General features: G+C 55.7%; 414 protein-coding genes, 4 tRNA genes, 6 pseudogenes, 1 riboswitch and 1 other annotated feature (2 of these 426 running past the window's edge). Of the genes and pseudogenes, 198 read left to right on the top strand and 226 right to left on the bottom strand.

Annotated features, from left to right (window positions below):
- A protein-coding gene (gene rof, locus L3068_RS03990; protein WP_014882644.1) for a Rho-binding antiterminator crosses the window boundary here: on the top strand, nucleotides 1-181 show its 3' portion. The gene continues 80 nt to the left of window position 1, outside the view; the window shows 181 of its 261 coding nt (coding positions 81-261); its start codon lies beyond the left edge, outside the window; its stop codon occupies nucleotides 179-181.
- A 28-nt stretch (nucleotides 182-209) separates the two neighbouring features.
- On the opposite strand, the gene tilS is transcribed toward rof, so the two are convergent.
- The 20 genes from tilS to rpsB form a co-directional block, all read right to left on the bottom strand.
- Nucleotides 210-1,499 carry a tRNA lysidine(34) synthetase TilS gene (gene tilS, locus L3068_RS03985; RefSeq protein ID WP_117580935.1) on the bottom strand — a complete coding sequence of 430 codons (1,290 nt, stop codon included), beginning with the start codon at nucleotides 1,497-1,499 and terminating at the stop codon, nucleotides 210-212.
- A 58-nt stretch (nucleotides 1,500-1,557) separates the two neighbouring features.
- Nucleotides 1,558-1,947 (bottom strand): VOC family protein, encoded by a 390-nt coding sequence (locus L3068_RS03980; protein ID WP_047026691.1) that lies wholly within the window; start codon nucleotides 1,945-1,947, stop codon nucleotides 1,558-1,560.
- Between the two features lie 65 nt (nucleotides 1,948-2,012).
- Nucleotides 2,013-4,145 (bottom strand): lysine decarboxylase LdcC, encoded by a 2,133-nt coding sequence (locus L3068_RS03975; RefSeq protein ID WP_117580933.1) that lies wholly within the window; start codon nucleotides 4,143-4,145, stop codon nucleotides 2,013-2,015.
- Between the two features lie 100 nt (nucleotides 4,146-4,245).
- Nucleotides 4,246-5,205, bottom strand: a complete 960-nt coding sequence (gene accA, locus L3068_RS03970; protein WP_013095666.1) for an acetyl-CoA carboxylase carboxyl transferase subunit alpha — start codon at nucleotides 5,203-5,205, stop codon at nucleotides 4,246-4,248.
- Nucleotides 5,206-5,217: 12 nt separating this feature from the next.
- Nucleotides 5,218-8,700, bottom strand: coding sequence for a DNA polymerase III subunit alpha (gene dnaE, locus L3068_RS03965; RefSeq protein ID WP_117580931.1), 3,483 nt, complete (start codon nucleotides 8,698-8,700; stop codon nucleotides 5,218-5,220).
- Between the two features lie 38 nt (nucleotides 8,701-8,738).
- Nucleotides 8,739-9,335: a ribonuclease HII gene (gene rnhB / locus L3068_RS03960; protein ID WP_023336774.1), complete on the bottom strand. Its 597-nt coding sequence runs from the start codon at nucleotides 9,333-9,335 to the stop codon at nucleotides 8,739-8,741.
- Entirely contained in the window at nucleotides 9,332-10,480 is a 1,149-nt protein-coding gene (gene lpxB / locus L3068_RS03955; protein WP_023332133.1) for a lipid-A-disaccharide synthase, read from the bottom strand. The genes rnhB and lpxB overlap by 4 nt, the downstream gene beginning before the upstream one ends.
- Nucleotides 10,480-11,268 carry an acyl-ACP--UDP-N-acetylglucosamine O-acyltransferase gene (gene lpxA, locus L3068_RS03950; protein WP_014882637.1) on the bottom strand — a complete coding sequence of 263 codons (789 nt, stop codon included), beginning with the start codon at nucleotides 11,266-11,268 and terminating at the stop codon, nucleotides 10,480-10,482. Before lpxA ends, lpxB begins: the two co-directional genes overlap by 1 nt.
- A 3-nt stretch (nucleotides 11,269-11,271) precedes the next feature.
- Nucleotides 11,272-11,727, bottom strand: a complete 456-nt coding sequence (fabZ, locus tag L3068_RS03945; RefSeq protein ID WP_010426706.1) for a 3-hydroxyacyl-ACP dehydratase FabZ — start codon at nucleotides 11,725-11,727, stop codon at nucleotides 11,272-11,274.
- A 102-nt stretch (nucleotides 11,728-11,829) separates the two neighbouring features.
- On the bottom strand, nucleotides 11,830-12,855 hold the full coding sequence (lpxD, locus tag L3068_RS03940) for a UDP-3-O-(3-hydroxymyristoyl)glucosamine N-acyltransferase (protein ID WP_045134605.1): 1,026 nt from the start codon (nucleotides 12,853-12,855) through the stop codon (nucleotides 11,830-11,832).
- A gap of 3 nt (nucleotides 12,856-12,858) precedes the next feature.
- Nucleotides 12,859-13,353, bottom strand: coding sequence for a molecular chaperone Skp (skp, locus tag L3068_RS03935; RefSeq protein ID WP_014882635.1), 495 nt, complete (start codon nucleotides 13,351-13,353; stop codon nucleotides 12,859-12,861).
- Between the two features lie 122 nt (nucleotides 13,354-13,475).
- Entirely contained in the window at nucleotides 13,476-15,908 is a 2,433-nt protein-coding gene (bamA, locus tag L3068_RS03930) for an outer membrane protein assembly factor BamA (RefSeq protein ID WP_047026694.1), read from the bottom strand.
- 31 nt (nucleotides 15,909-15,939) lie between these two features.
- Nucleotides 15,940-17,292, bottom strand: coding sequence for a sigma E protease regulator RseP (gene rseP / locus L3068_RS03925; RefSeq protein ID WP_014882633.1), 1,353 nt, complete (start codon nucleotides 17,290-17,292; stop codon nucleotides 15,940-15,942).
- Between the two features lie 11 nt (nucleotides 17,293-17,303).
- Entirely contained in the window at nucleotides 17,304-18,161 is an 858-nt protein-coding gene (gene cdsA, locus L3068_RS03920; protein ID WP_014882632.1) for a phosphatidate cytidylyltransferase, read from the bottom strand.
- A 12-nt stretch (nucleotides 18,162-18,173) separates the two neighbouring features.
- Nucleotides 18,174-18,932, bottom strand: coding sequence for a (2E,6E)-farnesyl-diphosphate-specific ditrans,polycis-undecaprenyl-diphosphate synthase (ispU, locus tag L3068_RS03915; RefSeq protein WP_014882631.1), 759 nt, complete (start codon nucleotides 18,930-18,932; stop codon nucleotides 18,174-18,176).
- A 186-nt stretch (nucleotides 18,933-19,118) separates the two neighbouring features.
- Nucleotides 19,119-20,318 (bottom strand): 1-deoxy-D-xylulose-5-phosphate reductoisomerase, encoded by a 1,200-nt coding sequence (gene ispC, locus L3068_RS03910; RefSeq protein WP_047626000.1) that lies wholly within the window; start codon nucleotides 20,316-20,318, stop codon nucleotides 19,119-19,121.
- A gap of 95 nt (nucleotides 20,319-20,413) precedes the next feature.
- Nucleotides 20,414-20,971 carry a ribosome recycling factor gene (gene frr / locus L3068_RS03905; protein ID WP_014882629.1) on the bottom strand — a complete coding sequence of 186 codons (558 nt, stop codon included), beginning with the start codon at nucleotides 20,969-20,971 and terminating at the stop codon, nucleotides 20,414-20,416.
- A gap of 167 nt (nucleotides 20,972-21,138) precedes the next feature.
- On the bottom strand, nucleotides 21,139-21,864 hold the full coding sequence (pyrH, locus tag L3068_RS03900; RefSeq protein ID WP_023332129.1) for a UMP kinase: 726 nt from the start codon (nucleotides 21,862-21,864) through the stop codon (nucleotides 21,139-21,141).
- Nucleotides 21,865-22,014: 150 nt separating this feature from the next.
- Nucleotides 22,015-22,866, bottom strand: coding sequence for a translation elongation factor Ts (gene tsf, locus L3068_RS03895; protein WP_014882627.1), 852 nt, complete (start codon nucleotides 22,864-22,866; stop codon nucleotides 22,015-22,017).
- A 117-nt stretch (nucleotides 22,867-22,983) separates the two neighbouring features.
- Nucleotides 22,984-23,709 (bottom strand): 30S ribosomal protein S2, encoded by a 726-nt coding sequence (gene rpsB / locus L3068_RS03890; protein WP_003856207.1) that lies wholly within the window; start codon nucleotides 23,707-23,709, stop codon nucleotides 22,984-22,986.
- Between the two features lie 321 nt (nucleotides 23,710-24,030).
- On the opposite strand from rpsB, the gene map reads away from it, so the two are divergent.
- The 3 genes from map (at nucleotide 24,031) to dapD (ending at nucleotide 28,420) form a co-directional block, all read left to right on the top strand.
- Nucleotides 24,031-24,825, top strand: a complete 795-nt coding sequence (map, locus tag L3068_RS03885; RefSeq protein WP_014882626.1) for a type I methionyl aminopeptidase — start codon at nucleotides 24,031-24,033, stop codon at nucleotides 24,823-24,825.
- Between the two features lie 62 nt (nucleotides 24,826-24,887).
- Complete coding sequence (gene glnD / locus L3068_RS03880) at nucleotides 24,888-27,563, top strand: bifunctional uridylyltransferase/uridylyl-removing protein GlnD (RefSeq protein WP_117580947.1); 2,676 nt, start codon at nucleotides 24,888-24,890, stop codon at nucleotides 27,561-27,563.
- Between the two features lie 32 nt (nucleotides 27,564-27,595).
- Nucleotides 27,596-28,420 carry a 2,3,4,5-tetrahydropyridine-2,6-dicarboxylate N-succinyltransferase gene (gene dapD / locus L3068_RS03875; RefSeq protein WP_008501915.1) on the top strand — a complete coding sequence of 275 codons (825 nt, stop codon included), beginning with the start codon at nucleotides 27,596-27,598 and terminating at the stop codon, nucleotides 28,418-28,420.
- Here the strand turns inward: dapD and L3068_RS03870 are convergent.
- The gene (locus L3068_RS03870; protein WP_087529684.1) at nucleotides 28,417-29,049 is read right to left on the bottom strand and encodes an ECs1377 family protein; all 633 of its coding nucleotides are present in this window, start codon (nucleotides 29,047-29,049) and stop codon (nucleotides 28,417-28,419) included. The genes dapD and L3068_RS03870 overlap by 4 nt on opposite strands.
- Nucleotides 29,050-29,370: 321 nt before the next feature.
- Between L3068_RS03870 and L3068_RS03865 the strand changes: the two genes are divergently transcribed.
- Nucleotides 29,371-29,760, top strand: a complete 390-nt coding sequence (locus L3068_RS03865) for a DUF3461 family protein (RefSeq protein ID WP_008501916.1) — start codon at nucleotides 29,371-29,373, stop codon at nucleotides 29,758-29,760.
- An 89-nt stretch (nucleotides 29,761-29,849) separates the two neighbouring features.
- Here the strand turns inward: L3068_RS03865 and L3068_RS03860 are convergent, their stop codons facing one another.
- The 3 genes from L3068_RS03860 to dgt form a co-directional block, all read right to left on the bottom strand.
- Entirely contained in the window at nucleotides 29,850-31,007 is a 1,158-nt protein-coding gene (locus tag L3068_RS03860) for a CdaR family transcriptional regulator (protein WP_047344002.1), read from the bottom strand.
- A 146-nt stretch (nucleotides 31,008-31,153) separates the two neighbouring features.
- Nucleotides 31,154-32,590 (bottom strand): serine endoprotease DegP, encoded by a 1,437-nt coding sequence (degP, locus tag L3068_RS03855; protein WP_014882622.1) that lies wholly within the window; start codon nucleotides 32,588-32,590, stop codon nucleotides 31,154-31,156.
- A gap of 131 nt (nucleotides 32,591-32,721) precedes the next feature.
- Entirely contained in the window at nucleotides 32,722-34,236 is a 1,515-nt protein-coding gene (gene dgt, locus L3068_RS03850; protein ID WP_047625872.1) for a dGTPase, read from the bottom strand.
- A gap of 82 nt (nucleotides 34,237-34,318) precedes the next feature.
- On the opposite strand from dgt, the gene mtnN reads away from it, so the two are divergent.
- The 3 genes from mtnN to L3068_RS03835 are packed head-to-tail and all read left to right on the top strand — an operon-like array spanning nucleotide 34,319 to nucleotide 36,460.
- A complete protein-coding gene (mtnN, locus tag L3068_RS03845; RefSeq protein ID WP_014882620.1) occupies nucleotides 34,319-35,017 on the top strand; it encodes a 5'-methylthioadenosine/S-adenosylhomocysteine nucleosidase in 699 nt (232 codons plus the stop codon).
- Nucleotides 35,010-35,810, top strand: coding sequence for a vitamin B12 ABC transporter substrate-binding protein BtuF (btuF, locus tag L3068_RS03840; protein WP_014882619.1), 801 nt, complete (start codon nucleotides 35,010-35,012; stop codon nucleotides 35,808-35,810). The genes mtnN and btuF overlap by 8 nt, the downstream gene beginning before the upstream one ends.
- Nucleotides 35,811-35,836: 26 nt before the next feature.
- Entirely contained in the window at nucleotides 35,837-36,460 is a 624-nt protein-coding gene (locus L3068_RS03835) for a TRIC cation channel family protein (protein ID WP_014882618.1), read from the top strand.
- A 59-nt stretch (nucleotides 36,461-36,519) separates the two neighbouring features.
- Here L3068_RS03835 and erpA read toward each other — a convergent pair whose 3' ends face one another.
- A complete protein-coding gene (gene erpA, locus L3068_RS03830; RefSeq protein WP_008501923.1) occupies nucleotides 36,520-36,864 on the bottom strand; it encodes an iron-sulfur cluster insertion protein ErpA in 345 nt (114 codons plus the stop codon).
- A gap of 79 nt (nucleotides 36,865-36,943) precedes the next feature.
- Nucleotides 36,944-38,344, bottom strand: coding sequence for a H(+)/Cl(-) exchange transporter ClcA (clcA, locus tag L3068_RS03825; protein ID WP_023332123.1), 1,401 nt, complete (start codon nucleotides 38,342-38,344; stop codon nucleotides 36,944-36,946).
- A 177-nt stretch (nucleotides 38,345-38,521) separates the two neighbouring features.
- On the opposite strand from clcA, the gene hemL reads away from it, so the two are divergent.
- The gene (gene hemL / locus L3068_RS03820) at nucleotides 38,522-39,802 is read left to right on the top strand and encodes a glutamate-1-semialdehyde 2,1-aminomutase (protein WP_014882616.1); all 1,281 of its coding nucleotides are present in this window, start codon (nucleotides 38,522-38,524) and stop codon (nucleotides 39,800-39,802) included.
- A gap of 96 nt (nucleotides 39,803-39,898) precedes the next feature.
- Here hemL and fhuB read toward each other — a convergent pair whose 3' ends face one another.
- From fhuB to hrpB, 10 genes are all read right to left on the bottom strand, one after another.
- Entirely contained in the window at nucleotides 39,899-41,881 is a 1,983-nt protein-coding gene (gene fhuB / locus L3068_RS03815; RefSeq protein WP_023332122.1) for a Fe(3+)-hydroxamate ABC transporter permease FhuB, read from the bottom strand.
- Nucleotides 41,878-42,768, bottom strand: a complete 891-nt coding sequence (gene fhuD, locus L3068_RS03810) for a Fe(3+)-hydroxamate ABC transporter substrate-binding protein FhuD (protein WP_063861887.1) — start codon at nucleotides 42,766-42,768, stop codon at nucleotides 41,878-41,880. Before fhuD ends, fhuB begins: the two co-directional genes overlap by 4 nt.
- Nucleotides 42,768-43,565 (bottom strand): Fe3+-hydroxamate ABC transporter ATP-binding protein FhuC, encoded by a 798-nt coding sequence (fhuC, locus tag L3068_RS03805; RefSeq protein ID WP_032637477.1) that lies wholly within the window; start codon nucleotides 43,563-43,565, stop codon nucleotides 42,768-42,770. The genes fhuD and fhuC overlap by 1 nt, the downstream gene beginning before the upstream one ends.
- A 50-nt stretch (nucleotides 43,566-43,615) precedes the next feature.
- A complete protein-coding gene (fhuA, locus tag L3068_RS03800; RefSeq protein WP_063861886.1) occupies nucleotides 43,616-45,826 on the bottom strand; it encodes a ferrichrome porin FhuA in 2,211 nt (736 codons plus the stop codon).
- Nucleotides 45,827-46,031: 205 nt separating this feature from the next.
- Complete coding sequence (locus L3068_RS03795; RefSeq protein ID WP_014882611.1) at nucleotides 46,032-47,036, bottom strand: fimbrial protein; 1,005 nt, start codon at nucleotides 47,034-47,036, stop codon at nucleotides 46,032-46,034.
- Between the two features lie 13 nt (nucleotides 47,037-47,049).
- A complete protein-coding gene (locus tag L3068_RS03790) occupies nucleotides 47,050-49,527 on the bottom strand; it encodes a fimbria/pilus outer membrane usher protein (protein WP_063861885.1) in 2,478 nt (825 codons plus the stop codon).
- Between the two features lie 20 nt (nucleotides 49,528-49,547).
- Nucleotides 49,548-50,261, bottom strand: a complete 714-nt coding sequence (locus L3068_RS03785) for a fimbrial biogenesis chaperone (protein WP_023332118.1) — start codon at nucleotides 50,259-50,261, stop codon at nucleotides 49,548-49,550.
- A 42-nt stretch (nucleotides 50,262-50,303) separates the two neighbouring features.
- Nucleotides 50,304-50,876, bottom strand: a complete 573-nt coding sequence (locus tag L3068_RS03780; RefSeq protein WP_108444023.1) for a fimbrial protein — start codon at nucleotides 50,874-50,876, stop codon at nucleotides 50,304-50,306.
- A 344-nt stretch (nucleotides 50,877-51,220) separates the two neighbouring features.
- Nucleotides 51,221-53,746: a bifunctional glycosyl transferase/transpeptidase gene (gene mrcB / locus L3068_RS03775; RefSeq protein WP_014882607.1), complete on the bottom strand. Its 2,526-nt coding sequence runs from the start codon at nucleotides 53,744-53,746 to the stop codon at nucleotides 51,221-51,223.
- Nucleotides 53,747-53,928: 182 nt separating this feature from the next.
- Entirely contained in the window at nucleotides 53,929-56,358 is a 2,430-nt protein-coding gene (gene hrpB, locus L3068_RS03770) for an ATP-dependent helicase HrpB (protein ID WP_117580927.1), read from the bottom strand.
- Nucleotides 56,359-56,431: 73 nt separating this feature from the next.
- On the opposite strand from hrpB, the gene thpR reads away from it, so the two are divergent.
- The 16 genes from thpR (at nucleotide 56,432) to L3068_RS03690 (ending at nucleotide 70,716) form a co-directional block, all read left to right on the top strand.
- On the top strand, nucleotides 56,432-56,977 hold the full coding sequence (gene thpR / locus L3068_RS03765; protein WP_032637482.1) for an RNA 2',3'-cyclic phosphodiesterase: 546 nt from the start codon (nucleotides 56,432-56,434) through the stop codon (nucleotides 56,975-56,977).
- Nucleotides 56,977-57,681 (top strand): DNA/RNA nuclease SfsA, encoded by a 705-nt coding sequence (sfsA, locus tag L3068_RS03760; RefSeq protein WP_014882604.1) that lies wholly within the window; start codon nucleotides 56,977-56,979, stop codon nucleotides 57,679-57,681. The genes thpR and sfsA overlap by 1 nt, the downstream gene beginning before the upstream one ends.
- A 176-nt stretch (nucleotides 57,682-57,857) precedes the next feature.
- Nucleotides 57,858-58,313, top strand: coding sequence for an RNA polymerase-binding protein DksA (gene dksA / locus L3068_RS03755; protein ID WP_001155232.1), 456 nt, complete (start codon nucleotides 57,858-57,860; stop codon nucleotides 58,311-58,313).
- Nucleotides 58,314-58,372: 59 nt separating this feature from the next.
- The gene (gluQRS, locus tag L3068_RS03750) at nucleotides 58,373-59,263 is read left to right on the top strand and encodes a tRNA glutamyl-Q(34) synthetase GluQRS (protein ID WP_047026705.1); all 891 of its coding nucleotides are present in this window, start codon (nucleotides 58,373-58,375) and stop codon (nucleotides 59,261-59,263) included.
- Nucleotides 59,264-59,305: 42 nt separating this feature from the next.
- On the top strand, nucleotides 59,306-60,703 hold the full coding sequence (gene pcnB / locus L3068_RS03745) for a polynucleotide adenylyltransferase PcnB (protein WP_072093610.1): 1,398 nt from the start codon (nucleotides 59,306-59,308) through the stop codon (nucleotides 60,701-60,703).
- Nucleotides 60,700-61,179 (top strand): 2-amino-4-hydroxy-6-hydroxymethyldihydropteridine diphosphokinase, encoded by a 480-nt coding sequence (folK, locus tag L3068_RS03740; RefSeq protein WP_014882601.1) that lies wholly within the window; start codon nucleotides 60,700-60,702, stop codon nucleotides 61,177-61,179. The genes pcnB and folK overlap by 4 nt, the downstream gene beginning before the upstream one ends.
- A gap of 121 nt (nucleotides 61,180-61,300) precedes the next feature.
- Entirely contained in the window at nucleotides 61,301-62,092 is a 792-nt protein-coding gene (gene panB, locus L3068_RS03735) for a 3-methyl-2-oxobutanoate hydroxymethyltransferase (protein WP_014882600.1), read from the top strand.
- An 11-nt stretch (nucleotides 62,093-62,103) separates the two neighbouring features.
- A complete protein-coding gene (panC, locus tag L3068_RS03730) occupies nucleotides 62,104-62,955 on the top strand; it encodes a pantoate--beta-alanine ligase (RefSeq protein ID WP_014882599.1) in 852 nt (283 codons plus the stop codon).
- 32 nt (nucleotides 62,956-62,987) lie between these two features.
- Nucleotides 62,988-63,368, top strand: a complete 381-nt coding sequence (gene panD / locus L3068_RS03725; protein ID WP_014882598.1) for an aspartate 1-decarboxylase — start codon at nucleotides 62,988-62,990, stop codon at nucleotides 63,366-63,368.
- 333 nt (nucleotides 63,369-63,701) lie between these two features.
- Entirely contained in the window at nucleotides 63,702-64,313 is a 612-nt protein-coding gene (locus L3068_RS03720; RefSeq protein WP_023336764.1) for a fimbrial protein, read from the top strand.
- Nucleotides 64,314-64,394: 81 nt separating this feature from the next.
- Nucleotides 64,395-65,138 (top strand): fimbrial chaperone, encoded by a 744-nt coding sequence (locus L3068_RS03715; RefSeq protein WP_014882596.1) that lies wholly within the window; start codon nucleotides 64,395-64,397, stop codon nucleotides 65,136-65,138.
- 77 nt (nucleotides 65,139-65,215) lie between these two features.
- Nucleotides 65,216-67,813, top strand: coding sequence for an outer membrane usher protein (locus tag L3068_RS03710; RefSeq protein ID WP_117580925.1), 2,598 nt, complete (start codon nucleotides 65,216-65,218; stop codon nucleotides 67,811-67,813).
- Between the two features lie 23 nt (nucleotides 67,814-67,836).
- Nucleotides 67,837-68,409: a fimbrial protein gene (locus L3068_RS03705; RefSeq protein WP_023332110.1), complete on the top strand. Its 573-nt coding sequence runs from the start codon at nucleotides 67,837-67,839 to the stop codon at nucleotides 68,407-68,409.
- Between the two features lie 25 nt (nucleotides 68,410-68,434).
- Complete coding sequence (locus L3068_RS03700) at nucleotides 68,435-68,998, top strand: fimbrial protein (RefSeq protein WP_014882593.1); 564 nt, start codon at nucleotides 68,435-68,437, stop codon at nucleotides 68,996-68,998.
- Nucleotides 68,999-69,011: 13 nt separating this feature from the next.
- Entirely contained in the window at nucleotides 69,012-69,614 is a 603-nt protein-coding gene (locus L3068_RS03695; RefSeq protein WP_059373155.1) for a fimbrial-like protein, read from the top strand.
- Between the two features lie 25 nt (nucleotides 69,615-69,639).
- Nucleotides 69,640-70,716: a fimbrial protein gene (locus tag L3068_RS03690; protein WP_181969308.1), complete on the top strand. Its 1,077-nt coding sequence runs from the start codon at nucleotides 69,640-69,642 to the stop codon at nucleotides 70,714-70,716.
- A gap of 2 nt (nucleotides 70,717-70,718) precedes the next feature.
- On the opposite strand, the gene L3068_RS03685 is transcribed toward L3068_RS03690, so the two are convergent.
- From L3068_RS03685 to L3068_RS03670, 4 genes are all read right to left on the bottom strand, one after another.
- Nucleotides 70,719-71,966 (bottom strand): polysaccharide deacetylase family protein, encoded by a 1,248-nt coding sequence (locus L3068_RS03685; RefSeq protein WP_014882590.1) that lies wholly within the window; start codon nucleotides 71,964-71,966, stop codon nucleotides 70,719-70,721.
- 63 nt (nucleotides 71,967-72,029) lie between these two features.
- On the bottom strand, nucleotides 72,030-72,470 hold the full coding sequence (locus tag L3068_RS03680) for a PTS sugar transporter subunit IIA (RefSeq protein ID WP_014882589.1): 441 nt from the start codon (nucleotides 72,468-72,470) through the stop codon (nucleotides 72,030-72,032).
- Between the two features lie 104 nt (nucleotides 72,471-72,574).
- On the bottom strand, nucleotides 72,575-73,345 hold the full coding sequence (locus L3068_RS03675) for an ABC transporter permease (protein WP_014882588.1): 771 nt from the start codon (nucleotides 73,343-73,345) through the stop codon (nucleotides 72,575-72,577).
- Nucleotides 73,342-74,268, bottom strand: a complete 927-nt coding sequence (locus L3068_RS03670; RefSeq protein ID WP_023332105.1) for an ABC transporter ATP-binding protein — start codon at nucleotides 74,266-74,268, stop codon at nucleotides 73,342-73,344. The genes L3068_RS03675 and L3068_RS03670 overlap by 4 nt, the downstream gene beginning before the upstream one ends.
- A gap of 107 nt (nucleotides 74,269-74,375) precedes the next feature.
- On the opposite strand from L3068_RS03670, the gene can reads away from it, so the two are divergent.
- Nucleotides 74,376-75,038 carry a carbonate dehydratase gene (gene can / locus L3068_RS03665; RefSeq protein ID WP_014882586.1) on the top strand — a complete coding sequence of 221 codons (663 nt, stop codon included), beginning with the start codon at nucleotides 74,376-74,378 and terminating at the stop codon, nucleotides 75,036-75,038.
- A gap of 129 nt (nucleotides 75,039-75,167) precedes the next feature.
- On the opposite strand, the gene hpt is transcribed toward can, so the two are convergent.
- The gene (hpt, locus tag L3068_RS03660; RefSeq protein WP_013095614.1) at nucleotides 75,168-75,704 is read right to left on the bottom strand and encodes a hypoxanthine phosphoribosyltransferase; all 537 of its coding nucleotides are present in this window, start codon (nucleotides 75,702-75,704) and stop codon (nucleotides 75,168-75,170) included.
- A gap of 208 nt (nucleotides 75,705-75,912) precedes the next feature.
- On the opposite strand from hpt, the gene L3068_RS03655 reads away from it, so the two are divergent.
- Nucleotides 75,913-78,303, top strand: coding sequence for a glucose/quinate/shikimate family membrane-bound PQQ-dependent dehydrogenase (locus L3068_RS03655; protein ID WP_032637492.1), 2,391 nt, complete (start codon nucleotides 75,913-75,915; stop codon nucleotides 78,301-78,303).
- 133 nt (nucleotides 78,304-78,436) lie between these two features.
- Here the strand turns inward: L3068_RS03655 and cueO are convergent, their stop codons facing one another.
- Nucleotides 78,437-79,996, bottom strand: a complete 1,560-nt coding sequence (gene cueO / locus L3068_RS03650; RefSeq protein WP_047344017.1) for a multicopper oxidase CueO — start codon at nucleotides 79,994-79,996, stop codon at nucleotides 78,437-78,439.
- A 145-nt stretch (nucleotides 79,997-80,141) separates the two neighbouring features.
- On the opposite strand from cueO, the gene L3068_RS03645 reads away from it, so the two are divergent.
- From L3068_RS03645 to speD, 3 genes are all read left to right on the top strand, one after another.
- Nucleotides 80,142-80,489 carry a YacC family pilotin-like protein gene (locus L3068_RS03645; protein ID WP_014882582.1) on the top strand — a complete coding sequence of 116 codons (348 nt, stop codon included), beginning with the start codon at nucleotides 80,142-80,144 and terminating at the stop codon, nucleotides 80,487-80,489.
- Between the two features lie 115 nt (nucleotides 80,490-80,604).
- Nucleotides 80,605-81,474: a polyamine aminopropyltransferase gene (gene speE / locus L3068_RS03640; RefSeq protein ID WP_014882581.1), complete on the top strand. Its 870-nt coding sequence runs from the start codon at nucleotides 80,605-80,607 to the stop codon at nucleotides 81,472-81,474.
- On the top strand, nucleotides 81,475-82,269 hold the full coding sequence (speD, locus tag L3068_RS03635; protein WP_014882580.1) for an adenosylmethionine decarboxylase: 795 nt from the start codon (nucleotides 81,475-81,477) through the stop codon (nucleotides 82,267-82,269).
- 66 nt (nucleotides 82,270-82,335) lie between these two features.
- Here the strand turns inward: speD and L3068_RS03630 are convergent, their stop codons facing one another.
- Nucleotides 82,336-82,956 carry a LuxR C-terminal-related transcriptional regulator gene (locus L3068_RS03630; protein WP_014882579.1) on the bottom strand — a complete coding sequence of 207 codons (621 nt, stop codon included), beginning with the start codon at nucleotides 82,954-82,956 and terminating at the stop codon, nucleotides 82,336-82,338.
- Between the two features lie 312 nt (nucleotides 82,957-83,268).
- Here L3068_RS03630 and L3068_RS03625 point away from each other — a divergent pair, with 312 nt between their 5' ends.
- The 5 genes from L3068_RS03625 to L3068_RS03605 all read left to right on the top strand — a co-directional run bounded on the left by L3068_RS03625 (nucleotide 83,269) and on the right by L3068_RS03605 (nucleotide 86,171).
- Entirely contained in the window at nucleotides 83,269-83,940 is a 672-nt protein-coding gene (locus L3068_RS03625) for a DUF2589 domain-containing protein (RefSeq protein ID WP_023332101.1), read from the top strand.
- A gap of 79 nt (nucleotides 83,941-84,019) precedes the next feature.
- Nucleotides 84,020-84,739, top strand: a complete 720-nt coding sequence (locus tag L3068_RS03620; protein WP_117580919.1) for a DUF2589 domain-containing protein — start codon at nucleotides 84,020-84,022, stop codon at nucleotides 84,737-84,739.
- The gene (locus L3068_RS03615) at nucleotides 84,732-85,181 is read left to right on the top strand and encodes a lysozyme (RefSeq protein ID WP_023339018.1); all 450 of its coding nucleotides are present in this window, start codon (nucleotides 84,732-84,734) and stop codon (nucleotides 85,179-85,181) included. Before L3068_RS03620 ends, L3068_RS03615 begins: the two co-directional genes overlap by 8 nt.
- An 18-nt stretch (nucleotides 85,182-85,199) precedes the next feature.
- Entirely contained in the window at nucleotides 85,200-85,640 is a 441-nt protein-coding gene (locus L3068_RS03610) for a hypothetical protein (RefSeq protein ID WP_232947898.1), read from the top strand.
- Between the two features lie 42 nt (nucleotides 85,641-85,682).
- Nucleotides 85,683-86,171, top strand: coding sequence for a hypothetical protein (locus tag L3068_RS03605; RefSeq protein WP_232947899.1), 489 nt, complete (start codon nucleotides 85,683-85,685; stop codon nucleotides 86,169-86,171).
- A gap of 45 nt (nucleotides 86,172-86,216) precedes the next feature.
- Here L3068_RS03605 and yacL read toward each other — a convergent pair whose 3' ends face one another.
- Nucleotides 86,217-86,579 (bottom strand): protein YacL, encoded by a 363-nt coding sequence (gene yacL / locus L3068_RS03600; RefSeq protein WP_014882574.1) that lies wholly within the window; start codon nucleotides 86,577-86,579, stop codon nucleotides 86,217-86,219.
- 189 nt (nucleotides 86,580-86,768) lie between these two features.
- Entirely contained in the window at nucleotides 86,769-89,366 is a 2,598-nt protein-coding gene (acnB, locus tag L3068_RS03595; protein WP_023332097.1) for a bifunctional aconitate hydratase 2/2-methylisocitrate dehydratase, read from the bottom strand.
- Nucleotides 89,367-90,257: 891 nt separating this feature from the next.
- Between acnB and L3068_RS03590 the strand changes: the two genes are divergently transcribed.
- Together L3068_RS03590 and L3068_RS03585 are read left to right on the top strand one after the other, a co-directional pair.
- Nucleotides 90,258-91,811 carry a DUF3300 domain-containing protein gene (locus L3068_RS03590; RefSeq protein ID WP_063434187.1) on the top strand — a complete coding sequence of 518 codons (1,554 nt, stop codon included), beginning with the start codon at nucleotides 90,258-90,260 and terminating at the stop codon, nucleotides 91,809-91,811.
- A 10-nt stretch (nucleotides 91,812-91,821) separates the two neighbouring features.
- Entirely contained in the window at nucleotides 91,822-92,613 is a 792-nt protein-coding gene (locus tag L3068_RS03585) for a DUF2950 domain-containing protein (RefSeq protein WP_117580917.1), read from the top strand.
- 63 nt (nucleotides 92,614-92,676) lie between these two features.
- On the opposite strand, the gene traT is transcribed toward L3068_RS03585, so the two are convergent.
- From traT to pdhR, 5 genes are all read right to left on the bottom strand, one after another.
- Nucleotides 92,677-93,408 (bottom strand): conjugal transfer complement resistance protein TraT, encoded by a 732-nt coding sequence (gene traT / locus L3068_RS03580; RefSeq protein WP_014882569.1) that lies wholly within the window; start codon nucleotides 93,406-93,408, stop codon nucleotides 92,677-92,679.
- Between the two features lie 194 nt (nucleotides 93,409-93,602).
- The gene (gene lpdA, locus L3068_RS03575) at nucleotides 93,603-95,027 is read right to left on the bottom strand and encodes a dihydrolipoyl dehydrogenase (protein ID WP_014882568.1); all 1,425 of its coding nucleotides are present in this window, start codon (nucleotides 95,025-95,027) and stop codon (nucleotides 93,603-93,605) included.
- A 175-nt stretch (nucleotides 95,028-95,202) separates the two neighbouring features.
- Nucleotides 95,203-97,098, bottom strand: a complete 1,896-nt coding sequence (aceF, locus tag L3068_RS03570) for a pyruvate dehydrogenase complex dihydrolipoyllysine-residue acetyltransferase (RefSeq protein WP_014882567.1) — start codon at nucleotides 97,096-97,098, stop codon at nucleotides 95,203-95,205.
- A 14-nt stretch (nucleotides 97,099-97,112) separates the two neighbouring features.
- Nucleotides 97,113-99,776, bottom strand: a complete 2,664-nt coding sequence (gene aceE / locus L3068_RS03565; RefSeq protein WP_014882566.1) for a pyruvate dehydrogenase (acetyl-transferring), homodimeric type — start codon at nucleotides 99,774-99,776, stop codon at nucleotides 97,113-97,115.
- Nucleotides 99,777-99,899: 123 nt separating this feature from the next.
- Entirely contained in the window at nucleotides 99,900-100,664 is a 765-nt protein-coding gene (pdhR, locus tag L3068_RS03560) for a pyruvate dehydrogenase complex transcriptional repressor PdhR (RefSeq protein ID WP_014882565.1), read from the bottom strand.
- Nucleotides 100,665-100,927: 263 nt separating this feature from the next.
- Between pdhR and L3068_RS03555 the strand changes: the two genes are divergently transcribed.
- The 4 genes from L3068_RS03555 to L3068_RS03540 all read left to right on the top strand — a co-directional run bounded on the left by L3068_RS03555 (nucleotide 100,928) and on the right by L3068_RS03540 (nucleotide 105,093).
- Entirely contained in the window at nucleotides 100,928-101,155 is a 228-nt protein-coding gene (locus tag L3068_RS03555; protein ID WP_078309342.1) for a hypothetical protein, read from the top strand.
- A 45-nt stretch (nucleotides 101,156-101,200) separates the two neighbouring features.
- Nucleotides 101,201-102,571, top strand: coding sequence for an aromatic amino acid transporter AroP (gene aroP, locus L3068_RS03550; RefSeq protein ID WP_014882564.1), 1,371 nt, complete (start codon nucleotides 101,201-101,203; stop codon nucleotides 102,569-102,571).
- Between the two features lie 163 nt (nucleotides 102,572-102,734).
- Nucleotides 102,735-104,132, top strand: a complete 1,398-nt coding sequence (locus L3068_RS03545) for a glycoside-pentoside-hexuronide (GPH):cation symporter (RefSeq protein ID WP_117580915.1) — start codon at nucleotides 102,735-102,737, stop codon at nucleotides 104,130-104,132.
- A gap of 10 nt (nucleotides 104,133-104,142) precedes the next feature.
- On the top strand, nucleotides 104,143-105,093 hold the full coding sequence (locus L3068_RS03540) for a glycoside hydrolase family 43 protein (protein WP_117580913.1): 951 nt from the start codon (nucleotides 104,143-104,145) through the stop codon (nucleotides 105,091-105,093).
- A gap of 18 nt (nucleotides 105,094-105,111) precedes the next feature.
- Here the strand turns inward: L3068_RS03540 and ampE are convergent, their stop codons facing one another.
- Together ampE and ampD are read right to left on the bottom strand one after the other, a co-directional pair.
- Nucleotides 105,112-105,966, bottom strand: a complete 855-nt coding sequence (gene ampE / locus L3068_RS03535) for a beta-lactamase regulator AmpE (RefSeq protein WP_023332090.1) — start codon at nucleotides 105,964-105,966, stop codon at nucleotides 105,112-105,114.
- A gap of 9 nt (nucleotides 105,967-105,975) precedes the next feature.
- Nucleotides 105,976-106,527 carry a 1,6-anhydro-N-acetylmuramyl-L-alanine amidase AmpD gene (gene ampD, locus L3068_RS03530; protein ID WP_023332089.1) on the bottom strand — a complete coding sequence of 184 codons (552 nt, stop codon included), beginning with the start codon at nucleotides 106,525-106,527 and terminating at the stop codon, nucleotides 105,976-105,978.
- A gap of 87 nt (nucleotides 106,528-106,614) precedes the next feature.
- Here ampD and nadC point away from each other — a divergent pair, with 87 nt between their 5' ends.
- The 4 genes from nadC (at nucleotide 106,615) to hofC (ending at nucleotide 110,686) form a co-directional block, all read left to right on the top strand.
- A complete protein-coding gene (gene nadC / locus L3068_RS03525; protein ID WP_014882559.1) occupies nucleotides 106,615-107,508 on the top strand; it encodes a carboxylating nicotinate-nucleotide diphosphorylase in 894 nt (297 codons plus the stop codon).
- Nucleotides 107,509-107,681: 173 nt separating this feature from the next.
- Nucleotides 107,682-108,119, top strand: a complete 438-nt coding sequence (gene ppdD / locus L3068_RS03520; protein WP_014882558.1) for a prepilin peptidase-dependent pilin — start codon at nucleotides 107,682-107,684, stop codon at nucleotides 108,117-108,119.
- Nucleotides 108,120-108,129: 10 nt separating this feature from the next.
- Entirely contained in the window at nucleotides 108,130-109,512 is a 1,383-nt protein-coding gene (gspE, locus tag L3068_RS03515) for a type II secretion system protein GspE (RefSeq protein WP_045281047.1), read from the top strand.
- Nucleotides 109,502-110,686 carry a protein transport protein HofC gene (gene hofC / locus L3068_RS03510; protein ID WP_063614430.1) on the top strand — a complete coding sequence of 395 codons (1,185 nt, stop codon included), beginning with the start codon at nucleotides 109,502-109,504 and terminating at the stop codon, nucleotides 110,684-110,686. Before gspE ends, hofC begins: the two co-directional genes overlap by 11 nt.
- Before the next feature lie 38 nt (nucleotides 110,687-110,724).
- On the opposite strand, the gene L3068_RS03505 is transcribed toward hofC, so the two are convergent.
- A complete protein-coding gene (locus tag L3068_RS03505; RefSeq protein ID WP_117580911.1) occupies nucleotides 110,725-111,768 on the bottom strand; it encodes a GMP reductase in 1,044 nt (347 codons plus the stop codon).
- A gap of 228 nt (nucleotides 111,769-111,996) precedes the next feature.
- Between L3068_RS03505 and coaE the strand changes: the two genes are divergently transcribed.
- The 3 genes from coaE to yacG are packed head-to-tail and all read left to right on the top strand — an operon-like array spanning nucleotide 111,997 to nucleotide 113,564.
- Complete coding sequence (gene coaE / locus L3068_RS03500) at nucleotides 111,997-112,617, top strand: dephospho-CoA kinase (protein WP_023332085.1); 621 nt, start codon at nucleotides 111,997-111,999, stop codon at nucleotides 112,615-112,617.
- Nucleotides 112,617-113,360: a cell division protein ZapD gene (gene zapD, locus L3068_RS03495; protein WP_014882553.1), complete on the top strand. Its 744-nt coding sequence runs from the start codon at nucleotides 112,617-112,619 to the stop codon at nucleotides 113,358-113,360. Before coaE ends, zapD begins: the two co-directional genes overlap by 1 nt.
- A gap of 9 nt (nucleotides 113,361-113,369) precedes the next feature.
- Complete coding sequence (gene yacG, locus L3068_RS03490) at nucleotides 113,370-113,564, top strand: DNA gyrase inhibitor YacG (RefSeq protein ID WP_014882552.1); 195 nt, start codon at nucleotides 113,370-113,372, stop codon at nucleotides 113,562-113,564.
- 33 nt (nucleotides 113,565-113,597) lie between these two features.
- On the opposite strand, the gene mutT is transcribed toward yacG, so the two are convergent.
- The 23 genes from mutT to leuO form a co-directional block, all read right to left on the bottom strand.
- Complete coding sequence (gene mutT / locus L3068_RS03485) at nucleotides 113,598-113,990, bottom strand: 8-oxo-dGTP diphosphatase MutT (protein ID WP_014882551.1); 393 nt, start codon at nucleotides 113,988-113,990, stop codon at nucleotides 113,598-113,600.
- Between the two features lie 57 nt (nucleotides 113,991-114,047).
- Nucleotides 114,048-116,753, bottom strand: a complete 2,706-nt coding sequence (gene secA, locus L3068_RS03480) for a preprotein translocase subunit SecA (protein ID WP_236904777.1) — start codon at nucleotides 116,751-116,753, stop codon at nucleotides 114,048-114,050.
- 58 nt (nucleotides 116,754-116,811) lie between these two features.
- Complete coding sequence (gene secM, locus L3068_RS03475) at nucleotides 116,812-117,315, bottom strand: secA translation cis-regulator SecM (protein ID WP_181969307.1); 504 nt, start codon at nucleotides 117,313-117,315, stop codon at nucleotides 116,812-116,814.
- A 279-nt stretch (nucleotides 117,316-117,594) separates the two neighbouring features.
- Nucleotides 117,595-118,512, bottom strand: coding sequence for a UDP-3-O-acyl-N-acetylglucosamine deacetylase (lpxC, locus tag L3068_RS03470; RefSeq protein ID WP_014882548.1), 918 nt, complete (start codon nucleotides 118,510-118,512; stop codon nucleotides 117,595-117,597).
- A gap of 101 nt (nucleotides 118,513-118,613) precedes the next feature.
- Complete coding sequence (ftsZ, locus tag L3068_RS03465; RefSeq protein WP_008501978.1) at nucleotides 118,614-119,765, bottom strand: cell division protein FtsZ; 1,152 nt, start codon at nucleotides 119,763-119,765, stop codon at nucleotides 118,614-118,616.
- 63 nt (nucleotides 119,766-119,828) lie between these two features.
- A complete protein-coding gene (gene ftsA, locus L3068_RS03460) occupies nucleotides 119,829-121,085 on the bottom strand; it encodes a cell division protein FtsA (RefSeq protein WP_006173845.1) in 1,257 nt (418 codons plus the stop codon).
- On the bottom strand, nucleotides 121,082-121,924 hold the full coding sequence (ftsQ, locus tag L3068_RS03455; RefSeq protein ID WP_014882547.1) for a cell division protein FtsQ: 843 nt from the start codon (nucleotides 121,922-121,924) through the stop codon (nucleotides 121,082-121,084). The genes ftsA and ftsQ overlap by 4 nt, the downstream gene beginning before the upstream one ends.
- Nucleotide 121,925: 1 nt before the next feature.
- On the bottom strand, nucleotides 121,926-122,846 hold the full coding sequence (locus L3068_RS03450; protein WP_049010314.1) for a D-alanine--D-alanine ligase: 921 nt from the start codon (nucleotides 122,844-122,846) through the stop codon (nucleotides 121,926-121,928).
- On the bottom strand, nucleotides 122,839-124,314 hold the full coding sequence (murC, locus tag L3068_RS03445) for a UDP-N-acetylmuramate--L-alanine ligase (RefSeq protein WP_063433996.1): 1,476 nt from the start codon (nucleotides 124,312-124,314) through the stop codon (nucleotides 122,839-122,841). Before murC ends, L3068_RS03450 begins: the two co-directional genes overlap by 8 nt.
- 56 nt (nucleotides 124,315-124,370) lie before the next feature.
- Entirely contained in the window at nucleotides 124,371-125,435 is a 1,065-nt protein-coding gene (gene murG, locus L3068_RS03440) for an undecaprenyldiphospho-muramoylpentapeptide beta-N-acetylglucosaminyltransferase (protein WP_014882544.1), read from the bottom strand.
- On the bottom strand, nucleotides 125,432-126,676 hold the full coding sequence (gene ftsW, locus L3068_RS03435) for a cell division protein FtsW (RefSeq protein ID WP_014882543.1): 1,245 nt from the start codon (nucleotides 126,674-126,676) through the stop codon (nucleotides 125,432-125,434). The genes murG and ftsW overlap by 4 nt, the downstream gene beginning before the upstream one ends.
- The gene (gene murD / locus L3068_RS03430) at nucleotides 126,676-127,992 is read right to left on the bottom strand and encodes a UDP-N-acetylmuramoyl-L-alanine--D-glutamate ligase (protein ID WP_117580905.1); all 1,317 of its coding nucleotides are present in this window, start codon (nucleotides 127,990-127,992) and stop codon (nucleotides 126,676-126,678) included. Before murD ends, ftsW begins: the two co-directional genes overlap by 1 nt.
- 2 nt (nucleotides 127,993-127,994) lie before the next feature.
- On the bottom strand, nucleotides 127,995-129,077 hold the full coding sequence (gene mraY, locus L3068_RS03425; protein WP_008501985.1) for a phospho-N-acetylmuramoyl-pentapeptide-transferase: 1,083 nt from the start codon (nucleotides 129,075-129,077) through the stop codon (nucleotides 127,995-127,997).
- Nucleotides 129,071-130,429: a UDP-N-acetylmuramoyl-tripeptide--D-alanyl-D-alanine ligase gene (murF, locus tag L3068_RS03420; RefSeq protein WP_045134570.1), complete on the bottom strand. Its 1,359-nt coding sequence runs from the start codon at nucleotides 130,427-130,429 to the stop codon at nucleotides 129,071-129,073. The genes mraY and murF overlap by 7 nt, the downstream gene beginning before the upstream one ends.
- Complete coding sequence (gene murE, locus L3068_RS03415) at nucleotides 130,426-131,913, bottom strand: UDP-N-acetylmuramoyl-L-alanyl-D-glutamate--2,6-diaminopimelate ligase (RefSeq protein ID WP_014882540.1); 1,488 nt, start codon at nucleotides 131,911-131,913, stop codon at nucleotides 130,426-130,428. The genes murF and murE overlap by 4 nt, the downstream gene beginning before the upstream one ends.
- Nucleotides 131,900-133,666 (bottom strand): peptidoglycan DD-transpeptidase PBP3, encoded by a 1,767-nt coding sequence (gene ftsI, locus L3068_RS03410; RefSeq protein ID WP_014882539.1) that lies wholly within the window; start codon nucleotides 133,664-133,666, stop codon nucleotides 131,900-131,902. Before ftsI ends, murE begins: the two co-directional genes overlap by 14 nt.
- 15 nt (nucleotides 133,667-133,681) lie before the next feature.
- Nucleotides 133,682-134,047: a cell division protein FtsL gene (gene ftsL / locus L3068_RS03405; protein WP_014068894.1), complete on the bottom strand. Its 366-nt coding sequence runs from the start codon at nucleotides 134,045-134,047 to the stop codon at nucleotides 133,682-133,684.
- Nucleotides 134,044-134,985 (bottom strand): 16S rRNA (cytosine(1402)-N(4))-methyltransferase RsmH, encoded by a 942-nt coding sequence (gene rsmH / locus L3068_RS03400; protein ID WP_117580902.1) that lies wholly within the window; start codon nucleotides 134,983-134,985, stop codon nucleotides 134,044-134,046. Before rsmH ends, ftsL begins: the two co-directional genes overlap by 4 nt.
- Nucleotides 134,986-134,987: 2 nt before the next feature.
- Entirely contained in the window at nucleotides 134,988-135,446 is a 459-nt protein-coding gene (gene mraZ / locus L3068_RS03395; protein ID WP_014882537.1) for a division/cell wall cluster transcriptional repressor MraZ, read from the bottom strand.
- A gap of 598 nt (nucleotides 135,447-136,044) precedes the next feature.
- A complete protein-coding gene (gene cra, locus L3068_RS03390) occupies nucleotides 136,045-137,052 on the bottom strand; it encodes a catabolite repressor/activator (RefSeq protein ID WP_014168621.1) in 1,008 nt (335 codons plus the stop codon).
- Between the two features lie 179 nt (nucleotides 137,053-137,231).
- Nucleotides 137,232-137,723, bottom strand: coding sequence for an acetolactate synthase small subunit (gene ilvN / locus L3068_RS03385; RefSeq protein ID WP_014882536.1), 492 nt, complete (start codon nucleotides 137,721-137,723; stop codon nucleotides 137,232-137,234).
- A 1-nt stretch (nucleotide 137,724) separates the two neighbouring features.
- The gene (gene ilvI, locus L3068_RS03380; protein WP_117580900.1) at nucleotides 137,725-139,449 is read right to left on the bottom strand and encodes an acetolactate synthase 3 large subunit; all 1,725 of its coding nucleotides are present in this window, start codon (nucleotides 139,447-139,449) and stop codon (nucleotides 137,725-137,727) included.
- A 379-nt stretch (nucleotides 139,450-139,828) separates the two neighbouring features.
- Nucleotides 139,829-140,773, bottom strand: coding sequence for a transcriptional regulator LeuO (gene leuO, locus L3068_RS03375; protein WP_032629721.1), 945 nt, complete (start codon nucleotides 140,771-140,773; stop codon nucleotides 139,829-139,831).
- Nucleotides 140,774-141,388: 615 nt separating this feature from the next.
- On the opposite strand from leuO, the gene leuL reads away from it, so the two are divergent.
- The 5 genes from leuL to leuD all read left to right on the top strand — a co-directional run bounded on the left by leuL (nucleotide 141,389) and on the right by leuD (nucleotide 146,248).
- Entirely contained in the window at nucleotides 141,389-141,475 is an 87-nt protein-coding gene (gene leuL / locus L3068_RS25305) for a leu operon leader peptide (RefSeq protein ID WP_099458923.1), read from the top strand.
- A gap of 91 nt (nucleotides 141,476-141,566) precedes the next feature.
- Nucleotides 141,567-143,138 carry a 2-isopropylmalate synthase gene (gene leuA / locus L3068_RS03370; protein WP_014882534.1) on the top strand — a complete coding sequence of 524 codons (1,572 nt, stop codon included), beginning with the start codon at nucleotides 141,567-141,569 and terminating at the stop codon, nucleotides 143,136-143,138.
- Nucleotides 143,138-144,229 (top strand): 3-isopropylmalate dehydrogenase, encoded by a 1,092-nt coding sequence (gene leuB / locus L3068_RS03365; protein ID WP_014882533.1) that lies wholly within the window; start codon nucleotides 143,138-143,140, stop codon nucleotides 144,227-144,229. The genes leuA and leuB overlap by 1 nt, the downstream gene beginning before the upstream one ends.
- A 2-nt stretch (nucleotides 144,230-144,231) precedes the next feature.
- Nucleotides 144,232-145,632 carry a 3-isopropylmalate dehydratase large subunit gene (leuC, locus tag L3068_RS03360; protein WP_014882532.1) on the top strand — a complete coding sequence of 467 codons (1,401 nt, stop codon included), beginning with the start codon at nucleotides 144,232-144,234 and terminating at the stop codon, nucleotides 145,630-145,632.
- A gap of 10 nt (nucleotides 145,633-145,642) precedes the next feature.
- Nucleotides 145,643-146,248 carry a 3-isopropylmalate dehydratase small subunit gene (leuD, locus tag L3068_RS03355; RefSeq protein WP_014882531.1) on the top strand — a complete coding sequence of 202 codons (606 nt, stop codon included), beginning with the start codon at nucleotides 145,643-145,645 and terminating at the stop codon, nucleotides 146,246-146,248.
- 92 nt (nucleotides 146,249-146,340) lie between these two features.
- On the opposite strand, the gene L3068_RS03350 is transcribed toward leuD, so the two are convergent.
- The 3 genes from L3068_RS03350 to sgrT form a co-directional block, all read right to left on the bottom strand.
- The gene (locus L3068_RS03350; protein WP_010427008.1) at nucleotides 146,341-146,493 is read right to left on the bottom strand and encodes a Hok/Gef family protein; all 153 of its coding nucleotides are present in this window, start codon (nucleotides 146,491-146,493) and stop codon (nucleotides 146,341-146,343) included.
- Between the two features lie 217 nt (nucleotides 146,494-146,710).
- Nucleotides 146,711-147,889, bottom strand: a complete 1,179-nt coding sequence (locus L3068_RS03345; protein WP_045134566.1) for a sugar efflux transporter — start codon at nucleotides 147,887-147,889, stop codon at nucleotides 146,711-146,713.
- 120 nt (nucleotides 147,890-148,009) lie between these two features.
- Entirely contained in the window at nucleotides 148,010-148,162 is a 153-nt protein-coding gene (gene sgrT, locus L3068_RS03340) for a glucose uptake inhibitor SgrT (RefSeq protein WP_014882529.1), read from the bottom strand.
- Between the two features lie 88 nt (nucleotides 148,163-148,250).
- Here sgrT and sgrR point away from each other — a divergent pair, with 88 nt between their 5' ends.
- From sgrR to thiQ, 4 genes are all read left to right on the top strand, one after another.
- A complete protein-coding gene (gene sgrR, locus L3068_RS03335; protein ID WP_014882528.1) occupies nucleotides 148,251-149,906 on the top strand; it encodes an HTH-type transcriptional regulator SgrR in 1,656 nt (551 codons plus the stop codon).
- 36 nt (nucleotides 149,907-149,942) lie between these two features.
- A riboswitch (TPP riboswitch) is annotated at nucleotides 149,943-150,043 on the top strand.
- 31 nt (nucleotides 150,044-150,074) lie between these two features.
- Nucleotides 150,075-151,058: a thiamine ABC transporter substrate binding subunit gene (gene thiB, locus L3068_RS03330; protein ID WP_023332074.1), complete on the top strand. Its 984-nt coding sequence runs from the start codon at nucleotides 150,075-150,077 to the stop codon at nucleotides 151,056-151,058.
- Nucleotides 151,034-152,644, top strand: a complete 1,611-nt coding sequence (gene thiP / locus L3068_RS03325) for a thiamine/thiamine pyrophosphate ABC transporter permease ThiP (protein ID WP_117580898.1) — start codon at nucleotides 151,034-151,036, stop codon at nucleotides 152,642-152,644. The genes thiB and thiP overlap by 25 nt, the downstream gene beginning before the upstream one ends.
- Nucleotides 152,628-153,329 (top strand): thiamine ABC transporter ATP-binding protein ThiQ, encoded by a 702-nt coding sequence (thiQ, locus tag L3068_RS03320; protein ID WP_045134562.1) that lies wholly within the window; start codon nucleotides 152,628-152,630, stop codon nucleotides 153,327-153,329. The genes thiP and thiQ overlap by 17 nt, the downstream gene beginning before the upstream one ends.
- 42 nt (nucleotides 153,330-153,371) lie before the next feature.
- Here the strand turns inward: thiQ and L3068_RS03315 are convergent, their stop codons facing one another.
- Together L3068_RS03315 and araC are read right to left on the bottom strand one after the other, a co-directional pair.
- Nucleotides 153,372-154,139 (bottom strand): DedA family protein, encoded by a 768-nt coding sequence (locus L3068_RS03315; RefSeq protein ID WP_014882517.1) that lies wholly within the window; start codon nucleotides 154,137-154,139, stop codon nucleotides 153,372-153,374.
- A gap of 128 nt (nucleotides 154,140-154,267) precedes the next feature.
- Complete coding sequence (gene araC / locus L3068_RS03310) at nucleotides 154,268-155,113, bottom strand: arabinose operon transcriptional regulator AraC (RefSeq protein ID WP_014882516.1); 846 nt, start codon at nucleotides 155,111-155,113, stop codon at nucleotides 154,268-154,270.
- A gap of 337 nt (nucleotides 155,114-155,450) precedes the next feature.
- On the opposite strand from araC, the gene araB reads away from it, so the two are divergent.
- The 6 genes from araB (at nucleotide 155,451) to rluA (ending at nucleotide 165,598) form a co-directional block, all read left to right on the top strand.
- Nucleotides 155,451-157,160, top strand: coding sequence for a ribulokinase (gene araB, locus L3068_RS03305; protein WP_014882515.1), 1,710 nt, complete (start codon nucleotides 155,451-155,453; stop codon nucleotides 157,158-157,160).
- 10 nt (nucleotides 157,161-157,170) lie between these two features.
- The gene (gene araA / locus L3068_RS03300; protein ID WP_117580896.1) at nucleotides 157,171-158,673 is read left to right on the top strand and encodes an L-arabinose isomerase; all 1,503 of its coding nucleotides are present in this window, start codon (nucleotides 157,171-157,173) and stop codon (nucleotides 158,671-158,673) included.
- A gap of 47 nt (nucleotides 158,674-158,720) precedes the next feature.
- Complete coding sequence (gene araD / locus L3068_RS03295) at nucleotides 158,721-159,416, top strand: L-ribulose-5-phosphate 4-epimerase (RefSeq protein WP_014882513.1); 696 nt, start codon at nucleotides 158,721-158,723, stop codon at nucleotides 159,414-159,416.
- Nucleotides 159,417-159,531: 115 nt separating this feature from the next.
- Nucleotides 159,532-161,889, top strand: a complete 2,358-nt coding sequence (polB, locus tag L3068_RS03290; RefSeq protein ID WP_236904776.1) for a DNA polymerase II — start codon at nucleotides 159,532-159,534, stop codon at nucleotides 161,887-161,889.
- 129 nt (nucleotides 161,890-162,018) lie between these two features.
- Nucleotides 162,019-164,925: an RNA polymerase-associated protein RapA gene (gene rapA / locus L3068_RS03285; RefSeq protein WP_014882511.1), complete on the top strand. Its 2,907-nt coding sequence runs from the start codon at nucleotides 162,019-162,021 to the stop codon at nucleotides 164,923-164,925.
- A 13-nt stretch (nucleotides 164,926-164,938) separates the two neighbouring features.
- The gene (rluA, locus tag L3068_RS03280) at nucleotides 164,939-165,598 is read left to right on the top strand and encodes a bifunctional tRNA pseudouridine(32) synthase/23S rRNA pseudouridine(746) synthase RluA (protein ID WP_014882510.1); all 660 of its coding nucleotides are present in this window, start codon (nucleotides 164,939-164,941) and stop codon (nucleotides 165,596-165,598) included.
- Between the two features lie 30 nt (nucleotides 165,599-165,628).
- Here the strand turns inward: rluA and djlA are convergent, their stop codons facing one another.
- Nucleotides 165,629-166,444, bottom strand: coding sequence for a co-chaperone DjlA (gene djlA / locus L3068_RS03275; protein ID WP_014882509.1), 816 nt, complete (start codon nucleotides 166,442-166,444; stop codon nucleotides 165,629-165,631).
- 239 nt (nucleotides 166,445-166,683) lie between these two features.
- On the opposite strand from djlA, the gene lptD reads away from it, so the two are divergent.
- Genes lptD through apaH form a run of 6 tightly spaced genes read left to right on the top strand, consistent with a single transcriptional unit; the run spans nucleotide 166,684 to nucleotide 173,419 of the window.
- Nucleotides 166,684-169,041: an LPS assembly protein LptD gene (gene lptD, locus L3068_RS03270; protein WP_050862291.1), complete on the top strand. Its 2,358-nt coding sequence runs from the start codon at nucleotides 166,684-166,686 to the stop codon at nucleotides 169,039-169,041.
- 53 nt (nucleotides 169,042-169,094) lie between these two features.
- A complete protein-coding gene (gene surA / locus L3068_RS03265) occupies nucleotides 169,095-170,381 on the top strand; it encodes a peptidylprolyl isomerase SurA (protein ID WP_014882507.1) in 1,287 nt (428 codons plus the stop codon).
- Nucleotides 170,381-171,367 carry a 4-hydroxythreonine-4-phosphate dehydrogenase PdxA gene (pdxA, locus tag L3068_RS03260; RefSeq protein WP_014882506.1) on the top strand — a complete coding sequence of 329 codons (987 nt, stop codon included), beginning with the start codon at nucleotides 170,381-170,383 and terminating at the stop codon, nucleotides 171,365-171,367. The genes surA and pdxA overlap by 1 nt, the downstream gene beginning before the upstream one ends.
- Complete coding sequence (gene rsmA, locus L3068_RS03255) at nucleotides 171,364-172,185, top strand: 16S rRNA (adenine(1518)-N(6)/adenine(1519)-N(6))-dimethyltransferase RsmA (RefSeq protein WP_008502020.1); 822 nt, start codon at nucleotides 171,364-171,366, stop codon at nucleotides 172,183-172,185. Before pdxA ends, rsmA begins: the two co-directional genes overlap by 4 nt.
- A 3-nt stretch (nucleotides 172,186-172,188) precedes the next feature.
- On the top strand, nucleotides 172,189-172,566 hold the full coding sequence (gene apaG, locus L3068_RS03250) for a Co2+/Mg2+ efflux facilitator ApaG/CorD (protein ID WP_014882505.1): 378 nt from the start codon (nucleotides 172,189-172,191) through the stop codon (nucleotides 172,564-172,566).
- Nucleotides 172,567-172,570: 4 nt separating this feature from the next.
- Nucleotides 172,571-173,419 carry a bis(5'-nucleosyl)-tetraphosphatase (symmetrical) ApaH gene (apaH, locus tag L3068_RS03245; protein WP_117580893.1) on the top strand — a complete coding sequence of 283 codons (849 nt, stop codon included), beginning with the start codon at nucleotides 172,571-172,573 and terminating at the stop codon, nucleotides 173,417-173,419.
- Nucleotides 173,420-173,453: 34 nt separating this feature from the next.
- On the opposite strand, the gene folA is transcribed toward apaH, so the two are convergent.
- From folA to kefF, 3 genes are all read right to left on the bottom strand, one after another.
- Entirely contained in the window at nucleotides 173,454-173,933 is a 480-nt protein-coding gene (folA, locus tag L3068_RS03240) for a type 3 dihydrofolate reductase (protein WP_117580891.1), read from the bottom strand.
- A gap of 114 nt (nucleotides 173,934-174,047) precedes the next feature.
- A complete protein-coding gene (kefC, locus tag L3068_RS03235) occupies nucleotides 174,048-175,913 on the bottom strand; it encodes a glutathione-regulated potassium-efflux system protein KefC (protein WP_032637522.1) in 1,866 nt (621 codons plus the stop codon).
- Nucleotides 175,906-176,436: a glutathione-regulated potassium-efflux system oxidoreductase KefF gene (gene kefF, locus L3068_RS03230; RefSeq protein ID WP_014882502.1), complete on the bottom strand. Its 531-nt coding sequence runs from the start codon at nucleotides 176,434-176,436 to the stop codon at nucleotides 175,906-175,908. Before kefF ends, kefC begins: the two co-directional genes overlap by 8 nt.
- Before the next feature lie 376 nt (nucleotides 176,437-176,812).
- On the opposite strand from kefF, the gene L3068_RS03225 reads away from it, so the two are divergent.
- Nucleotides 176,813-179,749, top strand: coding sequence for an autotransporter family protein (locus tag L3068_RS03225; protein WP_181969306.1), 2,937 nt, complete (start codon nucleotides 176,813-176,815; stop codon nucleotides 179,747-179,749).
- A gap of 46 nt (nucleotides 179,750-179,795) precedes the next feature.
- On the opposite strand, the gene L3068_RS03220 is transcribed toward L3068_RS03225, so the two are convergent.
- The 9 genes from L3068_RS03220 to ribF all read right to left on the bottom strand — a co-directional run bounded on the left by L3068_RS03220 (nucleotide 179,796) and on the right by ribF (nucleotide 191,849).
- A complete protein-coding gene (locus L3068_RS03220) occupies nucleotides 179,796-180,029 on the bottom strand; it encodes a YgdI/YgdR family lipoprotein (RefSeq protein WP_014882500.1) in 234 nt (77 codons plus the stop codon).
- Between the two features lie 139 nt (nucleotides 180,030-180,168).
- Complete coding sequence (gene carB / locus L3068_RS03215) at nucleotides 180,169-183,393, bottom strand: carbamoyl-phosphate synthase large subunit (protein WP_014882499.1); 3,225 nt, start codon at nucleotides 183,391-183,393, stop codon at nucleotides 180,169-180,171.
- Between the two features lie 18 nt (nucleotides 183,394-183,411).
- Nucleotides 183,412-184,560, bottom strand: coding sequence for a glutamine-hydrolyzing carbamoyl-phosphate synthase small subunit (gene carA, locus L3068_RS03210; RefSeq protein WP_014882498.1), 1,149 nt, complete (start codon nucleotides 184,558-184,560; stop codon nucleotides 183,412-183,414).
- Between the two features lie 454 nt (nucleotides 184,561-185,014).
- Nucleotides 185,015-185,836 carry a 4-hydroxy-tetrahydrodipicolinate reductase gene (dapB, locus tag L3068_RS03205; RefSeq protein WP_023332060.1) on the bottom strand — a complete coding sequence of 274 codons (822 nt, stop codon included), beginning with the start codon at nucleotides 185,834-185,836 and terminating at the stop codon, nucleotides 185,015-185,017.
- A gap of 205 nt (nucleotides 185,837-186,041) precedes the next feature.
- On the bottom strand, nucleotides 186,042-186,992 hold the full coding sequence (gene ispH / locus L3068_RS03200) for a 4-hydroxy-3-methylbut-2-enyl diphosphate reductase (RefSeq protein WP_014882496.1): 951 nt from the start codon (nucleotides 186,990-186,992) through the stop codon (nucleotides 186,042-186,044).
- A gap of 1 nt (nucleotide 186,993) precedes the next feature.
- Complete coding sequence (gene fkpB, locus L3068_RS03195; protein ID WP_003856450.1) at nucleotides 186,994-187,443, bottom strand: FKBP-type peptidyl-prolyl cis-trans isomerase; 450 nt, start codon at nucleotides 187,441-187,443, stop codon at nucleotides 186,994-186,996.
- 117 nt (nucleotides 187,444-187,560) lie between these two features.
- The gene (gene lspA, locus L3068_RS03190) at nucleotides 187,561-188,061 is read right to left on the bottom strand and encodes a signal peptidase II (RefSeq protein ID WP_008502034.1); all 501 of its coding nucleotides are present in this window, start codon (nucleotides 188,059-188,061) and stop codon (nucleotides 187,561-187,563) included.
- Nucleotides 188,061-190,877 (bottom strand): isoleucine--tRNA ligase, encoded by a 2,817-nt coding sequence (ileS, locus tag L3068_RS03185; RefSeq protein WP_045135532.1) that lies wholly within the window; start codon nucleotides 190,875-190,877, stop codon nucleotides 188,061-188,063. The genes lspA and ileS overlap by 1 nt, the downstream gene beginning before the upstream one ends.
- A 45-nt stretch (nucleotides 190,878-190,922) precedes the next feature.
- Nucleotides 190,923-191,849: a bifunctional riboflavin kinase/FAD synthetase gene (gene ribF / locus L3068_RS03180; protein WP_117580890.1), complete on the bottom strand. Its 927-nt coding sequence runs from the start codon at nucleotides 191,847-191,849 to the stop codon at nucleotides 190,923-190,925.
- 327 nt (nucleotides 191,850-192,176) lie between these two features.
- Between ribF and rpsT the strand changes: the two genes are divergently transcribed.
- Nucleotides 192,177-192,440 (top strand): 30S ribosomal protein S20, encoded by a 264-nt coding sequence (gene rpsT / locus L3068_RS03170; RefSeq protein ID WP_003856458.1) that lies wholly within the window; start codon nucleotides 192,177-192,179, stop codon nucleotides 192,438-192,440.
- Nucleotides 192,441-192,497: 57 nt separating this feature from the next.
- Here rpsT and nhaR read toward each other — a convergent pair whose 3' ends face one another.
- From nhaR to dnaK, 4 genes are all read right to left on the bottom strand, one after another.
- Entirely contained in the window at nucleotides 192,498-193,397 is a 900-nt protein-coding gene (nhaR, locus tag L3068_RS03165) for a transcriptional activator NhaR (protein WP_014882493.1), read from the bottom strand.
- A gap of 57 nt (nucleotides 193,398-193,454) precedes the next feature.
- The gene (gene nhaA / locus L3068_RS03160; RefSeq protein WP_023332057.1) at nucleotides 193,455-194,630 is read right to left on the bottom strand and encodes a Na+/H+ antiporter NhaA; all 1,176 of its coding nucleotides are present in this window, start codon (nucleotides 194,628-194,630) and stop codon (nucleotides 193,455-193,457) included.
- Between the two features lie 172 nt (nucleotides 194,631-194,802).
- Complete coding sequence (dnaJ, locus tag L3068_RS03155; RefSeq protein WP_014830600.1) at nucleotides 194,803-195,948, bottom strand: molecular chaperone DnaJ; 1,146 nt, start codon at nucleotides 195,946-195,948, stop codon at nucleotides 194,803-194,805.
- 87 nt (nucleotides 195,949-196,035) lie between these two features.
- Entirely contained in the window at nucleotides 196,036-197,949 is a 1,914-nt protein-coding gene (gene dnaK / locus L3068_RS03150) for a molecular chaperone DnaK (RefSeq protein ID WP_014882491.1), read from the bottom strand.
- 296 nt (nucleotides 197,950-198,245) lie between these two features.
- Between dnaK and satP the strand changes: the two genes are divergently transcribed.
- Nucleotides 198,246-198,812, top strand: a complete 567-nt coding sequence (satP, locus tag L3068_RS03145; protein WP_023332055.1) for an acetate uptake transporter — start codon at nucleotides 198,246-198,248, stop codon at nucleotides 198,810-198,812.
- Here satP and L3068_RS03140 read toward each other — a convergent pair.
- The 3 genes from L3068_RS03140 to tal form a co-directional block, all read right to left on the bottom strand.
- A complete protein-coding gene (locus tag L3068_RS03140; protein ID WP_032637528.1) occupies nucleotides 198,789-200,111 on the bottom strand; it encodes an MFS transporter in 1,323 nt (440 codons plus the stop codon). The genes satP and L3068_RS03140 overlap by 24 nt on opposite strands.
- 122 nt (nucleotides 200,112-200,233) lie before the next feature.
- Nucleotides 200,234-200,821: a molybdopterin adenylyltransferase gene (gene mog / locus L3068_RS03135; RefSeq protein WP_032637529.1), complete on the bottom strand. Its 588-nt coding sequence runs from the start codon at nucleotides 200,819-200,821 to the stop codon at nucleotides 200,234-200,236.
- 110 nt (nucleotides 200,822-200,931) lie between these two features.
- Complete coding sequence (gene tal / locus L3068_RS03130; protein ID WP_014882487.1) at nucleotides 200,932-201,885, bottom strand: transaldolase; 954 nt, start codon at nucleotides 201,883-201,885, stop codon at nucleotides 200,932-200,934.
- 262 nt (nucleotides 201,886-202,147) lie between these two features.
- Here tal and L3068_RS03125 point away from each other — a divergent pair, with 262 nt between their 5' ends.
- Together L3068_RS03125 and yaaA are read left to right on the top strand one after the other, a co-directional pair.
- Nucleotides 202,148-203,578: an alanine/glycine:cation symporter family protein gene (locus tag L3068_RS03125; protein ID WP_023336743.1), complete on the top strand. Its 1,431-nt coding sequence runs from the start codon at nucleotides 202,148-202,150 to the stop codon at nucleotides 203,576-203,578.
- A 66-nt stretch (nucleotides 203,579-203,644) separates the two neighbouring features.
- Nucleotides 203,645-204,418 (top strand): peroxide stress protein YaaA, encoded by a 774-nt coding sequence (gene yaaA, locus L3068_RS03120; RefSeq protein ID WP_014882485.1) that lies wholly within the window; start codon nucleotides 203,645-203,647, stop codon nucleotides 204,416-204,418.
- Between the two features lie 32 nt (nucleotides 204,419-204,450).
- Here yaaA and L3068_RS03115 read toward each other — a convergent pair whose 3' ends face one another.
- The 7 genes from L3068_RS03115 to yjjY form a co-directional block, all read right to left on the bottom strand.
- Nucleotides 204,451-204,750, bottom strand: coding sequence for a DUF2502 domain-containing protein (locus tag L3068_RS03115; protein WP_045282215.1), 300 nt, complete (start codon nucleotides 204,748-204,750; stop codon nucleotides 204,451-204,453).
- A gap of 289 nt (nucleotides 204,751-205,039) precedes the next feature.
- Complete coding sequence (gene thrC, locus L3068_RS03110; RefSeq protein ID WP_023332051.1) at nucleotides 205,040-206,326, bottom strand: threonine synthase; 1,287 nt, start codon at nucleotides 206,324-206,326, stop codon at nucleotides 205,040-205,042.
- A 3-nt stretch (nucleotides 206,327-206,329) separates the two neighbouring features.
- Entirely contained in the window at nucleotides 206,330-207,259 is a 930-nt protein-coding gene (gene thrB / locus L3068_RS03105; protein WP_014882482.1) for a homoserine kinase, read from the bottom strand.
- A 1-nt stretch (nucleotide 207,260) separates the two neighbouring features.
- Nucleotides 207,261-209,723: a bifunctional aspartate kinase/homoserine dehydrogenase I gene (thrA, locus tag L3068_RS03100; RefSeq protein ID WP_014882481.1), complete on the bottom strand. Its 2,463-nt coding sequence runs from the start codon at nucleotides 209,721-209,723 to the stop codon at nucleotides 207,261-207,263.
- Nucleotides 209,724-209,747: 24 nt separating this feature from the next.
- Nucleotides 209,748-209,865: a sequence feature (Thr leader region), on the bottom strand.
- On the bottom strand, nucleotides 209,804-209,872 hold the full coding sequence (gene thrL / locus L3068_RS03095; protein ID WP_015572623.1) for a thr operon leader peptide: 69 nt from the start codon (nucleotides 209,870-209,872) through the stop codon (nucleotides 209,804-209,806). (Overlaps the previous feature by 62 nt.)
- Before the next feature lie 211 nt (nucleotides 209,873-210,083).
- Nucleotides 210,084-210,770: a tRNA/rRNA methyltransferase gene (locus L3068_RS03090; protein ID WP_117580888.1), complete on the bottom strand. Its 687-nt coding sequence runs from the start codon at nucleotides 210,768-210,770 to the stop codon at nucleotides 210,084-210,086.
- A gap of 399 nt (nucleotides 210,771-211,169) precedes the next feature.
- Nucleotides 211,170-211,310, bottom strand: coding sequence for a YjjY family protein (gene yjjY / locus L3068_RS03085; RefSeq protein ID WP_085928893.1), 141 nt, complete (start codon nucleotides 211,308-211,310; stop codon nucleotides 211,170-211,172).
- A 95-nt stretch (nucleotides 211,311-211,405) separates the two neighbouring features.
- Between yjjY and arcA (L3068_RS03080) the strand changes: the two genes are divergently transcribed.
- On the top strand, nucleotides 211,406-212,122 hold the full coding sequence (arcA, locus tag L3068_RS03080) for a two-component system response regulator ArcA (RefSeq protein ID WP_003856501.1): 717 nt from the start codon (nucleotides 211,406-211,408) through the stop codon (nucleotides 212,120-212,122).
- A 49-nt stretch (nucleotides 212,123-212,171) separates the two neighbouring features.
- Here the strand turns inward: arcA (L3068_RS03080) and creD are convergent, their stop codons facing one another.
- Genes creD through creA form a run of 4 tightly spaced genes read right to left on the bottom strand, consistent with a single transcriptional unit; the run spans nucleotide 212,172 to nucleotide 216,179 of the window.
- Nucleotides 212,172-213,524 (bottom strand): cell envelope integrity protein CreD, encoded by a 1,353-nt coding sequence (creD, locus tag L3068_RS03075; RefSeq protein ID WP_176260872.1) that lies wholly within the window; start codon nucleotides 213,522-213,524, stop codon nucleotides 212,172-212,174.
- A 56-nt stretch (nucleotides 213,525-213,580) separates the two neighbouring features.
- Nucleotides 213,581-215,005 (bottom strand): two-component system sensor histidine kinase CreC, encoded by a 1,425-nt coding sequence (gene creC / locus L3068_RS03070; RefSeq protein ID WP_117580883.1) that lies wholly within the window; start codon nucleotides 215,003-215,005, stop codon nucleotides 213,581-213,583.
- Nucleotides 215,005-215,694, bottom strand: a complete 690-nt coding sequence (gene creB / locus L3068_RS03065) for a two-component system response regulator CreB (RefSeq protein WP_117580881.1) — start codon at nucleotides 215,692-215,694, stop codon at nucleotides 215,005-215,007. Before creB ends, creC begins: the two co-directional genes overlap by 1 nt.
- A 14-nt stretch (nucleotides 215,695-215,708) precedes the next feature.
- Nucleotides 215,709-216,179: a protein CreA gene (gene creA, locus L3068_RS03060; protein WP_014882476.1), complete on the bottom strand. Its 471-nt coding sequence runs from the start codon at nucleotides 216,177-216,179 to the stop codon at nucleotides 215,709-215,711.
- Between the two features lie 211 nt (nucleotides 216,180-216,390).
- Here creA and robA point away from each other — a divergent pair, with 211 nt between their 5' ends.
- Nucleotides 216,391-217,260, top strand: coding sequence for an MDR efflux pump AcrAB transcriptional activator RobA (robA, locus tag L3068_RS03055; protein WP_023336739.1), 870 nt, complete (start codon nucleotides 216,391-216,393; stop codon nucleotides 217,258-217,260).
- Here robA and gpmB read toward each other — a convergent pair.
- Nucleotides 217,257-217,904, bottom strand: a complete 648-nt coding sequence (gene gpmB, locus L3068_RS03050) for a 2,3-diphosphoglycerate-dependent phosphoglycerate mutase GpmB (protein WP_014882474.1) — start codon at nucleotides 217,902-217,904, stop codon at nucleotides 217,257-217,259. The two genes, robA and gpmB, sit on opposite strands and share 4 nt — an antisense overlap.
- A 50-nt stretch (nucleotides 217,905-217,954) precedes the next feature.
- Between gpmB and yjjX the strand changes: the two genes are divergently transcribed.
- On the top strand, nucleotides 217,955-218,470 hold the full coding sequence (yjjX, locus tag L3068_RS03045) for an inosine/xanthosine triphosphatase (RefSeq protein ID WP_014882473.1): 516 nt from the start codon (nucleotides 217,955-217,957) through the stop codon (nucleotides 218,468-218,470).
- On the opposite strand, the gene trpR is transcribed toward yjjX, so the two are convergent.
- Together trpR and sltY are read right to left on the bottom strand one after the other, a co-directional pair.
- A complete protein-coding gene (gene trpR, locus L3068_RS03040; RefSeq protein WP_014882472.1) occupies nucleotides 218,467-218,793 on the bottom strand; it encodes a trp operon repressor in 327 nt (108 codons plus the stop codon). The two genes, yjjX and trpR, sit on opposite strands and share 4 nt — an antisense overlap.
- 55 nt (nucleotides 218,794-218,848) lie before the next feature.
- Nucleotides 218,849-220,786: a murein transglycosylase gene (sltY, locus tag L3068_RS03035; RefSeq protein WP_023332044.1), complete on the bottom strand. Its 1,938-nt coding sequence runs from the start codon at nucleotides 220,784-220,786 to the stop codon at nucleotides 218,849-218,851.
- Between the two features lie 227 nt (nucleotides 220,787-221,013).
- Here sltY and ettA point away from each other — a divergent pair, with 227 nt between their 5' ends.
- Nucleotides 221,014-222,681, top strand: a complete 1,668-nt coding sequence (ettA, locus tag L3068_RS03030; protein ID WP_063861842.1) for an energy-dependent translational throttle protein EttA — start codon at nucleotides 221,014-221,016, stop codon at nucleotides 222,679-222,681.
- 126 nt (nucleotides 222,682-222,807) lie between these two features.
- Here ettA and L3068_RS03025 read toward each other — a convergent pair whose 3' ends face one another.
- Entirely contained in the window at nucleotides 222,808-223,707 is a 900-nt protein-coding gene (locus tag L3068_RS03025; RefSeq protein ID WP_023332043.1) for a LysR family transcriptional regulator, read from the bottom strand.
- A 109-nt stretch (nucleotides 223,708-223,816) separates the two neighbouring features.
- Here L3068_RS03025 and L3068_RS03020 point away from each other — a divergent pair, with 109 nt between their 5' ends.
- Complete coding sequence (locus tag L3068_RS03020; RefSeq protein WP_032637538.1) at nucleotides 223,817-224,818, top strand: zinc-binding alcohol dehydrogenase family protein; 1,002 nt, start codon at nucleotides 223,817-223,819, stop codon at nucleotides 224,816-224,818.
- A gap of 53 nt (nucleotides 224,819-224,871) precedes the next feature.
- Here the strand turns inward: L3068_RS03020 and nadR are convergent, their stop codons facing one another.
- The 3 genes from nadR to serB form a co-directional block, all read right to left on the bottom strand.
- Nucleotides 224,872-226,104, bottom strand: a complete 1,233-nt coding sequence (nadR, locus tag L3068_RS03015; protein ID WP_006810194.1) for a multifunctional transcriptional regulator/nicotinamide-nucleotide adenylyltransferase/ribosylnicotinamide kinase NadR — start codon at nucleotides 226,102-226,104, stop codon at nucleotides 224,872-224,874.
- Nucleotides 226,105-226,139: 35 nt separating this feature from the next.
- Nucleotides 226,140-227,525, bottom strand: coding sequence for a DNA repair protein RadA (gene radA / locus L3068_RS03010; protein ID WP_014882467.1), 1,386 nt, complete (start codon nucleotides 227,523-227,525; stop codon nucleotides 226,140-226,142).
- 74 nt (nucleotides 227,526-227,599) lie between these two features.
- Complete coding sequence (gene serB / locus L3068_RS03005; RefSeq protein ID WP_063861841.1) at nucleotides 227,600-228,568, bottom strand: phosphoserine phosphatase; 969 nt, start codon at nucleotides 228,566-228,568, stop codon at nucleotides 227,600-227,602.
- A gap of 117 nt (nucleotides 228,569-228,685) precedes the next feature.
- Between serB and L3068_RS03000 the strand changes: the two genes are divergently transcribed.
- From L3068_RS03000 to L3068_RS02965, 8 genes are all read left to right on the top strand, one after another.
- A complete protein-coding gene (locus L3068_RS03000) occupies nucleotides 228,686-229,330 on the top strand; it encodes a YtjB family periplasmic protein (protein ID WP_014882466.1) in 645 nt (214 codons plus the stop codon).
- Between the two features lie 39 nt (nucleotides 229,331-229,369).
- Nucleotides 229,370-230,386 (top strand): lipoate--protein ligase, encoded by a 1,017-nt coding sequence (gene lplA / locus L3068_RS02995; protein WP_117580879.1) that lies wholly within the window; start codon nucleotides 229,370-229,372, stop codon nucleotides 230,384-230,386.
- A 234-nt stretch (nucleotides 230,387-230,620) separates the two neighbouring features.
- Nucleotides 230,621-231,331 (top strand): DUF1120 domain-containing protein, encoded by a 711-nt coding sequence (locus L3068_RS02990; RefSeq protein ID WP_014882464.1) that lies wholly within the window; start codon nucleotides 230,621-230,623, stop codon nucleotides 231,329-231,331.
- Nucleotides 231,332-231,570: 239 nt separating this feature from the next.
- On the top strand, nucleotides 231,571-232,287 hold the full coding sequence (locus L3068_RS02985) for a DUF1120 domain-containing protein (RefSeq protein ID WP_045269572.1): 717 nt from the start codon (nucleotides 231,571-231,573) through the stop codon (nucleotides 232,285-232,287).
- Nucleotides 232,288-232,356: 69 nt separating this feature from the next.
- The gene (locus L3068_RS02980; protein WP_023332040.1) at nucleotides 232,357-233,058 is read left to right on the top strand and encodes a fimbria/pilus chaperone family protein; all 702 of its coding nucleotides are present in this window, start codon (nucleotides 232,357-232,359) and stop codon (nucleotides 233,056-233,058) included.
- Between the two features lie 45 nt (nucleotides 233,059-233,103).
- Nucleotides 233,104-235,494 carry a fimbrial biogenesis usher protein gene (locus L3068_RS02975; RefSeq protein ID WP_224955184.1) on the top strand — a complete coding sequence of 797 codons (2,391 nt, stop codon included), beginning with the start codon at nucleotides 233,104-233,106 and terminating at the stop codon, nucleotides 235,492-235,494.
- Nucleotides 235,491-236,048, top strand: coding sequence for a DUF1120 domain-containing protein (locus L3068_RS02970; RefSeq protein ID WP_045134347.1), 558 nt, complete (start codon nucleotides 235,491-235,493; stop codon nucleotides 236,046-236,048). Before L3068_RS02975 ends, L3068_RS02970 begins: the two co-directional genes overlap by 4 nt.
- 112 nt (nucleotides 236,049-236,160) lie before the next feature.
- On the top strand, nucleotides 236,161-236,865 hold the full coding sequence (locus L3068_RS02965; protein WP_045134348.1) for a DUF1120 domain-containing protein: 705 nt from the start codon (nucleotides 236,161-236,163) through the stop codon (nucleotides 236,863-236,865).
- A 42-nt stretch (nucleotides 236,866-236,907) separates the two neighbouring features.
- On the opposite strand, the gene deoD is transcribed toward L3068_RS02965, so the two are convergent.
- From deoD to deoC, 4 genes are all read right to left on the bottom strand, one after another.
- Complete coding sequence (deoD, locus tag L3068_RS02960; RefSeq protein WP_014882458.1) at nucleotides 236,908-237,627, bottom strand: purine-nucleoside phosphorylase; 720 nt, start codon at nucleotides 237,625-237,627, stop codon at nucleotides 236,908-236,910.
- A gap of 104 nt (nucleotides 237,628-237,731) precedes the next feature.
- Entirely contained in the window at nucleotides 237,732-238,955 is a 1,224-nt protein-coding gene (gene deoB / locus L3068_RS02955) for a phosphopentomutase (RefSeq protein ID WP_014882457.1), read from the bottom strand.
- A gap of 53 nt (nucleotides 238,956-239,008) precedes the next feature.
- Entirely contained in the window at nucleotides 239,009-240,331 is a 1,323-nt protein-coding gene (gene deoA, locus L3068_RS02950; RefSeq protein ID WP_023332036.1) for a thymidine phosphorylase, read from the bottom strand.
- Between the two features lie 109 nt (nucleotides 240,332-240,440).
- Nucleotides 240,441-241,220 carry a deoxyribose-phosphate aldolase gene (deoC, locus tag L3068_RS02945; protein ID WP_023310320.1) on the bottom strand — a complete coding sequence of 260 codons (780 nt, stop codon included), beginning with the start codon at nucleotides 241,218-241,220 and terminating at the stop codon, nucleotides 240,441-240,443.
- A 262-nt stretch (nucleotides 241,221-241,482) separates the two neighbouring features.
- On the opposite strand from deoC, the gene L3068_RS02940 reads away from it, so the two are divergent.
- Nucleotides 241,483-243,018: a YjjI family glycine radical enzyme gene (locus L3068_RS02940; RefSeq protein WP_117580874.1), complete on the top strand. Its 1,536-nt coding sequence runs from the start codon at nucleotides 241,483-241,485 to the stop codon at nucleotides 243,016-243,018.
- Nucleotides 242,993-243,853 carry a YjjW family glycine radical enzyme activase gene (locus L3068_RS02935; RefSeq protein ID WP_014882453.1) on the top strand — a complete coding sequence of 287 codons (861 nt, stop codon included), beginning with the start codon at nucleotides 242,993-242,995 and terminating at the stop codon, nucleotides 243,851-243,853. Before L3068_RS02940 ends, L3068_RS02935 begins: the two co-directional genes overlap by 26 nt.
- Here the strand turns inward: L3068_RS02935 and L3068_RS02930 are convergent.
- The 8 genes from L3068_RS02930 to L3068_RS02895 form a co-directional block, all read right to left on the bottom strand.
- On the bottom strand, nucleotides 243,848-244,630 hold the full coding sequence (locus tag L3068_RS02930) for a TatD family hydrolase (protein WP_117580872.1): 783 nt from the start codon (nucleotides 244,628-244,630) through the stop codon (nucleotides 243,848-243,850). The genes L3068_RS02935 and L3068_RS02930 overlap by 6 nt on opposite strands.
- Nucleotides 244,627-245,679, bottom strand: coding sequence for a patatin-like phospholipase family protein (locus tag L3068_RS02925; RefSeq protein WP_045134351.1), 1,053 nt, complete (start codon nucleotides 245,677-245,679; stop codon nucleotides 244,627-244,629). Before L3068_RS02925 ends, L3068_RS02930 begins: the two co-directional genes overlap by 4 nt.
- Before the next feature lie 120 nt (nucleotides 245,680-245,799).
- Nucleotides 245,800-245,961, bottom strand: a complete 162-nt coding sequence (locus tag L3068_RS02920) for a DUF1328 domain-containing protein (protein ID WP_003856556.1) — start codon at nucleotides 245,959-245,961, stop codon at nucleotides 245,800-245,802.
- Nucleotides 245,962-246,088: 127 nt separating this feature from the next.
- Nucleotides 246,089-246,706 carry a molecular chaperone OsmY gene (osmY, locus tag L3068_RS02915; RefSeq protein WP_023332031.1) on the bottom strand — a complete coding sequence of 206 codons (618 nt, stop codon included), beginning with the start codon at nucleotides 246,704-246,706 and terminating at the stop codon, nucleotides 246,089-246,091.
- A 299-nt stretch (nucleotides 246,707-247,005) separates the two neighbouring features.
- Entirely contained in the window at nucleotides 247,006-248,595 is a 1,590-nt protein-coding gene (gene prfC / locus L3068_RS02910; RefSeq protein WP_008502076.1) for a peptide chain release factor 3, read from the bottom strand.
- A 91-nt stretch (nucleotides 248,596-248,686) separates the two neighbouring features.
- Entirely contained in the window at nucleotides 248,687-249,364 is a 678-nt protein-coding gene (gene yjjG / locus L3068_RS02905) for a pyrimidine 5'-nucleotidase (protein WP_117580870.1), read from the bottom strand.
- A 19-nt stretch (nucleotides 249,365-249,383) separates the two neighbouring features.
- On the bottom strand, nucleotides 249,384-249,827 hold the full coding sequence (gene rimI / locus L3068_RS02900) for a ribosomal protein S18-alanine N-acetyltransferase (RefSeq protein ID WP_014882447.1): 444 nt from the start codon (nucleotides 249,825-249,827) through the stop codon (nucleotides 249,384-249,386).
- The gene (locus L3068_RS02895; RefSeq protein WP_014882446.1) at nucleotides 249,796-250,209 is read right to left on the bottom strand and encodes a DNA polymerase III subunit psi; all 414 of its coding nucleotides are present in this window, start codon (nucleotides 250,207-250,209) and stop codon (nucleotides 249,796-249,798) included. The genes rimI and L3068_RS02895 overlap by 32 nt, the downstream gene beginning before the upstream one ends.
- Before the next feature lie 102 nt (nucleotides 250,210-250,311).
- Here L3068_RS02895 and rsmC point away from each other — a divergent pair, with 102 nt between their 5' ends.
- The 4 genes from rsmC (at nucleotide 250,312) to L3068_RS02875 (ending at nucleotide 251,832) form a co-directional block, all read left to right on the top strand.
- Nucleotides 250,312-251,340, top strand: coding sequence for a 16S rRNA (guanine(1207)-N(2))-methyltransferase RsmC (rsmC, locus tag L3068_RS02890; RefSeq protein ID WP_117580868.1), 1,029 nt, complete (start codon nucleotides 250,312-250,314; stop codon nucleotides 251,338-251,340).
- 172 nt (nucleotides 251,341-251,512) lie between these two features.
- Nucleotides 251,513-251,599, top strand: a tRNA-Leu gene (locus tag L3068_RS02885).
- A 28-nt stretch (nucleotides 251,600-251,627) separates the two neighbouring features.
- Nucleotides 251,628-251,713: transfer RNA gene (locus L3068_RS02880), tRNA-Leu, on the top strand.
- Between the two features lie 32 nt (nucleotides 251,714-251,745).
- A tRNA-Leu gene (locus L3068_RS02875) sits at nucleotides 251,746-251,832 on the top strand.
- Nucleotides 251,833-251,874: 42 nt separating this feature from the next.
- Here L3068_RS02875 and L3068_RS02870 read toward each other — a convergent pair.
- Nucleotides 251,875-252,144 (bottom strand): DUF1435 domain-containing protein, encoded by a 270-nt coding sequence (locus tag L3068_RS02870; protein WP_214602771.1) that lies wholly within the window; start codon nucleotides 252,142-252,144, stop codon nucleotides 251,875-251,877.
- A 216-nt stretch (nucleotides 252,145-252,360) separates the two neighbouring features.
- On the opposite strand from L3068_RS02870, the gene L3068_RS02865 reads away from it, so the two are divergent.
- Both L3068_RS02865 and fhuF read left to right on the top strand, forming a co-directional pair.
- Complete coding sequence (locus L3068_RS02865; protein ID WP_023339001.1) at nucleotides 252,361-253,425, top strand: GGDEF domain-containing protein; 1,065 nt, start codon at nucleotides 252,361-252,363, stop codon at nucleotides 253,423-253,425.
- Between the two features lie 94 nt (nucleotides 253,426-253,519).
- Nucleotides 253,520-254,308 (top strand): siderophore-iron reductase FhuF, encoded by a 789-nt coding sequence (gene fhuF, locus L3068_RS02860; RefSeq protein WP_117580866.1) that lies wholly within the window; start codon nucleotides 253,520-253,522, stop codon nucleotides 254,306-254,308.
- 97 nt (nucleotides 254,309-254,405) lie between these two features.
- Here fhuF and L3068_RS02855 read toward each other — a convergent pair whose 3' ends face one another.
- On the bottom strand, nucleotides 254,406-255,752 hold the full coding sequence (locus L3068_RS02855; protein ID WP_214602765.1) for a PTS sugar transporter subunit IIC: 1,347 nt from the start codon (nucleotides 255,750-255,752) through the stop codon (nucleotides 254,406-254,408).
- 328 nt (nucleotides 255,753-256,080) lie between these two features.
- On the opposite strand from L3068_RS02855, the gene L3068_RS02850 reads away from it, so the two are divergent.
- Nucleotides 256,081-256,539 carry a YbaK/EbsC family protein gene (locus L3068_RS02850; protein ID WP_236904775.1) on the top strand — a complete coding sequence of 153 codons (459 nt, stop codon included), beginning with the start codon at nucleotides 256,081-256,083 and terminating at the stop codon, nucleotides 256,537-256,539.
- 36 nt (nucleotides 256,540-256,575) lie between these two features.
- Here L3068_RS02850 and bglJ read toward each other — a convergent pair whose 3' ends face one another.
- A complete protein-coding gene (bglJ, locus tag L3068_RS02845; protein WP_032637559.1) occupies nucleotides 256,576-257,211 on the bottom strand; it encodes a DNA-binding transcriptional activator BglJ in 636 nt (211 codons plus the stop codon).
- Entirely contained in the window at nucleotides 257,208-257,945 is a 738-nt protein-coding gene (locus tag L3068_RS02840; RefSeq protein WP_023331965.1) for a helix-turn-helix transcriptional regulator, read from the bottom strand. The genes bglJ and L3068_RS02840 overlap by 4 nt, the downstream gene beginning before the upstream one ends.
- Nucleotides 257,946-258,355: 410 nt before the next feature.
- Here L3068_RS02840 and L3068_RS02835 point away from each other — a divergent pair, with 410 nt between their 5' ends.
- From L3068_RS02835 to L3068_RS02750, 18 genes are all read left to right on the top strand, one after another.
- Nucleotides 258,356-259,132 carry a threonine/serine exporter family protein gene (locus tag L3068_RS02835; protein WP_214602766.1) on the top strand — a complete coding sequence of 259 codons (777 nt, stop codon included), beginning with the start codon at nucleotides 258,356-258,358 and terminating at the stop codon, nucleotides 259,130-259,132.
- Entirely contained in the window at nucleotides 259,123-259,596 is a 474-nt protein-coding gene (locus L3068_RS02830; protein WP_014882436.1) for a threonine/serine exporter, read from the top strand. The genes L3068_RS02835 and L3068_RS02830 overlap by 10 nt, the downstream gene beginning before the upstream one ends.
- Before the next feature lie 67 nt (nucleotides 259,597-259,663).
- On the top strand, nucleotides 259,664-260,305 hold the full coding sequence (locus tag L3068_RS02825; RefSeq protein ID WP_023331963.1) for a TetR/AcrR family transcriptional regulator: 642 nt from the start codon (nucleotides 259,664-259,666) through the stop codon (nucleotides 260,303-260,305).
- A 41-nt stretch (nucleotides 260,306-260,346) separates the two neighbouring features.
- Nucleotides 260,347-260,799 (top strand): MarR family winged helix-turn-helix transcriptional regulator, encoded by a 453-nt coding sequence (locus tag L3068_RS02820; RefSeq protein ID WP_014882434.1) that lies wholly within the window; start codon nucleotides 260,347-260,349, stop codon nucleotides 260,797-260,799.
- Nucleotides 260,800-260,883: 84 nt separating this feature from the next.
- Nucleotides 260,884-261,312 carry an organic hydroperoxide resistance protein gene (locus tag L3068_RS02815; protein WP_010427173.1) on the top strand — a complete coding sequence of 143 codons (429 nt, stop codon included), beginning with the start codon at nucleotides 260,884-260,886 and terminating at the stop codon, nucleotides 261,310-261,312.
- A gap of 148 nt (nucleotides 261,313-261,460) precedes the next feature.
- Nucleotides 261,461-262,006: a primosomal protein DnaT gene (dnaT, locus tag L3068_RS02810; protein WP_023338998.1), complete on the top strand. Its 546-nt coding sequence runs from the start codon at nucleotides 261,461-261,463 to the stop codon at nucleotides 262,004-262,006.
- Nucleotides 262,003-262,740 carry a replicative helicase loader DnaC gene (gene dnaC / locus L3068_RS02805; RefSeq protein ID WP_014882432.1) on the top strand — a complete coding sequence of 246 codons (738 nt, stop codon included), beginning with the start codon at nucleotides 262,003-262,005 and terminating at the stop codon, nucleotides 262,738-262,740. Before dnaT ends, dnaC begins: the two co-directional genes overlap by 4 nt.
- Before the next feature lie 84 nt (nucleotides 262,741-262,824).
- Entirely contained in the window at nucleotides 262,825-263,307 is a 483-nt protein-coding gene (locus L3068_RS02800; RefSeq protein ID WP_117580864.1) for a YjjA family protein, read from the top strand.
- A gap of 270 nt (nucleotides 263,308-263,577) precedes the next feature.
- Complete coding sequence (gene opgB / locus L3068_RS02795) at nucleotides 263,578-265,869, top strand: phosphatidylglycerol--membrane-oligosaccharide glycerophosphotransferase (protein ID WP_014882430.1); 2,292 nt, start codon at nucleotides 263,578-263,580, stop codon at nucleotides 265,867-265,869.
- 180 nt (nucleotides 265,870-266,049) lie between these two features.
- On the top strand, nucleotides 266,050-266,688 hold the full coding sequence (locus L3068_RS02790) for an EAL domain-containing protein (protein ID WP_023331959.1): 639 nt from the start codon (nucleotides 266,050-266,052) through the stop codon (nucleotides 266,686-266,688).
- On the top strand, nucleotides 266,685-267,227 hold the full coding sequence (locus tag L3068_RS02785) for a helix-turn-helix transcriptional regulator (RefSeq protein WP_117580862.1): 543 nt from the start codon (nucleotides 266,685-266,687) through the stop codon (nucleotides 267,225-267,227). The genes L3068_RS02790 and L3068_RS02785 overlap by 4 nt, the downstream gene beginning before the upstream one ends.
- A 32-nt stretch (nucleotides 267,228-267,259) precedes the next feature.
- On the top strand, nucleotides 267,260-267,757 hold the full coding sequence (locus tag L3068_RS02780; RefSeq protein WP_117580860.1) for a Csu type fimbrial protein: 498 nt from the start codon (nucleotides 267,260-267,262) through the stop codon (nucleotides 267,755-267,757).
- Nucleotides 267,758-267,759: 2 nt separating this feature from the next.
- On the top strand, nucleotides 267,760-268,536 hold the full coding sequence (locus tag L3068_RS02775) for a fimbrial biogenesis chaperone (protein ID WP_023331956.1): 777 nt from the start codon (nucleotides 267,760-267,762) through the stop codon (nucleotides 268,534-268,536).
- Complete coding sequence (locus tag L3068_RS02770; RefSeq protein ID WP_232947900.1) at nucleotides 268,457-270,736, top strand: fimbria/pilus outer membrane usher protein; 2,280 nt, start codon at nucleotides 268,457-268,459, stop codon at nucleotides 270,734-270,736. The genes L3068_RS02775 and L3068_RS02770 overlap by 80 nt, the downstream gene beginning before the upstream one ends.
- Nucleotides 270,727-271,683, top strand: coding sequence for a Csu type fimbrial protein (locus L3068_RS02765; RefSeq protein WP_117580857.1), 957 nt, complete (start codon nucleotides 270,727-270,729; stop codon nucleotides 271,681-271,683). Before L3068_RS02770 ends, L3068_RS02765 begins: the two co-directional genes overlap by 10 nt.
- A gap of 127 nt (nucleotides 271,684-271,810) precedes the next feature.
- Nucleotides 271,811-272,551 carry a winged helix-turn-helix domain-containing protein gene (locus tag L3068_RS02760; RefSeq protein WP_088126426.1) on the top strand — a complete coding sequence of 247 codons (741 nt, stop codon included), beginning with the start codon at nucleotides 271,811-271,813 and terminating at the stop codon, nucleotides 272,549-272,551.
- Between the two features lies 1 nt (nucleotide 272,552).
- Entirely contained in the window at nucleotides 272,553-273,026 is a 474-nt protein-coding gene (locus L3068_RS02755) for a FidL-like protein (protein ID WP_117580856.1), read from the top strand.
- A gap of 29 nt (nucleotides 273,027-273,055) precedes the next feature.
- Entirely contained in the window at nucleotides 273,056-273,562 is a 507-nt protein-coding gene (locus L3068_RS02750; RefSeq protein ID WP_117580855.1) for a GNAT family N-acetyltransferase, read from the top strand.
- A 138-nt stretch (nucleotides 273,563-273,700) separates the two neighbouring features.
- On the opposite strand, the gene tsr is transcribed toward L3068_RS02750, so the two are convergent.
- On the bottom strand, nucleotides 273,701-275,365 hold the full coding sequence (gene tsr / locus L3068_RS02745) for a methyl-accepting chemotaxis protein (protein ID WP_014882420.1): 1,665 nt from the start codon (nucleotides 275,363-275,365) through the stop codon (nucleotides 273,701-273,703).
- 83 nt (nucleotides 275,366-275,448) lie between these two features.
- Nucleotides 275,449-275,889 (bottom strand): homoprotocatechuate degradation operon regulator HpaR, encoded by a 441-nt coding sequence (gene hpaR, locus L3068_RS02740; RefSeq protein ID WP_023331950.1) that lies wholly within the window; start codon nucleotides 275,887-275,889, stop codon nucleotides 275,449-275,451.
- A 270-nt stretch (nucleotides 275,890-276,159) separates the two neighbouring features.
- On the opposite strand from hpaR, the gene hpaG reads away from it, so the two are divergent.
- The 14 genes from hpaG (at nucleotide 276,160) to yjiA (ending at nucleotide 291,110) form a co-directional block, all read left to right on the top strand.
- Complete coding sequence (gene hpaG / locus L3068_RS02735) at nucleotides 276,160-277,437, top strand: 4-hydroxyphenylacetate degradation bifunctional isomerase/decarboxylase (RefSeq protein WP_023336729.1); 1,278 nt, start codon at nucleotides 276,160-276,162, stop codon at nucleotides 277,435-277,437.
- Nucleotides 277,434-278,900 (top strand): 5-carboxymethyl-2-hydroxymuconate semialdehyde dehydrogenase, encoded by a 1,467-nt coding sequence (hpaE, locus tag L3068_RS02730; protein WP_117580854.1) that lies wholly within the window; start codon nucleotides 277,434-277,436, stop codon nucleotides 278,898-278,900. The genes hpaG and hpaE overlap by 4 nt, the downstream gene beginning before the upstream one ends.
- A 2-nt stretch (nucleotides 278,901-278,902) precedes the next feature.
- Nucleotides 278,903-279,754 (top strand): 3,4-dihydroxyphenylacetate 2,3-dioxygenase, encoded by an 852-nt coding sequence (hpaD, locus tag L3068_RS02725; protein WP_014882416.1) that lies wholly within the window; start codon nucleotides 278,903-278,905, stop codon nucleotides 279,752-279,754.
- Nucleotides 279,755-279,763: 9 nt separating this feature from the next.
- Nucleotides 279,764-280,144 carry a 5-carboxymethyl-2-hydroxymuconate Delta-isomerase gene (locus L3068_RS02720; RefSeq protein WP_014882415.1) on the top strand — a complete coding sequence of 127 codons (381 nt, stop codon included), beginning with the start codon at nucleotides 279,764-279,766 and terminating at the stop codon, nucleotides 280,142-280,144.
- A 127-nt stretch (nucleotides 280,145-280,271) separates the two neighbouring features.
- Nucleotides 280,272-281,075 carry a 2-oxo-hept-4-ene-1,7-dioate hydratase gene (gene hpaH / locus L3068_RS02715; protein ID WP_023331948.1) on the top strand — a complete coding sequence of 268 codons (804 nt, stop codon included), beginning with the start codon at nucleotides 280,272-280,274 and terminating at the stop codon, nucleotides 281,073-281,075.
- Between the two features lie 10 nt (nucleotides 281,076-281,085).
- Nucleotides 281,086-281,883 carry a 4-hydroxy-2-oxoheptanedioate aldolase gene (gene hpaI, locus L3068_RS02710; protein ID WP_014882413.1) on the top strand — a complete coding sequence of 266 codons (798 nt, stop codon included), beginning with the start codon at nucleotides 281,086-281,088 and terminating at the stop codon, nucleotides 281,881-281,883.
- A gap of 21 nt (nucleotides 281,884-281,904) precedes the next feature.
- Nucleotides 281,905-283,257, top strand: a complete 1,353-nt coding sequence (gene hpaX / locus L3068_RS02705) for a 4-hydroxyphenylacetate permease (RefSeq protein WP_117580853.1) — start codon at nucleotides 281,905-281,907, stop codon at nucleotides 283,255-283,257.
- Entirely contained in the window at nucleotides 283,229-284,119 is an 891-nt protein-coding gene (hpaA, locus tag L3068_RS02700; protein WP_014882411.1) for a 4-hydroxyphenylacetate catabolism regulatory protein HpaA, read from the top strand. The genes hpaX and hpaA overlap by 29 nt, the downstream gene beginning before the upstream one ends.
- A gap of 195 nt (nucleotides 284,120-284,314) precedes the next feature.
- Nucleotides 284,315-285,877: a 4-hydroxyphenylacetate 3-monooxygenase, oxygenase component gene (hpaB, locus tag L3068_RS02695; RefSeq protein WP_117580852.1), complete on the top strand. Its 1,563-nt coding sequence runs from the start codon at nucleotides 284,315-284,317 to the stop codon at nucleotides 285,875-285,877.
- 17 nt (nucleotides 285,878-285,894) lie between these two features.
- A complete protein-coding gene (locus L3068_RS02690) occupies nucleotides 285,895-286,404 on the top strand; it encodes a 4-hydroxyphenylacetate 3-monooxygenase reductase subunit (RefSeq protein ID WP_014882409.1) in 510 nt (169 codons plus the stop codon).
- Between the two features lie 178 nt (nucleotides 286,405-286,582).
- Nucleotides 286,583-287,500, top strand: a complete 918-nt coding sequence (locus L3068_RS02685; protein ID WP_032637575.1) for a helix-turn-helix transcriptional regulator — start codon at nucleotides 286,583-286,585, stop codon at nucleotides 287,498-287,500.
- 191 nt (nucleotides 287,501-287,691) lie between these two features.
- Nucleotides 287,692-289,845, top strand: a complete 2,154-nt coding sequence (locus tag L3068_RS02680) for a carbon starvation CstA family protein (RefSeq protein ID WP_014882408.1) — start codon at nucleotides 287,692-287,694, stop codon at nucleotides 289,843-289,845.
- 97 nt (nucleotides 289,846-289,942) lie between these two features.
- Nucleotides 289,943-290,146 carry a YbdD/YjiX family protein gene (locus L3068_RS02675; protein ID WP_003856610.1) on the top strand — a complete coding sequence of 68 codons (204 nt, stop codon included), beginning with the start codon at nucleotides 289,943-289,945 and terminating at the stop codon, nucleotides 290,144-290,146.
- Nucleotides 290,147-290,156: 10 nt separating this feature from the next.
- A complete protein-coding gene (yjiA, locus tag L3068_RS02670) occupies nucleotides 290,157-291,110 on the top strand; it encodes a GTPase (RefSeq protein WP_023338985.1) in 954 nt (317 codons plus the stop codon).
- Between the two features lie 57 nt (nucleotides 291,111-291,167).
- On the opposite strand, the gene L3068_RS02665 is transcribed toward yjiA, so the two are convergent.
- Nucleotides 291,168-292,526 (bottom strand): esterase-like activity of phytase family protein, encoded by a 1,359-nt coding sequence (locus L3068_RS02665; RefSeq protein ID WP_014882406.1) that lies wholly within the window; start codon nucleotides 292,524-292,526, stop codon nucleotides 291,168-291,170.
- 410 nt (nucleotides 292,527-292,936) lie between these two features.
- On the opposite strand from L3068_RS02665, the gene L3068_RS02660 reads away from it, so the two are divergent.
- Complete coding sequence (locus tag L3068_RS02660) at nucleotides 292,937-293,482, top strand: YfaZ family outer membrane protein (protein ID WP_023331942.1); 546 nt, start codon at nucleotides 292,937-292,939, stop codon at nucleotides 293,480-293,482.
- 102 nt (nucleotides 293,483-293,584) lie between these two features.
- Here L3068_RS02660 and L3068_RS02655 read toward each other — a convergent pair whose 3' ends face one another.
- Nucleotides 293,585-294,955, bottom strand: a complete 1,371-nt coding sequence (locus L3068_RS02655; protein WP_023331941.1) for an NAD-dependent succinate-semialdehyde dehydrogenase — start codon at nucleotides 294,953-294,955, stop codon at nucleotides 293,585-293,587.
- Between the two features lie 151 nt (nucleotides 294,956-295,106).
- Between L3068_RS02655 and L3068_RS02650 the strand changes: the two genes are divergently transcribed.
- The 3 genes from L3068_RS02650 to L3068_RS02640 are packed head-to-tail and all read left to right on the top strand — an operon-like array spanning nucleotide 295,107 to nucleotide 297,826.
- Nucleotides 295,107-295,859, top strand: a complete 753-nt coding sequence (locus L3068_RS02650) for an AraC family transcriptional regulator (protein WP_117580850.1) — start codon at nucleotides 295,107-295,109, stop codon at nucleotides 295,857-295,859.
- Between the two features lie 38 nt (nucleotides 295,860-295,897).
- Nucleotides 295,898-296,551, top strand: coding sequence for a LysE family translocator (locus L3068_RS02645; RefSeq protein ID WP_117580848.1), 654 nt, complete (start codon nucleotides 295,898-295,900; stop codon nucleotides 296,549-296,551).
- Between the two features lie 3 nt (nucleotides 296,552-296,554).
- Entirely contained in the window at nucleotides 296,555-297,826 is a 1,272-nt protein-coding gene (locus L3068_RS02640; protein ID WP_032637585.1) for a DUF445 domain-containing protein, read from the top strand.
- Here L3068_RS02640 and L3068_RS02635 read toward each other — a convergent pair.
- The 7 genes and pseudogenes from L3068_RS02635 to L3068_RS02605 all read right to left on the bottom strand — a co-directional run bounded on the left by L3068_RS02635 (nucleotide 297,823) and on the right by L3068_RS02605 (nucleotide 303,262).
- Complete coding sequence (locus L3068_RS02635) at nucleotides 297,823-298,899, bottom strand: DUF2955 domain-containing protein (protein WP_014882400.1); 1,077 nt, start codon at nucleotides 298,897-298,899, stop codon at nucleotides 297,823-297,825. The genes L3068_RS02640 and L3068_RS02635 overlap by 4 nt on opposite strands.
- Entirely contained in the window at nucleotides 298,889-299,956 is a 1,068-nt protein-coding gene (locus L3068_RS02630; RefSeq protein WP_087529102.1) for an HlyD family secretion protein, read from the bottom strand. Before L3068_RS02630 ends, L3068_RS02635 begins: the two co-directional genes overlap by 11 nt.
- Nucleotides 299,953-300,423 carry a MarR family winged helix-turn-helix transcriptional regulator gene (locus tag L3068_RS02625; RefSeq protein WP_014882398.1) on the bottom strand — a complete coding sequence of 157 codons (471 nt, stop codon included), beginning with the start codon at nucleotides 300,421-300,423 and terminating at the stop codon, nucleotides 299,953-299,955. The genes L3068_RS02630 and L3068_RS02625 overlap by 4 nt, the downstream gene beginning before the upstream one ends.
- Before the next feature lie 151 nt (nucleotides 300,424-300,574).
- Nucleotides 300,575-301,276: an ArsR/SmtB family transcription factor gene (locus L3068_RS02620; RefSeq protein ID WP_063666873.1), complete on the bottom strand. Its 702-nt coding sequence runs from the start codon at nucleotides 301,274-301,276 to the stop codon at nucleotides 300,575-300,577.
- Nucleotides 301,251-301,385: pseudogene (locus tag L3068_RS02615) on the bottom strand (amino acid-binding protein); the annotation flags it as partial. The gene L3068_RS02620 and the pseudogene L3068_RS02615, both read right to left, overlap by 26 nt.
- Entirely contained in the window at nucleotides 301,364-301,693 is a 330-nt protein-coding gene (locus L3068_RS02610) for an antibiotic biosynthesis monooxygenase family protein (RefSeq protein WP_117580846.1), read from the bottom strand. The pseudogene L3068_RS02615 and the gene L3068_RS02610, both read right to left, overlap by 22 nt.
- A 153-nt stretch (nucleotides 301,694-301,846) precedes the next feature.
- On the bottom strand, nucleotides 301,847-303,262 hold the full coding sequence (locus tag L3068_RS02605; RefSeq protein ID WP_117580844.1) for an aldehyde dehydrogenase family protein: 1,416 nt from the start codon (nucleotides 303,260-303,262) through the stop codon (nucleotides 301,847-301,849).
- 100 nt (nucleotides 303,263-303,362) lie between these two features.
- Here L3068_RS02605 and L3068_RS02600 point away from each other — a divergent pair, with 100 nt between their 5' ends.
- On the top strand, nucleotides 303,363-304,265 hold the full coding sequence (locus L3068_RS02600) for a LysR family transcriptional regulator (RefSeq protein ID WP_023338980.1): 903 nt from the start codon (nucleotides 303,363-303,365) through the stop codon (nucleotides 304,263-304,265).
- Here L3068_RS02600 and L3068_RS02595 read toward each other — a convergent pair.
- The gene (locus L3068_RS02595; protein WP_014882392.1) at nucleotides 304,252-304,731 is read right to left on the bottom strand and encodes a carboxymuconolactone decarboxylase family protein; all 480 of its coding nucleotides are present in this window, start codon (nucleotides 304,729-304,731) and stop codon (nucleotides 304,252-304,254) included. The genes L3068_RS02600 and L3068_RS02595 overlap by 14 nt on opposite strands.
- A 103-nt stretch (nucleotides 304,732-304,834) precedes the next feature.
- Between L3068_RS02595 and pdxR the strand changes: the two genes are divergently transcribed.
- Nucleotides 304,835-306,223, top strand: a complete 1,389-nt coding sequence (gene pdxR, locus L3068_RS02590; protein ID WP_023331931.1) for a MocR-like pyridoxine biosynthesis transcription factor PdxR — start codon at nucleotides 304,835-304,837, stop codon at nucleotides 306,221-306,223.
- A 40-nt stretch (nucleotides 306,224-306,263) separates the two neighbouring features.
- On the opposite strand, the gene L3068_RS02585 is transcribed toward pdxR, so the two are convergent.
- Nucleotides 306,264-306,425 (bottom strand): DUF1127 domain-containing protein, encoded by a 162-nt coding sequence (locus L3068_RS02585; RefSeq protein ID WP_014882390.1) that lies wholly within the window; start codon nucleotides 306,423-306,425, stop codon nucleotides 306,264-306,266.
- A gap of 176 nt (nucleotides 306,426-306,601) precedes the next feature.
- On the opposite strand from L3068_RS02585, the gene L3068_RS02580 reads away from it, so the two are divergent.
- A complete protein-coding gene (locus L3068_RS02580; protein WP_117580842.1) occupies nucleotides 306,602-308,020 on the top strand; it encodes an aminotransferase-like domain-containing protein in 1,419 nt (472 codons plus the stop codon).
- A gap of 61 nt (nucleotides 308,021-308,081) precedes the next feature.
- Here the strand turns inward: L3068_RS02580 and L3068_RS02575 are convergent, their stop codons facing one another.
- Nucleotides 308,082-309,203, bottom strand: coding sequence for a ribosomal protein uL16 3-hydroxylase (locus L3068_RS02575; protein ID WP_023331930.1), 1,122 nt, complete (start codon nucleotides 309,201-309,203; stop codon nucleotides 308,082-308,084).
- A 134-nt stretch (nucleotides 309,204-309,337) separates the two neighbouring features.
- Nucleotides 309,338-309,940, bottom strand: a complete 603-nt coding sequence (locus tag L3068_RS02570) for an ATP-dependent Clp protease proteolytic subunit (RefSeq protein ID WP_014882387.1) — start codon at nucleotides 309,938-309,940, stop codon at nucleotides 309,338-309,340.
- Nucleotides 309,941-310,215: 275 nt separating this feature from the next.
- On the opposite strand from L3068_RS02570, the gene L3068_RS02565 reads away from it, so the two are divergent.
- The gene (locus tag L3068_RS02565; protein WP_023338979.1) at nucleotides 310,216-310,833 is read left to right on the top strand and encodes a response regulator transcription factor; all 618 of its coding nucleotides are present in this window, start codon (nucleotides 310,216-310,218) and stop codon (nucleotides 310,831-310,833) included.
- On the opposite strand, the gene L3068_RS02560 is transcribed toward L3068_RS02565, so the two are convergent.
- From L3068_RS02560 to L3068_RS02540, 5 genes are all read right to left on the bottom strand, one after another.
- Nucleotides 310,834-316,419, bottom strand: a complete 5,586-nt coding sequence (locus L3068_RS02560; protein ID WP_117580840.1) for a trifunctional serine/threonine-protein kinase/ATP-binding protein/sensor histidine kinase — start codon at nucleotides 316,417-316,419, stop codon at nucleotides 310,834-310,836.
- Between the two features lie 9 nt (nucleotides 316,420-316,428).
- On the bottom strand, nucleotides 316,429-316,809 hold the full coding sequence (locus tag L3068_RS02555; RefSeq protein WP_117580838.1) for a response regulator transcription factor: 381 nt from the start codon (nucleotides 316,807-316,809) through the stop codon (nucleotides 316,429-316,431).
- A 23-nt stretch (nucleotides 316,810-316,832) separates the two neighbouring features.
- Complete coding sequence (locus tag L3068_RS02550) at nucleotides 316,833-317,093, bottom strand: XapX domain-containing protein (RefSeq protein WP_014882383.1); 261 nt, start codon at nucleotides 317,091-317,093, stop codon at nucleotides 316,833-316,835.
- Nucleotides 317,090-317,305, bottom strand: a complete 216-nt coding sequence (locus L3068_RS02545) for a DUF1427 family protein (protein WP_014882382.1) — start codon at nucleotides 317,303-317,305, stop codon at nucleotides 317,090-317,092. The genes L3068_RS02550 and L3068_RS02545 overlap by 4 nt, the downstream gene beginning before the upstream one ends.
- Before the next feature lie 61 nt (nucleotides 317,306-317,366).
- Nucleotides 317,367-318,053, bottom strand: coding sequence for a hydrolase (locus L3068_RS02540; protein WP_023331928.1), 687 nt, complete (start codon nucleotides 318,051-318,053; stop codon nucleotides 317,367-317,369).
- A gap of 218 nt (nucleotides 318,054-318,271) precedes the next feature.
- Between L3068_RS02540 and L3068_RS02535 the strand changes: the two genes are divergently transcribed.
- The 4 genes from L3068_RS02535 to L3068_RS02520 are packed head-to-tail and all read left to right on the top strand — an operon-like array spanning nucleotide 318,272 to nucleotide 323,018.
- Entirely contained in the window at nucleotides 318,272-320,143 is a 1,872-nt protein-coding gene (locus tag L3068_RS02535; protein ID WP_023331927.1) for an amidohydrolase, read from the top strand.
- A complete protein-coding gene (locus tag L3068_RS02530; protein WP_014882379.1) occupies nucleotides 320,143-320,550 on the top strand; it encodes a DoxX family protein in 408 nt (135 codons plus the stop codon). The genes L3068_RS02535 and L3068_RS02530 overlap by 1 nt, the downstream gene beginning before the upstream one ends.
- A complete protein-coding gene (locus tag L3068_RS02525) occupies nucleotides 320,547-322,166 on the top strand; it encodes an MFS transporter (protein WP_023331926.1) in 1,620 nt (539 codons plus the stop codon). Before L3068_RS02530 ends, L3068_RS02525 begins: the two co-directional genes overlap by 4 nt.
- Nucleotides 322,167-322,196: 30 nt before the next feature.
- Nucleotides 322,197-323,018, top strand: coding sequence for an alpha/beta fold hydrolase (locus L3068_RS02520; protein ID WP_014882377.1), 822 nt, complete (start codon nucleotides 322,197-322,199; stop codon nucleotides 323,016-323,018).
- On the opposite strand, the gene L3068_RS02515 is transcribed toward L3068_RS02520, so the two are convergent.
- Together L3068_RS02515 and L3068_RS02510 are read right to left on the bottom strand one after the other, a co-directional pair.
- Nucleotides 322,981-324,402, bottom strand: coding sequence for an MFS transporter (locus L3068_RS02515; protein ID WP_014882376.1), 1,422 nt, complete (start codon nucleotides 324,400-324,402; stop codon nucleotides 322,981-322,983). The genes L3068_RS02520 and L3068_RS02515 overlap by 38 nt on opposite strands.
- A gap of 50 nt (nucleotides 324,403-324,452) precedes the next feature.
- Nucleotides 324,453-325,541, bottom strand: a complete 1,089-nt coding sequence (locus L3068_RS02510; RefSeq protein WP_214602769.1) for a cellulase family glycosylhydrolase — start codon at nucleotides 325,539-325,541, stop codon at nucleotides 324,453-324,455.
- 185 nt (nucleotides 325,542-325,726) lie between these two features.
- Here L3068_RS02510 and L3068_RS02505 point away from each other — a divergent pair, with 185 nt between their 5' ends.
- Nucleotides 325,727-326,734, top strand: a complete 1,008-nt coding sequence (locus L3068_RS02505; RefSeq protein WP_214602770.1) for a LacI family DNA-binding transcriptional regulator — start codon at nucleotides 325,727-325,729, stop codon at nucleotides 326,732-326,734.
- On the opposite strand, the pseudogene L3068_RS02500 reads toward L3068_RS02505, so the two are convergent.
- Nucleotides 326,720-326,851, bottom strand: a pseudogene (locus L3068_RS02500) (hypothetical protein); the annotation flags it as partial. The gene L3068_RS02505 and the pseudogene L3068_RS02500 overlap by 15 nt on opposite strands.
- A gap of 60 nt (nucleotides 326,852-326,911) precedes the next feature.
- Here L3068_RS02500 and L3068_RS02495 point away from each other — a divergent pair.
- Nucleotides 326,912-327,264: pseudogene (locus L3068_RS02495) on the top strand (transposase); the annotation flags it as partial.
- A 12-nt stretch (nucleotides 327,265-327,276) separates the two neighbouring features.
- On the opposite strand, the gene L3068_RS02490 reads toward L3068_RS02495, so the two are convergent.
- Nucleotides 327,277-328,445, bottom strand: a protein-coding gene (locus L3068_RS02490; protein WP_094461488.1) for an IS3-like element IS911 family transposase whose coding sequence is annotated in 2 segments (ribosomal slippage) — nucleotides 327,277-328,196 and nucleotides 328,196-328,445 — 1,170 coding nt in all. Because the reading frame shifts where the segments join, the coding sequence is not laid out codon by codon here.
- 73 nt (nucleotides 328,446-328,518) lie between these two features.
- Between L3068_RS02490 and L3068_RS02485 the strand changes: the two are divergent.
- Nucleotides 328,519-329,289: pseudogene (locus L3068_RS02485) on the top strand (IS3-like element ISSen4 family transposase); the annotation flags it as partial.
- A gap of 9 nt (nucleotides 329,290-329,298) precedes the next feature.
- Here L3068_RS02485 and L3068_RS02480 read toward each other — a convergent pair.
- Nucleotides 329,299-329,940 carry a ParB N-terminal domain-containing protein gene (locus tag L3068_RS02480; protein WP_236904774.1) on the bottom strand — a complete coding sequence of 214 codons (642 nt, stop codon included), beginning with the start codon at nucleotides 329,938-329,940 and terminating at the stop codon, nucleotides 329,299-329,301.
- A 1,197-nt stretch (nucleotides 329,941-331,137) separates the two neighbouring features.
- On the opposite strand from L3068_RS02480, the gene L3068_RS25300 reads away from it, so the two are divergent.
- The 8 genes from L3068_RS25300 to L3068_RS02450 all read left to right on the top strand — a co-directional run bounded on the left by L3068_RS25300 (nucleotide 331,138) and on the right by L3068_RS02450 (nucleotide 343,402).
- The gene (locus L3068_RS25300) at nucleotides 331,138-331,257 is read left to right on the top strand and encodes a YagK/YfjJ domain-containing protein (protein ID WP_214577132.1); all 120 of its coding nucleotides are present in this window, start codon (nucleotides 331,138-331,140) and stop codon (nucleotides 331,255-331,257) included.
- A 40-nt stretch (nucleotides 331,258-331,297) separates the two neighbouring features.
- Nucleotides 331,298-331,432 carry a YagK/YfjJ domain-containing protein gene (locus L3068_RS25265; protein WP_252066347.1) on the top strand — a complete coding sequence of 45 codons (135 nt, stop codon included), beginning with the start codon at nucleotides 331,298-331,300 and terminating at the stop codon, nucleotides 331,430-331,432.
- A 242-nt stretch (nucleotides 331,433-331,674) separates the two neighbouring features.
- A complete protein-coding gene (locus L3068_RS02475) occupies nucleotides 331,675-331,914 on the top strand; it encodes an HTH-like domain-containing protein (RefSeq protein ID WP_025368503.1) in 240 nt (79 codons plus the stop codon).
- A 56-nt stretch (nucleotides 331,915-331,970) separates the two neighbouring features.
- On the top strand, nucleotides 331,971-335,513 hold the full coding sequence (locus tag L3068_RS02470) for a helicase-related protein (RefSeq protein WP_048997337.1): 3,543 nt from the start codon (nucleotides 331,971-331,973) through the stop codon (nucleotides 335,511-335,513).
- The gene (locus L3068_RS02465; protein WP_048997338.1) at nucleotides 335,510-336,919 is read left to right on the top strand and encodes an AAA family ATPase; all 1,410 of its coding nucleotides are present in this window, start codon (nucleotides 335,510-335,512) and stop codon (nucleotides 336,917-336,919) included. Before L3068_RS02470 ends, L3068_RS02465 begins: the two co-directional genes overlap by 4 nt.
- Nucleotides 336,920-336,922: 3 nt before the next feature.
- Nucleotides 336,923-337,516, top strand: a complete 594-nt coding sequence (locus L3068_RS02460) for a retron system putative HNH endonuclease (RefSeq protein ID WP_048997339.1) — start codon at nucleotides 336,923-336,925, stop codon at nucleotides 337,514-337,516.
- A 13-nt stretch (nucleotides 337,517-337,529) separates the two neighbouring features.
- Nucleotides 337,530-340,451: a DUF1156 domain-containing protein gene (locus L3068_RS02455; RefSeq protein ID WP_048997340.1), complete on the top strand. Its 2,922-nt coding sequence runs from the start codon at nucleotides 337,530-337,532 to the stop codon at nucleotides 340,449-340,451.
- A 107-nt stretch (nucleotides 340,452-340,558) separates the two neighbouring features.
- Nucleotides 340,559-343,402 (top strand): ATP-binding protein, encoded by a 2,844-nt coding sequence (locus L3068_RS02450; protein WP_048997346.1) that lies wholly within the window; start codon nucleotides 340,559-340,561, stop codon nucleotides 343,400-343,402.
- Nucleotides 343,403-343,438: 36 nt separating this feature from the next.
- Here the strand turns inward: L3068_RS02450 and L3068_RS02445 are convergent, their stop codons facing one another.
- The 5 genes from L3068_RS02445 to rraB all read right to left on the bottom strand — a co-directional run bounded on the left by L3068_RS02445 (nucleotide 343,439) and on the right by rraB (nucleotide 346,242).
- Nucleotides 343,439-343,741, bottom strand: coding sequence for a hypothetical protein (locus L3068_RS02445; RefSeq protein ID WP_048997341.1), 303 nt, complete (start codon nucleotides 343,739-343,741; stop codon nucleotides 343,439-343,441).
- A gap of 326 nt (nucleotides 343,742-344,067) precedes the next feature.
- Nucleotides 344,068-344,152: transfer RNA gene (locus L3068_RS02440), tRNA-Leu, on the bottom strand.
- Between the two features lie 106 nt (nucleotides 344,153-344,258).
- Nucleotides 344,259-344,981 carry a hypothetical protein gene (locus L3068_RS02435; protein ID WP_058690289.1) on the bottom strand — a complete coding sequence of 241 codons (723 nt, stop codon included), beginning with the start codon at nucleotides 344,979-344,981 and terminating at the stop codon, nucleotides 344,259-344,261.
- A gap of 30 nt (nucleotides 344,982-345,011) precedes the next feature.
- Nucleotides 345,012-345,770, bottom strand: coding sequence for a tRNA isopentenyl-2-thiomethyl-A-37 hydroxylase MiaE (gene miaE / locus L3068_RS02430; protein ID WP_058690290.1), 759 nt, complete (start codon nucleotides 345,768-345,770; stop codon nucleotides 345,012-345,014).
- Nucleotides 345,771-345,816: 46 nt separating this feature from the next.
- A complete protein-coding gene (gene rraB, locus L3068_RS02425) occupies nucleotides 345,817-346,242 on the bottom strand; it encodes a ribonuclease E inhibitor RraB (protein ID WP_014882320.1) in 426 nt (141 codons plus the stop codon).
- 99 nt (nucleotides 346,243-346,341) lie between these two features.
- On the opposite strand from rraB, the gene argL reads away from it, so the two are divergent.
- The 3 genes from argL to xynR all read left to right on the top strand — a co-directional run bounded on the left by argL (nucleotide 346,342) and on the right by xynR (nucleotide 348,355).
- Entirely contained in the window at nucleotides 346,342-346,437 is a 96-nt protein-coding gene (gene argL, locus L3068_RS02420) for a putative translational regulatory protein ArgL (protein ID WP_213014371.1), read from the top strand.
- Nucleotides 346,407-347,411 carry an ornithine carbamoyltransferase gene (argF, locus tag L3068_RS02415; protein WP_058690291.1) on the top strand — a complete coding sequence of 335 codons (1,005 nt, stop codon included), beginning with the start codon at nucleotides 346,407-346,409 and terminating at the stop codon, nucleotides 347,409-347,411. The genes argL and argF (L3068_RS02415) overlap by 31 nt, the downstream gene beginning before the upstream one ends.
- Nucleotides 347,412-347,596: 185 nt before the next feature.
- Nucleotides 347,597-348,355, top strand: coding sequence for a DNA-binding transcriptional repressor XynR (xynR, locus tag L3068_RS02410; RefSeq protein WP_014882318.1), 759 nt, complete (start codon nucleotides 347,597-347,599; stop codon nucleotides 348,353-348,355).
- A 4-nt stretch (nucleotides 348,356-348,359) separates the two neighbouring features.
- On the opposite strand, the gene L3068_RS02405 is transcribed toward xynR, so the two are convergent.
- From L3068_RS02405 to L3068_RS02385, 5 genes are all read right to left on the bottom strand, one after another.
- A complete protein-coding gene (locus tag L3068_RS02405; RefSeq protein ID WP_117581644.1) occupies nucleotides 348,360-349,970 on the bottom strand; it encodes a glycoside hydrolase family 43 protein in 1,611 nt (536 codons plus the stop codon).
- 11 nt (nucleotides 349,971-349,981) lie between these two features.
- On the bottom strand, nucleotides 349,982-351,364 hold the full coding sequence (locus L3068_RS02400) for an MFS transporter (protein ID WP_117581642.1): 1,383 nt from the start codon (nucleotides 351,362-351,364) through the stop codon (nucleotides 349,982-349,984).
- Between the two features lie 224 nt (nucleotides 351,365-351,588).
- A complete protein-coding gene (gene yagF, locus L3068_RS02395; protein WP_014882315.1) occupies nucleotides 351,589-353,556 on the bottom strand; it encodes a xylonate dehydratase YagF in 1,968 nt (655 codons plus the stop codon).
- A gap of 14 nt (nucleotides 353,557-353,570) precedes the next feature.
- Nucleotides 353,571-354,479: a 2-keto-3-deoxygluconate aldolase gene (gene yagE / locus L3068_RS02390; RefSeq protein WP_117581640.1), complete on the bottom strand. Its 909-nt coding sequence runs from the start codon at nucleotides 354,477-354,479 to the stop codon at nucleotides 353,571-353,573.
- Nucleotides 354,480-354,724: 245 nt separating this feature from the next.
- Entirely contained in the window at nucleotides 354,725-355,177 is a 453-nt protein-coding gene (locus tag L3068_RS02385; protein WP_117581638.1) for a YhcH/YjgK/YiaL family protein, read from the bottom strand.
- Between the two features lie 675 nt (nucleotides 355,178-355,852).
- Here L3068_RS02385 and arcA (L3068_RS02380) point away from each other — a divergent pair.
- From arcA (L3068_RS02380) to L3068_RS02360, 5 genes are all read left to right on the top strand, one after another.
- Entirely contained in the window at nucleotides 355,853-357,073 is a 1,221-nt protein-coding gene (gene arcA / locus L3068_RS02380; protein ID WP_014882312.1) for an arginine deiminase, read from the top strand.
- Nucleotides 357,074-357,083: 10 nt separating this feature from the next.
- Complete coding sequence (gene arcC / locus L3068_RS02375) at nucleotides 357,084-357,995, top strand: carbamate kinase (protein WP_032637623.1); 912 nt, start codon at nucleotides 357,084-357,086, stop codon at nucleotides 357,993-357,995.
- A 26-nt stretch (nucleotides 357,996-358,021) separates the two neighbouring features.
- On the top strand, nucleotides 358,022-359,026 hold the full coding sequence (argF, locus tag L3068_RS02370; protein ID WP_059373014.1) for an ornithine carbamoyltransferase: 1,005 nt from the start codon (nucleotides 358,022-358,024) through the stop codon (nucleotides 359,024-359,026).
- Between the two features lie 47 nt (nucleotides 359,027-359,073).
- Complete coding sequence (locus L3068_RS02365; RefSeq protein WP_117581636.1) at nucleotides 359,074-360,477, top strand: YfcC family protein; 1,404 nt, start codon at nucleotides 359,074-359,076, stop codon at nucleotides 360,475-360,477.
- Between the two features lie 80 nt (nucleotides 360,478-360,557).
- Entirely contained in the window at nucleotides 360,558-361,037 is a 480-nt protein-coding gene (locus tag L3068_RS02360; protein WP_045134438.1) for an arginine repressor, read from the top strand.
- Between the two features lie 3 nt (nucleotides 361,038-361,040).
- On the opposite strand, the pseudogene L3068_RS02355 reads toward L3068_RS02360, so the two are convergent.
- Nucleotides 361,041-361,158 (bottom strand): annotated as a pseudogene (locus L3068_RS02355) (hypothetical protein).
- Between L3068_RS02355 and L3068_RS02350 the strand changes: the two are divergent.
- From L3068_RS02350 to gbpA, 5 genes are all read left to right on the top strand, one after another.
- The gene (locus tag L3068_RS02350) at nucleotides 361,138-361,242 is read left to right on the top strand and encodes a pyrBI operon leader peptide (RefSeq protein ID WP_022646880.1); all 105 of its coding nucleotides are present in this window, start codon (nucleotides 361,138-361,140) and stop codon (nucleotides 361,240-361,242) included. The pseudogene L3068_RS02355 and the gene L3068_RS02350 overlap by 21 nt on opposite strands.
- Nucleotides 361,243-361,276: 34 nt before the next feature.
- Nucleotides 361,277-362,209, top strand: a complete 933-nt coding sequence (gene pyrB, locus L3068_RS02345; RefSeq protein ID WP_014882307.1) for an aspartate carbamoyltransferase — start codon at nucleotides 361,277-361,279, stop codon at nucleotides 362,207-362,209.
- Nucleotides 362,210-362,221: 12 nt separating this feature from the next.
- Nucleotides 362,222-362,683, top strand: a complete 462-nt coding sequence (gene pyrI, locus L3068_RS02340; protein ID WP_014882306.1) for an aspartate carbamoyltransferase regulatory subunit — start codon at nucleotides 362,222-362,224, stop codon at nucleotides 362,681-362,683.
- Nucleotides 362,684-362,757: 74 nt separating this feature from the next.
- Nucleotides 362,758-363,144 (top strand): 2-iminobutanoate/2-iminopropanoate deaminase, encoded by a 387-nt coding sequence (gene ridA, locus L3068_RS02335; protein ID WP_014882305.1) that lies wholly within the window; start codon nucleotides 362,758-362,760, stop codon nucleotides 363,142-363,144.
- Nucleotides 363,145-363,277: 133 nt separating this feature from the next.
- On the top strand, nucleotides 363,278-364,729 hold the full coding sequence (gene gbpA, locus L3068_RS02330; RefSeq protein ID WP_117581634.1) for an N-acetylglucosamine-binding protein GbpA: 1,452 nt from the start codon (nucleotides 363,278-363,280) through the stop codon (nucleotides 364,727-364,729).
- An 85-nt stretch (nucleotides 364,730-364,814) separates the two neighbouring features.
- Here the strand turns inward: gbpA and L3068_RS02325 are convergent, their stop codons facing one another.
- Both L3068_RS02325 and mgtA read right to left on the bottom strand, forming a co-directional pair.
- The gene (locus L3068_RS02325; protein WP_117581632.1) at nucleotides 364,815-367,199 is read right to left on the bottom strand and encodes a beta-N-acetylhexosaminidase; all 2,385 of its coding nucleotides are present in this window, start codon (nucleotides 367,197-367,199) and stop codon (nucleotides 364,815-364,817) included.
- 198 nt (nucleotides 367,200-367,397) lie between these two features.
- On the bottom strand, nucleotides 367,398-370,106 hold the full coding sequence (mgtA, locus tag L3068_RS02320; RefSeq protein ID WP_047625552.1) for a magnesium-translocating P-type ATPase: 2,709 nt from the start codon (nucleotides 370,104-370,106) through the stop codon (nucleotides 367,398-367,400).
- A 389-nt stretch (nucleotides 370,107-370,495) separates the two neighbouring features.
- On the opposite strand from mgtA, the gene treR reads away from it, so the two are divergent.
- From treR to L3068_RS02300, 4 genes are all read left to right on the top strand, one after another.
- Nucleotides 370,496-371,443 (top strand): trehalose operon repressor TreR, encoded by a 948-nt coding sequence (treR, locus tag L3068_RS02315; protein ID WP_117581630.1) that lies wholly within the window; start codon nucleotides 370,496-370,498, stop codon nucleotides 371,441-371,443.
- 127 nt (nucleotides 371,444-371,570) lie between these two features.
- Nucleotides 371,571-372,989 (top strand): PTS trehalose transporter subunit IIBC, encoded by a 1,419-nt coding sequence (treB, locus tag L3068_RS02310; RefSeq protein ID WP_014882300.1) that lies wholly within the window; start codon nucleotides 371,571-371,573, stop codon nucleotides 372,987-372,989.
- 51 nt (nucleotides 372,990-373,040) lie between these two features.
- A complete protein-coding gene (gene treC, locus L3068_RS02305) occupies nucleotides 373,041-374,696 on the top strand; it encodes an alpha,alpha-phosphotrehalase (protein WP_117581628.1) in 1,656 nt (551 codons plus the stop codon).
- A 136-nt stretch (nucleotides 374,697-374,832) separates the two neighbouring features.
- Nucleotides 374,833-375,579: an oligogalacturonate-specific porin KdgM family protein gene (locus tag L3068_RS02300; protein ID WP_023331894.1), complete on the top strand. Its 747-nt coding sequence runs from the start codon at nucleotides 374,833-374,835 to the stop codon at nucleotides 375,577-375,579.
- An 8-nt stretch (nucleotides 375,580-375,587) separates the two neighbouring features.
- On the opposite strand, the pseudogene L3068_RS02295 reads toward L3068_RS02300, so the two are convergent.
- A pseudogene (locus L3068_RS02295) lies at nucleotides 375,588-376,246 on the bottom strand (MurR/RpiR family transcriptional regulator).
- A 179-nt stretch (nucleotides 376,247-376,425) separates the two neighbouring features.
- Here L3068_RS02295 and L3068_RS02290 point away from each other — a divergent pair.
- From L3068_RS02290 to nrdG, 5 genes are all read left to right on the top strand, one after another.
- The gene (locus L3068_RS02290) at nucleotides 376,426-377,829 is read left to right on the top strand and encodes a PTS fructose transporter subunit IIC (RefSeq protein ID WP_071922660.1); all 1,404 of its coding nucleotides are present in this window, start codon (nucleotides 376,426-376,428) and stop codon (nucleotides 377,827-377,829) included.
- Nucleotides 377,830-377,839: 10 nt separating this feature from the next.
- Complete coding sequence (locus L3068_RS02285) at nucleotides 377,840-380,437, top strand: glycoside hydrolase family 38 N-terminal domain-containing protein (protein ID WP_117581626.1); 2,598 nt, start codon at nucleotides 377,840-377,842, stop codon at nucleotides 380,435-380,437.
- A gap of 1 nt (nucleotide 380,438) precedes the next feature.
- Nucleotides 380,439-381,011 carry a PTS sugar transporter subunit IIA gene (locus tag L3068_RS02280; protein ID WP_014882294.1) on the top strand — a complete coding sequence of 191 codons (573 nt, stop codon included), beginning with the start codon at nucleotides 380,439-380,441 and terminating at the stop codon, nucleotides 381,009-381,011.
- Nucleotides 381,012-381,380: 369 nt separating this feature from the next.
- Nucleotides 381,381-383,519 (top strand): anaerobic ribonucleoside-triphosphate reductase, encoded by a 2,139-nt coding sequence (gene nrdD / locus L3068_RS02275; protein WP_014882293.1) that lies wholly within the window; start codon nucleotides 381,381-381,383, stop codon nucleotides 383,517-383,519.
- A 141-nt stretch (nucleotides 383,520-383,660) separates the two neighbouring features.
- Complete coding sequence (gene nrdG / locus L3068_RS02270) at nucleotides 383,661-384,125, top strand: anaerobic ribonucleoside-triphosphate reductase-activating protein (protein WP_047027145.1); 465 nt, start codon at nucleotides 383,661-383,663, stop codon at nucleotides 384,123-384,125.
- A 32-nt stretch (nucleotides 384,126-384,157) separates the two neighbouring features.
- Here the strand turns inward: nrdG and L3068_RS02265 are convergent, their stop codons facing one another.
- The 12 genes from L3068_RS02265 to pmbA form a co-directional block, all read right to left on the bottom strand.
- Nucleotides 384,158-386,068 carry a BglG family transcription antiterminator gene (locus L3068_RS02265; RefSeq protein ID WP_048997306.1) on the bottom strand — a complete coding sequence of 637 codons (1,911 nt, stop codon included), beginning with the start codon at nucleotides 386,066-386,068 and terminating at the stop codon, nucleotides 384,158-384,160.
- A gap of 19 nt (nucleotides 386,069-386,087) precedes the next feature.
- A complete protein-coding gene (locus L3068_RS02260; RefSeq protein ID WP_117581624.1) occupies nucleotides 386,088-387,224 on the bottom strand; it encodes a lactonase family protein in 1,137 nt (378 codons plus the stop codon).
- Nucleotides 387,225-387,241: 17 nt separating this feature from the next.
- Nucleotides 387,242-387,985: a 2-dehydro-3-deoxy-phosphogluconate aldolase gene (dagF, locus tag L3068_RS02255; protein WP_023338953.1), complete on the bottom strand. Its 744-nt coding sequence runs from the start codon at nucleotides 387,983-387,985 to the stop codon at nucleotides 387,242-387,244.
- Nucleotides 387,982-389,100 (bottom strand): DgaE family pyridoxal phosphate-dependent ammonia lyase, encoded by a 1,119-nt coding sequence (locus tag L3068_RS02250; RefSeq protein WP_117581621.1) that lies wholly within the window; start codon nucleotides 389,098-389,100, stop codon nucleotides 387,982-387,984. Before L3068_RS02250 ends, dagF begins: the two co-directional genes overlap by 4 nt.
- Nucleotides 389,084-390,217 carry an amidohydrolase/deacetylase family metallohydrolase gene (locus tag L3068_RS02245; protein ID WP_117581619.1) on the bottom strand — a complete coding sequence of 378 codons (1,134 nt, stop codon included), beginning with the start codon at nucleotides 390,215-390,217 and terminating at the stop codon, nucleotides 389,084-389,086. The genes L3068_RS02250 and L3068_RS02245 overlap by 17 nt, the downstream gene beginning before the upstream one ends.
- A gap of 42 nt (nucleotides 390,218-390,259) precedes the next feature.
- Nucleotides 390,260-390,901, bottom strand: coding sequence for a DUF4310 family protein (locus L3068_RS02240; protein WP_003856081.1), 642 nt, complete (start codon nucleotides 390,899-390,901; stop codon nucleotides 390,260-390,262).
- Between the two features lie 13 nt (nucleotides 390,902-390,914).
- The gene (locus tag L3068_RS02235) at nucleotides 390,915-391,691 is read right to left on the bottom strand and encodes a DUF4311 domain-containing protein (protein WP_008501408.1); all 777 of its coding nucleotides are present in this window, start codon (nucleotides 391,689-391,691) and stop codon (nucleotides 390,915-390,917) included.
- A gap of 22 nt (nucleotides 391,692-391,713) precedes the next feature.
- Complete coding sequence (locus L3068_RS02230) at nucleotides 391,714-392,013, bottom strand: DUF4312 family protein (protein WP_008501409.1); 300 nt, start codon at nucleotides 392,011-392,013, stop codon at nucleotides 391,714-391,716.
- Between the two features lie 2 nt (nucleotides 392,014-392,015).
- Entirely contained in the window at nucleotides 392,016-392,378 is a 363-nt protein-coding gene (locus L3068_RS02225) for an SFCGS family glycine-rich protein (protein WP_006179053.1), read from the bottom strand.
- A gap of 10 nt (nucleotides 392,379-392,388) precedes the next feature.
- Nucleotides 392,389-392,727, bottom strand: coding sequence for a glycine dehydrogenase (locus L3068_RS02220; RefSeq protein WP_086527803.1), 339 nt, complete (start codon nucleotides 392,725-392,727; stop codon nucleotides 392,389-392,391).
- Nucleotides 392,728-393,042: 315 nt separating this feature from the next.
- Nucleotides 393,043-393,429 (bottom strand): cytochrome b562, encoded by a 387-nt coding sequence (gene cybC / locus L3068_RS02215; protein ID WP_014882281.1) that lies wholly within the window; start codon nucleotides 393,427-393,429, stop codon nucleotides 393,043-393,045.
- Nucleotides 393,430-393,467: 38 nt separating this feature from the next.
- On the bottom strand, nucleotides 393,468-394,820 hold the full coding sequence (gene pmbA, locus L3068_RS02210; RefSeq protein WP_117581617.1) for a metalloprotease PmbA: 1,353 nt from the start codon (nucleotides 394,818-394,820) through the stop codon (nucleotides 393,468-393,470).
- 95 nt (nucleotides 394,821-394,915) lie between these two features.
- Between pmbA and yjgA the strand changes: the two genes are divergently transcribed.
- On the top strand, nucleotides 394,916-395,467 hold the full coding sequence (gene yjgA, locus L3068_RS02205; RefSeq protein ID WP_014882279.1) for a ribosome biogenesis factor YjgA: 552 nt from the start codon (nucleotides 394,916-394,918) through the stop codon (nucleotides 395,465-395,467).
- A gap of 102 nt (nucleotides 395,468-395,569) precedes the next feature.
- Here yjgA and mpl read toward each other — a convergent pair whose 3' ends face one another.
- A complete protein-coding gene (gene mpl / locus L3068_RS02200; RefSeq protein WP_014882278.1) occupies nucleotides 395,570-396,943 on the bottom strand; it encodes a UDP-N-acetylmuramate:L-alanyl-gamma-D-glutamyl-meso-diaminopimelate ligase in 1,374 nt (457 codons plus the stop codon).
- Between the two features lie 197 nt (nucleotides 396,944-397,140).
- On the opposite strand from mpl, the gene fbp reads away from it, so the two are divergent.
- Nucleotides 397,141-398,139 (top strand): class 1 fructose-bisphosphatase, encoded by a 999-nt coding sequence (gene fbp / locus L3068_RS02195; protein WP_014882277.1) that lies wholly within the window; start codon nucleotides 397,141-397,143, stop codon nucleotides 398,137-398,139.
- Between the two features lie 60 nt (nucleotides 398,140-398,199).
- The gene (locus L3068_RS02190; protein WP_224955188.1) at nucleotides 398,200-398,646 is read left to right on the top strand and encodes a helix-turn-helix domain-containing protein; all 447 of its coding nucleotides are present in this window, start codon (nucleotides 398,200-398,202) and stop codon (nucleotides 398,644-398,646) included.
- Here the strand turns inward: L3068_RS02190 and L3068_RS02185 are convergent.
- The 5 genes from L3068_RS02185 to ytfQ all read right to left on the bottom strand — a co-directional run bounded on the left by L3068_RS02185 (nucleotide 398,618) and on the right by ytfQ (nucleotide 404,868).
- On the bottom strand, nucleotides 398,618-400,189 hold the full coding sequence (locus tag L3068_RS02185; protein ID WP_117581615.1) for a methyl-accepting chemotaxis protein: 1,572 nt from the start codon (nucleotides 400,187-400,189) through the stop codon (nucleotides 398,618-398,620). The genes L3068_RS02190 and L3068_RS02185 overlap by 29 nt on opposite strands.
- Before the next feature lie 93 nt (nucleotides 400,190-400,282).
- Nucleotides 400,283-401,284, bottom strand: a complete 1,002-nt coding sequence (gene yjfF, locus L3068_RS02180) for a galactofuranose ABC transporter, permease protein YjfF (RefSeq protein ID WP_045281977.1) — start codon at nucleotides 401,282-401,284, stop codon at nucleotides 400,283-400,285.
- Nucleotides 401,271-402,296, bottom strand: a complete 1,026-nt coding sequence (gene ytfT, locus L3068_RS02175) for a galactofuranose ABC transporter, ATP-binding protein YtfT (protein ID WP_014882273.1) — start codon at nucleotides 402,294-402,296, stop codon at nucleotides 401,271-401,273. The genes yjfF and ytfT overlap by 14 nt, the downstream gene beginning before the upstream one ends.
- Before the next feature lie 10 nt (nucleotides 402,297-402,306).
- Nucleotides 402,307-403,809 (bottom strand): galactofuranose ABC transporter, ATP-binding protein YtfR, encoded by a 1,503-nt coding sequence (gene ytfR, locus L3068_RS02170; RefSeq protein WP_045134407.1) that lies wholly within the window; start codon nucleotides 403,807-403,809, stop codon nucleotides 402,307-402,309.
- 102 nt (nucleotides 403,810-403,911) lie between these two features.
- A complete protein-coding gene (gene ytfQ / locus L3068_RS02165) occupies nucleotides 403,912-404,868 on the bottom strand; it encodes a galactofuranose ABC transporter substrate-binding protein YtfQ (RefSeq protein WP_014882271.1) in 957 nt (318 codons plus the stop codon).
- A 309-nt stretch (nucleotides 404,869-405,177) separates the two neighbouring features.
- On the opposite strand from ytfQ, the gene ppa reads away from it, so the two are divergent.
- Nucleotides 405,178-405,708: an inorganic diphosphatase gene (ppa, locus tag L3068_RS02160; protein ID WP_008501423.1), complete on the top strand. Its 531-nt coding sequence runs from the start codon at nucleotides 405,178-405,180 to the stop codon at nucleotides 405,706-405,708.
- Nucleotides 405,709-405,785: 77 nt separating this feature from the next.
- Here the strand turns inward: ppa and L3068_RS02155 are convergent, their stop codons facing one another.
- The 5 genes from L3068_RS02155 to tamA form a co-directional block, all read right to left on the bottom strand.
- Nucleotides 405,786-406,136 carry a type II toxin-antitoxin system ChpB family toxin gene (locus tag L3068_RS02155; RefSeq protein WP_117581613.1) on the bottom strand — a complete coding sequence of 117 codons (351 nt, stop codon included), beginning with the start codon at nucleotides 406,134-406,136 and terminating at the stop codon, nucleotides 405,786-405,788.
- Complete coding sequence (locus L3068_RS02150) at nucleotides 406,130-406,381, bottom strand: AbrB/MazE/SpoVT family DNA-binding domain-containing protein (RefSeq protein WP_032637647.1); 252 nt, start codon at nucleotides 406,379-406,381, stop codon at nucleotides 406,130-406,132. The genes L3068_RS02155 and L3068_RS02150 overlap by 7 nt, the downstream gene beginning before the upstream one ends.
- A 209-nt stretch (nucleotides 406,382-406,590) precedes the next feature.
- A complete protein-coding gene (locus L3068_RS02145; protein WP_014882267.1) occupies nucleotides 406,591-406,935 on the bottom strand; it encodes a gamma-glutamylcyclotransferase family protein in 345 nt (114 codons plus the stop codon).
- A 2-nt stretch (nucleotides 406,936-406,937) separates the two neighbouring features.
- Nucleotides 406,938-410,714 (bottom strand): autotransporter assembly complex protein TamB, encoded by a 3,777-nt coding sequence (gene tamB / locus L3068_RS02140; protein WP_117581611.1) that lies wholly within the window; start codon nucleotides 410,712-410,714, stop codon nucleotides 406,938-406,940.
- Entirely contained in the window at nucleotides 410,711-412,444 is a 1,734-nt protein-coding gene (gene tamA / locus L3068_RS02135; RefSeq protein WP_045268860.1) for an autotransporter assembly complex protein TamA, read from the bottom strand. Before tamA ends, tamB begins: the two co-directional genes overlap by 4 nt.
- A 224-nt stretch (nucleotides 412,445-412,668) precedes the next feature.
- Here tamA and msrA point away from each other — a divergent pair, with 224 nt between their 5' ends.
- The gene (gene msrA, locus L3068_RS02130; protein WP_117581609.1) at nucleotides 412,669-413,310 is read left to right on the top strand and encodes a peptide-methionine (S)-S-oxide reductase MsrA; all 642 of its coding nucleotides are present in this window, start codon (nucleotides 412,669-412,671) and stop codon (nucleotides 413,308-413,310) included.
- Here msrA and L3068_RS02125 read toward each other — a convergent pair whose 3' ends face one another.
- Nucleotides 413,311-414,369: a LacI family DNA-binding transcriptional regulator gene (locus L3068_RS02125; protein ID WP_117581607.1), complete on the bottom strand. Its 1,059-nt coding sequence runs from the start codon at nucleotides 414,367-414,369 to the stop codon at nucleotides 413,311-413,313.
- A gap of 193 nt (nucleotides 414,370-414,562) precedes the next feature.
- On the opposite strand from L3068_RS02125, the gene L3068_RS02120 reads away from it, so the two are divergent.
- The 6 genes from L3068_RS02120 (at nucleotide 414,563) to paeA (ending at nucleotide 422,170) form a co-directional block, all read left to right on the top strand.
- Nucleotides 414,563-415,714: a Gfo/Idh/MocA family protein gene (locus tag L3068_RS02120; RefSeq protein ID WP_047624567.1), complete on the top strand. Its 1,152-nt coding sequence runs from the start codon at nucleotides 414,563-414,565 to the stop codon at nucleotides 415,712-415,714.
- A gap of 15 nt (nucleotides 415,715-415,729) precedes the next feature.
- The gene (locus L3068_RS02115) at nucleotides 415,730-416,914 is read left to right on the top strand and encodes a Gfo/Idh/MocA family protein (RefSeq protein ID WP_047624568.1); all 1,185 of its coding nucleotides are present in this window, start codon (nucleotides 415,730-415,732) and stop codon (nucleotides 416,912-416,914) included.
- Nucleotides 416,911-417,978, top strand: a complete 1,068-nt coding sequence (locus tag L3068_RS02110; protein WP_014882260.1) for a Gfo/Idh/MocA family protein — start codon at nucleotides 416,911-416,913, stop codon at nucleotides 417,976-417,978. The genes L3068_RS02115 and L3068_RS02110 overlap by 4 nt, the downstream gene beginning before the upstream one ends.
- A gap of 12 nt (nucleotides 417,979-417,990) precedes the next feature.
- Nucleotides 417,991-419,010 (top strand): Gfo/Idh/MocA family protein, encoded by a 1,020-nt coding sequence (locus L3068_RS02105; RefSeq protein ID WP_176260915.1) that lies wholly within the window; start codon nucleotides 417,991-417,993, stop codon nucleotides 419,008-419,010.
- Between the two features lie 79 nt (nucleotides 419,011-419,089).
- Complete coding sequence (locus L3068_RS02100) at nucleotides 419,090-420,637, top strand: MFS transporter (RefSeq protein ID WP_014882258.1); 1,548 nt, start codon at nucleotides 419,090-419,092, stop codon at nucleotides 420,635-420,637.
- A 195-nt stretch (nucleotides 420,638-420,832) separates the two neighbouring features.
- The gene (gene paeA, locus L3068_RS02095) at nucleotides 420,833-422,170 is read left to right on the top strand and encodes a polyamine export protein PaeA (protein ID WP_023338945.1); all 1,338 of its coding nucleotides are present in this window, start codon (nucleotides 420,833-420,835) and stop codon (nucleotides 422,168-422,170) included.
- 63 nt (nucleotides 422,171-422,233) lie between these two features.
- Here paeA and L3068_RS02090 read toward each other — a convergent pair whose 3' ends face one another.
- Nucleotides 422,234-422,440 carry a DUF1107 domain-containing protein gene (locus L3068_RS02090; RefSeq protein ID WP_003856054.1) on the bottom strand — a complete coding sequence of 69 codons (207 nt, stop codon included), beginning with the start codon at nucleotides 422,438-422,440 and terminating at the stop codon, nucleotides 422,234-422,236.
- A 324-nt stretch (nucleotides 422,441-422,764) separates the two neighbouring features.
- On the opposite strand from L3068_RS02090, the gene L3068_RS02085 reads away from it, so the two are divergent.
- Nucleotides 422,765-423,322 carry a YtfJ family protein gene (locus tag L3068_RS02085; RefSeq protein WP_014882256.1) on the top strand — a complete coding sequence of 186 codons (558 nt, stop codon included), beginning with the start codon at nucleotides 422,765-422,767 and terminating at the stop codon, nucleotides 423,320-423,322.
- Here L3068_RS02085 and cysQ read toward each other — a convergent pair.
- Complete coding sequence (gene cysQ / locus L3068_RS02080; RefSeq protein WP_014882255.1) at nucleotides 423,316-424,056, bottom strand: 3'(2'),5'-bisphosphate nucleotidase CysQ; 741 nt, start codon at nucleotides 424,054-424,056, stop codon at nucleotides 423,316-423,318. The genes L3068_RS02085 and cysQ overlap by 7 nt on opposite strands.
- 190 nt (nucleotides 424,057-424,246) lie before the next feature.
- Here cysQ and L3068_RS02075 point away from each other — a divergent pair, with 190 nt between their 5' ends.
- Nucleotides 424,247-426,196 carry a bifunctional 2',3'-cyclic-nucleotide 2'-phosphodiesterase/3'-nucleotidase gene (locus tag L3068_RS02075; protein ID WP_117581604.1) on the top strand — a complete coding sequence of 650 codons (1,950 nt, stop codon included), beginning with the start codon at nucleotides 424,247-424,249 and terminating at the stop codon, nucleotides 426,194-426,196.
- Between the two features lie 77 nt (nucleotides 426,197-426,273).
- Here the strand turns inward: L3068_RS02075 and L3068_RS02070 are convergent, their stop codons facing one another.
- A complete protein-coding gene (locus tag L3068_RS02070; RefSeq protein WP_023331869.1) occupies nucleotides 426,274-426,660 on the bottom strand; it encodes a winged helix-turn-helix transcriptional regulator in 387 nt (128 codons plus the stop codon).
- Nucleotides 426,661-426,744: 84 nt separating this feature from the next.
- Between L3068_RS02070 and L3068_RS02065 the strand changes: the two genes are divergently transcribed.
- The 3 genes from L3068_RS02065 to L3068_RS02055 all read left to right on the top strand — a co-directional run bounded on the left by L3068_RS02065 (nucleotide 426,745) and on the right by L3068_RS02055 (nucleotide 429,539).
- A complete protein-coding gene (locus L3068_RS02065) occupies nucleotides 426,745-427,593 on the top strand; it encodes an SDR family oxidoreductase (RefSeq protein ID WP_014882252.1) in 849 nt (282 codons plus the stop codon).
- Between the two features lie 80 nt (nucleotides 427,594-427,673).
- Complete coding sequence (locus tag L3068_RS02060) at nucleotides 427,674-428,498, top strand: AraC family transcriptional regulator (RefSeq protein ID WP_023331867.1); 825 nt, start codon at nucleotides 427,674-427,676, stop codon at nucleotides 428,496-428,498.
- A gap of 75 nt (nucleotides 428,499-428,573) precedes the next feature.
- Complete coding sequence (locus tag L3068_RS02055; protein ID WP_045281968.1) at nucleotides 428,574-429,539, top strand: DMT family transporter; 966 nt, start codon at nucleotides 428,574-428,576, stop codon at nucleotides 429,537-429,539.
- Between the two features lie 87 nt (nucleotides 429,540-429,626).
- Here L3068_RS02055 and L3068_RS02050 read toward each other — a convergent pair whose 3' ends face one another.
- Nucleotides 429,627-431,276 (bottom strand): methyl-accepting chemotaxis protein, encoded by a 1,650-nt coding sequence (locus L3068_RS02050; protein WP_117581602.1) that lies wholly within the window; start codon nucleotides 431,274-431,276, stop codon nucleotides 429,627-429,629.
- A gap of 243 nt (nucleotides 431,277-431,519) precedes the next feature.
- Here L3068_RS02050 and ytfE point away from each other — a divergent pair, with 243 nt between their 5' ends.
- Nucleotides 431,520-432,182, top strand: coding sequence for an iron-sulfur cluster repair protein YtfE (gene ytfE / locus L3068_RS02045; RefSeq protein WP_045134413.1), 663 nt, complete (start codon nucleotides 431,520-431,522; stop codon nucleotides 432,180-432,182).
- 85 nt (nucleotides 432,183-432,267) lie between these two features.
- Here ytfE and cycA read toward each other — a convergent pair whose 3' ends face one another.
- Both cycA and bamJ read right to left on the bottom strand, forming a co-directional pair.
- On the bottom strand, nucleotides 432,268-433,677 hold the full coding sequence (cycA, locus tag L3068_RS02040) for a D-serine/D-alanine/glycine transporter (protein WP_014882247.1): 1,410 nt from the start codon (nucleotides 433,675-433,677) through the stop codon (nucleotides 432,268-432,270).
- A 311-nt stretch (nucleotides 433,678-433,988) separates the two neighbouring features.
- Entirely contained in the window at nucleotides 433,989-434,609 is a 621-nt protein-coding gene (gene bamJ, locus L3068_RS02035) for a BamJ family beta-barrel-assembly machinery protein (RefSeq protein ID WP_181969320.1), read from the bottom strand.
- 233 nt (nucleotides 434,610-434,842) lie between these two features.
- On the opposite strand from bamJ, the gene L3068_RS02030 reads away from it, so the two are divergent.
- A complete protein-coding gene (locus L3068_RS02030) occupies nucleotides 434,843-435,481 on the top strand; it encodes an OapA family protein (protein WP_045134414.1) in 639 nt (212 codons plus the stop codon).
- 68 nt (nucleotides 435,482-435,549) lie between these two features.
- On the opposite strand, the gene rplI is transcribed toward L3068_RS02030, so the two are convergent.
- Genes rplI through rpsF form a run of 4 tightly spaced genes read right to left on the bottom strand, consistent with a single transcriptional unit; the run spans nucleotide 435,550 to nucleotide 436,989 of the window.
- Nucleotides 435,550-435,999, bottom strand: a complete 450-nt coding sequence (rplI, locus tag L3068_RS02025; protein ID WP_006810372.1) for a 50S ribosomal protein L9 — start codon at nucleotides 435,997-435,999, stop codon at nucleotides 435,550-435,552.
- A gap of 41 nt (nucleotides 436,000-436,040) precedes the next feature.
- Complete coding sequence (gene rpsR / locus L3068_RS02020) at nucleotides 436,041-436,268, bottom strand: 30S ribosomal protein S18 (RefSeq protein ID WP_000135199.1); 228 nt, start codon at nucleotides 436,266-436,268, stop codon at nucleotides 436,041-436,043.
- Nucleotides 436,269-436,272: 4 nt separating this feature from the next.
- Complete coding sequence (gene priB, locus L3068_RS02015; RefSeq protein ID WP_008502895.1) at nucleotides 436,273-436,587, bottom strand: primosomal replication protein N; 315 nt, start codon at nucleotides 436,585-436,587, stop codon at nucleotides 436,273-436,275.
- Between the two features lie 6 nt (nucleotides 436,588-436,593).
- Entirely contained in the window at nucleotides 436,594-436,989 is a 396-nt protein-coding gene (gene rpsF, locus L3068_RS02010; RefSeq protein WP_014068637.1) for a 30S ribosomal protein S6, read from the bottom strand.
- 341 nt (nucleotides 436,990-437,330) lie between these two features.
- Here rpsF and yjfY point away from each other — a divergent pair, with 341 nt between their 5' ends.
- Nucleotides 437,331-437,606: a DUF1471 family protein YjfY gene (gene yjfY, locus L3068_RS02005; RefSeq protein ID WP_014882245.1), complete on the top strand. Its 276-nt coding sequence runs from the start codon at nucleotides 437,331-437,333 to the stop codon at nucleotides 437,604-437,606.
- A 140-nt stretch (nucleotides 437,607-437,746) separates the two neighbouring features.
- On the opposite strand, the gene L3068_RS02000 is transcribed toward yjfY, so the two are convergent.
- The 6 genes from L3068_RS02000 to ulaA are packed head-to-tail and all read right to left on the bottom strand — an operon-like array spanning nucleotide 437,747 to nucleotide 442,154.
- On the bottom strand, nucleotides 437,747-438,433 hold the full coding sequence (locus L3068_RS02000) for an L-ribulose-5-phosphate 4-epimerase (RefSeq protein ID WP_045268849.1): 687 nt from the start codon (nucleotides 438,431-438,433) through the stop codon (nucleotides 437,747-437,749).
- Nucleotides 438,426-439,286: an L-ribulose-5-phosphate 3-epimerase gene (locus tag L3068_RS01995; RefSeq protein ID WP_014882243.1), complete on the bottom strand. Its 861-nt coding sequence runs from the start codon at nucleotides 439,284-439,286 to the stop codon at nucleotides 438,426-438,428. Before L3068_RS01995 ends, L3068_RS02000 begins: the two co-directional genes overlap by 8 nt.
- 9 nt (nucleotides 439,287-439,295) lie before the next feature.
- Nucleotides 439,296-439,946, bottom strand: coding sequence for a 3-keto-L-gulonate-6-phosphate decarboxylase UlaD (ulaD, locus tag L3068_RS01990; protein WP_032637676.1), 651 nt, complete (start codon nucleotides 439,944-439,946; stop codon nucleotides 439,296-439,298).
- Nucleotides 439,947-439,958: 12 nt separating this feature from the next.
- Entirely contained in the window at nucleotides 439,959-440,426 is a 468-nt protein-coding gene (gene ulaC, locus L3068_RS01985) for a PTS ascorbate transporter subunit IIA (protein WP_014882241.1), read from the bottom strand.
- Nucleotides 440,427-440,435: 9 nt separating this feature from the next.
- Complete coding sequence (gene ulaB, locus L3068_RS01980) at nucleotides 440,436-440,741, bottom strand: PTS ascorbate transporter subunit IIB (protein ID WP_003856022.1); 306 nt, start codon at nucleotides 440,739-440,741, stop codon at nucleotides 440,436-440,438.
- A 12-nt stretch (nucleotides 440,742-440,753) separates the two neighbouring features.
- Entirely contained in the window at nucleotides 440,754-442,154 is a 1,401-nt protein-coding gene (ulaA, locus tag L3068_RS01975) for a PTS ascorbate transporter subunit IIC (protein ID WP_045268847.1), read from the bottom strand.
- Between the two features lie 359 nt (nucleotides 442,155-442,513).
- On the opposite strand from ulaA, the gene ulaG reads away from it, so the two are divergent.
- Together ulaG and ulaR are read left to right on the top strand one after the other, a co-directional pair.
- Nucleotides 442,514-443,578 (top strand): L-ascorbate 6-phosphate lactonase, encoded by a 1,065-nt coding sequence (ulaG, locus tag L3068_RS01970; RefSeq protein WP_010427455.1) that lies wholly within the window; start codon nucleotides 442,514-442,516, stop codon nucleotides 443,576-443,578.
- Nucleotides 443,579-443,688: 110 nt separating this feature from the next.
- The gene (gene ulaR, locus L3068_RS01965) at nucleotides 443,689-444,444 is read left to right on the top strand and encodes an HTH-type transcriptional regulator UlaR (protein ID WP_014882239.1); all 756 of its coding nucleotides are present in this window, start codon (nucleotides 443,689-443,691) and stop codon (nucleotides 444,442-444,444) included.
- Here the strand turns inward: ulaR and yjfP are convergent.
- Entirely contained in the window at nucleotides 444,441-445,163 is a 723-nt protein-coding gene (gene yjfP / locus L3068_RS01960) for an esterase (RefSeq protein ID WP_045268846.1), read from the bottom strand. The genes ulaR and yjfP overlap by 4 nt on opposite strands.
- Before the next feature lie 137 nt (nucleotides 445,164-445,300).
- On the opposite strand from yjfP, the gene bsmA reads away from it, so the two are divergent.
- The 3 genes from bsmA (at nucleotide 445,301) to L3068_RS01945 (ending at nucleotide 448,158) form a co-directional block, all read left to right on the top strand.
- Nucleotides 445,301-445,630: a biofilm peroxide resistance protein BsmA gene (bsmA, locus tag L3068_RS01955; protein WP_117581597.1), complete on the top strand. Its 330-nt coding sequence runs from the start codon at nucleotides 445,301-445,303 to the stop codon at nucleotides 445,628-445,630.
- A 136-nt stretch (nucleotides 445,631-445,766) separates the two neighbouring features.
- Nucleotides 445,767-446,054, top strand: coding sequence for a DUF1471 family protease activator YjfN (gene yjfN, locus L3068_RS01950; RefSeq protein ID WP_023331857.1), 288 nt, complete (start codon nucleotides 445,767-445,769; stop codon nucleotides 446,052-446,054).
- A 172-nt stretch (nucleotides 446,055-446,226) separates the two neighbouring features.
- Nucleotides 446,227-448,158, top strand: a complete 1,932-nt coding sequence (locus tag L3068_RS01945) for a methyl-accepting chemotaxis protein (protein ID WP_087529973.1) — start codon at nucleotides 446,227-446,229, stop codon at nucleotides 448,156-448,158.
- Here the strand turns inward: L3068_RS01945 and L3068_RS01940 are convergent.
- Nucleotides 448,155-449,777, bottom strand: a complete 1,623-nt coding sequence (locus tag L3068_RS01940; RefSeq protein WP_045134422.1) for an isovaleryl-CoA dehydrogenase — start codon at nucleotides 449,775-449,777, stop codon at nucleotides 448,155-448,157. The genes L3068_RS01945 and L3068_RS01940 overlap by 4 nt on opposite strands.
- A gap of 193 nt (nucleotides 449,778-449,970) precedes the next feature.
- On the opposite strand from L3068_RS01940, the gene L3068_RS01935 reads away from it, so the two are divergent.
- Nucleotides 449,971-451,245: an MFS transporter gene (locus tag L3068_RS01935; protein ID WP_045134423.1), complete on the top strand. Its 1,275-nt coding sequence runs from the start codon at nucleotides 449,971-449,973 to the stop codon at nucleotides 451,243-451,245.
- An 82-nt stretch (nucleotides 451,246-451,327) separates the two neighbouring features.
- On the opposite strand, the gene rlmB is transcribed toward L3068_RS01935, so the two are convergent.
- The 10 genes from rlmB to miaA form a co-directional block, all read right to left on the bottom strand.
- Complete coding sequence (rlmB, locus tag L3068_RS01930; protein ID WP_071922678.1) at nucleotides 451,328-452,059, bottom strand: 23S rRNA (guanosine(2251)-2'-O)-methyltransferase RlmB; 732 nt, start codon at nucleotides 452,057-452,059, stop codon at nucleotides 451,328-451,330.
- A gap of 70 nt (nucleotides 452,060-452,129) precedes the next feature.
- Nucleotides 452,130-454,574, bottom strand: a complete 2,445-nt coding sequence (rnr, locus tag L3068_RS01925; RefSeq protein WP_014882231.1) for a ribonuclease R — start codon at nucleotides 454,572-454,574, stop codon at nucleotides 452,130-452,132.
- Between the two features lie 38 nt (nucleotides 454,575-454,612).
- A complete protein-coding gene (nsrR, locus tag L3068_RS01920) occupies nucleotides 454,613-455,038 on the bottom strand; it encodes a nitric oxide-sensing transcriptional repressor NsrR (RefSeq protein WP_014882230.1) in 426 nt (141 codons plus the stop codon).
- A 192-nt stretch (nucleotides 455,039-455,230) separates the two neighbouring features.
- Complete coding sequence (locus tag L3068_RS01915; protein WP_006178975.1) at nucleotides 455,231-456,529, bottom strand: adenylosuccinate synthase; 1,299 nt, start codon at nucleotides 456,527-456,529, stop codon at nucleotides 455,231-455,233.
- Nucleotides 456,530-456,633: 104 nt separating this feature from the next.
- Nucleotides 456,634-456,831 carry a DUF2065 domain-containing protein gene (locus L3068_RS01910; protein WP_003855996.1) on the bottom strand — a complete coding sequence of 66 codons (198 nt, stop codon included), beginning with the start codon at nucleotides 456,829-456,831 and terminating at the stop codon, nucleotides 456,634-456,636.
- 71 nt (nucleotides 456,832-456,902) lie between these two features.
- Entirely contained in the window at nucleotides 456,903-457,907 is a 1,005-nt protein-coding gene (hflC, locus tag L3068_RS01905) for a protease modulator HflC (RefSeq protein ID WP_013095290.1), read from the bottom strand.
- A 2-nt stretch (nucleotides 457,908-457,909) separates the two neighbouring features.
- The gene (gene hflK, locus L3068_RS01900) at nucleotides 457,910-459,169 is read right to left on the bottom strand and encodes an FtsH protease activity modulator HflK (protein WP_117581595.1); all 1,260 of its coding nucleotides are present in this window, start codon (nucleotides 459,167-459,169) and stop codon (nucleotides 457,910-457,912) included.
- Nucleotides 459,170-459,225: 56 nt separating this feature from the next.
- The gene (gene hflX, locus L3068_RS01895) at nucleotides 459,226-460,506 is read right to left on the bottom strand and encodes a ribosome rescue GTPase HflX (RefSeq protein ID WP_023331851.1); all 1,281 of its coding nucleotides are present in this window, start codon (nucleotides 460,504-460,506) and stop codon (nucleotides 459,226-459,228) included.
- Nucleotides 460,507-460,579: 73 nt separating this feature from the next.
- A complete protein-coding gene (gene hfq / locus L3068_RS01890; RefSeq protein ID WP_008502919.1) occupies nucleotides 460,580-460,891 on the bottom strand; it encodes an RNA chaperone Hfq in 312 nt (103 codons plus the stop codon).
- An 85-nt stretch (nucleotides 460,892-460,976) separates the two neighbouring features.
- Nucleotides 460,977-461,373: the 3' portion of a tRNA (adenosine(37)-N6)-dimethylallyltransferase MiaA gene (gene miaA / locus L3068_RS01885; protein ID WP_096217489.1), read on the bottom strand. 554 nt of this gene lie beyond the right edge of the window; 397 of the gene's 951 nt are visible here — the last part of the coding sequence; its start codon lies off the right edge, out of view; its stop codon occupies nucleotides 460,977-460,979.

Here is a 461,373-nt window from a genome sequence, read left to right as displayed (position 1 = left end):
ACTGACGCTGGAGCTAAAAGATGGCGAAGTATTGAAGGCAAAAGCCAGCGATCTGGTTTCACGTAAAAACGTGGAATATCTGGTTGTTGAAGACGGCAGTGCAACGCGTGAGCTACGTCTGGATAAAATAGCCAGCTTCAGCCACCCGCAAATCGGCACAGTCGTGGTGAGCGAATCCTGATGACACTTACGGGCAGCCTGGCTGCCCGTTACATTTTCTGCCAATCAAAACTGACCCCTTCTTCTGACCATCCCTCTTCCGTGATGAAAACCCCGGCAGCAGCCATCAACGTTTCACCGTAAAACAGCAGTGGCGTGGTATTACGTCGCCACGGCGGCACGCTGCACTCCTGCCATATCTTCTTAAGCTTCCGTCCCCCGTTGCGCCCGACAATATGCAGCAAACCACCAGCCTTGAAGCGTACGGTTACCGGCTCACCAGGCTTCGGCAGACGCACATGACCGGACGGGCTCAAAGAGACGCTCCCTGCATCACAGGGCAATATCAGCGGTACCTCTGGCGACGCCCAGTCGAGTACCACCTCGGTCAGTGAAGGCGTGGATTTGATCCACCAGAGTTTGCCTTTATAGCGCCTGACCTCAAAACCATTCAGATACACGCAGGGGGAAGCATCTTCCCGCGCCTGCGCGACTTCGTCCCAGATCCGGCTCAGCATCGCCCGCGACGGCATCGCTGTATGATGAGTAGCCAGCCAGCGGCGTAACAGTGCGGCGCGGCGCACCGGGCTCATCGCCTCCAGGGGCGCTATCGCCAGTGCTCCGTCTTCAGAAATCAGGTCAGCCAGATCCGCACTCAACAGTTCATCCAGCAACAATTCCTGTTCAGCACACAGTATGGCGCTTCTCGCTGTCGCGTCGGCGAAATGCGGCCAGCGCTCGCTCAACAGCGGCAGGATGCGCAGGCGCAGGAAATTACGATCGTAACTGTCGTCCTGGTTACTCTCGTCTTCTATCCAGCTCAGCTGATATTCCCGCGCCCAGGCTTCCAGCGACGCCCGCGTCTCGCCCAGCAGCGGGCGCAGCAATTGCGTCCCGGCAAACTCAGATCGTGCAGGCATGGCGGACAGCCCCGCCGGTCCGCTTCCCCGCTTAAGCGCCAGCAAAAAAGTTTCGCACTGATCGTCCAGATGCTGAGCCGTGACCAGCGCTTCGCCAGGAAGTAATGCCGCGGAAAAAGCGGCATAGCGGGCTTTCCGCGCCTGTGCCTCGATGCCCTTCCCCTCATCAATGAGCGTGACGCGCTCAGCGATGAACGGGATCGCCCAGGCCGCACACAAGGCTTCACAGTGCGCCACCCACTCCTCAGCGTGAGGACTTAATCCATGATGGATGTGCATAGCCCGAAGCTGGACGTCAGGCTCCCGGTCGCGCCAGCGTTTCAGGCGATGGAGCAGAACGGTGGAATCCAGGCCACCGCTAAACCCCACCAGCAGCTGGCGGTACGGTGAAACAGCTTGTGCGATAGCGGGTAAGGTCATAGGAAATTACACATAAAAAATGCCCGAACTGAGCGGGCATTATCACACAGGACAAACATTACTGCTGGTAAAGCTCCAGCGGCAAACCATCCGGGTCGTTAAAAAAGGTAAAACGCTTGTCGGTGAAGGGATCGACACGGATCGGTTCACACGTCACGCCGCGCGCTTCCAGATGTTTTACTGCGTTATCCAGATCATCAACGCTGAAGGCAAGATGGCGCAGTCCACAGGCTTCCGGGCGCGACGGGCGCGCAGGCGGGAAGGGAAAAGAGAACAGCTCAATCACATATTGCCCGTTTAAAGCGAGATCCCCCTTCCAGGAGTCACGCTCCTCGCGGTAGGCCTCGCTCAACAGCGTAAAGCCAAGAATGTCACAATAGAAGGCCTTACTTTTCGCGTAATCGGTAGCAATGATCGCAATATGGTGAACCGCTTTTAAACCCAGCATAGCTTCTCCTTTTTATGATGCCTGAACGTTACAACCGAGAACCCGCACCTGGCAAGCGGTCAGCGTTATTTTAGGACTCGCACCCAGTAAACGCCGTGCTCATCGCGCTTCGCACCGTGAATATCCGTCTCGAAACCCGGATAGTGACGCCCCACCGAACAGAGCATCAGCAGAAAATCGAGCACTGCCCGGCTCTCCTCGGTGATCATTTCCCCCGGCATCAGCAGCGGTACACCCGGTGGGTAAGGCAGGATCATATTGGCCGACACGCGCCCGACCAGATTTTCCAGCTCAACGGTTTCTACCTCACCTTTTACCTGCCGCTGCCAGGCCTTGTGAGGCGTCAGCTTCATGTCAGGCAGGACGTCAAACGCCTGAAGCATGAGGCGCGGCAGATCGTGCTGGCGGATCAATCTGTGGATCCCCTGGGCCAGATCCTGAATGCGCATATTGCGGTAGAAGTCAGGATCTTCCGCGTAGAGATCCGGCAGCATGTTCTTCACCCGCAGGTTGAGATCGAAGGCACGCTTAAACTCCATCAGCCCGCGCAGCAGACCCATTGCCCGGGTTTTATCGATCCCGATACTGAACAGAAACAACAAATTATAGGGGCCGGTCTTCTCCACTACCACGCCGCGCTCATCAAGGAACTTCGCCACCAGCGCGGCGGGAATACCTTCATCACCCATTACACCCTGCTCGTCCATGCCAGGCGTCAGGATCGTCACCTTAACCGGATCGAGGAACATGTGGTCCGCATCGGCATCGCGGAAGCCGTGCCAGCTCTCCCCAGGCGCAACGGGCCAGCACTCGGCCTCGTCGATCTCTTCCGGCTGCCAGATATCAAAAAACCAGCCGTCTGCCTCATCTTTCAGCCGCTGGACCTCTTTACGGAAATGCAGCGCCCGCTCCACCGAGCGGTTTATCAGGCGTTTACCCGGGTTGCCGCGCAGCATCGCCGCCGCGGTTTCGATAGATGCCACCAGCGGATAGCTCGGTGAGGTGGTGGTATGCATCATAAAGGCTTCGTTGAAGGTATCCTCGTCGTACTCGCCTTTGATGTGAATAAGAGACGCCTGGGAAAAGGCGGCCAGCATTTTGTGGGTCGATTGCGTTTCGAAGAACACTTTGCCCGGCACGCGCTCGCCGCTCATCCCGCTCTTACCCGAATAAATCGGGTGAAAATTGGTATAAGGCACCCACGCAGAATCGAAGTGGATCGACGGCACGTCCAGCGTCTGCTTGATCCAGTTGGTGTTGTATAACAGGCCGTCATAGGTGGAATTGGTGATCACCGCATGAACAGGCCAGCTTGCGCCAGGGATCGCCGCAACTTTCTTTTCAATGGTTTGATGCGTGAACTCCCGGCGTGGAATGCCGCCGAGAATCCCCAGCGCGTTACGCGTAGGGGATAACCAGAGCGGCACCACGTCGCTCATCATCAGCAGGTGCGCCAGCGATTTATGGCAGTTGCGGTCAATCAGCAGCGTGCTGCCCGCAGGCGCAGCGTACATCCCGACGATTTTGTTCGAGGTCGAGGTGCCGTTGGTCACCATATAGCTCTGCTCAGCGCCAAAGGTGCGGGCAATATACTCCTCGGCCTCCAGATGCGGGCCGGTATGATCCAGCAGAGAGCCCAGTTCCGTGACCGAAATTGACACGTCCGCTTTCAGCGTGTTGCCCCCGAAAAAATCATAGAACAGACAGCCTACCGGGCTTTTTTGATAGGCTGTTCCGGCCATATGCCCTGGCGTGCAGAAGGTGTATTTCCCCTCTTTCACATAGGTAAAAAGCGCGCGGGTAAAGGGCGGCGTAATGTTATCGAGGTATTCATCCGTGTACTGCTGAATGCGGGTCGCGATATCTTCCGCCACGCCGAGAGAATATTCAAAGAACCACAGCGCCATCCGCATATCATGCGCGCTGACGTCCATGGTCGAGTGGGTATTGATAAACGCATACAGCGGGAGATATTCGTTCAGCTTGTTGATCTCGCTGCACAGCTCCAGATCGTATTCGTCCCAGTCGAAGATCACGCCACAGATTCGCGGGTTATGCTCAATAAACTTCAGCAGGTCGGCGCTGTTGTGCGGCCAGATGAGCTGATACCCGCGCGACTGAAGGGCTTGCTCCAGCTCCTTGATGGGCTCGTCTTTATAAAAGACGCCGTGCGGCCCCATAATGGCAATGATGTTCACGGTCTACCTCCTTGAAAAACATTAGCTAAGCATAGTTAAGGTAAACGGCGGGTATAAAAAAAGCCGCAACATTGTGCGGCTTTTCAGATAATTGTGAAGCTTACGCGTAGCCGTAAGTCATCAGACGCTGATAACGACGGTTGAGCAGGTCTTCTTTGCTCAGGACGTCCAGATCGGCCAGGTCAGCCAGCAGCTGGGCTTTCAGGGAAGCAGCCATCACTTCCGGCTTACGATGCGCGCCACCCAGCGGTTCCGGGATCACGGTATCGATCAGCTTCAGCTCTTTCAGACGTGGTGCAATGATGCCCATCGCTTCTGCGGCCAGCGGCGCTTTATCAGCGCTTTTCCACAGAATGGACGCACAGCCTTCCGGAGAGATAACGGAATAGGTGCTGTACTGCAGCATATTCACTTTATCGCCCACGCCAATGGCCAGCGCACCACCTGAACCACCTTCACCGATGACGGTACAGATGACCGGCACCTTCAGGCGGGACATCTCGCGCAGGTTACGGGCGATGGCTTCAGACTGACCGCGCTCTTCCGCGCCCACGCCAGGGTATGCACCCGGGGTGTCAATGAAGGTGATGATTGGCATGTTGAAACGCTCAGCCATCTCCATCAGACGCAGGGCCTTGCGGTAGCCTTCTGGTGCAGGCATACCGAAGTTACGACGGATTTTCTCTTTGGTTTCACGCCCTTTCTGATGACCAATGATCATCACCGGGCGTCCGTCCAGACGCGCGATACCGCCGACGATAGCTTTGTCGTCAGCGTATGCGCGATCGCCTGCCAGTTCGTCAAATTCGTCAAACGCCAGGCGGACATAATCCAGGGTGTACGGACGCTGTGGATGACGCGCCAGCTGGGCGATCTGCCATGCGCCGAGATCGGCAAAGATTTTGCGCGTCAGCTCTACGCTTTTTTCACGCAGACGATGCACTTCTTCGTCGATGTTAATATCCAGTTTTTCATCCTGACGGCTTACCGCTGTCAGAGAATCGATTTTCGCTTCCAGCTCAGCAATCGGCTGTTCGAAATCAAGGAAATTCAGACTCATAGTATTCCTGTATTAGTCAAACTCCAGTTCCACCTGCTCCGAACCAATGAGGCCACGGAGATCGTTCAGTAAACGATCGCTCGGAGAGACACGCCACGTTGCACCAAAGCGCAACCGCGCACGTGCATCCGTCCTCTGATAGTAGAGATGTACTGGAATTGTCCCCGAGCGGTGGGGTTCCAGAGACTGACGGAGTCGGTTTAAAAGCTGGTCATCAATTTGCCTGTCCGTCAGCGAGATAGCAAGCCCGCGAGCATATTTTTCCCGGGCTTCGTCAATGTCCATCACTTCGCGGGCGGTCATTTTAAGCCCCCCGCTGAAGTCATCAAAGCTGACCTGTCCGCTGACGATAAGTATGCGGTCTTTTTCCAGCAATTGCTGGTATTTATCCAGCGCGTCGGTGAACAACATCACCTCCAGACGCCCGGAACGGTCATCCAACGTACAGATGCCGATACGATTGCCGCGCTTGGTGACCATAACCCTTGCAGCAATCACGAGCCCCGCAGCCGTGGTAATTTTACCACGTTCTGTCGGATGCATGTCTTTTAGCCTGTGGCCGCCGACATAGCGCTCAATTTCTTTGATGTACTGGTTGATCGGGTGACCCGTCAGGTACAAGCCTAACGTTTCACGCTCGCCATCCAGCACGACCTGTTCTGGCCATGGCTGGCAGTTAGAATACGACTGCTCAATCTGCTCCGGCTCCTCCGCCAGCACACCGAACATATCTGCCTGCCCAATGGCTTCCGCTTTCGCGTGCTGGTCCGCCGCTTTCAGGGCATCGCCGAGGGAGTTCATCAACGCAGCGCGGTGCGGCCCCAGCCTGTCGAACGCGCCGGACATGATCAGCTTTTCCAGTACGCGGCGGTTCAGTTTTTTGGTATCGGTACGGGCGCACAGATCGAACAGCTCGCGGAAATAGCCGCCGTTGTTACGCGCTTCGATGATCGCCTCGATCGGCCCTTCACCCACGCCCTTGATCGCACCGATCCCGTAAACGATCTCCCCGTCGTCGTTGACGTGGAAATGGTAAAGCCCCGAGTTAATATCCGGCGGCAGGATCTTGAGCCCCATGCGCCAGCACTCATCCACCAGGCCAACGACCTTCTCGGTGTTATCCATATCGGCAGTCATTACCGCCGCCATAAATTCAGCAGGATAGTGCGCTTTCAGCCACAGCGTCTGGTATGAGACTAGCGCATAGGCGGCAGAGTGGGATTTGTTAAATCCGTACCCGGCGAATTTCTCCACCAGGTCGAAGATTTTCATCGCCAGCTCGCCGTCAACGCCGTTTTTCTTCGCGCCGTCTTCAAAGATGGAGCGCTGCTTGGCCATCTCTTCCGGTTTTTTCTTCCCCATCGCACGACGCAGCATGTCCGCGCCGCCGAGGGTATAACCAGAAAGCACCTGAGCAATCTGCATGACCTGTTCCTGGTACAGGATGATGCCGTAGGTCGGCTCCAGTACCGGTTTCAGGCTTTCATGCTGCCACTGCACGTCCGGGTAGGAAATCTCTTCGCGACCGTGCTTACGGTCGATAAAGTTATCTACCATCCCCGACTGCAGCGGCCCCGGGCGGAACAGCGCCACCAGTGCGATCATATCTTCGAAGCAGTCAGGCTGCAGGCGCTTGATCAGGTCTTTCATGCCGCGGGATTCAAGCTGGAAGACCGCGGTGGTCTCCGAGCGCTGCAGCATGTCGAAACTTTTCTTGTCATCCAGCGGGATGGCAGCAATGTCTATCGGTTCAAGGCCCTGCTTTTCCCGGCGCGGGTTGATCATCTTCAGTGCCCAGTCGATGATCGTCAGCGTACGCAGGCCAAGGAAGTCAAACTTCACCAGCCCGGCGTATTCCACGTCGTTCTTATCAAACTGAGTGACTGGATGCTCACCCGCTTCATCGCAGTAGAGCGGCGCGAAGTCGGTAATTTTGGTCGGAGCAATAACCACGCCACCCGCATGCTTACCGGCGTTACGCGTGACGCCTTCCAGCTTGCGCGCCATGTCGATCAGGGCTTTGACTTCTTCGTCAGCTTCGTAGATTTCCGGCAGCTGAGGTTCGGCTTCAAACGCTTTTGCCAGCGTCATGCCCGGATCGGGCGGTACCAGCTTAGAAATACGATCGACGAAACCGTACGGGTGGCCGAGTACACGACCCACGTCGCGGATAACCGCTTTCGCCGCCATGGTACCGAAGGTAATGATCTGCGATACCGCGTCACGGCCATACATGTCCGCTACGTGCTCGATCACCTGATCGCGTTTCTCCATGCAGAAGTCGACGTCGAAGTCGGGCATGGAAACACGTTCCGGGTTGAGGAAACGTTCGAACAGCAGGTCGAATTCCAGCGGATCGAGGTCGGTAATTTTTAATGCATATGCCACCAGCGAGCCCGCACCGGAGCCACGGCCCGGACCTACCGGCACCCCGTTATCCTTCGACCACTGAATGAACTCCATAACGATCAGGAAGTAGCCGGGGAAGCCCATCTGGTTGATAACCTGAAGCTCTATATCCAGACGCTCGTCATACTCCGGACGACGTTTTTTACGTTCTTCTTCATCCGGGAAGAGGAATTCGAGACGCTCTTCCAGACCCTCCTTCGATTTCATGACCAGGAAATCTTCCGTCGTCATGTCACCCGTCGGGAATTGCGGCAGGAAGTATTCGCCGAGGCGCACGGTGACGTTACAGCGCTTGGCAATCTCTACGCTGTTTTCCAGCGCTTCAGGGATATCGGAAAAGAGCTCGCACATCTCCTCTTCGCTGCGCATATACTGCTGCGATGAGTAATTACGCGGGCGCTTTGGATCGTCAAGGGTGAAGCCATCATGGATCGCCACACGAATTTCGTGGGCGTCAAAATCGCCGGATTCCAGGAAACGCACATCATTCGTCGCCACCACGGGCAAACCGCGCTCTTCAGCCAGCGCAACAGCGGCGTGCAGATAGCTCTCTTCGTCCTGGCGGCCGGTGCGGATCAATTCCAGATAGTAACGATCCGGGAAATATTCTTCATAAAACGAGACGCACTGATCCACCAGCGCGCTGTTGCCACGCAGCAGGCATTTGCCGACGTCGCCCATGCGGCCACCGGAGATCAGCAGCAGCCCTTCGTTCAGTTCCGCCAGCCAGTCCCGGTCGATCCACGGGCCCAGCGCACCATAGCCGCGCTGATAGGCTTTCGAAATAAGCAGAGTGAGGTTCTGGTAGCCGGTGTTGTTCATGGCCAGCACGGAAATTTGCGTCAGTTCATCGCCGATGAGATCGCTCTGAACATGAAAATCCGCACCGACGACAGGCTTCATCCCCGCGCCATGTGCCGTTCCGTAGAACTTCACCAGGCCACACAGGTTGGTAAAATCGGTGATCGCCAGCGCAGGCATGCCAAGCGCGGCCGCCTTTTTTACAAGCGGCCCGGTCTTCGCCAGCCCATCGATCATGGAGTAGTCGCTATGCACCCGCAGGTGTACGAAACGTGGTTCAGCCATCTTCAGATTCCGCGTTACTTAATTGCTTGCGTATTGATTCAGGACACCCGTCCCAGCGCGCGTTTCACCGGGCCAAAGCTGCGCCGGTGATGTTCAGTTGCGCCATGTTCAGCCAGCTTTTCCAGATGGAAAGCCGTAGGATACCCCTTGTGCTGGGCGAAGCCATACTGAGGGTAAGTGAGATCCAGCGCGGCCATTTCAGCGTCGCGTGTCACCTTGGCAATAATAGATGCTGCGCTGATCTCGGCGACACGGCTATCGCCTTTGACAACCGCCATCGAAGGCATCGGCAGTGCCGGACAGCGGTTGCCGTCAACCAGGACATATTCCGGGGCAATTTTCAGGCCCGCTACCGCGCGCTGCATGGCCAGCATTGTAGCATGCAAAATATTCAACTCGTCGATTTCATGCGGCTCAGCGCGCCCCAGGCTCCAGGCCAGAGCCTTCTCCTGAATCTCACTGAACAGGGCCAGTCGACGTTTTTCGGATAATTTTTTTGAGTCGTTTAGCCCGACGATCGGGCGGGCGGGATCGAGGATCACCGCGGCGGTCACAACAGCCCCCACTAACGGGCCACGACCGACTTCGTCCACCCCTGCCACAAGATGCGTGTGAGGGTATACAAATTCCATCATTTTGCTAACTCCAGCACTGCATCGGCCGCTTGCTCATCTGCATTGCAGCGGATCAGTTGATGCAGTTCACGGAAGGTATCATGCATCTGGTGGCTGGTCTTGCCGTTGGCGAGCAGCGGCAGCAGGGCCTCCGCCAGCGCCTGAGGCTGGCACTCATCCTGTAAGAGCTCTTTTACCAGCTCGCGCCCGGCAAGCAGGTTTGGCAGGGAAACATAATCCGTTTTCACCAGACGTTTTGCCAGCCAGAAGGTAAACGGCTTCATACGATAACCGACCACCATCGGGCATTTCGCCAGCATACATTCCAGCGCAGCCGTGCCAGAGGCCAGCAGTGCGGCATCGCTCGCAAACATCGCTTCCCGACCTTTCCCGTCCAGCAGGCGGACGTGAAGATCCGGGGCGACTTCCGCTTTAATGCGTTCGAACTGCTCGCGGCGTTTGGCATTCACCAGCGGCACGACCACTTCAAGATCGGGATACGTCTTGCGAAGAATCTGCGCGGTTTTCAGGAAATCAGCGCTCAGCATCTCCACTTCTGCGCCACGGCTTCCTGGCAGCAATGCCAGACAGTGCACATCATGAGGGATACCGAGCACGTCACGCGCCGCGTTTTTATCCGGATCCAGCGGCATCGCATCCGCCATGGTATGACCGATAAAACGGCACGGAACATTAAATTTGTCGTAAAACGCTTTTTCGAAAGGCAGAAAAGCCAGCACCAGGTTGGTGGACCGTCCAATTTTGAAAACACGTTTCTGTCGCCACGCCCAAACGGACGGACTGACGTAATGAATGGTTTTGATGCCCTGCTTTTTCAGATTACCTTCGAGGGTAATGTTGAAGTCGGGTGCATCGATACCGACAAACACATCGGGTTTGAGCTCGGTAAAGCGGCGGGTAAGATCGGCACGAATATGCAGCAAGCGTCGCAAACGCCCCAGCACCTCAACAATGCCCATCACGGCCAGCTCTTCCATTTCATACCAGGCTTCACAGCCTTCGGCCTGCATCAGCGGGCCAGCCACGCCAACAAAGCGGGCGTTAGGTACGCGAGCTTTGAGCGCGCGGATGAGACCGGCACCAAGAATATCGCCGGAGGTTTCTCCGGCGACCAGGGCTATCGTAAGCGGACGACTGTCGACCATTAACGAATCAGACCCCTTGTTGAACGGTCAAAGAACTCCATGAACGCGTTCACTTCAGGGAACTTATCCGCCAGTTCGGCAATGTCCGGCTTCGCCTCTTCCAGCGTTTTACCGCTACGGTACAGCAGTTTGTACGCGTTACGGATGGCAGTAATCGCTTCGCGACTAAAACCACGACGCTTAAGGCCTTCGATGTTCACGCCAAACGGCGTGGCATGGTTGCCCTGCGCAATCACATACGGTGGGACGTCCTGCGCCACACCGGAGCAGCCACCGACCATCACGTGTGCACCAATGATGCAGAACTGATGGACTGCGGTCATGCCGCCAATAATTGCGAAGTCATCAACAGATACGTGTCCTGCCAGCGTTGCGTTGTTGGCAAGAATACAGCGATCGCCCACGGTACAGTCATGCGCAATATGCGCGTTCACCATAAACAGGTTATCGCTACCCACCTTCGTCAACCCACCACCCTGTACTGTTCCACGATGAATGGTGACGCTCTCGCGAATACGGTTACGATCGCCAATTTCCAGACGGGTCGACTCACCAGCATATTTCAGATCCTGGTTAACTTCGCCGATGGAAGCGAACTGATAGATCTCGTTATTGCTGCCAATGGTCGTATGACCATTCACGACAACGTGAGATTTCAGTACTGTACCCTCACCAATTTCGACATTGGGTCCAACAATACAGAACGGGCCAATGTGAACGTTGGCACCAATGATGGCGCCGGTTTCCACAATAGCAGTAGGATGAATAAAGGCGGATTTATCAATCACGTATCAGGACTCCCGGCTACGAGCACACATCATCGTCGCTTCGCAAACAACTTTGCCGTCAACCAGCGCTACGCCTTTGAAGCGAGTCAGGCCACGACGCGTTTTTTCAAAAGTGACTTCCATGATCATCTGATCACCAGGCACGACAGGACGCTTAAAGCGCGCTTCATCAATACCTGCGAAGTAATAGAGTTCACCTGGCTCCAGTTTACCGACGCTTTTAAACGCCAGAATACCGGTAGCCTGAGCCATCGCTTCCAGAATCAACACACCCGGGAAGATAGGCTTACCCGGGAAGTGTCCCTGGAAGAACGGTTCGTTCACGGAAACATTTTTCACTGCGCGCAGAAAACGACCTTCTTCAAAATCCAGCACACGGTCTACCAGCAAAAACGGGTAGCGGTGCGGCAGAAGTTCTAAAATCTCTTCAATATGCAGAGTATGAGTGTCAGTAGTCAAAATACTCTTCCTGTCAAAATGTACTGATAACAATAATAACACGGCCTGCCGGTTTATTAGAAAGCCGACAGGCCGGGAAAGATAGCGTTAAACGGGTGACGTTTAGTCTTGTTGATCGATCTTACGCTCAAGAGACTTGAGTCGCTTGCTCATATCATCAATGTTCATCACCAGTGCTGCTGTTTTACGCCATACCTTGTTGGGTTGCAGCGGAATGCCCGAGGAATAGACGCCAGGTTCGGTGATCGGACGCATTACCATGCCCATGCCCGTCACCGTCACCTTGTCGCATATTTCCATGTGGCCATTAATCACGCTCGCACCGCCAATCATGCAATAACGACCAATTTTCAGGCTGCCCGCCATGATGACGCCCCCCGCAACTGCGGTATTGTCGCCAATCACAACGTTATGCGCAATCTGGCACTGGTTATCGATGATAACACCATTGCCAATGATCGTGTCGTCGAGTGCACCACGGTCGATCGTGGTACAGGCCCCAATCTCCACGCGATCGCCAATAATAACGCGACCAAGCTGCGGGATCTTAACCCAGTTACCGCGATCGTTCGCGTAACCAAAGCCATCAGAACCAATCACGGTGCTGGACTGGACGAGGCAATTTTCGCCGATTTCAACTTCATGATAAATGGACACATTGGCCCATAAACGGGTTCCTGCGCCGATTTTCGTATTTTTCCCAACGAAGCACCCCGGGCCAATCACGACGTTATCACCCAGCACAACGCCAGACTCGATAACCGCATTCGCACCAACGGCAACGTTGTTACCAAGCTTAGCCGTCGGATCGATTGCTGCACTGGCAGCAATGTTCTGAGCCGGCTGCGGCGTGGTATCAAGAATTTGAGCCATGCGTGCATACGTCAGGTAGGGGTTTTTCACTACCAGTGCACTTCCAGTGGCAAAGGGAAGATCGTCCTGCGTCAGAACAACAGCTGACGCCTGGCATTGAGCCAGTTGTTCACGGTACTTAGGGCTTACCATGAAGGTAATCGTGCCAGCTTTAGCAGATTGCATGGACGCAACAGCGGTGATGACGATATCGCCATCACCGTGTAATTCTGCATCCAACTGCTGAGCTAAATCAGCCAGTCGAATTGAAGGCATTACTTATTTAACCTGTTTCAGAACATCAGCGGTGATGTCTTTAACATCGCTGCTGTTGAAAGCAACGGCATTCGCATCAACAACCAGATCGATGCTCTGATCGGCAGCCACTGCTTTAACAGCAGTCTGAATGCGAGTGACCAGTTTGCCACGCTCTTCGTTAGAACGACGCTGACGATCCTGCTCGAAAGCCTGCGCTTTCTGAGAGAAGGTCTGGCGCTGAGCCATAACGTCTTTTTCCAGTTTGCTGCGATCGCTTGCTTTCATGGTAGAACCATCACGCTGCAGACGCTGCATTTTGGACTGAAGATCGCCTTCCATACGCTGCAGTTCGCTCGCACGGCCTTTGAATTCGTTTTCCAGTGTTGCAGAAACACCCGTTTTCTGTGCAACCTGCTGGAACAAATTACCCATGTTGACGATTGCGATTTTGTCTGCTGCCTGAGCAGAAGTTGCCATCGCTAAACCGAGACCTGCAGCTAATAACCACTTTTTCACAATTAACTCCTTACCATCCCATTGGCACCAGAAGGTACCGTTCTTTGCGTGGCAAGGCGACCGTTTTACCGATCGCCGGTTGTCAGCGCTACACTGCCAACGCATTCCTTTGCAGCGGATTATTACCAGGTTTTACCAATGTTAAACTGGAATTGCTCCGCCTTGTCTCCATCGTATTTCTTAAACGGCTGGGCGTAAGAGAAGACCAACGGTCCCAGCGGTGACATCCATTGTAATGCGATACCAGCAGACATGCGAATATTGCTCGGATCGCTGTAGTCTGGAATTCCAGCAGCACGCGTTTCAGCCGTATTCTGCCAGTTGGTATCCCATACCGTACCGGCATCCCAGAAGAAGGACGTACGGACAGAGTTCGCGTATTTATCGCTGATAAATGGCGTTGGGGTAATGAATTCCAGGCTGGCCACGGCCATGGCGTTACCGCCCACCGCATCATCAGAACTACAGACGTTCGTATTGCCCTGACTGTCCTTCGCCGGTTTATCGCAGTTATCCTTGTCGTTGCCGCCGTAATAAGCCGCTTTCGGACCAATGTTGTTGGACTGGAAGCCACGCACGGTGCTGGAACCACCCGCGTAGAAGTTCTCGTAGAACGGCAACTCTTTACTGCCGATACCATCACCATAGCCCCAACGGGTACGACCCAGAACGACCCACTTGTGGTCATCATCAATTGGGAAGTAGGACGCGGTATCCAGGGTTACCTTATAGAACTCGTTATCAGAGCCCGGAACGGTCACTTTACCGTTCAGGTTGACGCGAGAACCTTCTGTTGGGAAGTAACCACGGTCGAGACGGTTATAGGTCCAGCCGTAGTTGAAGGTGAAGTCATCCGCGGCGAAGCCATTGTTATCACTGGTTTTACTCGCAGACTGGCCAATAGAGTCCAGATAACGCCACATCGCCACCTGAGGTTGCATGTTGGACAGGTCGTTATGCACGTAACCTAAGCCCGCACGCAGGGTGTTGTATTCGTTAACCGGGAAGCCGAGCGTTCCGTCTACACCATAGCTCTTGTTGGTGTAGGAGGAGAGGTCTGCGTCGTCTGCTTTAAAATCGTTATAGAAGATACGACCGCCCAGGCTTACACCGTCAACGGTGAAGTATGGGTTGGTAACAGAGAACTCAGAGTAGGTCTGGTAGTCGTTTTTGGTGCCGTTAATACCGACAGAGTAACCTGTACCCAGCCAGTTATCCTGCTGGACGCCAACCTGGAAGCTCACGCCACTTTCAGTACCGTAGCCCACACCGAAGTTGAAGCTACCGGTGTTACGCTCTTTCACCTTATACACGACATCAACCTGATCCGGGCTGCCGGGTATACGCTGCGTTTCCGTGTCCACGGTTTCGAAATAGCCCAGACGGTTCAGACGCTCTTTACCCTGGTCAACGAGGTCGCTACCCAACCATGCCCCTTCCATCTGACGCATTTCGCGACGCAGAACGGAGTCTTTGGAGGTATCGTTACCGACGAAGCGGATCTTACGTACGTAGAAACGGTTACCCGCATCAACGTTAACATGCAGCTTAACGGTTTTATCCGCGTCGTTGATTTCCGGCTGTGTTTGTACACGCGGGTAAGCGTAACCATAGCGGCCGAGCAGCTTCTTAATGCCGTCTTCCATTTTGGTGACTTTAGAACCGCTGTACAGATCGCCCGGCTGAATTTTAGTCAGCGCTTCAATTTCAGCTGAATGCCCGGCCAGGTTACCACTGACTTCAACACCGGAAAGCTTGTACTGATCGCCTTCAGTGATGTTAATCGTGATGTAGATACCTTTCTTGTCCGGCGTCAGACTGACCTGAGTCGAATCAATGTTGAAACGGGCGTAACCGCGATCCAGATAGTAGCTGCGCAGGGTTTCGAGATCCCCCGCCAGTTTCTGTTTCTGGTATTTACGATCGCCAACCACGTTCCACCACGGCACTTCATCGCGCAGCTGGAAAGTGGAGATCAGTTCGTCGGTGCTAAACGCGTGGTTACCCACGATGTTGATCTGCTGGATCTTCGCGGAAACACCTTCCTGGAAGACCAGCTTCAGGTCAACACGGTTACGTGGGAGCGGCGTAACCACCGCTTTCACGCTGGCACTGTATTTACCGACGCTGTAGTAGAAGTCTTCCAGACCTTTTTCAATGTCTGAAAGGGTTGTGCGGTCCAGAGATTCCCCCACACGAACACCGGATGCTTCAAGGTTTTGCTTGAGCATGTCATCTTTCACCGACTTATTACCGGAGAAAGTGATACTGGCGATCGTTGGACGTTCTTTTACCTGTACCAGCAGCGTATCACCATCGCGCAGGACGCGGACATCCTCGAAGTTGCCGGTGGCAAACAGAGCACGGATGGTGTTACTGATATCTTCATCATTAACCGTATCGCCGGGGCGCACAGGCATACTGAGGAGGGCCGCACCAACGGCGACACGCTGAAGGCCTTCGAAATGAATGTCTTTCACTACGAACCCGTCAGCACCGTATACGGTGGCGCTGCTAAACAGCAGCGACGCTATGAGCAACTTTTTCATCGCCATCGTTATTATGCGTTCTTCCTAACTAACTCTCTTACAACCGAGAGAAATCATTGAAAAGTGCAAGCCCCATTAACAGCACCAGCAAAATCGAGCCGATGCGGTAACTAAAGTCTTGAACTCGCTCGGATACCGGTCCGCCTTTTAGCTTTTCAATCGCTAAAAACAGCAGATGACCCCCGTCTAACACGGGAAGCGGGAACAGGTTGATTATCCCAAGGTTCACGCTAATGAGCGCGAGGAACATGAGATAGTAAATCACCCCGAATTCCGCTGACATCCCAGCCCCCTGAGCAATCGAGATTGGCCCACTGAGGTTGTTCAGTTTCACATCACCGGTTATCAATTTCCCCAACATGTTGACCGTCAGCTTCATCAGTTGCCATGTTTTATCCGTGGCTTCAAGGATGGCGCTGAACGGCCCATACTGGCGTATTGTCTTGTACTCATCTGGCAGCGGGATCACTTTTGGCACAACGCCTGCGAACCCTTCTGCCTTTTTGCCGACCGACTTCGTATCCGGGATCAGCGTCAGCGAAAGCGGACTGCCTTGCCTTTCAACTTCCAGCGCGAGGGACGTCCCCGGATTATCGCGCACCAGAGTAACAAAGGTCATCCACTCTGTTAATGGTTGACCATCGACTTTAACGATCCTGTCGCCCGCTTGCAAACCCGCTTTGCTCGCCGCCGAATTTGGCTGGACTTCAGCTAATACCGGCTCAATCTGCGCACCGCGGGGACGGATACCCAGCGCTGCGACGGGATCTTCTTTATCGGGCTCGAAACGCCAGTGGCGTAAATCCAGTACTTTGTCCTGACGCGCGTCTGACCCAAACGGCGATACGCTGAGGGTTGTCTGCGCATCGCCAATTTTGGCTACCAGTTGCAGTCGCACGGCATCCCAATCAGGGGTTTCGATGCCATCAATCGCTTTAAGTTCCATCCCGGACGTAATTTGCGCATTCGCCGCGATAGAGTTGGGCGCAATTTCCCCCACCACCGGACGCACACCAGGGACGCCGATAATAAACACCAGCCAGTAAGCGAAAATTGCAAAGATGAAGTTGGCTACCGGTCCGGCAGCAATGATGGCAGCGCGTTGTCCAACGGTTTTGTTGTTAAACGCACTGTGTCGCAGCTCGGGTGCGACAGGCTCGACGCGTTCGTCGAGCATTTTGACGTAGCCGCCAAGAGGGATAAGTGCAATGACAAATTCCGTGCCGTGACGGTCGGTGCGCGTCCAGAGTGATTTGCCAAAACCAATGGAGAATCGCTCTACCCGCACACCACAACGGCGAGCAACCCAGAAATGGCCAAATTCATGCACGGTAATCAGCACACCCAGTGCAACAATGAACGCCGCCAGATTCCAGAGAATGCTCAGCATAAAACCTTCCGTTAAATCGTCCCGAATACCAGTAAAAGCAGGCAAGCAAACACTGGAACAGCCGCTGTCAGGCTGTCAATGCGATCCAGTATACCGCCATGCCCTGGAATCAGATGTCCGCTGTCCTTAATCCCTGCTTCACGCTTAAACATACTTTCGGTTAAATCACCGAGCACTGAGGCAAGCGCTGCAAAAATAGAGCATACCAGCAGTATTGACGGAGCCACTGCCAGATCCGCCCAGACGCCATAGCCCCAGGAGATAACTGCAGCCGTAAACAAGCCGCCGATGAATCCTTGCCAGGTTTTCCCTGGAGACACCTTCGGCGCCAGTTTATGTTTGCCGAACAGTTTACCAAACATATAGGCCCCGGAGTCAGCCCCCCAGACGAGAATCATCACATAAAGCAGCCAGATCGCACCGCTATAGTGGTTTTCGTCATAGTGCCAGGCGCGTAGCGCGACCATCCCCCAGAAAAAAGGCACAATGGTGAGCAGACCAAAAATGAGTCGCAACACTTTTGAATTACGCCATAACGCCGCAGAGCCTGGATAAAAAAGAACCAGCAGCAATGCCGCCACCCACCAGGCCAGCGATATCCACAAGGAACCGGCAACCAGCGGCTGATGAATATCGTGGTGATATTCAGGCAACGTAAACAGCATTATGGCCAGAATAAAGCCACAGAGTACCGCAAGCCATACTCGCTGATTGCGCGAGGTAAAGCCGCTAAACTGTCCCCATTCCCACGCCGCGAGCATGCAGACCACCAGCGTGACAATAGCGAATCCCACCGGGGGCAGTAAAAACAGCGCCGCAATGACAATGGGTATTAATACAAAAGCGGAAATCAGGCGATACTTCAGCAAAAGCTACCCCCATCAGGCATTGTCGCCACCTGGCTCGGTGCCGCCGAAACGACGCTCTCGATTGGCAAAGGCATGCAGCGCACCTTCAAAGTCTTGTTCATCAAAATCGGGCCAAAGAACATCTGTAAAGTAAAGTTCGGCATAGGCAATTTGCCATATCAAAAAGTTACTTATGCGATGTTCCCCCCCTGTCCTAATTACCAAATCCACAGGTGCCAGCTCATTCATGCAGATTTGCTTGCTCAGCGCCTCTTCATCAATCTGGTCGGGTCTCAACAGCCCTTCCTGAACCTGTTCGGCCAGATGCCGAACGCCCTGGATAATATCCCAGCGTCCGCCGTAATTCGCCGCGATATTGAGCGTCAGACCGGTATTATTTTCAGTCAGCGCTTCTGCTTTACGAATCCGTTCCTGCAAACGTGAGTTAAAACGACTGGTATCGCCAATGATACGCAGGCGGACGTTGTGGCGGTGCAGGCTTTTTACTTCGCTGTCGAGCGCCCACACAAACAGTTCCATCAACGCAGTCACTTCCTGCGGCGGTCGATTCCAGTTTTCACTGCTAAAAGCATAGAGCGTTAACGCATCAATGCCGTTATTCGCGGCAAAAGAAACGGCGCGGCGAACGGATTTCGCCCCTGCTTTATGCCCAAAGGCTCGTATCTTCCCTTGTCTTTTCGCCCAGCGGCCATTGCCATCCATAATGATTGCTACATGACGGCAGCCATGAGCTGGCAAGTTTTCGCTTATTGGTTGATTCGCAGACAACATAACGCGTTTTTTGTCCCTGAAAAGGATTTAACGGTACTCAGGAATACTTAAGCCTGTACATAAAAAAGCCGTGTCAAACCACGGCTTACCTGACCACATAAAGTCAAATTCCTGCGATCAGGTGGCGCAGACTATATCACTGAAGCCCAAAGCTAACAAATAGCACGACGACTAGTGCTTGCTTTATCACCAGCTTGCGAGACGGCTCACCTGTTTACGCGCAATTTCACGTGCAGCAGCATCGACCGCCAGCACCTCTTCCACACTTTGAGGCTCACGCAAATCCATTATTTCCAGTACCGATAAATTCAACGTTGCGATATCGGTAAAGCGGATTTGCTGATGCAGAAATGCGTCAACGGTAATTTCGTTGGCTGCATTCAGTGCCGTCGTCGCCGCCTGTCCCTGGTCGAAGGCGTTCATCGCAAGCTTCAGACAAGGATAGCGATCGTAATCGGGTTCACTGAACGTCAGGGAACTTAGCTTACAAAAATCAAGCGGCTTCACGCCCGATTTCACCCGGTTTGGCCACGCCATTGTATGGGCGATGGGCGTACGCATATCCGGCTCGCCCAGCTGTGCCAGCACGCTGCCATCCTGATAGCGCACCATCGAGTGAATGACCGATTGCGGGTGAATCAGAACTTCCATCTGTTTCGCTGACGCATTAAACAGCCAGCGAGCTTCAATGTATTCCAGACCTTTATTCATCATGGTGGCGGAGTCAACGGAGATTTTACGTCCCATTGACCAGTTCGGATGACGACACGCCTGATCCGGCGTCATTGCGCTCAGTTCAGACAGTGGCGTTTCACGGAACGGGCCACCAGACCCGGTAAGCAGAATCGACACGACGCCATTCTGCTCCAGGTCAGCGTACCCCAGGTTCTGTTGAAAAGGTTGCGGTAAACTCTGAAAAATGGCGTTGTGCTCGCTGTCGACCGGCAAAAGACGCGCCCCGCGCTGCTTCACCGCGTCCATAAACAGGCGTCCGCAGGTCACCAGCGACTCTTTGTTGGCCAGCAGAACATCTTTACCCGCATCTATTGCCGCAAGCGTCGGCAGCAACCCGGCCGCACCGACAATGGCCGCCATGACCTGGTCAACCTCATCCAGCGCCGCCATGTCGCAGGCCGCCTGCGACCCACTCAGCACCTCGGTTCGACTGCCCTTCTCAAGCAGCAGAGTTTTCAGCTGACGCGCGCTCTCATCGTCATCCATCACCGCATAACGTGGCATAAACTCCAGGCACTGCTCGACCATGCGCTGCACGTTCTTACCGGCGACCAGCGCGGTCACGGTATAATGTTCAGGATTGTGGCGGACGACGTCGAGAGTACTGCAACCGATAGAGCCGGTTGAGCCAAGGAGAGTTAAATGCTTCATGGGATGCCCGAAAAAAGTTAGACCAGATAAAAGCAAAACGCCGCCAGCAAGACCCGAAGTCCCTCTGAACGGCGTTTATCAGTGTACGACAGAAATCAGAACTGCATCAGTTCCGCTTCTTTATCTGCCAGCGCCGCATCAATTTTCTTGATCGCTGCGTCGGTCATTTTCTGAATGTCGTCCTGAGAACGACGATCGTCATCTTCACTGATCTCTTTTTCTTTCAGCAGCGCTTTCACTTTATCGTTCGCGTCGCGGCGAACGTTACGCACGGATACGCGACCCTGCTCAGCTTCGCCACGCACCACTTTGATCAGATCTTTACGACGCTCTTCCGTCAGTGGAGGCAGTGGAACGCGGATATCAGAACCGGCAGAGCTTGGGTTCAGACCGAGGTCAGAGGCCATGATCGCTTTCTCAACCGCCGGGCTCATAGAGCGATCGAACACGTTGATTTTCAGCGTACGGGTATCTTCTACCGTCACGCTCGCCAGCTGACGCAGAGGGGTTGGCGTACCGTAGTATTCCACGATGATGCCATCCAGCAGGCTTGGGGAAGCACGGCCAGTACGGATTTTGCTGATTTGGGTTTTGAACGCTTCTACGCATTTTTCCATGCGTACTTCAGCATCTTTTCTGATGTCGTTAATCACGTTACGAATCCTTGAAAACTTGTCTCAGGCAGACTATCCGCCAGCACAGCGCTACAGGTGTGCTAAGTATAGTCGCGTTTAATTCATGACAACGCCAAAGGCGCGCCCGGGTAAGATACCACTACAAAATAAAGCGGAATCTTACCTGTATTTATCGCCGACGGAAATTATTCCGTGATCAAAGTGCCTTCTTTTTCGCCCATGACCACGCGACGCAGTGCGCCTGGCTTATTCATGTTGAATACACGGATCGGCAGTTTGTGGTCGCGAGCCAGCGTGAAGGCGGCAAGATCCATCACTTTCAGCTCTTTTTCCAGCACTTCGCCGTAGCTCAGCTGATCGTACATGGTGGCGGAAGGATCTTTTGCCGGATCGGCAGTAAACACGCCGTCTACTTTGGTCGCTTTCAGTACCACATCGGCTTCGATCTCAATACCGCGCAGGCAGGCAGCGGAATCGGTCGTAAAGAACGGGTTACCCGTACCAGCGGAGAGGATCACCACGCGGTTGTTGCGCAGCAGGCTGATCGCCTCTGCCCAGCTATAATTATCGCATACGCCATTCAGTGGAATCGCGGACATCAGGCGGGCATTCACATAGGCGCGGTGGAGCGCATCACGCATCGCCAGGCCATTCATGACGGTTGCCAGCATACCCATGTGGTCGCCCACAACGCGGTTCATCCCCGCTTTCGCCAGACCAGCACCACGGAAAAGGTTGCCACCGCCAATGACCACGCCAACCTGGATACCCAGTTCGACCAGTTCTTTGATTTCCTGTGCCATGCGATCAAGGATGCTTGCGTCAATACCGAAGCCTTCCGATCCCTGCAGCGCTTCGCCACTCAGCTTAAGCAGAATGCGTTTGTACACGGGTTTTGCATTGGTAGCCATGTTTCTTTCCTGAGACTGTCAACGATTAAGATGGGAGTTAATTCTGGCGACATGATATGCCGCAAATCAGCACAGCGATACTGGAGCCTGTCTGATTTCATATGACGGGTGACAAAAAGAAGCCGCCCTCAGGCGGCTCCTTTTCAATCATTAAGACTGCTTGGACATTGCAGCAACTTCTGCTGCGAAGTCAGTCTCAACTTTCTCGATGCCTTCGCCCACTTCGAAGCGGATGAAGCCAGTTACGTCAGCGTTGTGCTCTTTCAGCAGCTGAGCAACAGACTTGCTTGGATCCATAACGAAAGGCTGGCCAGTCAGAGAAACTTCGCCGGTGAATTTCTTCATACGGCCTTCAACCATTTTCTCTGCGATTTCTTTTGGCTTACCAGACTGCATCGCGATGTCCAGCTGAACCTGGTACTCTTTTTCTACCACTTCAGCAGACACGTCTTCTGGCTTAACGAATTCTGGTTTGCTTGCAGCGATGTGCATAGCCAGCTGTTTAACCAGCTCTTCGTCAGCGCCTTTAGCCGCAACCAGAACACCGATACGTGCACCGTGCTGGTAAGAGCCCAGAACGTCGCCTTCCAGAGAAGAAACGCGACGGATGTTGATGTTCTCACCGATTTTAGCAACCAGCGCAACACGTTCTTCTTCGAACTGTGCTTTCAGAACTTCAACGTCAGTGATTTTGCCAGCAACCGCTGCGTCCAGAACTTTGTTCGCAAATGCCTGGAAACCGCCATCTTTAGCAACGAAGTCAGTCTGGCAGTTAACTTCCAGAATGATGCCGTAGTTGCCGTCGATTTTGGTGATGATCACGCCGTCAGCAGCAACGTTGCCTGCTTTTTTAGCTGCTTTGATCGCACCGGATTTACGCATGTTTTCGATTGCCAGCTCGATGTCGCCGTTCGCTTCAGTCAGCGCTTTTTTGCAATCCATCATGCCTGCGCCAGTACGCTCGCGCAGCTCTTTTACCAGGGATGCGGTAATTTCAGCCATTCTTAAATCCTCGGGAGATGTGAACTGCCCGGCCGGGGGCCAAACAGTGTAAATTGAAAAAAGGGGCCGGTAATGGGCCCCTATTCATACACGGTACTAATAAGGGGTAAAACCTTATTATTCAGCTTCTACGAAGCTTTCTTCCGCCTGAGAAGCCAGATCCTGGGAACGGCCTTCACGAACGGTAGCAGCTACAGCGCTCAGGTACAGGCTAACAGCACGGATTGCGTCGTCGTTACCCGGGATAACGAAGTCAACACCGTCCGGATCGGAGTTGGTATCAACGATAGCGAATACCGGGATACCCAGGTTGTTAGCTTCTTTGATAGCGATGTGCTCGTGGTCTGCATCGATTACGAACAGCGCGTCTGGCAGGCCGCCCATATCTTTGATACCGCCCAGGCTGTTTTCCAGCTTGTCCAGTTCACGAGTGCGCATCAGCGCTTCTTTCTTAGTCAGCTTGTCGAAAGTACCGTCCTGAGACTGGGTTTCCAGATCTTTCAGGCGCTTGATGGACTGACGAACAGTTTTCCAGTTGGTCAGCATGCCGCCCAACCAGCGATGGTTCACGAAGAACTGGTCGCAGCTGTTAGCAGCATCTTTCACAGCTTCGCTTGCAGCGCGCTTAGTACCAACGAACAGAATCTTACCTTTACGGGAAGAGATCTTGTTCAGCTCAGCCAGGGCTTCGTTGAACATTGGTACAGTTTTCTCAAGGTTGATGATGTGAACTTTGTTACGCGCGCCGAAGATGAAAGGCTTCATTTTCGGGTTCCAGTAACGGGTCTGGTGACCAAAGTGAACACCAGCCTTGAGCATGTCGCGCATGGAAACAGTTGCCATGTTTAAAACCTCTATATTGAAAGTTGGGGTTATGCCTCCACGTATCCCATATTACCGACCCCGAAGGGCACCCCGGAATATGTGCCGATACGTGTGTGTTGTTACACAAAGTGAGATTTGTCGCTCCCGTCCAGCCTGTGTATCTGAGATGGATCGGAAGTCCGGCGCGCTTTATACCACAAAACACGACCAGAAACCAACAGTTGTTGGCGGAGTGTGCTGTTAATGATTCTCAATTTGGCACGGAGCGTGCCTGACTGATACCATTGACGACACTTAGACTAGTATTGTCGAAAAAATCGACACCGATGGACAGATTACATGGCTATCTCTATTAAGACACCTGAAGAAATTGAAAAGATGCGCGTCGCCGGTCGTCTGGCCGCGGAAGTGCTGGAAATGATCGAACCGTTCGTGAAGCCGGGCGTCAGCACCGGTGAACTGGACCGCATCTGTAACGACTATATCGTGAACGAGCAGCACGCGGTTTCCGCCTGCCTCGGCTACCACGGTTTCCCGAAATCCGTCTGCATTTCTATTAATGAAGTGGTTTGTCACGGTATCCCGGACGACGAAAAACTGCTGAAAGATGGCGACATCGTCAACATCGACGTGACCGTCATTAAAGACGAGTACCACGGTGACACCTCTAAGATGTTCATTGTCGGCAAGCCAACGATTCTGGGCGAGCGTCTGTGCAAAGTGACACAAGAGAGCCTGTACCTGGCGCTGAAAATGGTTAAGCCGGGTATTCGCCTGCGTACCATTGGTGCTGCCATCCAGAAGTTTGTAGAAGCGGAAGGGTTCTCCGTCGTGCGCGAATACTGCGGTCACGGTATTGGCCGCGTTTTCCATGAAGAACCCCAGGTTCTGCACTATGATGCCGATGACGGCGGCGTGGTGCTGCAAAAGGGCATGACCTTCACCATCGAGCCGATGGTGAACGCCGGTGACTACCGCATCCGCACCATGAAAGATGGCTGGACGGTGAAAACCAAAGACAGAAGCTTGTCTGCTCAGTACGAGCATACTATTGTGGTAACAGACAACGGCTGCGAAATTATGACGTTGCGCAAGGATGACACCATCCCGGCGATACTGACGAACATTGAGTGATAAGAAGCCGGCAAATGCCGGCTTTTTTAATGGCGATAGCTTTTTCTTATGGGTGGCGCACGATGAGTAATCTCTTACCCGAACAGTATGCTAACACAGCACTTCCCACCCTTCCCGACCAGCCCGATAACCCGGGCGTCTGGCCGTCGCACGAGCTGACCTGCCCGCATATCAAAGCCCATATGGATGTTTTCCATCGCTGGCTGGGCAGCGCGTTCGACGCAGGGGTCTCAGCCGAGCAACTTATTGAAGCGCGCACCGAATTTATCGACCAGCTCCTGCAGCGTCTGTGGATCGACTACGGTTTCGGGCAGGTGAGCGACATCGCTCTGGTTGCCGTCGGGGGCTATGGCCGCGGTGAACTTCATCCACTTTCCGATATCGATCTCCTGATCTTAAGCCGTAAAAAGCTACCGGACGAACAGGCGCAGAAGATTGGCGAGCTGCTGACCCTGCTCTGGGACGTGAAACTGGAAGTGGGACACAGCGTGAGAACCCTGGAAGAGTGCCTGCTGGAGGGCTTATCTGACCTGACCGTCGCCACCAACCTGATTGAAACCCGTCTGCTGATCGGTGACGTGGCGCTGTTCCTGGAGCTGCAAAAACACATCTTCAGCGACGGCTTTTGGCCGTCAGAAAAATTCTTCGCCGCGAAGGTCGAGGAGCAAAATCAGCGCCATCAGCGCTACCACGGCACCAGTTACAATCTTGAACCCGATATTAAAAGCAGCCCCGGCGGCCTGCGCGACATCCACACGCTACAGTGGGTGGCCCGCCGCCACTTTGGCGCCACCTCAATGGACGAGATGGTCGGCTTTGGCTTTTTAACCGAGGCCGAACGTAACGAACTGAACGAGTGCCTGCATCTGTTGTGGCGCATCCGTTTTGCCCTGCATCTGGAAGTGACCCGCTACGATAACCGCCTGCTGTTTGACCGCCAGCTCAGCGTGGCGCAGCGATTGAATTATCAGGGCGAAGGTAACGAACCGGTTGAGCAGATGATGAAGGATTTCTTCCGCGTCACCCGCCGGGTGACCGAGCTGAACCAGATGCTGTTGCAGCTGTTCGACGAGGCCATTCTGGCCCTGACGGCGGACGAAAAGCCGCGCCCAATTGATGACGAATTCCAGCTGCGCGGCACGCTTATCGACCTGCGGGACGAAACGCTGTTTATCCGCGAGCCGGAAGCGATCCTGCGAATGTTCTACACGATGGTGCGCAACAGCACAATTACCGGGATCTACTCCACCACCCTGCGCCATCTGCGCCATGCGCGCCGTCATCTGACGCAGCCGCTGTGCTATATCCCGGAAGCGCGCTCGCTGTTTTTGAGTATGCTCCGTCATCCTGGCGCCGTCAGCCGTGGTCTGCTGCCAATGCACCGTCATAGCGTGCTGTGGGCCTATATGCCGCAGTGGTCGCACATCGTCGGACAGATGCAGTTCGATCTCTTCCACGCCTACACGGTGGATGAGCACACGATCCGCGTCATGCTCAAGCTGGAAAGCTTTGCGAAAGAAGAGACGCGATCCCGCCACCCGCTTTGCGTGGAGCTGTGGCCGCGCCTCACCCATCCGGAACTGATCCTGATTGCCGCCCTGTTCCACGACATCGCCAAAGGCCGCGGTGGAGACCACTCGGTACTGGGTGCGCAGGACGTGCTGAAATTTGCCGAGCTGCATGGGCTCAACTCGCGCGAAACGCAGCTGGTCGCCTGGCTAGTACGCCATCACCTGCTGATGTCAGTCACTGCCCAGCGTCGTGATATTCAGGATCCAGAGGTAATTAAGCAATTCGCCGAAGAGGTCCAGACGGAGAACCGTCTGCGCTATCTGGTGTGCCTGACGGTCGCGGATATTTGTGCCACCAATGAAACCCTGTGGAACAGCTGGAAGCAAAGCCTGCTGCGCGAGCTCTATTTCGCCACCGAAAAACAGCTGCGTCGCGGAATGCAAAACACCCCGGACATGCGCGAGCGCGTGCGACATCACCAGCTGCAGGCCCTGGCGCTGCTGCGGATGGATAACATTGATGAAGAAGCACTGCATCAGATTTGGGCCCGCTGCCGTGCCAACTATTTTGTCCGCCACAGCCCAAACCAGCTTGCCTGGCACGCGCGACATCTGCTGAAGCACGATCTGTCGCAGCCGATGATCCTGCTTAGCCCACAGGCGACGCGCGGCGGGACGGAGATCTTCATCTGGAGCCCGGATCGGCCTTATCTGTTTGCTGCGGTCTGCGCCGAGCTGGACAGGCGTAACCTGAGCGTTCACGACGCGCAGATTTTTACCACCCGCGACGGCATGGCGATGGATACCTTTATCGTACTGGAGCCGGACGGCAGTCCGCTCTCGCCGGACAGACATGAAGGGATACGCTTCGGTCTGGAACAGGCGATCACTCAGCGCAGCTGGCAGCCACCGCAGCCGCGTCGCCAGCCGGCGAAATTGCGCCACTTTACCGTCGATACCGAGGTCAATTTCCTGCCGACCCACACCGACCGTAAATCGTTCCTGGAGCTGATCGCGCTCGACCAGCCAGGGCTGCTCGCCCGCGTCGGCCAGGTTTTTGCCGATCTGGGAATTTCGCTTCATGGCGCCCGAATTACAACCATTGGCGAGCGAGTAGAAGATTTATTTATAATCGCCACCGCCGACCGGCGTGCCCTTAATAATGACCTGCAACTTGAAGTGCAACAACGGTTGACAGCAGCCCTCAATCCAAACGATAAAGGGTGACGTGTTTTTTAGTGAAATGGAAAGAGTAAACAATGCAGCAGTTACAGAACGTTATTGAGTCCGCTTTTGAGCGTCGCGCCGAGATTACCCCGGCAAATGTGGATACCGTGACCCGTGAAGCGGTAAACCAGGTGATTTCCCTGCTGGATTCCGGCGCGCTGCGCGTGGCAGAAAAAATCGACGGTCAGTGGGTTACTCATCAATGGCTGAAGAAAGCGGTGCTGCTCTCTTTCCGTATCAACGATAACCAGGTTATCGACGGAGCAGAAAGCCGCTACTTCGATAAAGTCCCAATGAAATTCGCGGATTACGACGAAGCGCGTTTTCAGAAAGAAGGCTTCCGCGTGGTGCCGCCTGCTGCAGTGCGTCAGGGCGCGTTCATCGCACGCAACACCGTGCTGATGCCATCCTACGTGAACATCGGTGCCTACGTTGACGAAGGTACCATGGTGGATACCTGGGCTACCGTCGGTTCCTGTGCACAGATCGGTAAAAACGTTCACCTGTCCGGCGGCGTGGGCATCGGTGGTGTTCTGGAGCCACTGCAGGCTAACCCAACCATCATCGAAGACAACTGCTTTATCGGCGCGCGTTCAGAAGTGGTTGAAGGTGTGATCGTGGAAGAGGGTTCCGTGATCTCCATGGGCGTTTACATCGGCCAGAGCACCCGTATTTACGATCGCGAAACCGGCGAAGTTCACTACGGCCGCGTTCCGGCGGGTTCCGTGGTCGTTTCCGGTAACCTGCCGTCGAAAGATGGCAAATACAGCCTGTACTGTGCCGTTATCGTGAAGAAAGTGGATGCGAAAACCCGCGGTAAAGTCGGTATCAACGAACTGCTGCGCACCATCGACTAATCGCTGACCCGTTGATACACCGGGACCCGCCTGTGCGTCCCGGTGTAATCATCAAAGACGTCCGTTTCCGCAGTCACGATTACCATTCCCTTTCTTCTCAACCCTGCAATATCCGCCGCCATACGCTGGCTCCCCAACCAGAAAAGCCCGTCAAGCGCAGTCACAGCCAGACCCGATTCCAGCGCCAGCTTCAGTCGCTCACGCGGCGCTTTGACCTCTCTGGCAATCTGCCGGAATGGCTCCGCCGTAAGCCCGGTGGGATCGACTCGTCGAATGCGGGTGGTCATGCGGTATTGAAAAGCGTCGGGGATCGCATCCAGATCGCCCTTCAGGCTGTAAACGCAGCCAAAGCGCTTGCCGTTGAAGATGACGTTCTTCTGGTTTAGCTGAAACTCATCGCGCAGCCCGGCGATGAGCTGCGGGGCGCGGGTCAGTATCAGCCGAAATGGCAGTTCGAAGCTGGTGACATAATCCACGTTGAGCAAGGCAATGCGTAAACGCTCCTCCGCCCCCGCCTGAAGCTGGCGGCATTCGGCGGCGACTTCTGCCCACTGATGCGTGAGTCTTTGGTTCTCTTCTACGGCACCAAAGCTATATTTTTCAATTTGATAATCAATGCGTCCTGACATGTCATTATCCCCGCAGCCTACGCTTTCGTGCGATAACTTTGCCTGAATTCCCCGGCTTTGAATACCGTCTCGCTCGCCTTTTCTCACGACTCTCACGATGCTGCATTAACGTTGAGAGAAATGATTACCTTATTACGTTGATTTCCGCTTGACGTGGTCGTTAAAAACAACAATAAACGAGTGGGAGCAATTTATTTTCCCTGCTCGGTAATGTCAGTGAAATGTAATCAGGATCGACCCCGCTTTTTTTGAACCCGAGGGTGGCAAAAAGGAATTTTTTCATTAATTATTCAAAGGTTATGTTGAGATAAGGGTACCGCTATGTACGATAATCTGAAAAGTCTGGGCATTACCAATCCTGATGAAATTGATCGTTACAGCCTCCGCCAGGAAGCCAACAACGACATCTTAAAAATTTATTTTCACAAGGATAAAGGCGAGTTTTTCGCCAAAAGCGTGAAGTTTAAATATCCACGCCAGCGTAAGACCGTCGTCGCGGACGGCGTAGGCCAGGGGTACAAAGAAGTTCAGGAAATCAGCCCTAACCTGCGCTATGTGATCGATGAACTCGATCAGATTTGTCAGCGCGACCGCACTGAAGTCGATCTCAAGCGTAAGATCCTTGACGATCTGCGTCACCTTGAAAGCGTTGTTACCAATAAGATCAGCGAGATTGAAGCGGATCTTGAGAAGTTAACCCGCAACAAATAAGCCGTTTTATTGCCCGGTGGCGCTTCGCTTACCGGGCCTACGAACGCATGTAGGTCGGGTAAGGCGAAGCCGCCACCCGGCAAACAACCTCATCTCTGCTCATCCAGCTGCAACGCCACATACAGCAGCAGCCTGTCGTCAAAATTCCCCAGATCCAGCCCCGTTAGCTCCGAAATCCGGTTAAGCCGGTACTCCAGCGTATTGCGATGAATAAACAACGCCTTCGACGTCGCCAGCGGCTGCACGTTATAGCGGAACCACGCCTGCAGCGTCCGGCGCAGCAGGCCGTTGTTGTCCATCGCTTTCAGGCGCGCTAAGGGCCGCGCCAGCTCGTTGGCCTGCCAGCCACCGCGCAGGCTGTCGAGCAGCACCGGCAGCATCAGGTCCTGATAGAAATAACTGCGGCTCTCCGGCATCCGCTGCTTACCCACCATCATGGTGGTGCGTGCGGTGCGCCAGGAGCGGGCAATACTGCCCGGCCCGGAAAAGTAATTGCCGAGCGCAACGCGAAAACGCAGCTGACCGTTCTCCTGCATCCGGGAAATCAGCAGTTCCACGCGACGGCGATGATCTTCGGCATCCCAGCGGCCAAACGGATTGAGCGCGGGTTTGAGCACCACCATTTCCGTCAGCGAGACTATCGCCACCAGGTTATCGCGTTCCGGTGTCGTCAGCGCATTTTGCAGCTGCTGCAGTTCGGCCATCGCGCTGTCTACGCCAAGCTGACCGCTATCGACCTCGATCACCGCCACCACGCGCGGCTGATTGAGGTCGATCCCCAGGCGCTGCGCCCATTCGCTGAGTGCAGGCGTAAGCTCTTCCGCCTGAATAAGGTTCATCACCAGTTCTTCGCGCAGGCGGCTGTCCTGGGCGAGCAGATGCATCAGGCGCGACTGCTCCAGCATCATTTCCGCCGTCATACAGACCAGCTCGCCATATTTACGCAGGGACTCCGGCTCGCCGGTCAGACCGATAACCCCCACAATCTCGCCTTCAAGGCGCAGCGGTAAATTGATGCCCTGACGCACGCCGTGCAGGTGTTTCGCAACCGCATCGTCGATATCAACCACACGCCCCTGAGAGAGCACCAAAAGCGCGCCTTCGTGCAATTCACCAATGCGCTCACGATCGCCACTACCAATAATGCGCCCACGGGCATCCATTACATTGATGTTGGTATCAATGATGCGCATTGTGCGCGCCACAATATCCTGCGCCATTTTGGTATCAAGATGCCAGCCAGCCATGTCACCCTCCTCTGAGCAGAGCTCAAGCATAGGGAAGTTCAGTGACGGCTGCATTGTGCGAATGCACAAAGAGAGCGGAAGAAGTATGGAGTTGTGGGAAAAGTCACAGAAACAAGAAAGCCCCTGCGTACAGGGGCTTAAGAGGATTACTGCATCAGCAGGTAGATAGAGGTATCACCACGCTGAATATTCAACGCCAGCACGGACGGTTTGCTGTCGAGAATTTTGCGCAGTTCAGCGATGTTTTTCACCGGCTGCTGGTTAGCGCCCATGATCACATCCCCTTTTTTCAGGCCGATACGGGCAGCAGGTGAATTCGCCTTCACGTTATTCACTACCACACCTTTGTCTGCGCCCTTATTGCTCATCTCAGCACCTTCAATACCGCTGAAGATGGTGCTGGAATCAACCTGATTCTGGCTGCTCTGCTGCAGCTCCAGGCTCACGTTGACCGGCTTACCGTCACGCAGCAGACCGAGGGTCACTTTGCTGCCAATCGGCATAGAGCCGACTTCCGCACGCAGGGCTGCAAAGCTGCTGATCGGTTTACCGTTCAGGGAGGTGATCACGTCACCCGCTTTAATCCCTGCTTTCGCAGCAGAGGAGTTCGGCATCACCTGGCTGACGAACGCGCCGCGCTGGGCATCCACTTTCATCGCTTTTGCCAGCTCAGAGTTCAGCTCGGTGCCCAAAATGCCCAGCTCGCCGCGTTTCACCTGGCCGTACTGCACCATCTGCGCGGTCAGGTTTTTCACCATGTTGCTCGGGATAGCAAAACCGATCCCGATGTTGCCGCCGTCCGGCGCCAGGATCGCGGTGTTAATACCGATCAGCTCGCCGTTCAGGTTCACCAGCGCACCGCCGGAGTTACCGCGGTTGATGGCCGCATCCGTCTGAATAAAGTTTTCATAGTTCTCTGCGTTCAGGCCGCTACGGCCCAGCGCAGAGACGATACCTGAGGTCACGGTTTCGCCCAGACCGAACGGGTTACCGATAGCCACGGTGTAGTCGCCTACGCGCAGCGCATCAGAGTCGGCAATTTTAATCGCCGTCAGGTTTTTCGGATCCTGAATCTGGATCAGCGCAATATCGGAACGCGGGTCTTTGCCGACCACTTTTGCGTCGAACTTACGGCCATCGCTCAGTTGAACCTTAATGCTGTTCGCGTTATCAACCACGTGGTTGTTGGTCACGACGTAGCCTTTCGCTGCATCGATAATGACCCCCGAGCCAAGCGCCATGAATTTCTGTTGCTGGCCGCCGCCCTGGCTGTCATCCCCTGCACCACCGCCCTGACAGAACGGGGAACTCTGGAATGGCGAACCGTCCTGGCAGAACGGTGAGTTGTCACCAAAGAACTGCTGGAAGTTACGCGGCATACGCGGCGTATTGACGGTCGTACTCCCCTCAACGTTAATACTCACCACCGATGGCATCACTTTTTCGAGCATCGGTGCCAGGCTTGGCATCTGCTGCGCGGTTGCTGCCGATGACGCGGTCTCGGCTGCGGTAGCAGTCAGAGGAGACAGCGCTAAACCTAAACTCAGAGCCAGTGCACTCATTGCTAATGTGGTTTTTTTCATGTTTCTCAATCTCGATTTACAGGTAACGCAAAATTGCTGTGTAACTCAGATTCATTTTATACCGCTTAGTTCCGGCCATAAGTTTATGGAAAAGGTAAAAATTTATTGGCCGTCTTTACAAAACTCAGCGTTTATTCCACAGCCATTAGCTTGCGGTATTCATCCCAGGCATACAAATCCGTCATGCCGCTGATATAGTCCTGGATAAGACGGCAGCGATAATAATATTCCATTACCGGCCACTGCGTAGCGTGACGATCCAGCTTACTTATCGCTTCGACATAGGCCAGCCGATGACGGGTTGAAAGTTTTTGATAAAGCCGGGATTCGATAGGAATTCGTCGCACGCGTTCTTTTTCCACCAGCTCACTGAATTCGTCGACCGACAGCTGAAGCAACGGAGAATAAATTTCCAGTAACCCACTGATTACCCGGTAGCCCTGCAGTTCGAGCTGCTCGACATCCGGATGGCTGAACACATGCCGCATCGCCACATGTTTATAGAGCTCAAGGAGTTGACTGAAACTGCTGTCATCTTCCAGCAGCGCGTGATTGAATTCCCCGCTGAAAATCTGCGGCAGATTATCGATAAAGCGCGAGGCTGCGTAGGGCACCAGTTTATTTAATGTATTGACGCGCAAATACATAAAGAACTGGTCTTCCGTGCTGCGGCTTAATGTATTTGAGCGCGACTTTTCCCAGGCATTTTCGACAACCTGAGCAAACAGTGAACCTTTTTCGTGGTTTCCCCAGGCGGCATAAAGGTGCTGGTAAAGCTCCTCGACGCTGAATATTCTTTTCTCAACGGCGTCTTCCAGGTCAGCGACGCAATAGGAAATATCATCCGCGGCTTCCATAATCCAGGTTAATGGAAAGCGACCGTTTGGCGTCAATGAAAGTTCTTTACGCAGCCGTTCAATATAGGCCTCTTCGGAAAGGTAGTAGCCCGGTTTCTTCATTAAATAGCTGTGGGATGCGGGCGTCTCTCCCGTCCACCACGCGGGACGCGTATATTTCAGGATACAGCCGACCTGCGCCCAGGTCAGGTTCATGCGCATCAGGGAATGTACCAGTCGGATACCCTGGGCATTGCCCTCGAAGTGACAGAGATCCTGACGCACTTTGCGACGCAGATCGTTAAGCCCTTCTTCACCTTCACGCAGACGTAAATCCCGCACGATGCAGCGGTCATCGCTGAGCGGCTGGCTTGCCGCATCCGACGGATGAAGGCGTTGTTTAAACCAGTCATTAATTGCCGCCTCGCCAAAGTGACCAAAAGGCGGATTGCCGATGTCATGCATCAGGCAGGCCATCTCAACGATGCTCTCGAAGGGCCCCGTCAGCTCGTCCAGACCATAGGTTTCCAGTAAACGTAGCTCTTTGAGACGGCTTAAAATCTCTTTGGCAATATACCGCCCGACCTGCTGCACTTCCATTGAGTGGGTTAAGCGCGTGCGTACAGCGGCATTACGCTCCAGCGGAAACACCTGCGTTTTTTGCTGCAAACGCCGGATGGCGGGCGAGTTAATAATCCTTCCTCGATCGCTTTCGAAGATACGCAGGATCTCATGTTCGCTCTTCTCGCCCTGTGGCGAGCGGAAACGTCGGTGCCAGTTAATTTTGGTACGAAAATCGATTGGTGACATGTGCTCCCCCGCGTGAGAATGCGTTTCCCCTTAACCGCATGATAGACTATGCATCTTAACAAGGCACATCGCGAGTAAATCTATGAAAATCGGCATTATTGGTGCAATGGAAGAAGAAGTTACGCTCCTGCGTGACAAAATTGAGAACCGTCAGACCCTCTCTCTGGGGGGGTGTGAGATCTACACCGGTCAGCTTAACGGTGTTGACGTGGCTCTGCTGAAATCAGGCATCGGTAAAGTGGCTGCTGCGCTGGGTGCGACCCTGCTGCTTGAGCGCTGCAAGCCGGACGTGATCGTGAACACCGGTTCGGCTGGCGGCCTGGCGCCGACGCTGAAAGTGGGCGATATCGTTGTCTCCGACGAAGCGCGTTATCACGATGCCGACGTCACCGCGTTTGGCTACGAATACGGTCAACTCCCGGGCTGCCCGGCAGGGTTTAAAGCTGACGACAAACTGATTGCGGCGGCTGAAACCTGCATTGCTGAGCTCAATCTTAACGCGGTACGCGGCCTGATTGTCAGCGGTGATGCGTTCATCAATGGCTCCGTCGGTCTGGCAAAAATCCGTCATAACTTCCCGCAGGCGGTTGCCGTTGAGATGGAAGCGACCGCGATTGCGCACGTTTGCCACAACTTCAGCGTACCGTTCGTGGTGGTTCGCGCCATCTCTGACGTCGCAGACCAGCAGTCTCACATCAGCTTCGACGAGTTCCTGACCGTTGCGGCAAAACAGTCCACCGTGATGGTGGAACGCCTGGTGCAGAACCTGGCACGTGGCTAAACCATCCCTCAGGGCGCTCGCCGCCCTGCTTCTGCTTGCTTCAGCGTGGCTCTGTGCCGCGCCTCGCGTAATTACGCTCTCTCCCGCTAACACCGAGCTGGCCTTTGCCGCTGGCATCACCCCCGTTGGCGTGAGTAGCTTTTCGGATTACCCCCCCCAGGCGGCCAACATTGAACACGTTGCGACCTGGCAAGGGATGAACCTTGAGCGCATCGTGGCGCTGAGACCCGATCTCGTGCTGGCCTGGCGTGGCGGTAACGCCGAACGGCAGGTCAATCAGCTTACCTCGCTTGGCATCAAGGTCATGTGGGTTGACGCCGTAAGTATTGAGCAAGTCGCTCAGGCACTGCGAGCCCTTGCCCCTTATAGCCCTGCGCCTGAAAAAGCCAGGCATGCGGCGAGCCAGATGCTCAATGACTATGCTGCGCTGAAAGCTCAATACGATACGTCCGTTAAAAAGCGCATCTTCCTGCAGTTTGGCAGTCAGCCGCTGTTTACCACAGGTAAAGGGTCAATTCAGAACCAGGTCCTGGAAGTGTGTGGCGGTGAAAATATTTTTGCTGCCAGCCGGGTACCGTGGCCGCAGGTTAGCCGTGAGCAGGTTCTGGCGCGCCAGCCGCAGGCCATCGTCGTGGTCGGAAATGCGAGCGAGATTCCTAAAATTAAACAATTCTGGCAAAGCCGGCTAAAAATTCCGGTGATCCCACTCAACAGTGACTGGTTTGAACGCGCCAGCCCGCGTATTATCCTCGCCGCAAAACAGCTCTGTGCCGCACTGGCAGAGAGTCACTAACAGAAGACCTTTTCGAGGATTTAACGATGCTCGTTTATTGGCTGGATATTCTTGGCACAGCCGTTTTTGCTATCTCCGGCGTTCTGCTCGCCGGAAAACTACGCATGGATCCGTTTGGCGTGCTGGTGCTTGGCGTAGTCACTGCCGTTGGCGGCGGGACTATCCGTGATATGGCGCTGGCGAATGGCCCGGTGTTTTGGGTGAAAGATCCGACCGATCTGGTGGTAGCCATGGTGACCTGTCTGTTAACCATTGTGCTGGTTCGCCAGCCCCGCAGATTACCGAAATGGATACTCCCGGTGCTGGATGCCGTGGGTCTGGCCGTGTTTGTCGGTATTGGCGTCAATAAAGCCTTCAATGCCGGAACCGGCCCGATGGTCGCGATCTGCATGGGCGTATTAACCGGCGTGGGCGGCGGCATTATTCGCGACATTCTGGCGCGTGAAGTACCGATGATCCTGCGTACCGAGATCTATGCTACTGCCTGTATTATTGGCGGGATTGTGCACGCCACGGCGTATTACACCTTTGCGGTGCCGCTGGAAAATGCTGCGATGCTGGGGATGGTCGTGACGCTGGTGATTCGTCTGGCGGCAATACGCTGGCACCTGAAGCTGCCGACGTTTGCGCTGGATGAAAATTCAAGATAGGCGTGGTTTATAAGCCCGGTGGCGCTTCGCTTACCGGGCCTACAAATCCGCATTCAGGCTTAAATACTGAACGAAGAACCACACCCGCAGGTGCTGGTTGCGTTCGGGTTAGTCACCACAAAGCGTGACCCTTCCAGACCTTCGGTGTAATCCACTGAACCGCCGACCAAATACTGCAGGCTCATCGGGTCAACCACCAGCGCAACGCCCTGCTTCTCGATGGTCATATCACCATCGTTCACCTGATCGTCAAAAGTAAAACCGTACTGGAAGCCGCTGCAGCCGCCACCGGTAATATAGACACGCAGTTTCAGATCCGGATTGTCTTCGTCGGCAATCAGGGTTTTCACTTTGTTGGCTGCTGCTTCGGTAAATTCCAGCGGCACAGCTACGTCATCACTCATCTTATGCTCCCATGAATACTGCTATTGGGTAAAATTCACCCAATTCTTTTCGTCATTATCTAATACCCTGGTAATTCATTCAAGTATTCTGCGCGGCGGCCCGCTCCGCCTCTTGCTTTGCCAGGGTACGCGCGAGGATGGTGGAGTATAGCGGTTTCCCGCCCAGGAATTGGGCTAATAGTGTCGCCCCGAGACAGGTAATGATCATTGGCAAAATGAGCTGGTAATTATCTGTCATCTCCAGCACCAGCACGATACCGGTCAACGGTGCACGCAGAGACGCTGCCAGCAGTGCCCCCATACCGGCCACCGCGAAGGTGCCAGCATCAAGATGATACGCCGGGAAGCCCACTTTGGCTGCCATACCAAACGCGGTGCCCAGCAGCGTACCAAGCGCCAGCATCGGGGCGAAAATCCCGCCGGGTGCACCGGAGGAGAAGCACAGAACCGTTGTGATAACCCGGGAGATAAACATAAACAGCAGCAGACCGACGCTGAAATTTCCCGCTGCGGCGATGGGGATCAGCCCGAAGCCGCCGCCTGCGGCATTCGGCTCAATAAAGCCGAGCACGCCGCACATCCCGCCCAGCAGGCCGCCCATCAGCACCCATTTCGTCGTATTGCCGCCATGAATACGCTGGAACATATCCTGAGCACGTAAGATGCAGGTGTTAAACAGCGGCCCCACTACGCCAAAAATCATGCCGAGGATTAGGTAAAGCCACAGGGTGTTGACCGGCGCGTTGGTCAGTTTACCCACCTCAATTACCGCCCCTTCGCCATTGAAGAGGCGGAAAACAATGCTCGACATAATAACGCCGGTAAACACGGCTTTAATGGAGATCAGGTTGTAGCGGAACTGCGCGCGCATCTCTTCGATGATGAACAATATGCCCGCCAGCGGTGCGTTAAACGCCGCTGAAAGACCCGCCGCCGCACCGGTGGCGAGCAGCGTATGGCGCGCTTCGGCGCTTCGCATCCGGAACAGATCGCCCACCATGCGTCCGACGTTGCCCCCCAGTTGTACCGTTGGCCCTTCCCGGCCCAGCACCATCCCCGCGCCCAGCGTCCCCATACCGCCGATGAATTTAACCGGGATCACGCGCCACCAGCGCACCGGGCGCAACTCTTCTAGTGCACCTTCAATTTCCGGGATGCCAGACCCGCCGGCCTCCTGGGCGAATTTACGCACCAGAAAATACCCCACCATGGCAAACAGCGCCGACAGTCCAAATGCCCCGACCCAGACCAGCCACCGGCTATCGGCAAAACCCGCGACGGTGCCCACTCGCCAGTTGAGTACGGCATTGACCGCTTTTTCAAACGCCACGCCAACCAGACCGGCGAGAGTCCCCACCACGGCTGCAGCCAGCAGGATCGCCAGCGGCGTTTTATCGCGATTGAGCAGCCGCCGAATACTGATCCGGTGCTGAGCGCGCGTAAACTGTTGTTCTTCAAAAGACGGAGAATCTGATTTCATGTCCTGTTCTTATTCGTCATACAAAAAGCCGAGGAGATTTTACCAGAGACCTTCCCTCCGTCCCCTTAAAAATACTTAACAAATCTTAAAGCATTATCTGGCTAAAAATTTCATAACCTACTGCGAATCACTTAGAATAGTGTGCTTAATCATTTTATACGAACCAGGAACGACGCCATGAGCAAGTCTGAAAACCTCTACAGTGCAGCCCGGGAGCTTATTCCAGGTGGTGTGAACTCGCCTGTTCGCGCCTTTACCGGCGTGGGCGGTACGCCGCTGTTTATTGAACGTGCTGACGGCGCGTATCTGTATGATGTCGATGGCAAAGCCTATATCGATTATGTCGGTTCCTGGGGACCGATGGTGCTCGGGCACAACCACCCAGCCATTCGTAACGCGGTCATTGAAGCCGCTCAGCGTGGCCTGAGCTTCGGTGCGCCAACCGAAATGGAAGTGAAGATGGCGGAGCTGGTGACCGAACTGGTGCCGACCATGGACATGGTACGTATGGTGAACTCCGGTACAGAAGCGACCATGAGCGCGATCCGCCTGGCGCGCGGTTTTACCGGTCGCGATAAAATCATTAAATTCGAAGGCTGCTACCACGGTCACGCAGACTGTTTACTGGTGAAAGCAGGCTCCGGCGCGCTGACCCTCGGCCAGCCAAACTCGCCTGGCGTGCCGGCGGATTTCGCTAAGCATACCCTGACCTGTACCTATAACGATCTGAACACCGTTCGCGCGGCGTTCGAGCAGTATCCGCAGGAGATCGCCTGCATCATCGTTGAACCGGTAGCGGGCAACATGAACTGCATTCCACCGCAGCCGGACTTCCTGCCGGGCCTGCGCGCCCTGTGCGATGAGTTTGGTGCCCTGCTGATCATCGACGAAGTGATGACCGGCTTCCGCGTAGCGCTGGCGGGTGCCCAGTCTTATTATGGCGTTGAGCCGGACCTGACCTGCCTCGGCAAAATCATCGGCGGCGGTATGCCTGTTGGCGCATTCGGCGGCCGTAAGGATGTGATGGAAGCGCTGGCGCCAACGGGCCCGGTCTACCAGGCAGGTACCCTTTCCGGCAACCCGATTGCGATGGCCGCAGGCTTCGCCTGCCTGACGGAAGTGGCGCAACCAGGTATTCACGAAACCCTGACCGACCTGACGACTCAACTGGCTAACGGTCTGCTGGAAGCCGCAGAAGAGGCGGGTATCCCACTGGTGGTCAATCACGTCGGCGGCATGTTCGGGATTTTCTTCACCGATGCGCCAACCGTGACCTGCTATCAGGACGTCGTGAAGTGCGATGTTGAACGCTTCAAGCGCTTCTTCCACCTGATGCTGGAAGAAGGTGTGTACCTGGCGCCGTCGGCGTTTGAAGCGGGCTTTATGTCCGTGGCGCACAGCGAAGAAGATATCAATAACACCATCGACGCGGCGCGTAAGGTGTTTGCGAAGCTTTAAGGGAATTGCCGGGTGGCGCTAACGCTTACCCGGCCTACGATATTATCCCTCTCCCCGTGGGAGAGGGCCGGGGTGAGGGCATCAGGCCGCACCTGACTACCGACTCTGCTTTCTCAACAGATAAATAAAATACGGCGCGCCGATAAAGGTCGACAGCAGTCCCGCCGGGATCTGGTAAGGGAACAGCACCATCCTTCCACACCAGTCCGCAAATACCAGAATGACTCCGCCCGTCAGGGCTGACATCACAATGTGCGGCATTGTCCGGCGGAACCCCATCATTCTGGCGATATGCGGTGCCATCAACCCGACGAAGCTCAGCGGTCCAATAGTCATGGTTGCCGTTGCCGTGAGGCACGCTGCCAGCAGGAGAAGTGCGACACGCGTAGGCGTCAGCGCCATGCCCACAGCCCGCGCCGTTTCGCCGCCGAGCGGCAGAATGGTCATCCAGCGACGACACAGCGGCACAATCGCCAGCAGCACAATCATTACGATCCCGGAATGCACAACCTGGCTGGCGGTCGCGTTGTAGGTTGAGCCAGAAATCCAGGTCAGGATCTTCGCCATTCGCGGATCGCCACTCGCCTGCAGCATCATCAACAGCATCGTAAAGGCCGTGCTGAGCGCCATCCCGGCCAGCAACATCCGGTGCGGGGAAAATCCGCCGCGGCCAGAGGCAATCAGAATAATCATCAGCGTCACCGCCGCACCGATACTCCCGGCAGGCATCAACCAGCCAAACGCGTTCCCTGGCACCAGGAACAGCATCAGCACCACGCCAAAGGCGGCACCGGAGCTGATCCCCAGCACTTCCGGGCTCGCCATCGGGTTACCGGTCAGACGCTGAATAATACAGCCCGCAACCGCCAGCATCACACCGGCAATAAGCGCGGAGAGGATCCGCGGCCAGCGCCATTGCAGTAATTCGTTGAGTAGATCACCCGTTGCCCAGTGCCAGCCTGCGGCATCGCGCCCAAACGCGAGTGCGGCAAACGAGGCGAGAAGCAAGACTCCCAGACCGGCAAGGCTAAACCACAGTACCGACTGACGTTCCGCGTAGACCTTATCGCCCGCGTCCATCGCAGGCGCGCTGATGCTGCGCAAACGCGGGAGCAACCACAGCAGCAGCGGCGCACCGATAAGCGCCGTTGCTGACCCGGTAGACACTTCCATCCAGACGCGGGCCAGCCAGAGAATGATCTGATCGGAAAGCCAGAGGATCAGCGCCCCGATCAACGGTGCGAGCAGCAGACGCGCCAGCAGCCGACGCGCCCCGAGCATTTTTGCCAGCAGCGGCGCAAAGAGACCGATAAAGCCGATAATGCCCACTGCGTTAACCAGCAGAGCGCTCAGCACAATCGCCAGCGTGAGCGCCGCCAGGCGTGCCAGCGACAGTGCCAGCCCCAGGTTGCGCGCCACGCCATCATCCAGCCCCATGAGCGTCAGCGGACGCAGGAGCAGCAGCGTCAGCACGACCCCGCCCGCCAGCTGCGGCCACAGACGCTGCACAATGCTCCAGTCGGTCTGGGTGAGCGTGCCGGTGCTCCAAAGGAACATACTTTGCAGCTGATCGTGATGGAACAGCACCAGCAGCTGGTTAATCGCACCGCAATAGAGGCTGACAACCAGCCCGGCAAGAATCAGCGTTACCGGAGAAAGGCGTTTTCCCCAGGCCACACCAAAGACCAGCGCCCCTACGACACACGCCCCCGCGAGGGCCGCAAACTGCGAGGTTAACGCGCCGGGCAATGCCCACAGCGTGGTGATCGTGATCCCAAGCTGCGCCCCGGTAGCGACGCCCAACGTGGTTGGCTCCGCCAGCGGGTTACGTAATACCTGCTGGAATAAGACGCCTACCAGGCCTAAACCGGCCCCGACCAAAAGGGAGATCGCCAGACGCGGCAGCAGGCTGTAGTGGAACAGCATCTGCTGAATATTGTCGATATCCGGCGAGACCAGCGCGGCTCCCCACTGCGCACGCGGTAACGCCGTCGAGAGATTGAACCCGGTGAATGACAGTGCAGCCAGAAAAAGCACGGACAGCAGTAGAACCGGGAAACGCGCGATACGGGTACTCATGCTTTACCTCCAAGCGCGTTATCCAGTACGCGGGCAAAATGCATGGCCGATAGCGTCGCGCCGTAGAACCACACAGCGGGCGCACGCTGGAAGCGCTTCTCGCGCACAAACGGCATCGCCTGCCAGAGCGGCGTCGCCATCAGCGTTTGCATTTCGCGCTCGTTGCCGTGGTCGAAGCACAGCACATCCACATCACGAAACGCCGCCAGACGATCGATACCGACGGCGGTACTGCCCCAGAAGGTCATCTCCCCTTCCCACGCATTGCGAATGCCAAAGCTGTCCAGCACCTCCTGGAACAGACAGTTTTTACCGAATACCAGCATATGGCGGGCATCCAGCAGCGTCACCATCAGCAGCGGGCGATCGCCCCGCCCGGCAAAGCGCGGCTTCAGGGCGTCAATCAGGGCATCGAATTCATCGAGATGCTTTTTGGCTTCCGTTTCACGGTTGAGGAAATGCGCCATCTCGTTGATCGAGTTTTTCGCCACGGTCAGAGGTTTTTTACCGTCGCTAAAGGAAAAACCGCGCCCTGGCGCAATACGTGCCATGGTCTCTTCTGACGGGCCATAGCCCGCAGACCAGAACAGGAATGACGGTTTCATTTGGGCAAGCAGTTCGAGGTTTGGCTCCGTACGCAGGCCGATGTCAATCACCGAGTCCGGCAGCTTCGGCTCGTTCACCCAGAGGTTATAGTTAGGGATGTCCGCCACGCCATAGGGCGTGACGCCCAGCGCCATCATTAGCTCTACCGGCAGCCACTCCAGCGCCACAATGCGGTGAGGATCGACTGCGGCAGCACGCGCCGTCGTCATGTTAAACAGCAGGGGTGAGAGCGCCATTGCCGTCAACAGGCGACGACGGCTGATAAATGTGTTGTCCAGCATCAGTACACGAAGCTCACCGGTGCAGCCCCAGCCGGGTGAGGCAAGATACCCATTGGAATACCGTAAATGTGTTCCAGCGTTTCGCTGCGCATCAACTCTGACGGTGTTCCCTGCGCAATCATTTCGCCGCCGCGTAGCGCGACAAGATAATCGCAGTAGCGCGCCGCCATGTTGATATCGTGCAGGACCGCAATCACCGTCAGGCCACGCTGCTGGCTTAACCGGTGTACCAGCGCCAGCACATCGACCTGATGGGCAATATCCAGCGCAGAGGTAGGTTCATCCAGTAGCAGGCAACGGCTGTCCTGAGCCACCAGCATTGCAATCCACGCCCGCTGACGCTCACCGCCAGACAGGCTATCCACCAGACGGTGCGCCAGCGGTTTTAGCCCAACCAGCGCAATCGCCTCTTCCACTTTCTCCCGGTCAGCCACGCCGAAGCGCCCAAGCGCCCCGTGCCACGGATAACGCCCAATCGCCACCAGCTCACGCACCGTCATCCCTTCCGCCTGCGGCAACTGTTGCGGCAGATAGGCCACTTTGCGCGCAAAGGCTTTGCTGCTCCAGCTCTCCAGTTGCTGTCCGTCCAGCAGGATATCCCCTTCAGACGGCGGCTGATGGCGTCCCAGCATCTTAAGGAGCGTGGATTTACCGGAACCGTTGTGACCAATCAGGCCCGTCACTTTACCGGCCGGGAACGTCAGAGAGAGCGGATGGAGCAACGTGCGTCCGGGTACGCGAAAGGAGAGATGATTGAGCGTGAAGGTGGTGTCGGTTTGCGTTTGATTATCCTGCATATCAGCCAACTTAAATAAAAAGGGCACGGCGAACCGTGCCCAAAGAGAGATTAGAAGCGGAAGGTCGCGGTGGCGACAACCTGACGTCCTGCTCCCCAGTAACATGCATATTCGCTGTAGCAACTGGAGACGTATTCGCGGTCGAAGATGTTGTTTACGTTGACACCGACAGAAGAGCCCGGCAGCCCAAAGCGAGCCAGGTCGTACTTCACGGTCGCATCCGCCAGCGCATAGCCCGCGACGTTGAACGACTGGTAGGCTTTTGGCGACGAGGCAGAGTAGTAAGAAACGGTATTACCGATGTATCGGGTTCCCGCCCCTACCGTCAGACCGCTCAACGCCGTCTCGTGGAAGGTGTAATCTGCCCACAGAGACGCCATATTACGCGGCACTTCCGCCGGACGGCGGCCTTCATACCAGGTATCGTGCGTGTATTCTGCATCAGTAAAGCTATAGGATGCCGTCACATTAACGTTTGCCGTTACTGCCGCTTTCGCTTCCAGTTCGAACCCGCGGGAACGAATTTCACCGCCCTGTACGCTAAAGCCGCTGGTCGGGTTCGCCGGATCGGCCGTCAGGTTGTTGTTTTTAGTCAGCTGGTATACCGCTGCAGTCACAACCACTGGCAGATCTTTCGGTACATACTTCACGCCCGCTTCATACTGTTTGCCACGAGCCGGATCGAACGGTTTACCGCCCTGGGTTGCACCGGAAATAGGCTCGAAGGATTCGCTGTAGCTGAAGTACGGCGTAATACCGTTATCAAACAGGTAGTTGATCCCGCCGCGCCAGGTGAACGCCCGATCGTTGATTTCAGCTGTCGTGTCAGAGGAACGCGTCAACGTGGACGTTTTGGCGAAATCATAGCGTCCGCCAAGGGTCATGACCCACTTATCCCATTCAGCCTGATCTTGCGCGTACAGGCCCGTTTGTTCCTGACGATTGAGCACGGCATACGGGAAGTTCACGTTGATATTGGCATTGTTATGCTGCGGATTACTCATGCTGATAGGGTCAGCGGTGCCGTAATCAGCATCGATATCGTTACGCATGCGCAAGTAATCGACACCCGTTAACAGGGTATGATCCACTGCACCGGTCGCAAATTTGGATTGCAGCTGGGTATCAACTGTAAAAGAATTCAGGTTTTCATCAGAACGTACATAGGCGCGGCTGATTTTCCTCGGCGCGATGTAGCCGTTGCCGTAAACAGAACGGTAGAGGGTATTAACTTTGGTATAGCGCAGGTTTTGACGTACGGTAAAGGTATCGTCAAACTCATGTGAGAAGCTGTAGCCCACCATCTTCTGGCGACGGGAGATCTTGTTGTCTTCGTCACCTTCATTGAAGTCTGTCGGCAGCTTGTGCGCATTGCCATTGGCATCATAGTACGGCACAACGGTGCCTTCCCGCGGCAGCCAGCCGTAATAGCCTGCATCCGGATCGCTCTGGAAATTACTCAGGAAGGTGAAATCCGTTTTATCGTCAGGACGCCAGCTGAAAGCGGGTGCAATGGCGTATCGGGTGGACTTAACCATTTCCTGCTGTGCATTTTCGCTGCGCCCCAGACCGGTGAGGCGGTATGACCACACGCCGTCATCATCAATCGCATCGCTAAAATCAAACCCGGTTTGCCACAGGTTATCGGTACCCATTTTGAACTGGATTTCTTTCAGTGGCTCGGTCGTTGGGCGCTTGCTGACCATGCTGACCACGCCGCCCGGGTGGCTTTTACCGTACAGAACGGATGTTGGGCCACGCAGCAGTTCGACACGCTCAAGGAAATAGGGATCCATTGACGCTTCAGAATAGTTATCACCCTGTAGCTTCATCCCGTCCAGGTACTGGTTAGTATTCACGGTAGTGGAAGTGGTGAAACCACGGATAGAAACTACATCATATGTTGTTGATGCACCGCGAGTAGCAAAAACGCTCGGCGTATAGGCCAGCGCTTGCTTCACCGTCCCCGGCTGCTTCATGTCCATCTCTTCACGAGTGACTACGGAAATAGACTGCGGGGTTTTCTCAATTGGCGTATCGGTCTTGGTCGCCGTGGCGGTGCGCTTGGCCGCAATCGTGGGTGCCGGTCCCCAGGCACTTTCCTGTGCCGCAGGCGCTGCGGTTACCGTAATGGTTTCTTCTTTTTTCGGGGTTTCGGCAGCATGTGCATAAGCCGACATGCCGGCAACCGCTGTGGCTACGACGACCGCGACTTTTCGCAGCGACGTGTTGATTGGCTGAGCAGTATTGGAAAGCGCCATGTTGTATCTCTGATGGAAAGGTTAATGATAACGTAAACGAGAATTATTATTATGAGCGCAAGAATAATAGGCGAAACGCCGGTTGCATAGCAAGCAATAAGCGGCCCTACGAGAATTGAGGGATTAAGAATTAACCAGATGAAAACAGGGGGTTAATGATGTTAGCGAAAGGATCGCCAAAACCCGCCGGAGCGGGCGGGAAGCATTAGCGGTAAAACAGCTCGAACGTGGCGACCGCCTCGACTTTTCCGGGTTTGACCTCCCCCGTTTTTACGTAGCGGGCCTTCAGGGGGATCTCTGCGGGCACCTTGTCCTGCGTAGCGGATATCGCAGTATAGGTCTGGTCAAACTGAAGGACGGTATCGTTGCTGTCGAGAATTTGAATCCCCAACCCTTGTGCGGCAGCATCACCGGATGCAATGCCCAAAATCGAGCCGTTGGTCACCCCCGTCGACCCCGTGCGGGTGAACTGATAGTCAATCTTTGTTCCCGCCGCGCAGTCGTTTATTGCAATCTTAAAACCACCGTCAGTCAGTATCTCTGAGTATTGCCCGTCAAAATCCTGAGAATTGACCGTTTTGAGAGGAACAAAAATGTTACGGTCAACCAGATTACAGGTATTGGTCGTAATATGGACGCTGGTGGGCGAAAAACGCATTTCACCGACCACGACACCGCCGAGCGTATCCTGCGAGGTCAGGCGCGAGGTATCCAGCATCCCGTCCTGGACCTGGCCGATGACCACCAGTTGAGCGGCGGCCCGAAAGACGTGGGTGCCATCAGACCCGCCATGTTTGTAGCCATAATACTGCCAGGGACGAATGAGGTCCTCCTCTATATAGTCGGGCAACCGTTCGCTTGACGCCGCCGCACGGATGCCAATCCCCGGCACGTTGGTTTTATAGACTCCCGGCAGAACGTCCTCACGCGCGTCGGCATCCGTCAGGGTCAAATAGCCGCGCCGGATTTGCGCGTCAGCTCCGCCACAGTGCACCGTAATTTCATTGGATTCGACGGCATTGTCATAAATTACGGTCCCCACAGGGGTATCGGGATCGAGCATAAAGACCGCTGGAAGCTGAAAGGTAACAATGCCGCCAGATCCATCCCCGCCGCTGAAAGTACATTGAGCAAATGCCGGATGTACCCGCGCGGCGGCGACCAGCAGTACGGCAGAGATAACGGTTCTCACCAGAATAGTCACGCGCATTTTCTCTCCAGCCTCATTGGCAATTGACCGCGGTATTAATGATTCCCTCGCCATTGTCATCGGGTAAATCGATGACGCCATGACACTGTTCGTCGCCCGCCTCTCCCCACTGCGCGCTGAACGATGTGTGTCCGTTAAGCCCTGAGAGGTAGACCTCGCCATCATCCCCGACAATCGCGGTGGTGTTATCAAGCGCCACGATGGAACCAAACGGCACTGGTTTACCCTGATGACGCAGAGTGACCAGCGCGCGACGCCCAACGCGGGCCTCGAAGTTCGCCAGTATCGCCGCGCCTTTTGTCGGCACGAGATCTAACGTTGCCCCGTCAATATCAATATCGCTGCGTTCCTGCGTGTTTACCGTGAGGGTGTTGTGTCGGTAAGCGGTAAGCGACGGCACGATGGCATTACCAAACGCATCGGTATAAATGCCGCGGCCGCTCTGAACGTTGACATCCTCTCCGTCGTTGATGTGTACAATCGCGAAAGCGTCCCGCACGGGCTGCCCCAGCGTAACGCCCTGACCGTGAGCCACGATGGATCCCTGAGCGTTATAGTTCCACTGGCGGTTATCCCCGCCGTAGCTGTACCCCATGCCAACTTCGCCGGACGAGCCGCGATAGCGCCCGGATACGCTGCCGCCATAGCCCGTATCTTTGTTGGCGTAGGTCTGCTGGAGGTTATAGCTCAGCTTGTTATCCTCAAGCGCGGTCCCCCCGATCCCCACCTGGTGCGAGACATACCCGCCGCTTGCGGTATTTACGCTGTAGTTTGCCCACGCGTTAGAGAGCCAGTGCGATAACGGGATATTGACGTTCAGCGCCAGTTGCCGATCGGAATCGGCATCTGGCGTGCGGGTCAGGTTGTAGCTTATCGACCAGGTAATATCCCGCCAGCTGGAGCTCAGCCCGGCGCTGACGCTGCGCTCGTGGCCGTCCATATCCCAGTAATCCTGCTGATAGCCGTTAAGATACGCCGAGCCCCAGTCAGAAAGCCGCTGGGAAAGGTTTACCTGCATGCGGCTTCGGCGGTTGTTGGTTCTGCGATAGGTATAAATGCCGTCATCAATCTCGCTGTCGCGCTGATCGATAGCCTCCTGAAAGGTATAAAACCCGGAGGTGGAATAGCGGTAGCTGGCAAGCGTGACGGTGGTATCTGTGTCAGGAATATCTTTTGAATACTGCGCTCGCCATGAGAGTCCATTTGCGTCATCACGTCCGTCATCAAAGGCGGTTCTCGCGGTGGTGATATCCACCGAGGCTGAGCCCAGATGACCCAAATCCGCGCCAACCCCCAGCAATAGTGCATGATACATCGACGCACCCTGAGCGCCGGTGTAGGCCGTCACGCCATACGGCAGGCCATAAATAGCCGTACCTTGCACAAAGGTGGGCTCATCTTCCCCTTCATTGCCGCGATAACGCCCGGCCGCCAGCGAATACTTAAACCCGCCCTCACGCTGGAGGACCGGCACCGACGCGCTGGCCTGTATGAAGCTATGCTCAGAGCCATCCGCCTCTTCAACGGTGACTTCCAGATCCGCGCCGGAGGCGACCTGGCTTAAATCACGGATCTCAAATGGCCCCGGCGAGACGTTGGTTTGATAAAGGGTGTAGCCGTTTTGCTTAATGGTGACTTTTGCATCGCTGTTGGCAATCCCCCGCACGACTGGCGCAAACCCCTGCTGGCTGACCGGTAGCATCGCCGTATCCGTTTCCAGCGTCAGGCCGGTCATCTGCACGCTGTCGAACAGCTCGCTGTTGGTGTACGTCTGGCCCAGTTCAAGCTGGCTTTTCAGCGCTTTGATATCGCGCTGCAGGGTGGTGGCGATGGCTTCCCAGCCCGAAGAGTCACTCCAGGTACTGTTGTTGCGCAGCCGCCACGCGCCCAGATTAAGACCCGATGTCAGGCCAAGCCAGGTTGATGAGGTTTGGCCCGTGCTGTAATGCTGCTGAGAACCGCTGAGCTGATAGCTTGTCCAGGCCGCCGGAGCACCGTCATCCCAGAATTTCGGGTTAATGGCGCCCGCAGCCGCGCGGTTGCGGTAGGCCTGGGGAATGACCAGCGTCAGGGTCTGGTTATCCTGATTGTAATCGTAGCGAGCATGTTCGATAAAATGGGAGATATCCCGAATGCAGGCCGCATCGTCCATATCTTTGAGATCCGGCACCGCGTCGACGTTCACGCCGAATTCACGCAGATCCGCTTTGGTCAGCTCCGGCAGAAGCTGCTGCTTATCGTCAGAAAGCACATAGGTGACCTCGCGTTTATCCACGACGTCCCGATCCCACATGATGGTGGTCAGATAGCGCCCTGCCAGCAAGCCGTTATCATTAATGAAGTTTTTGAGCGTAGCGGTATTTTCCAGCGGCGTATCCAGCTCAAGGATCCGCAGGTTGAATTCGTCATCAGCCCACGCAGGCGGGATCGCGACGAACAGCGCGAGCACGATCCCGGACCATACCTGTTTTTGGCGAGAGGGAGAGGACATAGCATTCCAACACGATCCCGTTAAAGGGCCTGCTTGCGCTGAGGGGTTTGCGCCCCAAAATCATTGATTGCCGTCCAGGTCACCGCACCCGTCGCCCCTTTTGGCAACGCAAAATGCTGCTCGCTAAACGGTGCAACCATCATCGAAATAGCCCCCGGCGTGGTTTCGGTCTCTTTCACCGGTACGCTTTTCCCGCCCACGGCCAGCTCGCCAAAGGAGACGTAAAACGGCGTGGGGTTGTTGGCAATAAGCGTGTCGCCCTGACGACGGAACGTGATTTTTTCATCCGCCACCAGCGCATCGGCCTCTTTTAACTGAGACGGACGCCAGAAAAGCTTCAGCCGCGTTTTCATCGCGAACTGCAGGGTATTTTTCTCTTTCAGCTCAGGCGACAGCGCGGAGACCGATTTCACATTCGCCAGGAACAGCGATTCACGGTCTGATGGCAGGCTTTTTTTATCGCCAGTAAAAATAACGTGTAAAAGGGTTTGACGATTTTCCTGTAGCTTATAGACAGGAGGGGTAATCACGAAGGGCGCTTTTGCATTATTGACATAGCTGACCCAGCTTTGTACCAGATAACGCGTATGGGGATCTTTATTTTTAAGGGCTATTTGTACTTCAGCTTTATTTGATGGATAAATAATACGAGTACCACCCAGAACCACGCTGGCTTGCGCTGACAGACAAGAAATAATTAAACAACCACATAACAATTTAAATAAAGTCTTCATACAACGTTCCAAAAGGCAGCCATAAAGGCTGCCAGTAATGACTTAGCGATAGACAACCTCGAAAGTTGCCGAAGAAGAATAGCGGCCAGCGGTGGGTGCACTATCACCAATCTGAATCACCTTCGCGATATAGCTAAAGACCGACGCAGTTGCCCCCGTCGCATCATTAGCCACATCCGTTCCCGTCGAAGGCAGGGAGCCATCAAATACCACATCGTCTTTCGTGCCGTTTTCATTGCTGACGATGATGCCAACGTTGGTGGCATTACCGGCGCCGCTGAGGTCGTTCTTCAGACGTTTATGCGCGGCATCCGTTGTCGTTCCGCTGAATTTTAGGTTGAGTTTGGCAACCAGCGGGTCACATTTTTTCACTTCAATATTAAACGTTTTGCTGGTGCCCACTGCGCCATCAGTGCCAAAGTCCGACGCATAGGTATCGGGGAACGTGACGGTTGACGAGGTCGTACCGGAGCCATCAACATTAATTTCACAGGTGTCGGCCACCACTTTCCCGGCAAAGTTCACCGTGCCAGAATCGTTTCCGGCAAATGCTGGCAGAGACAGCGCTGCCATTATGCTTGCAGCCAAAAATGAAGAAAGAACATACTTACTCATAATCATATCCTTATATATATCGATGCAGTCATCCATTCCCGCCCCAATACTGTGCGTCAGAATGTTATTTAAGCGCTCATATCACTCATACAGGGGTAATTAACCCAGCCATGTTTCAGGAAAGCCTGTGATTCCTTGAGGCGATTAAATCAGATCATTCTTACCAGTGTCCAGATAGCCTAAAAACCTCCTGCACATAATGGCGCACAAGACTATGTTTTAAATAAAAAATAATGAATCTTAGGAATTCTTAATTTTGAATTAACTTTTTTTAAAGGATTGCGGACTGTAAACAATAAAAAAGGCCGCTTTAAAATAAAGCGGCCTTTTATTCAGGGAATTAATTAATTCCCGCCAAACATGTCCTTAATCCAGCCGGCTACGCCATCGCTGTCTTTCTTCTCATTCTGCTGCTGCGGCTGTTGTTGCTGCGGCTGCTGAGGCTGAGAAGATTGATCGAACGGGTTGCCCGTTGGCTGTTCAGGCTGGCTCTGCTGGCAGAGGGAGTCCGGATTGGTGGTCCAGACCGGCAGGGTACGCATCCCACCGCCGCAAACAAAGTTACCGGAACCGTCCACGCCCATATCGACGATATCTTCCGGCGCAACCAGGTTCAGCGGCACCGGAGACTGATTCGCCAGATAGCGCTGGTAAATCGACATCGCCCCGCTTGCACCGTACAGCTTGGTTGGCTGGTTGTTATCACGGCCTACCCAGGTGATCACCACTTCACGGCCATCAATACCGGCAAACCAGGTATCGACGTTGTTGTTGGTGGTCCCGGTTTTACCTGCCAGATGCAGACCCGGATATTTCGCCCCCAGCTGACGGCCAGTACCGCGCTGCACAACCTGCTGCATGGTCCACAGCGTCATATAGGCCGCCTGCGCAGGCACCGCACGTTCTGCCTGTGGGAAGCTCTGATACAGCACGGATCCATCCTCGGCAATCACCGAGCGCAGGGCCGAAAGCGGCGCACGGTTACCGCCGCTGGCAATGGTCTGGAACGCCTGTGCCACTTCGATCGGCGTCAGGTTAAGTGCCCCCAGAATCATCGCCGGAACCGGATGCAGCTGATCTTTCGACACGCCCAGTTTCTGCCAGGTGTCGACAATCGCAGGCAGGCCCAGCGCCATACCGAGGTTAACCGTGGGGACGTTCATGGAACGGGTCAACGCATCCACCAGCATAACCTGGCCGCTGAACTGTTTATCATCGTTCTGCGGGGACCAGACCTGACCGTTAGGCTGACGCAGTGAGATTGGCGCATCGGCAATCCAGGTGTTCAGACGATACAGATTCGGCTGACTCAGGGCGGTGAGATAGGTCGCCGGTTTTGCCAGAGAACCAATCGAACGACGCGCCTGCATGGCACGGTTATAGCCCGCATACTGCGGCTCGGCACCGCCCACCATCGCGCGTACTTCGCCGGTGTTGCGGTCAACCACCACCATGGCGGTTTCCAGATCGCTCAGCTTGCGCTGTTTCTTCAGTGCCGGAATACCTTCCACCGCGGCTTTTTCTGCTGCATCCTGGGCCACGGAGTCAAAGGTGGTGAAGATCTTCACGCCGGAGAGATCTTTGACCTTATCACCGAGCTTGCTTTGCAGCTCCTGACGCACCATTTGCATAAACGCAGGCTGAGGAGAGATCACCCCACCGCGCGGCTGCACGCCAAGCGGACGCGCGCTCAGCATGTCGTACAGTTCCTGATCGATCACCTGCTGTTGTTGCAGCAGACGCAGGACCAGGTTACGACGCTCCAGCGCCAGTTTCGGGTTACGCCACGGGTTGTAGATGGACGCCCCTTTCACCATGCCCACCAGCAATGCCTGCTGGTCCAGGCTCAGCTCTTCCACCGGGCGGCCAAAGTAGTACAGGCTTGCCAGCGGGAAGCCGCGGATTTCGTTATCGCCGCTCTGACCGAGGTAAACCTCGTTCATGTACAGTTCAAGAATACGATCCTTGCTGTAACGCGCATCCATCAGCACGGCCATGTACGCTTCGTTGGCTTTACGCCAGTAGGAGCGTTCGCTGGAGAGGAACAGGTTCTTCACCAGCTGCTGAGTCAGCGTACTCGCCCCCTGCACGGTACGACCCGCGGTCAGGTTCGCCAGTACCGCACGGCCGATAGAGTAAAGGCTGATGCCGTCGTGCTCGTAGAAGTGACGGTCCTCGGTTGCCAGCAGCGTATCCACCAGCAGATCCGGGAAGCCGTTACGCGCTACAAACAGGCGCTGCTCGCCGTTAGCCGACGAGAGCATGGTGATCAGACGCGGATCGAGACGGAAGAAACCGAACTGACGGTTGTTATCCATGTTCTCGATGGTATCCAGACGATCGCCGTCAAAGGTCAGACGCGCGCGCACCTGCCCCTCTTTGCTGTCCGGGAAGTCGAACGGACGGCGGATCATCTCAATGCTTTTCGCCTGAACGGTAAATTCGCCAGGGCGCGTCATCTTCGACACCTGACGATACTGGGTCGCTTCCAGCAGTTTCACCATCTCGTTCTTACTGATGGACATATCTGGCTCAAGGTTCACCATACGGCCATACACTGCCGCAGGTAACTGCCAGACTTTACCGTCGATACGGCTGCGGATCTTCTGATCCAGATAAACGCCGTAAATCGCCATCAGCACAACAAAAACAATGAACAGCTTCAGCAGCAGCCAGAACCAGCCGCGTTTGCCCCGAGGCTTGCGCCCTTTGCCTTTTCCTTTACGCGGCATCGGTTCTTCATCCTCATAATCGTCTTCATAGTCATCGTCATAGTCCTCATCTCTGAGGCGACGACGGCTTACCTTTTCTTTCGCCGGACGCGTGGGTTTTCCCTTACGTCCTATTGGCTCGCGGTCATTCCCCGCCATGCTTTTTCTCCGCAACGTTCAGGCGCAAAGGCCCGATTCTCATTTCTTCCACTGACCTGTGAAAGAAGAAATCTCTCAAAATTAGTTTTCTCCCTCTCCCCGTGGGAGAGGGCCGGGGTGAGGGCATCAGGCCGCACAATCCAGGCCGCACAATCCATGCCGCACTCCCCTCTTCCCCTGATTCACGAATACTTCTTCGTCCGCCGTGTCGGCGCCGTGTTCGCCGGATCGTCCGGCCAGACGTGTTTGGGATAGCGCCCTTTCATCTCTTTCTGCACGTCCCGGTAACTTCCCGCCCAGAACGCGCCCAGATCGCAGGTGATCTGCAGCGGACGCTGCGCAGGCGACAGCAGCTCAAGCACCAACGGCACACGCCCTTCTGCGATGGACGGTGTGGTGGCTTCACCAAACATCTCCTGCATCCGTACCGCCAGCGCCGGAGGATTATCCTCATGATAACGAATGGCAATCCGGCTCCCGGTGGGCACAGTGTAATGCCCAGGCAGCTCACTATCCAGACGTTGACGTAATGACCAGTCCAGTAAATTCTGTAACGCGGTCTTAACATCAAGTGCCTTGAGCGCACGCAAGGAGTGTACGCCGCTCATTTGCGGCAGTAGCCAGTGCTCAAGCGTAGCCAGCAGCGTCTCATCATCCACCGCTGGCCAGCCGTGTTCCGGCAGCCACTTCGCGGCGCAGTGCAGGCGTATACGATACTGTTCAGCTTCCGGCGTCCAGTTCAGTACGCTCAGCCCTTTTTCCCGGATGCCGTTCAGCATCGCCTGGTGTAACTCTTCTTCTGACGGCTTCGCCAGCGGTTTCGTCCCGAGCGTCAGTTTGCCAATCTGACTGCGGCGAAACGCCTTTAGCGTGCCCTGAGTCTCATCCCATTCCACGATATCGGACTGCTGCAGCAGCTGCGGACAAGCGCGGGTCAGCGCATCAATGTCTACGGCAAACGCCTGTAAAATACGTGCGTCAGGAGAGTGGCTCCCCTGAAGCAAAAGCGGGGCAATCAGCCATTCGTGACGCGTTAACGCATCATCGCTGTCCAGCATCGCCCCCATGCCGTTTGCCAGCTGATAGCGCCCGTCCAGCCCGCGGCGGCGGGCAATTCTGTCCGGGAAGGCTTCTGACAGCAGGGAGGCAATTTTATCGCTGTCAGGTGAACCGCCCCGGCTATTCAGGCGTTTGGCCAGCTGCTGCGCCCGCTGCTGCCAGTTCCCCTGATTACGCGAAAATGCCTGTACCAGATCGCTACTGCCACCGCGCGGCGGCTCCTCAAGGATAGCCGCCAGCCTGGCCGCCGTGGCAATTTCATCGTTCCCTTGCGCGGCCACCAGCATGGCAGCCAGACGCGGATCGTTACCCAGCGCCGCCATTTTCTGCCCGCGCGCCGTCAGACGCTCGCCTTCCAGCGCGCCAAGCTGAGTCAGCAGGCTGCGCGCCGCCGTGAGGTTAACCGCTGGCGGAGGGTTGAGCCATGTGAGCTGGGCAGGGTCAGGACAGCCCCATTGCAGGAGATCCATCACCAGGCCAGACAAATCACTTTGTAAAATTTCTGGCGTGCTTTGCTGTGCGGCACGCTCAGCTTGCTCCGCGCTGATCAAATGCAGACAAATGCCCGGCGCAAGACGCCCGGCACGGCCCGCACGCTGGATCATCGACGCCTGGCTGATGCGCTGCGTGAGCAGCTTAGTCAGCCCGGTGCGCGGGTCAAAACTGGCCACCCTCTCCTGGGCGCTATCCACCACCAGGCGAATGCCTTCGATGGTCAAACTGGTTTCCGCGATATTGGTCGCCAGCACCACTTTGCGCTGCCCCGCCGGGGCGGGAAGGATCGCTTTACGCTGGTCGGCCAGCGACAGCGCGCCATAGAGCGGACACAGAATAATGTCGCTACTCACCCGTGATGCCAGTTGCTCCTGTACGCGCTGGATTTCTCCCACACCGGGTAAAAATAGCAGCAGCGACCCCGGCTCCTGACGAAGCAGTTCAGCCGTGGCGACAGCCACCGCTTCGTCAAAACGCTGATGGGCAGGTAGCGGCTGATAGCGCCGCTCCACCGGGAATGCACGACCTTCGGAGGCAATCACTGGGGCATCAGGCAGCGTCTGCTGCAGCCGCGCGTTATCCAGCGTCGCCGACATAATGAGCAGCCGTAGGTCGTCGCGCAGCCCCTGCTGGACGTCCAGCAACAGCGCCAGGGCCAGATCCGCCTGCAGGCTGCGTTCGTGGAATTCATCCAGAATCACCAGCCCCACGCCGGTCAGTTCCGGATCGTTTTGCAGCATGCGGGTGAGCATGCCCTCGGTAACCACTTCAAGGCGCGTGGACGGGCCAACGCAGGTTTCGGCACGCATCCGATAACCTACCGTTTCGCCCGGTTTTTCGTTCAGCAGTTCCGCCAGACGCTGCGCCACGTTGCGTGCGGCGAGCCTGCGCGGCTCCAGCAGGATGATTTTTCCGGCAATCTTCCCTTCTTTGAGGATCTGTAGCGGCAGCCAGGTGGATTTGCCCGCCCCCGTAGGCGCGTTAAGCAAAACCTGCGGGGCGTGGCGTAAGGCGGCAAGAAGCTCGGGAAGGACGACGGCGACCGGCAATGAGGACACTAACAGCTCCAGAGGGTTAACATTAGTCGGCGTACATTGTAGCATCGGCGCATATCATTACCGAGTCCCCCGTATGTCTGAGTCAAAACGACTGTTTTTTGCCATTGAGCTGCCCGCCCCTGTTCAGCGGCAAATCGTTCGCTGGCGCGCTGAACATTTTCCACCGGAAGCAGGTCGGCCCGTTTCAGCCGCGAACCTGCATCTGACGCTGGCATTCCTGGGCGACGTGAGTGCCGGGAAACAGCGGGCGTTAGCCGCCATGGCCGGGCGGATTTCTCAGCCGCCGTTTACGCTGCACCTCGACGATGCAGGACAATGGCTACGTTCGCGCGTGGTCTGGCTGGGCACGCGCCAGCCACCGCGCGGATTATTGCAGCTGGCAAATATGCTGCGCGCGCAGGCGGCGCGCAGCGGCTGTTATCAGAGCCCGCAGCCATTTCATCCGCATATCACGCTGCTGCGCGATGCCGGTCAGGCCGTTGCCCTCCCGGCCCCGGGTTTTCACTGGGCTTTCCCGGTCAATGCATTCGCGCTTTATGAATCTGTCTTTGCTCAAGGACGCACACGCTATACGCCGCTACAGCGCTGGACGCTGGGCGACACGATGAAGGAATCCTGATGAAGTTTAGCCCTGCACTCCAGCCCGCCACGCTGATCCAACGCTACAAACGCTTCCTCGCCGACGTGGTGACACCTGAGGGGGAAACGCTCACTCTGCACTGCCCCAACACCGGAGCCATGACCGGTTGCGCCACGCCGGGTGACACGGTCTGGTATTCCACTTCAGAAAATACTAAACGCAAATATCCCCATACCTGGGAAATAACTGAGACACAAAGTGGGGCATTTATTTGCGTTAATACCCTGCGCGCCAATCAACTGGTTAAGGAAGCGCTGACCCATGGCACTATTCCCGAACTGGTGGGTTATGGTACGCATAAAAGTGAAGTGAAATATGGCGATGAAAGCAGCAGAATTGACTTCATGTTACAGGCGGAAGACAGGCCGGAGTGCTATATTGAAGTAAAATCAGTGACGTTAGCGGAACAGGAAAATGGCTACTTCCCGGATGCGGTTACGCTACGTGGACAGAAGCACCTGCGGGAGCTAATGAGTGTTGCGGCGGCGGGCAAACGCGCCGTACTGCTGTTTGCGGTACTGCATTCAGCCATTGAACGGTTCTCACCTGCCCGCCATATTGACCCTAAATACGCGCAATTGTTGAATGAGGCACAAAAGCAGGGGGTAGAGGTTTTCGCTTATAAGGCGGAACTTTCTGCCGATAATATGACTCTGAGATCCTCTCTTCCCATTGTCTTATAAGGGATTAGACGATTGATGATTATGTGTTCTGGCCGCGTGCGCAAATACGCTTTTCCTCACAGGCTTGTCAAGTGTTACGTTTAGATAATTGCCATACGGAAAAGCATCTGCTATTTATAGCGACCTGATTTTTCCCCCAACACGGGGATCGATAGTGCGTGTTAAGGAGAAGCAACATGCAAGAAGGGCAAAACCGTAAAACATCGTCCCTGAGTATTCTCGCCATCGCTGGGGTGGAGCCGTATCAAGAGAAACCGGGCGAAGAGTATATGAACGAAGCCCAGCTGTCGCACTTCAAGCGTATTCTTGAAGCATGGCGTAATCAACTCAGGGATGAAGTCGATCGCACCGTTACGCATATGCAGGATGAAGCTGCAAACTTCCCGGATCCGGTAGACCGTGCCGCTCAGGAAGAAGAGTTCAGCCTCGAACTGCGTAACCGTGACCGCGAACGCAAACTGATCAAAAAGATCGAGAAAACGCTGAAAAAAGTCGAAGACGAAGATTTTGGCTACTGCGAATCGTGCGGTGTTGAAATCGGTATTCGTCGCCTGGAAGCGCGTCCAACCGCCGATCTGTGCATCGACTGTAAAACGCTGGCCGAAATCCGCGAAAAACAGATGGCCGGTTAATACCAGCGCTGTTTACCCACTCCAAAGGCGGGAGTCTCTCCCGCCTTGTTAACGTTGATATGTCTGAATCACACTATATCGGGCGCTTCGCGCCATCTCCCTCCGGTGAATTACACTTCGGCTCATTAATTGCCGCGCTCGGCAGCTACCTGCAGGCTCGCGCCAGCCAGGGCAAATGGCTCGTCCGCATAGAAGATATTGACCCGCCGCGTGAAGTTCCCGGTGCTGCAGAGACCATACTGCGTCAGCTGGAACATTACGGCCTGCACTGGGACGGCGAGGTTCTCTGGCAATCAAAACGCCACGAGGCGTATCGGGAGCGTCTGGCCTGGCTCGCTGAGCAAGGGCTTTCCTACAACTGCACCTGCACCCGCGCGCGTATCCAGAGCGTTGGCGGCGTCTATGACGGGCACTGCCGTACGCTCAATCATTCCCCGGAGAACGCCGCCGTGCGCCTGCTGCAACGTGCGCCCGTCACCCGTTTCCACGATCTGCTCTCCGGCGAGATCCGTGCCGATGAACGTCTGGCGCGCGAAGATTTTATTATTCACCGTCGTGATGGTCTGTTTGCTTATAACCTGGCCGTTGTCGTCGACGACCATTTCCAGGGCGTCACGGAAATTGTGCGTGGGGCAGACCTGGTCGAACCTACCGTGCGGCAAATATCGCTGTATCAGCAGTTTGGCTGGACGGTACCGGGTTATCTTCATTTGCCGCTGGCGGTCAATGCGCAGGGCATTAAACTGTCCAAGCAAAACCACGCCCCAGCCCTGCCAGACGGCGATCCGCGTCCTGTTTTGATCGACGCGCTGCGATTTCTCAACCAAAATGTAACCCACGAATGGCAGGATCTGCGTATTGACGAACTGCTGAAAATGGCCATCGCGCAATGGACGCTCACGGCGGTGCCAAAAATCCAGCATTCTCAAATGCGTTGCGCTGAGCTATGATTAGCCGCTTTTTTCATAACAAAACACACTACGAGGTGTACCATTTTTACCCGAGTCGCTAATTTTTGCCGTAAAGTGCTAAGCCGCGAAGAGAGCATGGCGAACGATGCTATTGCACAGCCACACATGTCGGTTATTCCGCGTGAGCAGCACACTATTTCCCGCAAAGATATCAGTGAAAATGCCCTCAAGGTGCTCTATCGTCTGAATAAAGCGGGCTACGAGGCCTATCTCGTTGGCGGTGGGGTGCGTGATTTACTGCTGGGCAAAAAACCAAAAGATTTCGACGTGACGACCAGCGCCACGCCTGAGCAGGTGCGCAAATTATTCCGTAACTGTCGTCTTGTTGGCCGCCGTTTCCGTCTTGCTCACGTCATGTTTGGGCCAGAAATTATCGAAGTGGCGACCTTCCGCGGCCACCACGAAGCGGGCGCATCCGATCGCACGACCTCCCAGCGCGGCCAGAACGGTATGTTGCTGCGTGACAATATTTTCGGTTCTATCGAAGAAGATGCCCAGCGCCGCGACTTCACCATCAACAGTCTCTATTACAGCGTGGCGGATTTCACCGTGCGTGATTACGTGGGCGGTATGCAGGACCTGAAAGAGGGCCTGATCCGCCTGATCGGCACGCCAGAAACGCGTTATCGCGAAGATCCTGTGCGTATGTTGCGTGCCGTGCGTTTCGCCGCCAAGCTCAACATGCGCATCAGCCCGGAGACGGCAGAGCCGATCCCGCGTCTGGCGACGCTGATCAACGACGTGCCGCCTGCCCGTCTGTTTGAAGAAGCGCTGAAGCTATTGCAGGCTGGCTACGGGTTTGAAACCTACAAGCTGCTGCGCGAATACAACCTGTTCCAGCCGCTGTTCCCGACCATTACGCGCTACTTCACCGAAAACGGTGACAGCCCGATGGAGCGCATGATTGCGCAGGTGCTGAAAAATACCGACACCCGCATCCAGAATGACATGCGCGTGAACCCGGCATTCCTGTTTGCGGCGATGTTCTGGTATCCCCTGCTGGAAACCGCGCAAAGAATTACTCAGGAGAGCGGCCTGGCCTATTACGATGCCTTTGCGCTGGCCGCAAACGACGTGCTGGACGAAGGGTGCCGTACGCTGGCGATCCCGAAACGTATTACCACGCTGGTGCGCGACATCTGGCAGCTTCAGCTGCGCATGTCCCGCCGCCAGGGTAAACGCGCCTGGAAACTGATGGAACATCCAAAGTTCCGCGCCGCGTTCGATCTGCTGTCCCTGCGTGCGGAAATTGAACGCAATCAGGAGCTGCAGCGTCTGGCGCAGTGGTGGGCTGAATTCCAGGTTTCCGCTCCGCCGGAACAGAAGGATATGCTGACCGGGCTGGATGAAGAGCCCGCACCGCGTCGCCGTCATCGTCGTCCGCGCAAACGTGCGCCGCGTCGTGAAGGTTCAGCATGACACTCGCCTGTATCGCCATCGGCAGTAACTTAGCCTCTCCGCTGGAGCAGGTTAACGCTGCCGTAAAGGCGCTGGGCGAGATTCCGCAAAGCCGGATCGTCGCCGTCTCGTCGTTTTATCGTACCCCGCCGCTCGGCCCACAGGATCAGCCTGATTACCTGAACGCTGCCGTGGTGCTGGAAACAGCCCTTGATGCAGAAGCGCTGCTGGATAACACCCAGCGCATTGAGCTCCAGCAGGGCCGCGTGCGCAAAGCCGAACGCTGGGGACCGCGCACCCTCGATCTCGACATCATGCTGTTTGGCCAGGAGGTGATTCATACCGATCGCCTCACCGTACCGCATTATGATATGAAAAATCGCGGATTTATGCTCTGGCCGCTCTTTGAAGTCGCCCCCGATATCACCTTCCCGGACGGTACCTCGTTAAAGACCGTTCTGGACAACCTGAACGCGGAAAAACCCGCTCGCTGGTAAACCTCTCCCCCACCGGTTGGCCGCTAAATAATTGTGGTTAATCGGTTGCCTAAAATCATTGTTCCCCGGAATGTTACTGTTAGAATGCGCAAAGATTCGCTTTGGGCTATCAGGAAACAGTATGAAACCAACCACCATCTCCTTACTGCAGAAATGCAAACAGGAAAAAAAACGCTTCGCCACCATCACCGCATATGACTACAGCTTCGCCAAACTGTTTGCCGAAGAGGGTATCAACGTCATGCTGGTCGGAGATTCGTTAGGGATGACGGTACAAGGACATGATTCCACCCTGCCGGTCACGGTTGAGGATATTGCTTACCATACCCGCGCCGTGCGCCGCGGTGCGCCAGCCTGCCTCCTGCTTTCCGATCTGCCGTTTATGGCCTATGCCACACCGGAGCAGGCATTCGAAAACGCGGCGGCGGTCATGCGTGCCGGGGCCAATATGGTCAAAATTGAAGGCGGTGCCTGGCTGGTGGATACGGTGAAGATGCTCACCGAACGCGCCGTGCCGGTGTGCGGCCATCTGGGCCTGACGCCGCAGTCCGTCAACATCTTTGGCGGCTACAAGGTGCAGGGCCGTGGCGATGCGGCACAGACGCTGTTTGATGATGCCCTGGCGCTGGAAGCTGCAGGCGCGCAATTGCTGGTACTGGAGTGCGTGCCTGTTGAACTGGCGAAACGTATCACTGAAGCGCTGTCGATTCCGGTGATTGGTATTGGTGCTGGCAACGTGACCGACGGGCAAATTTTAGTGATGCACGACGCCTTTGGTATTACCGGTGGGCATATCCCGAAATTTGCGAAAAATTTCCTTACCGAAGCGGGCGACATGCGCGCCGCGGTCAGGCAGTATATTGCCGACGTTGAATCCGGTGTTTACCCGGGTGAAGAACACAGTTTCCATTAAGGAGTCTCGTTGTGCTAATCATTGAAACCCTGCCGCTGCTTCGCCAACACATCCGTCGCGCGCGTCAGGAAGGTAAACGTATCGCACTGGTCCCGACCATGGGCAACCTGCATGACGGCCATATGAAGCTTGTCGACGAAGCAAGAGCCCGTGCAGATATCGTGGTGGTCAGTATCTTCGTAAACCCCATGCAGTTTGACCGCGCAGACGACCTGGCGCGCTACCCGCGTACCCTGCAGGAAGACTGCGAGAAGCTCAAAAAGCGTCAGGCGGACATTGTTTTCGCGCCGTCTCCGGCAGACGTTTATCCTCAGGGAACCGGCGAAGCAACCTACGTGGACGTTCCGGGAATTTCGACCATGCTGGAAGGCGCCAGCCGTCCGGGCCATTTCCGCGGCGTCTCCACCATCGTCAGCAAATTGTTTAACCTGGTGCAGCCGGATATCGCCTGCTTCGGCGAGAAAGATTTCCAGCAGCTGGCGCTGATCCGCAAAATGGTGGCGGACATGGGATATGATATTGAGATTGTAGGCGTGCCGATCGTGCGCGCTAAAGACGGGCTGGCGCTCAGCTCCCGCAATGGCTATTTGACCGCCGAGCAGCGTAAAATCGCCCCCGCGTTAAGCAAGGTCATGAACAGCATGGCAGAACAGCTTCTGGCGAAAGCATTAACCGCAGAAGAGATTATTGCTCTTGCGGAACAGGCGCTGAACGACAAAGGTCTCCGGGCTGACGATGTACAAATCCGCGATGCTGATACGCTGCTCGAACTTGCAGAGACAAGCAAACGTGCGGTAATTCTGGTGGCGGCATGGCTTGGCCAGGCTCGCCTGATTGACAACAAAGTGGTTGAGCTGGCGTAGTTTTTCTACCCGGAAGATGAAAGGTAAACGTAATGATTCGCAAAATGCTGCAAGGTAAGCTTCACCGTGTGAAAGTGACTCAGGCAGACCTGCACTATGAAGGCTCCTGCGCCATTGACCAGGATTTCCTCGACGCGGCGGGTATTCTTGAGAACGAAGCGATCGATATCTGGAACGTCAATAACGGCAAACGCTTCTCTACCTATGCAATTGCCGCCGAACGCGGGTCCAAAATCATCTCCGTCAACGGCGCGGCAGCACACTGCGCAGAGGTGGGCGATATCGTGATCATCGCCAGCTTCGTGATGATGTCTGACGAAGAAGCGCGTCGCTGGCAGCCCAAAGTGGCCTATTTTGAAGGCGATAACGAAATGAAGCGCACGGCAAAAGCTATTCCTGTTCAGGTCGCCTGATTTCTTTTCCCTGGACTCATTTTTATCCCATTCACTATCAAAATGAGTCCAGTCTTTTTTGTGCAAGCCACGATCAATTATAGCGCATTTAATAGGATTTAAATAAATAACCAAAGAAATCTCAGAGAATTATATTATATAATTCCCAAATCATAATTCCCACCCATTAAGAAAAACTTAAACCAACCTGCAGTTTTAATCACCCCCGTTGACTAGTCTTATCCCAAATAAATCTCTAGAATCCGCCACGAAATAACATTTCAGATTTTAAATCAATAGCTCCAAAAAAAATTATTGATTTAAATGTTTTAACTTCAAAATATGGATATTGGTATGTCTTTTAAAAAAGTTAGCATGGGTATGGCAATTGCACTGGCTCTGAGCGCAGGTTCCGCAGTTGCAGCTGTTCCAGGTGACACAGGTACGATTACTTTCCACGGCATGGTGTCTAACACCACTTGTAAAGTTTCCCTGGATCAGAAAATTGACCAGAGTGGTAACGATTTCGATGTCACCCTGGACACCGTATCTGTTGCTGATTTTGGCACCACTGCACTGGGTACTACCAGCACCCTGGGCCAGAAAAAATTCAACCTGGCGCTGACCGGTTGTGATACTGCTACCGTGGCTAAAGCATCTGCACAGTTCAATTCCTGGGCGGGTTCTACTTCTACCGAAGGCGGCCTGCTGGTTCCACCAGCAAACGCTCAGGGTTCTGCGAAGAACGTTAACCTCGTACTGAGCAACGATGGCAACACCAAAACCGATCTGGTGAAAATCGACCAGACTAACAACACTCAGCAGGCCACTGTTGATACAAGCGGCGCGGCTAAGCTGTACTACAAAGTAGCTTATACCCAGGGCCAGGGTTGGGATCAAACCACTAACCCAGTATCCGCCGGTACCGTGCAGGCACAAGTTGCCTTCACCATGAACTACGAATAAACCTCTTTGTTTTGCAGGTTTTAAATAATCCCCCGCTTCTGGGGGATTATTCTTATCATTCCAACAGGAAGTGGAAAAATTATGTTTAACGCATCCGTAATTAAAGGATTAAAGACCGCGCTGTTTACTGCTGTTTTATTTTCAGCATCACACGCCAGTGCCGATATTGTTATTTCCGGCACCCGCATTGTTTACCCTGAGTCATCAAAAGACGTCATCGTTAACCTGGATAACCGTGGTGCAAAACCTCTGCTGGTTCAGTCCTGGCTGGACGACGGTCGCGACGAAAAAAGCCCGGAAGAACTTAAGCTCCCGTTCGTGATCACCCCGCCAGTTTCACGTATCGACCCTAAGCAAGGTCAGTCTTTGCGCATCACCTACATGGGTCAGTCGCTGCCAAAAGACCGCGAATCGTTGTTCTGGTTTAACGTATTAGAAATTCCGCCAAAACCTAAAAATGCCAACGCCGAAAATACAAACCAGCTTCAGCTGGCATTCCGCACCCGCATTAAATTCTTTTTCCGTCCAGACGGACTGAAAGGCTCAGCGCTGGAAGCCGCCGACCATGTCACCTGGACCATGAAGAAAGACGGCAACGGCGTCAGCCTCGTCGCCCATAACGAGTCCCCGTACAACGTAGCGATTTCAATGGTCAAACTTAAGTCGGGCCAAAAGACCTATGAGGTAGCCCACCAGTCTGTTCTGCCTTTCAGCGAGAAAGCCATGCTGGTCAAAGGATTAACCACCACCACAACCGGCAAAGTGGCATACGAAACAATTAACGATAACGGTGGGGTCGACAACCACGAAACCACGTTGAAGTAATTTGCCACCCGACAACATAACAATAGATAGCATGAGCTCTGCGGATATGTTTATCCGCACTGATAAATGGATGTGCCATGGTGTTCCGACGTTCTCTTTTATGCCTTGCGATCGGCACGGCATTCCCCTTACATGTTTGTGCAGACAGTCACGCAGCTAATGACACCGCGCAGGAAAACGAAGATGCGGTCGAATTTAACGAACAGTTTCTTCTCTCAAGAAGCACAAATATTGACGTAAGCCGCTTTGCGCATGGTAACCCGGTGGCGCCGGGTACGTACCGTACCAGGGTCAATTTAAACGGCACGTTAAAATCGACGGTTGACATTATCTTTAAAGATAACGGGACGCCGCGCGCGACACCCTGTATTACGAGGCTTTTGCTCTCGCAGTCCGGTGTGGATACCCGCGCACTCGGAGACGAGCTGGACGACGACGACAACGAGACCTGCATCGATGTAAAAAAATTCTATCCTGAAGCGTCGGTCAACTACGACAGTGCTAAGCAGGTGTTGAACCTCAACTTCCCGCAAATTTACGTGGTTAAGCGCCCGTTAGGCTATGTCGACCCGTCCCTTTGGGATAACGGCATTCCGGCGGCGCTTCTGTCTTACGATCTCAACGGCTGGCACAGCGAAAACAGCGGTTCAACCTCTGAAAGCGCCTATGCGGGCCTGCGCTATGGTCTCAACATGGGGCCATGGCGCCTGCGATCGCGCGGCAGTCTGAACTGGGATAAAGACAACGGCACGCACTACAGCAGCCAGGATATTTATCTTCAGCGTGACATCACCTCTCTTGACGCGCAATGGGTACTCGGTGACTCCTTTACCAACGGAGAAGCCTTCGACTCCTTGAGCCTGCGCGGAACACGTCTGTATAGCGACGAACGTATGCTGCCAAACGGTTCGACGGGGTATGCACCGGTGATTCGCGGCGTGGCAAACAGCAATGCCAAAGTCAGCGTCACGCAGAGCGGCAATAAAATTTATGAGACCTCAGTGCCGCCGGGCGCGTTTGAGATCAACGATTTGAGCACCACGGGCTACGGTAACGATCTGCTGGTCACCATTGAAGAGGCGGACGGCAGCAAGCGCACGTTCACGGTGCCGTTCTCGTCCGTGACCCAGATGCTACGCCCTGGATCCTCACGCTGGGACGTTGGCATGGGTGAACTGAACGACGACTCGCTGATCGACAAGCCCCAGGTAGGCTACGGTACGCTCTACTACGGCCTCAACAATACCTTCACGGGCTATGCTGGCGCCCAGTACACCGACATGGACTTCTATGCAGGCATCCTCGGCCTGGCAATGAACACCCCCATCAGTGCTTTCGCACTGGACATCACCCAGTCGCACGCGGATATCGAAGACCTGGGTACGCGCAGTGGGCAGAGTTATCGTCTGACATACAGTAAGCGCATTGAAGCCACGAACACCTCGTTCAACGTGGCGGCCTATCGCTTCTCTACCGAAGACTATCTGAGCCTGAACGATGCCGCGCAACTGCGTAACAGCATCAAACAGCAGAACTATGCCAACCGTAGCTATGAGTCAAATACGGCTCTTTACGATGACTACCAGCGTACTAAAAACCAGATCCAAATCAGCCTTAACCAGCCTCTGAGGGCGGCTGAAAAGGATTACGGTTCACTGTACGTCAGCGGAACCTGGCAAGATTACTGGAACGGGGAAGGCTCTAACTCTAACTACAACGTGGGCTACAACAACAGCTTCGCCTACGGTAGCTATAGCCTGTCGTTACAGCGGACTTACGACCAGCGCGGTCAACAGGATGACAGCGTTTACCTCAGCCTGAGCGTGCCGCTGAGCGTCTTCTCGCAGGACAACTCGCGTTTAGCTGGGTTCTCGAACGTCAACATGGGCCTGCGTTCCGATCTTAAAGGCGGTACTAACTTCAACAGCTCCGCGAGTGGCAACACTCAGGATAACAAGGTCAGCTACTCCGTCAGTACGTCGTCCAGCAGCGGTAACTACGGCAACCTGAACCAAATCAGTGGTTATAGCTCGCTAAATAGCAGCTATGGTCCGCTCGGCGTTTCCGCCTCGTTTGGTGACGACAATAGCAAGCAGTTCTCCGCCTCTTACAGCGGCGGGATGGTCGCACACGCGGGCGGTATCGCCTTCGCACCGGGCAGCATTGGCGATAACGATGCCATCGCGGTAGTCAAGGCCAGCGGTGCGAAGGGCGCGGGTGTGGGCTACGGCGCAGGCACAATTGACGACTCCGGCTACGGCATTCTGCCGTATATGTCCGCGTATCGGGAAAACCGGGTTTCGCTGGATATCAGGACCCTCGAAAACGACGTTGAAGTGAAAAATACCACCACCACCACCGTACCGCGCAGCGGTTCTGTCGTGCTGGTGAATTTTGAAACCGACGAAGGACGTTCGGTCGTTCTTGAGCTTAAGCGTAACGATAACGGCTTTATTCCGCTGGGCGCTGACGTGCTGAATGAAAAAAATGAATCGGTGGGTTCCGTGGGCCAGGCCGGTCAGGCCTATGTTCGCGGTATCGAGAACAGCGGCGTGCTCCGCGTGGTCTGGAGCGGTGACAAGGACGGTTCCTGCACAGTGCGCTATCAGCTGAAACCCGATTTAGAGAAAGCCGGGCTCATTACCCTCCTCAATAACCAAACATGTGAAATGTAATTCGGGAAATTAAGAGAAATCATATGAAAAAGATGCTTCTCAGCCTGTCTGTCATTGTCATGACAGCGCTGACGCTTTCAGGGACGGCACACAGTACCGATCTTACGGTTAACTTTACCGCCAACCTTCGTGAAACGACCTGTGATATGAAGCTGGTTGGCGGCTCAGGTTCCAATACCGAGCAGACGCTTAAAATCGGAGACTCACAGGGCAAAATCCGTCTCGACCAGGTGCAGGCCGGTACAGCGACAGCTGAATTCAAGCTGGCCATCGTTGAATGTCCGTCCTCGCTGAGCGACCTGAAAACCACGGTGAAGGGTACGCAGAACACCGATCTGTTAACGGGCGTAAGTAACTCGAAAACGACCGCCAGCGGCGGTGCAGATTATGCAGCCGTCACCATTGCCCGTGCATCCGCCCCGGACGCACCGTTCACCATTAACTCAACCAACGATGCTCAGCGTCTGGTCTGGTCCGCGGCGGAAATCACCAGCAAGGAAATCCCCCTGGTGGCGACCCTGAAAGAAACCCAAACCGGCAAAATGACCACAGGCGATTTCGAAGCCATAGTGACGTTTGAATTCAGCTACGAATGATTTGTGCAGATAACGGAGCACTCAAATGAAATTTAACTCAACTTTACTCGCCCTGTCCGTTGCTGCCCTTTTCGCTACCGGCACGGCAAATGCAGCGATTACAGGCACCCCCAGCGCAAAGCTAACCGTCCAGTCAACCATCACCGCTGGCACCTGTACGGCGAAAGTGACCAACAGCGCGGGCGCGGATGCCACTGAGGTGAACTTTGGTGATGTGTATAAAGCTGATCTGGAAAACAAAAGTCGCGTAGAACCGCTGAAAATCTCATTCACGGGCTGCGCTGGCGTGAAAAAAGCCATGGTGTCTGCGGCGTCCGGTACAGGCGGCTCATGCTCAGGTAATAACCTGGACGGTGACGCTTATGCCGCCGGCCAGAACACCGCCTTTGAGCTCTGGTCTGGCGCGGTAGATTCCGGCCTTCAACTGAACTGTAAGACGCCCCCCGCAGCGCAGGCGGTTACCATCACCAGCGGCGTGGGTGAGTTCCCGATGAACTCCCGTATCGTGATCGCGAAGGATAAGACCATCGCTGATGTGGGTACAGGCTCGGTAACTGCGCCTGTGACTTTCACCGTAACCTATCAGTAATACAGGAATTGTCATGCAACAATTACCGATTCTCTTTCGCCAGCCCGGTCTTGTGTTGCTTGTCGGCCTGGCTGGTGGGCTTTTACCTGACGTAGGCCGGGCAAATTCAGGCCTGGATACGAACATTACCGCCAACATTGTTAATAGCAGTTGTAAGGTAACCGTTGATAATGGAGGAGAAATCTATCTCCCCACGGTTATACGTAGTTGGTTTTATAACGCTGATGGTAGCGATCGCTATGTTCCTGGCGATGATGCAGGCGGCACACCTTTTAAGATTCATGTCGATGACTGCTATGGTGAAAGCGGCAACCCTGCAAAGCTGAATTTCAGCTTCTCTCCTCAATCAGGATTCTGGCCGGGACAAAACCAGGTATTTAAAAGCGATGATAGTGCTGCAGGAACGGCGAGAAACGTCGGCGTGGTGATTTTTTCCGGAAAAAATAAAGCCAACGTATTAAATAACGACGGAACGTCAAAAGTCGTTTACGACGTGAGTGGTGAGGGTTCTGCATATATAACGGATTATGAATTCTACGTCAGATATCAAAACACAGGCGTTGTTACTGGCGGGACGGTGACCAGCAAAATACGCGTTGACGTTACTTATGAATAATAACCAGAACAGGAAATGGATGAGAATGTTCAAAGAATTCACACACAGCCCCCTTATTAACGGTGCTGCGAAGGTTGCCTTAACCGGCCTGCTTTTCTCTTTTTGCCAGTCAGGTTGGGCAGCAGAATGCCGAATGGGTGATGGCTATGGCGGTACAACAAAACTGGTCAACTCTGAATACTCGGGGGCAACAATTCGCTTACCCGATCAGGGGGCGTATATCAATGAAATCTTTACCGTTAACATCACGCCGGGCATCCAGATACATTGTGGCCCCGGGAATGACGGTTACAATCTGATGGCGCAAACCAGCCCTGAACTACTGGCAGGCAGCAAGTACAACGAGGGCATGTTTGCGACCAATATCCCCGGCATCTATTACAGCGTGAAGGTAAAAACCTCCGACACTGGAATCGGCGGCCTATTTGGAACGAATACTTCCGGCTGGTATACCACTGCAGCATGGGGGCAAAATACCCCTATACAGGACAGATGGATTAACACTTTCGTATACCTCTACGTCGGTTATGACTACCAGGGTAACCCGAACAGGGAAACCGTCATAAAACCGAAACCGGGTACTCTGGGGAAAATGTCGATAGGCGATCCTGCGGACAGCAATAACAAGCCCTGGACGTTCACAGTGGACGAGAACTCATTCCAGGTACCTATCGTATTGCCTACCTGTGATATCGTCATGCTGGGTAACGGCACGCACACGGTGGATCTGGGAGATTATTTTGTTTCCGACATCAGATACAAGCGCGTCAAGGACGTGCCTTTTAGCATAAATTTCAACGACTGCACCAGCGTGGCGCAATATACCACTAAGCTCACGACAACCAAACTGACGGGTATAGACCATGACCTTCTCGGCAATACGCTTTCAACAGGGGCGCAAGGTGCGGGCGTGAAGATCTTGTATAACAATGGAAACTCGCAGCTTATTCCCAATGATGCGAACTCGTCATATGTTATGACGGAAACAGGCGTCCCCACGTCGACGCAGATAAACTTCGTGGCCCAACTGATCGCAGATGGCAGCATGATCACCCCCGGCGCGTTTAGCGCCTCCGGCGTGTTCACCATCTCCTACGATTAATCCTACCCCTGCGGCTGATTGCTGATCAGCCGCGACATCGTCTCCAGCGAATCCGTTCTTAAGATATAGAGGCGTTTCAGTAAGAACGGATTATCCCCCGGCTTGACCTTCCCCTTCACCGTCGTTACCGCCAGATGAAAACCGGCATCGTTCGCTGCCTTGATCGCTTTATTGTCATAGCCGCCAAACGGGTAAGAAAGGTACAGCACGCGCGGGTTGAACTGCGACAGTGCACGGCGGGAACGTTCAAAATCGAACAGGATCACGTGATAGCTGCGGCTCAATAAAATCGGGTGTTTATACCCATCCACGCGATGCAGGAAGTGAGTGTGAGACTGAATGTCGAACACGTCCTGTATGCCCTTAATTTCCTGAACGCTCATAAACTGCAGCGATTTTGGGTCCCACTTCTGCGGATGACCTTTGATGCGTGACGAAATAATAAACGCGGTCGCGTTGAAGCCATATTCTTTCAAAACCGGGTAAGCGTAACGGCTCACCGACTTCAGCCCATCGTCAAACGTAATCACCACCGCCTTCGCGGGCAGGTTCATCTTGTTACGCACGTAGCCTTCCAGCTGGTACATCGTCAGCGTCGCGTATCCCTGATCGCGAAGCCAGGTCATCTGGTTGCTGAACGCACGTACGCTGGTGGTCGTGGAGGTATGGCGAAAACGGGTGTTTTCTTCGTCGCGCAGAATATGGTGGTAGGTGAGAACCGGGATGCCGTTATCTTCCTGCGCATCCAGGCTGCTGATCCACGCCAGGCGATTGCCAATGCGGATTTGATACCACGTCTGATTCAGACGGTCTTTGAGCTTATTCAGAATGGGGTAACGCAGGTTGGCGCTAAGGGTGCCAAAGGGCGCACTTCCGCTACTGGGCGCGTTATAGACGGGCGTATCTTTCCAGGTGATGAGGTTTTGGTTACTGAGCGGCTTATTCAGATCGCCCAGACTGTCCTCTACACGCTGCTTGCCCTGCACGTTTTCAAGGTGCGCTTTATCAATAAACCCCGTGCCGAATCCGAAGCGAAATTCATAATAATCCGCCGCGGCGGGAAAGACCGCGAGGATCTGCCCGGCGCGCACATTGCCCACGTTAACCACGTCGTTACCCACCTGGGCCCAGATGGCTGCATCCTCAGTGGTTTGCATATAGTGAGCAGGGAGACCTTGCTGACTCACCAGGCTGGCAGACGCCCCACCGGACACCAGCAGCAAAAGGATAAAGATAACGCGCATGAACATAGGATATAAATCGACACGGAAAATCAGTCGCTATTGTAGCAAAAGCGACATCAATACCAATGTTTAATGTTTATACAGATCGTGAAGCAGAACGAAAGGCGGGTTCTTCTGCTGCTGGTGCCACAAGCTGCTCACACCAGGCATGCCCTCCCCCACAATGGCGTGACGAAACTCCGCGCTGCTTAATGAGGCGCGAAGAGGATACATGGCTTCGAGTAAAGGCAGACTGATACCGGAGATCACTTCACAATTATCATGCTTGTGGCTCAGCAACGCGGCGGCCCGATAAGGTGCAGCGCCTGATTTATCCGTCAGAAAAATTACCCCGTCACCGGTGTCTGTTTCATGCAGCGCATCGCACATCATCCGGCTGAGCATGTTGGTGCTTAACCCACGCCAGTAGTTAACCGCCCGGCATTGCACCAGCGGACCCAATCTGGCCTCAAGCTTGTCCAGCATTTCCTGCGCCTGTTCATCGTGGCAGGTGATAACCCATCCCAGCATAACTCTCTCCTTAGCAGGCAAGTAGTTTAGCGGAGTGAAGGTTAGCTTACGGTGATAACTGTCAAAGAAAGCGCCCGGCAAACAGAGCGTCGCCGGGCAAAAGGTTAGCTGCGAAGACCGCGACCGCGCTGAATCAGATACCAGCACAGCAGGTAGAACGCGACAATGAATACCCCCAGCACCGCCACCGTCGTAAACAACGGTACATCGGTAATACCGAGGAAGCCAAAGCGGAAGCCGCTGATCATGTAGACGATCGGGTTCAGGTGCGACAGCGCCTGCCAGAAGGGCGGTAGCAGCGTCAGGGAGTAGAAGACCCCGCCGAGGTAGGTGAGCGGCGTCAGCACGAAGGTCGGGATCAGGCTGATGTCGTCAAACGTTTTGGCAAATACCGCGTTCAGCAGACCGGCCAGCGAGAACAGGATTGCCGTCAGAAGCAGCGTCAGCGCGACAAATAGCCAGGAGTGGACCTGGAACGGGACGAAGAACAGCGAAATCGACGTCACCAGGATCCCCACGCACAAACCGCGCGCTACGCCGCCGCCCACGTACCCGGCGATAATCACATGCGTCGGCACGGGTGCCACCAGCAGCTCTTCAATATTGCGCTGGAATTTGGCGCTAAAGAACGACGACGCCACATTCGCGTAGGCGTTGGTGATCACCGCCATCATGATCAGACCCGGCACGATAAATTGCATATAGGTAAAACCGTGCATCTCACCAATCCGGGAACCAATCAGATTACCGAAGATGATGAAATAGAGCGTCATGGTGATCACCGGTGGCACGAGGGTTTGCACCCAGATACGCATAAAGCGGTTAATCTCTTTCGCCCAGATGCTTTTCAGCGCGACCCAATAAAGATGCGTCATGCCTTGTCTCCTTGTTTATCCTGCACCAGAGAGACAAACAGCTCTTCCAGTCGGTTCGCTTTGTTACGCATACTTAAAACCTGAATCCCCTGCGCGCTCAGCTGAGAGAACACGCTGTTGATCCCCTGCTCGCGCAGCACTTCCACTTCCAGCGTCGAGGTATCCACCAGACGATACTGGTACCCTTCCAGCTTCGGCAGCGGGCTTTTTGCCGCCAGGTCGAGGATAAAGGTTTCTGATTTCAGCTTGGAAAGCAGGTTTTTCATCGAAGTGTTTTCCACCAGCTCGCCGTGCTGAATGATGCCGATGTTGCGGCACAGCATTTCAGCCTCTTCCAGATAGTGGGTAGTCAGAATAATGGTGGTGCCTTTATCGTTCAGATCCTTCAGGAAGCCCCACATCGAGCGGCGCAGTTCGATATCCACACCCGCGGTCGGTTCATCGAGGATCAGCAGTTTTGGCTCATGCATCAGCGCACGGGCAATCATCAGGCGGCGTTTCATCCCGCCGGACAACATCCGCGCACGTTCGTTACGTTTTTCCCACAGATCGAGCTGCTTCAGGTACTTTTCGCTGCGCTCCAGCGCCTCTTTGCGCTCAACGCCGTAATAACCCGCCTGGTTAACGACGATCTGCTGCACCGTCTCGAACGGGTTGAAGTTGAACTCCTGCGGTACCAGCCCCAGCTGGCGTTTGGCGTTAACCACATCTTTTTGCAGATCGTATCCGAACACGCTAACGCGGCCGGAGGTTTTGTTCACCAGCGAGCTGATGATCCCGATGGTGGTAGATTTCCCTGCCCCATTCGGCCCCAGAAGCGCGTAAAAATCCCCGGCCTCTACTTTAAGATCTATCCCGCGTAGCGCCTGAACGCCACCCGAATAGGTTTTTTTAAGCTGCTCAAGCTCCAGTGCAATTGCCATGAATTTAACTTACCTTCAGTTCTTACACACGTTGTGTGGTTTCATTAAAAGTCGGGTTACCCTATAGTAGCGCAACGCAATTACTTGGTTACAGGTCGCTAACCTCCATGAACGACATAGATACACTCATTAGCAACAATGCACTATGGTCAAAAATGCTGGTGGAGGAAGACCCCGGATTTTTTGGAAAACTCGCACAAGCCCAGAACCCGCGCTTTCTCTGGATTGGCTGTTCCGACAGCCGCGTGCCGGCGGAACGTCTGACTGGCCTTGAGCCAGGAGAACTGTTTGTTCACCGTAATGTCGCCAACCTGGTGATTCACACCGATCTCAACTGCCTGTCTGTGGTTCAGTATGCCGTTGACGTTCTGGAAGTCGAGCACATCATTATTTGTGGCCACTACGGCTGCGGCGGCGTGCAGGCGGCGGTTGAAAACCCGGAACTGGGATTGATTGATAACTGGCTGCTGCACATCCGCGATATCTGGTTCAAACATAGCTCACTGCTGGGCGAAATGCCGCAGGAGCGTCGCATGGACACCCTGTGCGAACTCAACGTGATGGAGCAGGTGTATAACCTTGGGCATTCGACCATCATGCAGTCAGCGTGGAAACGCGGGCAGAAGGTCTCTATCCACGGCTGGGCGTACGGTATTCACGATGGTCTGCTGCGCAATCTGGAAGTCACCGCCACCAACCGCGAAACGCTGGAACAGCGTTACCGCTCAGGGATTGCCAACCTCAAGCTTAAGCATGTGAACCACAAATAAGTGCACGTTAAAAAGCCGGGTGGCGCCGAGGTAAAAGCAAAACGGCAACCAGGTTGCCGTTTTTTGGGTTTGCTCCCTCTCCCTGTGGGAGAGGGCCGGGGTGAGGGCATCAGGCCGCACCCAACTCGTTTACTCGTCCAGCAATACCACTTTTCCCACATACGGCAGATGACGATAACGCTGTGCGTAGTCGATGCCGTAACCCACCACGAATTCGTCCGGAATGGAGAAACCGACAAACTCTACCGGGACCTGCACTTCGCGACGGTCAGGTTTATCCAGCAGCGTACAAATTGCCAGTGATTTCGGCTCGCGCAGGCTCAGGATCTCGCGCACTTTAGAGAGCGTGTTACCGGAGTCGATAATATCCTCCACGATCAACACGTCTTTGCCACGAATATCTTCATCCAGATCTTTCAGGATTTTCACATCACGGGTTGTGGACATGCCGCTGCCGTAGCTGGAGGCGGTCATAAAATCGACCTCGTGAGACACCTGCACTTCACGGCACAGGTCCGCCATGAACATGAAAGAGCCACGCAACAGACCAACCAGCACCATTTCGCTGCCGCTGTCCTTGTAATGTTCGGTGATTTGACGACCCAGTTCGGCGATACGCGCTTTGATCTCGGCTTCCGGGATCATCACTTCAACAGTATGTTTCATATTACTAACCATATGATTTTAATGAAAATCTCTCAATGCAGATGAACTCACTTCAGGCATTGATACGCAAGCCAGCCATTATATCAGCAAATGGATAAGCCTGGCGTATGAGTTATAAAAAGCAAATATTGTGATTCCGATCACACTTGTTAATACCTATAATTAGTTGCTAGCAAATTATTAACAAAAACTGACGAGTACACTTTCTATGGCTGAAACACACTCTAAACAGCCGCGTCTACTGGTGACACTAACAGCGTTATTCGCCGCCTTCTGCGGCCTGTACCTGTTAATCGGTGGCGTCTGGCTGGTCGCGATCGGCGGCTCCTGGTACTACCCAATCGCGGGCCTGGTTATGCTTGGCGTAACCGTCCTGCTCTGGCGTAGAAAACAATCTGCACTGTGGCTGTATGCAGTTTTACTCCTCGCAACCATGATCTGGGGCGTCTGGGAAGTCGGCTTCGACTTCTGGGCACTGACGCCGCGCAGCGACATCCTGGTCTTCTTCGGTATCTGGCTGATCCTGCCGTTCGTCTGGCGTCGCCTGATTGTGCCTTCCCGCGGTGCCGTGGCGGCACTGCTGGTGGCGTTGCTCATCAGCGGCGGTATGCTCACCTGGGCCGGTTTTAACGATCCGCAGGAGATCAACGGGACGCTGAATGCGGAGTCTACCCCTGCGGCGGCTATCTCGCAGGTTGCTGACGGTGACTGGCCGGCCTATGGCCGTAACCAGGAAGGTCAGCGTTACTCCCCGCTTAAGCAGATCAACGCGGACAACGTTAAAAACCTGAAAGAAGCCTGGGTATTCCGCACCGGCGACCTGAAGATGCCGAACGATCCGGGCGAACTGACCAACGAAGTGACGCCAATTAAAGTCGGCAACATGCTTTATCTGTGTACGGCGCACCAGCGTCTGTTCGCGCTCGACGCGGCCACCGGTAAAGAAAAATGGCACTTCGATCCACAGCTGAATTCCAACCCGTCATTCCAGCACGTGACCTGCCGTGGCGTCTCTTACCACGAAGCGCGTGCGGATAATGCGAGCCCGGAAGTGGTTGCCGACTGTCCTCGCCGTATTATGCTGCCTGTGAACGATGGCCGTCTGTTTGCCATCAACGCAGAAACCGGCAAGCTGTGCGAAACCTTCGCCAACAAAGGTATCCTGAATCTGCAGACCAACATGCCGGACACCACGCCGGGTCTGTATGAACCGACTTCTCCGCCAATCATCACCGATAAAACCATCGTGATTGCCGGTTCAGTGACGGATAACTTCTCCACGCGTGAAACCTCGGGCGTGATCCGCGGCTTCGACGTGAATACCGGTAAACTGCTGTGGGCCTTCGATCCGGGCGCGAAAGATCCTAACGCGATCCCGTCAGACGAACACACGTTTACCTTCAACTCGCCAAACTCCTGGGCGCCTGCCGCGTATGACGCGAAGCTGGACCTGGTGTACCTGCCGATGGGTGTGACCACGCCAGATATCTGGGGCGGTAACCGTACGCCGGAGCAGGAGCGCTATGCGAGCGCCATCGTGGCGCTGAACGCGACGACCGGTAAGCTGGCATGGAGCTACCAGACCGTTCACCACGATCTGTGGGATATGGATATGCCGTCCCAGCCGACGCTGGCCGACATTACCGTTAACGGCAAAACCGTGCCAGTGATTTACGCCCCGGCGAAAACCGGCAACATCTTCGTGCTGGATCGCAGCAACGGCAAGCTGGTTGTGCCTGCGCCGGAAAAACCGGTTCCGCAGGGCGCGGCGAAAGGCGATTACGTCTCTAAAACGCAGCCGTTCTCTGACCTGAGCTTCCGTCCGAAGAAAGACCTGAGCGGGGCAGACATGTGGGGTGCCACCATGTTTGACCAGCTGGTATGCCGCGTGATGTTCCATCAGCTGCGCTATGAAGGCATCTTCACACCACCTTCTGAGCAGGGCACGCTGGTCTTCCCGGGTAACCTGGGGATGTTCGAATGGGGCGGTATTTCCGTCGACCCGAACCGTCAGGTTGCTATCGCCAACCCAATGGCGCTGCCGTTCGTTTCCCGCCTGATCCCACGCGGTCCGGGCAACCCAATGGAGCAGCCGAAAGATGCGAAAGGTAGCGGTACCGAAGCCGGTATCCAGCCGCAGTATGGCGTACCGTATGGCGTGACCCTGAACCCGTTCCTGTCACCGTTTGGTCTGCCGTGTAAACAGCCTGCCTGGGGTTACATCTCCGGTCTGGATCTGAAAACCAACCAGATTGTGTGGAAAAAACGTATTGGTACGCCACAGGACAGCATGCCGTTCCCGATGCCGGTTCCGGTGCCGTTCAATATGGGTATGCCAATGCTGGGTGGCCCAATCTCTACCGCCGGTAACGTGCTGTTCATCGCGGCAACCGCAGATAACTACCTGCGCGCGTACAACATGACCAACGGTGAGAAACTGTGGCAAGGCCGTCTGCCTGCGGGTGGACAGGCAACGCCGATGACCTATGAAGTGAATGGCAAGCAGTACGTTGTCATCTCTGCGGGTGGTCACGGTTCGTTTGGCACGAAGATGGGCGACTATATCGTCGCGTATGCGCTGCCTGACGACGCAAGGTAAAAGCAAAACGGCAACGAAAGTTTCCGTTTTTAGTGTCTGTTCCCTCTCCCCGTGGGAGAGGGTCAGGGTGAGGGCATCAGGCCGCACCAGCGAAAAGTAGGCCGGGTAAGGCGAAGCCGCCACCCGGCTTTTTTTATACGGTAAAACCGAGCATCATCCCCGTATCTTCATGCTCCAGCAGATGGCAATGCGCCATGTAGGCAAACTCCTTCGGCGCGTCGTGGTCAAACTTCACCAGCACCTCGCTCACGCCGCCCTCCACTCTCACGGTGTCCTTCCAGCCTGCGCGATGCGCATCCGGCGCGTTGCCGTTCTCAGAAAGAATGCGGAACTGCGTGCCGTGGATGTGGAACGGGTGCAGCATCATGTCGCCTTCGCCTGAAATCACCCAGCGCTCAAACTGCCCTTTTGTAGCGGCAAACATCGGCGTGTTCATATCAAACGATTTACCGTTGATCTTATTGGCGTTGTGGAAATCAAAGCCATGGCCGCCATGATCCATGCCGCCCATTTTGCCGTGGTCCATATTCATATGGCCCATCATCTGACCGTGATGCATTCCCGCCATTGCCTGATTGCCATACTTCTTCATCAGCGCCTGCATGCCCATCATGTCGAGCATCGGGTCCATGGAGAGCTGAAGCTTGCGTTGCGTGAGCCCGTCAAGCGACGGGAGTGCAGGCAGCGTGGTTAACGTATCCGGCAGCGTGCCCGACGCGGTAACCAGTAACGGCTGAATGCGTAACACTGGATGCGGCTTATCAAATGGCGCAACCGCCATCCCCATCTGGCTGACCGGGAGGGTCACCAGGTCAAACGCCTTGCCGTCGCTGATATCCACCAGCACCTCAAAGCGCTCCCCCATGAGCATCGGCAGCGCATCCACTTTAACTGGCTCGGGCAGAAGCCCCCCGTCGCTGGCGACCACGTACAAAGGGCGTTTATCACTGGTCGCAAAATTAAGGGAACGCGCGTTACAGCCGTTAAGCAGACGTAAACGCAGCCAGCCTTTTGGCGCGGCGTGCTGAGGGTAAATCGCACCGTTGGTCAGCAGCGTATCCCCGAACCAGCCGACCGCCGCGCTCATGACGTCCAGCTGGTAGTCAATCTGCCCGTCTGCGGTGAATTTTTTGTCCTGCACAATCACCGGCACATCATCGATGCCCCACTGTTTCGGCAGACGCAGCAGGCGGCTTTCATCGTCTTCAATCAGCACCAGCCCGGCCAACCCCATCGCAACCTGATGGCCGGTTTTGCCATGCTGATGCGGATGGAACCAGCAGGTCGCCGCACGCTGCTCGGGCGTAAAAGTCACGCTACGTTTACCACCGGCCTTGATAATGCCCTGTGGTCCACCGTCGACTTCACCCGGCACTTCCAGCCCGTGCCAGTGGAGCGTCGTCTCTTCTGCGAGCGTGTTGTGGATATCCACCGTCACCGCTTTCCCTTTACGTAGCTGAAGCGCCGGACCGAGCAAATTGCCGTTATAGCCCCACGTCGTGGCGTTGTGCCCGCCAAAGGATGTTTGACCGGACTGAACAACGAGCTGGATACGGCTACGGGCGTCAGCGGTCAGTAAATCAGGGATGGGTAAGGCAGGTCTTTCAGCCGCGAAAACGGCGCGGCTCCAGAGTGGTAATGCGCTGGCAGCCCCCAGCGCAACGGAATATTTTAAAAAATCACGACGTTGCATGTTCATTTCCTTATTTCCAGCAGGCGATCTTTTGAGCATAAACCCTCCCCTTACCGGAAGGTCAAGTCGGGCGGCAATAATAAAGATCGTCGCACTGGCATCAAGTATGCTAACGTTAATTTTCCGTGAAGAAGTGGTAGAAGCAATGAAGACGTTTTTCAGGACAATTTTGTTCGGTAGCCTGATGGCAATGTGTGCGAACAGCTATGCGCTCAGTGAAAATGAAGCGGAAGATATGGCCGACCTGACGGCGGTTTTTGTATTCCTGAAAAATGATTGTGGCTACCAGAATTTACCCAACGGGCAAATTCGCCGTGCGCTGGTCTTTTTCGCCCAGCAGAACCAATGGGATCTCAGCAACTACGACAGCTTTGACATGAAGGCGCTCGGTGAAGACAGTTACCGTGACTTGAGCGGTATTGGCATTCCCACGGCTAAAAAATGCAAAGCGCTGGCTCGCGATTCACTCAGCCTGCTCGCCTACGTGAAATAATCTTCCCGACGCCCCTTGTTCACCCTATAACCGTGCAACCATGGTTATAGTTAGCTATCATGTTTCGCTCATTTTTTATGAGTGTTACGGATGTTAACAAAGGAGGAGTCCGCGTATGGCCGACCACACGTTGTGGCATGAAACACTGCATGACCAGTTTGGTCAGTATTTTGCCGTTGATAACGTGCTCTATCATGAGAAAACCGATCACCAGGATCTCATCATCTTTGAGAATGCCGCTTTTGGCCGCGTCATGGCACTGGATGGCGTAGTACAAACGACCGAGCGTGACGAGTTTATCTATCACGAGATGATGACCCACGTTCCGCTGCTGGCGCACGGGCACGCGAAACACGTTCTGATTATCGGCGGTGGCGACGGCGCAATGCTGCGTGAAGTGTCCCGTCATCAATCGATTGAAACCATTACGATGGTCGAGATCGACGCGGGTGTGGTCTCTTTCTGCCGTCAGTACCTGCCCAACCACAATGCCGGTAGCTATGACGATCCGCGGTTTAACCTGGTGATTGACGACGGCGTTAACTTCGTTAACCAGACCTCGCAGACCTTTGACGTCATTATCTCCGACTGCACCGACCCTATCGGCCCGGGCGCATCGCTGTTTACCTCCTCGTTCTACGAAGGCTGTAAGCGCTGCCTGAACCCTGGCGGGATCTTTGTCGCACAAAATGGCGTCTGCTTCCTGCAGCAGGATGAAGCGCTCGACAGCCATCGCAAGCTCAGCACCTATTTTTCTGACGTCAGCTTCTATCAGGCGGCCATTCCTACCTATTACGGCGGGATCATGACCTTTGCCTGGGCGACGGATAACGACGTGCTGCGCCACCTCTCGACTGAAATTATTCAGGCCCGCTTCCATCAGGCTGGTCTCACGTGCCGCTACTACAATCCGGCAATTCATACCGCCGCGTTTGCGCTGCCGCAGTACCTGCAAGACGCATTATCCACTAAGGGGGTGAGCTAATTGAAAAAGCTTAAACTGCATGGCTTTAACAACCTGACCAAAAGCCTGAGTTTTTGTATTTACGATATCTGCTATGCCAAAACAGCGGAAGAACGCGATGGTTACATCGCCTATATCGACGAACTCTACAACGCCAACCGTCTGACCGAGATCCTGACAGAAACCTGTTCAATCATTGGCGCCAACATCCTGAACATTGCGCGTCAGGATTACGAACCCCAGGGTGCCAGCGTGACCATTCTGGTCAGCGAAGAGCCGGTCGACCCGAAGCTTATCGACAAAACGGAGCATCCGGGCCCGCTGCCGGAAGTGGTCGTCGCGCACCTCGATAAAAGCCATATCTGCGTGCACACCTATCCGGAGAGCCACCCGGAAGGTGGGCTGTGTACTTTCCGGGCTGACATAGAAGTGTCGACCTGTGGCGTGATTTCCCCGCTGAACGCGCTGAACTATTTAATCCACCAGCTGGAATCGGACATCGTGACCATTGATTATCGCGTGCGCGGCTTTACCCGCGATATCAATGGGATGAAGCACTTCATCGACCATGAGATCAACTCCATCCAGAACTTTATGTCTGACGACATGAAGTCGCTGTATGACATGATGGATGTGAACGTGTATCAGGAAAACATCTTCCATACCAAGATGTTACTTAAGGAGTTTGACCTTAAGCACTACATGTTCCACACCCGACCAGAAGATTTGAGCGAAGACGAGCGCAAGGCCATTACCGACCTGCTCTGGAAAGAGATGCGCGAAATCTACTACGGCCGCAATATTCCTGCCGTGTAACACGCATGCAAACGGATAAAGAAGGAAAAGCGATGATTTTTCCTTCTTTATTATTTTGTTTGTTTCTTAAACCGGCGTTTGTGCCAGTATCATCGCCGCTTCCGTACGATTTCTGACACCCAGTTGACGAAACAAGGCATGGAGATGATTCTTAACCGTTCCTTCCGCAATCCCCAGCACACGACAAATTTGTTTATTACTGTGTCCCTGGACAACAAGATGCAGGATCTCGCGCTGCCGGGGTGAGAGTGTGCGCAAAGGGGGTGGGGAATTATGCATTCGTATTAATTTATGCTCACGCAGGCAACTATCCGGTAAATATATTCTCCCTTGCCGCACCCATTCGATCGCCTGCAATAACTCTTCCGACTCCATTTTCTTTGTCAAAATCCCGGCGGCACCATTCTCCAAAAAATAAATCGGGTTTACATTATCCAGCCGTGAAAAGTTCATCAACACGAAAACATGATCCGCCTGTGATGTTAACTGCGTTAATAATGCTATTTTTTTCTCAATCTCGTAATCAGCATCCAGAATAATAATATCAGCCCGGTTTTTTATTAAACCTTTCCAGACCTCATCTTCGCTATGTGCTGCTGTGATATGTAGTGCGGGCGCAAGTTCAGCCCAACGGCATCGGATGCCATGAATGAACAGCGGCAATTCATCATAAATAAGTATATTCATTGTCGTCCCACTTAAATAATCGTTATCTTGTTAGCGGCACTTAAAAACCTCATACAGACCTCAACGCGAGAGCTGCTGTGCGATGAAAAGCAATAACACCAGATGAAATTTTCAATTGCAGGAGTAATGCCGGTTTAATTTATTAAGCACAGCCCGTCGCATTTCGCCATGTAACTTTCGATACAGGCCATTCCATACAGACGGAATGATTTCTGAAAACATAACTTTACGCTTATAGATGCTTTATTCATCGATATCCATGATTAAGGGGCAGACATATTCTGCAACCACCAAAATATCGAGGAATGAATTATGCCAGATGCAAATGTTGATGCCGGATTTATAGGTTCAGTTATTAGTTCATTGCCGCTAGACAGTATGATTTCTGCGCCACTACAGGCAATGATTAAAGCCCAAACCCAGGCAGCAAAAAGTTATACCGATTTCTTATTAAGTGTCTGTATTAAGGACGGCAAGGCCGTTTCGGTACAGTTTGATTATGAGGAAACGCTCGTCGATGAGAAAGGCGTGACGACCGGTACACAGACCAAAGTCATGCGTATTCCTCTGCTCGCGGCAGTCGTGCATCCCATCATCTGTATCGAAGAAGGGACTATCGACTTCGAGCTTGAGATCCACCAGAGCGCAGCCAGCAACGAAAGCAGCAGCCAGGAAGGCTCCCTTGAGGGCAAAATCGGCTGGGGTCCATTCTCCGTCAGCGTGAAGGGGAGTGTTAGCCATAAGTCAGAACAGACCCGCTCGACCGATACCCGAGCCAAATACTCCATCCACACCTCTGTAAAACGTCAGCCGATGCCGGAGGCGCTCAGCCGCGTGGTCGATTATCTGACAAATGCTGCCACCAAACCGGCACAACGCGCAGAAGATCAGCCTGCCACACTGCCTGCCACCAACAGTTCAGGTCTGATTACCCCAGCACCGGCCCCTGCCCCGGTCGCGCCGCCTCAAGGGGGTAACGGTTAACCCACACCACACATTCAAACGCATTTAATACCCCTGGCAGGTGCCCGGCTTACGGACACCTGCCTGAAGGAGAAAAAGCATGCCTGATTCACGTCGATTCTGGTTCAGCCGTAAATCGCCCGACGCTGTAACGCCTGAAACCAGTCCCGAAACCCCGGCGGATAAACCGACAACGCTGTCATCAGAAGATCCACCGGACATAACGCCGTCCCATGCTCCCTCCGGCGAAAACGGCAACACCGGAGGCAATGACGGGGGAAATAACGGCGGTGCCGGTGGAAGCGATAACGGTACGCCGCCGCCTCCTGCCGGCAACAAGGGCAACCACGCTATGGGCTTAGATACCCTGGTACAAGGGCTCCAGCACGCGGCTTTCAGTGCCAACCAGTATATGACCCATCAGTACATCGCCGTGCTCTCCCAGTTGTTTGAGCAGGCTCCAGACGGTAGCTACAAACCCGACTACGCCGAGCTTCAGCTGGATGATGAGCATCGTTTGAACGTGCCGCTGGTAACGCTTGCACCACCGCGCAATCTCTCGATGGAGAGAATGAAGATGCGCCTGACCGTTCGCGGTGATGCAACCGAATCCATAAGCACGCTAACAGGACAGGGAGAGCGTGGCCACTTCCTCGTCACCATGGCGCCCCAGCCCCATGAAGGTAAAACGGACACCCAAAACATTGATATTGAAATTGATTTTGTCGCTCAGGAGCCGCCAGAAGCGGTGCTGCGCCTGCTTGATGAATTCATCCACCGTATGACTCCCGTCCCCGTAAAGGAGAAAAACCATGAGTGATGCTTTGAAAACAACGGGCAATGGCGGCATTGCCCTTATCAAACAGTATGAAGGCCTGCGTTTAACCACCTACAAAGATGCCGTCGGCATTCCAACCATCGGTTATGGCCATGTCGAAAACCCGATCCCACCAGGCGGCACGCGAACCATCACCGCTGAAGACGCGGAGCAGATCCTACGTGAGGACTTGCAGCGTTTTGAGCATGACGTCAACAACATGCTGACGGTGGAAGTCACCCAGAACCAGTTCGATGCTCTGGTGAGCTTCGCCTTTAATCTGGGGCCAGCCAATCTGAAGAGTTCAACCCTGTTACGCAAAGTGAACAGCGGAGACTTCAACGGCGCAGCTGAAGAATTTCTGAAATGGAACCATGCCGGTGGCCAGGTTCTGGCGGGCCTGACTGCACGTCGGAACGCTGAAAAAAACCTGTTTTTATCCTGATCAATCACGAGGTGTAACATGACAATTCGAATTCTTTCCTGGTGTGCTGACTCCTTTACGCACGAGGCAGACGACCTGCGAGGGGCGGATGAAGATCTGCTGGCACACGCCAAAGAGCGGATGGAATTCCGCCTGAGTCAGGTCAGTGCTCAGCTCAAAACGGTACTGGAAACCGACTCCGGCAGCTGGGATCATACCTTTGTCACGCTTCCAGAATTCTTCTGGAATACCCGCTGGAGTAATGTGCACAGTGAAGATGACATCATGAAGCTCGGTGATTTCTACATGAGCAATGTCAGCGACTACGTTAACAGACTGATTGATACCTTCCCTGCCCGTTCCGGGGACCCCTCCTCTGCCATCACCTTTCTGGCGGGAACCTGTGCCATCCTGTATCGAGACGATGACGAGAGTGAGAAGACGCCCTGCCACGACGCCGTTTTTCACGCCGTGAACTAGCTGCTGTGCGGGCAAAATACCCGTAGCGATAAATCCCTGACGATGTGGCCGAAACGCTACGTTTCCACGATTGATTTCTTTCCTCAGACGGACAGCCACGCGATCCCGGGGCATATTTCTGCCCAATTGCCGGATGGTCAGATCATTCATATCGGCGACAGCAGCGAAGTGTCGGCAGAATCATTGCATGGGATCGTTGTCACCGATTACTTCACCAATACTTATGCGGGCGATAAGCCGTTCAGCATTGATATCTGTCTGGATTACTTCACGCAGGGGAATGTTCGCCCGGCGGGCTGGGAGCAACGGATAGCGGAGCTGCAGAGCAAAAACAGCGACATTGATTTTCTGATCGCCTGCGGAATGCCGGTCAGCGATCCACCGCAAAACCCGGGTGGTGTGAAATTCCTTGTACGTAACGACGGTATGCCAGTCGCCTCCCAATGCCAGGCGTGGTCGTTCAGCGCCGGGAGGGCAACACCCGTTGCAGCGACCAACCCTACCGCTAATTTTGTGAGATTTTTACTGTAGCGTAAAACCCGCAGATTCCCTCCGGCTCTCCGGAGGGAATTTCCGTTACTTCTGTTTCATAAACGCCCGGTACGCAGCTACCACCTGCAAAAAGTCCTCGACGCCGCACAGCGACAGGCTCTCTTCATCGTAGTAGCTCATCCCCTCTTCCATCTCATCACCCGAAAACTCCAGCTGGTTGGCGCGCACCATCACCTCTTCGCCATCCATCCACAGCGTGTATTCATGTCCGGCACGTTGCCAGGAGCGTTCACTGCCTTTTACCGTCTTCGCCGCCTGTTCAACTTCATCCAGCAGCGCTAGATCCTCTTTCACCTCTTCGTTAAACCAGTGGCCAACGGCTTCGTGCCCCATCGACATACGCACTTTCACCACTCCGGTGATGTCGCGCAGAAATTCGTAATCCATAGTATTTTCCTCTGCAAAGCCATTAGGGTAATTATCGCAGTAGAGAGGAAGAAAAAAAGCGGGAGAGGCGGGAGGAATGAAAATAAAAAGTGAGAGCAAGACCCAGCGGCCTGATGCCCTCACCCCGTCCCTCTCCCACGGGAGAGGGTGCAAACACTAAAAACCGTCTCGTAGAGACGGTTTGGCTGTTTATACTGCCGTCTGGAAGATAACCCCGTCAGCCTTCTCGGTGTACTGAGAGAGCTGGTCGAAGTTCAGATAGCGATAGGTGTCCACCGCCGTCTTATCTACCTGAGCCACAAAGGTCTGGTACTCTTCCGGCGTTGGCAGCTTGCCAATCAGCGCCGCAACCGCAGCCAGCTCCGCAGAAGCCAGGTAAACGTTCGCACCGGTACCTAAACGGTTCGGGAAGTTACGGGTAGAGGTGGAGACCACCGTCGCACCGTCCGCCACGCGCGCCTGGTTACCCATACACAGGGAACAACCTGGGATTTCGATACGCGCACCACTCTTACCAAACACGCTGTAGTAACCTTCTTCCGTCAGCTGTGCGGCATCCATACGGGTTGGCGGTGCCACCCACAGGCGGGTCGGCAGCTGGCCTTTATGGGTATCCAGCAGCTTACCGGCAGCACGGAAGTGACCGATGTTGGTCATGCAGGAGCCGATGAACACTTCGTCGATCTTATCGCCCTGCACATCAGAGAGCAGACGCGCATCGTCAGGATCGTTCGGCGCACACAGGATTGGCTCTTTGATATCCGCCAGATCGATGTCGATCACCGCCGCATACTCTGCGTCAGCGTCCGCTTCCAGCAGCTGCGGATCCGCCAGCCATTTCTCCATGCCCTGAATACGACGCTCCAGCGTACGACGGTCGCCGTAGCCTTCTGCAATCATCCACTTCAGCAGCACGATGTTGGAGGTCAGATACTCAATAATCGGCTCTTTGTTCAGCTTGATGGTACAGCCCGCCGCAGAACGCTCAGCGGAGGCATCGGTCAGCTCGAACGCCTGCTCCACTTTCAGATCCGGCAGACCTTCGATTTCCAGAATGCGGCCAGAGAAGATGTTTTTCTTCCCTTTCTTCTCAACGGTCAGCAGGCCCTGTTTAATCGCATACAGCGGGATCGCGTGAACCAGGTCGCGCAGGGTGATACCCGGCTGCATTTTACCTTTGAAGCGCACCAGCACTGATTCCGGCATATCCAGCGGCATCACGCCGGTCGCAGCCGCAAATGCCACCAGACCGGAGCCCGCCGGGAAGGAGATACCGATAGGGAAACGGGTGTGGGAGTCACCACCGGTACCCACGGTATCCGGCAGCAGCATGCGGTTCAGCCAGGAGTGGATAACACCGTCACCTGGACGCAGGGAGACACCGCCACGGTTCATGATGAAGTCTGGCAGCGTGTGGTGCGTGGTCACGTCAACCGGCTTCGGATACGCCGCTGTGTGACAGAAGGACTGCATCACCAGATCAGAAGAGAAGCCCAGGCACGCCAGGTCTTTCAGTTCGTCACGGGTCATTGGGCCGGTGGTGTCCTGAGACCCCACGGAAGTCATCTTCGGCTCACAGTATGCGCCAGGGCGAATACCCGCAACGCCGCACGCGCGACCCACCATTTTCTGCGCCAGCGAATAACCACGGTTGCTTTCCGCAACATCTTTCGCGTGACGGAACACGTCTGAGTGCGGCAGGCCCAGCGCTTCACGCGCTTTGGTGGTCAGGCCACGACCGATGATCAGCGGGATACGGCCACCGGCACGCACTTCGTCGATCAGCACGTCGGTTTTCAGCTCGAAGCTTGCCAGCAGTTCGTTAGTGTCGTGGTTACGCACTTCGCCTTTATACGGGTAGACGTCAATCACGTCGCCCATGTTCAGGTTACTGACATCCACTTCAATTGGCAGCGCACCTGCATCTTCCATGGTGTTAAAGAAGATAGGGGCAATTTTGCCGCCGAGGCACAGGCCGCCGCCGCGCTTGTTAGGCACGTGCGGAATGTCGTCACCCATGAACCACAGTACGGAGTTGGTTGCGGACTTACGGGAAGAACCGGTACCCACAACATCACCCACATAGGCCAGCGGGAAACCTTTCTCCTGAAGCGCTTCGATCTGTTTGATCGGGCCGACGCTACCCGGCTGATCCGGCTCAATGCCTTCACGGGCGTTCTTCAGCATCGCCAGGGCGTGAAGAGGGATATCAGGACGAGACCACGCATCCGGCGCCGGAGAGAGGTCATCGGTGTTGGTTTCACCGGTCACTTTGAAGACGGTCACGGTAATTTTTTCTGCCAGGGCCGGACGGTTGAGGAACCATTCGGCGTCCGCCCAGGACTGCATCACCTGCTTCGCATAGACATTGCCCGCTTTGGCTTTTTCTTCGACATCGTAGAAGTTATCGAACATCAGCAGCGTTGAAGAGAGCGCTTTCGCGGCAATCGGTGCCAGCGTGTCGTTATCCAGCGCGTCAATCAGCGGATGAATGTTGTAACCACCCTGCATAGTGCCGAGCAGTTCAATGGCTTTTTCAGGAGTAACCAGTGGGGAGGTGGCTTCGCCTTTGGCGATAGCAGCAAGGAATCCGGCTTTTACGTAGGCAGCTTCATCTACGCCAGGCGGTACGCGGTTGATCAGCAGATCTAACAGGAATTCTTCTTCGCCCTTAGGCGGGTTCTTCAGCAGCTCGACGAGCGCGGCCATTTGGGTTGCATCTAACGGTTTGGGTACAATTCCCTCGGCGGCACGTTCTGCTACGTGCTTACGGTATTCTTCTAGCACGACGGTTCTCCTCGCTCTCATTGTCATATGCGGCGGGCGTTCTCTTCACGCTCCTGTGAGACAGCAGTTTGTAGGGTAAATGCCCGATACCGCGTCGGGCAGCATAGCAGGATTTCTGCACAGTGTTAATCTGTTTACAAAAAAGCAACATTAAAATATTTGCTGAATCGTTAAGCATGGTGTAGCGGGGAAACGAGACGAATTCGGGGTACAAAAAAACCGCCTCACAGCGGTTAATTTGTTGCCTTGCGGTGGTAGCACACCGGGTTGGCAGATTTGCGGCAACATCAACGTGAGAGATTGTGCATCACCGCCTGTTGGCTTGCAAGCCGCTATCGCGATTTTGCGTAGCGCCTTCCCATTTCGTATGAAAGCCCATGTAATTGCATTTTTTGCCTTCTTCAGATCCCTTGAACTGACTATTCTTCTCCGCGGCCTGCTCCGCTGGTGTAGCAACCAGTCACCGGGCCCGGGAGCAGTTCCGTAACCTACGCGGCAACATCAACTTGCCTGGTTCTGCCTTTCCCGGTGAAGAATGAACCCGCGTAGCCTGTACAGGAACGCATGCAATGGAGATGCGAATCACTGCGCTGATCGTTGCGATCGGTTTACTGCTTACCGCACTACACGGTGGCTGGAACATATCCGACATCACGGTGCTGTTCGTCGTCAACCTCGGCAACTAGCTGCTGGCCGCTCGCAAGGGCGGCCTTCTGAAACCCCGACGGTTTTTCAACCATCCGATATAATTGTGTAATAAATATTCACACTCTTTGTCCGGACAAAATCGACGCTTCCCAAGAAAAGTCAAAACCGTAAAAGACGGGTGAATAATACTCACGCCAACCGTAACGCCTCACGGCACAGCGCTTGTCTCGTTGGAGTCACTATATGAAGTTGCCCTTTAAGCCACATCTGCTCGTCCTTCTGTGCAGTACCGGGCTGTTTGCCGCCTCTGGCGTGATGTTTGTCAAAAGCCGTGCATCAGAGCCTGTCGCTCCCGCGCCTGTCACCCAACAACAGGTGGCAACACCTGCGGCCCAACCCGCTCCCGTTGTCGCACCAGCTTACACGGCCGCGCAAATCGATCAGTGGGTCGCCCCGATTGCGCTCTATCCGGACGCGCTGCTGTCTCAAATTTTAATGGCATCGACCTATCCGGCCAACGTTATCCAGGCCGCGCAGTGGTCAAAAGATAACCCCAACATGCAGGGCGATGCCGCAATTCAGGCGGTGGCGAGCCAGCCGTGGGATCCCAGCGTGAAATCGCTGGTGGCGTTTCCTCAGTTAATGTCGCTGATGGGCGGGAATCCGCCGTGGGTACAAAACCTCGGCGATGCGTTTCTCGCGCAGCCGAAGGACGTGATGGATTCCGTTCAGCGCCTGCGCGCGCTGGCGCAGAAGACCGGCGCTTTACAAACCACGCCTCAGCAGACGGTCACCACCGTGACAAAACCGGCGCCAGCGAAAACCAGCACCACTGAAACAACGACAGCCACGACTTCCGCGCCCGCCCCAACGGTAATCAAAATTGAATCTGCCGATCCGCAGGTTGTTTATGTCCCTACCTATAACCCCAATACGGTTTACGGTACCTGGCCAAACACCGCGTATCCGCCAACCTATCTCCCGCCCTCGCCTGGCGAGCAATTTACCGACAGCCTGGTGAAAGGCTTAGGCTTTAGCCTGGGCGTGGCGACAACCTACGCCATCTTCAGCAATATCGACTGGGATGACGATGATGACTGGGATCATCACCATCATGACGATGACTGGGATCACGGCGGCTATAATCGCAACGGTGATAACAACATCAATATTAACGTTCAGAACTTTAATAAAATCAGTGGTCAGCGTCTGACGGACGCCAGCCGCACCTGGCAGCACAACCCGGCCTATCGGGAAGGTGTGCCCTACCCGACAAACCAGCTCAACACGCGCTTCCACTCCACCAACACGGCTACGGGGCTCAGCGCAACACAGCAAAAACCGGTTAGCCGCGATAGCCAGCGTCAGGCCGCCCTCAGCCAGATGGAGAAATCGACAGGCAAAACCTTCCCACAGACTGCGCACCCGGGGATTAAAGATGCACAGCGGCAGGCCTCAAGCGAACAGCTGAAGCAGATTTCTCAGCGCAGCAACTACCGTGGCTATGACACCAAACCTCAGACGGCGAAGCGGACAACCACACAGCAGCGCGAAAACCGCCAGACCGCAACGCAGCGACAGGAGAAACGAATCTCACAACCTGCGCAGCAACACGCGCTACAGCAGCGAACCAGTCAGCCCCGGGCGAATGCGCTGAGCGGTAACGACAGTCGCTCCGCCAACTGGCAAGCCCAGCAGCAGCGTGGTTCGCAAAGCAGACAACTGGCTGCCCGTCATCAGCCGCCGCGTCAGGCATCCGCCGGACGTGTTGAACACCGTGAATTCCGTCATCGATAAGGGAGCAAACATGAAAAATAAACTTCTCTGTGGAATGGTGGTGTTCATGATGTCGGCGTCCGCGATGGCGCAGCAATCTTTCAGCACGCCAGAACAGGCAACAGATGCGCTGGCCAGCGCCATCAGCGAGCAAAACGAAAGTGCGATGAGCAATCTGCTCGGCGAAAACTGGCGCGACTTTCTGCCGCCTGAAGGGGTAGATCCTGATGCCGTTGCTCGCTTCCTGCGTGACTGGAAAGTCCGGCACAACACGGTCGTCGAGGGTAACACAGCACATCTTGCTGTCGGAGACAGCGGCTGGCAGCTTCCCATCCCGGTGGTTAAAACCGCTTCCGGCTGGCAATTTGACATGAAAGAAGGGGCCGAGGAGATCCTGACCCGCGAGATTGGGCGTAACGAGCTTGCCGCCATTGAAGCCTTACATGCCTATGTGGATGCCCAGCAGAACTATTTTGCGCTGAACCAGAAATACGCGCAGAAAATTGTCAGCGCGGACGGGAAAAAGGATGGTTTGTACTGGCCCGTCTCGCCAGGCGAAACGCCAAGCCCACTTGGTCCGGCGTTCAGTCCGAAAGAGCCTGGGGCGGGATACCACGGCTATCGCTTCCGCATCCTGCCGGATAATAACGGTTTCGCGATGGTGGCCTGGCCGGTCAGCTATGGTCAAACCGGCGTGATGAGCTTCGTGATAAACCAGAACGACAAGGTTTACCAGTCCGATCTCGGTCGCGATTCTGAGCAGAAAGCCCGGGCGATGACCGCGTATAACCCGGATAAAACCTGGCAGCCCGTCGAACCCTGAGTAATGTCAACGGACCACGTTTTGTAGGCCGGGTAAGGCGAAGCCGCCACCCGGCTATTTTACTTACAGAATATTTGCCACTGATTTCGCCAACTGCGCTTCCAGAACTGGTTTCGCTTCTTCGAATTTCAAATTGACCTTGTTAGCATTCGATACCACGCGGGTCTGATACTTCGCGCGATCGCCCTGCTCGCTGCTGGTTTGCAGCTTCACGCCGGACGTACCCTGACGCAGCGCCGCAATGTTATCGGTGGTGACTTTCGCTTTGCTACGCTCAGAGATCTGCAGGTCGGTAACCATGGTGTAGTTCACATCTTCTACCATCGCATCTGCCGCCATGCCAATTAGCCCAGCCGCCAGACCCACGCCCAGCGCGGCGCCAGAGGAGTTGCTGTTGTAGGCGGTAATACCGGCACCCAGAGCGGCCCCCACGGCGGCGCCTTCATAGCCGGTTTTCAGGTAGCCCTGAGACTCGCGCAGGTCCATTTTGTCTGCTTTAAGGACGTTAGCCTGCACCCAGTAGTATGCGCTGTCAGGTGAGGACGTTACCTTATACCCTTTAGCGCTCAGATCGTTTGCCAGCAGCGTCTGGAGGTTGCTCATGTCTTTATCGGAGGTGTTTTTAACCTGGATGTAGACCGTTTTTTCACTAGAAGGCTCAAGCCAGATGGTCTCACTCATCTGGGTTTTCACTTCCAGGTTGCGTTTTTTCACGGCAGTCGTCATCGCGCCACATCCGGTCAGCGTCATGACTGACGCCAGTAAGCCAATTCCCACAACTTTCTTTAAAGACATGCGTTTTCCTTTTTTCGTGTAATTAAAAGTCCAGAACCCCTGAACAGCGCAGCCAGTAGCCACACAACGGTGAAAAAAGTATCGGCAGATGAAGAGGAATTTTTAGCGGAAATATCAACGAGATGACTACCAATTTGGGTAGTTTCAGGGCAAAAAAAACGCCTCCGGAGAGGCGTTTAGCAATCAAAAGAAACTTATTTCTTCTTCGCTTTCGCGTTTGGCAGGTCGGTGATGCTACCTTCAAACACTTCTGCCGCCAGGCCCACGGACTCGTGCAGAGTCGGGTGAGCGTGGATGGTCAGCGCGATGTCTTCCGCGTCGCAACCCATTTCGATCGCCAGACCGATTTCACCCAGCAGCTCGCCGCCGTTGGTCCCGACAATCGCACCACCGATCACGCGGTGAGTCTCTTTGTCGAAGATCAGTTTGGTCATACCGTCTGCGCAGTCGGAAGCGATAGCACGGCCAGAAGCAGCCCACGGGAAGGTGGCGGTTTCGTAGCTGATGCCTTTCTCTTTCGCTTCTTTCTCAGTCAGACCCACCCATGCCACTTCTGGCTCGGTGTACGCGATAGATGGGATCACTTTCGGATCGAAGTAGTGTTTCATGCCGGCGATAACTTCAGCGGCAACGTGACCTTCGTGAACACCTTTGTGTGCCAGCATTGGCTGACCGACGATATCGCCGATAGCAAAGATGTGCGGCACGTTAGTGCGCAGCTGTTTGTCAACGCGGATAAAGCCACGGTCGTCCACTTCCACGCCAGCTTTGCCCGCGTCGAGGTTTTTACCGTTCGGCACACGGCCGATAGCCACCAGCACGGCGTCGTAACGCTGTGGTTCGGATGGGGCTTTTTTGCCTTCCATGGAAACGTAAATACCGTCTTCTTTAGCTTCAACGGCAGTTACTTTGGTTTCCAGCATCAGGTTGAATTTCTTGCTGATACGTTTGGTGAAGACTTTAACGATGTCTTTGTCTGCAGCCGGGATAACCTGGTCGAACATTTCAACCACGTCAATGTCTGAACCCAGCGCATGGTACACGGTACCCATTTCCAGACCGATGATACCGCCACCCATAACCAGCAGGCGCTTAGGAACGGTTTTCAGCTCCAGTGCATCGGTGGAATCCCACACGCGCGGATCTTCATGTGGAATGAATGGCAGTTCGATTGGGCGAGAACCTGCCGCGATGATCGCGTTGTCGAAGTTGATCACGGTTTTGCCGTTTTCGCCTTCCACTTCCAGGGTGTTCGCACCGGTGAATTTACCCAGACCGTTTACCACTTTCACTTTACGGCCTTTGGCCATACCCGCCAGACCGCCGGTCAGCTGAGTGATAACTTTCTCTTTCCAGGTACGAATTTTGTCGATATCGGTTTTCGGCTCGCCGAAGACGATACCGTGTTCAGCTAGCGCTTTGGCTTCTTCGATCACTTTCGCGACGTGCAGCAGCGCTTTAGAAGGGATACAGCCGACGTTCAGACAAACACCACCGAGGGTGTTGTAACGTTCTACGATGACGGTTTCCAGACCTAAATCCGCGGCGCGGAATGCTGCGGAATAACCTGCCGGGCCTGCCCCAAGTACTACGACCTGAGTTTTGATTTCTGTGCTCATCATGACCTCTTAATTTATACCCGTCGTCCACCGGGTCGTTCTATCCGCCCGCATTTTACAAAATTGTTAACAATTTTGAAACAACAAACGGCTCATGAATTTTTGCTTACGCCAGTAACCTCAAAAACAGCATGAGATTACCAGAAAAAAGCCGGCCGACTGGCCGGCTTTTCGATTACATCACCAGGCGGCGAATGTCGCTCAGCATGTTGTTGATGATGGTGATGAAACGCGCACCATCAGCACCGTCGATCACGCGGTGGTCGAAGGACAGAGAGATTGGCATCATCAGACGCGGCACAAACTCTTTACCATTCCACACCGGCTCCATCGCGGACTTGGACACACCGAGGATAGCCACTTCCGGCGCGTTCACAATCGGCGCGAAGTGGGTAGTGCCCAGGCCGCCGATGCTGGAGATAGTGAAGCAGCCGCCCTGCATTTCGCCGGCAGTCAGCTTACCATCACGCGCTTTTTTGGAGATGGTGGTCAGTTCACGGGACAGCTCAGTGATGCTCTTCTTGTTCACGTCCTTGAAGACCGGAACAACCAGACCATTTGGCGTATCAACCGCAACACCGATGTTGATGTATTTCTTCAGCGTCAGCTTCTGGCCGTCTTCAGACAGGGAGCTGTTGAAGCGTGGCATCTGCTCAAGTGCAGCGGCAACGGCTTTCATGATGAAGACCACTGGGGTGAATTTCACGTCCAGTTTACGCTTCTCAGCTTCGGCGTTCTGCTGTTTACGGAACGCTTCCAGATCGGTGATATCGGTTTTGTCGAAGTGCGTAACGTGCGGGATCATCACCCAGTTACGGCTCAGGTTAGCACCAGAGATTTTCTGGATACGGCCCAGTTCCACTTCTTCGATTTCGCCGAACTTGCTGAAGTCCACTTTCGGCCATGGCAGCATGCCCGGGATACCGCCGCCAGCGGCTGCAGCAGGTGCAGCTTCGGCACGTTTCACCGCGTCTTTCACGTAGGTCTGAACGTCTTCGCGCAGGATACGCCCCTTACGGCCAGTCCCTTTCACTTTCGCCAGGTTCACACCGAACTCGCGCGCCAGCCGACGAATGAGCGGGGTGGCGTGGACATACGCGTCGTTTTCAGCGAACTCAGATTTTTCTGCTTTCGCAGCAGGTGCAGCAGCAGGTTTAGCAGCCTGAGCCGGTGCAGCAGCCGGTGCTGGAGCAGCAGCGGCAGCCGGAGCGGCGGCAGGCGCAGCGCCTTCCACTTCGAAGACCATGATCAGAGAGCCGGTAGACACTTTGTCGCCAGTGCTGATTTTGATCTCTTTAACGGTACCCGCGAACGGCGCAGGAACTTCCATGGAAGCTTTATCGCCTTCAACGGTGATCAGTGACTGTTCAGCGGCAACTTTGTCGCCCACTTTCACCATCACTTCCGTCACTTCAACTTCGTCACCGCCGATGTCCGGTACGTTAACGTCTTTCGCGCCGCCAGCAGCAGCCGGTGCAGCGGCCGGAGCCGGAGCAGCAGCCTGAGCAGGCGCGGAAGCAGGTGCAGCACCCGCCACTTCGAAGACCATGATCAGGGAGCCAGTAGACACTTTGTCACCGGTGTTGATCTTGATCTCTTTAACGGTACCCGCGAACGGCGCAGGGACTTCCATAGAGGCTTTGTCACCTTCTACGGTGATCAGTGACTGCTCAGCCGCAACGGTGTCGCCCACTTTCACCAGGATTTCGGTGACTTCAACTTCGTCACCGCCGATGTCAGGCACGTTCACTTCTTTTGCTGCGGCGGCAGCTGCTGGAGCAGCAGCCGGAGCGGCTTCTTTCTTCTCTTCCTGCGCAGGTGCAGCAGCTGCTGCACCGTCGGCGGAATCGAAAATCATGATCAGTTTGCCGGTCTCGGTTTTATCGCCAACAGAGACTTTAATCTCTTTAACGATGCCAGCCTGAGGAGACGGGACTTCCATAGAGGCTTTGTCGCCTTCTACGGTGATCAGCGACTGTTCAGCTTCAACTTTGTCGCCCACTTTGACCAGGATCTCGGTGATTTCAACTTCATCAGCCCCGATGTCCGGTACATTGATTTCGATAGCCATTATTCTTTTACCTCTTACGCCAGACGCGGGTTAACTTTATCTGCATCGATGTTGAATTTGGTAATTGCGTCCGCAACCACTTTCTTATCGATTTCGCCACGTTTAGCCAGTTCGCCCAGTGCTGCTACAACCACGTAAGAAGCATCAACTTCGAAGTGGTGACGCAGGTTTTCGCGGCTGTCTGAACGACCGAAGCCGTCAGTACCCAGTACGCGATAATCATCAGCTGGAACGTAAGTACGAACCTGCTCAGCGAACAGTTTCATATAGTCAGTAGACGCCACCGCTGGCGCGTCGTTCATCACCTGAGCGATGTACGGAACGCGTGGAGTTTCCATTGGGTGCAGCATGTTCCAGCGCTCACAATCCTGGCCATCACGAGCCAGTTCAGTGAAGGAGGTCACGCTGTACACGTCGGAACCGACACCGTAGTCCTTCGCCAGGATCTGTGCGGCTTCACGCACGTGACGCAGGATAGAGCCGGAGCCCAGCAGCTGAACTTTACCTTTGCTACCTTCAACAGTTTCGAGTTTGTAGATACCTTTACGGATACCTTCCTCGGCACCTGCTGGCATTGCCGGCATGTGGTAGTTTTCGTTCAGGGTGGTGATGTAGTAGTAAATGTTCTCTTGCGCTTCACCGTACATGCGCTGCAGACCGTCATGCATGATGACTGCCACTTCGTACGCGTAAGACGGGTCGTAAGAGATACAGTTAGGGATAGTCAGAGACTGAATGTGGCTGTGACCATCTTCGTGCTGCAGACCTTCACCGTTCAGGGTCGTACGACCAGAAGTACCACCGATCAGGAAGCCGCGAGCCTGCTGGTCGCCTGCCTGCCAGCACAGGTCACCGATACGCTGGAACCCGAACATGGAGTAGTAAATGTAGAACGGGATCATCGGCAGGTTGTTGGTGCTGTAAGATGTCGCAGCAGCCAGCCAGGATGCGCCTGCACCCAGCTCGTTGATACCTTCCTGCAGGATCTGACCTTTCTCGTCTTCTTTATAGTAAGCAACCTGCTCACGGTCCTGCGGGGTGTACTGCTGGCCGTTCGGGCTGTAGATACCGATCTGACGGAACAGACCTTCCATACCGAAAGTACGCGCTTCGTCGGCGATGATTGGCACCAGACGATCTTTGATCGACTTGTTCTTCAGCATCACGTTCAGGGCACGAACGAAAGCGATAGTGGTAGAGATCTCTTTGTTCTGTTCTTCGAGCAGCTGAGAGAAGTCTTCCAGCGCTGGCAGTTCCAGCTTCTCGGTGAAGTTAGGCTGACGAGCTGGCAGGTAGCCTTTCAGCGCCTGACGACGTTCGTGCAGGTACTTGTGCTCTTCAGAACCTTCCGGGAAGGTGATGTAAGACAGGTTTTCTACCTGCTCATCGGTCACTGGAACGTTGAAACGGTCGCGGATATAACGCACGCCGTCCATGTTCATTTTCTTAACCTGGTGAGCGATGTTTTTACCTTCTGCGGTATCACCCATGCCGTAACCTTTGATGGTATGGGCCAGGATAACAGTCGCTTTACCTTTGGTCTCACGCGCTTTTTTTAGTGCCGCGTAGATTTTCTTCGGATCGTGACCACCACGGTTCAGCGCCCAGATCTGCTCATCAGTCCAGTCTGCAACCAGTGCGGCGGTTTCAGGATATTTACCGAAGAAGTGCTCACGCACGTAGGCACCGTCTTTGGATTTGAAGGTCTGGTAGTCACCGTCAACGGTTTCGTTCATCAGCTGGATCAGTTTACCGCTGGTGTCTTTACGCAGCAGTTCGTCCCAACGGGAACCCCACATGACTTTGATTACGTTCCAGCCAGCACCCGCGAAGATGCCTTCCAGTTCGTTGATGATCTTGCCGTTACCGGTTACCGGACCATCCAGACGCTGCAGGTTACAGTTGATGATGAAGCACAGGTTGTCCAGCTTCTCACGGGTTGCGATGGTGATCGCACCTTTAGATTCTGGCTCATCCATTTCGCCGTCGCCCAGGAAGGCGTAAACGGTCTGCTCAGAGGTGTCTTTCAGACCACGGTGTTCCAGATATTTCAGGAATTTAGCCTGATAGATCGCACCGATTGGACCCAGACCCATGGATACGGTCGGGAACTGCCAGAATTCAGGCATCAGTTTAGGGTGCGGGTAAGAAGACAGACCTTTACCGTGAACTTCCTGACGGAAGTTGTTCATCTGCTCTTCAGTCAGACGACCTTCCAGGAATGCACGTGCATAGATGCCCGGAGAGATGTGGCCCTGGAAGTACACCAGATCGCCGCCGTCTTTCTCGTTCGCTGCACGGAAGAAGTGGTTAAAGCACACTTCGTAAACGGTCGCAGAAGACTGGAAGGACGCCATGTGGCCACCCAGCTCCAGATCTTTCTTGGACGCGCGCAGAACAGTCATGATGGCGTTCCAGCGGATAGCTGAACGGATACGACGTTCCAGATCCAGATTGCCCGGGTATTCCGGTTCGTCTTCAACGGCAATCGTGTTTACGTAGTTGCTAGCCCCTGCACCTGAAGCAACCTTCACGCCGCCTTTGCGGGCTTCAGAAAGCAGCTGATCAATCAGATACTGAGCGCGCTCAACACCTTCTTCACGGATGACCGATTCGATCGCCTGTAGCCAGTCGCGAGTTTCGATCGGATCCACGTCATTTTGGAGACGTTCTGACATGGGGGTATTCCTTATCTATCTAATACGTTGATTTGTCTGGAACCTGTCCCATTGTGCTCTTCGGCAAGAACACAATAAGACAGGTTCTGCGTTTAGTTGCCGCGCTCTAAAAGTACCTGGCGCTTAATCCTTTCGTTGCTGTATGCGGCGTAATGAACGTTCGCGACGCGATTGTTCACGGCTGCGGTCCAGCAAGATTTCCTCAATGAAAGCCAGGTGACGGTGCGACGCTTCGCGCGCCTGCTCCGGTTCCCCGGCCATTATCGCCTCGAATATTCGGGTGCGATGGTTGCTTACCAGTGGGAGCATCTCCCGACGGGCATACAACAATTCAAAATTCTGACGAACGTTCTGGGCCAGCATCGGCTCCATGCAGCGTAGCAGATGGAGGAGCACCACATTGTGTGCCGCTTCGGTGACGGCGATTTGATACTGGACGACGGCGCTGGACTCGGCGTCTAAATCGCCGGACTGCTGTGCCCGTTCAATGGCCTGATGCAGCTCGCGGATACGCACGCGATCTTCATCAGTGCTGCGAAGGGCGGCGTAATAGGCCGCAATACCTTCCAGCGCGTGACGGGTCTCAAGCAGGTCAAACTGGGATTCTGGGTGGTCAGAGAGAAGTTCTACCAGCGGATCGCTGAAGCTCTGCCACAGGCTGTTTTGCACAAAGGTTCCGCCGCCCTGGCGACGAAGCAGCAAGCCCTTTGCTTCGAGGCGTTGAATCGCCTCACGCAGAGAGGGACGTGAAACGTCGAACTGTTTTGCCAGTTCGCGTTCTGGCGGAAGTTTCTCACCCGGGCGCAGAGTCCCTTCGAGGATTAAAAACTCCAGCTGCTGCTCAATCACATCAGATAGTTTTGGTTGGCGAATTTTGCTGTAGGCCATATTCCCTGTCTTACGCCTTTTTGCCCGGAGTCAATTGGTCTTACCAATTTATATTTCGTATCGCTAAAGTAACAAAGTATTCACCTTCTGTCCATATTGGTTTTGATTGAAATCAGTAAACCCTGCACATTTTAACAACCTTACAGAAATAACGTTTCAGAAATGTAACTTTGCACAAATGAGTTGATTACTCCCAAAGTGGGAGTTTTAACCATAATGAAACGAGGGTTTTTGCAATCTGAAGCGATTCAACAAGGCAAATTATGAAAATTCGCCCACTTAAGGCGCATTTCTATTCTATAGGTTGGGGTAAGAAGCGAGAGCGGAGTGATTTACAAATGCTTTCTTTTTATTCAACTCGTCATCAGCCCTTCATAAAGCAGGTGCATTCACAGGCACTTACCACTATTCTGGCGCTTACGGAAGTCATCTCCGCTTTTTTCGGTTCGTTTAACCGTAAAGAAATAAATACAGAATATGGATTTTCATAATTACACACGCACAGCGTGACATAACAACCACACACGAGGTTTCAAATGGAAGCTCAACAGCACGGCGATCAGCTAAAGCGCGGGCTAAAAAACCGCCATATTCAGCTCATCGCACTGGGCGGTGCTATTGGTACCGGCCTGTTTCTGGGCAGCGCATCCGTAATCCAGTCTGCCGGTCCGGGCATTATTTTGGGTTACGCGATTGCGGGTTTCATTGCTTTTCTGATCATGCGCCAGTTAGGTGAAATGGTTGTCGAGGAGCCGGTCGCTGGCTCCTTTAGCCACTTTGCCTATAAGTACTGGGGCAGCTTTGCCGGTTTCGCCTCCGGCTGGAACTACTGGGTACTGTACGTTCTGGTTGCCATGGCCGAGCTGACTGCCGTCGGGAAGTATATTCAGTTCTGGTATCCCGACATCCCAACCTGGGTTTCTGCTGCAGCTTTCTTCGTCATTATCAACGCCATTAACCTCACCAACGTAAAAGTGTTCGGTGAGATGGAGTTCTGGTTTGCCATCATCAAAGTGATCGCCGTCGTGGCGATGATTATCTTTGGCGGCTGGCTGCTGTTCAGCGGCAACGGTGGCCCACAGGCAACCGTGCGTAACCTCTGGGAACAGGGCGGCTTCCTGCCTCACGGCATGACTGGTCTGGTGATGATGATGGCCATCATTATGTTCTCTTTCGGCGGTCTGGAACTGGTGGGTATCACCGCCGCAGAAGCCGACAATCCTGAGCAGAGCATCCCGAAAGCGACGAATCAGGTTATCTACCGAATTCTGATCTTCTATGTGGGCTCGCTGGCGGTCCTGCTCTCCCTGCTGCCATGGACGCGCGTCACTGCCGACACCAGTCCGTTTGTGCTGATTTTCCACGAACTGGGTGATACCGTCGTGGCGAACGCGCTCAATGTCGTGGTGCTGACCGCGGCGCTTTCCGTGTACAACAGCTGCGTATACTGCAACAGCCGTATGCTGTTCGGCCTGGCCCAGCAGGGCAATGCGCCGAAGATGCTGCTCAACGTTGATAAACGCGGCGTGCCGGTCAACACCATCATTGTTTCAGCCATCGTGACGGCGCTGTGCGTGCTGATTAACTACATGGCGCCGGAATCCGCATTTGGCCTGCTAATGGCGCTGGTGGTCTCTGCACTGGTCATCAACTGGGCGATGATCAGCCTGGCGCACATCAAGTTCCGCCGCGCGAAACAGCAGCAGGGCGTGACGACGCGCTTCCCTGCCCTGCTCTATCCGCTGGGTAACTGGATCTGCCTGCTGTTTATGGCGGCCGTGCTGGTGATCATGCTGATCACGCCGGGTATGGCAATCTCCGTCTACCTGATCCCGGTCTGGATTGCCGTGCTGGGCGTTGGCTATCTCTTCAGCCAGAAAAGCCGCAAGGCCATGAAGGCCCACTAAGCCTCCTCCGCGGTACCTGCTTTTGCGGGTACCGCGCGTTGTTACCTCCCTCACACTTTCATCCCTACAGCGTTTTTATCCATATCACCGCCCTGATACTGCAACGCATATATTCGTTTGCCAGCAAATAATTCTCTCCATACCGAAACCCGGAGAGCAGTCTATGGATAACGCTAAACTGTCAGTAAAAGAAAAGATCGGCTATGGGATGGGCGATGCAGGTTGCAACATCATCTTTGGCGCCATCATGCTGTTTGTTAACTATTTTTATACCGACATATTTGGCCTCGCGCCTGCGCTGGTGGGGGTCTTACTGCTGTCGGTCCGTGTGATTGACGCCGTCACCGACCCTATCATGGGGGCAATTGCCGACCGCACCCGCAGTAAATATGGCCGTTTTCGTCCATGGCTGCTGTGGATTGCCTTCCCCTACGCGCTGTTCAGTATTCTGATGTTCACCACACCGGAGTGGAGCTATAACAGCAAAGTTATCTATGCGTTTGTCACCTACTTCCTGCTCTCATTAACCTATACGGCCATCAACATCCCTTACTGCTCGTTAGGAGGGGTGATCACCAACGATCCGAAAGAGCGTGTGGCCTGCCAGTCCTACCGCTTCGTGCTGGTCGGCATCGCCACGTTGCTGCTGTCATTGACGCTGCTGCCGATGGCCGACTGGTTTGGCGGGGATAACAAAGCCAAAGGCTACCAGATGGCAATGACCGTACTGGCGCTGATTGGCACCTGCATGTTCCTGTTCTGCTTCGCCACCGTGCGCGAGCGCGTGCGCCCGGCGGTGCAGACCCACGACGAGCTGAAAAATGACCTGAAAGACGTGTGGAAAAACGACCAGTGGGTGCGAATTTTGCTCCTGACCCTGTGCAACGTCTGCCCGGGCTTTATCCGCATGGCGGCAACCATGTATTACGTCACCTGGGTGATGGGCCAGAGCACCCACTTCGCCACCATATTTATCAGCCTGGGGGTTATCGGCATGATGCTTGGCAGCGTGCTGGCAAAAGTGCTGACCGACCGCTGGTGTAAACTGAAGGTCTTCTTCTGGACCAATATCGTGCTGGCGATATTTTCCTGCGCCTTCTATTTCTTCGACCCGAAAGCCACCGTCACCATCGTGGTGCTCTACGTTCTGCTGAACATCCTGCACCAGATCCCGTCTCCGCTGCACTGGTCGCTGATGGCTGACGTGGATGACTACGGCGAGTGGAAAACCGGGAAACGCATCACCGGGATCAGCTTCTCCGGCAACATTTTCTTCCTGAAGCTGGGTCTGGCGATTGCCGGGGCAATGGTCGGTTTTCTGCTCTCCTGGTACGGTTACGACGCAGGCGCAAAAGCGCAAAGCGCGGAGGCCATTAACGGTATCGTACTGCTGTTTACCGTTATTCCTGGCGTTGGATACTTAATTACCGCGGGCGTTGTACGCCTGCTGAAAGTGGACCGCGAAACCATGAAGATGATCCAGTCCGATCTGGAAAAGCGCCGCGCCAACTACCGCGAGCTGAACGCTTATCAGGAACTCAAAGCCGCAGAGACAAAATAAGGAAAGTTGCATGCAAACCTGGCCAAACCCGTTTATTGAACAACGCGCCGACCCGTACATTTTACATCATGAGGGGCAATACTATTTTATTGCCTCCGTGCCGGAGTACGACAGGCTGGCTATCCGCCGTGCTGACTCGCTGGAGGGCTTGCGCAGCGCCGAAGAGATAGTGGTCTGGCGCAAACCCGACACCGGTCCAATGAGCCAGTTGATTTGGGCCCCAGAACTGCATCACATCGACGGGAAGTGGTACATCTATTTTGCCGCGACGCACACCCAGGCGCTTGATAGCCTCGGCATGTTCCAGCACCGAATGTTTGCGCTGGAGTGTACCGACAGCGATCCGCTCGCCGGTACGTGGGTCGAGAAGGGGCAAATAAAAACGCCATTCGACACTTTCGCCCTCGATGCCACCACCTTTGTCCATCAGGGGAAACGCTGGTATCTGTGGGCGCAAAAAGCGCCGGATATCGCCGGAAACTCCAACCTTTATCTGTGTGAAATGGAAAATCCGTGGACGCTGAAAGGCGAGCCGGTGATGCTCAGTAAACCTGAATATGACTGGGAATGCCGCGGATTTCTGGTTAATGAAGGTCCGGCGGTGCTGGTTCACGGCGACAAGCTGTTTATCAGCTACTCCGCTAGCGCCACCGATGAGAACTACTGCATGGGGTTATTGTGGATAGACCTGAATGCCGATCCGCGACAGCCGGCGAACTGGCACAAATCTGCGCGTCCGGTGTTCGTTACCAGCTACGAAAATCGTCAGTACGGCCCGGGTCACAACAGCTTTACGCAAACGCCGGAAGGGGAAGATGTGCTGGTGTATCACGCGCGGAATTACACCGAAATTGAGGGCGACCCGCTGTACGATCCGAATCGCCATACCCGACTGAAGCTTGTCCGCTGGAATGAAAGCGGGATGCCTGATTTCGGCATCCCGCTTGCGGATACGCTATAGCGTTTGCGGCGCGCTGGCTTACACCAGCGTGCCGTAAATGGTCAGCAGCGCCACCACCACCACCACCACAAACGACGTTTTCTTTGCCATTGAAACCGCCGCTTTTGGCGTTTCAATCTTGTCGGTATGCGGCTCTCGCGCCAGGGAAAACTGCGCCAGACGGGTTAACACCTGATACTGCGAGGTGTGTCGGTCGCCCAGAGACGCAAACCACGCTGGCAATGCTTTTTCACCGTGGCCAATGAGCGCATACACCACACCCACCAGACGCACCGGCAGCCAGTCGAGCACATGCAGGATGGCATCAATGCCGGAGAGCAAACGTTCATGCGGCGTCAGATAACGGGCAAGCCAGGTCTGCCAGGCACGCAGGAACGCGTACCCCATCAGCAAGACGGGTCCCACCGGGCCGCCCACCACAAACCAGAACAGCGGCGCGAGGTAGTAACGGAAGTTAATCCACAGCAGCGCATTTTGCAGCTCGCGCAGGAACTCGCGCTCGTCGCAATCCGGCGGCACGCCGTGGATCATCGTCAGTTCGCTCGCCATGGCACCGCGCGCGTGGGCATCATCGCGGGAGGCCGCTTTAAGATAAGCGTGGTAGTGCAAACGCACCTTGCCCGCACCAATGCACAGCACGCCAAGCAGGATCCACACCACCAGCAGCGGCACATTGAAAAAGAGTCCGTACAGCGCGCGCAGCAGCAGGAAGGTAATCACCATCACACCCGCCATCATCAGCAGCGTGCGCAGCATGGAAAAGTGCCTGATGCGGCGGAATAACACCTCCAGCCGGTGATCCAGATGCCAGTGCTCACCGAGCTTGAACAGACGTTCAGCGATGATAACCAGCAGCATGGTAAACAACGTCATGGTATCTCCTTATTCTGACGACGCGGTGAGCATGGCGCGAAAGCGGGGCCAGTCAAATGCCGGGCCAGGATCGGTTTTTCTCGCCGGAGCGATATCACTGTGTCCGGTAATGTTGTCGGCGATTGCCGGGTAGAGTCCGATAAGCGTACGGGTCACAGCCGCTAACTGTTGATACTGTGAGTCGGTGTAGGGCGTAGTATCCGTGCCTTCCAGCTCGATCCCAATGGAGAAATCGTTGCACCGTTCGCGCCCGTGATACATCGACACCCCGGCATGCCAGGCGCGCTTATCAAAAGGAACATACTGAACCACCTCACCATCACGACGAATCAGACAGTGAGCCGACACGCGCAAATGCGCAATCTCAGCGAAGAAAGGATGGGCATTGGGATCTATCGTTCCCGTGAATAACGCATCGATCCACGGGCCGCCAAATTCACCCGGCGGGAGACTAATATTATGAACCACCAGCAGTGTGGGCTTTTCATCCTCCGGGCGGCAATCGTGGTGCGGCGAGGGTACACGCCGCGCATCCACCAGCCATCCGTTTTCTAACAACATGCTGGAACTCCTTCTGTATGGTGCAATGACTCGGTTCAGAGTAGCATGTTTCAATATTATGATTCGTTACCAATTTGGAGTTTTATCATGCCGCCTCGCCGCTACAACCCCGACCACCGACGTGAAGCACTTCTGGAACGTATTAATATGGATATTCCGGCAAGCGTTGCCCATGCGTTAAAAGAAGACCTTGGGGGTGACGTAAATGCCGATAAAGACATTACCGCACAATTATTGCCAAAAGAGACACGTTCCCACGCGGTCATTATTACCCGTGAAGAGGGCGTTTTTTGCGGCAAGCGTTGGGTTGAAGAGGTATTTACTCAACTGGCGGGCGATGATGTGCAGGTGACCTGGCACGTTGAAGATGGTGATGCGATTACAGCCAATCAGCCGCTGTTCGAGCTGGACGGTCCCTCGCGCGTCTTGCTGACCGGCGAACGCACCGCGCTCAATTTTGTACAAACGCTCTCTGGCGTCGCCAGCGAAGTGCGTCGCTATGTTGACCTCCTGGCCGGCACCCACACTCAGCTGCTGGATACCCGCAAAACGCTGCCAGGCCTGCGCACTGCGCTGAAGTACGCGGTGCTCTGTGGGGGCGGCGCCAACCATCGACTGGGCTTATCCGATGCCTTCCTGATCAAAGAGAACCACATTATTGCGTCGGGTTCCGTGCGCCAGGCCGTTGAGAAAGCCTTCTGGCTGCACCCGGACGTCCCTGTTGAAGTGGAAGTCGAAAGCCTGGAAGAGCTGGAGCAGGCCGTTAAGGCCGGAGCCGATATCATCATGCTCGACAATTTCGAAACTGAGCAGATGCGCGAGGCGGTAAAACTGACTAACGGCCGCGCCCAGCTTGAAGTTTCCGGGAACGTCACGTTCGACACGATCCGTGAATTCGCCGAAACCGGTGTGGACTACATCTCCGTCGGCGCGCTGACCAAACACGTTCGCGCCCTTGACCTCTCCATGCGCTTCAAATAACACGCTTCCCCTCTCCGCCCGGAGAGGGGAATTTCAGTCCTGTTCGCAAATCCGTTGTTCTTCCCTGCAACACTGCATGAATTCTCTGAAGCCCCTTTCCCGTTCCCTTTTTTGCCCCTCGTTTCTCTCCTTTCGCGCTGCCAGAGTAGCGCCACTTTGCATAAGGAGCAGATATGGACAGACAACAAGGATTCACACTCATTGAGCTGATGGTGGTCATTGGCATTATTGCGATTCTGAGCGCCATCGGCGTTCCCGCCTATCAGAACTACCTGCGTAAAGCCGCCCTCACCGATATGCTGCAAACCTTCATTCCCTATCGCACTGCCATTGAGCTTTGCGCGCTCGATCACGGTGGCGTGGAGAGCTGTGACGCAGGCAGTAACGGCATCCCTTCCCCGACGACGACGCGTTACGTCTCAGCAATGAACGTGGCAAAAGGGATCGTGACCTTGACGGGTCAGGAGAGTCTCAACGGACTGACGGTGACCATGACGCCACAGTGGAATAACGGCAACGGTATGACAGGCTGGACGCGTGACTGCAACATCAGTGCTGACAGCGAGCTTAAGCAGGCCTGTGAAGACGTCTTCCGCTTCGACAATAACTGAGGGGCGGACAATGAACACCGATCAACTCGTGGCACTTTGCCTTCGCCATCATGCTCTGCTGCTCACCAGCGACAGTGACATGGTCAGCATTGCCGTCGTGGGAAGCCCCGCACCTGAACTGATGGAAGCCCTGCGCTTCGCAACGCAGAAACGGATTGATATCGAGTGCTGGAGCGCTGAACGCATGGAAAAGCATCGGCAGTTAAGCGCGCAATCGCATCTGCCTAACGTTTCGCAGGCACATTCCGCGGTGGATATCCTCAACCACACGCTGCAACAGGCGATAAACCAGCGCGCCTCCGACATCCATATTGAACCGATGGAGCACGCGTGCCAGATTCGCTTACGTATCGATGGCGTACTTTGCCCGCAACCTCCGCTTTCCGCCGCGCTGGCAACGATGCTCAGCGCCCGGTTAAAAGTGCTGGGTAATCTGGATATTGCTGAACGCCGCTTACCGCAGGATGGTCAGTTTACCATTGAGCTGACAAACGAGCCGGTCTCGTTTCGTATCGCCACGCTTCCCTGCAACGGCGGTGAGAAAATTGTGCTGCGCCTGCTGCATCAGGTTCAGCAGGCTCTTGAACCGAAAGCACTCGGCATGAGCGCTGAGCAGCTGGCCTGTTTTACTGCTTCACTGCACCAGCCTCAGGGGCTGATTCTGGTTACCGGCCCCACAGGCAGCGGCAAAACCGTCACCCTCTATAGTGCGTTACAGGCGCTTAACACCCCTGACGTCAACATCTGCAGCGTAGAGGATCCCATTGAAATCCCGCTTGCGGGATTGAATCAGACGCAGATTAACCCGCGAGCGGGCCTGACATTTCAGAGCGTGCTAAGGGCGCTGCTGCGTCAGGATCCGGATATCATTATGGTTGGCGAAATTCGTGATGGCGAAACGGCAGAGATCGCTATTAATGCCGCGCAGACCGGGCACCTGGTATTGTCGACGCTGCATACCAACTCGACAACGGAAACCCTGATTCGCCTGGAGCAGATGGGCGTCGCGCGCTGGATGATCTCTTCCGCACTCTCTATGGTGATCGCCCAACGGCTGGTTCGGCGTCTTTGTCCACATTGCCGACAGCAAAACGGGGAGCATTCGGGCTTACCCCGCCCGGTTTGGCCGCGACCACTTCCCCGCTGGCAACCCACAGGCTGCGATCGTTGCTATCACGGTTTTTACGGCCGGGTGGCGATTTTTGAAGTACTGGCAATCGACAACCCTCTGCGTCAGGCAATTGCCAGCGGGGCAGGCACCGAGGTGATAGAAGCCAGTGCCCGGCAGGCAGGGTTAATCTCGCTGTTTGAACACGGCTGTATGGCCATTGAGCAAGGGCTAACCACGCTCGAAGAATTATTGCGTGTTTTGGGTATGCCCGATGGCCACTAATCACCTCTGGCGCTGGCGAGCCCTCTCCACAGAAGGAGAACCCCGAAGCGGGACACTCTGGGCCACAGACCGCAACGCGGCCTTCACCAGACTAATGCGGAACGACCTGCATCCTCTGGCCCTCTCCCGATGCCCTCAGAGACACCGCTGGCGTCCTCATCACTGCTACGAGATGTTTCGCCAGCTCGCCACGCTGCTGCAGGCCGGACTAACGCTTGCGCATAGCCTGCAAATGCTGGCTGACCAGCATCCATCAGAACCGTGGCGGGCACTGCTGCAAAGCGTTGCCGATGAACTCAGTGAAGGGTGCCCTTTTTCTGAGGCGCTCAGGCGGTGGCCCACGGTCTTTACCCCATTGCATATCTCAATGGTAAAAACGGGTGAGCTGACAGGGAAGCTGGAAGAGTGCTGTCGCCAGCTCGCCCAGCAACAAAAAGCGCAGCAGCAGCTCGGTCAGAAAGTGAAAAAAGCGCTGCGCTACCCGGCGATCATCCTGACGCTGGCGGTACTCGTCGTACTCGCCATGGTCACCCTGGTGTTGCCCGAGTTCGCCGCAATCTACAAAACGTTTAACACTCCCCTTCCGGCGCTGACGCGGATGGTGATGGGTATATCCGCGTTTATGCAGTCCTACGCTCTCGCACTGTTCGCGGTGCTGCTTGTTCCGTTAACCGCAGCCTGGACTCTGCGTCACACGCCTCGCTGGCAGCGATTTCTTCTGCATCTACCTGTAATGGGGGCGCTGGCGAAAGGGCAAAAGCTGGGGCAGATCTTCACCGTACTGTCGCTCACGCAGCAGGCAGGCATTGCCTTTTTACAGGGGCTTGAGAGCGCAGAAGAGACCGTCGAAAGCCGCTACTGGCAAGGGATCCTTCGCAGAATACGCGAAGATATTGAAAAAGGGCTTCCCGTCTGGTCATCCTTTCAGAAAGCGGCAATGTTTACCCCGCTCTGTATTCAGCTTTTACGAACGGGCGAAATGTCAGGTTCACTGGACATCATGCTGGCAAACCTTGCTCGTCATCATACGGAGCAAACTTTTCAGTTGGCCGACAATCTGGCAGCACTCCTGGAGCCGTTACTACTGGTTGTCACGGGGGTCATCATCGGCACGCTAGTGGTGGCAATGTATTTGCCCATTTTCCATTTGGGGGATGCGATGAGCGCGGGATAGCCAATAGCTGGCGCACGGACATGCGCCAGCGAAAGCCATTACAGGCTATTGAAAACGCGGTTTTCCTGCTCCTGAACGCGAATAAACGTCGTACGTTTCGTCAGCTCTTTCAGACGGGAGGCACCCACGTAGGTACAGGCTGAGCGCAGGCCGCCCAGGATGTCGCGCGCGGTGTTTTCAACCGGGCCACGCAGAGGCAGCTTCACGGTTTTGCCTTCTGCCGCACGGTATTTTGCCACACCACCAACGTGACGGGTCATTGCAGACTCAGAGCTCATACCGTAGAACAGCATGAATTTCTCACCGTTTTCTTCCACCACGGTGCCGCCGCTCTCTTCATGACCGGCCAGCATACCGCCGAGCATCACGAAGTCTGCGCCGCCGCCAAACGCCTTCGCCACATCGCCCGGCATGGTGCAACCGCCGTCACTGATGATCTGGCCGCCCAGGCCATGCGCCGCATCGGCACATTCGATAACGGCGGACAGCTGCGGATACCCAACGCCGGTTTTGACGCGCGTGGTGCATACGGAGCCCGGGCCAATGCCCACTTTCACGATGTCGGCACCGGAGAGGATCAGCTCTTCACACATTTCACCGGTCACCACGTTGCCCGCGATGATGGTTTTCGTTGGCCAGGCCTCACGCGCCTTGCTGACGAACTGCACGAAATGCTCGGAGTAACCGTTCGCCACATCAATACACACAAAATTGAGCGCCGGGTTCGCATTCAGGATCTGTTTGGTCTTCTCGAAATCGGCATCAGAGGTGCCGGTGGAGACCATCACATGCTTCACCACATCCGCAGAGGCGGATGCAACAAACGCATTCCACTCTTCCAGGCTGTAGTGTTTGTGCACTGCGGTGAGAATATCGAACTGCGCCAGGGCGGTTGCCATCCCGAAGGTGCCCACCGTATCCATATTGGCGGCAATAATCGGCACGCCAGACCAGGTCTGACCGGAATGTTTAAAGGTGAAGTGACGTTCGAGTTCAACGTCTGAGCGACTTTTCAGTGTAGAGCGTTTAGGGCGGATAAGAACGTCTTTGAAACCTAACTTCAGATCTTCTTCGATACGCATGTGCGGATTCCTGGGGTTAGAGGCAAATATGTTAAAAGCACAACTCCAGTGACGCTATCATACGCACTAATACCTGCTCCGCAAGACTGCGAAATTCTCTTTTTTTAAGCTACAATCCTATAAATTTACCTGGTAAAAAGCCGGTAAACAGGGCTAAACAGTGGCTGAAGCACGTTTGAAATTTAACCAACTGATTTTAATAATGAATAATTCCCAGGATTTGATTTAATGGGGTATATCGTCGCATTAACCGGCGGCATCGGTAGTGGCAAAAGTACCGTTGCGGACGCATTTTCTCGTCTGGGTATCACGATTATTGATGCCGATATCATTGCCCGTCAGGTGGTAGAGCCCAATACACCCGCGCTAAAAGCCATCGAAAACCATTTTGGTCCGGCAATTATCAGTGCAGATGGCACGCTAAATCGCCGCAAGCTACGCGAATGCATTTTTTCCGATTCTGCGGAAAAACTCTGGCTTAATGCCCTGCTCCACCCCATTATCCACCAGGAAACTCAGCGTCAAATTGCCGCAGCCCGCTCGCCGTATGTTCTGTGGGTGGTTCCGCTGCTGGTAGAGAATCAGCTGCACAATAAAGCCGATCGGGTGCTGGTCATTGATGTCTCGCCTGAAACGCAAATCCAGCGCACCGTGACGCGCGATCGTGTCTCGCGCGAACAGGCTGAACAAATTCTTGCCGCTCAGGCCACGCGCGCTCAGCGCCTTGCCGTTGCGGATGATGTTATTGATAATAACGGCGCACCAGATGCCATTGCATCGGATGTTGCCCGCCTGCATGCGCAGTATTTGGCGTTCGCCGCGCAGGCCGTTGCACAGGAAAAACCATAATGTCGACCCACATCCTTTTTGAGCATCCGCTCAACGAAAAAATGCGTACCTGGCTGCGTATCGAATTTCTGATTCAACAACTTTCACAACATTTGCCCGTCAGCGATCATGCCACTGCGTTGCACTTCTTCCGCAACGTGGGGGATCTGCTGGATGTCATTGAGCGGGGCGACGTCCGCACAGAGCTTCTGAAAGAACTGGAGCGCCAGCAGCGTAAATTACAGGCCTGGGCCGAAGTGCCGGGCGTGGATCAGAGCCGCATTGATTCACTTCGTCAGCAGCTTAAAAACAGCAGCAGTACGCTGATGGCCGCACCTCGTGTCGGGCAATTTTTGCGAGAAGATCGCCTGATCGGCCTGGTGCGCCAGCGCCTGAGTATTCCTGGTGGCTGCTGTAGTTTCGACCTGCCAACGCTGCATATGTGGCTGCATATGCCGCAGGCACAGCGTGATGCGCAGGTGAACAGCTGGCTGGAAAGTCTCGCCCCCATGCACCAGACGCTGTCGCTAATTCTCGACCTCATCCGTAACTCGGCGCCGTTCCGCAAGCAAACCAGCCTGAACGGTTTCTATCAGGATAACGGCGATGATGCCGATCTTCTGCGTCTGAATTTATCGCTCGGCGAGCAGCTTTACCCACAGATTTCCGGGCATAAGAGTCGTTTTGCGATCCGCTTTATGCCTCTGGACAGCGAGAATGGCACCGTGCCGGAACGCCTCGATTTTGAACTGGCCTGTTGTTAAGGAGTGCCGATGTCTGAAGTGACCACCGTAAACTGCCCCACCTGCGGAAAAACCGTTGTATGGGGCGAAATGAGTCCGTTCCGTCCATTCTGCTGCAAGCGCTGTCAGTTAATTGACCTTGGAGAATGGGCGGCGGAAGAGAAACGCATTCCGAGCAAAGGCGATCTCTCGGACAGCGATGACTGGAGTGAAGAGCAGCAATAGCTTTAAAGCCTGCTGGCGCTTCGCTTAGCAGGCCTACAGGTCGTCCGTCAGTCGGGATATGACGGGCGCATTTGCCGGTGGGAATTTATCGGCATCACTGGCCTGAAGCTCCACCCAGTTACCGGGTTGCCCCTCTTTTCCCCAGGGGTCGCCTTCCCAGTTTTCGACCAGCCAGAACCAAAGCGTGATGTGCCTGTCCGGAAACTGGTATTCGAGCTTATCGAACAGCGTTGCGCCAACTGGCGTAATCCCTACCTCTTCCTGAAGCTCACGCACCAGCGCCTCTTCCGGCGTCTCCCCTGATTCGATTTTTCCACCGGGAAACTCCCATTTGTTCGCCATATGGGCATCGGCAGCGCGCTGGGTAATGAAGATCTGGTTTTGCGGGTTGCGAATAATCCCGACGGCAATTTGCAGTATTTTCATATTGTCACTTCCATAAAAAAGGCGCAGATATCTGCGCCTTTTCATTGTCTTATGAACTTAGCTCAGACGGCCGTGGCAGGCCTTATATTTTTTACCGGAACCACACGGGCACGGATCGTTACGACCCACTTTACGATCGCCAGTCTGCGCGGCGATCGCCGCTGCAGCTTCGCTCTCGTCAGTCTGGTGGCTCAGCTGTTGCATCTGCACCAGACGCTCAGCTTCTTCACGACGCTGTTGTTCCATCGCTTCCACTTCTTCCGGCATACGTACCTGAACTTTGCTCAGGGTGCTGATCACTTCATACTTCAGCGACTCCAGCATAGACGCAAACATGGAGAAGGATTCACGCTTGTACTCCTGCTTCGGATCTTTCTGCGCATAGCCACGCAGGTGAATACCCTGACGCAGGTAGTCCATTGCCGCCAGGTGCTCTTTCCACAGGGAGTCCAGCGTCTGCAGCATCACACCTTTTTCGAAGTGACGCATCATCTCAGCGCCAACCACTTCTTCCTTACGCTTATAAACGTCCAGCGCGGTTTCAAAGATACGTTCGCGCAGCGTCTCTTCGTGCAGCTCAGGCTCTTTGTCCAGCCACTCTTTGATAGGCAGATCGAGGTCAAAGTCGTTCTTCAGACGTTCCTGCAGGCCTTCGATATCCCACATCTCTTCCAGAGACTGCGGTGGAATATGCCCGTCAATGGTCGCTTTGAACACATCTTCACGAATGCTGTTGATGGTTTCGCTCACGTCGGACACGTCCAGCAGTTCGTTACGCTGGGTGTAGATCGCACGACGCTGATCGTTCGCAACGTCATCATACTCCAGCAGCTGCTTACGAATATCAAAGTTGCGGCTTTCCACTTTACGCTGCGCGTTGGCAATCGCTTTAGTGACCCACGGGTGCTCGATGGCTTCGCCTGGTTTCATGCCCAGTTTACGCATCATGCCGGACACGCGGTCGGAGGCGAAAATACGCATCAGCGCATCTTCCATAGACAGGTAGAAGCGAGAAGAACCGGCATCCCCCTGACGGCCCGCACGGCCACGCAGCTGGTTGTCGATACGACGAGATTCGTGACGCTCGGTACCAATAATGTGTAAACCACCGGAAGCCAGAACCGCGTCGTGACGTACCTGCCAGTCTGCTTTGATTTGTGCAATCTGTTCTGGCGTTGGGTTTTCCAGCTCAGCAACCTCAGCCTGCCAGCTACCGCCCAGCATAATATCGGTACCACGACCCGCCATGTTGGTAGCGATGGTCACGGCAGCCGGATAACCCGCCTGAGCAACGATATCCGCTTCTTTAGCATGGAACTTGGCGTTCAGAACGTTGTGTTTAATGCCTGCTTTCGTCAGCTCATTGGAAACCACTTCGGATTTCTCGATGGAGATGGTCCCCACCAGAACCGGCTGCCCATTGGCAGTACGGTCGCGAATATCTTCGATGATTGCCTGAATTTTTTCCGCTTCGGTCATGTACACCAGGTCCGGCATATCCTTACGGATCATTGGACGGTTGGTTGGAACGACAACGGTATCCAGCTTGTAGATGGAGCTGAATTCAAACGCTTCGGTATCAGCAGTACCGGTCATGCCCGCCAGCTTCTCGTACAGACGGAAGTAGTTCTGGAAGGTGATGGACGCCAGGGTCTGGTTTTCATTCTGAATATCCACACCTTCTTTGGCTTCCACAGCCTGGTGCAGACCGTCAGACCAGCGACGTCCCTGCATGGTACGGCCGGTGTGTTCATCGACGATGATGACTTCGCCGTCTTTCACAATGTAGTCGACGTCACGGGTGAACAGCGCGTGGGCGCGCAGTGCAGCCGTTACGTGGTGCATCAGCATGATGTTGCTCGGAGAGTACAGGGACTCCCCCTCTTCCATAATGCCTTCAGCGACCAGCAGCTCTTCAATTTTCACCAGACCGCGCTCGGTCAGGTTCACCTGGCGCGCTTTTTCATCAACGGAGAAGTGACCTTCACCCTGGAAGGTGTCGGAGTCTTCTTTCTCCTGACGCAGCAGGTGCGGAATGATTTTGTCGACTTTGCGGTACATCTCAGAGCTGTCTTCGGCAGGGCCGGAGATGATCAGCGGGGTACGCGCTTCATCGATCAGGATGGAGTCCACCTCATCCACCAGCGCGTAGTGCAGTTTACGCTGGACGCGCTCTTCAGGGCTGAAGGCCATGTTGTCACGCAGGTAGTCGAAGCCGTATTCGTTGTTGGTGCCGTAGGTGATGTCCGCGTTATACGCTTCACGCTTGGCTGGCGCAGGCAGGCCGGACATGTTGATGCCGACCGTCATGCCGAGGAATTCGAACAGTGGACGGTTGTTTTCGGCGTCACGCTGGGCCAGATAGTCGTTGACGGTAACCACGTGAACGCCTTTACCGGTCAGCGCGTTCAGGTAAGCCGGCAGCGTTGCGGTCAGGGTTTTACCTTCACCAGTACGCATTTCCGCGATGCAGCGCTCGTTAAGCACCATACCCCCCAGCAGCTGAACGTCGAAGTGACGCATGCCAAACACACGTTTACTCGCTTCACGCACTACGGCGAAGGCTTCCGGGATCAGGCTTTCTAAGGTTTCCCCTTTTTCCAGACGCGCGCGGAATTCCACGGTTTTTGCTTTCAGCTCGTTATCGGAGAGCTTCTCCATCGCCGGTTCCATACCGTTGATGACAGCGACAGCTTTGCGCATACGGCGCAGTGTACGATCGTTACGACTACCAAAAACTTTAGTTAATAATTTGATTAGCATAATAAATTCTCAAACGCCCCATCGTGGGCAGATAAATTAAGGTATTGAAAAAGTTAATTTAGCTGAGGCGTTGCGGCCCGGCGCGGATGCCATGGGCCTGGCTAATCCAGGTTGATACAGAGAATGAGACTGGCGGAGTGAGCACAGTTTGCGCCGTCTGGCGAACCATAACCGGCGGCTGGCCGTCCTGCGTGAGCAACGCGTTGAGCGTATCCAGCAGGGCAAGGTGCTGTGCCTGTACCGGCAACGTCTCTTCGGCAACAGGCATTGTCTGCGGCGCCATCGCAAATGACAGATGACGAATGACCGTGCGGATAGCGTGCTGGTGCCAGTAATCAACGGAGAAATTCGGGCGACGACTGGCTTCAAGCCACGCGAGGTTAGTAAAGTTAACCCGCGTGTTGAGATCGTGTTTGGTTGTGGAGGTTTTCGCTGGCGTCGCCGCTTCGGCACTGTTGCTGAGCGCAGGCAAGCCGAGACTCGCCGCGACCATCCCCAATAAGAGATGCGGCCAGAAGTATCGTCTGCCAAATTGTCGCCAGCGCGTCAGTATTCCGCTCACTTGCTCCACCACATAAGCCTGCCAGTTACAGGCTAAATTCAGTTATTTTTTTTAAGCGCCCAGATATTACCACTAATGCCGCTACACAACAGCAGGAATGAGGCATCGTTGCAGGGAAAAACGGTCAAGAATGCAGCTAACGCACACATTTTCTGCGCAAGACAAACAAGAGAGAATGCTGGGGCAAACGAAGACGGGTAAAAATAAAAACGACTGGTCTTCCTGGTCGGAGAGAGTACCAGGTTAACCAGTCGATTTTTTACGAAACGGTGTGAACCGTTAAGCCAGAACCGTGCTTGGTGCTTTGAAGGCCAGCGGCAGTTCCGCTTCGTCTTCAAAGGTCACATATTCCCAGGCTTCCTGTTTTGCCAGGACTGCCTGCAACAGTTTGTTGTTCAGTGCATGACCGGATTTAAACGCGGTGAATGCACCAATGATGTTATGACCACACATAAACAGGTCGCCGATCGCATCCAGCATTTTGTGACGCACGAATTCGTCTTCAAAACGCAGGCCGTCTTCGTTCAGTACGCGATAATCGTCAACAACGATGGCACAATCGAAGCTGCCGCCCAGGCACAAGCCGCGGGACTGCAGATATTCGATATCACGCATGAAGCCAAACGTACGTGCGCGGCTAATCTGGCGCATAAACGCATCAGCAGAGAAGTTCATCGCATAGCGTTGGGTGCTGGCATCAATCGCCGGATGGTTAAAGTCGATGGTAAAGTCCAACGAGAAACCATTGTACGGTTTGAATTCAGCCCACTTGTCGCCATCTTCGACACGAACGGTCTCTTTGATGCGAACAAATTTCTTCGCGCAGTTCAGTTCTTCAATGCCGGCATCCAGCAACAGATAAACGAACGGAGCAGCACTGCCATCCATAATCGGGATTTCTGGCGCATCGACTTCAACCATAATGTTGTCGATACCCAGACCCGCCAGGGCGGCGTTCAGGTGCTCTACGGTAGAAATCCGCACGTCATGCTCGTTCACCAGACAAGTACAGAGCATAGTATCACGCACAGATTTGGCATCGGCCGGAAAATCTACCGGTGGATTCAAGTCGGTGCGACGATAGATGACCCCGGTATTGGCCGGCGCAGGGCGTAACGTCAGTGTGACTTTCTTGCCGGTATGTAAACCGACACCCGTCGCCTGAACGATACGTTTAAGTGTCCTTTGTTTGATCATCGTATAATCTCGCCAAATTAACTATCCAACCGAAAGTGTATATCACTAACGGTGGGCCAGTTTAGCACAAAGAGCGCAAATCCCCAAATTCCAGCCAATTCTTAGTCAGCTTGCTTACGCAGGAACGCCGGGATATCCAGATAATCTGGCTCTTTCGCCGTTTGCGGCGTTGGGTCGTTCACCACTTTCGCGGCCGGTTTCTGCTCTTGAGTCAGAGGAGACATACCGTGCTGCTGGTAACGATCCATTACCGGTTGCTGAGTCTGTTTGTTGGTCACCAGGGTGATCTCAGGACGCTTATCCATACCGATACCGGTGGCAACAACAGTTACACGCAGCTCGTCGTTCATTTCCGGGTCGAGAGACGTACCAATTACCACGGTGGCATTGTCAGAGGCGAACGCACGGATAGTGTTACCCACGGTTTCGAACTCATCCAGACGCAGGTCAAAGCCAGCGGTAATGTTGACCAGCACGCCGCGCGCACCAGACAGGTCGATATCTTCCAGCAGTGGAGAAGAGATAGCCATTTCAGCCGCTTCTTCTGCACGGTCTTCACCGCTTGCCACGCCAGAGCCCATCATCGCATAGCCCATTTCGGACATCACGGTACGAACGTCTGCAAAGTCAACGTTCATCAGGCCAGGACGGGTAATCAGTTCGGCGATACCCTGAACCGCGCCTTTCAGCACGTCGTTTGCCGCGCCGAAGGCGTCCAGCAGGGAGATACCGCGACCCAGAACTTTCAACAGTTTGTCGTTCGGGATGGTGATCAGTGAGTCCACATGCTTGGACAGTTCGGTGATACCCTGCTCCGCGAAAGCCATACGCTTCTTGCCTTCAAAGTTGAAAGGCTTGGTCACGACAGCAACGGTCAGGATACCTAAATCTTTAGCGACTTCTGCGACAACAGGTGCTGCACCGGTACCCGTACCGCCGCCCATACCTGCTGCGATGAAGACCATGTCCGCACCTTCCAGTGCAGCACGCAGGGCTTCACGATCTTCTTCAGCCGCGTTGCGACCGACTTCCGGGTTTGCCCCAGCGCCCAGCCCTTTGGTGATGCCACCGCCGATCTGGATAGTCTGGCCAACTGCTGTTTTACGCAGTGCCTGCGCATCGGTGTTAACTGCAAAGAATTCAACACCTTCAATGCGTTCACGCACCATATGCTCTACGGCGTTACCGCCGCCGCCACCGACGCCGATGACTTTAATCACCGCGTCGTTGGTCAGTTCCATAGGTTCAAACATAATTTCTCTCTCCGTTGTGCCTGTCGCCCGAGACCGCTAATTCTCTCCGGTCTCTTAAAAAAATTAAAACTCTTTTCGCAGCCAGTTGTTCAGTCGTTTGACCCACGACCCCACTGAAACGCGTTTTTCCACTTCTGCTTCACCACTGAGATGAGATTCCTTCCCGTAGTGGAGCAGGCCCACAGCCGTCGAATAGTACGGCTCCTGAGCATAATCCGTTAAACCGGTAATATTCAGCGGCGCACCAATACGCACCTGCGTATGGAACACGCGCTGAGCGCAGGCCGCAAGACCTTCAATTTGCGCTGCCCCGCCGGTTAATACAATCCCCGCCGCGAGATGATGTTTCACACCTTGCTGACGAAGCTGTTCCTGTAACTGTAAAATCTCTTCGTTGACCAGGTTGAGCAGCTCGGTATAACGCGGCTCAATCACCTCTGCCAACGTCTGACGTTGCAGGCTGCGCGGCGGACGACCGCCCACGCTCGGCACTTCAACGCTCTCATCTTTGCCAACAATTGAACCCAGCGCACAGCCGTGGCGCACTTTAATCGCTTCTGCATCGCTCGGTGGCGTACCAAAAGCGTATGCGATATCGCTGGTCACAACGTTCCCGGCATAAGGGATCACTTTGGTGTGGCGCAGCGCACCGCCTGTATAGACAGCCATGTCCATTGTACCACCACCAATATCGACCACACAGACACCGAGTTCACGTTCGTCTTCGGTCAGCACGGAATAACTTGCCGCCAGACCGGCGAAAATAAGTTGGTCAACTTTCAGGCCACAACGTTCAACGGCTTTTACAATGTTCTTCGCCATATCGTTGTGACATGTGATCAGGTGCACTTTTGCCTGCATACGCACGCCAGACAGACCGACCGGGTTTTTGATCCCTTCCTGATAGTCGATCGCATATTCCTGCGGGATCACGTGCAGTACACGATGTTCATCGCGCACGCGCACGGACTTCGCCGTATGCACCACGTTTTCAACGTCTTCCTGCGTCACTTCTTCTTCGGAAATCGGCACCATACCGATTTCGTTCTGGCAGCTGATGTGCTTGCCAGAAAGGGCCAGATAGACAGAAGAAATCTGGCAATCCGCCATTAATTCAGCCTGATCGATGGCGCGCTGCACGCATTTCACCACCGACTCAAGGTCATTTACCCCACCTTTATCCATACCACGGGACGGGCAACTGCCCACGCCAATGATATTGACCATACCGTCGGGCAGAACTTCCCCTACTAAAGCGGCAACCTTAGCGGTGCCAATCTCCAGTCCAACTACCAGTTTTCTGTCCGTCGCCTTGATCATTGTTGTTCTGCCTGTACCTGTGCCTGATTCTGTTGCTGATTAGGTTCCTCGACCGGAGCCGGCTCCCAACCGACTGCTGCGCCTGAGTCATAGCGCAAATCAACGTAGCTTATCCGTTTGCCGTCCGTCTGCGCCTGCTGCTGTAAAACCGGGTAAAGTTCTACAAAACGCGCCAGACGTTTCATTGTGTCGCCGCGCCCCAGGTTGAGCTTAATGCCGTTCGTCAACGTAAGCTGCCAGGAGCGGCGCGCCGTCATTGCAGCATCTTTTAACGTAAACCTGTCCTTCGCCAGCACCTGACCCATTTCACGAAAACCCTGCAAGACTTCGTTTTCGCTACCTTCAGGGCCATACAACATCGGTAAATTTTGCTTGTTAACACGATCGGATGGGACGCTGAAGGAATTTCCGTCTACGTCAACCATGTGCTGATCATTCCAACGCGCAATGGGCACATATTCAACCAGATGAATCTTCAATTCATCAGGCCATTGCTTTCTGACACTCGCCTGTTTTATCCAGGGCAGACGTTCAATCTGACTCTGAATAATATTGACGTCCTGAGTCATAAAGGTGCCGGGCGATCCCAGCGCCAGAATTGACTGGCGAATATCATCGTTACGCGTGTAGTGACGCTCGCCGGTCACCACCAGCTTTGACAGAGGCAACCGCTGCGCATCTTCCATCCAGCCCAGCACCATCCAGCCGCTGATAAACACGGTGCACAGCACCCCGAGCAGGAAAATAATCCCTGCAAGACGCGTTCCATTACTCCGGCGTGAAGAAGCATATTCTTCTTCGTCATCGCGGTTGCGCGTGTTCAATGCAGCCTGAGACATATCAGCCCGCCTGGTCCAGAATACGTACGACTAACTGAGAGAAGCTCATTCCTGCCTGACGCGCAGCCATCGGCACAAGGCTATGGCTGGTCATTCCCGGAGAGGTATTGGCTTCCAGCAGGTAAAATTGCCCGTCACTGTCCTGCATCACATCAATGCGTCCCCAGCCGCGACACCCAAGAATATTCCAGGCTTTAAGCACCAGGGACTGTAAATCTGCTTCACGCTCAGCTTCCAGACCACAAGGGCAGAAATATTGCGTCTCATCAGAGAGATACTTCGCCTCATAATCATAGAAGACTCCGGCGGGTTGGATGCGAATTGACGGTAAAATTTCTTCGCCAAGCATCGCGACGGTAAATTCCGGCCCGCTGAGCCATTTTTCAATCAGAACTTCTTCATCGTGTTGAAATGCCAATGCTAAAGCCGACGCTAAATCTTCAGCTTTATCGACTTTTGACATTCCTACGCTCGACCCTTCCCGGCTCGGCTTTACAATAACCGGTAAGCCCAGTGCCGCAATGCGTGTATTAACGCTGTCAGACAGGCCCAATTCAAATTCGCGACGCGTCAGCGCCACCCACGGTGCAACCGGTAGCCCCGCGCCCTGCCACAGTAACTTACTGCGCAGTTTATCCATAGAGATGGCAGACGCCATCACGCCGCTGCCGGTGTACGGCATGTCGATCAACTCCAGAAGCCCCTGCAGGGTTCCGTCTTCTCCGCCACGGCCATGTAATGCGATAAAGACTTTATCGAAGCCCATTGCTTTTAACTGCGTCACGTCGACCTCTTTTGGATCGACCAGGTGCGCATTGACGCCCCCTTCACGCAGACCCGCCAGTACGGCAGCGCCGGAATTCAGAGAAACCTCGCGCTCGGCGGACGTGCCGCCAGACAGGACAGCAATCTTATCAGCCATGATGCTCATCCTCCTGAGTTTGCGGCTTCAGTTTGATTTCAGCTAAGGTACGGGCGATTTTGCCGATATTTCCCGCACCCTGGATCAGAATCAGATCGTTACCGCTCAGCACAGGTGCCAGAATTTCCGCCACCTGTACCGGGTCAGAAACCAAAATAGGGTCAACTTTACCGCGTCCGCGAATCGTGCGACACAAAGAACGACTGTCAGCCCCCGGAATCGGAGTTTCGCCCGCTGCATAAACATCCAGCATCAGCAGCGTATCCACCTGCGACAGTACGCTGGCGAAATCGTCATACAGATCGCGGGTGCGCGTATAGCGGTGCGGCTGGAAGATCATGACCAGATTTTTTTCAGGCCAGCCAGCGCGTGCAGCTTTGATGGTCGCGTCCACTTCGGTTGGATGGTGGCCGTAGTCATCCACCAGCATAGCGGTGCCGGCTTTACCGTTTACTGCCTCCAGCGGGAATTCACCGAGGAAATCGAAACGACGTCCAGTGCCCTGGAAGCTTTCCAGGGCGCGCAGGATCGCTTCATCATCGATGCCTTCTTCTGTCGCCACCGCCACCGCCGCTGCGGCGTTGAGGGCGTTATGACGCCCTGGCGCATTCAGCGTAACGTGCAGCAGCTCTTTGTCCTGACGCGCCAGCGTGAAATGCCCCTGCGCACCAACCTGTTTGTACTCTTCCACGCGAACGTCAGCATCCTCACTGAAGCCATAAGTGGTGATTTGACGCCCCACTCGCGGCAGCAGTTCGCGGATGACCGGGTCATCCACACACATCACCGCGCGGCCATAAAACGGCAGGTTGTGCAGGAAGTTGATAAAGGTCTGCTTTAAATTCTCAAAGTCGCCCTGGTAGGTATCCATATGGTCGGCTTCGATATTGGTGACAATCGCCACCATCGGCTGCAGATGCAGGAACGACGCATCGCTCTCATCTGCTTCCGCAATCAGGTAACGGCTGTGACCCAGACGCGCGTGCACGCCTGCGGCTTTGACCAGACCGCCATTGACGAACGTCGGGTCGAGACCCGCTTCGGCATAAATACTGGAAACCATCGCAGTCGTCGTGGTTTTACCGTGGGTCCCGGCAATCGCGATGCCGTGACGAAAACGCATCAGTTCCGCCAACATTTCAGCACGGCGGATCACCGGAATGCGCGCTTCATGCGCGGCAACGATTTCCGGGTTGTCAGAGGAGATAGCGCTCGATACCACCACCACGCTTGCATCGCGCACGTTTTCAGGGCGATGGTTGAAATAGATAGTCGCCCCAAGCGACGCCAGTTGCTGCGTAACAGGGTTTGGCGCCAGGTCAGACCCGCTGATCTGATAACCTTCGTTAGCTAACACTTCGGCAATACCGCCCATGCCAGCACCACCGATGCCAACAAAGTGAATGTGCCGGACGCGACGCATCTCGGGCACGATTGAACGCAGTTTTGCCAGTTGTTGTGTATTCATTCTCTAAACGCCATCGACTACTTAAAATTCGTGCAGCGCAACACGCGCTGCGAGGGTTAAGCCTGGGCTGCCAGGCTCACTTCTTTTGCCACCCGTTCAGTCGCATCCGGGATTGCCACCGCGCGCGCGCGTTGTGCCATCTCCAGCAATGCATCTCTGTTCCAGCCCGCCAGGGTAGTGGCGACCGCGTCGGCGGTAAATTGTGGCTGTTCAAATATCTTCGCCGCACCGGCTTTCTCAAGCGGCAGCGCGTTCCAGTACTGCTGTCGGTCTTTGTGCTGGAACGGGACAAACACCGCGGGCAAACCGGCGGCAGCGATTTCGCTTACCGTCAGTGCGCCAGAGCGGCAAACCACGACATCGGCCCAGGCATAGGCTGCAGCCATATCGTCAATAAATTCGGTCACTTTGTGCTGCGGCTGGCCTTCAGCGGCGTAAGCCTGCTCAACGGTCTGTTGCGCGCCTTTCCCGCTTTGATGCCAAATGGTCACGGCATCACCCAGCTTTGCAGCCACCTGCGGCATCGTCTGGTTTAAAATGCGTGCCCCTTGAGAGCCGCCCACAACCAGAACGCGTACCGGTCCTTCACGCCCCGTCAGGCGGGTGTCCGGCAGCGGCAGCGCCAGCACATCCACACGCACCGGGTTACCTACCACGTCCGCTTTCGGGAACGCACCGGGAAACGCCTGCATAACTTTGGTGGCGATTTTCGCCAGCCACTTGTTGGTCAGACCGGCAATACCGTTCTGCTCATGCAGTACGACGGGAATACCTAGTGACCACGCAGCCAACCCGCCTGGGCCAGAGACGTAGCCACCCATGCCCAGTACCACATCAGGCTTAAAACGCTTCATGATGGTGCGTGCCTGACGCCAGGCGTTAAAAATACGCACCGGAGACAGCAGCAGCGCCTTAAGACCTTTGCCACGAAGGCCGGAAATACGAATAAAGTCGATCTCAATACCGTGCTTCGGTACCAGGTCGGCTTCCATGCGGTCTGCGGTTCCCAGCCAGCGTACCTGCCAGCCCTGCTCCATTAAATGGTGCGCAACCGCCAGCCCCGGGAACACATGTCCGCCGGTACCGCCTGCCATCACCATTAACCGCTTCGGTTGATTCATCGTGAACCTCGTGTAAACGCCTGGGCTTTCTCCAGACGCGTCTCATAATCTATGCGTAACAAAAACATAATGGCCGTCGACATGATCAACAGGCTCGAACCACCATAACTGATCAACGGCAACGTCAGACCTTTGGTCGGCAGCATACCCGCTGCGGCGCCGACGTTAACCAGTGCCTGGAAGCTAAACCAGATCCCAATTGAACAGGCTAAGAAACCTGAGAAGCGGTGATCGATCTCCAGCGCTTTTCGGCCAATCGACATGGCGCGGAAAGCGACGAAGAATACCATTAATAGCGCCAATACCACACCGATATAACCCAGTTCTTCCCCAATAATGGAGAAGATGAAGTCAGTATGCGCTTCCGGTAAATACTCCAGTTTCTGTACCGAGTTACCCAGCCCTTGCCCCCAAACCTCACCGCGACCAAACGCCATCAGCGACTGCGTCAGCTGATAACCACTGCCGAACGGATCTTCCCATGGGTTCCAGAACGAGGTCACACGGCGGATACGGTAAGGCTCGGCGAGGATCAGCAGCACTACCGCTGAAATCCCCATTCCGATGATGGCGATGAACTGCCACAGCTTGGCCCCTGCCAGGAACAGCATCGCCAGCGTCGTGACAAACAGCACCACCACGGTACCGAGGTCAGGCTGCGCCAGCAGCAGGATCGCGAGCACCAGAATCACGCCCATCGGTTTTAAGAAGCCGCGAAGGTTATTACGCACTTCGTCGACCTTACGCACCAGGTAGTTCGCCAGGTAGCAAAACAGCGAAAGCTTGGTGAATTCCGCCGGCTGAATACGCAGCGGGCCAAACGCAATCCAGCGCGATGCCCCGTTAACGGAGCTCCCGACAACCAGTACGATCAGCAGCATGATAATTGACGCAATCAGCATCGCCGTACTGTGCCGCTGCCAGAATGCCATCGGCAGACGAAGCGTCACCAGCGCCAGACAGAACGCCAGAATGATGTACAGCCCGTCACGCTTGGCGAACAGGAAAGGATCGTTAGCCAGACGCTGTCCGACGGGCATCGAGGCCGAGGTCACCATGATAAAGCCGATCGCCGCCAGCCCCAGCGTAAGCCAGAACAGGGTGCGGTCGTACATAATCAGGCTATCGGAGTCTTTTTCCCGCGAAGCCATCACCCAGCCTTTCAGTGCCGCAAACAGCCACACCAGAATTCCAAATCCTGGCAGGCGCGGCATTTTCAGGCGAGGGAGAGATAAACGCATCAGCCTAACTCCTTCGCCAGGCGAGTAAAGATATCGCCACGCTGTTCGAAATTCTTAAACTGATCGAGGCTCGCGCACGCTGGAGAGAGCAGCACCATATCTCCCGGCTTCACGCGCGGGGCGATCAGCCGCATCGCCTGTTCCATCGTTTCAGTTTGCTCGGCAATCTCCGGGCGTAATTCAGCCAGCTCGCTGCCGTCACGACCGAAACAGTACAGGTGGATGTTATCGCCTGAAAGGTACGGCTTCAGGGAGGAGAAATCAGCGGATTTGCCGTCACCGCCCAACAGCAGATGCAGTGTACCGTCAACATGCAGACCGTTCAGCGCGGCCTCCGTACTTCCCACGTTGGTGGCTTTGGAGTCGTTAATCCAGCGCACGCCGTTGTGCTCCAGCGCCAGCTGGAAACGGTGCGCCAGACCGGAAAACGTGGTTAACGCTTTCAGGCTGGAAGAGCGCGGCAGGCCAACAGCATCCGCCAGCGCCAGTGCTGCCAGAGCATTTGTGTAGTTATGCTGGCCGGAGAGCTTCATCTCTTTCACGTTCAGCACTTTCTCACCTTTCACGCGCAGCCAGGTTTCACCCAACTGACGGTTCAGATGATAATCCCCCATGGTGATACCGAAGCTAATGCAGCGATCGTCCGCGCCGCGCACCGGCATGGTCAGCGCATCATCGGCGTTAACCACGCAGACTTTGGCATTTTCATACACGCGCAGCTTGGCGGCGCGGTACTGCTGAAGACCAAATGGATACCTGTCCATATGATCTTCGGTCACGTTAAGGATCGTCGCGGCAGCTGCGCGCAGGCTGGAGGTGGTTTCCAGCTGGAAGCTGGAAAGCTCAAGGACATACAGCTCGCAGCCTTTGTCCAGCAGCATCAGTGCGGGCAGACCGATATTACCGCCCACGCCGACGTTCATACCTGCGGCTTTCGCCATTTCGCCCACCAGAGTGGTGACGGTGCTTTTACCATTAGAACCGGTAATCGCAATAACGGGCGCCTGCACTTCACGGCAGAACAGCTCGATATCACCGACAATCTCCACCCCCGCATCAGCCGCAGCGCTGAGTGAAGGGTGCGCCAGCGCCATCCCCGGGCTGGCGACAATCAGATCGGCGGCCAGCAGCCAGTCATCATTCAGACCACCAAGGTGGCGCTCAACCTGTTCCGGCAGCTTGTCCAGACCCGGCGGAGAGACACGCGTATCCATCACGCGCGGCGTCACGCCACGCGCAAGGAAAAAGTCCACGCAGGAAAGGCCGGTAAGGCCCAACCCGATGATAACGACTTTTTTGCCCTGGTAATCTGCCATGATTAACGTACCTTCAGCGTTGCCAGGCCAATCAGCACCAGCATCAGCGAAATAATCCAGAAGCGCACAATCACGCGCGGCTCCGGCCAGCCTTTCAGTTCATAGTGGTGGTGAATCGGCGCCATACGGAAGATGCGCTGACCGCGCAGCTTGAAGGAGCCGACCTGCAAAATCACCGACAGGGTCTCGACCACAAACACACCGCCCATGATCACCAGCAGGAACTCCTGACGCAGCAGCACGGCGATGATGCCCAGTGCGCCGCCCAGCGCCAGAGAACCGACGTCGCCCATAAAGACCTGCGCCGGATAGGTGTTGAACCACAGGAAGCCCAGCCCCGCGCCGACAATCGCCGTACAGACGATCACCAGCTCACCCGCGTGTCGCAGATAAGGGATGTGCAGGTAGTTAGCAAAGTTCATGTTACCGGTCGCCCACGCCACCAGTGCAAAACCGGCCGCCACAAAGACGGTTGGCATAATGGCCAGACCATCCAGGCCATCGGTCAGGTTGACGGCGTTGCCGGTTCCGACGATCACAAAGTAGGCCAGCAGGATATAGAACAGCCCCAGCTGCGGCATGACGTCTTTAAAGAACGGCACCACCAGCTCGGTCGCGGGCGTGTCTTTTCCTGCCAGATAGAGCGCGAAGGCCACACCAAGCGCGATCACCGACATCCAGAAGTACTTCCAGCGGGCAATCAGGCCTTTAGTATCTTTGCGAACGACTTTGCGGTAATCATCCACAAAACCAATGATCCCATAGCCCACCAGCACGGTAAGCACGCACCAGACGTATGGGTTAGACGGATACGCCCACAGCAGCACGGAGACAACGATTGCAGTCAGGATCATAATCCCGCCCATGGTCGGCGTACCGCGTTTACTGAAGTGCGACTCAGGACCGTCGTTACGCACCACCTGGCCGAAAGAGAGTTTTTGCAGACGGGCAATCATGCGCGGGCCCATCCACAATGAGATGAACAGCGCAGTCAGCAGGCTGACGATGGCACGAAACGTCAGATAGGAAAAGACGTTAAAGCCTGAATAATATTTGACCAAATGTTCGGCCAGCCAAACTAACATGTCCCGTTCTCCTGTAATGCGTGCACAACCTCTTCCATGGCGGCACTACGTGAACCTTTCACTAACACAGTCACAATTTGTTTTTCTGTAATCAACGCCTTCAGGCGCTCAATCAACGCAGCTTTATCGGCAAAATGTTCGCCAACGCCGCTGGCACGGCTAATCGCCTCGCTCAGTTTTCCTGCGCTCAGCACACAGTCCAGCCCTGACGCTTTCGCCGCTTCCCCGACCTGGATATGACAGGCTTCGCTTTCGTCGCCCAGCTCGGCCATATCGCCGACCACCATGACGCGGTAGCCCGGCATTTCAGATAACACCTGCACCGCCGCCGTCATTGAGCCAACGTTAGCGTTATAAGAGTCATCCAGCAGCAGCTTGTTTTCCGCAAGCGGGATCGGGAACAGGCGTCCCGGCACGGCTTTTAACGTTGCCAGCCCGGTTTTAATCGCCTCATGCGACGCGCCCACGGCCGTCGACAACGCCGCAGCCGCAAGCGCATTGGCGATGTTATGGCGACCCGGCAGCGGTAACAGCACGTCTACGTCACCCGTTGGGGTCGTGAGCGTGAACTCTGTACCGTGCGACGTCACATGAATATTGGTCGCGGTAAAATCACTGTTGGCCGCATTCGGCGAGAAGCGCCAGGTTTTACGCGAGCCAATGATGTTCTGCCAGTTCAGCCAGTCGTTGTTGTCGGCATTGAGAATGGCAATACCGTCAGCGGGCAGACCGGTGTAGATCTCGCCTTTCGCTTTCGCCACGCCTTCCAGCGAGCCAAAGCCTTCCAGATGTGCCGCCGCCAGGTTATTCACCAGCGCCGCTTCCGGGCGCGTCAGGCTCACGGTCCAGGCGATTTCCCCCTGGTGGTTTGCTCCTAACTCGATCACCGCAAATTCATGTTCGTTGGTAAGGCGAAGTAATGTCATCGGCACGCCGATGTCATTATTGAGGTTGCCCGCGGTATAAAGTGTATTGCCGCACTGGCTGAGGATCGCCGCCGTCATCTCTTTCACTGACGTTTTGCCTGATGATCCGGTTAGCGCGACAACGCGAGCTGGCACCTGCTGACGAACCCAGGCGGCCAGTTCACCGAAGGCGAGACGCGTATCTTTCACTACAATTTGCGGCAGTTCGATATCGAGTTTACGGCTGACCAGCAGCGCGCCAGCGCCGTTTTCTTTAGCCTGCCCGGCAAAATCATGCGCGTCAAAACGCTCGCCTTTCAGCGCCACAAACAGACAACCCGCGGTCACTTTGCGGGTGTCGGTGGTTACCGCGTCAATGGTCAGATCTGGACCCAACAGTTCGCCGTGCAGTACCGCAGCCGCCCGGCTTAAGGTGATGCTAATCATGCGACGACTCCCAGCAGACGCGCTGCCGTTACGCGGTCGGAGTAGTCCAGACGACGATTGCCAACAATCTGATAATCTTCGTGGCCTTTACCTGCCAGCAGAACCACATCATTTTCTTTGGCCTGCATGATGGTGTTGGTCACGGCTTCCGCACGGCCCTCCACCACGCGGGCGCGACCGGCGTCCAGCATGCCCGCCAGAATGTCGTTGATGATGGCGCGCGGCTCTTCCGTGCGCGGGTTGTCATCGGTTACTACCGGAATATCCGCGAACTGTTCCGCAATGGCGCCCATCAGTGGACGTTTGCCTTTATCGCGATCGCCGCCGCAGCCAAAGACGCACCACAGTTTACCGGTACAGTGCAGGCGGGCCGCTTCCAGCGCTTTTTCCAGCGCATCCGGCGTGTGGGCATAATCGACAACCACGGTCGGTTTGCCCGGCGCGCTAAACACTTCCATACGACCGCAAACAGGCTGCAGACGTGCCGAGGTCTTCAGCAGTTCAGCCATTGGGTAGCCCAGCGCCAGCAGCGTTGCCAGTGCCAGCAGCAGATTGCTGACGTTAAATGCGCCCATCAGGCGACTTTCAATTTCACCTTCGCCCCATGAAGAGGCAAAGCGGATCGTCGCCCCGCTGTCGTGATAGTTAACGTCAACGGCCTTCAGCCAGCGGCCGTGGCAGTTGGGATTGATATGGTCTTCCATCGACACCGCAACCGCGTCTGGCAACTTCGCAAGCCAGCGGCGACCGACTTCATCATCGGCGTTGATGATGGCTTGTCCGTAATGGTGAGTCGAGAACAGCAGCCATTTCGCGGCTTCGTAATGCTCCATATCACCATGATAATCAAGATGATCGCGACTCAGGTTGGTAAACACAGAGGCGGCAAACTTCAGCGCCGCAACACGATGCTGTACCAGACCGTGCGAAGAAACTTCCATCGCAGCAAAGGTTGCCCCCTGCCCTGCCAGACCGGCAAGAACATGCTGTACGTCAACTGCCGAGCCGGTGGTGTTTTCCGTTGGGCTGACTTTGCCCAGCAGGCCGTTACCCACGGTGCCCATTACCGCGCCGGTTTCACCCAGCAACTGGGCCCATTGCGCCATCAGCTGCGTGGTGGTGGTTTTTCCGTTCGTGCCCGTCACGCCAACCAGACGCAGCTGGTCGGAAGGTTCGTGATAAAAACGTCCTGCCAGAGCAGAAAGACGTTCATTCAACTGGCTGAGATAGATAACCGGCACACCGTGCATTTCACGGATCTCACCGTCGGTTGCCTCATCTTTGGCCTCAGCAATAATGGCAGCAACACCTTGCGCAATCGCCTGCGGGATATAACGACGCCCGTCCGCCTGATGACCGACCACCGCCACAAAAAGATCGCCAGAAGCCGCAACGCGGCTGTCCAGTACCATCTCTCGCAGTGCTCGCTCCGGTGCATTTGGCACCCACGGAGCGAGAAGGTCGCGCAAATTACGATCTGCCACCTGTACCCTCGCCTTGATTAATTACAAATTCACTTTTTTCGCCCGTCGCCAGCGCATCCGGTTCAATGTTCATGGTACGTAACACGCCGCCCATGATAGCTCCGAACACAGGCGCGGAGACGGCGCCGCCGTAGTATTTACCCGCCTGTGGATCGTTTATGACGACCACCAGCGCAAAACGCGGATTGCTTGCAGGCGCTACGCCTGCGGTATAGGCAATGTATTTGTTGATGTAGCGGCCGTCTGGCCCCACCTTTTTCGCTGTACCGGTTTTAATGGCAATGCGATAGCCTTTGATCGCCGCCTTCACGCCGCCGCCGCCGGGCAGCGCCACGCTTTCCATCATGTGCACAACGGTACGAACGATGGATTCCGGGAAGATACGCTCGCCCGGAACCGGTGGATCAACTTTGGTAATCGACAGCGGGCGATAGACGCCATAGCTGCCAATCGTTGCGTAGACTCGCGCTAACTGTAACGGCGTTACCATTAGCCCATAGCCGAAAGAGAAGGTGGCCCTCTCTATGTCAGACCACCGTTGTTTTTGAGGATATAAGCCACTGCGTTCTCCGACCAACCCCAAATTGGTCGCCTTTCCCAGTCCAAAACGTGAGTAAGTCTCTACTAACGCTGAGGACGGCATCGCTAACGCCAGCTTTGAAACACCGACGTTACTCGACTTCTGTAACACCCCGGTCAGGGTCAATTCGCTGTAGCGCGCCACGTCTTTAATCTCGTGGCCGTTGATACGGTAAGGGATCGTGTTCAGAACCGTGTTTTCATTGACGATGCCGCGCTGAAGCGCCGTCATCACCACCATCGGTTTCACCGTGGAGCCAGGTTCGAACACGTCGGTAATTGCCCGGTTACGCATCGCATCTTTTGCGGTACCGGTAAAGTTATTCGGGTTGTAGGACGGACTGTTAGCCATCGCCAGCACTTCGCCGGTGCTGACATCAACCAGCACGGCACTGCCAGACTCCGCTTTGTTGAACGCTACGGCGTTGTTCAGCTCGCGATAAACCAGCGCCTGCAAGCGCTCGTCGATACTCAGTGCCAGGTTGTGTGCCGCCTGGCTGTCCGTAGAGGAAATATCTTCGATGACACGCCCATAGCGGTCTTTACGCACAATGCGCTCGCCCGGCTGGCCGGTGAGCCACTTATCGAAGCTTTTTTCAACGCCCTCAATCCCCTGACTATCGACGTTAGTGAAGCCGATGAGGTGAGCGGTTACTTCGCCGGACGGATAATAACGACGGGATTCCTCACGCAGATGAATGCCCGGCAGCTTCAGTTTACGAATGTAGTCCGCCATGTCAGGGTTAACCTGACGCGCCAGATAGATAAAACGCCCTTTCGGGTTGGCGTTAACGCGGGAAGCCAGCTGATCCAGCGGCATTTTCAGGGCATCTGACAGCGCTTTCCAGCGGTTGTCCAGCGTAATGCCACCGGCGTCGTGCAGCTCTTTCGGGTCGGCCCAAATCGCTTTTACCGGCACACTCACGGCCAGCGGGCGACCAGAACGGTCAGTGATCATCCCACGTGATGTCGACACTTCCTGCACACGTAGAGAGCGCATATCACCCTGACGTACCAGCATGTCAGGGGCGATGATTTGCAACCACGCCACACGTCCCAGCAGGAAACCCAGCGCCAGTAAAATGCAGCCGCAAAGCAACGCAAAACGCCAACTGACAAAGTTGGCCTGTTCTTCCTGACGTTTTGGTTTTAGCGTTTTTGCCGCTGCTTTCATGCGTCGCGTTTTCCCTTATTTTTGTACTACGATATTTTCCTGGGAAGGATCAACATGCTGCAGTTGCAGCTTTTCCGTTGCGATCCGTTCAACCCGGCTGTGATCGCCGAGCGCGTTTTCTTCAAGGATCAGATTTCGCCATTCAATATCCAGCGCATCGCGTTCCAGTACCATCTGCTCGCGTTGCGCAGTCAATAAACGTGTATGGTGGGCTGTGGTGACCACCGTGACTGCCGTAACAATGATGCAAATGAACAGGCAGAGTGGCAGTTTCCCGAACCGCAAAAGATCGTCGCCGATCACGCCAGGCAAGGCATGGCGCTCGTTGCTTCCTAACGATCCCTTAACTTTGCTTAGGGTTTCTGTCACTCTGCTGATCATGCGTTCGTCCTCTCTGCAACTCGCAGCACTGAACTACGGGCGCGTGGATTCTCTGCCACCTCTTCTTCGCCCGGCATCAACTTGCCTAATGCTCGCAACTGACGACCACCCAGCTTCCTGAGTTGTTCTTCCGTCATCGGCAACCCCGCAGGAACCTGAGGACCGCGGCTTTGCTCACGCATAAAGCGCTTCACAATGCGGTCTTCCAGCGAATGGAAGCTGATGATGGATAACCGCCCACCCGGGGCCAGTACGTCGAGCGAGCTTTTTAGCGCCAGCTCTATTTCCTCCAGTTCACTGTTTACCCAGATGCGCACCGCCTGGAAGGTACGGGTCGCGGGATGTTTGTGCTTATCCTTCACCGGCATCGCCGCCGCGATCACTTCGGCCAGCTCTTTGGTACGGGTCATGGGCTCAACGCGGTTGCGCTCAACGATGGCGCGCGCAATGCGCTTGCCAAAACGTTCTTCGCCAAAGGTTTTGATCACCCATGCAATATCCGCTTCGTCAGCGGTCTGCAGCCATTCGGCAGCAGACTGGCCGCGCGTCGGGTCCATACGCATATCCAGCGGACCATCACGCATAAAGGAGAAACCGCGTTCAGCATCATCAAGCTGTGGTGAAGAGACGCCAAGATCGAGAAGAATCCCGTCGATCTTGCCCGTCAGGCCGCGCTCGGCAACATAATCCGCGAGCGCAGAGAAAGGTCCATGCACGATGGAAAAGCGAGGGTCATTGATGGTCTGTGCAACGGCAATCGCCTGCGGATCGCGATCAATTGCCAGCAGACGTCCTTCCTCTCCAAGCTGGGAGAGAATCAAACGCGAGTGACCACCGCGACCAAACGTACCATCAATGTAGATGCCATCCGGACGAATATTCAGGCCGTTCACGGCCTCATCCAGTAACACCGTTTTGTGTTTATAATTTTCCATCATATTTATAGAGACAAGTCCTGCAGCCGTTCCGATAAAGTTGCGGAATCGGACTGCTCAGCGTCGATATCTTCCTTGACCTGTTGATACCAGGTCGTTTCATCCCACAGTTCAAACTTGTTGAACTGCCCGACCAGCATCACTTCTTTAGTCAGACCGGCATGTTGCCGCAGCACAGGCGCAATCAGTAATCGCCCGGCGCTATCCATCTGACACTCACTGGCATGTCCCAATAACAGCCGCTGTACGCGGCGCTCTTGCGGGTTCATGCTCGACAGTCGCGACAGCTTTTGCTCAATAATTTCCCATTCGGGTAAGGGGTAAAGCAGCAGGCAGGGGGAGTTGATGTCAATGGTGCAAACCATTTGACCCGAAGCGTTCTCAATCAGCTGGTCGCGGTATCGGGTTGGCACCGATAAACGCCCTTTGCTGTCGAGATTGACTAACGTAGCTCCACGGAACATGCCAGTCTCACCCCTCCTCACCACTTTAACCCACAAATTCCCACCTAAAGGAGTTTACGGAGCGAGGGAAAAGCTTGTCAAGCCAGGACTCTCCCTATAAGGACCCGAAAGCCCTCTATTTATAGAGATAAACAGACCTGACTAATAACTGAACAACTGGCGAGGCAAAATTAACGTTATGAATATTTGTAAGAAAAAAACCGAATATGCACACTAGCGTTAAAGCTCACTCAATATCATCGCAGATAAATATAAAGTGTCAGTTTGCGACGCGGGCAGCATTTTATGACAGATTCTCAGGGGATAACAGCGCCAGATTCATTCAGACGCGTGGTTAAGGCGGCCGTTGCCACGCTGGCTGGTCAGGGTCCAGGAAAAACGTCTGAATATTCATCGACCGAAGCCGGTTTGTAACAAAATAATACAAAGATAGCGGTTTAAAATCGCTTTCAGGCTCCTTAAAGGGCAGTTTAAAAGCCAAAATGAATTAAGAAAATGAGGAGATTATGATCCTGCAGGAATTATCCTAATTTCATTGCGGGAATTAACTCAGCGAATTATTCCCGCAATAAGGGGCCGTTTTCACCGCCCCGTCATTTCATTTATGGCGGCTAAGAATTCCGCGATGATAGAGATTACGTTTGATACGTGTCAGACCCGGCTTCGGTTTTCTCGGCTCATCCAGGCTCGCCAGAACAATCTCCAGTACGCGTTCAGCCACATCACGGTGACGCTGTGCCACGGCCAGCACCGGACACTGCAGGAAGTCGAGCAGCTCGTTATCCCCGAAAGTGGCAATAGCCAGGTCGGAGGGAAGCTTACCTTCACGGCGCAGGGTCACATCCATCACCCCCTGCAAGAGTGCAAAGGATGTCGTGAACAGCGCCTGGGGCATCGGGTGCGTTTCCAGCCATTTCTCAAAGAGCTGCGCAGCGGCTTCACGTTCATAGCTATTGGCGTAGAGATAGTGAACTTCACGCGGATCGTCTTTCCAGGCGGTTCGGAACCCCTGTTCACGCAGGAAGCTCACTGAAAGTTCAGGCAATGCGCCAAGATAGAGTACCGTTTCAGCAGGGAAGGTTCTCAGCTCCGCGGCAAGCATTTCCGCATCATCCTGGTCGGCACCCACTACGCTAGTGAAATGCTCGCGATCGAGCGCACGATCCAGCGCAACGATAGGGAAAGGATCGTTCGCCCAGCGCTGGTAGAAAGGATGCTCTGGCGGTAAGGAGGTCGATACAATGATGGCATCCACCTGGCGCTGGAGCAGATGTTCAATGCAGCGCATCTCGTTGTCCGGCTGATCTTCAGAACAAGCAATCAGCAACTGGTAGCCGCGCTGGCGAGCCTGACGCTCAAGATAGTTGGCGATACGGGTATAGCTGGTATTTTCCAGATCGGGGATCACCAGACCAATCGATCGGGTGCGCCCGGCGCGCAGGCCGGCAGCGACAGCATTCGGATGGTAGTTATGCTCACGAACCACCGCCATAACTTTTTCAACGGTTTTATCGCTGACACGGTACTGCTTTGCTTTACCGTTAATCACATAGCTGGCCGTTGTTCGTGACACGCCGGCTAGCCGGGCGATTTCATCCAGTTTCACAATTGCCCCTTAAAAAAAGAAAAGAGTCCATGGCCCTGTCAAGGTTATGGTTAAATCTTTTAACATCTAAACGCAGAAAAGCCTTCGCGGCAACCGCTTTTATCTGCGTTATTGGCTGATTACGCAAAAAAAAGCCCGGCTTTGGTGACCGGGCAGAAAGAGGCGAACCTTTTTGACAACTAACGCATGATTTTCTCGCCGCGTGACAGACCCACAACGCCCGATCTGGCCACTTCAACAATTTTTGCTACATCCCGCACGGACGCCAGAAAAGCGTCCAGCTTGTCACTGGTCCCGACCAGTTGAACCGTATAAAGAGAAGGCGTGACGTCAATGATCTGCCCGCGGAAAATATCCGCATTGCGTTTGACCTCTTCACGCCCGTAGCCGCTGGCCTGAATTTTTACCAGCATGACCTCACGCTCAACGTAAGCCCCCTGCCCCAGTTCGCTCACGCGGAGGACATCAACCAGTTTATGCAGTTGCTTCTCAATCTGCTCAAGCACTTTGGCATCACCAACGGTCTGAATCGTCATACGCGACAGCGTCGGGTCATCCGTGGGGGCAACGGTCAGGCTTTCTATGTTATAGCCGCGCTGCGCGAAAAGCCCAATGACGCGCGACAGTGCGCCAGACTCGTTTTCCAGCAATACAGATAATATCCGGCGCATATCAGGTTCTCTCCGTTTTGCTTAACCACATTTCATCCATACCACCGCCGCGAATATGCATCGGATAAACGTGCTCGGTCCCATCAACGATGACATCCATAAAGACGAGGCGGTTGTTTTTAACCTGCTCAAGCGCTTGTGCGAGCGACGATTCCAGCAAAGCGGGATCGGTCACCCGCATCCCCACGTGGCCATAAGCTTCAGCAAGACGAACAAAATCCGGCAGCGACTGCATGTATGACTGAGAGTGACGGCCAGAGTAGATCATATCCTGCCACTGCTTCACCATACCGAGATAGCCGTTGTTGAGGTTAAGCACCAGTACCGGCAACTCATATTGCAGCGCGGTGGAAAGTTCCTGAATGTTCATCTGGATACTGCCGTCCCCGGTCACGCAGACGACGGTTTCATTTGGCAGTGCCAGCTTCACGCCCAGCGCGGCAGGCAAACCAAAGCCCATCGTTCCTAACCCCCCCGAATTGATCCAGTGACGCGGTTTATCAAAGGGATAATAGAGGGCGGCGAACATTTGATGCTGACCCACGTCTGAAGTGACATAAGCGTCGCCTTTCGTCAGTCGCCAGACCGCTTCAATCACGGCCTGAGGCTTAATATGCTCACTTTGAGTGTCATATTTCAGACACTGGCGCGCGCGCCACTGCTCAATTTGCAGCCACCAGTCGCGGAGCTCATCCAGCGGTTGAGTCGTGCTCTCCTGGGCCAGCAGATCCAGCATTTGCTCCAGTACCTGCCGGGCATCGCCGACGATAGGCACATCAGCTGACACCGTTTTTGAAATCGACGTGGGGTCGATATCAATGTGCAGCACCGTGGCGTTCGGGCAATACTTCGCCAGATTGTTGGTCGTACGATCGTCAAAGCGCACGCCGACGGCAAAGATCACATCGGAATGATGCATCGTCATGTTGGCTTCATAGGTACCGTGCATACCCAGCATGCCCAGCGCCTGACGGTGGGTGGCGGGAAACGCCCCGAGTCCCATCAGCGACGACGCAACAGGAAGATTGAGCTTTTCGATCAGTTCACGAAGCTGTGGCTCACACGCAGAATTGATTGCCCCACCGCCGACATAGACCACCGGTTTTTTAGCGGCCAGCAGCGTCTGCAGCGCACGTTTGATCTGGCCTTTGTGGCCCTGCGTGGTGGGGTTGTAAGAACGCATGCTTACCGATTCCGGCCAGACATAAGGCAGCTTGTTTGCCGGATTCAGGATATCTTTAGGCAGATCGACCACCACCGGTCCTGGACGTCCGCTTGCCGCCAGCCAGAATGCTTTTTTCAGCACGCCAGGAATGTCTTCGGTTTGCTTGACCAGGAAGCTGTGCTTCACAACGGGACGCGATATCCCGACCATGTCGCACTCCTGAAATGCGTCGTAGCCAATCAGTGAGGTTGCCACCTGCCCGGAGAGGATCACCAGCGGAATAGAGTCCATGTACGCGGTCGCAATGCCGGTAATAGCGTTTGTCGCGCCGGGGCCCGACGTGACTAACACCACGCCCACTTCCCCCGTCGCACGCGCCAGGCCATCAGCCATATGCACCGCTGCCTGTTCATGCCGTACAAGGATATGGTCAATGCCGCCTACCGTATGCAGTGCATCATAAATATCAAGGACCGCGCCGCCAGGATAGCCGAACACTTGTTTCACGCCCTGATCGATAAGCGATCGGACGACCATTTCCGCGCCAGACAACATCTCCATGCTTTGCCTCCAGGCATTTTGTTATAGACGGACCGCCGAATTCATTTCTGCACCGTCTTGCGATCGGGATGAACCCGTCTTCTATTAGCTGAGTGATACTTACCTTAACCGCTCGTTATGAGGCAGGCAATTAGCAAACCCGGAGAGCGAAGAGGCGGTTAAAGCAGAAAAAACAGACATTGCCAGAGGATATGGTTAATTCATCTGAAATTAGAGGAGGAGATGATAAATCATCGTTGAAAAGCGCGATGATTCAGGAAATCATCTATTTTTACAGGTCTGGCAACCACCAGAAAAGATTCAGAACAGAATAAAATAGCAGTTAACAAAACAAAACCAGGATAAACCACATGCAAAGATGCAATTTATCCTGATCTGATTAACGGCGGCAGATGCTGATAAGTAATTCTTCCATCCACTGATGCCCTTTATCCCGCCCTGCAGCTTCATGCCAGGAGAGATAACAGGTACGGCTATTAAGCTTAAGCGGCAGAGGCAAAATTTGCAGATTTAACGCGTCAGAGAACTCTTCCGCCAGCCAGCGCGGTGCAATAGCCACCAGCTGCGTCTGGGAAACGACGTTTAATACGCTGACCATTGCCATTCCTTGATATGCCACGCTCGCCTGTTTATCTGCTGTGTCGTACCACGGCAGACTAAATGAGGCATATCTGTCGAGCGCAACCACGGCATGTTGTTCGCTATAAACATCACTTTCACGTAGCGGAGCATTCAATCGTGGATGTTTTTTACTGGCAACCAATACCATTTCATCTTTAAACAACGGCACGCACGAAAATTCAGGGCGACGGAACTCTTCGTATCCCAGAACAAATTCGGTTTCCTGGTAACGTAACTGGTGTTCTGTGTTTTGATTTAAGGATGATTTGAACACCAGATTAATATTTGGCGCAATCTCTTCAACCTTATTATAAATAATAGATGTCAGATAATTATCTAACGGACTGCAGACGCAGAGATGGAATACGCGTTCACTGCTTAGTGGTTCAAAACCCGAGCCCGGCAGCTCATTTTGCACCAGTTGCAGAGCCTGGCGAATAGAGCCGAAGAGCTGGAATGCCCGCGCAGTAGGCTGAATCCCTCGTCCGTAGCGAACGAATAATTCGTCGTTGAACATCACCTTAAGCCTGGCAACGGCATTACTCACGGCAGGTTGTGACATCCCCAACGCTTGCGCCGCCCGGGTGATATTCTGCTCCTGCATGACAGCATCAAACACCGTCAGTAGATTAAGATCCACCGTGCGTAGCTGGGGTTTAATCCCATCTGTAACTTGAGGTTGTTTAATATTATTTTCTGACACTTCTGACTCCACTGTCACGCTACACAGCACGTCCTTCGCCGACGCATTGTAATAATCCCGAAAAATATGATTTACCATGCCAATACGTCCAACAAAAGAGAATTGTTTAAAAATCGGAATATATAAAGATCACGCGATAACACACAAATAAAAACCGGCATAACAGATATATTTGACTTTATAGTTAGAATGAAACCATAAACCAAGTCAATACACAATGGTCATCTGGTTAAGGATGACTTAAGTATAATTAAACTGTTATCGACTTTGCGTATACTTACGTTAATAATCTGTTATTCCCATTCATTCACGACCAGAGAGAAAGAATGCCTATGTGAATGGTAAATCAATGATATTAAATACTTTAAAAAGAAAACATCCACGACGGAAAATACATATTTCAAAACACCTGCTAAATGTACTTATTTCTGCAAATGCTTTTTGAGTCCAATTTTAGACAATTCATATAGCCTGAAAAGCAAAATCCAGCACAATAAGCTAAAGCCTATAACCTGTCTGTTCAGCCTGTCGGAACCGTTTTTACCGTCAGGGGTTGACATCAACAGCCGTATCCAGTACCACTAAAAGTATATTGAATTTAACGGAGCACGATTCATGACACGCACCCATCGTTTCACCGGTCTACTACTACTAAACGCATCTTCTGTGCGCGGTAGACTGGCGGGCGAAATTCAGCGTTGAATCGTCACCAGTAAGACTAAAAACCCGCGCCACTGCGCGGGTTTTTTTATGCTCGTAGCAAGGCGCCCTAAGACTGACAAGGACCTAACCCATGAGCCAGCAAGTCATTATTTTCGATACTACTTTACGTGACGGTGAACAGGCATTACAGGCAAGCCTGAGTGTAAAAGAGAAACTGCAGATTGCGCTGGCTCTCGAGCGAATGGGCGTCGACGTCATGGAGGTGGGGTTCCCGGTCTCTTCTCCGGGTGATTTCGAATCCGTACAGACCATTGCGCGCACCATTAAAAATAGCCGCGTCTGTGGCCTGGCACGCTGTGTAGAGAAAGACATCGACGTTGCGGCCGAGTCGCTGAAAGTGGCCGAAGCCTTCCGTATTCACACCTTCATTGCTACCTCGCCAATGCATATCGCAACCAAATTGCGCAGCACGCTGGATGAGGTGATTGAACGCGCGGTGTATATGGTTAAGCGCGCACGTAACTATACCGATGACGTTGAATTCTCTTGCGAAGACGCGGGCCGTACGCCAATCGAAGACCTGGCGCGCGTTGTGGAAGCCGCCATCAACGCGGGCGCGAAAACCATCAACATCCCGGACACCGTCGGCTACACCATGCCGTTTGAGTTCTCTAACATCATCACCGGCCTGTATGACCGCGTACCGAATATTGATAAAGCAATTATCTCCGTCCACACCCACGATGATTTAGGGCTGGCGGTGGGCAATGCCATCGCCGCTGTCCACGCTGGTGCGCGTCAGGTAGAAGGCGCGATGAACGGTATCGGTGAACGCGCGGGCAACTGTTCGCTGGAAGAAGTGATCATGGCGATCAAAGTGCGCAAAGACATCATGAACGTGCACACCCGCATCAATCACAACGAAATCTGGCGCACCAGCCAGACCGTCAGCCAGATTTGCAACATGCCGATCCCGGCCAACAAAGCGATTGTCGGCACGGGTGCGTTCGCGCATTCCTCTGGTATCCACCAGGACGGCGTACTGAAAAACCGCGAAAACTACGAAATCATGACCCCGGAATCTATCGGTCTGAACCAGGTGCAGTTGAACCTGACCTCCCGTTCCGGCCGCGCTGCGGTGAAACACCGTATGGAAGAGATGGGTTATCAGGACAGCGATTACAACATGGATCAGCTGTACGACGCATTCCTGAAGCTGGCCGACAAAAAAGGTCAGGTGTTCGACTATGACCTGGAAGCGCTGGCCTTTATTAACAAACAGCAGGAAGAGCCAGAGCACTTCCGTCTGGATTACTTCAACGTGCAGTCCGGCTCCAGCGACATCGCCACCGCCTCGGTCAAACTGGCCTGTGGTGACGAGATTAAAGCCGAAGCGGCAAACGGTAACGGCCCTGTCGACGCCATCTATCAGGCAATCAACCGCGTCACCGAATACGACGTTGAGCTGGTGAAATATGACCTGACGGCGAAAGGGCATGGTAAAGACGCTTTAGGCCAGGTGGATATCGTCGTCAATTACAACGGTCGCCGTTTCCACGGAGTGGGTCTGGCGACGGATATTGTCGAATCCTCCGCGAAAGCAATGGTGCATGTCCTGAACAACATCTGGCGCGCCGCTGAAGTCGAAAAAGAGTTGCAACGCAAAGCTCAGAATAAAGAGAACAACAAGGAAACCGTGTAATGTCGAAGAATTACCATATTGCTGTGTTGCCGGGTGACGGTATTGGCCCGGAAGTGATGGCACAGGCGCTGAAAGTACTGGAAGCCGTTCGCTCGCGTTTTGCGATGAAAATCACCACCAGCCATTACGACGTGGGCGGTATTGCCATTGATAACCACGGTACGCCGCTGCCAAAAGCCACCGTCGAAGGCTGCGAAAATGCCGACGCCGTGCTGTTTGGCTCCGTCGGCGGCCCAAAATGGGAACACCTGCCGCCGGCTGAGCAGCCAGAGCGCGGCGCGCTGCTGCCGCTGCGTAAACACTTTAAGCTGTTCAGCAACCTGCGTCCGGCGAAGCTCTATCAGGGGCTGGAAGAATTCTGCCCGCTGCGCGCGGATATCGCCGCTAACGGTTTCGATATTCTCTGCGTACGCGAGCTGACCGGCGGAATTTACTTCGGTCAGCCAAAGGGCCGCGAAGGCAGCGGCCAGCATGAAAAAGCATTCGATACCGAGGTATATCACCGTTTCGAAATTGAACGTATCGCCCATATCGCCTTTGAGTCGGCGCGTAAACGCCGTCATAAAGTGACCTCCATTGATAAAGCAAACGTGCTGCAGTCGTCCATTTTGTGGCGTGAGATCGTCAGCGAAGTCGCGAAGCAGTATCCGGACGTTGAGCTGTCGCATATGTACATTGATAACGCGACCATGCAGCTGATTAAGGATCCCTCCCAGTTTGACGTGCTGCTCTGCTCTAACCTGTTCGGCGATATCCTGTCTGACGAGTGCGCGATGATCACCGGCTCCATGGGGATGTTGCCATCCGCCAGCCTGAATGAAGAAGGCTTCGGGCTGTACGAACCTGCCGGGGGCTCCGCACCGGATATCGCAGGCAAAAACATCGCCAACCCGATTGCACAGATCCTCTCCCTGGCTCTGCTGCTGCGATACAGCCTTGATGCAGGTGATGCAGCAACCGCAATTGAAAACGCCATTAACCGGGCGTTAGAAGAAGGCGTCCGTACCGGTGATTTAGCACGCGGCACGGCAGCAGTCAGTACTGATGAAATGGGCGACATCATTGCCCGCTATGTCGCTGAAGGGGTGTAATCATGGCCAAAACCTTATATGAAAAGTTGTTTGATGCACACGTTGTCTACGAAGCACCAAACGAAACCCCACTGCTGTATATCGACCGTCATCTGGTACACGAAGTGACCTCCCCGCAGGCATTTGACGGCCTGCGTGCGCACAAGCGTCCCGTGCGTCAGCCGGGAAAAACCTTCGCGACGATGGATCATAACGTTTCCACTCAGACCAAAGACATCAATGCGTCGGGTGAGATGGCTCGTATCCAGATGCAGGAACTGATTAAGAACTGCAACGAATTTGGCGTGGAGTTGTACGATCTGAACCACCCTTATCAGGGCATCGTCCACGTGATGGGGCCGGAGCAAGGGATTACCCTGCCGGGCATGACCATCGTCTGCGGTGACTCTCATACCGCAACGCACGGCGCGTTTGGCGCGCTGGCGTTTGGTATCGGTACGTCTGAAGTGGAACACGTTCTGGCGACGCAGACCCTGAAACAGGGCCGCGCCAAAACCATGAAGATTGAAGTGAAAGGTAAAGCCGCACCGGGGATCACGGCGAAAGACATCGTGCTGGCTATCATCGGCAAAACCGGCAGCGCAGGCGGTACCGGTCACGTAGTGGAATTTTGCGGCGACGCTATTCAGGCGCTGAGCATGGAAGGTCGGATGACCCTGTGCAATATGGCCATTGAGATGGGCGCCAAAGCAGGCCTGGTGGCACCAGACGAAACGACCTTCAACTATGTGAAAGGTCGTCTGCACGCGCCAAAAGGCCAGGATTTTGACGATGCGGTCGCGTACTGGAAAACCCTGAAAACCGACGACGGGGCAACCTTTGACACCGTTGTCACGCTGCAGGCAGAAGAGATTGCGCCTCAGGTGACTTGGGGCACCAACCCGGGTCAGGTGATTTCCGTTAACGACAGCATTCCTGACCCGGCCTCCTTTGCCGATCCGGTCGAGCGTGCCAGTGCGGAGAAAGCGCTGGCCTATATGGGACTGAAGCCCGGTGTGCCGTTGACCGACGTGACCATTGATAAAGTCTTCATTGGATCCTGTACCAACTCCCGTATCGAAGATTTACGTGCTGCTGCAGAGATTGCTAAAGGCCGCAAAGTTGCGCCGGGCGTGCAGGCGCTGGTGGTTCCCGGTTCCGGTCCGGTGAAAGCTCAGGCAGAAGCGGAAGGGCTGGATAAGATCTTTATCGAAGCAGGTTTTGAGTGGCGTTTGCCGGGATGCTCCATGTGTCTGGCTATGAACAACGACCGTCTGAATCCAGGCGAACGTTGTGCTTCCACCAGCAACCGTAACTTTGAAGGCCGTCAGGGCCGCGGTGGGCGTACCCATCTGGTCAGCCCGGCAATGGCCGCCGCTGCAGCCGTTACCGGCCATTTCGCCGACATTCGCAGCCTGAAATAAGGAGACAATCATGGCAGAGAAATTTACCCAACACACAGGCCGGGTTGTCCCCCTGGATGCCGCTAACGTCGATACTGACGCCATCATTCCTAAGCAGTTTTTGCAGAAAGTGACCCGCACCGGTTTTGGTGCACACCTGTTCAACGACTGGCGTTTCCTGGATGATAAAGGCGAAGTGCCTAATCCAGAATTTGTGCTGAACTTCCCGGAATACACAGGCGCGTCCATTCTGCTGGCGCGGGAAAACTTTGGCTGCGGTTCTTCGCGTGAACATGCTCCCTGGGCGCTCACCGATTACGGCTTTAAGGTGGTTATCGCCCCGAGCTTCGCGGATATCTTCTACGGTAACAGCTTCAACAACCAGCTGCTGCCCGTGACGCTGAGTGACGAACAGGTTGATGAGCTGTTTGCGCTGGTTAAGGCGAATCCGGGCATGGCGTTTGAAGTGGATTTGGAAGCGGAAGTGGTTAAAGCGGGTGAGAAGACCTACAGCTTCAGCATTGATGCATTCCGCCGTCACTGCATGCTGAACGGTCTGGACAGCATTGGTCTGACGCTCCAGCACGAAGACGCCATCTCAGCGTACGAGAAAAAACAGCCTGCGTTTATGGGCTAAAGGCAATGGCCCGCGAAAAGCGGGCCATTGATAAGGGTGCGTTGAGGCTCAACCACTCTGGAGAGGCGGGGAAACCTTCCCCGCCAATACCGCTAACGTTTTGCTTCGTAAGCCAACACTGCTGCCAGCTCTGTTTTCTCCTGTCTGAAATGCAATTCACATAGCGAATCACGCACCATCCAGGTGAAGATCAACAGCGTCGTACAGATCAGAAACAAACCTAACAGCAGAGTACGTTTTGGCATTCCAGCCTCCTTATTGCTTTTCGGCAATGAAGAGACTAACCTCGCAATGTGGGTTGTGAAGTTGGTCTCCCCATCAGTTTTATTGATGTGGGACTCTCCACTGTTTGCCTCTTGCGAAAGCCTGAGGCAAACAGCCTCAAGCACCCGCCACGCACTCTATGCGCCTTCCCTTCATCTGTCAGAAAGTCGTTTCATTTCGTGAAGCCGCCTTCCAGAATCAAACATCCTTAACCCGGCATGTCAGCCCAAGCGTGATGACCGATATCGCGGCAATCATCCAGTAAACCGAGGCATGTCCGTAGCTCTGCGCCAGCGCTCCCTGAATCACCCCCGCCAGAATGACGCCTGTCGAAATGCTGTTGGTGAAAAGCGTGGTCGCCGAGCCAGCGCGCCCCGGCATTAAGTCCTGGAACCAGAGCATGCCGATCCCGGCCACGATCCCGATGAATATGGCATTGAACAGCTGCAGCGCCAGCAGTGCTTCGCGCGAATGGAAAAAGATCAGCCCAAGGTAAAACAACACCCCGGCGGCAACCGCAACCACCATCATTTTGCGTTTACCGAAGCGCTTTACGTAATACCCTGCAAGAATCATCGCCGGAATCTCCAGCCCGGCAGCCGTTCCCATTAAGATCCCGGCGAGCTTGTCCGGCAGACCGAGATCGCTGCTGATCCACAGTGGCATATCAATGATGTACATGGTATTGCAGGTCCACATCAGCGTGGAGGCGATAAACAACATACGGACGTTTTTGTCCTGCCAGCCGCTCACTTGCGTAATCGGCTTATCCGTCGTCTGTTCGACGCGCGCCACAGACGGTAATACGAAGGCAATCAGCGCCAGGCTGATGGCAAAAATCGCCGCGGCGATAGAGAACATGGCGGTAAAACCGTAGTTCAATGCCAGCATGAAGGCCAGCGGCGGGCCGATGACCCATGCCAGTGAAAGCTGAGCACGCATCACCGAGCTGAACATCACCACTTCCCGCGCGGAGTTATCCGCGTATTCTCGGGCCAGGGCGAAAAGCTGCGGCATGGCGGTATTCGCCAGCGACGCCAGCAGGACGCCGCAGGTAATGAGCGTCAGGTAATGGCGATTGAACGCAAAGAGTAGCGCGTTGCCCACGGCCATGGCGCAGCAAAAGAGGATCAGCTTGCGGCGATCGCCCTGGCTGTCCGATCGTTTCGCCAGCGCGAGGCTGACCAGGATCCCGGCAATGGCGTTAACGGTGTAAAACAGGCCGACCCAAAACGGCTGCGCCCCCACCTCGCGGCTGAGGAACAGGCTCAACGTCGGCGCCTGCAACGCCCCCGCCACGCCCATCATAAAGGCTACCAGCATAAAAGCGGCATATACGCCATTCAGGCGGCGCCCCATCGTCATCAACCACAGCATACGCAAGTCCTTGTGAAAGCGAATCGAAATTGGGTGAAAGAATAAACGAAAAAAGCCAGCAAAAACATTTTGCTGGCGGGTGATAAACACCAATACTCAGTCACACATGATCGAGGCGAGTTAGCGGGAAGAGGTCGGTTTCGTAACGTCCCACTGCATCAGTTCTTCTAACATTTTCAGCCGCTGCTCTGCACACCGGCGGGCCAGCCAGGACGCTCCTTTTGTCGCTGAAAAGTACTGCTGATAAAACTGACGTGCGGTAGACCTCTTCATAATTTACCTCCTCACTTCATCGGGGAGAATTATTGGCCTAATATAGGGATAAATAAATTGCTGGTTTTTTGTCAGGAGTTCCCCTTTTATGCCTTCTGGTCGTCTGCAACAACAATTTATCCGCCTCTGGCAGTGCTGCGAGGGGCAATCGCAGGAGACCACGCTCAACGAGCTGGCTGACCTGCTCAATTGTTCGCGCCGTCATATGCGCACGCTGCTTAACACCATGCAGCAGCAGGGCTGGTTAAGCTGGGAAGCGGAAGCAGGACGCGGGAAGCGCTCACGTTTGACCTTTCTCTATACCGGTCTGGCGTTGCAGCAGCAGCGCGCGGAGGATCTGCTGGAGCAGGATCGCATCGACCAGCTGGTGCAGCTGGTGGGCGACAAAGCCGCCGTGCGCCAGATGCTGGTCTCACATCTTGGACGTAGCTTTCGTCAGGGCCGCCACATTCTGCGGGTGCTCTACTACCGTCCGATGAAAAATCTATTACCCGGCACGGCGTTACGGCGTTCTGAAACCCACATGGCCCGGCAGATTTTCAGCGGCCTGACGCGGATAAATGAGGAAAATGGGGAACTGGAAGCGGATATCGCGCATCACTGGCAGCAACTTTCCCCGTGCCACTGGCGCTTCTTCTTACGCCCCGGCATCCACTTTCACCACGGTCGCGAGCTGGACATGCGCGACGTCATCGCCTCTCTGGAACGTGCCCGCAAGCTACCGCTTTATTCACACATTTCCCGCGTTCATTCCCCGACGGCATGGACGCTGGATATTGAGCTGTCGCAGCAGGACAAATGGCTTCCCTGGCTGCTGGGCTATGTGCCGTCGATGATTTTGCCCGCCGAGTGGGAGTCGCTGAACAATTTCGCCAGCCTGCCGATTGGCACCGGCCCCTACTCCGTGTCCCGCAATAACAACAACCAGCTGAAAATTCGCGCGTTTGATGACTACTTTGGCTATCGGGCACTGATCGACGAAGTGAACGTCTGGGTATTACCGGATCTCAATGAAGATCTCAGCTGCGGGCTGACGCTGGAAGGCCCCACCACGGGAGAAAAAGCGGTGGAGAGTCGTCTGGAGGAGGGATGCTACTACCTGCTGTTTGATAGCCGCACCCACCGCGGGGCAAACCAGGCCGTTCGTCAGTGGGTCAGCCACGTGCTGTCCCCCTCCAATCTGATCTACCATGCGGAAGAGCAGTACCAGACATACTGGTTCCCGGCGTACGGCCTGCTTCCGCGCTGGCACCACGCCCGCCCGGCGCACTGCGACAAACCTGCCGGGCTGGAGTCCATCACCCTGACCTACTACCGCGAGCACGTGGAGCATCGTTTTATCGCCGGGATCATGGCCAGGCTGCTGGCAGCCGAAGGCGTGACGCTGGAGATCAGAGAAGTGGACTATGACGAATGGCACCGAGGGGAGATCGTCAGTGATATCTGGCTAAACAGCGCCAACTTCACCCTGCCGCTCGATTTCTCGCTCTTTTCTCATCTGTATGAGATCCCGCTGATCCAGCACTGTATCAACCGTGACTGGCAGCAGGACGCTGCCCAGTGGCGCGCTGGCGACATGAATCTTGCCGTGTGGTGCCAGCAATTGCTGGCTGAACAGGCGATTGTACCTCTGATACACCACTGGCTGATGATCCAGGGTCAACGCAGTATGCGCGGTCTGCGGATGAACACCCTGGGCTGGTTTGATTTCAAATCAGCCTGGTTTGCGCCGCCGGAGCCATAACGCTTTCGTAATATTCACCAAATCATTACAATAGCGCCGTTCTCAACGGGGTGCTGCATCACAGATGTGCGCTGAGATAATACCCGTCGAACCTGATCCGGATAACGCCGGCGAAGGGATTTGAGGCTGTCTCTCAAAATCCTTTGCCACTCAACCCTGAGGTGCAAAGTGTTAAAAAAAGTTCTTCCTCTGCTGGCGCTGTTTGCGCTGCCTGCGTTCGCGAAACCCGTCCTGACGGTCTATACCTACGACTCGTTCTCTGCCGACTGGGGCCCAGGCCCGGTAATAAAAAAAGCCTTTGAAGCTGACTGTAATTGCGAGCTGAAATTCGTGGCGCTGGAAGATGGCGTGTCGCTGCTTAACCGTCTGCGTATGGAAGGGAAAAACAGCAAAGCCGACGTGGTGCTCGGGCTGGATAACAACCTGCTGGAAGCCGCCACGCACACCAAACTGTTTGCCAAAAGCGGCGTAGCGGCAGAGGCCGTCAACGTGCCGGGCGGCTGGAACAACGACACCTTTGTGCCGTTCGACTACGGCTACTTTGCTTTCGTCTATGACAAAAACAAGCTGAAAAATCCGCCGAAGAGCCTGAAGGAGCTGGTGGAGAGCGACCAGAAATGGCGCGTGATTTATGAAGATCCGCGTACCAGCACGCCAGGCCTGGGACTGCTGCTTTGGATGCAGAAGGTCTACGGGGAGAACGCGCCGCAAGCGTGGCAGAAGCTGGCCGCCAAAACCGTCACTGTGACCAAAGGCTGGAGTGAAGCGTATGGTCTGTTCCTGAAAGGCGAAAGCGATCTGGTGCTAAGCTACACCACCTCGCCGGCTTACCACATTATCGCCGAGAAGAAAGACAACTACGCCGCCGCGAATTTTGCCGAAGGGCATTATCTGCAGGTGGAGGTTGCCGCGCGTACCGCTGCCAGCAAACAGCCGGAACTCGCCGAGAAGTTCCTGAAATTTATGGTTTCTCCGGCGTTCCAGAATGCCATTCCTGCGGGCAACTGGATGTATCCCGTCACCCACGTTGCACTGCCGGCCGGTTTCGACCAGTTAACCAAACCACAAACGTCGCTGGAGTTTACGCCGCAGCAGGTGGCCGCGCAGCGAGCAGCATGGGTAAGTGAATGGCAACGCGCCGTCAGCCGTTAATTCCCGGCTGGTTACTTCCCGGACTGCTCGCCGCCATGCTGATGGTGGTAGTCAGTCTGGGAGCATTCCTTGCGTTGTGGTTCAACGCGCCGGAGAGCGATCTGCTCGCGCTCTGGCGCGATAGCTATCTCTGGCACGTCATTCGTTTCTCCTTCTGGCAGGCGTTTCTTTCTGCCCTGCTGTCAGCGCTCCCGGCTATTTTTCTTGCGCGGGCTCTGTATCGTCGGCATTTCCCCGGAAGAGTAGTCCTGCTGCGCCTGTGCGCCATGACGCTGATCCTGCCCGTGCTGGTCGCGGTATTTGGTATCCTGAGCGTTTACGGTCGACAGGGCTGGCTGGCGTTGCTGTTTGCCCGGTTTGGTCTGGAATGGACCTTCTCGCCATACGGCCTGCAGGGCATTCTGCTGGCGCACGTGTTTTTCAATATGCCGATGGCAACGCGCCTCTTTTTGCAGGCACTGGAGAATATTCCTGGCGAACAACGCCAGATTGCCGCTCAGCTTGGCATGCGTGGATGGTCTTTTTTCCGCTTTGTCGAATGGCCTTGGTTAAGACGTCAGATTGCCCCGGTTGCCGCGCTGATCTTTATGCTCTGCTTCGCCAGCTTCGCCACCGTGCTTTCTCTCGGCGGCGGGCCACAGGCGACCACCATTGAGCTGGCGATTTATCAGGCCTTAAGTTACGACTACGATCCGGGCCGCGCCGCGCTTCTGGCGATCGTGCAGATGGCGTGCTGTCTGGTGCTGGTGCTGCTGAGCCAGCGCCTGAGCAAAGCGATTCCCCCGGGCAGCAATAGCCTCTCGGGCTGGCGCGATCCGCAGGATAGCCTGCACAGCCGCGTCTCCGATTTTATCCTGATCGTGCTGGCACTCCTGCTTCTGTTGCCACCGCTGCTGGCCGTTATCGTTGATGGCCTGAACAGGAATGTGGTGTCAGTACTGCAACAGCCCGTGCTGTGGCAAGCGACGTGGACCTCGGTACGCATTGCGCTGGCAGCCGGAGCGCTATGCGTGATCCTGACCATGATGTTGCTCTGGAGCAGCCGTGAGCTCTACGCGCGTCATGCCCGTAATGCCGGACAAGCGCTGGAGCTAACGGGCATGCTGATCCTGGCGATGCCGGGCATTGTGCTGGCGACCGGTTTCTTTCTGCTGTTCAACACCACCGTCGGCCTGCCGGAAAGCGCCGACGGCATCGTCATTTTTACCAATGCCTTAATGGCCATCCCCTACGCGCTGAAAGTACTGGAAAATCCTATGCGGGATGTCAACAGCCGCTACAGCGTCCTGTGTCAGTCCCTTGGGATAACCGGCTGGCGGCGGTTAAAGGTGGTGGAACTTCGCGCCCTGAAACGACCGCTCGCTCAGGCGCTGGCCTTCGCCTGCGTACTCTCCATCGGGGATTTTGGCGTGGTGGCCCTTTTCGGCAATGACGATTTCCGCACGCTGCCGTTCTGGCTTTATCAGCAGATTGGCTCCTACCGCAGCCAGGACGGGGCCGTCACGGCGCTGCTGCTGCTCCTGCTGTGCTTTGGACTCTTTACCGTTATCGAAAAACTTCCGGGGCGTGATGTTAAAACTGACTGATGTAACCTGGCTTTACCAGCATCTGCCGATGCGCTTCACGCTCTCCGTGCGTCAGGGAGAGATTATTGCGGTGCTTGGCCCAAGCGGTGCGGGAAAAAGCACGCTGCTCAATTTGGTTGCGGGGTTTCTGCAGCCGGCAAGCGGATCGATAATCATTGAAAATCGGGACCATACCCATACGCCGCCTGCAAAACGTCCTGTCTCCATGCTGTTTCAGGAAAACAACCTGTTTACCCACCTGACGGTGCGGCAAAACATCGCGCTGGGGATGCATCCGGGACTCAAGCTGAACGTCCCCCAGCGCCAGAAGCTGGAGGTCATTGCCGCCCAGATGGGGATCGCGGAATTTCTCGACAGGCTGCCCGGCGAGCTTTCCGGCGGCCAGCGTCAGCGCGTGGCGCTTGCCCGTTGTCTGGTCCGCGAACAGCCGATACTGCTGCTGGATGAACCGTTCTCTGCGCTCGACCCGGCGCTGCGCCAGGAGATGCTGACGCTTGTGCAGGATGTCTGTCAGCGCCAGCAGCTGACGATGCTGATGGTTTCGCACAGCATCGAAGATGCCGCACGGATTGCCCCCAGATCGGTGGTTATTGCCGAAGGACGAATTGTGTGGGATGGGATGACAGAAGAACTTCTGAAGGGTAACGCTACCGCGTCGTCGCTGCTGGGCATCAGCGCAGTCTGATGCCATCACTATGGCCCTCTCCCACAGGGAGAGGGAAACACATTAACGGCTCACCACCTTCAACAGGATTTCACCGTACACCGGCATCAGAGGATGGCGAATCAGTGCGACCAGCGCCACCACCGCAACGCCCAGCATCAGGGGGGCCAGCCACAAAAGACGAGTGCGCGGAAGATAGCGTGTCAGGCGATCGACACTGGCTTTCGCGCTGCGCCATAACCGCCAGCACAGCCACGCAGCCAGCCACAGCAGCACCGCCGTTGCCAGCAACAGCCACTTAAACTCACCGCTTTGCATGCCGTCAGGAATATCGATTGCCGCACCGGCCAGGATCCCCGGCAGGAAGTAGAACGGCGGCCAGAAGACGCAGCCGATGATGTTCGGCACCACAAACTTTGCAACGGGCAGATCCAGCATTCCGGCAACCATCGGCACCAGAGGACGCGTGGGTCCGACAAAGCGGCCGACGAGAATAGTAAACATGCTGTGCTGATGCAGCGCATGCTCGGTTTTATCCAGCAGCGCTTTGTTCTTTTTCATGAACGACCAGCGGTGCAGCGGCTTCTTAAAGCGCCAGCCCAGCCAGAAGGAGATCCAGTCGCCCAGCAGGCAGCCGATTATCCCGGCCAGCCACGCCTGCCAGAAATTGACCTCGCCGCTGCCAATCAGCGCGCCAAGACCCGCCATCATCACGGTGCCGGGCAGGATTAACCCCACGAGCGCCAGCGACTCCAAAAAGGCCACCAGCGCCACGGCGATGAGCGAATACATAACGGACTGGGTAATAAAGTGTTCCAGCAATGCCTGCATAACTATTCCGGTCAGAAAACGAATCAGCGATTCTGCTTAGCGCCCCGCACTGCGTCAAGGCAACAATTGTCTGAATAGTTTACAGGTAGCTTTCTGCGTTCACCTGTTTGTTTATCTTTTTTTACCGTTTATTCACATCCCGCGCGGAATTCACTCGGGCTGGCACCGGTGCATTTTTTAAAGACGCGAGAAAAATAGAGCTGATCTTCAAAGCCAACGTTACGCCCCACGGTGGCAATCGGCATCCGGGTGGTGCTGAGCAACAGTTTCGCCTGGCTGATACGCTGATCCTCACGCCAGCTCAGGACGCTGACGCCAAGCTGCTGGCGAAACAGATGTGACAGCCGTGACGGCGACAGACAAACATGCTGGGCGACGCTGGCAATATCGAACTGACTGTCGGCGAGATGGTCGCTGATGTACTGGCAGGCGTCGCGCACGCGGTTATCCAGCGGAGGATTAAGCGACTCGTTAATGGCCTCCATCCGTCGCAGCAGCAGTTGTTCAAGCAGGTTTATCGCCAGCAGTTCAGCGTAGCGACCACCAGCCTGCCCCGCGTCAATGATCTGCGCGAACAGCTCACGGAACTGCGCCAGATGCACTTCATCCGGGCGATAAAAACCGGTGTGCGCAAAAATAGCAGGCCAGGTAAGCCACTCCTGCCAGTAGGCGCGCGGACGGAAATAGACCCACTGGTGATACCACTCTTTGGCATCCGGATGACGGCCATAGTGGTGGATCTCCCCCGGCGGGAACAGCAGGATATCGCCGGGGCGGCAGACGAACTGCTGGTCGCCATTCTTGATGATCCCCTCTCCGCGCACGGTCAGGTTGAGGATATACCCTTTCATCCCGAGCGGTCGGTCGACGTAAAAATCGAGATATCCCTCAGCCTCGATAGGGGTCAGCCCTGCCACAAGGTGCGCGTTAAACGAGTATCCCGGCAACAAGGGATCGTTTTGCGTTTCGGCCATAGATTCAGTTCTCCCAACGGTCCTGAAGGAAACCAATTGTCCATATCACTAAAAGCAGGTCAAAAATGGTCTGCGAAAAGATCCAGAAAGCATCACGCCTCTTTTACGTCCGCCATGTTTCAGCCTTTCCCCCTGATTTCTCCGCCAGAGGAGGCAGATAAGCAGTAACAAAAGTGTCTATAAGTGCGGCAGAAATGTCCACATTGAATATTTGCACGGCGTCACACTTTCCGCTGTAACAGCAATTTAATCCATAAGATTAGCGGATCCTGCCTGACGATTTTTGTCCCCAGTCTCTAATGTTCTTCCATACCTGTTTTTCGGATGGAGCAACACCATGGCAATTGCAATTGGCCTCGATTTTGGCAGCGACTCGGTTCGCGCGCTGGCAGTGGACTGTACGACTGGCCAGGAGATAGCAACCAGCGTTGAGTGGTACCCGCGCTGGCAAGAGGGGCGCTACTGTGATGCGCCAAATAACCAGTTCCGTCACCACCCGCGTGACTATATCGAGTCGATGGAAGCGGCAGTCAAAACCGTTCTGGCGGAGCTGACGGATGCCCAGCGGGCCGATGTCGTTGGGATTGGCGTCGACAGCACCGGCTCAACGCCTGCCCCGGTGGATGCCGAAGGCCGCGTACTGGCGCTGCGCCCGGAATTCGCCGACAACCCGAACGCCATGTTCGTGCTGTGGAAAGACCATACCGCCGTGGAAGAGGCCGAAGCCATCACCCGTCTTTGCCATCAGCCGGGCAAAACAGACTACTCACGCTATATCGGCGGAATTTACTCCAGCGAATGGTTCTGGGCCAAAATCCTGCATGTCACCCGTGCCGATGCGACCGTCGCGCAGGCTGCGGCATCGTGGATTGAGCTGTGTGACTGGGTTCCCGCCCTGCTCTCCGGCACCACCCGTCCGCAGGATATTCGCCGCGGACGCTGCAGCGCCGGGCATAAATCCCTGTGGCATGAAAGCTGGGGCGGTCTGCCTCCGGCAGCCTTCTTCGATGAACTCGATCCAATTATCAATAAAAACCTGACCTACCCGCTGTTTACCGACACCTTCACCGCCGATATTCCGGTGGGCACGCTCTGCGAAGAGTGGGCAAAACGCCTCGGCCTGCCGCAGAACGTGGCGATTTCCGGGGGCGCGTTTGACTGCCATATGGGTGCCGTGGGGGCGGGCGCACAACCTAACACGCTGGTGAAAGTTATCGGCACCTCCACCTGCGACATTCTGACGGCGGATAAAGCCACCGTTGGCGATCGCGCGGTAAAAGGCATTTGCGGCCAGGTTGACGGCAGCGTGGTGCCGGACTTCATCGGTCTCGAAGCGGGTCAATCCGCCTTCGGCGATATCTACGCCTGGTTTGGCCGCGTGCTGGGCTGGCCGCTGGATCAGCTCGCGGCTGCGCATCCTGAACTGAAAAGCCAGATCGCCGACAGTAAAAAACAGCTTCTGCCACAGCTCACGGAAGCCTGGGCGAAAAATCCGTCTCTCGATCACCTGCCGGTGGTGCTGGACTGGTTTAACGGCCGCCGCACGCCGTTTGCCAACCAGCGACTGAAAGGGGTGATTACCGATCTCAACCTGGCGACCGACGCCCCTGCGCTGTTCGGTGGCCTGATTGCCGCCACTGCCTTCGGCGCGCGCGCCATTATGGAGTGCTTCACCGAACAGGGTATCGACGTGAATAACGTGATGGCACTGGGCGGCATCGCCCGTAAAAATCCGGTCATTATGCAGGCCTGCTGCGACGTGCTGAACCGTCCGCTGCAGATTGTCGCGTCCGATCAATGCTGCGCGCTGGGCGCGGCGATTTTCGCCGCCGTGGCAGCCGGTGTCCACGCGGATATCCCCACCGCGCAGCAGCATATGGCGAGCGCCGTCGAAAACACACTCGAGCCGCGTGCCCAGCAGGCACAACGCTTTGAACAGCTTTATCAGCGCTACCAGCAATGGGCAAAAAGCGCCGAACTTCACTATCTCCCTGTCGCCGCCCCGTCAAAACACACCGCGGACACGACGGCAACCCTGACCCATTAAGGACACGATGATGACCATTTTTAATAATTATGAAGTGTGGTTTGTGATTGGCAGCCAGCACCTGTACGGGCCGGAAGCGCTGCAGCAGGTGACGAAACATGCGGAGCACGTCGTTAATGCCCTCAACGCGGAAGCCAAACTGCCATGCAAACTGGTGCTGAAACCCCTGGGTACAACGCCGGATGAGATCACCCATATCTGTCGCGACGCGAACTACGACGACAAGTGCGCCGGTCTGGTCGTGTGGCTGCACACCTTCTCACCGGCCAAAATGTGGATCAACGGCCTGTCTATCCTCAACAAACCGCTGCTGCAGTTCCATACCCAGTTTAACGCCTCCCTGCCGTGGGACAGCATCGATATGGACTTCATGAACCTGAACCAGACCGCGCACGGCGGCCGCGAGTTCGGCTTCATCGGCGCGCGTATGCGTCAGCAGCATGCCGTCGTGACTGGTCACTGGCAGGACAGCCAGGCGCAAAACCGTATCGGCTCGTGGATGCGTCAGGCGGTATCGAAACAAGATACCCGCCATCTGAAAGTGGTGCGTTTCGGTGACAACATGCGTGAAGTGGCGGTCACCGATGGCGATAAAGTCGCGGCACAAATCAAGTTCGGTTTCTCCGTCAATACCTGGGCGGTGGGCGACCTGGTGCAGGTAGTGAATGAAATCAGCGATGGCGACGTGAGCGCGCTGGTAGACGAGTACGAAAGCCGTTACCGCCTGACGCCTGCGACACAAATCAACGGCGACAAGCGCCAGAACGTGCTGGATGCCGCGCGCATTGAGCTTGGCATGAAGCGCTTCCTGGAACAGGGCGGCTTCCACGCCTTTACGACAACGTTTGAAGACCTCCACGGCCTGAAACAGCTCCCGGGTCTGGCAGTACAACGTCTGATGCAGCAGGGCTACGGCTTTGCAGGCGAAGGCGACTGGAAAACTGCCGCTCTGCTTCGCATCATGAAGGTGATGTCAACCGGTCTGCAGGGCGGCACCTCCTTTATGGAGGACTACACCTACCACTTCGAAAACGGCAACGACCTGGTACTCGGCTCGCACATGCTGGAAGTGTGCCCGTCTATTGCGGTGGAAGAGAAACCGATTCTTGACGTGCAGTACCTCGGCATTGGCGGTAAAGCCGATCCGGCTCGTCTGATCTTCAACACCCGCACGGGCCCGGCCATCAACGCCAGTCTGATCGACCTGGGCGATCGTTTCCGCCTGCTGGTGAACTGCGTCGATGCAGTTGAAACGCCGCATTCACTGCCAAAACTGCCTGTCGCCAACGCCCTGTGGAAAGCACAGCCAGACCTGCCAACCGCGTCAGAAGCCTGGATCCTGGCCGGTGGCGCGCACCACACGGTGTTCAGCCACGCGCTGGATCTGAATGACATGCGTCAGTTCGCCGAGCTGCACGATATCGAACTGACCGTGATTGATAACGACACCCGCCTGCCTGCGTTCAAAGATGCGCTGCGCTGGAACGAAGTCTATTACGGTTCGAAACGCTAAGTACGAAATGCTCGGGGGCACCGTGTTCACCGGGCAGGGAGACAACAATGTTAGACGATCTCAAACGACAGGTGCTCGAAGCCAACCTGGCGCTGCCGAAACATAACCTGGTGACCCTGACCTGGGGCAACGTCAGCGCCGTTGACCGCGAAAAAGGTGTGTTCGTGATCAAGCCCTCTGGCGTGGATTACACGGTGATGACGGCAGACGATATGGTGGTGGTCAGCATCGAAACGGGTGAAGTGGTGGAAGGCAACAAAAAACCCTCCTCCGATACGCCTACCCACCGTCTGCTGTATCAGTCATTCCCGACCATCGGCGGCATCGTGCATACCCATTCGCGTCACGCCACCATATGGGCGCAGGCGGGCCAGTCCATTCCCGCCACGGGTACCACCCACGCGGATTACTTTTACGGCACCATTCCCTGCACGCGCTTAATGACCGAGGCGGAAATCAACGGTGAGTACGAGTGGGAAACCGGCAACGTGATTGTCGAAACCTTCGAAAAACAGGGTATCGACGCGGCGCAGATGCCTGGCGTGCTGGTGCACTCCCATGGTCCCTTCGCCTGGGGTAAAAACGCGGAAGACGCGGTACATAACGCCATCGTGTTGGAAGAGGTCGCCTATATGGGGATCTTCTGTCGCCAGCTCGCGCCACAGCTACCGGATATGCAGCAAACCCTGCTGGATAAGCATTACCTGCGCAAGCACGGCGCGAAAGCGTATTACGGGCAGTAGCTTGTAGGCCGGATAAGCGCAGCGCCATCCGGCAAAACAGACACTGTATAAAACCCCAGCAAACACCCCTTAACCAGGCTATAATCAAGCCTGGTTTTGTTTATGGGATAACGGTGTGACGCAGGCGCAAGAAGGCTTTTTACTGACCCGGCACTGGCGGGATACGCCTCAGGGCACTGAGGTTGAATTCTGGCTGGCGACGGACAGCGGCCCGTTGCACGTAACGCTGCCGCCGCAGGAGTCCGTGGCGTTTATTCCTGAATCGCACGTCGAAAAAGTCAAACAACTGCTGCGCGGCGAAAACGGCTGGCGCATCACCCCTCTTGAGCTGAAAGATTTCCACCGTCAGCCGGTATACGGCCTTTACTGTCGCGCCCATCGTCAACTGATGCGCTATGAAAAGCTGCTGCGCGAGGCGGGCGTAGCGCTCTACGAAGCGGATATCCGCCCCCCCGAGCGTTTCCTGATGGAACGGTTTATTACCGCGCCCGTCTGGGTGGATGGCACAGCGCAAAACGGTCGCCTCGTTAACGCTCGTCTGAAGCCTAACCCGGGCTATCGCCCGCCGCTAAAATGGGTCTCCCTGGACATTGAAACCACCCGCCACGGCGAGCTGTACTGCATTGGTCTGGAAGGCTGCGGCGATCGGGTTGTGTACATGCTTGGGCCGCCAAATGGCGATGCGTCCACGCTGGATTTCCGGCTTGAATATGTCAATAGCCGACCCCAGCTGCTGGAGAAGCTTAACCAGTGGTTTGCCGACTACGATCCCGATGTCCTGATCGGCTGGAACGTAGTGCAGTTCGACCTGCGCGTTCTGCAAAAACATGCCGAGCGGTATCGCATTCCGCTGATACTCGGGCGCGGCAACAGCGAGCTGGAGTGGCGCGAGCACGGCTTTAAGAATGGCGTCTTCTTCGCCCAGGCCAATGGCCGCCTGATTATCGACGGCATCGAGGCACTGAAATCCGCCTTCTGGAACTTCTCGTCATTCTCTCTTGAAGCCGTAGCGCAGGCGCTGCTTGGCGAGGGCAAATCCATTGACAATCCCTGGGACAGAATGGATGAGATTGACCGACGCTTTAACGAAGATAAACCGGCGCTCGCCACCTATAACCTGAAAGATTGCGAGCTGGTTACGCAGATTTTCCACAAAACCGAGATCATGCCATTCCTGCTGGAGCGCGCGACGGTAAACGGCCTCGCGGCCGACAGGCACGGCGGCTCGGTAGCGGCCTTTAGCCACCTCTATTTCCCCCGCATGCACCGGGCAGGGTACGTTGCCCCCAACCTCGGGGACGTACCGCCACAGGCCAGCCCCGGCGGGTATGTGATGGACTCCCGGCCAGGGCTTTACGATTCGGTGTTGGTTCTGGATTATAAAAGCCTGTATCCGTCGATTATCCGCACGTACCTGATTGACCCGGTGGGGCTGGTGGAAGGGATGGCGCAGCCGGACGACGCGCACAGCACTGAAGGCTTTCTCGGCGCCCGTTTCTCGCGTGAAAAACACTGCCTGCCTGAAATTGTGGGAAACATCTGGCACGGGCGCGACGAGGCGAAGCGTCACGGCAATAAGCCCCTCTCGCAGGCGCTGAAAATCATTATGAATGCCTTTTACGGCGTGCTGGGCACCAGCGCCTGCCGCTTTTTCGACCCCAGACTGGCGTCATCCATCACCATGCGCGGGCATGAAATCATGCGTCAAACCAAAGCGCTGATTGAATCCCGGGGCTATGACGTCATTTATGGCGATACCGACTCCACCTTTGTCTGGCTGAAAGCCGCCCATTCTGAAGAGGACGCCGCGCGAATCGGCAAAGAACTAGTCGCCTTCGTGAACGCCTGGTGGCGCGAAAGTTTGCAAAAAGAGCGGTTAACCAGCACGTTAGAACTGGAATTTGAAACCCATTTCGCCCGCTTTTTAATGCCCACCATTCGCGGTACCGACCAGGGCAGCAAGAAGCGCTACGCCGGGCTGATTCAGGAAGGTGACACGCAGCGGATGGTGTTCAAAGGGCTGGAGACGGTTCGCACCGACTGGACCCCGCTGGCGCAGCAGTTCCAGCAAACGCTTTACCTGCGGGTATTCCGCAACGAGCCCTATCAGGATTACGTGCGCGAAACCATCGCCAGCCTGATGGCGGGTGAGCTGGATAACCAACTGGTTTACCGCAAACGCCTGCGCCGCCCGCTGGCAGAGTATCAACGTAATGTGCCTCCCCACGTACGCGCCGCGCGCCTGGCGGATGAAGAGAACGTGAAGCGCGGCCGCGCCCCGCAGTATCAGAACCGGGGGACGATCAAATACGTCTGGACAATTAACGGTCCGGAACCGGTGGATTATCAATACTCACCGCTCGATTACGATCACTACCTGACGCGTCAGCTTCAGCCGGTCGCCGACGGAATTTTGCCCTTCATCGACGACGATTTTGCTACACTAGTGACAGGGCAACTTGGCCTATTTTGACACGTGACGAAATGGCTGCCATCCAGTACCATAGCGCCCTTTCCATTCCCGGACCCATTTTTCGATGACCGTCTTTTTTTGACGGGGGTCGAACTATTGCCTGAAATTAAAGATTAGAGCCGAACAACTATGCCTTTTACACTTGGTCAACGCTGGATCAGCGATACAGAAAGCGAACTTGGATTAGGAACCGTCGTTGCCGTCGATGCGCGTATGGTTACCCTCCTCTTCCCTGCCACCGGTGAAAACCGCCTGTACGCTCGCAATGACTCCCCTGTAACCCGCGTGATGTTCAATCCGGGTGACACCGTGACCAGCCATGACGGCTGGCAGCTCAAGATTGAAGACGTAAAAGAAGAGAATGGACTGCTCGCTTACATTGGTACGCGTCTTGATACAGACGAAGCCAATGTCATCCTGCGTGAAGTGCTGCTCGACAGCAAACTGGTTTTCAGTAAGCCGCAGGACCGCCTGTTTGCCGGGCAAATTGACCGTATGGATCGCTTCTCGCTGCGCTATCGCGCGCGCAAGTTCCAGAGTGAACAGTACCGTATGCCGTGGAGCGGCCTGCGCGGTCAGCGCACCAGCCTGATCCCCCACCAGCTGAATATCGCCCATGACGTGGGCCGTCGCCATGCCCCTCGCGTACTGCTGGCCGATGAAGTGGGCCTGGGTAAAACCATTGAAGCGGGTATGATCCTGCATCAACAGCTGCTTTCCGGTGCCGCCGAGCGCGTGCTGATCGTGGTGCCTGAAACCCTGCAGCACCAGTGGCTGGTCGAGATGCTTCGCCGCTTTAACCTGCGCTTCTCCCTGTTTGACGACGAACGCTATGCCGAAGCGCAGCACGACGCCGACAACCCGTTTGAAACCGAACAGCTGGTCATTTGCTCCCTGGACTTCGTGCGCCGCAGCAAGCAGCGTCTTGAGCACCTGTGCGATGCCGAGTGGGACATTATGGTCGTTGACGAAGCGCACCATTTAGTCTGGAGCGAAGACGCGCCAAGCCGCGAGTATATGGCTATCGAACAGCTTGCGGAGCGCGTCCCTGGCGTCCTGCTGCTGACCGCAACGCCGGAACAGCTGGGTCTGGAAAGCCACTTCGCACGTCTGCGCCTGCTCGACCCAAACCGTTTCCACGATTTCGGGCAGTTCGTGGAAGAACAGAATAACTACCGTCCGGTCGCGGATGCCGTGGCCATGCTGCTGGCAGGCAATCGTCTTTCTAATGAGGAACTCAACACCCTGAGCGAGCTGATTGGCGAGCAGGATATTGAACCGCTGCTGCAGGCCGCGAATAGCGATAGCGATAACGCGGAGCCTGCGCGTAAAGAGCTCATCGACATGCTAATGGACCGCCACGGCACCAGCCGCGTGCTGTTCCGCAACACCCGTAACGGCGTGAAAGGGTTCCCGAAACGCGAGCTGCATACCATCAAGCTGCCGCTGCCCACCCAGTATCAGACGGCGATCAAAGTCTCTGGCATTATGGGCGCGCGCAAAACCCAGGAAGAGCGCGCCCGCGACATGCTCTACCCGGAACAAATCTACCAGGAATTCGAAGGCGATACCGGCACCTGGTGGAACTTCGACCCGCGCGTGGAGTGGCTGATGGGCTACCTGACCGCCCACCGCTCCCAGAAGGTGCTGGTGATCTGCGCCAAAGCGGCTACCGCGCTGCAGCTGGAGCAGGTGCTGCGCGAGCGTGAAGGTATTCGCGCCGCCGTGTTCCACGAAGGGATGTCCATCGTTGAACGTGACCGCGCCGCGGCGTGGTTTGGTGAAGAGGACAGTGGCGCACAGGTTCTGCTGTGCTCGGAAATCGGTTCTGAAGGCCGTAACTTCCAGTTTGCCAGTAATCTGGTGATGTTCGATCTGCCGTTCAATCCGGATCTGCTGGAACAGCGTATCGGTCGTCTGGATCGTATCGGCCAGGCGCATGATATTCAGATCCACGTGCCGTATCTGGAAAAAACTGCCCAGTCCGTGCTGGTGCGCTGGTTCCACGAAGGTCTGGATGCGTTTGAGCATACCTGCCCGACGGGCCGCACCATTTACGATCAGGTGCATAGCGATCTGATCGGCTACCTGGCCGCACCGGAAAACAGTGACGGATTTGACGATCTGATCAAATCCTGCCGCGAGAAGCATGAAGCGCTGAAAGCGCAGCTTGAGCAGGGTCGCGACCGCCTGCTGGAAATTCACTCCAACGGCGGTGAGAAAGCGCAGGCGCTGGCTGAAAGCATTGAAGAACAAGATGATGACACCAGTCTGATCAGCTTCTCCATGAACCTGTTCGACATCGTCGGAATTAACCAGGACGATCGCGGCGAGAACCTGATTGTCCTGACCCCGTCCGATCACATGCTGGTGCCGGATTTCCCGGGCCTGCCGGAAGATGGTTGTACTATCACCTTCGAGCGTGATGTGGCGCTGTCCCGCGAAGATGCTCAGTTCATCACCTGGGAACACCCGCTGATCCGTAACGGACTGGATCTGATCCTTTCCGGCGATACCGGTAGCAGCACGATTTCACTCCTCAAGAACAAGGCACTGCCGGTGGGTACGCTGCTGGTAGAACTGATCTACGTTGTGGAAGCCCAGGCACCAAAACAGCTCCAGCTGACCCGCTTCCTGCCGCCAACGCCTGTGCGTCTGCTGCTGGATAAAAACGGTACCAACCTGGCAGGGCAAGTTGAATTCGAGAGTTTCAACCGTCAGCTGAGCGCGGTGAATCGCCATACAGGCAGCAAGCTGGTGAATGCGGTACAGCAGGACGTGCATGCCATTCTGCAGCTGGGCGAAAGCCAGATCGAGAAAGCCGCCCGTGCGCTGATCGATGCTGCACGCACCGAGGCCGATGAGAAACTCTCAGCGGAGCTGTCCCGTCTGGAAGCGCTGAAGGCGGTGAACCCGAACATCCGTGACGATGAACTGGCTGCCATTGAAAGCAACCGTCAGCAAATTATGGAAAGCCTGAATCAGGCGGGCTGGCGACTGGACGCATTGCGTCTGATTGTTGTCACGCATCAGTAAGAAGAGCAAAAAAATGGTAATGGAGCCCTACAATCCGCCGATGGATCCCTGGCTGGTCATCCTGTATCAGGATGAACACATTATGGTAGTTAACAAGCCGAGCGGCCTGTTGTCCGTACCGGGGCGTCTGGATGAGCACAAAGACAGCGTGATGACGCGCATTCAGCGCGATCATCCACAGGCGGAATCTGTGCATCGTCTGGATATGGCAACCAGCGGCGTGATTGTGGTGGCGCTCAATAAAGCGGCGGAGCGCGAGCTGAAGCGCCAGTTCCGCGAGCGCGAGCCGAAGAAGCAGTACGTGGCGCGCGTCTGGGGACATCCTGCACAGGCAGAAGGGTTGGTCGATCTGCCGCTGATCTGCGACTGGCCGAACCGGCCTAAGCAGAAGGTCTGCTATGAAACCGGCAAGGCCGCGCAGACCGAGTATGAAGTGCTGGAGTACGCACCGAATAACACCGCGCGCATACTCCTTAAGCCGATTACCGGACGTTCACACCAGCTGCGCGTGCATATGCTTGCGCTGGGTCATCCGATTTTGGGCGACCGGTTTTACGCGCCGCCGGAAGCGCTAGCGTTAGCACCGCGTCTGCAGCTTCACGCCCAGACGCTGACCATTACCCATCCGGCCTTCGGTAACACGATGACGTTTAACGCCCCGGTGGACTTCTGAAAAAAGGGCCCGACACTGTCGGGCCCTTTTTTATTTGAAACCTTTCTTCTCTTTAATCAGCTCGTAAGCCTTCTGAATTTCCTGCGCTTTCTGCTTCGCCATCTCCATCATTTCCGGCGGTAAGCCTTTCGCGACCAGTTTGTCCGGGTGATGCTCACTCATCAGCTTGCGATAGGCGCGTTTGATGGTGGTCTGATCGTCAGTGGGTTTCACGCCAAGTACGTTGCAGGCATCGTCCAGCGTCGGTCCACGCTGCGCCTGCTGCCATGCACCGCCGGACGACTGCTGGTGATACCCCCCGCCAAACTGCGCGCCGCCCTGCATCATGCGTAAGAACTGGTCGAACTGCATTCGGGAGATGCCCAACTCTTCTGCAATGACGTACAGAACATCACGTTCATTAGGGTGCAGTGAACCGTCAGCAAACGCCGCCTGGATTTGAATTTCCAGAAACATCCTAATTAAATCAAAACGTCCGAAGCAGATGCTGCGGAACTGACGCATTTTTTCACGCAGCGGATAGTTATCTGATTTCCCAATGCGAAACGCATTCTGCGCGGCCACACGGGATTCACCATGCAAATTCATGCGGTCCATAAAGATGCTGGCGATTTGAATATCGGCTTCGGTCACGCGGCCTTTGGATTTGGTTAAATGCCCCATGACTTCAAAGGTGGTGGAGAAAAAGAGTGACTGGCGCTCGCGCTGATTCGCAAACCAGGCCATTTTGCGGCTGCGCGCCTTATCAAACATATGACCGATAATGAGCCCAAGCACGATTCCCCAGAACCCGGCACCCATGATGATGGCGAACGCAACGCCGATTATTTTACCCCAATACTGCATATACTCCCCGGATAGTCATATTCCTGGCCGACGCAACGTCATCATCACAGTGTTCAAGCCACGGTCAATTGAAGGACATCGCCTATAATTTGCTTTATCATACTCGTCATTCGATAGCGAGCCTAACACTCTGGCACGCAAACGGGCAGGATTAACGCTGGTACTGCGCTGATGAGTAAGATAGTCTCTGAGCGTTTGTAAGCCGTAGCCACTGATGACGGAACAATAAAATACAACGTATGAAAAAACGTATCCCCACCCTTCTGGCCACAATGATTGGCACCGCCCTGTACAGTCAACAGGGGCTGGCGGCCGATCTCGCCTCGCAGTGTATGCTTGGCGTTCCAAGTTATAATCGCCCACTGGTGCAGGGTGATACAAATAGCTTGCCGGTAACCATTACTGCAGACAGTTCTAAGGGTACTTATCCTGACAACGCCACGTTTACGGGCAATGTGGATATTAACCAGGGCAATAGCCGCCTGCAGGCAGATGAAGTGCAGTTGCACCAGAAGCAGCCGGAAGGCGCGGCCGAGCCGGTACGAACGGTGGATGCGCTGGGTAATGTGCACTATGACGACAATCAGGTCATCCTGAAAGGTCCGAAAGCCTGGTCAAACCTGAATACGAAAGATACTAACGTCTGGGAAGGTGATTACCAGATGGTGGGTCGCCAGGGACGCGGTAAAGCGGACCTGATGAAACAGCGCGGTGAAAACCGCTATACGATCCTGGAAAATGGCTCCTTTACCTCCTGTCTGCCAGGGTCAAACACCTGGAGCGTGGTCGGGAGCGAAGTGATCCACGACCGTGAAGAGCAGGTCGCGGAGATCTGGAACGCCCGCTTTAAGCTGGGTCCGGTACCGGTATTCTACAGCCCTTATCTTCAGCTTCCCGTGGGTGACAAGCGTCGCTCGGGTTTCCTGATCCCCAATGCCAAATACAGCACCTCGAACTACTTTGAGTTCTACCTGCCGTATTACTGGAACATCGCGCCCAACATGGACGCCACGATCACGCCGCACTATATCCATAAGCGCGGCAACGTCATGTGGGAGAACGAGTTCCGCTACCTGACTCAGGCCGGTGCGGGTCTGATGGAGCTGGATTATCTGCCGTCAGATAAAGTCTTCCAGGATGAGCACCCGACCGAAGGCGACAAGCACCGCTGGTTGTACTACTGGCGCCATGCGGGTGTTATGGATCAGGTCTGGCGTTTTAACGTCGACTATACCAAGGTCAGCGATCCTTACTACTTTAATGACTTTGACTCTAAGTACGGTTCAAGTACCGATGGCTATGCGACGCAGAAATTCAGCGTTGGCTATGCGATTCAAAACTTTAACGCCACGGTGTCAACCAAGCAGTTCCAGGTCTTTAGTACCCAAACGCGAAGCACTTACGGCGCAGAACCGCAACTGGATGTGAACTGGTACCAGAACGATGTCGGTCCTTTCGACACCCGCGTCTACGCCCAGGCGGTACATTTCGTGAATACCAACTCTGACATGCCGGAAGCCACGCGTATTCACCTGGAGCCGACCATCAACCTGCCATGGTCTAATGATTGGGCAAGTCTGAATACCGAAGCCAAGCTGATGGCGACACACTACCAGCAAAAGAACATTGATGATTACAACGCGAATCCTAACAATACCGGTCATCTTGAAGAATCCGTAAACCGAACCCTTCCGCAGTTTAAAATGGACGGCAAGTTGATCTTCGAACGTGATATGGGTCTGCTGGCGGATGGTTATACCCAGACGCTTGAACCGCGTATGCAGTATTTGTACGTGCCCTATCGCGATCAGAGCAATATTCAAAACTACGACTCCTCTTTACTGCAGTCTGACTACAGCGGCCTGTTCCGTGATCGTACTTACGGCGGTCTGGACCGTATCGCCTCCGCTAACCAGTTAACGACCGGTGTCACAACGCGCGTTTATGATGATGCTGCCGTTGAACGTTTTAACGTTTCTGTTGGTCAAATCTACTATTTCACCGAGTCACGTACCGGTGATGACAACATCAACTGGGAGAAAGACAACAAAACGGGATCGCTGGTGTGGGCAGGAGACACCTACTGGCGCATGACTGACCGCTGGGGCCTGCGTGGCGGTGTGCAATATGATACTCGCCTCGATAACATTGCTAATAGTAGTGCGGCCATAGAGTATCGTCGTGATGAAGACCGTATAGTGCAGTTGACGTACCGCTATGCCAGTCCGGAATATATTCAGGCGACATTGCCGAACTACGCCAATGCTGACCAATACAAAGATGGGATTTCGCAGGTGGGTGGCGCAGCAAGCTGGCCTATCGCCGATCGCTGGTCAATCGTAGGCGCTTACTACTTTGACACTAACGCCAATAAACCTGCTGACCAGATGGTGGGTCTGCAATATAACTCCTGTTGTTATGCGCTGCGTGTCGGCTACGAACGTAAGCTTAACGGCTGGGATACTCAAAACAATCAGAGCAAATACGATAACGTGATTGGCTTTAATGTCGAACTGCGCGGCCTGAGTTCCAACTACGGCCTGGGCACCCAGCAGATGCTGCGTTCGAACATCCTGCCATACCGTAGTTCCTTGTAATGTATTTGATTTACAACGTAATCCGCTTTGCGGTTAATTGAAATGGAAAAAGTATGAAGAACTGGAAAACGCTGCTGCTCGGTGTCGCTATGGTTGCGAATACCAGCTTCGCGGCCCCCCAGGTTGTTGATAAGGTCGCCGCTGTTGTTAACAACGGCGTCGTGCTCGAAAGTGACGTTGACGGTCTGATGAAATCTGTGAAGCTCAATTCGGGCGAAGCAGGTCAGCAACTTCCGGATGACGCCACGCTGCGCCATCAGATCCTGGAACGACTGATCATGGATCAGATCGTTCTGCAGATGGGTCAGAAAATGGGCGTGAAGGTGACTGACGAGCAACTCGATCAGGCCATCGCTAACATCGCAAAGCAAAACAACATGTCTCTGGATCAGATGCGCAGTCGTCTGGCCTATGACGGCATCAGCTACGCCACCTACCGCAACCAGATCCGTAAAGAGATGCTGATTTCGGAAGTGCGTAACAATGAAGTCCGTCGTCGCGTCACGATCCTGCCGCAGGAAGTGGACGCGCTGGCAAAACAGGTGGGTAACCAGAACGATGCGAGCACAGAGCTGAACCTGAGCCACATTCTGATCCCACTGCCAGAGAACCCAACCTCCGATCAGGCTGCGGAAGCAGAAAGTCAGGCACGTTCTATTGTCGAACAGGCGCGTAACGGCGGCGACTTTGGCAAGCTGGCTATCACCTACTCCGCTGACCAACAGGCGCTGAAAGGCGGCCAGATGGGCTGGGGACGTATTCAGGAGCTGCCATCCATCTTTGCCCAAGCGCTGAGTACGGCGAAGAAAGGCGATATCGTGGGTCCAATCCGTTCCGGTGTGGGCTTCCACATTCTGAAAGTGAACGATCTGCGTGGTCAGAGCCAGAACATTTCCGTGACTGAAGTTCACGCTCGCCATATTCTGCTCAAACCGTCACCGATCATGACTGACGATCAGGCACGTGCGAAGCTGGAGCAGATTGCGGCAGACATTAAGAGCGGTAAAACCTCGTTTGCCAATGCCGCGAAGGAGTTCTCTCAGGATCCAGGCTCTGCTAATCAGGGCGGCGATCTGGGCTGGGCTGCAGCAGATATTTACGATCCTGCCTTCCGCGATGCGCTGATGAAGCTGAACAAAGGCCAGATCAGTGCTCCGGTACACTCTTCATTTGGCTGGCATCTGATCGAGCTGATGGACACCCGTAACGTGGATAAAACGGATGCAGCGCAGAAAGACCGCGCTTACCGTATGCTGTTTAACCGTAAGTTCTCTGAAGAAGCGGCAACCTGGATGCAGGAACAACGCGCCAGTGCTTACGTGAAAGTTCTGAGTAACTAATGAAACCGCATCGTGTTGTGATCACCCCCGGCGAACCCGCCGGGATTGGGCCAGACCTCGTTGTCCAGCTCGCCCAGCGAAGCTGGCCGGTGGAACTGGTTGTCTGCGCAGATGCAACACTGTTACAAGACCGGGCGAAGCTGCTCGGTCTGCCTTTAACGCTTATTCCTTACGTTGAAGGCCAACAGCCAGCACCACAGCAAGCCGGTACGCTCACGGTTCTTTCTGTCCCTCTTCGTACACCTGTCATTCCAGGCCAGCTCAGCACGGAAAACGGCCACTACGTCGTGGAAACCCTCGCGCGCGCCTGCGACGGTTGCCTGAAGGGTGAATTTGCTGCCCTGATCACCGGCCCCGTGCACAAGGGCGTCATCAACGAAGCGGGTATCCCCTTTACCGGGCACACGGAATTCTTTGAAGAGCGCTCGCACAGCCCGAAAGTAGTGATGATGCTGGCGACGGAGGCAATGCGCGTTGCGCTCGTGACCACCCATCTGCCTGTTAAGGCCATTCCTGATGCCATCACCCCGGCACTGCTGCGGGAGATCATCGGGATCCTGCATCATGACCTGCAAACCAAATTCGGCATCAAACAGCCACACGTTCTGGTTTGCGGCCTGAATCCGCATGCGGGAGAAGGTGGACACATGGGCACCGAAGAGATCGACACCATTATTCCGGTGCTTGAAGAAATGCGCGCTAAAGGGATGAATCTTAGCGGGCCGCTCCCTGCGGACACGCTTTTTCAGCCGAAATACCTGGATAATGCCGACGCCGTCCTCGCGATGTACCACGATCAGGGCCTGCCCGTGCTAAAATACCAGGGCTTTGGCCGCGGGGTGAATATCACCCTCGGTTTACCCTTTATTCGAACGTCCGTTGACCACGGTACTGCGCTGGATCTGGCAGGACAGGGGAAAGCGGATGTCGGCAGTTTTATTACGGCGCTTAATCTCGCCATCAAAATGATTGTTAATACTCAATGACTAATCGAGTCCATCAGGGCCACTTAGCCCGAAAACGCTTCGGGCAAAACTTCCTCAACGATCAGTTCGTGATCGAAAGCATTGTTTCGGCTATTAATCCGCAAAAAGGTCAGGCTATGGTCGAAATCGGTCCGGGCCTTGCTGCACTGACCGAGCCGGTAGGCGAACGCCTCGACGAGCTGACCGTCATCGAACTGGACCGCGATCTTGCCGCACGCCTGCAAACGCACCCGTTCCTCGGACCGAAGCTGACCATCTACCAGCAGGACGCCATGACCATGAACTTTGGCGAACTGTCGGAGAAAATGGGTCAGCCGCTGCGCGTCTTCGGCAACCTGCCGTACAACATCTCCACGCCGCTCATGTTCCACCTGTTTAGCTATACTGATGCCATTGCCGATATGCACTTCATGTTGCAAAAAGAGGTGGTTAACCGTCTGGTTGCAGGGCCGAACAGTAAAGCGTATGGTCGTTTAAGCGTGATGGCACAATATTACTGTAACGTGATCCCGGTACTCGAAGTGCCGCCGTCAGCGTTCACACCACCACCGAAAGTGGATTCAGCGGTTGTGCGCCTTGTGCCACATAAAACGAAACCCTATCCGGTTAAAGATCTGCGTGTCCTCAGCCGCATTACCACAGAAGCCTTTAACCAGCGCCGTAAAACGATCCGTAACAGCCTGAGCAATTCATTTACCGTTGAGGTGTTAGCCGAGCTGGGGATCGACCCGGCAATGCGTGCGGAGAACATTTCCGTAGAGCAGTACTGCAAGCTGGCTAATTACATCAGCGAAAATGCGCCGCCGAAGGAGAGTTAAGCCATGATTGATTCGCCCCGCGTATGTGTCCATGTACAAAGCGTCTATGTTGAATCGCAATCCTCACCCGATGAAGAGCGTTTTGTCTTTGCTTACACCGTGACCATTCGCAATCTGGGGCGGATGCCCGTGCAGCTGCGCGGGCGCTACTGGCTTATCACCAACGGCAATGGCCGCGAAATTGAAGTTCAGGGTGAAGGTGTCGTGGGCGAACAGCCCCACATCGCCCCTGGCGAAGAGTACCAGTACACCAGCGGTGCGGTGATTGAAACGCCGCTGGGTACCATGCAAGGCCATTACGAAATGGTCGACGTCGATGGCAATGTGTTCCGCGTTGCTATTCCTGTGTTCCGTCTCGCCGTAACCACACTCATTCATTAATCTAATGTCTACATATCTGATTGGCGACGTTCACGGTTGCTACGATGAACTGATCGCATTGTTAAAACAGGTCGACTTTACGCCAGGGCAGGACACCCTCTGGCTGACGGGCGATTTAGTCGCGCGCGGCCCGGGCTCGCTTGAGGTTTTACGTTTCGTCAAATCGCTGGGCGACAGCGTGCGCATGGTGCTGGGTAATCACGATCTCCATCTGCTGGCCGTGTTTGCCGGGATCAGCCGCAACAAGCCTAAAGATCGCCTCACTCCGCTGCTGGAAGCGCCAGACGCGGACGATCTGATTAACTGGCTGCGCCGTCAGCCCTTGTTGCAGGTCGACGAGGATAAAAAACTGGTCATGGCCCATGCCGGGATCACCCCGCAATGGGATCTTGAGACGGCAAAAACCTGTGCGCGTGACGTAGAAGCGATACTGGCGAGCGACTCGTATCCCTTCTTCCTGGATGCCATGTACGGCGATATGCCGAACCACTGGAGCGAAGAGCTCAGCGGTCTGGCCCGCCTGCGCTTTATCACCAATGCGTTCACCCGCATGCGATTCTGCTTCCCGAACGGGCAGCTGGACATGTATTCCAAGGAAACGCCGGAAAGCGCGCCTGCCCCCCTCAAACCGTGGTTTGCCATTCCGGGGCCGGTAACAACCGAATATAGCATAGCGTTTGGTCACTGGGCGGCACTGGAGGGCAAAGGCATGCCAGAGGGCATCTACGGTCTGGATACCGGCTGCTGCTGGGGAGGCGAGTTAACCTGCTTACGCTGGGAAGATAAAACTTACTTCGTGCAGCCATCCAACCGACAGCAGGACTCAGGGGAGAGTGAGGCCGTCGCCTCCTGATGAATCCCCCTCACCCAGGGTGAGGGGGAAAAACTTAACGACGTTCCAGAATCTCGAAGCAGTAGCTGTGGGAGTTCTGCGCATCGGCGTCGTGGAATTCACTGAACACGGATTCCCACTCGTCCGGATCGTAATCCGGGAAATGGGTATCCCCTTCTACTTCCGCATCAATGTGGGTCAGATACAGCTTCTGCGCTTTAGGCAGTAACTGCTCATACACACGACCACCGCCGATCACCATGATCTCTTCGGCATCACCGCAGGCAGCAATCGCTTCATCTACGGACTTAACCCATTCGACGCGATCGTCAGTACCCGGCTGGCTACTGATAACGATATTCTTACGGCCCGGCAATGGACGACCAATCGACTCCCAGGTCAGGCGGCCCATCACTACCGGCTTGTTTAACGTCGTACGTTTAAACCATGCGAGATCGGCAGGCAGGTTCCACGGCATGGCATTTTCCATACCGATAACGCGGTCTACCGCCAGCGCTGCAATCAGACTGATCATTGAAAATTTCCCGGATGCAAAAAATTGCCGCCACTATACGGAAAGCTTAATCTTTCGTCGACTGGCGGCAGAGTAAAGATACAGAAATTTTTTAATATTGCTGGCAACGCCACTTCACACTGAAGGTTTACTCTCGGGCTCGTCAGCCGGATCGCCGGTATGCTTGCCCTCTTCCGTGCCCTGCCAGCCATGACGCTGGATCAGCGACAGATGATTACGGTCCTCATTGATGATTTCCGTCAGCATCGCACTGGTGCGTTTAAACACCGCCGCCCGCTCCGTGGCCGTGCTGCCTGCCATCGCCGCCATTTCTTCCACCATCCCGGTGTTAAAGCGGCGGAACAGATCCGCACGTTCGCGCGCTTCATACGCCCCGAGCCCCAGATTCTCGAGCGCCATACGCCCGGATTTCAGCGCACCTTCGAATGTTTCACGCTCGGGTGCCTCAACGCCTGCCTGACGTAGTCGGATGTAATGATCCACATCGCGCGCGCGGGAAATGATCGTCAGCGCCGGGAAATGTTCTTTTACCAGCTCCACCATCTGTATGCTGGTCTCCGGATCGTCAATGGCGTTAATCAACACCTCCGCTTTTGCGGCCCCCGCGGATTCCAGCAGATCGACACGGGTGGCATCACCGTAAAACACTTTCATATCAAATTTACGCAGCGTATCGACATGGTCGGGATCGTGGTCGAGGATGACCATTTTCACCCCACTCGACAGCAGCAAACGCCCTACGATCTGTCCGTAGCGACCAAAACCAGCGATGATCACGCGTGGCTGCTCCTCGTCGATTTCATCGGCTTCACGCTCCTGATCGCTACCCGATTTTTCGAGGCGAGTCAGCACCACCAGCAGAACAGGCGTTGCCGCCATCGAGAGTGCGACCGCCAGCGTCAGCGCTTTTGCCCACTCAGGATCCAGCACGTTTGCCATCTGCGCGGCGCCAAAGACCACGAACGCAAATTCACTCCCCTGCCCCAGCAGTACGGCAAACCAGCTGCGCTGTTTACCCGGCACATTTAATGGCCGCGCAATCAGCCACAGCATTGCCATTTTAATGACCAGGAAACCGACCAGCAGGATGATAATCCGCAGCGGGTGTGTGACCAGCGTGCCAAAGTCGACGGACATCCCCACGCCGATGAAAAACAGTCCCAGCAGCAACCCTTTGAACGGCTCAATATCGCTTTCCAGCGCGTGCCGGTATTCAGAGCTTGCCAGCAGAACGCCCGCAAGGAATGCCCCCATCGCCATCGACAGCCCGGCTTCTTCCAGCAGCAAACCAAAACCAAAGACCAGGAACAGTGCCACGGCGCTGAACACTTCGCGCAGACCCGAGCGGGCGACGAAACGCAGCAGCGGACGGGTCACGTAGCGGCCCAGCAGGACCACCAGTGCCAGCGCCCCTACAACCTTCAGTGCCGACAGCGCGAACGCGCCCAGCGTCGTGGAGGAGCCGCTTGCCGCCAGCAACGGGATCATCGCCACCAGCGGAATCGCCGCTATATCCTGGAACAGCAGCACCGAGAATGCACTGCGCCCCATCTGGGAGACCGTCAGGTTTCGCTCGTTCATCGCCTGCATGGCAATGGCCGTCGAGGAGAGCGCCAGCGTCATGCCGATGAGCTCAGCCACTTTCCAGTCCATTCCCAGCAGGATGCAGAACCCGCCCAGCAGCAAGCCGCAGGCCACCATCTGCAATGCCCCGCCGCCAAATACCGAGGCGCGAAGTTTCCACAGGCGCTGCGGATCGAGCTCCAGACCAATCACAAACAGCATCAGCACAACACCGATTTCAGCGAAATGGAGAATCGCCTCTGCATCCGTAACCAGACGAAAACCCCACGGCCCAATGACGCAGCCCGCAATCAGGTAGCCGAGAACCGAGCCCAGCCCCAGGCGTACCGCCACGGGCACAATCAGCGCCGCCGCGCCGAGATAAATCAGCGCCTGTATCAGCGTATGGCTATCCATGGTGCGTCTCCTGCCACTCAAGTAAGCGTTGTTTGTAATGGCGAGCCTGCGCCTGCAGCGTTTCATCGTCGCAGACAAACGTGCAGTGCATAGCAAAAGGTGGGATCCAGTTCAAACCACAATAGAGTGCAGTGGCCTGTAGCGGCTGGGCCAGCACGTCAAACCCCGGGAAAGAACCAATATCAAAGTGGCTTTCTCCTCCGCCAGTGGTCACCGCCCACATCAGGCTTTTCCCTTTTAGCGCATTGCCATTGTGGCCATACGCCCAACCGTGGGAGAAGACTTTATCAATCCACAGTTTCAGGAGCGGAGGCGTGCTGTACCACTGCATTGGATGCTGCCAGATAATCAGATCGGCACGGGAGAGCGCGTCCTGTTCAGCAGCGATATCGATATTAAAATCGGGATAAAGTTGATAGAGGGAACGTATCTCTACGTTATCAAGCGTCCTTACCTGCTCAAGCATCCGCTTATTCGCATGCGAGTGCTGCGGATAAGGGTGCGCGTAAATTATGAGTATCATCAAATGACCTGTCTTCTTCTCTTCTTGTAGCAGTGAGTGTAGACAGTTAACCCGCCCGGTGAAAGGGTCAACAGGCCGCGTAAAGGTAAAACGCAACTATTGGCAACCCTCCTTCCTGGCGGGTATAGCAGACCTCAAACCAACAAAAATAACTGTTATCAGATGATATTTGAAATGAATAATTAAGCGCTAAAGCATATTAGCAAGTGATCAATTAAGAAAATATAAAATTATTCTTTAGCAAAATGATCTATACATAACACATTGAAAAATTAATAATTTTACGCTTTTTATCGTTGAATCATTCTTTTAAGTAGCCCAGAAGCGCTATTTTAAGTCATTAATTAGCGCCACTTCTTTTCAAATGGACGTGTAAATGCGCAACAAAATATTCAAATTAAACAAGACCACAAAAACTCTGGGAAATATATTTCCTGCTTTACTTATATTCACACCGGTAGTGGCCTTCGCTGGAACTATTAGCCAGTCAACCTCAGTACCCCAGTATTTTTCCGCTGATGCAGAATACGTGATAAATAAAGATGTCACCATTTCCTCCGCAGGAAGCGAGAGTGCCGTATCGGTCACAGGCATCAATGTCACATCCACGACCAACAAAGGTAATATTTCCGGAAAAGGGAATGGATTAGATATTAATACCGGGGCTCAGCGAGTCATTATTCATAATGAAAGCGGTGCAACCATTTCCTCTACAACAGCCAATGCCGTAAATGTTCAGTCAATGCTTGGCGATCTAAACAATGATGGAAACATCACAGGCACAGAGAATGGCGTGTTCGTCAGTGAAAGCTCTTCAGCCGTCAATATCGCTAACACTGACACAGGCATAATCAGAGGAAACACAGGCCTGAGTTCTCAGATTGGTGTGGGAATAAATAATAGCGGAAAAATAACGGGTACAAACGGTGATGGTATCAGCCTGAGCGATGGTAATACCAAAATTATTAATACCGGCACCTTAGAGGGAACGCAGTACGGTATCAACGTCACGGACACGTCGAAAGCGGACATCACAAACAGTGGCGCGATTAGTGGCGATACGACAGCTATTATGTTTGCCAGCACGAAAAATAATACGCTGGTACTGAACACAGGATCGTCACTCAAAGGAGATGTCATCTCCACCGCGTCAAAAGGCAACACGCTTTCACTGGTTGGTACGGGCACAGAAGACAGCAATTTCATCGGACTGAAGGAAGGGGATGGCTTTGCGTCAGTAAAAATGGATGGTGAAAAGTGGACGCTGTCAGGCAATATAGACATTATCGGCGCAGATGACTCTTTACAGGTCAACAGCGGTGATTTAGTCCTGTCAGGCGCCGTCGCGAATGCCGGTAATACCCTCGTTGCAAAAGATGCCTCTCTCCAGCTTGGTGATGGCAAGAACACCACCACGCTGAGCGGTGGCCTGACCAACAACGGCACCGTTATTTTTAATCAGGGCAGTTCCTCCACATTCACCACCGGCATTACCGGCAGCGGTAATGTCGAAAAAGCAGATTCAAACACCCTGACGCTCTCCGGCAATAATAGCTACACGGGAAATACCGTTCTGCATAACGGTACGACGCTGATCGCCAGTGGTGCAACGCTCGGCGTGAAAGGCAGTAACGCCACCGTCACCGTTGAAAATGGTGCAGCGTTTGCCACGGCAGGTGAAGTGAATAACAACATTGATATCCTGACCGGCGGTACGCTGGCGGCATGGAATGCGATTCAGGGTAACACGACCCTGAGCGTTTCAGGTATCGATACGGTCAACGGCAACGTTACCAACGGTGGCACGCTGCTACTCGGCGCGGCCAATAACAGTGTTGGCAACAATTTCATCATAAACGGCGACTACACGGGTTCTTCTGGTAGCCAGATCGTAATGAACAGCAGCCTCGGCGAAGATAACGCACCAACCGACCACCTCACCATTACGGGCAGCAGCTTCGGTCAGTCTGATGTCAGCGTTAAGAATATAGGCGGTCTGGGCGCTCAAACGGTAAACGGTATGGAAATTGTGAGCGTCGGTGGCAGTTCTGAAGCCCAACTGACGCTGGCAGCACCGGTTGTTGCCGGGGCGTATGAATACAATCTGTATCAGCACGGCGACGGCAACTGGTATCTGGAATCGAAGGCGACGCCATCAGATGAGCCGGCAGACGATAATGATGACGGCGGAAACACCGACGGTGACAATACCGATAACGGTGGTAATACCGATAACGGCGACAATACCGACAACGGAGGCAATACCGACAACGGTGGCAATACCGATACCGATGGCAACACGGATAACGGCGGTAATAGCGATAACGGTGGCAACACGGATAACGGCGGTAATAGCGATAACGGTGGCAACTCAGCCCCTGAAGTTATGGCCCCTGAAGTTGGCGCTTACTTAGGCAACTACCTTGCTGCCCAGGGTATGTTCCTGCACAAGCGTGACGATCGCGATCAAATCATCTTCCGCAATGAAGACGATCTGAACACCTGGATGTACGTTAAGGGGCGTTATCACGAGAACGACGCGGGCGGCGATAAAGTCAGCTACGACACCACCACGACCGTTCTGCAAGTCGGCAGCGATTTCATGAGCAAGCCAATGGACAATGGGATCCTGCGTGCCGGTGGCATGTTCGGTGCTGGCCAGGCGAAGACGCATTCGGATGCGAAGCACAACGTGCGTGATGCTCAAGGCAAGGTGGACGGTTTCAATGTTGGGGTGTATGCCACCTGGCAGGAAGATCAGAAATTACGTCTGGGCAGCTACATTGATACCTGGGCCGCTTATAGCTGGTACAACAATAAAGTGACCAGCAACCGCAATGATGAAGACTACGACAGCGAAGGCTTCGCTGCGTCTGTCGAAGTTGGCCACGCGTGGGTTATCCCGTCAGAAAACGCGCGTACCTGGAAGATCGAGCCGCAGGCGCAGGTGATCTACAGCTATCTCGATCAGGAAAATCATACCGATCGCGACGGCGTGCGCGTAACGACTCTGGACAACGACAGCATCTTTGGTCGTCTGGGCGTTAAGTCCAGCTACTTCGAGCAGAAGGACGTGAAAGCCTGGCAGCCGTACGTTGCGGTGAACTGGCTGAAAGGGGCAGGCCAAAACGATCTGGCGTTTAATGATGAAACCGTGAGCAACGATACGCCGGAAGATCGTGGTCAGTTAGAACTGGGCGTCACCGGCAACCTGAACGAAACCACGACGCTTTCGCTGCGCGCCAGCGGCGAATGGGGTGAGAACAGCTATGCTGCCTATGGCGGCCATATCCTGCTGAACCACCGCTGGTAATCGTCCAGCAAAAGCGAAAAGCCGTGGCATTTGCCACGGCTTTTTTTTAGTTATCCAGCTCGCCCATGGATTTCACCTGGTCACGGTTAATCTGCTCCGTTTGACCAGTTTCGGCGTTTTTGTACGACACCAGTCCGGTGTCATCATCTACCTGCGGTTTCCCGTCGGTCACGATGGTTTTGCCATCGGTGGTTTTGACTGCCTGGTTAGACGAACAGCCTGCTACGGTAAACAGTGCAGTGGCAGCCAGAACGGAAGCGATCAGTAATTTATTTTGCATGGTGTTTTCCCCTGCTCTCAGATGAATTTCGTTATCGACCTAACCATTTTAGGCTAACTGACTGAAAGCGGATGGAAAACCAGAAGGTTCTGAAGAGGGGAAGAATGCCCGGCAACCGAATGGCACCGGGCATTTTGTCTTACTTGTTAATCTGCGCGTGCATTTCCTGCACTGAAATCACCTTCTCGGTGGCATCCGCGTTCAGCGCCATAGCTGTTGCGAAACCGCCGTTCAGAGTAGTGTCGTAGTGCACTTTGTACTGCAGCGCGCTGCGGCGAATCAGCTTGGAGTCTTCAATCGCCTGACGACCTGCGGTGGTATTGATGATGTAGGTGTATTCGCCATTCTTGATACGGTCCTGAATGTGCGGACGACCTTCATGCACCTTGTTCACCAGGCGCGGGTTGATACCGGCTTCACCCAGCACAATCGCCGTACCGTGAGTTGCATCCAGCTCGAAGCCCTGTTTCAGCAGCTTGGCCGCCAGGTCAACCACACGCTCTTTATCGCCTTCGCGAACGGAGAGCAGCGCACGGCCTGATTTTCTCATGGTGGAGCTACTGCCGAGCTGCGCTTTCGCGAACGCTTCAGCGAAGGTGCGGCCCACGCCCATCACTTCCCCGGTAGAGCGCATTTCTGGCCCTAACAGCGGGTCAACGCCCGGGAATTTGTTGAACGGCAGCACCACTTCTTTCACCGAGTAGTACGGCGGAATGATCTCTTTGGTCACGCCCTGCTGCGCCAGCGTCTGGCCCGCCATCACGCGCGCCGCCACTTTCGCCAGCGGAATACCGGTGGCTTTGGAGACGAACGGGACGGTACGTGCCGCACGCGGGTTCACTTCAATCAGGTAGACTTCGTTGTCTTTCACCGCGAACTGGACGTTCATCAGGCCGCGAACCTGCAGCTCGAAGGCCAGCTTCTGCACCTGCTGACGCATCACATCCTGAATTTCCTGGCTCAGGGTGTAGGCTGGCAGAGAACAGGCTGAGTCACCTGAGTGCACGCCCGCCTGCTCGATATGCTCCATGATGCCGCCAATCAGCACCATTTCGCCGTCGCAGATGGCGTCAACGTCCACCTCTACCGCGTCGTCGAGGAAGCGGTCGAGCAGCACTGGCGCATCGTTAGAAACGCTCACCGCCGTCTGGAAGTAACGACGCAGGTCAGCTTCGTCATACACGATTTCCATCGCGCGGCCGCCCAGGACGTAAGAAGGACGCACCACCAGCGGATAGCCAATCTCTTTCGCCTTCTCAACGGCCATCTCAATGGCGGTGACGGTGGCGTTGGCTGGCTGTTTCAGCTTCAGACGGTCAACCGCCTGCTGGAAACGCTCGCGGTCTTCCGCACGGTCAATCGCATCCGGGCTGGTACCGATAACCGGTACGCCTGCGGCTTCCAGCGCACGTGCCAGCTTCAGCGGGGTCTGGCCACCGTACTGCACGATAACGCCTTTCGGCTTCTCGATGCGCACGATTTCCAGCACGTCTTCCAGCGTAACCGGCTCGAAGTAGAGGCGGTCAGAGGTGTCGTAGTCAGTTGAGACGGTTTCCGGGTTACAGTTGACCATGATGGTCTCGTAACCGTCTTCGCGCAGCGCCAGCGAGGCGTGTACGCAGCAGTAGTCAAACTCAATGCCCTGGCCGATACGGTTTGGACCGCCGCCCAGCACCATAATCTTGTCGCGGTCGACGGACGGGTTGGCTTCGCACTCGTCTTCATAGGTGGAGTACATGTAGGCGGTGTCGGTGGAGAACTCCGCCGCACAGGTGTCCACGCGCTTGTAAACCGGGTGCAGGTCATACTGGTCACGCAGCTTGCGGATTTCCGCTTCACGTACGCCCGCCAGTTTAGCCAGACGCGCATCGGCGAAACCTTTACGCTTCAGCATACGCAGGAAGTCTGCGTCCAGGCCGTTGATGCCCAGCTCTGCCACTTTCTCTTCCAGACGCACCAGCTCTTCAATCTGCACCAGGAACCAGCGGTCAATGTTGGTCAGGTTGAATACGCCGTCGACGGACAGGCCAGCACGGAAGGCATCGGCGATGTACCAGATACGCTCTGCACCCGCATCTTTCAGTTCGCGGCGAATTTTGGTCAGTGCTTCCGGGTCGTCCAGGCTGACTTTAGGGTCAAAGCCGGTTGCACCCACTTCCAGACCGCGCAACGCTTTCTGCAGGGATTCCTGCTGCGTGCGGCCAATCGCCATCACTTCACCGACAGATTTCATCTGGGTGGTCAGGCGGTCGTTCGCACCGGCGAATTTCTCGAAGTTGAAGCGTGGAATTTTGGTCACAACGTAGTCGATGGACGGTTCGAAGGAGGCTGGCGTGCGGCCACCGGTGATATCGTTCATCAGCTCATCGAGGGTGTAACCCACCGCCAGTTTCGCCGCCACTTTCGCAATCGGGAAGCCGGTCGCTTTGGAGGCCAGCGCGGAGGAACGGGACACGCGCGGGTTCATTTCGATAACAATCAGACGCCCCGTTTTCGGGTTCACCGAGAACTGCACGTTTGAGCCGCCGGTTTCCACGCCGATTTCACGCAGCACCGCCATCGAGGCGTTACGCATGATTTGGTACTCTTTGTCGGTCAGCGTCTGGGCTGGCGCAACGGTGATGGAGTCGCCGGTGTGGATACCCATCGCATCGAAGTTTTCGATGGAGCAGACGATGATGCAGTTGTCGTTTTTATCACGCACCACTTCCATCTCGTACTCTTTCCAGCCAATCAGCGATTCATCAATCAGCAGCTCTTTGGTTGGCGAGAGATCCAGACCGCGTTCGCAAATCTCTTCGAACTCTTCGCGGTTGTAGGCGATACCGCCGCCGGTCCCCCCCATGGTGAAGGATGGACGGATGATGCACGGATAGCCCACTTCAGCCGCAACGGCCAGCGCCTCTTCCATATTGTGCGCAATACCGGAACGCGCGGTGTCGAGGCCGATTTTCTTCATCGCCACGTCGAAGCGACGACGGTCTTCTGCTTTATCAATCGCATCGGCGGTCGCGCCAATCATGGTCACGCCGAACTCGGCCAGCACGCCCTGACGCTCCAGCTCGAGCGCACAGTTTAGCGCCGTCTGGCCACCCATGGTTGGCAGCACAGCATCCGGACGCTCTTTCTCAATGATTTTGCGTACCACTTCCCAGTGAATCGGCTCGATGTAGGTTGCATCCGCCATTTCCGGGTCGGTCATGATGGTCGCCGGGTTGGAGTTGACCAGGATAACGCGGTAACCCTCTTCACGCAGGGCTTTACATGCCTGCGCACCGGAGTAGTCAAATTCACAGGCCTGGCCGATAACAATCGGGCCAGCGCCAAGGATCAGGATGCTTTTTATGTCTGTACGTTTTGGCATGGTCTTCTCGGCTCCTGATTATTTAGCGGTCTTACGGTATTGCTCGATAAGTTCGATGAAGTGATCGAACAGCGGCGCGGCGTCGTGCGGGCCCGGGCTGGCTTCCGGGTGGCCCTGGAAGCTGAACGCTGGCTTATCGGTACGATGAATCCCCTGCAGGGTGCCATCGAACAGTGATTTATGCGTCACGCGCAGGTTAGCCGGCATTGACGCTTCATCGACGGCAAAACCGTGGTTCTGCGCGGTGATCATCACCGTGTTGTTATCAATATCTTTCACCGGGTGGTTACCACCGTGGTGGCCGAACTTCATCTTGATGGTGTTCGCACCGCTCGCCAGCGCCAGCAGCTGATGGCCGAGGCAGATGCCGAATACCGGGATGTCGGTTTCCAGGAAGGACTTGATGGCGTCGATAGCGTAGTCGCACGGTGCCGGGTCGCCAGGACCGTTAGAAAGGAAGATGCCATCCGGGTTCATCTTCAGTACGTCTTCGGCAGAGGTTTTCGCCGGAACCACCGTCAGACGGCAGCCGCGGTCAACCAGCATGCGAAGGATGTTGCGCTTGGCGCCGAAATCATAGGCCACCACGTGGAACGGCAGCTCGCTCTCTTTTTTCGCTTCTGGCAGGTCGCCTTCCAGCGTCCAGCTACCCTGCGTCCAGCTATAGGCTTCAGCGGTAGTCACTTCTTTCGCCAGGTCCATGCCGTTCAGACCCGGGAAGGCTTTCGCTTTTTCCAGCGCCAGCGTGGCATCGAGGTTATCACCCGCGATGATGCAGCCGTTCTGTGCACCCTTCTCGCGCAGCAGACGCGTTAACTTACGGGTATCGATATCAGCAATCGCCACGATGTTATGGCGCTTCAGGTAAGACGAGAGATCTTCAGTGCTGCGGAAGTTGCTGGCAATCAGCGGCAGGTCGCGGATGACCAGGCCTTGCGCATGTACCTGAGAAGATTCTTCGTCAGCCGCATTGGTGCCGACATTGCCGATATGAGGATAAGTAAGAGTAACGATTTGGCGAGAATAGGAAGGATCAGTGAGGATTTCTTGATAACCGGTCATTGAAGTATTGAAAACGACTTCCCCAACCGCCGAACCCGTTGCCCCTATGGCCCGACCGATAAACTGGGTTCCGTCTTCCAGAACCAATAGCGCTGACTTAATCAAAACACCCTCCAGAGAATATTCACTCACTTTATTTGCATATTAATGCATAACCATGTCATGAATCAATGCAAATGTGTTGCCAGCGGATTTTTGGCAAACGGCGGCATTCTGGAGATTGGGAGGCTAAAAGTCAACTTAAAACGGATATTTTGTTTATCCTTTTGCAAGCCTGGCGAGAGTAAAGCCACTTAAGCGACAAAAAGATCAGGTAAATCACTGTAGAAAACGCTTGCGTGCAAGGTTTAATGAAAAATTATTCGGCGAGGCAGTAAAAAGTGGACCAAATGGTCAAAATTTACATTTCAGTAACGAAAACAAGAGATAAAACTTCTTATTTTTAAGCTTTAGAGCAAGAATTAAAGAAAATGAGGTAAAATAAAAGGGCAATAAAATATTGCCCTATGCAATCAATATATTACGACTGCAATAACCACATCACGATGGGTAATAATGCTTACAGATTGTTGAGATCAAGCACATCTCGCATATCAAAAAGGCCGCTCTTCTTTCCTTTCAGCCACAAAGCGGAACGCACTGCACCATTGGCAAACGTCATTCGGCTGGAAGCTTTATGCGTAATTTCGACGCGTTCGCCAATATCGGCGAACATCGCCGTATGTTCGCCGACGATGTCACCCGCACGGACGGTAGCAAAACCAATCGTGCCCGGTACGCGTTCGCCGGTATGACCTTCGCGGGTATAGACCGCGCAGTCTTTCAAATCTTTATCGAGTGCATGAGCAATCGCTTCGCCCATCGCCAGCGCCGTGCCTGATGGCGCATCAACTTTGTAGCGGTGGTGCGCTTCAACAATCTCAATGTCGGTGTAGTTGCCCATCACCTTCGCCGCCTTCTCCAGTAGCTTCAGCATGACGTTAACGCCCACGCTAAAGTTTGCCGCGAAGACAATCGCAATTTCTTTCGATGCATCCTGGATGGCCTGCTTACCTGCGTCGTCAAAACCGGTGGTGCCGATCACCATCCCCTTACCGTGCTGACGGCAAAACGCCAGATGCGTCAGCGTCCCTTCCGGGCGGGTAAAATCGATAAATACATCGAAGTCATCCTTAACCGCTTCCAGGCTGCTATGTACGGTGACGCCGGTCTTTCCTGCGCCCGCCAGTTCACCTGCATCGGCTCCCAACAGTGATGACCCTTCACGCTCCAGCGCCGCGCCCAGTGCCACGCCATCCATCTGAAGTGCCGCCTGAATCAGCTGACGGCCCATACGTCCACCCGCGCCCGCAATGGCGACACGGATCTGTGCATCATGCATAGTTATTCTCTTACGTTAAAATGATGTAAATCGTTTTCAGATTAACCAGCCTTCGCAAAGGCTGCCAACTGAAAACACCGATAATTAGAATTTAACGTGAAACAGACTTAAATATCAGTAAAAGACATGATTTTGTCGTCACGATAAAGTACGGGGCAAAAAAAAGGCCAGCACATGAGATGCTGGCCTTTCATCAGATAATGGGTTATTCCACTTCGCGAGCATCGATACGCAGTTCTTTCGGGACCTCGAAAACAATGTTCTCTTCGCGTCCTTCGAGCGGAACCGCTTCGCCGCCGCCGAGTTCCTGCAGGCGGACAATGACGTTCTGCACCAGAATATCCGGCGCGGAAGCGCCTGCGGTCACGCCGACGCAGGCCGCATTTTTCACCCACGCTTCCTGAATATCCGTCGCGTCGTCGATCAGAAATGCCGCTTTACCCATACGCTGTGCCAGTTCGGCCAGACGGTTAGAGTTAGAGGAGTTTTTCGAGCCGACCACCAGCACCACATCCGCCTGTTCAGCCAGCGCGCGCACCGCTTCCTGACGGTTGGTGGTGGCGTAGCAGATATCGTCTTTACGCGGCCCGACGATCTTCGGGAAGCGCTGGCGCAGTGCGTCAATCACATCAGAGGTATCGTCAACGGAGAGCGTCGTCTGGGTCATAAACGACAGACGGGCTTCGTTTTTGACGTTCAGCGTCAGGACATCTTCAGGCGACTCCACCAGATACATGCCCCCTTCCGGGTTACTGTACTGGCCCATCGTGCCTTCGACTTCCGGATGACCCGCGTGGCCAATCAGAATCGACTCTTCACCACGACGGCTGGCGCGCGCCACTTCCATATGCACTTTCGTCACCAGCGGACAGGTGGCATCAAAGACCGTCAGATCGCGGCTTTTCGCTTCGTTACGGACGGCCTGAGAGACACCGTGCGCGGAGAAGATCAGGATCGCACCGTCCGGCACTTCGCTAATCTGCTCGATGAAAATAGCACCACGCTCGCGCAGGCTGTCGACCACATAGCGGTTGTGCACCACTTCGTGACGCACATAAATCGGCGCGCCGTAAATTTCCAGCGCGTTTTCAACAATGCTGATAGCGCGGTCTACACCGGCGCAGAAGCCGCGCGGGTTAGCCAACAGGATCTGCATTTCAGGCCTCCAGTGCTGGGTCAATCTCCAGCACTTCAACATCAAAATGAACGGTACGCCCGGCAAGCGGATGGTTGAAATCAACGGTAATGGAGTCACCGTTGATTTCGCGGATCACACCAGGCATTTCGCTGCCGTCCATAGCGGTAAAGAGCATAATCGCCCCGATTTCCGGCTCACCCGCGTCCATAAATTCGCGACGCGAGAAATACTGGATCAGATCCGGGCTTGGCACACCAAACGCAGCATCTGGCTCCAGCGAAAAGGCTTTTTTCTCGCCCTCTTTCAGGCCAAGAAGCTGCTGCTCAAGACCTTCAGACAGGGAGGTATCGCCAAGACGGAACAGGGCCGGTTTGCCGTTATTGCGGGTGGATTCAGCCGTGGAGCCATCATCCAGCTTCAGCGTGAAGTGGACGAGAACCGCGCTGTTGCTCTGTACGGATTTAGACATGCAAATTGCTCGCTTGTTTTGGGTCACCTGTTGCCCGGTGGCGCTACGCTTACCGGGCCTACGGGAGGCCACAAATTCTGTAGGCCGGGTAAGCGTAGCGCCACCCGGCATTGATGCTTACGCCTGCTCTTTCGCGGCCGGTTTCGGCAAGAAACCTTCCAGCACGATTAACGCCGCACCGATGCAAATTGCGCTATCGGCGAGGTTAAAGGTCGCGAAGTGCCAGTCGCCGACGTAGAAGTCGATCATATCGACCACAAAGCCGTGCCACAGGCGATCGAACAGATTACCCAGCGCGCCGCCAATGATCAGCGCGTAGGCGATGTTATTCAGCTTTTGCGTTGCCTTCGAACGGTACATCAGCACTGCCAGTATGACGCAAATACCTAAAGCGATACCCGCGAAGAACCAGCGCTGCCAGCCACCGCTGTCAGCAAGGAAGCTAAACGCCGCACCGTAGTTACGTGCGTAGTGCAGGTTAAGCGACGGGAACAGCGGGACCGTCTCCCCCAGAGCAAAGTTCTGGAGGATCAGGAATTTGCTGCCCAGATCGATAATCAGCACTACCACAACCAGCCACAGCCAGCGCAGTCCTGTTGAACAGAGAGTTTTACTCATCAGGCAAACTTACGTTTTTCGCCGTCACCGGCGACGTTGCTTACACAGCGTCCGCAGATGTCTGCGTGTTCCGCCACCTGGCCGACATCCGTGGTGTAATGCCAGCAACGCGGGCATTTCTCACCGTCGGCTTTGCTCAGCGCGACTTTCAGTCCTTTGAGCAGCTCGCTCTGCTGAGCATCAGCAGAGGCCTCGGCATAATCCGCAACTTTCGCACCGGAGGTCAACAGGACAAATCGTAATTCATCACCCAGCGCGGTCAGTTTTGCCGCCAGCTCAGGTTCGGCGTACAGGGTGACTGCTGCTTCCAGAGAGCCGCCGACTTTCTTGTCCGCACGCGCCTGTTCTATAACCTTGTTCACTTCGCCACGCACTTTCAGCAGCTCGTCCCAGAAGGCATCGTTCATCGCTTCGGTGCTGGAGAGATCGAACAGACCTTCGTACCACTCGCCCGTGAAGACATATTTCTCACGGTCGCCTGGCAGGTAGCCCCAGATTTCATCTGCGGTGAAGGACATGATCGGCGCCATCCAGCGAACCAGCGCTTCAGCGATGTGGAACAGTGCGGTCTGGCAGCTACGACGCGCCACGCTGTCCGCTTTCGCGGTGTACTGGCGGTCTTTGATGATGTCGAGATAGAACGAGCCCATTTCGATGGAGCAGAAGCGCATCAGGCGCTGCACCACTTCGTGGAAATCATAAGACTCATAGGCTTTCAGGATATCGTCCTGCGCCGCTTTCGCACAGCCTACCGCCCAGCGGTCCAGCACGACCATCTCTTCCGGTTTCACCATGTCCTTCACTGGATCAAAACCGTTCAGGTTCGCCAGCAGGAAGCGCGCGGTGTTACGGATACGACGATAGCTGTCGGCAGCACGCTTCAGGATCTCGTCAGACACCGCCATTTCGCCGGTGTAGTCGGTAGAAGCCACCCAGAGACGCAGAATGTCTGCGCCCAGCTTGTTCATCACATCCTGCGGAGAAACGGTGTTCCCGATGGATTTAGACATCTTACGACCCTGACCATCCACGGTGAAGCCGTGAGTCAGTACCTGGCGGTAAGGTGCTTTACCTTTCATGGCGGTGGAGATCATCAGGGATGACATGAACCAGCCGCGGTGTTGGTCAGACCCTTCCAGATACATGTCGGCAGCGTGACCGGCAAACTCTGGACGCACGTCAACCACCGAGGCGTGGGTCGAACCAGAGTCGAACCACACGTCCAGGGTATCTGGCACTTTCTCGTAGTTGTCCGCGTCCGCGCCCAGGATGTCGCGGGCATCGAGATCCCACCACGCCTGAATGCCGTCAACTTCGACGCGCTTCGCCACTTCTTCCATCAGTTCCAGGGTATTCGGGTGCAGTTCCTGCGTCTCTTTATGTACGAACAGAGACATCGGCACGCCCCAGGTACGCTGACGAGAGATACACCAGTCAGGACGGTTAGCGACCATGGATTCGATACGCGCCTGGCCCCAGTCCGGGATCCACTGCACGCCTTTGATCTCTTTCAGAGACTGCTCACGCAGGCCTTTCTGATCCATGCTGACGAACCACTGCGGGGTTGCACGGAAGATGATCGGCGTCTTGTGACGCCAGCAGCATGGATAGCTGTGCTGCATTTTCTCAACGTGCAGCAGCGCGCCGCTGGTGCGCAGCATATCCACGATGATGTCGTTGGCTTTAAAGACGTTGATACCGTCCAGAGCCGGATAAGTACCAGGCAGGTACGAGCCGTCCGGCCCCACCGGGTTAGCGATTTCCAGACCGTACTTCAGGCTGATGTTGTAGTCGTCAGGACCGTGACCACCGGCGGTGTGTACCGCACCGGTACCGGCTTCCAGCGTAACGTGGTCGCCCAGGATGGCCGGAACGTCGAAGCCCAGGAACGGGTGTTTGAAGCGCATCAGTTCCAGCGCGTCGCCTTTCACGGTACCCAGCACGGTGTAGTCGGTGATGTTCGCGCGTTTCAGCACGCTCTCCACCAGATCTTTCGCCAGGATAACCGCGCGACCCTCAATCTGCACCAGCGCGTAGTCAAACTCACCGGACAGAGAGATTGCACGGTTGGCTGGCAGCGTCCACGGCGTGGTGGTCCAGATCACCAGCGAGACCGGGCCGTTAACGGAGGAGACGCCAAATTTGGCTTTCACCGCATCCTGATCGACAGCGTCGAACGCCACGTCGATAGAAGGCGAGGTTTTGTCGTAATACTCTACTTCGGCTTCTGCCAGCGCAGAACGGCAGTCCACGCACCAGTGCACCGGCTTCGCGCCTTTGTGCAGATGGCCGTTACCGATGATTTTGCCCAGCGCACGGATGATGTTGGCTTCAGTTTTGAAGTCCATAGTCAGGTACGGGTGCGACCAGTCGCCCAATACACCCAGACGGATAAAGTCCGCACGCTGGCCATCAACCTGCGTGGCAGCGTATTCGCGGCATTTTGCACGGAACTCAGCGGCGGTGAACTTCTCACCTGGCTTGCCAAACTCTTGCTCTACTTTCAGCTCGATTGGCAGACCGTGGCAGTCCCAGCCCGGAACGTAAGGCGAGTCATATCCCGTGAGGCCTTTGGACTTCACGATAATGTCTTTCAGAATCTTGTTTACAGAGTGACCAATATGAATGCTGCCATTCGCATAGGGAGGGCCATCATGCAGAATGAAGGTTTTTTTGCCTTTTTTGGCTGCACGAATGATGCCGTACAGGTCATCATCGGTCCAACGCGCCAGCATTCCCGGTTCGCGCTTGGCGAGATCGCCGCGCATCGGGAACCCTGTTTCCGGCAAATTCAGGGTTGATTTATAGTCACTCATCAGATTCTCGGTTCCGTATTTATCACGTAGGCATTTAAGCCGGGTTCATAGCCCAAAAAACTCGCGGGCCGTCAATTCATCACGCGCAATCTGCGCTTTTAGTTCATCCAGTGAAGCAAATCGCTGCTCATTGCGTATTTTTTTACGCAGTATTACATCTATATGGCGACCATAAAGGTCCATTACAACGTCCAGCAGGTGCACTTCTAACTGTTGACGTACACCGGCGACAGTGGGACGCGTGCCAATGTTGGCAACGCCGTAAAACGGCTTATCGCCCAGTCCTGCCACTTCCACCGCATAGACCCCTTTAACCGGGGAAACCTGACGACGCAGCGGGATATTCGCCGTCGGGAAACCTATCGTGCGCCCCAGGGCGTCGCCATGCACGACGCGGCCTGAGATGGTAAACGGATGCCCCAGCAGCGTTTCTGCCGTATCCAGTTCATCATTCGCCAGTGCCTGACGCACCGCCGTGCTGCTGACGCGCACGCCGCCTTCACAGAAGGTCATCGCGCTGGTCACGTCAAAACCGTACTCCAGGCCCGCCTTCTGTAATAGCAAGAAATCGCCCTGCCGACCAGCGCCAAAGCGGAAATCATCCCCCACGGCGAGAAACTGTACGCCAAGACGCTTAACCAGCAGGTCGCTGACGAAATTTTGTGCTGTCAGTGCGGCAAAGCGACGATCGAAACGCACGCACAGCACGTAGTCCACGCCGGACTCTGCCAGGTAGCGCAGCTTCTCACGCAGGCGAGTGAGACGGGCGGGCGATTTATCCCCCGCAAACAGCTCCAGCGGTTGCGGTTCGAAAATCATCACCACCACGGGCAGACCACGGGCCTCCCCCTCTTTACGCAATCCCTGCAACAGCGCCTGATGACCACGATGCACGCCGTCGAAATTACCAATAGTCAGCACGCACCCGTCTTGTGCGCTGCTGAGATTATGTATGCCGCGTATCAGCTTCATGTCTGGCTCAAAACAGTGAAAATCGCCAAAGTATACCTTGTACCGCGGTTAAGGTTAACCGGCGATTGTTCGCGCAAAACAGAAAGCCGTAATGATTTCATCAGGCTGACCTTTCACAGCGAAAAAATCTGCTCGTGAACTGCGATTTTTATGCCGAAAGGCTGTATTCACGCAAGACAAGCTGGTAGAATCCTGCGCCATCACTACGTAACGTAGCGTCGCTTTTTAACGGCGCTTATTTGCACAAATCCATTGACAAAAGAAGGCAAAGAGGGCATATTCCTCGGCCTTTGAATTGTCCACATAGATCATATTTGGGAGTTGGACTTGGCTAATATCAAATCAGCTAAGAAACGTGCCGTTCAGTCTGAAAAGGCTCGTAAGCACAACGCAAGCCGTCGCTCTATGATGCGTACTTTCATCAAGAAAGTATACGCAGCAATCGAAGCTGGCGACAAAGCTGCAGCGCAGAACGCATTTAACGAAATGCAACCAATCGTGGATCGTCAGGCTGCTAAAGGTCTGATCCACAAAAACAAAGCAGCGCGTCATAAAGCAAACCTGACCGCGCAGATCAACAAACTGGCTTAATCGCTACTTGTTGTTGCTTGTTTAAAGAACCCGCTTAACGCGGGTTTTTTTATGTCTTCAGATTGCCGGTGGCGTAAACAGCGCCGAGTAGTCACGGTTGCAGATTCGCTGCACCGCCGGGTGCTGAATCATTCTTTCGGCAAATATGGCGTGATACTCCTCCATCACGTTATCCACTCTGCCAATCTCCGTAATCTTGTTGTCTGAATAGAGATCGAGCACGTACAGCGTTGGCGCAACGAAGATGGCATTGTGCGCTTCGCCAAAGGCTTTCATCAGTGCCGCATCGTCGAATTCACCGAGGATCTCCACCTTCAGCCCCTGCGAGTTAAACCAGTTCAACAGCTTACGCCCGAGCATTGACCGCCTTCCCGGCACCAATAAGCGACGCTCTTCCAGACAGGCCGGGAAGGGTTTTTCCGGCGGTGGATTAATGCACCAGAAGCTGACACCGCATTCGCCAATCTTCACTGAGAACAGCCCTTCCTGCTGCGTGGAGTCGATGGGGCAGTCCGAGATAATCATATCCAGCTTATGCTGGCTCAGCTGTTCCAGCAGCATCTCGTGGGTGGATTCAAAGCAGCGCAGATGGATTTGTTCATCTTCCACCACCGCGGCATCCAGCACGCCGCTCACCAGCCGTTTGGACAGCGCATCCGCCACGCCGACGTCGAAGAGCAGGTTAGACTCTTTGCGATAGTTGACGATATCCAGCATCTCCTGGCTCAGGGTGAACATCTTGTCCGCATAGCGAAAGACCAGTTCCCCAAGTTCGCTTGGCTCAATCCCGCGGCCTTTACGCTTGAACAGCTTGCCCTGCAGGCGCTCTTCCAGCGCCTTGATTTGGCCGGTAATGGTCTGCGGCGTGAGATAGAGCGCCTCAGCCGCCCCCACCACCGAGCCCTGCTTGTAGACGTGCCAGAAGTAGTAAAGATGGTTGTAATTCAAATGAGACATAGCGTCTTCACTCCCTGAGTATGTAACGGGAGAAGGCTCATCTTCTCCCGGTTTCCGTTATGCCTGGACAGCCTGTCCGGGCAATTTCACCTTCAACAAGGTATAACCGATTACCGCGGCCAGTAATGACCCGATAAGAATGCCGAGCTTCGCCCAGACGATGAGTTCAGGGGCATTTGCGCCAAACGCCAGCGTCGAGATAAAGATCGACATGGTAAATCCAATACCACACAGCACGCCGACAGCCATAATCTGACCAAAGGTGGTGCCGTTCGGCAGCGATGCCAGCTTCATCTTCAGCGCCAGCCAGCAGAACAGGCTGATCCCCAGCGGTTTACCAATAAACAGCCCGGCAATAATGCCCAGCGGCAGGACAGACGTCAGCCCATCCAGCGTCACGCCCTGCAGGGAAACGCCGGCGTTAGCAAAGGCAAACAGTGGCAGGATCATAAAGGCGACCCACGGGTGAAGGACATGCTCAAGCTGTTTAGCAGGGGATTTACCCTCCTGCGGTTTTAGCGGCACAAAGAAGCCAACAATCACCCCGGCCAGCGTGGCATGCACGCCGGATTTCAATACCGCTGTCCAGAGTACCATCCCCACGAGGATGTAAATGCCGATGCGGCGGACATTGAAAATGTTCAGCAGCGCCAGGACCGCAATTGCGCCTGCCGCCACGCTCAGCGACAGAATCGACAGATCGCTGGTATAAAACAGCGCGATAATCACGATCGCGCCCAGATCATCAATGATCGCCAGCGCCATCAGGAAGATTTTCAACGCCATCGGCACGCGGCTGCCGAGCAAGGCTAAGACACCGAGCGCAAACGCGATATCCGTTGCCGCCGGGATAGCCCACCCGTCACGCGCAACAGGATCCTGCCAGGTAAACGCAAGGAACAGCAGTGCCGGAACGACCATCCCGCCGATAGCGGCGATCACCGGAAAGGCGGCGCGCTGACGGCTGGCGAGGGAGCCCAACACCAGCTCCCGTTTGACCTCAAGTCCCACCAGCAGGAAGAACACCGCCATTAGCGCATCGTTGATCCACAGCAGCATGTTCTTGTTAATTTCCAGCGCCCCGACCTTCAGCTCAACGGGTGTTTCCAAAAATGCGTGATAGAGATCGCGCGTCATGCCCAGGTTCGCCAGCACCATTGCGGCTGCCGCGGCAATAATCAGGATCACACCACCGGACGCCTCACTGCTAAAGAAACGGTGTAGTAATTTCATTTAAGTTCTCTCTTTTACAACAATACCTCGATAAAACCATAATACCAAGCCAAATAGCTCGGCAAAAACAGATTAATATTGAGTGTAGACTCAGTTTTACCGATCTATCCCCCAAAATAAAAAAGCCCGGAATCGCTTCCGGGCTTTATATCGTTGAAAACCGGCTAACAGATTAGCGGGTCAAGTCGTCGAAGAATTTTTTGACGCCATCAAAGAAGCTTTTGGAGCGCGGACTGTTTTTCTCGCCCGTTGGGCCGCCAAAGCTCTCCTGCAGCTCTTTCAGTAGCTGTTTCTGCTTGTCATTCAGCCCCACTGGGGTTTCTACAACCACACGGCACAGCAGGTCGCCCTGAGCACCGCCGCGAACGGACTTCACGCCTTTACCGCGCATGCGGAACAGCTTACCGGTCTGGGTTTCGCCCGGGATCTTCAGATTGACGCGACCATCCAGGGTAGGCACTTCAATTTCACCACCGAGCGCCGCCATGGCGAAGTTGATCGGCACTTCACAGTACAGGTTGTTACCTTCACGCTCGAAGATGGCATGCTGCTTCACCTGAACCTGAACGTACAGATCGCCTGCCGGTGCGCCGTGCTCACCGGCTTCACCTTCACCTGCCAGACGGATGCGGTCGCCCGTATCCACGCCTGCCGGGATTTTGACGGACAGGGTCTTGGTTTTCTCAACGCGACCATGACCGTGGCATTTAGTGCACGGATCTTTAATCAGCGTACCGCGGCCATGACAGTGAGGACAGGCCTGCTGTACTGCGAAGAAGCCCTGACGCATCTGCACCTGACCGGAACCGTGACAGGTTGGACAGGTCTGCGGCTGGGTACCCGCTTTCGCGCCGCTGCCGTGGCACACGTCACACTCTTCCAGCGTCGGGATACGGATCTCTTTGGTGACACCGCGAACGGCCTCTTCCAGCGTCAGCTCCATGTTGTAGCGCAGGTCTGCGCCGCGCGCTGCGCGCTGACGACCACGACCGCCGCCAAAGATATCGCCGAACACGTCGCCGAAGATGTCGCTGAAATCAGCACCGCCGCCAAAGCCGCCGCCACCGAATCCGCCGCCGCCCATGCCGCCCTGTTCAAAGGCTGCGTGGCCGTACTGGTCATAGGCCGCACGTTTTTGTGCATCGGTCAGGACTTCGTAGGCTTCTTTGATCTCTTTAAATTTTGCTTCAGCCTCTTTATCCCCCTGGTTGCGGTCCGGGTGGAATTTCATGGCCAGGCGCTTATACGCCTTTTTGATTTCACGCTCTTCCGCAGTTTTCGGAACGCCTAAAATCTCGTAATAGTCTTGCTTTGCCATTGGTTTTTTTAAGCCCCTTAACATGCGAGCACGGGCGTGGAGAGTTCTCCTACGCCCGTGCCGATTAATTACCCTGCATCAGGGCGATTATTTTTTGTCTTTAACTTCTTCGAACTCAGCGTCGACAACGTCGTCGTCTTTCGCGTTGTTCGCGGAAGCGTCAGCGCCCGCTTGCTGCTGCGCGTGCTGCTGCTGAGCAATTTCCATCAGCTTCTGGGAAGCCTGTGCCAGCTCCTGCATCTTCGCTTCGATATCCGCTTTGTCTTCGCCTTTCAGAGACGTTTCCAGCGCGGTCAGTGCAGCTTCGATAGCCGTTTTATCTTCCGCTGGCAGTTTGTCGCCCGCTTCTTCAACCTGCTTACGGGTGCTGTGCAGCAGATGGTCACCCTGGTTACGGGTCTGAACCAGCTCTTCGAACTTACGGTCAGATTCCGCGTTCGCTTCTGCTTCACGAACCATTTTCTGGATCTCTTCTTCGTTCAGACCGGAAGAAGCCTTAATGGTGATCTTCTGCTCTTTACCGCTGTTTTTGTCTTTCGCGGAAACGTGCAGGATACCGTCAGCATCGATATCGAAGGTCACTTCGATCTGCGGCATGCCGCGTGGTGCCGGGTTGATACCATCCAGGTTGAACTGACCCAGAGATTTGTTATCAGACGCACGTTTACGCTCACCCTGCAGCACATGGATGGTTACCGCAGACTGGTTGTCTTCAGCGGTAGAGAACACCTGGCTGTGCTTGGTCGGGATAGTGGTGTTTTTAGTGATCAGCGCAGTCATCACGCCGCCCATGGTTTCGATACCCAGAGACAGCGGGGTAACGTCCAGCAGCAGAACGTCTTTCACTTCACCAGTCAATACACCACCCTGAACGGCAGCACCGATAGCAACGGCTTCGTCCGGGTTAACATCTTTACGTGGCTCTTTACCGAAGAACTCAGCCACTTTCTTCTGGACCATTGGCATACGGGTCTGACCACCAACGAGGATAACGTCATTGATATCAGACACGGACAGGCCAGCATCCTGCAGAGCAACTTTCAGTGGCTCGATAGAACGGTTCACCAGGTCTTCGACCAGGCTTTCCAGTTTTGCACGGGTCACTTTGATGTTCATGTGTTTAGGACCGGTCGCATCTGCAGTAATGTACGGCAGGTTAACGTCGGTCTGCTGAGCGGAAGACAGTTCGATCTTCGCTTTCTCAGCGGCTTCTTTCAGGCGCTGCATGGCCAGCGGGTCGTTACGCAGGTCGATGCCCTGATCTTTCTTGAACTCGTCTACGAGGTAGTTGATCAGACGGGTATCGAAGTCTTCACCACCCAGGTGGGTATCACCGTTGGTTGCCAGAACTTCGAAGGTTTTTTCGCCGTCAACTTCGTCGATTTCGATAATAGAGATATCGAAGGTACCACCACCCAGGTCGTAAACCGCGATAGTGCGGTTGCCCACTTCTTTATCCAGACCGTAAGCCAGAGCCGCTGCGGTAGGTTCGTTGATGATACGTTTTACTTCCAGACCTGCGATACGGCCAGCATCTTTGGTAGCCTGACGCTGAGCATCGTTAAAGTAGGCAGGTACGGTGATAACGGCTTCAGTTACTGGCTCACCCAGGTAATCTTCAGCAGTTTTCTTCATTTTTTTCAGCACTTCAGCAGAGATCTGCGGTGGTGCAGTTTTGGTGCCTTTCACATCAAGCCATGCATCGCCGTTATCTGCTGCGATGATTTTATAAGGCATGATAGAAACGTCACGCTGAACTTCTTCGTCCTGGAAGCGGCGGCCGATCAGGCGTTTAATCGCAAACAGGGTATTTTGCGGGTTTGTCACTGCCTGACGTTTAGCCGGCTGACCAACCAGAGTTTCACCATCCTGGGTATAAGCAATGATAGAAGGCGTGGTGCGATCGCCCTCGGCGTTCTCCAGCACGCGTGCAGTAGTGCCGTCCATAATCGCTACACAAGAGTTGGTCGTACCCAGGTCGATACCAATAATTTTACCCATCTAAACGTCTCCACTAAAAATTCAGTCAACATGTGGTTGTGTACCTGTAATAAGGGCAGAACGTGCTTTTTCAACTGCCCAGATTTGATTTTTTTCAGGTCCACACACTGCGGTTGACTACAAGATGGGGTCGCTACGGCATCCATCAAGGGGCAAGCGTAAAAAAATTTTTAATTTCACCCTGATGAGATCATAGACGGCATCGATTGCGCCCATTATGATGCCGCGCCCCGTCAGGGAGTAATGACGCGGGTTTAACCATTTCACCATATTAATGATGATTTTTTTGAGGACTTATGGGCAACACTAAGTTGGCTAATCCGGCTCCGCTGGGCCTGATGGGTTTTGGCATGACCACTATCCTGCTGAACCTGCACAACATCGGGATGTTCCCGATGGATGGCATTATCCTGGCGATGGGCATTTTTTACGGCGGCATAGCACAAATCTTCGCGGGTCTGCTGGAATATAAGAAAGGCAACACCTTCGGCTTAACCGCCTTCACCTCTTACGGCTCGTTCTGGCTGACGCTGGTCGCTATCCTGCTGATGCCTAAAATGGGTCTGGCAGACGCAGCGAATGCCCACTTCCTGGGCGTGTATCTGGGTCTGTGGGGCGTCTTCACCCTGTTCATGTTCTTCGGCACGCTGAAAGGGAACCGCGCGCTGCAGTTCGTCTTCCTGAGCCTGACCGTACTGTTCGCCCTGCTGGCCATCGGCCACCTGGTGGATAACGAAGGCATCGTACACGTTGCAGGCTGGATTGGCCTGGTATGCGGCGCAAGCGCTATCTACCTGGCCATGGGTGAAGTGCTGAACGAGCAGTTCGGCCGCACTATTCTACCGATTGGTGAAAAACACTGATTCGTCTGTCGTGCCCGCCTCGCGGGCACGATTTTCCCCTGACTGCCGAAGCCAAACCCCCAATACCAGCCCCATTAACGATAACGCCAGCACGTACCAGGCCGGCGCCAGGGGAGACACACCCATTAATACCGTCACCGCAATCGGCGTCAGTCCGCCAAAGATGGCATACGAGACGTTGTAAGAAAATGAGATGCCGGTGAAGCGCACCTCAGGTGGAAACGCACGTACCATCACATACGGTACCGCCCCGACAACGCCCACGCACAGGCCTACCACACCGTACAGCAGGAACAGCTGTTCAGGGTGGCTGCCTGCCAAATGGTAAAACGCCCAGCTTGATACGGCCAGTAACAGGCTGCCGACGATAAAGGTCACGCTGGCACCGAAGCGATCGACAGCCAGCCCGGCGGCAAGACAGCCAAAGCAAAGCATAATGGTCGCGATACTGTTCGCCTGTAACGTCACTGCCGGGGCGAACCCGTACTGTTTTTGCAGCCAGACCGGCGACATCAAAATCACCACCACGATGCCCGCCGAGAGCAGCCAGGTGAGCAGCATCGACACCACGACCGCTTTTTTATGGCGCACCACCACGGCTTTGACCGGCAACTCCTGAGCCAGCGCTTTGCGCTGCTGCATCTCAAGGAAAATCGGCGTCTCCTGCAACCAGCGACGCAGGTACATCGCCACCAGGCCAAACGCTCCGCCCAGCAGGAACGGTAAGCGCCAGCCCCAGTCGTGCACAGCCTGCTGCGTCATGCTGGTGTTTACAATGGTCGCAACGACGGAACCAAGCAAAATCCCCACCGTTAACCCCGCGGTTAAGGTGCCGCAGGCGATACCAATGCGGCGCGCCGGAACATGTTCCGCAACAAACACCCACGCCCCCGGTACCTCACCACCGATCGCCGCCCCCTGAAGAATACGCATCAGTAGCAGCAATAACGGGGCAACAATACCCATTGAGGCATAGGTTGGCAGCAGGCCAATCGCCAGCGTCGGCACGGCCATCAGCAGGATACTCAGGGTAAACATTTTCTTGCGCCCGACCAGATCGCCAAAGTGCGCCATCACAATGCCGCCCAGCGGACGTGCCAGATATCCGGCAGCAAAAATGCCGAAGGTTTGCACCTGTCGCAGCCATTCCGGGATATCCGCCGGGAAGAACAACTCCCCTACCACAGCGGCGAAGAAAACAAAGATGATGAAGTCGTAAAACTCCAGCGCGCCGCCCAGAGCGGCGAGCGTGAGGGTTTTGTAATCCTGTCGATTCAGAGGTCGGGTGTTATGTGACATAGCGAACCATTGTGCATGTGTTGTGGATTATTTTTCACAGCAATCGTAAAGAAAAAATTACTATATCGTAAATCCATTTACACACCACTGCGGCTGACGCTAATGTCACATTTTAATTAATTTCAGGAGATTGTCTCGCGTCGGGCGCTTTTAGGACGAAATGCTGCTACCACTTTGTCGTCCGTCTCGACGTACGGCCCTTCCAGCAACTGTATACAATACGGTACACTCGCAAAGATGCCGTGGACGATGACGCTGCCATCCTCCGCTTTCAGTCCTTCCAGCGTCTCTTTGATGGACTTCGGCTGGCCCGGCAGGTTCAGAATCAGCGCCTGTTTGCGGATCACTCCCACCTGGCGAGACAAAATGGCCGTCGGGACAAAGTGTAGACTGATCTGACGCATCTGTTCACCGAAGCCGGGCATTTCACGATCGGCAATCGCCAGCGTCGCGTCCGGGGTAACATCGCGGCGCGCAGGGCCGGTTCCGCCCGTCGTCAGCACAAGGTGACAGCTCATTTCATCCACCAGCTCACACAGGGTCTGCTCGATGATTGGCTGTTCGTCCGGGATCAGGCGGGTCTGGATCTCAAACGGGGTGGTCAACGCGCTTGCCAGCCACTCTTCCAGAGCAGGGATGCCTTTATCCTGGTAAACGCCGCTGGAGGCGCGGTCGGAAATCGACACTAAGCCGATGCGTAAGGTATTCATATCCATTCCATTCAAAAAGTACTGATTAAAGGGAATGATACACGCAGAGGGGAAATTCAGACAGAGTACGAAAGAAGTAGCGTGACCGGGGACCCGGTCACGCAGAATGATTACAGCAGGTCGCCGATCATTTTTTCCAGTTTTTCCTGGTCAATAGCAAACTTACGGATACCGTCCGCCAGTTTGTCTACCGCCATTGGATCCTGGTTGTGCTGCCACAGGAACTCGGATTCGGTGATGCGTTCTGGACGCGCCTTCACTTCACCGGTGTAAGACAGTTTGCGCTCGATGGTACCTTCGCTTTCAGCCAGCTCTTTCAGCAGCGCAGGTGCGATGGTCAGACGGTCACAGCCAGCCAGTTCGATGATTTCACCGACGTTACGGAAGCTTGCGCCCATCACCACGGTCTCATAACCATGCTGTTTGTAGTATTCGTAGATTTCAGTCACGGAAACCACGCCTGGATCTTCAGACGCCGCGTACTCTTTCTTGTCGGTGTTGGCTTTGTACCAGTCCAGAATACGGCCTACGAACGGAGAAATCAGGTATACGCCAGCTTCAGCACAAGCACGCGCCTGCGCGAAGGAGAACAGCAGGGTCAGGTTACAGTTGATGCCTTCTTTTTCCAGCTGCTCCGCCGCGCGGATGCCCTGCCAGGTAGACGCCAGTTTGATCAGGATACGGTCGTTGCTGATGCCCGCATCGTTGTACAGTTTGATCAGACGTTTTGCTTTAGCAATTGACGCTTCGGTGTCGTAGGACAGACGTGCATCCACTTCGGTGGAGATACGGCCCGGGACCAGTTTCAGAATTTCCAGACCGATGTTCACGGCCAGTTTGTCAGTGGCATCCACAACCTGCTGCGCGCGGTCATTGCTCTGTGCTTTCGCCCAGGTCACGGCCTCGTCAATCAGTTTGCGATACTCAGGGATCTGTGCGGCGTTAAGGATCAGAGAAGGGTTAGTTGTGGCATCCTGCGGCTGGTACAGCTTCATTGCCGCGATATCTCCGGTGTCAGCTACGACAGTGGTGAACTGACGAAGGGAGGTCAATTTATCCGTCATGATAGTGTTTCTCTTTTAACGTGCCCTGGATAATTCACGCTACCGACAGCATGCCTGCAGCGGAAAAATGACAGGTTTACTTGTTAGGGGGATGTAACCGGTCTGCCCTGATGATAACACGACGGAGGGGTAGCGCAACCGCAGACAGTGCGCTTAGGCAGAGTATGATAAACTGAGAATATTAACAGGCTGCTAAGCAACAGCATGCCCAATCAGTGGTAGCGCTTACATATTCACATTGGCATCAACAAGAGGGACGTTAATGCCTGATTTCTTTTTCTTTATTAACGAAGTCCTCTGGGGTTCGATAATGATTTACCTGCTCCTGGGAGCAGGTATCTGGTTTACGCTACGCAGTGGGTTTATCCAGTTTCGCTATATTCGCAAGTTTGGCAGAAGTCTGAAAAACAGCGTCACGCCCCATCCGGGCGGACTCACTTCGTTTCAGGCGCTTTGTACCAGCCTTGCGGCACGCCTTGGCAGCGGCAATCTTGCAGGCGTTGCGCTGGCCATCAGCGCAGGAGGGCCTGGTGCAGTGTTCTGGATGTGGGTCACGGCACTTCTGGGGATGGCCACCTCTTTCGCCGAAAGTTCGCTGGCGCAACTCTACAAAGAGAAGGATAAAAGCGGACAGTTTCGTGGCGGCCCGTCATGGTATATGGCGCGTGGCTTAGGGATGCGCTGGATGGGCGTGCTGTTCTCGCTTTTTTTACTGTTCGCATACGGCCTCATTTTTAATACCGTCCAGTCAAACTCGGTTGCCCATGCTCTGCGCTATACCTTCTCCTGTCCGGAGTGGCTCACGGGCAGCGTGTTAGCCCTCTTTGTTTTGCTCGCCATTTCTGCCGGCCTTAGGGGCGTCGCCCGCCTGATGCAGTGGCTGGTGCCCATTATGGCCCTGCTCTGGGTTGCCGCGAGTCTGGTCGTTGCAGCACTGCATTTCGAACAGGTTCCTGGGGTCATTGCGTCCATCTTTAAAAGCGCCTTTGGCTGGCGAGAAGTCGCATCAGGCGCGCTGGGCTATACCCTGAGCCAGGCATTGATGGCAGGTTTTCAACGGGGCATGTTCTCCAATGAAGCCGGAATGGGTTCCACTCCCAACGTCGCAGCGGCCGCCTCTTCGTGGCCGCCACACCCGGCTGCGCAGGGTATTGTGCAGATGATTGGCGTCTTTATGGATACGGTGATCATCTGTTCCGCCAGTGCCATGATCCTCCTGCTGGCCGGCCCGGTACCCCATACCTCGGATGCCGTCGGGATACAATTTCTTCAGCAGGCGCTGGTGAACCTGACCGGCGGCTGGGGGGCTGGCTTTGTCTCGCTCATACTGATGTTGTTCTCCTTCAGCTCAATTGTGGTCAACTATCTGTACGCTGAAAACAACCTCATTTTCCTGAGATTCAACGCTCGCCCTGCTATCCTCCTGCTTCGCCTGGGGGTGATACTGATGGTGTTCGCGGGCGCCCTTCTGACGATGCCTATGATCTGGCAGCTGGCGGATGTCATTATGGCGCTAATGGCAATCACTAACCTGACGGCGATCCTGCTGCTCTCCCCCGTTGTGACGCTTATTGCCAAAGATTATCTTCGCCAGCGCAAGCTGGGGGTTGCCCCGGTATTTGATGCATCACGTTACCCCGAAATTGCGTCACAACTTGCCCCTGGCACCTGGGATGATTTGCCCCGGCGATAACAGCTATCGATCAATTCAGGGCGATTTTTTGTTAAAGTCGCTCTAAATTTCCTGCAAGGACTGGATATGCTGATTCTGATTTCACCTGCAAAAACGCTCGACTACCAGAGCCCGCTCGCCACTGAGCGCTATACCCAGCCAGAACTGCTGGATTATTCACAGCAGCTGATCCGTGAAGCGCGCAAGCTCTCTGCGCCGCAAATCGCCTCGCTGATGGGCATCAGCGACAAGCTGGCGGACCTGAACGCGACCCGATTCCATGAATGGCATCCGGATTTCACCCCTGCTAACGCGCGTCAGGCGATTCTGGCGTTTAAAGGTGATGTCTATACCGGTCTGCAGGCGGAAGACTTCAGTGAAGCCGACTTCGATTTTGCCCAGCAGCATCTGCGTATGCTGTCGGGTCTGTATGGCGTACTGCGTCCGCTGGATTTAATGCAGCCGTACCGTCTGGAGATGGGCATTCGTCTGGAAAACGCCAAAGGCAAAGACTTGTACCATTTCTGGGGCGAAATTATCACCGATAAGCTGAACGCGGCGCTACGCGCTCAGGGCGATAACGTGGTGATTAACCTGGCATCCGATGAATACTACAAGTCGGTGAAACCGAAAAAGCTGGATGCGGAGATCATCAAGCCGGTCTTCCTGGATGAGAAAAACGGCAAGTTCAAGGTCATCAGCTTCTATGCCAAAAAGGCGCGGGGCCTCATGAGCCGCTATATCATTCAGAACCGCCTGACCAAGCCGGAGCAGCTGACCGGTTTTAACAGCGAAGGCTATTTCTTTGACGAAGACGCGTCGGGGAAAGGCGAACTGGTCTTTAAACGCCACGAACAGTAAAACAACACCCAGCCTGCTGGCGGGGTGTTGCATTAATGGTGCTTCCAGTCCGGCCCTGGATGGCGATCGTCATGATGATGGTCGTGTCGATCGTCGCGATCGCGATCGCGATGTTCGTCATGCGGGCGCCAGTGGTTATCACGCCAGTCATAATGCGCCTTCCACCAGTCGTGGTCGCGCCAGCGGCCGCCGTCCCAGTAATGCCCGCTGTTGTCCCGGTCGCCAATCTGCAGTTTAACCGCCGGTACGAGGGTGATTTCGGATGCCTGTGCCGCCATGGGAGCGACCAGCACCAGTGAAAGCGCGATGAGTGCAGGTTTCAGTGTAGACATCTGTGACTCCTTATTCTTCTTGCCCAACGTGGGCCGATGTAAGGAGAGTACGCGAGGGGAACGGGGGATGTTATTCTCTGCAATCCTAAACGCTAAGTGACCGCATTTATTGGGAATTTCTGCTTTTTTCCTGCTTTATTCCTCCTTATTTTCTTCACAAAAAAGCCGGGTGGCGGCTTCGCCTTTCCCGGCCTAAAAATCGGTGCTGCTTTTGCCGGGTGGCGCTGCGCTTACCCGGCCTACAAACCCCGTAGGTCCGGTAAGGCGTAGCCGCCACCGGGCAACACAATCACGCGCGAGTCATCATCAACTTACGCAGCGCGGCAAAATCCGCAGGCAGCTCGTGTGACAGCAGCGGCAGGTCGGCACGCTCGGCCAGCTCTTTTGGCAGCGGCAGCGTTTCGCCCAGGATCGCTTCCACGCTCTCTTTGAACTTGGCGGGATGGGCGGTACCGAGGAACAGACCATATTCCCCCGGGTTGAGCTGGTCGCGCAGTGCGCGATACGCAATTGCCGCGTGCGGCTCAGAGGTATATCCCACCGCCTTCAGCTCGCGCATGGTCGCTTTAGTGGTCTCATCCGTCACCGCCGCGTAGCCCAGGTCCACCAGACGCCATACCTTGCGGCGGAACAGCTCTTCCACGCGCGGCCAGTTGTTTGGCTGTGACACATCCATGGCATTGGAGAGCGTCGCCTGCGTCGCGTTCGGTGCCCATTTCCCGTCTTTCAGGAAGCGCGGCACGGTGTCGTTGGCGTTGGTAGCGGCGATAAAGCGCTTCACCGGCAGACCGAGCGATTTCGCCAGTAATCCTGCCGTCAGGTCACCGAAGTTACCGCTTGGTACGGACACCACCAGCTGATTGCGCGCTTCCTGCGGCAGCTGCGCTACCGCTTCGAAGTAGTAGCAAATCTGCGCCAGCAGACGGCTGATGTTGATGGAGTTGGCGGAATTCAGCCCCAGCGCGGCCTTCAGCTCTTCATCATCGAACGCCTGCTTGACCAGCGCCTGACAGGCATCAAAGTCACCGTCGATCGCCACGGTCTCAATGTTGCCGCCGAGCGTACAGAACAGTTTTTCCTGCAGCGGGCTGATTTTGCCTTTTGGATAGAGGATCACCACGCGGACGTTTTTCAGGCCGTAGAACGCATGCGCGACCGCGGCACCGGTATCACCGGAGGTGGCTGTCAGAATGGTCACCGGCTTGTCGCCGCTGATGTGGGTCAGCATCTGCGCCATAAAGCGGCCGCCAAAGTCTTTAAACGCCAGGGTCGGGCCGTGGAACAGCTCCAGACAACCGACGTCAGGCTCCACCTGCTGCACCGGAGCCGGGAAGGCAAACGCCGCACGCACGCGCTCTTCCAGCAGCTCCTGAGGGATTTCGTCGCCGATAAACGCAGACAGAATTTTGGTGCTGCGGGTGACAAAGTCCTGCTTCAGCAGTTCATCAATCTCGGTCAACTGAAATTCCGGCAGGTCATGCGGGAAGAACAGCCCCTGATTTTTGCCCAGCCCCTGAGTCACTGCCTGCGCGAAGCTGACCTGCTCGTTATGATCTTTAAGGTTATAGAGTTTCATTCGTTATCCCAGTACTCGTGCGCCAGCCGTGTCCAGACGGCAAATATGAACAAAGCCTTCCTGATTTTGCAGGTAGTGTTTAGAGAGCCAGTCCGCCACGCGCTGCGCGGTGTCTGGCTTATCGCACAGGGCGAACAGCGTCGGGCCGGAGCCGGAGATGCCGCACGCCTGCGCGCCGATATCCATGGCGGCCTGTCGCGCCTCGTTAAAGCCAGGCAGCAGCTTCGTGCGGTACGGCTCGGCAATGACATCTTTCATCAGCTTCGCCGCCAGCTGCGGCTGACGGGTATAGCAGGCGTGGATAAAGCCCGCCAGATGACGTCCGTGAGCAATACAGTCCTGACGACGATATTGCGCAGGCAGGATCGCACGCGCTTCCGCGGTAGAGACCTTAATCCCCGGATACGCCAGCACCCACAGCCACTCATCAAACCCTGGCACCTGCTGGCTGATGATGCCATTTTCTTCGATCATCAGTTGCATACCGCCAAGGAAGCACGGTGCCACATTGTCGTAGTGGATACTGCCGGAGATACGCCCTTCCAGCTCGCCCATTAACCCCAGCAGGCGGCTGTTATTCAACGGCTTGCCACAGTGCTCGTTCATCGCCACCAGCGCGGCAACCACGGAACAGGCGCTGGAGCCCAGCCCCGAACCAATCGGCATACTTTTTTCCAGCGTCATGGCGACCGGCACGTTTTTGCCGATCTCCTGACAGAAGCGTTCCCAGCACTGATAGACGATATTCTCGCGCGGGTCGGACGGCAGTTTGCTGGCGAATCGGCCCACGTTATTGAGGCTGAAACTCGCCGCTGCCTCAACCGTAACCGTATCGCCCAACAGCGAACCGTCCACCGGCGTGACCGCCGCACCCAGCACATCGAATCCGACGCTCATATTGGCGCTGGAAGCCGGGGCATAAACTTTGACCATGTTAAACTCCTAACTTCCATGACAGGGTACGCAACAGATCGGCAAACACACCCGCCGCTGTAACATCGTTCCCTGCGCCATAGCCGCGAAGCACCAGCGGTAATGGCTGATAATAGTGGCTGTAAAACGCGAGGGCGTTTTCGCCGTTTTTGACTTTGTACAGCGGGTCGTTGCCATCCACTTCGGCAATCTTCACCCGGCACACGCCATCTTCTTCAATGTTGCCAACATAGCGCAATACCTTACCTTCATCACGGGCTTTCGCCACGCGCGCGGCAAAAGCATCGTCAAGCTGGGGTAAATTCGCCATAAAGGTGCTGACATCACCGCTGCTGTCAAACTCGGCTGGCAACACGGGTTCAATCACAATGTCCGAAAGCTCCAGCTCGCGACCGGTTTCGCGCACGAGGATCAGCAGCTTACGCGCCACGTCCATGCCGGAGAGATCGTCACGTGGATCCGGCTCGGTATAGCCCAGCTCGCGCGCGGCGCGGGTGGCTTCCGAGAGGCTCATGCCCTCGTCCAGCTTGCCAAAGATAAACGACAGGGAGCCGGAGAGAATGCCGGAGAAACGCTGCAGTTCGTCGCCCGCATTCAGCAGATTTTGCAGGTTTTCAATAACCGGCAGGCCGGCGCCCACGTTGGTGTCGTACAGGAACTTACGGCGCGACTTGCTCGCCGCCAGACGCAGCTGGTGATAGTAATCCATCGACGAGGTGTTGGCCTTTTTGTTCGGCGTCACCACGTGGAAGCCTTCGCGCAGGAAATCCGCATACTGGTCGGCAACGGCCTGGTTTGACGTACAGTCGACAATCACCGGGTTAAGCAGATGGTACTCTTTTACCAGACGGATAAGGCGACCCAGATTAAACGGCTCTTTCGCCTCTTCCAGCCCGGCCTGCCAGTTTTCAAGATTCAGACCATGCACATTGGTCAGTAGCGCTCTGGAATTGGCAATACCGCAGACGCGCAAATCGATATGCTTCTTCTTGAGCCACGCCTGCTGACGCTTCACCTGCTCGAGCAGCGCGCCGCCGACACCGCCCACGCCAATCAGGAACAGCTCAATGACCTGATCGGTATTGAACAGCATCTGATGCACCACGCGCACGCCGGTGGTGGCATCGTCGTTATCCACCACGACGGAGATAGAACGCTCAGACGAGCCCTGGGCAATCGCCACGATATTGATGTTGGCGCGGGCCAGCGCGGCAAAGAACTTCGCGGAGATACCGCGCAGGGTGCGCATCCCGTCGCCCACGACGGAGATGACGGCCAGACGCTCCTGAATGGAGAGCGGCTCCAGCAACTCCTCTTTCAGCTCCAGATAGAACTCTTCTTCCAGCGCACGGCGCGCGCGCAGGCAGTCGGCCTGCGGCACGCAGAAGCTGATGCTGTACTCGGAAGAGGACTGCGTGATCAGCACCACCGAGATACCGTTGCGTGACATTGCGGCAAAGACGCGCGCCGCCATGCCGACCATGCCCTTCATCCCCGGACCGGAGACGCTGAACATCGCCATGTTATTCAGGTTGGAGATGCCTTTCACCGGCAGGCCATCTTCATCGGAGCTGGCACCAATCAGCGTGCCTGGCGCTTGCGGGTTACCGGTGTTTTTAATCAGGCAAGGGATCTGGAACTGGGCAATCGGGGAGATGGTACGTGGGTGAAGCACTTTGGCGCCGAAGTAGGAAAGCTCCATCGCTTCCTGGTAAGACATCGACTTCAGCAACCTGGCGTCCGGTACCTGGCGCGGGTCGCAGGTATACACGCCGTCGACGTCAGTCCAGATCTCACAACAGTCTGCGCGTAAACAGGCAGCCAGCACGGCGGCAGAGTAGTCGGAGCCGTTACGGCCCAGCACCACCAGCTCACCCTTCTCATTTCCGGCGGTAAAGCCCGCCATCAGGATCATGTGGTCAGACGGGATTTTGCTCGCGGCGATACGGCGGGTTGATTCGGCAATATCAACGGTAGATTCGAGGTAGTGGCCCACCGCAAGCAGTTTTTCAACCGGATTGATGACGGTCACGCCGTGGCCACGCGCTTCCAGCAGGCCAGCCATGATGGCGATTGACAGTTTCTCACCGCGGCAGATCAGCGCCGCGTTGATGCTGTCCGGACACTGGCCCAGCAGGCTGATACCGTGCAGCACATGTTTGATCTGAGCAAACTCCTGCTCAACGAAAGACTTCAGCTGTGCGAGCGGGAAGCCGGGTTGTGCCTCCGCCAGCCCCTGCAGCAGCTCAGCGAAAATACGCTCGGCGTCGCTGATGTTCGGAAGTGCATCCTGACCACCGATGGTTTTTTCAATCATCGCCACCAGATGGTTCGTGATTTTTGCCGGGGCAGAAAGCACGGTCGCAACCTGCCCCTGCCTGGCGTTGCTCTCCAGGATATCGGCAACACGCAGAAAACGTTCTGCATTTGCCACTGATGTACCGCCGAACTTCAACACTCGCATGGTTCTACCTCGTTTCCTTTAGCCGAAAAAAAAGCCCGCACTGTTCAGGTGCGGGCTTTTTTTTGTTTTTCCTGTACGCGTCAGCCCGCATCGTTACCTGTGGTAATGATGATGGTTGTAGTAATGGTGGTAATGCTGATGCGTTTCATGGATGTTGTGTACTCTGTCATTATTATCTGTCTGTGCTGTATTCTTTTAGGGTTAAAGGATCGGGCACCTTAAGTCAATGAATTTTTAATTTGATCACAATTCCGCAGAGACTCACGCCCCGCTGTTTGCCGATTTATTTTCATCCGATTCCCCCAAATGCAACCCTCCATGACAGACAATTTCGCCATAGTAAAAACTTATGACAGCATTTTACTCGGCTAATTTTTTTTCAATATCGTGCAGCAAACGGTGCAACATTGCCGTGTCCCGCTGCTCAAGTCGTCCGAGACGCTGGTGTAGCCAGTCAGCCATTTTTTGATCGTCCGCCACATCCAGCCGCAAGAGCAAGTTATCCACGCGAGCGCGAAGGGCAGCCAGCTGGTTTTCATCGGTTCCTGTATCGGGCGGCTGGGGGATTTGTATTAAGGATGCTAATTGATAGCAATAGACCATGACCGCCTGGCCTAAATTCAGAGACGGATAATCCGCGACCATCGGCGCGCCAGTCAGAACGTCCGCCAGTGCCAGCTCTTCGTTAGTGAGTCCGGAATCTTCGCGGCCAAACACCAGCGCCGCTTTCTCAAGCCACTGGCTTTTCTCTTCCAGCATGGGCACCAGCTCAGCAGGCGTGGCGTAGTAATGGAACTTCGCGCGGCTGCGGGCGGTGGTCGCAACGGTAAACGAAATGTCATGCAGTGCGTCGGCAAGCGTAGCGTAAGTCGTTATATTATCGAGAATATCTCCCGAACCATGCGCCACCCAGCGGGCAGCAGGCTCCAGGTGCGCAGTGCTGTCCACAATACGTAAATCGGTAAAACCCATGGTCTTCATGGCACGCGCCGCAGCGCCTATATTTTCTGCTCTGGCTGGGGCGACCAGTACAATCGACAGATGCATTTATGCTCTCTTTTTAATCAGTTAGCGGGTAAAAATGTGATGCACTTCAACATATTACGCAGCGCAAATTTACAAATTTGCAACACAAATCACCGAAATAGCGTTTCACAACAAATTAAAGACGCTAAACTATTTTGTGTCTGAACAATCAGTTAGAATGTTAACAGAAGACCATTATCCCTATGTTTTATAATGATAATGGCATCATGAATACCCTATTCTGATTGGATTCGCTTCGTTTATATATCAATGTCCGCAACTAGTTGGTTTATTGAAAAATTGTGACAAAGGCTAGCATTCGGCTACGATGATTTCATCAAACTGTTAACGTGCTACAATTGAACTTGATATATGTCAACGAAGCGTAGTTTTATTGGGTGTCTGGTGTCACTTAGCCTGTTATGTTGCTGTTAAAATGGTTAGGATGACAGCCGTTTTTGACACTGTCGGGTCCAAAGGGAAAGTACCCAAGACCAAGCTAATGATGTTGTTGACGTTGATGGAAAGTGCATCAAGAACGCAATTACGTACTTTAGTCACGTTAAGCCGATCATGTTAATTTGCGACATGCATCAGGCAGGTCAGGGACTTTTGTACTTCCTGTTTCGATTTAGTTGGCAATTTAGGTAGCAAACATGCAGACCCCGCACATTCTTATCGTTGAAGACGAGTTGGTAACACGCAACACGTTAAAGAGCATTTTCGAAGCAGAAGGCTACGATGTCTTTGAAGCGACCGATGGCGCAGAGATGCATCAGATCCTTTCTGAAAATGATATCAACCTGGTAATCATGGATATCAACCTGCCGGGCAAAAACGGGCTTCTTCTGGCGCGCGAACTGCGTGAGCAGGCGAACGTCGCGTTAATGTTCCTGACGGGCCGTGACAACGAAGTTGATAAAATTCTTGGCCTGGAAATCGGTGCGGATGACTACATCACCAAGCCGTTCAACCCACGCGAGTTAACCATTCGTGCACGCAACCTGCTGTCCCGCACCATGAACCTGGGCACGGTCAGTGAAGAGCGTCGTAGCGTCGATAGCTACAAATTCAACGGCTGGGAACTTGATATCAATAGCCGTTCGCTGATTAGCCCGAACGGTGAGCAGTATAAACTGCCGCGCAGCGAATTCCGCGCGATGCTGCACTTCTGCGAAAACCCGGGCAAAATTCAGTCCCGTGCAGAACTGCTGAAGAAAATGACCGGCCGTGAACTGAAGCCACACGACCGTACCGTAGACGTGACCATCCGTCGTATTCGTAAACATTTCGAATCTACGCCTGATACGCCGGAAATCATCGCCACAATCCACGGCGAAGGGTACCGTTTCTGCGGAGACCTGCAGGAGTAATCCCGCAGTCAATGCAATAAAGAAAAACGGCGCATTCGCGCCGTTTTTTTTATTTCCAGATCCGCATCGTGTCGTTATCGGGCTCTGCGGGTGGCTCAGGGCGCTTCGGCTGTGAAAGCGAATACCAATCGAAATGCCGGGTCAGGTACATCACGGCGAACAGTGCCAGTGCGAGCACCGCTGACCCCAACAGCAGCGCACTATCCTCCGAGCGCAGCAGAAACCACATCACCACGTCCAGCCCCAGCAAGGCCAGCACAAACAACCCGCTACGCTTCCAGCTTTTTAGCACCGCATGCAGGTACATCCCGTTCATCGCAGCACCCACCAGGCTTGCAACCACCCAGGCAGGCGTAAAGCCGACGTGTTCTGACAGCGCCAGCAGCACCAGATAAAACAGCACCAGCGACAGCCCCACCAGCAGATACTGCATGGGGTGCAGGCGCAGCCCGGTTAAGGTTTCGAAGACAAAGAAGGCCATAAACGTCAGCGCAATGAGCAAAATGGCATACTTGATTGCCCGGTCAGTCAGCTGATACTGATCGGCAGGTGTGGCTACCGTGACGCTAAAAGCCGGGATCGACTCCCACTCAGGAGACTCACTCCCGTTGAACCAGCTCTCAAGGTTGTTCGCAAACCAGCTGCTCTGCCAGTTCGCCTGAAAACCTGAATCACCGATTTTGTGTTTCACCGGCAGATAGTTGCCCATGAAGCCCGGATGCGGCCAGTTGCTGTTCAGCGCCATTTCGCTGTTACGTCCCACGGGCACCACGGCAAAACTCCCCGTCCCCGCCAGATTCAGCGACATCTCCATGGCAAACGTTTTTGACTCCAGCGCTTTATCCGTCAGCGGGATATGAACACCGGAAAGCGCGCCAGATACACCCGAACCCGGCTCTACGCTCAGCGTCTCGCCGTTGATACTGGAGACTTTCACCGTGCCAATACCGCGTGCATCGCCCACTCCAACAACGATAAACGGCTGCCCCAGGGTCATCGTTTCCCCTTTAAGCTGCGTCATTTTTTCGGTGCTGAACTGAGCTTTTATTTTGAGATCGGTGTTCCAGATCTGTCCGTCATAGATGCCGATATTTCGGGACTCAACGCGCTGGTTACCCTCAACAAGCAGCGACTCCGGCAGGATAAAATGCAGATAGCTTTTCTTGTACTCGACCTTCTTCTCATCCTCTAGCTTGTAAAAGATCTCTGTCACCGGAATCGCAATCAGCGGGCCGACCAGTTTTTGCGGTCCGCTGGTGCTCTGGCGAAGCGTATTTTCGACATCATTACGGTAGCTTTCACGCTCTGCAATGAGGTTACTTACCATAAACAGCGGGACTAACAGCAGCAGAATGCACCCCAGCAGGGTGCTTATTTTCCAGAACAGGGGGGATTTCATCATTACGTCTCCTTTGTGATGAAGAGAGCGTAACCAGGCTGTGTGGGGGCAGTTTGAAGTTATGTGAAGGGACGGTGAAGTGTCAGCGTGGCCATCACGCCGCCCTCATCACGATTGCGCAATGTAATCTCTCCCTGATGCAGACGCGCCACCTCCTGCACAAAGGCCAGCCCGAGCCCACTGCTCTTCAGCCCGTTCTCGCGCGGAAGGGAATAGAAGCGTTCAAAAATACGATCCAGCGCGTAATCCGGGATCCCGCTTCCGCTGTCGATGATGACAAGCTGTATCAGCCCCTGCTCTTCCCGGGCCGCCAGTTCAATGGTTCCGCCCTGAGGCGTAAAATCGATGGCGTTATCCAGCAAATTGCCGAGCGCCTGTTCGAGGAGATCGGGATCGCCTTCAACATTAAACGGAACAGGCTGGATAGTCAGCACAATCGCTTTTGCCGATAGCAGGGCCGAGCGCGCGTCAGCAAGCCGGGTAAACAGTGAATTGACCCGGATGACCTCCGGCGTAATCTCGACCCGATTTTCAAGCCGCGCCTGCGCGAGCAGTTTTTCAACCAGCGACTGCATGCGTGCGTTTTGTACCAGAATGTTATCAATAAAGCGTGCTGCCACCTGCGGCGGCGGCTGCTCGGCAAGGATTTCCGCCGCGCCGCGTATGGCCGCCATCGGGCTTTTCAGCTCGTGGGTGAGCGCATGGACATAGCGTTCAATGTAATTTTTCCCTTCGAGACGAATGCGCATATTCTCCAGCGCCTGGGCCAGCTTGTGCAATTCGCTGCTGCCCGGATTAGGTAGCGGGAGAGGCGTGTCGGTGGTCACCGAATCGGCATAGCGCGATAACGTACTGATAGAACAATTGATCCACCAGGCGACAAGGAGACCAATCAGCAAGGCAATGCCGAGCAACGCGCCACCCGCCCAGAGGATCCGCCGCTCGCTGCGGTGGATAACCGGAGCCATCGCGCTGTTCGGTTTCCCGACCGACAGCACGCCGATAATCTTACCCTGCTCCACAACCGGCGCGGCAACATACATTACCGTACTCTCAGGATCGTCTGGATTGCTCTGAGTGCTGCGCGCGCCGTATTTACCGCGAAGCGTCAGCCAGACATCGTTCCAGCGCGAGTAATCTTGCCCCACGGCCAGACCGGCGGAATCAAACACCACTCTGCCCTGCGCATCGGTCATATAGACGTGATACTCGTTACGCACCTTATAGATGCCGCCGAGGTTGGCGCGGAAAGGCCGCTGATGGAGCTGTGAAAAGGCCTGCGCCAGTTTGCCCTGCTGCGCATTCCCCGAAAGAAGATCGTCGCGCCCGATTTCGGCAAGCAAGGTCGCGGTATCGATCAACGTCCCCTCGGTGGCCCTGCGCACGCCGGGCTTCACTTCCTGAACAAAAATCGACAGCACAAACCACGCGGCGATGCCCACGATCAGGAAATATCCCAGCAACAACCGCATCCCAATGCGCATCAGTAAAGGCCCAGACTGTAGCCCATACCCCGATGGGTACTGATGGGAGATTGTTCATCGTTCACCGCCCGCAGCTTGGCGCGCAGGGTTTTGATATGGGTATCCACGGTACGATCGAAGCTGTCGCCGTCTTCACCCCATACCTTGTCCATCAGCTGCTGGCGCGAAAATACCCGCCCGGGGGCCTGTAAAAAGGTTTTGAGCAGCAAGAACTCGTAGCGGGTCAGGGGTAAAACTTCACCGCACCAGCTTATTCGGGCGGCAGGTTCATTTAGCTCAAATTGCCCGATACGCATCGTTTCTGCTGGCGCGGCGTATTTTTGCATCCGCCGTAAAATTGTCCTTACCCGGGCGCAAACCTCTCGCGGAGAAAAAGGCTTGGCGACGTAGTCGTCGGCGCCCATTTCCAGCCCGAGGAGTTTATCCACTTCATCACTGCGTGCCGTGAGAAACAGCACCGGAAGTGACGGATGCTGCGCCAGCAGCTGGCGGCAAAGTTCAAAACCGCTGATGTCCGGCAGCCCAACATCCAGAATGGCGAGCGCCGGGATCTGCCGCCGCGCCTCCTCCAGCACCGGTAAACCGCGCTCAAACGCCTTTACCGCAAAGCCTTCCTGCTGAAGCATGTAGATAAGCGTATCGGCGATACTGGTTTCGTCTTCAACCAGCCAGACCACAGGTTGTTGCATGGTTCATCCCTGAATTAATGCCATGGCATAATCGGCACGGCGCTGATGGCGTTTTTCGGCGAGCCTTCCACCACTTTGTCGGAATAGGCAAGATAAGCCAGCGTATTGCGCTTCGCATCATAGAAACGCACCACCTGCAGCTTTTTGAACACCAGCGATGTCCGTTTCTGGAATACCACGTCACCCTGCGCTTTACCGTTTTTGATTTTATCGCTCAGCTCAACCGGCCCCACCTGCTGGCAGGAGATCGCCGCATCTGAGGTATCTTCCGCCAGCCCCAGACCGCCTTTAATCCCGCCCGTCTTCGCACGGCTGACGTAGCAGGTGACGTTTTTCACATCTGGATCGTCAAACGCCTCCACCACAATTTTGTGGTCCGGGCCAAACATTTTGAACACGGTATCGACAGATCCAATCTGTTCCGCCTGCGCCGCACGGCCAGCAACCAGCAACAGAGCGGTAAGAAGCAAAGTCTTGTATTTCATATTGTTACCATTCTTTAAAATTGCATTGAGCGATTATTCAACACTTTAGACAAAAATGTAGCAAGATCACAGGATTAGAATATATTCGCCCAAAACGGGGGAGAAAAGGCATTAATGCGCAAAAAAAACACTGAATGCTAAAACATCAAAAAATGCTATTATCCGCTAACCTGTTATCAGGCACCTGCTGTTTTAAGGATGAGGATAGTATATGGATCAGGCTGGAATTATTCGCGACCTGCTCACCTGGCTGGAAGGTCATCTCGACCAGCCTTTGTCACTGGATAATGTGGCGGCTAAAGCAGGCTATTCCAAGTGGCATCTGCAAAGGATGTTCAAGGATGTCACCGGTCATGCTATCGGGGCCTATATTCGCGCACGTCGTTTGTCCAAGTCTGCGGTGGCATTGCGCCTGACCGCGCGGCCCATTCTGGATATTGCCTTGCAGTATCGTTTTGATTCGCAGCAGACCTTCACCCGTGCGTTTAAAAAACAGTTCTCGTTGACGCCAGCGCTCTATCGCCGCTCGCCAGACTGGAGCTCGTTTGGTATGCGTCCGCCGCTGCGTCTGGGCGAGTTCGCCATGCCGAAATACGAAATTGTCACGCTGCCGGAAACCCATCTGATCGGTACGACCCAGAGCTACTCCTGTTCTCTTGAGCAGATTTCTGAGTTCCGTCATCAGATGCGTGTCCAGTTCTGGCGCGACTTCCTGAGTCATGCGCCAGCGATCCCACCGATCCTCTATGGTCTCAACGAAACGCACCCAAGCCAGGAAAAAGACGACGAGCAGGAGGTGTTCTACACCACCGCGCTGACGCCAGAGATGGCAAATGGTTATATTCAGGGGTCTAAACCGGTCGTGCTGGAAGGCGGCGAATACGTGATGTTCTCGTATGAAGGACTGGGAACGGGCGTTCAGGAGTTCATCCTGACCGTTTACGGGACCTGCATGCCGATGCTGAATCTGAATCGCCGTAAAGGTCAGGACATTGAGCGCTACTACCCGGCGCAGGATGCGAAACCGGAAGAAGGCCCAATCAATCTGCGGATGGAATTCTTAATTCCGATACGTCGTTAACGCTGCAGTTCATCAAGCGCAGGGGCATCGAGATGCGAAATGTCCCCTGCCATCTCCACGACCCAACCCGACGCCAGCCACGCACTTTCCTGATAATCAATTCGGGAAATAGAGCAGTTGCGCAGACGCAGACGACGTTCAGCATAAGCCGGTAATCCCAGAATGGTGCTCACCAGGCAGCCCAGCGCAATACCGTGACTCACCAGCAGCGGACGGCTACCTGCCGGAAGCTTCAGACATTCCGCCAGTGCGGCATGCATACGCACGCTCAGCTCCTGCATGGATTCCCCCTCAGGGATGCGGCCATCTTCGGTACCGTTGACCAGCGTACGACGCCAGCCCTCTTCCGTTTCGGTCAGCGTATCGATATGGCGTTTTTCCAGCACGCCCATATCCAGCTCGCGCAGACGCGGCTCAAGCATCACGTCACAGCCGCAGGCATCTGCGATGATGCGCGCTGTCTGCTGCGTGCGACCTAAATCGCTGGTGATCACGTGGGTAATGCCCAGCGTCCTGGCACGCTCTGCCACCTGCCACGCTTGCTGGATCCCCTTCTCAGTGAGAGGACTGTCTGACTGGCCTTGAATACGTCGCTCGGCGTTCCACTGCGTCTCACCGTGGCGAACAAGGTATACCTGTAACATGCTTTTTTTCCGTTATACTGCGATGAGTTTTTTTTGAATCGAGCTTAATTATGCACCATGTTGTCTCTGCTACCACCAATCCTGCCAAAATTCAGGCAATTCTAAAGGCTTTTGAAGAGATTTTCGGCGAAGGATCCTGCCATATTGAAGCCATCGGCGTCGAGAGTGGCGTACCTGAACAGCCGTTTGGCAGCGAGGAAACGCGCGCTGGCGCACGAAATCGCGTGGCAAATGCTAAAGCCGCGGCCCCAAAGGCGGACTTCTGGGTCGCCATTGAAGCCGGGATCGACGAAGGTGCCACCTTTAGCTGGGTAGTGATAGAAAGCCGAGAGCAGCGCGGTGAAGCGCGTTCTGCCACCCTGCCGCTGCCAGAGATCATTCTGAACAAAGTGCGCGAAGGCGAAGCGCTCGGGCCGGTGATGTCACAGTACACCGGCATTGATGAGATTGGACGTAAAGAAGGGGCGATTGGCGTCTTTACTGCGGGCACGCTCACGCGTTCAGGCGTTTACCACCAGGCGGTGATTTTAGCGTTAAGCCCGTTCCATAACGCGATATATCGTTAGGTATTTTTCAACAACACCGCTTCCAGCCACTGGCGCAGCTCGACCGGCGCAGACTTCAGGCTGTTCGAGCCGCGGGTGATCGTCGCGATGCCCGCGCCCAGCTCATTTTTCAGCTCACGCTGGCTCATCTCACCGCGCAGTAGTTCTTCAATGATCCGCACGCGCGTGCCCAGCGCTTCACGCTCGTCTGGGGTCAGCATCAGCTGCATAAGAGGTAAGTGCAAATCCTGATCGTAAGACTGGCGAAGCAGCTCCACAAAACGAAGCCACTCCTGGTGACGCTGTTCGGCCATTGCCGAGGAATACGGGGAATGCTGGGTCATGTTATGCTGCCTCTTGTACTCATTAGCGAGTACAGCATAACACAACCCACGCCGATCAGTAACGTCTCTGCCACTCGGCATCGCTCATCAGGGTATCTTTCTGCCCCATGAAGTAGCGATAGTAAGCATCGTACGCCAGCACGTTCTTCACATAACCGCGCGTTTCTGAGAACGGAATGCTCTCCACAAACGCCACGGCATCGATGCGTCCGGCGCTGTTGCCGAGCCAGGTACGCACGCGCCCCGGCCCCGCGTTATACGCCGCCGAAGAGAAAATGCGGTTATTGCCAAACTGCTGATAAACATACTGCAGATAGCTGGTACCGATGTTGATGTTGGTATCCGGATCGAGAAGCTGTGAGGGGCTACTGTACCCGGGAATGTTAAACATCTTCACCGTATGGGTCGCCGTTCCCGGCATAATTTGCATCAGACCGCTGGCCCCCACCGGGGAGCGGACTTTCGGATTCCAGGCACTCTCCTGACGGGCAATCGCCATCGCGTAACTTTGCGGGATATCTTTGCCGCTGGTGTAGCGTTCGAAAAGATCGTTGTACGCCAGCGGGAAACGCTCTTCAAGATGATCCCAAAGCTTACCGGCGATCGTCGCCTGCACGCTCAGATCCCACCAGTGGTTATCAAACGCATAGCGGGCAAGCTGGGCTTTCTCGTCGGTGGTGCGACTGGTTACCAGATTCGCCCACTCGCTGCGCGCGGTATTGTCCATATTCCAGTACATCAGCTCGCGCACGCGCGCCATCTCAGGCCCCTGCGTCAGCGCCGGGTTCGCATTCGCGGGCGCTTTATCAATGCGGAAGGTATACTCCTCGCCCAGGCGCTGCGCGGCCACCATCGGGTAGAAGCCGCGCTGCTGCATCAGGCCGTGGAGGATCTCTTTGGCTTCATCATCACGACCGCGCTCCATCAGCAGATCGGCCTGCCAGTAGCGCCATTCATCTTTCTCTTTGGCGTCCATCGGCAAACGTGCGAGCCAGGTATTCAGCCCCCGGCGATCGCCGGTGCCCAGCGCCATGCGCACGCGGCGCTCCACAAGCGACGTGGAGTTCGAACGCATAATGGCATCATCTCGCCAGCGTGCCTGTTCGTCGGTCACATCCGTGCCCATCAGTCGCCACGCCACGATGTCACGCAGCTCCTGGGTTTGATCGTCATTCAGCTGCTGAGCCTGCACCAGCTGCGGGATCATTAGCCGGGCGTTTTCCACATCGTCGCGCGCCACGCTGGCAAAAGCCACCGCCGCCATCTGACGGGTAAAGTCAGTCGCGCCCGTGCTGCGGGCAAAGGTCAGGACGCTGTTCGGATCGTTTGCCAGCGCGATAACGGCCGTAGAGATCGTCTGATAATCGGAGGGCATCTGCCCCGCCAGTGCGGTCACCAGGCGCGTGTTGCCGGCTTTCATCGCCAGGCGAATACGCTCAAGATAGGCCAGCGGATCCTGCTTGCCGGAGGCTCGCCACGCGCCAAACAGCGAATCACAGGCATTCGGCTGGCTTTTGCCGGTCAGCCAAAGATCCTTCGCCCCGGCCCAGGCCTCTTCCTGCTGTCCGGTCGCCCATTTCGCATAGTAGTAGTTACATTGCGCTTCGGTGGTATTCGGCTTATCGGGGCTAAACGCCAGCAGTCCGCGCCAGTCTTCGCGACGCGCCAGTTCATTCACAAAACGAGACTGCAGGGTTCGCGCAGGCGGCAGGGTCGGGTTCGCCTGAATGAAATTATTCACAGTGACGGTCGGCTGGTTCATGAGATCGTCAGTGATCTGGCGATACTCCAGATACGGATACAGCGGATAATCCTTCAGCGTCGGCATCAGCGCCTGCACGGTATCCATCTGCTTATTGTCCCACGCCTGTTTAATCTGGGCGTAGCGATTACGTTGTTCATCCAGTGAATCGGCATGCACCGCCTGGCTTACCGCCATTACGCATACGCTGGCAGCCAGCAGACGCCAGACCACCTGTTTGGCTTTTTCCACAAGCTCTTCCTCATTGTTTTTTCGTCAATTGCAGCGTCTTGCCACGTCAAAGTCACACCAACTTATGCTAACCAGGCATCCTGCAACGCGCCACGTTATGGACACTTTTTTACCTTTCTTGCGCGTTTTAACACTCCCGACGTTCCTGGCTGGGATTAGGGCGTGAAAAAGGCTACACTTCGAGGCTGAAATTCCTTCTCATTACGATAAAAGAGGCGAAGTCCAACGTGGCTCAATTCGTTTATACCATGCATCGTGTCGGCAAAGTTGTCCCGCCGAAACGTCATATTCTTAAAAATATCTCGCTGAGCTTCTTCCCGGGCGCAAAAATTGGTGTTCTGGGTCTCAACGGTGCCGGTAAGTCCACCCTGCTGCGCATCATGGCCGGCATCGATACAGACATCGAAGGTGAAGCCCGTCCGCAGCCTGGCATCAAGATCGGCTACCTGCCGCAGGAACCTCAGCTGAACCCGGAACACACCGTTCGTGAATCCGTTGAAGAAGCGGTTTCCGAAGTGGTTAACGCCCTGAAAGGTCTGGATGAAGTGTATGCCAAATACGCCGAGCCGGATGCAGACTTCGACAAGCTGGCCGCTCAGCAGGGCAAGTTTGAAGAGATTATCCAGGCGCACGACGGTCATAACCTGAACGTGCAGCTGGAGCGCGCGGCCGATGCCCTGCGCCTGCCGGACTGGGATGCGAAAATCGCCAATCTTTCCGGGGGTGAACGCCGCCGCGTAGCGCTGTGCCGCCTGCTGCTGGAAAAACCAGACATGCTGCTGCTCGACGAACCCACCAACCACCTGGATGCGGAATCCGTGGCGTGGCTGGAACGCTTCCTGCACGACTTTGAAGGCACCGTGGTGGCAATTACCCACGACCGTTACTTCCTCGACAACGTCGCAGGCTGGATCCTGGAGCTGGACCGTGGTGAAGGTATTCCATGGGAAGGTAACTACTCCTCCTGGCTGGAGCAGAAAGATCAGCGTCTGGCGCAGGAAGCTTCTCAGGAAGCCGCGCGTCGTAAGTCTATCGAGAAAGAGCTGGAGTGGGTTCGTCAGGGCGCTAAAGGCCGTCAGTCTAAGGGCAAAGCCCGTCTGGCACGCTTTGAAGAGCTGAACAACACCGAATACCAGAAACGTAACGAGACCAACGAACTGTTTATTCCGCCTGGAGCACGTCTGGGGGATAAAGTGGTTGAAGTCACCAATCTGCGTAAGTCATACGGCGATCGCCTGCTGATTGACGATCTGACCTTCTCCGTACCAAAAGGGGCTATCGTCGGGATCATCGGTCCGAACGGCGCGGGTAAATCGACGCTGTTCCGCATGATGTCCGGTCAGGAGCAGCCTGACAGCGGCTCTATCACCCTGGGTGAAACCGTGAAGCTGGCGTCCGTTGACCAGTTCCGTGACGCGATGGATAACAGCAAAACCGTGTGGGAAGAAGTGTCCGGCGGTCTGGATATTATGCGTATCGGCAGCACCGAGATGCCAAGCCGCGCTTACGTTGGCCGCTTCAACTTCAAAGGCACCGACCAGGGCAAACGCGTGGGCGAGCTGTCCGGCGGTGAGCGCGGTCGTCTGCACCTGGCGAAGCTGCTGCAGGTTGGCGGTAACGTACTGCTGCTCGATGAACCGACCAACGACCTGGACATCGAAACCCTGCGCGCGCTGGAAAACGCCCTGCTGGAGTTCCCGGGCTGCGCGATGGTTATCTCGCACGACCGTTGGTTCCTTGACCGTATCGCGACCCACATTCTGGACTACCAGGATGAAGGGAAAGTGGAGTTCTTTGAAGGTAACTTCACCGAATACGAAGAGTACAAGAAACGCACGCTGGGCGCTGACGCGCTGGAGCCGAAGCGTATTAAGTACAAGCGTATTGCGAAATAAAAGCAAAACGGCAACTTCGGTTGCCGTTTTTAGTATTTGTTCCCTCTCCCCGTGGGAGAGGGCCAGGTGAGGGCACCAGGCCGCACAGTTCGTAGGCCGGGTAAGCGTCAGCGCCACCCGGCTTTTTTATTTGTCCACGTAATACCGCTTCACCTCGTCAAACTGTATCGCAAAGTCGATATAGCTCATCAGCGCAGGCGAGTTCAGCTTGCGGCTCGGATAAGCCAGCCACAAATCATTCCCCTCGACGTTCCATTCAGGCAGCACCTTCACCAGCGCCCCTGTCTCAATCTTATCTTCCAGAAGAAAGGCGGGTAATAGCGTGATCCCGGCGCCAGCAATCGCACATTCACGGGCGTACACCAGGTTATCCGTCATGTGGGCGTTATCCGGCAGGTAGCGGTAATCCTCACTCTCGCTTCGCAGCAGCCACTCAGACCAGGCTTTGTGGGTAATGCAGCGGTGCTCCACCAGTTGGCGGGGATGGATTAACGGCTCCCGACGCGCCAGATAGTCGGGTGAAGCCAGCATATAGCGCGGACAATGTCCGATCATCCGGCCAATCAGGGAGGAGTCCTGCGGCTTACCGGTACGCAGCGCCACGTCAAAGCCGGACTCGACCAGATCCACCACATCATCAGAGATCGACACGTCCAGCGACACGTCAGGATAGCGAAGCTGGAATTCGGCATTCATATGCGCCAGCAGCGTCGCACCAATCCCCGCCGGGCAGGTGATGCGCAGCCGCCCGCTCGGGTTTTCGCGTAGCCGCTGAATGGCATACTCCGCCCGCTCGCTGGCCGCCAGCATTTCGCGACAGTGCACCAGATAATGCTCGCCTGCAAAAGTCAGGCTGATTCTGCGCGTCGTGCGGTTGAGCAGGCGTATTCCTATCTGCTGCTCCAGCTGGCTTATTCGCTGGCTGACGCTGGATTTTGGCAGTTCAGCCTTCTGTGCCGCAGCAGTAAAGCTGCCCATCTCGGCCACCAGCGCAAACAGCGCCATATCCTGAAGCTGTTTAAACATGATTGTTCATCCTGTGAGAACACTTCGTTCTTGATTGTCCATCTTATCATGCAGCTGACCACTTAATAGACTAGCCTCAACAAAACGCATGCCATTGAGGAGTCCATCCATGTCAGTTAAAGCCATTGCCGTTAATCCTGCGAATCCCGGCACGTTCATTGAAATCGCCCCGCCGATGCCGCAGCCCGGCGAGCACGATCTGCTTGTCGAAGTGAAAGCCGTGTCTGTTAACCCGGTCGACACCAAGGTGCATGCAGGCATTGTCAAAAACGGGCTGAACGAGCCGCGCATTCTCGGGTGGGATGCCAGCGGTATCGTTAAAGCCGTGGGCGCGGCCGTTACGGGATTTAAACCCGGTGACGAAGTGTGGTACGCAGGGGATATCACTCGTCCGGGCAGCAATACCACCCATCAGCTGATCGATGCGCGTATTGTCGGGCACAAACCTGCCAGCCTTGGCTGGGCAGCAGCAGCCGCATTGCCGTTGACCGCGCTGACCGCCTGGGAAGGGTTGTTCGAACGGCTGAACATTCAGGATGCGGACGCGGATAAAACGCTGTTGATTATTGGCGGCGCGGGCGGCGTGGGCTCGCTGGCGATCCCGTTTGCAAAGCACAACAGCAAGGTGAACATCATCGCGACAGCATCAAGAGAAGATTCCGCCCGGTGGTGCCGCGAGCGCGGTGCGGATCGGGTCGTGAACTACCGCGACCTGAAAGGTGAGCTGGCAAAACAGGGTATCACTTATGTGGATTACATTTTCATCCTCAATGACACCGACGGCCACTGGGATGCCGTCAGCGAACTGATCGCACCGCAGGGGCACATCTGCTCCATCGTTGAGAACGCGCATCCGCTGAATCAGGATAAGCTGAAATCGAAATCCGCCGCCCTGCACTGGGAGTTTATGTACACCCGCAGCATGTACCAGACCGCTGATATGGCGCGTCAGGGCGAGATCTTAAACGAGGTTGCAAAGCTGGTGGACAACGGCGTGGTGGAAAGCTCGCTCAGCGAAACGCTGCACGGACTGAGCGTGGAAAGCATTACCGAGGCGCACCGCAAAGTGCTGGAGGGACATATGCGAGGGAAAGTGGTGGTTGCGTTCTGAGGGGTAATCGTTCCCTCTCCCCTTTGGGGAGAGGGTTAGGGTGAGGGGTAAGATTAACCCTGCTCCCCCATCATCTCCTTCACCAGCTCGACGCAGCGCAGGAAACGGGAGTCGTAGTCCGACTCTTCAACATGCACAAACTCAACGTTGTTTTCGTTGAGCATCTCCACCAGCATGGACTGGAACTCGCGCCTGTCTACTGAGCTGCCGAGGCTACGCATGCCATCAGCGACCCATGGCGTGTTGTTTTCCAGCAGGATCACCAGGTCAAAGCGGTATTCGTCAATCAGCGCCTGCACGAAGGGGTGCTCGCGCCCTTCGTACTTTTTACAGAACGCCTGCGTGGTGACGAAATCGGTATCAATAAACGCCACTTTGTTGGCATATTTGACCGCAAAATCAATGTACTGGGCGTGGCCGAGCGCGATTTTATCGTAGTCGGAATACTGCAGCGCCATCTCGTCACCGCCGAGGTGCGAGAAAACGTAATCGCGGCCATATTCCCACGCACTGGTCGTGTTGAAGATATTCGCCAGCTTATTAACGAGAGTGGATTTTCCGCTCGACTCACCGCCCAGGATCGCAACGGTACGTACAAAGAAGGGCTTTACCTCGGTCGGGATATAATCCCAGTAGCGGAACGGGTTTTCGCGGATCTGCGCCCCGCTGATGTTCATGAAGGTCCGTTTCGGATCGATCAGCACCGTCTCGATGCCCAGATGCTCGCGGAACTGCGGCGCGTCGGACTCTTCAGAGGTGTAGATCCAGTTAGGCGCAATGCCCTTCTCTTCCATAAACGCTTTGATGCCGTTGCTCCACACGTCCCAGCCGTGCGGATAGGGCTCCATGCCCTCTTCGTTAAAAGCATGAATGCGAATGTTTTTCTGGTACTTAAAGGTCTGGAGCAGCCAGCGCAGGCGGTCAGGCACCGTCGGCTGCTGCGACATGGCGCTGTCCTCGAACAGCTGGCGGTCACGGGTTTCATCGTACCCCATAATGATGTGCAGCTCGTCCACCTGGCTACAGGCGCGCTGAATCAGGTAGATGTGTCCGGTATGCAGCGGGTAAAACTTGCCAAACACCACGCCGATGTTCTTTTGCATACGGGGAAATTCAAGTCCCAGGAAACGGTGCAGCGCTTCGAGCTTCTGCGCGCTGGGGCTTTTGATTTTGGCGTTCAGCAGCTGGCTTAAATAACCTTTGGTCATACCGCTGGCGTCCGCCACCTGCTGCAACGTGCAGCCTTTCTGGCGGATTGCGGTTTTGATGTAGTCAAATGATGACATAAATTACGGTGCCTCCTGCAAAATCGAATACGTAATTATAAGTCGTCAAAGACATTTAACGCATCTGCGAGTTTTTTAACGCCAAAAACCTGCATCCCTTCGGGGATTTTTTTCGGCACGTTAGCGGCGGGCACAATCGCGCGGCGGAAGCCGTGTTTTGCCGCTTCGGAGATACGCTCCTGGCCGCTCGGCACCGGACGGATCTCTCCGGCCAGGCCAACCTCGCCAAACACCACCAGATCCTGCGGCAGCGGCCTGTCGCGCAGGCTGGAGACCATCGCCAGCAGCAACGCCAGGTCCGCGCTGGTTTCCGAGACCTTCACCCCGCCCACAACGTTCACGAAGACGTCCTGATCCGCCATCTGCAGACCACCGTGACGGTGCAGCACCGCCAGCAGGATCGCCAGACGGTTCTGTTCCAAACCCACCGCCACGCGACGCGGGTTGCCCATCATCGAGTGATCCACCAGCGCCTGGATTTCAACCAGCAGCGGGCGCGTTCCTTCCCACAGCACCATGACCGAACTGCCGGAGGTGACTTCGTCGCCACGGCTCAGGAAGATGGCCGACGGGTTGCTGACTTCACGCAGCCCCTGCTCCGTCATGGCAAAAACACCTAATTCATTCACCGCGCCGAAACGGTTTTTATGGCTGCGCAGGGTGCGGAAGCGGGAATCCGCGTCGCCGTCGAGCATCACCGAGCAGTCGATACAGTGTTCGAGCACTTTTGGCCCGGCCAGGGAACCGTCTTTCGTCACATGGCCGACCATCACAATCGCCACGCCGCGCGTTTTGGCGAAGCGTGTCAGGTAGGCCGCGGTTTCGCGCACCTGCGCCACGCTGCCCGGCGAGGACTGAATGTCCGCCATGTGCATCACCTGAATGGAGTCGATCACCATCAGCTTCGGCTGCTCTTCTTCGGCGATCATGCAGATCTGCTCAATGCTGGTTTCCGACAGCATATTCAGGTTGCCGGTTGGCAGGCCCAGGCGGTGCGCACGCATCGCCACCTGCTGGAGTGATTCTTCCCCCGTGACGTACAGGGTTTTCATCTGCTCGGCGAGCTTGCAAAGCGTTTGCAGCAGCAGGGTCGATTTACCCGCCCCGGGGTTACCGCCGATCAGAATCGCACTGCCCGGCACCACGCCGCCGCCGAGCACGCGGTCAAACTCTTTGAACCCGGTGGAGAAGCGCGGTAGCGCTTCCAGGCTGATGTCTGAAAGCTTTTGCACCTTCGACACGCCTGCATTGCCCGCATAGCCGCTCAGGCGTTCATTGCGGGCCACACTCGGCGAAGCCGCCACACCACGCACTTCGGTGATGGTGTTCCAGGCATGACAGGCGCTGCATTGCCCCTGCCAGCGCGGATAATCCGCACCACATTCATTACAGACAAATGCGCGTTTTGGAGCTTTCGCCACGGTGTACCTCGTTATTTCTGTGCGGACTGCGTGCCGGGTAGCGCTTACGCTTACCCGGCCTACAAAGCAGACCGTTATTTCTGATTAAGGCTGCCAGAAAGGATGCAGAACACCCCCATCAGGTCAGCATGACGGATAGTCACTTCCGTCTTTTCGTTCACTTTTGGCTTGGCATGGTAGGCAATGCCAAGACCAGCAGTTTTGATCATCGGCAGGTCGTTCGCGCCGTCCCCGATGGCGACGGTCTGGACCACCGGGATTTCATATTTTTCGGCCAGACGGGTCAGGGTATTAGCTTTGTACTGCGCATCCACGATGTCGCCAATCACCTGTCCGGTCAGCTTGCCGTCCATAATTTCCAGTTCGTTGGCCACCACGGTGGTCAAATGCAGTTTCTCGCGCAGATAATCCGCGAAGAAGGTGAAGCCACCGGAGGCAATCGCCACCTTCCAGCCAAGGGACTGCAGCTTCAGCACCAGTTGCGTCAGTCCTGGCATCAGCGGCAGCACATCACGCACCTGGCGCAGGATGTTAGCATCGGCCCCTTTCAGGGTCGCCACGCGCTGTCTCAGGCTGGCGGTGAAATCCAGCTCGCCGCGCATCGCACGTTCAGTGACTTCCGCCACCAGCTCACCGCTGCCTGCCAGTTTAGCAATCTCGTCAATACACTCGATCTGAATAGCGGTGGAGTCCATGTCCATGACCAGCAGACCCGGCGTTTTCAGGTGCGGAATTTTACCGAGCGGGGCAACGTCCAGCCCTGCGTCATGCGCCAGACGCGTGGCACGCTGCGTCAGAGAACCCGCCAGGCGAATAACCTGGTAATCTTCTACGCACCAGGCGGCGACGATGACCATTGCCGCACCCAGTTTGGTTTGATACTGGGTCAGGCGTTGCTTATCCAGGCCGCGTCCATACAGCAGCCAGCCGCTACGGCCAGCGTGGTAATCCAGAGGCATCACCTCATCGCCACTTAACGAGAGCGGCAATCCTGGCCATAAAGAGACATCCGTTGGCAGGTCACACCAGGTAATGTTCGGCATCAAAGCTCCTGTAATTTCGTTCGCGCCGGAAGGTTCCAGAGGGAAAATAACGCATGAGGCTACCCTGTAACCATCACTTCTGGCAACATTAAGCCCTAAATTTTCAGCAGGTGGAATATGGCTCGCGCAAAACTGAAATTCCGGCTTCATCGCGCCGTGATTGTCCTTTCCTGTCTCGCACTGTTAGTGGCATTGATGCAAGGGGCATCGTGGTTTAGCCAGAATCATCAACGGCAGCGTAACCCGCAGTTTGAAGAGCTGGCCCGCACGCTGGCGCGTCAGGTGACCCTTAACGTCGCCCCCTATATGCGCACCGAGACGCCGGACGATAAGCGCATCGGCCAGATCCTGCGTCAGCTTACGGAAAACAGCCGCATTCTCGATGCGGGCGTGTACGATGAAAAAGGCGACCTGATTGCCCGCGCCGGTGAGCACGTCGACGTGCGCGACAGGCTGGCGCTGGACGGCAAAAAAGCCGGAGGCTATTTCAACCAGCAGCTCGTCGAACCTGTTCAGGGAAAAAATGGCCCGCTGGGCTATCTGCGCCTGACGCTCGACACTCACACCCTGCCGACCGAAGCCAAGCAGGTGGATAACACCACCAATATTCTGCGCCTGATGTTATTACTCTCACTGGCGATTGGCGTGGTGCTGGCGCGCACGCTGCTGCAGGGTAAGCGCACCCGATGGCAACAGTCGCCGTTCCTGCTGACCGCCAGCAAGTCGGTTCCGGAAGACGAAGAGAGCGAGAAGAAAGAATAGTGATAAAGTAGGCGGAGGATATAGAAAAGGAACTCTGCCATGACGACGTTACGCCTGCTTATCTCTGACTCTTACGATCCCTGGTTTAATCTCGCGGTGGAAGAGTGCATCTTCCGCCAGATGCCCGCCACCCAGCGCGTACTGTTTCTCTGGCGCAATGCCGACACGGTGGTGATTGGCCGCGCGCAAAACCCGTGGAAAGAGTGCAACACCCGCCGCATGGAAGAGGACCACGTCCGCCTGGCGCGCCGAAGCAGCGGCGGTGGAGCCGTGTTTCACGATCTGGGCAACACTTGCTTTACCTTTATGGCAGGCAAGCCGGAATACGACAAAAGCATCTCTACGTCGATTGTGCTGAACGCGCTGAATGCGCTCGGCGTAACCGCAGAGGCGTCAGGCCGGAACGATCTGGTCGTCAAGACCCCCGAGGGCGACCGGAAGGTCTCCGGCTCAGCCTATCGCGAAACAATGGATCGCGGGTTCCACCACGGCACTCTGCTGCTGAATGCCGATCTCAGCCGGCTGGCTAACTACCTCAATCCTGACAAGAAAAAGTTACAGGCTAAGGGCATTACCTCCGTACGCGGCCGCGTGGCGAATCTGGTGGAGCTTCTGCCGGGTATGACTCACGAGCAGATTTGCGACGCGATCCGTGAGGCCTTCTTTGCGCACTACGGCGAGCGTGTGGAGGCGGAAGTGATTTCGCCTGATAAAACGCCTGACCTGCCCAACTTCGCTGAAACCTTTGCCCGCCAGAGCAGCTGGGAGTGGAACTTCGGCCAGGCACCGGCGTTTTCACATCTGCTGGATGAACGTTTTACCTGGGGCGGCGTGGAGCTGCACTTTGACGTGGAGAAAGGTCATATTACCCGCACACAAATTTTTACGGATAGTCTTAACCCGGCACCGCTGGAAGCGTTGGCGTCACGCCTGCAGGGCTGTGTATACCGTCCCGATATGCTGCAACATGTGTGCGACGGGTTGCTTGAACATTATCCGGAACAAGAGCGGGAACTTCGGGAATTGTCGGCGTGGATCGCTCAGGCGATAAAATAATTCTCGCCCCCGGTTAAGACGAGAAAATAGTTTCCTCCGTTCTTATCCTGCCGGAATGTGTAAATACAACCGTGAATGTATTTACACATTTTAATAATACTCAATTCAGAGATTAGAAATACTCATTACAGAAATAACAATAACCATTAATAGAATCCCTGAGCTTGCATTTCAGCAAGTTAATGACTTCACGGAAATTTATACATTTATTTTATTAATGGTTAAGGAATAACAATGAAAAAGCTTCTTCTCGCAACGCTGATTGCGATGACCTCTTCGGCTGCATTCGCCGAAGGCAGCATCGTCATGAAGGTTCAGGGCAAGATGAACCATGCATCCTGTACGCCGGAACTCAGTAACGGCGGATCGATTGATTTTGGCACAATCGCGCTGGACCAGCTTTCTCCAACCCAGACCAACCAGATGGGTCATAAAGATATGTCTCTGACGATCAATTGCCCGTCAGCGACTAAAGTGGCATGGAGTATTGCTGATAACAAAGAAGATTCCAATGCGGCGACCTACCTGAACTCCAGCGAGTTTTACATTCGTGACGCCACAGACAATGGTGGGGACGTTTACGGTTCAGGTACCACCTACGGCGTAGGTACCACCGCTGCTGGCGATAAAATTGGCGCCTATGCAATCAGTACCCGTATCAATGAGATCACCGCTAACGGTGTGCCTGCTCAGGCGATCTTTGCGCCAAACTTCCTCAACAGCAAAGGCGAATACATGTGGCGTAACCTGGCCACCGGTGTGATTGCCAACGGTAACGCCGAGATCATGACCGCTACCAGACCAGGTTATACCGCACCGCTGGCCATCACCAGCGTTGTCTACCCGTTCAAAGTCTCTCTGGCCATTGTTAACACTGACCGTCTGACCACCACTGACGAAGCGCAGCTGAGCGGCGAAACCACCATCACTCTGGTTTATCTCTAACAGATAAAAACGCGTGACTCAACGGCGGATATTTCCGCCGTTTCTGCATAAAACATACGTTCAGAAATGTTTAATCGACATTATAAAATCTCAATACTGTCGTAAGAAAATCTAACTATTTAATGCGTTGATTCGTTAATAGAATCGGCCGCGACTCTTATGCCAGAAATTATCTTTTGGCAAGATTCATTCAAATTAAAAATATCCGAATTATCTCTTTCTATGGTTAAGGAATAACAATGAAAAAGTGCCTTCTCGCCACCGTTATCATGATGGCGGCGACAGCAGTTTATGCCGAACCTACTGCAATGTTAAAAGTTCACGGTACGCTGACCAGCGCAGGCTGCGTTCCTGAAATTAGCAACGGCGGCGTGGCCGATTTTGGCGAAGTGGGTCTGGACTCACTCTCCTCCGGTGTGGCTTATCAGGCTGGGCATAAAGATGTCACTCTGACCATCACATGCCAGTCTGCGACCCGCGTCGGCTGGACAATCAAAGATGACCGCAAAGACTCAAACGCGGGCGCACATAAAACGTCAAGCGAGTTCCATGTGGATAACGCTACCGCAAGCGGCGCACAGGCATACGGCGATTACCAGCTCAACGGTGTCGGAAAAACCAGCGCTGGCGAAAGTATCGGTGCCTATTCAGTTTCAACTTACATGAACGCGGTCACTGCTGACGGTGCAACCGTTCAGCCTATCGCCGCAGCGATGTATACCGGCGGTACCATCAGCAGCAGAAGCTGGATCAACCTGTGGGCCACCGGCATCCTCACTAACGATGGTACCGACGTCATGACCGTTGCCAAAACCGGCGAACGCGCTCCGCTGGCCTTCACGACGGCGGCCTTCCCTCTGAAGATCGCGCTGGCGATTGCGCCAAGCAAAAATCTGACCCTGACTGACAGGACCGACCTGGACGGTCAGTCCACAATCACGCTGGTTTATCTGTAACCCGCATTCATGACGCCAAACTCCCCGCTCAGGCGGGGAGTTTTAACCCATTGTTCAATATCAATATTCATGGAAAGAATTGTGAAAATTTCTCCTTTGGTCTGCGCTCTTTTTCTCACCCTTCCAGCGACAGTCTATGCTGCAGGCATGGTGCCAGAAACCACACTGCTGATGATTGATGAAGCCAACCACGGCGGTGTCATGAGTGTGAAAAACACGGACTCCATCCCCACCCTGCTTTATACCTCCATTAACGACATCGAGGGGGAGAATGGGGTCAAGCTCAACGTCACTCAGCCGGTTGTACGCCTTGAGCCAGGCCAGGAACAGCAGGTGCGCTTTATTCTTGAAACCAAAGAACCGCTGACCGTTGAACATTATAAACGCGTGATTTTTGAAGGCATTCCGCCTAAAACCAAAGATAAAAATGTTAAAGTCGGTATCAATCTTCGTCAGGATTTACCGGTGTTGATCCATCCTAAAAATCTTCCTGTTGTCACGGATGCATGGAAATTACTGACCTGGTCCGTACAAGAGAAAGAGGTTCAGGTCCGTAATACCTCGCCGTACGTTGTACGTTTTTCCACATCAGTGACGCTACTGCCTTCCCACACCGAGGGAGTGGTTAATAAAACCTTTATCCTGCCGGGTGAGACCATGAAGGTGCAGACAAATACCCCGATCGGTAGCGGCGATAATGCCGTCGAGTTCAACCCTGCCAGTCGCTACGGGATTGAAGTGGACAAGTACACTGCCGCGCTTACACGCTGATATCACAGGGAATTTTTAGTGATACCGCGCGCTTTGCAAAACACGATGCGTCGAACAGCAGTGGCGGTCGCTTTTCTGCCGTCGTCGGCGCTGTATGCATCCGATCTGGATTTCAATACCGATATACTGGCCTCGCGGGGAATCAGTACTAATCTCGCCCATTACTTCTCTGATGCACAACGCTACCTGCCCGGCCAGCATGCCGTGCAGGTCAAAATTAACGGCGTTGAGAAGGGGAGCCTGGCCATTCGGGTTGGAGAAGAGGGGCAGCTTTGCATTGATGATGACTTCACCCGTGCAGCTGGCCTACTGCCATTGAATATCGGCGAAAAAGAGAAATGTCATAACCTGCTGAAAGATTACCCTTCCGCGACGGTAACGCTTCTACCGAATACCGAATCACTGGAGATTTTCGTTCCCGCAGAGGCAATGGACACTGGATTTTATGCCGCGAAATATTACTCGCACGGCGGTGTTGCGGGCTTAATCAACTATAGCGCCTTCAGTAACATTAACGAGTACGGCTCGGGCGGGAGCAGCCGTTATGCCCAGGGAAATTTGGGGGCAGGCATTAACCTTGCGAACTGGACGCTGCGCAGCAATTTCATTTTGACGGATGACAACGGGACTCGCAGCACAGAGAACCTGTACACCTACGCTGAACACGTTTTTGAAGAGCGGAAAATGCGGGCTCAGGTTGGGCAGATCAACGTCAATTCGGCCCTGTTTAGCGGCGCGCAAATCACCGGCGTTCAGCTGATGCCTGAAACCGGCCTTCAGCCTAATATCCAGGCCACGGAGGTGTCGGGAATTGCCCGGACGAATCAGGCCCGCGTAGAGGTTCGCCAGTCGGGACAGCTGATCTACTCTTCCCTGGTCAACGCAGGTCCTTTCTCCCTGACGGACGTGCCCCTGGTGCGCGGAAATGTCGATCTTGACGTCAGCGTGGTGGAAACGGACGGTTCGACAACCCAATTTACCGTTCCCTCTTCCGCCCTCAATATACAGGGAAGTAATCGTGCCGAAGGGCTAAACCTCTCTCTCGGACGGGTTCGCGACAGCGGGGATGAGTCAAGTACGCCCTGGGTATTTACGCTCTCTGACGGAACGATGCTGAGCACGCGCATGTCCGCCGTAGCCGCCGGCGTACTGGCAGAAAAATATCAGGCTACCGGTGCCAAACTCGACGTTTCTATCAACGAAAACTGGGCGATCTCACCGAGCTTTTTACTGAGCCAGTCCCACTTTTACGATCGACTGAAAGGCAGCAAGGCTGAACTTAGCAGCAATATCTTACTGCCCGCCCAGCTGACGATGGGGGTAAGTGCGTCCCAGTTCAGCGGCGGCTTCCGCGAACTCACGGAAGCCATGGATGAAGAGGCGCAGACCTACGAAAATAACTGGAACGCCAGCCTCACCTGGAACAATGAGTACATTGGCGCGATCTCAATGCAATACAGCGTGAATTCCGGTGATGAAAACAGCGGTGATTCACGCTATCTGATGGCCTCCTGGAGTAAAAGTCTCGGGCGTACCTCGCTGTCCGTAAACTGGCAGCATGCCATGAGCAATAGTGATACCCAGAACCAGAGCAGCACCAGCCGCGATGACGATCTGTTTTATGTCAGCCTGATCGTTCCTTTTGGCGAGGATCGCGTCAGTACCTACATGCGCGCTCAGGGGGAAAAACAAAATTATGGCGTTCAGGAAAGCGGCTCTATCGGTCAAAACCTTAACTACAACGTCTCTGCAGACCGCGATAATCAGGATAAGAGTAACGCCTTTAACGGCAATATCACCACCAATCTTCACTATACGCAGCTCGGTTTATCCGCTGGCCTGAATGACGGCAATCAGCATAACTACAGCGCATCCTTAAACGGTGGCGTAGCGCTGCATGGTCATGGCATGACGTTTTCGCCCTATCCGGTAAAAGAGACATTCGGCATCGCCCGGTTAAGCGAACCGGAAAGCGGTATTGAAATCACCACCCCCGATGGAACCGTCTGGACAGATCGCTGGGGACAGGCCGTGGTTCCCGGACTTCGGGAATGGCAAAAATCGCAAATAGTGATTAATGCCAGCTCGTTACCACAGGGAATGGATTTATCAAACGGTATTCAGACCGTCTCCGCCGCGTATGGCTCTTTTGCGCTGATCGATTTCAACGTGCTGAATACGCGTCGCGTCATGCTGGACGTCAAGCGAGTCAACGGGTCATGGCTGGAAAAAGGGCTGAGCGTGGTGGATCAGGACGGTAACTATATTGTCAGCGTAATGGATAACGGCAGCGTATTTATTCCCGATGCGTCGGATACGCCTGCGCTTTATGTGGTGGACGACGATTTAACCAAACTCTGCCAGATCGCTTACACCCTGAAAGACGAAAAAGATAAAGACGCCTATTACGAAAAAGCAGAAGGAGTTTGCCAATGAAAATAGTTAACGCAGTGCTCATCGGTGCAGCATCACTTTTTTCGTCTTATGTCGTGGCCGAAGCGTGTCAAATTACGCTGTCGCAACCGAACGTCTCCTTTGGCAGATTCAAACAGGATGACATTATCGCCTCGCGTAAAAACTGGAACCGCATGCCGGGCAAAGAGGTCACCGCCACGGTTTTTTGCCCGCAGCCAAGGGTGATGGCGCTTTTTCTGCAATCCACGTCCGGCAGCAACGGGGGCGTTCTGTTTGGTCAGAAGAGCCGACTGGCGCTGGTTGCCAGCAATATTCTGGTCGATGGTCATCACTATAATCTGGTCAGGACCTCTGACCGGGTATCGTTCACCTCTGCGGAAACCCCCAAGGAAAAAGTCTTTCTGAGGAATAATGACGGCATCCTTGCATATCAAAATGGCCTGCCGGTACGTGGCAAACAAATGAGTGTGACGATAAAAATTATACCTGTCATTAATGACGATCAGCTGCGCGGCATTCCAGATAATACCGAGCTGGAAAGCGCACTCGCCTGGGAGCTATTAACGACAGAGTAACGCATTCACCGCCGAATAGATTATTCAGGTGAAGAGAAAAGAAGAAAAATAAAGGCAAAACACGTGGATTCGTCCATTTATTTTAACGATATATCTATGTTAAGGAATAACCATGAAAAAGAGTCTCCTTGCCGCTGCGCTGGCGCTGACAGCGACCTGTGCTCATGCGGGAGATACGGCAGTGCTGAAAGTGAAAGCCTCACTGACCAGCAACTCCTGTACGCCGGAACTCAGCAACGATGGCGTGATTGACTTCGGTACCATTCAGGTTGGCGATCTCTCGCAAACCCAGACCACGCAGCTAGGTGAAAAGGGTCTGACGCTGACTATCACCTGCCCTACCCCTACCAAAGTGGGCTGGAGTATTGCCGACAACCGTACGGATTCGAACGCCAGCACCGGAACCGACTCAAACCTGAAGGTTGCGAACGCCACGTCAAACGGCGGCGAACTGCGCGGCAGCATGACGACCTTTGGCCTTGGCAAAACGCACGATGGCAAGAATATCGGTGCCTATTCCATCTATACCAGCACGGGTGAAGTGACGGCAAACGGGGCGACGGTTGAACCGATTCGTACGGCAGTCACTGCTGGTGTGGGCATGAGTCGCTGGCAAAAAGCCAATGGTGGCACTATCGCCAATAAGGATCTGGGCTTAATGAGCGTCGCCTCTGCGGGCAAAACGGCCCCGATGGCGGTGACCAGCGTCTCTTTCCCGCTGAACATTTCGCTGGCAGTGGAAAACCTGAAGAAACTGTCTCTGACAGAAGATACCGAGTTTGATGGTCAGGCCACCATCAGCGTGGTGTACCTGTAAGTCACAGAAACCGGGCGGCTTTCGCCGCCCGGCAGCACAACATTACTCTTTATCGCCCAGCAGAACGGATTCCAGCGCGATTTTGATCATGTCGTTGAAGGTGGTCTGACGTTCAGCAGCGGTCGTCTGCTCGTGGGTACGGATGTGGTCAGAGACGGTGCAGATGGTGAGTGCTTTCGCACCGAATTCTGCCGCTACGCCATAGATACCCGCCGCTTCCATCTCCACGCCGAGGATGCCGTACTTCTCCATCACATCGAACATTTCACCGTCCGGGGAGTAGAACAGATCGGCAGAGAAGAGGTTGCCTACGCGCGCGTCAACGCCCAGCGCTTTGGCCGCGTCCACCGCGTTACGCACCATGTCGAAGTCAGCAATCGCCGCGAAGTCATGATCCTTAAAGCGAATACGGTTCACTTTAGAATCTGTGCATGCGCCCATGCCGATAACCACATCACGCAGCTTAACATCCATGCGCACCGCGCCGCAGGATCCCACGCGGATGATTTTCTTCACGCCGAAATCAGTGATCAGCTCTTTGGTGTAGATAGAGCAGGATGGGATACCCATACCGTGGCCCATCACAGAGATTTTGCGGCCTTTATAGGTACCGGTGAAACCCAGCATGCCGCGCACGTTGTTCACTTCACGCACGTCTTCGAGGAAAGTTTCTGCAATGTGCTTCGCGCGCAGCGGGTCGCCCGGCATCAATACGACGTCAGCGAAATCACCCATTTCTGCGTTAATGTGAGGAGTTGCCATCTTCAGTTCCTTTTACATTGTTGTTTTTGCCGGGTGGCGGCTACGCCTTACCCGGCCTACAAAACCGTAGGCCCGGTAAGCCGTAGCGCCACCGGGCAATGACCTCAGAACATAGCCTTGCCATATTCCATGTCGGACGTACCAAAGTACTTCGCGAGGGTCTGGCCGATGTCTGCGAAGGTTTCACGGTGTCCCAGTGAACCTGGTTTGACTTTCGGTCCGTACACCAGCACCGGAATGTGCTCACGGGTGTGGTCGGTACCGGTCCAGGTTGGGTCACAGCCGTGGTCGGCGGTCAGGATCAGAATGTCATCTTCACCCACCAGCTCCATCAGCTCTGGCAGACGGCGGTCGAACAGTTCCAGACCGGCAGCATAGCCCGCGACGTCACGACGGTGCCCCCAGGAAGAGTCGAAGTCCACGAAGTTGGTGAAGACAATGGTCTTATCGCCCGCTTCTTTCATCTCTTTGATGGTGGCATCGAACAGCGCATCCAGACCGGTGGCTTTCACTTTTTTGGTGATGCCGCAGTTAGCGTAGATGTCTGCGATTTTACCCACGGACACCACGTGACCGTCTTTCTCGTCGACCAGTTTCTGCAGCACGGTAGGAGCCGGTGGCTCAACGGCCAGGTCGTGACGGTTACCGGTACGCTGGAAGTTACCTGCTTTATCGCCGATAAACGGACGGGCGATAACGCGACCAATGTTGTAGCCGCCTTCGGTCAGCTCTTCACGGGCGATTTCACACAGCTCGTAGAGTTTATCCAGGCCAAACGTCTCTTCGTGGCAGGCAATCTGGAAAACGGAGTCAGCGGAGGTGTAGAAAATCGGCTTGCCGGTTTTCATGTGCTCTTCGCCAAGCTGGTCCAGAATCACGGTGCCGGAAGAGTGGCAGTTACCGAGGTAGCCCGGCAGGTTGGCACGCTTCACCAGCTTATCGAGCAGCTCCTGCGGGAAGCTGTTCTCGTGATCGGAGAAATAACCCCAGTCGAAGAGGACCGGCACACCGGCGATTTCCCAGTGGCCAGACGGGGTATCTTTACCGGAAGAGAGCTCGTGAGCCCAGGCGTAGGCGCCCACCACTTCCGCGTTGCCGTCCATACCGGCTGCGATTTTACCGGTAGAACCTTCATGCGCTTTCACCAGACCGAGGCGGGTCAGGTTTGGCAAGGTCAGAGGGCCTTTACGACCGTTGTCCGCTTCGCCTTTCGCACAGGCTTCCGCGATGTGACCCATGGTATCGGAACCCACGTCACCAAAACGTTCTGCATCTTCGGTTGCGCCGATGCCGAATGAGTCCAGCACCATAATAAATGCACGTTTCATAATTGTTCTCCGTACGTAGTGCTTCATAAAAATTCGATCAGATCAGTATACCGCTATTCGGTGATACGGCGATAGACCGAAGGTGAGCTTTCTGGCGCTTTATCAGCAAGCGTAATGGCCGCTTTCACCGCCTTCGCCGCGTCCTGCCAGCTGGCTTCGTCTTTGGCGTGGATCACCGCCAGCGGACGTTGGCCATCAACGCTGTCGCCCAGACGGGCCATATCGGTAAAGCCGACGCTGTAATCAATGGTGTCTGACGCCTGACGACGACCGCCGCCCATCGAGACCACCGCCATACCCAGCGCACGGGTGTCCATTGCTGAGACAAAGCCCTCGCTGTCGGCATATACGGCTTTGCTGAGCGTCGCGGTTGGCAGGTATTTGGCGTAATTCTCAACGAAGTCGGTCGGGCCTTTTTGTGCGGCGACCATACGGCCAAAGATCTCTGCCGCTTTGCCGTTGTCCAGCACGGCCTGCAGTTTCGCGCGGGCTTCCGCCTCGTCTTTCGCCAGCTTGCCGGAGATCAGCATCTCTACACACAGCGCCATGGTCACGTCGAACAGGCGCGGGTTGCGGTATTCCCCCGTCAGGAACTGGACGGCTTCACGCACTTCGACCGCGTTACCGGCGCTGGAGGCCAGTACCTGGTTCATGTCAGTGAGCAGCGCGGTGGTGCGCACGCCTGCGCCGTTGGAGACGCCAACGATCGCTTCGGCGAGCTGGGCAGAAAGTTCATAGGTCGGCATAAAGGCACCGCTGCCCACCTTCACGTCCATCACCAGCGCGTCCAGCCCTTCTGCCAGCTTTTTCGCCAGAATAGAGGCGGTGATCAACGGAATGGAGTCAACGGTGGCGGTGATGTCGCGGGTCGCGTAGAAACGCTTGTCTGCCGGGGCAAGAGAGCTGGTCTGGCCGATAATTGCCACACCCACGTCTTTAATAATGTCGCGGAAGCGGTTGTCATCCGGGAAGATATCGAAGCCCGGAATGGCTTCCAGTTTGTCGAGCGTACCGCCGGTGTGGCCCAGACCGCGCCCGGAAATCATCGGGATGTAACCGCCACAGGCGGCCACCATAGGGCCCAGCATCAGGGAGGTCACGTCACCCACACCGCCGGTGGAGTGTTTGTCCACAATCGGGCCGTTAAGGTTAAGGCTTTTCCAGTCCAGAACGGTTCCTGAATCTCGCATCGCCATGGTCAGCGACACGCGCTCGGGCATCGACATATCGTGGAAGAAAATGGTCATCGCCAGAGCCGCAATCTGCCCTTCAGAGACGGTGTTATCACGAATGCCATTGATAAAGAAGCGGATCTCTTCGTCGCTTAATGCATGACCATCACGTTTTTTACGAATAATTTCTTGTGCGAGAAACACGGTAACCTCCATGCGGAATCGGGGGAATTGTGGCGGGTGGCGCTACGCTTACCCGCCCTACGACCCTGTAGGCCGGATAAGCAAAGCGTCATCCGGCATTGTCTGGCAATCAGTAGCTGCTTGCGCTCTTACCGTCGCCATGACCCAGCGCTTTCAGCAGGCTTGCCAGCAGGCTGGACGCACCGAAGCGGTAGTGACGGGAATCGGCCCAGTCGGCGCCGAACAGCTCGTCGGCAATCGCCAGGAACTGCTGCGCGTCTTCGGCAGTACGCACGCCGCCCGCAGGTTTGAAACCAACGGTTTTGGACACGCCCATATCGCGAATGACTTCCATCATGATGCGCGCGCTTTCCGGGGTCGCATTCACCGGTACTTTACCGGTGGAGGTTTTAATGAAATCCGCACCGGCTTTGATGGAGATTTCAGACGCTTTACGAATAAGCGCTTCTTCTTTCAGCTCGCCGGTTTCGATGATCACTTTCAGCAGCACGTTTGCCGCCGCGCACGCGTCTTTACAGGCTTTCACCAGGTCGAAGCCAACCTGCTCGTTACCGGCGATCAGCGCGCGGTACGGGAATACCACGTCAACTTCGTCTGCACCGTAAGCAATGGCCGCGCGGGTTTCTGCCAGCGCAATCTCGATATCGTCGTTGCCGTGCGGGAAGTTAGTTACGGTTGCAATGCGCACATCCGGCGTGCCCTGCTCTTTCAGCGTTTTGCGGGCAATCGGAATAAAGCGCGGGTAGATACAGATGGCTGCGGTGTTACCCACTGGCGTTTTCGCCTGATGGCACAGGGCGATGACTTTCTCATTGGTGTCGTCATCGTTCAGGGTAGTCAGGTCCATCAGTTTCAACGCGCGCAGGCTGCTTGCAGTTAAATCGGTCATAACATTCTCCAACGGCAGTGCCGTATCAATTTTACCTTGCGGGTCTGTGAGTATTTTAACATCCACCCGCATCCACACTTCGACATTCATCACAGTTAATGAAAACTGCGTACAAATTTGCATTACTGTAATGAGATCTTCTTCAAACTTTAGCGCACTTATTGCTGACTAAAGCCGCGATACCCCCTGTGGGATCAAAAGCCCCAACAGGCTGGCTTTCTACAATTCGTTCATCATCAGCAGAACACTCAAGGAAGCGAACATGCCAGATACCCTGCAACAACGTTGCCAGCACATTGTGACAAGTCCGGTGTTAACCCCGGAACAAAAACGTCATTTTCTGGCGCTGGAAGCGGAAAACAACCTGCCTTATCCGGCACTTCCTGAAGCCGCCCGCGCCGCGCTGGACGAGGGATTTATCTGCGACATGTTCGAAGGCCATGCGCCTTACAAACCGCGCTACGTCCTGCCGGATTATGAAAAATTCCTGGCTAACGGCTCTGAATGGCTAGAGCTGGAAGGGGCAAAGGATCTGGATGATGCCCTCTCGCTATTAACCATTCTCTACCATCATGTTCCTTCAGTGACATCTATGCCGGTCTATCTGGGGCAGCTTGATGCGATACTGAATCCATATGTTAGAATTCTAACACAAGAAGAAATCGATAGCCGAATAAAACGTTTCTGGCGCTATCTCGACAGAACGCTCCCTGATGCGTTTATGCACGCAAACATCGGGCCCGCTGACGGCCCCATCATCCGCGCCATTCTACGTGCAGATGCAGAGCTTAAGCAGGTCGCGCCGAATCTGACCTTTATTTACGATCCTGAAATCACCCCGGACGATTTGCTGCTTGAGGTGGCAAAAAACATTTGCGAATGCAGTAAACCGCATATTTCAAACGGCCCCGTGAATGATAAAATTTTCACAAAAGGCCGTTTTGGCGTGGTGAGCTGTTACAACTCCTTGCCGCTGGCTGGCGGTGGCAGCACCCTGGTGCGCCTTAACCTCAAAGCCATTGCGGAGCACAGCACCTCCGTTGACGACTTCTTCAACCGTACGCTTCCGCACTACTGTCAGCAGCAAATCGCCATCATTGATGCCCGCTGTGATTTTCTCTATCAACAATCAGGCTTCTTTGAGAATAGCTTCCTGGTAAAAGAGGGGCTGATTGATGCCGGACGTTTTGTGCCGATGTTTGGCATGTACGGCCTGGCGGAAGCGGTAAACACGCTCTGTGAGAAGGACGGAATCAACGGTCGCTATGGCAAAGACGAGCAGGCTAACGCGCTGGGCTATCGCATCAGCGAACAGCTTGCGGCGTTTGTAGAAAACACGCCGGTGAAGCACGGCTGGAAACAGCGCGCCATGCTCCATGCGCAGTCGGGCATCAGCTCTGATTCAGGCACCACGCCAGGCGCGCGTCTGCCTTATGGTGACGAACCGGATCCCATCAGCCATCTGCTGGCCGTTGCGCCACACCACAGACATTATCACTCCGGTATCAGCGATATTTTAACGCTGGATGAGACGGTAAAACGCAACCCACAGGCGTTAGTGCAGCTTTGTCTGGGCGCGTTCAGGGCCGGTATGCGGGAGTTCACCGCCAACGTTGCGGGTAACGATCTGGTCCGCGTGACGGGCTACATGGTGCGCCTGTCGGACCTGGAAAAATTCCGCGAAGCCGGTTCGCGCACCAATACGACCTGGCTTGGCGAAGAAGCCGCACGCAATACCCGCATCCTGGAACGTCAGCCGCGCGTGATAAGCCATGAACAACAGATGCGCTTTAGTTAGTCAGGTCATTCCTTTTTCCTGCGTGGACGGGCCGGGCAGTCGCCTGGCCCTGTTCCTGCAGGGCTGCAACCTGCGCTGTAAAACCTGCCACAACCCATGGACCATCGGGCGCTGCAACGACTGCGGCGACTGCGTGCCCCACTGCCCTCATGATGCACTCAACATTCAGGCCGGACGCGTATGGTGGCAGGAGAGTCATTGCCAGCAGTGTGATACCTGCCTTCATCTTTGCCCGCAGCAGTCCACGCCCATGGCGCACCGCCTGAGCGTGGAGGAGATCCTCACGCAGATCCGAAAAGCTGCCCCCTTTATTGAAGGCGTTACCGTGAGCGGCGGCGAGGCCACAACACAGCTGCCGTTTTTAATCGCCCTTTTTAGCGCAATCAAAACCGATCCTGAACTGCAGCATTTAACCTGCCTGGTGGATAGCAACGGGCTGCTAAGCGAAACCGGCTGGGAGAAACTGCTGCCGGTACTGGATGGGGCGATGCTGGATCTCAAGGCATGGGGAAACGCGCATCACCGTTTCCTGACCGGGCGCGAAAACCCGCTGATTAAACAGAGCATTCGCTGGCTTGCCGATCGCCACCGTTTGACGGAACTGCGCTTGCTGGTTATCCCGGAGCAGTGCGATTATCTGGAACATCTTAAGCCGCTGACCACGTTTATCCGCGGGCTTGGGAATGTTCCGGTGCGTATTAACGCGTTTCATGCGCATGGGGTTTACGGAGAGGCGGCGTCATGGCGCAGCGCCACGCCGGAGGACATTGAACCGCTGGCGCAGGCACTGGAAAAACAGAAGATAACGGTGATTCGTCCGGCACTTTACCTATAGCGTGATGCCAAATACCGCACGCGTATTTTCCAGTAACGCATCGGCAATCACCTCTTCAGGCTCCGTTCGCAGCTCACATAGGGTGGTAAACACGCGCGCCGCCTGCTCCGGACGATTCGGCTGGCCCTGAAAACCACTCAGCGGCATATCCGGGGCATCCGTTTCCAGTAGCAGCGCAGAGAGTGGCAACTGTGCCATCACATCGCGGGTTTTACTGGCACGCGGATAGGTAATGGTGCCCCCCACGCCAATTTTATAGCCCAGCTTGATAAAACGCTGCGCCTGCTGCAGGCTGCCGGAAAAACCGTGCACCACGCCGCTACGCGGTAGATCGATGCGTTTCAGGTGCAACGCCAGCTTATCGTGCGTGCGTCTTGAATGGAGAATCACCGGCAGGTCGTGACGCTTAGCCAGCCGAAGCTGCGCGTCGAGGATCGTCTGCTGGCGTTCAAACTGAGGATCCTCACGATAGAGATCGAGCCCGATCTCGCCGATAGCGACAAGTTTGTCTCCTGCGGTCTGCAGGGCTTCATCAAGTACCTCAATATGCTCATCAAGGTGGCGCTCAATCACTATCGGATGCAGGCCGAGCGCAGCATAGAGAGCGGGGTAACGCGTGGAGAGCGTCAGCACACGCGAAAAATCAGCCGCTTCTACCGACGGTACAACGATCGCCTGAACGCCTGCCTCAGCGGCTTTCGCAATACTTTGCGTCTCATTTCCCGTAAACGGCGGAAAATCAAAGTGGCAGTGGGTATCAACAAAGCGGTGCGTCACGCCAGATCCTCGTTATCTAATAAAGCGTCATTCGCCTGTGGAATGTCCACCAGCGGCATCGTCAGGGCGTCGTTGGCGACAATTGCAGGGGGCGTAATGATGGGTTTGTGCCGATGCAGAGGCGGTTGCTCCGCCAGCATCTTACCGACCGTCGCCAGGAAGTAGCGTCCGCACAGCCGCCCCGTTTTGTAGTCCATGCGCAGCGCAGGGACGCGGCTGCCCAGCGCCATGCTGATCAATGGCTTAGGAGGATAGATTTCGAAAATTCGCAGCTTACCCGGCGGTTTTTCAATGAAACGCTGCATCGCGCCGTAGGTGGTTTCATGCTGCTTCGCGATGTTCACCAGCGGTTGCAGGCTGCTGTCACCCAACCAGCGCTCCATCCGCTTAAACCACTGCGGTGTATAGTACATTTGCGACGGCACGGTACGGATCACCACGATCGTTTTCGCACCGCGACGGGCGGCTTCCTGCACCGGTACCGCGTCACTGATCCCGCCGTCCAGATAGCTGATGCCGTCCAGCAGGGCGCCGGTACGATAAAAACCGGGAATGGCGCTGGAGGCGCGGATGATGTCCAGCCAGTTCTCCTTCTGCGGAGAGAAATAGCCCGGGGAATAGTCATCCCCCCGACTGGCGCACATCCAAAACTCTTTTCCGCTATCAAACAGACGGGCCGCCGTGTCCATTGCCAGCGGCATCTGGCTGGAGGTCGACTCCAGCAGCCAGTCGAGATCGATCAGGTTGCCGCCGCGCACAAAGCGCACCGGGTTAAAAAATTCTTTCGCCGTGGTGTAGCGCATAATCACTTTTCGCGCGTAGCCAGGCTGGTTGCAGACATAGGCAGAGAGATTCTGCGCCCCGGCAGACGTGCCAAAGTAGAGATCAAACGGGTTGAACTGCGCGCGCATAAACTCATCCAGCACGCCAGCGGTGAAAATGCCGCGCTGCCCACCGCCCTCACAGACCAGTGCGAGTTGACCCGCGCGAAACGGTTTTAACGTCAGCGGCGCAATATTGCCGAGCGTAACGGGAATTCGTTGCCCCACCTCTGCTTTCCTGTTTTGATTATTTTATAACACCACAGTAACGCACCCGACCTGTAACGCAAATAAGAAAAAGCCAGTCGCGGTGACTGGCTTTATTTTGTTGATGGAATATTGCGTTTGCTATGGACGTCGACGCCCTGTAAACAGGCTGACCAGGAACAGAATAATACCCACAACAAAGACAATTTTAGCTGCCCATGCCGCTGTACCTGCCAGTCCACCAAAGCCCAATGCGGCGGCAATTAACGCGATAACCAGAAATATAATGCCCCAACGAAACATAAGCTTCTCCTTTACCATAGTTAATGTCGGCCGCTAAACGTGAGCGCTCAGGTCACTCACCGGCGTTTTTCCAGAGTCGTTCTTATTTCGCCCGCAGGGTTGAGCCTGGCGGGCGACTGGTCCAGATTTACTTCGTTTTCAGATCGTTTTTAACGCTTTTCACACCATCAATCGCTTTCGCAATTGACTCGGCGCGTTCACTTTGCGCCTGGGAATCAACCGTACCGGAAAGCTGAACCACGCCATCGGTGGTTTCCACTTTCACCTTACGGGACGGTACGATGTCATCTGCTAACAGTTTAGCTTTGATTTCGCTGGTGGTTGCCGCATCCCCGGCATAACCTTTCACTGAAGCGTCTTTGCTGTCGCGAACGTGCAGTTTATCGCTCACGGAGGTGACACCCTCAACACCCTTCGCCACTTTGACAGCCTGTTCGGCCTGGGCCTGGCTTTCCACAAAGCCACTCAGGGTCACGACTTTCTTGTCGGTTTTAACGGAAATATCGGTGCTCTTGATCGCTTCGTCATCCACCAGTGCGGCTTTCACTTTTGCTGTGATAGAGCTGTCGTCCATGAAATTACCGACTTTATTCATAGAGCTATCGATTTTTTGCCCTGCGCTATCGGCCGTGGACTGTGCTTTATCCATGGTGCTGCTTTCCGCCAGAGCGGAACCGCTAACCAGAACGCTACCCAGTGTTACAGCCAGCAGAGTTTTAGAAATCTTCAGTCTTGTCATATTCATCGATGTATTCCTGTGTTGACCCGTTATTCGGGCTACATACTTCCTTAGTAGTTTTATATATTGCGAATAAACACACGGGCGAAATGGATAACCTAAAGCCATGCATTGAACAGTTAATTTATCCACGCCCGGTGCTAAACACTGAGTTAAATATAGATCACTCTCACAATGCCGCTTTCAGATTTGGGCAAAAAATAGGCAAAAGACGTGAAAACGCAGTGAATTAAGAACATTCCGCAAGGGACTAATAAGACAGGAAATAAAGAAGAGCACGGCGAGTGCCGTGCTCTGAGAGGGAATTAGTGTTCGCGCGTTTTGCGGAACTGAACGTCAGGATAACGCTCCTGCGTCAGGTTCAGGTTCACCATGGTTGGGGCAATATAGGTCAGGTTATCGCCGCCATCCAGCGCCAGTTGTACTTCGTTCTTACGCTTAAATTCTTCGAATTTCTTCACGTCAGAACACTCAACCCAGCGCGCCGTCGCCACGTTCACCGATTCGTAAATCGCTTCCACGTTGTATTCGCTTTTCAGACGCGCAACGACAACGTCGAACTGCAGTACGCCGACCGCACCGACGATCAGATCGTTGTTGGCGATAGGACGGAAGACCTGCACCGCCCCCTCTTCAGAGAGCTGAACCAGACCTTTCAGCAGCTGTTTCTGCTTCAGTGGATCGCGCAGGCGAATACGACGGAACAGCTCAGGGGCGAAGTTCGGGATACCCGTGAACTTCATCATTTCACCCTGAGTGAACGTATCGCCGATCTGGATCGTACCGTGGTTGTGCAGACCGATGATGTCACCCGGATACGCTTCTTCAACGTGCGAGCGGTCACCCGCCATAAAGGTCAGCGCGTCGGAGATCACCACATCTTTACCAATACGCACCTGGCGCAGCTTCATGCCCTTTTCATACTTACCGGACACTACGCGCATAAAGGCGACGCGGTCACGGTGTTTCGGGTCCATGTTGGCCTGAATCTTGAAGACGAAGCCGGTGAATTTCTCTTCTTTCGCTTCCACTTCACGGGTGTCGGTTTTGCGTGGCATCGGCTGTGGCGCCCACTCCACCAGACCGTCGAGCATATGGTCTACGCCAAAGTTACCGAGCGCGGTACCAAAGAACACCGGGGTAATTTCACCGCTCAGGAACAGTTCTTTGTCGAACTCATGCGAGGCACCTTTCACCAGCTCCAGCTCATCGCGCAGCTGCGCGGCAAGCTCTTCACCGACCGCAGCGTCCAGATCCGGGTTGTCCAGACCTTTCACAATGCGCACTTCCTGAATGGTGTGGCCTTTACCGGTTTGATACAGATAAGTTTCGTCTTTATAGAGGTGATACACCCCTTTAAACAGCTTACCGCAGCCAATAGGCCAGGTGATTGGCGCACAGGCGATCTTCAGCTCGTTTTCCACTTCATCCATTAACTCCATCGGGTCACGGATGTCACGGTCGAGTTTGTTCATAAAGGTGAGGATCGGCGTATCGCGCAGACGGGTGACTTCCATCAGCTTACGGGTACGATCTTCTACCCCTTTCGCGGCGTCGATCACCATCAGGCAGCAGTCCACTGCCGTCAGTGTGCGGTAGGTATCTTCGGAGAAGTCTTCGTGGCCCGGGGTGTCCAGCAGGTTCACCAGGCAGTCGTGATACGGGAACTGCATCACGGAGGTGGTAATCGAAATACCACGCTGCTTTTCCATCTCCATCCAGTCTGATTTCGCATGCTGGCTGGAGCCACGGCCTTTAACGGTACCCGCAGTCTGGATCGCCTGTCCGAACAGCAACACCTTCTCGGTGATGGTCGTTTTACCGGCATCCGGGTGCGAGATAATGGCAAAAGTACGGCGCTTGGCCACCTCTTGCAGATAAGGAGACAACGTCATAATTAAATCTTCTTTTATAAGCGCGGCAGCACGCCACGCGTCATGGAATACAAAATTGCGGCTATTTTACCCATCAATGGGGGGCAGGCAATCATTGTTTACACAGGAGTTGCTCCAGTTCGTTCAACGACGTGACGGTCCAGGTCGGCTCAATGCCTTCAGGCTTCACGCGGCCATGCGCATTCAGCCAGACAGTCGACAGACCGGAGTTCATACCCCCCAGAATATCAGACTCTGCGGTATCCCCTACCATCAGCACGCGGTCGCGGTCAGGATTTCCGGCTTGCGCCAGGGCATAATCAAAAATTCGCGGATCCGGCTTCGGCACACCCACCTCTTCGGAGATCACCAGCGCGTCAAAATGTTCGCGCAGGCCGGTGCGTTCAAGGCGGATCTGCTGCAGCGCGGTAAAGCCGTTGGTGATGATTCCAAGCTTCGCTTTACCTTTGAGAGAATCCAGCAGGGAAACCGCGCCCGGCAGTGGGGAGCAAATCTCTGCCATCGCATTGAGAAAAGCTTCGTTCAGCGAGCCCGGACTGACGTTTAAGCGTTCCGCCCACGCGTCAAAACGCTGGTGCTGGAGTTGTAACGCGGTGATGGCGCCGTTCTGATAATCCACCCACAGCGGCTTGTTCACCGCCTGATAGTCCTGAAAATCTTCAGCGGTGAAGGTCACGCTATAGTCGAGAAACATCCGCTGTAGGCCGCCGAACGCGTCAAAGGTAAACAGCGTTTCGTCGGCATCAAAGAAAATCCAGTCCCATTTCATCGTTACAACCTTATCTTTGTTATCCAATTGGCAGAGCCATAATAATGGCGTCTTCACGTCCCTCTGCGGTGGGGTAGTAGTTACGGCGGATTGTCGCCTCGTTAAAGCCTAAGCTTTCATAGAGCGCGATGGCGGCGACATTCGACGCGCGCACCTCCAGCCAGAGGGTAAAAACGTCACGGGTTTCGAGCTCACGAATGAGATGCTCAAGCAGTTCTCTTCCCAGTCCCCGGCGCTGAAACGCAGGGTCAACCGCGATGTTAAACAGCGTCGCCTCATCAAGGACGACCTGCGTTATGGCAAACGCCGCCATAGTGCCGTCAACGTCCAGCCGGTAGTTGAGGTACCGATCGCCCTGGTTGCTGGCGAACGTTTTTTCGCTCCACGGAAACGCGTGGGCGCGTGTTTCAATCGCGAACGCGGTGGTCAGGTCAGGCGTCGTGAGGGAAGAAATCGTGTTCATATTCGCAGATTTGTTGCCATAGCGCGCTGCGCGCTTTTGGGTTGGCTTTCAGTTCGTCCAGCGCTGGCGAGCAGATCTGGCTCCCCTGAAGAGAGATGTCGGTCGTCTCTCCGATGCGCCAGCTGTTACACCGACTCTCAGGAGGAAGCATTGCCACCCGTTCCGGCGTCAGCTGTAAAACCTGGTCGGAAGTCAGCTTCAGGCTGCGAAGGACATCACCAATCAGGGGTTCATTCAGGGCAGGCAGTTCTTCCGCCACCATCACCAGCCTGACGTGCGCCGGGATGGAGATAGCGATTTCGCCCTGCAACGCCGTCGGGCGACGCAAGGCCCACTGGGTGATGCCCAGCTGCTGCAACTGCCAGTCTCGTCGGGATGTCATAGCGAAAACTCCTGTCTCTCAGGCGCGCAAATATAGCAAATGTGTCGAAAGTACGCCATCTACCTACTATAATCCCCGCCTGAGTTTATTGAGGAACAATTCATGTCTGCATTTACCCCGGCAAGTGAAGTCTTGCTGCGTCACAGTGATGATTTCGAAGAAAGCCGTATTCTGTTTGCCGGAGATATGCAGGATGACCTGCCTGCGCGTTTCGACTGTGCTGAAAGCCGTGCCCATACCCAATACTACCACCACTGGCAGGTGCTGAGCCGTCAGATGGGCGAGCGCGCGCGCTTTAGCCTGGTGGCGGAGCTGCGCGATATTGCTGACTGCGATACACTGATCTACTACTGGCCGAAGAACAAGCCGGAAGCCCAGTTCCAGCTGATGAACCTGCTCTCCCTGCTGCCGGTGGGTTGCGACATTTTCGTTGTCGGTGAGAACCGCAGCGGCGTGCGCAGTGCTGAACAGATGCTGGAAGGCTATGCGCCACTGAATAAAGTCGACAGCGCGCGTCGCTGCGGTCTGTACCATGGTCGTCTGGAAAAACAGACAGAATTCGATGCTAACACCTACTGGGACGAGTATCAGCTTGACGGCCTGACCATCAAAACCCTGCCGGGCGTGTTCAGCCGTGATGCGCTGGATACCGGCAGCAAGCTGCTGCTTTCTACCCTGACACCACACACCAAAGGCAAAGTGCTGGACGTGGGCTGCGGCGCGGGCGTACTTTCAACGGTGCTTGCCAGCCATTCGCCTAAAGTCCGTTTAACCCTGTGTGATGTAAGCGCCCCGGCGGTAGAAGCCAGCCGTGCAACGCTTGCGGCAAACGGCATTGAAGGCGATGTTATTGCCAGCAACGTCTTCTCTGACGTGACCGGCCGCTTTGACATGATCATCTCTAACCCGCCGTTCCACGACGGTATGGAGACCAGCCTCGAAGCGGCGCAAGCGCTGATTCGTGGTGCGACCCGTCACCTCAACAGTGGCGGTGAACTGCGTATCGTCGCGAACGCCTTCCTGGCGTATCCGAAAGTGCTGGATGAAACCTTTGGCTTCCACGAAGTGATCGCCCAGACCGGCCGCTTTAAGGTGTATCGCACCGTGATGACGCGTCAGGCCAAAAAGTAATCTCCCGTTCTGTTTGCCAGATAAGCGCATGCGCTATCCGGCAAACAGGCACCTCGCTCCCGACCATTTTTGCAGCGATCAATAAATCGTGCGCACTTTTCTGTTGACGTAAAGCTGAAAACATCTAGAATGCGCCTCCGTGGTTACGATACTTTTACAGTATCGATGGTATGCGAAGGTGGCGGAATTGGTAGACGCGCTAGCTTCAGGTGTTAGTGTCCTTACGGATGTGGGGGTTCGAGTCCCCCCCCTCGCACCATAAATCACGTTGATATTGCTCGCACTGGGCGAAGGTGGCGGAATTGGTAGACGCGCTAGCTTCAGGTGTTAGTGTCCTTAGGATGTGGGGGTTCGAGTCCCCCCCCTCGCACCAACGAGGCGATATCAAACCAGTAAGATAACTGTGCGAAGGTGGCGGAATTGGTAGACGCGCTAGCTTCAGGTGTTAGTGTCCTTACGGATGTGGGGGTTCGAGTCCCCCCCCTCGCACCAATTATCTTGCATCCCTTCTGTTGTACCTCTTATTTTTCCCTGTTATTTCAAACTCATCAGTATTACCAGAATTCCACCGATCAGTGCCATACCGGATGGCAGTAAAACAAAGTGACCTAGTTGCTTATGCCAGATCATGCATGAAGTCACCAGCAATCCCGACACAAGAATGGTCTTCCAGACATCAATGGAGAGATCGGCGAACATCAAACCGCCAAGCACGGCGCCCGGCAGCAGTACCCCCCATGCACTTCCCAGCACCCTGTTCAACATGCATCGCCCTTTCATAACGATAATGATAAATAATATCATATGATAAAGATTATCATTTGTCAGCACAGACAATCAAAAAAGTTCGACCTTTACCGCTATGTAGAATGACAGGAATAGCCTAAGGTGATAAATTGCTCACCTGTTAACTACACATAAAGTTTTTCTTATAATTACTCTTTGAGTTTTTTGCATATTTTATTGCGAAACAACGCCTATTTATCTGTTTTAATTAAATTTTAATAAAAACGCACGACTATGACATCACAATCCTGGCGGTCTTTGGTTCAACGAAAATATCAATTATCGTTACGTTTATTTTTATTTCTGAATGCAACCTCAGCGGTGTTCTCGGTAACAAATCCGCTCTATTCCGTGCGCGTGTTTTCCGCCCCGCTGATTGCTATTTTTTCCATCAGCACCGGCCTGTTCGTCTGGCACTGGAAAAAGTGTGCGCGAAAGATAAATATTCCTGTTGTTTCAGGGATCTTCGGTATTTTGTGGGCATGGCAAATTGATTCGAAATTTTCGCTAATTACCCATAACCAGGCGACGTATTTGTTAATCGCCCTATTAACGGTGCTTTTTATCGGAACGCTGGCATTCGCCAGTAATATCAAAGCATTTACTCTGCATTCACTCCCCGCGTTTATTGTCTGTCTGTGGTTAAGCGATCCAGAGATGTGGCTGAGAATGACCTATTCTTTCGCACTTCCTGTGGTGGCCATCGCTATTCATAACATTTTGCAAAGACGCAACGATCGCTTTGCGCAGGAACTGCTTTCCCGGCTGCTGGAAGAACGGGAGACCCTTACCGATCTCAGTATGATGGATCCGCTTACCGGCCTCTATAATCGGCGCGGCCTTCAGAGCCGCCTGGAGAACCTGCCAGCGGTGGAAAACGGTGAACACTTTGTTCTGCTGATGGATATCGACCACTTCAAAGCCTATAACGACCACTACGGCCATATGATGGGTGACCAGGCCCTAAAACGTGTTTCTGCAGCAATCCGCGACGCCGTGCGTTCGCGTGACATTGTGGCGCGTTTCGGCGGGGAAGAGTTTATGGTGCTGCTGACGAATATTTCACTTGAACACGCCCGTCATACGGCAGAACGGATCCGGCAGAAAGTCTACGATTTGAAAATCCCGCATCTCTTCAACGAAAGCGTCGCCACCAATGTCACCATCAGCATCGGTATTGCCATTTTTGAAAATGAAGATGTCGAAGGCGCGCTGGAGAGAGCAGACAGAGCGCTCTATGAAGCAAAGCATCTGGGACGTAACAACATTCTTCTGAGCGAAGAGCTGCAAACCGCGTAGACGGGTCGGCGTTGAATCAGGACAAAAGTCTTGCCATTGGTATAAGCAATAGTTAGGATTGGCAATCATTATCATTTAGATTCCTATCTCAACTATGGCTACGCATACCGCACACATTGTTGAACCCCTTCTCTGGCGAGCGCCCCTCACCAACGGGAATGCGTCGCTTGCGGATGCCATACGGGATAAGATTGCGGAAACACGCGCTCACCTGCTGGACTTTATCCGGCTTGATGAAGCGCCCCCGCACCACGCCATGACCCTCGCGGAGTGGCGACAACCCTCTACGCTGCAGTCGCTGCTTGCCACCTATTCCGACCATATCTATCGCAATCAGCCAGCCCTGACGCGAGAAAATAAGCCTTTGCTTTCCCTGTGGGCGCAATGGTATATCGGGCTGATGGTACCTCCGCTCATGCTGGCGGTGTTAACCCAGAAAAGCATGCTGGCGCTCTCCCCGGAACATTTCCATGTCGAGTTCCACGAAACCGGTCGAGCGGCCTGTTTCTGGATCGATCTGCACGAGGACCTGAACGCGGCACACCTCTCTGCCCAGGAACGACTGGAGCAACTTGTCATTCAGGCCTTGATCCCGGTGGTGGATGCGCTTGAAGCGACGGGGGAGATCAACGGAAAGCTTATCTGGAGTAATACCGGATATTTAATCCACTGGTATTTAACGGAAATGAAACCGCTGCTTGGTGATGAGAACGTTGATGCACTGCGTCAGTCCTGTTTCTTTGCAAAACAGCTTTCAGACGGCCGCGATAACCCGCTCTTTCGTACCGTTGTACTCCGTGACGGACTCCTGGTGCGCCGCACCTGCTGCCAGCGCTATCGCCTGCCGGACGTTAAGCAGTGCGGGGATTGTACGCTGAAGTAATTGGGTGCGGCCTGATGCCCTCACCCTGCCCCTCTCCCACGGGGAGAGGGAACAAACACTAAAAACGGCAACCTGAAAGTTGCCGTTTTGCTTTTACCTAGGCCACCTGCTGATTATCCTCTTCCGTATTACGCTGCGCTTCTTCAGCTTCCTGCTCCAGCAGTTGTTTCTCGTAAACTTTAAAGAACGGGTAGTAGATGATGGCCGATACGCAGGCCAGAACGACAACCAGAATAGCTGCACGGAAATCCCAGCCCAGGGCCCATGCTGCGCCTATCGGCGCCGGTGCTGTCCAGGGTACGACGGAAATGACGCGGCCTATCAAATCAAAGGTCATCGCGGCCCAGGCCAGGACGGCGTTAACCATGGGGGCCAGCAGGAACGGTATAAAGAACACCGGATTCATCACAATCGGCGTGCCGAAGATAACGGGTTCGTTGATGTTAAAGAAGCTGGGTACCACGCTCAAACGCCCGATAGAACGTAAATGCGCCGAGCGGCTACGCAGATAGCAAATCACCAGCCCCATCGTCGCGCCCGACCCACCGATCACGATGAAGAACGTCCAGAAGGCTTCCATAAAAATATGTGGCAAAGGCTGACCGGCGGCCAGTGCGGTCTGGTTGGCCCCAAGGTTTGTCAGCCAGAACATCTGCAGCATCCCGGAGACAATGGCCGCGCCGTGGATCCCGGCGAACCACAGCAAATGCCCAATCAGTACCGCCAGCAGAATCGCAGGCAGTGAGTCTGCCGCGGAAACCAGGGGTTTAAAGATCGACATAATCGCCTGCGGGATCAGCATGTCAAACTGAGACTGAATCACCAGGCTCAGCGGATAGAGCGTTAACACCACCACCAGCACCGGGATCAGCAGGTCAAAGGAGTTTTTGATCATCGGCGGTACCTGGTCTGGCAGGCGAATACCGATGTTATGCGCCTTGAGGAAACGCATCATCTCAACGCAGTAAATCGCGACCAGAATGGCGGTGAAAATACCGGTTCCACCGAGGCTATCGACAGGAAGTGTGCCTTTGGTTTTCGGTGCCGCGACCAGCAAAAATGCCATGAGCGAGAGCATGGCACACATAAACGGATCGAGCCGGTGCGTTTTGACATAGTGTTTGCCCAGGTTATAGGCAATGGCCGCACAGATATAAATGGACATAATCCCCATCGTCATATCAAACGGCGTGAGGATCTGGCCTTCAAATTGTTTCGCCATATCCAGCCAGGCGCGTGCGAAACCCCAGGTGGTATCAGGCGAAAATGGCGGGTAAGCGAACACTAATAAAAATGAACCCACAATCATAAACGGCATCGCGGAGATGAAGCCATCACGGATAGCCATCACATGACGTTGAGAAGAGATGCGCCCGGCAATCGGGCTAACGTAATTTTCAACGAAACGGAATATCAGATTAAACGCAGCATGGTTGGCAGACATGGCAGCTCTCCTGTCAGACGTTTATAACGGACGCGCTCGCGCCGCACGTTGTTCCATAACTCAGCTTCACAACCTTGCTGGCTTGTGTACCCGCGGTACTGCTCAGACGAAATGGTTTCATAATTGGCTCTTATTATTGGATACAGGGGACGTTACATACTCAGTATTAATCTACGCATCACGCTCTGCAACCGGTTACTGTAACCGGTTTCTGTGATTGTGAAGGGGATCCAGAAATCAGCCATCCGGGATATTTGTTACTTAAGAGATATTTACAGAGCATAAATTCTTATGACAGATTACGCAGGTTATTTGTCAGGAGGAAATAATGAGTTTGCAGTCCGTACAGCAGTTTTTTGCCGACAACGCGCCGGAGATAGAAGTTATAGAACTTAGCCAGAGTACGGCTACCGTTGCGCTGGCTGCTGCCGCCCATCGTGTGGAACCGGGACAAATCGCCAAAACCTTATCTTTGAAGGTTAAAAATGAGGTGATACTGGTCGTTGCGAAGGGTGATGCGCGTCTGGATAACAAAAAACTGAAAGACACCTTTGGCGCAAAAGCGCGCATGCTCAGCAGTGATGAAGTGGTCACCGTGACGGGCCATCCCGTTGGCGGCGTCTGCCCGTTCGGGCTGGAAAACCCGCTCGGGGTTTACTGTGATATCTCTCTAAAACAGTACGCGGAAGTGCTTCCTGCCGCTGGCGCAATCCATAGTGCTGTGCGTATTTCTCCGGACAGAATGGCAGAGCTGACATCCGCAAAGTGGGTCGATGTGTGCATCTGATTGATGCGCCAGAAGATCTCTGGCGCAAAAGGCAGGTTACAAAAATGTCGGTTTGTTTAACCCCACACTACGCGTTTCTCTTACCGGCAAATGCGTAAGAATATCCGCGGCATCGAGCAACCCGACGTCAGAATTCACCCCCAGCTTCACCATCGCATTAAACTTATGTGCGCGGATAGTCTTGATATTGCGCTTAAGCTGCGCCGCGATTTCTGGGATGGAATAGCCGCACGACATATAACGCAATATTGCCCTCTCCGTCGGGCTTAACATCCGGTTCTGGCTGCAGTACCAATGATTAAGCATATTGTCATTTATGCGCAGCGTTTCGCTCAACAGCACCATGAATTCTTTCCGCAGGTGTTCAAGCGTCACTGATTTACTGACCACACCGTGAAGGCGAGAAGGGGAAAGATGGCTAATCAGCCGCGCCTCCATCTCATCAGATACCAGTATAATGCGTTGAATATGGCTATGCGTAAACGCGAGATCCCTCAGGTGCGCCAGGCAGTTGCGACGTGCTTCTCGCGCATCGGAAAGGGAATAGATCAGCGAGAAAAAATTAATGTGATAAAGCGCCTTCTTAAAGCCATCGAAATCATTGAACAGGTGCAGTTGATATTGACTGAGTTCGGACTGCGCAAAAAGATGCTGCAGCCCAATGGCACTCATCGTGCAATTTTCGATGATGGCGATATGTCGTGTTGAATCGGTTTTTTCCATTCCTCGAACTCTCCATAGGCTGACATGAGATTCAGCTCTCTCATTCCCTGTGTACTGTTGATCCAGGCGTACATATCGGCATTACTCCGTAATGACAGCCTTCGCATCGCACTGTTTTTCTGCGCACTGATCGTTTTATTGCTCTTCTTAAGCAACGTAGCGATTTGGTTAATCCCCCACCCTTTACCTAACAGACGAAGTACCTTGCGCTCAGAATTTGTAAGCGCAATGACGTGTTCGTCTTCCTCTTCGCCTTCCTGAGATTCGGGAGTTAATAACGTCTGGCTAATCCGCTCTGCGCGTTCACTTCCTGCCCGGATAGCGTTCACGACACCTTCGATAGGTTCCATATCAGAAAGCAACGTGGTTTCCGGGCGCATAAGCAGCTCAACGGCAATAGGATAAAATGGCCGGGAAACCAAAAAGATCCAGTGGATATCCCTGTACTGATTCAATAAGCGGTAATACTCTTCGAGCGCACCCCGCGGGTTCCTGTATTCGCCTGAAACATCGGCAATAATCACATCTGCGCGGCGTAACTGAAGCAGGGTCAACTCCTGCAGTGAGCGGCAATAGGTCAATTCAAAATCGGGAAAATGTCGTGTCACCACATCCCCTAACCCATTTTGCATTACGGGTATCCGGCTAATGACAACGCCATGCTTACCGTGCAATGACAACATAGACCCTCCGTGTCCATTTTCATTTGATAAGTAACGTTAAAACGCATCAAGTTATACGTATTTTCGTCCCTGAGTGTAAAACTGATTAATACAAGCAGAAGATGAGAAATGTTTTAAGTTTAAGAAATGCCTAAAACTGCACTAATATCTCACAAAGCGACAATAAATTTAATTCGACAATCATTAAAATATCGACAATATAAAATTAGAATAACTAAATACAAATATTCTATATTTCCAAACCAATAATTCACCGAATTGATAAATTGATCCCAACGTCTTTCGTCAGCCAGGCTGCAACTGTTTGCATAAACCTTGATCTGACCCACAGCAACTGCCACTGCATTTTGTGCTAAAAGTAGGCACTACGGGCCACGCGGCTACTCTTCACCTTCTCTTCAGGACACGACATGCAGGCAGAACGGTCAACGCAGCGTGCTATCACGCGGCTCTGTATTCAGTGCGGTCTTTTTCTGCTCCAGCACGGCGCGGAAAGCGCGCTGGTTGAGGAACTTTCAACCCGGCTGGGGATGGCGCTGGGGATGGACAGCGTGGAAAGCGCCATCTCTTCCAACGCCATTGTGCTGACCACGATCAAGGACGGTCAGTGCCTGACCTCCACCCGTAAAAACCAGGACCGTGGCATTAACATGCACGTTGTGACCGAAGTGCAGCATATCGTCATCCTTGCGGAGCATAAGCTTCTCGATCTCAAAGAGATTGAAAAACGGTTCAACCAAATCAAACCGTTACGTTATCCGCGCTGGCTTGTCGTGCTGATGGTCGGGCTCTCATGCGCCTGTTTCTGTAAGCTCAATAAAGGCGGCTGGGATGGCGCACTGGTCACCTTTTTCGCCAGTAGTATCGCCATGTATGTACGCCAGTTGCTGACCCATCGGCAGTTGCACCCGCAAATTAACTTCTGCATTACCGCGTTTGTCGCCACTACCGTTTCAGGCCTGCTGCTGCGCCTGCCGCAGCTCGCCAACACCCCGACGATTGCCATGGCGGCCAGCGTGCTTTTGCTGGTGCCGGGCTTTCCGTTAATCAACGCCGTCGCCGATATGTTTAAAGGGCACATTAATACCGGTCTGGCACGCTGGGCCATCGCCAGCCTGCTGACGCTGGCAACCTGTATCGGCGTGGTCATGGCTATGACTCTCTGGGGGTTACGCGGATGGGCGTGATAGATTTTCTGCTGGCACTGGCACAGGATATGATCCTGGCCGCCATTCCTGCCGTCGGCTTTGCGATGGTCTTTAACGTTCCGCAACGTGCTCTGCCGTGGTGTGCGCTGTTGGGGGCGATTGGTCACGGCTCGCGAATGGCCATGATGGCGGCGGGTTTTAATATCGAATGGTCGACATTTATGGCCTCTATGCTGGTCGGTAGCATCGGCATTCAATGGTCGCGCTGGTATCTGGCGCATCCTAAAGTCTTCACCGTCGCCGCCGTGATCCCAATGTTTCCGGGCATATCGGCGTATACGGCAATGATTTCAGCGGTGAAAATCAGCCATTTTGGCTACACCGAGCCGCAGATGATCCTTCTTCTGAGCAACTTTCTTAAAGCGTCGTCCATTGTCGGTGCGCTCTCTATCGGGCTGTCGATCCCCGGATTGTGGCTGTACCGCAAACGCCCGCGCGTTTGATATTTGTGTTATTTCGCTGCCGTGGAGATAATCTTTCTGGTCCGTTTGGTGAAAATAAGGAAAGGATGTGGCTAACCCTGGCAGCGAACACCCCGAGCACAACGAAGAGTCCAGCCTGAAAGAGAAAATTTTTCAGAGCGCTATTGCGCTGTTTGCCGAATACGGACTGAACGGCGCCCGCATGGAGCAGATCGCGGAGAAAGCGGGCACCACCAAACGCATGGTGGTTTACCATTTTAAGAATAAAGAAAATCTTTATCTGCTGGTGCTGGAACACGTTTACACCGAAATTCGCGCCAGCGAAAAAGCGCTTAGCCTGGCGGATATGCCCCCCGTCGAAGCGCTGGTCCACCTGGTTGAAACCACCTTTGACTATCATGCTGACCATCCGGATTACATCCGTATCATTTGCATGGAAAACATGCAGCGTGGCCGCTTTATGCAGCAGTCGAATTATCTGCGCCAGGTTAACCGCAGCGCGCTCGACCTGCTGGAAGAGATCCTGCGTCGCGGCAAAGAGAAACTGCTGTTCAGCCAGACGGTTGACGCCCGCGATCTCCACCGCCTGATAAGCAGCTTCAGCTTTCACTACGTCGCCAACAGCTACACCTTCACTCTGCTGTTTGAAGAGGGTGCCGACGAGCGGGCTCAGCGCCAGCACTACCGTAAAATGGCCGTTCAGGTGGCGCTGCGGTATACCTGCCCATAAAATTGCTTGCAATTAAATCGTACGCTATCTATATTCATCTCATGAACGCGAAAACGAACGACACGACCGCTGCGCTCCTGCTGGATAACCAGCTCTGCTTTGCCCTCTATTCGGCAAATCTGGCGCTTAACAAGCTGTACCGGCAGTTGCTGGCACCGCTAAACCTGACTTACCCGCAATATCTGGTGATGCTGGTGCTGTGGGAGCAGGATGACGTGACGGTATCAGACATCGGTGAACGGCTGTTCCTTGATTCCGCAACGCTGACGCCGCTGCTGAAGCGTCTGGAAAGCGCCGGGCTCATCAACCGTCACCGCTCGCGTAAAGACGAACGCCAGGTCGCTGTCACCCTGACTGATGCAGGACGTCACCTACAGCAGCAGGCCGCAGGGATCCCTCATGCGGTGGGATGCGCGGCACAGTGTGATACCGAGACCATGCTGTCACTCAAGCAGCAGCTGGAAGTTTTGCGACAACAGATTCAACGCGCGTGACGCTATACTTTACGCGTATTTATTTACCCATGTATATCGCACGCTATTTAATAGCGCACATAAAAGTAAGATGAGGAACCTGCCATGTCTTTAGAAAAAGTTGTTTATACCGCCAAAGCAAAAGCCACCGGGGGCCGTGACGGCCGCGCGACCTCTTCCGATGGCGTTCTGGATGTCAAACTGGGCGTGCCAAAAGAGATGGGCGGCATGGGGGGTGAAGTGACTAACCCTGAGCAGCTGTTTGCTGCTGGCTACTCCGCCTGCTTCCTGGGCGCAATGAAGTTTGTCGCGGCTCGCGACAAATTTGCCCTGCCTAAAGAAGCCTTTATTGAAGGCGAAGTGGGTATTGGTCCGTTGCCAACCGGTTTTGGTATCGAAGCAAAACTGAACATCCACGTTGAAGGGATGGATCCGGCGGAAGCCAAAAAACTGGTCGATGCGGCGCACATTGTTTGCCCTTACTCTAACGCGACCCGCGGCAACATCGATGTGACCCTGAATATCATCGCGTGATAAATGCCTGATGGCGCTGTGCTTATCAGGTCTATGACTGTAGCCCCGGTACGCGCAGCGCCACCGGGGAAATCCCCTCCTTCCCTTCCCCCTCTCTGTGCTACCATAAGCCCTTATCACGCCCGTCGTTATCAGTAGAGTAAGCGTTATGTCCTCCAGAATTCTGACCACCAGCATTGCTGGCATTGATGCCTTTATGCGCGACCCACGCGGTGTGTTGACTCACGCCGAAGGCGGCACGGTTGCGGTTTTTGCCGACAACGCGCCGGCGTTTTACGCAATCACGCCGGAACGTCTGGCACAGCTTCTGGAGACTGAAGCGCAATTATCCCGCCCGGTGAGCGATGTCACGCTGGATAACCAGTTGTTTGATGAACCGGTTAACGCCCCGGTGACCGTTCCGATGGGCAAATTTGCCCTGTATGCGGGCTGGCAGCCCGACGCCGATTTTCAACGGCAGGCCGCGCTGTGGGGCATTGCGTTAACCCAACCGGCCACCGCGGAAGAGCTCGCCGCCTTTACGGCCTGGTGGCAGGCAGAGGGTAAAGTTTTCACCCATATTCAGTGGCAGCAAAAGCTCGCGCGTCATCTGCAGATAACCCGCGCCAGCAATAACGGCCAGCCAAAACGCGATATCAACGCGTTTTCAGAACCGGATAAACAGATCCCCAGTGGATTCCGAGGTGCGAAATGAAGAACGTCGGTGACCTGATGAAACGTCTGCAAAAAATGATGCCAGCTAACGTGAAGCCCGCTTTCACGACGGGGGAAGAACTGCTGGCGTGGCAAAAAGAGCAAGGAAAAATCCGTGCCGCCGCGCTCGCCCGCGAAAACCGGGCGATGAAAATGCAGCGCACGTTTAACCGCTCCGGTATTCGCCCTCTGCATCAGAATTGCTCGTTTGATAACTATAAAGTTGAAACCAGCGGGCAGATGAACGCGCTCGCCGCCGCACGTCAGTACGTGGATGAATTTGACGGTAATATCGCCAGCTTCATTTTTAGCGGTAAACCGGGCACCGGGAAGAACCATCTTGCCGCAGCCATCTGTAACGAACTGCTTCTGCGCGGTAAATCGGTGCTCATTATCACCGTGGCCGATATCATGTCCGCCATGAAAGACACCTTCAGCAACCGCGAAACCAGCGAAGAACAGCTGCTTAACGATCTGAGTAATGTCGATTTACTGGTCATCGACGAGATTGGCGTTCAGACGGAATCCCGTTATGAAAAGGTCATCATCAATCAGATTGTCGATCGCCGTTCTTCCTCCAAACGCCCCACCGGCATGCTCACAAACCACAACATCGACGAGATGACCCGCTTACTGGGCGAACGCGTCATGGACCGTATGAAGCTGGGTAACAGTCTGTATGTCATCTTCGACTGGGACAGTTACCGCAGCCGCGTTACCGGCAAAGAGTATTAAGACAGTTCCAGGAATCGCCAGCGGGACACAGGTATATACTGGAACCCCTTCCGGCCCAAAACGGACCTTTTAGAGAAAGCCATTATGAAAAAACAGATCCTTATCAGCACCTTTTTAGGCGCGCTGCTGGTTACCGGCGCAGCGCAAGCGGCGTCCTGGCAGGAGTCCCTCTCAAGCGCAGCAAACGAGCTGACCAAAGAGAGCAGCAGCGCTCAGGGTGGGCTCTCCGCCTCTTCCCTCACCAGCCTGCTAAGCAACAGCTCCCAAAGCCTGAGCGCGGGCACGATGAACAACGCGGCGGGGATTCTGGAATATTGCGCGAAGCAAAAACTGGCCTCGGTGACCGACGCGCAAAACGTGAAAAACCAGGTGCTGGGTAAACTGGGTCTCGATACTCAGGAGCAAAAAGCGGATACCAGCTATATGGATGGCATTCAGGGTCTGCTTAACGCACAAAACGGTCAGCAACTTAACCTGAGCACCCTTGGCAACTCTTCTCTGGCGAAACAGGTGAAAACCAAAGCCTGCGATCTGGTGTTGAAACAAGGCGTTAATTTCATCTCCTGATTTCCCCCATTTTCTGCCACAACACGCCGCGTTTAATGCGATAGTCTTGCATCGCGGCGTGAAACGAGCGTTTTTCCAACCTGCCACCGTCTCAGCGTCCGTTTGTCAGGATGCGACCTTCTTCATAAAAACGATTTTCTAAACCAAATCCTAACAACAGCACACTTTCGTGACACTAAAATTGCAGCTAAACGACATCGCCATTACATTGTATAACCCAAAAAATAAACAGTTAGCCAGCGAAGCACCTGGCGTCATGAGGATATGCTGTTGTCAGAATTCATGTCTCTTGTCCTTTTTCTGGCTTCTGTGGGCGTTTATGCCTGGAAAGCCGGCCGTAACACCTGGTGGTTTATCGCCACACTGGTCGTACTCGGCTTTTTTATTATTTTAAACATTACCTTATACGCCAGCGATTACTTCACCGGTGACGGGATCAACGATGCGGTACTTTATACCCTGACGAACAGCCTGACGGGCGCGGGAGTGGGCAAGTACATTCTTCCGGGGCTGGGCCTGGTTGTGGCGCTGGTAACCATATTTGGCGCACTCGCCTGGGTGCTGCGCCGCCGGCGCCATCTTCCTCATCATCATGGTTACAGCCTGCTGGCGCTTTTCCTGGCGTTAGCCTCCGTCGACGCCAGCCCGGCGTTTCATCAGATCACCGAACTGGTGAAATCTCAGTCGCGTGACGGCGATCCAGACTTTGTGGCGTACTACAAAGAGCCATCGAAAACGATCGCCAACCCGAAACTCAACCTGGTCTATATCTACGGTGAAAGCCTGGAGCGCACCTACTTCGACAACACTGCGTTCCCGAACCTGACCCCGGATCTGGGGGCGCTGAAAGATGAAGGTCTCGATTTCAGCCACACCATGCAGTTGCCCGGCACGGATTACACTATCGCCGGGATGGTGGCTTCCCAGTGCGGTATCCCGCTGTTCGCACCTTTTGAAGGTAACGCTTCAGCCTCGATGTCGACGTTCTTCCCGCAGAATATTTGCCTGGGCGATATACTGAAAAATTCCGGTTACGAAAACTACTTCGTGCAGGGTGCAAACCTGCGCTTTGCCGGAAAAGATGTGTTCCTGAAATCCCACGGTTTTGATCACCTGTACGGCTCAGAAGAGTTAAAGACGACGGTTGCCGACCCGACCTACCGCAACGACTGGGGTTTCTATGACGATACCGTACTGGACGAAACCTGGAAGAAATTCGAGGCGCTTTCCCGCGCCGGGAAGCGTTTTTCCCTCTTCGCGCTGACGGTAGATACGCACCATCCGGATGGTTTCGTCTCGCGCACCTGTAAACGCAAACGCTATGACGTGGACGGCAAAAGCAACGCCTCCTTTAGCGCCGTGACCTGTAGCCAGGAGCATATCGCCGCGCTGGTCGAGAAAATCAAAGCCTCGCCGTATTTTAAAAACACCGTCATCGTCGTCTCGTCTGACCATCTGGCGATGAAAAACAGCGCCTGGGATCAGCTCAACAAGCAGGATCGCAGCAACCTGTTCTTCGTTCTGCGCGGCGACCAGCCGCAACAAGAGGTGATCGCCACCAAACGCAACTCCATGGATAACGGCGCAACCGTGCTGGACATTCTGGGTGGCGACAACTTTATTGGCCTGGGTCGCAGCACGCTGTCCGGGCAATCCCTGTCGGAAGTGTTCCTCAACATGAAGGAGAAAATCCTCGCCTGGAAGCCCGACATCATCCGGCTGTGGAACTTCCCGAAAGAGATGAAAGACTTCACCATCGATCGGGAGAAAAACACGATTGCCTTCTCTGGCAGTAACTTCCGTCTGCCGCTGCTGGTACGGGTGTCGGACAGTCGCGTTGAACCGCTACCGGAAAGTGAATATTCCGCACCGCTGCGTTTCCAGCTGGCCGATTTCGCCCCACGCGATAACTTTGTCTGGATCGACAGGTGTTACAAAATGGGTCAGCTCTGGTCACAGCCGCTGGCGCTGTCGACCGACTGGTGCGTCTCTCAGGGGCAGCTTGGCGGGGAGCAAACCGTGCAGCATGTGGACAAAGCCCAGTGGAAAGGCAAAACCGCCTTTAAAGATACGGTGATTGATACCACACGCTATCAGCACAACATCGACATGCTGAAAATCGTCGACAACGACATTCGCTATAAAGCAGACAGCTTCATCTTCAACGTGGCCGGCGCGCCTGAAGAAGTGAAGCAGTTTAGCGGCATCTCTCGTCCGGAGTCGTGGGGACGCTGGTCAAACGCGCAGTTGGGTAACGAAGTGAAAATTGAGTACACCCATCCCCTGCCGGAGCAATTTGACCTGGTGATCACAGCCAGAGCGTATGGACCTAACGCGAATAAGCCAGTGCCGGTGCGCGTGGGCGATGAGGAGCAGACGCTGACGCTTGGGAATGATGTCAGCACGCACACTCTGCATTTTGCCAACCCATCGCGCAGCAATACCCTGGTGATTGTGCCGCCAGACCCGCAGTCCACCAATGAAGGAAATATTCTTGGCCACTCACCGCGCGAGCTCGGGATTGGCATGGTCGAAATCAAAATTGTCAGCAGACAAGGTTAATGCCTGAGCACCCGGCGTCCCTGCCGGGTGCTTATAAAAATAAATAAACCTATAAATTGATTATAAATTAGATAAAAACACCATATATAAGTCATTTTTATTTATAAATATCCCGAAAAAACACCATTCTATAAAATGTGTAACTCCTAAAGTAACGACGGAGAGTGACACACTTTTATCATGCTAACCGGCTATAAGTTCGAATCCATCCGGGCACTGCGCAGTGAACATGTGATTGCCTGGGAGGTATTGTCCACGGCAAAACCCCACGTCAATCTCGAAGACTATTTTGACGCCATGCCTTCGACGCAGCGTAAACAACTTTTCTTTGCGCAGCTTCGCCATGCCATGTTTTGCGAAGAGGGCGACAAATATTATCTCAACGCGACATCAGATTTGCTGCTGGAAACGGACTTCCTCGACAGGCTAAAAGAAGCAACACCCTGTCCGGAGAGGCTTGCTATCGAAGTGACCGATCTCCATACGATGGTACAACTCGATGATACGCAAAGCCGGGTCCTGCGAAACTGCATTGCGACACTTCATCTTTGGGGAATTGAAGTGTGGGCTGATGATGTCTGTGAAGCCATTCTTCCCGAACTGCTTGCCAGCCAGATCCGCTTCTGTGGCGTCAAAATTGACAAACATACTTTCTGGAGCGGGCGCACAGAGCAGGCGAAGTTTCTGCATCTCACCCGTCAATGTAAGCGTGTCGCCAGTAAAGTCCTTATTGAAGGCATCGAAACGGCGGGCGATTTCGCACTGGCCCGGGCGAGCGCGGCCGATTACGGCCAGGGTTATCTGTGGGGTCTAAAATGACGCCTTTCATCGCAAATGCCGGCTATCAGGTTATCGTTCTGAGCAGCAACGCTTTTTTATGGCTTGGCCTGAATTCGATCCTGTCGACAGCCGTATCACCCCGTCCTGAGGCGTACTGGATTAACAACGTTAATCCACAAGGGCTTATGCGTCTGCAGACACTGCTGCTCAATACGCACGTCGGGGGAAACTGGCTGTTATTGACGGACGCGGCCCGGGTCAACGACATTAACGCCTGGCTACACAACGCGCGGGTCAGAGTGGTTGCGGACAATGTGTCTCTCGCGCAGCTAAGCCTCTGTTTTAGCGACACAAGCTTCTCTTTCGAGAATACCGCCACGCTCACCTGTCAGGAGATGCGGGTTTGCATGCTGTTCCATAAAGGATTCAGCCCGATACGTATTGCGCAAATCCTTAATAAGTCACCTAAAACGATCTACACCCACAAACGTAACGCGATGAACAAATTTTGCTGCCAGAACCTGGCGGAATTCCATCAAAAACTCTGCCTGCTGGACGCGCTCCCCTCTTCTTTGTAATTGCACTGTTATTCACGTCAGGAAATACGATCATGAGAATTATCCCTGTTGTTGTATGTTGTTCCGTTCTCCTGCTTCCTGCTGCTGCAATCGCCGCAGACAGCACCACAAGCGCGACGATGCACGTTTCACTTGAGGTGGTGAAGTCCTGCACGCTCAAAGCCAACGACCTCAATTTCTCGCGCCACGGCTCGGATGAATCAAGCGAAATTCAGGCCAAAACGCAGGTCGATATCGTCTGTACCAACGGGACGCCGTTCACGCTCTCTGCTACCAGCAACGATAGCAGCGACAACGGCACCTTCTGGCTGAAGCCAGAAAACGGTGAAACGGGCGCACAGAAGATTGCCTGGAAACTTTTTGCCGATGAGGGCAAACAGACGCAAATTACCAACACCGATGGACTCACCGACACCGGCAACGGCATGGAACAGCAAGAGACGCTGTATGGCGTGATTGACGCAGGTGCCCTGACAACCGCGCAGGCTGGCGCCTATAGCGATGATGTCACGTTGAATCTGGTGTATTGATCATGCGTCGTTTTCTCCCCTGCTTCATTCTGTGGTTCATGATGCTGGCGCTGCTGTCACGCTACGCGATGGCCGCCACGCTTCAGGTGGCCCCAGTGACGCTCGACCTCCAGAGCGGGCAAAGCGCCTCGGCGGTCTACCTCACTAACAGCGGTAAAGCGGCCATCCATGCGCAGATACGGGTTTACGAATGGACCCAGCAAAACGGTAAAGATGTATTAACGGCCACCGACGAGGTGGTCAGCAGCCCGGCGATGACCTCACTGGCGCCGGGCCAGCAGCAGCTGGTGCGCATAATCGTGATGCAGCCAGGGATCCGTGAACAGGAGCAAAGTTACCGGCTGGTCATTGATGAGCTACCGGATGCAACGTCCCGCGCGGCCAATCCCAACGCGATACACTTTCTGCTTCGCTACTCCATTCCTGTCTTCATTGCCGGAAACCAGAATATGCCCGTCAGCCGCGATGCCCTGAGCTGCGAACAGGCGGACACCCCGGGAACGATCCGCTGCTATAACGCCGGAAACAGCCATATCCGCCTGAGCCACCTGCAGGTTCTGACGGCCACCGGTCAGGTCGTCGGGTCGTTGAAAGGGCTGGCGGGCTATGTTCTGCCGGGACAGACCGCGCTTATAACGCTAAAGCACACTTCGCGCCACACGTTCAGCGCGTTGCGCGCCTATCTCAATGACGACCACCATGCCAGCCAGATACCCCTGCGCCCGCTTGCTTCTCGCGCTCCTGTTTTGGCTACCGCTGATGCTGTCAGCCCGGACTGAACCCGCCGCCGATACCCTGCAATGGCTGGCAATCACCGTGAACCACGACCCGCGCGGGGATCTGTGGGCCTGCCGGGTAGTGGGAGATGCGCTGTGGATGGACCACCGCGACCTCAAAAAACTGGGGCTTCGCGCCCCGGATAACGCCAACGAGTGGGTCGCGCTGACGTCCCTGCCGGGTCTGAAAGTCAGTCTCGATTTGCATGCTCAGCAGGTCTCCATTACCGCCGACGCAAAGGCGCTTGAGGGCCAACAGCATCTGTCTGTCGGGAGGCCGACGCCGCAGTATCGCTATCCTGAGGCGCAGCCCATTAGCGTGTTGACGCTCGGGTATGCGCTTTATGGCAGCGGCGCAGAGGGGAAACGCCAGCTTAACGCGCAAACGTCGCTCACCGCATCCGGGGCGCTTCCCGGAACGTTCAGCAGCAGCTTTTCGAGCCATGCCGGTGAGGAAAACAGCGCAGGTCGGCCCCGCCACACACGCCTTGAAACCCGCTGGCAGTGGGACAACACGGACTCGCTCACGAGTCTGGCGCTGGGCGACAACATCACCACGGGCTCCCGCTGGAGCCGACAGGTACGCTTTGGCGGGCTGCACTGGGCGCGTAATTTTGAGCTCAATCCGCAGCTCAACACCGAACCGCGTAGCTGTTACAGCGACACGGCGGTTCTGCCTTCTACGGTCGATCTGTACATCGACGGGCTTAAGCAGAGCAGCCAGCGCGTCACGCCGGGCGATTTTCTGCTGGATACCCTGCCCTCATTTACCGGAAGCGGGCAGGCCCAGGTGGTCATTACCGACATCAACGGTCAGCGTCGTACCGTACAGCTCGATCTCTACGGTGCGCCGGGGATGCTGGCGGAAGGACTCAGCAGCGGCTCGCTGGATATCGGCTGGATGCGACAAAACTACGCCCTGCGATCCAATGACTATGCCGCCTCGCCCATGCTCGACGCAGGGTGGCGCTACGGGGTGAATAACCAGCTGACGCTGGCGCTGCACACGGAGCAGCAGAGTAAACTGCGCAATGTCGGGACAGGGGTCGACTGGCTGATCTCGCCCGGGACAGGGATTATCAGCCAGCATGTCGCCATCAGCGACAGCCCCTACGGTCAGGGAAAACAGTGGGGCCTTGGCTGGCAATGGAACGGTCGCGGGACGGGGATCTCTGCCAGTACCGTTCGTACCGATGCCACATTTGCCGATAACGCCCGCATGAGCGGTACCCTCCCCGTCAGACGCAGCGATAGCGTTTGGGTCAGCCAGTCGATACCCCATTCAGGTACCTTCGGTGCGGGCTGGGTACAGCAAAACATTCAGGGCACCAAACAACGCTATCTCAACGCCTCCTGGTCCGCCTCGCTGCCGGCACACATTTCCACCACGCTGAGCTACACCCGCTCGTTTACGGATGCATCGAGCCACGTTCAGCTGATGCTCTCGATCCCGTTAGGGCGTGAGGATACCCTCTCCGTTCAGGCCAGCCGCGATATGCCGCGCATGGATTATCGCCATCAGCCGGACGATCAGGTCGGCGGCTGGTCATGGCAGCTGGGGCGAGGCTTTGGCGAGCACCGGGAAACCTATGCGGACGTGGGCTATCTGGGCCACGCAGGTGAGTGGCACGTCGGGATGGCGCAGGGCGCTAACTATGCCTCAGCCGAGGGTAGCCTGACGCTGCTGGATGGCAGCCTGCACACGCTGCACTACAGCCAACAAAGCCTGGCCCTGGTCTCCACGCACGGTGTCGGACATGTGCCGGTGATGCTGGAAAACCGCCCGGCAGGCGAAACCGACGAGAAAGGGTATCTGCTGCTGACCGACCTGCCGCGTTACCACGCCAGTAAAGTCAGCATCAATCCGCTGGATCTGCCTGCCGACGTGATTGCCCCCGTCACCGACATGCAGGCCAGACCGGGCAACGGCGGCGCGGTAAAAGTCGATTTTAACGTCCATCACGCCGTCACAGTTCAGGCCCGACTGGTGGACAGCCACCACAATCCGCTCCCGCTCGGCAGCATTGTCTCAACGCCACGCGGTGCCACCATTGTGGGGCGTGACGGTTTTATCTGGCTTGAAGACCCGCCTCTGCCGGGTGAGCTGGTGGTAAAAACTGGTGAGGGTGAGTGCCGGGTCAGACTTCCGGCCCCCCGTACTGCGTCACCCATACAGAATATTGGAGAACAACAGTGTCATTAAAAGCACCGTTCTTGTTGCTGCTTGCGGTGTCCGTGAAGGCGATGGCCGCCGCATGCTGGATAACATCACCTGCCGTCATCAACTTTGGCAATGTCGTGGCGGGCAATGCCGCGTCGACCAACACCGAAGTTAAATTTAGCTGTCAGGCTGACAACAACGGCACGACGGAATATATCAACGTCTGTCTGAGCAGTATCGACGCACCGCCCTTTCAGATGGTCTCACCGGGAGATTCGGAGGGTAAACAGTACACCCTGCTTTTCCGCCTGCTTAACGGCGACGCGCGCGCTCAGGAACTCGGTCCCGCCAGCAGCGGGGAACTCATTCAGCAGACTCTGACCGCCGACAGCAATGCCAACATCAGCGGGAGCTTTCCGCTTATCGCCACCGTCCCGGCAGGGCAAAACCAACTTCCGGCGTACCACTATTACAACTACAACATGAATCTGCGCATCGCCTGGCACAGCGCTAGCCGTCAGGATGCACTGCAAAACTGCTCGGATGGCTCTGCGGAGGGGGAGCAGGTGCAGGGCGGTACCAATGCGCAGGCCGAAATCAGCCAGGGCTGCTACATAGAACGCGTCACCCCGCTTAACTTCGGCACCCTGAACAGTACCGCCACGCTGCGCCCGACGCGTTCCACCGCAACCCTTACCACGCGCTGTCCGGCCGGCACAGCGTTTACGCTTGGCATGGGCAACGGCAACCATGCCATCGGGAATCAGCGGCAGCTGTGTAACGATGAGGGTCAGTGCCTGCGCTACGGGCTCTGGCAGGATGCGGGTGCCACGCAAAGCTGGGGCGATCTGCACAGCGGCGATGCGCTGCATGTCACCCATCCCGCTGGCGGCACCCAAAACTTCACCGTTTACGGGGAAGTCCCCGCTCAGTCCCTGAGCGGTACAGGGGAATTTATTGATGACGTGATAATCACGCTGACTTATTAAACAGACCAAAATCCTGTCTGGATCAATGTTATCGGTAACAATGGCGTTAAAATAGCCACCAGCTCTGCATACAAGGCGTAAACCTTCTCTTTTTTATTCGTTATCTCTGTCTGTTTTACAACAACTTATGAAATACCTGCTTGCTGACGCCATCGTCTACAACGACGAGGACGGTTCTGTTTCTCTTATCAATGTGCCGCCTGAGGATGCGCAGATCCTCACCTGCACAGCCAATAGCATTATGAAGCTGCTGGTGCAGCATCATGGGAACGTGGTCGAGCGGGAGACCTTCCTGCATGACGTCTGGGATCGGCGTGGGCTCCAGGGGTCTAACAATTCGTTAAACCAGTACATCAGCATCTTGCGCAAAATGCTGGCCAGCCTGCTTCCCGACGTGCTGTTTATCGTCACTGTCCCCAAAACGGGCTTTATGCTCAGCGCAGACGTCACGGTAACAGCCCTGGAGGAAGAAACACCGGCCGCCGAAACGGCGAAAACTGCAGTACCCGCCCGACCGGAGCGGCTGCTCTGGGGCGCGCTTACGCTGGCGGTCGTTGCGCTGTGCCTTTGGATAACGGCTATCAAACCCGAAACCCGGCAGAAGGACATTCATCTGCTGACCCATATCGGGAACTGTCCGGTCTATACCTTTACGCCGCTGGCGGATGTGTTTCACGAGCGGGCGGCTGCGCTGGCGCAAAGCCTTCAGCAGGACGGTCACCTTCCGTGCCTGGAAAATTCAATTTTCTACATGCACATTCAGCGAACGCTTTTCTACGGCCACGAGGGACGACTGGTGCTCTCCCAATGCTCGCTCACGCAGGGGAAAGCGAGCGCCTGTCGTACGCTTTACTATTACGAGTGGTGATATGAAATACATAAAAATCTGGCTCATTCTGGCCCTTAACCTGATGATTACCGGCGCTGCACTGGCGTGGTATTTCTACACGCCACCGCTGTCGATGGCATGCAATGGATACCTGACCTTCTCCGACAAACGTGACAGCCACGATTTCACGTTTGACGGGGAGGTCATCATGCAGTTTCACCCCAACAAAACCGGGTACATCACGCTAAACGGTAACGTGGAGAATGCCCCAAACCACTGGGAAGTGTCCCGTCAGGAGATGTTTAAATGGCGCCACGTGGAAGGGGAACTGTATGAGATCGTTATTCAAAAAGTGGAGCGTTTTGGCCATGACGCCATGCCGCAGGGCGTATTTGAGAAGTACGTCGCGGGCCTGACCCAGGGGAAAAAAAGGCTCCTGGCGATAGAGCGCACGCCGCATGATGCACTGGTTATCAGCAATTTTTACTCGCCGGTGCTGGTCTGCACAGAATAATACCGGCGGGTCAGGCTATACTTCCCGCCATGAACATTCGCATTCGCCCTACCACCTTCAACGATGCTGCCACCCTGCCCGCCATTGAACGCGCGGCGGGCGAGCGTTTTCGTGAAATCCCCCCTCTCGCCTGGCTTGCCGGGGGTGAGGTGATTTCAACTGAAGAGCATCTCAACTATGCCGAACGGGGGCTAAGCTGGCTGGCGCTGGCGAACGACCATCCCGTTGGGTTTATCCTCGCAGAGGCGCACGCGACATCGCTGTTTATTGTCGAACTTTCGGTGCATCTGGACTGGCAGGGAAAGGGGATTGGTCGGCAGCTCATTAACGCTGTGGCTGACCATGCCCGCGAAGGGGGGCTGTCGTCGCTGACGTTGACGACATTCTGCGACGTACCGTGGAATGCGCCGTTCTATGCGCGGCTGGGTTTTGAATACGTCACTGAACTCACGCCTGAACTGCGTCAGAAAAGGGAAGATGAGACAGCGCACGGCTTAGCGTTTGACTCCCGCTGCGCCATGCGTCTGCCGCTTTGATATCGCCCGGTGGCGCTGCGCTGACCGGGCCTACAAAACCCTGAACCGTAGGCCGGGTAAGGCATAGCCGACACCCGGCACATACCCCTCCCCGTAGGCCGGGTAAGGCGAAGCCGCCACCCGGCACAACACGCACGATCAGAACGTTTCCCAGTTATCACCCGCATCAGCGGTTGCCGCTTTACGCGACATCACCGGGGTAGCAACGCTTTTCGCCGAAGCGAACTCGCGCGCTTTCATCTGCTCCTGCTGAATGCGGAACACCGCGACAGCCTGGGTCAGGCGGCTCGCCTGCTCTTCCAGCGCCGCCGCCGCTGCGGCAGACTCTTCCACCAGCGAGGCGTTCTGCTGGGTCACGCGATCCATCTCGGCGACCGCCAGACCTACCTGGTCGATACCGCGGCTCTGCTCGTCAGAAGCCGAGGCGATTTCGCCCATGATATCCGTAACGCGGGTTACCGCATTCACGATCTCGCCCATGGTTTCACCGGCGCTTTCTACCAGCGTTGAACCCACTTCCACGCGACCCACAGAGTCTTCAATCAGGCTCTTGATTTCACGTGCTGCCTGGGCGCTGCGCTGGGCCAGGTTACGCACCTCACCTGCCACCACCGCAAAACCACGGCCCTGCTCGCCTGCGCGCGCCGCTTCTACCGCCGCGTTCAGTGCCAGGATGTTGGTCTGGAAAGCAATTCCGTCGATCACGCTAATAATGTCGGCAATCTTCTGCGAACTACCGGCAATATCGCGCATGGTCTGCACTACGTTGTCCACCACTTTACCGCCTTTCTGCGCGGTCTCGGACGCGCTCAGCGCCAGATGGCTCGCCTGACGGGCGTTTTCGGCGTTCTGCTTCACGGTCGCCGTCAGCTGCTCCATGCTGGCAGCAGTCTCTTCCAGGGACGCAGCCTGCTGTTCTGTACGGGAAGAGAGGTCGTTATTGCCCATCGCGATTTCGCTCGCGCCGCTGTAGATAGCATTCGCGCCATTACGCACGTCGCCAACGGTCCGTACCAGCTCACTCTGCATATGACGCAGAGAATCGGCCAGTTCGCCCATCTCGTTGGAGCCCTCCACTTCAATGCGCTTCACCAGATCGCCGCTGGCGATATGGCGAATGTTGTCGATGAGGCGCGTCAGCGGCGAAATCAGCGCCTGCTTGATACCCAGCCAGACGGCCACGATCACCACCAGCACGGCAAGCAGCACGCTAATCAGCACCCAGATGGCCTGGCTGAAGGAGCTCTTGCTGTCTTCAACCGCCATTTGATACAGCTTGTCGTTCTGCTGCAGGTAGCTGACATACTGCTTCTCAAAACCATCCTGGTAGCTCTGGGTCGGCTGATCGAAGAAGGCGTTGATTTTGCCCGCACCCAGCAGCTGAATCAGCTCCGCCAGCGCACCGTGGTAGATATCGTAGTTACGCTTGATCTCCATGGCATCCGCATCGCTTTGACGCGGATCGCGCGGCAGGGCCTCGTAGGCGGCCCAGTTTTTTTCCGCCTGCTTCAGCGACGTGGACGCGATTTGCATCAGATCGTTAACGGTCGCGCCGCTGCCGATATTGCTCTGATCCATCATGTAGCGAATACCCGCGCGGTTCAGGGTATTACGTGTTTGCAGCAACGCCACCCAGCTGGCATTCAGCGTAGATTGTTGCTGGCGAATGGTTTGCAGGACGGTGAAATTCTCTTTGTCATGCTTAAGGGCATTGAAGAAAAGACCACCGGATGTGAGTTGTAACAGGCCAAATATAGCTAAAACCAGCATTAAACTGGTGACAATCTTGATACGGTTTAACATGTTTTCTCTTTCCTCAGACAGATACAGAATTTTCGGCCTGGAAAGGGAAAACTTTACGAAAATCATCCTGGAATTTGTGGTTTTTACTCTTCTTCCCGCGCTGCGTTATGCCGGTTTCCGAGTTCAATAAACTCTTCCAGCAGCGTCGTCAGCTGTTTCATCTTCTCCGGCGTGTATTCCGCCTCAATCTGCTGGTACGCCTCTTCCACCTGCGCCTGGGCGTGCTCATACAGCGCATTGCCAGCATTGGTCAGCGACACGTACAGCTTGCGCTGGTCGTTCACTGGCTTTAAGCGCAGCACCAGGCCGTCGCGCTCCATGCGCGTCAGAATGCCGGTCAGGCTGGGACGCAAAATGCAGGTGCGAAACGCCAGATCGTGAAAATCCATCGACGGATGTTCCGCCAGCACGCGCACAATCCGCCACTGCTGCTCGGTCAGGTTATGTCGCTTCACAATGGGTCGGAAGTACGACATCGCCGCTTCCCGCGCCTGCAGCAGCGCGATGGTTAATGAATCATGCATAGCCTCTCCCCGCCCTTCATTAACAAGTAAACAATTCATAAAAGATGTTTTTATAAACAACACGTTTTCTGACAAAAAGTCTAACAGAAACCCGCCAATTTTGTTAACGCAATGATTTTAATCAAAATAAAAACCGATATGTAAATTTATTGTTATTCATATCACAAATTTTTCACTTCTGATTGCGAAATAAACAGCAAAAGCATAAAACCAGATCATTAACATATTAATGAAATTATACCCCGGACTGCCGGGGTGAGGAGCAGGTGAATGAAAGGTACCGTTTTTGCCGTCGCGTTGAATCATCAAAGCCAGCGCGATGCCTGGGCTGAGGCGTTTGAAAAAGCCCCCTACAACACGCCGCCGAAAACGGCAGTGTGGTTTATCAAACCGCATAACACCGTGATCCGCGCAGGCGATCCCATTCCCTTCCCGCAGGGTGAAACGGTGCTAAGCGGCGCAACGGTCGCGCTGGTGGTGGGCAAAACGGCCAGCAAGGTGCGCGAGGAAGACGCGGCGGCGTACATTGCCGGATATGCGCTGGCCAACGAGGTGAGTCTGCCGGAAGAGAGCTTCTACCGCCCGGCGATCAAGGCGAAATGCCGGGACGGATTCTGCCCGCTGGGCGAGCTGGTCAACGTTGATAACGTGGATAACCTGACCCTCATCACCGAGATTAACGGCCGCGAGGCGGACCACTGGAATACGGCCGATTTGCATCGCAACGCCGCGCAGCTGCTGAGCGCCCTGAGTGAGTTCGCGACCCTTAATCCCGGCGATGCGATATTGCTCGGCACCCCGCACAGCCGCGTCGAGATCCGCCCTGGAGACCGGGTACGCATTCTGGCGAAAGGGTTTCCGCCGCTGGAAAACCCGGTGGTGGACGAACGCGACGTCGCTATCGCTCACCGCACGCCCCCGCACGCCACGCTGTTCGCCCTTGGCCTGAACTACGCCGACCACGCCAGCGAGCTGGACTTCAAGCCCCCCACCGAGCCGCTGGTGTTTATCAAAGCGCCGAACACCTTCAACGGTGATGACCAGACCTCGGTGCGCCCGAACAACATCGACTACATGCACTACGAAGCGGAGCTGGTGGTGGTCATCGGCAAAACCGCGCGCAAGGTGAGTGAAGCCGAGGCGATGGACGTTGTTGCGGGCTACACGGTCTGCAACGACTACGCCATCCGCGACTATCTCGAGAACTACTACCGCCCAAACCTGCGGGTGAAAAGCCGCGACGGGCTGACCCCCATTTCCCCAAACATCGTGCCAAAAGAAGCCATTCCCGACCCACACAACCTCGCCCTGCGCACCTTCGTTAACGGCGAACTGCGACAGCTTGGCACGACGGCGGATCTGATTTTCAGCATCCCGTTCCTGATTGCCTACCTGAGCGATTTTATGACCCTGCAACCGGGCGACATGATTGCCACCGGCACGCCGAAGGGGCTGTCCAACGTGGTGCCGGGGGATGAAGTGGTGGTGGAAGTGGAAGGCGTAGGACGCCTGGTAAACCGAATTGTGAGTGAGGAGACGGCAAAATGAAAAAAATTAACCATTGGATCAACGGCAAAAACGTGGCGGGAAGCGACTATTTCCACACCACCAATCCGGCCTCCGGCGAGGTGCTGGCCGAAGTGGCTTCCGGCGGTGAAGCCGAAATCCATCAGGCCGTAGCCGCCGCGAAAGAGGCGTTTCCAAAATGGGCCAACCTGCCGATGAAGGAACGCGCGCGGCTGATGCGTCGTCTGGGCGATCTAATCGATCAGAACGTGCCCGAGATCGCCGCTATGGAGACCGCCGACACCGGCCTGCCGATCCACCAGACTAAAAACGTGCTGATCCCGCGCGCCTCGCACAACTTCGAGTTTTTCGCCGAGGTGTGCCAGCAGATGAACGGCAAAACCTATCCGGTTGACGACAAAATGCTCAACTACACCCTGGTGCAGCCGGTGGGCGTCTGCGCGCTGGTGTCACCGTGGAACGTGCCGTTCATGACCGCTACCTGGAAGGTCGCCCCGTGCCTGGCGCTCGGCAATACCGCGGTACTGAAAATGTCTGAACTCTCCCCGCTGACCGCCGACCGTCTGGGCGAGCTGGCGCTGGAGGCGGGCATTCCGGCGGGTGTACTCAACGTGGTGCAGGGCTACGGCGCGACGGCAGGCGATGCGCTGGTGCGTCATCACGACGTGCGCGCCGTCTCCTTTACCGGCGGCACGGCCACCGGGCGCAATATTATGAAAAACGCCGGGCTGAAGAAGTATTCCATGGAGCTGGGCGGCAAATCCCCGGTGCTGATTTTTGAAGACGCGGACATCGAGCGCGCGCTGGATGCCGCCCTGTTCACCATCTTCTCCATCAACGGCGAGCGCTGCACCGCGGGCTCGCGCATCTTCATCCAGCAGAGCATCTACCCGGAGTTCGTCAAACGCTTTGCGGAGCGTGCCAACCGTCTGCGCGTGGGCGACCCGACCGATCCGACCACCCAGATTGGGGCACTCATCAGCCAACAGCACTGGGAGAAAGTCTCTGGCTATATTCGCCTCGGCATTGAAGAGGGCGCGACCCTGCTGGCGGGCGGCCCGGACAAACCGACCGACCTGCCTGCATATCTAAAAGGCGGCAACTTCCTGCGCCCGACCGTACTGGCGGACGTCGACAACCGCATGCGCGTGGCGCAGGAGGAGATCTTCGGGCCGGTGGCCTGCCTGCTGCCGTTTAAGGATGAAGCGGAAGGTCTGCGCCTGGCGAACGACGTGGAGTACGGTCTGGCGTCGTACATCTGGACCCAGGACGTCAGCAAAGTGCTGCGCCTGGCGCGCAATATCGAAGCGGGCATGGTGTTCGTCAATACCCAGAACGTGCGCGACCTGCGCCAGCCGTTTGGCGGCGTGAAGGCCTCCGGCACCGGGCGCGAAGGCGGCGAGTACAGCTTCGAGGTGTTTGCGGAGATGAAGAACGTCTGCATCTCCATGGGCGACCATCCGATTCCAAAATGGGGGATCTGATCATGGGTACATTAGCGTTAGCGGCAAAAATCACCCACGTCCCGTCAATGTATCTCTCCGAGCTGCCGGGGAAAAACCACGGCTGCCGTCAGGGCGCCATCGACGGGCATAAAGAGATCGGCAAGCGCTGCCGCGAGCTTGGCGTGGACACCATCATCGTCTTCGATACCCACTGGCTGGTGAACAGCGCATACCACATCAACTGTGCGGACCATTTTTCAGGCGTCTACACCAGCAACGAACTGCCGCACTTTATCCGCGACATGACTTACGACTACGACGGCAACCCGGCGCTCGGCCAGCTGATTGCCGACGAGGCGGTGAAGCTCGGCGTGCGCGCCAAGGCGCACAACATCCCGAGCCTGAAGCTGGAGTACGGCACGCTGGTGCCGATGCGTTACATGAACCCGGATAAACACTTCAAAGTGGTCTCTATCTCGGCGTTCTGCACCGTTCACGACTTCGCCGACAGCCGCAAACTCGGTGAGGCCATCGTCAGCGCCATCAAAAAATACGACGGCACCGTGGCGGTGCTCGCCAGCGGCTCACTGTCGCACCGCTTTATCGACGACCAGCGCGCGGAAGAAGGGATGAACAGCTATACCCGCGAGTTTGACCGCCAGATGGACGAGCGCGTGGTGAAGCTGTGGCGCGAGGGGCAGTTCAAAGAATTCTGCAGCATGCTGCCGGAATACGCCGACTACTGCTACGGCGAAGGCAATATGCATGACACGGTGATGCTGCTGGGCATGCTCGGCTGGGACAAATACGACGGCAAGGTGGAGTTTCTCACTGAGTTGTTCGCCAGCTCCGGCACCGGCCAGGTTAACGCCGTTTTCCCCCTGCCCGCGTGAGGAGCCACCATGCCGCACTTTATTGCTGAATGTACCGACAACATCCGCGAGCAGGCAGACCTGCCGGGGTTGTTCGCCAAAGTGAACGAGGCGCTGGCCGCCACGGGCATCTTCCCGATCGGCGGTATCCGCAGCCGCGCCCACTGGCTGGATACCTGGCAGATGGCCGACGGTAAGCAGGATTACGCCTTTGTGCATATGACGCTGAAGATCGGTTCCGGGCGCAGCCTGGAAAGTCGGGAAGCCGTGGGGGAAATGCTGTTTGGGCTTATCAAAGCGCACTTTGCGGCGTTGATGGCTGCCCGCTATCTGGCGCTGTCGTTCGAGCTGGACGAACTCCACCCGACGCTCAATTACAAACAAAACAACGTGCACGCGTTGTTTAAGTAATACCGCTCGATCTGTCCCCTCTCCCTTTGGGAGAGGGTTAGGGTGAGGGAAATCTCAGCGGCCTGATGCCCTCACCCCGGCCCTCTCCCACGGGGAGAGGGAGAAAACAATACAACAGGATATCGCCATGCTCGATAAACACACCCATACCCTGATCGCCCACCGCCTGCATCAGGCGGAACAAACCCGGGAGCAGATCCGCGCGATCTCGCTGGACTACCCGGAGATCACCATTGACGACGCCTACGCCGTTCAGCGCGAATGGGTAAGCCTGAAAATCGCCGAAGGCCGCGTGCTGAAGGGTCACAAGATCGGCCTCACCTCCAAAGCGATGCAGGCCAGCTCGCAGATCAGCGAGCCGGACTACGGCGCGCTGCTGGACGACATGTTTTTCCACGACGGCAGCGACATCCCCGTAGATCGCTTTATCGTCCCGCGCATCGAAGTAGAGCTGGCGTTCGTGCTGGCAAAACCGCTGCGCGGCCCGAACTGCACGATCTTCGACGTCTACAACGCCACGGATTACGTCATTCCCGCGCTGGAGCTGATCGACGCCCGCTGCCACAACGTTGACCCGGAAACCCAGCGCCCGCGCAAGGTGTTCGACACCATCTCCGATAACGCTGCCAACGCGGGGGTGATCCTCGGCGGTCGCCCGATTAAGCCCGACGCGCTGGATCTGCGCTGGATCTCCGCCCTGCTCTACCGCAACGGCGTGATCGAAGAGACCGGCGTGGCCGCTGGCGTGCTTAACCACCCGGCGAACGGCGTGGCGTGGCTGGCGAACAAGCTGGCGCCTTACGACGTGCAGCTTGAGCCGGGGCAGATCATCCTCGGCGGTTCGTTTACCCGCCCGGTGCCTGCCAGCAGAGGCGACACTTTCCACGTTGACTACGGCAACATGGGCTCCATCAGCTGCCGCTTTGTGTAAGGAGACAATCATGCAGAATGCATTCAAAGCGGCGCTGAAAGCGGGCCGTCCACAAATCGGCTTATGGCTGGGGCTCACCAGCAGCTACAGCGCCGAACTGCTGGCCGGGGCAGGCTTCGACTGGCTGCTGATCGACGGCGAGCACGCCCCGAACAGCGTGCAAACCGTCTTAACCCAATTGCAGGCCATCGCCCCTTATCCGAGCCAGCCGGTGGTGCGCCCGTCGTGGAACGATCCGGTGCAGATCAAACAGCTGCTGGACGTCGGCGCACAAACCCTGCTGGTGCCGATGGTGCAAAACGCCGAAGAAGCGCGGCTGGCGGTACGTGCCACCCGCTACCCACCGGCGGGCATTCGCGGTGTCGGCAGCGCGCTGGCAAGAGCGTCGCGCTGGAACCGCATTCCGGACTATCTGCAGCAGGCTAACGACGCCATGTGCGTACTGGTGCAAATCGAAACCCGTGAGGCGCTGAAAAACCTGCCGCAGATCCTCGACGTGGAAGGCGTCGACGGCGTGTTTATCGGCCCGGCCGATCTCAGCGCCGACATGGGCTTTGCCGGTAATCCGCAGCACCCGGAGGTCCAGGCCGCTATCGAGCAGGCGATCGCGCAGATCCTGAGCGCGGGCAAAGCCCCCGGCATCCTGATGGCAAACGAGGCGCTGGCAAAACGCTATCTCGACCTCGGCGCGCTGTTTGTCGCCGTCGGCGTCGACACCACCCTGCTCGCCCGCGGTGCGGAAGCGCTGGCTGCACGCTTTATCGAACAACCGGTTACGTCAGTTAATAACAATAAATCCGTCTACTAAACGTAAGATCTGGAGCGCACCATGACGACCTCTACCCTGCAAACCTATGATAATAAAGCTGTTGAACAACGCGCCATTAACAAGCTGTTCCGACGTTTAATCGTGTTTCTCTTTATCCTGTTTGTTTTCTCGTTTCTCGACCGCATCAACATCGGCTTTGCCGGACTGACGATGGGTAAAGATCTCGGCCTCACCTCCACCATGTTTGGCCTGGCCGCAACCCTGTTTTACGTCACCTATGTGCTGTGCGGGATCCCAAGCAACATCATGCTGGCGAAGATCGGCGCGCGGCGCTGGATCGCCGGGATCATGGTGGTGTGGGGCATCGCCTCCACCTGCACCATGTTCGCCACCAGCCCTGAAACCCTTTACGTCCTGCGCATGCTGGTGGGCATTGCCGAAGCCGGTTTCCTGCCGGGGATCCTGGTCTATCTCACCTGGTGGTTCCCGGCCTATCACCGCGCCCGCGCCAACGCGCTGTTTATGATCGCCATGCCGGTCACCATGATGCTCGGTTCAATCCTCTCCGGGTACATTCTGGCGATGGACGGGCTGTGGAACCTGAAGGGCTGGCAGTGGCTGTTCCTGCTGGAAGGGCTGCCGTCAGTAGTGCTCGGGGTAGTAACCTGGTTCTACCTTAACGACACGCCGGATCAGGCCACCTGGCTGGATGAGGACGAAAAGCAGGCGCTGAAAACCATGATCGCCCGCGAGCAGGAGGTCGCCATTGCCCGCGCCGTCACGCCGCGCTCGACGCTGCGAGAAGTGCTGACGCCCGCCGTGCTGCTCTATACGCTGGCCTACTTCTGCCTGACCAACACGCTGAGCGCGATCAACATCTGGACGCCGCAGATCCTGCAGAGCTTTAACACCGGCAGCAGCAATATCGTCATTGGCCTGCTGGCGGCGATCCCGCAGTTTTGCACCATCCTCGGGATGATCTGGTGGAGCCGCCGATCCGACAGGCTGAAAGAGCGAAAAAAGCACACCATCCTGCCGTACCTGTTCGCGGCGGCGGGATGGATGCTGGCCTCCGCCACCGATCACAGCCTGATCCAGCTGCTTGGCATCATCATGGCCTCAACCGGATCATTTACCGCCATGGCGATATTCTGGACCACGCCAGATCGGGTGATTAGCCTGCAGTCCCGTGCGGTGGCACTGGCGGTGATCAACGCCATCGGCAACGTGGGTTCTGCCGTTAGCCCGCTGCTGATCGGCATTCTGCGCGACGCGACCGGCAGCTTCAGCTCCGGGCTGTGGTTCGTGGCCGGGCTGCTGGTGGTCGGCGCGCTGGTGCTGACGCGCATTCCGATGACGCAGCGGGATCAACAGAGGAACGATCATGTGCCAGAGCCCTATCGCCAACATTGATATCAGCAAGGAGTACGACGAAAGTCTGGGCACCGACGATGTGCACTACCAGTCGTTCGCACGCATGGCGGCCTTTTTTGGCCGCGACATGCAGGCGCATCGTCACGACCAGTATTTTCAGATGCACTTTCTGGATACCGGGCAGATTGAACTCCAGCTCGACGATCACCGTTACTCGGTGCAGGCCCCGCTTTTCGTTCTCACGCCGCCGTCGGTGCCGCACGCGTTTATTACCGAATCCGACAGCGACGGGCACGTGCTGACGGTGCGCGAGGATCTAATCTGGCCGCTGCTGGAGGTGCTCTACCCCGGCACGCGGGAAGCGTTTGGTCTGCCGGGGATCTGCCTGTCGCTGGCCGACAAGCCTGATGAACTGGCGGCGCTGAAACACTACTGGCAGCTGATAGCCCGGGAGTCCATGGAACAGCTGCCGGGCCGCGAGCATACGCTGGTTCTGCTGGCGCAGGCCGTATTCACTCTGCTGCTGCGCAACGCGAAGCTCGACGATCACGCTTCAGGCGGTATGCGCGGCGAGCTGAAGCTGTTCCAGCGCTTTACCCAACTGATCGACACGCACTACCACCAGCACTGGACAGTGCCGGAATATGCCAGCGAACTGCACCTGACCGAATCCCGGCTAACCGATATCTGTCGCCGCTTCGCCAACCGCCCGCCGAAGCGGTTGATCTTCGACCGACAGCTGCGGGAAGCCAGACGGCTGCTGCTCTTTTCCGACAGCGCGGTCAGCGAGATTGCCTGGCAGCTGGGGTTTAAAGATCCGGCCTATTTCGCCCGCTTTTTTAACCGCTTAGTGGGGTGCTCGCCAAGCGCATATCGGGCTCAGAAAGTACCGGTTTCCTGAACGCATCACGGTTCGTAGGGCGGGTAAGCGCAGCGCCACCCGCCGAAAAGCCGCACAGATCACAAATCCACATCCCCCCCGAAAAGTACCCGCCGTTGTCCCAATCGTCCCTTCACGTTCCGCCCCTCTCAGGCTTCAATTAAACAACAAAAACAAAACATAAATTTAACATCACCATTCCGATACGAGGTCCCTATGAAGCCTGAAGATTTCCGCGCCGATGCCAAACGTCCGTTAACCGGTGAAGAGTATTTAAAAAGCCTGCAGGACGGGCGTGAGATTTATATCTACGGCGAGCGCGTCAAAGACGTCACCACCCATCCGGCGTTCCGCAATGCGGCAGCCTCCATCGCGCAGATGTACGATGCCCTGCACAAGCCGGACATGCAGGACACGCTGTGCTGGGGCACCGACACCGGCAGCGGCGGTTACACCCACAAGTTCTTCCGCGTGGCGAAAAGCGCCGACGACCTGCGCCAGCAGCGCGACGCTATCGCCGAATGGTCACGCCTAAGCTACGGCTGGATGGGGCGTACGCCGGACTATAAGGCCGCGTTCGGCTGCGCGCTCGGTGCCAACCCGTCCTTCTACGGTCAGTTCGAGCAGAACGCCCGCAACTGGTACACCCGCATTCAGGAAACCGGCCTGTATTTCAACCACGCCATCGTTAACCCACCTATCGACCGCCACAAACCGGCGGATGAGGTGAAAGACGTCTACATCAAACTGGAGAAAGAGACCGACGCCGGGATCGTTGTCAGCGGGGCGAAAGTGGTGGCTACCAACTCGGCGCTGACCCACTACAACATGATCGGCTTCGGCTCCGCGCAGGTGATGGGCGAAAACCCGGACTTTGCGCTGATGTTCGTCGCACCGATGGATGCCGAAGGCGTCAAGCTCATCTCCCGTGCCTCTTACGAGATGGTGGCTGGCGCAACCGGCTCCCCGTATGACTACCCGCTCTCCAGCCGCTTTGATGAGAACGACGCGATCCTGGTGATGGATCATGTGCTGATCCCGTGGGAAAACGTGCTGATCTACCGCGATTTCGACCGCTGTCGTCGCTGGACGATGGAAGGTGGCTTTGCGCGGATGTATCCGCTACAGGCATGCGTGCGCCTGGCAGTGAAGCTCGACTTCATCACCGCCCTGTTGAAAAAATCGCTGGAGTGTACCGGCACTCTAGAATTCCGCGGCGTACAGGCGGATCTCGGCGAGGTGGTGGCCTGGCGCAATATGTTCTGGGCGCTGAGCGACTCCATGTGCTCTGAAGCCACGCCGTGGGTCAATGGCGCGTATCTGCCGGACCACGCGGCGCTGCAGACCTACCGCGTGATGGCCCCGATGGCCTACGCGAAGATTAAGAATATTATCGAACGTAACGTCACCAGCGGGCTGATCTATCTGCCGTCCAGCGCGCGGGACCTGAATAACCCACAGATTGACCAGTATCTGGCGAAATACGTGCGCGGCTCCAACGGCATGGATCACGTCGAACGCATCAAGATTTTGAAGCTGATGTGGGATGCCATTGGCAGCGAGTTTGGCGGCCGTCACGAGCTGTATGAGATCAACTACTCCGGTAGCCAGGATGAAATTCGCCTGCAGTGTCTGCGCCAGGCGCAGAGCTCCGGCAACATGGACAAAATGATGGCGATGGTCGACCGCTGTATGTCCGAATACGACCAACACGGCTGGACGGTGCCGCACCTGCACAACAACAGCGATATCAACATGCTGGATAAGCTGCTGAAATAGCGCAGCGGGAGGTTTCAATGCAATCAGAAGAACGCCTGCGTTTTCGCGACGCGATGGCCAGCCTGTCGGCCGCAGTCAATGTCGTCACCACCGAGGGGGAAGCGGGCCGCTGCGGCATTACCGCCACCGCAGTCTGTTCGGTTACGGACACCCCGCCGTCGGTCATGGTGTGCATCAACGCCAACAGCGCCATGAACCCGGTATTCCAGGGCAACGGCAGACTGTGCATAAACGTGCTGAATCACGAGCAGGAGATCATGGCTCGCCACTTCGCCGGGATGACCGGTATGACAATGGAGGAGCGCTTTGCCCTCTCCTGCTGGCAGAAAGGCCCGCTGGCGCAGCCGATGCTGAAAGGTGCGCTGGCCAGCCTTGAAGGCGAGATAAGCCAGGTGCAAACCATCGGCACGCATCTGGTGTATCTTGTTGAAATTAAAAATATCATTTTGAGTGATGCAGGGCACGGCCTGATCTACTTCAAACGCCGTTTCCACCCGGTCATGATGGAGGTGGAAGCCACCGCGTAATTCTCCCGCGCGCTGGCCTTTTTTTCGGCCAGCGCCACTTTCTGCAAAAACTCCTAAGGTTTCCGCTAAATCACGCCGTTATACAACCATAAGATAAATTTTCTGTGCCTGAATACTGACATCTCTGATCAGTGCTTCCCGCTTCATTCAGCGCATACCTAATATACAGGATGACCTTATGGCTAAAACGACGCGGAGCCGCTCGGCTGAACGTCTGGTCGATATTCTGGTTGAGCTACATTTAAACGGTGTGGTAAACCGCAGTGCGCTAATGACCAAATTTAAAATTACCGAGCGTACCGTCTACCGGGATTTAAATGCGCTCTCTCCTATCGTTGAACATACCGGTAACGGGCTATATCGGCTGATCCATTCCGCACAATCTCCCGGCGGACAAGGATTACATCACACACTGGCTAACTTACTGAATGCAGATAACTTTTTCCCTGAAAGAAATACGGAATTCTGGCAAAAGCTGGAAACACGCGTTGACGAAAATCATATTCTTATCCTTGGTAACGACGCAGAGCACACGGTACAACGTGATATCAGCCGTCATTTAGCGAAAATTGAGAAATCTATTAAGAACCATAATGTTTGCCAGATCGTTTACAAGGGTAAAACCCGCCTGATTAATCCCTATAAACTCATTAACAAAAAAAATATATGGTATTTACAAGCTACCGAAAATAGTCGGCTTAAATCCTTTTCATTGAGTCAGATTCGCTGGTTTGATATTCAGAAAACCCTTTTTACCCCTGAAGAGAATGTCCGCGCGCTCCTGGAAAAAAGCCTCGATCCGTGGGTGTCTGAAGATACTTTCACCGTGAAAATATTCATTAAAGATAATATTTCACATTACTTCCTGCGCCGGGATCTTCTGCCGGAACAAGAGCTGTTGGAAGAACAACGCGGCGGTATCACGCTGCGCTGCCGGGCGGCACACGAGAACCAGATCCTGCCGCTGCTGTTCTACTGGCTGCCGAATATTCAAATCCTGGAGCCGAACTGGCTGAAGGAGAAACTGGTTAAAACGCTGGAAAACTATCTGGCGATGGCGCGCAGCCCGGATAACCACGTGATCTCAATCACATAATTCCCTCCAGCGGCGGCGAGCCTTAACCACTCGCCGCTTCCTTTGACCGCTCACCCGTCACTTTCAACCACTCATTCATTTACCCACCTTTACACGCGCGAGGATCTGGCACGATCGCTCCAGCATTACTCAATACCTCCTCACAACGAACCTTGACCCTTTTTTCTTTACATAAAAAACCAGGTCTTACTATGGATACTAAAAAACTACTTAAGCACGTGCCCTGGGCCTTACTCGGGATCCTCGGTGCTTTCTGTCTGGCGGTTGTCGCATTACGCCGGGGCGAACACGTCAGCGCCCTGTGGATCGTCGTCGCGTCCGTTTCCGTCTATCTTGTGGCTTATCGCTACTACAGCTTATACATCGCGCAGAAGGTCATGAAGCTCGACCCAACGCGCGCCACGCCGGCGGTCATTAACAATGACGGCCTGAACTACGTGCCAACCAACCGCTACGTGCTGTTTGGTCACCACTTTGCCGCCATTGCAGGCGCTGGCCCGCTGGTCGGCCCGGTACTGGCCGCGCAGATGGGCTACCTGCCGGGTACCCTCTGGCTGCTGGCGGGCGTGGTGCTCGCGGGCGCGGTGCAGGACTTTATGGTGCTGTTTATCTCCTCACGCCGTAACGGTTCGTCGCTGGGTGAGATGATCAAAGAAGAGATGGGTCGCGTGCCGGGCACCATTGCCCTGTTCGGTTGTTTCCTGATTATGATCATTATCCTCGCGGTGCTGGCGCTGATCGTCGTGAAAGCGCTGGCCGAAAGTCCGTGGGGCGTGTTTACCGTCTGCTCTACCGTACCGATTGCGCTGTTCATGGGCATTTACATGCGCTTCCTGCGCCCGGGGCGCGTGGGCGAAGTCTCCGTGATTGGTATCGTGCTGCTGGTTGCCTCTATCTACTTTGGCGGCGTCATTGCGCATGACCCGTACTGGGGCCCGGCGCTGACCTTTAAGGACACCACCATCACCTTCGCGCTGATTGGTTATGCGTTTGTATCCGCCCTGCTCCCGGTATGGCTGATTCTGGCACCACGTGATTACCTCGCGACCTTCCTGAAAATCGGGGTTATCGTCGGGCTGGCTATCGGGATTGTGATCATCAACCCTGAGCTCAAAATGCCGGCGGTGACTCAGTACATTGACGGCACCGGCCCACTGTGGAAAGGCGCGCTGTTCCCGTTCCTGTTTATCACCATCGCCTGTGGTGCCGTGTCTGGCTTCCACGCGCTGATCTCCTCCGGCACCACGCCGAAGCTGATGGCCAACGAAACCGACGCGCGCTTTATCGGTTACGGCGCGATGCTGATGGAATCCTTCGTGGCGATCATGGCGCTGGTTGCGGCGTCTATCATCGAACCGGGCCTGTACTTCGCAATGAACACCCCGCCTGCGGGTCTGGGCATCACCATGCCAAACCTGCATGAGATGGGCGGCGAAAATACCGCGCTGATCATGGCACAGCTGAAGGATGCCAGCGCCCACGCGGCAGCGACCGTCAGCTCCTGGGGCTTCGTGATCTCCCCTGAGCAGATCATGCAGACCGCGAAAGACATCGGCGAACCGTCCGTGCTGAACCGCGCAGGTGGCGCACCGACGCTGGCTGTCGGTATCGCACATGTGTTCCATAAAGTGCTGCCGTGGGCAGACATGGGCTTCTGGTACCACTTCGGTATTCTGTTTGAAGCGCTGTTTATCCTCACCGCGCTGGATGCCGGTACCCGTGCGGGCCGCTTCATGCTGCAGGACCTGCTGGGTAACTTCGTGCCGTTCCTGAAGAAAACCGACTCTCTGGTGGCGGGTGTGCTCGGCACTGCGGGTTGCGTAGGCCTGTGGGGTTACCTGCTGTATCAGGGCGTGGTTGATCCACTCGGCGGCGTGAAGAGCCTGTGGCCGCTGTTCGGTATCTCTAACCAGATGCTGGCCGCTGTGGCTCTGGTACTTGGCACCGTCGTACTGGTGAAAATGAAACGCACTAAATACATCTGGGTGACCGTCATTCCTGCACTGTGGCTGCTGCTCTGCACTACCTGGGCGCTGGGCCTGAAGCTGTTCAGCACCAACCCGCAGCTGGAAGGCTTCTTCTTCATGGCGAACCAGTACAAAGAGAAGATTGCCGCAGGCGGCGCAGATCTGACCGCGCAGCAGATTGCCAACATGAACCATATCGTGGTGAACAACTACACCAACGCAGGTCTGAGCATTCTGTTCCTGGTGGTGGTGTACAGCATCATTTTCTACGGTATCAAAACCTGGCTGAAAGTGCGTAACGCCGAAGGCCGTACGGATAAAGAAACGCCGTACGTGCCGGTGCCGGAAGGCGGCGTGAAGACCTCTTCACACCATTAAAAAAAATGGCGGGTGGCGCTACGCTTACCCGCCCTACAACGGTACTGTAGGCCCGGTAAGCGTAGCGCCACCGGGCTTTGTCTTATCAGGATGCATTATGTTTGGTAACTTAGGCGAAGCGAAAAAATACCTCGGTCAGGCGGCAAAAATGCTGATTGGTATTCCGGACTATGACAACTACGTTGAGCATATGAAGACCAACCATCCGGATAAACCGTACATGACCTACACTGAATTCTTCCGCGAGCGTCAGGAAGCACGCTACGGTGGAAGTGGAGAAGGCGGCGTCCGCTGCTGCTAAAGGAGAGAACATGACCCCGATTGCCGTCACCCTGCTGACCGGTTTCCTCGGCGCCGGTAAAACCACCCTGCTGCGCCACATCCTGAACGAGCAGCACGGCTTCAGGATCGCCGTCATCGAAAACGAATTCGGCGAAGTCTCCGTGGACGATCAATTAATAGGCGATCGCGCCACGCAGATCAAAACCCTGACCAACGGCTGCATCTGCTGTACCCGCTCAAACGAGCTGGAAGACGCCCTGCTGGATCTGCTCGACAGCCGCGATCGCGGTGAAATCGACTTTGACCGCCTGGTGATTGAATGCACCGGCATGGCCGACCCCGGCCCGATTATTCAGACCTTTTTCTCCCATGACATTCTTTGCCAGCGCTACCTGCTGGACGGCGTCATCGCCCTGGTCGATGCGGTTCACGCCAACGATCAGATGAACCAGTTCACCATCGCCCAGTCTCAGGTGGGCTACGCTGACCGCATCCTGCTGACCAAAACCGACGTGGCGGGTGACAGCGAGAAACTGCGTGAACGTCTGACCCGCATTAACTCCCGCGCGCCGATTTACACCGTGACGCACGGCGATATCGACCTCTCACAGCTGTTCAACACCAACGGCTTTATGCTGGAAGAGAACGTCACCACGAAACCGCGTTTCCACTTTATGGGAGACAAGCAAAACGACGTGACGTCGATTGTGGTGGAGCTGGATTACCCGGTGGATATCAGCGAGGTCTCCCGCGTGATGGAGAACCTGCTGCTGTCATTTGCCGACAAACTGCTGCGCTACAAAGGGATGCTGTGGATCGACGGCGAACCGAACCGCCTGCTGTTCCAGGGCGTGCAGCGCTTATACAGCGCCGACTGGGATCGCCCGTGGGGCGATGAAGCGCCGCGCAGCATAATGGTATTTATTGGCATACAGCTGCCGGAGGAAGAGATTCGCGCGGCGTTTGCAGATCTGAAAAAATAACCGCCCTGCTTCCCCTCTCCCCCGTGGGGAGAGGGGAAGGTTGAGGGGTGCCTAAACTTATTTCAACGCCTCCGGGAGCGTCACAATCCACAGCTCACTATCCGACTCCGGCTTCTTCAGCGGCTTCACGCTAAGCGTGGTTTCAACCGGTTTATCATCCAGCGTCAGCTTGCCTTCCGCGTTCACCCGATAATCCTTGAGCTTCTTGCCCTCGACCGGATTTTGCATCGCCACCTTCACGCCAAAGTCATTATCGTTCGCTACGGCAAGCCGTTTGCTGTCGATCAGCGCCAGCCCTTCGGCCTTCTCCTGCTGCCAGCCCAGCGCGCGCAAATCAACGACCTGCGTTTTTGCCGCAAGGGTAATGCCGCGCTGCTTCAGGGTTTTCTCATCATCAAACTCCGGGTACTCGCCCGGCTTGTCAAAGGCGCTCAGGTCGCTCGCTTTGCTGAGGTCCACCTTGTAGATAAGGTTACGCATCCCGTCATTTTTATCGCTGCCCTGCTCAATCAGCAGGATATGCTGGTCATCAAGCGCCACGATGTCGCCAATTTTGGCATCACTGTTTTTGCTGTAGGCCGCGCTGTCGATAGGGTAGCCGTACATCGCGGTTTTGCCGGTCGCCGGGTCGAAGCTCACGAGACGCGTAAACAGCGCCTGCTTTTTGCTTTTACCGTCGATATCCAGCGTACTTTGTACCGCAGCGATAATGCGTCCGTCCGGCATACGGGTCAGGCCTTCAAAGCCCCGGTTCGGTTGGCGCCATTTGATAACGTTTGGCAGACCGCCCGCGATCGACTTTTCCCCTTCCGCCGCCTGCGGGCCGTGGATCGCCAGGATTTTCCCTTTACTGTCGACGTTAATCAGAAACGGACCATACTCGTCGCACAGCCAGTAGCCGCCTTTGCCGTCCGGCGTGATGCCTTCCGTATCCAGCCCGCGGTTGTCACCCTTCAGCGTCTTTAGGGTGTCGCTAAACGCCACCTCATTGGTGGATCCAATCACGCCGCTTTGCAGCGGCAGACCGTTAATCTCGCCTTTATCGTCATGCAGCGGGCGGGCATCCGTCGCTTCTGCTTTACCGTTCTGCACGCGGATGGTCATCAGCAGCGGCGCGAAATCCGGCGTGACAAAAATTTTGGCTTCATTTTTACCCATTTTTGGCGCATCGGCGTTTGGACCGCGATCGGTCACGGTTGCAAAGGTCAGAGCATCGCCCTGCTTACCCGTAAACAGCAGGCCAGAGCCAATGCCCACCGGGAGTCCGTTCGGAAATGCGCTGGCGAACGCGCCGCTGTAATTGACGTGTGAGCCTTCAGGAAAGCTGACGACATAGCGCTCAGCCGTGGGCTGTGCCGCCAGGCCAGAGAAAGAGAGCGCACAACCAACCAGCACAGGAATGATTTTTCTTTTCATATTGTTAGCATCCAGTAAGTGAAGCCAACAACGTAATGAACAAACGTGTCAGAAAAATGACATCGCAGGGAAAGGCGCCTGCGCGAGAGAACGTGTTTTCACCACCATAAGTGTAAATCTTTGTTGTTTTATGTGATTTTTGAAATATTTTTGGAAATTTCTGGAGCCTCCATTATTACACCTCCAGTCACTATCCCGTCCTCGTTCAGTTTATGTTTAGTCAAAAAACTAAACGGTTTCTAAACGCCTGAAAATCACGCGTTGACTCCCGTTCAACCAAACAAAAACGCAACATTAAATAAATTAAATTTAACAAAACCAGCATAAAACAGCGACTTGTATCACATTTGCAGTCATAAACGTCGCTTGTTATGGTGCCTCCAGATTAATTTGATGATGAGGCACGAAACATGAAAAAACTGAATATCCTTCTTCTTTCTGCACTGACCGCCCTCTCTGGTTCCGCACTGGCCATGGGCGGTAGCGTTGAGCAGGGTAAAAACTTTACTAACCTCAATCTGGAAATGGGCAAATCCTCATCCGGCCTGTACGCCGAAAGCAACTGGCTCAAAAACACCGATGACGGTACCCAGACCGGTGGCGTGGGCGCAGGCTACAACCTGGAAGTGGGCCCGGTCATGCTGAACGCAGGCGCGAAGGCGATCTACATCGGCCCGAAAAAAGGCGATAACGGCGTGGCGTTCCCGATTGGTGGCGGCGTAAACGTTGCGCTGACTGACAGCATCCATGTCTATGGCGAAGGTTACGTTGCGCCTGAAGGCCTGAACAACAGCGTGAAAAACTACGTGGAAGCCAACGGCGGCGTAAGCTGGACACCTGTCACGCCGCTGACCCTGAAAGTGGGTTACCGCCACGTGAGCGTTGATGGCAAAGACGGTCGTCCTGGCCACACGCTGATTGACGGCGCATACGTGGGCGGTGGCGTGTCCTTCTAAGGCTGTATTGCGCGTTTCGCCCGGCGGCGCTACGCTTGCACGGGCCTACGGGTTTTGTAGGCCGGGTAAGCGCAGCGCCACCCGGCAAGAAAGGCGATGACGTTATTTACGCACCACCACCAGCTTCTGGTTCACAAACTCTTTGATCCCCAGATCCGACAGCTCGCGTCCATAACCGGAGCGCTTCACGCCGCCGAACGGCAGCTCTGGCGCGGTATCGGTGAGCCAGTTGATGTACACCATCCCGGTCTCAATCCGCGACGCCATTTTCTTCGCGCGCTCGATATCCTGACTGAATACCGCCCCACCCAGGCCATAGTGTGAATCGTTCGCCAGGGCGACGGCCTCGTCGTCGTTTTTCACCACATACATCTGGGCCACCGGACCGAAGAACTCCTCGAAATACGCCGGGTTGTCGCGAGAGATATTCGTCAGAATCGTCGGCTCGAAGAAGCTGCCGTCACGCTGAACAGGTTTACCGCCATAGTGCAGCGTCGCACCGTTTTTCACCGCCTCGTTAACCTGTTTGGTCAGCGTTTCCAGCGCATCTTTAGACGACAGCGGTCCCAGCGTGGTGCTTTCGTCCAGCGGATCGCCGATTTTCACCTGCTTAAACGCCTCGGTGAATTTAGTCAGGAAGGCATCCGCAATCTTTTCATGCAGGATAAAGCGCTTCGCCGCGGTACAGACCTGCCCGGCGTTGTTGAGGCGCGCACTGACCCCCGTCTTCACCGCTTTTTCGAGGTCGGCGTCATCCAGCACCACGAAGACGTCGTTACCGCCCAATTCCAGCGTGGATTTCTTGATGTGCTTCGCCGCCTGTGCGGCCACGACGCTACCGGCTTTTTCGGAACCGGTCAGCGCGGCACCCTGGACGCGATCGTCAGCGATGATGTTCGCCACCTGATCGGACGAGATAAACAGGTTGGTCCACGCCCCTTCCGGCGCACCCGCCTCGCGTACCAGATGGGCAAAGGTCTCAGCGCAGTGCGGTACAATGCTGGCGTGTTTGGCGATGACCGGGTTCCCCGCCGCCAGGTTCGGCGCCAGAACGCGCATCAGCTGGTAGTACGGGAAGTTCCACGGCTCAACGGCCATCAGTACGCCGATGGGGTGATGCTCCACCCACGCTTCCCCAAGTTCAGAGGGATACTTCACCGGCGCCAGGAACTGCTTCGCGTTGTCGGCGTAGTAGCGGGCGATTTGTGCGCACAGCTTCACCTCGCCGCGGCTCTGCTCAATGAGCTTACCCATCTCCTGACTGGCAATTTTCGCCAGATCGTCCACGCGCTCGTCGATCAGGTCGGCAAGCTTATGCAACACCGGGAGACGCTGGTTGATGTCGCCTTTCGCCCAGTCAGAATGGTAAAGCGCATCAGCCGCCTTCAGGGCCGCTTCAATATCCGCGTCGGTATGTGAGGGGTATTCTTTGATGAGCTGGTTAGTGGCAGGATTTACTGTCTGATAAGCCATATCGAATCTCCATGTTTTACCGCTTAGGGTATTAAGGGTAGTCAACATGACTGGCTCTGGACGTAAAGTTGGGTATATCCGGACGGTTCCTAATGAAGCGCTGCCAGACGGTTCCCTGACGTGGTATAAAAAACGTCCAGAAGGAGTTCCCATGACCGATACCCGACACATCCTCCAGACTTTTCACCGCGCCTCAGGCCTTGAGCTCCGCAGCACATGGCAGAGCACGCAAGCCTACAAACGTCATTGTCATCCTCAACTCTCTCTTGGCGCGATTGTGGAAGGCCAGACCTGCTGCGTGTGCCATGACAGGGAGTACATCCTTCATCCCGGGGATCTGATTGTGATCCCGGCTTATGCGCCGCACAGCTGCAACCCCATCGCCGGGCAAGCGCGCAGCTACCATATGCTCTATATCGACACCGATCGTCCTCTGGCGCTCCAGGTGATCCGTAACGCTACGTTCTTCAACCACTTCCTTGATATTGTTGAGACAATGTCGCCTGCATCCGTGGACAGGCTGCTTTCTGTCCTTCCCCACCGTGCGGATAACCCTGATGCGCTGCGTTCAACCAGCCAGCATATTCAGCAGGCACTTCTTGCCGATCTGGCTGCACCGCCTTCGCTTGATGAACTTGCTCAACGCTTCTCGCTACGCAAGGAGACGCTGATTCGTACCTTCCGGCAGGACACCGGGCTGACGCCAGCCAGCTTCCTTAATATCTCCCGCGTGGAATACGCCAAAGCACGGCTGCGCGCCGGGGATGATATTGCCGACGTGAGCTACCAGAGTGGGTTTGCCGATCAGAGCCATTTCCATAAGACCTTCGTTCGCTATAGCGCCGCTACGCCGCGCCAGTACGCCACAGGACGATCAATATCAGACAATAATCAGGATACGTAACACCGTAAGGTGATCTCAGTTAGGGCTATGAGGTCACTATGGAACTGTTCTTCCCTTCCGCTTTTCTCGCCCTGGCGCTGGCGCATTTTGTTGCGCTGTTAAGCCCGGGTCCGGATTTCTTCTTGCTTGTGGGCTACGCGGCGCGCTACCGACTGCGCGGCAGCGCCGGGCTGTGCCTCGGCATCGCCGCGGGTAATGCGCTCTATATTGTTCTGGTGATTGTCGGCTGGAGCGCCCTGCGCCAGTTTACGTGGCTGTTTACGCTAATCGAACTGTCCGGGGCGCTGTACCTGCTGTGGATTGGCTCGCACCTGGTGCGCAGCCGACCGCAGACGCTGGCGCTGAATGAAACTCATCAGCGGCTTCCCGCATTGCGTAAGCAAATCCTGCTGGGGCTCGGCTCGGCACTGCTTAATCCGAAGAACGCGCTGTTCTATCTGGCGCTGATGACGGCGTTACTGGGGCCAGACGTCACGCTACTTCAGCAGGCAACCTGCGGCGTCTGGATGGTGATGGTGGTGCTGGTGTGGGATCTGGCGCTGGTATCGCTAATGGGGTTGCGAGCGGTGCAACAGAAGCTCAGCCGTGCGCTCGGGTGGATTGAACGCACGGCGGGAATGGTGCTGATGGGGTTTGGTGGGTGGGTGCTGTGGCGATTTTTGCATTTTCTTCCCGTCTCCCTCTATCCTTAACCCATGGAAAAAATAGCTGAACTCAAACGCGCTAAGCTTCTCGCGCTGTCGCTGCTGCTGATTGCCGCCGCGGCGTTTATCTTCACCCTGTTCCTGCCGCAGACTTTCTGGGTGCGCGGGGTAAAGGCGATTGCCGAGGCGGCGATGGTCGGCGCACTGGCGGACTGGTTCGCCGTCGTTGCGCTGTTTCGCCGGGTCCCCATTCCGTTTATCGCGCGCCATACGGCGATTATCCCGCGCAATAAAGACCGTATCGGCGACAATCTTGGCCAGTTTGTGCAGGAGAAGTTTCTGGACACCCAGTCCCTGGTAGCGTTAATCCGCCGCTATGAACCCGCGCACATGATCGGTGCCTGGTTCAGCAAGCCTGACAACGCCCAGCGCGTCGGGCTGCATCTGATGCAGGTGATGAGCGGATTCCTTGAGTTGACCGACGACGGGCGCATTCAGCGGATGCTCAAACGCGCGGTGCATAAGGCCATCGATAAGGTCGATTTCACCGAAACCAGCGCCGTGATGCTGGAGAGCATGACCAAAAACAACCGCCACCAGGTGCTGCTCGATGCCATCATCAACCGCCTGATTACCTTGATTCAGCGCGACAGCACGCGGGAATTTATCTCTGACCAGATCGTCCACTGGCTGAAGACCGAGCATCCCCGCAAAGCGATGGTATTGCCCACCGAGTGGCTGGGCGATCAGAGTGCAGAGATGGTATCGAATGCGGTGAACACGTTGCTGGACGATATCAGCCACGACCGCACGCACCAGATCCGTCAGGCGTTCGACCGGGCCACGCTGAAGCTTATCGACAACCTGAAAAACGATCCGGAAATGGCGGCGAAAGCCGACAACATCAAGCATTACCTGAAAAATGACGAGGCGTTTAACCGCTATCTGGGGGAAATGTGGGCCGATCTGCGCCAGTGGCTTAAGGCGGATATGCAAAGTGAAGACTCGCGCGTGAAGCAGCGCATCGCCAACGCCGGGCTGTGGTTTGGCGAAACGCTGACAAACGATGCCAGCCTGCGGGCGTCGCTGAACGAGCATCTGGAGCAGGCCGCGCATCGCGTCGCGCCGGATTTCGCCGCGTTCCTGACCCGTCACATCAGCGACACGGTGAAAAGCTGGGATGCTAAAGACATGTCCCGCCAGATCGAGCTGAATATCGGCAAAGATCTGCAGTTTATCCGCGTCAACGGTACGCTGGTGGGCGGGACGATTGGCCTGATCCTGTTTTTACTCTCGCAGCTGCCTGCCGTGCTGGGACATTAATCCGCTTTAGGCGGCGCGATGATATAGCGCGTCGCCTCGAAGCGATTCAGGATCAAATGCACCAGAAAGACCATCGTCAGCGTCGCCACCAGCGAAAACGTGACGGAGGTGATGCGATAGAGATCGCTGAACACCAGGTCGCTGTCAGGGTGCATGTTCTGCCCGAACATAATGCCGATGGTGGTAATACTGGAAAATCCTACGCCTGCGCCCACTTTCTCCATCACATGCAGACGTGCGCCAAACGCCAGCCCAAGGCCAATCAGCGGCATCATGAGCAGCATATGGCTACTGTGGTCGTAGAGGATGAGCTGGACAACCAGGATATAAAGACAGCCCAATACCACGCCGACCACGCGCCAGATGGAGCTCATCACCGCGCCACGATAGTGCATCGGGAACAGGATCAAAATCCCGGCCATCAGCGCCGAGAGGGAATCGCTTAAGTCACTGATTTGAAAAACGACGAAAATCAGCGTCGCGACGGTGCCGGAGAGCAGCGACTCATGGCGCACGCGGGCATCGTCTTTCTCAATCAATGGCGGCGGCTTGCGGGGTTCCACGTCCGGCAGGAGATAGTTCATCAGCGCGCTCAGGCACACCGCCATCACGCTCGCTTCGATGTTGGAAAACAGCAGTGTGTGCCAGTTGGTGGTGGGGTAGCTCATAAAATTGAGCATCACGCTCTGGCACACTACGCCCATCGACCCGAACAGGAACAGCGGCCCTTTGCTCATAAAGCGAAAACGCATGACGTACAGGGCAAACACCACCAGCGTCATGATGACCGGCCATTGCGACAGATAGCCGATGATAATCACCATTTCAACGCAGTTCAGCGATGCACTGAAGATAAACTGCTTCGCCACATGGCGGTTGAAGACCGGCACCAGCGAGAGCAGCATGATCGGGTAGACCACAAAAAACACGCCGTAGCTGGTGTTGTAGAAACTGGAAATGCTCAGCGCAATCATCCCTGCAAAGACGATGCGCAACGTCTGGCGAAAGTCGTTTGCCGTGTAGACGATGTTACCGTGCGGGGTAAACACCCGCGCCAGCGTATTAATAGACATAATGCAGCAGGCTCACCAGATGGATCTGCATCCCGGAGAAGAAGCGCGCAAACGGCCCTTCACTGTTATAGAGCTGGACAGTCGCCCGCGCGCCGGTCGGCAGTGGCTTCGGCAGCGCCTCGTCCAGCATGACGTGAATACGCATGCGTTGGGCGTCACGCACCCAGCGGTTCGAGGTTTCCGGCTCGGAGAGCTGGCCGTTCACCGCCTCCTGACCCGCGAGGATCCCCGCGTCGCTGCTGGTCACGTGGGCGCGGAAGACGCGTCCCGGAAAGGCGTCAAACACCACCGCGGCATCGGTGCCCTGATGGGTATGGCGCAGGCTTTTCTCGCGGAAATCGGCCACGATGTCGGTCTGGTTGTTCACCAGCGCCAGCGCCGCTGCGCCTGAGGAGGCATAAAAACCGGGGCTTAACTGCAGGTTACTGACCGTGCCGTCTGCCTGAGCATACACCTTCGTCCAGCCGAGATTCAGCTCCGCCTCATCCAGCGCGTTGCGGTATTTTTGCAGCGTGACGTTGCGGTGTTCATCCCGCTCGCCGCGCTGAATACGCAGGTTCTGGATATTGGCCTGAATGGTGCTGACGGACTGCTCGCTGCTCTGCCAGGTGGTCCGGACTTTATCCAGATCCGCCTGCGAGACGTTCTGTAACGTGCTCAGCTTCTGATAACGTTCGAAGGTCACTTTATCGTTACGCGCGGTCAGCACGGCGGTTTTCAGGCTGGCCTGCGCGGCGGCGATCTGCGCGTCCAGCTGCTGGTTGGAAAGACGAGCCTGCTCCAGCGCGATTTGCGCCGCTTCCACTTTATTGCGAAACGGCGTGTCGTCGAGTTCAAACAGCAGATCGCCCCGCTTCACCTGGCTGTTGTTGTGCACATGCACGGCCGCCACATAGCCGGAGACACGCGGAGAAACCGGCGTCACCACGCGCATCACGGTGGAGTCCGGCGTCAGCGGGATCCAGATATCCGCGACGACAAAATAGATAAACATCAGCAGGAAAGAGGCAATACTCACCCTTACCCAGCGGGCAAACTTTTGTTCAGGGGTCATTATTTTTCGGTCTTGTTGTCTTCTTCGCGGATTGTCCGCAAATTACAGGCGATTTGATTCAGGGTGGCGCTGAAGATCTCGATATGTTCCGGCGCGATATTTTGCGATACCCGCGCCTGATAGGTCTCAATCACCTGAGTAAGCCTTTTTAAAATGGCTTTTCCCTCAGGCGTCAGCGTCAGAAGCCGGATGCGCTTGTCATAAGGCGATGTGGTGCGCAGCAGGTAACCCTGTTTTTCCAGCTGTGTGAGCGTGCGCATCAGCGGCGGCAGTTCAATGCCCTGCACCTCCGCCAGCTCACTCATTGAGACGTTATCCCCAAGTTGAAAAAGCTGCATCATCACCGTCCAGCTCGACTGGGTTAACCCGGTATCGAGAATGGCATCGTCGATCACCGCACGCCACTGACGCACGATCATCGCCATCCGCATACCCATCGGCCTGCGGCTAAACAGTTCTTCTTCACTCATAGGGAGTCCCTCTCGTCACACGCAGTCAAGATAATAGTTATCAGGGTAAGTATCAAGAAACGAAGGACGAAAGCGCAGGAATTGCGAAAACGAGGCTCTCCCTCTTCCTGTGGGAGAGGGCCGCGGTGAGGGCATCAGCCCGCAGCGGAATTTAACGGCTAAAGCTAAAATGTCGGGTAATGGCACTTTTCCCCGACGCCGTCACCACTACCTCCCTGTACCCCATCACCCGCTGGATCCAGCCTTTACTCTCCAGATAAGTGAGCAGCGCCGTGCCCGCGTCTCCCCCAAGATGAAACCGTCGCTCGCTCCAGTCGAGGCAGGCGCAGCAGGCCTTGCGACGGGGATGAGCATTTAATGGAATGCCGAGTTTCAGAAACTGCTCACGGCCATACAGGGTGAGCGCGGAACCGTCAGCCTCCAGCCAGCCTTCCGCCTGCATAAAATCATAGATCTGAACCGCCACCGTTCCGGCAAGGTGGTTATAGCAGGTGCGGGCTTCACGCAGGGCTTTTGGCGCAGACGTTTCCGGCGGCGTAATGCGGCTCCAGGAGAGCCCCATCATCTGCTCGACCAGCGCCGCGACGTCGTGCCCGGCAAGGCGATAATAGCGGTGCCGCCCTTGCGATAAACACGTAATCAACTTTCCCTCCACCAGCCGGGCGAGATGCCCGCTGGCGGTCGACGGCGCAACATCTGCCGCAGTGCTGAGTTCGGTAGCGGTCCACGCCCGCCCGTCCATCAGCGCGCAGAGCATCTTCACGCGCGAGGGATCGGCCATTGCCGCCGCCACCGCCGCAATGGCCTGTTCCAGTGCTGCGCTGTTCTCAGGAGGCTGGTTCGTTTTTAACATGGGGCGCCCAGGGTTCGTTGATCTCTGCGGCCAGCTTATCATCATCCGTCAGCAGAATAAGGTGATTCGCATGGTCGCTGTACTGGGTCAGGAAAGGCACGCCGCTCGCCCTCCGTTTTCGGAACTGTATTCCCGCACGACCGGTGCCACGCGAATGCGATAGTACGCAAAAATGGATCCCCGCCTTTCGGCCTGCGCCGCCTGGTGAAAGACGTTTTGCTTCCAGCTGCGGATGGCCTCTTCATCCCGCCACCAGGAAAGGGACAGGATTTTGCCGTCGGTGGTCAAACTCTGAAAGCGTTCGATATCAATAAAACCATCAATGTCGGCCAGCAAAGGTTTGAGTTCGGCGGCGAGTTGCAGGTAGCGGGCCTGATGATGAGGCTCCGCTTTGGCTTCGAAAAGGACTGCGATCATAAGTGTCTCTCCGTTGTGATAGTGAGGAGAGAATGCAGAGAAAATTAACTTCATACTTCGGCGACTGACGAAGTGTTTTTGCCGGATGGCGCTGCGCTTATCCGGCCTACGAGCGCCTGTAGGCCCGGTAAGCGCAGCGCCACCGGGCAGGTTTTAGCCCAGGATCGACCTCGGCTCCATAAACGCCCGAATCCCCCACTCACCCATCTCGCGCCCCACGCCGGAGTGCTTAAACCCGCCAAACGGCGCTTTCGGCTCATGGGCAAGCGTATTCACCAGCACGCGCCCGGAGACAATCTGCTGCGCCACGCGGCGGGCGCGCTCCACATCCTCACCCAGCACCATCGCGCTCAGGCCGTACTCGGTATCATTGGCAATCGCGATAACCTCCGCTTCGTCCTGATAGGGAATGATGCACAGCACCGGGCCAAAAATCTCGTCGCGGGCAATCACCATGTCATTATTCACGTCAGCAAACAGCGTCGGGCGTACAAACCAGCCGTCCTGCGTGTCCGCTGGTCGCCCTTCGCCTCCTGCCAGCAGCCGTGCGCCCCCATCGAGCCCCTGACGAATATACCCCTGCACCCGCAGCCACTGCTTCTCGCTGACCATCGGGCCGACGTCCGTGGCACTGTCGCGCGGGTCACCGGATTTCACCGCCGCCACGGCCTGCGCCAGCGCGGTTTCGATTTCCGCTTTACGCGACTGCGGTACCAGAATGCGCGTTCCCGCCACGCACGCCTGCCCGCTGTTCATAAACCCGGCCTGAATCACCAGCGGGATCGCCTGCGCCAGGTCCACATCATCCAGCAGGATCGTCGGCGATTTACCGCCCAGCTCCAGCGTCACGCGCTTAAAGCTTTCCGCCGCGTTACGCAGAATGGCCTTGCCGGTATTCGTCGAGCCGGTAAACGAGATTTTCGCCACGTCCGGATGGCGGCTGATGGTGTCCCCGACGATGTCACCGCGCCCGGTGACAATGTTAAACACGCCCGGCGGCAAAGCAGCATTGCGCAACGCTTCGGTGACAATCCGGGTTTGCAGGGCGCTCATTTCGCTCGGCTTAATCACTGCCGTACAGCCTGCCGCCAGCGCGACCGCCAGCTTGCCGCAGATAAAACCCGCGTCGCTGTTCCACGGCGTGATCAGCCCGGCCACGCCAAGGGGCGTCATCTGTACCGTCGCGGCCCCCGCGGTTGTCTCGAACTCAAACGCCTCCAGCGCCTCAATGGCCTGGGCAATCACCTCGGCCGGATAGCGGGCCATCCACGCCGATCGCGAAGCAGGTGCGCCGTACTCCTCGATGACAGCGTCCAGCAGCGCGTCATGGCGAGCCGCCACGGCCGCGTGCATGCGTTTCAGCGCGGCGATGCGCGTCTGTTTCGTGGTCTGCGACCACGCAGGAAACGCTGCCTTCGCCGCCGCGATAGCGCGCCCGGCATCAACCTCATCCGCCAGACGAACCTGACCAATAACCTGCGCCGTCGCCGGGTTATACAAATCAAACCATTCGGTGCCGTGCGGGGTAACAAACTCGCCGTTAATAAAAATCTGTTCGATCTGGTGCATATAAACCTCCTCAGGCTGTGTGAGCACAGTCTGGCACGGCTTCTCCGTTGCGATAATCCACGCTATGCTGCAAGGGTTGTTTCGATTTTCAGGATAATCTATGCATCGTTCAGGTCTGACAGAGCTGGAAGTGGTGATGGCCGTGGTGCGCCGCGGCAGTTTTCGCGGCGCGGCGCAGGAGCTCGGAATGTCCGCTACGGCGGTGAGCAATGCCATCGCCGGGCTGGAGAGCCGCCTTGAGACTCGCCTCTTTAACCGCACCACCCGCAGCGTGGCGCTTACGGACGCCGGGCAGCGCTACGTGGCGCGCGTGGGGCCGGCCTTGCAGGAAATCCGCCTCGCGGGTGAGGAGATCCACAGCGACACCGGGGAACCTGCCGGAACGCTGCGTCTGAACGTGCCGAACCATATCGGCTCGCTTTTTCTCGACCAACTGCTGATCGACTTTATGATCCGCTACCCGAAAATGCGCGTGGAGATCGTCAGTGAAGCACGCATGATCGACATCGTCGCCGAGGGTTACGACGCGGGGATCCGCCTCGAAGAGTCCATCCCGCAGGACATGATCGCCGTACCGCTGACAGGGGAGATCCGCCAGCTCGTCACCGCCACGCCAGATTACTTCGCACGTCACGGCATTCCGCAAACGCCGGACGATCTGCTGCAACATCAGGGGATCGGCATGCGTATGGCTCACGGCGGGATCTACCGCTGGGAGCTGGCCCGTCGGGGGGAAACGTACGCGCTTGCCGTGCCGCCGCGCTTTGCGACGTCCGATCTTTTCGCTTCGATCCGCGCCGTAAAAGCGGGGTTAGGCGTGGGATTTTTGCCGGAACTCTATATCCAGGAAGAGCTTGAGAGCGGGGAACTGGTGAGCGTGTTAAACGACTGGACGCAGCCGTTTGCCGGGCTGCGCCTTTACTATCCTGGTCATCGCCACGTCCCGCCAGGGTTACGGGCGCTGGTGGCGATGATCCGCGAGCGCGGCATTATTCCAGGTTAGCTTTATTCAACCCGTAAGCCGCATCCAGCGAGCCTGGCGCCATGCGGGAGGTAATTCCCAGACGGTTCCAGGCGTTAATCGCCACGATGGCGAAGTTCAGCTCTGAAATCTCAACGTCCGAGAAGTGCTCCGCCACGCTGCGGTACAGGGCATCGCTCACGCCATGCACGCCAATCTGCGTCAGCGCTTCGGTAAAGGCCAGCGCGGCTTTTTCGCGGGCGCTGAACAGCGGGGATTCACGCCAGGCTGCCAGATGGTACAGGCGCAGCTCGCGTTCGCCGGCAATTTTGGCCTCTTTCGAATGCATATCCAGACAGAAGGTACAGCCGTTCAGCTGCGACACTCGAATGTCGATCAGGTGCTTCAGCGCCGGGTCGATGGAGGTTTTCGCCACCTCCATGCTCAGGGCAGACAGTGCGTTAGCGAGGGCAGGTGTAACTTTATGGTGGTTGACGCGAGTGCTCATGGTCTTTCCTCTTTTTTTGTGCGGCATCGGTGATGCGATGAGGCAAATCTACGCCGTTCATGACATAGTAAAAAGACACAAAAAGCGTGAAATGAGGTAGGACATGAAGCCGGGCTATCACGAGATCTACTCCCGCTATCGCGACAACATTACGCGCGGCGTGCTCAAGCCGGGCGACAAAGTGCCCGCCATCCGCGTGCTGGCCGAAGAGCTTAAGGTGGCGCGTAAAACGGTCGAAACGGCGTATGCCATTCTGACGGGCGAAGGGTATCTGGTTAGCCAGGGCGCGCGCGGCACGCGGGTCAACCCGGACTTACTGTTGCCGGAGCGTCCTGCCCCAACGGAACAGCCTACCGGTACGCTTCCGGCATCGCTTATCAGCCAGCGCGAGCGGGCAGGGTTTCTGCGCCCTGGCATCCCATCCCTCGACAGCTTTCCGTACAAAAAATGGCTGCTGCTGGCAGGCCAGGCGACGCGCGCCATGCGTCAGGAGGAGATGCTTAACCCGCCCGTTCTGGGCTGGTACCCGCTGCGCCAGGCCATCGCCAGCTATCTCAATATCTCGCGTGGCTTGTCCTGCACCGCCGGGCAGGTGCTCATCACCAGCGGCTACAGCGGCAGCCTGCGCCTGATCCTCGACACGCTCGCCAGCCGCAGCGACAAGGTGGTGTTCGAAGATCCGGGTTATTTTATGGGCCAGCAGCTCCTGAAGCGGATCGTGCCGCGTCTGCACACGGTGCCGGTCGATCGCTGCGGCATGGACACGGAATACCTCCTCCGCCACCATCGCGACGCCCGTTTTGCCCTCGTCACCCCGTCGCACCAGAGCCCGCTGGCGGTGACGCTCTCCCTGCCGCGTAAACAGCAGCTGCTCGACTGGGCCAGCCAGAACGAGGCGTGGATCATCGAAGACGATTACGATGGCGAGTTTCACTACACCCGCAAGGTGTTGCCGTCGCTGAAAAGCCTCGACCAGCACGACCGGGTAATTTTTATGGGCACCTTCAGCAAAACCATCATGCCGTCGCTGCGCATGGGATACGTGGTGATGCCCGCCAGCACTGTCGGGGCGTTTACCGACTGCGCGGATATCACCACCAGCGGCCAGCCGGTGCTGACGCAAAAGATCCTCACCGCATTTCTCAACGAAGGCCATTTTTTCCGTCACCTGAAAAAGATGCGCGCGCTGTATCAGACCCGCCGCGACTGGATGATTGCCGCCCTGCGCGAGGTGTATGGCGATCTGTTTTTCACCGAGCAGAACGACGGCGGGATGCATATCGTGGCGTTTCTGACCAAAGGAAGTTGTGACCGCGAAGTGGCGCGCTGCTGGCAGGAACAGCAGCTGCAGGTTAACGCGCTCTCCGAATGGTACCGCGGGTCGGGAAAACGCTACGGGCTGGTGATGGGCTACAACAACGTGCGGACATACCAGGAGGCGGTGGCGTTGCTGGAAAGGCCGAAACGGCAGACGCTTGCGCTGTTGAGTTGAACATCGCCGGGTGGCGGCTGCGCCTGACCCGGCCTACGGTTTAAATGTCATTGCGGGATAAACCCACATCTTTGAGCTGCTCATCGCTCATCTGGCTCAGGATGCGGCGGGTACGGTTGATGCGATACCAGTTACGCAGCGTTTTCGCGATCCAGACAAACACGATAAACGGTCTTTTAGAACGATTCTCGAAAAATTCCATGATGCTCTCCTCACTGTGCCAGTGGGGTTATCATCCTGGAAATCCGCCTGTGCAATACAGATGCAAAAACACCTTTTGTTTACCATACAGATCCGCTAAAACGGTATCTGCATGGCATTTTTTACGGCAATCTGTACTGGTTTTACAATCTGTATGGTGAAAACAAAGGATACAGCATGACGCGCTATCAACATCTGGCCAATCTCCTGGCAGAACGCATTGAACAAGGGCTGTATCGCAGCGGCGAACGTCTGCCGTCGGTGCGCACGCTGAGCCAGGAGCACGGCGTGAGCATCAGCACCATACAGCAGGCTTATCAGATCCTTGAAAACCTCCAGCTGATCACGCCCCAGCCGCGCTCCGGCTATTTTGTTTCGCAGCGTAAAGCCCAGCCGCCCGTCCCGGCGATGACGCGCCCGGTGCAGCGCCCCGTGGACGTCACCCAGTGGGATGAGGTGATGATGCTGCTGGACGCCCGCGCTGACAAAGAGATGATCTCTTTTGGCGGCGGTTCGCCGGACATTAACCAGCCGAGCCTGAAGCCCCTGTGGCGCGAGATGAGCCGCATCGCGCAGCATAATCCGGGTGAGATGCTGAGCTATGACGTGCTCGACGGGCGCCTGGAGCTGCGCGAGCAGATCGCCCGCCTGATGCTGGACGGCGGCTCCACCGTGGCAGCGAACGAGATTGTCATCACCAACGGCTGCCACGGCGCGCTGTCGATTGCCCTGCTCTCGGTGTGTCAACCGGGGGATATCGTGGCGGTGGAGTCGCCGTCGTTTCACGGCACCATGCAGATGTTGCGCGGGTTTAGCATCAAGGCGATTGAAATTCCCACCGACCCGGAAACCGGGATCAGCATTGAGGCGCTTGAGCTGGCGCTGGAGCAGTGGCCGATCAAAGCGGTGATTCTGGTGCCCAACTGCAATAACCCGCTCGGGTTTATCATGCCGGAAGCGCGGAAAAAGCAGGTTTTAGCCCTCGCCCAGCGGCACGACATTGTGATTGTTGAAGATGATATCTACGGCGAGCTGGCGGCGGAGTACCCGCGTCCGCGAACCATTCATTCGATGGATATCGACGGCCGGGTGATCCTCTGCAGCTCGTTTACCAAAACCGTGGCACCGGGTCTGCGCGTGGGCTGGATTGTGCCGGGACGCTATTACGACCGGGTGATGCACATGAAATACGCCGCGGGCGGGTTTAACGTACCGGGCACGCAGATGGCGGTGGCGGCGTTTATTCGCGACGGCCATTACCATCGCCACGTCCGCCGTATGCGCCAGATTTATCAGCAGAATATGGAAACCTATACCTGCTGGGTACGGCAGTATTTTCCGGCAGGGATTTGCGTGACCCGCCCGCAGGGCAGCTTCCTGCTGTGGGTTGAGCTGCCGGAGAAGGTGGATATGGTGTGCGTCAGCAAGCAGCTGTGTCGGCTGAAGATCCAGGCCGCAGCCGGGTCGCTGTTTTCCGCTTCAGGGAAGTACCGCAACTGCCTGCGCATCAACGTGGCGCTGCCGCCGACGGACAAAAATCGCGAGGCATTAAAGAAGATGGGTGAAGCGATTGTGATTGCGATGGAGGAGGGCTAGTGCGGCCTGATGCCCTCACCCCGACCCTCTCCCACAGGGAGAGGGAGAAAACCGTGCCGCACTACTCGTCGAAGTACCAGTACCCCTGGTTAATCAGCCCGGTGAGCTCTTCAACAAACGCCGGGTTTTTCAGCGCATCGCCCAGCTCGGCCTGGCCGAGTTCGGTGTAGCGGCACAGCGCATCCGCGGCCTTCGCATCGACCGTCTCAAGCTGTTCGCTGTTAATGAAGAAGCTGCCGTTAATATTCAGCACGCGCAGGCCGCTCAGGCGAGACAGCGTTTCGCCGCCCTGAAGCGCATCCAGCACCTCTTCCGGCACATACGGTGGCTCGGCGGCGGCAATATCCAGCTCGTGGCGCGGCGTCGAGACAAAGCTGCCGAACCATTTCGTGAAATCATCCGGCTTGCTGATCATCTCGATCATCATCTGACGAATGCGATCGAGCTCGTACTGCTCCACGCGGCCCGGGTGTTCACGACAGGTCAGATCCGGATCGCTATAGTGCTCGCCGCCCAGATCGTTTTCCAGCGCGTAATCGGCGAAGCTGCTGATCAGATCGCGACCGTTCGGCCCGCGGAAGCCGACGGAATAGTTAAGCGCCGTTTCGTGGGTAAAGCCGTCGTGCGGGAATCCTGGTGGAATGTAGAGGATATCGCCCGGCGCAAGATCTTCGTCGATGATCGGCTCAAACGGATCGACATGCAGCAGTGCCGGATGCGGGCAGAACTGACGCATCGGCAGCTTGTCCCCCACGCGCCAGCGGCGGCTGCCCATCCCCTGAATGATAAACACATCGTACTGATCGATATGCGGACCCACGCCGCCGCCCGGCACGGAGAAGGAGATCATCAGATCGTCAAGTCGCCAGTCCGGCAGAACGCGGAACGGACGCACCAGTTCCGCCGCGGGCATATGCCAGTGGTTCACCGCCTGCGCCAGCAGCGACCAGCCCGTTTCGCCCAGATCGTCAAAGTGTTCAAACGGACCATTACTGGCCTGCCATTTGCCGTTAGCGTGGCTCACCAGACGACTGTCAACTTCCGGCTCCATCGCCAGACCTGCCAGCTCGTCCGGGGTAATCGGATCGACAAAATTCGGGAAGGCATTTTTCAGCACTACGGGTTGTTTTTGCCAGTATTTTTCGAGAAATTCCGGCCAGTTCAGGTTCAGTTGATACGCCATGGGTAGCACCAGTGAGAGGGGAAACAGGCGCGATTATAGGGGAGACGGTGGAGGGGGAACTTGTCATGGGTCAAACCAGCTCGCGTAGGTCGGGTAAGGCATTGCCGTCACCCGACGCAATACGGCGCTAAAACTTAGTCCAGCTTCAGTTCGTCATAGTGGGTAATCAGCTTGCCCACAATGCCGTAGTCCAGCGCTTCTGCCGGCGACATCCAGAAGTTACGGTCGGTGTCTTTTTTCACTTTCTCCAGCGGCTGGCCGGTGGCGTCAGCAATCAGCTTGTTCACGCGATCCAGCATGCGGATGATCTCGCGCGCTTCGATCTCAATATCCGTTGCCTGACCGCGCACGCCGCCCAGCGGCTGGTGGATCATAAAGCGGGTATTAGGCAGGGAATAACGGTGCTCTTTTTTCGCCGCCAGGAAGATGGTGATCCCCGCGCTCGCCACCCAACCGGTACCGATGACGTGCACTTCCGGACGGATGAATTTGATAAAGTCGTGGATGGTGTCACCCGCTTCCACGTGGCCGCCCTGGCTGTTGATATACAGCTTGATCGGATCGTTGCTGACGCTTTGCAGCAGGATCATCTGGGTGATCACCTTCTGCGCCAGCTCCTGGTTGATCTCCCCGGAGATCACAATCGAACGGGATTCCAGCAGTTTTTGCTGCAGAGCGCCCGCGCCGTTTGACCCTTCCGCCTTATCCTTGTCGCTTTCTTTCAGTGTGTAGAGCATTGTTGTTTCCTCAGCTTGTCGCGCTCAAAACCAGAGTGTAGCCTGTTTTACGGGGTAAAGTCCTCAGAGACAGATCGCGAGAACGATGATGAAACGTGCGCAGGCAAACGGCACGCCAGTCGACAACCGTTCGCTATACTTCCTCTTCATACGGTTATCATATTGTTAAATGATAATGATATTTAATGTGTTAAGATGAAAGCCAGCAGAAACAGTCTCTTACGTGACGGGACGTGTATATTTTCTCGACAGTTAACTCAGCACCGGGGCAGTGAATGGAACACATTGTGTATGTGGTTGACGACGATGACGCGGTCAGGCAGTCCGTTCTCGGCCTGCTGGAATCAGCGGATTTAGACGCCATGGGGTTTTCATCCGCAGAGGCGTTTCTTCAGCACCGTTTTGAGGATCTGCCGTCGTGTGTGATCCTCGATATGCAAATGCCCGCCATTTCAGGTTTTGACGTAGCGGACGCCCTCAAGGACAGCGGGCGCGACATCCCGATTATTTTTCTCACCGGCCACGGCACTATCCCGATGTCGGTGCGCGCCATTAAAGGCGGCGCGTACGAATTTCTCACCAAGCCCGTTGAATCCACCGCGCTGATCGACGCCATTCAGTCTGCGCTCCAGCTGGCGGAAAACAACGCCGTGCGCAACAAAGAGCACTACGCCCTGAAGCAGCGCCACATGTCCCTTACGCCACGGGAACATGAGGTGTTAACACTGGCGATAAGCGGGATGCTGAACAAGCAAATTGCCGCCGAGCTTGGCGTCAGCGAGATCACGGTGAAAGTGCATCGCCGTCGCGTAATGGAAAAAATGCAGGTGCGCTCCGTGGCGGAGCTGGTCAGGGCCGTTGAGCGCCTGACCCACAGCCAGCCTTCGGATTAACTACTCCCCTGTCTGTCCGGCAAGCGGTAACACAAACGCAAACACCGTGCCGTGTGGCTCCCGGCGGCGCGCGCTCAGTTTTCCTCTGTGTCGTTCAATGATGCTGGCGCTGATGGTCAGCCCCATCCCCATTCCCTGCGCCTTGGTGGAATAGAACGAGTCAAAAATCTTCTCCAGCCGCTCGGGCTCAATGCCGCTGCCGGTATCGGCGATCTCGACGATAACGTTCCCGTCGGCGTTGACGGTGCTGAGGGTGATGATGCAGGGGCGATCGTTAACCTCCGCCATGGCCTCAACGGCGTTCATCACCAGATTCAGCAGCACCTGCTGGATCTGCACGCTGTCCCCGGTGATAAAGCTGTCACCGGCGTTTAACAGATAATCCACGCTGATGTGTCTCTGCTCCAGCTCGCTGCGGGAAAGGGTAATAATGTGGTGGATCAGATAGTGGAGATCGATACGCGCGAAAGTCGGATCCTGCTTGCGGGTCAGGGACTGAATGCTGCGGATGATCTCCCCCGCCCGGGCACCTTCCGCGGCGATCTCCTCCAGCCCTTCCCGCACTTTATCCAGCCGGGCGGGTTCACGGTTAAGCCAGCGCAGGCTTGCCCCGGCGTTAGAGACGATCGACATCAGCGGCTGGTTGATCTCGTGGGCGATGGAAGAGGTTAACTGACCGACCGTGGTGGCACGCGACACCCGCGCCAGTTCCGCCTGCGCCACCCGCATGGCATCCTCCGCGGCGCGCTGACTGGTGATATCGGTAATGATGCCGTAATACTCGTTCACCTCACTGCCCACGCCCACCGGATCGCCAATCCCGAGGATATAGCGCGTGGAACCGTCGGTACGCTTAATACGAAATTCCGCGCGCATAGAGAGCCCCTCGCGCACGCTCTGGGTGACGATGGCGCTGATGCGGGCGTAATCATCCTCATGGACGAAGGTCAAAAACTCCGCCATGGAGATCATCTTTTGCTGCTCGGGCAGGCCGAGAATACGGGCGTACTCTTCGGACATAAACATCAGATCCTGCTCAAGCTCCCAGCGCCAGCTACCGGTGTGGCTGATCTGCTCACCCAGCATCAGCGAGTTCTGGCTGGCGCGCAGCTCTTTTTCCACGCGTCGGCGCTGGATGTTCTCCGCCAGCAGTTCCGCGTACAGCCGCGCCGTCTCCAGAGAGACCGCAGCCTGCGCCCCCAGCAGGCTCACCACGCGAGAGTGCTCGGCGGTGAAGACCTCCGGCATCAGGCGGTTTTCCAGATAGAGCACCCCCACCAGCCGCGCCTGTTTGAACATCGGAACGCACATCACGGCCGCCCCCGAGGTCACCAGGTAGGGATCCTGGCTGAAGGGATGGAACTCCTCCGGTTTACCGGTGCGGATCTCCTGTCCGGTGCGGATCACCGCCGCCAGGACCGACAGCGGCATGTCGGTCGCTACCGGTACGTCCTTCAGGATCCGCACCCGCACGCCCTCGGTGCTGGTCCACGCGCTGGCTTCGATCTCCGGAATCAGGTTATCGCTCACGCGAAGCAGCAGGCCGCGCTGCGCCCCGGCACGTTCGAGCAGCAGCGTCATCAGGTTTTCGATAAGCCGCTCAAGGTTGATCTCTTCCGACAGGGCGCGTGAGGCTTTGATCACGCTCTGCAGATCGCGGATCACTTCATTCTGGGCAAACGCCACCGTGTCATAGGCGCTGGCCTGTCCGGAGGCCAGCAGATGTGGGAAATCCTGCTCCAGCTGGCGCACCTTAGCCTGTGCCCCGGCACGGCCCCAGGCGGCAATGGCGCCGCGAAAATGCGCATCTGACGCGGTCGGGTAACCGCAGGACAGCGCAAAGCGACCCGCCAGCTCGTGCGCCAGGGCGTTAATCGGATTAAAGCCGCCCTCGCGTGACAGCCGGACCGCTTTCTCATACTGCTCAAGCGCAATGCTGTTCATGCCGTCCAGACGCACGATTTCGGCGTAAATCAGCGCTTCTTTATCCGCAAACGTCCCCGGATTAATGCGCGCCCAGAGGGCAATTTTGTCGTAGTGAGCGTGAATACTGCGTCGATGATTCGCCGAGAACGTCTCAGGCGTTAGCTGGCGGGAAAGCGCCAGGGCGCTGTAGAGATGGTAATCCAGCAGATGGATATGGCCAGGCGCAGACCACGCGTACCAGCCCGCCATCTCAAGATCCGCCTGCGCATCGGCAAATTCGCCGCAGGTAAAGTGCGCCATACCGCGATAGAGCCAGTACCAGAACAGCATGGTCGACGTCTGTTCCGGAGCTTGCTCTGGCGAAGCAGGCAGCAGCGCCTCCGGCAGCACCTGCGAGGCGGTCCAGGTGCCGATCACCGGCGTGCGTAAAAACTCAACGTAGCCGCGCTGAACCATCAAAATGGTCTCAACGTCCTGGAAGTGGGTTTTCCGCACAAAGGCCAGGCCGCGATCGATGCTGGTCAGCACCCCGTCGAGATGATCGCCCCGAGAGAGGAAGTTAATGGCCTGGTGGCAGGCCGCGAAGCAGGCCATCGTCATATCACCGTGGGTCACCGCCGCGGTGAAGCAGGCTTTTGCGCACTCGATGGTGAACGACAGCGGCTGGGTCCAGACGCTGAGCTGATCGAGCGGCAGCAGGGTTTTCGCTTCATACGCATCATAGCCGTGGCGATTGACCAGCTCGCGGGCCAGCGTGCCGTACTGGAACCCGAGGCGATACTCGGCGTAGCGGTGGCCGATCAACACGCCAAACCAGGCCATCGCCGTGGTGGAGGCGCCGGTGATGCCGTGGTCGAGGGTCAGGTGCATCATGCGGCAGAGCAGCAAAAAGTGCAGACGCGGGCAAATGAAGCTGGCGCAAATGCTGGCGCTGTAGAGCAGGTTCATTACCGCTTCCGTTTCCGGATTTTCCATCCGCGAGAGCTGGGCATAGCGGCTTTGCGGCGCGTCGCCCGTGCGGTTACAGAAGTCTTTCCAGGCAGCATCGCAGTCGGCATCTTCCGGATGGCGGCCAATCTGAATACCAAAAATACCCAGCCAGCAGAGCGCCGCCTCCAGCGCCAGACGGCTATCCGACTGGCGAATATAGACTTCCACCAGCAGGTTGGCCGCCAGCGCTTTTTCGGTCAGCCCGCCGGGGCAGCCCAGGATCGCATCGCACAGCTCGCGGGTCCGCTCCAGATGGCCGAGCGCAAACTCGCAGCCCGCCTCTTCAATATCCAGCACAAAGTCTGACACCACCCCGGCATTGCCCAGCGCTCTCGCCGTCTGGATGTAGCTCAGTGCCGAAAGATAATCTCCCGTGCGTTTCGCCCGGCGCGCGGCCAGCAGGCTCAGCTCGCGGAACATCTGCCGCTGCGGAGCGGGCTGGATACTGTCCAGTGCGGCCGTAACATGGTGAACGGCGCGGAAAAGCAGTTCGTTTCCCGCAGCCTGCCGCGCGGCATCGGCCAGCAGGCTGGCGGTGGTCAGATGAAGGTGGCTTTTCTCATGCGGATCCAGCAGCGCGAAGGCGGCTTCCTGCACCCTGTCGTGGGTGAAGGCGTACTCTTTTTCCGTCAGCACGATGAGCTGCGCCATGACCGCCGGATGGAGCGCATAGCGCATTTCCGCCATCGACATGCCGACAACGCGGCATATCATCTCCATCTCGCCCTTGCCGCCGAGGCAGGCAAAACTCCCCAGCAGGCGACGCGTCTCGTCGGGCAACTCTTCGAGCTGCTCCAGCACCAGGGTGACGACGTTTTCGGTGTAATGCCGGGCGCGAATCGCCTGCAGATCGTACTGCCACTTATCCTGATATTTGTTATGCACCACCAGCCCGTCATCGACAATGCGGCGGAAAAACTCATGCACAAAGAGCGGGTTGCCCCCGGTTTTTTCATGGATCAGCGTGGCGAGGTCAGACGTCGCCGTGCTGCGGGTTCGAAACAGCGTCGCCAGCCAGCGCGCTACCGCTTTCACGGACAGCGCCTGAGGGACAATTTCGCTCGCGTTTAGCGCCGCTTCCGGAAGACTCGTCAGCAGCGCTTGTAAGGTGGCATCGGATAACGAATAGATATCCCGGTGAGCAACAACCACCAGCAGCGGGATTGCCCCGCTGTTCACCAGCAGGTATTTGAGCGTATGCAGGCTGGCGGCGTCGCTCCACTGAAGATCGTCAAGCACCAGCACCAGCGGGCAGCCCTGAGAGGCAAAGGTTTTGACCAGCGCCAGCACCATATGGCTGAAGCGCGCCCGGGCATCAATGGAAAACGTATCCGGCGAGAAGCGCGGTTTGCTCTCAAGTAGCAGTCCCAGTTCAGGCACAAGACTGACAGCGAGCGCCTCGTGGCCCTCCAGCGCGCGCGAGAGGCGGATTTTCCACTTCGCCACGTCGTCTGCGGGCAGCCCCAGCAGGTGCAACGTCAGGGTGCGAAACGCGGAACTTAGCACGCCGTAAGGCAGTGACGGCGAAAACTGGTCCACCTTGCCTACCGCCAGCAGCACCGTACGCTGCTGCAGCGTTTTAAGCGCCGTCGCGATGATCGAGGATTTCCCGATCCCTGACGGTCCGCCGATTGTCACCAGCTCTGGCACCCGGCTCTGCCCGACCCGCTCAAACGCGGCAATGACGTCATTCGCCTGCGGATGCGTCGCGAACAGGGAATCCGCCAGATGGATCGCCGGGGTGCGATCCTGCTGACCGGGAGTAAAGGGGGCGATCTCGCCCTCACCGGTCAACGTTGCCTGGCAGCGTCGCAGGTCGGCAATCAGCCCGTCCACCGTCTGATAGCGGTTATCAGGATGCTTTTCCAGCAGCTTGAGGAGGATGGTCGAGAGCATTCCCGGCACGTCCGGGCGAATCACGTCCGGGGCCAGCGGCTCCGAGGCAATATGGTAGTGCGCCCAGTTGGTCTGATCGTCCGCGCCCAGTTCAAACGGCAGGCGTCCGGTCAGAAGTTCATACAGCACCATGCCGAGGCTGTAGAGATCGCTGCGGCTGTCGACGGGGCGCTGGGTGCGGGTGGTATGTTCCGGCAACATCCAGGCGGGGGTACCGCCAGAAACGGTAAGACGGGTCTGCGAGAAGGCATCGGAAAAACGGCAGGAGAGGCCAAAGCTGCCCAGACGGCAGGTGGCATCGTGATAAACAAAAATACTGCCGGGTTTGATATCGCCATGGATCAGGTTTTGCAGATGCATCTGGCGCAGGGGGGCGCAGATCTGGATCGCCAGCTCGATAAAGCGCGCAATCCCGGAGATCGCCCTGCCCGCGCGTCGCGCCAGCAGCTCAAACGAAAACGGGGCGTAAACCAGCGCGAAACGCCCCCGGTACTGGGTAGAGGCGACGGCGCGAATGGCCCAGCTGTCCTGGAGCACGTCGCGCAGCGCAAACTCGTTTTTCAGCAGCCGGGTGGCCCGCTCTTCCTCTTCGTCGCTCACCGCGGTGGCAATGATGAAGGAGCCGCCAGAATGGGGATGACGTGCGTTCATCCAGGCGATGCCGCCCTCCTGCGCCAGCACGGTAAAAATCACATCCTCTTTAAGGACAAAAACCCGCCCCTGATGAAGATTTCCCTGGGCGGGCCAGAATGCAGGCTGCTCGTTTTCGTTCATCCGCGATCCTTATTGTCGGCGGGCCAGCTCCCGCTGAATATGATCCAGCAGAATATCGATGTTAATCGGCTTACGCAAAAATGCAGCGGCGCCCACACTGAGGGCGTACCGCTGCATATTTTCATCAGCATGACCGGAGATAAAGAGTACAGGGGGTGGCGGTACGGCCAGCAGCCGCAGCTTGTCGAACAGCTCAAGGCCGCTCATGCCTCGCAGCTTGATATCGGTGATCACCAGCGCCGCGCCGGACAGCGCGAGAGGATGGCTCAGAAACCCCTCAGCCGAATCAAACGTATCGGTCGAATACCCTTCCGACTCCAGGAGATTACTCAACCCGCTGCGGACGGAACGTTCGTCATCAATGATGGCAATGCGCCACGGCAGCGTCATGCGGTCTTTCCTCTCACAAATCATTAAACGTCGCGCGTGTCCTTCGCGGGCGCCGGGGGCGCCGTGCCGCTGATTTTCGGTACGCATTCGTGACGAAACCAGGCGAGGGTCAGCGGTTCGCGACTCATTAAGCGCCGTCCCACCGGGATGAGCTGTTCCCCCACCAGCATGCCAAACAGGCCAAGCAGGGCGACAACCGGCGGTGCCGGCGAATGGACGTCGAGCAGAGCGTAAATTACCCCAGCTACCACGCCGCACACCAGCGAAATAATCCATGCTTTCATGACGATGCTCCTGTCTGCGGTGCTGCCGGAACGGTGACCTGAGCAGGCGCACTGTCGCGGGATAACAGATGCCGCGTCGCCTGTTCACCCGCCAGCATCCCCAGCAGGCCAATCAACGCCAGCGCGGGCGGCGCGGGGGAGCGCACCTTCAGCACGGCATACATCAGGCCAATCAACACGCCTGCCGCAAGGGATATCAGCCCAGTACTCATTGTGAACTCCAGAGAAAAAAGCAGCGGCGAGCCGGATGAGGGACCAGCCCGCCGACAGGGCTTAGCGAGCCGGGACCGGCGCTAAGGTGCGGTGCTCGCTCTTCTGGCGAGACGGCGCTTTATGCACCATGGTGTAGGCGTAATCGACGCCCATGCCGTACGCGCCGGAGTGCTCGCGCACGATATCCATTACCGCGGTGTAGGTCTCTTTACGCGCCCAGTCGCGCTGCCACTCCAGCATGACCTGCTGCCAGGTCACCGGGATCACGCCCGCCTGGATCATGCGCTGCATCGCGAAGTCGTGGGCTTCTTTTGACGTGCCGCCGGAGGCATCCGCCACCATGTAAATTTCATAATCGCCTTCCAGCATCGCGCACAGGGCAAAGCTGTTGTTGCACACTTCGGTCCACAGACCTGCTACCACGACTTTCTTCTTGCCGTTGGCCTTCAGCGCGTCACGCACTTTCTGGTCGTCCCAGGAGTTCATGGAGGTACGCTCCAGAATGTCCTGGCCCGGGAAAACGTCCAGCAGTTCCGGATAGGTGTTACCGGAGAAGCTTTCGGTCTCTACGGTGGTGATGATGGTCGGGATATTGAAGACTTTCGCCGCTTTCGCCAGCGCCACGGTGTTATTTTTCAGCACCTGGCGGTCAATAGACTGCACGCCAAACGCCATCTGAGGCTGGTGATCGATAAAGATAATCTGGCAGTTCGCAGGGGTTAACACTTCGAGCTTTGAAGAGGTCATAGCATTTTCCAGTGGTTAAGGGGAGAAATCGCCGCGATCGCCACGGCGATAAAGTCACCCTCATCCTGCGGTTTATCGCCCCTGGGCGTAATTATCTCTTCGTATAGTTAACCTTAGGTATAGTTATACTTTGGTATACCTATCCTATTGTATAACTGGATCTTTGCCGAAACCGGTTCCCATAATCCTGACCATTCCCCTCTCAGTCAGGAGCAGTTATGGTTACCCTCGGTAAAGCCGATCTCATTCTGGTTAATGGCCAGTTTCATACCGTCGATCGCGAGAACCCCATCGCGGAAGCCGTTGCCGTGCGCGATGGAAAATTTCTGGAAGTGGGTACCGTCGCTGAGGTGATGCAACATCACTGCGACGGTACGAAAGTGGTCGATTTGAAAGGCCACACCGCCATCCCCGGGCTGAACGATTCGCACCTGCACCTCATTCGCGGCGGGCTGAACTACAACCTCGAGCTGCGCTGGGAAGGCGTGCCGTCGCTGGCCGATGCCCTGCGGATGCTGAAAGAGCAGGCTCTGCGTACGCCGTCGCCGCAGTGGGTACGCGTGGTGGGCGGCTGGACCGAGTTCCAGTTTGCCGAACGCCGCATGCCGACGCTGGACGAGATCAACGCCGCCGCCCCGGACACCCCGGTTTTCATCCTGCACCTCTACGACCGCGCCCTGCTCAACCGCGCCGCGCTGAAGGTGGTCGGCTATACCAAAGACACGCCGAACCCGCCGGGCGGCGAGATCCAGCGTGACGCCAACGGCAACCCAACCGGGATGCTGATTGCGCGCCCGAACGCCATGATCCTCTACGCCACGCTGGCCAAAGGACCGAAGCTGCCGCTGGAGCAGCAGGTTAACTCCACCCGTCAGTTCATGCGCGAGCTGAACCGTCTGGGGCTGACCAGCGCCATCGACGCGGGCGGCGGCTTCCAGAACTACCCGGAAGATTACGAGGTGATTGCCGAGCTGCACGAGAAAAAGCAGATGACCATCCGCATCGCCTACAACCTGTTTACCCAGCGTCCGGGCCACGAGCTGGAGGACTTTGAGAAATGGACTGACATGCTCACGCCGGGCCAGGGCAGCGACTTCTTCCGCCATAACGGCGCGGGCGAGATGCTGGTCTTCTCCGCCGCCGATTTTGAAGATTTCCTCGAACCCCGCCCGGATCTCGCGCCGGGCATGGAGGACGAGCTGGAGCGCGTGGTGCGCCATCTGGTGGAGCACCGCTGGCCGTTCCGCCTGCACGCCACCTACAACGAGTCCATCAGCCGCATGCTGGACGTCTTCGAGAAGGTGAACCGCGACATTCCGTTCAACGGCCTGCACTGGTTCTTTGACCACGCGGAAACCGTCACCCAGGCCAACATCGACCGCATCAAAGCGCTCGGCGGCGGCATTGCCGTCCAGCACCGTATGGCCTTCCAGGGCGAGTACTTTGCCGAACGTTACGGTATCGAAGCCACCCGCCATACACCGCCGGTGGCGAAAATGCTGGAGACCGGCGTACCGGTGGGCTTAGGCACCGACGCCACCCGCGTGGCGAGCTACAACCCGTGGACCGCGCTCTACTGGCTGGTCTCCGGCCGCACCGTCGGCGGGATGCAGATGTACGACCACAGCGCCCGTCTGGATCGCGATACCGCCCTGATGCTCTGGACCCAGGGCAGCGCGTGGTTCTCCAGCGAGCAGAATCAGAAGGGGCAGATCAAGGTCGGCCAGCTCGCCGACCTGGCCGTGCTCAGCAAAGACTACTTCCGCGTGCCGGAAGAGGAGATCAAGGGCATCGAGTCCGTCCTGACGGTGGTCAACGGCGATATCGTCTACGCGGCAGGCACCTTTGGCCCGCTCGCGCCGCCCGCCATTCCGGTTCTGCCCGACTGGTCCCCGGTCGTGAAAGTACCGGGCCACTACCGCAGCGCGCCGCCGCAGGCCGCACGCGTGGGCATGAGCGCCGTTCACCACTGCAGCGGCCCGTGCGGGGTTCACAGCCACCAGCATGATTTTGCCCGCACGTCAGAAATGCCGGTGTCCGACGATAACGCTTTCTGGGGGGCGCTGGGCTGCAGCTGCTTTGCATTCTGATGAAAAACACGCTTGCTCCGCCCCGGGTTGACCTGGGGCTGTTCTTCCTGCGCCTGACCGGCAGCCTGCTGCTGCTGTACGTGCACGGCCTGCCAAAGGTACTGCACTTCAGTGAAGAGCTGACGCGTATTGAAGATCCGTTCGGCTTCGGGCCCTATGCCAGCCTGATCCCGGCCATCGTCGCCGAGGTAATTTGCCCGCTGTTTATCATTGCGGGCGTGTATACCCGCCTGGCGTGCCTGCCGATTATCGCCGTGCTGCTGGTGGCGATGCTGGCGGTGCACCCGAACTGGTCGATTGCCGAAGGACAGTTTGGCTGGCTGTTGCTGATTATCTTTACCACCCTTGCCCTCACCGGCCCGGGCCAGTGGCGATTGCAGCGTAAGGCAGCGGAGAGGTTCGCATGACCCAGGTTAACGACGTTCGCGACGCACACGTCGAGACGACGCACACATCAACGGTTTCGCCCTGGCAGCCGCTAAGCCAGCCGGTGTTCAGGATGCTGTGGATCGCCACGGTGGTCTCTAACGTCGGCTCATGGATGAGCGACGTCGGCATCAACTGGAGCATGCTGACCCTGAGCGCCGATCCGCTGGACATCGCGCTGGTGCAGGCGGCCAGCAGCCTGCCGATGTTCCTCTTCGCCCTGCCGTCCGGGGTGATGGCGGATATCGTCGATCGGCGTAAATACCTGCTCTTCTCCCAGCTGTGGGTGTTTATCGCCGCCGCCGGGCTGACGGTGCTCTCCTTCACCGGACACGTCACCCCCGCCGTTCTGCTGGTGGCGACGTTTCTGCTGAGCGTCGGCGCGGCGATGAGCTCGCCGCCGTTTCAGGCCGTGGTGCCGGACCTGGTGAGCAAGCCCGAGCTGGGTGCCGCCGTGGCGCTGAACTCGCTCGGGGTAAACATCAGCCGGGCGATTGGCCCCGCGCTGGGTGGTTTTCTGCTGTCGCTCGCCGGGCCGTGGATGGTGTTTGCCCTGAACGCGCTGTCCGTGGTCGGCGTGGCGTGGGTACTGTGGCGCTGGCGTCAGGCCCCGACCGTGCAGCGTCTGCCGCCGGAGCATTTCTTCTCGGCGGTGCGATCCGGCATTCGCTACGTGCACGCCGCGCCGGTGCTGCGCAACGTGCTGGTGCGCACCGTGGCCTTCTTCGTTTTCGGCAGCGCGGGCTGGGCGTTACTGCCGCTGGTGGCGCGCCGCGAGCTGGGCTTAGGCCCGGCGGGCTACGGCGTAATGCTGGCGTGCATTGGCCTGGGGGCGATTGCCGGCGCGATTCTGCTGCCGCGCCTGCGCCAGCGGCTGAATGCCGACCGCCTGATGGTGGCTGCCAGCCTGACCTTTGCCCTTACCATGCTGGCGCTGGCGTTTGTGCGCCACGTCTGGCTGCTTAACCTGTTTGAGTTTTTCACCGGCTTCGCGTGGATTGCGGTGCTCTCCACCCTCAATCTCGGCGCGCAGCGCAGCGCCGCCCGCTGGGTGAAGGCCCGCGCGCTGGCGGTGTATCTGACGGTGTTCTTCGGCTCGATGACCGCAGGCAGCGCCCTCTGGGGGCAGATCGCCTCCCGGTTCGGTACCCCAACCTCGCTGGTTGTCGCCACGCTGGGGATGGTGCTGGCGAGCGCGACGGTGTTCCGCTGGAAGCTGGAGAAAGATCCGGACCTGAACCTCGACCTGAGCGGTCAGCCGCTGGACGGCGTGGAGATTGACCTGCCAAACGAACGCGGCCCGGTGCTGGTCTCGCACGAGTACCTCATCGACCCGCAACACGCCAAAGCCTTCCTGGAGGCGGTCCACGAGCTGCGCCGGGTGCGCCGCCGCGCCGGGGCGATGAGCTGGGCGGTATATGAAGATATCGAGCGCCCCGGTCTGTTTATCGAGACCTTCCTGATGGGCTCGTGGATTGAGCATCTGCGCCAGCAGGAGCGCCACACCATGAATGACCTCCTGCTGCAGAGCCGCGTTCTGGCTTTTCATCAGGGCACAACCTCACCGGCTATTCGCTACCTGGTCGCGCCGGTATAACCATAACCATCACCTGTACAGGAACACACTATGGCAACGTTTAAGGCAAAAGACGGCACGCAGATTTACTACAAAGACTGTGGCGCGGGTAAACCGGTACTCTTCAGCCACGGCTGGCCGCTGGACGGCGACATGTGGGACAGCCAGCTGAACTACCTGGCCGAGCGCGGCTTCCGTGCCATCGCCTTTGACCGTCGCGGGTTTGGCCGCTCGGATCAGCCGTGGAACGGTTACGACTACGACACCTTTGCGTCCGACATCAATGACCTGATCACCACCCTGGATCTGCGCGACGTGACGCTGGTGGGCTTCTCCATGGGCGGCGGCGACGTGACCCGTTACATCAATAACTACGGCAGCTCACGCGTCGCCGGTCTGGCGCTGCTGGGCGCGGTCACGCCGATCTTCGGTAAATCCGACTCCTTCCCGCAGGGTGTGGATCAAAGCGTATTCGACGGCATTCGCGACGGACTGCGTAAAGATCGCGCCCAGTTCATCAGCGACTTCGCCACCCCGTTCTACGGTACCAACGCCGGACAAACCGTTTCTGCCGGTGCCCTGACCCAGACGCTGAACATTGCCCTGCTGGCGTCGCTGAAAGGCACCATCGACTGCGTGACCGCGTTCGGCGAAACCGACTTCCGCCCGGATATGGCGAAAATCGACGTGCCGACGCTGGTGATTCACGGCAGCAACGACCAGATCGTGCCGTTTGAAAGCACCGGCAAGCTGGCGGCGGAGATGATCAAAAACGCCACGCTGAAGGTGTACGACAACGCGCCGCACGGCTTTGCGCTGACCCACCAGGACCAGCTCAACGAAGATCTGCTGGCGTTTGTGAAGTCGCTGTAATTTTCTGTAGGCCGGGTAAGGCGCAGCCGCCACCCGGCGCTTTCGCAGACGCGTTCCGCTCTGCCAGCAGCCGACAAATCTCCGCATGCTTCTCCTCGGTAAAGGTAAAGCGCGACATAAAGCCCATTCGGATCGCTGACCCCATCGCCGGCAGCAGGCAAATCCCGAAGAACAGCCCCGACAGCACGCTCTCGCTCTGGATTTGCGCCTGCGGCACGTAGCCTATCATCGTCAGAAACACGCCGATTAACCCGCCGCCCACCGCCACCGACATCTTGCCGGTAAAGGTCTGCCCGGAGAAAGTAATCGCCGCGCAGCGCTTGTGGGTGTGATACTCCGCGTACTCGATGGTGTCGGCAATCATCGACGAGGTGAGGATGTTGGTCATCATCACAAACAGGGTGCTCAGGCCGAGCAGGATAAACAGCATCGTCACCTGCTGATACCCGACAAACCACATCACCACGCGCACCGCCACGTCCAGCCCGCAGAGGATCATAAACAGCTTCCGCTTCTGCATCCGGCGCGTCAGCATCGGGGCGACCAGGCACAGCACTGCCGCGACAATCCCCATCACGCCAATCGCCATCTGCAGGCTGCCGTCACCCAGGTTGTTGATAAAGAAGTAGATATACAGCCCGCCCGCCACGTTATGGAACACGCAGAAGAAGAACGACAGCAGGACGATAAACAGCGGCTTGTTCTGACGCAGGTTGTGGAAGGTATCGCGGATGGTCACCTTTTCCGGGCTCGGCGGCACGCGCTCTTTGATCTGCATAAAGCCGTTAAGCATCAGCGGCAGCCCCACCAGCATCATCACCAGCGCCGCCATAAAGTAACCTTTGTCGTTACTGTACTGGGCGAAAAACGCCGCCAGCTTCGGGAAGAAGATATTGGCGCAGGCAATCCCGGCGTTCACCCCGAGCATCGCCGCCGTCACCGCGCGGGTGCGCTGGGCGGAGTCGTTGGTCATTACCGACGACATCGACCAGAACGGAATATCGGAGATGGCATACAGCGTCCCCCACAGGATGTAGGTCACCCCGGCGTAGAGGATTTTGGTGGTCATGTCCGCTTCAATTTTATAGAACGACAGCAGCGTGACGCCGGTGATCAACAAAGGGGCGATCAGCAAAAAGTGGCGAAACTTGCCGAACCGGCTGTTAATGGTGTCCATAATGCTGGCAAACAGCGGATCGTGAACCGCGTCCCACGCGCGGGCAATCAGGAAAATGGTGCTCGCCGCCAGCGCCGAAATGCCCAGCACGTCGGTGTAAAAATAGTTAATAAACGAACCTACTAAACCAAAGCTAAAACACTGACCTAATCCATAACCAAAATAAGACCACAACTCGCGAGACGGTATTTTCATTGTCATTGCCATTGTTATATGCCTGCCTGGTTGCCCGGCGGTGGACCGCCGGGTCGATATTATTAGTCCTGCGCCTGCGCGGCGATCTTACGCAGATGCTGCATCAGGGCGATTTCACGGCGTGAGAACGGGATCCCGTTCTCCTCAAACACGTCGTGGAACCAGAGTCGGCAGTAGTCCGTGGACTCCTTCATCACCACCGGCCACGGCAGCCACGTCTGGGTTTTGCCGCGCACCAGCCCCCACTGGTAGGGAGCGACCTTCGCCGCATACATCAGCGGGAGCTGCTCTTCGATGGTGCTGCCCACGTGGCGCGCCAGCCATTCGGTGCAGAACAGCGGACGACCGAGCGTTTGCAACTGCTGGATAATCGCCGTCATGCGCCCGGTATGGGTGTAGGCGTGGAAGCTCACCACGTCCGAGAGCGCCAGCGCGGTCTGGTCCAGCGGATGCTGGAAGAACGTTTCGCCCTCCTCTTCCGGCGGCAGACGCCAGGCGCAGACGGTGAGCGGCTGGGTCGGGTTCTCCTCACGCACCCACCGGAACGCCAGCTTCATCAGTTCATGGGCGCAGGTCTCCAGCTTCGCGTCGTACTGCACCTCCTGCGTGCCCGTCGCGAAAATGCCGCGGTTACCCGGCTCGTTATAGAGATCCCACAGCAGCACGCGCTTATCCTCGCGGAACTGGCGGACAACGTCGCGGATATAGCGCTCAATCTGCGGCCAGCAGTCGGGATCGCACACCTTATCCCGACCCGGGCTCGCCGCCGCCTGGCTGTTGTGCTTGCCCGGTACGGGCGGCTTTTGCGGGCCGAGGTACGGCTCGTCGCCGGAGAAGCCACAGTCGTCCATCAGGGTCAGCATGGTGCTGAACCCGCGGCCGTCGGCTATGGTCAAAAACCGGTCGATGCGCGCCATTAGCCCGTCGCGGTCATGCTCCCAGACGATAAACGGCAGGTTGATGCGCAGGGTGTTGTAGCCCGCCTCCGCCGCCCAGCCCAGTTCGCGGTCGATGGTCTCGGCATCGAAGGTCTCTTCCTGCCAGATATCGGTCCAGTTCACCGCCGTCGACGGCAAATAGTTAAACCCGCACAGCCAGCCTTTTTGCTCATACCACGCCTGTGCCTGCTCCCTGCTCCACTGCTCTTTCATTACGCGTCCTCTTACTGATAATATTTAGCTAATAAATATTAGTTGCGGGATAAATGCGCAAATCACGGCACGCCGAAAAGCGACGGCCTTCACAAAGTTCGCGCTTCGATGAATGAGAAACGTGATCGACGGCGCGTAAGCGCGCGGTTAGGGTATGATGCGAATTCGCGAAAGGGAGAGGACGGATGAAGCGAAAACCGAAAGTGACGATGAACGATATTGCGCGGGCGGCAGGGGTGTCGCAGGCGACGGTATCGCTGGTGCTTAACCAGTCCCGCAACATCAAGCTCAGCGACGACACCCGCCAGCGGGTGATAAACGTCGCCACCGAGCTCGGCTACGACCGCCTCCCCGCCGTTCACGCCCCGCGCAACCAGGAAGAGATCGCCCTGCTGGTCAGCTCCATGCAGAGCTTCGACCCGTTTATTGACGCCATCAGCCAGGCGCGGGAAGCCGCGTGGCGCAACGAGACCCTGCTCACCGTCTACGACTACGGCGACGACATCGAGCTGGCGCTGAACATCATCCGCCAGCTGGAGAAGCGCAACTGCATCGGGATTATTCTCGCATCTCCGGTCACCACGCTGGTGGACATGACGGCTTTCCAGGACTGCACCCGCATCCCGCTGGTGCTGCTCAACCAGCGCGACCCCGGCTCGCCGCTGCTGCCGTCATTTATTCCGGATGACTACGCCAATGCTTTTCAGGTCACTAAACACCTGATTGCCTGCGGGGCGACGCGCATCGCCCACATTACCGGGGAGAGCTGGATGGAGGCCTCCCGCCAGCGTCTGGCGGGCTACCAGGCGGCGCTGGAACAGGCCGGACTCGCGTGTGACGAGGGCCTGGTGCGCCAGACCAACTGGCAGTTCAGCGAGTCCTTTACCGCCACCACGTCCCTGCTGGAACTGGCCGAGCGCCCGGACGCCATCTTCTGCGCCAGCGACTGGCTGGCGATTGGCTGCTATCAGGCGCTGGCGGTGAACGACGTGCGCATCCCGCAGGACATGCTGCTGGCGGGCTACGACGACCAGAAGATCTCCGAGCAGCTCACTCCGCCGCTGACCAGTATCCAGCTGCCCTACAGCGAGCTGGGACGGCTGGCGGTGGAGTACCTGTGCAATCAGGAAGATGCCGCCACGCACGTGACGCTGGCGGGCAGGCTGAAGGTGCGCGCCTCAAGCCTCGTCTGAGGTAAACACCATGCCCGCATAGGGCTTCTCGCGACACGCCGCCAGCCGCGCGGCGAGGCTGCCCACGTGCAGTTCCAGCTTGTGTCCGTCCGGGTCGAGAAAATAGTGACCTGCTCCCCGTTGATTAGTACACCCCGATGTTAGTAATGTCTTCATAAGCCACATGAGGACATCCCCATGAAGAAGCGTTTTTCCGACGAACAGATCATCAGTATTCTCCGCGAAGCCGAAGCTGGGGTACCCGCCCGTGAACTCTGCCGCAAGCATGCCATTTCCGATGCCACGTTTTACACCTGGCGTAAGAAGTATGGCGGTATGGAGGTGCCTGAAGTTAAGCGCCTGAAGTCGCTTGAGGAAGAGAACGCCAGACTCAAGAAGCTGCTTGCCGAAGCCATGCTGGATAAAGAGGCGCTTCAGGTGGCTCTTGGGCGAAAGTACTGACGACAGACCAGAAGCGGGAAGCCGTGATGTTGATGTGTGATGCGACCGGTCTGTCGCAACGTCGTGCCTGCAGGCTTACAGGTTTATCTGAAGTGAAGTGGTCAACAAAAACTGGCCACCGAGTTAGAGTTTTTCCAGTATCGATTTTCCGATTCGTTTGGGGGTAACCCACCGTTATATTCGTGCGGTCTTAGTGCGCTGTAATATCCAACGATATAATCCGTTATGGCGTGAGCTGCCTCGCTGAAGCTTACGTAACCCACCACCGGTATCCATTCGTTCTTCAGACTTCTGAAGAAGCGTTCCATTGGGCTGTTATCCCAGCAATTTCCGCGCCGGCTCATACTCTGCCTGATCTGGTATCGCCACAATAACTGCCGGAACTGCCTGCTCGTATAATGACTGCCCTGATCGCTGTGGAACATCACCCCGCCGGGCTTACCACGGGTTTCCCATGCCATTTCCAGCGCTTTCATGGTGAGCCTGCTGTCCGGCGAGAACGACATGGCCCAGCCCACTGGTTTTCTTGCGAACAGGTCGAGAACAACGGCGAGGTACGCCCAGCGCTTACCCGTCCAGATATAGGTCACATCACCGCACCACACCTGATTTGGCTCGGTCACGGCGAACTGCCGTTCAAGGTAGTTAGGGATAGCAACATGTTCATGACCACCACGTTTATACCGGTGAGTCGGCTGCTGACAGCTGACCAGCCCCAGCTCTTTCATGAGCCTGCCAGCAAGCCAGCGTCCCATCTGGTAGCCTCTCCGGGTTGCCATTGTGGCGATGCTTCTTGCTCCGGCCGAACCGTGGCTGATGCCATGTAGCTCAAGTACCTGACTGCGTAATACAGCCCGTCTGCCGTCTGGTTTTTCAGGACGGTTTTTCCAGTATCTGTAGCTGCTGCGATGAACCCCGAACACATGGCAGAGTGTGACCACAGGATAATGCGCTCTGAGTTTCCCGATTATCGAGAACTGTTCAGGGAGTCTGACATCAAGAGCGCGGTAGCCTTTTTTAATATTTCATTCTCCATTTCAATGCGTTGTAGCTTTTTCCTCAGCTCACGTATTTCGATTTGTTCTGGTGTTATCGGAGAGGCTTTTGGTGTTTTGCCCTGACGCTCATCACGCAGTTGTTTGACCCATCTTGTCATTGTGGAAAGGCCAACATCCATAGCTTTGGCGGCATCTGCCACCGTGTAGTTCTGGTCAACAACCAGTTGAGCGGATTCGCGTTTAAACTCTGCGCTGAAATTTCTTTTTTTCATTGGAGCACCTGTGTTGTTCTGAGGTGAGCATATCACCTCTGTTCAGGTGGCCAAATTCAGTGTGCCACTTCAATCCCTGTCGACCTGCCGCTATGAGGCTCACCGTCCGGCTGCTGATGCGCATTTATCAGGGCGCATCACTGAGCTGGCACTGGAGCGCAGGCGTTTTGGCTACCGTCGTATTTGGCAGTTGCTGCGCCGTGAAGGGCTTCATGTTAATCATAAGCGCGTGTACCGGCTTTATCACCTCAGTGGCCTGGGCGTAAAACGCAGAAGACGTCGTAAAGGGCTGGCAACAGAACGTCTGCCGCTGCTCCGTCCGGCGGCGCCCAATCTGACCTGGTCGATGGATTTCGTCATGGACGCACTTTCCACCGGTCGCAGGATCAAGTGTCTTACCTGCGTCGATGATTTCACAAAGGAATGCCTGACGGTCACTGTTGCCTTTGGGATTTCAGGCGTTCAGGTCACGCGTATTCTGGACAGCATTGCACTGTTTCGAGGCTATCCGGCGACGATAAGAACTGACCAGGGGCCGGAGTTCACTTGCCGTGCACTGGATCAATGGGCCTTTGAGCATGGTGTTGAGTTGCGCTTAATCCAGCCGGGCAAGCCAACGCAGAACGGATTTATTGAGAGCTTTAACGGACGATTTCGCGATGAATGTTTGAATGAGCACTGGTTCAGCGATATCGTTCATGCCAGGAAAATTATTAATGACTGGCGGCAGGATTATAACGAATGCCGCCCGCACTCCACGCTGAATTATCAGACACCGTCTGAATTTGCAGCGGGCTGGAGAAAGGGTCATTCTGAGAATGAAGATTCCGACGTTACTAACTGAGTGTTGTATCTAATCGTGGGGGCAGGTCACTTTATCTTCTATATCTGTAGGTAAATCTAACTCGGTAAAATATCTTTCAAGGATATACTCTTGTACAGAGTCTTGAATTTCAGAAACTTTAACATTGAATCGCTCAGCAATATCCTCAAGTGATTCACCATCTTCTATCCCAACACCCGCAATGAATCTATTTTTTTGCTGCCTACTCCATTGCAATTTGCCTTCGGCATGTAATTCATAAAGCACGTTTTCTACAGCTCGACGGGAAGGCGCTACATAAACTTCTACTTTTTCTATAAGCTCACTACCTAGGCTATTCTTGAGACGTTCTAATTTCCTCTTTTTACTGGCAGAAGGAGCCATACCAGGATCAAGTAAACATTTCAGAGCGGAAACACGCCTATTACCTTCAACAACAATATAAGCATCACCCTCTTTAACCACATAAATAGGATCATGTGCTATAAATCCTTTATCTACAATTTTTGCAGCTAAACGCTCTATTTTTTCATTATTAAATAAATAGTTAAAAATATCCTTCTGATTCCTAGTAAAAACATAACTAGGAATTCTTGGGTTCATTTTATCTAATTTTAAGTTAGCAACAGATAAACTTAGCCGTTGCCATGAACTATAATCAATTCGTTCCATGTATCAATCACTTATGCTATTAAAGGTAGCATAAACACATATCACACAGAAAATAAAAAATCAATAACACAAACATTTCACTTTGAACATTTTCAAAAAAACCTACTATTTTTGGTATAAAAACTGACAGAAGTTATTTCACTTCCCTCCGTAGTTGAGTAGTATGAAACAATCATAAATTAGATGAATCATTCCTTTATAATGACCAATGCTCAGGAATATCAAGACCATAGATACTACTGATATGTTTCAGCATAATTATAACTTTGGAGCACCCTCCGAAATCAATTGAAAGTTTTTTATTTTCATATGAGATCACTCCCAGCCCTGTAAGCCTAAATATTTCCATCTTAGAGATATTACCCAAACCAAACCTACAGAATAAAGTTTATATAACTTTCATACCACATCTTTCATTTGTAAGTCTCTTTTCATTAGTTATTAACTCTAATATTTTTTTCAGCTTCATCTTTACTTTGTTAACTATTAGTCAATTTCATTTAAAACTTACATGACTAAATATATAGCTACAACGAAAAAGAAATTGATAAATTAAAAATACCAACAAAAAAACATTCGCATGTAAAGCTTCGACAGGCTTGTTTATTTATAACAAAAAAACGCCCTAAGGCATCTTTTTATGTTTATAATCACAATCATTTTTGGTGTTAAAGCCGAACTCGGAAATATAACTAAACCTCATAAATTAAAATAAAAAGATCATTATACAAACCCAGACACCAATATTTAATTTCATGATTTTCGATATCGAACCAGAACAAACACAGCTGGCTGGGTCAGATGCTGCCCTCTGCAACTCGTCATCTTCCTCGAAAGACTCTAAAACATCAAGCGCCATTCGGCCCATCCCAATAGAACCTTTACGGATAAAAGCATCTTCCTCATCTTTGTCGGTTAATTGGTAGCGCTCTGTTGATTCTGGCTCTAACTCTAGGGTATCAAAAATCCATTCAATTGACCTACATCCTCAATTCCTTCGTCCTCCGATTCCTCTGGCTCACAGCATAACTCGATGACTGGGCCACCATTAGCCACAGTGATATGGACATTTCCATAGTTTTCTTCTTGTTCATTGTTCTTCTTTTGTATGACAGAGATCGATACAGATGCAGAGCTTATGGTCTGTTTGCATGTATTTTGTTCGTGCATAGCAAACACGCCAGCTTGGAGTAGCACATGAAACTCTTCGTTAACAAAGGCATATTCAATCAACTTGGGAGCTATCGAGAAGATGGAACAGGATTAGCCAACCTGGTACGTAAAGCTTGGCCGAGCGCTTTACAACTAAGCTCTTAACCCGAATTCTGTACGCGGGTCCGCATCCCAAGATAATACAGTGTATTATCTCGGCGCCAACGACACAGACTTTTGTGTAGTTTACGATAAGCTCACTTTTCGTCTGAGCCTCTTTGCGAAAGAACACACCAAATCATACAGTCGAGGTGAACGCTCGTTTGTCTGCAGCCATTAATGATATAAATTTAGCCGCTCCAAGTAGGTCTTCCTCGTGGTTGATGGGGAAATGATCCCTCAATTTGCGCGAGGTTTAGGGAAGGTACAAACATTTAATGAGTAATGAGTAATGAGTAATGAGTAATCGATCGTGCAAAAAGCAGTCAGTTGATTAACATCAAAGATTAATGATGCTTGCACTGAAGGTGTTCAGTAGCTAATTTAGCTAAATTAGCTGTTTTAGTTTACTTGGAGTCATTAGTGTCTGAACAAGAGATCTATCAGCAGATCAAGCAAGCCTTGTCAGTTGCACCTCGCAACCAATATACAGTCGAGCTACATCTACAAATGCTCAAATATGCAGATGAGCTTAAACACGTGACTTCGCGGGAGTTTTGTGAAGGGGTTGGGCTCAAAGAGAGCCTTGGTACCGAATTCAGCAAGATGCGTAATCTGACTACTCGACTAAAGCTTGCTGGGCTCGATACCTACAAGCTCTAATATCGTTGAACTTCGCGAAAACCGGTTTATAAACCAGCAAGTTATTAAGGGACAACATGCTTAAGCTCGAAGAGATCAAGAAAGATGCTCAGGTCCGCGGCATTGTCGAAGGGCAAGTGGTTCGCGTGGTGACAGTGGAGCAGATCGGTGAGCACGCTCTGACGGTTTACTACAAAGACAGTAAGGGCGTATTGGCAGAACGCATGTTGTTTCGAAGTGATGAGATGGCGCTTGAGCTCGCGACAGTGGGCCGAGCATGGGCGTTTGATGCTGACGGGGGCGATTTCAAACTGGGGCTGGAAGCATATCGTATATCACAAGCAGCTCTGTTTGATCCAATGATGGCTGTCAACATGGCCAATGTTGACCCCTTGCCGCACCAAATTTCAGCCGTTTACGAATATATGCTACCTAAGCAGCCGCTGCGCTATGTCTTGGCCGATGATCCTGGCGCGGGCAAAACGATTATGGCTGGCTTGTTCATTTCTGAGCTGCTGCTGCGAGCTGATGCCAGACGGATTATGGTGGTATCCCCTGGCTCACTGACCGAACAATGGCAAGACGAGCTATTTGAAAAGTTTGGCCTGCAATTTGAAATCTTCAGCAAAGAAAAGCAGGAACAGTGTGCAACGGGCAATTTTTTTACCGAAACAGATCGCCTGATTTGCCGTCTGGATCAGCTTTCCCGTAGCGACGAGCTACAAGAAAAGCTGCGTAATACCGACTGGGATTTGATCATTGTCGACGAAGCGCACAAACTCTCAGCGAACTATTTTGGTAACAAAATCAATAAGACCAAGCGCTTCGCACTAGGCGAACTGCTTGGGTCTATTTGCCGCCATTTCTTGTTGATGACAGCCACGCCACACAATGGCAAGGAAGAAGACTTTCAGGTCTGGATGTCACTGCTCGACAGTGATCGGTTCTACGGCAAGTTTCGCGAAGGCGCCCATAAAGTCGATATTACTGACATGATGCGCAGAATGGTGAAAGAAGAGCTATTGACCTTTGATGGCACACCGTTATTCCCTGAGCGTCGGGCCTATACAGCCAACTATGATCTCTCTCCTCTCGAAGCAAGTCTTTATGAGCAGGTCACCACTTATGTGAGAGAAGAGATGAATCGAGCCGACAAACTCGACAACAAGAAAAAAAACACAGTTGGCTTTGCACTAACGCAATTGCAACGACGTTTGGCATCCAGCCCGGAGGCAATCTATCAATCGTTAAAACGGCGTCGTAATCGTCTTAAAGACAAGCTTGCAGAGATGAAGCTGTTGGCCCGTGGCCAGAAGGCTAAACAAACCGGTGTAGCTGAAACGCTGGGTAGCTATACAGTGACTAAACAGCTCGATTTACCGGATAATTGGGACGATCTGGATGAAGATTTAAGCGCTGAGGAGTACGAGCTCTATGCTGAGCAAGTAGCAGATCAGGCTACTGCAGCCGAGACCATATTAGAGCTCGACGCCGAAATCCAGTCACTCAAGGCTCTGGAGCAACAAGCTCTGGTGTTGGTGCAATCAGGCAATGATAAAAAGTGGGAACAGCTATCCGCTTTACTGCAAGACTCGCCGGAAATGAAAAACCGCGATGGTAGCCGTCGTAAACTGATCATCTTTACCGAGCATAAAGACACGCTCAATTATTTGCGTCAGCGAGTCAGTGATCTGCTTGGCCAGTCAAACGCTGTCAGGGTGATTTACGGCGGAACCAACCGTGATGAGCGGCGTAAAATCCAGAGTGAGTTTCGCAGTGACCCCACAGTGTTGGTGCTCATTGCCACCGACGCTGCGGGTGAAGGTGTCAACCTGCAAAACGCAAACTTGATGGTCAACTATGACCTGCCATGGAACCCCAATCGACTGGAACAGCGCTTTGGCAGGATACACCGAATTGGCCAAAAAGAGGTGTGCCACTTGTGGAACATTGTCGCCAATGAAACCCGTGAAGGTGAAGTATTCCAAAAACTGTTCGCCAAGTTAGAAATTGAGAAACAAGCACTTGGCGGTAAGGTGTTCGACATATTGGGGGAGGCGTTCGACAACGTTTCACTCAAACAGCTGCTGATGGATGCCATTCGCTATGGTGAAGATCCTGCTGTGCGCGCCAGAATGGACCAAGCAATTGAGGGGGCGCTAGATAGTGACCATCTCAAGGAGATCATGCGCCGCAACGCCCTGGTTGAATCCCACATGGGAATGGAAGGGCTGTATGCCATCAAAGAGCAGATGGAAAAAGCCGAAGCGCGACGTTTGCAGCCCTTTTTTATCCGAGCCTTCTTTCAGGAGGCCTTCCAAATGTTGGGGGGCGATTTGCGCGAGCGCGAACAAGGCCGATACGAGATCAGGCATGTCCCAGCTGTTATCCGCGAGCGAGATCGCACCATAGGGGAAAGCCGTACGCCGGTACTACCACGTTACGAACGGGTCTGCTTCGAAAAGCAGTTAACTCGTCCTACTGGCAAGGTGTTAGCTGAGCTGTTGCACCCGATGCATCCTCTGATGCATTCCGTGCTGGACCTTACCTTGCAAGCCCATCGCGGCAAACTGAAACAGGGCGCCGTGTTGGTTGATCCGGCTGATGACGGCGATGAACCCCGCCTAATCATTATGTTGGAACACTCGGTCAGAGAAACGGCGGAACAAGCAAAAAGTATCGCCTCCCGCCGCTTACAATTTGTTGCGATAGATAGAGCCTGTCAGGCCAGTTTTGCAGGCTGGGCGCCACACTTGGACTTGGTGCCCATCAGCAAGGGGGACTTGGCACTAGTACAAGATATTCTCTGCTCCCCTTGGTTATCCCAACCACTGGAACCACTGGCGCTGCAGCTGGCCTCTGAAAAACTGGTGCCAGAGCATTTTGCTGAAGTAAAAACCCGGCGTGAGCTTCAGGCAGACAAAACCTTGGCAGCAGTACATGAGCGCTTGATCAAAGAAATCAACTATTGGCAAGACCGCTATCTCAAACTCAGTGATGATGTGAAGTCTGGCAAGCAGCCCAGAATGCAGCCAGAAAACGCGCGTCGGCGTGTTGATGAACTTACCGCCCGTTTACAGCAGCGCACAGCTGAACTCACCGCGCTCAAGCAAGTGGTCTCCAGCACCCCGGTGGTCATTGGTAGTGCTCTGGTGATCCCGCAAGGGCTATTGGCCAAACGTAAGGGGGAGGTCATGTTTAGCCCCGATGCGGCCAGCCGCGCCCATATAGAACGGGTCGCAATGCAGGCAGTAACCGATGCTGAACAGGCTTTAGGCCACATGGTTATCGATGTAGCAGCGGATAAATGTGGGTGGGATATCACCGCGCGCCCGCCACTCAAAAGTGATGGCTCCTTGCCACAAGATCGTCACATTGAAGTGAAAGGCCGCAGCAAAGGACAGATCACCATCACCGTCAGCCGTAACGAGATCCTCTATGCCCTTAACCAGGCAGACAAATTTTTGCTGGCTATCGTGCTAGTAGAGGGGGACAAGGCTGAAGGCCCGTATTACATTCGCCAGCCTTTTACCAAAGAGCCGGATTTGGGCGTGGCAAGCATCAATTACGACTTAGCGGATCTGTTGGCACGCTCCACCAATGCTGAAGGCAGCTTATGAAAATTGAACAAGTTAGCTTAAAAAACTTCCGATGTTTTGAGCAGCTAGATGTGACTTTCCACCCGCAGTTGACGGTGTTAACCGCCCCCAATGGTGCGGGCAAAACGACGATCCTTGATGCCGTTCGCATTGCGTTATGGCCCTTTGTCAAAGGCTTTGATCTGGGTAGCCAAACAGGCAAGTCAGCCACCATTCAGATTGAAGATGTGCGTCTTGAACGTCGCGAGCAAGAGATGGAACCGATATTACCCTGCCAGATTACAGCTCAGGCCACAGGTATCCCCATTCGTGAAAAACAGCCACATCTGTTCGAATGGCAACAGGTCCGTGAGCAAGTCAAGCCACGAACTCAAAGCAAAGGTGATAGGTCGACGCAAGTTCTGACCCGGCTTGCCAAGAACTACCAGTCTGCCATCTACAAGGGGCAGCAAGCCGCAGCAGATACTATCGCGTTACCCTTGATTGTCTATTTAGGTACTGGCCGTCTATGGTATCAGGGGCGCTATACCTCAGAAGCGGAGGATAAAAAGCTCGATGCCAGTGTATTTTCGCGTCTTTGGGGCTATCAAAACTGCCTGACGGCGACCTCGAGCTATAAGCAGTTTGAATCCTGGTATGGCTGGGTATTTCGCAGCTATCGCGAGCTGCAAATTGGTCAGCTAGAAAATCAGAGCAAGCCCCAGGATCAGAGCTCGTTGGCCTACTTTGCCGCTGCCATTGAGGTTGTGCAGCGTGCCATCAACACTCTTACGAGCTCGCTGACCGGTTGGCACGACCTGCAATACCGCGCCAGCATGGGGCAGCAACTGGTGATGGAACACCCACAGCATGGCTATATGCCGCTCGCGATGCTCAGTGATGGTCTGCGCAATATAGTAGCCACTGTGTCGGATATCGCTTTTCGCTGTATCAAGCTGAATCCACATCTGAAGGACAAAGCTGCACAGAAAACTGCAGGCATCGTGCTGATTGACGAAGTGGATATGTTCCTGCATCCGGCGTGGCAACAGCAAGTACTTGGAGCGCTACAAGAGGCATTTCCTTTGCTGCAATTTATTGTCACCACCCATAGCCCGCAGGTCCTCACCACAGTAGCCAAAGAGAATATTCGTCAACTTGGCTCTGATGAACACGGCGCCTATGCCAGAATACCGCCTTTTAGCCCGCTGGCCCATGAGAACAGTGATGCACTGGCCAAGGTTATGGAAACTCATAGCCAGCCAAGCCTGCCGCTGCAAGAGACCATTAGTGAATACGAATTACTGGTTAGATCAGGAGAGGAAACGTCTGAACGCGCAACAACTCTGTTGGCAGCCCTTGAGCAGGCGGGATATCAGTTTCATGAGAGTGATCTGGCCACTTGGCGATTCTTGGCACAGCGTAAGCTGGCAGCAAAAGGGTCATAATCCATGATAGAACTTCAGCATCGTGCGATGCCAACCCCGGCGTTGACGCAATACCGCACAGCTACCCCGGCAGCCACAGCCGCAGATTTTGATAGCACTGCATTTAAAGCGGTGAAAGATGCAGTAAAAGCCGATCTGCATCAAGACCAGGGTGGTCTGTGTGTTTATTGTGAACAGCATCTTAAGTCTACTGAGGGGCAAGTCGAGCATATCAAGCCTAAAGCGGGGGCAAATGCACATCCTCATCTCTGTTTTGACTATCACAACTATGCCCATAGCTGCATCAATAATCAGACCTGTGGCCAGAGCAAAGGGAATGGCTTGTTGCCCATCGAGCCCGGTCCAGGTTGCAATCAGCAATGGGCCATAGCCAGTAGCAACGGTTGGGTTGAACCGCTACCCACACTGACCAGAAGGCAGCGTCATCCTGTTGTACAAACGCGCGACATGCTGGGGTTGAATAAGGATCCCAATCTGATCAGTGAACGGAAAAAATGGTTCACCCAAGCAGTTACTGTGCTAAAAACGGCGCCAGACGATTTTGACCAATTTTTGCAATCAGCGCCATTTCGCGCACTGATTGCTGCATCTATCTAATGTTGGAACACCCATGACTTCCATTAAATCCCCCAAAAAACTGATCGAAGTGGCGCTGCCGCTGGACGATATCAACGCCGCAGCGGCGCGTGAGAAGTCCATACGCCACGGCCATCCCTCCACTTTGCATCTGTGGTGGGCGCGTCGCCCCCTAGCTGCCGCACGAGCGGTGATTTTTGCCCAGATGGTGAACGACCCTGGCTACCAGCAGGGGGACGGTTTCAAGTATGGTGTGAACAAGCAAGAAGCTGCCCAAAAGCGCGAAAAGCTGTTTAATATCTTGCGCGAGTTGGTGAAGTGGGAAAATACCAATAACGAGGCTGTGCTCAATCAGGCGCGCGAGGCCATCATAGAGAGCTGGCGCGAAATCTGTGCCCTTAACAAAGACCACCCAGATGCGGCTGAACTGTTTAATCCCAACAAATTGCCCGGCTTTCACGACCCCTTCGCCGGTGGCGGCGCGCTGCCACTCGAAGCCCAGCGCTTAGGATTGGAATCCCATGCCTCCGACTTAAATCCAGTGGCTGTCACCATCAACAAGGCGATGATTGAGATCCCGCCCAAATTTGCCGGCCGTGCACCCGTTGGACCAGAGCCGGTCACCGATAAAATCAGCAAGAAAAAGGCCACTAAAGATGCCTTTGAAGATTGGTCGGGGGCCAAAGGGCTGGCCGAAGATGTGCGCCGTTATGGCGCCTGGATGCGCGATGAGGCCGAGAAACGAATAGGTCATCTCTATCCCAAGGTGCTTGTCACCGAGGCGATGGTAGCCGAGCGGCCAGATCTAAGACCTTACTTGGGCGACGAGTTGACGGTTATCGCATGGCTCTGGGCCCGTACCGTTAAGAGTCCTAACCCGGCGTTTTCCCATGTACATATACCGCTGGCCTCGACTTTTATTCTTTCCTCTAAGGTAGGTAAAGAGGCGTATGTTGAGCCAGTAGTAACAGGGGATAGCTACTATTTCACTGTTAAAGTGGGAACGCCACCAGAGTCAGCCAAAGTCGGTACTACGGCAGGGAAGCGTGCAGCTTTTATCTGTCTGATGTCAGGTTCTCCAGTCGATTACAAATACATTCGTAGTGAAGGTAGTGCCGGACGGATGGAACAACGCTTGATGGCGATTGTAGCGGAAGGGAAAAAGGGGCGAGTTTATCTATCGCCTAGCAAGAGCCAAGTGATGACCGCTTTGCAAGCTCAGCCTGAGTGGTCACCGGAAATGTCTTTGCCCAATAATCCACGTGATTTTAAAACACCAAACTATGGTTTGGATAAATTTGGCGATTTATTCACCCCCCGTCAATTGGTAGCATTGAATACCTTCTCCGAATTGGTTGGCGAAGCCATTATCTGCTGCCGCGAAGATGCTCTTTCTGCCGGGATGGAGGACGATGGTCAGGGCCTGGATGCAGGTGGAACCGGCGCCACCGCCTATGCGCAAGCGGTAGGGGTGTATCTTACTTTTGGCATCAATAAAATGAGTGACAGAGGCTCATCGATTTGTGGCTGGGACTCAAGCCGGGATAGTTTAAGAAATACTTTTGGTAGACAAGCAATCCCAATGACTTGGGATTTTGCAGAAGCAAATTTCATCGGTGGGTCGGCTGGTAGCTATGAAAATGCACTTGATCAAGGTATCCGAGTATTAAGTGAATATTTGCCAGCATACGGCCGAGGTGTGGTAAGTCAGTCTGATGCTCAAACACAGAATATTAGTCGAGACAAAGTTATTTCCTCTGACCCACCTTATTACGACAATATCGGTTATGCCGATCTGTCAGACTTTTTCTATGTCTGGCTGCGTAAATCGCTGCGCCCGATCTTTCCTAGCCTCTATGCCACCATGGCGGTGCCAAAGGCTGAAGAATTAGTGGCAACCCCCTATCGCCACGGCGGTAAGGATGGCGCCGAGGCGTTCTTCTTGGATGGTATGCGTAAGGCGATTCACCAGTTAGCGGAGCAGGCCCACCCGGCGTTTCCGGTCACTATCTACTATGCCTTTAAGCAGTCGGAAACCAAGGCCGACGGCACCTCCAGTGCCGGCTGGGAGACCTTTTTGCAGGCGGTGATCGATGCTGGTTTTGCCATTAATGGCACTTGGCCAATGCGCACAGAGATGGGCAATCGCATGATCGGTTCTGGCACTAATGCGCTGGCTTCCAGCGTAGTGTTGGTGTGCAATAAGCGCGCGGCGAATGCCGATAGCATCAGCCGCCGTCAGTTTATCCGAGAACTTAACCGGGTATTGCCGGAGGCGCTGGATGAAATGACCCAGGGCAGCATCGATGCCCTGGGTATCAGCCAATCAGCGGTGGCGCCGGTGGACTTGTCGCAAGCCATTATTGGCCCCGGTATGGGCATCTTCAGTAAATATTCCGCAGTGCTCGAAGCTGATGGCAGCAAGATGAGCGTGAAGACAGCACTGCAACTGATTAACCGCTTCTTGGCCGAAGATGACTTTGACAACGATACCCAATTCTGCCTGCACTGGTTTGAACAGCAGGGCTGGCGCGTGGGTAAGTTCGGTGAAGCCGACGTATTAGCCCGCGCCAAGGGCACCAGCGTGGCAGGCTTGCAAGATGCCGGGGTGATAAGTAGCGGCCAGGGTGAGGTGCAACTACTCAAATGGACCGAACTGCCCACCGACTGGGCGCCAGAGCGAGACAACCGTACTCCCGTATGGGAAGGACTGCATCAGTTGATCCGGATCCTGAACAGCGAAGGCGCCAGCGGTGCCGGTGCTATGCTGGGGCGACTATCAGACAAGAGCGACGCGATCCGCTCGCTGGCGTATCGCCTCTACACCCTCTGCGAACGTAAAGGTTGGGCACAAGAAGCCCGCGCCTATAACGAATTGGTCACCGCGTGGGATGCAATTCAAAGCGCCATGACCAACAGTGGGCAAGTGGGGGAAAGCTATAGCCTGGATCTCTAAAGGTGAGAAGTCGAAGATTCCTGAGCAGATAGGCGATGACACTTCTTTGCTCAATAAATTTGGAGCCCAAGCCAACATTTAATTGGATTGAAACGGATAATGAAATTATGAGTCTGAAACCTTGGCGCGAGATTGCGCGCCCGCATCGCGATGTACTGGAAGGCACCTTTAAACAGTCGGAATTTGCGGCAGATATTACTCAAGTCGCTAATGGCTCTGCACCAGCAGAATATCAGGATGCTGAGCAGTTTTTTGCGCGCACCTTTATCACGGAAGGGATGCGCTTGTTATTGGGGTCGGTCGCCGAGCGGCTGGCAGGCAAGGGCGGCGACCCAGTGATCCAACTGCAAACGGCTTTTGGTGGCGGTAAAACTCACACCATGCTTGCGGTCTATCACTTAGCCTCACGCACAGTGACCACGGATCGCTTGCAGGGTATTCCGCCGATTTTGGATGCGGCAGGGATTCATGACTTACCTGGTGCCCGAGTGGCGGTGATCGATGGGATTAACTTGTCGGTGAGCCAAGCACGCGCGCACGGTGTGATCCATGCCAATACTCTGTGGGGCGAGTTAGCCTGGCAACTTTTGGGCGATGAAGGCTATGAGCTAGTGGCGGACAGTGACCGCGACGGCACATCGCCGGGCAAAGAGCAGTTAGTCAAATTGCTGACCAAGGCGGCACCCTGTGTGGTGTTGATGGATGAGCTGGTGGCTTTTTTGCGCCAGTTGGAAGTGGGCAAGCAGTTTAATGCCGGAACCTTCGACTCCAATATCACCTTTATTCAGGCGCTGACTGAAGCGATGAAGTCGGTACCCAATGCCATGTTGTTGGCTTCTTTGCCTGAGTCGGCCTTGGAAGTGGGTGGCACTATGGGGCAGAAGGCGCTGGATTCGCTGGAGAAATATTTTGCTCGGATTGAGTCGGTATGGAAGCCGGTAGCCACTGAAGAGGCCTTTGAGATTGTGCGCCGTCGTTTGTTTGAGTCGGCTGGTGATGCCGCTCAGGTGCAGGGTATTGCGCAGCAGTATGCTGATTTCTATCGCCAGCATGCGCAGGAGTTTCCGAACGAAACACAATCCAGCCACTATTACGACCGACTGTGCAAGTCATACCCGATCCACCCGGAGGTATTTGACCGACTTTATGAGGATTGGTCTACGCTGGACAAGTTTCAGCGCACCCGTGGTGTGTTGCAATATATGGCGATAGTGATCCATCGCTTGTGGGTGGCGGATAACCGCGATGCGCTGATCATGCCGGGGTCGTTGCCCCTTGATGACAGTAATGTGCGTGGCAAGAGCATTCATTATCTACCACAGGGTTGGGAACCGGTCATCGAAAAAGAGGTGGATGGCTCGCGCTCTGAAGCGGCAGATATCGATAATCAAGATACCCGTTTTGGTCAATTCCACGCCGCACGGAGGGTGATGCGTACCCTATTTTTGGGTAGTGCTCCCAGTACAGGCGATCAGATGCATCGAGGCCTGCTGGCTGAGCGGATTATGCTGGGCGCCTGCTCGCCCGGGCAAACAGTGGCCACCTTTAAGGATGCGTTGGTTCGGCTGCGAGATCGTCTGACCTACCTTTATGGCGATAAAGATCGTTTTTGGCTGGATACTAAGCCTAATCTGCGTCGGGAAATGGAAACCCGTAAGAGTAAAGTCAGTGAGCGTGAAGAGTTGACGCCGCTGCTTAAGAAGTCAGTTACTGCGTGTTTTGGCTCCCAGCACTGTTTTGCCGGGATACACGTTTTCACACCTTCCAGCGATGTGCTTGATGAATACGGCAATGGACCGCGTTTGGTGGTACTGGAGCCGTCGGCATTTTCTGCTTATAGCCGTAGTAGCAGTACTAACCAGGCATTCAAAGCAGCTGAGGTGATCTTGTTTAAACGTGGTGAGCAACCACGTGTGAAACAAAATCGGCTGTTCTTTCTCGCTGCCGATTATGACAGCCTGAATCGTTTGAAAGATCAGGGGAGAACGTATCTGGCCTGGCACTCTATCGTTACCGATATTGAAAACGGAGTGTTGAATCAGGATCTGGCGCATTTGACCCAAGCCAAGGGGAATCGCGATACGGCGAAGAAGCAGTTTGATAGCTTGGTCCGCGACACTTATAAGTGGCTACTGGCGCCGCTGCAGGAGCCCGGTCAGCAGCTAGAGTGGGAGGTGTCGCAAATCTCTTCCAGCGCACCTAAACTAATACAGGAAATTGAAAGTAAACTAGCTGAAGAGGAGTGGTTAATCAAGGAGTGGTCACCGGTTCATCTGCGCAATTTGTTGGAAAAATACTATTTTACCAATGGGGTAGAGTTAGTCAGTGCAGTGAAGGTCTGGCAGGATGCCTGTCAGTACCTCTATATGCCTCGTTTAGTTAATGACCAAATATTGCGTCGAACTGTAGAAGAGGCTGTCAAGAGTACCGATTTCTTCGCTTTTGCGTCCGGTCTGCGTGACGATCGCTTTGAAGGATTTGCTTTTGGCAAATCATCCACCATGTTTTTGGATGAGAACAGCGTTCTGATTAGCCGGGATGCTGCGCTGCGCTATCAAGCCAAGCTGGAGCAAGAAGCTCGTGAGAAGAGTGAAGAAGAGCGTGAGAAGATTGATCCGGATAAAGATGGACGCGATGGGACCGATAAGGACGAATCAAGTGATGGCAAGGACTCGGACACAGGTTCTGGAACTGGTCAAGTGATTATAACAGAGAGCCAGAAAACACGGTTTTATGGTTCAGTACGACTTGATGCCATCAGAGCCAAAATGGATTTTGCTAATATCATGGACGAGGTGGTGCAAAATTTTGCCAGCCAATACGGTGTTGAGGTAGAGATCTCCATTGAGATTAATGCACGCACTGAGAAAGGGTTTGATGCAAATTTACAGCGAGCTATTAAAGAAAACTGCAGTATGCTGAAGTTTGGTAATGCTGAATTTGAAGAGTAAAACGCAAAAAATGAAGGCCGGATTTTCCGGCCTTTTTTACACCCAATGCTGGGGAATGGTGAGTTCGAAAGATTGTGCGGCATAGCGCAGCATGCTCAAAATTTCGCTGTGTCTGGCTTTGTCAATGACATGCCCGGCCTTTCGCTGCTCCAGCATCTTCTGCAGCTCCGGTAAGTTGAACATGCCAAGACGATGGAAATTACCCCAGGTAGGTTGACCAAACAGGTTGTAGATTACCACAGTGCTATCTCGTTCACTGGCCAAGCGTTTTTCACCGAGGAGCTTGGTTAGTGCTTCTTCGGCTTCATCTTTGTCATCATAGGTGTTTAGCAGTTTCATAGTCGGATGTTCTGGCAGAATTTAAGCTGCAGATTCTAGCAAAAATGTTGACTTAACCACAGCGAGAGTGATTAACCCAATCCCCCTCTCCGCAAGCGACATTATTCCTTCTGCGGCAACTAACCTGCCCCCCCTTAATAACACACTCCGAGATGCGATCGGTCTGTCGTGTTTGACGCTTGGAACTACACCCGCTATGAGTTAACATCCCAATTACCACTATCAACCACAGCGGCTTTTTCAAGGGACATAACAGGGCATTTCTTACAGGAAAAAGAGACAGATTTAATTGCCTAACAAGCTGTATTGTAAGGAATTTAGTGAGTTGGTGCCGAAGGCCGGACTCGAACCGGCACGTATTTCTACGGTTGATTTTGAATCAACTGCGTCTACCGATTTCGCCACTTCGGCACTGAAGGGGATGCGGAAACGTTGTGGATTATACCTGTCGCGCGCCGCCATGCAAGCGACGACGCGCGAAACCCGCGCTAAGTGCCCAAAAAACCAGCGCCCTTCGTCACTCCAGCTCAGACACCGCCAGCCGAATCACCCCTGCCGCCTTCTGCTCCGGCAGCGCCAGCACCTTCGCCCACATCTCCTGCACCATATCGCAGGAGAGCTTCTCTTTGCCCGCCGCCTTCTCCGGCATCTGCAGCAGCTGGATGTCCTCGCCGTACTTATCGGCAAGCGCCTTCATAATCGGCCGCACATCCTCGACAGCCGCCTCGCGCTCGGCCGGCGTCACGGTGTGGCGGTTTTTGCCGTAGGCCGCGCGCATCATGTCGGCGTCGGCCTGCATGCGCCGCGCCATCAGGTCTTTATCCAGCATGCGCATCGGGTTCACGCCGCCCTTCACCATCGGGTAGAGGAAGCGGAAGCAGGCGTCGTCACTCACCTTCTGGATGGCGGCGGTCTGCTCCATGTTGATGGTCATGTAGTTCACCACGTTGGCGTCCGGGGCGTTTTGCAGGCGCGACATCTGCAGATGCAGGATCTGCGGCTGGATGGTGTCGATAATCTGCTGCTCCGGCTCGCCCGCTTTTTGCAGGGCGGCCATCTGGTAGAGGATGCGCTGATGCAGCGCAGGCTCCTGCTCCTTAATCACCTGCCAGGCGGGCATCGCGTTAAGGGCAGCATCCATCTGCTGTTCCGGCGCGCGCTGCCTGTCGAAGAACACCCAGAACGCCACGGCGGCGGCCGCGACGACGACAATCACAATACGGGTCCACGTTTTATTCATCTCGCATCCTTATCCTTGCGTTATGCCGGTTTACACCGGCACGCCGCTGTGGAAGCGAAACTCGTTGTCCGGTGTCGAGATAAGTGTGGCTTCAATTTCGCCAAAATGCTGTATGCGCGGTGAGATATCGTTGTCGCTCACCTGCTGGGCCAGCGTCAGGTAGTCCTGATAGTGGCGCGCTTCCGAGCGCAGCAGCGAGAGATAAAACTTCTGCAGGTCGTCCTCGAGGAACGGGGCCAGCGCGGCGAAGCGTTCGCAGGAGCGGGCTTCGATGTAGGCGCCGCAGATGAGTTTGTCGATCAGCGTCAGCGGTTCGTGGGTGCGCACTTCTTTAAGCATCCCTTTGGCGTAGCGGCTGGCGGTGATTTTGACGTACGGAATGTCGCGGGCCAGCATCGCCTCGCGCACCTGCCAGAAGTGGTGGAGTTCCTCTTTAATCAGCAGCACCATGCTGTCGATGAGCGCCTGGCCCCACGGGTCGTCGGTTTTGGGCATCACGCTTTTGCCAATCTGCCTGTGCAGGGCGATGAAGTCCGGCTCCGGGCCGTCGCGGAAGGTGAACTGTTCGTAGGGCTTGAGCCAGTCGAGCAGCGCGTCGGCACCGCTTTCGTCGGCGACGTATTTACGCACGAGTAATAGCGCGGTCTGGGCGGCCTTGAGCTCGCACACCATGTGGTCGGTGAGCAGCAGCGGCAGGTTTGCCGGGTTGCGGGCTTTATCAATCCATGCTTGCGGGGTCGGGCACTGAAGGAAGTTGAGTACGGGGGCGAGTATCTGCGGGTAATCCATGGTTCTGCCTTGAAAAAGCGGTGGCGTGCGCCACCGCCTGAAACGCTTAGTGACGCACGCCGTCGTCGTCTTCGTCGACGTAATCTTCGTCGTCGCCTTCTTCGCCGTCTTCACCGTTCGGATCTTCGAAGTAGGTTCCCCAGCCGTCGTACTCCACCTCAAACTTCTCGGCCAGGTTCATCAGCTGTTCTACCTGCGCGTCGATAAGCTCCGCCTTCAGCGCGCCTTCGCTCAGGATGTCGCAGCAGATAACGGTGTCGCCCTCTTCCACTTCCAGCTCTTCCGGCTCGGTCACTTCGTAACCCAGCTTGAAGGCTTCCACCGCCATTTTTTCCAGCGCGTCGAAATCATCCGCAGAGAAATGGTGCTCGATGGTGTACAGCGCGTCCGGATCGCTACCGTCTTCCAGCAGCTCTTCAATAATCAGACGCGTCTCTTCGCGTTGCTCTTCCAGGTGTTCCGGGTTTGCCATGGCTCAATCCTCTTTAAAGTGCGGCAGATACTTCTATTTTCACACACGGACGGGTTTGCCTCCACCTTTGTAAGAAAGAATTGTGAAACGGGGTTGCAAATGAATAATTACACATATAAAGTGAATTTTAATTCAATAAGTGGCGTTCGCCAGGCGAGGATAAAATGTCCGATTTGTACAAGAAACACTTTCTGAAATTGCTCGACTTTACCCCTGCACAGTTCACTTCTCTGCTGACTCTTGCCGCACAGCTCAAAGCCGATAAAAAAAAGGGCAAGGAAGTACAAAAGCTTACTGGTAAAAACATCGCGCTCATCTTCGAAAAAGACTCGACCCGTACACGATGCTCTTTCGAAGTTGCCGCATTTGACCAGGGCGCACACGTCACCTATTTAGGGCCGAGCGGCAGCCAGATTGGGCATAAAGAGTCAATTAAGGACACCGCACGGGTGCTCGGGCGGATGTACGACGGCATTCAGTATCGCGGCCACGGCCAGGACGTGGTCGAAACGCTGGCACAATATGCGGGCGTGCCGGTGTGGAACGGCCTGACCAACGAGTTCCACCCGACGCAGCTGCTGGCGGACCTGCTGACCATGCAGGAGCACCTGCCGGGCAAAGCGTTTAACGAGATGACGCTGGTCTACGCGGGCGACGCGCGCAACAACATGGGCAACTCGATGCTGGAAGCGGCGGCGCTGACCGGGCTGGATCTGCGTCTGGTGGCCCCGAAAGCCTGCTGGCCGGAAGAGAGCCTGGTAGCGGAGTGCAGCGCGCTGTCAGAGAAGCACGGCGGCAAAATCACCCTGACGGAAGACGTGGCGGCCGGCGTGAAGGGCGCGGACTTTATCTATACCGACGTGTGGGTGTCGATGGGCGAAGCCAAAGAGAAGTGGGCGGAGCGGATTGCGCTGCTGCGCGGGTATCAGGTGAACGCGCAGATGATGGCGCTGACCGGCAACCCGAACGTCAAGTTCCTGCACTGTCTGCCGGCGTTCCATGACGACCAGACCACGCTCGGCAAGCAGATGGCGAAGGAGTTCGATCTGCACGGCGGGATGGAGGTGACGGACGAGGTGTTTGAGTCGGCGGCGAGCATCGTGTTCGACCAGGCAGAAAACCGGATGCATACGATTAAGGCGGTGATGGTGGCGACGCTTGGGGAGTGATCCTCTCTCCCACATTTTTATTCGGTGCGCTCTTCTTGCCGGGTGACGCTGCGCTTACCCGGCCTACAAAACCCGTAGGCCCGTGCAAGCGAAGCGCCGCCGGGCAAATCAGGCCTGCTCAATTGATTTTTCACCCCAAAAAAGGTACGTTTTCGCCTTAATTCCAGCGTGGACATGCCAGCATTATGCCGATTATTCAGTCTGTTGAACGTGCGTTGCAGATCCTCGACCTCTTCAACGAGCAGGCCACCGAGCTTAAGATCACCGACATCAGCAAACTGATGGGGCTGAGCAAAAGTACCCTCCATTCGCTGCTGAAAACCCTGCAGCTTCACGGCTATATCGATCAGAACCCAGAGAACGGTAAATATCGCCTCGGCATGAAGCTGGTCGAGCGCGGCCATTTCGTCGTGGGCTCAATGGATATTCGTCAGAAGGCAAAAGGCTGGCTGACGGATCTTTCCCGGCGGACCGGGCAGACCACCCATCTGGGGATCCTGGACGGGCGTGAAGGGGTCTATATCGAGAAGATTGAAGGCAAGCTGGCCGCCATCGCCTATTCGCGCATTGGCCGTCGCCTGCCGGTTCATGCCACCGCCATCGGCAAGGTGTTGATTGCCTGGCTGGGCGAGGCCGAGCTGAACGCCCTGCTGGAGGGCTATCAGTACACTACCTTTACCCCTTCCACTCTTGCCACCCGCGAAGCGTTGGTGGATGCGCTGAAAAAAACCCGCGAACAAGGCTACGCCCTGGACAGCGAAGAGAACGAGCAGGGCGTGCGCTGCGTGGCGGTGCCGGTGTGGAACCATGAGTCACGCGTGATTGCCGCCCTGAGCCTGTCGACGCTGACCTCGCGCGTGGACGACGCCGAGCTGGCTAATTTCCGCGAGCAGCTTCAGCAGGCCGGGCTCCAGCTCTCACGCGCGCTGGGCTACCCGGCCTGAGCCGCTACAGCGGCTCGTAGGTAAAGTAGTCGAAGTCCGCGTGGCAGCCGTCACCGCTAATGTCCTCGCAGTGCAGCCCCACAAATGCGCCGGTGAAGAAGCCGCGCCCGCCGATGTAGTCGTCCGATAGTTTCCACGCCTCATAGGTTACCGGCACGGTGTGCCACGTCTCGCCGTCGAACGAGTAGCTGTAGCGATAGACCAGCGTATCCACATCGACGCGCAGCCAGACGCTCTGCGCACTCTCCGGCACCGGAATCGGCTGCTCGTGCAGCGGCCATGACGGCACGTTGTGGTCGAGCTGGATCACCTTTATGGTTCTCCCCTGCCCCTCCTCGTAGTCCACAAAGCAGTAGCTCCAGTTTTTGCTGTTGTAGTAGCAGGTCAGCCCCGCGCTCTGCTGGAAGTGGACCGGCGAGAACTGCATCCGCGTCTCCGCCCGGAAGGTGAAGTGCTGCCAGCGGCGCGCCACGGTCGACTGGGTGAAGGTCGAGTTAAGCGAGTCGTTGCCGTAGAGCCGTAAATAGCCGGGGCGCGCGGTGAGCGAGCCGAGGGTGTCGTCGAACGGAATGCGCAGGGTTTGCAGCTCCGGGTCAAGCGAACTGGCGTCAAAATCGTCCCGCCAGCTGTGCTGAACGGCAGCGGGCTGCTCGGCAATCTGCGGACCTTTCACGGTCAGCTGCGCGTGCTTACCACCTTCGACATACGGCCAGCCGTCGCGCCATTCAATGCGGGCGATGCCGGTCTCGCGCCCCAGCGGGCAGTAGCCGCGCCCGCCGGAGGCCAGCAGCGGCACGCCGGGCAGGCGCAGCGGGCGGCTGGTGAGGTAGGCCATATACCATTCCCCCGTGTGGGTCTGCAGCAGCGAACCGTGGCCGCTCTTCTGCAGCGGGTTCTCCGGCAGGTGCCAGCTGGTCATCATCGTCACGTCCGGGTGCAGCTCGTACGGCCCGTCGATCGTTTTTGAACGCAGCACCACGACGGCGTGTTCGTAGCTGGTGCCGCCTTCGGCAACCATCAGGTAGTACCATCCTGCGTGGCGATACAGGTGCGCGCCTTCGGTGTAGCAGAGCGGCGTGCCGGTAAACAGCGTCTTACGCTCCGGCGAGAGGGTGCCGGTCTGCGGATCGAACGCCTGCATCACGATGGTGTTGTGCGGGTTGCTGTGGTGGCGCGGCCCCCACGGGCGGTAAAGGTAATATTTGCGGCCATCGTCGTCGTGGAACAGGGACGGGTCGAACCCGCCGTTGCCCATCGGGATCGGCTCGCTCCACGGCCCCTCAATGGACGGCGCGGTGACGAGGAAATTGCGGCCGTTTTTCCACGGCGAGTCGACAATCTTCACGTCGGTGTAGAGCAGCCAGAATTTGCCGTCGGCATAGCTCAGGCACGGCGCCCAGATGCCGCCGGAGTCCGGGTTGCCCTTCATGTCCAGCATCGACACGCGGTCCAGCGGGGTGCTGACCAGCGACCAGTTTTTCAGGTCGCGGGAGTGGTAGATGCGCACGCCCGGGAACCACTCGAAGGTCGAGGTGGCGATGTAGTAGTCCTCGCCCTGGCGGCAGAGGGACGGGTCCGGGTTGAAGCCGGTGAGTATCGGGTTCGTGATTTCCATAGTGCCTCCGGTTAATGGGATGCGGCTGTCGCGGCGTCGGGAACGGCTTCACCCTGGGCCGTGCGGTGCTTTATCAGCTGCTGGCTGATGGCCTCCACGCGGGCGTCGGTGAGTTTGTAGAACGACAGCATGATGAACATGCCCGCGTAGAGCACTACCGGCACCACGCAGAACAGAATTTTGATGGTGGTCAGCACCTCAACCGGCTGCACGCTGCTGCTGGCGGAGTAGTTCACGTACGCGAGGATCCAGCCCACTACCGCCCCGCCAATCGCCAGGCCAATCTTCAGGCTGAACAGGTAGGTGGAGAACACCAGCCCGTCGAGGCGGCGCCCGCTGCGGCTCTCCTCGTAATCCACCACGTCAGAGGCCATGAGCCACTGGAGCGGCGTGGTGGTGTTAAAGACGAACAGGAACAGAATGTTGAGGGCGAAAATCAGGGCGATATGCTCCGCCGGGGTGACGAAAATCAGCAGGCTGATCAACGAGTAGGCGACGATGATCCACCTGAAGGCGGTGACGCGGTCAAAGCGGCCCAGCATGCGGGAGGAGCAGAGCGAGCCGAACATGGTGGCGAGGCTGCCATAGAGTAAAAACTGGGTCGCCAGCTCCGGGTGATCCATCACGTATTTGACGAAGTAGAGGGTCGCCCCGCCGCGCACAACGTTGGAACAGGTCGCCATCAACTTAAAGGCACACATAATGCGCCACTGGCCGTTGCCTAACAGCAGCCTGAGATCTTTTGCCACCGACGAGCCCGGCTGCACCTCAAAGGTGTAACGCTCTTTGGTGGTAAAGAAGCAGACGTAGAGCAGCACCACGCCGCTCAGCCCCAGCACGCACATGGCGCCGAAATAGCCCACCTGCTCGTCCCCTTTGCCGATGATGCTCACCAGCGGCAGGGCAATGCCGCTGATGGCGAGCGAACCCGCCGCCGCCAGGAAGAAACGCCAGGATTGCAGGGCGTGACGCTCTTTCGGGTCAGCGGTGATGACGCCCGGCATGGCGCAGTACGGCACGTTAACGAAGGTGTAGACCAGGGTCAGGAGAATGTAGGTCACGCAGGCGTAGATGATTTTGCCCTGCGCCGAGAAGTCCGGCGTGTAGAAGGTCAGTACGCAGACGATGCCAAACGGGATCGCGCCCCACAGCAGGAACGGGCGGAACTGGCCGTGCCGCGTGCGGGTGCGGTCAACCAGCAGCCCCATCAGCGGGTCGGTGACGGCGTCGAGCACGCGGGAGACCAAAAACAGCGTGCCCATAATGCCCGCCGACAGGCCGAAGACGTCGGTATAGAAATAGGCCAGCAGAAACATCGTGGCCTGCCAGACGAAGCCGCAGGCGGTGTCACCCAGCCCATAGCCAATTTTGTCTTTCATGGTTAATTGCGTCATCAGAATTACACCCTTATGTCGTGTGCTGAATAACAACATCGTGTTAATGGAGTGTAATGAGCTGTTCAATTAACCAGCAATGGTCATATCTTATTTCTGAATTATGTTATTTTGCTTTTGTGACGCCAGCGATATATCGCAACTGATTGTTTAAATTAATAAATTACAGAAACGCGAAAGCCGTCCGCGGAATATTTTCCGCAGACGTTTTTTCCTGGAAATAATTAAATGCCGAGCGCTTTTTTACCGGCGTTAATTACCTCAATAATTTTATCGGTGTCATAAATACAGCCTTTCCAGGTGCCGCCGCTCACCGACTGCAATGCTGCCCATAGCCGCGTATCGTCTGGCAAAAAGTCGTGGGCGTGCAGGTCCGGATGCGTCTGCCGCCGTGCCAGCTCGCGCGCGCCCTCTTCCGGCGTCAGCGGGGTGTCCGCCGTGCCGATAAAGTTCACGCTGCCCGTCAGGGTCATACGATCCACGGCAATCTCAATGATGTCGTTATCGCGCAATTTGCCGATCGGCCCGCCCGCCAGCGCCTCCGGCGACACGTGCCCGAAGCATGCGCCCGTCGACACGCCCGAGAAGCGCGCATCGGTAATCAGCGATACCGTTTTGCCCCACGAAATATGCTTCAGCGCGGAGGTGAGCTGGTAGGTCTCTTCCATGCCGGTGCCGGACGGCCCGCCGCCGATAACCACCATGATATCGCCCTGCTGAATCTCTTCCCGCTTGATGGCCTTAATCGCCTGCGCTTCTGAGACAAACACCCGCGCCCGGCCGGTGTGGCGGTAAACGCCATCGTCACCGACCACCGACGGGTCGATCGCCGTGGCCTTGATCACCGATCCTTCCGGCGCAATGTTGCCCGTCGGGAAGCAGACCGTTGAGGTCAGCCCTTTCGCTTTGGCCTTCTCGGGCGGCAGGATCACGTCATCCGGATCGACGCCGTCCTGCTCGCGCAGGCACTGACGGAAGCGCGCCCGACGTTCCGAGGCCTGCCACCAGTCGAGGTTCTCGCCCACCGTCTGGCCGGTCACGGTCATGGCATCCAGATGCAGCAGGCCGAGATCGCGCAGGTGGAGCATCACCTCCGGCACGCCGCCTGCCAGGAACGCGCGCACGGTCGGATGGTAGTCCGGGCCGTTGGGCAGGACGCTCACCAGGCGCGGAACTTTACGGTTGATGCGCGTCCAGTGCGCGACGTCAGGAAGGGTGCAGCCCGCCGCGTGGGCGATGGCCGGTATGTGCAGCAGTAAATTGGTGGAACCGCCGAACGCCGCGTGGAGCACCATGGCGTTTTCGATGGCCTTATCGGTGAGGATATCGCGCGTGGTGATGCCGCGGTTATCCAGCTCGCTCACCGCCCGCGCCGACTGGCGGGCGATCTCCAGCCACACCGCCTGCCCGGACGGTGCCAGCGCGGAGTGCGGCAGTGCCAGACCCAGCGCTTCCGCAACCACCTGAGAGGTGCCCGCCGTGCCGAGAAACTGACACCCGCCGCCCGGCGACGCGCAGGCGCGACAGCCCAGCTCGGCGGCCTCCTGCAACGACAGCTCGTGGTTGGCAAAGCGCGCGCCAATGGTCTGCACCTTGCCCGCATCTTCACCCACGGTCGGCGGCAGCGTCGCGCCGCCCGGCACCAGAATGGTCGGCAGATCGTGCATGGCGGCCAGCGCGATCATGGTCGCAGGCAGCCCTTTATCGCAGGTTGCCACGCCGATCACCGCCCGGCGCGTCGGCAGGGAGCGGATCAGACGACGAAACACGATCGCCGCGTCGTTGCGGTACGGCAGGGAGTCGAACATGCCGTGCGTGCCCTGAGAGCGCCCGTCGCACGGGTCGCTGACGAAGGCCGCGAACGGGATCCCACCGTTGCGGGTGATCTCCTTCGCTGCCGCCTGCATCTGCATGCCAATTTCCCAGTGCCCGGTGTGGTAGCCCAGCGCAACCGGGCGTCCGTCCCCGGCGCGGATGCCGCCCTGGGTACCGATGATCAGCACCTCTTTGCCGGTCAGCCTGTTGGCGTCCCAGCCCATCCCGGCGTTTTGCGTCATGCCGAACAGGTTGCCGCTGGGGGATTCCATCAGCATCTGCGGGGTCAGCGGCAGCGCGCCCTGCGGCCCCGCCGCGTGGGTGATCACCGCGTAAAACGCATCGTCCTGTGGGGTGAAAATTTTCTCGATGGTCATGGTTATCTTCCGGCTCAGCAGAGCTTGAGCTGTTGCAGCAGGGATTTCAGCTGCGCCTTGCGCGGCTCGTCCAGCGGTGAAGCGGGCGGCAGCACGTGCGTGGAGATCGGGCGACCGCAAAGTACAATCGCCTCTTTAATGACGTTCACGAACGGCGTATCCAGCTGATACAGCTGCGGGATTTGCAGCAAGGTCTGATGATACTCAGCCGCTTTCGCCACGTCCTTATCGCGCCAGGCTTTCAGAAGATTTACCGACACCTGCGGCGCAAAGTTGCCGCTCGCCGAGATCGCCCCGTCGCCGCCGAGCAGCAGGGTATTGAACAGATGATCGTCGTAACCACACAGCACGGTGAAGTGTGGGTGGGCCGCTTTGACGGTGTGGATCATGCTGCGCAGATGGGCGACGGAGTCGATGGTGTCTTTAATGCCTACGATGTTGCTGCGCGAGTCGGCGAGGGTTTTCACCAGCGCTGGCGTGAGATCCTGCCCGGTCAGCGCCGGGAAGTTATAGAGCATCACCGGCAGCGTGACGCTGTCGGCCACCTGTTCGAAATAGCGAATCAGGTTCGCTTCCGAGACTTTCCAGTAGTAGGGGTTGATGACCACGATGCCGTCCGCGCCCGCCTGCTGCGCGTGCTGGCTCAGTTCAATGGTTTCCCGGGCGTTGGTGCCGCCGGTGCCGATCAGAACCGGCACGCGACGATCGACATGTTCGATAGCAAAGCGGGCAATGGTTTTACGCTCTTCGGCGTTGAGCTGGGAGAATTCGCCGCCGCTGCCGAGGAAGAACAGGCCATCAACGCCTGCGGCGATCAGATCGTCGATCAGCGCGGCGGTGCCCTGCTTATCGAGCTGGCCATCGGCGGTAAAAATGGTGGAGACAGGGGGAATGATTCCCGTAAACAACACAGGCTGCGGCATGAGATCTCCTTGCTGAATCACTTTGTTCTACATTATAGAACAGCGTTCAATAATTTAACGATCATACTATGACGCAGAAAAAGCGCAGGTAAATGGGAGATGAGGAGGGAGTGCGGGAAATTTAAGCTGGATCACAGATTGTCCCCCTCACCCCGACCCTCTCCCCAAAGGGGCGAGGGAGAAAAGACGGCTCGGTGCAGTCCCCTCTCCCCTGTGGGGAGAGGGTTAGGGTGAGGGGTAAAGGGTTATTCAATCAGCATTTTCACCACGACTTTTCGCACCCTGGCAGGCGCCCCCGCCGCGCACAGCGGCTTATGGACTTCGCCAGGCCAGAACACCACAAAATCCCCTTCGCTCAGCACCACGGTTTTCTCCTGCTCGCCTTCCGGCAGGAACGCGATGTCTTTGTCCGCCAGCCAGTCGGTATCCGGCGTACCGTGCGGCAGGGTGCTGAAGGTCATCCCTTCCTGACCCTTCATCACGATCTGGATGTCCAGATAGCGCGCATGAAACTCTGCGCGGCGTTCAGCAAACGGCTGAGTCATGTCTTCCGAGACCAGATAAAACAGAGTGTTGCCATCGATATCATGCTTGCCGGGCGGCGTTGCGTCGGTGACGTGGCGCTTTATATAGTCAATGGCCTGGCGCAGCTCGTCAGGCAGCCAGGGCTGGAGATGGTGGATGTTGCCGATGATCATGAGAAAACCCTCAATGTAAAACAACGTTTCATTTTTGTCTTTTATACGAGAGTTCGCGCTGCCATACCAGTCCTTTTTCTGTGACCTTTGCGCGAGCGCATGTTTATCGGGAAAGGTGTTAATTCACTGTTAATCACACACAGGCAATTATGCAGCGGTTATGCATAACCTCATTTCGCGCGCGCGATAGCGCCAACATAACCTCCTGAATCGAAAGCGTAAATCACAAAACCTGCTGCCGTATCACATTTTATCACTTTAATAATTTCCTTTATAAACTCATAATTATTTATGGATTTTCCTTAAGTCAAAAATAGTTAACTGCCATTATTGCATAGCTATTCCCGCCACCAAATTTTAACTTTTAAAATCAATGATATAACTAATTATTTCGAAACATTAAATTCTACAAAATAATAACAAATACAAATATTGCCACCGAATGCTGCTTAGCTATTCACGTGCCAATAATATGAAATTAATCATTATCTGATGCGAATCATGCAAATGAAAACAAACACCTTAATATCCATTTTCGCGTGAACTGCATCACAATAATGATTATTTAACCGCCTAATATGAACCTCGAAATCAATTGAGCTTAGCCGCCATGAAATTAAACACATCACATGGCGCATGCCCTTTTTATTCTGAAAAACAGTTAAAGGAATAATTATGGAAAAGCATTACGTCGGTTCTGAAATTGGTCAATTGCGTAGCGTTATGCTGCACCGCCCAAATTTAAGTCTGAAACGTTTAACGCCATCGAATTGTCAGGAACTGCTTTTCGATGATGTGCTCTCGGTTGAACGGGCGGGCGAAGAGCATGATATCTTCGCAAACACGCTGCGCGAGCAGGGTGTGGAAGTCCTGCTGTTAACCGACCTCCTGACACAAACGCTTGATATTACTGAAGCGAAAGCCTGGCTGCTGGAGACGCAAATCTCGGACTATCGCCTCGGGCCTACCTTTGCGGGCGACGTGCGCGGCTGGCTGGCGGACATGCCGCACCGTGAACTGGCGCGCAGATTAAGCGGCGGATTAACCTACGGCGAAATTCCGGCGGCCATCAAAAATATGGTGGTAGATACCCACACGGCCAATGACTTTATTATGAAGCCGCTGCCGAACCATTTATTTACCCGCGACACTTCCTGCTGGATTTATAACGGCGTGTCCATTAACCCGATGGCTAAACCCGCCCGTCAGCGTGAAACTAATAACCTTCGGGCAATATATCGCTGGCATCCGGCATTTGCCGACGGCGATTTTATAAAGTATTTCGGCGACGAAAATATTAATTACGATCATGCCACCCTGGAAGGCGGCGACGTATTAGTGATTGGTCGCGGGGCGGTATTGATCGGCATGTCTGAACGCACGACGCCGCAGGGCGTGGAGTTCCTCGCCAACAGCCTGTTCAAACACCGCCAGGCCGAGCGCGTGATCGCCGTTGAGCTGCCAAAACACCGCTCCTGCATGCACCTCGACACCGTGATGACCCACATCGACGTGGACACTTTCTCCGTCTACCCGGAAGTGGTGCGCAAAGACGCCCAGTGCTGGACGCTCACCCCGGACGGGCGCGGCGGCCTGCAACGTACCCAGGAAACCGACCTGCTGCACGCCATCGAGAAAGCGCTCGGCATTAACCAGGTGCGCCTGATCACCACCGGCGGCGACGCCTTTGAAGCCGAACGCGAACAGTGGAATGACGCCAACAACGTTCTGACCATCCGTCCCGGCGTGGTGATTGGCTACGAACGCAACGTCTGGACTAACGAGAAGTACGACAAAGCCGGCATCACCGTGCTGCCCATCCCGGGCGATGAGCTGGGACGCGGCCGCGGCGGCGCACGCTGCATGAGCTGCCCACTGGAACGCGACGGAATTTAAAGGAGCCATCATGGAACGAAAACCCACTCTGGTTGTGGCCCTTGGCGGCAACGCGCTGCTGAAGCGCGGCGAGCCGCTGGAAGCAGAGATCCAGCGCCAGAACATTGAGCAGGCCGCCCGCACCATCGCTGGGCTCACGGCGCAGTGGCGCGTGGTGCTGGTCCACGGCAACGGTCCACAGGTCGGGCTGCTGGCGCTGCAGAACAGCGCCTACGACAAAGTGACCCCTTACCCACTGGACGTTCTTGGTGCCGAAAGCCAGGGGATGATCGGCTACATGCTCCAGCAGGCGCTGAAAAACAGCCTGCCGCAGCGTGAGGTGAGCGTCCTGCTTACGCAAGTGGAAGTGGACGCCGCCGACCCGGCGTTCAGCAACCCGACCAAATACATCGGCCCGGTGTACAGCGAAGCCCAGGCAAAAACGCTGGCCGCGGAAAAAGGCTGGGTGTTTAAGGCCGACGGCAGCTACTTCCGTCGCGTGGTGCCGTCACCGCAGCCGAAACGCATCGTCGAGAGCGACGCCATCACGGCGCTGATCCAGCGCGACCACCTGGTGATCTGCAACGGCGGCGGCGGCGTGCCGGTGGTGGAAAACGCCAACGGCTATCACGGCATTGAGGCGGTGATCGATAAAGACCTCTCCGCCGCCCTGCTGGCGCGCCAGATTGAGGCCGACGCCCTGCTGATCCTCACCGATGCCGACGCGGTGTACCTCGACTGGGGAAAACCGACCCAGCGCCCGCTGGCGCAGGTGACGCCAGAACTGCTCAGAGGCATGCAGTTTGACGCCGGATCGATGGGGCCGAAAGTGGCCGCCTGCCGCGAGTTTGTTGAAGCCTGCAACGGCATTGCCGGGATCGGCGCGCTGGCCGATGGGGCAGAGATTCTGGCGGGCGAGAAAGGCACGTTGATTCGTAACTGAACATACATTTAAAAAGGATTTCCCATATGACCATCAACCTGAAAAACCGCAACTTTCTGAAACTGCTGGACTACACCCCGGCGGAGATCCAGTACCTGATCGACCTCGCCATCGAGCTGAAAGCGGCCAAAAAAGCCGGACGCGAAAAGCAAACCCTGGTCGGCAAAAACATCGCCCTGATCTTTGAAAAAACCTCCACCCGCACCCGCTGCGCCTTCGAAGTGGGCGCGTTTGACCAGGGTGCGCAGGTGACCTACCTCGGCCCAAGCGGGTCGCAGATCGGCCATAAAGAGTCGATGAAAGACACCGCCCGCGTGTTGGGGCGTATGTATGACGGTATCGAATACCGCGGCTACGGCCAGGCGATTGTTGAAGAGCTGGGTGAATACGCGGGTGTACCGGTGTGGAACGGCCTGACCGACGAATTCCATCCGACGCAGATCCTCGCCGATCTGATGACCATGCTGGAGCACGCCCCGGGCAAAACCCTGCCGGAGCTGAGCTTTGCTTATCTCGGCGACGCACGCAACAACATGGGCAACTCCCTGATGGTCGGCGCGGCCAAAATGGGGATGGACATCCGCCTGGTGGCACCGAAATCCTTCTGGCCGGAAGCGGGTCTGGTTGAGCAGTGCCGTGCCATCGCGAAAGAAACGGGCGCGCGCATCACCCTGACCGACAACGTGGAAGAAGGCGTGCGCGGGACGGATTTCCTCTACACCGACGTGTGGGTCTCCATGGGCGAGCCGAAAGAGGCGTGGGCCGAACGCGTCAGCCTGATGAAGCCGTATCAAATCAACGCGGACGTCATGAAAGCCACCGGCAACCCGAACGTCAAGTTCATGCACTGCCTGCCGGCGTTCCACAACGAGCACACCAAAGTGGGCCGCGAAATCGAAATGGCCTATGGCCTGAAAGGGCTGGAGGTGACGGAAGAGGTCTTCGAATCCCCGAACTCTATCGTCTTTGATGAAGCAGAAAACCGCATGCATACCATTAAAGCGGTCATGGTGGCGACACTCGGCGACTAATCACCGCCCGGCGCGCCGCGGGGTGCGCCGGGTTTCAGGAGAACATCATGGGCAAGTTCAAATTTCCCTCCGCATACACCATTCTCTTTTTTCTGATTGCCGTCGTTGCCGTCCTGACGTGGATTGTTCCGGCCGGGCAGTATCACATGGCCATGAACGAGGCGCTTGGCAAGGACGTGCCGATTGCCGGAACCTATGCGCACGTAGCGGCCCATCCGCAGGGGCTGGTTTCCGTGCTGATGGCCCCGATTGCCGGGTTGTACGATCCCGAGTCCGGCCAGGCCGGGGCGATCGACGTTGCGCTGTTTATACTGATCATCGGGGGATTCCTTGGGATCGTCACCAAAACCGGGGCCATTGACGCCGGGATCGAACGCGTCACCACCCGGTTGCGCGGTCGCGAAGAGTGGATGATCCCGATCCTGATGGCGCTGTTTGCCGCAGGCGGCACCATTTACGGCATGGCCGAAGAGTCCCTGCCGTTCTATACCCTGCTGGTTCCGGTGATGCTGGCCGCCCGTTTCGACCCGGTGGTAGCCGCCTCCACCGTGCTGCTCGGCGCCGGGATCGGCACGCTTGGCTCCACCATTAACCCGTTCGCGACGGTGATCGCCGCCAACGCCGCCGGGATCCCCTTCACCAACGGTATCGCCCTGCGCGTCGCGCTGCTGGTCATTGGGTGGATCATCTGCGTGGCGTGGGTGATGCGCTATGCCCGTAAAGTGCGCAAGGATCCCTCTCTCTCCATCGTTGCGGACAAACAGGAGGAGAACCTCGCCCACTTCCTCGGCAACAAGGGCGAACAGTCGCTGGAATTCACCCCGGTGCGCAAAATCATCCTGGTGATTTTCGCCCTTGCCTTCGCGGTCATGATCTACGGCGTGGCGGTGCTCGGCTGGTGGATGGCGGAGATCTCAGCGGTGTTTCTCGCCAGTGCAATAATCGTCGGCCTGATCGCCCGCATGAGCGAGGAGGAACTGACCTCAACCTTTATCAACGGCGCGCGAGATTTGCTGGGCGTCGCGCTGATTATCGGTATCGCGCGCGGTATCGTAGTGATCATGGATAAGGGCATGATTACCCACACCATTTTGCACAGCGCCGAGGGAATGGTTACCGGCTTATCGACGGTAGCGTTCATCAACGTGATGTACTGGCTGGAGGTGGTGCTGTCGTTTCTTGTGCCTTCTTCGTCCGGCCTGGCCGTTCTGACGATGCCGATCATGGCGCCTCTTGCCGATTTCGCTAACGTCAACCGCGACCTGGTGGTTACGGCTTACCAGTCGGCGTCCGGTATCGTTAACCTGATCACTCCCACCTCTGCCGTCGTAATGGGCGGGCTGGCTATCGCCCGCGTGCCTTACGTGCGCTATCTGAAATGGGTCGCGCCGCTGCTGGGGATTTTAACGGTGGTGATTATGGTGGCGTTAAGTCTGGGGGCGTTGTTGTAATTTGCCGGATGGCGCTGCGCTTATCCGGCCTGTGGATCGGTGCGGTGTCACCGGTTATTTCGGGAACTGATATGGGAACTATGATGGATTACGAAGAGTACTCTCCCAAAGAGCAACTACAGCTAACGGTCTGCCAGCGTCTGATCGCGGAAAAGGGCTATCTCTCTCAGGAGGAGATCCGCCGCGACTTACAGGAGCGGGGTTTTGAGACCATCAGCCAGTCCACCGTTTCACGTCTGCTCAAGTTGCTCGGTGTCATAAAAATTCGAAATGCCAAAGGGCTAAAGATTTATTCGCTGAATCCCCAGCTGCGCCCGGCTCCTGATGCCGCGCGCACCGTGTCCGAAATGGTGGTGAGCGTTGAGCACAATAGCGAATTTATCCTTATCCATACCGTTGCCGGATATGGCCGCGCGGTGGCGCGTATCCTGGATTATCACCAGTTACCGGAAATTTTAGGCGTGGTGGCCGGAAGCAGTATCGTCTGGGTCGCCCCTCGGGTGGTGAAGCGCACCGCGCTGGTGCATAAACAAATTAATTATTTACTCAGAGCGCATTAATATTCATAAAGAACCGTTTGCATTGAGTAAAGCGTGCATTAAATCGCTTGATCCGCAAAACGAGCTGCGTATAATGCCCGACAATTTGCCGGGAGGAAGCATGGTCAAGCGTGTACGACATAACGTCTTACCGCGTCTGAAATCAGACGCTGGCCTGCCGTTTTTCTTCCCGTTGCTTAATCTATTCCCAGAGCCCCTCATTTGAGGGGCTTTTTTTTGCCCGGCGTCAGGAGATAAACATGAATCCGCTTTATCAAAAACACATCATTTCCATAAACGACCTCAGCCGCGAAGAGCTGGAACTGGTTCTGGAAACCGCGGCAAAACTGAAGGCCAATCCGCAACCGGAGCTGCTGAAGCACAAGGTGATTGCGAGCTGCTTCTTTGAAGCCTCGACCCGCACCCGCCTCTCCTTTGAAACCTCCATGCACCGCCTGGGCGCGAGCGTGGTGGGCTTCTCAGACAGCAGCAACACGTCGCTGGGTAAAAAAGGCGAGACCCTGGCGGATACCATTTCAGTGATCAGCACCTACGTAGACGCGATTGTGATGCGCCACCCGCAGGAGGGCGCGGCGCGCCTGGCGACCGAGTTTTCCGGCGGCATCCCGGTACTGAACGCCGGGGACGGTGCTAACCAGCATCCGACGCAGACCCTGCTGGATCTGTTCACCATTCAGGAGACGCAGGGCACGCTGGAGAACCTGAACATCGCCATGGTCGGCGACCTGAAATATGGCCGCACCGTCCACTCCCTGACCCAGGCGCTGGCGAAATTTAACGGCAACCGCTTCTTCTTCATCGCCCCAGACGCGCTGGCGATGCCGCAGTACATTCTCGATATGCTGGACGAAAAAGGCATTGCGTGGAGCCTGCACGCCAGCATCGAAGAGGTGATGAGCCACGTGGATATTCTCTACATGACCCGCGTGCAGAAAGAGCGTCTGGATCCTTCCGAGTACGCCAACGTGAAGGCGCAGTTTGTCCTGCGCGCCAGCGACCTCGACGGCGCGCGCGACAACATGAAGGTGCTGCACCCGCTGCCGCGCATCGATGAGATCACCACAGACGTGGATAAAACGCCGCACGCCTGGTACTTCCAGCAGGCCGGGAACGGTATCTTCGCCCGCCAGGCGTTACTGGCACTGGTTCTGAATCGCGATTTAGCTCTGTAAGGGGAAACGACCATGACACACGATAACAAACTCCAGGTTGAAGCCATCAAACGTGGCACCGTGATTGACCACATCCCTGCGCAGGTGGGCTTTAAGCTGCTGACGCTGTTCAAACTGACCGAGACCGATCAGCGCATCACCATTGGCCTGAACCTGCCGTCGGGCGAGATGGGTCGCAAGGACTTGATCAAAATCGAGAATACCTTCCTGACCGACGAGCAGGTCAACCAGCTGTCGCTGTACGCACCGGATGCCACCGTCAACCGCATCGACGAGTATGAAGTGGTCGGCAAATCCCATCCTGGCCTGCCGGATCGTATTGAGAGCGTGCTGGTCTGTCCGAACAGCAACTGCATCAGTCATGCTGAGCCGGTTTCATCCAGTTTTGCAGTGAAAAAACGCGCTGATGACATCGCACTCAAATGCAAATACTGCGAAAAAGAGTTTTCTCATTATGTGGTGCTGGCCAACTAATTGAGGTTGGTAAAGGATCCCGGCCTCCCTATAATGGCCGGGAACATTTAATCAGCTGTTATTCTGGAGAAATCATGACCAAAGTACTCGCGACGGAAAATGCACCCGCGGCTATCGGCCCGTACGTTCAGGGCGTTGATCTGGGCAGCATGATCATCACCTCGGGCCAGATCCCGGTGAACCCAAAAACCGGTGAAGTGCCAGCCGACGTAGCGGCACAGGCGCGTCAGTCGCTGGAAAACGTGCAGGCTATCGTTGAATCTGCCGGTCTGAAAGTGGGCGACATCGTGAAAACGACCGTGTTCGTGAAAGATCTGAACGATTTCGCGACCGTTAACGCCACTTACGAAGCATTCTTTACCGAACACAACGCGACCTTCCCGGCGCGCTCCTGCGTTGAAGTGGCGCGTCTGCCAAAAGACGTGAAAATTGAAATCGAAGCGATCGCCGTGCGCCGCTAATCAATTTCAGGCAAACCTGGGCAGCTTCGGCTGCCTTTTTTATTTGGCTATTTTTACCTTCGTAATACGATGACGACGCGGTCCGGGAATAAATACACTCGCACACCTTTATACATTCCCGCTTCGGACAAAAATGAAAATCTCCAGAATTGCGTTGGCTATGGCCACTCTTACGGTAGCCTCTTCTGCGCTGGCACATGGCTATATCGAATCCCCTGCCAGCCGCGCTTATATGTGTAAACAGGGACAAAACATTGACTGCGGTCTGGTGGAATATGAACCCCAGAGCGTAGAACGTGCCTCCGGTTTCCCGTCAGGGAGCCTGCCGCCGGATGGCGAACTCGCCAGCGCCGGGATTGCCAACTACTCGCAGCTTGATAAGCAAAGCCAGAATGCCTGGACCAAAACGCCGATGACAGCCGGGGTACATCAGTTTGTCTGGCACCACACCGCGCCGCACAAAACCACCAACTGGCGCTATTACATCACCAAACAAAACTGGAACCCGAATAAGCCGCTGACCCGCGACCAGTTCGACTTAACGCCGTTTTGTACGGTAAACGGCAACGGACAGGCGCCCGCAATGACCCAGTCGATGAACTGTAACGTGCCGGAACGTACCGGTTATCAGGTGATTTACGGCGTGTGGGAAATTGCCGATACGCCCAACAGTTTCTATCAGGCCATCGACGTGGACTTCGGTAACGGCGGCAACGTCACGCCGGATGAAACCCCGGCCGCCGCCTCCGTCTGGAGCAAAACGCTGAGCGGCCAGGTTGCAGGTAACAACCTCAACGTGGGCGATAAAGTGATTGCTCGCTTCTTCGATGCCAACGGCGAAATCGCCTCCATGGCGACCGAGCTGACTATCGCCTCGGCTCAACAGGGAGATGCCAACCAGTGGGCCTACGATCTGGCGCAAAAAATTAACAGCGCTCATCACGACGTGCGCGTCGGCGTGAAGGATGAAAGCGGAGACGTTAGCCCGGTTCACGGCGCAAACAGCGTCTTCGTAAAAGAAGACAGTACGCTGAAGTCAGTGGCTATCTCTTATGAAGAGCAAAAAGCGGTGGTTAATGAATCCATTGCCGTGACTGACCTGCATTACAGCAAAGTGACTCACGGTGCCGCGACGGTGACATTCCACGTCAATACGCAGGGTGACGTGAACCTTGAAGCACACGTATTGAACCATCCCGGAGCGGAAAAAGGTTATCTGAAGCAGGATATGAATAACAGCAACCAGGATGTGACCATGAACCTGACAAACGTCACGCCAGGGCACCACATGCTGAAATACTACGCCACCAATAAAGCCGGCACCCTGTTCGCGCAGGACGTGCTGGATATGATGCTCGAAGGTGAAGCAACCTCCGGCGATACCGGTAAATCTGATTTTATCTTCCCGGATAACCTTGCCTCTTATAAGGCGGGCACCGTGGTGTTGCAGCCCAAAGACGGTAAGACCTACGAGTGCAAGCCATTCCCGTACAGTGGGTACTGCAAGCAGTACAGTTCGACCTCTACCCAGTTCGAGCCCGGCGTGGGTTCAGACTGGAAAGAGGCGTGGGTGTTGAAGAACTGAGTTGCCTTTACGCCCGGCGGCACTTCGTTTGCCGGGCCTACATGTCACGTAGGCCCGGTAAGCGTAGCGCCACCGGGCGCTTATGTTACTGGTTTCGCGTCGCCCTGAGCAGCGTCTCCAGCGGATACACCGTAGCAATCACCACTTCGTCCTGCACCTTCGCCGCGTTATCCAGCTCGCGTTGAATCGAGGCGATTTCTTTGTCATCCAGCGTGCCCTGTCGCGCCACCAGATCCGTCAGCCTCAGGCCAATTGCGGCAAGCTTATCCACCTCCAGGATCACCGGTTTAATCGCCTTCAGCTGATAGCTGTTTTCGCTCAGCGCCAGCGCGTCGCTGGTGTTGCTCTGCCAGCGATTAAAGACGTGGCGCAGCGCGTCGGCGCTTTCCGTGTCTTCCGCATCGCTCACCAGACGGTCCGCCCATTTGTTCATCTGACGCACGGTGATGCTTTCCGCATTCAGCGCATCCGCGAGGCGGTTAAGCGGCTCAAACTGGTGATAGTTTCCCGCCTGGAACTTGAGGTGCTGACGGGTGTAATACTGGGCCGGTTCAAGCGCCTGCGCGAGGATTTGCAGCGGCAACGTGTCGGCATTATTCGCGAGCCGCGTGAATTGCACCTGCTGCTGGGTATGCTGCTGCAGGCCAACCGACACCGTCGTCCAGCTGTCCATCGCCTGCAGGCGGGTATACATGTTGTCGACATCATTGACGTCCTGCGCGGACCATAACCGCTCCGCCACCGCAAACGTCCGCGGCCACAGGCGGATATCCAGCACCGGTGCGACCACGTTTTCCGCCCACAGCGCGGCTTCTCCGCCGAGCAAATTAGCCTGATTCGCCACGTCCGGCACTACCGGTGGGATCCCTTTCGGCACCTCGTCCAGACGGGTACCGCTAATCGGATAGCGGGTATTGCCCACCAGGAAGTAACCGGTGAGCTTGTCGTTATCGACCCAGACGACCGGGCGCGTTTCGCCCATCCAGGTGTCAACGGTAAACGTCACCTGATTGTCGTCGCGCCACGCAATATCCTGCACCGCACGGCGGGATTTCCCGGCAAAATCAATAAAACCGCGCCAGCCGGCGTCCCCTTTCACCAGGGTAAAACTCCCCTCGACCGGCTTGCCTTTCAGACGCGGCATGGAGAAGGCCCAGCTCTGGGCGCTGTCGGTGTCTGCTATCACGTCCACGCCATTCAGCCCCTGAGGAACGATTTCATTGCGGTAGTGATAGGCGGTGGACTGGGGTTGATCGAGGTAGAAACCGGTCGAAAGAATACCCTTGTAGCCGGTTTGCGCCACCTTACCCAGCGCGTCCTGCCCCTGCCAGGACTGGATCAGAATGCTTTTCGGTAAGTCAGGATGATAGATCTCATCCCAGCCGACCATCTGCCGATGATGTTTCTCGAGGATCGTCTCCAGCTTGCGGTTGAAATAGGCCTGCAGCGCGTGGCTGTCCGACAGCGTGTGGTCGCGCATGAACGTCTGGATCGCGGCGTTCGCTTTCCACTGGCTGTCGTCCACCTCATCCCCGCCGATGTGCAGATACGGATCCGGGAAGATCGCCGCCAGTTCGCTGACCATCGCGTCAGCAAAGGCGTATGTGGCCTCTTTGGTCGGATCAAGCACCGGCTTCAGCACGCCCCAGTTGCGCTCCATTTTGTAGGGCCCCGGCGCGCTCATCAGCTCCGGGTAGGCCACAGCAATCGCCGAGGCGTGGCCCGGCATGTCGATCTCCGGCACCACGCGGATGCCGCGCTCGGTGGCATAGCGAACAATCTCGCGCATCTGCTCAGGGGTATAGAACAGCCCGTCGCTGGCAAGCTGCGTCAGCTTCGGGTAACGCTTCGAGCTGAAGCGCCAGCCCTGATCGTCGGTTAAGTGCCAGTGCAGGACGTTAAGCTTTGCGGCCGCCATGCCGTCAATCTGGCGTTTGATATCCACGATGGGAATGAAATGGCGCGCCGAGTCGAGCAGCAGCCCGCGCCACGGGAAGCGCGGCGCGTCTTCAATGGTCACCCACGGCAGCGACGTGTTTTCCGCGCCGTTTTGCACCAGCTGAAGCAGCGTTTCCATCGCCCGCAGCGCGCCGAAGCGGGTGTTGGCGGAGATATTCACGCCGTTGGCATCCACCGTGAGCTTATAGCTTTCATCGCTGTCCGGCAGCGGCTGCGGCTTCACCTTTTTGGCGATGGCGATGCGAATGGTCGGTTTGTCCGGTAGCTCAGCCTGCGGCTGTAGCGTCCAGCCGGTTTGCAGGGCGATACGCTGACGCAGGCGGTTGACCGCGTCGCCAAGATCGTCGCCGCTGACGGTCACGGAAAGTTGGCTGGTGAGCACCAGTGCGCCCTGCGTGGTCGGGCGTTCCACCTTCGCAGGCCAGGGCATTAACGGGAGATCCCCTGCCGGGGCGGCAAAGGCAGAGGCGCCGAGCAGCAGCCCGGCGGTTAAGAGACTGTACCGTAACATGAATGTTCCTTATCTGACGGGCCAAAAAAGGCAAAACATTCTGTTAACATGCGTACAAATTGTCGTCAAGCGAATGCGCCGACGGCGATCACAGGTTGTTGAATTTGGGAAGAAAGCTATTGCCCGGTGGCGCTGCGCTTACCGGGCCTACGTGACGGGAGTAGGCCGGGTAAGGCGAAGCCGCCACCCGGCAAAAAATCACTGCCATCCATACCGACGCGCATAAAACCCTTTCACCATCTGCGTCAGCACCATGTAGCCCGCGAGGATCGCCACCAGCCACGGGAAGTAGCTCAGCGGCAGCGCCTGAAGCTGCAGGTAACTTGCCAGCGGCGAGAACGGCAGCGCGATGCCGAGCGCCATCACAATGCCCGTCATCACAATCAGCGGCCATGCGGCACGGCTCTGGATGAACGGAATGCGGCGCGTGCGGATCATATGCACAATCAGCGTTTGCGACAGCAGACCCACCACGAACCAGCCGGACTGGAACAACGTCTGATGTTCCGGCGTGTTGGCATGGAACACAAACCACATCAGGCAGAAGGTCAGGATGTCGAAGATGGAGCTGATCGGCCCAAAGAACAGCATAAAGCGCCCCAGATCGGACGGGTTCCAGCGCTGTGGCTTCTGGATCTGCTCGTCGTCGACGTTATCAAACGGGATCGCTACCTGGGACACGTCGTACATCAGGTTCTGGATCAGCAGGTGCAGCGGCAGCATCGGCAGGAACGGCAGAAACGCGCTGGCCACCAGGACGCTGAACACGTTACCGAAGTTGGAGCTGGCGGTCATTTTGATGTACTTGAGCATGTTGGCGAAGGTGCGACGCCCTTCGATAACGCCCTCCTCCAGCACCATCAGGCTTTTTTCCAGCAGGATAATATCCGCCGCTTCGCGGGCGATATCCACCGCGCCGTCCACGGAGATGCCAATATCCGCGGCACGCAGGGCGGGCGCATCGTTGATGCCGTCGCCCATAAAGCCCACAACGTGCCCTTCACGACGCAGCAGGGTAACAATGCGCTCTTTGTGCATCGGTGTCAGGCGGGCAAACAGCGTGGTGTGCTGCGCCAGTTTCGCCAGCTCGTCGTCGGACAGGTGCTCAATGTCGCTGCCCACGACCACATCGCCCGCATCCAGCCCTACTTCGTGACACACTTTCGCGGCCACCAGCTCGCTGTCGCCGGTGAGGATTTTAACGGTGATACCGCTCGCCTTCAGCGCTTTGAGCGCAGGCGCGGTGGTCTCTTTCGGCGGATCGAGGAATGCGATGTAACCCTCGAGGATCAAATCGGATTCGTCGATACGCTGATAGTCCCCCTCGCGCGCGGGCAGAAACTTGCTCGCCACCGCCACCACGCGCAGCCCCTGACGGTTCAGGTTGTCGGTAACGCGCTTGATGCGGCGCAGCATGGTGTCGTCCAGCGGCACGATCTCACCGTTATGGCGCACCTGCGTCGACACATTCAGGATCTCCTGCAGCGCGCCTTTGCAGATCAGCTGGTGCACGTCCGGCTGCTCGCTCACCACCACCGACATGCGGCGGCGCTCGAAATCAAACGGGATCTCATCCACCTTCTGCCAGCGACCGGAGAGCGTGCGGGCGGCTTCCTCATCGACCCCTTCCAGCACCGCCACGTCTAGCAGGTTCTTCAGCCCGGTCTGGTAATGGCTGTTCAGCCACGCGCTGTGCAGCACGCGTTCGCTGGTTTTACCGGCGATATCGGTGTGGTTCTCCAGCACGATTTTATCCTGCGTCAGGGTGCCGGTTTTGTCGGTGCAGAGAATGTCCATCGCGCCAAAGTTCTGGATAGCGTCGAGGTGCTTGACGATCACTTTCTGTTTCGAGAGCTTCACCGCCCCACGCGCCAGCGTGGAGGTGACAATCATCGGCAGCATTTCCGGCGTTAAGCCAACGGCCACGGAGAGGGCAAACAGCGCCGCCTCCCACCAGTCGCCCTTGGTGTAGCCGTTGATCAACAGCACAATCGGCGTCATCACCATCATAAAGCGGATCAGCAGCATGCTGACGCGGCCAATCCCTTTCTGGAAGGCATTCGGCTCGCTCTCCTGCTCGCTGACGCGTCCGGCAAGCTGACCAAACCAGGTGTTGCCCCCGGTCGCGGTGACAATCGCCTGCGCCGTACCGCTGACGACCGTGGTTCCCATAAAGCACAGGGTGTCGCACTCAAGCGGGTTCATCTGCTGCGGATCACGGCTGCGCGCCACCTTTTCAACGGGCAGGGATTCCCCGGTCAGGGAGGCCTGGGCGACAAACAGATCCCGCGCCTGAATGATGCGTAAATCCGCCGGGATCATGTCCCCCGCGGCCAGCTTCACCAGGTCACCCGGCACCAGCTGGTCAATGGGCAGCTCCACCCAGGCGTTTTCGCCGAGGTCGTTAATCACGCGCGAGACGGTCGCGGTGTTGCTGACCATCGCTTTCAGGGCGTCCGCCGCTTTGGTGGAGCGGGCTTCCTGAATAAAGTTCAGCAGCGTGGAAATCCCCACCATCAGGGCAATCACCCCTGCGGCAAAGAGATCTTCCGTCGCGTAGGAGATGATGCCGAGCACGGTCAGCAGCAGGTTGAAGGGGTTGCGGTAGCAGAGCCACAAGTGCACCCACCACGGAGACGGTTTTTGCGCCGGAATTTGGTTATCGCCGTGCACGGCGCGGATTTTGTCCACTTCCGTCGCGTTCAGCCCTTCCGGGTGGCCGCCAAAGGCGCGCCAGACTTCGTTCTCATCCATTGCCGCCACGTTCAGGCAGCGTTCGGTCAGGGAAGCGGGAATCGCTGCACCCGCGATGTTTTTTGCATTGGGCAGCGGGTCGCGCTGAATAAGACGATGTGGCAGGTGGCGGCTCAGCAGGGCCTGCAGCTGCCGGGTGATATTTTTAAACATAGTCATTCCTCCGCATCCGCAACGGCGGACGCAGCATTCCCTTCAGGCGTGGCAAAGCCGTACCTGTCAGGCACTCAATTTTTCAAGCAGGAACGTTTGGGACGTTGCTGCCTCACATCACCGGTGAGACAGCAAAAGCTGGCTTACCGGAAAGAACGTGTTCTCCCGTTCAGGAGAGGTGTGGGATCGGGATCCATGGAGCCTCCGGTAAGTAAAAACAGGGTGTCGCCGCGCAGTATAAGGATTTAAGCGTACCCTTTGTGACGATTCGGGCGGTATTATACCCCCCTGCAAATAAACCGAACGTAAACCAGACTTTGCCCATAGCGAAATCGCGCTATAGCATTAGGCTCAATTGATCATTTTGTCGTTGTTACAGGGAAAACAGCATGCAGAACCGCCTTACCATTAAAGACATCGCGCGTTTAAGCGGCGTGGGGAAATCGACCGTCTCACGGGTGCTGAATAACGAAAGCGGTGTCAGCGAACGCACCCGCGAGCGCGTCGAGGCGGTGATGAATCAGCACGGCTTTTCCCCTTCCCGCTCCGCGCGCGCTATGCGCGGGCAGAGTGACAAAGTGGTCGCGATTATTGTCTCTCGTCTGGATTCGCTCTCGGAGAACCTTGCCGTGCAGACCATGTTGCCCGCCTTTTACGAGCAGGGATATGACCCCATCATGATGGAGAGCCAGTTCTCGCCGCAGCTGGTTGAAGAGCATCTGGGCATGCTCCAGCGACGCAACATTGACGGCGTGGTGCTGTTCGGCTTTACCGGCATTAAAGACGAGATGCTAAAACCCTGGCAGCCCTCACTGGTCATGATGGCGCGCGACGCCCACGGTTTTGCCTCTGTCTGTTATGACGACGAGGGGGCGATTATCACCCTGATGCAGCGTCTGTACGATAAAGGCCATCGCCATATCAGCTTCCTCGGCGTACCCCACACCGACGTCACCACCGGCAAGCGTCGCCATGAGGCCTATCTGGCGTTTTGCAAAAAGCACAACCTCCCGGCCGTCGCCTCCCTGCCGGGTCTGGGCATGAAGCAAGGCTACGAGCAGGTCGTCAGTGTCCTGACCCCGCAGACAACCGCGCTGGTGTGCGCCACGGATACGCTGGCGCTGGGAGCCAGCAAATACCTTCAGGAGCAGCGCATCGACAGCCTGCAGGTGGCGAGCGTCGGCAGCACGCCGCTGATGAAGTTTCTGCACCCGGAGATCATCACCGTCGATCCGGGTTATGCCGAGTCCGGCAGACAGGCCGCCGCGCAGCTGATCGAGCAGATCAACGGGCGGAGCGAGCCGCGGCAGATCGTTATTCCCGCTCATCTTTCATAGCCCCTCTGAAGCGTTTATTGTGATCTTCGCCCGATTTCGGGAACGTTCCCATTTTCGCCGTCACGCTGAAAGAGTAGGCTTGCGCTCAGGTCATTACACCCCTCACCATCTGTCATGAGGTTTCATGATGAGTAAAGTCAAACAAGCAGATATTGATCAGCTGATCGTCCTGGTCGGCGGCCGCGAAAACATCGCAACCGTTAGCCATTGCATTACCCGCCTGCGCTTCGTGCTGAACGATCCGGCAAAAGCGAACCCGAAGGCGATTGAAGAACTCAAAATGGTTAAAGGCTGCTTCACCAACGCCGGGCAGTTCCAGGTGGTCATTGGTACCGAAGTGGGCGATTACTATCAGGCTCTGCTGGCAACCACCGGGCACAGCTCGGCGGATAAAGAGCAGGCCAAGAAGGCTGCACGCCAGAATATGAAGTGGCACGAGCAGCTGATTTCCCACTTCGCGGAGATCTTCTTCCCGCTGCTGCCGGCGCTGATCAGCGGGGGCTTAATTCTCGGTTTCCGTAACGTCATCGGTGATGTGCCGATGAGCGACGGCAAAACGCTGGCGCAGATGTATCCGGCGCTGAAAACCGTTTACGACTTCCTGTGGCTGATTGGTGAAGCGATCTTCTTCTACCTGCCGGTCGGGATTTGCTGGTCCGCGGTGCGCAAAATGGGCGGTACGCCGATTCTCGGTATCGTGCTGGGCGTCACGCTGGTCTCTCCGCAGTTAATGAACGCTTACTTACTTGGTCAGCAGGTGCCTGAAGTGTGGAACTTCGGTCTGTTCACCATCGCCAAAGTGGGCTATCAGGCGCAGGTCATCCCGGCCCTGCTGGCGGGGCTGATGCTGGGCTTTATTGAGACACGCCTGAAGCGCATCGTGCCGGATTATCTCTATCTGGTGGTCGTTCCGGTCTGCTCGCTGATTCTGGCCGTCTTCCTGGCACATGCGTTTATCGGTCCGTTTGGCCGCATGATCGGCGACGGCGTGGCCTTCGCGGTGCGCCACCTGATGACCGGCAGCTTCGCACCGATTGGCGCCGCGCTGTTTGGCTTCCTGTACGCCCCGCTGGTGATTACCGGTGTACACCAGACCACGCTGGCCATTGATATGCAGATGATCCAGAGCCTCGGCGGCACGCCGGTCTGGCCGATTATCGCCCTGTCTAACATTGCGCAGGCGTCTGCGGTGACCGGCATCATCATCGTCAGCCGTAAGCACAACGAGCGCGAGATCTCCGTTCCGGCCGCGATCTCTGCCTACCTCGGCGTCACCGAACCGGCGATGTACGGTATCAACCTGAAATACCGCTTCCCGATGCTCTGCGCGATGATCGGTTCCGGTCTGGCAGGCCTGGTGTGTGGTCTGAACGGCGTGATGGCGAACGGGATTGGCGTGGGCGGTCTGCCGGGCATTCTCTCCATCCAGCCCGCTTACTGGCAGGTGTTTGCCCTGGCAATGGCGATTGCGATTATCGTCCCAATGGCGCTCACCACCGTGGTTTATCAGCGTAAGTTCCGTCAGGGCGCGCTGCAGATTGTTTAACTTCATCTTTCGGGGCGCAGTTGCGCCCCTTCGCATTTGCAGGAACGCATTATGAATACCCTTCCTCACTGGTGGCAGAACGGCGTCATCTATCAGATCTATCCAAAGAGTTTTCAGGACACGACCGGCAGTGGCACCGGCGATTTACGCGGCGTGACCGCGCGGCTGGACTACCTGAAAACCCTCGGCATTGACGCCATCTGGCTGACGCCGTTTTATATCTCGCCGCAGGTGGATAACGGCTATGACGTGGCGAATTACATCGCCATCGACCCGGCGTACGGTACGCTGGATGATTTTGACGAACTGGTCGCCGGGGCGCATCAACGCGGTATTCGCATCGTGCTGGACATGGTGTTCAACCACACGTCAACCCAGCACGCCTGGTTCCGGGAATCACTGAATAAGGAAAGCCCGTACCGCCAGTTCTACATCTGGCGCGACGGTACGCCGGAGCAACTGCCTAACAACTGGCGCTCCAAGTTTGGCGGCAACGCCTGGCGCTGGCACGCCGAGAGCGAGCAGTATTACCTGCACCTCTTCGCGCCGGAGCAGGCGGATCTCAACTGGGAAAACCCGGAGGTGCGCGCCGAGCTGAAAAAGGTATGCGAGTTCTGGGCCGATCGCGGCGTGGACGGCTTACGTCTGGACGTCATTAACCTGATTTCAAAAGATCAGGATTTCCCGAATGACGAAACGGGCGACGGTCGCCGCTTCTACACGGACGGGCCGCGCATCCACGAATATCTGCAGGAGATGAGCCGCGACGTCTTTACCCCGCGAAACCTGATGACGGTGGGCGAAATGTCCTCGACCTCGCTGGAGAATTGCCAGCAGTATGCCTCGCTCGACGGGCGCGAGCTGTCGATGACCTTTAACTTCCATCACCTGAAGGTGGATTACCCGGGCGGTGAAAAATGGACGAAGGCGAAACCGGACTTTGTCGCGCTGAAAACCCTCTTCCGCCACTGGCAGCAGGGGATGCACAACAAAGCCTGGAACGCGCTGTTCTGGTGTAACCACGATCAGCCGCGCATCGTTTCACGCTTTGGCGACGAAGGGGAACATCGCGTGGCCGCAGCGAAAATGCTGGGCATGGTGCTGCACGGTATGCAGGGCACGCCGTACATTTATCAGGGCGAGGAGCTGGGGATGACCAATCCGCACTTCAGCCGCATCACCGATTATCGCGACGTGGAAAGCCTGAATATGTTCGCCGAAATGCGGGCAAACGGTCGCGCTCCTGACGAACTGCTGGCGATTCTGGCAAGCAAATCCCGCGATAACGGCCGCACGCCGATGCAGTGGGACGCCTCGCACAATGCCGGCTTTAGCGAGGGCGAGCCGTGGATTGGCGTCTGCGATAACTACGAAACCGTGAACGCCCGCGCGGCACTGGACGACCAGGACTCGGTGTTTTACACCTACCAGTCGCTGATTCGCCTGCGCAAAACGCTGCCGCTGCTCACGTGGGGCGACTACGAGGATCTGCTCCCGGACCATCCTTCCCTGTGGTGTTATCGCCGTCAGTGGCAGGGGCAGACGCTGAAGGTGGTGGCGAACCTGAGCCGCGAGCGTCAGCAGTGGCAACCGGAGCCGGTACAGGGCGCATGGCGGGTCGCACTCAGCAACTATGATGATGTCCCCACCCGTCCCGACACGCTGCTCTTGCGCCCGTTTGAAGCTATCTGGTGGGTGCAGGAATAACTATCAGGAGATACAGCATGCTGTATCTCTTTTTTTTATGTTTAGCGATACGCTAAATGTACGACGATAACTTTTACATCGTGGCGTGCCGAAAATAAAAATAGCCCTGCCAATCAAATAACCTCGGCAGGACATTATGAAAAAGAGAATTATTAAAGCAACGTGTATTAGCGCACTATTATTAAGCACACAGGGATGGTGCGGAAATACATCCGTCGACCTTCGTTTTGGTCACAACACAAACTCAGACGTCAATGATTCCCGTATTAAGGTCATGCATCAGGCGGAGAATGGTTTTTACTTCTCCGTTGAAGCCGCACAAAACCACAATGATACCTTTTTTGGCGATACCGACCGATATAACCCAGACGAAAAAGGCTTAACGGAGGCGGCACAAGAGATTGAAACGCGCTGGCGCTTCGATCTTGGAAACGGCTTTGCCGTAGCGCCGGGCATGGTGACGGTTTTCACCGCCAGCAATACCCATTACCGCCCCTTCATTCAGGGCTGGAAAGCGTTCGATAACGGTCTGAATCTCGCCGCCCGTTATCGCTATAACACCGTCAATGACGCGCACAGCGACAAAGAACTCGACGGCAGCGGGTATACCCGCCGCCAGTCACACCAGTTCGACATTTGGTTCGCGTATAACATTGGCAAATTCGGGATGTCCTACAACCCACGCTTCCGCTGGCAGGATGGTGTCGATCAGGGAACCGGGGATGATACCTACTGGGAACATACCGTCGCCTTCAACTACAAGCTCGACGATGGCTGGACGCCTTACGTCGAACTGGTTTCACTGGATAAAACCTATATCAACGATGACGGCAACCATGAAAATGATTATGCCGTCCGTCTGGGGATAGTGAAGCAGCTCTGATGACCTGACTACACCGTATCGTGCTGCAGCAGCCTGCAGCCGATACGGTCTACCGCACTTAACAGTTCCAGCTGCCCTTCCCGCTGATATAACGATACCGCGTTGATATCAATCAACAACGGCCAGCATAAAGAAGAGAGTGCGGCCAGAGTAGACCCCTCGCGCGTGATCGCAATAATCTTTAATCCTTTGCGCAGCGCGTTACGCGCCATTTCAATTAACGACTGCGTCTCTCCGGATTTACTGATCAACACCAGCGTTCCCTTCGATACCCGCGTCAGCTGATGCATATCGTTGAGAATAAGGTGCGGCAGGCTCGCCAGAGATAAAAAACGCGACAGGTAGTTGAGGCTGGTGAGTGATGCGCCCCGTGCATAGAGAAAAATATGGCTGGATTGGGTCAGCAACCTGGACATCTCCACCACGATTTCCTCCGCCTGCGGCCCCACGTCAGGGTTTACAGGCGCAGGGGTAAAATGATCGCGTAAAAAACGATACCGAAGCTCGGTATAACTTTTATACCCCATTTTCTTACACACGCGATTAACGGAGGTTGTCGTGGTAAAGTATCACGGGCAATCTCTTTTGCCGATATACCAGAAATATGAGTAGCGTGATGCTGAATGTATTCAAATATCAAACGCTCACTTCCCTGAAATGAATTCATATATTACACCCTGTTTAATCCTGGCATGATTTTACCACAGCCGAAAAATATCCTCTGGAAGGCGCTTCACATATTGCAAGCCCGCGTATGACGATACGTAATAAGTATTAGCAAACATTAAAAACTGTTTTGGCTTCTCTTTATACTTTCCCTGTTTTCACATCCAGGGAATTATGACAATGACGAAACAAAAAGTTGTCGCGGTAACGGCCTGCCCGACAGGCATTGCACACACGTTTATGGCCGCGAATAAAATTATCGCATGGGCTAAAGCGCATAACATTGAGGTAAAGGTCGAAACGCAGGGTAGCGACGGTGTTAAAAATCGCTTAACAAAACAGGATATTGCTTCTGCCACCGCCATTATTCTGGCAACCGACGTCCCCATTCAGGATGCCGAACGTTTTGATGACATACCTCACCTTCAGACACGAACACAAGAGCTGATCAAGCACACCGACCGCTATCTGCGTCAGGCGCTGGCAATGGAAAAAAATGCGACCGCGGTAGCAGATGAAGACGAGGCCGATCTCCGGCGTTCGGCTTACCAGATATTTATTGGCCATATCATGGCGGCCATCAGCTATATGTTACCGGTCGTGGTCATGGGTGGGCTGATGATGGCAACGGCCAAAATTACCGGCCAGTTTATTAACATTGAACATTCGCCGTTCAGCGTGCTGGATAAAGTGGGCTTTATGACCATCAAGTTCATGTATCCGGTCTTCGCCATGTATCTGGCGTTTGCCATTGCCGGAAAACCGGCGCTGATCCCCGGGCTTATCGGCGGCATCATGTCAGACGAAGTCTACAAACGCTTCTTTGATATCGAGGGCTTTATGCCCTCCGGCTTTTTTGGCGCGATTGGGATTGGCTTCTTTGTGGGCTATCTGGTGCGCTGGCTCAACGATTCGATTCATGTCCGCCAGCAGCTCACCACCATTAAAACCATGCTAATCGTCCCGCTGATCACCGGCATTACGCTGGTGATGGTCATGGAATATCTGATTAACCCGATTTTTGGCTCGCTTAATCAGCTGATGGTGGTCTTTTTTACCTCGGCAGGTGACACCGGACGCGGGTTCTATTCCGCAATGATCGCCGCGGGCACCGCTTTCGACCTTGGTGGTCCGGTCAATAAGGCGGCAGGCTCGGTCGCGCTCGGCCTGAATGGCATGAGCGAGACGTTTGATTTAACCGCCCGCGAACTCTCTATCGTGATCCCCTCCATTGGCGTCGGTTTTGCCGCATTCCTCAACGGCCGTTTTGGTCTGCCGGACGTCTTCAGCCGGGAGGAGAAAACCGTTGGCAGCACCTCGTTATTGCTGGGCGTAATCGGGATCTCAGAAGGCGCTATCCCGTTCATCCTGAAAAACCCACGCCTGATCCCGGTGTTCATGACCGGTGCCGTCGCCGGTGCGCTGGTGGCGATTGCACTCGGCGTGAAGCAGACGCTGCCTCTGCCCGCCATCTGGGGCTGGCCGCTGGCGACCAATGTGGCGGGCTATCTGGCGAGCGTCTTTATTGGCGCACTGATTTGCGCCCTGGGCGTGCTTTATGTCAGCCCAAAGAACGTCAGGTGAGGGAAACATCATGAGTCAGATCCACGTTATTGCCCACACGCACTGGGATCAGGAGTGGTATTTCACCCGTCAGGACAGCATGGTGCTGGCGTCATATAACTTTGCGGATGTTATCAACACGCTGGAGCGGGACCCGGCTTATGCCTGCTATCACCTTGACGGGCAGATGGCGGTCGTGGAGGACTTTCTTGCGATCAATCCCGATTATCGCGCCAGGCTGGAAAAGCTGGTCAGAGAAAAAAGGATTTTCGTCGGGCCGTGGTATACCCAGACGGACACCTACAACGTGCATGGCGAATCCATTATCCGCAACCTGAAGTACGGCATCTTCGCCGCCCGAACGCTGGGACATGCGATGCAGGTCGGTTATCTGCCGGATACCTTCGGCCACAATGCGCAGATGCCGACGATTTTGCAGGGCTGCAATATCGATAACATCGTCTTCTGGCGCGGTATCGATCACGACCGGCAGGCCAAACGCAGCCAGTTTATCTGGCGCGCGCCGTCAGGGGCGAGCGTCATCGCCTGCGCGATGGCGCTCGGGTATGGCGCGGCTAAAAATATCACTTCGCAAGCCAGCCATCTGCAGGGGAAAATCTACCCGATGGTCGATTTGCTGCGTTCACGGGCCGGTATCGATGACCTGCTCCTGCCCTGCGGCGGCGATCAGGTCAGCATCGACCCGGCGCTGCCGACTATCCTGCAGGACGCCAGCAAACACTCTCCCAACCAGGACTGGTACACCATCAGTTCGCTGGAGCGTTACGTCGACATCCTGCGCGCGCAGCGTGAGCAGTTTGAATGCTGGGAAGGCGAGCTGAAATCGCCACGCTACACCCGCATCCATAAAACGATCGGCTCCGTGCGTTACGACATTAAAAAGAAAAATGATGAGATTGAGCAGTTTATCCTGCGACAGCTGGAGCCGACGATTGCCATGGCGCGGCATCAGGGGCTACCGGTCAATCTCTCTGTGGTCGATACCCTCTGGAAGACGCTTTTGCGAAGCCACGCCCACGACTCTATCGGCGGCTGTAATAGCGATGCGACCAATCGCGACATTCTGCATCGGCTGGAACAAACCGAGCAGCTGTGTCACAGCCTGTGGAATCTGGTGGTAAAAACGCTGGCCGCCGCCTGTGCTCAGGAAGGGGACCTGCTGATCTTCAATCCGCTGACCACCCCAATGCGGCGCGTGGTTAAAACCACGCTGTATAGCCGGGCTGAACATATCGCGCTGACGTATCAGGGGCAGCCCGTGCGCTTCGACGTCCTGAAAAGAGACATTTTACCCGGCGGAACGGCGATCTCCCTCACTGCCGAAGGCGAGTGTGAAACGCCCCTTCCTCCCTATTTCCGCTGGCACATTGCTGTGCAGACGCCGGTTTTGCCGTCGGTTGGCTATCTCACCGTGAACGTTGAGAATAACCCTGCGCCGTTACGGCAGCCTGAACAGGAAAAGGGCCGCGAAATAGAAAATGCGCATTATCGGCTGATGCTGGACGCCGGAACGCTTACCCTTAAGGACAAACACACGGGCAGATGCATCCCCGCGTTCTTTACCCTCGAAGACTGCGCGGATGCGGGCGACAGCTACGATTTCTCCCCGCTTGCAGGCGATACGCCAACGCGCTGTTCCCATTTCACACTCATTGATTGCCTGAAAACGCCTCTTGTCGAAAAGCTGATTATTGAGGCGACGCTGCTTCTGCCGCCGGATCTCGCCGGACATCAGGATGCAGTCAGAAAACCGTTATGCCTGCGTCTGGCGTGTGAATTGCGCCATGACGATCCGAACCTGTATGTCGACGGTGCGCTGGAAAACAGCCACTGCGATCACCGGCTGCGCTTGCTGATCAACAGCGATATTCACACGCATCACGCTATCGCCTCACAGCCCTTTGCGATCATCCAACGCGAAACGGGGTATGACGATGAAAACTGGCAGGAACGCTATCGCGAGCTGCCCGTGGATATCGAAACCAGCGAGGGCATTATCGCTGTCGCAGAAGAAGGCAAAGCGCTGGTGGTGAATAGCCGCGGCATGAAGGAGTTTCAGATCCTCGGGGACGAACCGGCAGTGATTGCCCTGACGCTGTTTAAGTCAACGGGTGTGCTCGGACGAAACGACCTTGACTGGCGACCGGGTCGGGCATCCGGGATTAATAATACGGTGGTTGAGACCCCCGATGCCCAGTTGCTGAAGCCGTTGCACTTTTCATTCAGCGTCGCGCTGGCCGACAGTGCCGATCATCTGACGCTACGCCAGCTGGAAAATCTCGCGACCGGGCAGCCGTTTACCTATCAACGGCAAACGCTGCACACGCTCGATCATCGCCTTGAGCGCTTTTCGTTGCGCCTGCCCGAACGCCAGCTTCCGGCACACTTCTCGCTGTTGACCCTACCGGAGCCGCTTATTCTGTCTGCCCTGCCCCATGCCCAACAGTCGCATGGCACGGTCATCCGCGTGTTTAACGCTGGCATGCAGCCGGTTCCCGTTCCAGCAGATTTCGTGGGGCTTCCTCAGATCAACTATCTGGAAGAGCCCGTGCAGCCGGTCACGGCGATCCCCCCTTCCGCGACCTGCGATTTTTTGTTAGAGGCTTAATATGAACTTGCTTGCATTGACGCACCCCGATTTGGTTTTTATCAACCCGCCGCACCGTACCCCTGAAGCGCTGATCCGCTGGCTCGCCGAACCGCTCGTCAGGCGAAACGTCATCGGCGATCAAGAGACATTTATCCAGAGCGTTTTACAGCGTGAAAGTGAAGGTCCCACGGCTCTGGGCGAAGCACTTGCCGTTCCACACGGTAAAACCGAGACGGTGCATCAGGCGGCGTTTTGTCTGGCGCTCTTTGACGACCCGATACGCTGGCCGGGGCTGGAGGGGGATGAAGAGGTCAGAATGGTCTTCCTGCTCGCCATTCCCCCTGCAGAAGCAGGCAGCACGCATATGCAGCTGCTCACGACGCTAACCAGCCTGTTGACGGAAGACCGTGTGCGTGAGCAGCTTCTGGCGGCACGCACCCGGGAAGAGGCGCTGTCTGCCCTGAGTACGGAAGAACCGCACATTGAGGATGCGGTGCCCGCGCGTTCCCTTCTCATCCCACTGGTGCTGGGCACTGTCGCTATCGCCGCCTTTTTACAGGCAGGTTTAAGCTGGGTGCGCGGCATCCATTAATCACGTAGCGCTCAGTACAGACCGTGCTGAGCGCTTGTTTTTGTTGAATAATTAATCAGATTTTTCCTTCTGGTCTTTACAATCGCTGAAGCGCCCGCCGTTTGTACTCTCGTCTTTTTACTTTGTTCTGCATCAAATAAATCGCAAACAAGTTTGATGCAAATCACTATATGTAGCACTTAAAATGCTCGCCGACCCAACATGTTGTATTAATCGTCTACTATTCCAACAACAAGACGGCGCTTACGCTGGCCGGAATTGTGGATAACACGAGCCGGGAACGCGGGAAGTCTTTGGCCTGGCGGGGAATGCGCCCGGTGAATACTTCTCCACCTCTGTGGATAAACTGTTTTTAAAAATGGAGTGATCATGACACCGCATGTGATGAAACGTGATGGCTGTAAAGTGCCGTTTAAATCAGAGCGCATCCAGGAAGCCATTCTGCGTGCAGCTAAAGCAGCGGGAGTCGATGACGCAGATTACTGCGCCACCGTCGCAGAAGTCGTTAGCAGCCAGATGAATGAACGCAGCCAGGTTGATATCAACGAGATCCAGACCGCGGTTGAAAATCAGCTGATGGCGGGCCCCTACAAGCAGCTGGCCCGCGCCTACATTGAGTACCGCCACGATCGTGACGTGCAGCGTGAAAAGCGCGGTCGCCTGAACCAGGAGATCCGTGGCCTGGTAGAGCAGACCAACTCTGCCCTGCTCAATGAAAACGCCAACAAAGACAGTAAAGTGATCCCCACCCAGCGCGATCTGCTGGCCGGTATCGTCGCCAAACACTATGCCCGTCAGCACCTGCTGCCGCGCGATGTGGTCTCAGCGCACGAGCGCGGTGAGATCCACTATCACGATCTCGACTATTCACCGTTCTTCCCGATGTTCAACTGTATGCTGATCGACCTGAAAGGCATGCTGACCCACGGGTTTAAAATGGGTAACGCCGAGATTGAACCGCCAAAATCCATCTCCACCGCCACTGCGGTCACGGCACAGATTATCGCCCAGGTCGCCAGCCACATTTACGGCGGCACCACCATTAACCGCATTGACGAAGTGCTGGCCCCGTTTGTGACCGCAAGCTTCAACAAGCACCGCAAAACGGCCGAAGAGTGGCAGATCCCGGACGCCGACGGCTATGCGCACTCGCGCACTGAGAAAGAGTGCTATGACGCGTTCCAGTCGCTGGAGTATGAGGTGAATACCCTGCATACCGCCAACGGCCAGACGCCGTTTGTGACCTTCGGTTTTGGCCTGGGCACCAGCTGGGAATCGCGTTTGATCCAGCAGTCCATCCTGCGCAACCGTATCTCCGGCCTCGGTAAGAACCGCAAAACGGCGGTGTTCCCGAAACTGGTATTCGCCATCCGCGACGGGCTGAACCACAAAGTTGGCGATCCGAATTACGACATCAAACAGCTGGCGCTGGAGTGCGCGAGCAAGCGCATGTACCCGGATATTCTGAACTACGATCAGGTCGTAAAAGTAACCGGGTCATTTAAAACGCCAATGGGTTGCCGCAGCTTCCTCGGCGTATACGAAGATGAAAACGGCGAGCAGATCCACGACGGGCGTAACAACCTCGGCGTCATCAGCCTGAACCTGCCGCGCATCGCGCTGGAGGCCAAAGGCAATGAAGCTGAATTCTGGACACTGCTGGATGAACGCCTGCAGCTGGCGCGCAAGGCGCTGATGACCCGTATCGCCCGCCTTGAAGGGGTCAAAGCCCGCGTGGCGCCTATCCTCTATATGGAAGGGGCCTGCGGCGTGCGCCTGAAAGCGGACGATGACGTCTCTGAGATCTTCAAAAACGGCCGCGCGTCGATTTCGCTGGGCTATATCGGCATCCATGAAACCATTAATGCCCTGTCTGGCGGCACGCATATGTATGACAGCGACGCGCTACGTGAAAAAGGCGTGGCGATTGTTCAGCGCCTGCGCGATGCCGTGGACCAGTGGAAAGAGGAAACCGGCTACGGTTTCAGCCTGTACAGTACCCCAAGCGAGAACCTGTGCGACCGCTTCTGCCGTCTGGACACCGCCGAGTTCGGCATCGTGGAAGGCGTGACCGATAAAGGTTACTACACCAACAGCTTCCACCTCGACGTGGAGAAGAAGGTAAACCCGTACGACAAGATCGACTTTGAAGCGGCGTATCCGCCGATCGCCAACGGCGGCTTCATCTGCTACGGCGAGTACCCGAACATTCAGCACAACCTGAAGGCGCTGGAAGACGTGTGGGATTACAGCTATCAGCATGTGCCATATTACGGCACCAACACGCCCATCGACGAATGCTACGAGTGCGGCTTTACCGGCGAGTTCGAGTGTACCAGCAAAGGCTTTACCTGCCCGAAATGCGGTAACCACGACGCGGCACGCGTGTCGGTAACCCGCCGCGTGTGCGGCTATCTCGGTAGCCCGGATGCGCGTCCGTTTAACGCCGGTAAGCAGGAAGAGGTGAAACGCCGCGTGAAGCATCTGGGGAATGGGCAGATCGGGTAAGTTCTGCGCTGGGTTCTCCCCCTCACCCTACCCCTCTCCCTCAAGGGAGAGGGAACCGATCGAGCATATTGTTGAGCCCGGCTCCGGTTTTCTCCCTCTCCCTGTGGGAGAGGGCCGGGGTGAGGGCATCAGGTTAACGCTATGAATTACCATCAATACTACCCCGTTGATATCGTCAACGGACCCGGCACCCGCTGCACCCTTTTCGTGTCAGGCTGCGTCCACGAGTGCCCGGGTTGCTATAACAAAAGCACCTGGCGCTTAAATTCCGGTATGCCGTTTACCGCGGAAATGGCAGACCGGATCATTAACGATCTCAACGATACGCGCATCAAACGACAGGGAATTTCGCTCTCCGGCGGCGATCCTCTTCACCCGCAAAACGTGCCGGAGATCCTTAATCTGATAAAACGCATTCGCCGCGAGTGCGCAGGAAAGGATATCTGGGTCTGGACGGGTTACAGGCTGGATGAACTGAATGCTGCTCAGATGGAAGTGGTGGAGTTGATTAACGTGCTGGTCGACGGCAAGTTCGTTCAGGATTTAAAAGACCCCGCGCTGATCTGGCGCGGCAGCAGTAACCAGGTTGTGCATCATTTGCGTTAATTAAAAGCGGATATTATTTATCCGCCTTTTTCTCAAAACCGACTCAAACTCTCCATCGCCACCGTTTTAAACTCGGCAAAATCGCCGCAGCTACAGAGCCGCGCCATGGCGCGCTCGCGCAGGAAGGTGACGAAGATATCGTAGATCGCCATCGCCTCTTCATACTCGCTTTTGCTGATGGCGAGCAGGAAAATCACGTGCGCGGTTTCGTCACCCCACGCAATCCCCTGCGGGGCGAGTACGGTGTAGACCACGGTTTTCTGGGCAAGCAGACCGAGGGAGTGCGGAAGCGCAATGCCGTCACCGAGCATGGTGCTGACGATGGCTTCACGTTCAACCACCGACTCCAGAAACGCCGTCCCCACAAACCCCTCCCCTTCAAGCTGTTCGCACAGCTCGCGGAACAGCGTTTGCTGGTCAATCGGCGCGTCGATGATGCGGAAATGGGCGGCGTCGAAGTATTTATCCAGCATCCACGGGCGGGTGCGGTCTACCAGCACCAGCTTGCCAATCTGCTCCAGCTGATAATCAGTCGGAAACGGTGCGATCATCACTACCGGTTTTGCTTTTTCACTGACGCGCGCGGTAGCGATAACAAAGTCCTCGCTGAGCGATTCCACCTGCTCGTACTCGCGCAGCGTGAGCGTGCGCGTGACCTCAATCTGCGGGTATTTACGCTGGAGTACCGCCTCAATCATACGCACCATCGCATTACCGGCGTCACAGACCAGCAGCACGCGCGGCTGGCGCTGGTAGCCAATGTTGTAGTGACGCTCCAGCCCGACGCCAATGTGCAGCACCAGGAAACCAATTTCGTTTTCGCTGATCGCATACGGCGTGTATTTGCCCCAGTTCGATACCGCCGCCAGGGTCATGTCCCAGGCCATCGGGTAGTGCTGCTTGATGTTATCCAGCAGCGGATTGGGGATCATGATTTGATACCGCACGCGGGTGATCATCGTCTTGATGTGCGTGAGCAGATCCGCGTGCAGCTGCGCGTCGCTGAGCAGGTTGTAGTTGTAGTGGGTGTTGATGTAGCGCAGGATGTAGTTCACCAGCGCCTCTTCGTCATCGGCGTTAATGGCGCTTGGGGCGATCTCCTGGATCTGCCGCGCAGCGATGTGCACGCAGAGCCAGTTCTCCTCCGAGGGTGCAAGCGCTTTGCCCGCCAGTTCCTGAATGGCCACGGCAATATCTTTCGCCGCTTCCCGCACGTTCTCCTCCACATCCTCCGCATGGAATTCCGGCAGCGGATAGCCTTCGCTGATGCGTCGCACCGATACCGCGCAGTACAGGCGCAGGAACAACTCCCCTTCGTCCGTCAGGCGAATGTGGTGACGCGTCAGCGCGTCGTGCAGCACTGGCACCATCTTTTCCGCCACGCCCGCATTGAGTGCGACGTCCGTCACCAGCGGGTTCAGGCTGTCCTGCTGCGCCAGCTCCCAGAGCAGATCGGTCAGGCAGGCACGAACCGACATTTCGCTGCCAAACAGCTTCATGCCATGGCGTGGACGGGTTTCCAGCGTCAGGTTATAGCGATGAAAACACTCGCGCACTTCCGCCATGTCGCTTTGCAGCGTGGCGCGGCTGACAAACCACTCGTCCGCCAGGTCCTCCAGCTTAAGCGAAAACGCCGACGTCAGAAAACGCACCACCAGATAATGCACGCGCTCCGCGCCCGTACGGGGAATACGCAGCGCGCGCGGATGGGAGGCCTGGAGCTGCTGATAACGCGCGGCGTCGTCAATTTTAAGCTGATAGCCATTTCCACGGCTCAGAATAAACTGCGCCCCGTGGCTCGCCAGCAGCCCGTTCAGGGCGGTGATGTCAGCACGGACGGTTCGCGTGGAGACCGACAGCCGCTGCGCCAGCTCGTCCTGCGGCAGCGTCTCGTTTTGCAACAGATCGAAAAGTTGCGCTAAACGTTGGTTCGGAAATCGCACGTCGTTGTCCTCTTACGGCTTAGGGTGAAATGACCATCTGGGATGGGCTGCCGACCGGCGTATAGTCTGGCTCGAAGCTCAACTTCCCATCCTGCGCCACGCGAAAACGGGTAATGTTATCGCTGCGCTGGTTCATAACGTACAGCCAGCGTCCTTGTTTATCGAGCGTCAGGGTGCGCGGGTAGTCGCCACGCGTCCACACGTCATCCTGATGCCTCAGCGTGCCTTCTGCTGTTACGGTAAAGTGCCCGATGCTGTTATGCAAACGGTTAGCCACATACAGCTGTTTACCGTCGGCGCTTAACGCCAGCCCGGCAGCAAAACTGGTGCCTTTGTACCCTTTTGGCAGGGCAGAGAGTGTTTTACCCGCTTTCAAGGTGCCGTTGGCATTCACGGTATAATGGGTGAGCGTTGAGGCCTCTTCGTTAATCAGCCACAGGGCATCCCCTTTCGGCGTAAAGACGAAATGGCGAGGTCCGGCCCCTTTCGAGGAGGCGCTGATAAACGGCGGATCGTTGGGGGTCAGCTTTCCGCTTCGATCGTCAAAACGGTACTGATAGATGCGATCTAACCCCAGATCGGTCGAAAACACGTACTTCCCGCTCGGATCGGCGGCGATCATGTGCGCATGAGGACCGTTGTGATCGCTGATAGCAAAACTGCCCTCTACAGCGGCTTCTGGTTTTGCTGCACCCGGTTCGCCCTGATCCTGATGTTTATCCGTGGCATCTCCCAGGCTGCCGTCTGCTTTGACCGGCAAAACGGCAATCGATCCGCTGACGTAGTTGGCCACCAGCAGGTGCTGGCCATTCGGCGTCAGCGAAAGATAAACCGGCCCCGCGCCGCCGGAGGCCACCTGATTCAACTCGCTCAGCTCGCCGTTATCTTCCACCCGCAGCGCCTGCACCACGCCCTGCTCCACTTCGCTTGCCAGATAGAGCGTTTTGCCGTCGTGTGAGACGGCCAACTGCGCGGCGTTCGGCAGTTGGCTCACCAGCGTTTTGTTGCCGAGTGCGCCGGTTTGCGCGTCAACGGTAAAACGGTACAGCCCTTCGCCGTTGGGGTTGTAGGTGCCGACCCAGGCATACTGGGTTTGCGCGACGGCGGCGGTAGCAAGCAAAGAGAGTGAAGCAACAAGCAGGTTACGGGTGTGCATGGTGGCTCCTTTGGGTGTTATGACTTAACCAGTTTCTTCGTCATCTCAAGCAGCGTACGCACATCTTCCGGACGCGTATCACCGCTGGCCTTGTCGATAATCGAGCTATAGATATGCGGGATGATCTTGCTCACGCCCGCGTCGAGGGCGATCTGCAGGATCGCCTCAAAGTTTTCCAGATCGATCCCGCCGGTCGGTTCCAGCCAGAAGTCGTAACGGGCGCAGGCTTCCGCTACCGCCTGGTATTCGTCACGGCACTTAAGGCCGCCCATCGGGAAGTATTTGATCGAGCTGCCGCCAAAATCTTTCAGCAGGGCAATCGCGGTTTCCACCGGGACGATACCGTCCGGTGCCGTGCTGCTCAGCGGACCGGTGGAAATTTTCACCATACCGACGGTGCCGGTCGGTGAGACCAGACCGTTCACCACAGAGTCGTTCTGCCCCAGCAGCGCGCGGCTGGTCGCCACGCCGGTAAAGACCTGGTTGACGTGCTGCGGCTGTACCTGACGGGAGATTTCACTGACCATCGCCGACTGGTTCGGGTCGCCCGCGCCCAGTCCCACGGAAAGCGCGTTATCAATCAGCGCCGCGTACTCGCGCATATCCGCCACTGCGCTTGCCACGTCCGGGTAATTTTTGGAGAGCACGCCCACCAGCACATGGCCTTCCGCCGCCTCGTAAATGGCGCTGGCATTAGCTTTCGAACCTGCCAGCACGTTCAGGCAGACGCGGTCACGATAAAAATTGGGGGTCAGTTTCATGCCTTTTTCTCCTGTCCTAACACTTCGCTAATGCGGCGGTACACGATGTTCAGCTGGTCAGCATTTACGCTGCGCACGTCCGCTTCGATAATCCCTTCGTTGGCCTTGTAGCCACGGAAATAGATGGCGTATTCACCCTGCTTGAGCTTATTCACCAGGTCACCGGTGCCCACGCCGGTGGTCGCTTCGTCAAATTTAATCTCGGTGCGGGCAATATCGCGCCCGGCGCTGTCCCAGACTACGCGCGCGGTGACGCCGTTCAGGGTGTTAAGCGCGTCGATAAACGGCGTCATCTTCGCCACCATCTCGGCACCGCTCTCTTTGGTTGCCGTGAGGTAGTGTTCGATGGCGCAGGTCAGGCCGAGAATGCCCTCTTTACCCACCTTCATCGCGCGGCCAATACCTGCCGTCTGGCGTTTCACCCACTCAATGTACTGGGTTTTGCCGATCACCAGCCCGCTGGTTGGCCCTTCGATCGCCTTCGCACCGCTGTAGATCACCAGATCCGCGCCGGAACGGTAGTAAACATGCAGATCTTCTTCCGCTGCGGCATCGACGATCAGCGGCAGATCGTGTTTACGTGCGACTACTGCCGCCTGCTCGACGCTGAGCATGCTTTTCTGCACGCAGTGGTGAGATTTGATATAGAGGATCGCCGCCGTGCGCGGGGTGATCGCCGCCGCCAGCTGATCGGCGGAACATTCGTTGGCATAGCCCGCTTCGACCAGTTTTCCGCCGCCCAGCGCGACCATGGTGCCCACCGGCGCGCCAAAGTTAACGTTGTGGCCTTTCGGCAGGACAATCTCGTTGTTCGCAATCGGGGTGACGTGCAGGTTTTCCAGCAGCCAGTCGCTGTCTTTGACCAGCACTGCCGCTACGGACTGGGCAATGCCCGCCGACGCGCAGGAGACCACCGTCGCGCCCTCCACATCAAGAAGCTTCGCGATGTATTCCCCGGTTTTGTTGACCAGGTCCTTCATCTCAAAATAGTGATTCATGCCGTCCATTGCCGCCTGCACCACTTCCGGGCGCGGCGTGGAAACGCCCAGCGCCGTCATGCGGCCCGAGGTGTTGATAACTTGCTTTAAGTGGTACTTCTCATAAATCGAAGGCATGTTCCGTGCTCCCTTGTTCGGTCATGTAGCCCTTGCCCGCGCGGATCGCGGCAAGCGGCACCAGAATATGTTCAGCCTGCAGGCTGTCGTTTTCGGCATCCGTCAGCACCGTTGGCTGGCGTTTAATCGTGAACAGCGTCAGGTCGGCGTCAAGGCCGGGCTGGATGCGGCCTTTACGCGTCAGGCGCAGGCCATCCGCGGCGTTGGCGGTGACGCAGTCAATGACCTGCGGCAAAGACATGCCGATGGCGAGAAACTTCGACATCACGCTTGCAAGCGACCCGACCGGGCCGTTAATCCGGTTACGGCAGTAGATATCCGAGCTGATGGTGTGCGGCAAAATGCCCATCGCGATGGCGCGTTTCGCCACCTCAAAGCTGAAGCTCGCCGTACCGTGCCCCACGTCCAGACGCACGCCGCGCTTCAGTGCGGAGGTGATGGAGGCGCGCAGCTCGCCGGAGGGCGTCAAAATACGGTTGGGTTTGCCGTTGTAGCAGTGGGTGATGATGTCGCCGGAACTCAGCAGTTCGGCGATTTCGTCGAGGTTCGGCGGGTTGTTGCCGATATGCACCATCAGCGGCAGATCGCCGTTCTCGCTCTGGATGGCTTTCGCGCGCTCCAGCGGCGTAATGCCGTTTTCACCGACCACGCTGCTGCTCATGCGCGCTTTCAGGCCGACGATAAAATCAGGGTGGCGTTTTACTGCCTGCTTCACGGCATCGGCATCAATATTCGCCATATTGGCCAGTTCGTTCTGGGCAATCAGCCCGACGCGGGAGATGTTCAGCAGGGCAAACACCTCGGTGGCGGCTTTGCGGGTAATTTCATAGAAATCATCCACGTCATCTGCCCCGGTACTGCCGGCATCCACCACGGTGGTGACGCCCGTGGCAATGCCTACGCTGTCCGGCTCGTCGTGATAAATCGGCGAGTTCTGGTAGCAGTGGACGTGAGAGTCAATCCAGCCTGCGCTGACGAACACATCACCGTTCAGCTCAACCGTTTTACGGGCGGGAGCGTCAATGTCACCCAGCGCGGCGATTTTCCCATCCTGAATGGCGATATCGGTCAGGGTATCGTCGGCGAGGCGCGCGCGGCGCAGGAGTAAATCAAACATGGGGTTCTCCTGATAAGGCGGGCGCCTGAGCGCCCGCGGGTATTAAAGGGCGACCGGGAACAGCCAGCCCAAAATCATTGCACCGAGGATGGCGCCACCGGTGATCGGCTTCTGCCAGATGTAGAACAGCAGCGCGCCCACCAGCGAACCGACGCCGATAGGAATAGAGGCGGTCATGGCGCTGAGGATAATCAACGGCCCGAGGAAGCGGCCTGAGGCGTTACCCGCGCCCATCATCACGTCAGCCCCGTAGGTGGAGTTGCTCTGGTTGATGGTGAACTTACGCGCCAGGATGATGACGTAGCCAATCGCCAGGCCAATCACCAGGCCGGTAATCAGCGAGGCAATAAAGTTGGTCACCGGGAACATGATCCCCGCCCCCAACAGCAGCGCCGGCACGCCGAGCCCGACGCCGGTCTGAATCGCACCGCCGATGTCGAGAATACCCACCAGTGAGCCTTCAATGATGCGGGCGAACAGGAAGCTTGCGCCGAATGCCGCCACCGCACCGTAGACCCCGGTATCAATCCCCGCTTTCAGCATCGCCACGAAGGCCACTTCGTTAAACGCGCCGATGCCGTAGAGGTAGTACATGTGCGTCCCGGCGAACACGCCGGAGGAGAGCAGGCCAACGAAGATCGGGAACGACCAGTCGGCATACCAAAAACCTTTATTCTGTTCCATGTCGAGGCTCCTGTTATTTACCGCTGAGCGAGTTGTGGATCATGTCGAGCCAGTTCGGCACGGTCAGATGGAAGGATTCGATCATCTTCATGTCGAAGCCGCGGAAGAAGCCGCTCAGCACGAAGAGCAGAACGATCGCCGCCATCATCACTTTGGTGACGTGGTTCCAGCCGCTCTCTTCAACGCCTTTACCGATCAGGATCCCCAGCACCAGGCCCGGTACGGCGTTACCCATGATCAGCTGTGCCGCGCCGCCAAAGATGGTGGCCCAGAAGCCCGATTTTTTACCGGCGTCGATGGCCGCCAGCCAGAAGATCACCGGCATCACGGTGTTGACCAGCAGGTTCGCAGCGGGCACCAGCACCTTCACGGCGGTGACCTGAAGCGCAGCCGGTACGGAGGAGGCCGTCAGGTTAAGGAAAGTCACGACGATCATGCCGATCACGCCACAGGCAATCGCCATTTTGCGCGGATCGTGCAGCGTTTCGCCGACGTTACGGTTTTTGATCATCAGTGCCGCCGCGCCCCAGTTTGGGATGATGCGGTGGTCAACGTCCTGTGTGAAAGCACCCGCGGCCACGGAAGAGGCCCAGGCGTTAAAGAAGAAACCTAACCCAAAGGAGAAGTGAGAAGCGGGATCCCCTTCGCAGGAGTTCAGTTCCCCCAACGTACGAAACGCGCCCATACCCTGAGTGGTAGGCGCATGAAACATGCGTGCAGCCCCGGCCCCAACACCGACGCCTACCAGGCCGCCGATAATGAGCGATTTTATTAATATAATTAAGAACATCAGTCTGCCCTTTTATGAATAATCAGCGTTGCGTGACGAAGTCCACCCGATCGAGATTGATGGCGGTCACGTTGACGGTCACATCCAGCTCCACGCTGTAGGTGCGTCTTTCCCGGCGCAAAAAGAAGAACAGAAACGCTTCTTTACGCACCGCTTCTTGCGCCTGAACGACCTGCACATCCTGTGGCTCAATACGCAGTAAGATATGCGGTGAGGCTTTCATCACCGCGGCCTGAACGTGGTTGAGCGCGTCGGCAAAGGCGCGCGCTTTGGCGTCGCCCTTCCCCTTCACTCTCACCGTGGTTGTGAACTGTTCTTTCATGCTTATGCGCCGTGTTTCTTCTGCCACGCCTGCACCAGACGCTCGCCCAGCTCTTCTTTGTCCATAAAGCCAAAGCCCAGCACGTTGCAGCCTTCGTTGATGGCGGTGACGCCTTCATCCACCGAACGCATGCCGTATTTGGCTTTGTAGCCATACTTGGTTTGCGCGGTAATCGCGCCCGCGCCGCCGCTGCCGCAGAAGGAGATGCCGAAGGTGGCGTTTTCCGCTTTCATTACGTCGCCGAGCTTCATATCCGCTGCCATGCCCGGCACAACCACCGCGCGTCCACCTGCTTTTTCCACCCCGGCCGCCACTTTCTGACCTTTACCCAGGCGATCGCCAATCACGACTGTAATCTGTTCCATGTGTTGCTCCTTAAAGGTTGTCTTTCGCGACTTCAAAGTGAACGGAGAGCAGCCAGGCCTCTTCATCAGGAAGGTTGCCAAACTGCGCCACCACTTCACGGGCAAGCCGCATTGAATCCGGTGAAATTTCGTCAAACAGCTCTGCTTCAACCTCCGGCAGCGGCTCGCCGGTCACGGACCGGTGCGCCATGGCGCGAACGTGGGAGGTGAGCATCTGCTCCTGTACTGCGTTGGGGATGATGTTGTGCCGGGCCAGCAGGGCATAGACCTGCTGTAGCATGGTGTTCGCGAGCTGTTCTGTTTGCACCGCCTGTTCCCCAACGTCGTTCATTACCGCTCCGTTAATCACTCGTCTTACCCCGTTAATGGCTCTGGAATAAAACTAACGGTGGGGAGGAAGGGTTTGTAGCGAGTTGTTTTCCACTTCGAAGTGGAAAGGCAAGCCGCGGCAGTGATCTGTGCCACATAAATACGGTGAATGCGGTCAAATCAATGCATTTACGTGATGAATATCACTGATTCCAGCGGTCAAAGGCGGGCAGAGGCAACGAAAACGTTCAGGCGTGGTAATGCAAAAATGTGATGGCGATAGGGTTTACTTATCACCACGCAAAAAAACGGGAGCCACTGGCTCCCGTTGGGTGTTGGTCCGATGCGCGATCGGTTAACGGTATTTCTTGTGATACGTGTTGCGGGTCGTCACGAACTGCTCGGCCGCCGCCTGGGCTTCTTTGACTTTGCCTTCGTTGGCCAGCTTCAGCGCGCCGTCAATCTGGCCGACCAGCACGTCAAAGCCGTGGCGATAGTCTTTCATCTCTGCGCTGTCAGCCGCTTTGCTTTCCAGCTTCGGCGGTGTCGCTTTTTGGGCGTCCAGCGCCGCTTCACGCATTTTGGTCAGGGCGTCTTTCATTTCCGCCGCATTGTCCGTCTTTTGCACCACCTTCAGGTTTTGCCCGAGGATGCCCATGTCTTCTTCAAGATCGGCAGCAAACGCAGAAGAGCCAAGAACCAGCGTTGAAGCCGCGACGATCGCTAACAGATGTTTACGCATTGCTCACTTCCTTTTTTATTATTAACAAAACGCTATCTTTATTGACCCGCAATTTTCATCTCGGGCAGCAGTACAGAACCACACTGTATATTGCTACGTGTTTCAATATCGTTACCGACCGTAACGATGTTGCGCCACATGTCCTTCAGGTTGCCGGCGATGGTGATTTCGCTCACCGGATACTGAATTTCACCGTTTTCGACCCAGAAGCCCGCCGCCCCGCGAGAATAGTCTCCGGTGATGCCGCTGACGCCCTGGCCCATCAGTTCGGTTACCACCAGACCGGTGCCCATCTCTTTCAGCATCTGCTCAAAGTTCAGGCCCTGCCCGGCAATACGCCAGTTATGGATACCGCCCGCGTGACCAGTACTTTTCAGCCCCAGCTTGCGCGCGGAGTAGTTGGTCAGCAGCCACTGGGTCAGAATTCCGTCTTTAACGATATCGCGGCGTTCCGTGCGCACCCCTTCGCTGTCGAACGGCGTAGAGGCCAGCCCTTTCAGCAGAAGCGGGTGTTCTTCAATGGTCAGCCATTCCGGCAGGATCTGCTTGCCCAGCGAGTCGAGCAGGAAGGTGGATTTACGGTAAACGGAGCCACCGGCGATAGCGCCCACCAGATGACCAAACAGACCGGTTGCCACTTCATTGGCAAAAATCACCGGGGCTTTCATGGTAGAGAGTTTACGCGGCGACAGGCGAGACAGCGTGCGTTCGGCACACTCTTTGCCCACCCACTCCGGCGACTGCAAATCCCCCAGCGCGCGGCCAATGGTGTAAGCGTAGTCACGCTCCATGTCACCGTTCTCTTCGGCGATGACGCAGCTGGAGAGCGAGTGACGGGTGGAGCAGTAGCCCTGCAGCATGCCGTGGCTGTTGCCGAAAACTTTGATGCCGTAGTGGCTGTTGAAGCTGCCGCCTTCGGTATTGGTGATGCGCTTGTCGGCCTGCAGGGAAGCCTGCTCGGCACGCGCGGCCAGCTCGATGGCTTCATCCGGGGTGACTTCTGCCGGGTGGAAGAGATCAAGGTCCGGCGCATCAAAGGCCAGCAGCTCTTTATCGGCCACGCCGGCGTAAGGATCCGGCGAGGTGTATCGGGCGATATCCAGCGCCGCCTGCACCGTGCGGGCAATGGCATCCGGGCTGAGATCGGTAGACGACGCGCTGCCTTTGCGATTCTGGTGATACACCGTGATCCCAAGCGCGCCATCGCTATTGAATTCTACGTTCTCCACTTCGCCATAGCGGGTGCTCACGCTGATACCGGTGGTTTTGCTGACCGCCACTTCGGCGCCATCTGATTTTTCTGAAGCAAGCATCAGCGCGGTGGAGACGGCTTCTTCCAGAATCTTACGCTGCGCTTCAACTTGTGAGGTTACTTTCATCGCAAATGCCATACTGTAAGAGAGAGTTAAATGAAGTCTAACAGAGAACCGTTTTTCAGTGCGCGTCTTAACTGGTAACATTAGCCTCTTTTTTTAAGGAGCCTGACATGACTAAGCAGCCCGAAGACTGGCTCGACGACGTTCCCGGTGATGACATCGAAGACGAAGATGATGAGATCATCTGGGTCAGTAAAAGTGAAATTAAACGCGACGCCGAAGAGTTAAAACAGCTTGGCGCAGAAATGGTAGAACTGGGTAAAAACGCGCTGGACAAAATCCCGCTCGACCAGGATCTGCGTGATGCCATTGAACTGGCACAGAAAATCAAAAAAGAAGGCCGTCGTCGCCAGCTTCAGCTTATCGGGAAAATGCTGCGTCAGCGCGACGTAGATCCGATCCGCCAGGCGCTGGATAAACTGAAAAACCGCCACAACCAGCAGGTTGCGCTGTTCCATAAGCTGGAGCAGATCCGCGATCGTCTGATTGAACAGGGCGATGATGCGGTACCGGAAGTGCTGAACCTGTGGCCGAATGCCGACCGTCAGCAGCTGCGCTCTTTGATCCGCAACGCGAAGAAAGAGAAAGAAGGGAATAAACCGCCGAAGTCTGCGCGTCTGATTTTCCAGTATCTGCGCGAGCTGTCTGAGAACGAAGGGTAATCTGTGCGGTTTTGCGCCGGATGGCGGCGTAAACGCCTTATCCGGCCTACAAGGTCGTGCAAAATCCAGGCCCGGTAAGCGCTAGCGCCACCGGGCTTTTTTTTACTCTGCGGCCTCGGCCTTTTTCGCCAGACCGTCCAGCAGCTTCTGATGGATCCCACCAAACCCGCCGTTGCTCATCACCAGAATATGGTCGCCAGGCTGTGCGGCTTTCACCACCATATCCGCGAGCGCATCCACATCCGCACTCCAGTGGGCAGGCTGAATGCAGGCATCGGCCACTTCCGCCACCTGCCACGGAATATGCTGCGGCTGCAGCAGGAAGACTTCATCGGCACGGCCTAACGACGGGGCCAGATCGTCTTTGCAGATGCCCATTTTCATGGTGTTCGAGCGCGGTTCCAGCACGGCAAGAATGCGCGCGGTGCCGCCGACCTTGCCACGCAACGCGGCAAGCGTCGCCAGAATAGCCGTTGGGTGGTGTGCAAAATCGTCATACACCGTCACGCCATTAGCTTCACCGCGCAGTTCCAGACGGCGGCGGGCATTGATAAACGTGCCCAGCGCATTGGCGGCATCCGCAGGCAGAACGCCGACATGACGCGCAGCTGCAATCGCCATCAGGCCGTTGTGCATGTTGTGTTCGCCCACCAGGCCCCACTTCACCTCACCCACTTTTTCGCCGTCGAGCAACACTTCCCACTCGGAGGCATCCGCGTTGAGTTTCTTCGCCTGCCAGTGACCCTGCTCGCCCACCAGCTCCTGCTCGCTCCAGCAGCCCATCGCCAGAGTCTGCTTCAGGTTGATGTCATTCTCCGGCAGGATGATACGGCCCTGCCCCGGCACGATGCGTACCAGGTGGTGGAACTGCTTCTGAATCGCTTTCAGGTCGTCAAAAATATCCGCGTGATCGAACTCAAGGTTGTTGAGGATCAGCGTGCGCGGGCAGTAATGGACAAACTTGGAGCGTTTGTCGAAGAACGCGCAGTCGTATTCGTCCGCTTCAATGACAAAGAATGGGCTATCGCCCAGACGCGCAGAAACGTCGAAGTTACCCGGCACGCCGCCGATCACAAAGCCCGGCTTGTAGCCACAGGCTTCGAGGATCCAGGTCGCCATGCCGGCGGTGGTGGTTTTGCCGTGGGTACCCGCAACGGCAACCACCCAGCGGTCACGCAGGACGAAATCATGCAGCCATTGCGGGCCGGACATGAATGGAATATTGCGCTCCAGCACCGCTTCAACGCACGGATTGCCGCGGGTCATGGCATTGCCAATAATGACCAGATCCGGCTCGGGATCCAGCTGGCTGGCATCGTAGCCCTGAATCAGAGAGATACCCTGCTTCTCCAGAAGCGTGCTCATCGGCGGATACACATTGGCGTCCGAACCTGTCACTTCATGGCCCAGCGAGCGCGCCAGCATTGCCAGCCCGCCCATGAAAGTGCCACAAATCCCCAATATATGAATGCGCATACGTCACTATCCTTCTTCAATGTGGCGCACATTTTACTCACATGTTAGCGGCTGTGAAACGCATTTCAGGTAAATCCGTATGTTGCTGGCGCGATTCACCTCTGCGCTACTATTTGAATATTTGTTAAGATTGTTGGGCTTTAGTCGTTTTAGTGAACATACAATCGCTCTACTCACAAAGATGCAGGGAAAGTGTTATGAAAACGTTAGGTGAATTTATTGTCGAAAAGCAGCACGAGTTCTCTCATGCTACGGGTGAACTCACTGCTTTGCTGTCGGCAATAAAGCTGGGCGCTAAGATCATCCATCGTGATATCAACAAGGCCGGTCTGGTCGATATCCTGGGTGCCAGCGGTGCCGAGAACGTTCAGGGCGAGGTTCAACAGAAACTCGATCTGTTCGCAAATGAAAAACTGAAAGCTGCACTGCGCGCGCGCGACATCGTTGCGGGTATCGCCTCCGAAGAAGAAGATGAAATTGTTGTTTTCGAAGGGTGTGAACACGCGAAATACGTTGTACTGATGGATCCGCTCGACGGTTCCTCCAACATCGACGTTAACGTTTCTGTCGGTACCATTTTCTCCATCTACCGCCGCGTCACGCCTGTTGGCACGCCGGTGACCGAGGAAGATTTCCTGCAGCCTGGCAGTAATCAGGTGGCTGCCGGTTACGTCGTCTATGGCTCCTCCACCATGCTGGTGTACACCACCGGGTGTGGCGTTCACGCCTTTACCTACGATCCATCGCTGGGCGTCTTCTGTCTGAGCCAGGAGCGTATGCGCTTCCCGGAGAAGGGCAACACCTACTCCATCAACGAAGGCAACTACATCCGATTCCCGAACGGCGTGAAGAAGTACATCAAATTCTGTCAGGAAGAAGATAAAGCGACTCAGCGCCCGTACACCTCCCGCTATATTGGCTCGCTGGTCGCGGATTTCCACCGTAACCTGCTGAAAGGCGGTATCTACCTCTACCCAAGTACCGCCAGCCACCCTGACGGAAAGCTGCGCCTGCTGTACGAGTGCAACCCAATGGCGTTCCTGGCCGAACAGGCGGGCGGCAAGGCGAGCGACGGTAAAGAGCGTATTCTGGACATCGTGCCGGAAAGCCTCCACCAGCGCCGTTCCTTCTTCGTCGGCAACAACCACATGGTTGAAGACGTTGAGCGCTTTATCCGCGAGTATCCGGACGCGTAATCTCTCACTCCCGGGGAGCCCGTCTGGCTCCCCAACACATTTATATCTTTTACCGTATAAGTGTTTATAAAAAACACGCTTTTATATTCGCCATTGCTCCTGCATTATTTCCATAACAGTTTGACAGATATTTCGTGGAGCAGCATCGCAATGAAAAATTATTCCCGGGCGAATACCGGCATTGATTTAAACCTTATTCCTGTATTTATTGAAGTGGTCCGCTGCGGCAGCATGGCAAAGGCCTCAGTGCGCCTGGAGATGTCACGTCCTGCGGTGAGCCTGGCCCTGAAGCGTTTTAATCAACTGTTTGATGAGCCATTATTTTTCCGCAAGGGTTTATACCTTGAGCCAACTGAAAAAGCGTTAGCGTTAACCCACTCACTGGAAATATTAATGGGCGATATTCACGATAATATTGCGGCCATTAATTCAGGGCGAAATAAATCCCCGGCACAGAACGTACCGGGGTTGGGAAATATTATGCCGCAGTCTGAGCCGTCAATTTAAATGATGACATGGCCTCCATCAGCTGACGCGACTGCTCTTCCAGAGAGCGGGTCGCGGCGGAGGATTGCTGCACCAGCGCCGCATTCTGCTGCGCCGTTTCGTCCATCTGATTCACAGCAATATTCACCTGCTCAATGCCGCGGCTCTGCTCCTGAGACGCGGTCGCAATCTCGCGCATCAGTTTGGTCATGCGCAGCACTTCGGTGGCAATCTCATCCATCGTTTCACCCGCCTGCTGGGCCAGCTCGCTGCCCTCGTTAACGTGGGTCTGCGAATCGCTGATAAGGGATCGGATCTCTTTCGCCGCGTCGGCGCTGCGGCTGGCAAGGTTACGCACTTCACCCGCCACGACGGCGAACCCGCGCCCCTGCTCGCCCGCGCGCGCCGCTTCCACGGAGGCGTTAAGGGCCAGAATATTGGTCTGGAAGGCAATGCCATCGATCACGCTCAGGATGTCAGCAATACGCGCTGAACTGCCGGAGATATCACGCATTTTTTCAATCACGTAGCAGACCATTTCGCTGCCGTGATCGGCGGTATCAGAAACCGATTTCGCCAGCTGGTGCGCCTGCTCGGCATTATCGGCGTTGAGTTTCACCGTGGCGGTAATCTGTTCCATACTGGCTGCTGTCTGCTCCAGCGAGGTGGCGGTGGATTCTGTACGCTCGGCAAGATCCCGGTTGCCCGCCGTCAGCTCACGGCTGCCGGTGTCGATTTGCGAGCTGGCATCGCGTACCCGCATCACCGAGTGCATCAGCGACTGACGCATCACCTCTATCGCCGCGTTAAGGCGGTTAAATTCCTGGCTCGCCGGGGCATTCAGCGTGTGGGTTAAATCGCCCGCCGCCACATTCTCCAGCTGAGCAATGGAAGCAGAGAGCGGCTTAAGCAGCATATGGCGCAGCACCAGCCAGGCAAGCACGATGATGCCAGCCGTCAGCAGCGCGGCGACAATAATCAGGATCAGCACGCGGGTTTTGCTCGCCTGTACGGCAGTGACTTCCGCCTTCCCTCGCGCTTCGCTCCATGTCTGAAACGCCTGCATATCGTTATCAAACTGCTTCGCCACGGGGATCAGCGTATTCTCCAGCAGGTCGTAATAACTGTCCGCGCTCTGGTCATTCAGGGTTTTTAGCATCGGATTGATGCCCTGCTGGTTATACGTCGCCAGACTGGTTGCCACGTTATCCAGCAACTTTTGCCCCTGCTCGTCAGCCACGCCGCCGTCGATCACGCCTTTCAGCGTTTTCTGAGCCACGGCGATTTCCTGATTGATGTTTTTAACCGATTTGGCCGCATCATCGAGCATGCCGATTTCCATCATCCGGACGGCCTGGCCCGCCTCATTGCGCGCGCGCAGAATCAGCGTATAGCCGGTATTTAGCCGCACCATCTGCTCACCCTGAAGGTGATTAATGCGCTGCAGTGAAGAAGAACTCTGTGTGAGGGCATAAATGCCAATGCCGCTGACAATCAGCAGCAGAAGGGTCATAACGGCCAGTAAAGAGAGCAAGCCGGTACGAATCGATAGCGTTTTAAGCATGATATTATTTCCGGTAGCGAGATATTTCTGGACAGAAAAAAAGGTTATCGGCCGCTACCGGAAAATGTTTAGACTTTAAGCAAATTCAGCGTGTTATCGCTCTGTTACCGAGGTGTTTACGCGAGTAACAGGCGAGCTTTGACGGTTCTCCCAGAGCACCGTCAGACCGCGCTGCAGGGCAATAAATATAAACAGCAGAATGCCGATGGCGATCTTGGTCCACCAGGAACTGAGCGTGCCGTCAAAGTTGATATAGGTCTGGATCAGCCCCTGGATCGCTACGCCGAACAGCGTTCCCAGCACCGTCCCCACTCCGCCGCTGAGCAGCGTGCCGCCAATGACCACAGAGGCAATCGCGTCCAGCTCAACGCCTACGCCTGCAAGGGCATAGCCCGCCTGGGTATACACCGAGAAGACAATACCCGCCAGCGTTGCCAGGCCGGTTGAGAGCATATAGATGCGGATGGTCGTGCTGCGGGTCGAGATCCCCATCAGGTTTGCCGACGTGGCGTTCCCGCCAATGGCGTAAACCTGATTACCGAACCGGGTACGGTGGGCAAGGAAGATGCCTACAACTACCACGCCCAGCATCAACAACCCCATCGCGCTCAGACGGCCACCGCCGGGGATTTTCCACGCCAGGCTGGAGAGCGTGTCGTACACCGGGTGGTTAATCGGGATGGACTCTTCCGATACCAGGTAACTCACGCCGCGCAGAAAGAACATCCCGGCGAGGGTAATAATAAAAGCGGGAATTTTTAGCGCGTCGATCAGTAGCCCCATAAAGGCGCCAAACGCACAGCCCATCGCCAGCACCAGCGGAAACGCTACCAGAGGGGAGAGCCCCCAGAAACCGATCGCCTTGGCGAGGAACACGCCGGTAAACGCGATCACCGAGCCAACGGAGAGATCGATCCCACCGGAGAGGATCACAAAGGTCATCCCGACGGCGATGATGCCTAAAAAGGCGTTATCGGTCAGGATGTTGCAAATCACGCGCGTTGAGGCAAAACCGGGGAACTGGGTCAGACAGTAGAGATACCCCAGCACAAACACGCCCAGCGTGATCATTAACGGTAAATTACGTTTTATCATGGCCACGGATCCCCTTAATGATGCTGACAAAGCGCGGTGACTGGACGATCAGCACGCAGAGTACGACCACCGCTTTTACCACCTGGTTGAGTTCCGGCTGAAAACCGGAGAGCAGGATCCCGGTGTTCATGCCCTGAATGATCAGCGCGCCAATGACCGAGAGCAGCAGGTTAAAGCGCCCGCCCATCAACGATCCGCCGCCAATCACCACCGCGAGGATGGCATCCAGCTCCAGCCAGAGCCCGGCATTGTTGGCATCGGCCCCGCGGATATCGGCCGCGACAATCACCCCGGCAATGGCGGCACAAACGCCGCTCAGCACGTAGGTCAGCATCACCATCAGCCGCGTATTGACCCCGGCATTTCGTGCCGCACGAATGTTGATCCCCACCGCTTCAATAAACATGCCGAGCGCTGTTTTGCGGGTGAAAAGCCAGAACACCACTAATGTGACCAGAGCCACGATCACCGGTGTTGGAAAGAACAGGAAATTGCCGCTGCCGATCCACGCCAGACTCGGGGAGTTAAAGGTGACTATCTGTCCGGAGGTGATCAGCTGCGCCACCCCGCGCCCGGCCACCATCAAAATAAGGGTGGCGACGAAAGGCTGAATTTTTAGTACCGCCACCAGAATGCCGTTCCACAGTCCGGCCAGCACGCCGGTTCCCAATGCCGCCAGCAGCACCACCGGCAGGCTATGGCCCGCCACGGTCATGGAGGCTGCGGTAGCCCCGGCAATAGCCATCACTGCGCCGACGGAGAGGTCAATCCCGCCGGTGGCTATCACCAGCGTCATACCAATCGCCAGCAGCGCGACGGGCGCGGCACGGTTTAAAATATCGATCGGGCTGCCAAACAGGCGACCATCCTGAACAATAATCTGGAAGAAATGCGGTGCGACAAGGCTATCCACCAGTAACACCACTAGCAGCGCTGCGATTTGCGGCGTGCCGGTTGGCCAGTTAAAGCGGCGCTTTGACTCACCGGTTTGCGAAAGCGAACGGGACATCACAATTCACTCCTTATGCCGCGATGGCATTCATGATCGCCGGAACGGACAGCTTATCCAGCGGGATCTCAGCCACCTGTTTGCGATCGCGCATGATGATCACGCGATCGGCATACCCCACCAGTTCTTCCAGCTCGGACGAAATGACCAGCAGCGCCAGCCCGTCGGCACACAGCGTTTCGATAAGCCGGATAATTTCGGCGTGCGCGCCAACGTCAATGCCGCGCGTGGGTTCATCCAGGATCAGGAACTGCGGTTTGGTCAGCAGCCAGCGTGACAGCAGCACTTTCTGCTGGTTACCGCCGGAGAGAAATTCGATCGGCTGTTCCGCGCTCGGCGTACGAATACCCAGCTGGCGAATAAAGCGCTCGGCAATGGCGTTTTGCTCTTTACGCGGAATTGGACGCAGCCATCCGCGCTGCGCCTGTAGCGCCAGAATGATATTTTCCCGCACCGAGGCGGCGGCAATAATGCCGTCTGTTTTCCTGTCTTCCGGGCAGAACCCCACTCCCAGACAGGAGGCCTGATGCGGCGATCGCAGGGTTTGCGGTTTACCTTTGATCAACGCGGTACCGCTGTCCGCAGGCTTGATGCCGAAGATCACCTCGGCGGTTTCGGTCCGGCCTGACCCTAGCAGCCCCGCCAGCCCGACAATTTCGCCGGGGCGCACTTCGAGGTTAAACGGTGAGATGATCCCTTTTTTGCCGTAATCGCTGAACGCGGCCACCGGTTTTTCGCTCAGCAGCGTGCGCCCTGCGCGCTGGAGCGCATTGGTCTCCAGCTCACGGCCCAGCATCATTTTGACCAGCTCAATCTGCGGCAGCTCGCGGGTTTCACGGCAGCCGACAAAGCTGCCGTTACGCAGTACGGTAATGCGATCGCTCACTTCATACACCTGATCGAGGAAATGTGTGACGAAGATCAGGCTGACGCCCTGATCGCGCAGCTGGCGCATCAGGGTAAAGAGCATCTCGACTTCCTGGGTATCGAGGCTGGCAGTAGGTTCGTCGAGGATCAGCACCTTCGCGGAGAGATCGATCGCGCGGCAAATGGCGACGATCTGCTGCATCGCGACGGAAAACCGGTTCAGCGGCTCGCGAACGTCGAGGGAGAAGCCGTAGGATTCCATCAGTTTCGTCGCCCGCGCTTCCATCTCTTTGCGCCGTAGCAGGCCAAAACGTCTTGGTTCACGACCAATAAACAGGTTATCCGCCACCGACATATTTGGCAGCAGGTTCACTTCCTGGTAGACCGTCCCAATCCCAAGCTGTTGAGCATGGGCGGTATTTTTTGGCGAAATGGCGTTGCCTTCCAGCCAGATGGTGCCGCGATCGGCGTGATAAACGCCGGTCAGAGATTTAATCAGCGTCGATTTTCCCGCGCCGTTCTCGCCCAGCAGCGCCATAATTTCACCGCGCCGCAGGCTGAAATCAACGTTATCCAGCGCTTTTACACCCGGGAAAAATTTGCTTAAGCCCTCTGTGCGGAGGATTTCCTGGTGCTGTTCAGTGGTCATGGTTCCCCCTACATCAAGCCGGGTGGCGCTACGCTTATCCGGCCTACAAAAGAGCGTATCGTAGGCCGGGCAAGCGCAGCGCCACCCGGCAATTTCACTGGCTTAGTAGCCCATGTTTTTCTTCTTCTCTAACTCTTCTTTCGCCGTGTCAGGCAGGTAGAGCGTGGACTTGGTGACGGTCACCTTCTCAGGCATCGTGCCGTCTTTCTTGAATTTCTCCAGCGCATCAAATGCCGGACCCGCCATATTTGGCGTCAGTTCTACGCTGGCGTTGGCTTCGCCGTCGATCATCGCTTTGTAGATATCCGGCACACCGTCGATAGAGCCGGTGAGGATATCTTTGCCCGGCTTCAGGCCCGCTTCTTTAATCGCCTGAATCGCACCAATCACCATGTCATCGTTATGGGCGTAAACCATGCAGATGTTCTTGCCGTTGTTTTCCGCTTTAATGAAGCTCTCCATGACCTCTTTACCTTTACTGCGGGTAAAGTCGCCGGACTGAGAGCGGATAATCTTGATGTTTGGCGCTTTCGCGATGGCCTCAGCAAAACCCTTCTTACGGTCGATAGCCACGCTCGCCCCCACGGTGCCCTGCAGTTCAACGACGTTACACGGCTTGCCGTCGACCTGTTTTACCAGCCAGTCGCCAATTAATTGCCCTTCAAGCACGTTGTTGGCCGTCACGGTGGTCATATAGAGAGATTTGTCTTTAACGTCGATGGAACGATCGAGCAGGAAGACCGGAATCTCAGCATCTTTGGCTTCTTTCAGAACCGGTTCCCAACCGGTCGCCACCACTGGCGCGATAAAGATGGCATCCACGCCCTGAGCAATAAATGAGCGCACGGCTTTGATCTGGTTTTCCTGCTTTTGCTGACCATCGGCGATTTTCAGCGTGATGCCGCGTTTCTGAGCCTCGCTTTTCGCAACGTTGGTTTCTGCCGCACGCCAGCCGGATTCAGAGCCAACTTGCGAAAAACCTACGGTTAAAGGGGCGGCCATCGCCATAGACGACATGGCTGCCGAAACTGCTGTGACAAGAAGTAAGCGCTTCCACATATGAGCGTCCTCGTAGGGGTGTTTATTGTTGGTTAAAAGATGTTCTGCGAAATGACTATAGCCAATGAAATATGTAACGAATTGCGTTACATCACACTTCGGAAAAGTGAATAAAACGTTAATCACAAGTTTGTAATCGCTTTCATTTCACCATTAAAAATGCGGCTGAGTTTATGGATTTTTCTGTCATGGAATCGGTCTGAAAAGTGGTGCTGGCGGGGAGAGAATGCGAAAACAGGCGGAGACATTCAGCGTGAGTTGGCTATAATACCTGCCACTTGTTTACCATCCATTTTAAAGGACACCGACATGAGCTTACTCAACGTCCCAGCGGGTAAAGAACTGCCAGAAGACATCTACGTAGTTATCGAAATCCCGGCAAACGCAGATCCGATCAAATACGAAGTGGACAAAGAGAGCGGCGCCCTGTTCGTAGACCGTTTCATGTCTACCGCGATGTTCTATCCATGCAACTACGGTTACATCAACCACACCCTGTCTCTGGACGGTGACCCGGTTGACGTACTGGTCCCAACGCCATACCCGCTGCAGCCAGGCGCAGTCATTCGCTGCCGTCCAGTTGGCGTGCTGAAAATGACCGACGAATCCGGTGAAGATGCGAAGCTGGTTGCAGTACCGCACACCAAGCTGAGCAAAGAGTACGATCACATTAAAGATGTGAACGACCTGCCAGAACTGCTGAAAGCGCAGATCACTCACTTCTTCGAGCACTACAAAGACCTCGAAAAAGGCAAGTGGGTTAAAGTTGACGGCTGGGACAACGCAGAAGCGGCGAAAGCAGAAATCATCGCCTCTTTCGAGCGCGCGGCTAAGAAGTAATTCTTACGCTGACAATGAAGGCCCCGCGAGTCGGGGCTTTTTTGTATCTACCGTATACCTGAGTGATAAGCCCTGGCTTAACTCAGGATGGCCTGTAGCCTTAAAAGCGCATCTTCTACGGTTTCATCTGATGCCACGCCTATTCGTTTTGCCAGACGCGCGCCCAAATCCATCATTCGGATTTGGTTTACCAGAATGACGCCGTGAATATTCCCTTCTTCACAAGACAGCGGCACACTGAAACCCGCATAGCGGGCAAAATTTCCCCCCTGTGTAACAGGCGCAACCAGCGTCATTCCCAGCTGGTTGAACGCGCTAACGGATAGCACTAAAGCGGGCCTGCCTGCGCCCTTTTGTTCATGACCATTTGCAGGATCGAAGCCGACGAGAACGATATCACCTCGTTCAAAACAAGGTCGCTTCACCATACTTCGTCACCTACGGGACCTGACGTACCCCATGCGTCCTGTTCGTTAATTTCCGGGGCTGACATATCACACTGCGCCAACAACTCTTCAAGCGAGTACTGTTTACTCACCGGTGTGAGCACTAACTGATTATTTGTCACCTGAGCCTCCATACTCTGACCTGGTTTTAGGCCAAGTTCTTTCATTACTACGCCAGGAATGACCATACCGGCACTGTTTCCCCATTTCTTAATGGTTATACGCATCGACACCTCCAGAGTTATACATAGTATAACTCATTATGGTGCGGATGATGTTTTACCCTTCATCAGCAATGAACGCCACCGGATAACGTAAGTGATGAAAGGATTAGGAATAACGCTCGAAGGAAAAAAGAAAGCAGGAGGAAATTTCACTGTGGGCTGCGAGCCGCCGCACAAAAAACAACGCCACCTTCCGGTGGCGTTGTCGTTTTTCAGTACTGGTCTCTGTCTAACCAGTTACCGCTTACAATCCGCGTTAACCCATCGACCGGACGCTGGTAGACATACATCCACGCACTTCCGTACGGCGTCTGGATCAACTGGCGAGCGTATTCACCGCCCCTGGTGCGCAAGGCATCAAGTTCGGCAAGTGTAGCATTATCAATACGATAAACTTCACCCTGTACTGTTCCTTCGCCGGGAACCGCGCCTGGATAGTGGCCCAGGCTGTACAACTGGTAATTTTCGATATTGTAATTCCCCAGCAGCAGGGCATTGGTCATCCAGTGACTGTTGCCTTGCTTGGTTCGTAAACTGCCGTAGACAAATATTCGCATTGCTAAAACTCAAACTGATAGAGCAGATCAAGTGCCTGGTCTACGCCGGACACTGCTTCCAGATATAGCTTAGGCATCAGGCGATAGCGTAGCGTGAGTGTTGCCAGTGAGTCAAAGATCCCCACACCGTATTTTACCTGCAGACCCGGCAGTACATAGCCACTGACCACCACCTGCGAGGAGTCACCCACGCCCTGGGTGTCCAGCGCCAGATTGCTTACGCCGAACGTCTCGCCGATTTTACCCACAACCTGCCCACTTTGTGCAACCCCCAGGCCGACTAACATTGAGGTCATCGCCGCACTGTCGCTCTGACCGCTGTCCAGACCCTGTCCACGCAGCAGGTAAGAGAGGGCTTCCTGCTGCGACATCGCCGGGTCAGAGAAGATCTCCGCCTTCGGTTCGTCGGCTGAGCCGGTGACGCGTACGCCTGCAATGACGTCGTTTTCCGTCGCTTCAGGGTTACGAATCGCTTCGATGTTCAACAGAGGCTGATCCGGTGGACCGGAGAACAGCAGCTCGCCCTTACGCACAATCAGATCCTGACCATAGGCATGGAAACGCCCTTCAGGAATATTGATCTGCCCGTTCAGGCCAAGCCCTTGTTTATCCTGGGCCACTTTCAGATCGCCCGTGAGCCTCGCCTTCAGCCCAAACGCATCCAACCGCACGTTATTCCCCACGTGTACGATAAGGTTACTATTAATCGGTATGCCAGCGCTCTTCTGTTCGACAGGTTTCAGATTTTCATTGAGCATAACTTCATCACTTGAGACACCGACGGCGCTTTCCGGAACCTCGTGAACCACAATACGCGCCCACGGCACGTCGACGCGCCCGTCCAGGGTGAAGAGGCTTGGCGTCGCCTCAAAGACCACATCCGGCGAGACATCCAGGCGCACCATTGGCGGTACGGTAATGCGCACCTTGCTGCCTTTGGCCGCGATGCGGGCACGCCAGTTATCGAGCTGGCTCCAGTCCGCGTCACCGCTCAGGTTGATTTGCCCCTGCTGCGTTAACACCGAACCGCTCAGGGTCGAGCTCATGCCGTTGAAGTTCATCGCAATCTGGCTGGGCTGCATATCAAACGGCATAAAGTTGCCGTCGATGTCCACGCCGCTGAGGCGCATCTGACCGAATAGCTGCGGGCTTTGCGCGTTGCCGCCCAGACGCAGGTTGGCGTTCAGCATGCCCTCGGCTTTCTCCCCGCGGGCGAATATCGGGTTCACCATCGCCAGGTTGAAGTTACGGATATTGACGTTGCCGCCCAGATTACGCCGTCCTTGCGGATCGGTAATTTTTACCTGTCCGTCAAGCTGACCGTTGTTATTAAGACGGATCAGCCACCCCAGCTCAGCACGGTTGTTATGCAGGTCTGCGCTCAGGTTGAGGGTATCGAATGCCACCGGGAGCGACGCATCATTCACCTCCTGCGTCACCTTCACGTTACGGCCCGAAAGCGTGACGCTACCCTGCGGCAGCCCCTCTTTGGTCGTATCCCAGGCGACATCGGCTTTCCCGCTGAAGACGCCGCTGGCCTGCGTGGTGTCCGGCATAAACGGTTTCAGCATCGCCAGATCAAAGCGGTTGAGGTTTACCTGCGCGTGCCCTGCCGCGCCCGCATCGATGGTCTGCGGCACGCACAGCTCTGCATTCGGGTTGATCCAGCAGTGCGGCCCAATAGCGATCTTTTGTTCCGCATTACGGTAGTCCAGCGAGAGAGAACGTGACAACGCCAGCGGCCCCACCGGCGTGTTGAAACGGGTATTGTCCAGCGTCCCTTTCCAGCGCTCCGCTTTGCGGTCGAAGCTGCCGGTCAGGTGAAGCTGCCCGGAAACCGGCTCACCCTGCACGCGTAGCTGGAGGTCATGCTGTTTTTCGTTCCCTTTGGCGTCCAGGGTGACCAGGTTAATGTTCACGTCCGGCTGAGAAATGCGCTCCACGCGCAGGTTCAGGTTACCGCCGATCTGATCGGTGGATTTCACATCCCCTTCCACGCGGACGCGGGCAACGCTCAGTTCCTGCCAGCGCAGATTATTGGCGGTGATATCCGCAAGGAGCTGCGGTGCGTCGACCGTACCGCGCACTTTCACTAACCCTTTCGCCGTTCCGCCCAGGCCCGGCAGGGCGTTATCCAGGTTCGGCGCGTCGATGGTGGCATCAAGATTGAGATCTTTTACCCCCAGCTCGCCTTTGATATCCGCCGTGTTGCGCCCCAGCGCGACGTGCAGACCCGGGATCACCCACTGCAGGTAGCTGTTGCCTTTCACCGAGCCTTCAACATTCACCTTGTTCTGCTTCACGTTACCGGTGAGCTTGATCTCCGGCACGTCCATCTGCCACGTACCGCCGTACAGGCTACCGCGCGTTTTGATCAGCCCGTCCAGCTTCGACGGCCAGTCCGGCACCTCTTTGGCGGTGTTGATACCCGTCAGCTTCAGTTCGCCCCGCCAGCTGATCGCCTGCTGCCAGTCGAGCAGCGCGGTCAGCTCCGTTTTCCCTTCCAGCGCCGCGACGGTCAGCTTGTCGAGGTTGACCTGTTGTTCGTTGCCCTTCGCATCCAGCGTGATGTTCGCGGGCGGTACGCCCTGTCCCTTCACCGCCGTGTGGAACGAGAGCGTGTAGTCAGTCATCTTGCCGCTCAGCTTCAGCTTCAGGTCATCGGCCTGGAACTGTTTTTCGCCGGTGAACGGCCAGTAAAGCTGCTTGCTGACGACCTCAAGATTGAGCGGCAGCCCGGCTTCCGCCAGCTGAGTCTGCGCGCGCAGAACCATGTCCACCGGGCCGGAGAGATTGACCCCGACGTCCAGCTTATCGCGCAGCGCCCCACCCACTTTGACCTTCACTTTTTCGCCCTTCAGCGGGTCGATGTTGAGCGCGCTGTTCAGCGTGATATCCACCGGCCAGTTGTCGCGCAGCAGGGCGTTACCAGACGCATTCACCGACCCCTGGTTGGTGTCGATATCCAGCGCGTCGAGCTTCATGTTGCCGTCAATGCTGCTGACTTTCAGCAGCATGTTGTAGACGGTCAGGTCGGTATCGCCGGTCAGGCGTAGCTGCTCACCTTTGAACTCCTCAATATTGAGGTTCAGCGGCAGATGAACGTCAGTCATTTCCGGCAGAACAGGCTTCGAGAAGAGATCCTTCAGCGTTTCACCCAGCGGCTTTTCTTCCGGCTGCGGATTCTGGATCTTCGGCTCGACGATCTCTTCCTGCGCCACCTCGGCCACTTTCGGCAGCGCGATCAGCAAGCCCTGCAGTGAGGTTGGCGTCAGGGTCAGGTTTTTCTCCTGCCAGCGCAGGCCGGAGGTGAAATCCATGACGGAAACGGTGGTGTCGTCGATTTTAATATTGACGTTATCGAGCGCCACCCGATAGAGCGCAATCGGGTACGGCGTGGAGAGATTCAGCGGGCCGCTATCCTCTTCTTCCACCGGCGCAGACGGCGGCATTTTCTTCGAATCTATCGCCACGTTAACGTCTTTTAGCGACAGATCGTTAACGCACAGCTTGCTGTCACGCAGACAGCCCAGCTTCACCGCGAGGTGAAATTCCCCGGCATTCACCGCCACGCCCGGCTGCTCATAGCGGATGTTCTTCAGACGCAGGTCGCGCCAGCCGCCGGTCACCTGACCTATCTCCAGCCCCGGCACCCAGCGGTTCCCCGCGTTAAACAGCAGATGCAGCCCGGTCGTCGTCCCCACCAGAAACGCCACCGTACCGAGCAGCAGCACGATAAAAATCAGCACCCCGAGGCTTATTTTCTTCCATAAACTCATAATTCAGGCCCCAGACCGATGTAAAACTGTAATCCGTGTTCTTCTTTGTCGCCGACCGGAACGGCGAAATCAAGCTTGATGGGCCCGACCGGTGACTGCCAGCGCACGCCTACACCTGCGCCAGTTTTAAAGTCGCTGCGGCGGATATCGCTCACCGCCTCGCCGCCATCAACGAACATGGCGCCCCACCATTTTCCGCTGACGTTGTACTGGTACTCCAGCGAGCCAGTGGCCAGCTTGGAGGCCCCGATCAGCTTGCCGTCATCGTCTTTAGGCGCGATAGATTTGTATTTGTAGCCGCGGATGCTGCGGTCGCCCCCGGCGAAGAAACGCAGGTCCGGCGGGACTTTGTCGAAATCGCCGGTTTCAATCCAGCCGAGGTTGCCGCGCATGACAAAGCGGTGTTTGTCATACAGCGTGCGGATCCAGACGTTTTGCGCCTGAATCACCGAGAAATCCACGTCAGAACCCCACATCGTGTTGGAGTAATCGATGGAGTAACGCTGGGAATCCCCCCAGGTTGGCATCAGGCCGCCGCGCGAGCGGGTGCGGCTGATCATCACCCCAGGATAGAGCAGCATGGTGGTGTTGGTGACGTTGGCCTGGGTAAAGTGGTCCAGGCTCCAGCGCAGATTAATGGCGCGCTGCCAGCCGCTGGAGAGATCCCAGTAGCGGGATACCGCAAGCGTGGTGGAATCGGACTCTGTATCGTTCAGGTCGGTGCGCTTAAAGCCCCCCTGGACCAGATAGTACTGCTCAAGCGGATTTTTCAGCAGCGGCATTTTATAGCTGAAATCAAGCTGCTGCTCCGGTGCAGAGATACTGGCGCTGGTCGTCAGGCTGTGGCCGTATGAGTTCATCCACGGCTTTTTCCAGGTGGCCTTCACGCGCGGGCCGACGTCGGTCGAATAGCCAACACCGGTCTCAATGGTGTTCTCGGTGCGCGGCGAGACAACGCCATGCAGCGGCAACACCTTGGTTTTGCGAGACTTATCAAATTCCGGTGCGACAACCACCGAGTTAAACCAGCCGGTGGCGGAGAGACGGCGGTTTAGCTCCGCCAGGTCGCTCGACTGGTAGTAATCGCCTTTTTTAAACGGCACGAGGTTTTGCAGGTACTCTTCACGAATTTGCGAACCTTCAAACGTCACGTCGCCAAAGCGGTAGCGCTCCCCGCTGTCGTAGTCGATGTCCCAGAAGGCCTGGCGTCGCGCCAGCGCGATGCCCAGCTGGCTTTTGTTGAACTGGCTGTCAAAGTAGCCCTTACGCAGGGAAACGCTCGTCAGCTCTTTTTTGAAATGGTCGTAATCGCCATGGTTAAGCACGGTGCCGATCTTCGGCCGCGTGCTGAGCAGATCCAGGTAATCCCGGTCGGTACGCGCCCCGCCGCGCAGGACGACGTTCGTGCCACCAATCCGTACCGGCTCCCCCGCCGAGACGCGGGCAATAAGCACCTGACGCCCCTTCTTTGGCGGCGGACGGAGATCGAAATCAATGGTGGGTTCGTAATAACCCAGCGCTTTCAGCCCTTCACGGATAGCGTCATCCACGCGCGCGCGAAAACGCCGGTCCGGCGTCACCTCATCACTCTGGATGGTCGACAGCTGCGCACGCACGTTTTTTTCCAGCGCCCCGGAAAGCCCCTCAACCTGCAAACGGACATTCGCCGCGCTGGCAACCCCGCTTGTCAGCAACACACTGACCAAACATAACTGGCGGATTTTTGTCACGTTTTCTCCTGAATATCCCTGTTTCCACCCTGGAAGCAAATGCAGTGCCGCTCCGCGGCAAAATACGGCCTGTTAGCCAAAAACCCACATCACGGGTTGAAAATGGGTGTAACACCCAAATATTTCTTATGATTAAATCTAGACTCATTCAGCGTATTTATTGTGTTCAATTAAACGCGTCGTGACAACCTTAACCGAAACATCGCACCCCGGGAGGCCCCATCGTGAGTTTATTCGACAAAAAGCATCTGGTTTCACAAGCTGATGCATTACCGGGACGCAATACCCCTATGCCTGTGGCGACCTTACACGCCGTGAATGGCCATTCGATGACTAACGTGCCGGATGGAATGGAGATCGCCCTGTTCGCCATGGGCTGCTTCTGGGGCGTTGAGCGCCTCTTCTGGCAGCTGCCCGGCGTGTACAGCACCGCTGCTGGCTACACCGGCGGCTACACGCCTAACCCAACCTACCGCGAAGTCTGCTCCGGCGAGACCGGCCATGCGGAAGCGGTTCGCGTGGTGTACGACCCTGCGGTGATTCGCTACGAGCAGCTTCTGCAGGTTTTCTGGGAAAACCACGATCCGGCGCAGGGTATGCGTCAGGGCAACGACCACGGCACACAGTACCGCTCGGCCATTTATCCGCTCACGCCTGAGCAGGATGCAGCCGCCCGCGCCAGCCTTGAGCGTTTCCAGCGGGCCATGCGGGAAGCGGGCGATACGCGTGACGTGACAACCGAAATCGCCACCGCGAAACCGTTCTACTATGCCGAGGACGATCATCAGCAGTACCTGCACAAAAACCCGTACGGCTACTGCGGTATCGGAGGCATCGGCGTCTGCCTGCCGCCTCAACTGGCCTGATCACCGTTGCAGCGCCACGCGAGCCGCGTGGCGCGTTGCATTACAGACCGAGCCGTAATCCATCACTTTTCCCTGCAACAGCAGGTTAAAGACCGGCGCCTGCGGTCGGTTGAGCCGCGTTTGCAGCAGGTGAACGGCTTCAATCCCCAGCTCCCGACAGGGCACCGTCACGCCCGTGACCGGTTTTTCCAGACGGTGCGCCAGGTTCCATGCAAAATCGGTCGTTATCAGTGAAATATCTTCCGGAACGCGCAGCCCGTGTCGGGTTAACGCCCTGATCACCCCTTCCACCATGCTGGTGCTGTTCGGGAAAATCACCTCCGGCCACTGCGATCTATCATGGCTCATCAGCCACGCATCCAGAGCCCGCTCAGCCTCTTCAGCGGTAAACCACTCCGTCACGAGCAAATCACGCTGGGGATCGAAGCCCACGTGAAAATGGCGGTACGCCTCTTTAATGCCGTCCAGACGCGCGTAAAGCGTTTCTCGCCGCAGGCAGGTGAGCGTGAGCACACGCCGATGTCCCTGCTCAAAAAGATACTGCATGGCGGTAAACCCAATCGCCCGGTGATCGGGTGACACGGCATCCAGCTCCCGATCCCGATCAACGGAATTAATTAACACGCAGGGCTTATTTAACGTGCTCGCCAGTTTAAATATGGTGGAATCATCAGTCCCAATAATAATTATCGCGTTAATATTCTTCTGACTGGCCTTTTCCATAAATAATTTCACGTCGGCGTGCTGTTCTTCTAATCCACAGCAGCTCACCCACACATTGTGCCGCGCGCAGGCTTCAGTAATCCCTTTTGTGACTTCCAGATAAAAAATATCGCCGCGTCCCTGAAAGGTTCTTTCTGGCGCAAAAACAGCGATACCGTTAATTAACAGTCTGCCGCTCGCCATGGACTCCAGTACGCCTAATTCTCTGGCAGTACGAACGATCGCCTCCCGGGCTTTATCGCTGGTATACGATTTGCCGCTTAATACCCGAGATACCGTACTGACGGAATAGCCCGTCAGGGCCGCAATCTCCTCCATTTTTAACCTGCCCGGCATAGTGTGACCTCGCTCTCATTCAGTTTTTGCAAATATTTGCAGAAACAGCCTTTTGATTTTAAAACCAAATTTCAGAAAGCCTGGAGATTACTTAATCACCTTGCGAGTATTCTCACAAAAACACATTGTCGCTGCGGCTCGCCTTTCCTATTTTCCGGTCATCACTTCTTTTCAACAGAAATTAAGGTGTGACATGGATAAGGTACGTTTTGGCATTATTGGAATAGGTAATATCGGCACGGTCCACGCGCGCTATTTACTGGCGGGTACGGTCAGCGACGCGTGCCTGACGGCGGTTTGCGATAATGCACCGGAAAAGCACCCGGCCATTCGCCAGCTGGTCGGCAATCTCCCCGTGTTCAGTGACGCCCAGGAGATGATCCAGAGCGGGCTTATCGACGCGGTGATTGTCGCGACGCCGCACTACGAGCATCCGCGCCTGTCGATGCTGGCGATGCGCAACGGCATTCACACCCTGTGTGAAAAACCGGCGGGGGTATACACGGCGCAGGTGCAGGAGATGAACGCCTGCGCCCGGGAGTGCGACGTGGTGTTTGGCATCATGTACAACCAGCGCCCGAACCCGCTTTATCAGAAGGTAAAAGACCTTATCGACAGCGGCGAGCTGGGCGAGATCCGCCGCTCCAACTGGATCATCACCAACTGGTATCGTTCGCAGAGCTACTACAACTCCGGCGGCTGGCGCGCCACCTGGAAAGGGGAAGGTGGCGGCGTCTTGCTCAACCAGGATCCGCATCAGCTCGATCTCTGGCAGTGGCTGGTCGGCATGCCGGTCCGTCTGCGCGCGTTTTGCCAGTTCGGCAAACATCGCGATATCGAAGTGGAAGACGAGGTCACCGCCTATGCGGAGTACGCCAATGGCGCGACGGGCGTGTTTATCACTACCGTCGCGGAAACACCGGGGACCAACCGCCTGGAAATCGTTGGCGACCGCGGCAAGGTGGTCGTCGAAGAGGGGAAACTGCGCTACTGGCGGTTACGTGAATCCGAAACCGCCTTCAACGCCCGCTGGCAAAACGGTTTTGGTGAACCCGAATGCTGGGAGGTCTCCATCCCCGTCGCCCCGGAATGCAGCGAACATCACGTTATTACCGCCAATTTCTCTGCCGCCATTTTGCGCGGCGAGCCGCTGATTGCACCGGGTCTGGAAGGGATCCGCGGGCTTACGCTTTCCAACGCCATGCACCTCTCCACCTGGACAGACGACTGGGTCGACCTGCCGCTCAATGAGAAACAGTATCTGCGCCTGCTTCAGCAGCGTATTAGCACCTCAGTGGCTAAAGAGACCGCCAGCATCACGCTGGACGCCTCTGGCACCTGGTAACAGCGGAGAAACACGATGTTAAATGTCGCTATCGTGGGAACAGGGAATATCTCGCATAACCATATTCAGGGCTATTTGCAGTTTGGTCAGCGTTGCCGGATCGTCGCGCTGGTCGATATCTACCCGGAAAAAGCCCACGAGAAAAAAGCACGCTACGGCCTGACGGATGCCCGCGTGTACGCAAGCCACCAGCAGATGCTGGCGTCAGAGCCCGATGTGGACATCGTCGATGTCTGTACGCCGCCCTACGTTCACGCGGAAATCAGCATTGATGCCCTGCGCACGGGGTGCCATGTGCTGTGCGAAAAACCGATGGCCGCCTCGCTGGAAGAGTGCGACGCGATGATCGCCGCACAGCAGGCCAGCGGTAAGACGCTCTCCATTATCGCTCAGAACCGCTTTACCGAAGCTTTCTGGCGCTTAAAAGCAGCGCTGGATTCCGGCCTCGCGGGGAAAATCTGCCATGCGCAGGTGGATTCGTTCTGGTGGCGCGGACACTGCTATTACGACCTGTGGTGGCGTGGCACCTGGGAAAAAGAGGGAGGTGGCTGCACGCTTAACCACGCGGTACATCATATCGACGCCATCCAGTGGATGCTCGGCTTCCCGTCGGAGGTCGTGGCAATGATGACCAACGTGGCGCACGACAATGCCGAGGTGGAAGACCTCAGCGCCGCGATCTTCAAATACCCGAACGGCGCGCTCACGCAGCTTACCGCCTCGGTGGTGCACCACGGGGAAGATCAGAAAATCATCATTCAGGGCGATAAAGCGCGTATCTCCGCGCCGTGGCAGGCCTTTGCCAGCGTCAGCGCCGATAACGGCTTCCCACAGGAAAGCCACGATCTGCCGCGAGAAGCGCAACTCAACGCGGTTTTTCACGACACCCGCAAACTCGAATGGACGCTACACAACGGGCAGATTAACGACCTGCTTTATGCCATTGAGCACGGCACGGCACCGTTAGTGGATGGCCTGCAGGGCAAGCGTTCCCTCGAACTGATTACCGCAATTTATAAATCAGCCATTACCCGCACCGTCGTCCCGCTGCCGATTCAGCGCGATGACCCGTTTTACCGTACCGGCGGGACGAACGCCCTCGCCCCCCGTTTTTATGAGAAGTCCGCAAGCGTGGCCAACTTCAGCGAAGTCGGTGCCATCCCCCTGGGAAAAGATCTGGATCGAGGAATGTCATCATGAACAAGAAAGACGGAATGAACTACGCCCCGGTAGGTAAACCGCAGCCGGTTGTCCGGGAAGGTGAATTTGTTTTTGCCGCTGCCGCACTCGACCACGGTCATATTTACGGCATGTGCAACGGCCTGATTGAAGCCGGCGCCACGCTGAAATGGGTGTACGACCCCGACCCGGCGAAAGTGGATAAATTCATCCAGCAATATCCGCAGGCCCACGTGGCGGCGTCGCTGGACGTGATACTCAACGACGACGAGGTGCGCCTGGTGGCGGGTGCGGCCATCCCGTCCGGGCGCTGTGCGCTGGGGCTGAAAGCGATGGCCGCAGGTAAGGACTATTTCACGGATAAAGCGCCGCTCACCACCCTTGAACAGCTGGCCGATGCCAAAGCAATGGTGGCGCAAACCGGGAAGAAATACGCGGTGTATTACAGCGAGCGTCTGCACGTAGAGAGCGCGGTCTTTGCCGGACAACTGGTGCAGCAGGGCGCGATTGGCCGCGTCGTGCAAACCCTGGGAACCGGTCCGCACCGGGAAGGGACCGGTCGTCCGGAGTGGTTCTACGATCGTCGCGACTTCGGCGGCATTCTCTGCGATATCGGGAGCCATCAGATTGAGCAGTTCCTTTTTTATACCGGCAACAGCGACGCCTCGGTGGTGGCAAGCCAGGTTCGCAACGTTAAACACCCGCAGTATCCCGCCTTCGAAGATTTCGGCGACGCGATGCTGAAAGGGGAAAACGGTGCCAGCGGCTATTTCCGCTGCGACTGGTTTACGCCAGACGGGCTGTCAACGTGGGGCGACGGTCGTCTGACCCTGCTCGGCACCGAAGGCTATATCGAAATCCGCAAATATGTCGATTTAACCCGCGGCGAGCAGGATGTGGTTTACCTGGTGAACAAGGAGGGAGAATTCCGTTATCCCGTCGCCGGGCAGGTCGGGTTCCCGTTCTTTGGTGAACTGATCCTCGACTGCCTGCACCGGACCGAAAACGCCATGACGCAGGCGCACGCCTTCAAGGCGGCGGAGCTTTGCGTAAAGGCTCAGATGCTGGCCAACGCGACGGCATAACGGGAGGCAACGATGACGATCCTGAACACAGCGGTTATCGGTGCCGGCGCGATTCACCGCTGCCATGTGAATGCATTACGCCAGATCCCCAACGTCGCGCTGCGCGCGCTGGTGGATATCGACAGCGTTAAAGGACTGACGCTGGCGATGGCCTATCAGTGCCGTTTTTATCAGGATTACCAGGAAATGCTGCTGGATGATGCCATCGACGTGGTCCATATCTGTACGCCGCATTTCGAGCATAAACGTATGATTCTGGCGGCGCTCGCCGCCGGGAAGCATGTGTTCTGCGAAAAACCGGTGGGGATGAACAGCAGTGAATTCGGCGATATCGTCCAGGCCGTCGACCAGGCGCCGGGCCTGCTCGGCGTTTGCTATCAGAACCGGCTCAATCCCACCAGCCTGCGCATCCGACAGGAGTTAAGCGAGGGCGGGCTGGGGAAGATGCTCGGCATGAAAGCGGTGCTGACGTGGTCGCGGTCGGGCGCCTATTACACCGAAAGTCCGTGGCGTGGACGGCTGGCAACGGAAGGCGGCAGTCTGCTGATCAACCAGGCGATCCATACCCTCGACCTGATGCAGTGGTTCGCTGGCGGGGTCACGCGCCTGAAAGGCGTGGTGGAGAGCGGTGAGCTGGCGGACGTAACCGAAGGGGAGGACAGCGCAATGGCGACGCTGCACTTTGCTAACGGCGCGCGTGGCCTGTTTTATGCCAGCAACTGCAATACCACGGATTCCCCCCTCTGGCTTGAGATCCATTGCGAACGGGGTTCGCTGCTGCTCAATGACAACGTGCTCTGGCGCATTACCCCGGGCGAACGTCGCAAGCTGGCAACCGATGATTCTCCTGACGGCTCGGTCAAAAGCTACTGGGGGCTGGGACACCAGCAGGCGATCCGCCGTTTTTATCATGCCATTCATCACCCGGAAACGGACTACACCGATATCCATGCTGCCGGGAAATCACTCACCCTTGTGGAGGCCCTTTATCGCTCATCTCAATTAAGAAAATGGATAGATATCAATAATTAGAACGTAATGTGTCGTCCAGCAGTAAATAAAAAAACGACCTGAAACACAGGTTAATCATTACCCTACACTGGATATTATTATGGTCAAACCAACTGAACGTAGAGTTGGTTACGGCGTAGCGCTTGGCTACGGCGTAACCGATCTGTTTGGCGGGGGCGCTTTTGCCATTATCGGCACCTGGCTGCTCTTTTTTTACACCACCTATTGCGGACTCTCAGTGATTGAAGCGGGTTCAATATTCGCCATTGCCCGCGTTATTGACGCACTCCTCAGCCCCATTATGGGATACGTCACCGATAATTTCGGTGATACCTGGCTCGGACGTAAATTTGGCCGCCGCCGCTTCTTTTTATTACTCAGCTCACCGCTCATGTTTTTGTATGCCCTGCTGTGGATGACGGACATGGGCTACTGGTACTATCTGGGCACCTATCTCTCGATTGAACTGCTGTCGGCGATGGTGCTGGTCCCGTGGGAAACGCTGGCAGCGGAAATGACAAACCGCTATGAAGAGCGTAGCCGCCTTTCCGGCGTGCGCATGATCTGCTCTCAGCTCGGGGGGTTTCTTGCGGTTTCCGTCCCCGGCGTCATTATGCAGTTCACGGGTAAAGATAATCCGTTTACCTATACCCTTACCGGGCTGATATTTTCCTGCGTATTTTGCATTGCGGTATTTATTACCTGGTACACCACCTGGGAAGCCAAAGATGTGCAGCAGGAGTCCGATTTTAAAGTGGATAACCAGCGCAGCAGCGGGATACTCAATCACCTGAAATATCTGGTTCTGGATCTCTTTTCTTCATTCCGCATTCGCGCGTTCCGGCTGCATATCATTATTTATATCTTTTCGTTTACGGCGATGGACGTATTCGGTTCGGTCTTTACCTATTATGTCGTGTATTGCCTGAGCCAGGATGCGGCGGCGGTATCTGGCTGGCTGAGCATTGCGGCCTTCGCCTCGGTGCCGGGCACGTACGGGTTTATGCTGTTGCTGAACCGGCTGAATGTGACTCCTTCCGCCGCGCTCCGCCTCTCCTACGGCTGTATTTTCTGCGTGCTGGTATTCCTGTTTACGGTCTACCTTACCGAAACGCAGGTGCCGACGCTGCTGTTCTCGGCGGTCTTTATCTTGCTGGGTGCCGCCCGCTCCGGCCTTTACTACATTCCGTGGAATATCTACAGCTTCATTCCGGATATCGACGAGATGGTGACGCAGCAGCGCCGCGAAGGGATTTTTGCCGGTGTGATGGTCCTGACCCGCAAAAGTACCGTGGCTATTGCCATCATGATTATTGGTCTGGTGCTGCAGGAGTCCGGTTTCGTGAAAGGCAGTGGCGCACAACCGGAAAGCGCGCTGGGGGCCATTATCGGCCTGATGATTTTTGCCACCGCGGCGCTTCTGGCGGTGAGTTTCTTCACTACCTACAAGTTTAAGCTCACCCGCGAGACGCATAAGTTGCTCCTCAAGGAGATTGCCCGGCGGAAACTGGGCGGAGATTACCGCGACTGCGACGCCAGGACTCGGGTGATCATCAAGCAGTTAACCGGATACGAGTATGACCAGGTGTGGGGAGGCGACGCCACACGACAGACGGTGGGAAGCGCCCATTTATCTCCCGTGAAATAACCGCGCAGACCGGGCAGCACTCCACTGTCCGGTCTGTTTTTATGCCAAAATGTGACCTCTGGCAGATTTACATCTCTTTACGCTATACTACCCGCTGAAATAATCAGCTCAACGCTACGGGCTGACGTTCTACGTGTTTTCACACAAATGGTATCAATTCCCCTTCTGAGGATCTGGCGAGAAGCCGGATAAACTATGTTAAACAGTATTTTAGTAATACTTTGTCTGATTGCCGTCAGTGCATTTTTCTCGATATCGGAGATTTCTCTGGCCGCCTCCCGTAAAATCAAACTGAAGCTGCTTGCTGATGAAGGCAACATCAACGCCTCCCGCATTCTCAAAATGCAGGAGAACCCCGGCACCTTCTTCACCGTGGTGCAGATTGGCCTGAACGCGGTCGCCATTCTCGGCGGTATCGTGGGCGATGCAGCGTTTTCGCCGGCGTTTTACAGCCTGTTTGTGCAGTACATGTCCGCCGAACTGGCCGAGCAGTTGAGCTTTATTCTCTCCTTCACGCTGGTTACCGGCATGTTCATCCTCTTCGCTGACCTGACCCCGAAACGCATCGGTATGATTGCGCCAGAAGCTGTGGCTTTGCGTATCATCAACCCGATGCGCTTCTGCCTGTTCGTGTTCCGTCCGCTGGTATGGTTCTTCAACGGCCTGGCAAACGTGATTTTCCGCATCTTCAAGCTGCCCATGGTGCGTAAAGACGACATCACCTCTGACGACATCTATGCGGTGGTGGAAGCTGGCGCGCTGGCCGGGGTGCTGCGTAAGCAGGAACACGAGCTCATTGAGAACGTATTCGAACTTGAATCCCGTACCGTGCCCTCATCCATGACGGGCCGTGAAAGCATTATCTGGTTCGATTTGCATGAGGATGAGCAGAGCCTGAAGAACAAAGTGGCACAGCATCCGCACTCTAAGTTCCTGGTCTGTAATGAAGATATCGACCACATCATCGGTTACGTCGACTCCAAAGACCTGCTCAACCGCGTGCTGGCAAACCAGAGCCTGGCGCTCAACAGCGGCGTGCAGATCCGCAACACCCTGATCGTGCCAGACACCCTGACGCTCTCGGAAGCGCTGGAAAGTTTCAAAACCGCCGGGGAAGACTTCGCCGTCATCATGAACGAATACGCGCTGGTGGTGGGGATCATTACGCTGAACGACGTGATGACCACGCTGATGGGCGACCTGGTGGGCCAGGGGCTGGAGGAGCAGATTGTTCAGCGTGACGATAACTCGTGGCTGATTGATGGCGGTACACCGATTGAAGACGTCATGCGCGTGCTGGACATCGACGAGTTCCCGCAGTCCGGTAATTACGAAACCATCGGCGGCTTTATGATGTTTATGCTGCGCAAAATCCCGAAACGTACCGATTCGGTGAAGTTCTCCGGCTACAAGTTTGAGGTGGTGGACATTGATAACTACCGCATCGACCAGCTGCTGGTGACGCGCATCGACAACAAACCGACCGTGCTGGTGCCGCGGATGCCTGACGCAGAAGAGAAGGTGTCGGCGTAAGACCCATATACATCAACGGCTCCCATTGGGAGCCGTCTTTTTAACTACTGCATAGCACGTTGGTTAAGCCATCTCAGTTTGCAGACGCATAACCTGACGGTTGACTTCGGACATCACAGACAGGTGCTGTTTGTCCTTCACTTTTGGGATAAGGATCTTGCCCTTATCAAATTCAAAAGCGCCAACATCCTTGATGTACAACCGTCCACGGAACAGGATCTTCACGTACTTCGCCACTTGAAGCGGGTTGTAGCGTTGGAAAATTTTCATTCTTGTATCTCCTGCGAATCATACGCTCTTGCGGTGCCACAATCAGCCCGACTGTCCTGAGCGCAAATTTTGATGCCCAATGACTATAGACCAGAACTACGGTGTTACCCAGTGTGCATAAGTTTATTTACCGTTTGATTACAATTATTCAGAATAATCTTTGCAAAGCGTGACTGAGAGCAGTATAAGCCGTCGTTTTTTCATGGATATGTGCGTTCACCCGCAAACTGGCATTGGGATTGCGGGAAAACCACATTGATCGCACTTATGATTAAAAGCGTAAGACCAAGTGGTCGGATCACCTGCAAACAATAAGGAAACGCCATGACCCTACGTAACATCCTTGCAGCAGCTTGTCTGCTGCTGCCCCTGTGGGCTTGCGCTCACAACATTGAAAAAGGACAACGTGTCCCGCCAGTCGGCATTGCTGACCGGGGAGAATTGATTCTCGACAATGATAAGTTTAGCTATAAAGCCTGGAATAGCGCGCAGCTCGCAGGCAAAGTGAGAGTTGTACAACATATTGCCGGTCGTACATCTGCAAAAGAGAAAAATGCCAACCTGGTGGAAGCGATCAAGGCCGCAAAATTCCCGCACGATCGCTACCAGACCACCACGATTGTGAACACCGATGACGCGATTCCCGGCTCCGGGATGTTTGTGCGTTCAAGCCTTGAGAGTAATAAGAAGCTCTATCCGTGGTCGCAGTTTATCGTCGACAGCAACGGAGTCACCCGTAAGGCCTGGCAGCTGGAGGAAGAGAGTTCCGCGATTATCGTGCTGGATAAGGAAGGTCGCGTCCAGTGGGTGAAAGACGGCGCGTTGACCCAGGAAGAGGTGCAGCAGGTCGTCGCCCTGCTGCACAAGCTGTTGGCTCAATAAATCGAGACGCGGAAGCCGGGGTTGAGGAAGGATTCACGCGGGGTATAGTCCAGCGGCTTGCCCTGCCAGTCATGAACATGCGCCCCGGCGGCCGCTGCAACCGCGTGCCCTGCCGCCGTATCCCAGACGTTAGTCGGCCCAAAGCGCGGATAAAGCTGCGCCTGTCCTTCCGCCACCAGGCAGAATTTCAGCGATGAACCAATCGACGTCGTCTGGTGTTCCCCCAGCTGCTGCAGGTACTCCTGCAGTTCACTGTCGCTGTGCGAGCGGCTAATCACCACCAGCGGTGGGCGCGCATCGCGCACCTGGATCTGCTTACGAACGCCGCACTCCTCCTTCCAGGCTTTACCTTCCGCCGCGCTGTACATCACCTTCATCACCGGGGCGTAAACCACGCCGAGCACCGCCTTTCCCTTTTCAATCAGGGCGATATTAACGGTGAACTCCCCGTTGCGCTTGATGAACTCTTTGGTACCGTCCAGCGGATCGACCAGCCAGTAGCGCTGCCAGTGCTGGCGTTCATCCCAGCTCTGCGGCGCTTCTTCAGACAGAACGGGGATGTCCGGCGTCAGCGCCTGTAAACCGTTCATAATGACCTTATGCGCAGCGATATCCGCCGCCGTGACCGGGGAGTCGTCCGCTTTACTGACGACCTCCATCGGTTTTGCACCGTCATACACTTGCATGATGGCATCCCCCGCATCCCGTGCGAGTTGACAAATTTTATCTAGCATTCTCCACCTCTTTGTTAACGCAGTGAGGTTAACTCATTGTTTTAGTTATATCGTAATGTGAACAATTCCGCTATCTGTGAAGCAATTCCGGTTTCAGTACGCTTTTTTCTGTCAGGATTCACATTTCTGTAAGCAACACGCTATAGATACATACTCTTTTGTGGCATGGATCGAAAAAAGGACTCCTCTGATGATTAAGTTTAGTGCAACGCTTCTGGCGACGCTGATTGCAGCGAGCGTGCAGGCGGCGACGGTAGATCTGCGTATTCTGGAAACGACCGATCTGCACAGCAACATAATGGACTTCGATTACTACAAAGATACCCCTACCGAAAAATTCGGTCTGGTCCGCACGGCAAGTTTGATCGATGCCGCGCGCGGTGAAGTGAAAAATAGCGTGCTGGTGGACAACGGCGATCTTATTCAGGGTAGTCCACTCGGGGATTACATGGCCGCGAAGGGGCTAAAGAAAGGCGAGATCCATCCCGTTTATAAGGCGATGAATACGCTGGATTATGCCGTCGGCAACCTGGGCAACCACGAATTTAACTACGGCCTGAAGTACCTGCACGATGCGCTGGCTGGCGCAAAATTCCCCTACGTTAACGCCAACATCATCGACGTTAAGACGCAGAAGCCGCTCTTTACCCCCTATCTGATTAAAGAGACCGAGGTTGTCGATCAGGACGGTAAAAAACAGACGCTTAAAATCGGCTATATCGGCTTCGTGCCGCCGCAAATCATGACCTGGGATAAAGCCAACCTCGACGGTAAAGTGACCATTAACGATATTACCGAAACTGCGCGCAAATACGTGCCGGAAATGCGCGAAAAAGGGGCCGATCTGGTGGTGGTGGTTGCGCACTCGGGACTCTCCGCCGACCCGTATCAGGCCATGGCGGAAAACTCCGTTTATTATCTGAGTGAAGTCCCTGGCGTCGATGCGATCCTGTTCGGCCACGCCCACGCGGTCTTCCCGGGTAAGGACTTTGCCAGCATTAAGGGCGCAGACATCGAGAAAGGGACGCTCAATGGCGTGCCGTCGGTGATGCCGGGCATGTGGGGCGACCACCTTGGGGTGGTGGATCTGGTACTCAATAACGACGGCGGCAGCTGGAAGGTCACTCAGTCAAAAGCAGAGGCGCGTCCGATTTACGACGCTGCGGCTAAAAAATCACTGGCCGCTGAAGATAAAAAACTGGTCGACGTGCTGAAGCACGATCACGACGCCACCCGCGAATTCGTCAGCAAGCCGATCGGCCAATCCGCCGATAATATGTATAGCTTCCTGGCGCTGGTGCAGGATGACCCAACCGTTCAGGTCGTCAACATGGCGCAGAAGGCCTATGCCGAACACTTTGTTCAGGGCGATCCGGATCTGGCAAAACTGCCGGTGCTGTCTGCCGCTGCGCCATTCAAAGTTGGCGGGCGTAAGAACGACCCGGCAAGCTATGTCGAAGTTGAGAAAGGCCAGCTGACGTTCCGTAACGCCGCCGATCTCTATCTCTATCCGAACACGCTGGTGGTGGTGAAAGCGACGGGTAAAGAAGTGAAGGAATGGCTGGAGTGCTCTGCCGGACAGTTTAACCAGATCGATCCGAAGAGCAGTAAACCGCAGTCGCTGATTAACTGGGATGGCTTCCGAACCTATAACTTTGACGTGATCGATGGCGTTAATTATCAGATTGACGTTACCCAACCCGCGAAATATGACGGCGAGTGCCAGGCCATTAACCCGCAGGCCGAGCGCATCAAAAACCTGACCTTCAACGGTAAGGCGATCGATCCGAATGCCACCTTCCTGGTGGTAACCAATAACTACCGCGCCTATGGCGGTAAGTTTGCCGGTACGGGAGATAACCACATCGCCTTTGCTTCACCGGACGAAAACCGCTCGGTACTGGCGGCGTGGATCAGTGCTGAGTCGAAGAAGGCGGGCGAAATTCACCCGGCCGTGGATAACAACTGGCGCCTGGCACCGATCCACAGCGATACGAAACTGGATATCCGCTTTGAAACGTCACTGTCCGATAAGGCCGCCGCGTTCATTAAGGATAAGGCGCAGTATCCGATGAAGAAGGTGGCGACCGATGATATTGGCTTCGCGATTTATCAGGTTGACCTAAGCAAGTCGCGGTGATTGTGTCGGGTGGCGCTTCGCTTACCCGACCTACGAGATCGGGTAGGCCGGGTAAGGCGAAGCCGCCACCCGGCATGTCACGCCGCCCGATCGTCCCGATTCGCCATCACCTTCGGCGTATTCACCTCAATCCAGTCCGCCAGCGCAGCCACTTTCTCACTGACCTCAATCCCCATCGGCGTCAGGCTATACTCTACGTGCGGCGGCACAACCGGATATGACACGCGATCGACAAACCCGTCCTGCTCCAGCGCCTGAAGCGACTGGGACAGCATCTTTTCGCTTACCCCGCCCATTTTGCGGCGCAGATCGCTGAAGCGATGCGTTCCCTGACGCAGGGCCAGCAGAATCAGCACGCCCCAGCGGCTGGTAACGTGTTTGAGCACCTCCCGGGAAGGACACTGTTCCGCAAAGAGGTTGCCATCGCGCATTTGTTCGCTGAGTGTCGGTATCGTTGTTTTCATACTTACCTTTTTGTACGTACTTACTAAAAGTTAGCTATGGTGCTAGTGTGCCATAACACCAGACAAACACGAAGGAGATTCATCATGATTGCGATTACCGGCGCTACCGGCCAGCTTGGCCAATACGTTATTGAAGAACTGCTGAAAACGGTTCCGGCAAACGAGATTGTCGCCATTGTCCGTAACCCGGCGAAAGCCGACGCCTTAAGCCAGCAGGGAATTGTAGTTCGTCAGGCGGATTACACGAACGAAGCCGCCTTCACCGCCGCGCTGAGCGGCGTGGATAAGCTGCTGCTGATCTCCTCCAGCGAAGTCGGCCAGCGTGCAACCCAACATCAGAACGTCATTAACGCCGCCAAAGCCGCTGGCGTGAAATTCATCGCCTACACCAGCCTGCTGCATGCGGATCGCTCCCCGCTGGGCCTGCACGTTGAACACGTCGAGACGGAGAAAGCGCTGGCGGCGTCCGGCATTCCTTATGCCCTGCTGCGCAATGGCTGGTATACCGAAAACTATCTGGCAAGCGCGCCACCGGCGATTGAGCATGGCGTGTTTATAGGTGCGGCAGGCGAAGGCAAAATTGCCTCTGCAACCCGTGCAGACTACGCCGCCGCCGCAGCCAAAGTGATCGCTGAAGAGGGTCATGCTGGCAAGGTATACGAACTGGCTGGCGACCACGGCTGGACGCTGAGCGAGCTGGCGGCTGAGCTGAGCAAGCAGAGCGGGAAGCCGGTGACCTATCAGAATCTCAGCGAAGCCGATTTTGCCGCCGCGCTGAAGGGGGTGGGTCTGCCTGCGGGGCTGGCGGATATGCTCGCGGACTCCGACGTGGGTGCATCCAAAGGCGGCCTGTTTGACGACAGCCATACCCTGAGCACACTGATCGGCCGCCCGACCACACCGCTGGCGGAGAGCATTAAAGCCATTCTGTAATTGTTACGGATTGGTTATTTTTTGTGGCATCCCCTCGGGTCATCTCTGATAATGAAGCGATGACCACGAGGAGGCTCAACGTGCAAGGCGTACCGGAACAGTTCATTGATGAGAGAGACAGCGCGCGCTTTCGCCATCTGGCGCAGGTGCCGGGCATCGAACTCTATCACGCGCATATATCCCGCTACGCCTTTGAGCCTCACACCCATGAAGCCTTCGGGATCGGCACGATTGAAACCGGTGCCGAACGTTTTCGCTATCGCGGTACCCAGCACCTCGCGCCGGAGAAATCCGTCGTTACCATGAACCCGGACGAGATCCACACCGGGGAATCCGCCACCGAAGGCGGCTGGCGCTACCGGATGGTTTACATCGAACCTGACCTGCTGGAAGAGGTAACCGGCCTCCGGCACTGGTGGTTCAGCGAGGTGACCCGTTTTGACCCCCAGCGCTCGCAGCAAATCGGCAGGCTCATCTACGGCCTGTGGCATACGGACGATCCGCTGGCGCAAAAAGGATTATTGCTGGATCTGATTGAGACCTTTCAGCCCCTGGCCCATCACGCGCCGGTGGTTCAGGAAGGTGCGCACCGCTTCGAACGTGTGCGCGAGTATCTGCATGACAACTATATGCACTCCCTGACGCTGGATGAGCTGGCCAACGTCGTTTCGCTCAGTCCGTATCATTTTCAGCGCCAGTTCAAAGCCCATTTCCACGTTACGCCGCACCAGATGCTGATGGCTATCCGCCTGTGGCGCGCCAAAGCGTTCCTCACCCACGGCATGCCCGCAGCTGAGGTCGCTGCGGCGACCGGGCTGACCGACCAGTCACATTTGACCCGGGCATTTACCCGCCGCTACGGCATTACGCCCGTGCGCTACCAGAAGCAGGTCACCCGGCGCTAATGCGCAATCTCATACAATACGCGCGCATTTGCCCCTCCTACACTGAGCGCAACGTGAAGCAATAGGGATGGAAAAATGATTAGTGGCGTGTTGTATGCCCTGCTGGCAGGGATGATGTGGGGGCTGATTTTTGTTGGCCCGCTGATCGTGCCCGAATACCCGGCAATACTGCAGTCGACCGGACGTTATCTGGCGCTGGGGCTGATAGCCTTACCTCTGGCATGGCTGGGACGCGCGCGCCTGCGTCAGCTTAGCCGTCAGGACTGGCGCACCGCGCTGGCGCTGACCATGATGGGCAACCTCATCTATTACGTTTGCCTGGCGAGTGCCATTCAACGCACCGGGGCCCCGGTCTCGACCATGATTATCGGCACACTGCCGGTTGTCATCCCCATCTTTGCTAACCTGCTCTATAGCCACCGCGATGGCAAACTGGCGTGGCCAAAAATGGTGCCTGCGCTGTTGTGTACCGCCGTAGGGCTAATATGCGTCAATATTGCCGAGCTGCGTCATGGGCTGAAGGACTTTGATCTGTGGCGTTACGGCTCCGGCATTCTGCTGGCGTTCGTTTCCGTGGCGTGTTGGGCATGGTATGCCCTGCGCAATGCGCGCTGGCTGCGTGAGAACCCGGACAAGCATCCGATGATGTGGGCGACGGCTCAGGCCCTGGTTACGTTGCCCGTTTCACTGCTGGGATATGTTGGGGCGTGCCTCTGGTTAGGCCATCAACAGCCCGATTTCGCCCAGCCCTTCGGACCCAGACCGTGGGTATTTGTTGCCCTGATGGTGGCGATTGCGGTGCTGTGTTCCTGGGTGGGCGCGCTGTGCTGGAACATTGCCAGCCAGAAACTGCCAACGGTGATCCTGGGGCCGCTGATTGTTTTCGAAACCCTGGCCGGGCTGCTTTATACCTTCCTGATGCGCCAGAGCGTACCGCCTGTATTAACGGCCTGTGGGATTGTGTTGCTGGTCGTTGGGGTGGTGATGGCGGTGAGAGCGAAGCCGGAAAAACCGAGGGTTGTGTCAGCATCAGAAGTGTGATTTTTGCCGGGTGGCGGCTACGCCTTACCCGGCCTACACGGAGCGATTTTGTAGGCCGGGTAAGCGTCAGCGCCACCCGGCACCAGGTTAAAACGTTTCCCAGTTCGCTTCAGGCACGCTCGCTGCGGGCTGCGCTTTCGGCACGTAGGTTTTCACCGGCGCGGCTTTGACCGCCTGATTCCGGGTAATTTTAAACACCGCCACCGCGTCATTCAGGCGTGCAGCCTGATCTTCCAGCGCGGCCGCCGCGGCCGCAGACTCCTCGACCAGCGAGGCGTTCTGCTGGGTCACGCGATCCATTTCAGCCACCGCCTGGCCCACCTGGTCGATACCGCGGCTCTGCTCGTCAGAGGCTGAGGCGATCTCGCCCATAATGTCCGTCACGCGGGTGACCGCATTGACGATCTCCGCCATCGTCGCCCCGGCTTCGTTAACCAGCTGCGAGCCGGCGTTCACGCGCTCGCCGGAATCGTCGATCAGCGCTTTGATCTCTTTCGCCGCCTGGGCACTGCGCTGGGCGAGGGTACGTACTTCCCCTGCGACCACCGCAAAGCCACGGCCCTGTTCACCTGCACGCGCAGCCTCTACCGCCGCGTTCAACGCCAGAATGTTGGTCTGGAAAGCAATACCGTCGATTACGTTGGTAATTTGCGCAATTTTACTGGAACTGGTGGCGATTTCGTCCATCGTGCGCACGACACCTTCCACCACGTTCCCGCCCTTCTTCGCCGTTGAGGAGGCATCCAGTGCCAGACGGGAAGCCTGACGGGCGTTATCGGCATTCTGCTTCACGGTGGCCGTCAGCTGTTCCATGCTGGCTGCCGTTTCTTCCAGGGAAGCCGCCTGTTGCTCAGTACGTGAAGAAAGGTCGTTACTCCCGGCAGAAATTTCACCGGCTCCGGTGTAGATGGTGTCGGCACCTTCACGCACCACGCCAACGGTATTCGCCAGCGAGGTCTGCATCTCCTGCACGTTGCGCGCCAGGATCGCCATTTCGTTCTTACCGTCAGCCTGAATCGGCTGGGTTAAGTCCCCTGCCGCAATGGCGCGAATATGGTTGATCACCTCTTCCAGAGGCAGCAGCAGCACGCGACGCATGGCGATCCAGCTGGAAATAATCACCACAATGACCAACAGCATTACCGCAGAGAGGATCCACAGAATGCGTTTGTAGTCGCTTTCATTGTCCTGGATGCCTTTATCGGTAAGCGTTGCCTGTGCTCCACGCCACTCGCGATAAACCGCCTGCATCGCAGTCTGTTTTTGCTCAGCGTTCTGCTTGAACATGTCTTCCAGATTGCCCTGGCTCAGCAGCACGTTCATTTGCGTCAGCGTTGAGGAGTAAATACGGTATTGCTCCTCCAGTCGCTTCGCCAGATTCTCGTCCAGGCCCGGCGTATTCGGCAGGGCATAGTATTTATCGTAATGGACCTGCGCATCAGCCAGCAGATTTTTCGCGGTGTTGACCAGCTCATTGAGCTGACCACCGTTAATCTGTGAAGCCATGCTGCTTTGCAGACGCAGCATCCCACGGTTCAGCGTCACGCGCGCCTGGTTCAGGCTGATCCACGCATCGGTAAACTCCGCCACATTCTTGCTGGAGAGCTGCGACACGGTGAAATTGTCTTTATCGTTGTTCAGCGCGTTGATAAAGATCCCCGCGGAAATCACTTGCATGATGCCGAGTACAAGCAGCACCGAAATAAGAAGAGTAATAACTTTTATACGTTTAAACATACGTTGCCTTTGTTATATGCAGGTTTGTCTGACGTGGATATATCGGCAGGCAAGGCGGGTTGTTTACTGTTTCTCCACCTTTAAAAACTTTCTAAACCACTTTCCTGAGTCCATTCAGGGCGTTAACCCGGATAACTTTTTGTGACTTACGTCTCACTTTTACCCTTCCCTCTAAAGGGTTATAGCGCCGCCTTAAAGATGCATTTAATATGCATCTTATATTCTTGATACGAGGTAACTGCTATGGCCTTTCGCGACCAACCCCTCGGCGAGCTGGCGCTCTCCATCCCTCGCGCTTCTGCGCTGTTCCGTAAATACGATATGGATTACTGCTGCGGCGGTAAGCAAACCCTCGCGCGAGCGGCCTCACGTAAGGAGCTGGATGTGGAGGTGATTGAAGCAGAGCTGGCGCAACTGGCCGAACAGCCTGTTGATAAAGACTGGCGTACCGCCCCGCTCGCAGAAATCATCGACCACATCATTGTGCGTTACCACGATCGCCACCGGGAGCAACTGCCGGAGCTGATCCTGCAGGCGACCAAAGTCGAGCGCGTACATGCTGACAAACCTTCCGTACCCCGCGGTCTGGCGAAATATCTGACCATGCTGCACGAAGAGCTTTCCAGCCACATGATGAAAGAAGAACAGATCCTCTTCCCGATGATTAAACAGGGAATGGGCAGCCAGGCAATGGGTCCGATTAGCGTGATGGAAAGCGAGCATGATGATGCGGGCGAACTGCTGGAAGTGATCAAACACACCACCCACAACGTCACACCGCCGCCAGAGGCGTGCACCACCTGGAAAGCGATGTACAACGGCATTAACGAGATGATCGATGACCTGATGGAACACATCAGTCTTGAGAACAACGTGTTGTTCCCGCGGGCATTAGCTGGGGAATAAAAAAAAGCCGCTGCGGCCTGATGCCCTCTCCCACAGGGAGAGGGTGCAAAAACTAAAAACGGCAACTGAAGTTGCCGTTTTGCTTTTATCTTACGCCTGCCATACGTTTCTTACCGATAAACACCCAGCCCAGCCCCAGCGCGATAAACCACAGCGGCGTAACAATCAGCGCCTGACGGGTATCATCTTCCAGCGTCAGCAGCACCAGCACGAAAACGAAGAACGCCATGCACACCCAGCACATCAGCTTGCCCAGCGGCATCTTGTAGATCGACTTCTCATGCAGGTGTGGACGCTGTTTGCGGTACACCAGGTACGAGCAGAGGATAATGGTCCAGACGAACATAAACAGGATTGCAGAGACCGTGGTGATCATAGTGAACGCGCCAATCACGCTTGGGTTCACGTAGAGCATGACCACGCCGCCCAGCAGGCACATGCAGGAGAAAGTCAGCCCTTTCGCCGGTACCGCACGCTTAGACAGTTTCGCAAAGGCGCTCGGCGCCACGCCCTCCTGCGCCAGACCAAACAGCATACGGCTGGTTGAGAACACGCCGCTGTTCGCGGACGACGCCGCAGAGGTCAGCACGACGAAGTTAATCAGGCTTGCCGCAGCGGGCAGCCCTACCAGCACAAACAGTTCAACGAACGGGCTCTTGCTCGGCACCACGGAGCTCCACGGCGTCACGGACATAATGATGATCAGCGCGAAGACGTAGAACATGATGATGCGAACCGGAATCGAGTTAATGGCGCGCGGGAGAGACTTCTCGGGATCTTTAGTTTCGGCCGCCGTGGTTCCCACCAGCTCAATGCCCACAAACGCGAACACCGCAATCTGGAAGCCGGCAAAGAAGCCGCTGATGCCTTTCGGGAACCAGCCACCGTCATTCCACAGATGGGTAAATGACGCCTGTACGCCGGTTGGCGACTGGAAGTGCGTCAGTACCATCACCAGGCCCACAACAATCAGCCCCACGATAGCGACAATCTTGATCATCGCGAACCAGAACTCCATCTCACCGAACATTTTTACGGTGGCGAGGTTGAGGCTCAGCAGCAAAGCGATAACCGCCAGCGAGGCCACCCAGTCTGACAGTCCCGGGAACCAGAACTGTGCGTAGGCGGTAATCGCCACGACGTCCGCCATACCGGTAACAACCCAGCAGAACCAGTAGGTCCAGCCGGTGAAATAGCCTGCCCATGGTCCGAGCAGGTCAGACGCGAAGTCGCTGAAGGATTTGTATTCGAGGTTCGAGAGCAGCAATTCACCCATTGCCCGCATCACGAAGAACAGCATGAAACCAATGATCATATAAACGAAGATGATCGACGGCCCGGCAAGACTGATGGTTTTGCCTGACCCCATAAACAGCCCGGTCCCGATGGCCCCACCTATGGCGATAAGCTGAATATGACGGTTTGTGAGATTGCGCCGTAGCGACTGTTCAGACGTCGCCTCTTCTGCAGCGGCGACTTTGACCTGATCTACCATGTAATTTTTCCTGTTTATGCCTGTCTGTGTTGTTAAGGCTCTTCTGGCCTTTAAATACGTCAAAAGATGACGTTCCCCTTGTAAGGGCTTATCGATATTAGGTAAGAATCGGCGGGATGAATACTATGATTTAGATATTATGTTAATAATATGTTGAAAGTGAGTGTCATATCACTCATACAGCGCGAAACAGCTCACAAAAATACACGCAAAAGTTTCGTTTGCAAGATAAAATATTGATAACGTCGTAACTATAGGTTTTATCACTATTTTCCTCTCCCCGAACGGAGAGAGGAAATAAGAAAAGTCGATTACAGGATTTCCAGCAGCTCGACTTCAAATACCAGGGTGCTGAATGGCGGGATGGATGCGCCAGCACCACGCTCGCCGTAAGCCAGGTTGTGCGGAATAGTCAGTTCCCATTTGGAGCCAACTGACATCAGGGTCAGCGCTTCAATCCAGCCTGCGATCACGCCGTTGACCGGGAATTCTGCCGGTTCGCCACGCGCCACGGAGCTGTCAAACACGGTGCCGTCGATCAGTTTACCGGTATAATGTACGCGAACGTGGTCGGTACGTGCCGGGATTGCGCCGTCGCCCTGGTTGATCACGCGGAACTGCAGGCCAGACTCGGTGCTGTTCACGCCTTCACGCTCACGGTTCTCTTCCAGATATTTCACGCCTTCGGCCGCCATCTCTTCGAAACGCGCGCGACGCACAGCGTCAGCACGTTCATGAATTTCACGCAGTGCGCGGTGTACAACGTCAACCGGAACAGCGGGCTGTTTACCTTCCAGCGCATCAGCGATACCCGCCACCAGCGCTTCTGGTAACAGACCTTCCAGGCCGGATTCGCTCAGCTGCTGTCCTACCTGCAAGCCGATACCGTAACTTGCCTGCGCTTCGATAGTGTCAAAAGTCGGGGTGGTCATGGGTTTTCCTTCCATCACATTTAAAGTAGCGGGCAGCATAGCAGCCATGCCCTTATGGGTAAAACTTTGTCTGAAGTTAAGGTGACAAACCGCGACGAAACAGAAACAATAGAGACAACCAGGATTAATCCCGAACTGATGTCACGGATGTCGGGTTTGCTACGCCGTTCAGGCAGTTAGCAAACTATACTTCGATGCACAGGATAAAAAAGACGCGGAGCAGGAGGAGAGCCATGCCCGGGCGATTTGAACTGAAACCTACCCTGGCGAAAATCTGGCAGGCGCCGGACAATTTTCGCATTATGGACCCGCTGCCTCCCCTGCATCGCAGAGGGATTATCATTGGTGCGCTGATGGTGATCGTGGGCTTCCTGCTTCCTTCCGGCGGTGATGATGCCGATACCGCCCCTGTCACCCGCAATGCACAACTGGATATTCAGTCGCAAACGCGGCCGCAGCCTGATGCACAGCCGATGCAAACGCAACTGGTGACCCCTTCGAACGATCCGGGTCAGGTCGCGCCGGTTGAACCGGAGCCCGTCCAGGAAGATCAGGCTCAAACCTCCGCCCCGGTAGAGCAGCAGGCTCAGCAGCCTACGGGCATTGAGCAGCAGTGGCGCTCCTATCGCGTCGAGCCGGGTAAAACCCTGGCGCAGCTTTTCCGCGATCACAACCTGCCGCCGACTGACGTGTATGCCATGGCGAAAGTGGAAGGTGCGGGTAAGCCGCTCAGTAACCTGCAGAATGGTCAGATGGTACAGATTCGCCAGAATGCCAGCGGTGTGGTGACAGGCTTAACGATTGATACAGGAAATGGTCAGCAGGTGCTGTTTACCCGCCAGCCGGACGGCAGTTTTGTCCGGGCGCGTTAAAGACCCGGTTCTTTAAAAAGCAAAACGCCGGCACAAGGCCGGCGTTTCAACGTGAGCAGAGTAAAAAATTACTCAGCTACAACGTTAACAACCAGTTTAGCGAACACTTCGCTGTGAACCTGGAAGTCAACTTCGTGCTCACCAGTGGTACGCAGAACGCCGTTCGGCATACGAACTTCGCTCTTAGCCACTTTAACGCCTGCTGCAGTCACTGCATCAGCGATATCGCGGGTACCGATGGAACCGAACAGTTTACCTTCGTCGCCAGCTTTAGACGCGATGGTAACGGTGCCCAGTGCGTTGATTGCTTCAGCGCGAGCGTTAGCAGCCGCCAGAACGTCAGCCAGTTTGGCTTCCAGTTCAGCACGACGTGCTTCGAAAAACTCTACGTTTTTCTTAGTAGCTGGAACAGCTTTACCCTGTGGAACCAGGAAGTTACGAGCGTAACCCGCTTTAACGTTTACCTGATCACCCAGGCTGCCCAGGTTTGCTACTTTATCAAGCAGAATAACTTGCATTACCTTATCCTCTTAAAGTCGTATTAATGGACCGTGCCCGATTACTGATGACGATCAGTGTACGGCAGCAGGGACAGGTAGCGAGCGCGTTTGATAGCGCGAGCCAGCTGACGCTGATATTTTGCACGAGTACCGGTGATACGGCTTGGGACAATCTTACCGCTTTCGGTGATGTAGTTTTTCAGCGTTGCGATATCTTTATAGTCGATCTCTTGAACGCCTTCCGCGGTGAAACGGCAGAACTTGCGACGACGGAAATAACGTGCCATATGGCTAGTCTCCAGAATCTATCAAATCAATCTGCTCGGCATGCAGAACCATTTTGCTCAGGCCGTTCTTTGCCTTGTGGCAAGAGATGAACCCCTGAACGATTACTGCGCTACCGACCGTTAAACTGTGAGTAATGGCCTGGTTTTCGTGTCCGCTAATAATAACGGGCATTTGGCACCACGCCTGCCGGTGAAACCCGGCTTCCTCTTGCACAGAACGATGCTCAAGCACGAACTGGCAATGCGGAATTCCTGATGGACTGACCTTTCGAAGGGGAGCCCTGCATACGATGCCGGACAACGCCAGACGGTTGGTCATCAGAAATTACTCTTCAGAATCCCCAGCATCAGAATCATCTGCGGTTTCGTTTGCGAAATCATCGCGACGCTCACGGCGCTCGTCTTTCGCTTTAACCATCGGAGATGCTTCGGTAACTGCGTTTTTGGTACGCATAACCATGCTGCGGATAACGGCATCGTTGAAGCGGAAGGTAGTTTCCAGCTCATCGATCACTTCCTGCGGCGCTTCAACGTTCATCAGAACGTAGTGTGCTTTGTGCAGTTTGTTGATCGGGTAAGCCAGCTGACGGCGGCCCCAGTCTTCCAGACGGTGGATCGTACCTTCTGCACCAGTGATGGCAGCAGAGTAACGCTCGATCATACCCGGAACCTGTTCGCTCTGGTCAGGATGGACCATAAAAACGATTTCGTAATGACGCATCGAATTGCTCCTTACGGATTATTCAGCCTCCTGTCTGGGTCAGCCGAGGCCCGGGGAGGCAAGGAACGTGTTAAAGGTCGGCTGAAAAATTGACGCGTCATAATACTTGCGCGCCCCTGGAAACTCAAGCTGATTGCACAAATAATTCGCACAAAGCGTAAAGCGGGTCTAAGTGGGTGATTTAAAATTGAACACACCAGGAAGCGTTGTTTTTTTGAACAACTGCATCAGAAATGGTCACGCATCCCCGCCGTATGAATGATTACACTTTAATCAGAGAACACCTGAATTAAAGAAGGAGTATTCCCTCTCTCACAGCACGCAGTCGTGGAGCGCATATCATGAAAAAAATCGCATTAGCCATTATGGCTGCGCTTTTGCTCAGTGCAAACGCGATGGCAGCCATCAAAATAGACGGCCGGCAGGCCAGGAACATGGATGATGTGCAAAGCTTAGGCGTAATCTATATCAATCATAATTTCGCCACTGAAAGCGAAGCAGATCAGGCACTAAATGAAGAGACCGATGCCCAGGGCGCAACCTATTACCACGTGATGTTAATCCGTGAGCCCGGCAGCAACGGCAATATGCACGCCAGTGCAGACATTTACCGATAACGCTTTAACGCTAGCACCAGGAAAGCCAACAACGAGAACATAGCCATAGTTTACGTTGCCCCCTGCCCGGGGGCTTTTTTTTTAAATGGCTCTGAAATACCACCGGTTACAACTGTTTTTCGGTATTCCAGAGCACTTATTTACTTCTGCCCGTAATAGGCATTCGGGCCGTGCTTGCGCATGAAATGCTTGTTCATCAGGTAATCATCAATCCCCTGAAGCTGTGGATTTATGTCGCGGGCAATCCACGCCATTTTGGCCACCTCTTCCATCACCACAGCATTATGCACAGCGTCGTGAGCATCTTTACCCCAGGAGAACGGACCGTGTTGGTACACCACAATTCCCGGCGTATGCAGCGGTTCTGACTCACCCAGCGTTTCGATAATCACCTTGCCGGTGTTGAGCTCGTACTCGCCTTCCACCTCGGCCTGCGTTAACGCGCGCGTGCAGGGAATATCCCCGAAGAAGTAATCCGCGTGCGTCGTGCCCAGCGCCGGGATGGCAAGCCCAGCCTGTGCCCAGGCGGTGGCATGGGTTGAGTGGGTATGCACTACCCCGCCGAGGGAGGGATAACGTCGATAAAGCGCCAGATGGGTAGCAGTATCCGAAGAAGGACGCCACTGTCCCTCTACGACGTTTCCTTCAAGGTCCACGACAACCATATCGTCGACCTTCATGGTCTCATACGCCACTCCGCTGGGTTTAATGACGATGAGACCGCGCTCTCGGTCAATCGCGCTGACGTTACCCCAGGTGAACGTTACCAGGCCATAGCGCGGCAAATCCATATTGGCTTCAAAGACCTGCTGTTTAAGCTTAAGCATGTTCCACCTCCAGCAAACCTGCTCGCGCCATACGCTCGCGCACCCAGTCCCGCGCGTTTGCCACTTCCGCTGCCGGGTCGTCAGACGTCTCGCTCCACATCTCAATCAGGTAAGGCCCGCAATACCCTGTCTGCTTGAGCGTCTCGAAGCATCGTTCGAACTCCACCACCCCGGTGCCGAACGGTACGTTTTTAAACACGCCAGGACGGGTATCTTTGACGTGCACCGCCACGATATGCCCAATGCCCGCCTGCAGCTCCATCTGCACGTCGTTATCCCATGCCGACAGGTTGCCGATATCCGGATAGAGCTGGAACCACGGGTTATTCAGATAGTGCGCGTAGCCCAGTGCCTTGCTGATGGAGTTCATTAACGGGTAGTCCATGATCTCCATCGCCAGCGTCACCTGCGCGCGGCTTGCCATTTCAACACTCTCTTTCAGACCGTCACGGAAACGACGGCGCGTTTCATCGTTGGCTTCCTGATAGTAAACGTCATAACCCGCCAGCTGGATCACACGGATACCGACATCCTGAGCAAAGCGAATGGCTTTGCGCATGATCTCCAGCCCCTGCGCCCGCACGGCATCATCTTCGCTGCCGAGGGGAAAACGACGGTGAGCGCTCAGGCACATGGACGGCACGCGCACGCCGGTTTCAGCGATGGCGCTCACCAGCGCCAGACGCTGCTCGCGGCTCCAGTCGAGGCGAGAGAGGCGTTCATCCGTCTCATCCACTGACATTTCGACAAAATCGAAACCCAGCTGCTTCGCCAGCTGTAACCGCGCCAGCCAGCACTCCCCCGCAGGGAGTGCCTTTTCATAGATGCCAAGCGGAACCTGTTTTGACAACATACCCGCTCCTTAGCCCCAAAGCTGAGCGATTGAGCGTTTGAACTGACGCGCTGCTTCCACCGGAGACGCCGCGTCACGGATGCTACGACCCGCGATAAAGACGTGAATCGGGATACCCTTGAACAGCGGCAGATCTTCCAGCGCCAGGCCACCGGTCACGGTCACTTTGAAGCCCATTTCGGCCAGACGTTTAATCGCGCTGATGTCCGCGTCGCCCCACGCCACGCCAGCGGCTTGCGCATCACGGCTGCGGTGGTACACCACCTGCTGGATCCCCGCATCGCGCCACGCCTGTGCCTGCTCCCAGGTCCAGAAACCGGTCAGTTCAATCTGCACGTCGCCGTTAAACTCTTTTGCCACGTCCAGCGCGCCTTTGGCGGTATTGATATCCGCGCAGCAGATCACGGTGACCCAGTCGGCGTTGGCTTCAAAACACATGCGGGAGAGGATTTTGCCCGCGTCAGCGATTTTGGCATCAGCCAGTACGATTTTGTGCGGGTAGAGCGCCTTCAGGTCACGAACGGCGCGAACGCCTTCGCCCACGCACAGAATGGTACCCACTTCAATGATGTCTACCTCTTCGGCGATCAGGCGGGTGGTTTCATAAGCATCGGACAGCGTCTGGTTATCCAGCGCAACCTGCAACATTGGTAATGACATGTTCAATTCCTCTTAAACGGCCGCCGCAGTGGCGTTATCAATTAAATCCAGCACTTCCTGCGCGGTACGGCAGGCGCGTAAACGGTCAAAATTGGCTTCATCATCAAACAGATTGACGATCTGCATGATGCCCACCTCCTGGTGGGTATTGGCATCGACGGCCGCCATGGTGATCAGGATATCGACCGGGTCGTTATCTTCATGGTTGAAGACCAGGGGCGTTTTCAGCGTGACCAGCGCAAAGCCGGTTTTCTTCACGCCCTCTTCCGGGCGGCCGTGCGGCATAGCCAGCCCCGGGGCAATCACAAAATAGGGGCCGTGCTGCGCCACGCCATCCAGAATGGCCTGGTAATAACGCGGCTCGACAACGTCCGCCTTAACCAGCAGATCCACGCTCAGCTTCACCGCTTCCTGCCAGGTGCTGGCGTCAGCCTGCAAAAGGATGGAGTCATTCTCTGCCAGCGAATCTCGTAGTTTCATGTCGGGTCCTTACTTCACGTCTTGTGGGAAGTGTTCTTTGATCACTTCCAGCAGTTTTGGTCCGAAATCCGCAGGCGACAGCATGTTGCGCACGCCCACCACATATTTGTTGCCCGACACGCTAATCTCGCCGGCAATGTGAGTTGACGCGATGATGATGTCTGCGCCGTTCAGCTCACTTTTGTATTCACCCACTGCGCAGCTGTTTACCGTGTGGTCGATGTTTGACTGGGTTAAAAACTGGTCCACTTTCATCTTCATGATCATGGAGCTGCCTTGCCCATTGCCACACACAGCCAGGATACGTACGGTCATAATCGAAACTCCTTAGTGAGCAGAAACTTCTGCTGTTTGTTTTTCTGCATCTTCTTCTGCTCGCAGCGAACGGCCAGCGAAGAACATATAAGCCAGTGCAATCAGGATGATGACGGCCATAAAGACCAGCCCGACGGACGCAAAGCCCTGCATCATCGGCGGCGCCAGGATTGACCAGTCCGCCATGCCCATCCAGGCGCTCATACCGGTGAGCTTGACCGCCCACACGCAACCGAAGATTTCCACCATCCCCATCACCAGGCAGATCTTGAGCGCGGCACGCCAGCCGCCGAAGTGGTTAGCAAAGACGCCGATGGTGGCGTTGGAGAAGAACATCGGGATAAAGCCAGGAATAATCAGGATTGAAGAGCCGCAGGCCACCAGGATACCCACCGCAATCAGCTGGCCGATGGTGCCCCACATAAAGCCCCAGACGACGGCGTTTGGCGCGAAGCTATAGATGGCCGCACAGTCAATTGCCAGCACGGCTCCCGGGATCAGGCGCTGAGAGATGCCGTTGAAGGCTTCAGAGAGCTCGGCGACGAACATACGCACGCCCTGAGTGATAATGAAAATGGCCACCGCGAAGGAGAAACCGGTCTGCAGGATATAAATCGTCCAGTGCGTTTTGCCCGCCATCGCCTGCACAACGTCAATGCCAAAGGAGAGCAGAATGGCGCCGAAGAAAATGGTCATCACAATCGCCGTCGAGACGATGTTGTCATGGAAGATATTCAGCCAACCGGGCATCTTAAGGTCTTCAACGCTCTCCTCTTTTTTCCCCAGGTATGGCGCAACTTTATAGGCAACCCAGGCCGCAAACTGCTGCTGATGGCCGATGGAGAAGCCACAGCCGTCGGTCACTTCCTGGGTCGGCTTGTACATCATGTTGGAGGTGATGCCCCAATAGAGCGAGACCAGCACCGCGGTGCAGATAATCGTGGTCCACATTGGGTAACCGAAGATATAGAGAGAAACCGCGATCAGACCCGCCTGCTGGAACATGATGTGACCGGTAAGCATGATGGTGCGAATACCGGTAATGCGACGCAGCAACACGTAAATAATGTTCAGCGCCAGCGCGAGCAGAACCGCGTAACCCACCCAGCTGTAGGCGTCACCCATGCGGTCAATCGTGGCCATCATTGAGGCATAAGTATCGGAAATTGCACCGTTTATACCGTAGACCTCCGCCATTTTGGCGACGACTGGCTTAAACGTGCTGGTCAGGATGCCTGACCCCGCCTGCAACAGCATAAAACCGATAATGGTCTTAATCGTGCCTTTGATGATCACGCTGACGCTTTTACGCAGCAGGATGTAACCCAGGCACGTCACGATACCCAGCAGCAGCGGGGCGTTGGTCATTACCTGATTGAAGAAAACGGTAAAGACGTTGTAGAGGATCTCCATAACTCTCTCCAGAAATGAGAACACGAGGGGCAATCCCTGTGTGGTTGGTGTCATCACTCTAGTAATCACAAATAATCATCACAAGATTGAATTTGATTATTTGTGACGCATCACGCAAATTATTTCCATGGTGTTAGTAATGATTTTCACTACCGCACGACGAAAATGAATTATTCTTTATAATTCATGCAATTAATGATTAATAGGAGATAGTCTAACAAGGATGAAGCAGAGGTTCTGTGATGTCGAACAGTTAAAATTACGCACTTTTGTCATTGCAAAGCACGTCAAATGGTGCCAGAGTTAATCACAACAAATCACCATATGATTACTTTTGATTAAAACCAGGAGTCAAAACGATGAGTAAAGTGAACACCATCACCCGTGAATCATGGATTCTGAGCACCTTCCCGGAGTGGGGTAGCTGGCTGAACGAAGAGATCGAACAGGAACAGGTTGCTCCTGGTACTTTTGCCATGTGGTGGCTGGGCTGCACCGGTATCTGGCTGAAATCCGAGGGTGGCGCAAATATTTGCGTCGATTTCTGGTGCGGCACAGGCAAACAGAGCCACGGTAATCCGTTGATGAAAAAAGGCCACCAGATGCAGCGCATGGCCGGCGTGGAAAAACTGCAACCGAACCTGCGTACCACGCCGTTTGTGCTCGATCCTTTTGCCATTCGCCAGATCGATGCCGTGCTCTCCACCCACGATCACAACGATCATATTGACGTGAACGTGGCGGCGGCAGTAATGCAAAACTGCGCGGACGACGTGCCGTTTATCGGGCCGCAGACCTGCGTGGATCTCTGGATTGGCTGGGGCGTGCCAAAAGAGCGCTGCATCGTGATGAAACCGGGCGACGTGGTGAAAATCAAAGACATTGAAATTCACGCCCTGGATGCCTTTGACCGTACCGCACTGATTACGCTGCCGGCTGACCAGAAAGCCGCAGGCGTTCTGCCGGACGGCATGGACGAGCGCGCCGTCAACTACCTGTTCAAAACCCCTGGCGGTTCCCTGTACCACAGCGGCGACTCACACTACTCTAACTACTACGCAAAGCACGGTAATGAGCATCAGATTGACGTGGCGCTGGGCTCCTACGGCGAGAACCCACGCGGCATCACCGACAAGATGACCAGCGCCGATATGCTGCGTATGGCGGAGGCGCTGAACACCAAAGTCGTGATTCCGTTCCACCACGACATCTGGTCAAACTTCCAGGCCGATCCGCAGGAAATTCGCGTGCTGTGGGAGATGAAAAAAGACCGCCTGAAGTACGGCTTCAAGCCATTTATCTGGCAGGTAGGCGGCAAGTTCACCTGGCCGCTGGATAAAGACAATCTTGAGTACCACTACCCACGCGGTTTCGATGATTGCTTTACTATTGAGCCAGACCTGCCGTTTAAGTCCTTCCTCTGATTATCCGGCCACATCGCCAGACCTTGAGTCTGGCGATTTCATATTTATTTTAGTAATTTCACGCTATTTCAAATATCATCTTTTCAAATCAATTCTTATCGGAATAGCTCATGACGGAAGCGCAACGGCATCAAATTTTACTGGAACTCCTGGCGCAAACAGGGTTTATCACCGTCGAGAAAGTGATCGAACGTTTAGGCATCTCCCCCGCTACCGCGCGGCGGGACATTAACAAGCTGGATGAGAGCGGCAAACTGAAAAAAGTCCGCAACGGCGCAGAAGCCATCAGCCAGCAGCGTCCACGCTGGTCGCCGATGAATATCCATCAGGCGCAGAATCACGATGAAAAGGTGCGGATCGCCAGAGCCGCCTCACAGCTGGTGAACCCGGGTGAGAGCGTCGTCATCAACTGCGGGTCTACGGCATTTTTGCTGGGCCGCGAGATGTGCGGCAAGCCGGTGCAGATCATCACCAACTACCTACCGCTCGCCAACTATCTTATCGACCAGGAGCATGACAGCGTGGTGATCATGGGCGGCCAGTACAATAAGAGCCAGTCCATCACCCTTAGCCCCCAGGACAGTGAAAACAGTCTTTACGCCGGGCACTGGATGTTTACCAGCGGCAAAGGCCTGACTGCAGACGGTTTATATAAAACCGATATGCTGACTGCGATGGCCGAACAAAACATGCTGAACGTTGTGGGCAAACTCGTCGTGCTGGTCGACAGCAGTAAAGTCGGTGAACGCGCAGGCATGCTGTTCAGCCGCGCAGAACAGATCGACATGGTGATCACCGGCAAAGGGGCTAACCCCGAGATCCTCCAGAAACTGGAAGATCAGGGCGTCAAAATCCTGCGGGTTTAAAGGTGCTGGCGGAAAAACGCCACCGTGGCCTCCAGCGCCGTTGGCGTGATGCGGTGGCGGACGCCCGATTCCCACAAACAGGTCAGATTACCGTCCAGTCCTTCACGCTTTAGCGCCTGCTGCAGGCGAAAGGTGCCGTCAGGCGGTACCACGTCATCTGCGTCACCGTGCCACAGCAGAAGCGGACGATCGGCCACGCGCGGCAGTGCGCGAGTCACTTCCCAGTCAGCCAGCCTCGCCGTCATTTCCGTCAAATCTTGCGGGGGAAAAAGCGTCTTCGCCAGCGACGTAAAGTAGCCGGAGCCCATCAGACAGGCGACGGATCTCACTTCAGGATGATGCGTCATAATCCCCAGCGCCGTCATGCCGCCCATCGAGGCCCCGGCAACCGCCAGCCGGTTATCGGCCACCAGCCCTGCGTCATAAAGCGCATCGCGCAGCCCGGAAAACTCGGTCAGACTGCCGTGCAGAATGGGCCAGAACTGACCAAGCCGCGCCTGTTCATCCCCCGTAAAGCGCACACCGTGATCGGGGGCATCCGGCATGACGACACGAAAACCGGCCTGCGCCAGCGCCACGGCAAAATAACTGTAAACCAGCTTTGACGAGGTAAATCCATGATAAAAAACCACAACTGGCAGCGGTTTATCACGTTTCCCCGTCGGCATGGCGTGTAAAATTTCATGGTCGCCGAGACGGCGTATTTCAATTTCAATCATTGTCGACCCTGTACGAATGAATGATTCATAATGTTGAGAACTGGGTTACGGTTTCAGGCTATTTTCATTCGAAAATTACGCCCCAGATAACACTTCGGGAACATTCCCCCAAAACGAAATTCGCAGACAACTACACTATGGCTATCAGGAAAAGAGATATGGTTATGCACAGGTTTGCAGCTTTATTGCTGGTGCTTCTTCTCAGTGGCTGTAGCGCACTGCAGGGAACGCCGCAACCCGCTCCCCCGGTTGCCGATCACCCGCAGGCGATTCGTCGTAATCAGACAGAAGGATTACAACGAATGGGCACCGTCTCCGCGCTGGTTCGCGGTTCTCCGGATGACGCAGAAGAGGCAATAAAGGCACAAGCCGTCGCCGCCAAAGCAGATTATTACGTCATTATCATGGTCGATGAAACCATCATTACGGGGCAGTGGTATTCACAGGCCATTTTATACCGTCAGTAATGGTTTTCCTTTGAACGACATTTACACTGCTTTGCGTCCATAGACATTTTCCTGTCCACAATAAACTCCATGCCCGCGTCAATGGAAAGGAGTTTATTCGCGAAGGATTGCCCGGCGGATACCGGAGATATGTGAAATGGAGCTGACGATGAAACGAACTCTTGCTTTGACCTCTCTGTTGCTCTCAGCAGGCCTGGTGAGCACCACCGCGCAGTCAGCAGAATTTGCCAGCGCGGATTGCGTAACAGGTCTGAATGAAATAGGCCACATCTCCGTCAATAACATTTCGGGGAGCCCGCAAGATGTTGAACGTATCGTGGCATTAAAAGCCGATGAACAGGGTGCCTCATGGTATCGCATCATCCAGATGCAGGAAGATAACCATGTCGACCACTGGCGGGTACAGGCCATTCTCTACGTCTAAGAACCTTCCTGATAAAAGCCACTTATTTTTAGTGGCTTTTCGTTTTTGCAAATTTTTTATCTTTTACAAAACCATATAAAAACAACTCAATAACATTTTGTTACACTAATTCAGTAAACGTAATCCCCGCTCTGCCGTTGAAGAACCATACCTTTTCAATGATGAGCAATTTATGATCAATTTTTTCCGCCGTGCGGGCCTCGGGACAAAGCTATCGCTGCTGACGGGCGTCAGTGTTGCCGTGCTGTTTCTGCTTTTCACTTTCCTGCTCAGCCAAAAAGCCAGCCAGCAGCTTGAAGCCCTCGCGGTAGAAGACCTGCATAACCAGTCCACCGGTATGGTCGATATGGTGCAAATGTTCAACACCAGCCTGAGTGAAGAAGTCGAAAGCTATACCAGACTGTTTACGACTTTTTTGCCCCAGCCATTTAGCGTCGATACGCTTCAGACCCGGACAATTAACGGGCTCAATGTTCCTCTGCTGAAAGGCGGGGACACGGAACTCCATGAAAATACCACTTTTTCTGACGACTTCCTGAACCGAACGGGGGCCATCTCCACGCTATTTGTTCGCAGCGGTAACGACTTTATTCGCGTCGCCACCTCCCTGCGTAAAGAGAATGGCGAGCGCGCAATGGGGACCGTTCTGGATACCTCCAGCCCGGCCTTTGCCGCCGCCAATAAAGGTGATGTCTACCGTGGCCTGGCGCTGCTGTTTGGCAAACGCTATATCACCCAGTACCAGCCGGTGAAAAACGCCGAAGGTCATGTCATTGCGATCGTCTTTGTCGGGGTGGACATTAGCCACTCCTGGAACGTCATGCGCGAGAAAATCCTCAACCGCCGCCTGGGCGAGAGCGGTCACTTCTTCGTGCTGGATCGCAGCAACGGCAAAACACGCGGGCAATACCTGTTCCACACCACGGAAGAGGGACAACTGCCGAAGTGGGACAGCGCGACACAACAGCAGCTTCTGGATGATAAACCCGGCACCCTGGAGCGCGGAAGTGACGACGGACGGACGCTGAAAATGGCCTATACCCCGCTACCCGGCTGGAACTGGACTATCGTGGGCGAAGTGGATAAGTCAGTGCTGCTTTCAAGCGTCACCGCCATGCGCGATCGCTTCCTGCTGGCCGGTGTGGTCTTGTCAGTCCTCTTTGCAGGCCTGTTCGTGGTCCTTATTCGCCGTATGCTGACGCAACCGCTGCGCAACGTGATCCAGCTTGCACGGCAGTATGCCGACGGCGATCTTCGCTCCAGCCTGCCCGTGACGCGCCGGGACGAGGTCGGACAGCTGATTGACGCCATTAACGGCATTGGCGGCGGGCTGCAAAAAATTGTTCTGCAGGTTCGCGAGGCAGCAGGTGAGATCCAGACGGGGACTAACGCGCTGGCCTCCGATACCGGCGAGATCTCAGAGCAGATCAACAAGCAGGCCAGCAGCGTGGAGGAGACCTCAGCCAGCATGGAGCAACTGGCCGCGACCGTACAGCAAAATGCCGCCAACATGGAGCAAACGCAGCAACTGGTGGGAGAAACCTCACGCGCGGTTCACGAGGGTGGTGAAACGGTAACCCATGCGGTTGCCACGATGGATGACATTCGCGAAGCGTCAAAACGTATCGAAGATATTACCCGCGTGATTGAGTCCATCGCGTTTCAGACCAATATTCTGGCGCTGAATGCGGCGGTAGAAGCGGCACGTGCAGGAGAGCACGGAAAAGGTTTTGCGGTGGTTGCCCAGGAAGTTCGCGCGCTGGCGGGCCGGAGCGCCAACGCGGTGAAAGAGATAGAACAGCTGATTGGCGATACGCTGAGAAAAGTGAGCGAAGGTCACGCGCTGTCTGAACAGACGCGTCTGGCTATGGATTCCATCATCGTTCATATCGATAACATCAGCCAGCTGGTCACCGAAATTAACCACGCATCGCGCGAGCAATCCGCGGGGATTGGCCAGGTGAATCTCGCCATGACCCACATTGGTGAAGCGTCACACATCAACGCCGATCGCGTCTCGCGCAGCGAACAAACCGCACGTACGCTGCGAGAGAAAGGTTTACACCTTACCCAACTGGTCAGTCTGTTCCAGCTTAAACGCTAGCCAACCCTGCCCGTGGCGCGCAGCAGCAAATCGCTTTGCACCTGCTCGCTCATCAGCGTACCGCCACGGGTATCCAGCATCATGCGGCACCACGCCTGCGCCACGGGCGGCGATGCGTGCCGCAGCATCTGGCTCCCGGCCCCCAGCAAGAAAAGCTGCTGCGCGATCTCCCGCCCCTGCGCCTCCTGTGGTTTACGCAGCTTTTGCTGAAGCTGGCGCCAGCTGCGGTCAAAGTGTCTGTCCTGCCCTTTGACCTGTGCAAACTCATCGGCCAGCAGGTCGTGGATCCCGGGCTGCTTCGTCAGCACGCGCAGCACGTCCAGGCACATGATATTGCCAGAGCCTTCCCAGATACTGTTCACCGGCATTTCGCGATACAGGCGGGGAAGCTCACTCTCCTCGCAGTACCCTACGCCGCCCAACACCTCCATTGCCTCTGCCACGAACGGGATACCCGCTTTGCAGACGCTAAATTTCGCGGCCGGCGTAAACAGCCGTGCCCAGGCCGCCTCTTGCGGATCCACACGTTTATCCCACGCGCGGGCGAGACGGAACAGCAGTGCCGTTTGCCCCTCCAGCATCAGCGCCATGCGGCTTAAGACCTCACGCATTAACGGCTGATCGATGAGATTTTTACCGAAGGTTTGCCGCTGATGAGCGTGGTACAACGCCACAGACAGCGCCCGGCGCATTAAACCATGGCTGCCCAGCGCGCAGTCGAAGCGCGTCAGACCGCCCATTTTGAGGATCTGCCGTACCCCTTCCCCTTCTTCCCCCAGCAGCCAGCCGGAGGCATCAAGAAACTCCGCCTCGCTGCTCGCGTTGGAGCGGTTCCCGAGCTTGTCCTTCAGGCGCTCCAGCCGTACGGCGTTACGTTGTCCGTCAGGTAAAAAGCGCGGGACAAAAAAGCAGGATAATCCACCTTTTGCCTGAGCCAGCACCAGATGCGCATCACTCTGCGGGACGGAGAAAAACCATTTATGGCCTACCAGACGGTAGCTACCGTCGCTGCATTTTTCCGCTTTGGTGGTGTTGCTCAGGACATCGGATCCCCCCTGCTTTTCCGTCATCCCCATGCCGATCAGCAGCCCGCGTTTTTGCCCACCCGGCACGAGATGGGGATCGTAGCGATCGCTCATCAGCGGCGTTAACCATGCATGAAACGGTTTAGGTAGCGACTGTTGCAACAGCGGCGTGGCGGCGAAGGTCATGGTGACGGGGCAAAGCGTGCCGGCTTCAACCTGCGCATGCAAAACAAACCGGGCCGCTCTGGCCACAAAGGAACCTCTTCGCGCCTCCTCTTCCCACGCCAGGTTATGTACCCGGTTGGCACAGAGCCCCTGCATCAGCAGGTGCCAGGCGGGGTGAAAGCGAATATCGTCCAGCCGCTCTCCGGTGGCGTCGTAGCGTAACAGCTCCGGTGGGTTGACGTTGGCCAGCCTGCCCAGCTCCAGCGACTCTGCGGTCCCTAACTGCTGCCCGATACTGGCGAGCAGCTCGCTATCCCACTCGGCCCCCTCGCGGGAAACCGCGTCACGCAGGGCGCAGTCGGAGAGGAAAAGGTTGCTGTTTGAAAGCGGTGCCGGTTGATTGAAAACGGTATGGGTCTGCCAGTGCATGCTGTCTCCCTCCTTCAGTGGCAATGAGGATAAGTATGGACAGGCCGCGTGCACGCTGCATGGGAGGGGGGTCACAAGCTGGCGATCCCGCTGATATCATTCGTGAAATAGCTCACAGAACATAAGAATAAACTATTTCATCACTTCGCTTTTGTTGAATAATTTATTCTTACCCCTTTCAGTGAGGATCGTTATGCAACCGGATGCGCACAAGCGAGCATTAATTGCAGGCTCCATTGGTAACTTCATCGAGTGGTATGAGTTTGCGGTCTACGGTTTTATGGCGACCGTGATTGCCAGGAACTTCTTCCAGCTCGAGGGAGAAGCGGGACTGACCAGCTTGATCCTCACCTGGGCCTCGTTTGCTATCGCGTTCTTCTTCCGTCCCCTGGGTGCGGTGGTATTTGGCCGCATCGGCGACAGGATTGGCCGGAAACCGACGCTGATCATTGTGCTGGTACTGATGACGCTCGCCACCACAGCCATTGGTCTTGTGCCCGTCTACGCCAGCATAGGCATTGCCGCACCGCTGATCGTTACGCTGCTGCGCATTTTGCAGGGATTGTTCGCAGGCGGAGAGTACGGTGGTGCAGTTTCGTTGATGACAGAGTTCGCTCCACGCGGCAAGCGCGGTCTGTATGGCGCGTGGCAGTCCTTTACCGTGGCGCTCGGGCTGCTAGCGGGCGCGGGGATTGTGGCACTGCTCTCCGCCCTTCTCACGCCTGAGGCATTACATGACTGGGGCTGGCGTATTCCATTCTTCCTTGCGCTGCCGATGGGTGCTGTCGCGCTATGGCTGCGTGTGAGTATGGAAGAGACGCCGAGCTTTGTGCAGCAGAAGGAAAAACCGGTTGTGGCTCAGGCCAGCACCTCCGCCACGCTCAAAACGATTCTGATGGGCATTTGCCGGGTCATGGTCTGGTCGGCGGCAGGGTATACCTACCTGGTGATTATGCCGACCTATCTCCAGTCGGCGCTACACACCGGGTTTAATCAGGCACTGCTGATAGCGGTGATTTCGAATATCGGCTTTGCGCTGACCATCATCCCCTCGGGTATCCTGAGCGACAAGATTGGCCGCCGCACGGTGATGATGATTGCCACCGCCCTGCTGCTGATCCTCGCCCTGCCGCTGCTGAAAATGTTGCAGGCTGAGTCCGCCACGCTGGCCGTTAAAGCGATGGTGGTGCTAATTGCGGGCGGACTGGTGGGGATGCTGGCAGGACCGGGGCCGGCAATGCTGTCTGAAATGTTCCCGACGCGCGTGCGTTATACCGGCCTGGGGCTGGCATATTCCCTGTCAAACGCGATCTTCTCGGGCTGTGCGGGACTGATTATTACCGGATTAATTAAAGAGACGGGCAACCTGGATATTCCGGCATATTACGTGATGGCAACGGCGGTGGTGAGTATTTTCGCGCTGATGACGCTGCGAAAGGATGACCATTTGCGGTCGTTAGAGGAGTAAGGTTGTTTTGCCGGGTGGCGGCTTCACCTTACCCGGCCTACAAAAACGCAGGCCCGGTAAGCGAAGCGCCATCGGGCGAAAATCAGCTACGCTGACGAACCGCTTCAAACAGGCAGATGCCCGTCGCCACAGACACGTTCAGGGACGACACGCTGCCCGCCATCGGGATGCTGATCAGCTCGTCGCAGTGCTCGCGCGTCAGACGGCGCATACCTTCACCTTCCGCCCCCATCACCAGCGCCAGACGTCCGGTCATTTTACTCTGGTACAGGGTATGATCTGCCTCACCCGCGGTACCGACGATCCAGATATTCTCTTCCTGCAGCAGACGCATGGTACGCGCCAGGTTGGTTACGCGGATCAGCGGAACGTTTTCCGCTGCGCCGCAGGCCACTTTCTTCGCCGTCGCGTTCAGCTGCGCGGAGCGATCTTTCGGTACAATTACAGCATGCACACCTGCCGCATCCGCGCTACGCAGGCATGCGCCGAGATTGTGCGGATCGGTGACGCCATCAAGGATCAGGAAGAACGGGTTATCCAGTTCGGCAATAAGATCCGGCAGATCGTTTTCCTGATACTGACGGCCCGGCTTCACGCGCGCAATAATGCCCTGGTGGACCGCGCCTTCACTTTTCTCATCCAGGTACTGACGGTTCGCCAGCTGGATCACCACGCCCTGCGCTTCCAGCGCGTGGATCAGCGGCATCAGACGTTTGTCTTCACGCCCTTTCAGAATAAACACTTCCTGAAAACGCTCCGGTGCGCGCTCGAGAAGGGCCTGCACCGCGTGGATGCCGTAAATCATTTCACTCATTGATGGTTCTCATTATGACTGTTCTTTCCCCTCTCCCCCCTGGGGAGAGGGTCAGGGTGAGGGGCGGAACTTACTCCGCCTGTTTTTTCTTCGCTGCACGTTTTGCTTTGGTGGCAGCAGCGATTTTCTGCGTCTTCGCAGAAGGTTTTTTCGCTGAGCGAGCGTCTTTCTTCGCCGCCTTCGGCTTTTGCTTCTTCTCGCCGCGGAACGCGCTGTCTGGCTCGAAGTTTACCTTCTTACCCGCCTGACGACGTTTACCGCCGCCCGGTTTACCGTTTCCGCCTTTTTTCGCCCGTTCACGCTCGGTTTTACCGACGTTACGCGGCGCACGCTCGCTGGAGATGAGGCTGAAGTCGATTTTACGGTCGTCCATATTCACGGCTTCAACTTTCACTTCCACACGGTCGCCCAGACGGTAGGTCTGGCCGCCCGATTCGCCAATCAGGCGTTGACCAACCTGGTCGAAGCGGTAGTAGTCGTTATCCAGGCTGGAGACGTGCACCAGACCGTCGATAAATAGCTCGTCCAGACGCACGAAGAAACCAAAGCCGGTCACGCTGGCAATCACGCCTTTAAAGACGTTGCCCACCTGGTCCAGCATAAAGTCACACTTCAGCCAGTCCGCTACGTCGCGCGTGGCTTCATCAGCACGACGCTCGGTCATGGAACAGTGCTGACCGAGCTGCAGCATCTCTTCCATCGAATAGTGGTAACCGCCGGTTTCGGTAGTGTTCCCTTTATGGCCCTGCTCCTGCGCCAGCAGATACTTGATCGCGCGGTGCAGAGAGAGGTCAGGATAGCGACGGATCGGCGAGGTGAAATGCGCGTAAGACTGCAGCGCCAGGCCGAAGTGTCCCCGGTTTTCCGGATCGTAAATCGCCTGCTTCATCGAACGCAACAGCATCGTCTGCAGCATTTCTGCATCAGGACGGTCGCCAATGGACTCCAGCAGCTCGGCGTAATCGCGCGGTTCAGGCTTGTTGCCGCCAGGCAGCTCCAGACCCAGTTCCGCCAGTACTGAACGGAACGCGGTGATGGCTTCCGTTGACGGCTTATCGTGAATACGGAACAGCGCTGGCTCTTTGGCTTTCTCAACGAAACGCGCTGCCGAGATGTTCGCCAGGATCATACACTCTTCGATCAGCTTGTGCGCATCATTACGCTGGGTCTGCTCGATACGCTCAATGCGACGCTCTGCGTTGAAGATAAACTTCGCTTCTTCGCTCTCGAACGAGATCCCGCCGCGCTCTTCGCGTGCCTGATCCAGCGTTTTGTAGAGGTTATGCAGTTCTTCAATATGCTTGACCAGCGGCGCGTATTGTTCGCGCAGATCCTGGTCGCCCTGCAGCATATGCCAGACCTTGGTATAGGTCAGACGCGCATGGGAACTCATGACCGCTTCATAGAACTTGTAGCCGGTTAAGCGCCCTTTGGTGGAGATGGTCATCTCACACACCATACAGAGGCGATCAACCTGCGGGTTCAGGGAGCACAGGCCGTTAGAGAGCACTTCCGGCAGCATCGGTATTACCTGAGAGGGGAAATACACCGAGGTACCACGGCTGCGCGCTTCGTTATCCAGCGGGGTGTGCGGGCGCACATAGTAGCTCACGTCCGCAATCGCCACCCACAGACGCCATCCGCCACCGCGTTTTTTCTCACAGTAAACGGCATCATCGAAGTCGCGGGCATCTTCGCCATCAATGGTGACCAGCGGCAGGGAGCGCAGATCCACGCGGCCCACTTTGGACTCTTCCGGCACTTCTTCACGCAGACTTTCGATCTGATCTTCAACCGCTTTCGGCCAGATGTAGGGGATCTCATGGGTGCGCAATGCCATATCAACGGCCATGCCAGTGCCCATGTTATCGCCCAGGACTTCCACGATTTTACCAACCGCTTTGGTGCGACGCGTTGGGCGCTGAGTGAGTTCTACCACAACCACAAAGCCCATGCGTGCGCCCATCACCTCTTCAGGCGGGATCAGGATATCAAAGCTCAGACGGCTGTCGTCCGGCACCACAAAGCCCACACCCGCATCAGTGAAGTAACGGCCAACAATCTGGCTGGTTTTTGGCACCAGTACGCGCACCACGCGCGCTTCCCGGCGACCTTTACGGTCAGCACCCAGCGGCTGCGCCAGGATCTGGTCGCCGTGGATACACATTTTCATTTGTTCAGATGACAGATACAGGTCATCTTTGCGGCCTTCCACGCGCAGGAAGCCAAAGCCATCACGGTGCCCAATCACGGTGCCTTTCAGCAAGTCGAGGCGTTCAGGCAGCGCGTAGCACTGGCGGCGGGTAAAGACCAGTTGCCCGTCACGCTCCATGGCACGCAGGCGACGGCGAAGGGCTTCAATTTGCTCTTCACCTTCAATATTTAATTCAACGGCAAGTTCTTCACGATTGGCGGGTTTTTCGCGTTTTGTTAAGTGTTCAATGATGAACTCGCGGCTGGGGATAGGATTCGCGTATTTTTCGGCTTCGCGTTCCTGGAAAGGATCTTGTGACATGTCGGTTCCTCCGTTGTCAGCTCCGGTGGAAATTTTCTTCATTCCACCAGCAATAATTTATAAAGCGGTTGATTCTCTTCAACCAAATCGGCCAGCGTGTAGTTATCCAGTTCCTTGAGAAAACTTTGCACAGCCTTAGAAAGCGCCTGTTTCAGGCGGCAAGCGGGTGTAATGTGGCAAAACTCACTGCTGCAGTTCACCAGAGACAAGGGCTCCAGTTCGCGTACCACATCCCCGATGCGAATACTCTGCGCCGGTTTACCGAGACGGATCCCCCCATTCTTCCCGCGGACGGCAGCAACGTATCCGGCACGACTAAGTTGATTGATTATTTTGACCATATGATTACGAGATACGCCGTATACCTCCGTCACTTCAGAGATACTGGTCATCTTCCCATCGGGTAACGACGCCATGTAAATCAGCGCACGTAAGCCGTAATCGGTGAAACTTGTTAACTGCACATCAACCTCAGGAAAAAGGGAAAACGCGGTCAAACCGCAGAGATATTCATTAATGATGATAAACCAGCCAGATAGATAGCGGCTAATTTATTTGACAGACGGGGCGAAAAAGCGGAGATCCAGGAGCGGTCGCCGGATGGCGCTACGCTTATCCGGCCTACGAGTTTCCCCGCAGGCCAGCATTCACGAAGATTATGCGTCGAACGGGTCGCGCAGGATCATCGTTTCAGTACGATCCGGGCCGGTAGAAATAATATCGATCGGCACTTCGGTCAGTTCTTCAATACGCTTGATGTAATCCAGCGCCGCCTGTGGCAGGCCACTACGCTCTTTCACACCGAAAGTGGTCTCAGACCAGCCCGGCATGGTTTCGTAAATTGGCTCAATGCCTTCCCAGTCGTCAGCGGCCAGCGGAGTTGTGGTCACTTCACGGCCGTCTGGCATACGGTAGCCGACGCAGATTTTCACTTCTTTCAGGCCGTCCAGCACGTCCAGCTTGGTCAGGCAGAAGCCAGACAGGGAGTTGATCTGCACGGCACGACGCACAGCAACCGCGTCCAGCCAGCCGGTACGACGACGACGACCGGTGGTCGCGCCAAACTCGTTACCCTGCTTGCAGAGGAACTCGCCGGTTTCATCGAACAGCTCGGTCGGGAATGGACCTGCCCCCACACGCGTGGAGTAAGCTTTGATGATGCCCAGAACGTAATCCACATAACGTGGACCCAGGCCAGAGCCGGTCGCCACGCCACCTGCGGTGGTGTTAGAAGAGGTTACGTACGGATAGGTACCGTGGTCGATGTCCAGCAGCGTACCCTGCGCACCTTCGAACATGACGAAATCGCCACGCTTGCGCGCCTGGTCCAGCAGATCGGACACATCAACAACCATACCGGTCAGAATGTCTGCAATCGCCATGACGTCATCCAGCACTTTCTGGTAGTCAACAGCGTCAGCTTTGTAGAAGTTCACCAGCTGGAAGTTGTGATATTCCATCACTTCTTTCAGTTTTTCAGCGAAGGTGGCTTTGTCGAAGAGATCGCCCACGCGCAGACCGCGACGTGCCACTTTATCTTCATAAGCCGGGCCGATACCACGACCGGTCGTACCGATCGCTTTCGCACCACGTGCTTTCTCACGCGCGACGTCCAGTGCCACATGATAATCCAGGATCAGCGGGCAGGCTTCGGAGAGCAGCAGACGCTCACGAACAGGGATACCACGGTCTTCCAGACCTTTCATCTCTTTCATCAGCGCAGCGGGAGACAGCACAACGCCGTTACCGATGATGCTGGTGACGTTTTCGCGAAGAATGCCTGATGGAATAAGATGGAGGACGGTTTTTTCACCGTTGATTACGAGAGTATGGCCTGCGTTGTGACCGCCCTGGTAGCGTACAACATATTTAGCCCGTTCAGTCAGAAGATCAACAATCTTCCCTTTACCTTCGTCACCCCATTGGGTGCCCAGTACGACGACGTTGTTACCCATTTTTTTCAAAATCACCGTTTGCTTAAAAATGGATTCTACCATCGCTTTTTCAGATATACAGCACTTTTTGACCTCAAAATACGCCAAATCCGACCACTTTTTGATCAGCCAATCGTTTTCCTCAACATGTAGTAGATCACGATGCCAGCAACCACAAGTCCACCGCCGAAACGGCGCAAAATATTATCCGGAAGTTGGCTCATGGTCGCGATCATGCGGCGCCAGGCACGCGGATAAAGCATCGGTCCCAGGCCTTCCAGCACTAACACCAGGGCCAGCGCCAGCCAAATGGTTGAATTCATTTTTATTCCTTATAAAAGAAAACCACCGCTCCGGAGGGAGCGGTGGTTTGAATACTCAAACGTGCCAGAGTTTATCGTGTTGCGTTAGTCGGCGTCTTCATATAACGGAAGAAATCGCTGTCCGGGCTGAGCACCATCACATCCTGGTTGCTCTGGAAGCTATTCTCGTAAGCACGCAGGCTACGGATAAAGGCGTAGAAGTCGGGATCCTGGCTGAAGGCATCAGCGAACAGCTTCGCCGCTTCCGCATCACCTTCACCGCGCAGAATACGGCCCTGACGCTCAGATTCCGCCAGCGTCTTGGTAACTTCGTAGTCCGCTGCCGCACGCAGCTTCTCAGCCTCTTCCTGGCCTTGTGAACGGTGGCGACGGGCTACCGCTTCACGCTCGGCGCGCATACGGTTGTAGATCGCTTCGGACACTTCAGCTGGCAGGTTGATCTGCTTGATACGCACGTCAACTACTTCGATACCCAGCGCAGCCATACTGTTCGGGTTGATCACCGGCACTTTACCGTTGGTTTCAGCCTGAACGCGTTCAGCTGCTTTCGCAATCGCGTCATCCGCTGCTGGCGTTTCCACTTCGTCTTCCGTGCCCGCTGTACCGGAATTCAGCGCATCGCGCACTTCCAGGGTAAGACGACCGCGGGAGTCGGTCACGATGTCTTTCACATCCAGACGACCAATTTCAGAACGCAGACGGTCAGAAAACTTACGTTTCAGCAGCACTTCCGCCTGAGAAACGTCGCCACCGCCGGTGGCCAGGAAGTAACGGCTGAAATCGCTGATGCGCCATTTGATGTAGGAATCAACGATCAGGTCTTTCTTCTCTTTGGTCACGAAACGGTCAGCCTGGTTATCCATAGTCTGGATACGCGCATCCAGCGTTTTCACTGACTGAATGAACGGCACCTTGAAGTGCAGACCCGGTTCGTAAATCACCGGACGTTTGTCACTGTCACGCACGACGCTGCTGAACTGGAACTTGATCCCACGCTCGCCCTCTTTCACCACAAAGATCGAGGTATACAGCACGACCAGTACGATGACGATGATCGCAATAACTGACTTACGCATCCTTATTCCCCCTGACGCTGGTAGTCGTTACGCTGCGCGTTAGCACGGCGTTGGTCCATAATGTCACCATCGTTCGAAGAAGGCGTTGTGTTCGCGCTGGCGCTGCCCGATGACGCTGGCGGCAGACGCAGCAGGTTGTTCGCTCCGCTGGTGTCTTTCGCGGCCGGTGCAGAACCGCCTTTCAGCATCTGATCCAGCGGCAGCACCATCAGGTTTCCACCTTTGCTGTCGTTAACCAACACTTTGCGGGTATGGCTCAGCACTTTTTCCATGGTCTCGATATAGAGACGCTCACGGGTAATTTCTGGCGCTGCTTTATATTCCGGCAGAATCTTCGCGAAGCGAGCCACTTCACCCTGTGCTTCCAGGATGGTCTGCGTCTTATACGCGCGTGCTTCTTCCAGAATACGCTGCGCCTGACCGTTAGCACGTGGCTGAACTTCGTTGGTGTACGCTTCCGCTTCACGGATGTACTGCTGTTCGTTTTCACGGGCAGCAATTGCATCATCAAATGCGGCCTTCACCTCTTCCGGCGGACGAGCAGCCTGGAAGTTAACGTCCAGCAGGGTGATACCCATGTTGTACGGACGAATGGTCTCCTCCAGCTCGCGCTGGGTATCGCTACGAATAACGGTACGACCTTCGGTGAGAATGCGGTCCATGGTGTATTTACCAATCACACCACGCAGGGCGCTGTCAGTCGCCTGACGCAGGCTGTCATCGGCGCTGGTTACGCTAAACAGATAACGTTCAGGATCGGTCACGCGGTACTGGACGTTCATCTCAACGCGCACCACGTTCTCATCAGACGTCAGCATCACGCCAGAGGCGGCCAGTTCACGGACGGACTCCACGTTTACCGCTGTCACGTCGTCAATGAAGGTCGGCTTCCAGTTCAGGCCCGGCTCAACCAGATGGCTGAACTTACCGAAACGGGTGACCACGCCGCGTTCTGCTTCTTTAATGGTGTAGAACCCGCTGGCTGCCCAGATGATTACCACCGCAGCGGTCACAATGCCCACTACGCGGCCACCCATTGGCGGGCGCGAACTCTGAGTGGAATTACCCCCTGAGCCAGAACCTTTTCCTCCGCCCAGGCCACCAAGCTTTTTGCTCAGCTTGCGGAAGATATCATCCAGATCCGGCGGCCCCTGCTCGCGACCACCTTTATTGCCATTTCCCCCAGAGTTGCCGCCTTGATTATTGCTGCTTCCCCACGGGTCGCGGTCTTGTCCGTTATTACCGGGCTGATTCCACGCCATGTATATGCTCCATATTTGTTATGCAAGGGCGAATTTTTCAGGCTTCCCCTTTCTGATCAGACGATATAGTCCGCCAGCGCAGGTTCTTGTTTACAGAGGCGACGCCAGTCAACGATCGGCATACGCACCTGCATCCCCACGCTGCCGTCATCCTCCATCCACTCTTTTTCTATCGCCTGAAGCTGATAAAACCGGCTTCGCAGCCTGCCTTCCTGTGGCGGCAGGCGCAGCGTGTGCTGCGCTACCTCACCGGAAAGACGCTCTGTCAAAGCCTGGAAAAGCAGTGGCACACCAATACCGGCCTGAGCAGACAGCCAGACCCGAATCGGTTTGTTCTCTTCATCTCGGTCGATACGCGGTTCGAAATCCTCCAGCATATCGATCTTGTTCATCACCAACAGCGTGGGAATTTCGTGGGCATCAATCTCTTCCAGCACCACGTTCACCGCGTCGATGTTCTCCTGCACGCGTACGTCAGCCGCATCAATCACGTGCAGCAGCAGGGTCGCCTGTCGCGTCTCCTGCAACGTCGCTTTAAACGCCGCCACCAGATCGTGTGGCAAATGACGGATAAACCCTACGGTATCCGCCAGCACCGTTTCACCCACGTCTGCTACGTCAATACGACGCAGCGTAGGGTCCAGGGTCGCAAACAGCTGGTCTGCGGCATAAACCTGGGCCTCGGTTATCTGGTTAAACAGGGTGGATTTACCGGCGTTGGTATAACCCACCAGCGACACGGTCGGGATGTCAGCTTTGGTTCGCGCCCGACGCCCCTGTTCACGCTGTTTCTCTACACGTTCCAGACGCGAGAGGATCTGGGTAATACGGCCACGCAGTAAACGACGGTCGGTTTCGAGCTGGGTTTCACCCGGACCGCGCAAACCGATCCCGCCTTTTTGTCTTTCAAGGTGGGTCCAGCCACGCACCAGACGCGTCGCCAGATGGCGCAGCTGTGCAAGCTCAACCTGCAATTTCCCTTCATGGGTACGTGCACGCTGAGCAAAAATGTCTAAAATCAATCCCGTGCGGTCGATCACACGGCATTCGCAGAGAGCTTCCAGGTTGCGCTCCTGGGCTGGAGACAGCGCATGATCAAACAACACGACTGACGCGCCGGTTGCTTTTACGGCATCCGCAATTTCTACTGCTTTACCTTCACCAACAAAATACTTTGGGTGCGGCGCTTTACGGCTACCGGTAATCACCTGCATTGCTTCGACACCGGCGGAAGAGACCAGAGATTCAAACTCCTGGAGATCTTCCATATCTTTGTCTTGCGAAAAATAGATGTGTACCAGCACCGCCTGCTCACCGGCATCATAACGGTCAAACAAGCGTAAACCTCTCTAAAAAGATCAGCGGGGAACGCAGGATCCCTGGCTCCCCGTGTGGATAACAGCTGAAACCTTATTCGGTTTCGTCGCTGTCCTGCGCTGGCGTTGAAGAACCCTGCGCGTTGCTGCCATGATGGTAGTTACTGCCAGTGCCGCCGCCAGCGTTATTGCTGTGATGAGAGACTGGACGGGACGGAACAACAGTAGAGATAGCGTGCTTGTAGACCATCTGACTGACCGTGTTTTTCAACAGGATCACAAACTGATCGAAAGACTCAATCTGACCTTGCAGCTTAATACCATTCACCAAATAAATAGAAACTGGAACACGTTCCCGACGCAATGCGTTCAGGAACGGATCTTGTAAAGATTGCCCCTTAGCCATTCTATCTTTTCCTTATATGCTTGTTTTGTACTTAGAACCTTGCGATTCTGAAAAATTGCGCACGATACGTCTCAATTGTACACATTCAGTGGGCGATATCACCAACAACCTCAATCACCTCGTTTAACGCCTGTTGCGGTTTTTCACTGTCTAACCAGTGAACTCCCTCCCAACCGCGCAACCAGGTGATCTGGCGCTTCGCTAACTGTCTCGTGGCGCAAACACCTCGATAAACCATTTCATCGTATGAAATCTCACCTTCAAGATACGACCACATCTGGCGGTATCCCACACAACGAACGGAAGGCATATCCGTATGCAAATCTCCACGGGCAAATAGCGCCCGCACTTCTGCTTCAAAATCTGAAGCTAACATCTGATGAAAACGCTGCTCAATTCGTTGATGGAGCAGTTCACGGCTCGCCGGGGCGATGGCGAACTGATGCACCTGATACGGCAGAGCGTCTCCTGACGTTTGCGTC

Source organism: Enterobacter cloacae complex sp. ECL414, from assembly GCF_021869685.1.
GTDB lineage: Bacteria > Pseudomonadota > Gammaproteobacteria > Enterobacterales > Enterobacteriaceae > Enterobacter > Enterobacter kobei.
Note: the sequence above shows the minus strand (reverse complement) of the source record. Positions and strands in the feature narration are given on the sequence as shown.

Excerpts from the sequence above, each read along its gene's own strand:
- kefF (WP_014882502.1), bottom strand. The coding sequence starts at position 176,436 with ATGATACTCATAATTTACGCGCACCCTTATCCGCAGCACTCGCATGCG.
- mtnN (WP_014882620.1), top strand. The coding sequence starts at position 34,319 with ATGAAAATCGGCATTATTGGTGCAATGGAAGAAGAAGTTACGCTCCTG.
- satP (WP_023332055.1), top strand. The coding sequence starts at position 198,246 with ATGGGCAACACTAAGTTGGCTAATCCGGCTCCGCTGGGCCTGATGGGT.
- dnaC (WP_014882432.1), top strand. The coding sequence starts at position 262,003 with ATGAAGAACGTCGGTGACCTGATGAAACGTCTGCAAAAAATGATGCCA.
- L3068_RS02820 (WP_014882434.1), top strand. The coding sequence starts at position 260,347 with ATGAACGCGAAAACGAACGACACGACCGCTGCGCTCCTGCTGGATAAC.
- cybC (WP_014882281.1), bottom strand. The coding sequence starts at position 393,429 with ATGCGTAAACATCTGTTAGCGATCGTCGCGGCTTCAACGCTGGTTCTT.
- pdxR (WP_023331931.1), top strand. The coding sequence starts at position 304,835 with ATGAAGCCGGGCTATCACGAGATCTACTCCCGCTATCGCGACAACATT.
- L3068_RS02970 (WP_045134347.1), top strand. The coding sequence starts at position 235,491 with ATGAAAATAGTTAACGCAGTGCTCATCGGTGCAGCATCACTTTTTTCG.
- hpaI (WP_014882413.1), top strand. The coding sequence starts at position 281,086 with ATGCAGAATGCATTCAAAGCGGCGCTGAAAGCGGGCCGTCCACAAATC.
- leuC (WP_014882532.1), top strand. The coding sequence starts at position 144,232 with ATGGCCAAAACCTTATATGAAAAGTTGTTTGATGCACACGTTGTCTAC.
- rraB (WP_014882320.1), bottom strand. The coding sequence starts at position 346,242 with ATGGCAAACCCGGAACACCTGGAAGAGCAACGCGAAGAGACGCGTCTG.
- L3068_RS02750 (WP_117580855.1), top strand. The coding sequence starts at position 273,056 with ATGAACATTCGCATTCGCCCTACCACCTTCAACGATGCTGCCACCCTG.
- L3068_RS02570 (WP_014882387.1), bottom strand. The coding sequence starts at position 309,940 with ATGCTCTACACACTGAAAGAAAGCGACAAGGATAAGGCGGAAGGGTCA.
- L3068_RS03125 (WP_023336743.1), top strand. The coding sequence starts at position 202,148 with ATGCCTGATTTCTTTTTCTTTATTAACGAAGTCCTCTGGGGTTCGATA.
- ulaD (WP_032637676.1), bottom strand. The coding sequence starts at position 439,946 with ATGTCATTACCAATGTTGCAGGTTGCGCTGGATAACCAGACGCTGTCC.
- L3068_RS03345 (WP_045134566.1), bottom strand. The coding sequence starts at position 147,889 with ATGCTGTGGTTGATGACGATGGGGCGCCGCCTGAATGGCGTATATGCC.
- pmbA (WP_117581617.1), bottom strand. The coding sequence starts at position 394,820 with ATGGCATTTGCGATGAAAGTAACCTCACAAGTTGAAGCGCAGCGTAAG.
- hpaA (WP_014882411.1), top strand. The coding sequence starts at position 283,229 with ATGTGCCAGAGCCCTATCGCCAACATTGATATCAGCAAGGAGTACGAC.
- L3068_RS03585 (WP_117580917.1), top strand. The coding sequence starts at position 91,822 with ATGAAAAATAAACTTCTCTGTGGAATGGTGGTGTTCATGATGTCGGCG.
- L3068_RS02545 (WP_014882382.1), bottom strand. The coding sequence starts at position 317,305 with ATGAGTACTGGGCTGATATCCCTTGCGGCAGGCGTGTTGATTGGCCTG.
- treB (WP_014882300.1), top strand. The coding sequence starts at position 371,571 with ATGAGTAAAGTCAAACAAGCAGATATTGATCAGCTGATCGTCCTGGTC.
- folK (WP_014882601.1), top strand. The coding sequence starts at position 60,700 with ATGACACTCGCCTGTATCGCCATCGGCAGTAACTTAGCCTCTCCGCTG.
- dnaT (WP_023338998.1), top strand. The coding sequence starts at position 261,461 with ATGTCCTCCAGAATTCTGACCACCAGCATTGCTGGCATTGATGCCTTT.
- pyrI (WP_014882306.1), top strand. The coding sequence starts at position 362,222 with ATGACACACGATAACAAACTCCAGGTTGAAGCCATCAAACGTGGCACC.
- ileS (WP_045135532.1), bottom strand. The coding sequence starts at position 190,877 with ATGAGTGACTATAAATCAACCCTGAATTTGCCGGAAACAGGGTTCCCG.
- prfC (WP_008502076.1), bottom strand. The coding sequence starts at position 248,595 with ATGACGTTGTCTCCTTATCTGCAAGAGGTGGCCAAGCGCCGTACTTTT.
- L3068_RS02645 (WP_117580848.1), top strand. The coding sequence starts at position 295,898 with ATGGAACTGTTCTTCCCTTCCGCTTTTCTCGCCCTGGCGCTGGCGCAT.
- L3068_RS03350 (WP_010427008.1), bottom strand. The coding sequence starts at position 146,493 with ATGCCAAAACGTACTCTGCTGTTAGGTTTGTTTCTGATCTGTACGACG.
- L3068_RS02775 (WP_023331956.1), top strand. The coding sequence starts at position 267,760 with ATGCGTCGTTTTCTCCCCTGCTTCATTCTGTGGTTCATGATGCTGGCG.
- deoD (WP_014882458.1), bottom strand. The coding sequence starts at position 237,627 with ATGGCAACTCCTCACATTAACGCAGAAATGGGTGATTTCGCTGACGTC.
- robA (WP_023336739.1), top strand. The coding sequence starts at position 216,391 with ATGGATCAGGCTGGAATTATTCGCGACCTGCTCACCTGGCTGGAAGGT.
- ulaA (WP_045268847.1), bottom strand. The coding sequence starts at position 442,154 with ATGGAGATCCTCTACAACGTCTTTACCGTTTTCTTCAATCAGGTAATG.
- L3068_RS03315 (WP_014882517.1), bottom strand. The coding sequence starts at position 154,139 with ATGCAGGCATTGCTGGAACACTTTATTACCCAGTCCGTTATGTATTCG.
- L3068_RS03505 (WP_117580911.1), bottom strand. The coding sequence starts at position 111,768 with ATGCGTATCGAAGAAGATCTGAAGTTAGGTTTCAAAGACGTTCTTATC.
- rnhB (WP_023336774.1), bottom strand. The coding sequence starts at position 9,335 with ATGATGGAATTTGTATACCCTCACACGCATCTTGTGGCAGGGGTGGAC.
- treC (WP_117581628.1), top strand. The coding sequence starts at position 373,041 with ATGAATACCCTTCCTCACTGGTGGCAGAACGGCGTCATCTATCAGATC.
- L3068_RS03545 (WP_117580915.1), top strand. The coding sequence starts at position 102,735 with ATGGATAACGCTAAACTGTCAGTAAAAGAAAAGATCGGCTATGGGATG.
- L3068_RS02975 (WP_224955184.1), top strand. The coding sequence starts at position 233,104 with ATGCGTCGAACAGCAGTGGCGGTCGCTTTTCTGCCGTCGTCGGCGCTG.
- ridA (WP_014882305.1), top strand. The coding sequence starts at position 362,758 with ATGACCAAAGTACTCGCGACGGAAAATGCACCCGCGGCTATCGGCCCG.
- L3068_RS02325 (WP_117581632.1), bottom strand. The coding sequence starts at position 367,199 with ATGTTACGGTACAGTCTCTTAACCGCCGGGCTGCTGCTCGGCGCCTCT.
- L3068_RS02155 (WP_117581613.1), bottom strand. The coding sequence starts at position 406,136 with ATGGTGAAGCGACCTTGTTTTGAACGAGGTGATATCGTTCTCGTCGGC.
- L3068_RS03555 (WP_078309342.1), top strand. The coding sequence starts at position 100,928 with ATGAAAATTCGCCCACTTAAGGCGCATTTCTATTCTATAGGTTGGGGT.
- carB (WP_014882499.1), bottom strand. The coding sequence starts at position 183,393 with ATGCCAAAACGTACAGACATAAAAAGCATCCTGATCCTTGGCGCTGGC.
- hpaE (WP_117580854.1), top strand. The coding sequence starts at position 277,434 with ATGAAAAAAATTAACCATTGGATCAACGGCAAAAACGTGGCGGGAAGC.
- L3068_RS02360 (WP_045134438.1), top strand. The coding sequence starts at position 360,558 with ATGATGGATTACGAAGAGTACTCTCCCAAAGAGCAACTACAGCTAACG.
- yacL (WP_014882574.1), bottom strand. The coding sequence starts at position 86,579 with ATGGATTACGAATTTCTGCGCGACATCACCGGAGTGGTGAAAGTGCGT.
- murD (WP_117580905.1), bottom strand. The coding sequence starts at position 127,992 with ATGGCAGATTACCAGGGCAAAAAAGTCGTTATCATCGGGTTGGGCCTT.
- sfsA (WP_014882604.1), top strand. The coding sequence starts at position 56,977 with ATGAAGTTTAGCCCTGCACTCCAGCCCGCCACGCTGATCCAACGCTAC.
- arcA (WP_003856501.1), top strand. The coding sequence starts at position 211,406 with ATGCAGACCCCGCACATTCTTATCGTTGAAGACGAGTTGGTAACACGC.
- leuL (WP_099458923.1), top strand. The coding sequence starts at position 141,389 with ATGACACGCACCCATCGTTTCACCGGTCTACTACTACTAAACGCATCT.
- dapD (WP_008501915.1), top strand. The coding sequence starts at position 27,596 with ATGCAGCAGTTACAGAACGTTATTGAGTCCGCTTTTGAGCGTCGCGCC.
- L3068_RS02105 (WP_176260915.1), top strand. The coding sequence starts at position 417,991 with ATGACGATCCTGAACACAGCGGTTATCGGTGCCGGCGCGATTCACCGC.
- argF (WP_058690291.1), top strand. The coding sequence starts at position 346,407 with ATGTCCGATTTGTACAAGAAACACTTTCTGAAATTGCTCGACTTTACC.
- L3068_RS03630 (WP_014882579.1), bottom strand. The coding sequence starts at position 82,956 with ATGAATATACTTATTTATGATGAATTGCCGCTGTTCATTCATGGCATC.
- L3068_RS02290 (WP_071922660.1), top strand. The coding sequence starts at position 376,426 with ATGACGAAACAAAAAGTTGTCGCGGTAACGGCCTGCCCGACAGGCATT.
- fhuF (WP_117580866.1), top strand. The coding sequence starts at position 253,520 with ATGGCTACGCATACCGCACACATTGTTGAACCCCTTCTCTGGCGAGCG.
- L3068_RS02525 (WP_023331926.1), top strand. The coding sequence starts at position 320,547 with ATGACCCAGGTTAACGACGTTCGCGACGCACACGTCGAGACGACGCAC.
- L3068_RS02935 (WP_014882453.1), top strand. The coding sequence starts at position 242,993 with ATGAACAACAGATGCGCTTTAGTTAGTCAGGTCATTCCTTTTTCCTGC.
- L3068_RS02400 (WP_117581642.1), bottom strand. The coding sequence starts at position 351,364 with ATGACGCAATTAACCATGAAAGACAAAATTGGCTATGGGCTGGGTGAC.
- dapB (WP_023332060.1), bottom strand. The coding sequence starts at position 185,836 with ATGCATGATGCACAGATCCGTGTCGCCATTGCGGGCGCGGGTGGACGT.
- L3068_RS02540 (WP_023331928.1), bottom strand. The coding sequence starts at position 318,053 with ATGACCTCTTCAAAGCTCGAAGTGTTAACCCCTGCGAACTGCCAGATT.
- ulaR (WP_014882239.1), top strand. The coding sequence starts at position 443,689 with ATGACGGAAGCGCAACGGCATCAAATTTTACTGGAACTCCTGGCGCAA.
- arcA (WP_014882312.1), top strand. The coding sequence starts at position 355,853 with ATGGAAAAGCATTACGTCGGTTCTGAAATTGGTCAATTGCGTAGCGTT.
- nadC (WP_014882559.1), top strand. The coding sequence starts at position 106,615 with ATGCCGCCTCGCCGCTACAACCCCGACCACCGACGTGAAGCACTTCTG.
- L3068_RS02280 (WP_014882294.1), top strand. The coding sequence starts at position 380,439 with ATGAACTTGCTTGCATTGACGCACCCCGATTTGGTTTTTATCAACCCG.
- ilvN (WP_014882536.1), bottom strand. The coding sequence starts at position 137,723 with ATGCGCCGGATATTATCTGTATTGCTGGAAAACGAGTCTGGCGCACTG.
- serB (WP_063861841.1), bottom strand. The coding sequence starts at position 228,568 with ATGCCGAACATTACCTGGTGTGACCTGCCAACGGATGTCTCTTTATGG.
- L3068_RS03680 (WP_014882589.1), bottom strand. The coding sequence starts at position 72,470 with ATGCTGGGATGGGTTATCACCTGCCACGATGAACAGGCGCAGGAAATG.
- ytfR (WP_045134407.1), bottom strand. The coding sequence starts at position 403,809 with ATGACCACTGAACAGCACCAGGAAATCCTCCGCACAGAGGGCTTAAGC.
- L3068_RS03590 (WP_063434187.1), top strand. The coding sequence starts at position 90,258 with ATGAAGTTGCCCTTTAAGCCACATCTGCTCGTCCTTCTGTGCAGTACC.
- thiQ (WP_045134562.1), top strand. The coding sequence starts at position 152,628 with ATGTTAAAACTGACTGATGTAACCTGGCTTTACCAGCATCTGCCGATG.
- L3068_RS02350 (WP_022646880.1), top strand. The coding sequence starts at position 361,138 with ATGGTCAAGCGTGTACGACATAACGTCTTACCGCGTCTGAAATCAGAC.
- araC (WP_014882516.1), bottom strand. The coding sequence starts at position 155,113 with ATGGCCGAAACGCAAAACGATCCCTTGTTGCCGGGATACTCGTTTAAC.
- L3068_RS02460 (WP_048997339.1), top strand. The coding sequence starts at position 336,923 with ATGATAGAACTTCAGCATCGTGCGATGCCAACCCCGGCGTTGACGCAA.
- thpR (WP_032637482.1), top strand. The coding sequence starts at position 56,432 with ATGTCTGAGTCAAAACGACTGTTTTTTGCCATTGAGCTGCCCGCCCCT.
- ftsQ (WP_014882547.1), bottom strand. The coding sequence starts at position 121,924 with ATGTCTCAGGCTGCATTGAACACGCGCAACCGCGATGACGAAGAAGAA.
- creB (WP_117580881.1), bottom strand. The coding sequence starts at position 215,694 with ATGCAACAACCTGTGGTCTGGCTGGTTGAAGACGAAACCAGTATCGCC.
- mrcB (WP_014882607.1), bottom strand. The coding sequence starts at position 53,746 with ATGGCGGGGAATGACCGCGAGCCAATAGGACGTAAGGGAAAACCCACG.
- L3068_RS03140 (WP_032637528.1), bottom strand. The coding sequence starts at position 200,111 with ATGTCACATAACACCCGACCTCTGAATCGACAGGATTACAAAACCCTC.
- rluA (WP_014882510.1), top strand. The coding sequence starts at position 164,939 with ATGGTAATGGAGCCCTACAATCCGCCGATGGATCCCTGGCTGGTCATC.
- thiP (WP_117580898.1), top strand. The coding sequence starts at position 151,034 with ATGGCAACGCGCCGTCAGCCGTTAATTCCCGGCTGGTTACTTCCCGGA.
- L3068_RS02260 (WP_117581624.1), bottom strand. The coding sequence starts at position 387,224 with ATGCACACCCGTAACCTGCTTGTTGCTTCACTCTCTTTGCTTGCTACC.
- fbp (WP_014882277.1), top strand. The coding sequence starts at position 397,141 with ATGAAAACGTTAGGTGAATTTATTGTCGAAAAGCAGCACGAGTTCTCT.
- L3068_RS03625 (WP_023332101.1), top strand. The coding sequence starts at position 83,269 with ATGCCAGATGCAAATGTTGATGCCGGATTTATAGGTTCAGTTATTAGT.
- L3068_RS02230 (WP_008501409.1), bottom strand. The coding sequence starts at position 392,013 with ATGAAAGAACAGTTCACAACCACGGTGAGAGTGAAGGGGAAGGGCGAC.
- gbpA (WP_117581634.1), top strand. The coding sequence starts at position 363,278 with ATGAAAATCTCCAGAATTGCGTTGGCTATGGCCACTCTTACGGTAGCC.
- yjfF (WP_045281977.1), bottom strand. The coding sequence starts at position 401,284 with ATGATAAAACGTAATTTACCGTTAATGATCACGCTGGGCGTGTTTGTG.
- L3068_RS02070 (WP_023331869.1), bottom strand. The coding sequence starts at position 426,660 with ATGAAAACAACGATACCGACACTCAGCGAACAAATGCGCGATGGCAAC.
- priB (WP_008502895.1), bottom strand. The coding sequence starts at position 436,587 with ATGACCAACCGTCTGGCGTTGTCCGGCATCGTATGCAGGGCTCCCCTT.
- L3068_RS02085 (WP_014882256.1), top strand. The coding sequence starts at position 422,765 with ATGACCCTACGTAACATCCTTGCAGCAGCTTGTCTGCTGCTGCCCCTG.
- L3068_RS01940 (WP_045134422.1), bottom strand. The coding sequence starts at position 449,777 with ATGCACTGGCAGACCCATACCGTTTTCAATCAACCGGCACCGCTTTCA.
- L3068_RS02405 (WP_117581644.1), bottom strand. The coding sequence starts at position 349,970 with ATGGAAATCACGAACCCGATACTCACCGGCTTCAACCCGGACCCGTCC.
- ppdD (WP_014882558.1), top strand. The coding sequence starts at position 107,682 with ATGGACAGACAACAAGGATTCACACTCATTGAGCTGATGGTGGTCATT.
- L3068_RS02445 (WP_048997341.1), bottom strand. The coding sequence starts at position 343,741 with ATGAAACTGCTAAACACCTATGATGACAAAGATGAAGCCGAAGAAGCA.
- trpR (WP_014882472.1), bottom strand. The coding sequence starts at position 218,793 with ATGACCCAGCATTCCCCGTATTCCTCGGCAATGGCCGAACAGCGTCAC.
- L3068_RS02515 (WP_014882376.1), bottom strand. The coding sequence starts at position 324,402 with ATGGCAATGACAATGAAAATACCGTCTCGCGAGTTGTGGTCTTATTTT.
- tilS (WP_117580935.1), bottom strand. The coding sequence starts at position 1,499 with ATGACCTTACCCGCTATCGCACAAGCTGTTTCACCGTACCGCCAGCTG.
- bsmA (WP_117581597.1), top strand. The coding sequence starts at position 445,301 with ATGGCTATCAGGAAAAGAGATATGGTTATGCACAGGTTTGCAGCTTTA.
- L3068_RS02640 (WP_032637585.1), top strand. The coding sequence starts at position 296,555 with ATGGAAAAAATAGCTGAACTCAAACGCGCTAAGCTTCTCGCGCTGTCG.
- L3068_RS02685 (WP_032637575.1), top strand. The coding sequence starts at position 286,583 with ATGGCTAAAACGACGCGGAGCCGCTCGGCTGAACGTCTGGTCGATATT.
- L3068_RS02050 (WP_117581602.1), bottom strand. The coding sequence starts at position 431,276 with ATGTTTAAACGTATAAAAGTTATTACTCTTCTTATTTCGGTGCTGCTT.
- creC (WP_117580883.1), bottom strand. The coding sequence starts at position 215,005 with ATGCGCATTGGGATGCGGTTGTTGCTGGGATATTTCCTGATCGTGGGC.
- map (WP_014882626.1), top strand. The coding sequence starts at position 24,031 with ATGGCTATCTCTATTAAGACACCTGAAGAAATTGAAAAGATGCGCGTC.
- mraY (WP_008501985.1), bottom strand. The coding sequence starts at position 129,077 with ATGTTAGTTTGGCTGGCCGAACATTTGGTCAAATATTATTCAGGCTTT.
- L3068_RS02120 (WP_047624567.1), top strand. The coding sequence starts at position 414,563 with ATGGATAAGGTACGTTTTGGCATTATTGGAATAGGTAATATCGGCACG.
- ispU (WP_014882631.1), bottom strand. The coding sequence starts at position 18,932 with ATGTTGTCTGCGAATCAACCAATAAGCGAAAACTTGCCAGCTCATGGC.
- L3068_RS03115 (WP_045282215.1), bottom strand. The coding sequence starts at position 204,750 with ATGTCTACACTGAAACCTGCACTCATCGCGCTTTCACTGGTGCTGGTC.
- mog (WP_032637529.1), bottom strand. The coding sequence starts at position 200,821 with ATGAATACCTTACGCATCGGCTTAGTGTCGATTTCCGACCGCGCCTCC.
- L3068_RS03220 (WP_014882500.1), bottom strand. The coding sequence starts at position 180,029 with ATGCAAAATAAATTACTGATCGCTTCCGTTCTGGCTGCCACTGCACTG.
- nhaR (WP_014882493.1), bottom strand. The coding sequence starts at position 193,397 with ATGTCTCATTTGAATTACAACCATCTTTACTACTTCTGGCACGTCTAC.
- L3068_RS03835 (WP_014882618.1), top strand. The coding sequence starts at position 35,837 with ATGCTCGTTTATTGGCTGGATATTCTTGGCACAGCCGTTTTTGCTATC.
- hfq (WP_008502919.1), bottom strand. The coding sequence starts at position 460,891 with ATGGCTAAGGGGCAATCTTTACAAGATCCGTTCCTGAACGCATTGCGT.
- kefC (WP_032637522.1), bottom strand. The coding sequence starts at position 175,913 with ATGGATAGCCATACGCTGATACAGGCGCTGATTTATCTCGGCGCGGCG.
- aceF (WP_014882567.1), bottom strand. The coding sequence starts at position 97,098 with ATGGCTATCGAAATCAATGTACCGGACATCGGGGCTGATGAAGTTGAA.
- L3068_RS02365 (WP_117581636.1), top strand. The coding sequence starts at position 359,074 with ATGGGCAAGTTCAAATTTCCCTCCGCATACACCATTCTCTTTTTTCTG.
- L3068_RS02865 (WP_023339001.1), top strand. The coding sequence starts at position 252,361 with ATGACATCACAATCCTGGCGGTCTTTGGTTCAACGAAAATATCAATTA.
- apaH (WP_117580893.1), top strand. The coding sequence starts at position 172,571 with ATGTCTACATATCTGATTGGCGACGTTCACGGTTGCTACGATGAACTG.
- L3068_RS02870 (WP_214602771.1), bottom strand. The coding sequence starts at position 252,144 with ATGATATTATTTATCATTATCGTTATGAAAGGGCGATGCATGTTGAAC.
- L3068_RS03870 (WP_087529684.1), bottom strand. The coding sequence starts at position 29,049 with ATGTCAGGACGCATTGATTATCAAATTGAAAAATATAGCTTTGGTGCC.
- yagE (WP_117581640.1), bottom strand. The coding sequence starts at position 354,479 with ATGCCGCAGCCTGTGTTGTTTACGGGAATCATTCCCCCTGTCTCCACC.
- L3068_RS03000 (WP_014882466.1), top strand. The coding sequence starts at position 228,686 with ATGGCTCGCGCAAAACTGAAATTCCGGCTTCATCGCGCCGTGATTGTC.
- dnaE (WP_117580931.1), bottom strand. The coding sequence starts at position 8,700 with ATGGCTGAACCACGTTTCGTACACCTGCGGGTGCATAGCGACTACTCC.
- L3068_RS02585 (WP_014882390.1), bottom strand. The coding sequence starts at position 306,425 with ATGGAATTTTTCGAGAATCGTTCTAAAAGACCGTTTATCGTGTTTGTC.
- L3068_RS03655 (WP_032637492.1), top strand. The coding sequence starts at position 75,913 with ATGGCTGAAACACACTCTAAACAGCCGCGTCTACTGGTGACACTAACA.
- rapA (WP_014882511.1), top strand. The coding sequence starts at position 162,019 with ATGCCTTTTACACTTGGTCAACGCTGGATCAGCGATACAGAAAGCGAA.
- ftsL (WP_014068894.1), bottom strand. The coding sequence starts at position 134,047 with ATGATCAGCAGAGTGACAGAAACCCTAAGCAAAGTTAAGGGATCGTTA.
- L3068_RS02600 (WP_023338980.1), top strand. The coding sequence starts at position 303,363 with ATGCATCGTTCAGGTCTGACAGAGCTGGAAGTGGTGATGGCCGTGGTG.
- folA (WP_117580891.1), bottom strand. The coding sequence starts at position 173,933 with ATGATCAGTCTGATTGCAGCGCTGGCGGTAGACCGCGTTATCGGTATG.
- L3068_RS02770 (WP_232947900.1), top strand. The coding sequence starts at position 268,457 with ATGCCAGCCAGATACCCCTGCGCCCGCTTGCTTCTCGCGCTCCTGTTT.
- L3068_RS01945 (WP_087529973.1), top strand. The coding sequence starts at position 446,227 with ATGATCAATTTTTTCCGCCGTGCGGGCCTCGGGACAAAGCTATCGCTG.
- L3068_RS03620 (WP_117580919.1), top strand. The coding sequence starts at position 84,020 with ATGCCTGATTCACGTCGATTCTGGTTCAGCCGTAAATCGCCCGACGCT.
- araB (WP_014882515.1), top strand. The coding sequence starts at position 155,451 with ATGGCAATTGCAATTGGCCTCGATTTTGGCAGCGACTCGGTTCGCGCG.
- djlA (WP_014882509.1), bottom strand. The coding sequence starts at position 166,444 with ATGCAGTATTGGGGTAAAATAATCGGCGTTGCGTTCGCCATCATCATG.
- L3068_RS02840 (WP_023331965.1), bottom strand. The coding sequence starts at position 257,945 with ATGTTGTCATTGCACGGTAAGCATGGCGTTGTCATTAGCCGGATACCC.
- L3068_RS02555 (WP_117580838.1), bottom strand. The coding sequence starts at position 316,809 with ATGACGCTGCCGTGGCGCATTGCCATCATTGATGACGAACGTTCCGTC.
- pdxA (WP_014882506.1), top strand. The coding sequence starts at position 170,381 with ATGAAACCGCATCGTGTTGTGATCACCCCCGGCGAACCCGCCGGGATT.
- L3068_RS03865 (WP_008501916.1), top strand. The coding sequence starts at position 29,371 with ATGTACGATAATCTGAAAAGTCTGGGCATTACCAATCCTGATGAAATT.
- yacG (WP_014882552.1), top strand. The coding sequence starts at position 113,370 with ATGTCTGAAGTGACCACCGTAAACTGCCCCACCTGCGGAAAAACCGTT.
- L3068_RS02550 (WP_014882383.1), bottom strand. The coding sequence starts at position 317,093 with ATGAAAGCATGGATTATTTCGCTGGTGTGCGGCGTGGTAGCTGGGGTA.
- L3068_RS02240 (WP_003856081.1), bottom strand. The coding sequence starts at position 390,901 with ATGGAACAGAATAAAGGTTTTTGGTATGCCGACTGGTCGTTCCCGATC.
- creD (WP_176260872.1), bottom strand. The coding sequence starts at position 213,524 with ATGATGAAATCCCCCCTGTTCTGGAAAATAAGCACCCTGCTGGGGTGC.
- ftsA (WP_006173845.1), bottom strand. The coding sequence starts at position 121,085 with ATGATCAAGGCGACGGACAGAAAACTGGTAGTTGGACTGGAGATTGGC.
- yjgA (WP_014882279.1), top strand. The coding sequence starts at position 394,916 with ATGACTAAGCAGCCCGAAGACTGGCTCGACGACGTTCCCGGTGATGAC.
- L3068_RS02150 (WP_032637647.1), bottom strand. The coding sequence starts at position 406,381 with ATGCGTATAACCATTAAGAAATGGGGAAACAGTGCCGGTATGGTCATT.
- rsmA (WP_008502020.1), top strand. The coding sequence starts at position 171,364 with ATGACTAATCGAGTCCATCAGGGCCACTTAGCCCGAAAACGCTTCGGG.
- hpaD (WP_014882416.1), top strand. The coding sequence starts at position 278,903 with ATGGGTACATTAGCGTTAGCGGCAAAAATCACCCACGTCCCGTCAATG.
- ribF (WP_117580890.1), bottom strand. The coding sequence starts at position 191,849 with ATGAAGCTGATACGCGGCATACATAATCTCAGCAGCGCACAAGACGGG.
- L3068_RS03780 (WP_108444023.1), bottom strand. The coding sequence starts at position 50,876 with ATGAGTAAGTATGTTCTTTCTTCATTTTTGGCTGCAAGCATAATGGCA.
- L3068_RS03540 (WP_117580913.1), top strand. The coding sequence starts at position 104,143 with ATGCAAACCTGGCCAAACCCGTTTATTGAACAACGCGCCGACCCGTAC.
- gpmB (WP_014882474.1), bottom strand. The coding sequence starts at position 217,904 with ATGTTACAGGTATACCTTGTTCGCCACGGTGAGACGCAGTGGAACGCC.
- L3068_RS02465 (WP_048997338.1), top strand. The coding sequence starts at position 335,510 with ATGAAAATTGAACAAGTTAGCTTAAAAAACTTCCGATGTTTTGAGCAG.
- hpaX (WP_117580853.1), top strand. The coding sequence starts at position 281,905 with ATGACGACCTCTACCCTGCAAACCTATGATAATAAAGCTGTTGAACAA.
- ftsI (WP_014882539.1), bottom strand. The coding sequence starts at position 133,666 with ATGAAAGCAGCGGCAAAAACGCTAAAACCAAAACGTCAGGAAGAACAG.
- yaaA (WP_014882485.1), top strand. The coding sequence starts at position 203,645 with ATGCTGATTCTGATTTCACCTGCAAAAACGCTCGACTACCAGAGCCCG.
- leuA (WP_014882534.1), top strand. The coding sequence starts at position 141,567 with ATGAGCCAGCAAGTCATTATTTTCGATACTACTTTACGTGACGGTGAA.
- tsr (WP_014882420.1), bottom strand. The coding sequence starts at position 275,365 with ATGTTAAACCGTATCAAGATTGTCACCAGTTTAATGCTGGTTTTAGCT.
- can (WP_014882586.1), top strand. The coding sequence starts at position 74,376 with ATGAACGACATAGATACACTCATTAGCAACAATGCACTATGGTCAAAA.
- hofC (WP_063614430.1), top strand. The coding sequence starts at position 109,502 with ATGGCCACTAATCACCTCTGGCGCTGGCGAGCCCTCTCCACAGAAGGA.
- erpA (WP_008501923.1), bottom strand. The coding sequence starts at position 36,864 with ATGAGTGATGACGTAGCTGTGCCGCTGGAATTTACCGAAGCAGCAGCC.
- L3068_RS02815 (WP_010427173.1), top strand. The coding sequence starts at position 260,884 with ATGTCTTTAGAAAAAGTTGTTTATACCGCCAAAGCAAAAGCCACCGGG.
- araD (WP_014882513.1), top strand. The coding sequence starts at position 158,721 with ATGTTAGACGATCTCAAACGACAGGTGCTCGAAGCCAACCTGGCGCTG.
- L3068_RS02665 (WP_014882406.1), bottom strand. The coding sequence starts at position 292,526 with ATGAAAAGAAAAATCATTCCTGTGCTGGTTGGTTGTGCGCTCTCTTTC.
- creA (WP_014882476.1), bottom strand. The coding sequence starts at position 216,179 with ATGAAATACAAGACTTTGCTTCTTACCGCTCTGTTGCTGGTTGCTGGC.
- accA (WP_013095666.1), bottom strand. The coding sequence starts at position 5,205 with ATGAGTCTGAATTTCCTTGATTTCGAACAGCCGATTGCTGAGCTGGAA.
- L3068_RS03615 (WP_023339018.1), top strand. The coding sequence starts at position 84,732 with ATGAGTGATGCTTTGAAAACAACGGGCAATGGCGGCATTGCCCTTATC.
- hpaG (WP_023336729.1), top strand. The coding sequence starts at position 276,160 with ATGAAAGGTACCGTTTTTGCCGTCGCGTTGAATCATCAAAGCCAGCGC.
- L3068_RS03025 (WP_023332043.1), bottom strand. The coding sequence starts at position 223,707 with ATGTTTAAACAGCTTCAGGATATGGCGCTGTTTGCGCTGGTGGCCGAG.
- murG (WP_014882544.1), bottom strand. The coding sequence starts at position 125,435 with ATGAATCAACCGAAGCGGTTAATGGTGATGGCAGGCGGTACCGGCGGA.
- treR (WP_117581630.1), top strand. The coding sequence starts at position 370,496 with ATGCAGAACCGCCTTACCATTAAAGACATCGCGCGTTTAAGCGGCGTG.
- L3068_RS03705 (WP_023332110.1), top strand. The coding sequence starts at position 67,837 with ATGAAAAAGATGCTTCTCAGCCTGTCTGTCATTGTCATGACAGCGCTG.
- ispC (WP_047626000.1), bottom strand. The coding sequence starts at position 20,318 with ATGAAGCATTTAACTCTCCTTGGCTCAACCGGCTCTATCGGTTGCAGT.
- L3068_RS02385 (WP_117581638.1), bottom strand. The coding sequence starts at position 355,177 with ATGATCATCGGCAACATCCACCATCTCCAGCCCTGGCTGCCTGACGAG.
- L3068_RS02605 (WP_117580844.1), bottom strand. The coding sequence starts at position 303,262 with ATGCACCAGATCGAACAGATTTTTATTAACGGCGAGTTTGTTACCCCG.
- dgt (WP_047625872.1), bottom strand. The coding sequence starts at position 34,236 with ATGTCACCAATCGATTTTCGTACCAAAATTAACTGGCACCGACGTTTC.
- L3068_RS02760 (WP_088126426.1), top strand. The coding sequence starts at position 271,811 with ATGAAATACCTGCTTGCTGACGCCATCGTCTACAACGACGAGGACGGT.
- ampE (WP_023332090.1), bottom strand. The coding sequence starts at position 105,966 with ATGACGTTGTTTACCATGCTGCTGGTTATCATCGCTGAACGTCTGTTC.
- L3068_RS02965 (WP_045134348.1), top strand. The coding sequence starts at position 236,161 with ATGAAAAAGAGTCTCCTTGCCGCTGCGCTGGCGCTGACAGCGACCTGT.
- L3068_RS01915 (WP_006178975.1), bottom strand. The coding sequence starts at position 456,529 with ATGGGTAACAACGTCGTCGTACTGGGCACCCAATGGGGTGACGAAGGT.
- rnr (WP_014882231.1), bottom strand. The coding sequence starts at position 454,574 with ATGTCACAAGATCCTTTCCAGGAACGCGAAGCCGAAAAATACGCGAAT.
- clcA (WP_023332123.1), bottom strand. The coding sequence starts at position 38,344 with ATGAAATCAGATTCTCCGTCTTTTGAAGAACAACAGTTTACGCGCGCT.
- L3068_RS02285 (WP_117581626.1), top strand. The coding sequence starts at position 377,840 with ATGAGTCAGATCCACGTTATTGCCCACACGCACTGGGATCAGGAGTGG.
- L3068_RS02895 (WP_014882446.1), bottom strand. The coding sequence starts at position 250,209 with ATGACATCCCGACGAGACTGGCAGTTGCAGCAGCTGGGCATCACCCAG.
- fhuC (WP_032637477.1), bottom strand. The coding sequence starts at position 43,565 with ATGCAGGATAATCAAACGCAAACCGACACCACCTTCACGCTCAATCAT.
- fhuB (WP_023332122.1), bottom strand. The coding sequence starts at position 41,881 with ATGAGTACCCGTATCGCGCGTTTCCCGGTTCTACTGCTGTCCGTGCTT.
- L3068_RS02435 (WP_058690289.1), bottom strand. The coding sequence starts at position 344,981 with ATGAATAAAACGTGGACCCGTATTGTGATTGTCGTCGTCGCGGCCGCC.
- L3068_RS02830 (WP_014882436.1), top strand. The coding sequence starts at position 259,123 with ATGGGCGTGATAGATTTTCTGCTGGCACTGGCACAGGATATGATCCTG.
- lspA (WP_008502034.1), bottom strand. The coding sequence starts at position 188,061 with ATGAGTAAAACTCTCTGTTCAACAGGACTGCGCTGGCTGTGGCTGGTT.
- L3068_RS02450 (WP_048997346.1), top strand. The coding sequence starts at position 340,559 with ATGAGTCTGAAACCTTGGCGCGAGATTGCGCGCCCGCATCGCGATGTA.
- speE (WP_014882581.1), top strand. The coding sequence starts at position 80,605 with ATGGCCGACCACACGTTGTGGCATGAAACACTGCATGACCAGTTTGGT.
- ytfQ (WP_014882271.1), bottom strand. The coding sequence starts at position 404,868 with ATGTGGAAGCGCTTACTTCTTGTCACAGCAGTTTCGGCAGCCATGTCG.
- panD (WP_014882598.1), top strand. The coding sequence starts at position 62,988 with ATGATTCGCAAAATGCTGCAAGGTAAGCTTCACCGTGTGAAAGTGACT.
- L3068_RS02985 (WP_045269572.1), top strand. The coding sequence starts at position 231,571 with ATGAAAAAGTGCCTTCTCGCCACCGTTATCATGATGGCGGCGACAGCA.
- coaE (WP_023332085.1), top strand. The coding sequence starts at position 111,997 with ATGGGGTATATCGTCGCATTAACCGGCGGCATCGGTAGTGGCAAAAGT.
- L3068_RS02655 (WP_023331941.1), bottom strand. The coding sequence starts at position 294,955 with ATGGCTTATCAGACAGTAAATCCTGCCACTAACCAGCTCATCAAAGAA.
- sgrT (WP_014882529.1), bottom strand. The coding sequence starts at position 148,162 with ATGAAGAGGTCTACCGCACGTCAGTTTTATCAGCAGTACTTTTCAGCG.
- lpxB (WP_023332133.1), bottom strand. The coding sequence starts at position 10,480 with ATGGTCGACAGTCGTCCGCTTACGATAGCCCTGGTCGCCGGAGAAACC.
- yjjG (WP_117580870.1), bottom strand. The coding sequence starts at position 249,364 with ATGAAATGGGACTGGATTTTCTTTGATGCCGACGAAACGCTGTTTACC.
- surA (WP_014882507.1), top strand. The coding sequence starts at position 169,095 with ATGAAGAACTGGAAAACGCTGCTGCTCGGTGTCGCTATGGTTGCGAAT.
- L3068_RS02595 (WP_014882392.1), bottom strand. The coding sequence starts at position 304,731 with ATGAGCACTCGCGTCAACCACCATAAAGTTACACCTGCCCTCGCTAAC.
- fhuA (WP_063861886.1), bottom strand. The coding sequence starts at position 45,826 with ATGGCGCTTTCCAATACTGCTCAGCCAATCAACACGTCGCTGCGAAAA.
- gspE (WP_045281047.1), top strand. The coding sequence starts at position 108,130 with ATGAACACCGATCAACTCGTGGCACTTTGCCTTCGCCATCATGCTCTG.
- secA (WP_236904777.1), bottom strand. The coding sequence starts at position 116,753 with ATGCTAATCAAATTATTAACTAAAGTTTTTGGTAGTCGTAACGATCGT.
- dagF (WP_023338953.1), bottom strand. The coding sequence starts at position 387,985 with ATGAAACTGACCCCCAATTTTTATCGTGACCGCGTCTGCCTGAACGTG.
- L3068_RS02800 (WP_117580864.1), top strand. The coding sequence starts at position 262,825 with ATGAAAAAACAGATCCTTATCAGCACCTTTTTAGGCGCGCTGCTGGTT.
- thrC (WP_023332051.1), bottom strand. The coding sequence starts at position 206,326 with ATGAAACTCTATAACCTTAAAGATCATAACGAGCAGGTCAGCTTCGCG.
- panB (WP_014882600.1), top strand. The coding sequence starts at position 61,301 with ATGAAACCAACCACCATCTCCTTACTGCAGAAATGCAAACAGGAAAAA.
- L3068_RS02510 (WP_214602769.1), bottom strand. The coding sequence starts at position 325,541 with ATGAAAGAGCAGTGGAGCAGGGAGCAGGCACAGGCGTGGTATGAGCAA.
- L3068_RS02455 (WP_048997340.1), top strand. The coding sequence starts at position 337,530 with ATGACTTCCATTAAATCCCCCAAAAAACTGATCGAAGTGGCGCTGCCG.
- nadR (WP_006810194.1), bottom strand. The coding sequence starts at position 226,104 with ATGTCATCATTTGACTACATCAAAACCGCAATCCGCCAGAAAGGCTGC.
- ytfE (WP_045134413.1), top strand. The coding sequence starts at position 431,520 with ATGGCCTTTCGCGACCAACCCCTCGGCGAGCTGGCGCTCTCCATCCCT.
- L3068_RS02480 (WP_236904774.1), bottom strand. The coding sequence starts at position 329,940 with ATGGAACGAATTGATTATAGTTCATGGCAACGGCTAAGTTTATCTGTT.
- L3068_RS03610 (WP_232947898.1), top strand. The coding sequence starts at position 85,200 with ATGACAATTCGAATTCTTTCCTGGTGTGCTGACTCCTTTACGCACGAG.
- L3068_RS02835 (WP_214602766.1), top strand. The coding sequence starts at position 258,356 with ATGCAGGCAGAACGGTCAACGCAGCGTGCTATCACGCGGCTCTGTATT.
- hpaR (WP_023331950.1), bottom strand. The coding sequence starts at position 275,889 with ATGCATGATTCATTAACCATCGCGCTGCTGCAGGCGCGGGAAGCGGCG.
- L3068_RS02920 (WP_003856556.1), bottom strand. The coding sequence starts at position 245,961 with ATGTTTCGTTGGGGCATTATATTTCTGGTTATCGCGTTAATTGCCGCC.
- tamB (WP_117581611.1), bottom strand. The coding sequence starts at position 410,714 with ATGAGTTTATGGAAGAAAATAAGCCTCGGGGTGCTGATTTTTATCGTG.
- ftsZ (WP_008501978.1), bottom strand. The coding sequence starts at position 119,765 with ATGTTTGAACCTATGGAACTGACCAACGACGCGGTGATTAAAGTCATC.
- nhaA (WP_023332057.1), bottom strand. The coding sequence starts at position 194,630 with ATGAAATTACTACACCGTTTCTTTAGCAGTGAGGCGTCCGGTGGTGTG.
- L3068_RS02520 (WP_014882377.1), top strand. The coding sequence starts at position 322,197 with ATGGCAACGTTTAAGGCAAAAGACGGCACGCAGATTTACTACAAAGAC.
- zapD (WP_014882553.1), top strand. The coding sequence starts at position 112,617 with ATGTCGACCCACATCCTTTTTGAGCATCCGCTCAACGAAAAAATGCGT.
- L3068_RS02235 (WP_008501408.1), bottom strand. The coding sequence starts at position 391,691 with ATGTTCTTAATTATATTAATAAAATCGCTCATTATCGGCGGCCTGGTA.
- ulaC (WP_014882241.1), bottom strand. The coding sequence starts at position 440,426 with ATGAAACTACGAGATTCGCTGGCAGAGAATGACTCCATCCTTTTGCAG.
- bglJ (WP_032637559.1), bottom strand. The coding sequence starts at position 257,211 with ATGAGTGCCATTGGGCTGCAGCATCTTTTTGCGCAGTCCGAACTCAGT.
- L3068_RS03090 (WP_117580888.1), bottom strand. The coding sequence starts at position 210,770 with ATGCATCTGTCGATTGTACTGGTCGCCCCAGCCAGAGCAGAAAATATA.
- L3068_RS03785 (WP_023332118.1), bottom strand. The coding sequence starts at position 50,261 with ATGAAGACTTTATTTAAATTGTTATGTGGTTGTTTAATTATTTCTTGT.
- L3068_RS02940 (WP_117580874.1), top strand. The coding sequence starts at position 241,483 with ATGCCAGATACCCTGCAACAACGTTGCCAGCACATTGTGACAAGTCCG.
- rpsB (WP_003856207.1), bottom strand. The coding sequence starts at position 23,709 with ATGGCAACTGTTTCCATGCGCGACATGCTCAAGGCTGGTGTTCACTTT.
- L3068_RS02855 (WP_214602765.1), bottom strand. The coding sequence starts at position 255,752 with ATGTCTGCCAACCATGCTGCGTTTAATCTGATATTCCGTTTCGTTGAA.
- nrdG (WP_047027145.1), top strand. The coding sequence starts at position 383,661 with ATGAATTACCATCAATACTACCCCGTTGATATCGTCAACGGACCCGGC.
- yagF (WP_014882315.1), bottom strand. The coding sequence starts at position 353,556 with ATGACCATCGAGAAAATTTTCACCCCACAGGACGATGCGTTTTACGCG.
- L3068_RS03450 (WP_049010314.1), bottom strand. The coding sequence starts at position 122,846 with ATGGCTGATAAGATTGCTGTCCTGTCTGGCGGCACGTCCGCCGAGCGC.
- lpdA (WP_014882568.1), bottom strand. The coding sequence starts at position 95,027 with ATGAGCACAGAAATCAAAACTCAGGTCGTAGTACTTGGGGCAGGCCCG.
- L3068_RS02100 (WP_014882258.1), top strand. The coding sequence starts at position 419,090 with ATGGTCAAACCAACTGAACGTAGAGTTGGTTACGGCGTAGCGCTTGGC.
- rsmH (WP_117580902.1), bottom strand. The coding sequence starts at position 134,985 with ATGATGGAAAATTATAAACACAAAACGGTGTTACTGGATGAGGCCGTG.
- fkpB (WP_003856450.1), bottom strand. The coding sequence starts at position 187,443 with ATGTCTAAATCCGTACAGAGCAACAGCGCGGTTCTCGTCCACTTCACG.
- apaG (WP_014882505.1), top strand. The coding sequence starts at position 172,189 with ATGATTGATTCGCCCCGCGTATGTGTCCATGTACAAAGCGTCTATGTT.
- leuB (WP_014882533.1), top strand. The coding sequence starts at position 143,138 with ATGTCGAAGAATTACCATATTGCTGTGTTGCCGGGTGACGGTATTGGC.
- L3068_RS03670 (WP_023332105.1), bottom strand. The coding sequence starts at position 74,268 with ATGGCAATTGCACTGGAGCTTGAGCAGCTTAAAAAAACCTATTCGGGT.
- L3068_RS02980 (WP_023332040.1), top strand. The coding sequence starts at position 232,357 with ATGGAAAGAATTGTGAAAATTTCTCCTTTGGTCTGCGCTCTTTTTCTC.
- L3068_RS02470 (WP_048997337.1), top strand. The coding sequence starts at position 331,971 with ATGCTTAAGCTCGAAGAGATCAAGAAAGATGCTCAGGTCCGCGGCATT.
- rplI (WP_006810372.1), bottom strand. The coding sequence starts at position 435,999 with ATGCAAGTTATTCTGCTTGATAAAGTAGCAAACCTGGGCAGCCTGGGT.
- xynR (WP_014882318.1), top strand. The coding sequence starts at position 347,597 with ATGCCGATTATTCAGTCTGTTGAACGTGCGTTGCAGATCCTCGACCTC.
- L3068_RS02560 (WP_117580840.1), bottom strand. The coding sequence starts at position 316,419 with ATGAACGAAAACGAGCAGCCTGCATTCTGGCCCGCCCAGGGAAATCTT.
- nrdD (WP_014882293.1), top strand. The coding sequence starts at position 381,381 with ATGACACCGCATGTGATGAAACGTGATGGCTGTAAAGTGCCGTTTAAA.
- ftsW (WP_014882543.1), bottom strand. The coding sequence starts at position 126,676 with ATGCGTTTATCTCTCCCTCGCCTGAAAATGCCGCGCCTGCCAGGATTT.
- cueO (WP_047344017.1), bottom strand. The coding sequence starts at position 79,996 with ATGCAACGTCGTGATTTTTTAAAATATTCCGTTGCGCTGGGGGCTGCC.
- tal (WP_014882487.1), bottom strand. The coding sequence starts at position 201,885 with ATGACGGATAAATTGACCTCCCTTCGTCAGTTCACCACTGTCGTAGCT.
- traT (WP_014882569.1), bottom strand. The coding sequence starts at position 93,408 with ATGTCTTTAAAGAAAGTTGTGGGAATTGGCTTACTGGCGTCAGTCATG.
- deoB (WP_014882457.1), bottom strand. The coding sequence starts at position 238,955 with ATGAAACGTGCATTTATTATGGTGCTGGACTCATTCGGCATCGGCGCA.
- L3068_RS02625 (WP_014882398.1), bottom strand. The coding sequence starts at position 300,423 with ATGAGTGAAGAAGAACTGTTTAGCCGCAGGCCGATGGGTATGCGGATG.
- lpxD (WP_045134605.1), bottom strand. The coding sequence starts at position 12,855 with ATGCCTTCAATTCGACTGGCTGATTTAGCTCAGCAGTTGGATGCAGAA.
- L3068_RS02565 (WP_023338979.1), top strand. The coding sequence starts at position 310,216 with ATGGAACACATTGTGTATGTGGTTGACGACGATGACGCGGTCAGGCAG.
- L3068_RS02690 (WP_014882409.1), top strand. The coding sequence starts at position 285,895 with ATGCAATCAGAAGAACGCCTGCGTTTTCGCGACGCGATGGCCAGCCTG.
- aroP (WP_014882564.1), top strand. The coding sequence starts at position 101,201 with ATGGAAGCTCAACAGCACGGCGATCAGCTAAAGCGCGGGCTAAAAAAC.
- L3068_RS02720 (WP_014882415.1), top strand. The coding sequence starts at position 279,764 with ATGCCGCACTTTATTGCTGAATGTACCGACAACATCCGCGAGCAGGCA.
- L3068_RS01935 (WP_045134423.1), top strand. The coding sequence starts at position 449,971 with ATGCAACCGGATGCGCACAAGCGAGCATTAATTGCAGGCTCCATTGGT.
- L3068_RS02610 (WP_117580846.1), bottom strand. The coding sequence starts at position 301,693 with ATGATCGCAGTCCTTTTCGAAGCCAAAGCGGAGCCTCATCATCAGGCC.
- L3068_RS03700 (WP_014882593.1), top strand. The coding sequence starts at position 68,435 with ATGAAATTTAACTCAACTTTACTCGCCCTGTCCGTTGCTGCCCTTTTC.
- L3068_RS03645 (WP_014882582.1), top strand. The coding sequence starts at position 80,142 with ATGAAGACGTTTTTCAGGACAATTTTGTTCGGTAGCCTGATGGCAATG.
- ampD (WP_023332089.1), bottom strand. The coding sequence starts at position 106,527 with ATGTTGTTAGAAAACGGATGGCTGGTGGATGCGCGGCGTGTACCCTCG.
- glnD (WP_117580947.1), top strand. The coding sequence starts at position 24,888 with ATGAGTAATCTCTTACCCGAACAGTATGCTAACACAGCACTTCCCACC.
- L3068_RS02620 (WP_063666873.1), bottom strand. The coding sequence starts at position 301,276 with ATGTTAAAAACGAACCAGCCTCCTGAGAACAGCGCAGCACTGGAACAG.
- mutT (WP_014882551.1), bottom strand. The coding sequence starts at position 113,990 with ATGAAAATACTGCAAATTGCCGTCGGGATTATTCGCAACCCGCAAAAC.
- gluQRS (WP_047026705.1), top strand. The coding sequence starts at position 58,373 with ATGTCTGAATCACACTATATCGGGCGCTTCGCGCCATCTCCCTCCGGT.
- L3068_RS02575 (WP_023331930.1), bottom strand. The coding sequence starts at position 309,203 with ATGGCGTATCAACTGAACCTGAACTGGCCGGAATTTCTCGAAAAATAC.
- dnaJ (WP_014830600.1), bottom strand. The coding sequence starts at position 195,948 with ATGGCAAAGCAAGACTATTACGAGATTTTAGGCGTTCCGAAAACTGCG.
- hpaB (WP_117580852.1), top strand. The coding sequence starts at position 284,315 with ATGAAGCCTGAAGATTTCCGCGCCGATGCCAAACGTCCGTTAACCGGT.
- mpl (WP_014882278.1), bottom strand. The coding sequence starts at position 396,943 with ATGCGCATTCATATATTGGGGATTTGTGGCACTTTCATGGGCGGGCTG.
- sgrR (WP_014882528.1), top strand. The coding sequence starts at position 148,251 with ATGCCTTCTGGTCGTCTGCAACAACAATTTATCCGCCTCTGGCAGTGC.
- L3068_RS03720 (WP_023336764.1), top strand. The coding sequence starts at position 63,702 with ATGTCTTTTAAAAAAGTTAGCATGGGTATGGCAATTGCACTGGCTCTG.
- ppa (WP_008501423.1), top strand. The coding sequence starts at position 405,178 with ATGAGCTTACTCAACGTCCCAGCGGGTAAAGAACTGCCAGAAGACATC.
- L3068_RS02145 (WP_014882267.1), bottom strand. The coding sequence starts at position 406,935 with ATGCGAATATTTGTCTACGGCAGTTTACGAACCAAGCAAGGCAACAGT.
- L3068_RS03690 (WP_181969308.1), top strand. The coding sequence starts at position 69,640 with ATGTTCAAAGAATTCACACACAGCCCCCTTATTAACGGTGCTGCGAAG.
- L3068_RS02680 (WP_014882408.1), top strand. The coding sequence starts at position 287,692 with ATGGATACTAAAAAACTACTTAAGCACGTGCCCTGGGCCTTACTCGGG.
- rpsF (WP_014068637.1), bottom strand. The coding sequence starts at position 436,989 with ATGCGTCATTACGAAATCGTTTTTATGGTCCATCCTGACCAGAGCGAA.
- argL (WP_213014371.1), top strand. The coding sequence starts at position 346,342 with ATGAATAATTACACATATAAAGTGAATTTTAATTCAATAAGTGGCGTT.
- L3068_RS02850 (WP_236904775.1), top strand. The coding sequence starts at position 256,081 with ATGAGTTTGCAGTCCGTACAGCAGTTTTTTGCCGACAACGCGCCGGAG.
- yjfY (WP_014882245.1), top strand. The coding sequence starts at position 437,331 with ATGAAAAAAATCGCATTAGCCATTATGGCTGCGCTTTTGCTCAGTGCA.
- rsmC (WP_117580868.1), top strand. The coding sequence starts at position 250,312 with ATGTCTGCATTTACCCCGGCAAGTGAAGTCTTGCTGCGTCACAGTGAT.
- L3068_RS02650 (WP_117580850.1), top strand. The coding sequence starts at position 295,107 with ATGACCGATACCCGACACATCCTCCAGACTTTTCACCGCGCCTCAGGC.
- L3068_RS03605 (WP_232947899.1), top strand. The coding sequence starts at position 85,683 with ATGTGGCCGAAACGCTACGTTTCCACGATTGATTTCTTTCCTCAGACG.
- L3068_RS02185 (WP_117581615.1), bottom strand. The coding sequence starts at position 400,189 with ATGCTTAAAACGCTATCGATTCGTACCGGCTTGCTCTCTTTACTGGCC.
- hflC (WP_013095290.1), bottom strand. The coding sequence starts at position 457,907 with ATGCGTAAGTCAGTTATTGCGATCATCGTCATCGTACTGGTCGTGCTG.
- osmY (WP_023332031.1), bottom strand. The coding sequence starts at position 246,706 with ATGAATATGACAAGACTGAAGATTTCTAAAACTCTGCTGGCTGTAACA.
- fhuD (WP_063861887.1), bottom strand. The coding sequence starts at position 42,768 with ATGCTGGACAACACATTTATCAGCCGTCGTCGCCTGTTGACGGCAATG.
- bamJ (WP_181969320.1), bottom strand. The coding sequence starts at position 434,609 with ATGACCACCCCGACTTTTGACACTATCGAAGCGCAGGCAAGTTACGGT.
- L3068_RS02125 (WP_117581607.1), bottom strand. The coding sequence starts at position 414,369 with ATGCCGGGCAGGTTAAAAATGGAGGAGATTGCGGCCCTGACGGGCTAT.
- L3068_RS02000 (WP_045268849.1), bottom strand. The coding sequence starts at position 438,433 with ATGCTTAAGCTTAAACAGCAGGTCTTTGAAGCCAATATGGATTTGCCG.
- pyrH (WP_023332129.1), bottom strand. The coding sequence starts at position 21,864 with ATGGCTACCAATGCAAAACCCGTGTACAAACGCATTCTGCTTAAGCTG.
- rseP (WP_014882633.1), bottom strand. The coding sequence starts at position 17,292 with ATGCTGAGCATTCTCTGGAATCTGGCGGCGTTCATTGTTGCACTGGGT.
- L3068_RS02055 (WP_045281968.1), top strand. The coding sequence starts at position 428,574 with ATGATTAGTGGCGTGTTGTATGCCCTGCTGGCAGGGATGATGTGGGGG.
- dnaK (WP_014882491.1), bottom strand. The coding sequence starts at position 197,949 with ATGGGTAAAATTATTGGTATCGACCTGGGTACGACCAACTCTTGTGTA.
- L3068_RS01910 (WP_003855996.1), bottom strand. The coding sequence starts at position 456,831 with ATGAATTCAACCATTTGGCTGGCGCTGGCCCTGGTGTTAGTGCTGGAA.
- lptD (WP_050862291.1), top strand. The coding sequence starts at position 166,684 with ATGAAAAAACGTATCCCCACCCTTCTGGCCACAATGATTGGCACCGCC.
- L3068_RS02755 (WP_117580856.1), top strand. The coding sequence starts at position 272,553 with ATGAAATACATAAAAATCTGGCTCATTCTGGCCCTTAACCTGATGATT.
- L3068_RS03675 (WP_014882588.1), bottom strand. The coding sequence starts at position 73,345 with ATGACGCATCTTTATTGGGTCGCGCTGAAAAGCATCTGGGCGAAAGAG.
- cycA (WP_014882247.1), bottom strand. The coding sequence starts at position 433,677 with ATGGTAGATCAGGTCAAAGTCGCCGCTGCAGAAGAGGCGACGTCTGAA.
- thrB (WP_014882482.1), bottom strand. The coding sequence starts at position 207,259 with ATGGTCAAAGTTTATGCCCCGGCTTCCAGCGCCAATATGAGCGTCGGA.
- hemL (WP_014882616.1), top strand. The coding sequence starts at position 38,522 with ATGAGCAAGTCTGAAAACCTCTACAGTGCAGCCCGGGAGCTTATTCCA.
- bamA (WP_047026694.1), bottom strand. The coding sequence starts at position 15,908 with ATGGCGATGAAAAAGTTGCTCATAGCGTCGCTGCTGTTTAGCAGCGCC.
- L3068_RS02535 (WP_023331927.1), top strand. The coding sequence starts at position 318,272 with ATGGTTACCCTCGGTAAAGCCGATCTCATTCTGGTTAATGGCCAGTTT.
- aceE (WP_014882566.1), bottom strand. The coding sequence starts at position 99,776 with ATGTCAGAACGTCTCCAAAATGACGTGGATCCGATCGAAACTCGCGAC.
- L3068_RS02300 (WP_023331894.1), top strand. The coding sequence starts at position 374,833 with ATGAAAAAGAGAATTATTAAAGCAACGTGTATTAGCGCACTATTATTA.
- miaE (WP_058690290.1), bottom strand. The coding sequence starts at position 345,770 with ATGGATTACCCGCAGATACTCGCCCCCGTACTCAACTTCCTTCAGTGC.
- arcC (WP_032637623.1), top strand. The coding sequence starts at position 357,084 with ATGGAACGAAAACCCACTCTGGTTGTGGCCCTTGGCGGCAACGCGCTG.
- L3068_RS03795 (WP_014882611.1), bottom strand. The coding sequence starts at position 47,036 with ATGCGCGTGACTATTCTGGTGAGAACCGTTATCTCTGCCGTACTGCTG.
- L3068_RS02990 (WP_014882464.1), top strand. The coding sequence starts at position 230,621 with ATGAAAAAGCTTCTTCTCGCAACGCTGATTGCGATGACCTCTTCGGCT.
- L3068_RS03710 (WP_117580925.1), top strand. The coding sequence starts at position 65,216 with ATGGTGTTCCGACGTTCTCTTTTATGCCTTGCGATCGGCACGGCATTC.
- L3068_RS02030 (WP_045134414.1), top strand. The coding sequence starts at position 434,843 with ATGCCCGGGCGATTTGAACTGAAACCTACCCTGGCGAAAATCTGGCAG.
- L3068_RS02635 (WP_014882400.1), bottom strand. The coding sequence starts at position 298,899 with ATGTCTATTAATACGCTGGCGCGGGTGTTTACCCCGCACGGTAACATC.
- L3068_RS02250 (WP_117581621.1), bottom strand. The coding sequence starts at position 389,100 with ATGCCTTCGATTTATGAGAAGTACCACTTAAAGCAAGTTATCAACACC.
- L3068_RS02790 (WP_023331959.1), top strand. The coding sequence starts at position 266,050 with ATGCTAACCGGCTATAAGTTCGAATCCATCCGGGCACTGCGCAGTGAA.
- L3068_RS02245 (WP_117581619.1), bottom strand. The coding sequence starts at position 390,217 with ATGTTTGATTTACTCCTGCGCCGCGCGCGCCTCGCCGACGATACCCTG.
- L3068_RS02785 (WP_117580862.1), top strand. The coding sequence starts at position 266,685 with ATGACGCCTTTCATCGCAAATGCCGGCTATCAGGTTATCGTTCTGAGC.
- thrA (WP_014882481.1), bottom strand. The coding sequence starts at position 209,723 with ATGCGAGTGTTGAAGTTCGGCGGTACATCAGTGGCAAATGCAGAACGT.
- lplA (WP_117580879.1), top strand. The coding sequence starts at position 229,370 with ATGACGACGTTACGCCTGCTTATCTCTGACTCTTACGATCCCTGGTTT.
- rpsR (WP_000135199.1), bottom strand. The coding sequence starts at position 436,268 with ATGGCACGTTATTTCCGTCGTCGCAAGTTCTGCCGTTTCACCGCGGAA.
- L3068_RS25300 (WP_214577132.1), top strand. The coding sequence starts at position 331,138 with ATGAAACTCTTCGTTAACAAAGGCATATTCAATCAACTTGGGAGCTAT.
- ulaG (WP_010427455.1), top strand. The coding sequence starts at position 442,514 with ATGAGTAAAGTGAACACCATCACCCGTGAATCATGGATTCTGAGCACC.
- L3068_RS02530 (WP_014882379.1), top strand. The coding sequence starts at position 320,143 with ATGAAAAACACGCTTGCTCCGCCCCGGGTTGACCTGGGGCTGTTCTTC.
- L3068_RS02115 (WP_047624568.1), top strand. The coding sequence starts at position 415,730 with ATGTTAAATGTCGCTATCGTGGGAACAGGGAATATCTCGCATAACCAT.
- lpxC (WP_014882548.1), bottom strand. The coding sequence starts at position 118,512 with ATGATCAAACAAAGGACACTTAAACGTATCGTTCAGGCGACGGGTGTC.
- L3068_RS03790 (WP_063861885.1), bottom strand. The coding sequence starts at position 49,527 with ATGTCCTCTCCCTCTCGCCAAAAACAGGTATGGTCCGGGATCGTGCTC.
- cysQ (WP_014882255.1), bottom strand. The coding sequence starts at position 424,056 with ATGCTAGATAAAATTTGTCAACTCGCACGGGATGCGGGGGATGCCATC.
- mgtA (WP_047625552.1), bottom strand. The coding sequence starts at position 370,106 with ATGTTTAAAAATATCACCCGGCAGCTGCAGGCCCTGCTGAGCCGCCAC.
- L3068_RS03695 (WP_059373155.1), top strand. The coding sequence starts at position 69,012 with ATGCAACAATTACCGATTCTCTTTCGCCAGCCCGGTCTTGTGTTGCTT.
- yjfP (WP_045268846.1), bottom strand. The coding sequence starts at position 445,163 with ATGATTGAAATTGAAATACGCCGTCTCGGCGACCATGAAATTTTACAC.
- L3068_RS03715 (WP_014882596.1), top strand. The coding sequence starts at position 64,395 with ATGTTTAACGCATCCGTAATTAAAGGATTAAAGACCGCGCTGTTTACT.
- L3068_RS02660 (WP_023331942.1), top strand. The coding sequence starts at position 292,937 with ATGAAAAAACTGAATATCCTTCTTCTTTCTGCACTGACCGCCCTCTCT.
- hpt (WP_013095614.1), bottom strand. The coding sequence starts at position 75,704 with ATGAAACATACTGTTGAAGTGATGATCCCGGAAGCCGAGATCAAAGCG.
- paeA (WP_023338945.1), top strand. The coding sequence starts at position 420,833 with ATGTTAAACAGTATTTTAGTAATACTTTGTCTGATTGCCGTCAGTGCA.
- L3068_RS03020 (WP_032637538.1), top strand. The coding sequence starts at position 223,817 with ATGTCAGTTAAAGCCATTGCCGTTAATCCTGCGAATCCCGGCACGTTC.
- leuD (WP_014882531.1), top strand. The coding sequence starts at position 145,643 with ATGGCAGAGAAATTTACCCAACACACAGGCCGGGTTGTCCCCCTGGAT.
- L3068_RS03685 (WP_014882590.1), bottom strand. The coding sequence starts at position 71,966 with ATGTTCATGCGCGTTATCTTTATCCTTTTGCTGCTGGTGTCCGGTGGG.
- L3068_RS02780 (WP_117580860.1), top strand. The coding sequence starts at position 267,260 with ATGAGAATTATCCCTGTTGTTGTATGTTGTTCCGTTCTCCTGCTTCCT.
- L3068_RS03860 (WP_047344002.1), bottom strand. The coding sequence starts at position 31,007 with ATGGCTGGCTGGCATCTTGATACCAAAATGGCGCAGGATATTGTGGCG.
- yjfN (WP_023331857.1), top strand. The coding sequence starts at position 445,767 with ATGGAGCTGACGATGAAACGAACTCTTGCTTTGACCTCTCTGTTGCTC.
- L3068_RS02065 (WP_014882252.1), top strand. The coding sequence starts at position 426,745 with ATGATTGCGATTACCGGCGCTACCGGCCAGCTTGGCCAATACGTTATT.
- yjjX (WP_014882473.1), top strand. The coding sequence starts at position 217,955 with ATGCACCATGTTGTCTCTGCTACCACCAATCCTGCCAAAATTCAGGCA.
- rimI (WP_014882447.1), bottom strand. The coding sequence starts at position 249,827 with ATGAACACGATTTCTTCCCTCACGACGCCTGACCTGACCACCGCGTTC.
- L3068_RS02110 (WP_014882260.1), top strand. The coding sequence starts at position 416,911 with ATGAACAAGAAAGACGGAATGAACTACGCCCCGGTAGGTAAACCGCAG.
- degP (WP_014882622.1), bottom strand. The coding sequence starts at position 32,590 with ATGAAAAAAACCACATTAGCAATGAGTGCACTGGCTCTGAGTTTAGGT.
- L3068_RS03980 (WP_047026691.1), bottom strand. The coding sequence starts at position 1,947 with ATGCTGGGTTTAAAAGCGGTTCACCATATTGCGATCATTGCTACCGAT.
- L3068_RS01995 (WP_014882243.1), bottom strand. The coding sequence starts at position 439,286 with ATGTTGTCAAAACAGGTTCCGCTTGGCATCTATGAAAAGGCACTCCCT.
- argF (WP_059373014.1), top strand. The coding sequence starts at position 358,022 with ATGACCATCAACCTGAAAAACCGCAACTTTCTGAAACTGCTGGACTAC.
- L3068_RS02675 (WP_003856610.1), top strand. The coding sequence starts at position 289,943 with ATGTTTGGTAACTTAGGCGAAGCGAAAAAATACCTCGGTCAGGCGGCA.
- pdhR (WP_014882565.1), bottom strand. The coding sequence starts at position 100,664 with ATGGCCTACAGCAAAATTCGCCAACCAAAACTATCTGATGTGATTGAG.
- L3068_RS02580 (WP_117580842.1), top strand. The coding sequence starts at position 306,602 with ATGACGCGCTATCAACATCTGGCCAATCTCCTGGCAGAACGCATTGAA.
- ispH (WP_014882496.1), bottom strand. The coding sequence starts at position 186,992 with ATGCAGATCCTGTTGGCTAACCCGCGCGGCTTCTGCGCCGGTGTAGAC.
- mraZ (WP_014882537.1), bottom strand. The coding sequence starts at position 135,446 with ATGTTCCGTGGAGCTACGTTAGTCAATCTCGACAGCAAAGGGCGTTTA.
- L3068_RS03225 (WP_181969306.1), top strand. The coding sequence starts at position 176,813 with ATGCGCAACAAAATATTCAAATTAAACAAGACCACAAAAACTCTGGGA.
- yjiA (WP_023338985.1), top strand. The coding sequence starts at position 290,157 with ATGACCCCGATTGCCGTCACCCTGCTGACCGGTTTCCTCGGCGCCGGT.
- ulaB (WP_003856022.1), bottom strand. The coding sequence starts at position 440,741 with ATGACCGTACGTATCCTGGCTGTGTGTGGCAATGGGCAAGGCAGCTCC.
- murF (WP_045134570.1), bottom strand. The coding sequence starts at position 130,429 with ATGATTAGCATCACCTTAAGCCGGGCGGCTGCGGTACTGCACGGCGAA.
- hflK (WP_117581595.1), bottom strand. The coding sequence starts at position 459,169 with ATGGCGTGGAATCAGCCCGGTAATAACGGACAAGACCGCGACCCGTGG.
- L3068_RS02225 (WP_006179053.1), bottom strand. The coding sequence starts at position 392,378 with ATGGAACAGATTACAGTCGTGATTGGCGATCGCCTGGGTAAAGGTCAG.
- ilvI (WP_117580900.1), bottom strand. The coding sequence starts at position 139,449 with ATGGAGATGTTGTCTGGCGCGGAAATGGTCGTCCGATCGCTTATCGAT.
- tsf (WP_014882627.1), bottom strand. The coding sequence starts at position 22,866 with ATGGCTGAAATTACCGCATCCCTGGTAAAAGAGCTGCGCGAGCGTACT.
- pyrB (WP_014882307.1), top strand. The coding sequence starts at position 361,277 with ATGAATCCGCTTTATCAAAAACACATCATTTCCATAAACGACCTCAGC.
- L3068_RS02505 (WP_214602770.1), top strand. The coding sequence starts at position 325,727 with ATGAAGCGAAAACCGAAAGTGACGATGAACGATATTGCGCGGGCGGCA.
- deoC (WP_023310320.1), bottom strand. The coding sequence starts at position 241,220 with ATGACCGATTTAACTGCAAGCAGCCTGCGCGCGTTGAAACTGATGGAC.
- araA (WP_117580896.1), top strand. The coding sequence starts at position 157,171 with ATGACCATTTTTAATAATTATGAAGTGTGGTTTGTGATTGGCAGCCAG.
- rlmB (WP_071922678.1), bottom strand. The coding sequence starts at position 452,059 with ATGAGTGAAATGATTTACGGCATCCACGCGGTGCAGGCCCTTCTCGAG.
- murC (WP_063433996.1), bottom strand. The coding sequence starts at position 124,314 with ATGAATACACAACAACTGGCAAAACTGCGTTCAATCGTGCCCGAGATG.
- L3068_RS02090 (WP_003856054.1), bottom strand. The coding sequence starts at position 422,440 with ATGAAAATTTTCCAACGCTACAACCCGCTTCAAGTGGCGAAGTACGTG.
- hpaH (WP_023331948.1), top strand. The coding sequence starts at position 280,272 with ATGCTCGATAAACACACCCATACCCTGATCGCCCACCGCCTGCATCAG.
- L3068_RS02075 (WP_117581604.1), top strand. The coding sequence starts at position 424,247 with ATGATTAAGTTTAGTGCAACGCTTCTGGCGACGCTGATTGCAGCGAGC.
- dksA (WP_001155232.1), top strand. The coding sequence starts at position 57,858 with ATGCAAGAAGGGCAAAACCGTAAAACATCGTCCCTGAGTATTCTCGCC.